General features: G+C 70.8%; 334 protein-coding genes, 6 tRNA genes and 1 pseudogene (1 of these 341 only partly in view). 193 read left to right on the top strand and 148 right to left on the bottom strand.

Annotated elements, in window-relative coordinates; genetic code table 11:
* Positions 1-140: 140 nt before the first annotated feature.
* The 7 genes from pknB to ACIRSS_RS33455 form a co-directional block, all read right to left on the bottom strand.
* Positions 141-2,111, bottom strand: a complete 1,971-nt coding sequence (gene pknB / locus ACIRSS_RS33485) for a Stk1 family PASTA domain-containing Ser/Thr kinase (RefSeq protein ID WP_400901829.1) — start codon at positions 2,109-2,111, stop codon at positions 141-143.
* Positions 2,108-3,442 carry a serine/threonine-protein kinase gene (locus tag ACIRSS_RS33480; RefSeq protein WP_400901827.1) on the bottom strand — a complete coding sequence of 445 codons (1,335 nt, stop codon included), beginning with the start codon at positions 3,440-3,442 and terminating at the stop codon, positions 2,108-2,110. Before ACIRSS_RS33480 ends, pknB begins: the two co-directional genes overlap by 4 nt.
* Before the next feature lie 3 nt (positions 3,443-3,445).
* Positions 3,446-4,915 carry a peptidoglycan D,D-transpeptidase FtsI family protein gene (locus tag ACIRSS_RS33475; RefSeq protein WP_400901825.1) on the bottom strand — a complete coding sequence of 490 codons (1,470 nt, stop codon included), beginning with the start codon at positions 4,913-4,915 and terminating at the stop codon, positions 3,446-3,448.
* The gene (locus ACIRSS_RS33470; protein WP_400901823.1) at positions 4,912-6,399 is read right to left on the bottom strand and encodes an FtsW/RodA/SpoVE family cell cycle protein; all 1,488 of its coding nucleotides are present in this window, start codon (positions 6,397-6,399) and stop codon (positions 4,912-4,914) included. The genes ACIRSS_RS33475 and ACIRSS_RS33470 overlap by 4 nt, the downstream gene beginning before the upstream one ends.
* Positions 6,399-7,796, bottom strand: coding sequence for a PP2C family protein-serine/threonine phosphatase (locus tag ACIRSS_RS33465; protein ID WP_400901821.1), 1,398 nt, complete (start codon positions 7,794-7,796; stop codon positions 6,399-6,401). Before ACIRSS_RS33465 ends, ACIRSS_RS33470 begins: the two co-directional genes overlap by 1 nt.
* Complete coding sequence (locus ACIRSS_RS33460; RefSeq protein WP_003079002.1) at positions 7,793-8,254, bottom strand: FHA domain-containing protein; 462 nt, start codon at positions 8,252-8,254, stop codon at positions 7,793-7,795. The genes ACIRSS_RS33465 and ACIRSS_RS33460 overlap by 4 nt, the downstream gene beginning before the upstream one ends.
* A 100-nt stretch (positions 8,255-8,354) precedes the next feature.
* Positions 8,355-9,596, bottom strand: a complete 1,242-nt coding sequence (locus ACIRSS_RS33455; RefSeq protein ID WP_400901819.1) for a DUF3662 and FHA domain-containing protein — start codon at positions 9,594-9,596, stop codon at positions 8,355-8,357.
* 130 nt (positions 9,597-9,726) lie between these two features.
* Between ACIRSS_RS33455 and ACIRSS_RS33450 the strand changes: the two genes are divergently transcribed.
* A tRNA-Leu gene (locus ACIRSS_RS33450) sits at positions 9,727-9,809 on the top strand.
* 124 nt (positions 9,810-9,933) lie between these two features.
* On the opposite strand, the gene ACIRSS_RS33445 is transcribed toward ACIRSS_RS33450, so the two are convergent.
* The 3 genes from ACIRSS_RS33445 to ACIRSS_RS33435 all read right to left on the bottom strand — a co-directional run bounded on the left by ACIRSS_RS33445 (position 9,934) and on the right by ACIRSS_RS33435 (position 12,024).
* The gene (locus ACIRSS_RS33445) at positions 9,934-10,674 is read right to left on the bottom strand and encodes a S1 family peptidase (RefSeq protein WP_400901817.1); all 741 of its coding nucleotides are present in this window, start codon (positions 10,672-10,674) and stop codon (positions 9,934-9,936) included.
* A gap of 115 nt (positions 10,675-10,789) precedes the next feature.
* Complete coding sequence (locus ACIRSS_RS33440; protein ID WP_400901815.1) at positions 10,790-11,542, bottom strand: S1 family peptidase; 753 nt, start codon at positions 11,540-11,542, stop codon at positions 10,790-10,792.
* Positions 11,543-11,649: 107 nt separating this feature from the next.
* Positions 11,650-12,024, bottom strand: coding sequence for an FKBP-type peptidyl-prolyl cis-trans isomerase (locus ACIRSS_RS33435; RefSeq protein WP_372667605.1), 375 nt, complete (start codon positions 12,022-12,024; stop codon positions 11,650-11,652).
* 139 nt (positions 12,025-12,163) lie between these two features.
* Between ACIRSS_RS33435 and ACIRSS_RS33430 the strand changes: the two genes are divergently transcribed.
* The 4 genes from ACIRSS_RS33430 to ACIRSS_RS33415 all read left to right on the top strand — a co-directional run bounded on the left by ACIRSS_RS33430 (position 12,164) and on the right by ACIRSS_RS33415 (position 17,880).
* Complete coding sequence (locus tag ACIRSS_RS33430) at positions 12,164-15,382, top strand: penicillin acylase family protein (protein WP_400901813.1); 3,219 nt, start codon at positions 12,164-12,166, stop codon at positions 15,380-15,382.
* A gap of 70 nt (positions 15,383-15,452) precedes the next feature.
* Positions 15,453-16,493, top strand: coding sequence for a trans-sulfuration enzyme family protein (locus ACIRSS_RS33425; protein ID WP_400901811.1), 1,041 nt, complete (start codon positions 15,453-15,455; stop codon positions 16,491-16,493).
* 62 nt (positions 16,494-16,555) lie between these two features.
* On the top strand, positions 16,556-17,302 hold the full coding sequence (locus ACIRSS_RS33420; RefSeq protein WP_400901809.1) for a hypothetical protein: 747 nt from the start codon (positions 16,556-16,558) through the stop codon (positions 17,300-17,302).
* Positions 17,299-17,880, top strand: coding sequence for a class F sortase (locus ACIRSS_RS33415; protein WP_400901807.1), 582 nt, complete (start codon positions 17,299-17,301; stop codon positions 17,878-17,880). The genes ACIRSS_RS33420 and ACIRSS_RS33415 overlap by 4 nt, the downstream gene beginning before the upstream one ends.
* Here the strand turns inward: ACIRSS_RS33415 and ACIRSS_RS33410 are convergent.
* Together ACIRSS_RS33410 and ACIRSS_RS33405 are read right to left on the bottom strand one after the other, a co-directional pair.
* Complete coding sequence (locus tag ACIRSS_RS33410; protein ID WP_400901805.1) at positions 17,866-18,906, bottom strand: patatin-like phospholipase family protein; 1,041 nt, start codon at positions 18,904-18,906, stop codon at positions 17,866-17,868. The genes ACIRSS_RS33415 and ACIRSS_RS33410 overlap by 15 nt on opposite strands.
* A 10-nt stretch (positions 18,907-18,916) precedes the next feature.
* Complete coding sequence (locus ACIRSS_RS33405) at positions 18,917-19,663, bottom strand: FadR/GntR family transcriptional regulator (protein WP_400901803.1); 747 nt, start codon at positions 19,661-19,663, stop codon at positions 18,917-18,919.
* A 66-nt stretch (positions 19,664-19,729) separates the two neighbouring features.
* Between ACIRSS_RS33405 and ACIRSS_RS33400 the strand changes: the two genes are divergently transcribed.
* The 10 genes from ACIRSS_RS33400 to ACIRSS_RS33355 all read left to right on the top strand — a co-directional run bounded on the left by ACIRSS_RS33400 (position 19,730) and on the right by ACIRSS_RS33355 (position 29,421).
* Positions 19,730-21,220: an ABC transporter substrate-binding protein gene (locus ACIRSS_RS33400; RefSeq protein ID WP_400901801.1), complete on the top strand. Its 1,491-nt coding sequence runs from the start codon at positions 19,730-19,732 to the stop codon at positions 21,218-21,220.
* A complete protein-coding gene (locus tag ACIRSS_RS33395) occupies positions 21,217-22,161 on the top strand; it encodes an ABC transporter permease (RefSeq protein WP_400901799.1) in 945 nt (314 codons plus the stop codon). The genes ACIRSS_RS33400 and ACIRSS_RS33395 overlap by 4 nt, the downstream gene beginning before the upstream one ends.
* A complete protein-coding gene (locus ACIRSS_RS33390) occupies positions 22,161-22,967 on the top strand; it encodes an ABC transporter permease (protein ID WP_400901797.1) in 807 nt (268 codons plus the stop codon). Before ACIRSS_RS33395 ends, ACIRSS_RS33390 begins: the two co-directional genes overlap by 1 nt.
* Complete coding sequence (locus ACIRSS_RS33385) at positions 22,964-23,695, top strand: ATP-binding cassette domain-containing protein (RefSeq protein ID WP_400901795.1); 732 nt, start codon at positions 22,964-22,966, stop codon at positions 23,693-23,695. Before ACIRSS_RS33390 ends, ACIRSS_RS33385 begins: the two co-directional genes overlap by 4 nt.
* A complete protein-coding gene (locus ACIRSS_RS33380; protein WP_400901793.1) occupies positions 23,692-24,462 on the top strand; it encodes an ABC transporter ATP-binding protein in 771 nt (256 codons plus the stop codon). Before ACIRSS_RS33385 ends, ACIRSS_RS33380 begins: the two co-directional genes overlap by 4 nt.
* On the top strand, positions 24,455-25,867 hold the full coding sequence (locus ACIRSS_RS33375; protein ID WP_400901791.1) for an aldehyde dehydrogenase family protein: 1,413 nt from the start codon (positions 24,455-24,457) through the stop codon (positions 25,865-25,867). Before ACIRSS_RS33380 ends, ACIRSS_RS33375 begins: the two co-directional genes overlap by 8 nt.
* Complete coding sequence (locus ACIRSS_RS33370) at positions 25,864-26,619, top strand: SDR family NAD(P)-dependent oxidoreductase (protein WP_400901789.1); 756 nt, start codon at positions 25,864-25,866, stop codon at positions 26,617-26,619. The genes ACIRSS_RS33375 and ACIRSS_RS33370 overlap by 4 nt, the downstream gene beginning before the upstream one ends.
* A 9-nt stretch (positions 26,620-26,628) precedes the next feature.
* Positions 26,629-28,014, top strand: coding sequence for an amidase (locus tag ACIRSS_RS33365; protein ID WP_400901787.1), 1,386 nt, complete (start codon positions 26,629-26,631; stop codon positions 28,012-28,014).
* A 62-nt stretch (positions 28,015-28,076) separates the two neighbouring features.
* Entirely contained in the window at positions 28,077-28,592 is a 516-nt protein-coding gene (locus ACIRSS_RS33360) for an RNA polymerase sigma factor (RefSeq protein ID WP_400901785.1), read from the top strand.
* Complete coding sequence (locus ACIRSS_RS33355) at positions 28,585-29,421, top strand: CU044_5270 family protein (protein ID WP_400901783.1); 837 nt, start codon at positions 28,585-28,587, stop codon at positions 29,419-29,421. The genes ACIRSS_RS33360 and ACIRSS_RS33355 overlap by 8 nt, the downstream gene beginning before the upstream one ends.
* 2 nt (positions 29,422-29,423) lie before the next feature.
* Here ACIRSS_RS33355 and ACIRSS_RS33350 read toward each other — a convergent pair whose 3' ends face one another.
* The gene (locus tag ACIRSS_RS33350) at positions 29,424-30,275 is read right to left on the bottom strand and encodes an HpcH/HpaI aldolase/citrate lyase family protein (RefSeq protein WP_400901781.1); all 852 of its coding nucleotides are present in this window, start codon (positions 30,273-30,275) and stop codon (positions 29,424-29,426) included.
* Positions 30,272-31,342, bottom strand: a complete 1,071-nt coding sequence (locus ACIRSS_RS33345) for an HpcH/HpaI aldolase/citrate lyase family protein (RefSeq protein ID WP_400901779.1) — start codon at positions 31,340-31,342, stop codon at positions 30,272-30,274. Before ACIRSS_RS33345 ends, ACIRSS_RS33350 begins: the two co-directional genes overlap by 4 nt.
* A 422-nt stretch (positions 31,343-31,764) precedes the next feature.
* On the opposite strand from ACIRSS_RS33345, the gene ACIRSS_RS33340 reads away from it, so the two are divergent.
* The 3 genes from ACIRSS_RS33340 to ACIRSS_RS33330 are packed head-to-tail and all read left to right on the top strand — an operon-like array spanning position 31,765 to position 34,022.
* Positions 31,765-32,415 carry a hypothetical protein gene (locus ACIRSS_RS33340; protein ID WP_310968275.1) on the top strand — a complete coding sequence of 217 codons (651 nt, stop codon included), beginning with the start codon at positions 31,765-31,767 and terminating at the stop codon, positions 32,413-32,415.
* Between the two features lie 9 nt (positions 32,416-32,424).
* Positions 32,425-33,075 carry an NAD(P)H-binding protein gene (locus ACIRSS_RS33335; protein WP_400901777.1) on the top strand — a complete coding sequence of 217 codons (651 nt, stop codon included), beginning with the start codon at positions 32,425-32,427 and terminating at the stop codon, positions 33,073-33,075.
* A complete protein-coding gene (locus tag ACIRSS_RS33330; protein WP_400901775.1) occupies positions 33,072-34,022 on the top strand; it encodes a ribose-phosphate diphosphokinase in 951 nt (316 codons plus the stop codon). The genes ACIRSS_RS33335 and ACIRSS_RS33330 overlap by 4 nt, the downstream gene beginning before the upstream one ends.
* On the opposite strand, the gene ACIRSS_RS33325 is transcribed toward ACIRSS_RS33330, so the two are convergent.
* Complete coding sequence (locus ACIRSS_RS33325) at positions 34,019-35,314, bottom strand: D-arabinono-1,4-lactone oxidase (RefSeq protein ID WP_400901773.1); 1,296 nt, start codon at positions 35,312-35,314, stop codon at positions 34,019-34,021. The two genes, ACIRSS_RS33330 and ACIRSS_RS33325, sit on opposite strands and share 4 nt — an antisense overlap.
* A gap of 85 nt (positions 35,315-35,399) precedes the next feature.
* On the opposite strand from ACIRSS_RS33325, the gene ACIRSS_RS33320 reads away from it, so the two are divergent.
* Positions 35,400-36,584, top strand: coding sequence for an amino acid deaminase/aldolase (locus ACIRSS_RS33320; protein WP_400901771.1), 1,185 nt, complete (start codon positions 35,400-35,402; stop codon positions 36,582-36,584).
* 595 nt (positions 36,585-37,179) lie between these two features.
* On the opposite strand, the gene ACIRSS_RS33315 is transcribed toward ACIRSS_RS33320, so the two are convergent.
* The gene (locus tag ACIRSS_RS33315) at positions 37,180-37,827 is read right to left on the bottom strand and encodes a TetR/AcrR family transcriptional regulator (RefSeq protein ID WP_400901769.1); all 648 of its coding nucleotides are present in this window, start codon (positions 37,825-37,827) and stop codon (positions 37,180-37,182) included.
* A gap of 129 nt (positions 37,828-37,956) precedes the next feature.
* Here ACIRSS_RS33315 and ACIRSS_RS33310 point away from each other — a divergent pair, with 129 nt between their 5' ends.
* Both ACIRSS_RS33310 and ACIRSS_RS33305 read left to right on the top strand, forming a co-directional pair.
* Complete coding sequence (locus ACIRSS_RS33310) at positions 37,957-39,276, top strand: GH1 family beta-glucosidase (protein WP_400901975.1); 1,320 nt, start codon at positions 37,957-37,959, stop codon at positions 39,274-39,276.
* Positions 39,266-40,534: an MFS transporter gene (locus ACIRSS_RS33305; protein WP_400901767.1), complete on the top strand. Its 1,269-nt coding sequence runs from the start codon at positions 39,266-39,268 to the stop codon at positions 40,532-40,534. The genes ACIRSS_RS33310 and ACIRSS_RS33305 overlap by 11 nt, the downstream gene beginning before the upstream one ends.
* A 430-nt stretch (positions 40,535-40,964) precedes the next feature.
* Here the strand turns inward: ACIRSS_RS33305 and ACIRSS_RS33300 are convergent, their stop codons facing one another.
* Together ACIRSS_RS33300 and ACIRSS_RS33295 are read right to left on the bottom strand one after the other, a co-directional pair.
* Complete coding sequence (locus ACIRSS_RS33300; RefSeq protein WP_400901765.1) at positions 40,965-41,387, bottom strand: hypothetical protein; 423 nt, start codon at positions 41,385-41,387, stop codon at positions 40,965-40,967.
* Between the two features lie 12 nt (positions 41,388-41,399).
* A complete protein-coding gene (locus ACIRSS_RS33295) occupies positions 41,400-41,735 on the bottom strand; it encodes a hypothetical protein (protein ID WP_086675046.1) in 336 nt (111 codons plus the stop codon).
* Positions 41,736-42,069: 334 nt separating this feature from the next.
* On the opposite strand from ACIRSS_RS33295, the gene ACIRSS_RS33290 reads away from it, so the two are divergent.
* Together ACIRSS_RS33290 and ACIRSS_RS33285 are read left to right on the top strand one after the other, a co-directional pair.
* Positions 42,070-43,455: a tetratricopeptide repeat protein gene (locus tag ACIRSS_RS33290; RefSeq protein WP_400901763.1), complete on the top strand. Its 1,386-nt coding sequence runs from the start codon at positions 42,070-42,072 to the stop codon at positions 43,453-43,455.
* Between the two features lie 22 nt (positions 43,456-43,477).
* Complete coding sequence (locus ACIRSS_RS33285; RefSeq protein WP_400901761.1) at positions 43,478-44,365, top strand: phosphotransferase; 888 nt, start codon at positions 43,478-43,480, stop codon at positions 44,363-44,365.
* A 212-nt stretch (positions 44,366-44,577) separates the two neighbouring features.
* Here ACIRSS_RS33285 and ACIRSS_RS33280 read toward each other — a convergent pair whose 3' ends face one another.
* The 4 genes from ACIRSS_RS33280 to ACIRSS_RS33265 all read right to left on the bottom strand — a co-directional run bounded on the left by ACIRSS_RS33280 (position 44,578) and on the right by ACIRSS_RS33265 (position 47,482).
* Positions 44,578-45,606, bottom strand: a complete 1,029-nt coding sequence (locus tag ACIRSS_RS33280) for a copper resistance D family protein (protein WP_400901759.1) — start codon at positions 45,604-45,606, stop codon at positions 44,578-44,580.
* Complete coding sequence (locus tag ACIRSS_RS33275) at positions 45,606-46,154, bottom strand: copper resistance protein CopC (protein ID WP_400901757.1); 549 nt, start codon at positions 46,152-46,154, stop codon at positions 45,606-45,608. The genes ACIRSS_RS33280 and ACIRSS_RS33275 overlap by 1 nt, the downstream gene beginning before the upstream one ends.
* Complete coding sequence (locus ACIRSS_RS33270; RefSeq protein ID WP_400901755.1) at positions 46,155-46,916, bottom strand: YcnI family protein; 762 nt, start codon at positions 46,914-46,916, stop codon at positions 46,155-46,157.
* 71 nt (positions 46,917-46,987) lie between these two features.
* A complete protein-coding gene (locus tag ACIRSS_RS33265; protein ID WP_400901973.1) occupies positions 46,988-47,482 on the bottom strand; it encodes a hypothetical protein in 495 nt (164 codons plus the stop codon).
* A gap of 305 nt (positions 47,483-47,787) precedes the next feature.
* Between ACIRSS_RS33265 and ACIRSS_RS33260 the strand changes: the two genes are divergently transcribed.
* Genes ACIRSS_RS33260 through ACIRSS_RS33245 form a run of 4 tightly spaced genes read left to right on the top strand, consistent with a single transcriptional unit; the run spans position 47,788 to position 51,335 of the window.
* Entirely contained in the window at positions 47,788-48,435 is a 648-nt protein-coding gene (locus tag ACIRSS_RS33260) for an ABC transporter permease (RefSeq protein WP_400901753.1), read from the top strand.
* Positions 48,428-49,594: an ATP-binding cassette domain-containing protein gene (locus tag ACIRSS_RS33255; protein WP_400901752.1), complete on the top strand. Its 1,167-nt coding sequence runs from the start codon at positions 48,428-48,430 to the stop codon at positions 49,592-49,594. Before ACIRSS_RS33260 ends, ACIRSS_RS33255 begins: the two co-directional genes overlap by 8 nt.
* Complete coding sequence (locus ACIRSS_RS33250; RefSeq protein ID WP_400901751.1) at positions 49,591-50,370, top strand: ABC transporter permease; 780 nt, start codon at positions 49,591-49,593, stop codon at positions 50,368-50,370. Before ACIRSS_RS33255 ends, ACIRSS_RS33250 begins: the two co-directional genes overlap by 4 nt.
* Entirely contained in the window at positions 50,367-51,335 is a 969-nt protein-coding gene (locus ACIRSS_RS33245; RefSeq protein WP_400901749.1) for a glycine betaine ABC transporter substrate-binding protein, read from the top strand. The genes ACIRSS_RS33250 and ACIRSS_RS33245 overlap by 4 nt, the downstream gene beginning before the upstream one ends.
* A 71-nt stretch (positions 51,336-51,406) precedes the next feature.
* On the opposite strand, the gene ACIRSS_RS33240 is transcribed toward ACIRSS_RS33245, so the two are convergent.
* Positions 51,407-51,868: a DUF6474 family protein gene (locus tag ACIRSS_RS33240; RefSeq protein ID WP_400901747.1), complete on the bottom strand. Its 462-nt coding sequence runs from the start codon at positions 51,866-51,868 to the stop codon at positions 51,407-51,409.
* A gap of 90 nt (positions 51,869-51,958) precedes the next feature.
* Here ACIRSS_RS33240 and ACIRSS_RS33235 point away from each other — a divergent pair, with 90 nt between their 5' ends.
* The 3 genes from ACIRSS_RS33235 to ACIRSS_RS33225 all read left to right on the top strand — a co-directional run bounded on the left by ACIRSS_RS33235 (position 51,959) and on the right by ACIRSS_RS33225 (position 55,097).
* Positions 51,959-53,599: a TM0106 family RecB-like putative nuclease gene (locus ACIRSS_RS33235; protein WP_400901745.1), complete on the top strand. Its 1,641-nt coding sequence runs from the start codon at positions 51,959-51,961 to the stop codon at positions 53,597-53,599.
* Between the two features lie 82 nt (positions 53,600-53,681).
* Positions 53,682-54,311: a helix-turn-helix transcriptional regulator gene (locus ACIRSS_RS33230; protein WP_400901743.1), complete on the top strand. Its 630-nt coding sequence runs from the start codon at positions 53,682-53,684 to the stop codon at positions 54,309-54,311.
* Positions 54,312-54,443: 132 nt separating this feature from the next.
* Positions 54,444-55,097 carry a class I SAM-dependent methyltransferase gene (locus ACIRSS_RS33225; protein WP_400901741.1) on the top strand — a complete coding sequence of 218 codons (654 nt, stop codon included), beginning with the start codon at positions 54,444-54,446 and terminating at the stop codon, positions 55,095-55,097.
* Positions 55,098-55,142: 45 nt separating this feature from the next.
* On the opposite strand, the gene ACIRSS_RS33220 is transcribed toward ACIRSS_RS33225, so the two are convergent.
* Complete coding sequence (locus tag ACIRSS_RS33220; RefSeq protein WP_400901739.1) at positions 55,143-55,901, bottom strand: SDR family NAD(P)-dependent oxidoreductase; 759 nt, start codon at positions 55,899-55,901, stop codon at positions 55,143-55,145.
* Positions 55,902-56,043: 142 nt separating this feature from the next.
* Between ACIRSS_RS33220 and ACIRSS_RS33215 the strand changes: the two genes are divergently transcribed.
* Genes ACIRSS_RS33215 through ACIRSS_RS33205 form a run of 3 tightly spaced genes read left to right on the top strand, consistent with a single transcriptional unit; the run spans position 56,044 to position 59,589 of the window.
* Positions 56,044-57,348, top strand: a complete 1,305-nt coding sequence (locus ACIRSS_RS33215) for a UDP-glucose dehydrogenase family protein (protein WP_400901737.1) — start codon at positions 56,044-56,046, stop codon at positions 57,346-57,348.
* Between the two features lie 29 nt (positions 57,349-57,377).
* Positions 57,378-57,794 (top strand): VOC family protein, encoded by a 417-nt coding sequence (locus ACIRSS_RS33210; RefSeq protein WP_400901735.1) that lies wholly within the window; start codon positions 57,378-57,380, stop codon positions 57,792-57,794.
* Between the two features lie 28 nt (positions 57,795-57,822).
* Positions 57,823-59,589, top strand: coding sequence for a gamma-glutamyltransferase family protein (locus ACIRSS_RS33205; protein WP_400901733.1), 1,767 nt, complete (start codon positions 57,823-57,825; stop codon positions 59,587-59,589).
* Here ACIRSS_RS33205 and ACIRSS_RS33200 read toward each other — a convergent pair.
* From ACIRSS_RS33200 to ACIRSS_RS33180, 5 genes are read right to left on the bottom strand one after another with little or no spacing between them, the layout of a single operon-like run.
* Positions 59,586-59,981 carry a hypothetical protein gene (locus tag ACIRSS_RS33200; protein ID WP_400901731.1) on the bottom strand — a complete coding sequence of 132 codons (396 nt, stop codon included), beginning with the start codon at positions 59,979-59,981 and terminating at the stop codon, positions 59,586-59,588. The two genes, ACIRSS_RS33205 and ACIRSS_RS33200, sit on opposite strands and share 4 nt — an antisense overlap.
* 1 nt (position 59,982) lies before the next feature.
* On the bottom strand, positions 59,983-60,378 hold the full coding sequence (locus tag ACIRSS_RS33195) for a hypothetical protein (RefSeq protein ID WP_400901729.1): 396 nt from the start codon (positions 60,376-60,378) through the stop codon (positions 59,983-59,985).
* A 45-nt stretch (positions 60,379-60,423) separates the two neighbouring features.
* Positions 60,424-61,320 (bottom strand): VOC family protein, encoded by an 897-nt coding sequence (locus ACIRSS_RS33190; protein WP_400901727.1) that lies wholly within the window; start codon positions 61,318-61,320, stop codon positions 60,424-60,426.
* Complete coding sequence (locus tag ACIRSS_RS33185; RefSeq protein WP_086675029.1) at positions 61,313-61,837, bottom strand: RNA polymerase sigma factor; 525 nt, start codon at positions 61,835-61,837, stop codon at positions 61,313-61,315. Before ACIRSS_RS33185 ends, ACIRSS_RS33190 begins: the two co-directional genes overlap by 8 nt.
* Positions 61,838-61,841: 4 nt before the next feature.
* Positions 61,842-62,168: a hypothetical protein gene (locus tag ACIRSS_RS33180; RefSeq protein WP_400901725.1), complete on the bottom strand. Its 327-nt coding sequence runs from the start codon at positions 62,166-62,168 to the stop codon at positions 61,842-61,844.
* Here ACIRSS_RS33180 and ACIRSS_RS33175 point away from each other — a divergent pair.
* Entirely contained in the window at positions 62,167-62,451 is a 285-nt protein-coding gene (locus tag ACIRSS_RS33175) for a helix-turn-helix domain-containing protein (protein WP_400901723.1), read from the top strand. The two genes, ACIRSS_RS33180 and ACIRSS_RS33175, sit on opposite strands and share 2 nt — an antisense overlap.
* A 37-nt stretch (positions 62,452-62,488) precedes the next feature.
* Entirely contained in the window at positions 62,489-62,845 is a 357-nt protein-coding gene (locus ACIRSS_RS33170) for a Scr1 family TA system antitoxin-like transcriptional regulator (RefSeq protein ID WP_400901721.1), read from the top strand.
* On the opposite strand, the gene ACIRSS_RS33165 is transcribed toward ACIRSS_RS33170, so the two are convergent.
* Positions 62,811-64,235, bottom strand: coding sequence for an MFS transporter (locus ACIRSS_RS33165; protein WP_400901719.1), 1,425 nt, complete (start codon positions 64,233-64,235; stop codon positions 62,811-62,813). The genes ACIRSS_RS33170 and ACIRSS_RS33165 overlap by 35 nt on opposite strands.
* A 101-nt stretch (positions 64,236-64,336) precedes the next feature.
* Here ACIRSS_RS33165 and ACIRSS_RS33160 point away from each other — a divergent pair, with 101 nt between their 5' ends.
* The 6 genes from ACIRSS_RS33160 to ACIRSS_RS33135 all read left to right on the top strand — a co-directional run bounded on the left by ACIRSS_RS33160 (position 64,337) and on the right by ACIRSS_RS33135 (position 71,454).
* Positions 64,337-65,173: a helix-turn-helix transcriptional regulator gene (locus tag ACIRSS_RS33160; RefSeq protein ID WP_400901717.1), complete on the top strand. Its 837-nt coding sequence runs from the start codon at positions 64,337-64,339 to the stop codon at positions 65,171-65,173.
* Between the two features lie 66 nt (positions 65,174-65,239).
* Positions 65,240-66,346, top strand: a complete 1,107-nt coding sequence (locus ACIRSS_RS33155; RefSeq protein WP_400901715.1) for a sensor histidine kinase — start codon at positions 65,240-65,242, stop codon at positions 66,344-66,346.
* On the top strand, positions 66,343-67,011 hold the full coding sequence (locus tag ACIRSS_RS33150; protein ID WP_364463889.1) for a response regulator transcription factor: 669 nt from the start codon (positions 66,343-66,345) through the stop codon (positions 67,009-67,011). Before ACIRSS_RS33155 ends, ACIRSS_RS33150 begins: the two co-directional genes overlap by 4 nt.
* A 299-nt stretch (positions 67,012-67,310) precedes the next feature.
* The gene (locus ACIRSS_RS33145; protein WP_400901713.1) at positions 67,311-68,465 is read left to right on the top strand and encodes a hypothetical protein; all 1,155 of its coding nucleotides are present in this window, start codon (positions 67,311-67,313) and stop codon (positions 68,463-68,465) included.
* A 149-nt stretch (positions 68,466-68,614) separates the two neighbouring features.
* Positions 68,615-69,838 carry a hypothetical protein gene (locus ACIRSS_RS33140; RefSeq protein ID WP_400901711.1) on the top strand — a complete coding sequence of 408 codons (1,224 nt, stop codon included), beginning with the start codon at positions 68,615-68,617 and terminating at the stop codon, positions 69,836-69,838.
* On the top strand, positions 69,835-71,454 hold the full coding sequence (locus tag ACIRSS_RS33135) for an SAM-dependent methyltransferase (RefSeq protein ID WP_400901709.1): 1,620 nt from the start codon (positions 69,835-69,837) through the stop codon (positions 71,452-71,454). The genes ACIRSS_RS33140 and ACIRSS_RS33135 overlap by 4 nt, the downstream gene beginning before the upstream one ends.
* A 4-nt stretch (positions 71,455-71,458) precedes the next feature.
* Here the strand turns inward: ACIRSS_RS33135 and ACIRSS_RS33130 are convergent, their stop codons facing one another.
* Genes ACIRSS_RS33130 through ACIRSS_RS33110 form a run of 5 tightly spaced genes read right to left on the bottom strand, consistent with a single transcriptional unit; the run spans position 71,459 to position 78,411 of the window.
* Positions 71,459-72,763, bottom strand: a complete 1,305-nt coding sequence (locus tag ACIRSS_RS33130; RefSeq protein WP_400901707.1) for an acyltransferase family protein — start codon at positions 72,761-72,763, stop codon at positions 71,459-71,461.
* A 3-nt stretch (positions 72,764-72,766) separates the two neighbouring features.
* The gene (locus ACIRSS_RS33125) at positions 72,767-74,572 is read right to left on the bottom strand and encodes a glycosyltransferase (protein ID WP_400901705.1); all 1,806 of its coding nucleotides are present in this window, start codon (positions 74,570-74,572) and stop codon (positions 72,767-72,769) included.
* A gap of 2 nt (positions 74,573-74,574) precedes the next feature.
* Complete coding sequence (locus tag ACIRSS_RS33120; protein WP_400901703.1) at positions 74,575-75,117, bottom strand: hypothetical protein; 543 nt, start codon at positions 75,115-75,117, stop codon at positions 74,575-74,577.
* Positions 75,114-77,054 carry a glycosyltransferase family 4 protein gene (locus ACIRSS_RS33115; protein ID WP_400901701.1) on the bottom strand — a complete coding sequence of 647 codons (1,941 nt, stop codon included), beginning with the start codon at positions 77,052-77,054 and terminating at the stop codon, positions 75,114-75,116. Before ACIRSS_RS33115 ends, ACIRSS_RS33120 begins: the two co-directional genes overlap by 4 nt.
* Positions 77,055-77,085: 31 nt before the next feature.
* The gene (locus ACIRSS_RS33110) at positions 77,086-78,411 is read right to left on the bottom strand and encodes a hypothetical protein (RefSeq protein ID WP_400901699.1); all 1,326 of its coding nucleotides are present in this window, start codon (positions 78,409-78,411) and stop codon (positions 77,086-77,088) included.
* 165 nt (positions 78,412-78,576) lie between these two features.
* Between ACIRSS_RS33110 and ACIRSS_RS33105 the strand changes: the two genes are divergently transcribed.
* Positions 78,577-79,182, top strand: a complete 606-nt coding sequence (locus tag ACIRSS_RS33105) for a hypothetical protein (RefSeq protein WP_400901971.1) — start codon at positions 78,577-78,579, stop codon at positions 79,180-79,182.
* A gap of 69 nt (positions 79,183-79,251) precedes the next feature.
* Positions 79,252-80,727: a protein kinase gene (locus ACIRSS_RS33100; RefSeq protein ID WP_400901697.1), complete on the top strand. Its 1,476-nt coding sequence runs from the start codon at positions 79,252-79,254 to the stop codon at positions 80,725-80,727.
* Here the strand turns inward: ACIRSS_RS33100 and ACIRSS_RS33095 are convergent.
* Positions 80,712-81,386 carry an alpha/beta fold hydrolase gene (locus ACIRSS_RS33095; protein ID WP_400901695.1) on the bottom strand — a complete coding sequence of 225 codons (675 nt, stop codon included), beginning with the start codon at positions 81,384-81,386 and terminating at the stop codon, positions 80,712-80,714. The two genes, ACIRSS_RS33100 and ACIRSS_RS33095, sit on opposite strands and share 16 nt — an antisense overlap.
* 135 nt (positions 81,387-81,521) lie before the next feature.
* On the opposite strand from ACIRSS_RS33095, the gene ACIRSS_RS33090 reads away from it, so the two are divergent.
* Genes ACIRSS_RS33090 through ACIRSS_RS33080 form a run of 3 tightly spaced genes read left to right on the top strand, consistent with a single transcriptional unit; the run spans position 81,522 to position 82,809 of the window.
* Positions 81,522-82,061 carry a DUF2716 domain-containing protein gene (locus ACIRSS_RS33090; RefSeq protein WP_400901693.1) on the top strand — a complete coding sequence of 180 codons (540 nt, stop codon included), beginning with the start codon at positions 81,522-81,524 and terminating at the stop codon, positions 82,059-82,061.
* Between the two features lie 33 nt (positions 82,062-82,094).
* Complete coding sequence (locus ACIRSS_RS33085; protein WP_400901691.1) at positions 82,095-82,496, top strand: immunity 7 family protein; 402 nt, start codon at positions 82,095-82,097, stop codon at positions 82,494-82,496.
* Positions 82,497-82,500: 4 nt separating this feature from the next.
* The gene (locus ACIRSS_RS33080; protein ID WP_400901969.1) at positions 82,501-82,809 is read left to right on the top strand and encodes a YiaA/YiaB family inner membrane protein; all 309 of its coding nucleotides are present in this window, start codon (positions 82,501-82,503) and stop codon (positions 82,807-82,809) included.
* Between the two features lie 122 nt (positions 82,810-82,931).
* Here the strand turns inward: ACIRSS_RS33080 and ACIRSS_RS33075 are convergent.
* Positions 82,932-83,004 (bottom strand) — tRNA-Gly (locus ACIRSS_RS33075).
* Between the two features lie 187 nt (positions 83,005-83,191).
* Here ACIRSS_RS33075 and ACIRSS_RS33070 point away from each other — a divergent pair.
* The 13 genes from ACIRSS_RS33070 (at position 83,192) to ACIRSS_RS33010 (ending at position 97,123) form a co-directional block, all read left to right on the top strand.
* Positions 83,192-84,736 carry a sigma-70 family RNA polymerase sigma factor gene (locus ACIRSS_RS33070; protein WP_400901689.1) on the top strand — a complete coding sequence of 515 codons (1,545 nt, stop codon included), beginning with the start codon at positions 83,192-83,194 and terminating at the stop codon, positions 84,734-84,736.
* Positions 84,737-84,854: 118 nt separating this feature from the next.
* Positions 84,855-85,295: a DUF983 domain-containing protein gene (locus ACIRSS_RS33065; protein WP_400901687.1), complete on the top strand. Its 441-nt coding sequence runs from the start codon at positions 84,855-84,857 to the stop codon at positions 85,293-85,295.
* Positions 85,296-85,334: 39 nt separating this feature from the next.
* Positions 85,335-86,195: an Fpg/Nei family DNA glycosylase gene (locus tag ACIRSS_RS33060; RefSeq protein WP_400901685.1), complete on the top strand. Its 861-nt coding sequence runs from the start codon at positions 85,335-85,337 to the stop codon at positions 86,193-86,195.
* A 290-nt stretch (positions 86,196-86,485) separates the two neighbouring features.
* A complete protein-coding gene (locus tag ACIRSS_RS33055; RefSeq protein ID WP_400901683.1) occupies positions 86,486-87,802 on the top strand; it encodes a histidine kinase in 1,317 nt (438 codons plus the stop codon).
* 19 nt (positions 87,803-87,821) lie between these two features.
* The gene (locus tag ACIRSS_RS33050; protein WP_400901681.1) at positions 87,822-88,667 is read left to right on the top strand and encodes a S49 family peptidase; all 846 of its coding nucleotides are present in this window, start codon (positions 87,822-87,824) and stop codon (positions 88,665-88,667) included.
* Positions 88,668-88,824: 157 nt separating this feature from the next.
* Positions 88,825-90,216 carry a glycoside hydrolase family 16 protein gene (locus ACIRSS_RS33045; RefSeq protein ID WP_400901679.1) on the top strand — a complete coding sequence of 464 codons (1,392 nt, stop codon included), beginning with the start codon at positions 88,825-88,827 and terminating at the stop codon, positions 90,214-90,216.
* A 177-nt stretch (positions 90,217-90,393) separates the two neighbouring features.
* A complete protein-coding gene (locus ACIRSS_RS33040; RefSeq protein ID WP_400901677.1) occupies positions 90,394-91,230 on the top strand; it encodes a LytR/AlgR family response regulator transcription factor in 837 nt (278 codons plus the stop codon).
* Between the two features lie 13 nt (positions 91,231-91,243).
* Positions 91,244-91,771 (top strand): hypothetical protein, encoded by a 528-nt coding sequence (locus tag ACIRSS_RS33035; protein ID WP_400901675.1) that lies wholly within the window; start codon positions 91,244-91,246, stop codon positions 91,769-91,771.
* 30 nt (positions 91,772-91,801) lie between these two features.
* A complete protein-coding gene (locus tag ACIRSS_RS33030) occupies positions 91,802-93,592 on the top strand; it encodes a cation acetate symporter (RefSeq protein ID WP_400901673.1) in 1,791 nt (596 codons plus the stop codon).
* A gap of 126 nt (positions 93,593-93,718) precedes the next feature.
* Positions 93,719-94,069, top strand: coding sequence for a DUF485 domain-containing protein (locus tag ACIRSS_RS33025; protein ID WP_400901671.1), 351 nt, complete (start codon positions 93,719-93,721; stop codon positions 94,067-94,069).
* The gene (locus ACIRSS_RS33020; protein WP_400901669.1) at positions 94,066-95,694 is read left to right on the top strand and encodes a cation acetate symporter; all 1,629 of its coding nucleotides are present in this window, start codon (positions 94,066-94,068) and stop codon (positions 95,692-95,694) included. The genes ACIRSS_RS33025 and ACIRSS_RS33020 overlap by 4 nt, the downstream gene beginning before the upstream one ends.
* Positions 95,695-95,747: 53 nt before the next feature.
* Positions 95,748-96,107: a rhodanese-like domain-containing protein gene (locus ACIRSS_RS33015; protein ID WP_372667677.1), complete on the top strand. Its 360-nt coding sequence runs from the start codon at positions 95,748-95,750 to the stop codon at positions 96,105-96,107.
* A 38-nt stretch (positions 96,108-96,145) separates the two neighbouring features.
* Entirely contained in the window at positions 96,146-97,123 is a 978-nt protein-coding gene (locus ACIRSS_RS33010) for a DUF4328 domain-containing protein (RefSeq protein ID WP_400901666.1), read from the top strand.
* Here the strand turns inward: ACIRSS_RS33010 and ACIRSS_RS33005 are convergent.
* Positions 97,120-97,716, bottom strand: a complete 597-nt coding sequence (locus ACIRSS_RS33005) for a TetR/AcrR family transcriptional regulator (RefSeq protein WP_400901664.1) — start codon at positions 97,714-97,716, stop codon at positions 97,120-97,122. The genes ACIRSS_RS33010 and ACIRSS_RS33005 overlap by 4 nt on opposite strands.
* A gap of 90 nt (positions 97,717-97,806) precedes the next feature.
* Between ACIRSS_RS33005 and ACIRSS_RS33000 the strand changes: the two genes are divergently transcribed.
* The gene (locus ACIRSS_RS33000; RefSeq protein WP_400901662.1) at positions 97,807-99,156 is read left to right on the top strand and encodes a DHA2 family efflux MFS transporter permease subunit; all 1,350 of its coding nucleotides are present in this window, start codon (positions 97,807-97,809) and stop codon (positions 99,154-99,156) included.
* Complete coding sequence (gene mca / locus ACIRSS_RS32995) at positions 99,153-99,998, top strand: mycothiol conjugate amidase Mca (protein WP_400901660.1); 846 nt, start codon at positions 99,153-99,155, stop codon at positions 99,996-99,998. The genes ACIRSS_RS33000 and mca overlap by 4 nt, the downstream gene beginning before the upstream one ends.
* 37 nt (positions 99,999-100,035) lie before the next feature.
* Here mca and ACIRSS_RS32990 read toward each other — a convergent pair whose 3' ends face one another.
* Positions 100,036-101,202, bottom strand: a complete 1,167-nt coding sequence (locus ACIRSS_RS32990) for a cytochrome P450 (protein ID WP_400901658.1) — start codon at positions 101,200-101,202, stop codon at positions 100,036-100,038.
* 53 nt (positions 101,203-101,255) lie between these two features.
* Here ACIRSS_RS32990 and ACIRSS_RS32985 point away from each other — a divergent pair, with 53 nt between their 5' ends.
* From ACIRSS_RS32985 to ACIRSS_RS32970, 4 genes are all read left to right on the top strand, one after another.
* On the top strand, positions 101,256-102,137 hold the full coding sequence (locus ACIRSS_RS32985) for a DUF5926 family protein (RefSeq protein WP_400901656.1): 882 nt from the start codon (positions 101,256-101,258) through the stop codon (positions 102,135-102,137).
* Positions 102,138-102,432: 295 nt separating this feature from the next.
* A complete protein-coding gene (locus tag ACIRSS_RS32980) occupies positions 102,433-102,786 on the top strand; it encodes a DUF952 domain-containing protein (RefSeq protein ID WP_400901968.1) in 354 nt (117 codons plus the stop codon).
* 195 nt (positions 102,787-102,981) lie between these two features.
* A complete protein-coding gene (locus tag ACIRSS_RS32975) occupies positions 102,982-103,494 on the top strand; it encodes a SigE family RNA polymerase sigma factor (RefSeq protein ID WP_400901967.1) in 513 nt (170 codons plus the stop codon).
* Positions 103,491-104,315, top strand: a complete 825-nt coding sequence (locus tag ACIRSS_RS32970) for a hypothetical protein (RefSeq protein WP_400901654.1) — start codon at positions 103,491-103,493, stop codon at positions 104,313-104,315. The genes ACIRSS_RS32975 and ACIRSS_RS32970 overlap by 4 nt, the downstream gene beginning before the upstream one ends.
* Positions 104,316-104,385: 70 nt before the next feature.
* Here ACIRSS_RS32970 and ACIRSS_RS32965 read toward each other — a convergent pair whose 3' ends face one another.
* The 3 genes from ACIRSS_RS32965 to ACIRSS_RS32955 all read right to left on the bottom strand — a co-directional run bounded on the left by ACIRSS_RS32965 (position 104,386) and on the right by ACIRSS_RS32955 (position 107,130).
* Positions 104,386-104,940 carry a ferritin gene (locus ACIRSS_RS32965; protein WP_400901652.1) on the bottom strand — a complete coding sequence of 185 codons (555 nt, stop codon included), beginning with the start codon at positions 104,938-104,940 and terminating at the stop codon, positions 104,386-104,388.
* Positions 104,941-105,089: 149 nt separating this feature from the next.
* Positions 105,090-106,277 (bottom strand): arginine deiminase, encoded by a 1,188-nt coding sequence (locus tag ACIRSS_RS32960; RefSeq protein ID WP_400901965.1) that lies wholly within the window; start codon positions 106,275-106,277, stop codon positions 105,090-105,092.
* Positions 106,278-106,317: 40 nt separating this feature from the next.
* Positions 106,318-107,130, bottom strand: a complete 813-nt coding sequence (locus tag ACIRSS_RS32955; RefSeq protein WP_400901650.1) for a CPBP family intramembrane glutamic endopeptidase — start codon at positions 107,128-107,130, stop codon at positions 106,318-106,320.
* Between the two features lie 22 nt (positions 107,131-107,152).
* On the opposite strand from ACIRSS_RS32955, the gene ACIRSS_RS32950 reads away from it, so the two are divergent.
* The gene (locus ACIRSS_RS32950; protein WP_400901648.1) at positions 107,153-107,614 is read left to right on the top strand and encodes a PPOX class F420-dependent oxidoreductase; all 462 of its coding nucleotides are present in this window, start codon (positions 107,153-107,155) and stop codon (positions 107,612-107,614) included.
* Here ACIRSS_RS32950 and ACIRSS_RS32945 read toward each other — a convergent pair.
* Positions 107,606-108,403, bottom strand: a complete 798-nt coding sequence (locus ACIRSS_RS32945; protein ID WP_400901646.1) for a DUF2470 domain-containing protein — start codon at positions 108,401-108,403, stop codon at positions 107,606-107,608. The two genes, ACIRSS_RS32950 and ACIRSS_RS32945, sit on opposite strands and share 9 nt — an antisense overlap.
* A gap of 164 nt (positions 108,404-108,567) precedes the next feature.
* Between ACIRSS_RS32945 and ACIRSS_RS32940 the strand changes: the two genes are divergently transcribed.
* On the top strand, positions 108,568-109,599 hold the full coding sequence (locus ACIRSS_RS32940; protein WP_400901644.1) for a hypothetical protein: 1,032 nt from the start codon (positions 108,568-108,570) through the stop codon (positions 109,597-109,599).
* Between the two features lie 276 nt (positions 109,600-109,875).
* A complete protein-coding gene (locus tag ACIRSS_RS32935; protein WP_400901642.1) occupies positions 109,876-111,090 on the top strand; it encodes an MFS transporter in 1,215 nt (404 codons plus the stop codon).
* Here ACIRSS_RS32935 and ACIRSS_RS32930 read toward each other — a convergent pair.
* The 3 genes from ACIRSS_RS32930 to ACIRSS_RS32920 all read right to left on the bottom strand — a co-directional run bounded on the left by ACIRSS_RS32930 (position 111,087) and on the right by ACIRSS_RS32920 (position 115,051).
* On the bottom strand, positions 111,087-111,824 hold the full coding sequence (locus ACIRSS_RS32930) for a hypothetical protein (RefSeq protein WP_400901640.1): 738 nt from the start codon (positions 111,822-111,824) through the stop codon (positions 111,087-111,089). The two genes, ACIRSS_RS32935 and ACIRSS_RS32930, sit on opposite strands and share 4 nt — an antisense overlap.
* A 1-nt stretch (position 111,825) precedes the next feature.
* Positions 111,826-113,634 (bottom strand): substrate-binding and VWA domain-containing protein, encoded by a 1,809-nt coding sequence (locus tag ACIRSS_RS32925; protein ID WP_400901638.1) that lies wholly within the window; start codon positions 113,632-113,634, stop codon positions 111,826-111,828.
* A gap of 124 nt (positions 113,635-113,758) precedes the next feature.
* A complete protein-coding gene (locus ACIRSS_RS32920) occupies positions 113,759-115,051 on the bottom strand; it encodes an AAA family ATPase (RefSeq protein ID WP_400901636.1) in 1,293 nt (430 codons plus the stop codon).
* A 282-nt stretch (positions 115,052-115,333) separates the two neighbouring features.
* Here ACIRSS_RS32920 and ACIRSS_RS32915 point away from each other — a divergent pair, with 282 nt between their 5' ends.
* Entirely contained in the window at positions 115,334-115,693 is a 360-nt protein-coding gene (locus tag ACIRSS_RS32915) for a hypothetical protein (RefSeq protein WP_400901634.1), read from the top strand.
* Positions 115,694-115,739: 46 nt separating this feature from the next.
* Here the strand turns inward: ACIRSS_RS32915 and ACIRSS_RS32910 are convergent, their stop codons facing one another.
* Complete coding sequence (locus ACIRSS_RS32910) at positions 115,740-116,912, bottom strand: homogentisate 1,2-dioxygenase (protein ID WP_400901632.1); 1,173 nt, start codon at positions 116,910-116,912, stop codon at positions 115,740-115,742.
* A gap of 86 nt (positions 116,913-116,998) precedes the next feature.
* Between ACIRSS_RS32910 and ACIRSS_RS32905 the strand changes: the two genes are divergently transcribed.
* Together ACIRSS_RS32905 and ACIRSS_RS32900 are read left to right on the top strand one after the other, a co-directional pair.
* The gene (locus ACIRSS_RS32905) at positions 116,999-117,853 is read left to right on the top strand and encodes a hypothetical protein (RefSeq protein WP_400901963.1); all 855 of its coding nucleotides are present in this window, start codon (positions 116,999-117,001) and stop codon (positions 117,851-117,853) included.
* Positions 117,850-118,485, top strand: a complete 636-nt coding sequence (locus tag ACIRSS_RS32900) for an IclR family transcriptional regulator (RefSeq protein ID WP_400901630.1) — start codon at positions 117,850-117,852, stop codon at positions 118,483-118,485. Before ACIRSS_RS32905 ends, ACIRSS_RS32900 begins: the two co-directional genes overlap by 4 nt.
* On the opposite strand, the gene ACIRSS_RS32895 is transcribed toward ACIRSS_RS32900, so the two are convergent.
* Positions 118,482-119,147, bottom strand: coding sequence for a DUF998 domain-containing protein (locus tag ACIRSS_RS32895; protein WP_400901628.1), 666 nt, complete (start codon positions 119,145-119,147; stop codon positions 118,482-118,484). The genes ACIRSS_RS32900 and ACIRSS_RS32895 overlap by 4 nt on opposite strands.
* A 61-nt stretch (positions 119,148-119,208) precedes the next feature.
* Positions 119,209-119,796, bottom strand: coding sequence for a TMEM165/GDT1 family protein (locus ACIRSS_RS32890; RefSeq protein WP_400901961.1), 588 nt, complete (start codon positions 119,794-119,796; stop codon positions 119,209-119,211).
* A 186-nt stretch (positions 119,797-119,982) separates the two neighbouring features.
* Between ACIRSS_RS32890 and ACIRSS_RS32885 the strand changes: the two genes are divergently transcribed.
* The 5 genes from ACIRSS_RS32885 to ACIRSS_RS32865 all read left to right on the top strand — a co-directional run bounded on the left by ACIRSS_RS32885 (position 119,983) and on the right by ACIRSS_RS32865 (position 128,452).
* Positions 119,983-120,975, top strand: a complete 993-nt coding sequence (locus ACIRSS_RS32885) for a S41 family peptidase (protein WP_400901626.1) — start codon at positions 119,983-119,985, stop codon at positions 120,973-120,975.
* Between the two features lie 38 nt (positions 120,976-121,013).
* On the top strand, positions 121,014-122,483 hold the full coding sequence (locus tag ACIRSS_RS32880) for a cytochrome ubiquinol oxidase subunit I (protein WP_400901624.1): 1,470 nt from the start codon (positions 121,014-121,016) through the stop codon (positions 122,481-122,483).
* Positions 122,484-122,712: 229 nt separating this feature from the next.
* On the top strand, positions 122,713-123,720 hold the full coding sequence (gene cydB, locus ACIRSS_RS32875; protein ID WP_400901622.1) for a cytochrome d ubiquinol oxidase subunit II: 1,008 nt from the start codon (positions 122,713-122,715) through the stop codon (positions 123,718-123,720).
* A complete protein-coding gene (locus ACIRSS_RS32870) occupies positions 123,717-127,226 on the top strand; it encodes an ATP-binding cassette domain-containing protein (RefSeq protein ID WP_400901620.1) in 3,510 nt (1,169 codons plus the stop codon). Before cydB ends, ACIRSS_RS32870 begins: the two co-directional genes overlap by 4 nt.
* Before the next feature lie 59 nt (positions 127,227-127,285).
* Positions 127,286-128,452 (top strand): GAF domain-containing protein, encoded by a 1,167-nt coding sequence (locus ACIRSS_RS32865; protein WP_400901618.1) that lies wholly within the window; start codon positions 127,286-127,288, stop codon positions 128,450-128,452.
* A 211-nt stretch (positions 128,453-128,663) separates the two neighbouring features.
* Here ACIRSS_RS32865 and ACIRSS_RS32860 read toward each other — a convergent pair whose 3' ends face one another.
* Positions 128,664-129,290 (bottom strand): response regulator transcription factor, encoded by a 627-nt coding sequence (locus ACIRSS_RS32860; protein WP_043788689.1) that lies wholly within the window; start codon positions 129,288-129,290, stop codon positions 128,664-128,666.
* Positions 129,291-129,574: 284 nt separating this feature from the next.
* On the opposite strand from ACIRSS_RS32860, the gene ACIRSS_RS32855 reads away from it, so the two are divergent.
* The gene (locus ACIRSS_RS32855) at positions 129,575-130,066 is read left to right on the top strand and encodes an excalibur calcium-binding domain-containing protein (protein ID WP_400901616.1); all 492 of its coding nucleotides are present in this window, start codon (positions 129,575-129,577) and stop codon (positions 130,064-130,066) included.
* Positions 130,063-130,701 carry a class F sortase gene (locus ACIRSS_RS32850; protein WP_400901614.1) on the top strand — a complete coding sequence of 213 codons (639 nt, stop codon included), beginning with the start codon at positions 130,063-130,065 and terminating at the stop codon, positions 130,699-130,701. Before ACIRSS_RS32855 ends, ACIRSS_RS32850 begins: the two co-directional genes overlap by 4 nt.
* Here the strand turns inward: ACIRSS_RS32850 and ACIRSS_RS32845 are convergent.
* Both ACIRSS_RS32845 and ACIRSS_RS32840 read right to left on the bottom strand, forming a co-directional pair.
* Entirely contained in the window at positions 130,698-132,944 is a 2,247-nt protein-coding gene (locus ACIRSS_RS32845) for a helicase-associated domain-containing protein (RefSeq protein ID WP_400901612.1), read from the bottom strand. The genes ACIRSS_RS32850 and ACIRSS_RS32845 overlap by 4 nt on opposite strands.
* 14 nt (positions 132,945-132,958) lie before the next feature.
* A complete protein-coding gene (locus tag ACIRSS_RS32840) occupies positions 132,959-133,726 on the bottom strand; it encodes an excalibur calcium-binding domain-containing protein (protein WP_400901610.1) in 768 nt (255 codons plus the stop codon).
* Between the two features lie 196 nt (positions 133,727-133,922).
* Between ACIRSS_RS32840 and ACIRSS_RS32835 the strand changes: the two genes are divergently transcribed.
* Genes ACIRSS_RS32835 through ACIRSS_RS32825 form a run of 3 tightly spaced genes read left to right on the top strand, consistent with a single transcriptional unit; the run spans position 133,923 to position 136,187 of the window.
* On the top strand, positions 133,923-135,299 hold the full coding sequence (locus tag ACIRSS_RS32835) for an exonuclease domain-containing protein (RefSeq protein WP_400901608.1): 1,377 nt from the start codon (positions 133,923-133,925) through the stop codon (positions 135,297-135,299).
* Positions 135,300-135,324: 25 nt separating this feature from the next.
* Positions 135,325-135,879, top strand: a complete 555-nt coding sequence (locus ACIRSS_RS32830) for an AAA family ATPase (protein WP_400901606.1) — start codon at positions 135,325-135,327, stop codon at positions 135,877-135,879.
* 23 nt (positions 135,880-135,902) lie between these two features.
* Positions 135,903-136,187, top strand: a complete 285-nt coding sequence (locus tag ACIRSS_RS32825; protein WP_400901604.1) for a hypothetical protein — start codon at positions 135,903-135,905, stop codon at positions 136,185-136,187.
* On the opposite strand, the gene ACIRSS_RS32820 is transcribed toward ACIRSS_RS32825, so the two are convergent.
* Positions 136,184-136,495 carry a nucleotide pyrophosphohydrolase gene (locus ACIRSS_RS32820; protein ID WP_400901602.1) on the bottom strand — a complete coding sequence of 104 codons (312 nt, stop codon included), beginning with the start codon at positions 136,493-136,495 and terminating at the stop codon, positions 136,184-136,186. The genes ACIRSS_RS32825 and ACIRSS_RS32820 overlap by 4 nt on opposite strands.
* Positions 136,496-136,628: 133 nt before the next feature.
* On the opposite strand from ACIRSS_RS32820, the gene ACIRSS_RS32815 reads away from it, so the two are divergent.
* The 3 genes from ACIRSS_RS32815 (at position 136,629) to ACIRSS_RS32805 (ending at position 140,659) form a co-directional block, all read left to right on the top strand.
* A complete protein-coding gene (locus ACIRSS_RS32815; RefSeq protein WP_400901600.1) occupies positions 136,629-137,549 on the top strand; it encodes a nitrate- and nitrite sensing domain-containing protein in 921 nt (306 codons plus the stop codon).
* A gap of 88 nt (positions 137,550-137,637) precedes the next feature.
* Positions 137,638-138,957: a hypothetical protein gene (locus ACIRSS_RS32810; protein WP_400901598.1), complete on the top strand. Its 1,320-nt coding sequence runs from the start codon at positions 137,638-137,640 to the stop codon at positions 138,955-138,957.
* Positions 138,958-139,147: 190 nt separating this feature from the next.
* On the top strand, positions 139,148-140,659 hold the full coding sequence (locus tag ACIRSS_RS32805) for a hypothetical protein (RefSeq protein ID WP_400901596.1): 1,512 nt from the start codon (positions 139,148-139,150) through the stop codon (positions 140,657-140,659).
* Between the two features lie 4 nt (positions 140,660-140,663).
* Here the strand turns inward: ACIRSS_RS32805 and ACIRSS_RS32800 are convergent, their stop codons facing one another.
* The 3 genes from ACIRSS_RS32800 to ACIRSS_RS32790 all read right to left on the bottom strand — a co-directional run bounded on the left by ACIRSS_RS32800 (position 140,664) and on the right by ACIRSS_RS32790 (position 142,689).
* A complete protein-coding gene (locus ACIRSS_RS32800; RefSeq protein WP_400901594.1) occupies positions 140,664-140,816 on the bottom strand; it encodes a hypothetical protein in 153 nt (50 codons plus the stop codon).
* A 211-nt stretch (positions 140,817-141,027) separates the two neighbouring features.
* Positions 141,028-141,960, bottom strand: a complete 933-nt coding sequence (coaA, locus tag ACIRSS_RS32795; RefSeq protein WP_329053240.1) for a type I pantothenate kinase — start codon at positions 141,958-141,960, stop codon at positions 141,028-141,030.
* A gap of 114 nt (positions 141,961-142,074) precedes the next feature.
* Complete coding sequence (locus tag ACIRSS_RS32790; protein ID WP_400901592.1) at positions 142,075-142,689, bottom strand: macro domain-containing protein; 615 nt, start codon at positions 142,687-142,689, stop codon at positions 142,075-142,077.
* A gap of 90 nt (positions 142,690-142,779) precedes the next feature.
* Between ACIRSS_RS32790 and pheA the strand changes: the two genes are divergently transcribed.
* From pheA to ACIRSS_RS32775, 3 genes are all read left to right on the top strand, one after another.
* Positions 142,780-143,688: a prephenate dehydratase gene (pheA, locus tag ACIRSS_RS32785; protein ID WP_400901590.1), complete on the top strand. Its 909-nt coding sequence runs from the start codon at positions 142,780-142,782 to the stop codon at positions 143,686-143,688.
* A complete protein-coding gene (locus tag ACIRSS_RS32780) occupies positions 143,685-144,302 on the top strand; it encodes a histidine phosphatase family protein (protein ID WP_400901588.1) in 618 nt (205 codons plus the stop codon). The genes pheA and ACIRSS_RS32780 overlap by 4 nt, the downstream gene beginning before the upstream one ends.
* A 122-nt stretch (positions 144,303-144,424) precedes the next feature.
* Positions 144,425-145,066 carry a DUF4232 domain-containing protein gene (locus tag ACIRSS_RS32775; protein ID WP_400901586.1) on the top strand — a complete coding sequence of 214 codons (642 nt, stop codon included), beginning with the start codon at positions 144,425-144,427 and terminating at the stop codon, positions 145,064-145,066.
* A 1-nt stretch (position 145,067) separates the two neighbouring features.
* Here the strand turns inward: ACIRSS_RS32775 and ACIRSS_RS32770 are convergent, their stop codons facing one another.
* From ACIRSS_RS32770 to ACIRSS_RS32755, 4 genes are all read right to left on the bottom strand, one after another.
* Positions 145,068-145,550, bottom strand: a complete 483-nt coding sequence (locus ACIRSS_RS32770; protein WP_400901584.1) for a hypothetical protein — start codon at positions 145,548-145,550, stop codon at positions 145,068-145,070.
* 38 nt (positions 145,551-145,588) lie between these two features.
* On the bottom strand, positions 145,589-146,830 hold the full coding sequence (locus ACIRSS_RS32765; protein ID WP_400901582.1) for an MFS transporter: 1,242 nt from the start codon (positions 146,828-146,830) through the stop codon (positions 145,589-145,591).
* An 88-nt stretch (positions 146,831-146,918) separates the two neighbouring features.
* Positions 146,919-147,269 (bottom strand): metallopeptidase family protein, encoded by a 351-nt coding sequence (locus ACIRSS_RS32760; protein WP_400901580.1) that lies wholly within the window; start codon positions 147,267-147,269, stop codon positions 146,919-146,921.
* Complete coding sequence (locus ACIRSS_RS32755) at positions 147,269-148,297, bottom strand: septum formation family protein (RefSeq protein ID WP_400901577.1); 1,029 nt, start codon at positions 148,295-148,297, stop codon at positions 147,269-147,271. The genes ACIRSS_RS32760 and ACIRSS_RS32755 overlap by 1 nt, the downstream gene beginning before the upstream one ends.
* Before the next feature lie 155 nt (positions 148,298-148,452).
* Between ACIRSS_RS32755 and ACIRSS_RS32750 the strand changes: the two genes are divergently transcribed.
* From ACIRSS_RS32750 to ACIRSS_RS32730, 5 genes are all read left to right on the top strand, one after another.
* Positions 148,453-149,004: a hypothetical protein gene (locus ACIRSS_RS32750; RefSeq protein WP_400901576.1), complete on the top strand. Its 552-nt coding sequence runs from the start codon at positions 148,453-148,455 to the stop codon at positions 149,002-149,004.
* Positions 149,005-150,171 (top strand): glutathionylspermidine synthase family protein, encoded by a 1,167-nt coding sequence (locus tag ACIRSS_RS32745; RefSeq protein WP_400901574.1) that lies wholly within the window; start codon positions 149,005-149,007, stop codon positions 150,169-150,171.
* 44 nt (positions 150,172-150,215) lie between these two features.
* Positions 150,216-150,668: a DUF350 domain-containing protein gene (locus ACIRSS_RS32740; RefSeq protein ID WP_400901572.1), complete on the top strand. Its 453-nt coding sequence runs from the start codon at positions 150,216-150,218 to the stop codon at positions 150,666-150,668.
* A 78-nt stretch (positions 150,669-150,746) separates the two neighbouring features.
* Entirely contained in the window at positions 150,747-151,652 is a 906-nt protein-coding gene (locus ACIRSS_RS32735) for a haloalkane dehalogenase (RefSeq protein WP_400901570.1), read from the top strand.
* Positions 151,653-151,688: 36 nt separating this feature from the next.
* Positions 151,689-152,507, top strand: a complete 819-nt coding sequence (locus ACIRSS_RS32730) for a hypothetical protein (RefSeq protein ID WP_400901568.1) — start codon at positions 151,689-151,691, stop codon at positions 152,505-152,507.
* Here ACIRSS_RS32730 and ACIRSS_RS32725 read toward each other — a convergent pair.
* Positions 152,504-153,358: a helix-turn-helix transcriptional regulator gene (locus ACIRSS_RS32725; RefSeq protein ID WP_400901566.1), complete on the bottom strand. Its 855-nt coding sequence runs from the start codon at positions 153,356-153,358 to the stop codon at positions 152,504-152,506. The two genes, ACIRSS_RS32730 and ACIRSS_RS32725, sit on opposite strands and share 4 nt — an antisense overlap.
* A 93-nt stretch (positions 153,359-153,451) precedes the next feature.
* Here ACIRSS_RS32725 and ACIRSS_RS32720 point away from each other — a divergent pair, with 93 nt between their 5' ends.
* Positions 153,452-154,378, top strand: a complete 927-nt coding sequence (locus ACIRSS_RS32720) for an SDR family NAD(P)-dependent oxidoreductase (RefSeq protein ID WP_400901564.1) — start codon at positions 153,452-153,454, stop codon at positions 154,376-154,378.
* On the opposite strand, the gene ACIRSS_RS32715 is transcribed toward ACIRSS_RS32720, so the two are convergent.
* Positions 154,346-155,638 (bottom strand): aspartate aminotransferase family protein, encoded by a 1,293-nt coding sequence (locus tag ACIRSS_RS32715; RefSeq protein WP_400901562.1) that lies wholly within the window; start codon positions 155,636-155,638, stop codon positions 154,346-154,348. The two genes, ACIRSS_RS32720 and ACIRSS_RS32715, sit on opposite strands and share 33 nt — an antisense overlap.
* A gap of 118 nt (positions 155,639-155,756) precedes the next feature.
* Here ACIRSS_RS32715 and serS point away from each other — a divergent pair, with 118 nt between their 5' ends.
* Both serS and ACIRSS_RS32705 read left to right on the top strand, forming a co-directional pair.
* Positions 155,757-157,019: a serine--tRNA ligase gene (gene serS / locus ACIRSS_RS32710; protein ID WP_400901560.1), complete on the top strand. Its 1,263-nt coding sequence runs from the start codon at positions 155,757-155,759 to the stop codon at positions 157,017-157,019.
* A gap of 64 nt (positions 157,020-157,083) precedes the next feature.
* Positions 157,084-158,085, top strand: a complete 1,002-nt coding sequence (locus tag ACIRSS_RS32705; protein WP_400901558.1) for a DUF3558 family protein — start codon at positions 157,084-157,086, stop codon at positions 158,083-158,085.
* Here ACIRSS_RS32705 and lhgO read toward each other — a convergent pair.
* Both lhgO and ACIRSS_RS32695 read right to left on the bottom strand, forming a co-directional pair.
* On the bottom strand, positions 158,082-159,269 hold the full coding sequence (gene lhgO, locus ACIRSS_RS32700; protein ID WP_400901556.1) for an L-2-hydroxyglutarate oxidase: 1,188 nt from the start codon (positions 159,267-159,269) through the stop codon (positions 158,082-158,084). The two genes, ACIRSS_RS32705 and lhgO, sit on opposite strands and share 4 nt — an antisense overlap.
* Positions 159,270-159,308: 39 nt before the next feature.
* Positions 159,309-162,395: a BTAD domain-containing putative transcriptional regulator gene (locus ACIRSS_RS32695; protein ID WP_400901554.1), complete on the bottom strand. Its 3,087-nt coding sequence runs from the start codon at positions 162,393-162,395 to the stop codon at positions 159,309-159,311.
* A gap of 127 nt (positions 162,396-162,522) precedes the next feature.
* On the opposite strand from ACIRSS_RS32695, the gene ACIRSS_RS32690 reads away from it, so the two are divergent.
* From ACIRSS_RS32690 to ACIRSS_RS32655, 8 genes are all read left to right on the top strand, one after another.
* Complete coding sequence (locus tag ACIRSS_RS32690; RefSeq protein WP_400901552.1) at positions 162,523-163,656, top strand: DegT/DnrJ/EryC1/StrS family aminotransferase; 1,134 nt, start codon at positions 162,523-162,525, stop codon at positions 163,654-163,656.
* Positions 163,657-163,678: 22 nt separating this feature from the next.
* Positions 163,679-164,608: an NAD-dependent epimerase/dehydratase family protein gene (locus ACIRSS_RS32685; RefSeq protein WP_400901551.1), complete on the top strand. Its 930-nt coding sequence runs from the start codon at positions 163,679-163,681 to the stop codon at positions 164,606-164,608.
* 32 nt (positions 164,609-164,640) lie between these two features.
* Positions 164,641-165,837: a glycosyltransferase family 4 protein gene (locus ACIRSS_RS32680; protein ID WP_400901550.1), complete on the top strand. Its 1,197-nt coding sequence runs from the start codon at positions 164,641-164,643 to the stop codon at positions 165,835-165,837.
* Positions 165,824-166,450: an acyltransferase gene (locus tag ACIRSS_RS32675; protein WP_400901548.1), complete on the top strand. Its 627-nt coding sequence runs from the start codon at positions 165,824-165,826 to the stop codon at positions 166,448-166,450. Before ACIRSS_RS32680 ends, ACIRSS_RS32675 begins: the two co-directional genes overlap by 14 nt.
* 9 nt (positions 166,451-166,459) lie before the next feature.
* Positions 166,460-166,843, top strand: coding sequence for a hypothetical protein (locus tag ACIRSS_RS32670; protein ID WP_400901546.1), 384 nt, complete (start codon positions 166,460-166,462; stop codon positions 166,841-166,843).
* Positions 166,844-167,071: 228 nt separating this feature from the next.
* On the top strand, positions 167,072-167,578 hold the full coding sequence (locus ACIRSS_RS32665; RefSeq protein WP_400901544.1) for a SigE family RNA polymerase sigma factor: 507 nt from the start codon (positions 167,072-167,074) through the stop codon (positions 167,576-167,578).
* The gene (locus ACIRSS_RS32660; RefSeq protein ID WP_400901543.1) at positions 167,575-168,282 is read left to right on the top strand and encodes a hypothetical protein; all 708 of its coding nucleotides are present in this window, start codon (positions 167,575-167,577) and stop codon (positions 168,280-168,282) included. Before ACIRSS_RS32665 ends, ACIRSS_RS32660 begins: the two co-directional genes overlap by 4 nt.
* A gap of 40 nt (positions 168,283-168,322) precedes the next feature.
* The gene (locus ACIRSS_RS32655) at positions 168,323-169,714 is read left to right on the top strand and encodes a M20/M25/M40 family metallo-hydrolase (protein WP_400901541.1); all 1,392 of its coding nucleotides are present in this window, start codon (positions 168,323-168,325) and stop codon (positions 169,712-169,714) included.
* Here the strand turns inward: ACIRSS_RS32655 and ACIRSS_RS32650 are convergent.
* Positions 169,711-170,667 (bottom strand): Gfo/Idh/MocA family protein, encoded by a 957-nt coding sequence (locus ACIRSS_RS32650; RefSeq protein ID WP_400901539.1) that lies wholly within the window; start codon positions 170,665-170,667, stop codon positions 169,711-169,713. The two genes, ACIRSS_RS32655 and ACIRSS_RS32650, sit on opposite strands and share 4 nt — an antisense overlap.
* Positions 170,664-171,770: a DegT/DnrJ/EryC1/StrS family aminotransferase gene (locus ACIRSS_RS32645; protein ID WP_400901537.1), complete on the bottom strand. Its 1,107-nt coding sequence runs from the start codon at positions 171,768-171,770 to the stop codon at positions 170,664-170,666. Before ACIRSS_RS32645 ends, ACIRSS_RS32650 begins: the two co-directional genes overlap by 4 nt.
* Before the next feature lie 149 nt (positions 171,771-171,919).
* Between ACIRSS_RS32645 and ACIRSS_RS32640 the strand changes: the two genes are divergently transcribed.
* The 7 genes from ACIRSS_RS32640 (at position 171,920) to ACIRSS_RS32610 (ending at position 178,383) form a co-directional block, all read left to right on the top strand.
* Complete coding sequence (locus tag ACIRSS_RS32640) at positions 171,920-172,639, top strand: UDP-N-acetylglucosamine acyltransferase (RefSeq protein ID WP_400901535.1); 720 nt, start codon at positions 171,920-171,922, stop codon at positions 172,637-172,639.
* 11 nt (positions 172,640-172,650) lie between these two features.
* Positions 172,651-172,893, top strand: a complete 243-nt coding sequence (locus ACIRSS_RS32635; RefSeq protein ID WP_400901533.1) for an acyl carrier protein — start codon at positions 172,651-172,653, stop codon at positions 172,891-172,893.
* Positions 172,886-173,617: a glucose 1-dehydrogenase gene (locus ACIRSS_RS32630; protein WP_400901532.1), complete on the top strand. Its 732-nt coding sequence runs from the start codon at positions 172,886-172,888 to the stop codon at positions 173,615-173,617. Before ACIRSS_RS32635 ends, ACIRSS_RS32630 begins: the two co-directional genes overlap by 8 nt.
* Positions 173,614-175,008 carry an AMP-binding protein gene (locus tag ACIRSS_RS32625; protein WP_400901530.1) on the top strand — a complete coding sequence of 465 codons (1,395 nt, stop codon included), beginning with the start codon at positions 173,614-173,616 and terminating at the stop codon, positions 175,006-175,008. Before ACIRSS_RS32630 ends, ACIRSS_RS32625 begins: the two co-directional genes overlap by 4 nt.
* Entirely contained in the window at positions 175,005-176,057 is a 1,053-nt protein-coding gene (locus tag ACIRSS_RS32620; RefSeq protein ID WP_400901528.1) for an acyl-protein synthetase, read from the top strand. Before ACIRSS_RS32625 ends, ACIRSS_RS32620 begins: the two co-directional genes overlap by 4 nt.
* The gene (locus tag ACIRSS_RS32615; protein ID WP_400901526.1) at positions 176,054-177,295 is read left to right on the top strand and encodes an acyl-CoA reductase; all 1,242 of its coding nucleotides are present in this window, start codon (positions 176,054-176,056) and stop codon (positions 177,293-177,295) included. Before ACIRSS_RS32620 ends, ACIRSS_RS32615 begins: the two co-directional genes overlap by 4 nt.
* A 107-nt stretch (positions 177,296-177,402) precedes the next feature.
* Positions 177,403-178,383, top strand: coding sequence for a YbhN family protein (locus ACIRSS_RS32610; protein WP_400901524.1), 981 nt, complete (start codon positions 177,403-177,405; stop codon positions 178,381-178,383).
* 188 nt (positions 178,384-178,571) lie between these two features.
* Here ACIRSS_RS32610 and ACIRSS_RS32605 read toward each other — a convergent pair whose 3' ends face one another.
* Complete coding sequence (locus tag ACIRSS_RS32605; protein ID WP_400901523.1) at positions 178,572-180,458, bottom strand: DUF6541 family protein; 1,887 nt, start codon at positions 180,456-180,458, stop codon at positions 178,572-178,574.
* Positions 180,459-180,610: 152 nt separating this feature from the next.
* Between ACIRSS_RS32605 and ACIRSS_RS32600 the strand changes: the two genes are divergently transcribed.
* The 3 genes from ACIRSS_RS32600 (at position 180,611) to ACIRSS_RS32590 (ending at position 185,748) form a co-directional block, all read left to right on the top strand.
* Positions 180,611-182,269: a hypothetical protein gene (locus ACIRSS_RS32600; protein WP_400901521.1), complete on the top strand. Its 1,659-nt coding sequence runs from the start codon at positions 180,611-180,613 to the stop codon at positions 182,267-182,269.
* Positions 182,266-183,852 (top strand): hypothetical protein, encoded by a 1,587-nt coding sequence (locus tag ACIRSS_RS32595; RefSeq protein WP_400901519.1) that lies wholly within the window; start codon positions 182,266-182,268, stop codon positions 183,850-183,852. The genes ACIRSS_RS32600 and ACIRSS_RS32595 overlap by 4 nt, the downstream gene beginning before the upstream one ends.
* Positions 183,853-185,019: 1,167 nt before the next feature.
* Positions 185,020-185,748 carry a lysophospholipid acyltransferase family protein gene (locus ACIRSS_RS32590; RefSeq protein ID WP_400901517.1) on the top strand — a complete coding sequence of 243 codons (729 nt, stop codon included), beginning with the start codon at positions 185,020-185,022 and terminating at the stop codon, positions 185,746-185,748.
* Between the two features lie 10 nt (positions 185,749-185,758).
* Here the strand turns inward: ACIRSS_RS32590 and ACIRSS_RS32585 are convergent, their stop codons facing one another.
* Positions 185,759-186,556, bottom strand: a complete 798-nt coding sequence (locus ACIRSS_RS32585) for an HAD family hydrolase (RefSeq protein WP_400901959.1) — start codon at positions 186,554-186,556, stop codon at positions 185,759-185,761.
* Between the two features lie 96 nt (positions 186,557-186,652).
* Here ACIRSS_RS32585 and ACIRSS_RS32580 point away from each other — a divergent pair, with 96 nt between their 5' ends.
* Positions 186,653-187,549: an LLM class flavin-dependent oxidoreductase gene (locus ACIRSS_RS32580; RefSeq protein WP_400901515.1), complete on the top strand. Its 897-nt coding sequence runs from the start codon at positions 186,653-186,655 to the stop codon at positions 187,547-187,549.
* 153 nt (positions 187,550-187,702) lie between these two features.
* Here ACIRSS_RS32580 and ACIRSS_RS32575 read toward each other — a convergent pair whose 3' ends face one another.
* On the bottom strand, positions 187,703-189,712 hold the full coding sequence (locus ACIRSS_RS32575; protein ID WP_400901513.1) for a DUF6541 family protein: 2,010 nt from the start codon (positions 189,710-189,712) through the stop codon (positions 187,703-187,705).
* Positions 189,713-189,791: 79 nt separating this feature from the next.
* On the opposite strand from ACIRSS_RS32575, the gene glf reads away from it, so the two are divergent.
* The 5 genes from glf (at position 189,792) to ACIRSS_RS32550 (ending at position 194,955) form a co-directional block, all read left to right on the top strand.
* Positions 189,792-191,015 carry a UDP-galactopyranose mutase gene (gene glf, locus ACIRSS_RS32570; protein WP_400901511.1) on the top strand — a complete coding sequence of 408 codons (1,224 nt, stop codon included), beginning with the start codon at positions 189,792-189,794 and terminating at the stop codon, positions 191,013-191,015.
* Positions 191,008-191,526, top strand: a complete 519-nt coding sequence (locus ACIRSS_RS32565) for a phosphatase PAP2 family protein (RefSeq protein ID WP_086677332.1) — start codon at positions 191,008-191,010, stop codon at positions 191,524-191,526. The genes glf and ACIRSS_RS32565 overlap by 8 nt, the downstream gene beginning before the upstream one ends.
* Positions 191,523-192,509: a decaprenyl-phosphate phosphoribosyltransferase gene (locus ACIRSS_RS32560; protein WP_400901508.1), complete on the top strand. Its 987-nt coding sequence runs from the start codon at positions 191,523-191,525 to the stop codon at positions 192,507-192,509. The genes ACIRSS_RS32565 and ACIRSS_RS32560 overlap by 4 nt, the downstream gene beginning before the upstream one ends.
* A 110-nt stretch (positions 192,510-192,619) precedes the next feature.
* The gene (locus ACIRSS_RS32555; protein WP_400901506.1) at positions 192,620-193,366 is read left to right on the top strand and encodes a hypothetical protein; all 747 of its coding nucleotides are present in this window, start codon (positions 192,620-192,622) and stop codon (positions 193,364-193,366) included.
* Positions 193,367-193,437: 71 nt separating this feature from the next.
* A complete protein-coding gene (locus ACIRSS_RS32550) occupies positions 193,438-194,955 on the top strand; it encodes a hypothetical protein (protein ID WP_400901505.1) in 1,518 nt (505 codons plus the stop codon).
* Here the strand turns inward: ACIRSS_RS32550 and ACIRSS_RS32545 are convergent.
* From ACIRSS_RS32545 to ACIRSS_RS32530, 4 genes are all read right to left on the bottom strand, one after another.
* Positions 194,937-195,557 carry a VC0807 family protein gene (locus tag ACIRSS_RS32545; RefSeq protein ID WP_400901503.1) on the bottom strand — a complete coding sequence of 207 codons (621 nt, stop codon included), beginning with the start codon at positions 195,555-195,557 and terminating at the stop codon, positions 194,937-194,939. The two genes, ACIRSS_RS32550 and ACIRSS_RS32545, sit on opposite strands and share 19 nt — an antisense overlap.
* 52 nt (positions 195,558-195,609) lie before the next feature.
* A complete protein-coding gene (locus ACIRSS_RS32540; RefSeq protein WP_400901501.1) occupies positions 195,610-196,224 on the bottom strand; it encodes a VC0807 family protein in 615 nt (204 codons plus the stop codon).
* Between the two features lie 91 nt (positions 196,225-196,315).
* Positions 196,316-197,071 carry a decaprenylphospho-beta-D-erythro-pentofuranosid-2-ulose 2-reductase gene (locus tag ACIRSS_RS32535; RefSeq protein WP_400901499.1) on the bottom strand — a complete coding sequence of 252 codons (756 nt, stop codon included), beginning with the start codon at positions 197,069-197,071 and terminating at the stop codon, positions 196,316-196,318.
* Complete coding sequence (locus tag ACIRSS_RS32530) at positions 197,068-198,441, bottom strand: FAD-binding protein (RefSeq protein ID WP_400901497.1); 1,374 nt, start codon at positions 198,439-198,441, stop codon at positions 197,068-197,070. The genes ACIRSS_RS32535 and ACIRSS_RS32530 overlap by 4 nt, the downstream gene beginning before the upstream one ends.
* Before the next feature lie 125 nt (positions 198,442-198,566).
* Here ACIRSS_RS32530 and ACIRSS_RS32525 point away from each other — a divergent pair, with 125 nt between their 5' ends.
* Positions 198,567-199,037: a GtrA family protein gene (locus ACIRSS_RS32525; protein WP_400901495.1), complete on the top strand. Its 471-nt coding sequence runs from the start codon at positions 198,567-198,569 to the stop codon at positions 199,035-199,037.
* An 8-nt stretch (positions 199,038-199,045) separates the two neighbouring features.
* On the top strand, positions 199,046-200,965 hold the full coding sequence (locus ACIRSS_RS32520) for a glycosyltransferase (RefSeq protein ID WP_400901493.1): 1,920 nt from the start codon (positions 199,046-199,048) through the stop codon (positions 200,963-200,965).
* A gap of 51 nt (positions 200,966-201,016) precedes the next feature.
* On the opposite strand, the gene ACIRSS_RS32515 is transcribed toward ACIRSS_RS32520, so the two are convergent.
* Positions 201,017-201,262, bottom strand: coding sequence for a hypothetical protein (locus ACIRSS_RS32515; protein ID WP_400901491.1), 246 nt, complete (start codon positions 201,260-201,262; stop codon positions 201,017-201,019).
* A 108-nt stretch (positions 201,263-201,370) separates the two neighbouring features.
* On the opposite strand from ACIRSS_RS32515, the gene ACIRSS_RS32510 reads away from it, so the two are divergent.
* The 9 genes from ACIRSS_RS32510 (at position 201,371) to ACIRSS_RS32470 (ending at position 208,896) form a co-directional block, all read left to right on the top strand.
* Positions 201,371-202,138, top strand: coding sequence for an ESX secretion-associated protein EspG (locus tag ACIRSS_RS32510; protein ID WP_400901489.1), 768 nt, complete (start codon positions 201,371-201,373; stop codon positions 202,136-202,138).
* A 131-nt stretch (positions 202,139-202,269) separates the two neighbouring features.
* Positions 202,270-202,716 carry a hypothetical protein gene (locus ACIRSS_RS32505; RefSeq protein WP_400901487.1) on the top strand — a complete coding sequence of 149 codons (447 nt, stop codon included), beginning with the start codon at positions 202,270-202,272 and terminating at the stop codon, positions 202,714-202,716.
* Positions 202,717-202,720: 4 nt separating this feature from the next.
* Positions 202,721-203,302, top strand: coding sequence for a DUF3558 family protein (locus tag ACIRSS_RS32500; RefSeq protein WP_400901485.1), 582 nt, complete (start codon positions 202,721-202,723; stop codon positions 203,300-203,302).
* Between the two features lie 10 nt (positions 203,303-203,312).
* The gene (locus ACIRSS_RS32495) at positions 203,313-204,803 is read left to right on the top strand and encodes a hypothetical protein (RefSeq protein WP_400901483.1); all 1,491 of its coding nucleotides are present in this window, start codon (positions 203,313-203,315) and stop codon (positions 204,801-204,803) included.
* A gap of 104 nt (positions 204,804-204,907) precedes the next feature.
* Positions 204,908-205,408 (top strand): YbaB/EbfC family nucleoid-associated protein, encoded by a 501-nt coding sequence (locus ACIRSS_RS32490; RefSeq protein ID WP_400901481.1) that lies wholly within the window; start codon positions 204,908-204,910, stop codon positions 205,406-205,408.
* 13 nt (positions 205,409-205,421) lie between these two features.
* Positions 205,422-206,228, top strand: coding sequence for a WXG100 family type VII secretion target (locus ACIRSS_RS32485; RefSeq protein WP_400901479.1), 807 nt, complete (start codon positions 205,422-205,424; stop codon positions 206,226-206,228).
* Positions 206,228-207,532 (top strand): hypothetical protein, encoded by a 1,305-nt coding sequence (locus ACIRSS_RS32480; RefSeq protein ID WP_400901477.1) that lies wholly within the window; start codon positions 206,228-206,230, stop codon positions 207,530-207,532. The genes ACIRSS_RS32485 and ACIRSS_RS32480 overlap by 1 nt, the downstream gene beginning before the upstream one ends.
* Complete coding sequence (locus ACIRSS_RS32475) at positions 207,525-207,938, top strand: hypothetical protein (protein ID WP_400901475.1); 414 nt, start codon at positions 207,525-207,527, stop codon at positions 207,936-207,938. The genes ACIRSS_RS32480 and ACIRSS_RS32475 overlap by 8 nt, the downstream gene beginning before the upstream one ends.
* Positions 207,928-208,896, top strand: a complete 969-nt coding sequence (locus ACIRSS_RS32470; protein ID WP_400901473.1) for a hypothetical protein — start codon at positions 207,928-207,930, stop codon at positions 208,894-208,896. Before ACIRSS_RS32475 ends, ACIRSS_RS32470 begins: the two co-directional genes overlap by 11 nt.
* On the opposite strand, the gene ACIRSS_RS32465 is transcribed toward ACIRSS_RS32470, so the two are convergent.
* The 3 genes from ACIRSS_RS32465 to ACIRSS_RS32455 are packed head-to-tail and all read right to left on the bottom strand — an operon-like array spanning position 208,890 to position 211,567.
* Positions 208,890-209,798 (bottom strand): glycosyltransferase, encoded by a 909-nt coding sequence (locus ACIRSS_RS32465; RefSeq protein ID WP_400901471.1) that lies wholly within the window; start codon positions 209,796-209,798, stop codon positions 208,890-208,892. The genes ACIRSS_RS32470 and ACIRSS_RS32465 overlap by 7 nt on opposite strands.
* Positions 209,798-210,613, bottom strand: coding sequence for an ABC transporter ATP-binding protein (locus ACIRSS_RS32460; RefSeq protein WP_400901469.1), 816 nt, complete (start codon positions 210,611-210,613; stop codon positions 209,798-209,800). Before ACIRSS_RS32460 ends, ACIRSS_RS32465 begins: the two co-directional genes overlap by 1 nt.
* A 3-nt stretch (positions 210,614-210,616) precedes the next feature.
* A complete protein-coding gene (locus ACIRSS_RS32455; protein ID WP_400901467.1) occupies positions 210,617-211,567 on the bottom strand; it encodes an ABC transporter permease in 951 nt (316 codons plus the stop codon).
* Positions 211,568-211,695: 128 nt separating this feature from the next.
* Here ACIRSS_RS32455 and ACIRSS_RS32450 point away from each other — a divergent pair, with 128 nt between their 5' ends.
* Both ACIRSS_RS32450 and neuC read left to right on the top strand, forming a co-directional pair.
* Entirely contained in the window at positions 211,696-212,721 is a 1,026-nt protein-coding gene (locus tag ACIRSS_RS32450) for an N-acetylneuraminate synthase family protein (protein WP_400901465.1), read from the top strand.
* Positions 212,714-213,844, top strand: coding sequence for a UDP-N-acetylglucosamine 2-epimerase (gene neuC, locus ACIRSS_RS32445; protein ID WP_400901463.1), 1,131 nt, complete (start codon positions 212,714-212,716; stop codon positions 213,842-213,844). The genes ACIRSS_RS32450 and neuC overlap by 8 nt, the downstream gene beginning before the upstream one ends.
* Here the strand turns inward: neuC and ACIRSS_RS32440 are convergent.
* Positions 213,841-214,512 (bottom strand): cytidylyltransferase domain-containing protein, encoded by a 672-nt coding sequence (locus ACIRSS_RS32440; protein ID WP_400901461.1) that lies wholly within the window; start codon positions 214,510-214,512, stop codon positions 213,841-213,843. The genes neuC and ACIRSS_RS32440 overlap by 4 nt on opposite strands.
* 164 nt (positions 214,513-214,676) lie before the next feature.
* Between ACIRSS_RS32440 and ACIRSS_RS32435 the strand changes: the two genes are divergently transcribed.
* Genes ACIRSS_RS32435 through ACIRSS_RS32420 form a run of 4 tightly spaced genes read left to right on the top strand, consistent with a single transcriptional unit; the run spans position 214,677 to position 218,578 of the window.
* Positions 214,677-215,306: a hypothetical protein gene (locus tag ACIRSS_RS32435; protein ID WP_400901459.1), complete on the top strand. Its 630-nt coding sequence runs from the start codon at positions 214,677-214,679 to the stop codon at positions 215,304-215,306.
* Positions 215,303-215,755, top strand: a complete 453-nt coding sequence (locus ACIRSS_RS32430) for a hypothetical protein (protein ID WP_400901457.1) — start codon at positions 215,303-215,305, stop codon at positions 215,753-215,755. Before ACIRSS_RS32435 ends, ACIRSS_RS32430 begins: the two co-directional genes overlap by 4 nt.
* Positions 215,756-215,757: 2 nt before the next feature.
* Entirely contained in the window at positions 215,758-217,392 is a 1,635-nt protein-coding gene (locus tag ACIRSS_RS32425; protein WP_400901455.1) for a hypothetical protein, read from the top strand.
* Positions 217,393-217,435: 43 nt separating this feature from the next.
* Entirely contained in the window at positions 217,436-218,578 is a 1,143-nt protein-coding gene (locus ACIRSS_RS32420; protein WP_400901453.1) for an epoxide hydrolase family protein, read from the top strand.
* A 49-nt stretch (positions 218,579-218,627) separates the two neighbouring features.
* On the opposite strand, the gene ACIRSS_RS32415 is transcribed toward ACIRSS_RS32420, so the two are convergent.
* Positions 218,628-219,206, bottom strand: a complete 579-nt coding sequence (locus ACIRSS_RS32415; RefSeq protein WP_400901451.1) for a bacterial proteasome activator family protein — start codon at positions 219,204-219,206, stop codon at positions 218,628-218,630.
* 134 nt (positions 219,207-219,340) lie between these two features.
* On the opposite strand from ACIRSS_RS32415, the gene ACIRSS_RS32410 reads away from it, so the two are divergent.
* On the top strand, positions 219,341-220,540 hold the full coding sequence (locus tag ACIRSS_RS32410; RefSeq protein ID WP_400901449.1) for a cysteine desulfurase-like protein: 1,200 nt from the start codon (positions 219,341-219,343) through the stop codon (positions 220,538-220,540).
* On the opposite strand, the gene ACIRSS_RS32405 is transcribed toward ACIRSS_RS32410, so the two are convergent.
* On the bottom strand, positions 220,537-221,514 hold the full coding sequence (locus ACIRSS_RS32405; protein ID WP_400901447.1) for an NAD(P)H-quinone oxidoreductase: 978 nt from the start codon (positions 221,512-221,514) through the stop codon (positions 220,537-220,539). The two genes, ACIRSS_RS32410 and ACIRSS_RS32405, sit on opposite strands and share 4 nt — an antisense overlap.
* An 82-nt stretch (positions 221,515-221,596) precedes the next feature.
* Between ACIRSS_RS32405 and ACIRSS_RS32400 the strand changes: the two genes are divergently transcribed.
* Positions 221,597-223,138, top strand: coding sequence for a M28 family metallopeptidase (locus tag ACIRSS_RS32400; protein WP_400901445.1), 1,542 nt, complete (start codon positions 221,597-221,599; stop codon positions 223,136-223,138).
* Positions 223,139-223,186: 48 nt separating this feature from the next.
* Here ACIRSS_RS32400 and ACIRSS_RS32395 read toward each other — a convergent pair whose 3' ends face one another.
* Positions 223,187-224,125, bottom strand: coding sequence for a neutral zinc metallopeptidase (locus ACIRSS_RS32395; RefSeq protein ID WP_400901443.1), 939 nt, complete (start codon positions 224,123-224,125; stop codon positions 223,187-223,189).
* Positions 224,126-224,632: 507 nt separating this feature from the next.
* Here ACIRSS_RS32395 and ACIRSS_RS32390 point away from each other — a divergent pair.
* A complete protein-coding gene (locus tag ACIRSS_RS32390; RefSeq protein WP_400901441.1) occupies positions 224,633-225,106 on the top strand; it encodes a MarR family winged helix-turn-helix transcriptional regulator in 474 nt (157 codons plus the stop codon).
* A gap of 36 nt (positions 225,107-225,142) precedes the next feature.
* On the opposite strand, the gene ACIRSS_RS32385 is transcribed toward ACIRSS_RS32390, so the two are convergent.
* The 3 genes from ACIRSS_RS32385 to ACIRSS_RS32375 form a co-directional block, all read right to left on the bottom strand.
* Positions 225,143-225,229 (bottom strand) — tRNA-Ser (locus tag ACIRSS_RS32385).
* Between the two features lie 361 nt (positions 225,230-225,590).
* The gene (locus tag ACIRSS_RS32380) at positions 225,591-226,430 is read right to left on the bottom strand and encodes a patatin-like phospholipase family protein (RefSeq protein ID WP_400901439.1); all 840 of its coding nucleotides are present in this window, start codon (positions 226,428-226,430) and stop codon (positions 225,591-225,593) included.
* A 30-nt stretch (positions 226,431-226,460) separates the two neighbouring features.
* Positions 226,461-226,742, bottom strand: coding sequence for a DUF2277 domain-containing protein (locus ACIRSS_RS32375; protein ID WP_086675629.1), 282 nt, complete (start codon positions 226,740-226,742; stop codon positions 226,461-226,463).
* A gap of 102 nt (positions 226,743-226,844) precedes the next feature.
* Here ACIRSS_RS32375 and ACIRSS_RS32370 point away from each other — a divergent pair, with 102 nt between their 5' ends.
* Positions 226,845-227,786: an Ldh family oxidoreductase gene (locus ACIRSS_RS32370; RefSeq protein ID WP_400901437.1), complete on the top strand. Its 942-nt coding sequence runs from the start codon at positions 226,845-226,847 to the stop codon at positions 227,784-227,786.
* Here the strand turns inward: ACIRSS_RS32370 and ACIRSS_RS32365 are convergent.
* Together ACIRSS_RS32365 and ACIRSS_RS32360 are read right to left on the bottom strand one after the other, a co-directional pair.
* Positions 227,783-228,007 (bottom strand): RNA-binding S4 domain-containing protein, encoded by a 225-nt coding sequence (locus ACIRSS_RS32365; RefSeq protein ID WP_286000501.1) that lies wholly within the window; start codon positions 228,005-228,007, stop codon positions 227,783-227,785. The two genes, ACIRSS_RS32370 and ACIRSS_RS32365, sit on opposite strands and share 4 nt — an antisense overlap.
* Positions 228,008-228,014: 7 nt before the next feature.
* Positions 228,015-228,818: a trypsin-like serine peptidase gene (locus tag ACIRSS_RS32360; protein WP_400901435.1), complete on the bottom strand. Its 804-nt coding sequence runs from the start codon at positions 228,816-228,818 to the stop codon at positions 228,015-228,017.
* 139 nt (positions 228,819-228,957) lie between these two features.
* Here ACIRSS_RS32360 and ACIRSS_RS32355 point away from each other — a divergent pair, with 139 nt between their 5' ends.
* Positions 228,958-229,776 carry an SDR family oxidoreductase gene (locus ACIRSS_RS32355; protein ID WP_400901433.1) on the top strand — a complete coding sequence of 273 codons (819 nt, stop codon included), beginning with the start codon at positions 228,958-228,960 and terminating at the stop codon, positions 229,774-229,776.
* A gap of 92 nt (positions 229,777-229,868) precedes the next feature.
* The gene (locus ACIRSS_RS32350) at positions 229,869-230,498 is read left to right on the top strand and encodes a hypothetical protein (protein ID WP_400901431.1); all 630 of its coding nucleotides are present in this window, start codon (positions 229,869-229,871) and stop codon (positions 230,496-230,498) included.
* A 2-nt stretch (positions 230,499-230,500) separates the two neighbouring features.
* On the opposite strand, the gene ACIRSS_RS32345 is transcribed toward ACIRSS_RS32350, so the two are convergent.
* The gene (locus ACIRSS_RS32345) at positions 230,501-231,160 is read right to left on the bottom strand and encodes a response regulator (protein ID WP_400901429.1); all 660 of its coding nucleotides are present in this window, start codon (positions 231,158-231,160) and stop codon (positions 230,501-230,503) included.
* On the bottom strand, positions 231,157-232,734 hold the full coding sequence (locus ACIRSS_RS32340; protein ID WP_400901957.1) for an ATP-binding protein: 1,578 nt from the start codon (positions 232,732-232,734) through the stop codon (positions 231,157-231,159). The genes ACIRSS_RS32345 and ACIRSS_RS32340 overlap by 4 nt, the downstream gene beginning before the upstream one ends.
* Positions 232,735-232,925: 191 nt before the next feature.
* Between ACIRSS_RS32340 and ACIRSS_RS32335 the strand changes: the two genes are divergently transcribed.
* From ACIRSS_RS32335 to ACIRSS_RS32320, 4 genes are all read left to right on the top strand, one after another.
* Entirely contained in the window at positions 232,926-233,732 is an 807-nt protein-coding gene (locus ACIRSS_RS32335) for an ABC transporter ATP-binding protein (RefSeq protein ID WP_400901427.1), read from the top strand.
* On the top strand, positions 233,722-234,606 hold the full coding sequence (locus ACIRSS_RS32330) for an ABC transporter permease (protein WP_400901425.1): 885 nt from the start codon (positions 233,722-233,724) through the stop codon (positions 234,604-234,606). Before ACIRSS_RS32335 ends, ACIRSS_RS32330 begins: the two co-directional genes overlap by 11 nt.
* 13 nt (positions 234,607-234,619) lie before the next feature.
* Positions 234,620-235,669 (top strand): ABC transporter substrate-binding protein, encoded by a 1,050-nt coding sequence (locus ACIRSS_RS32325; RefSeq protein WP_400901423.1) that lies wholly within the window; start codon positions 234,620-234,622, stop codon positions 235,667-235,669.
* Between the two features lie 231 nt (positions 235,670-235,900).
* Positions 235,901-236,611 (top strand): G1 family glutamic endopeptidase, encoded by a 711-nt coding sequence (locus ACIRSS_RS32320; RefSeq protein ID WP_400901421.1) that lies wholly within the window; start codon positions 235,901-235,903, stop codon positions 236,609-236,611.
* Between the two features lie 3 nt (positions 236,612-236,614).
* Here the strand turns inward: ACIRSS_RS32320 and ACIRSS_RS32315 are convergent, their stop codons facing one another.
* Entirely contained in the window at positions 236,615-237,223 is a 609-nt protein-coding gene (locus ACIRSS_RS32315) for a hypothetical protein (RefSeq protein ID WP_400901955.1), read from the bottom strand.
* A 119-nt stretch (positions 237,224-237,342) separates the two neighbouring features.
* A complete protein-coding gene (locus tag ACIRSS_RS32310; protein ID WP_400901419.1) occupies positions 237,343-240,252 on the bottom strand; it encodes an ATP-binding protein in 2,910 nt (969 codons plus the stop codon).
* A gap of 446 nt (positions 240,253-240,698) precedes the next feature.
* Between ACIRSS_RS32310 and ACIRSS_RS32305 the strand changes: the two genes are divergently transcribed.
* Positions 240,699-241,802: a S1 family peptidase gene (locus tag ACIRSS_RS32305; RefSeq protein ID WP_400901417.1), complete on the top strand. Its 1,104-nt coding sequence runs from the start codon at positions 240,699-240,701 to the stop codon at positions 241,800-241,802.
* Between the two features lie 96 nt (positions 241,803-241,898).
* Here ACIRSS_RS32305 and ACIRSS_RS32300 read toward each other — a convergent pair whose 3' ends face one another.
* Together ACIRSS_RS32300 and ACIRSS_RS32295 are read right to left on the bottom strand one after the other, a co-directional pair.
* Complete coding sequence (locus ACIRSS_RS32300; protein ID WP_400901415.1) at positions 241,899-242,303, bottom strand: SsgA family sporulation/cell division regulator; 405 nt, start codon at positions 242,301-242,303, stop codon at positions 241,899-241,901.
* Positions 242,304-242,482: 179 nt separating this feature from the next.
* Positions 242,483-242,956, bottom strand: a complete 474-nt coding sequence (locus ACIRSS_RS32295) for an Lrp/AsnC family transcriptional regulator (RefSeq protein ID WP_400901413.1) — start codon at positions 242,954-242,956, stop codon at positions 242,483-242,485.
* 213 nt (positions 242,957-243,169) lie between these two features.
* Here ACIRSS_RS32295 and ACIRSS_RS32290 point away from each other — a divergent pair, with 213 nt between their 5' ends.
* Positions 243,170-244,159, top strand: a complete 990-nt coding sequence (locus ACIRSS_RS32290) for a beta-ketoacyl-ACP synthase III (RefSeq protein ID WP_400901411.1) — start codon at positions 243,170-243,172, stop codon at positions 244,157-244,159.
* Here the strand turns inward: ACIRSS_RS32290 and ACIRSS_RS32285 are convergent.
* The 3 genes from ACIRSS_RS32285 to ACIRSS_RS32275 all read right to left on the bottom strand — a co-directional run bounded on the left by ACIRSS_RS32285 (position 244,147) and on the right by ACIRSS_RS32275 (position 247,352).
* The gene (locus tag ACIRSS_RS32285; RefSeq protein ID WP_400901409.1) at positions 244,147-245,646 is read right to left on the bottom strand and encodes an adenylate/guanylate cyclase domain-containing protein; all 1,500 of its coding nucleotides are present in this window, start codon (positions 245,644-245,646) and stop codon (positions 244,147-244,149) included. The two genes, ACIRSS_RS32290 and ACIRSS_RS32285, sit on opposite strands and share 13 nt — an antisense overlap.
* A 210-nt stretch (positions 245,647-245,856) precedes the next feature.
* The gene (locus ACIRSS_RS32280) at positions 245,857-246,669 is read right to left on the bottom strand and encodes a class I SAM-dependent methyltransferase (RefSeq protein WP_400901407.1); all 813 of its coding nucleotides are present in this window, start codon (positions 246,667-246,669) and stop codon (positions 245,857-245,859) included.
* Positions 246,669-247,352 (bottom strand): FadR/GntR family transcriptional regulator, encoded by a 684-nt coding sequence (locus ACIRSS_RS32275; RefSeq protein ID WP_400901405.1) that lies wholly within the window; start codon positions 247,350-247,352, stop codon positions 246,669-246,671. Before ACIRSS_RS32275 ends, ACIRSS_RS32280 begins: the two co-directional genes overlap by 1 nt.
* A gap of 43 nt (positions 247,353-247,395) precedes the next feature.
* Between ACIRSS_RS32275 and ACIRSS_RS32270 the strand changes: the two genes are divergently transcribed.
* The 3 genes from ACIRSS_RS32270 to ACIRSS_RS32260 all read left to right on the top strand — a co-directional run bounded on the left by ACIRSS_RS32270 (position 247,396) and on the right by ACIRSS_RS32260 (position 249,222).
* Positions 247,396-248,019, top strand: a complete 624-nt coding sequence (locus ACIRSS_RS32270; protein WP_400901403.1) for a GNAT family N-acetyltransferase — start codon at positions 247,396-247,398, stop codon at positions 248,017-248,019.
* The gene (locus ACIRSS_RS32265) at positions 248,016-248,369 is read left to right on the top strand and encodes a VOC family protein (RefSeq protein ID WP_400901401.1); all 354 of its coding nucleotides are present in this window, start codon (positions 248,016-248,018) and stop codon (positions 248,367-248,369) included. Before ACIRSS_RS32270 ends, ACIRSS_RS32265 begins: the two co-directional genes overlap by 4 nt.
* 79 nt (positions 248,370-248,448) lie before the next feature.
* Positions 248,449-249,222, top strand: a complete 774-nt coding sequence (locus ACIRSS_RS32260) for a sulfite exporter TauE/SafE family protein (RefSeq protein ID WP_400901399.1) — start codon at positions 248,449-248,451, stop codon at positions 249,220-249,222.
* Here ACIRSS_RS32260 and hisC read toward each other — a convergent pair.
* The gene (gene hisC, locus ACIRSS_RS32255) at positions 249,212-250,267 is read right to left on the bottom strand and encodes a histidinol-phosphate transaminase (protein ID WP_400901397.1); all 1,056 of its coding nucleotides are present in this window, start codon (positions 250,265-250,267) and stop codon (positions 249,212-249,214) included. The two genes, ACIRSS_RS32260 and hisC, sit on opposite strands and share 11 nt — an antisense overlap.
* Positions 250,268-250,413: 146 nt before the next feature.
* Between hisC and ACIRSS_RS32250 the strand changes: the two genes are divergently transcribed.
* The 8 genes from ACIRSS_RS32250 (at position 250,414) to ACIRSS_RS32215 (ending at position 258,923) form a co-directional block, all read left to right on the top strand.
* Positions 250,414-251,043 carry a dienelactone hydrolase family protein gene (locus ACIRSS_RS32250; RefSeq protein WP_372667815.1) on the top strand — a complete coding sequence of 210 codons (630 nt, stop codon included), beginning with the start codon at positions 250,414-250,416 and terminating at the stop codon, positions 251,041-251,043.
* A gap of 19 nt (positions 251,044-251,062) precedes the next feature.
* Complete coding sequence (locus ACIRSS_RS32245; protein ID WP_400901395.1) at positions 251,063-253,042, top strand: acetoacetate--CoA ligase; 1,980 nt, start codon at positions 251,063-251,065, stop codon at positions 253,040-253,042.
* Positions 253,043-253,079: 37 nt separating this feature from the next.
* The gene (locus tag ACIRSS_RS32240; RefSeq protein WP_400901393.1) at positions 253,080-254,795 is read left to right on the top strand and encodes a phosphatidylglycerol lysyltransferase domain-containing protein; all 1,716 of its coding nucleotides are present in this window, start codon (positions 253,080-253,082) and stop codon (positions 254,793-254,795) included.
* 65 nt (positions 254,796-254,860) lie between these two features.
* Positions 254,861-254,950, top strand: a tRNA-Ser gene (locus ACIRSS_RS32235).
* Between the two features lie 46 nt (positions 254,951-254,996).
* A tRNA-Arg gene (locus ACIRSS_RS32230) sits at positions 254,997-255,070 on the top strand.
* Positions 255,071-255,277: 207 nt separating this feature from the next.
* Positions 255,278-255,730: a hypothetical protein gene (locus ACIRSS_RS32225; RefSeq protein ID WP_400901391.1), complete on the top strand. Its 453-nt coding sequence runs from the start codon at positions 255,278-255,280 to the stop codon at positions 255,728-255,730.
* A gap of 224 nt (positions 255,731-255,954) precedes the next feature.
* Positions 255,955-257,583: a glycosyl hydrolase family 18 protein gene (locus ACIRSS_RS32220; RefSeq protein ID WP_400901389.1), complete on the top strand. Its 1,629-nt coding sequence runs from the start codon at positions 255,955-255,957 to the stop codon at positions 257,581-257,583.
* Entirely contained in the window at positions 257,580-258,923 is a 1,344-nt protein-coding gene (locus ACIRSS_RS32215; protein ID WP_400901387.1) for a cellulose binding domain-containing protein, read from the top strand. Before ACIRSS_RS32220 ends, ACIRSS_RS32215 begins: the two co-directional genes overlap by 4 nt.
* A 54-nt stretch (positions 258,924-258,977) precedes the next feature.
* Here the strand turns inward: ACIRSS_RS32215 and ACIRSS_RS32210 are convergent, their stop codons facing one another.
* From ACIRSS_RS32210 to ACIRSS_RS32200, 3 genes are all read right to left on the bottom strand, one after another.
* Positions 258,978-259,181: a DUF6186 family protein gene (locus ACIRSS_RS32210; RefSeq protein WP_400901385.1), complete on the bottom strand. Its 204-nt coding sequence runs from the start codon at positions 259,179-259,181 to the stop codon at positions 258,978-258,980.
* Positions 259,178-259,747 carry a hypothetical protein gene (locus ACIRSS_RS32205; protein ID WP_400901383.1) on the bottom strand — a complete coding sequence of 190 codons (570 nt, stop codon included), beginning with the start codon at positions 259,745-259,747 and terminating at the stop codon, positions 259,178-259,180. The genes ACIRSS_RS32210 and ACIRSS_RS32205 overlap by 4 nt, the downstream gene beginning before the upstream one ends.
* Before the next feature lie 73 nt (positions 259,748-259,820).
* Entirely contained in the window at positions 259,821-261,122 is a 1,302-nt protein-coding gene (locus ACIRSS_RS32200; RefSeq protein ID WP_400901381.1) for an aspartate aminotransferase family protein, read from the bottom strand.
* 87 nt (positions 261,123-261,209) lie between these two features.
* Between ACIRSS_RS32200 and ACIRSS_RS32195 the strand changes: the two genes are divergently transcribed.
* A complete protein-coding gene (locus tag ACIRSS_RS32195) occupies positions 261,210-262,127 on the top strand; it encodes a LysR family transcriptional regulator (RefSeq protein ID WP_400901378.1) in 918 nt (305 codons plus the stop codon).
* A gap of 4 nt (positions 262,128-262,131) precedes the next feature.
* Complete coding sequence (gene hypF, locus ACIRSS_RS32190) at positions 262,132-264,273, top strand: carbamoyltransferase HypF (protein ID WP_400901376.1); 2,142 nt, start codon at positions 262,132-262,134, stop codon at positions 264,271-264,273.
* On the opposite strand, the gene hypB is transcribed toward hypF, so the two are convergent.
* The 17 genes from hypB to ACIRSS_RS32105 all read right to left on the bottom strand — a co-directional run bounded on the left by hypB (position 264,230) and on the right by ACIRSS_RS32105 (position 276,705).
* A complete protein-coding gene (gene hypB / locus ACIRSS_RS32185) occupies positions 264,230-264,925 on the bottom strand; it encodes a hydrogenase nickel incorporation protein HypB (RefSeq protein WP_400901374.1) in 696 nt (231 codons plus the stop codon). The genes hypF and hypB overlap by 44 nt on opposite strands.
* Positions 264,926-264,927: 2 nt before the next feature.
* Positions 264,928-265,257, bottom strand: coding sequence for a hydrogenase maturation nickel metallochaperone HypA (locus ACIRSS_RS32180; protein ID WP_400901373.1), 330 nt, complete (start codon positions 265,255-265,257; stop codon positions 264,928-264,930).
* Positions 265,258-266,334, bottom strand: coding sequence for a hydrogenase expression/formation protein HypE (hypE, locus tag ACIRSS_RS32175; protein WP_400901371.1), 1,077 nt, complete (start codon positions 266,332-266,334; stop codon positions 265,258-265,260).
* Positions 266,331-267,458 (bottom strand): hydrogenase formation protein HypD, encoded by a 1,128-nt coding sequence (gene hypD / locus ACIRSS_RS32170; RefSeq protein ID WP_086684747.1) that lies wholly within the window; start codon positions 267,456-267,458, stop codon positions 266,331-266,333. The genes hypE and hypD overlap by 4 nt, the downstream gene beginning before the upstream one ends.
* A gap of 8 nt (positions 267,459-267,466) precedes the next feature.
* Positions 267,467-267,739 (bottom strand): HypC/HybG/HupF family hydrogenase formation chaperone, encoded by a 273-nt coding sequence (locus ACIRSS_RS32165; protein WP_400901369.1) that lies wholly within the window; start codon positions 267,737-267,739, stop codon positions 267,467-267,469.
* A gap of 5 nt (positions 267,740-267,744) precedes the next feature.
* Positions 267,745-267,849: a DUF6893 family small protein gene (locus ACIRSS_RS32160; protein WP_400901367.1), complete on the bottom strand. Its 105-nt coding sequence runs from the start codon at positions 267,847-267,849 to the stop codon at positions 267,745-267,747.
* Between the two features lies 1 nt (position 267,850).
* A complete protein-coding gene (locus ACIRSS_RS32155; RefSeq protein ID WP_400901365.1) occupies positions 267,851-268,348 on the bottom strand; it encodes a hydrogenase maturation protease in 498 nt (165 codons plus the stop codon).
* Positions 268,345-269,484 carry a hypothetical protein gene (locus tag ACIRSS_RS32150; protein WP_400901363.1) on the bottom strand — a complete coding sequence of 380 codons (1,140 nt, stop codon included), beginning with the start codon at positions 269,482-269,484 and terminating at the stop codon, positions 268,345-268,347. Before ACIRSS_RS32150 ends, ACIRSS_RS32155 begins: the two co-directional genes overlap by 4 nt.
* The gene (locus ACIRSS_RS32145) at positions 269,481-270,110 is read right to left on the bottom strand and encodes a DUF6084 family protein (protein ID WP_400901361.1); all 630 of its coding nucleotides are present in this window, start codon (positions 270,108-270,110) and stop codon (positions 269,481-269,483) included. Before ACIRSS_RS32145 ends, ACIRSS_RS32150 begins: the two co-directional genes overlap by 4 nt.
* Positions 270,103-270,690: a DUF5947 family protein gene (locus tag ACIRSS_RS32140; protein ID WP_400901359.1), complete on the bottom strand. Its 588-nt coding sequence runs from the start codon at positions 270,688-270,690 to the stop codon at positions 270,103-270,105. Before ACIRSS_RS32140 ends, ACIRSS_RS32145 begins: the two co-directional genes overlap by 8 nt.
* Positions 270,687-271,205, bottom strand: coding sequence for a NifU family protein (locus tag ACIRSS_RS32135; protein ID WP_400901357.1), 519 nt, complete (start codon positions 271,203-271,205; stop codon positions 270,687-270,689). The genes ACIRSS_RS32140 and ACIRSS_RS32135 overlap by 4 nt, the downstream gene beginning before the upstream one ends.
* Positions 271,205-272,977, bottom strand: coding sequence for a nickel-dependent hydrogenase large subunit (locus ACIRSS_RS32130; RefSeq protein WP_400901355.1), 1,773 nt, complete (start codon positions 272,975-272,977; stop codon positions 271,205-271,207). The genes ACIRSS_RS32135 and ACIRSS_RS32130 overlap by 1 nt, the downstream gene beginning before the upstream one ends.
* The gene (locus ACIRSS_RS32125) at positions 272,974-274,029 is read right to left on the bottom strand and encodes a hydrogenase expression protein HypE (RefSeq protein WP_400901353.1); all 1,056 of its coding nucleotides are present in this window, start codon (positions 274,027-274,029) and stop codon (positions 272,974-272,976) included. The genes ACIRSS_RS32130 and ACIRSS_RS32125 overlap by 4 nt, the downstream gene beginning before the upstream one ends.
* Entirely contained in the window at positions 274,026-274,712 is a 687-nt protein-coding gene (locus ACIRSS_RS32120; RefSeq protein ID WP_400901351.1) for an SIS domain-containing protein, read from the bottom strand. Before ACIRSS_RS32120 ends, ACIRSS_RS32125 begins: the two co-directional genes overlap by 4 nt.
* Positions 274,713-274,728: 16 nt before the next feature.
* Positions 274,729-274,914, bottom strand: coding sequence for a HypC/HybG/HupF family hydrogenase formation chaperone (locus ACIRSS_RS32115; RefSeq protein WP_400901953.1), 186 nt, complete (start codon positions 274,912-274,914; stop codon positions 274,729-274,731).
* 47 nt (positions 274,915-274,961) lie between these two features.
* Positions 274,962-275,582: an SIS domain-containing protein gene (locus ACIRSS_RS32110; protein WP_400901349.1), complete on the bottom strand. Its 621-nt coding sequence runs from the start codon at positions 275,580-275,582 to the stop codon at positions 274,962-274,964.
* A 79-nt stretch (positions 275,583-275,661) separates the two neighbouring features.
* Positions 275,662-276,705, bottom strand: coding sequence for a tetratricopeptide repeat protein (locus ACIRSS_RS32105; RefSeq protein ID WP_400901347.1), 1,044 nt, complete (start codon positions 276,703-276,705; stop codon positions 275,662-275,664).
* Positions 276,706-276,883: 178 nt separating this feature from the next.
* Between ACIRSS_RS32105 and ACIRSS_RS32100 the strand changes: the two genes are divergently transcribed.
* The 4 genes from ACIRSS_RS32100 to ACIRSS_RS32085 all read left to right on the top strand — a co-directional run bounded on the left by ACIRSS_RS32100 (position 276,884) and on the right by ACIRSS_RS32085 (position 280,437).
* Complete coding sequence (locus tag ACIRSS_RS32100; protein WP_400901345.1) at positions 276,884-277,564, top strand: HNH endonuclease family protein; 681 nt, start codon at positions 276,884-276,886, stop codon at positions 277,562-277,564.
* A 10-nt stretch (positions 277,565-277,574) separates the two neighbouring features.
* Entirely contained in the window at positions 277,575-278,213 is a 639-nt protein-coding gene (locus ACIRSS_RS32095; RefSeq protein WP_400901344.1) for an alpha/beta fold hydrolase, read from the top strand.
* 149 nt (positions 278,214-278,362) lie between these two features.
* Entirely contained in the window at positions 278,363-279,106 is a 744-nt protein-coding gene (locus ACIRSS_RS32090; RefSeq protein ID WP_400901343.1) for a 3D domain-containing protein, read from the top strand.
* 11 nt (positions 279,107-279,117) lie between these two features.
* The gene (locus ACIRSS_RS32085) at positions 279,118-280,437 is read left to right on the top strand and encodes a cellulose binding domain-containing protein (RefSeq protein WP_400901342.1); all 1,320 of its coding nucleotides are present in this window, start codon (positions 279,118-279,120) and stop codon (positions 280,435-280,437) included.
* A 70-nt stretch (positions 280,438-280,507) separates the two neighbouring features.
* On the opposite strand, the gene ACIRSS_RS32080 is transcribed toward ACIRSS_RS32085, so the two are convergent.
* Genes ACIRSS_RS32080 through ACIRSS_RS32070 form a run of 3 tightly spaced genes read right to left on the bottom strand, consistent with a single transcriptional unit; the run spans position 280,508 to position 282,525 of the window.
* Positions 280,508-280,894, bottom strand: coding sequence for a hypothetical protein (locus ACIRSS_RS32080; protein ID WP_400901340.1), 387 nt, complete (start codon positions 280,892-280,894; stop codon positions 280,508-280,510).
* Entirely contained in the window at positions 280,891-281,529 is a 639-nt protein-coding gene (locus ACIRSS_RS32075) for a nitroreductase family protein (protein WP_400901338.1), read from the bottom strand. Before ACIRSS_RS32075 ends, ACIRSS_RS32080 begins: the two co-directional genes overlap by 4 nt.
* 18 nt (positions 281,530-281,547) lie before the next feature.
* Positions 281,548-282,525, bottom strand: coding sequence for an aldo/keto reductase (locus ACIRSS_RS32070; protein ID WP_400901336.1), 978 nt, complete (start codon positions 282,523-282,525; stop codon positions 281,548-281,550).
* A 47-nt stretch (positions 282,526-282,572) separates the two neighbouring features.
* On the opposite strand from ACIRSS_RS32070, the gene ACIRSS_RS32065 reads away from it, so the two are divergent.
* Positions 282,573-283,058 (top strand): MarR family winged helix-turn-helix transcriptional regulator, encoded by a 486-nt coding sequence (locus ACIRSS_RS32065; RefSeq protein WP_400901951.1) that lies wholly within the window; start codon positions 282,573-282,575, stop codon positions 283,056-283,058.
* Here the strand turns inward: ACIRSS_RS32065 and ACIRSS_RS32060 are convergent, their stop codons facing one another.
* From ACIRSS_RS32060 to ACIRSS_RS32050, 3 genes are all read right to left on the bottom strand, one after another.
* Positions 283,059-283,478: an ATP-binding protein gene (locus tag ACIRSS_RS32060; protein ID WP_400901334.1), complete on the bottom strand. Its 420-nt coding sequence runs from the start codon at positions 283,476-283,478 to the stop codon at positions 283,059-283,061.
* Between the two features lie 62 nt (positions 283,479-283,540).
* Positions 283,541-284,320, bottom strand: coding sequence for a SigB/SigF/SigG family RNA polymerase sigma factor (locus ACIRSS_RS32055; protein ID WP_400901332.1), 780 nt, complete (start codon positions 284,318-284,320; stop codon positions 283,541-283,543).
* Positions 284,317-284,733, bottom strand: coding sequence for an anti-sigma factor (locus tag ACIRSS_RS32050; protein ID WP_364520680.1), 417 nt, complete (start codon positions 284,731-284,733; stop codon positions 284,317-284,319). The genes ACIRSS_RS32055 and ACIRSS_RS32050 overlap by 4 nt, the downstream gene beginning before the upstream one ends.
* Before the next feature lie 165 nt (positions 284,734-284,898).
* On the opposite strand from ACIRSS_RS32050, the gene ACIRSS_RS32045 reads away from it, so the two are divergent.
* The 3 genes from ACIRSS_RS32045 to ACIRSS_RS32035 all read left to right on the top strand — a co-directional run bounded on the left by ACIRSS_RS32045 (position 284,899) and on the right by ACIRSS_RS32035 (position 286,615).
* Entirely contained in the window at positions 284,899-285,207 is a 309-nt protein-coding gene (locus ACIRSS_RS32045) for a WhiB family transcriptional regulator (RefSeq protein ID WP_400901330.1), read from the top strand.
* Between the two features lie 205 nt (positions 285,208-285,412).
* The gene (locus tag ACIRSS_RS32040; protein WP_086673555.1) at positions 285,413-285,766 is read left to right on the top strand and encodes an STAS domain-containing protein; all 354 of its coding nucleotides are present in this window, start codon (positions 285,413-285,415) and stop codon (positions 285,764-285,766) included.
* A 60-nt stretch (positions 285,767-285,826) separates the two neighbouring features.
* Positions 285,827-286,615: a metal-dependent hydrolase gene (locus tag ACIRSS_RS32035; protein WP_400901949.1), complete on the top strand. Its 789-nt coding sequence runs from the start codon at positions 285,827-285,829 to the stop codon at positions 286,613-286,615.
* Here ACIRSS_RS32035 and ACIRSS_RS32030 read toward each other — a convergent pair.
* Positions 286,578-287,348, bottom strand: a complete 771-nt coding sequence (locus tag ACIRSS_RS32030) for a nuclear transport factor 2 family protein (RefSeq protein ID WP_400901328.1) — start codon at positions 287,346-287,348, stop codon at positions 286,578-286,580. The two genes, ACIRSS_RS32035 and ACIRSS_RS32030, sit on opposite strands and share 38 nt — an antisense overlap.
* 96 nt (positions 287,349-287,444) lie before the next feature.
* On the opposite strand from ACIRSS_RS32030, the gene ACIRSS_RS32025 reads away from it, so the two are divergent.
* Entirely contained in the window at positions 287,445-288,005 is a 561-nt protein-coding gene (locus ACIRSS_RS32025; protein ID WP_400901326.1) for a TetR/AcrR family transcriptional regulator, read from the top strand.
* Here ACIRSS_RS32025 and ACIRSS_RS32020 read toward each other — a convergent pair.
* Both ACIRSS_RS32020 and ACIRSS_RS32015 read right to left on the bottom strand, forming a co-directional pair.
* A complete protein-coding gene (locus tag ACIRSS_RS32020; protein ID WP_400901324.1) occupies positions 287,979-289,283 on the bottom strand; it encodes a LuxR C-terminal-related transcriptional regulator in 1,305 nt (434 codons plus the stop codon). The two genes, ACIRSS_RS32025 and ACIRSS_RS32020, sit on opposite strands and share 27 nt — an antisense overlap.
* A 9-nt stretch (positions 289,284-289,292) precedes the next feature.
* Positions 289,293-290,525, bottom strand: a complete 1,233-nt coding sequence (locus tag ACIRSS_RS32015; RefSeq protein ID WP_400901322.1) for an MFS transporter — start codon at positions 290,523-290,525, stop codon at positions 289,293-289,295.
* Between the two features lie 128 nt (positions 290,526-290,653).
* Here ACIRSS_RS32015 and ACIRSS_RS32010 point away from each other — a divergent pair, with 128 nt between their 5' ends.
* Positions 290,654-290,983, top strand: coding sequence for a hypothetical protein (locus ACIRSS_RS32010; RefSeq protein WP_400901320.1), 330 nt, complete (start codon positions 290,654-290,656; stop codon positions 290,981-290,983).
* A gap of 39 nt (positions 290,984-291,022) precedes the next feature.
* Positions 291,023-291,493, top strand: a complete 471-nt coding sequence (locus tag ACIRSS_RS32005; protein WP_400901318.1) for a hypothetical protein — start codon at positions 291,023-291,025, stop codon at positions 291,491-291,493.
* On the opposite strand, the gene ACIRSS_RS32000 is transcribed toward ACIRSS_RS32005, so the two are convergent.
* A complete protein-coding gene (locus ACIRSS_RS32000; protein WP_400901316.1) occupies positions 291,490-293,127 on the bottom strand; it encodes an ABC transporter permease in 1,638 nt (545 codons plus the stop codon). The genes ACIRSS_RS32005 and ACIRSS_RS32000 overlap by 4 nt on opposite strands.
* Complete coding sequence (locus ACIRSS_RS31995) at positions 293,124-294,020, bottom strand: ATP-binding cassette domain-containing protein (protein WP_400901314.1); 897 nt, start codon at positions 294,018-294,020, stop codon at positions 293,124-293,126. The genes ACIRSS_RS32000 and ACIRSS_RS31995 overlap by 4 nt, the downstream gene beginning before the upstream one ends.
* A 93-nt stretch (positions 294,021-294,113) precedes the next feature.
* Here ACIRSS_RS31995 and ACIRSS_RS31990 point away from each other — a divergent pair, with 93 nt between their 5' ends.
* Positions 294,114-294,602 (top strand): GbsR/MarR family transcriptional regulator, encoded by a 489-nt coding sequence (locus tag ACIRSS_RS31990; protein ID WP_400901312.1) that lies wholly within the window; start codon positions 294,114-294,116, stop codon positions 294,600-294,602.
* Here the strand turns inward: ACIRSS_RS31990 and ACIRSS_RS31985 are convergent.
* Complete coding sequence (locus ACIRSS_RS31985; protein ID WP_400901310.1) at positions 294,599-295,162, bottom strand: TetR/AcrR family transcriptional regulator; 564 nt, start codon at positions 295,160-295,162, stop codon at positions 294,599-294,601. The two genes, ACIRSS_RS31990 and ACIRSS_RS31985, sit on opposite strands and share 4 nt — an antisense overlap.
* 84 nt (positions 295,163-295,246) lie before the next feature.
* On the opposite strand from ACIRSS_RS31985, the gene ACIRSS_RS31980 reads away from it, so the two are divergent.
* The 4 genes from ACIRSS_RS31980 (at position 295,247) to ACIRSS_RS31965 (ending at position 298,028) form a co-directional block, all read left to right on the top strand.
* Entirely contained in the window at positions 295,247-295,855 is a 609-nt protein-coding gene (locus tag ACIRSS_RS31980) for an NAD(P)-dependent oxidoreductase (RefSeq protein ID WP_400901308.1), read from the top strand.
* Between the two features lie 9 nt (positions 295,856-295,864).
* A complete protein-coding gene (locus ACIRSS_RS31975) occupies positions 295,865-296,530 on the top strand; it encodes an SGNH/GDSL hydrolase family protein (RefSeq protein ID WP_400901306.1) in 666 nt (221 codons plus the stop codon).
* Positions 296,531-296,952: 422 nt separating this feature from the next.
* Positions 296,953-297,558, top strand: a complete 606-nt coding sequence (locus ACIRSS_RS31970) for an RNA polymerase sigma factor (protein WP_086673579.1) — start codon at positions 296,953-296,955, stop codon at positions 297,556-297,558.
* Positions 297,555-298,028 carry a carboxypeptidase regulatory-like domain-containing protein gene (locus ACIRSS_RS31965; protein WP_400901304.1) on the top strand — a complete coding sequence of 158 codons (474 nt, stop codon included), beginning with the start codon at positions 297,555-297,557 and terminating at the stop codon, positions 298,026-298,028. The genes ACIRSS_RS31970 and ACIRSS_RS31965 overlap by 4 nt, the downstream gene beginning before the upstream one ends.
* On the opposite strand, the gene ACIRSS_RS31960 is transcribed toward ACIRSS_RS31965, so the two are convergent.
* Both ACIRSS_RS31960 and ACIRSS_RS31955 read right to left on the bottom strand, forming a co-directional pair.
* Positions 298,025-298,771, bottom strand: coding sequence for a polysaccharide deacetylase family protein (locus tag ACIRSS_RS31960; protein WP_400901947.1), 747 nt, complete (start codon positions 298,769-298,771; stop codon positions 298,025-298,027). The genes ACIRSS_RS31965 and ACIRSS_RS31960 overlap by 4 nt on opposite strands.
* Positions 298,772-298,891: 120 nt before the next feature.
* Positions 298,892-299,329: an SRPBCC family protein gene (locus tag ACIRSS_RS31955; RefSeq protein WP_372667865.1), complete on the bottom strand. Its 438-nt coding sequence runs from the start codon at positions 299,327-299,329 to the stop codon at positions 298,892-298,894.
* Positions 299,330-299,397: 68 nt separating this feature from the next.
* Between ACIRSS_RS31955 and ACIRSS_RS31950 the strand changes: the two genes are divergently transcribed.
* Together ACIRSS_RS31950 and ACIRSS_RS31945 are read left to right on the top strand one after the other, a co-directional pair.
* The gene (locus ACIRSS_RS31950; RefSeq protein WP_400901302.1) at positions 299,398-301,365 is read left to right on the top strand and encodes an FUSC family protein; all 1,968 of its coding nucleotides are present in this window, start codon (positions 299,398-299,400) and stop codon (positions 301,363-301,365) included.
* 23 nt (positions 301,366-301,388) lie between these two features.
* Positions 301,389-301,598: an antitoxin gene (locus tag ACIRSS_RS31945; RefSeq protein ID WP_400901300.1), complete on the top strand. Its 210-nt coding sequence runs from the start codon at positions 301,389-301,391 to the stop codon at positions 301,596-301,598.
* On the opposite strand, the gene ACIRSS_RS31940 is transcribed toward ACIRSS_RS31945, so the two are convergent.
* Genes ACIRSS_RS31940 through ACIRSS_RS31930 form a run of 3 tightly spaced genes read right to left on the bottom strand, consistent with a single transcriptional unit; the run spans position 301,599 to position 305,157 of the window.
* The gene (locus tag ACIRSS_RS31940; protein ID WP_400901945.1) at positions 301,599-302,552 is read right to left on the bottom strand and encodes a prephenate dehydrogenase; all 954 of its coding nucleotides are present in this window, start codon (positions 302,550-302,552) and stop codon (positions 301,599-301,601) included.
* A 50-nt stretch (positions 302,553-302,602) separates the two neighbouring features.
* On the bottom strand, positions 302,603-304,615 hold the full coding sequence (locus tag ACIRSS_RS31935; RefSeq protein ID WP_400901298.1) for an FAD-dependent oxidoreductase: 2,013 nt from the start codon (positions 304,613-304,615) through the stop codon (positions 302,603-302,605).
* On the bottom strand, positions 304,615-305,157 hold the full coding sequence (locus tag ACIRSS_RS31930; protein WP_400901296.1) for a PadR family transcriptional regulator: 543 nt from the start codon (positions 305,155-305,157) through the stop codon (positions 304,615-304,617). The genes ACIRSS_RS31935 and ACIRSS_RS31930 overlap by 1 nt, the downstream gene beginning before the upstream one ends.
* Before the next feature lie 103 nt (positions 305,158-305,260).
* Here ACIRSS_RS31930 and ACIRSS_RS31925 point away from each other — a divergent pair, with 103 nt between their 5' ends.
* Positions 305,261-306,199: a patatin family protein gene (locus ACIRSS_RS31925; RefSeq protein WP_400901294.1), complete on the top strand. Its 939-nt coding sequence runs from the start codon at positions 305,261-305,263 to the stop codon at positions 306,197-306,199.
* On the opposite strand, the gene ACIRSS_RS31920 is transcribed toward ACIRSS_RS31925, so the two are convergent.
* Complete coding sequence (locus tag ACIRSS_RS31920) at positions 306,196-307,038, bottom strand: SAM-dependent methyltransferase (RefSeq protein WP_400901292.1); 843 nt, start codon at positions 307,036-307,038, stop codon at positions 306,196-306,198. The two genes, ACIRSS_RS31925 and ACIRSS_RS31920, sit on opposite strands and share 4 nt — an antisense overlap.
* A complete protein-coding gene (locus ACIRSS_RS31915) occupies positions 307,035-307,484 on the bottom strand; it encodes a MarR family winged helix-turn-helix transcriptional regulator (RefSeq protein WP_400901290.1) in 450 nt (149 codons plus the stop codon). Before ACIRSS_RS31915 ends, ACIRSS_RS31920 begins: the two co-directional genes overlap by 4 nt.
* Before the next feature lie 153 nt (positions 307,485-307,637).
* Between ACIRSS_RS31915 and ACIRSS_RS31910 the strand changes: the two genes are divergently transcribed.
* Both ACIRSS_RS31910 and ACIRSS_RS31905 read left to right on the top strand, forming a co-directional pair.
* On the top strand, positions 307,638-308,615 hold the full coding sequence (locus ACIRSS_RS31910; protein ID WP_400901288.1) for an alpha/beta hydrolase: 978 nt from the start codon (positions 307,638-307,640) through the stop codon (positions 308,613-308,615).
* Between the two features lie 132 nt (positions 308,616-308,747).
* Positions 308,748-309,956 carry an alpha/beta hydrolase gene (locus tag ACIRSS_RS31905; RefSeq protein ID WP_400901286.1) on the top strand — a complete coding sequence of 403 codons (1,209 nt, stop codon included), beginning with the start codon at positions 308,748-308,750 and terminating at the stop codon, positions 309,954-309,956.
* 11 nt (positions 309,957-309,967) lie between these two features.
* On the opposite strand, the gene ACIRSS_RS31900 is transcribed toward ACIRSS_RS31905, so the two are convergent.
* Positions 309,968-310,852, bottom strand: coding sequence for a hypothetical protein (locus ACIRSS_RS31900; RefSeq protein WP_400901284.1), 885 nt, complete (start codon positions 310,850-310,852; stop codon positions 309,968-309,970).
* 190 nt (positions 310,853-311,042) lie between these two features.
* Between ACIRSS_RS31900 and ACIRSS_RS31895 the strand changes: the two genes are divergently transcribed.
* The gene (locus tag ACIRSS_RS31895) at positions 311,043-311,678 is read left to right on the top strand and encodes a DUF4383 domain-containing protein (protein WP_400901282.1); all 636 of its coding nucleotides are present in this window, start codon (positions 311,043-311,045) and stop codon (positions 311,676-311,678) included.
* A gap of 12 nt (positions 311,679-311,690) precedes the next feature.
* Here ACIRSS_RS31895 and ACIRSS_RS31890 read toward each other — a convergent pair whose 3' ends face one another.
* Together ACIRSS_RS31890 and pcaB are read right to left on the bottom strand one after the other, a co-directional pair.
* Positions 311,691-312,683 carry an SCO0930 family lipoprotein gene (locus ACIRSS_RS31890; RefSeq protein WP_400901280.1) on the bottom strand — a complete coding sequence of 331 codons (993 nt, stop codon included), beginning with the start codon at positions 312,681-312,683 and terminating at the stop codon, positions 311,691-311,693.
* Between the two features lie 117 nt (positions 312,684-312,800).
* Positions 312,801-314,207, bottom strand: a complete 1,407-nt coding sequence (gene pcaB, locus ACIRSS_RS31885; RefSeq protein WP_400901278.1) for a 3-carboxy-cis,cis-muconate cycloisomerase — start codon at positions 314,205-314,207, stop codon at positions 312,801-312,803.
* Positions 314,208-314,275: 68 nt separating this feature from the next.
* On the opposite strand from pcaB, the gene ACIRSS_RS31880 reads away from it, so the two are divergent.
* On the top strand, positions 314,276-314,917 hold the full coding sequence (locus ACIRSS_RS31880; protein ID WP_400901276.1) for a TMEM175 family protein: 642 nt from the start codon (positions 314,276-314,278) through the stop codon (positions 314,915-314,917).
* Positions 314,918-314,921: 4 nt separating this feature from the next.
* On the opposite strand, the gene ACIRSS_RS31875 is transcribed toward ACIRSS_RS31880, so the two are convergent.
* Positions 314,922-315,464: a DinB family protein gene (locus ACIRSS_RS31875; protein ID WP_400901274.1), complete on the bottom strand. Its 543-nt coding sequence runs from the start codon at positions 315,462-315,464 to the stop codon at positions 314,922-314,924.
* Positions 315,465-315,677: 213 nt separating this feature from the next.
* On the opposite strand from ACIRSS_RS31875, the gene ACIRSS_RS31870 reads away from it, so the two are divergent.
* The gene (locus tag ACIRSS_RS31870) at positions 315,678-316,520 is read left to right on the top strand and encodes a hypothetical protein (RefSeq protein ID WP_400901272.1); all 843 of its coding nucleotides are present in this window, start codon (positions 315,678-315,680) and stop codon (positions 316,518-316,520) included.
* Positions 316,521-316,773: 253 nt separating this feature from the next.
* Positions 316,774-316,846, top strand: a tRNA-Lys gene (locus ACIRSS_RS31865).
* Between the two features lie 39 nt (positions 316,847-316,885).
* On the opposite strand, the gene xerC is transcribed toward ACIRSS_RS31865, so the two are convergent.
* The 3 genes and pseudogenes from xerC to ACIRSS_RS31850 all read right to left on the bottom strand — a co-directional run.
* Positions 316,886-318,085, bottom strand: a complete 1,200-nt coding sequence (xerC, locus tag ACIRSS_RS31860; RefSeq protein WP_400901270.1) for a tyrosine recombinase XerC — start codon at positions 318,083-318,085, stop codon at positions 316,886-316,888.
* Positions 318,085-318,282 carry a helix-turn-helix transcriptional regulator gene (locus ACIRSS_RS31855; RefSeq protein WP_400901268.1) on the bottom strand — a complete coding sequence of 66 codons (198 nt, stop codon included), beginning with the start codon at positions 318,280-318,282 and terminating at the stop codon, positions 318,085-318,087. Before ACIRSS_RS31855 ends, xerC begins: the two co-directional genes overlap by 1 nt.
* A gap of 16 nt (positions 318,283-318,298) precedes the next feature.
* Positions 318,299-318,505 (bottom strand): annotated as a pseudogene (locus ACIRSS_RS31850) (replication initiator protein); the annotation flags it as partial.
* A 21-nt stretch (positions 318,506-318,526) separates the two neighbouring features.
* On the opposite strand from ACIRSS_RS31850, the gene ACIRSS_RS31845 reads away from it, so the two are divergent.
* Positions 318,527-319,144: a UTRA domain-containing protein gene (locus tag ACIRSS_RS31845; RefSeq protein ID WP_400901266.1), complete on the top strand. Its 618-nt coding sequence runs from the start codon at positions 318,527-318,529 to the stop codon at positions 319,142-319,144.
* Between the two features lie 14 nt (positions 319,145-319,158).
* On the opposite strand, the gene ACIRSS_RS31840 is transcribed toward ACIRSS_RS31845, so the two are convergent.
* The 3 genes from ACIRSS_RS31840 to ACIRSS_RS31830 form a co-directional block, all read right to left on the bottom strand.
* Positions 319,159-320,031 carry a hypothetical protein gene (locus tag ACIRSS_RS31840; RefSeq protein ID WP_400901264.1) on the bottom strand — a complete coding sequence of 291 codons (873 nt, stop codon included), beginning with the start codon at positions 320,029-320,031 and terminating at the stop codon, positions 319,159-319,161.
* Between the two features lie 58 nt (positions 320,032-320,089).
* Positions 320,090-321,265, bottom strand: a complete 1,176-nt coding sequence (locus tag ACIRSS_RS31835) for an AAA family ATPase (protein ID WP_400901262.1) — start codon at positions 321,263-321,265, stop codon at positions 320,090-320,092.
* A 468-nt stretch (positions 321,266-321,733) separates the two neighbouring features.
* Positions 321,734-322,354 carry a DUF2625 family protein gene (locus ACIRSS_RS31830; RefSeq protein WP_400901260.1) on the bottom strand — a complete coding sequence of 207 codons (621 nt, stop codon included), beginning with the start codon at positions 322,352-322,354 and terminating at the stop codon, positions 321,734-321,736.
* A gap of 290 nt (positions 322,355-322,644) precedes the next feature.
* Between ACIRSS_RS31830 and ACIRSS_RS31825 the strand changes: the two genes are divergently transcribed.
* Together ACIRSS_RS31825 and ACIRSS_RS31820 are read left to right on the top strand one after the other, a co-directional pair.
* On the top strand, positions 322,645-323,145 hold the full coding sequence (locus ACIRSS_RS31825) for a SixA phosphatase family protein (RefSeq protein WP_400901258.1): 501 nt from the start codon (positions 322,645-322,647) through the stop codon (positions 323,143-323,145).
* An 87-nt stretch (positions 323,146-323,232) separates the two neighbouring features.
* Positions 323,233-324,525, top strand: coding sequence for an alginate lyase family protein (locus tag ACIRSS_RS31820; RefSeq protein WP_400901256.1), 1,293 nt, complete (start codon positions 323,233-323,235; stop codon positions 324,523-324,525).
* Positions 324,526-324,568: 43 nt separating this feature from the next.
* On the opposite strand, the gene ACIRSS_RS31815 is transcribed toward ACIRSS_RS31820, so the two are convergent.
* Positions 324,569-325,243, bottom strand: coding sequence for a S1 family peptidase (locus ACIRSS_RS31815; protein ID WP_400901943.1), 675 nt, complete (start codon positions 325,241-325,243; stop codon positions 324,569-324,571).
* Between the two features lie 301 nt (positions 325,244-325,544).
* Here ACIRSS_RS31815 and ACIRSS_RS31810 point away from each other — a divergent pair, with 301 nt between their 5' ends.
* The gene (locus ACIRSS_RS31810) at positions 325,545-327,413 is read left to right on the top strand and encodes an ArnT family glycosyltransferase (RefSeq protein WP_400901254.1); all 1,869 of its coding nucleotides are present in this window, start codon (positions 325,545-325,547) and stop codon (positions 327,411-327,413) included.
* Here ACIRSS_RS31810 and ACIRSS_RS31805 read toward each other — a convergent pair.
* Positions 327,403-327,774, bottom strand: coding sequence for a hypothetical protein (locus ACIRSS_RS31805; protein WP_400901941.1), 372 nt, complete (start codon positions 327,772-327,774; stop codon positions 327,403-327,405). The genes ACIRSS_RS31810 and ACIRSS_RS31805 overlap by 11 nt on opposite strands.
* A 22-nt stretch (positions 327,775-327,796) precedes the next feature.
* Positions 327,797-328,162 carry a hypothetical protein gene (locus tag ACIRSS_RS31800; protein WP_400901252.1) on the bottom strand — a complete coding sequence of 122 codons (366 nt, stop codon included), beginning with the start codon at positions 328,160-328,162 and terminating at the stop codon, positions 327,797-327,799.
* A 451-nt stretch (positions 328,163-328,613) separates the two neighbouring features.
* On the opposite strand from ACIRSS_RS31800, the gene lanKC reads away from it, so the two are divergent.
* The 3 genes from lanKC to ACIRSS_RS31785 form a co-directional block, all read left to right on the top strand.
* The gene (gene lanKC, locus ACIRSS_RS31795) at positions 328,614-331,175 is read left to right on the top strand and encodes a class III lanthionine synthetase LanKC (RefSeq protein ID WP_400901250.1); all 2,562 of its coding nucleotides are present in this window, start codon (positions 328,614-328,616) and stop codon (positions 331,173-331,175) included.
* A 32-nt stretch (positions 331,176-331,207) separates the two neighbouring features.
* Entirely contained in the window at positions 331,208-331,348 is a 141-nt protein-coding gene (locus ACIRSS_RS31790) for a SapB/AmfS family lanthipeptide (RefSeq protein ID WP_400901248.1), read from the top strand.
* A 104-nt stretch (positions 331,349-331,452) separates the two neighbouring features.
* Positions 331,453-332,045 carry the 5' portion of an ABC transporter ATP-binding protein gene (locus tag ACIRSS_RS31785; RefSeq protein WP_400901246.1) on the top strand. It continues 1,090 nt past the right edge of the window, so 593 of the gene's 1,683 nt are visible here — the first part of the coding sequence; the start codon lies at positions 331,453-331,455; its stop codon lies off the right edge, out of view.

The following is a 332,045-nucleotide window of genomic DNA, read 5'->3' as shown; positions in this document are numbered from 1 at the left end:
GGGCTTGTAACCCCGCGCCCGTCGCCCCCCGCGGGTGTCCCCCTACCGGGGGGCGGGCCCGGGCGGGGTTACACCACAAAACCCCAACACCGGGGCCCGCCCCCCCCGCCCCGGGGGGGCCCCCTTCCGCGTGGACTTGATCAGCCTCCGCCGGGGGTTGTCGTCGTGCCCGTCGGGAACAACGGACCGTTCGAGACGGCCACCGTGATGTTCGTGTCCTTGTCGATCTGCGTTCCCGGCGGCACGCTCTGCTTGGTGATCGTGCCTTCGGGCTTGGTGCTGGTCCGGTCGGACTGCTGCCGGAGCTGCTGGGTCCAGCCCATGCTCTCCAGCTTCGCCTGGGCGTCGTCGACCGTCATGCCGATCAGGGTCGGCATCTCGATCTTCGAGTTGTCCTGCTGGGGGCCGGTCGAGACCGTCAGGGTGATCGTCTCGCCGACCGGCACCGAACCACCGTTCGGGTCCTGGGTGATGACCGTGTCCTTCGGCACCGTGTCCGAAGGCTGGTCGACCCGCTTCGTCTTGAAGCCGGCGGCCCGCAACTGCTGGTCGGCCGTCGAGTACGGCTTGCCGGTGAAGTTGGTGACCTGCTTGAGCGTCTTGGACTTGGCCACGGTGATCTTCACGGCCGTGCCCTGGTCGACCTGGGTCAATGCGGTGGGGGTCTGCGACTGCACCAGGCCGGCCTGGCTCTGGTCGTCCACCTCGACCTCGTCGGTGTTCGGGTCGAGGGTCAGCTTCGCGTCGGTCAGCAACTTGTCGGCCTGGTCACGCGTCTTGCCCTTCAGGTCCGGCACGGTGGCCTTGCCCGGCGGGACCCCCTTGTACAGCGTGATCTTCGCGTCCGTGGCGACCGGGGTGCCGACGTTCGGGTCGATCTTGACGACCTTGTTGATGTCGTCCTGCGTGCACGTCGGACCGCCGTCGGTCGGTGCGACCCCGCCGCAGGTGACGTCCTTCGTCTCGATCGACTGGAACCCCTTGGAGCGCAGCTGTTCCTGCGCCTGCGGGACGGACTGGTGCAGGACGTCGGGGATGGCGACCGTCTCCGACTGGCTCTTGAACGAGCCCGACAGCCACATGATCAGCAGCACCGCGCCGAGCACGAAGACTGCGGCCAGCGCGGCCAGCAGCGTCCGGCGGCGGCGCTTGGCCTTCGGGTCCTCGTCGTCCGCGGCGTCGTACTCCTCGTAGCGCTGCGGCTGCCGCCGGTCGGCGTTCATCACCTGCGTGCGCTCGTCCTCGGACATCACCATCGGCGCCGCCGGGCGCTGGCCCGAGAGCGTGCGCACCAGGTCCGAGCGCATCTCCGCCGCCGACTGGTAGCGGTTCGCCGGGCCCTTGGCCAGCGCCTTCAGCACGACGGCGTCCAGCTCCGGGGCCACCGCCGGGTTCACCGACGACGGCGGGTTCGGGTCTTCCCGGACGTGCTGGTAGGCCACCGCGACCGGGGAGTCCCCGGTGAACGGCGGCTCGCCGGTGATCAGCTCGTACAGCACGCAGCCGGCGGCGTAGACGTCGGACCGGGCGTCGACCGACTCGCCGCGGGCCTGCTCCGGCGACAGGTACTGCGCCGTGCCGATCACCGCGGCGGTCTGGGTCATGGCGGACTGGCCGTCGTGCATCGCGCGCGCGATGCCGAAGTCCATCACCTTGACCGCGCCGTTCTTCGTGATCATCACGTTGGCCGGCTTGACGTCGCGGTGCACGATGCCGTGGCGGTGGGAGAAGTCGAGCGCCGCGCAGACGTCGGCCATGACCTCCATCGCCCGCTTCTGCGACATCGGGCCTTCGGTCTTCACGATGTCGCGAAGCGTCCGGCCTTCGACGTACTCCATGACGATGTACGGCAGCGGGCCGAACTCGGTGTTGGCCTCACCGGTGTCGTAGACCGCGACGATCGCCGGGTGGTTCAGCGCGGCGGCGTTCTGCGCTTCCCGGCGGAAGCGCTCCTGGAACTGCGGGTCCCTGGCGAGGTCGGCACGGAGGATCTTGATCGCGACTTCCCGGCCGAGGCGCACGTCGTGGCCGTGATGGACCTCGGACATGCCTCCGTAGCCGAGCGTTTCGCCCAGCTCGTACCGGTTGGAGAGCAGTCTGGGTGTGCTCATCTCTGGATGCCGTTCCATTCCGTCCAAGGTGCGGTCATGATGCCTTGCTGGCCATCGTCGGTCGTTCCGGGAGTGTCCGCCGGGTAGGCGCTCGAAGCGGGCGGTTCCTCCGCGGGCGGCTGTCTGCCCGGGACCACCTGGCTCTGCGTCTGGCCGGTGTGCGGTGGCGAGCCCGAGCTGCCGATCATCTTCGCCACGAGGACGATGGCCGCCACCAGGACAACGAGCAGGATGGCCGCGAGGAGCGCCCACCAGCCCCACTGGGACTTCTTCCGGGTCACCGGCACCATGGCCGGCCGCAGGACCGGCCGCGACGGCGGCCCGATGGCGACCATCGGGTTGCCCGTCGGGGACTGCGGGCCCACCGGCATGTGCTGCTGCTGCGGCGGGACCGGCTGCGGCGGCACCGGCTGTTGCTGCTGCGGTTGCGGCTGCTGCACCGCCGGCTGCTGGCCCGTCGCGTACGTGGCGTTGACCAGCCCGCGCGGCGTCGGCAGCGGCAGCCCGGCGCGGACCGCGGCGACGGCGGCCGCGAACTCGCCGCCGCTGTTGTAGCGCTGGCGCGGGTCCTTCACCAGCGTTGCCTCGATCACCGCGCGCGCGGCGGGCGGGACGTCCGGCGGCAGCGGCGGCGCGATGTCGCGGATGTGCATCATCGCGACCGTCACGGCGTTTTCCGACAGGAACGGCCGGTGCCCGGCGAGGCATTCGTAGCCGCACACCGCGAGCGAGTAGACGTCGGACGCCGGCTCGGCCGGGTGCCCGAGCGCCTGCTCCGGCGCGATGTAGTGCGCGGTGCCCATGACCATGCCGGACCGGGTGACCGGCGCGGCGTCGGCCGCCTTGGCGACGCCGAAGTCGGTGATCTTCACCTGCCCGGCCGAGGTCACCAGGATGTTGCCCGGCTTGACGTCGCGGTGGACCAGGCCCTGCTCGTGCGCGGCCTGCAGCGCGTTGCCCGCCTGCTCCAGCATGTCGAGCGTGAACTCCGCCGACAGCCGCCCGTGCTTGGCCAGCAACCCGGCCAGCGGGTCGCCGTCGACGAGCTCCATCACCAGGTACGCGATGGAGAGGTCACCGTCGAAGATGGTCTCGCCGTAGTCGTGCACCGCGGCGATGCCGGGGTGGTTCAGGGACGCCGTCATCCGCGCTTCGGTGCGGAAGCGGTGGAGGAACTCGGCGTCACCGGAGAGTTCGGCCTTGAGGATCTTGACAGCCACGGTCCGGTCCAGCCGGGTGTCGCTGGCCTGCCAGACCTCGCCCATCCCGCCGACGGCGATCCGGCTCGTCAGCTTGTACCTCTCGGCCAGCAGCTGGCCCGAGGACAGCATCCGCTATCCACCCCCGAGCTTGGCGTTGATCGCGGCGCGGCCGATCTCCGCGGCGACCGTGCCGCCGGTGGCCGCGAGCCCGCGGTTGCCGCCGTCTTCGACGATGACGGCGACCGCGATCTGCGGGTCGTTCGCCGGCGCGAAGGCGGTGTACCAGGCGTGCGGGGCGGTGTTCTTGGAGTCCGTGCCGTGCTCGGCGGTGCCGGTCTTCGACGCGATCTGGATGTCCGCGCGCTTGCCGCCACCCTTGGTGAAGCCCTCGGAAGCGATCATCATGTCCTTGAGGATCGCGGCGTTCGACGACGAGAGTGCCGCCGTGCCGGTGAGCTCGGTGGGACTGTAGTCCTCGATGGTCGACAGGTCCGGCGCCAGTACCGACTGCACCAGCTGCGGCTTCATCGCCATCCCGCCGTTGGCCACGGTGGCCGCGAGCAGGCAGTCCTGCAGCGGGGTCAGCCGGACGTCGCGCTGGCCGATGCCGCTCTGGTAGAGCGCGCCCTGCGAGTCGAGCGGGCCGACCGTGGACGGCGCGACCTTCATCGGCACGGTCAGGTCGGTCTGCCCGATGCCGAAGTTCGCCGCCGTCTTCTTCAGCTTGTCCGCGCCCAGCTGGCCGGCGAACTCCGCGAACGGGACGTTGCAGGAGTGCGCGAGCGCGTCCTTGAACGTCGTCCCCGGGCAGCCCTCGCCGGCGTAGTTCTCCAGCGTCACGTTGGTGCCGGGGAGCTTCGTGTTCGGCGCGGGGTTGACCGGGGTGTCCGGGCCCTTGCCGTCCTCGAGCACGGCCGACGCGGTGACCAGCTTGAACGTCGACCCCGGCGGGTAGGTCTCCGAGATCGCCCGGTTCAGCATCGGGTTCTTCGGGTCCTTGACGTAGGAGTTCCACGCGTCGGTCTGCGCCTTCGACGTGTGCGACGCCAGCTTGTTCGGGTCGTACGACGGCGTCGAGACCATCGCCAGGATCCGGCCGGTCTTCGGCTCCATCGCGACGACGGCGCCGGTGTAGCCGCGCTGCGTCATCAGGTCGTACGTCGCCTTCTGGACGGCCGGGTCGATGGTCAGCCGGACGTTGCCGCCGCTCGGGTCGCGGCCGGTGACCATGTCCGACAGCCGGCGCACGAACAGGCGCGGGTCCGAGCCGTTCAGGACGTCGTCCTCGGAGCGCTCGAGGCCGCCGGAGCCGTAGTTGATCGAGTAGTAGCCGGTGACCGGCGCGTACATCGGGCCGTCGACGTACGACCGCGTGTACTTGTACTTGTCGTTCGACGGGTCGACCTTCGCCAGGACCTCACCGTTCGCCTGCGACACGATCTGGCCGCGCCGGCGGGCGAACTCGTCGTAGAGGACGCGCGCGTTGCGGGAGTCGGTGCGGTAGTCGTCGGCCTTCACGACCTGGATGTAGGTCGCGTTGGCGAGCAGCAGGACGACCATGACGAGCATCGCCATGCCGACCTTGCGCAGCGGGGTGTTCATGCCTGCTGGCCCCCGTCCGCCGGCGGACGCTGGACGAGCACGGTGTGCGCTTCGGCGATCGGCGCCTGCTGCTGGGGCTGCGGCTTCGGCCGGGCGGTGGGCCGCCGGGCCGCGTCGGAGACCCGGAGCAGCAGGGCGACCAGGATGTAGTTCGCCAGCAGCGACGAACCACCCTTGGACAGGAACGGGGCGGTGATACCGGTCTCCGGGATGAGCTTCGTGACCCCGCCGACGACGACGAAGATCTGCATGACCATGGTGAACGCCAGCCCGCCGCCGAGCAGCTTGCCGAACGTGTCGCGCACGGCGAGCGCGCTGCGCATGCCGCGCATCGCGACGAGCAAGTACAGCATCAGCACGGCGGCCAGGCCGATGAAGCCGAGCTCCTCGCCGATCGCCGCGGTGATGAAGTCGGTGTTGGCCTCCGGGACCATGTCCGGGCGGCCGGCGCCGAGCCCGGTGCCGCCGATCCCGCCGGTCCCGAGCCCGAACAGGCCCTGCGCGATCTGGTACCCGCCGCCGAGCTTGTCGTACGTGGCCAGCGGGTCGAGCCAGTTGGCCACGCGCTGCTGGACGTGCGTGAAGAGGTTGTACGCGATCAGGCAGCCGCCGACGAAGAAGCTCAAGCCCAGGACGACCCAGATGATCCGCTCGGTCGCCACGTACAGCATCATCAGGATGACGCTGAAGAACAGCAGCGACGTGCCGAGGTCCTTCTCGAACACCAGGATGCCGATGCAGGCGACCGCGGCGATGAGGATCGGGCCCAGGTCACGCGCCCGCGGCAGCTCGACGCCGAGGAACTTCTTGCCCGCCACCATGAACAGGTCGCGCTTCGACACCAGGAACGACGCGAAGAAGACCATCAGCAGGATCTTCGCGAACTCGCCCGGCTGGATCGAGAAGCCCGGCAGCTTCAGCCACACCTTGGCGCCGTTGACCTCGGACAGGCTCGACGGCAGCAGCGCGGGCAGCGCCAGCGCGACGATCCCGACCAGGCCCGCGGTGTAGCCGTAGCGGGTCAGCGTGCGGTGGTCGTTCACCACGACCAGCACGGCGACGAAGAAGCCCAGCGAGATGACGGTGAACAGCACCTGCGCCGTGACGGCGGGGGTGTAGTCCTTCCCGTTCTGCACGGCCTTTTCGGCCAGGGCCAGGTCGATCCGGTGGATCATCACCAGCCCGATGCCGTTCAGCAGCGCGACGCAGGGGAGCAGCACCGGGTCCGCGTACGGCGCCCACCGGCGCACGGCCAGGTGCGCCGCGGCGAAGATCGCGAGGTAGGCCAGGCCGAGCCAGACGATCGACCAGGTGAGCTCCTGCTCCTGGTTCGCTTCGACCAGCACCAAGGCGATGGTGACGATGAACGCGGCGAACCCCAGCAGCACCAGTTCGGTGTTGCGGCGGGTCGGGACGTCTCGTGGCGGGTTCGTCTGGAACTGCGCGGCGAGCGGTTCGGCGGTGCGCGCGACGGGCTGGCTCATCAGTTACCGCCTCCCGTCGTCGGTGCCGTCGAACTCGGCGTCGAGCAGTCCCTCCCCGCTGGCTGGTTCGCCGACGACGGAGCAGTGGAGCCGGCCGGAGCCGACGGCGTGGACGTCGGCGTGACCGTGGGGGTCGGCGTCGAGGACGGCTGGCCGCCCGCCGGCGCGCAGTTGTTCAGGCGCTTGTGCAGCTGCAGGAAGTCGTCGATGTACTTCCGGGCGTCGTCCAGGCTGTCCTTCTTGACGCCGTTCTGCACCGCCAGCCGCGCGTCTTCCTGGAGCTGGTCGACGCGCAGCTTGTCCGTGCACACCTGGTTGGGCGGGCACGAGCCCTGCTCGTAGGTGTGCAGGTCGATGCCGAGGATGCTGCCGGGAACACCGCGGTAGATCACGACTTCCTGGTCCGCACCTTCGCCGACATAGTACTGACTCAGGACGAAGTACCGGGTGGCGATGGCGGCCGCGGCGAGCACGACGAGCACCACCAGCGCGCCGGCGAGCCAGCGGAACCGCTTCCGGCGCTTGGCCTTCGGGTCCACGCTCGGCTGCGGCAGCTCCGGACGCGGCTGCGGCGGCGGCTGGGTCAGCGCCCGCGCGCGGGCCGCGGGCGAGTCGCCCTGGTGCCGTTCGTCGCTGCCGTCCCCGGCGGCGCCGCCCACGATGGGCGCGTCCTCGCCGAAGTCGACGTCGACGACGTCGGCGATGATCACCGTGACGTTGTCGGTGCCGCCGCCCTTGAGCGCCAGCTCGATCATCCGGTCCGCGCACTGCTGCGGGTCCGGGATCTGCACGGCCTCGGCCAGCGTCTCGTCGCTGACCATGCCGGACAGGCCGTCGGAGCAGATCAGGTAGCGGTCGCCGGAGCGGGCTTCGCGCACGGTCAGGCTCGGCTCGACTTCGTGGCCGGTCAGCGCCTTCAGCAGCAGCGACCGCTGCGGGTGCACCGCCGCCTCTTCGGGCGTGATCCGGCCCTGCTCGAGCAGCTCGTTGACGAAGCTGTCGTCGCGGGTGATCTGCGCGAACTGGCCGCCGCGCAGCAGGTACGCGCGCGAGTCGCCGACGTGCACCAGGCCGAGCCGGTTGCCGGCGAACAGGACGGCGGTGAGCGTGGTGCCCATGCCGTCGAGGTCGGGGTCTTGCGAGACGAGTTCGGCGATGGCGGCGTTGCCGTTCGCCACGGCCTCCCGGAGTTGCGCGAGGAGGTCGTCGCCCGGCTCGTCGTCGTCGAGCGGGGCGAGCGAGGCGATGACGACCTTGCTGGCCACCTCACCCGCCGCGTGGCCACCCATACCGTCGGCGAGCGCGAGCAGGCGAGGGCCGGCGTACACGGAGTCCTGGTTGCTCGAACGCACCAGGCCCCGGTCGCTGCGGGCTGCGTAGCGGAGGACGAGAGTCATGGGCGAAGCTCGATCACCGTCTTGCCGATCCGGATGGGGACTCCGAGCGGGACCCGGAGGGGTGCAGTGACCTTAGCCCGGTCCAGGTACGTCCCGTTCGTCGAGCCCAGATCTTCCACGTACCAGTCCTCACCGCGCTGGGCGATCCGCGCGTGCCGGGTCGACGCGTAGTCGTCGTCGAGCACCAACGTGGAGTCGTCGGCCCGGCCGATCAGGATCGGCCGGCCGTCCAGCGCGATGCGCGTCCCCGCCAGCGCGCCGTGGGTCACGAGCAGCTGCTGCGGGGACTTGCTGTTGCGCGGCTTCTTCTCTTTCTTGCGCCCGAAGGTCGGTACCTGGACGCGCATGCCCGACGCCGCGTAGAGGTCCGAGCGGACGACTCTGAGCGCGGCGAACACGAAGAGCCAGAGCAGCACGAGGAAGCCCACCCTGGTGAGTTGTACGACCAGCTCTGGCACTTGGTGTGTCCGCTCCCGACTCGTCCGTGCAGCCGCGACGCGGGTACGCCGCGGTCCCCCCGCACGTCAATTCTGCGGGAACAGTATTCCGTGCCCCCAGTCAGCCCTGTGTACGGAACACGAGCGAGGAGTGCCCCACCCGGATGACGTCGCCGTCCGCGAGCTGCCAGGTCTGGACCGGAGTGCCGTTCACGGTCGTGCCGTTGGTCGACCCGATGTCGGCGAGCGTCGCGCTCTGGCCGTCCCAGGTGATCTCCAGGTGCCGGCGCGAGACGCCGGTGTCCGGGAGGCGGAAGTCCGCGTCCTGGCCGCGGCCCACGACGTTCCCGCCCTGCTTCAGCGAGTACGTGCGGTTCGAGCCGTCGTCCAGCTGCAGGCTCGCCGCGAGCTGGCGGCCCGGCGCCGGCGGGGCGTAGCCACCCTGCTGGCCGTACGGGTCCGCGGCCGGGGCGCCGTACGCCTGCTGCTGGCCGTACTGGTCGTAGCCGGCCTGCTGCTGACCGCCGTACTGGTCGTAGCCGCCCTGCTGGGGCTGGGCGTAGCCGCCTTGGTCGTAGCCACCGCCCTGGGGCTGGCCGTAACCCTGGTCGTACCCGCCCTGCTGGGGCTGGGCGTAGCCACCCTGGTCGTACCCGCCGCCCTGGGGCTGGCCGTAACCCTGGTCGTAGCCGCCCTGCTGGGGCTGGGCGTACCCGCCCTGGTCGTAGCCGCCCTGCTGCTGGCCGTACTGGTCGTAGCCGCCACCCGGCTGCTGCTGGCCGTACTGGTCGTAGCCACCGCCCTGCGGCTGGCCGTAACCCTGGTCGTACCCGGGCTGCTGGCCACCCTGCTGTCCGTAGCCGTACTGGCCCTGCTGGCCGTACGGGTCACCCTGGTCGTATTGGCCGTAGCCGGGGGGCTGGCTCATTGCTGGGTCTCCTGCGTTGCTGGGTCGTGCCGACCGCGGTGAACCGGCGCCTGAGGGGCGGGCGTCGGGATCGACGGACGAACGGGTCTTGAACTGTCCAGTATGCAGCGCCTCGTTGCGCTCGAGTGATACGACGACGTCACCATAGGTGTCCAGGCCCTCGGCGGCGAGGTGTTCCGCGACCGCCTTCGCCAGCACCTGAGTGACGCGTTGCTCGTCTCCGGCCATGCGTTCGTGGTCAGCCGCCCCCAAGGACACGATGTAGTGGTTCGGGGCGAGCTGCCGACCGCCTGCCAGCTCACGAACGTTCTCCTCACTCTCCCGCTCCAGGGCGATCGCCACTTCCTGCGTGACGACGTTGCCACCGAACATGCGCGCGAAAGTGTTCCCCACCAGGTTCTCGAGTCGCCTGTCGAATCGCTCAGCGCGGCCCACCGGGGAAAACCTCCTCACACGTGTGCTTCCGCATCGATCCTATCCGGGTGAGCGAGCCTCTACACGGCCCCCGGTGAAACCCGTTCAAACCACCTGCTAGTCTTCTCCTCGCTGCTTGAAGGAAGCACTCGGGCGAGTGGCGGAATGGCAGACGCGCACGGTTCAGGTCCGTGTGTCCGAAAGGACGTGAGGGTTCAACTCCCTCCTCGCCCACGCGGAAAGGGCCCCGGCATCACGCCGGGGCCCTTTTTCGTGTCCGCTGGGCCTTCGGCTCAGGTGGGGAATATCACCCGTTTGGCTCTGCGTGGTGTTCGCTCACGGCGGACTTTCGGGTGTATCAGGCTGTCGATTTGGCGACCCAGGCCGCCAGGACGTCGGCCCGGCTGGCCGTCTCGATGCCCGCGTGGGGGCAGCCCGGGCCCGTCGCCTCGACCGCCACCAGCTCGCCGCCCGTGAAGTACGGGGCTCCCGAGTCGTAGGTGCAGGCGCTCGTCGTGATCTCCGGGGCCGCTCCGCGGACGCCCAGGGTCGTCGGCTCCACCTTGGCGACCGCCACCGTGCCCTGCTGCATGCGGCTCGCCGGGGTGGGGTTGGTGCTGGTCGTGCTGCCCCAGCCGGCCAGCGTCAGCTGCTGGCCCACCTTCGGGACCGCGCGGCCGACCTTCAGCGGCGGCACCGCCGTCACCGGGCTGTCCAGGCGGGCCAGGGCCACGTCGTTCTCGTTGGCCTGGACCACCTCGGTCACCTTGCGGGCGATGCCCGACTCCGTCGCCTCGTCGACCAGGCCCAGGGTCACCGTGGTCGGGTAGGGGACCTTGCCGGAGACGCGGTTGCGGTTCGCGTCGTGGAAGCAGTGGCCCGTGGTCAGCACCCAGCCCGGGGCGATCAGGGAGCCGGTGCAGTAGCTGCTGTACGTCGAGCCGTCCGGGCGGGGGATCTTCGTCATCGCGAGCTTCGCGACGAACCCGAACTGCCCGGGCGGTACGTCGGTTCCGTGGGCGATCCCCGGCGCGGCCAAGGCGGCGGGGGCGGTGGCGGTGGTCAGGACAGCAGCGGCGAGCAGGGCGCGCAGGCGCATTCTTCCCCTTCGTCGAGTCGGTGGACGACGTTCGACGTTAGGGCCGCCGGGGGCCCGGCGGAATTCCCTGGCCGGGCGTCACCCGTCGGCGCGAGCGGGTGACGCCCGGACGGGGTCAGCCGACGTGCGAAGCGATCCAATCCGCGACGACGTCCACGCGGGAGGTGGTCTCGAGCTGGTTGTGCGGGCAGTCGGGCCCGGTCGACTCGACGGACACGAGCTGCCCACCCGACCCGCCCGCGACGAAGTAGGGCGCACCGGAGTCGTACACGCAGGCGCTCGTGGTCGACGTCGGGGCGACGCCCTGGACGCCGAGCGTCGAGGCGGCGACCTGGCCGACCTTCACCGTGCCCTGCTGCAGCTTCGTCGACGGCGTGGGGTTGGTGGCGGTGAGGCTGCCCCAGCCGGCGAGCGTCAGCAGCTGCCCGACCGACGGCGTGACCCGGTTGACCGTGAGCGGCGTGATGCCGGTGACGTCCGCGTCGAGCGTCGCGATCGCGATGTCGTTGGCGCTCGCCTGGTAGACCGTGACGACGTTGCGCGTCACGCCCGGCGTGCTCTGGTTGACCGTGCCCAGCAGCACCGACGTCGGGTACGGCACCGGTCCGGAGACGCGGTTGCGGTTGGCGTCGTGGAAGCAGTGGCCCGCGGTGATGATCCACTTCGCGGCGATCAGCGCGCCGGAGCACGCGCTGTTGTACTTCGTGCCGTCGGGCTTCGGGATGTTCGTCATGGTGAGCTTCGCGGCGAACTTGAACGTCCCGGCCGGGACGTCGGAGCCGTTGGCCACGGCCGCCGCCGGTCCCGCGGTGGCGAGACCGGCGGCCAGCGTCAAAAGGGCAGCGGAAAGCACAGCGCGAACGCGCATCGGTGAATCCCCCTTCGTGCACCGGCTCCGAAGGCCGGTGATCACTTTCGAGGGTAGTGATGGTGCTCCGCGGGAAAAGACGCCGTTCAGCCCAAGTGCTGCAGAACCTAGTTCACGCCGACGAGGTCCACCACGAAGATCAGGGTCTCGCCCGGCTTGATGACGCCGCCCGCGCCGCGGTCGCCGTAGGCCAGGTGCGGCGGGATGACGAGCTTGCGGCGGCCACCGATCTTCATGCCCGCGACACCCTGGTCCCAGCCGGAGATGACCTGGCCGGCACCCAGGCCGAAGCGCAGCGGCTCGCCGCGGTTCCAGGACGCGTCGAACTCCTCGCCGGTCGAGTGCGAGACACCGACGTAGTGCACGGTGACGGTCTTGCCCGACGTGGCTTCCGTGCCGTCACCGACCGTGATGTCGGTGATCTCGAGGTCGGCCGGAGGGTTGCCCTCGGGGCGGTCGATCTGGGGCTTTTCCAAGGTCATGGCACTCACCGTACCCACGCGCGCGAGGCTGCGCCGTTCGGACTACGTCCAAGGGCTGAAAAACGCGAAAAGTCTTCACACTTCAGCTACTGCTCGGTAGCGTGCGCTTCGTCACTCTTCTGACTGAGGGGAGCCCGGCATGCGACGTGGCATCCGCGCCCTGACCTTGACGGCTTTGGGGGCCCTCGTGGCCGGACTCACCCAGGTCGCCGTCACCGCTCCGGCCGCGCAGGCGGCCGCGTCTCCCGACGACTACTGCGGCGGGCAGTGCGGCGACATCCTGCCGCCCGGCGAGAACGGCAACGCCACCCTCGCCGACATCCTGGCGCACAAGGTGCTCGGCACCCGCCCGGCGCACGCTTCCGACCAGCTCGGGAAGTACTCGTCGCTGGCCAACGGCTACCAGACGCTGACCACCGGCACCATCAACCAGTACTTCAACGACTCGTCGTTCGGCGTCGCCGCCGACCAGGTCGCGAGCACGACCAAGCCGCGCTCGGACGTGACGATCGTGCGGGACAAGGCCCTCGGCGTCCCGCACATCACCGGGACCACCCGGTCCGGCACCGAGTTCGGCGCCGGCTACGCGGCCGCGCAGGACCGGCTGTGGCTGATGGACGTCCTGCGCCACGCGGCGCGCGGCCAGGTCACCCCGTTCGCCGGCGGCGCGGAGGCCAACCGCGAGCTGGAGCAGCAGTTCTTCTCGAACGCGCCGTACACCGAAGCCGAGCTGCAGCAGCAGATCGACCACGTCGCGAGCAGCGGCCCGCGCGGCGCGCAGGGTCTCGCCGACGCGCAGGCCTACGTCGACGGCATCAACAAGTACATCAGCGACTCCTACAACGGCCGGTACTTCCCGGGGGAGTACGTGCTGACCGGGCACGTCGACTCGATCACCAACGCCGGGTCGATCGACCCGTTCAAGCTGACCGACCTGGTCGCGCTCGCCTCGCTGGTCGGCGCCGAGTTCGGCGCGGGCGGCGGTGGCGAGGTGCAGAACGCCATCGCGAAGCTCGCGATGCAGGAGAAGTACGGCGTCGTCCAGGGCGAGAAGGTGTGGCAGAGCCTCCGCTCGGAGGACGACCCCGAAGCCGTCAAGACGCTGCACGACGGCCAGACCTTCCCGTACGGCAAGACGCCGGCCAACCCCGTCGGCCAGGCCCTGCCGGACAAGGGCTCGGTGACCGGGCAGCAGCTGGTGTTCGACAAGACCGGCTCGGCTTCGACCGCGACTCCGTCCACTGTGGACGTCGCCGCCCCCGCCGAGCAGGAGCCCGCCCGCGGGATGTTCGACAACGGCGTGCTGCCGGGGAACATGCTGAGCGAGAAGCACGGCATGTCGAACGCGCTGGTCGTGTCCGGCTCGAAGACCGCCAGCGGCCACCCGGTCGCGGTGTTCGGCCCGCAGACCGGCTACTTCGCCCCGCAGCTGCTCCTGCTGCAGGAGCTGCAGGGTCCGGGCATCAGCGCGCGCGGCGCCGCCTTCGCCGGGCTGAGCATGTACGTGCTCCTCGGCCGCGGCCAGGACTACTCGTGGAGCGCGACGACGTCGGCGCAGGACATCATCGACACCTACGCGCTGACGCTGTGCGACCCGAGCGGCAAGGCGCCGACGAAGGACTCGAACTACTACACCTGGCAAGGCCAGTGCATCCCGATGGACACCGTCGAGGTCAAGAACGCCTGGAAGCCGACCGTGGCCGACGGGACCGCGGCGGGTTCGTACACCTTGCGCAGCTACCGGACCAAGTACGGACCGGTGCAGAGCCGGGCGACCGTCGGCGGCAAACCGGTGGCGTACGCGGCGCTGCGCTCGTCCTACTTCCACGAGGTCGACTCGCTGATCGGCTTCCAGGAGCTGAACGACCCGGGCTTCGTGAAGTCCGCCGCCGACTTCCAGAAGGCCGCGGCCGACATCAACTACACGTTCAACTGGTTCTACGCCGACTCGAAGGACATCGCCTACTTCAACTCGGGCAGCAACCCGTCTCGGCAGTCCGATGTGGACCCGAACATGCCGGTCTGGGGCGACCAGGGCCACGACTGGATCGGCTGGAACCCCAGCGGGAACCAGGCGACCTACACGCCGGCGTCGCAGCACCCGCAGTCGGTCAACCAGGACTACTACGTCAGCTGGAACAACGCGCAGGCCAACGGCTACGCGGCCGCCGGTGCGGACAAGTCCGCCGTGCACCGCGTCGACCTGCTCGACTCGCGCGTCAAGCAGCTGATCTCCAGCGGCACCAAGGTCACCCGGGTCAACCTGACCCAGGCCATGGAGTCGGCGGCGCTGGCCGACCTGCGTGCCGAGCGCGTCCTGCCGCTGCTGCTGCAGGTGCTCGACAAGACGCCGACCACCGGCGCGGCCGCCGACGCCGAGGCGAAGCTCAAGACGTGGCTCGCGAACGGACAGCAGCGCAAGGAGACGTCGCCGGGCAGCAAGGCGTACTCCGACGCCGACGCGATCCGCATCTTCGACGCCTGGTGGCCGCTGCTCGTCCAGGCCGAGTTCAAGCCGGGCCTGGGCGACGACGCCTACAACGCGATGACCGGCGTGCTGGGCATCAACGAAAGCCCGTCCGGGTGGCAGAACGGCAACGGCCAGCACACCGGCCAGCCCCACAAGGGTTCCTCGTTCCAGTTCGGCTGGTGGGGCTACGTCAGCAAGGACATCCGGCAGGTGCTCGGCCAGCCGGTGGCCGGCCCGCTCGCCCAGACGTTCTGCGGCGGCGGGAACGTCACGACGTGCCGCCAGGCGCTCGTCGACTCGCTGACCACGGCCGCCGGCCAGGCCGCCAACACCGTGTACCCCGGTGACGGCAGCTGCTCCGCGGGCGACCAGTGGTGCGCCGACACGATCGTCCACAACCCGCTGGGCGGCATCACGCAGGACAAGATCAGCTGGCAGAACCGCCCGACGTTCCAGCAGGTCGTCGAGTACACCGCGCACCGCGGGGACAACATCGCGAACCTCGCGCCGGGGAAGACGGTCAGCGCCACGAGCGCCGAGACCGGTTTCTACAACTCGCCGGCGTCGAACGCGATCGACGGGAACGCCTCGACCCGCTGGGCCAGCGACTGGAGCGACGACCAGGCGATCACCGTCGACCTCGGTTCGGTGCAGCAGGTCTCGCGGGTGCTCCTGAGCTGGGAAGCCGCGTACGGGAGGGGTTACAAGATCCAGACCTCGCCCGACGCGGTGAACTGGACGGACGCGGCCGTGGTCACCGACGGCGACGGCGGGCAGGACAACGTCTCGTTCGCCCCGACGTCGGCGAGGTTCGTGAAGATGCAGGGCGTCCAGCGCGGCACGAAGTACGGCTACTCGCTGTACGAGTTCGAGGTGTACGCCCACTGAGCAGGCCGGGCCGCCCGTGGACGCGCGGGCGGCCCGGCCACCCCACCGGTGCGCGGTTACCGTGAGGCGCATGGACGACTGGACGCCCCGCACCAAGGCGATCGCCGCCGGCCGGCCGCACGGCCCCGGCGAGCCGCTGAACACCCCGCTCGTCGCCACCAGCACGTACCGGGCCGGCGGCGACTCCGTCTACGCGCGCGGTGACGGGACGCCGACCTGGCACGCCCTGGAAGAGGCCGTCGGCGCGCTGGAGGGCGGGCACGCGACGGCGTTCGCGTCCGGTGTCGCCACCCTGTCCGCGGTGCTGGACCTGCTGCCGGTCGGGTCGCGGGTGGTCGTGCCGACGTTCAGCTACGCCGTGACGCGCGGGGTGCTCGCCCACGCGCAGAAGCTCGGCAAGCTCGCCGTCACCGAGCTCGACCCGACCGACACCGCCGCCTGGGTCGCCGAGGCCGCGACGTCCGACCTGGTCTGGCTCGAGTCGCCGACCAACCCCACCCTCGACGTGATGGACATCGAGACCATCGCCGCCGCCGCGCGCGGCCGGGTCGTCGTCGACAACACCTTCGCGACGCCGTTGCAGCAGCGGCCCCTCGAACTCGGTGCCGACGTCGTCGTGCACAGCGCGACCAAGCTGATCGGCGGGCACTCCGACCTGCTGCTGGGCATCACCGTGGCCAAGGACCCGGCGGTCGCCGAAGAGCTGCGGGGTGCGCGGACCCGCGTCGGCTCGACGCCGGGCGCGCTCGAGGCGTGGCTCGCGTTGCGCGGGCTGCGGACCATGCCGGTCCGGCTGGCCGAGCAGTCCCGCACCGCCGCGCTGCTGGCTTCGCGGCTCGGCGAGCATCCTGCGGTGCAGCGTGTGCGCTACCCGGGCTTCGGGATGATGGTGTCCTTCGACCTCGCCGACGCCGAGACGGCCGACCGGTTCTGCGCGGCGGTCCGGCTGATCGTGTCGGCGACCAGCCTCGGCGGCGTCGAAAGCCTGGTCGAACGGCGGGCCTGGCTGCCGGGCGAGGAGCGCGTCCCGGCGGGGCTCGTCCGGTTCAGCGTCGGCCTCGAAGACCCGGACGACCTGTGGCGGGACCTGAACAGCGCGTTACCGCGGTAACGCCGGTCGGCGGATCGTCGATAGTCGCGGCATCGCAGATCAACAGCCGTTGGGAGTCTCTCGTGGGTAGAAAGCTGCACCGGGTCGCGGGCGTCGTTTCCGCGGCGGCCCTCGCCACCTTCGTCGCGACTCCGGCCGCGCTGGCGGAGGAGACGGGCACCACCGCCCCCGAGACGACCACCACGACGTCCAGCGCGGAGACCACGACCACCACGGCTCCGACCACGACGGAGACCACGACTCCGGTCACGACCACCGAGACCACGTCGATCGCCCCGACCACCGACGTCACGAAGACCTCGACGCCGGAGACCACCTCCACGACCTCGGCGACCACGCCGCCGCCGGACGACGGCTACCAGGACAACACCGGCGCGGGCGTCGTCGGCGTCGGCGGCGAAGGCAGCCTGACCATCAACTGCGCGGCCGGAGCGCCGGGCAACGTGGCGACCCAGTACCTGAGCGTCACCGGCGGCCCGGACCAGGACGGGGCCGACGGCCGGATCTGGCACTACTCCGTGCGCGTCGACCAGCTGCCGCCGGGCACGACCACCGGCAAGTTCAGCTGGACCTGCGCGGGCGTCGAGGGCGACGGCACCGTCGTGTTCGAGCAGGCGCCGCCGCCCGAAAGCAGCACCACGAACCCGCCGACCAGCGACACCACGACCAGCGTGCCGTCGAGCACCGCGCCCGTCACCACGGCGACGTCGACCACGGCCGCTGCTCCCGGCAACGCCGCGCCGGAGGCCCAGGTCAAGGTCGCGCCCAAGGGCGGGATCGAGACGGGCTTCGGCGGCACGGCCTGGTGACCGCCCGGCGGGCGGTCGTCGCGGTCGCCCTCGCGCTGACGCTGGCCGGCTGCGGCTCCGCGACGGAACCGCCCAAGGCGGCCGCGCCGGTGCCGTCGTCGGTCCCGGTGACCGCGCCGTTCAAGGGCCTGCGGCCGACCTCGGTGCGGATCCCCAAGATCGGCGCCGACTCCAGCCTGATCTCGGTGGGCCTCAAGACCGACGGCTCGATTTCCGTGCCGTCGGTCCACCAGCCCCTGCAGGCCGCCTGGTACCAGCTCTCGCCGGTGCCCGGTGACGTCGGCCCGGCGGTCGTGCTCGGCCACGTCGACGGCGACAAGAAGCCCGGCATCTTCTACAAGCTCAAGGACCTCGCGCCCGGCGACGAGGTCGACATCGACCGCAGCGACGGCAAGAAGCTGAAGTTCGTCGTCGACCGCGTCACGCAGGTCCCGAAGGACACGTTCCCGCGCGACGCCGTCTACGGCAACAGCGCCAAGCCGGAGTTGCGCCTGATCACCTGTGGTGGCGTGTTCGACCACGCCGCGCACAGCTACAAGGACAACATCGTGGTCTACGCGAACCTAGCCAACGCCTGAGCCCGGGTACGGGTATTCGGGCTTGAGATCGGTTCCCGGGCACACCCAGCGGCGCATGCCCGCGTCGCAGACCGCGTACCCCCAGTTGATCAGGTTGTCCTGCACCTTTTCGGACATCCGGCTCAGCCGCGTCTTCGTCTCGGCCAGCGCGCGGGTCCGGTCGACTGGCGCGGGCAGCGCGTCGGGCAGCTCGAAGTGCGTGATGTCGCTGTAGGTCGCCCAGTACGTGCCCGCGAACTGTTTGTCCTCATAGGACTTCAGCAGCGAGCCGGTGCGCAGCTCGCGGACCTGGTTGTCCATCACGGTCAGCACGCGGAACAGCTGCATCGGCCAGTTGTGGTGCGGCTTTTCCTCGTGCTTCATCTTCTTGCCCGCGTCGCTGACCAGGACGGTCGCGCGCTGGTTCTCGATCGGGTCGAGGCCGAGGTTGTCGTACACGCCGGCGTCGCTGAGCACGATCTTGCGGTCCGGCCGGCGCGGATCCGGGATCACCACCGGGGAAAGCAGCGGCGGGAAGGCCGAGGACGCGGCGACCGCCGTCGCCAGCGGGACCTGGCCGTGCGGGCCGGGCTGGCGGAAGAACCACCAGAGCGAGCCGTCCTGCAGGCTGGTCGCGGTGAACACGAAGTTCGGCCCGGCCGGGTCGAGGTCCGCGAGGCGGCAGTCGCCGAAGAGGTGCTTCGCGTATCGGCGCGCCAGTTCCTCGCCCGCGCTGCGCCACGGCATGAACATCGTCTTCAGCGTCACCGGGACGTCGAGGTTGGTGCGCGCGAGTTTCCGCAGCGGCTGCACGACTTCCTTGCCGAAGTTCTCCGCGACGCCGTCGTCGCCGAAGTACAGCTTGTGCCACGCGTGCGCGAGCACCCCGGCCGCGATCGACCCGCCCGACACGCTGGAGACGGTGGTCAGCTTCGGCAGCCAGCCGAGTTCGTTGAGCCGCCAGAGCGCCCCCGCGTGGAAGAGCATCGCCCGATAGCCACCGCCGGACAGCGCGAGCCCGACCCCGTCCCGTTTCGCCGCGTCCACGCCGCCGAGTCTAGGACCGCAGCAGCGGCGCGAGCAGCGGGCGCTGTTCGGCGGGGACGTATTCGGCGTAGTTGTCGTACAACGCCTGTTTGGCCAGGTGTGCCGCGCCGGCGCCGTCGGCCGACCGGATCGCGGCGAGCACTTCGGCGTGGTGCGACAGCCACGCGCGCATCAGCGACGTCCGGTTGCTGGCGTGCTCCAGCTTGTCCTCGATGAGTTCCAGCACGACCCCGCGCACGACTTCTTCGCTGATGACGAGCAGGGGGTTGCGCGAGATGCGCGCGATGACTTCGTGGAACTCGACATCCGCGCGGCTGAACTCCGCGTAGCCGTGCGAGACGCCTTCGCGCATCGCCTCCAGCGCCGCGTCGAGGCCGGTCAGGTCGTCGTCGGTGCGCAGCTCGGCGGCGAGCAGGTGGGCCGAGCCGTCGAGGATCATCCGGAACTGCAGGAGCTCGGCGAGCCCGACGTGGTCGGCGCGCGCGAGCCGGTGCATCGACCGGTGCAACGCGGCGGGGGACGCGGCCAGCACCTCCGGCCCGCGCGGGTCGCCGGGACGCGACCGGACCATCTCGGCAGCCTGCAAAACCCTCAGCGCTTCGCGGACCGTAGACCGGCCGACACCGAACTGCGTCATCAGCTCGCGCTCGCTGGGCAGGCGTTCGCCGGGCTTGAGCGCGCCGCTGATCACGGCCTGCTCGATCTGCTCGACGACCCGCTCGTACGCGCGGACCGGAGCCACCGGTTCGAACCGCATCCCTTGACCTCGACGTCCGTCGCGTGCAGGCTACTGGTCAGACCAGTGTACCTACCTGGAGGCCAGATGAAAGCCCGGATTCCCGTGCTGGCAGCGGCGCTGCTGCTCGTGGTGTCCGGCTGCTCGGCGGGCTCGTCCGCGAGCGTTTCCGCTGGTCCGGACACGCTTTCCGTCGGCTTCACGGCGGAGCCGGCGAACTTCGACTTCACCCGCACGGACGGCGCCGCCATCCCGCAGGCGCTGCTCTACAACGTCTACGAAGGCCTGGTGAAGCTCGACTCGCAGGGCAAAGTCGTGCCGCTGCTCGCGAAGTCGTGGACGATCAGCCCGGACCGGAAGACCTACGACTTCCAGCTGCAGCCGGGCGTCAAGTTCAGCAACGGCGCGCCCTTCACCGCCGAGGACGTCAAGTTCTCGCTGCTGCGCGTGAAGACCGACTGGACGATCTCGATCAAGTCCACGATGGACGTCGTCGACCACGTCGACGTCGTGGCGCCGGACCACGCGCGGGTCGTGCTCTCCAAGCCGTCCAACGGCTGGCTGTTCAGCCTCACCAGCCGGCTCGGCGCGATGTTCAGCCCGACCGGCGTCGCCGATCTCGCGAACAAGCCGGTCGGCACCGGGCCGTACGTCGTGGCGGCGCGCAAGCGCGGCGACTCGGTGGTGATCAAGGCGAATCCCGGCTACTGGGGCCGGAAACCGGCGTACCAGACGGTGGTCCTCAAGTACATCAAGGACCCGACCGCGCTGAACAACGCGCTCTACAGCAACGGCATCGACGTCATCTCCGCCATCACCGCGCCCGACTCGATCCCGCAGTTCCAGGCCGACGACCGGTTCCAGGTCGTCCAGGGCACGTCGAACAGCGAGGTCACGCTCGCCATGAACAACCAGCGGGCGCCGCTGAACGACGTCCGCGTGCGCCAGGCGCTGACGTACGCGATCGACCGGAAGGCGTTGCTGGACACGGCGTGGGCGGGCCGCGGCACGCTGATCGGCAGCATGGTCCCGCCGACCGACCCCTGGTACGAGGACCTCTCGAACGTCTACCCGTTCGAGCCCGCGAAGGCGAAAGCGCTGCTGACGGAAGCGCACGCGACGAACCTGAACCTGCGCCTGCGGATCCCGAACCTGCCGTACGCGGTGTCGGCCGCGCAGGTCGTCCAGTCGCAGATGGCCGACGTCGGCGTGCGGACCACGATCGAACCGCTCGACTTCCCCGCAGTCTGGCTGAAGCAGGTGTTCACCGACCACGACTACGACCTGTCGATCATCCAGCACGTCGAAGCCCGCGACATCACGACGTTCGGGAAGCCGAAGTACTACTGGGGTTACGACAGCAAACGCGTCCAGCAGCTGCTCGCCGAAGCCGACAGCGGGACGCCGGAGCAGCAGGTCGCGGACATGAAGCAGGTGGCGCGGCAGATCAACACCGACGCCGCCGCGGACTGGCTGTTCCTGTTCCCCAACGTCATTGTCGCGAAGGCGAAGGTCGGCGGGTTCGTGCAGAACCAGGTCAGCGAGTCGTTCGACCTCACCGGATTGGCGCCGCGATGACGGCCAGGGTGCTGCGCCGGGTGGCGATCTTCGTGGTCAGCGTGCTGGTCGCGTCGATCGTGGTGTTCCTCTTCATGGCCGTGCTGCCGGGCGATCCGGCGCAGGTCGCGCTCGGCGTCAACGCGACACCGGAGCTGCTCGCCAAGACGCGCGCGGAGTTCGGCATCGACCGCCCGCTCGTCACGCAGTACTTCGACTGGATCGGCGGCGTGCTGCACGGCGACTTCGGCCGCTCGTACGTGACGCGCGATTCGATCGGCCCGCAGCTGCTCGACCGCCTCGGCGTAACGCTCTGGCTGGTCGGCGCGGGGATGCTGGTGGCGCTGGTGATCGCGGTTCCCGCGGGCACGTTCGCCGCCGTGAAGCACCGGAAGGCGGCCGGCGCGGGTGTTTCCGGGCTGTCGCAGATCGGCGTCGCGATCCCCGCGTTCCTCGCCGGGATCATCCTCGTGCAGATCTTCGCCGTGCAGCTGCGCTGGCTGCCGTCGGGCGGGTGGACACCGCCGGACCAGGACTTCGGTGAGTTCCTCCGCGGATTGGTTCTTCCGGCGCTGTCGCTCGGTTTGGTGCAGGGCGCGGTGCTCACGCGCTATGTCCGCTCGGCGGTCCTGGACACGCTGGGCCAGGACTACCTGCGCACCGCGCGGTCCAAGGGCTTGCGGCCGGGACAGGCGCTGGTGCGCCACGGGCTCCGGAACGCCTCGGTCCCCGTCGTGACGGTCTTGGGGCTGCAGCTGGCGACCCTGCTGATCGGCGCGGTCGTCGTCGAGCGCGTGTTCGTGCTGCCGGGCCTGGGTTCGATGCTGCTCGACGCCGTCGCCTCCCGCGACCTGCTGACCGTGCAGGGAATCGTGCTGGTGCTGGTCGTCGGCGTGCTGCTGGTCAACTTCGTCGTCGACGTCCTCTACACCGTGCTCGACCCGCGATTGCGAGGTTCGTGATGCGCAATCTGGTGCTGGGCGCGGTGCTCGTCGGCCTGGTCGTGCTGGCCGCGCTGCTGTCGTTCTTCTGGACGCCGTTCGACCCGGTGAAGGTCGACGCCACCCACCGGCTGCTCGACGCCGGCGCGGCGCACTGGTTCGGCACCGACAAGTTCGGCCGCGACCTGCTGAGCCAGATCATGGTCGGCGCCCGGACGACGTTGTACGTCGGTGTGGTCGCCGTCGGGATCGCCGCGGTGATCGGCACGCCGCTGGGCATCCTCGCCGGGATGTCGCCGCGGTGGCTCGGCGAGTTCGTCATGCGGGTCAACGACCTCGTGCTCGCGTTCCCCGCGTTGCTGCTGGCCATCATGTTCGGCGCGGTGTTCGGGGCCGACACGCTGACCGCGATGGTCGCGATCGGCATCGCGACGATCCCTTCGTTCGCGCGGATCGCCCGGTCCGGGACGCTGCAGGTGATGAGCACCGAGTTCGTGCTCGCCGCCCGCGCCGGCGGCCGGTCTCGCCTCACGATCGCGGTGCGGCACGTGCTGCCGAACATCTCGGGACTTTTGATCGTGCAGGCGTCGGTGTCGTTCGCGATCGCGGTGCTGGCCGAGGCGGCGCTGTCGTTCCTCGGCTTCGGCACGCGGCCGCCGACGCCGTCGTGGGGCCGGATGCTGCAGGAGTCCCAGGAACTGCTGACCGTGCACCCACGGCTCGCGCTCGTGCCGGGCATCGCGATCGCCGTGGCCGTCCTCGGGTTCAACCTCCTCGGCGACGGCCTGCGCGACCGCCTGGACCCCCGATTGGCGGCGAAGGTATGACGCTTTCGGTTTCCGGGCTGCGGGTCCGTGAGCTGGTCAAGGACGTCTCCTTCGAGATCGGCGCGGGTGAGCGCGTCGGCCTGATCGGCGAGTCCGGGTCCGGGAAGTCGTTGACGGCGTTGTCGATCATGGGCTTGCTGCCCGAGGAGCTCCGCGCGTCCGGGTCGGTGCGCCTCGGCGACCGCGAGCTGCTCGGGATGTCCGAAAAGGACTTGTCGCGGCTGCGCGGGAACGAACTGGCCATGGTGTTCCAGGAGCCGATGACGGCGTTGAACCCGGCCATGCGCGTCGGCCGCCAGGTCACCGAACCCGGCCGCGTCCACGGCCGCCGGCACCGCGCCGACGACCTGCTGTCCGCGGTGGGCTTGGCGGGCACGGCCCGCGCGTATCCGCACCAGCTGTCCGGCGGGCAGCGGCAACGAGTGGTGCTGGCGATGGCGCTGGCCAACGAGCCGTCGCTGCTGATCTGCGACGAGCCGACGACCGCGCTCGACGTCACCGTGCAGGCCCAGATCCTGTCGCTCATCAAGACGTCCTTGCCCGCCGAGAGCGCGTTGCTGTTCATCACGCACGACCTCGCGGTGGTCGCGTCGGTGTGCGAACGCGTGCTCGTGATGCTGGACGGCGAGATCGTCGAAGCGGGCTCGACGCGCGAAGTCCTGACGGCGCCTTCGCATGCCTACACGCGGAAGCTGCTGGCCGCCTCGGACCTGGAGGCCCGCCGATGATCATCGAAGTCCGCGACCTCGAACGCCGGTACGCCCGCCGGGACGTCCACGCGCTGCGCGGCGTCAGCTTCGACGTCGAGGCGGGGCAGCGGTTCGGCATCGTCGGCGAGTCCGGTTCGGGGAAGTCGACGCTGGTCCGGCTGCTGGCCGCGCTCGACAAGCCGACCGCCGGCACGGTCTCGTTCCAAGGCCGGCGCATCGACAACCTGCCCGAACGCAAGCTCGGCTTCCTGCGTTCCGAGCTGCAGATCGTCTTCCAGGACCCGATGGGCTCGCTCGATCCGCGGATGCGCGTGCGGGACATCGTTTCCGAGCCGCTCGGCCACCGCGAGCCCGATCGCGTCGCCGAGCTGCTGGCCGCGGTCGGCCTGCCCGCCGACGCCGCGCAGCGGTACCCGCACCAGTTCTCCGGCGGCCAGCGGCAGCGGATCTCGATCGCCCGCGCGCTGGCGCCGAACCCGAGCGTGCTGATCGCGGACGAGCCGGTCAGCGCCCTCGACGTGTCGGTGCGCGGCCAGATCCTCGACCTCCTCGCATCGCTGGTGGATCAGTTCGCGCTGACGCTCGTCTTCGTGTCGCACGACCTCGGTGTCGTCCGGCACGTCTGCGACCGGGTCGCGGTGATGCGCCGCGGCGAGATCGTCGAGCTCGGCGACGTGGCGCAGGTCTACGACGCGCCGCGGCACGAATACACGCGGGAGCTGCTCGAAGCCGCGCCGAACCTGCGCGCGGAGCTGGCCCGGTTGAGCGGAGGTGACGATGCCTGACCACCCCGAAGGACTCCCGATCGGCACCGGCTGGGTGTCCACTGTGGACGTCGAAGAAATCGTTTTCCCCTACGAAGGGAGCGTCATCGGCACCGCGCCGGTCGGGACTCCGGAGCTGGCTGCTCGCGCTGTCGACGAAGCTGTCGCCGTTGCGCGCGAAGTGGCTTCGCTGCCTTCGCGAGTGCGGCGCTCGTTGCTGAACGACGTCGCCGCGGCGCTTTCCGAGCGTCGCGCGGAGTTCGAGGACCTGCTCGTGCTGGAGACCGGCAAGCCGCTGGTCGACTGCCGCGTCGAGGTCGCGCGCACGATCGTCACCTGGGAAGCCGCGGCAGAAGAGGTGTCCCGGCTGCACGGCGAGACCGTGCCGCTGGACCTCCTGCCGTCGGGCGACGGACTGGTCGGGTTCTGGAAGCGCAAGCCGATCGGCGTGGTCGTCGGCATCGCGGGCTTCAACTACCCGCTGCTGCTGGCGTCGCACAAGATCGCCCCCGCGATCGCCGCCGGCTGCCCGGTGATCGTCAAGCCCGCGCCGCAGACGCCGCTGGCCACGCTGTGGCTGGTGCACCTGGTCCGGCAGCTCGCCCCGCTGCCGGCGATGGTCCAGCTGGTCACCGGCGACGCGGCCGTGGGCGCCGCGCTGACGACCGACCGCCGGATCGGCGCGGTGTCGTTCACCGGCTCGGCCGCGGTCGGCCACCGCATCGCCCGCGACGCCGCTCCGACGAAGACGCTGCTGGAGCTGGGTTCGAACGCGGCGCTCGTCGTCGCTGAGGACGCCGACCTCGACGCCGCCGTCGACGCCGTGCTGCGCGGCGGCTTCTACGCCTCCGGCCAGGCGTGCATCTCGGTGCAGCGGGTCCTGGTCGTCGCGCCGGTCGCCGAGGAGTTCACCGAACGGCTGCTGGCCCGGCTCGACGAGGTCGTCGTCGGCGACCCGCGGGACGAGAAGACGCGGGTGTCCGCGCTGATCGACCCGGCTTCCACCGCCCGCGTCGCCGCGTGGATCGAGCAGTCCGGCGCTCGCCGGGTCGGCGGTGGGGTCGACGGCACCGTGCTGCGGCCGACCGTCCTGCTCGACGTCCCGGACGGTGTCGAGGCCTGGGACGAGGAGATCTTCGGCCCGGTCGTCTGCGTGCGCACGGTGTCCGATGTGGACGAAGCTTTCGCCGCGGTCAACGCGTCCCGCTACGGCTTGCACGCCAGCGTCTACAGCAAGTCGTTGAACACGGCGTTCCGCGCGCTCGACGAGCTGGAAGTCGGCGGCGTCGTCGTCAACGAGGTGCCCGGCTTCCGCTCGGACACCATGCCGTACGGCGGGGTGAAGGACTCCGGCATCGGCCGCGAAGGGCCGCGGTTCGCCGTCGAAGAGCTGACCGTCACGAGGATGGCGGTGCTGCGCCCGTGAACTACGAAAACCTGTTCCGGCTGGACGGCCGCCGGGCCGTGGTCCTCGGCGCGGGCGGCATCGGCCGCGAGGCCGCGCGAGCCCTGGCCGCGCACGGCGCCGACGTGGTCTGCGCCGACCGTGACCTCGAAGCCGCGCGCGAGGCCGGCGTCGGCGAGGCGTACGAGATCGACCTGCTCGCCCCGGGCGCGGTCGACCGGGCCGCGAGCGACCTCGGGCCGCTCGATGTCGTCGTGCTGACCGCCGCGATGAACGTCCGCAAGCGGTTGCTGGACTACACGCGGGAGGAGTTCGACCGCGTCATCGCGTTGAACCTCGGCGTCAGCTTCGAGGTAGTCCGCGTGTTCGGCGCCGACATGGTCGCGCGCGGGCGGGGGAGCATCATCGGCTTCTCGTCGATCCGCGGGACGACCGTCGAACCCGGCCAGGGCCCGTACGCGGCGACGAAAGCGGGGCTCGTCCAGCTGTTCCGCACGGCCGCGGCGGAGTTCGGCCCCGCCGGCGTACGGGTCAACGCGATCGCGCCCGGCGTCGTCGAGACCCCGCTGACCGCGCAGATCAAGGCGAACCCCGAGTGGTACGACGCGTATGCGACGAAGGGCGCGTTGGGCCGCTGGGCGCGTCCGGACGAGCTGGCCGGCGCCGTCGTGTACCTCGCTTCGGACGCTTCGTCGTTCGTGACCGGCTCCGTGCTGGCGGTCGACGGTGGCTGGACCGCCGTCGACGGCCGCTTCGAACCGCCTGCTTCCTGAGGAGCGTTCATGACCGAGCTGCCCGACCTGACCGCCGTCGAACTCGTCGCGCAGTACCGCGCGAAGACGCTCTCGCCGGTCGAGGTGACCGAAGCGGTACTCGCGCGCATCGAGGCGCGAGAGCCCGAGCTGCACGCGTTGTACGCGTACGACCCTTCGGCGGCCCGCGACGACGCGAAGGCGTCCGAAGCGCGCTGGGCGTCCTACGAACCACTGGGTCCGATCGACGGCGTCCCGCTGACGCTCAAGGAGAACATCGCGACCCGCGGCACGCCGGTCCCGCTGGGCACGGCCGCGACGGCGTTGACCCCGGCCGCCGAAGACGCGCCGGCGGCCGCGCGCGTCCGCGAGTCCGGCGGTGTCCTGCTGGCCAAGACGACCATGCCGGACTACGGGATGCTGACGTCCGGCCTCTCGAGCTTCCACGAGACCGCGCGGAACCCGTGGCTGACCTCGGCTTCGCCGGGCGGCTCGAGCGCGGGGGCGGGCGCGGCGGCCGCGGCGGGCTACGGCCCGCTGCACGTCGGCACGGACATCGGCGGCTCGATCCGGCTGCCCGCGGGCTGGTGCGGCCTGGCCGGGCTGAAGCCGAGCTTCGGCCGCGTGCCGGTCGACCCGCCGTTCCTCGGCCGGGTGGCGGGCCCGATGACCCGCACGGTCGCCGACACCGCGTTGCTGATGAGCGTGCTGTCGGCGCCCGACGCGCGTGACCACCTGAGCCTGCCGCCGGCGGAGCTGGACTGGGCTTCCCTGGACTCGTCATCGGACGGCCTGCGCGTCGGCCTGCACCTGGACCCCGGCGTCGGGCTCCCGGTCGACCCGGTCACGCTCGACGCGGTCACCGCGGCGGCGCGCGCCTTCGAGGCGGCGGGCGCGATCGTCGAGCCGGTCGAGCCGTTCCTGACCCGCGAAATGCTCGCCGGCCTGGACGTCTTCTGGCGCACGCGCGCGTGGTCGGACATGACGGCGTTGCCGGCGGACCGCCGCGCGAAGGTCCTGCCGTACATCGCGGACTGGGCCGCGGGCGGCGCGGAGGTGTCCGGAGTGGACGCCTACCGCGGCTTCGCCCAGATCGACGCGATCAGCGTCGCGACCCTGCGCGCGACGTCGGCGTATGACGTCGTGCTGTCGCCGACGTGCCCGGTAGCGGCCCCGCCGGCGGAGTGGGCGTCGCCGACGAACGACCCGGCGCGGCCGTTCGAGCACATCGCGTTCACGGTCCCGTACAACATGTCCGGCCAGCCGGCGGTCTCGCTGAACTGCGGCTACACCGACGACGGCCGCCCGATCGGGCTGCAGATCAGCGGCCGCCGCTTCGACGACCTCGGCGTCCTGCGCGCGGCGGCGGCGTACGAGCGGCTCCGCGGCCCGCAGCGGCCCTGGCCGATCGGGTAGGGAAGAAGTTCGGGTCCCGCGGCGAAGAGGTGGTGAAGCTGTCGCCGACGGGAAGGAACCCCATGACCGAGGCAGCCCCGGTGACCGGCATCGACCAGTTCACCGAGGTGCACGACCGCCACTTCGCCGAGATCTACCGCTACGTCGCCGGCCGGCTCGGCGCGCAGGTCGCGGAGGACGTCGCTGCCGAGACGTTCCTGGTGGCGTTCGACCGCCGCCGGACGTTCGACCCCGCCCGCGGCGAGCTGCGCGCCTGGCTGTTCGGCATCGCGACGAACCTGGTGTCGAGACACCGGCGGAAGGAAGCCCGCCACTACCGGGCCCTCTCGCGGCTCGACACGCCCCGGCCCCAGGAGGGACACGAAAACCGCGTCGTCGTGGCCGGGCAGCTGGGGAAAGCGCTGGCCCGGCTCACCTCGGGCGAGCGTGACGTGCTGTTGCTCGTCGCCCTCGCCGACCTCGGCTACGCCGAAGTGGCCCAGGCACTCGGCATCTCCCCGGGCACAGTCGGCTCCCGGCTGACGCGCGCCCGCAAGAAGCTCACCCCCGTTCTCGCTCCGGAGGCCACCGATGAATGACCTCGAGACCCTGCGCACGGCGCTCCTGCCTGACGAGCCGTCCCAGGACGTCGTCGACCGCAGCCGGCACCGGCTGCAGAACCGGATGCTCCGCCGCCGGCGGATCCGCCCGCTCGCGATCGGCGCCGGTCTCGTCGCCACCGCGGCGGTCGTCGCCGGGGTCGTGGTGGTGACCCGGCCCGCCGCCCCCGTCGAAACTCCGCCCCAGGCCGTGGCACCGGTCGAGACCGGTCCGGCGGTCCTGCTGGCCGCCGCCGAGGTCGCCGAGCACGCCCAGGTCGGCACCGGCAAGTACTGGCACTCGACGACGAAGGTCGGCAAGGAGACCTGGGAGTACTGGACCACCACCGACGGGCAGGAGTGGTACCGCGGCGAAAACACCCATGGCAAGGCCGAGATCATGCCTCGCCCGCGGCCCATCCGGATCAACGGCGACGACGACGTCACCCTCAGCACGATCTTGACGCTGCCCGCCGACCCGGCGGCCCTGCGCGACTGGCTCGCGGACGGGTTGACGCGGCACGGCGTTCCCGCGAACCAGCGGGACACGCTGGTGCTCCAGTCGTTGATCGACCTGGTCTCCGTCGTGCCGTCGCCCCCGGCGGTCCGGGCGGCGGCGTTCCGCGCGATCGCCGCGGACCCGGGCGTGCACGCGCTGGACGACCGGAGCGTGCGGCTGCCCGGCGGCGGCCGCCTGGTCGTCGACCCGGCGACCGGCCAGGTCGACGGCTCGTCGGTGTTCCTGGACGCGAACGGCAAACCGGTCCGAGACGCGAACGGGGACAAGTACGCCGTCAGTGGCGAATGGACGGACGAGCTGCCGAAGTGACCTCAGCCCTTGACGGCCTCGGCCAGCGCGAGCACCCGCCGCGCGTTGTCGACGTGCAGGTTCTCGATCATCCGGCCGTCCACGGTCACCACGCCGCGTCCCGCCGCGCGCGCCTCTTCGAAGGCCTCGATGATCCGCCGCGAGCGGTCGATCTCCGCCTCGGACGGGGCGAAGATCCGGTTGCACGGGTCGACCTGCGCCGGGTGGATGAGCGTCTTGCCGTCGAAGCCGTACTGCCGGCCCTGCTCGCACTCGGCTTCGAAGCCCTCGAGGTCCTTCACGTCGTTGTAGACGCCGTCGAGGATCACCTTGCCGGTAGCTCGCGCGGCCAGCAGGCACAGCGACAGCCCGCCGAGCAGCGGCCCGCGGCCCGGGACGAACTCCGCGTGCAGCTCCTTCGCCAGGTCGTTCGTGCCCATCACCAGCACGGTCAGCCGCTCGGACGCCGCCGCGATCTCCTCCGCGTGCAGCATCGCGACCGGCGTCTCGACCATCGCCCAGATCTTCGTGCGCTCCGGCGCCCCGCCGAGCTCCAGCGCGCGCTCGATGTTGTGCACCTCGGCCGCCGAGTTCACCTTCGGGACGACGACCGCGGCCGGGCCCGCCGACGCGGCCGCGCGCAGGTCGGCGTCGTGCCACTCGGTGTCCAGGCCGTTGACCCGGATGGTCACTTCGCGGGAACCGTAGTTGCCCACGGCCGCGCAGACGCGTTCGCGCGCGGCTTCCTTGGCGTCGGGGGAGACGGCGTCCTCGAGGTCGAGGATCAGCGCGTCCGCCGGGATCGTCTTGGCCTTCTCCAGCGCTCTTTCGTTCGCGCCGGGCATGTAGAGGACAGAGCGTCGGGGCGTGGTCATCCGAGGATCTCCTTGGTGGCGGCGTCGTAGGCGGCCGCGAGTTCGGGGTCGTCGGCCGCGAGGGCGTCGGCCAGTTCGGCGACCACGCGGCACTGCTTCACCGACGCGTCGTCCTGCATCTTCCCGTCGATCATCACCGCGCCCGTACCGTCGCCCATCTCGGCGATCACCCGGCGCGCCCAGGCCACATCGGACGGTGAAGGCGAGAACACCTTCTTCGCGATGTCGATCTGCACCGGGTGCAGGCTCCACGCGCCGACGCAGCCCAGCAGGAACGCGTTGCGGAACTGGTCCTCGCACGCGACGACGTCGCGGATGTCCCCGAAGGGCCCGTAGTACGGCAGGATCCCGTGCATCGCGCAGGCGTCCACCATCCGCGCGACCGTGTAGTGCCAGAGGTCCTGCTGGTAGGTCGTCCGGCCTTCGTTGAGGTCGTCGCCGGTCGGGTCGGTGCGCACGAGGTAGCCCGGGTGCCCGCCGCCGACGCGGGTCGTCTTCATCCGGCGGCTCGCGGCCAGGTCGGCCGGGCCGAGCGAGATGCCCTGCATGCGCGGGCTCGCGCCGGCGATCTCCTCCACGTTGGCCACGCCACTCGCCGTCTCCAGGATGGCGTGCACCAGCAACGGCTTCGTCAGGCCGGCGCGCGCCTCGAGCTGGGCCAGCAGCCGGTCGACGTAGTGGATGTCCTGCGCGCCCTCGACCTTCGGCACCATGATCACGTCGAGCTTGTCACCGATCTCGGTGACCAGCGTGACCAGGTCGTCGAGCACCCACGGCGAGTCGAGGCTGTTGACGCGCGTCCACAGCTGCGTCTTCCCGAAGTCGTTCGCCTTCGCGATCGAGACGAGCCCGGCGCGCGCGGCCTCCTTGCGGTCGGCGCGGACGGCGTCCTCGAGGTTCCCGAGCAGGACGTCGACCTTCTTCGCGATGTCCGGCACCTTGGCCGCCATCTTCTCGTTGCCCGGGTCGAAGAAGTGGATCATCCGGGACGGCGTCACCGGGATCTCCCGCACGGGAGCGGGCGCGCCCAGGGCGAGCGGGGCGAAGAAGTCCTTCGGGGAGCGCATCGGTCCTCCACGGCGACGACTAAGTGACTGATCGGTAACTTTAGTCGCGGGGCCGCGTCACCGCTGCGGCGCAAGTCACCGCCATGTGGGTGACGCCGGACAACCGCAGCTCAGCGGCCCGCGTCCACTGTGGATTTTCCCGGTATTGCGCCGAACGGGCTAGTCGGACCGGGTTTGCCGATTTCTGCCCCGGGTAGTCGGATGGCACCGTTCCGTAGTGCCACTCACCCCGCGATCACTCGGTTGGCCGCACCGTTCGACCGAAGTCGGATGACCGCCTACCGACCGGTCATCGACCGCTGGGCGCCGCCGATCGCAGCCACTCGCACTACCCGGCGACGCCGCGCCGCCGCGCTGTTAGACAGGTTGGGTGCCGGTTTCCCCCGGTCACGAAGCGGTGCAGGTTAGAAGGAGGCGGACTCGTGGCGGCTACACCTCAGAACACCGAGCGCTCGACGGTCGCCGGTGGCGCGAAGCGCAGCCGGTCGATGCCGAGCCGCGTGGTGCCGCCGATCGAGCTCCCCGCGAGCGTCGACGAGCTCGCCCGCGCCGCCGCGGCCCAGCTGGGCTGGAACGGCGTCGTCCTCCCCGAGATCACGATCCTCGGCCGCAAGGTCTGCGTGGTCGCCAAGCTCCGCACCGACGTGCACGCCGAACGCATCGCGATGGGTGCCGGCCCGGTGGCCGACCGCGCCACCGTCGACACCTGGACCTGGCCGGAGCTGGCCGGAACCGCCCCCGCCCCGGCCGCCGAGATCGTCGGCGTCCTGGCCGTCGCGCGCCACTGGCGCACCGCGATGGCCTCCGCGGTTCCGTTCGCCCGCTACGGCGAGGCCGCGATGGTGCTCCCGTCGCCGGCCGTCCTCACCGAGGACTACGTCGGCAACTGCCTCCCGCGGGCCCGCGCGTACGGCCTCGCGGTCGTGACGGCCGACCCGAACGCGGTCGTCGACCTCGACCTCGAGGGCCGCACCGAGCGCGTCGTGCTCGCCGAGGACCCGGTCTCCCGTCTGGTGAACGAGCTGGTCTACGACCACCTCCTGCGCACAGCCGAGGCGCCCGCTTCGCACTAGGGTCGACTCATGCGAGTCGTCATTGCAGGTGGACACGGTAAGATCGCGCTGCGGCTCGAGCGTTTGCTCGCCGCGCGCGGTGACGAAGCGATCGGGATCATCCGGAAACCCGCTCACGCGGGGGATCTCGAGGCCGCCGGCGCCCAGGGCGTCGTGCTGGACCTGGAGAACTCCGATGTGGACGCCGTCGCCGAAGTCCTGAAGGGGGCCGATGCCGCGATCTTCGCGGCCGGCGCCGGGCCGGGCAGCGGGCCCGCCCGCAAGGACACTGTGGACCGGGGCGCCGCGGTGCTGCTCGCCGAAGCGGCCGAGCGGGCCGGGGTCCGGCGGCACATCCAGGTCAGTTCGATGGGGACCGACAACCCGGACAACCCCGACGTCAGCGCGGACTTCCGCGTTTACCTGAAAGCCAAGCGCGCGGCGGAAGACGACCTCAAGGCCCGCGACCTCGACTGGACGATCCTCCGGCCCGGCCAGCTCACCGACGACCCCGGCACCGGCTCGGTCCTGCTGGCCGAGAAGACCGGTCGCGGTCAGGTGCCGCGCGACGACGTCGCCGCGGTGCTCGCCGCCCTGCTCGACGCGCCCGCGTCCGTGCGGCGCACCCTGGAACTGATTTCCGGCGAAACCGCGATCGACGAGGCGATTTCGGCACTGTGATCACCCAGGCATCGAGAGAAATCGCCGTCTTCAGCGGCAGCGCGCACCCCGAGCTGGCCGAGGAGATCTGCAAACACCTGGGCGTGCCGTTGCGTCCGGTCGAGATCCGGCGGTTCGCGAACGACTGCCTCGAGGTCCAGCTGCAGGCGAACTGCCGCGAGCGGGACGTCTTCATCATCCAGCCGCTGGTCAAGCCGGTGCAGGAGCACCTGGTCGAGCTGCTGCTGATGCTCGACGCGGCGCGCGGCGCGTCGGCGTCCCGCATCACCGCGGTCATGCCGCACTACTCGTACGCGCGCTCGGACAAGAAGGACGCGCCGCGCATCTCCATCGGCGGCCGCCTGGTCGCCGACCTGCTGACCACGGCGGGCGCGAACCGCGTCCTCGCGATGACGCTGCACTCGCCCCAGGTCCACGGCTTCTTCAGCGTCCCGGTCGACCACCTGCACGCGCTGCAGGAGCTGGCCAAGCACTTCCGTCAGTACGACCTCTCGCGCACCACGGTCGTCTCGCCCGACCTGGGCAACGCGAAGGAGGCGTCGCACTTCGCGCGGCTCCTCGGCGCCCAGGTCGCAGCCGGCGCTAAGGAGCGCTTCCCCGACGACCGCGTCCAGATCACGTCGGTCATCGGCGAGATCACCGGCCGCGACGTGATCGTGCTGGACGACGAGATCGCCAAGGGCAGCACGGTGCTCGAACTGCTGGACCGGCTGGCCGAGCTGAAGCCCCGCTCGATCCGGGTGGCGTGCACGCACGGCCTGTTCGCGGCGAACGCCATCGAGCGCATCGGCAGCCGCCCGGAGGTGCTGGAGATCGTCTGCACCAACACGGTCCCGGTCCCCGAAGAAGAGCGCACGGAGAAGCTGAAGATCCTCTCGATCGCCCCGGCGATGGCCGAAGCGATCCGCCGCATCCACAACGGCGAATCGGTGTCGGCGTTGTTCTAGGCCGGCCCGAGCACGCGGTCCAGGTAGGTGTTCGTGAAGACGCCGTTCGGGTCGGTTTCCTTGCGCACGCGCAGGAAGTCGTCGAAGTGCGGGTAGCGCGAGCGGAGGACGCCCGCGTCGAGGTCGTGCATCTTGCCCCAGTGCGGGCGGCCGCCGACCGCGCCGGCGATCTTCTCGAACGCGCTGAAGTACTCGCGGTACGGCATGCCGACGAACTGGTGGATGGCGATGTAGGCGGAGTCGCGGCCCTGCGCGGTCGACAGCCAGATGTCGTCGGCCGCCGCGACGCGCACCTCGACCGGGAACATCACCGGGTCCTTCAGCGTCGGCACTACCGCGCGTAGTTCGGCGAGCACGTCGAGCACTGATTCACGTGGAACAGCGTATTCCGTTTCAGTGAAACGGACATTGCGCGCCGTGACGAAGACGCGGTGGGAGACATCGCTGTACTCGCGCGCGGAGAGGACGTTCGACGCGAAGCTGCCGAGCGACGGCACGAGCCGCGGCATCAGCCGGCCGGTGCGGCAGAGTCCGCCGAACGCGACGTTCTCCATGATCCGGTAGTCCACGAACTCGCGGACCTTGCTCAGCGGCTCGGCCGTCTCGCACCGGTTGTTGCGCTTGACCAGCGCGTTCTTGCCATACGGGAACCAGTAGAACTCGAAGTGCTCGTTCTGGTCGGCGAAGTCGTGGAAGCCCTCGAGGACCTGCTCCAGCGGCTCCGGTCGTTCCTGCGCGCGCAAGTAGAAGGACTTTTCACAGCGCAGGGTCACGGTGGTGATCACGCCGAGCGCGCCGAGGCCGACGCGGGCGGCGGAGAAGAGGTCGGGCTTTTCGGCGGCCGAGCAGGTGACGACCGAGCCGTCCGCGAGGACGAGCTCCAGCGCGACGATCTGCGTGGCGATGCCGCCGAGCCGCGCGCCGGTGCCGTGCGTGCCGGTGGAAATCGCGCCGGCGATGGTCTGCGCGTCGATGTCGCCGAGGTTGGTCATGGCCAGCCCGAGCGCGTCGAGCTCGGCGTTGAGCTGCTTGAGCGTGGTGCCCGAGCGGACGGTGACGTGCCCGGCTTCCAGGTCGACGCGCTCGATGCCGGTCCAGTGGCGCAGGTCGAGCGCGTCGGAGTCGGCGACGGCGATCGCGGTGAACGAGTGCCCGCTGCCCCAGGGCCGCACGGTCCGGCCGGCCGCGGCGACACCTTCGACGGCCGCCGCGATCTCGGCCGCGCTGCGCGGCTGGTGAACGTGCTGCGGCGACGCGGACGCCGTGCCCGCCCAGTTGGTCCACCGGGTCATGCGCGCACCCTCCATCGGTCGAGTGCCCGAAACAGTATGTGAACGGTATTCGCGTTTCAAGCCTTCGTGTCGTACTTTAGACCTCGTGACCAGTGCGACGGTGTACGACTTGGCGACCAAGGACCTCGATCCACCCTTGGCCGTGGTCGACTTGGCGGCGTTCGACGCGAACGCCGACGACCTCCGCCGCCGCGCGGCGGGCAAGCCGATCCGGGTGGTCAGCAAGTCGGTCCGCTGCCGGGCGTTGCTGGAGCGCGTGCTCGCGATGCCGGGGTTCGAAGGCCTGATGTGCTACTCGCTGGCGGAAGCGATCTGGCACGCGGAGCTGGGCACGACCGATGACATCGTCGTCGCCTACCCGACGGCCGACCACGAGGCCCTGCGCCGCCTGGCCGCGTCCGAAACAGCCCGCGCGGCGATCACGATCATGGTGGATTCGCCGGCGCACCTGGACCTGGTCGACGCGGCCCTCGGCCACGGCCACCCGGAGATCCGGGTCTGTCTGGAGCTGGACGCGTCGTGGCGCCCCCTGCCGGGAGTCCACGTCGGCACGCGGCGGTCCCCGATCTTCACGCCTAAGCAGGCCGCAACGTTCGCGCAGCAAGTGTTGGCCCGCCCGGGTTTCCGCCTGGTGGGCGTGATGGCGTACGAGGGCCAGATAGCGGGCCTCGGCGACGCGGCGGGCGCGCGCCTGAACCAGCTGGTGATCGGCTGGATGCAGCGCCGTTCGGCGGCGGAGCTGAACCGCCGCCGCGGCGAGGCGGTCCGCGCGGTCCAGGCGGTGACGCCGCTGGAGTTCGTCAACGGCGGAGGCACCGGAAGCATCGAGTCAACGGGCGCGGACGCGGTGGTCACGGAGATCGCGGCGGGCTCGGGCTTGATCGGCCCGACGCTCTTCGACGGCTACACGAAGTTCAGCCCCCGCCCGGCAGCGCTGTTCGCGCTACCGGTGGTCCGCCGCCCCACGCGCAAGATCGCCACGCTGTTTTCGGGCGGCTACATCGCTTCGGGTCCAGCGGGGGATTCGCGAGTCCCGAAGCCGTACTTGCCGACGGGCTTGAAGCTGCTGGGCTTCGAAGGCGCGGGCGAAGTCCAGACGCCGGTTACGGGCCGAGCGGCGCGAAGCTTGCAGCTGGGCGACCGGGTGTGGTTGCGGCACGCGAAGGCGGGCGAGCTGGCCGAGCGGTTCACGCAGTACCACTTGGTGATGGGCGACCGGGTGGAGCGAACGGTCCCGACGTACCGGGGCGAGCACCAGAACTTCGGCTAGCGAACGAACTCGCCCTTCGCCGGAAGCCCCGACATCGAGCCGCCGCTCGACAGCCGCCCAGCCGACGACCGTGCCAACTCGGTGACCGCTGTCCCCACTTGATCCTCTTCCCGCCCCCCACAGCGCGCCGCCCCGCATCGGCGGGCATCCGAGGCGGCCGGCTGACTCGGGCGTCGAACTCCACCTTGCGCTCAGCGAGATGCCGCCGATCTCATCACCGTCGTCGACGTACGTGCGCGGCACCGGGTGGAACGAGCAGCCTTCGTAGATGCCGCTCAGCCGGATCCCGGCCGAGGCCGGGCGATCCCCCCCAACGGCGCCACCTTGCGCTCGTCCAGGCTCGAGGTCTGCAGCGGCCCCGTCCTCGGGCTCGTCCAGGTTCGCCTTAAGCCATGGTCGGCGTCTCGCCGGTCCGGCAGCCGATCGCCGCCTCCGAGACCAATGCCCATCCGACCCCCGCCGGCCGGGCCCACACGCAGCCCACCCTCCCCGGGGGAACCCCCACAGCCAGTCTATCGGCGCCCACCGACAGACCGGCCCAAAACACCCGAGTTGTCCACAGCTGTGCATACCTGTGGACAACTTCTGTGGACAGCTACGAACGCTCCCCGAATCGCGCCGCCAAATACCCCTTCACCACGTACTTCGCCTCGGCGACGATCTTCTCGTCCCCCCGAGGCTCCTTCCGGAACGCCAGCTTCAGCAGCGCGTCGGCCACTTCGTTGGCGATGCCGATCGCGAACCTCAGGTCCTCCACCGGCCGGTCCACCTGGGTGGCGACCAGGTCCGTCAGCGAATCCACGATCACCGCGTTGTTGTCGCGCGTCTCGTCCAGCAGCTGGCGGTCGATGATGTCGCCGAAGTGGACCTTCGAAAAGCCCGGAACCGTTCGGTGCATCTCCAGGTAGATGTCGAGGATCGAGTCCACGACGTCCCACCAGTGCTCCGGCCCCAGCTGCTTCAGGCGCTCGTTCACCGCGCCTACGAACCGCTCCAAATTCCGGGCCGTAAGCGCTTGCACGACCGCTCGCTTGTCCGGGAAGAACTGGTACAGCGAACCGACCGCCACGCCCGCTCGTTTGGCGATCAGGGTTGTCGTCAGTGCGTCGTAACCGAGTTCGTCGATCAGCGCCGCGCTCGCGTCGAGCATCTGCTCGACTCGCTTCGCGCTGCGCTGCTGGACCGGCTGACGGCGCAAGGGGGTGGCTTCTGCCGGCACCTTCGCGGCCTGGATGTCGGACACGGCACTCCTCCTCGTCTGATCTGGGACTTTATCGTGCCGACGGGCTTCCCCACGGACGAGTGAAGACCTAGTATATGAGAACTTTTCATGTTCACCCGTACGGGTGGCCTGACGAAGGGGTCAGCACCGGTGCAGAACCCGATCTTCCCGCCCGATTTCCTCTGGGGTGTCTCCACTTCGGCGTTCCAGATCGAAGGCGCCACCAGCGAAGGCGGGCGCGGACCGTCCATCTGGGACACATTCTCCGCGACCGAGGGCAAGATCGCCCGCGGGGAAAAAGCGAACGTAGCCGCCGATCACTACCACCGCTACCCCGAAGACATCGCGCTGATGGCGGAACTCGGCGTCGGCGCCTACCGGATGTCCATCGCCTGGCCGCGGATCCAGCCCACCGGCACCGGTGCGCCCAACCCCGACGGCCTCGGCTTCTACGACAAGCTCATCGACGCCGTCTGCGAGGCCGGCATCGCTCCCGTCGTCACGCTCTACCACTGGGACACCCCCCAGACGGTCGAAGACGACGGCGGCTGGCTCTCCCGCACGACCGCTGAGCGCTTCGCCGAGTACGCCCACATCCTCGGAGAACGCTTCGCCGACCGGGTGAAACTGTGGATTCCGCTCAACGAGCCCATGGTCATGTCCATCTTCGGCTACGGCATCGGCGAGTACGCACCCGGTCAGACGCTCCTGCTCGACGCCATCCCGACCGCGCACCACCAGAACCTCGCGCACGGTCTCGCCGTCCAAGCCCTTCGCGCGGCCGGCGCGACGAGCGTCGGCACCGCCAACAACCACTCGCCGATCTGGCCGGCCGACGAAGGTGACCACGACGCCGCCGAATGGCTCGACGCCCTGCTCAACCGCCTCTTCGCCGACCCCGTGCTGCTCGGCAGCTACCCCGAGCAGCTCCACGCGCACCTCCCCGCCGGGTTCGCCGACGACCTGCCGACCATCGCGCAGCCGCTCGACTTCTACGGCGTCAACTACTACGAGCCCCAAGGCGTCGCGAAGCCCGGGCCGGGCAACCCGCTGCCCTTCGAGCTCCGCCCGATCGAGGGCTACCCGATGACGACGAACGACTCGCCGATCGTCCCGCACGCCCTGCGCGAGCTGCTGCTCGACTTCCACCGGCGCTACCGCGACAAGCTGCCGCCCATCCAGATCACCGAAAACGGCTGCAGCTTCGCCGACGTCGTCGCCGAGGACGGCGGCGTGCACGACCCCGAGCGGATCGACTTCCTGCACAGCCACCTCGTCGCCGTGCGCGAGGCGATGGACGCCGGCGTCGATGTCCGGGGTTACTTCTGCTGGTCCCTGATGGACAATTTCGAGTGGTCCAAGGGCTACGCGCCGCGCTTCGGCCTGGTGCACGTCGATTACGAAACCCTCCGGCGCACGCCGAAGGACTCGTTCCACTGGTACCGGAAGCTGGTGCGCGATGAGCAGTGAGACGACCGAGGCGACCGGTGTGCCGGAAGCCCTCGCCGAGCCCGTGGTGCGGGTGCGGCCCGGCTGGATGAGCCTGCTGTTCTTCGCGAACATCGCGCTCTGGCTGGGCATCTACGCGCCGATCCAGGTGCTGCTGCCCCAGCAGGCCGAACTGCTCGACCAGGCGAACAAGGAGTTCGTCCTGGGCTTGGTGATGGGTGTCGGCGCGGTCGTCGCGCTGGTCGTCAACCCGGCCGTCGGGCTGCTGTCCGACCGGACGTGCTCGCGCTTCGGCCGCCGCCACCCGTGGACGGTGATCGGCGCCGCCGTCGCGACCGTCGGGCTGCTGGTGCTGGCGTTCGCGCCGAACGTCGCGATCCTGATCGTCGGCTGGTGCCTGGTGCAGGCGGGGCTCAACGGCATGCTCGCCACGCTGATGTCCGCCATCGCCGACCGCGTCCCGGTCGGGCAGCGCGCGCAGGTCGGCGGGCTCGTCGGGATCGCGCAGATGCTCGGCACGGTGCTCGGCGCGGTCGTGGTCGTCGTGATGCTCGGCATCGCCGGGATTCCACTGGCCTACGCGGTTTGCGCGGTCATCGTCGTCGCCGGCGCGGCGTTCTTCGTCCTCCGGACGCCGGACGCGCGCCTGCCGGTCGAGTTCCGGCCGTCGTCCCAGGTGGGCGAGGTCCTGCGCAACCTCTGGGTCTCGCCGCGGCGGCACCCGGACTTCGCGTGGGCCTGGTCGTGCCACTTCATGATCAACCTCGGCAACGCGTTCGGGACGCTCTACCTGCTCTTCTTCCTCAAGGACGCCGTGCACTACGACGACCCGGACACCGGCCTGCTCATCATGATGGGGCTCTACGGCGTCGCGCTCGTCATCGGCGCCGTGCTCGCCGGGCACTTCTCGGACAAGTCCGGACGGCGTAAGCCGTACGTCCTTGCGGCCTCCGGTGTCATGGCATTGGCCGCTTTGCTGCTGGTCGTCTGGCAGAGCTGGCCGGTCGCGCTCGCCGCGTCACCGCTGCTGGGCGTCGGCTTCGGTGCGTACATGGCGGTCGCGCTCGCGATGCTGACGCAGGTGCTCCCGACCGCGCAGGACCGCGCGAAGGACCTGGGCGTCATCAACATCGCGAACTCGCTGCCGCAGGTGGTCGCTCCGCTGCTGACGCCGCTGGTGCTGGCCTACCTGGGTGGGTATCCCGGCCTCTTCGCGGCTTCGGCCGTCGCGACGCTGCTGGCCGCGGTGCTCGTGCTGCGGGTGAAGGCGGTCCGTTAGAACTCGAAGTGGAACCGCGGGCCGGTGCCGGTCGGGGGAGGGGAGTGCAACGGCACCGGCCCGCGGAATTCGAGGGCCGCACAGCTTCGGATCAGCAGAGCGGCGGATCGTGTCGAGGCGAACCAGTGGTCCAGGCCTCTCGATGATCAATCTAGCGGGGGATTACCGCGTGGGCTAGGCCTAACGCGTATTTTTTTCGATTAATCGCGGTGGGGACCGGGTGGTGCGGCCGAGGACTGGTTCGCGCTGCTCGGGGGTGCGGGCGAAACAGTCCCCGGCCCGGGCGAGAGCCGGCGCGGGTCCGATGGGGCGATCGGCCGGCCGCGCTCGCCGGATCAGGGGCGGATCGGGTTGGCTTGTCGGGCGGGAAAGCGGGGTGCCGGACCGGCCTCGGGTCGTCATCGCGGGAGGTGGCGACGACCCGGGTGGATCAGGCGGTGACCGCTCGGCGCGGGTTCACCAGCGCGTGGCGTCCGGTGGTCTCGGCCGCACTCGGCGCCGGGACACCGCGGTCCTGCGTCGGCACCGGGCTCTTGCGGCGCCCGTGGAGCCGGCTCGCCGGAGCCTGCTGCTGCGGAGCCAGACCGCCCGCGACCAGGTGTTCGTGCGCGACCTGCCAGACCGAGCACGGCGCCTTGCAGCGGTGCCACCGGGTCGAGCAGGTGGGGCAGTCGCCGCGCTCGTCGGGCTCGTGCATCTTCAGCATCGCGCGCCACGCCTCCGTCAAGCGGGGCAGTTCGGAACGCGCGACCGAGACGAGCGACTGGGCGTCGGCGCGGTTCGCCAGGTCGGTCAGCATGTCGAGGCGCTCCCAGACCGCGTTGCGGAGGACCTGCCCGAGTACCTGATCCATGTCAGCTCACCGTTACCTTTCCGCCATCTTGGCGGCTTCGTTGAGCGCGGCGCGCAGCTGTCCGAGCTGGCCGGACGTCAACCGCGCGGTCTCACCGGGGGGCGAGACCAGTACCACCTGGTTGTCCTCGACGAACACCGTCACCGCGCGCTCGCGGCTGATGAGGTCGCCGCACTGCACGCGCCACACCAGCTGACCGCCTTCGTAGTGGCGGACGCTCGCGGTGCGGGGGTCCACCGCCGCGGCGGGGGTGACCGGTCGGACAGCGGAGATCGGAGAGACCGCCGGCCGCACGGCGCGGGTCGCCGTACCGGCATGTCCCCCTGCGAACGAGTCCACGAACTCCACGCCCTTCTCCGCTCTGTCGTCCGTCTTCGGATCCGTCGGGCTCCGAAGATGCCTTCTGCAACATCTCTTTGTCACAACACTGCGGTTTTCGTAGCTCTCCGTGATCGCTGCCGGTGTCCGGGCGGTGACGGAGATCTGACAACTACAGTGAGGTGAAACCGGGTGCGATAGAAGGTCGAAATGGCGTCATAGCGGTGACCGGACCGGGTTCCACGGTAAGCGGTCAACGGACTTCGCCCGGACCGATCAGGGCACCAGTTCGGCTGTTCACACGGTTCCGCAGGTTTGCCTACGCTGTTTCACAGACGCCCGACCGGACAGTGGAGGGGGCGCGATGGACGCCAGTAACGGTGGCAGTGCCGACGCCCGGCAGAGCCACGCAGTTCCCGCTGACGCGTGGGAGCAGCCGGAGATGAGAGCGGCTCTCGCGTCCCGCGAGATCAGCGCCGTCTACCGCCTCTTGCGCAAGCACGGTGTCTCGCAGCGCCAGATCGCCGCGATGACCGGCCAGTCCCAGTCCGAGGTGTCGGAGATCCTCAAGGGTCGCCAGGTCATGGCCTACGACGTCCTCACGCGGATCGCCGACGGCCTGGGTGTCCCACGTGGATACATGGGCCTCGCCTACGACGAGGCCACGGCGATACGCGTCGTCGGCTCCGCCGACGGCCAGCAGGCTGAGGAGGACGAGTCCGTGAAGCGACGGAGGTTCCTCGCGCACGCCGCCCAGGTCACGATGGGTGCGGCGGTGTTCGGTCCGGAATCGGGCACGTGGTCGGCGGGACCGGCGCGGACGCCGGCGCCCGGGCGCATCGGCATGACCGACGTGCGCCAGGTGGAGGCCGCGACGCGCGCGCTCCGCGCCCTGGACTACCAGTACGGCGGCGGGTTCTGCCGCGACGCCGTCGTGGCGCAGCTGTCCTGGGGACAGCAGATGCTCGAGGCGCACGGCACCGACATCGTCAAGAACCGCCTGTACGTGGCGCTCGCCGACCTGCACTCGCTGGCCGGCTGGACGTCCTTCGACACCGGCCTGATGGACTCCGCCCGCGGCCACTTCGCGAACGCGCTGGACCTGGCCAAGCAGGGCGAGAACCACCCGCTCGTCGCCAACGTCCTCTACCGGATGGGCCGCGTCTACCTGCACCAGGACGCCCCGAACGACGCGCTGAAGCTGTTCCAGCTGGGCCAGATCGCGGCTCAGGAAAGCGGTTCCGAACTGGCGGTCTCCGTGCTCTGCGCGAACGAGGCCTGGGCCTACGCGATGATGGGCAACGAAGAGCAGGCGGTGAAGCTGCTCGGCCGGAGCAAGGACGAGTTCGAGCGCGCCAACCTGGCCGAGGCCGAGTCCTGGGTGAAGTTCTTCACCGAGACCGACGTCTACGCCATGGTGGGCACCGTCCACACGGTCCTCGCGCAGCAGAACGCCGAGCACACGAAGTACGCCATCCCGGCGCTGACCAGGGCCGTCGAGTCCTACGACGACGAGATGGCCCGCTCCAAGACCTTCATGCTCAGCGCGCTGGCCACCAACCACCTGCTCGACGGCGACCTCGACCACGGCGCGAAGGTCGGCGGCAAGGCCATCGACTGCGCCGAGGGCATCAAGTCCGAGCGGGTCAAGGACCGCATGCGGCCCCTGCAGGACGAGGCCGAGCGCCGCCGCAACAACGCCGACGCGCGTGACCTCGCCGACCGCCTCAACGCTTTCTACGCCGCCTGACGCCGAAGGGGCCGAGACCGTCTTGGACGGCCGGTTCACCTCCGGCAAGCTGCGTGGCGTGCTCGCCGCGACCTGCGCGCAGCTGGGTCTCGACCCGGCCGGCGCGCGGCTCCTGCGGTTCACCAACAACGCCGTGTACGCGCTGGTCACGGCGCCGTTCGTGATCCGGATCGTCGGCTCGACCCAGCTGCGGCACCGCGTCGGCACGGTCGTCCGGGTGGCCCGGCACTTCGAACGCCACGGCGTCCCCGCGATCCGGCTGCTCGACACCGTCGAGCAGCCGATGGCGGTCGACGGGCACCTCGTGACCGTGTGGCACCAGGTGCCGAGCATCGGGCGCCCCGCGACGTCGGCCGACCTGGCCCGGCTGCTGCGCCAGGTGCACGCGCTGCCGGCCCCCGACGGCCTCGCCGAGTGGGCGCCGTTCGCCGCGGTGCGGGCCCGGGTGTCCGACGCCGAGGAGCTCGGCGCCGCCGATCGCGCGTTCCTGCTCGACCGCTGCGCCGAGCTCGAAGCCGCGCTGGCCGAGCTGGAGTTTCCGCTGCCCAGGGGCTTGGTCCACGGCGACGCGTACCCCGGCAATGTCATCCCTGGCCCCGACGGGCCGGTGCTCTGCGACTTCGATTCGTCGTGCGTAGGGCCGCCGGAGTGGGACCTGACGCCGCTGGCGGTCGGCCGCGAGCGGTTCGGTGACCCGCCGGTGCACTACCGGACGTTCGCCGCGGCCTACGGCTTCGACGTGACGTCGTGGTCCGGGTTCGCCGTGCTCCGGGGGATCCGCGAGCTGAAGCTGACGACGAGCGTGCTGCCGATCCTGCGCAGCCGTCCCCAGGTGCGGCCCGAGCTGTTCCGCCGTCTGGACGACCTCCGCAGCGGCCGGACGGACGCACGCTGGACGCGTTACCGCTGAGCCGCGTCTGTCACTTCATGTGACCGGGGCCACAGATTGCACGTGCATTCGCCGACTGCAGATGACCGTTCGTCGCTTGCGAAATGCGGTCAGCTCTGGGTAGAAAGTTCGGCCCGACCGGTCGCCTCCAATGGTCTACCCGTCATCCCAATGCGCAAGTTGCAGCTACTCGGCGTGACCTGACACCGGGTTCTACCAGCGGGGAAGGGCTTTCAGGACGCGACGACCGGCGCCCGCGTCAGCACCACCGCGAAACCGAAGGCCAAACCCATCACGGTCAGCTCGAGCGTCGCCCACGCGGCGAGCGCCGTCCGGTTGTGCCGGACGATCTGCGGCATCAGCCGGAAGCGGGTGTACGCGCCGAGCAGCGCGATGACGCCGGTGCAGAGGAACTTCAGGACGAACAGCTGCCCGTACGGCGTCGTGAAGATCGCCGCCCAGAAGCCGATGGTCGGGTTGAGCGAGATCTCGACGAGCCCGTTGAACAGCCCGGTCGCCGCGGAGAGGATCAGGCAGAGCGTCGCCAGCTTCGAGAACCGGGGTAGCGCGTGCGCCAGCAGCGTCCGGTTCGCGACGAGGAGCACGGTCATCGCGCCGAGGCCGCCCGTCCAGGCGACCGCGCTCATGACGTGCAGCTCCATCGAGATCATCGTGTAGTCGTGGTAGTTCCAGTTCGACGCGTGCCCGGTGACCGGCAGCGGCAGCAGCGCGAACAGGCCGAGCCCGACGCGGACCTCGGCGGGCACCTTCTCGCCGAAGCGCAGCGCCAGCGCGCCGATCCCGGCGTGCCCGAGCGCGAGCACGGCGACGATGACGAGCGCCTTGCCCGCGCCGACGTCGGCGATGTACTTGCCGATGTCCCCGGCGGTGAGCGTCGTCGAGCCGGGCTTGTACTCCGCGGTCTGCAGGATCAGCGCGACGACCGCGGCCGTCGCCCAGACCAGCGCGGCCGCGACGCCGGCCGGGCGGGCCAGCCGCAGGACCGGCTCGGTCAGCTTCGGCCGGTCGTAGCCGACGAGCACCGACAGCAGCGCGAGGCCGATGGTCGTGACCGCGGCGAGGTCGAGCAGGACCCGCACGACCGGGATGCCGGCCGAGACCACCGCGCTCGGCTCCACGACACCGGGGACCGGGGTGGTGGACATGAGCGCGACGCCGATCAGGGCGCCGAGCAAGCCCGCCGTCACGACGCAGAGCAGCGTCGAATAGCGGGGTTTGGCGGTGGTCTCGGCCTGGGTCATCAGTTCTTCTCTTCCACCGACCGGCCCGAGCGCAGGGCCACGGTCAGCCCGATCGCCAGCAGCACGACGGCGCCGGCGATCCAGACCCAGATCGGCACCCCGGTCGAGCCGGACTGCGGTGCCGCCTGCGACGAGCTGCCCGGCGACTTCGCCGCGTCGACGGTCGCCGGCGTGCCGGTCCCCGCCGCGGTCAGGGTGAAGGAGAGCTCACCGGTCACCGGGTGGCCGTCCGCGGACAGCACCCGGTAGGCGACGGTGTACTTGCCCGCCGGGCCGAGCGGCCGCAGCGGCGCGCTGATGACGTTGTTCACCACGGTGATCGGGCCCTCGGCCCACTGGCCGCCGCCGGGACCGGTCACCGCGATCTGGTTGACGTCCGCGCCCTGCACGTACTGGTCGAACGTCAGGCTGATCTTCTGCGGGCCGGCGGGGACGGACGAGCCGTTCGCCGGGTCCGAGGAGATCAGCACGTTGTGCGCCAGCGCCGGGGTGGCCGTGCCGAGCACGGCCACCACCGTCAACGCCAGCGCGACGAGCACACCGCGCATTTAGCTGTTGCCTCCCGACTTGGCCGTGGCCTTGCGGGCCCGGATGGTCGCGCCGGCCCCGACGCCGAGGCCGATGGCGCCGACGAGCAGGCCGGCCCCGCCGAGCCAGCGGGCCGTGCTGTCCGACGTCGCCGCCGCGGCTTCAGTGTGCTCCCCGGTGGTGGACGCGGTGTTCGCGCCCATCGCGGCGTGGTCGCCGTCGCCTTCGGCCTTGGCGGCCAGCTTGACGGTCGGCGCCGGGTGCTCCGGCTCCTCGCCACCGGCCGGGGTCGGCTGGTTCCAGTCGACGACCTTGCCGTCGCTGTAGGTCTGGTGCGCCGGGAACTCGACCTCGTCCACGTTGGTCGGCAGCGGGCCGAAGGAGACCGAGAACTCCTGGTAGTCGGTGGCCTTCAGTTCGTTGCCCGGCTGCGCGGTCCACGTCACCGCGGTGACGGCTTCGGTGATCTGCGTGCCGTTGTCCTTGGTGATCGGGGTGGGCAGCTTGGACTTGGTCACCTCGGCGGTCCAGCCGGGCAGCGGCTTGGTCCGCACGCTGCCGATGCCGTAGTCGGCCTTGAAGTCGACGGCGACCTTGGTGGTGGCGGTGTTCGGCTCCTCGCTCGGCACGCGGAAGACGATCGCGGCGTAACCGCCCTTCGTCGGCTGCGAGCCGTAGACGTTGGCGGTGACGTGCGCCGAGGCGACGCCGGCGCCGAGGAGACCGGCGACACCGACGGTGGCGGCGAGGAAACCGGCGCGCTTGAAGACGTGCTGGGACATGGGTTCACTCCTGATGAACTCAAGGAAAGGCAGCGGACTCGGGGGTCCGCTGTAAGGGGATGAAGCTGGGTTCAGGAGTGGACGGGCGGGCCGCGCCGCCCGCGGATCCGGCGCAGGTCGACGCCGACGAGGTGCCCCGGCGCCGCGGTGCGGGCGGGGACGAGCGCGGGGGCCGCGGCCGGCACCGGCAGCGGCGTGAGCAGCCGCGGCAGGATCGCGCGCAGCACGGCCAGGACCGTCAGCAGCGTCGCGTCCGCGCGGGCGAGCAGGAGCGCGGTGACGAGGGTGGCGGCCGAGTGCGCGGCCACCATGCCGAGCCCGGTGCTGCCGGGCATCGCGTACATGTCGTGGTGGCCGGCGAGCGTGGTGAGCAGCAGGTGCATCACGAGCTGGGCGGCGCCGAGGAGCGTGATCGTGGCGACCGCGCCGCGCGCCTTGCGGGCCAGCGCGGTCGCGGTCCAGCCGAACAGACCGCTGAGCAGCACGGTCATCGCCGGGTCGGGCAGGCCGCCGTCGGCGAGCCGGTGCGCGGTCACGGACAGCGCCGCGGCGGACACGGCGAGCAACGCGCCCCGGGTAGCACCGAGCACGGCGGGACGCCGTGCCGGAACGCTCATGAGGAGCAGCCTAAGGGACCTTCCTCCGCGTGAGCGTGTGATCCCGGGAAGTGAGCACACATGAAGTTCACGTTTCGCGTCACGCCGTGGTTCAGGTCATTTGTTGCCGATCACGGCGGTGCGGGCCAAGGTGGGCGGAACCGGCTGGCCGAAACGGGGGGTTTGGCCCGGCCCCGCGGTGGGTACTGAGCCGTCGGTCAGGAACTAGCCCGTTTGGGTGAAGGCCGGCACAACGGGCGGGAGAGCGAACACGGATGAACCTCTTCGACTACATCTCCGACCGGGCGAGCAAGCTCTGGCTGGAGGCCTACCTGCACACCAGCATGGTGGTGCAGTGCACGATCCTCGCCGCGGTCCTCGGCGTGCTGATCGGGGTCGCGGTCTACCGCAGCCCGGTCGGCTCGGCGGTGGCCACGGCGCTGGCGAGCACGATCTTGACGGTCCCGTCGTTCGCCCTCCTGGGCCTGCTGATCCCGATTTCGGGGCTCGGTCCGACGACGGCCGTGATCGCGCTGGTGCTGTACGGCCTGCTGCCGATCGTCCGGAACACGATCGTCGGGCTCGACGGCGTCGACCCGGCCATCACCGACGCCGCGCGCGGTATCGGGATGAGCCGCTTCGGCGTGCTGACCCGGGTCGAGCTGCGGCTGGCGTGGCCCGCGATCCTCACCGGCATGCGCGTGGCCACGCAGATGCTGATGGGCATCGCGGTGATCGCCGCCTACGCGAAGGGCCCCGGCTTCGGCGCCGAGGTTTTTTCCGGGCTCACGAACGCGGGGAGCACGAACTCCCTGAACCAAGCCGTCACCGGCACGGTCGGGGTCGTCATCCTCGCCCTGCTGCTCGACGGCGTCTACGTCCTGATCAAGCGCTTCACCATTTCTAGGGGTGTCCGTGGCTGAGAACGAGGAAGTCTCCGGCGTCGAGATCGAGCTGGAGCACGTGACCAAGCGGTACCCCGGCACCCGCGAAGCAGCGGTCGACGACTTCTCCATGGTCGTGCCCGCGGGCAAGATCGTCGTCTTCGTCGGCCCGTCCGGCTGCGGCAAGACCACGACCATGCGGATGATCAACCGGCTGGTCCAGCCGACGTCCGGCAAGATCACCATCGGCGGCGAGGACGCGCTCAAGCTCGACGTCGACACGCTGCGCCGCCGGACCGGCTACGCCATCCAGCAGGCCGGGCTGTTCCCGCACTTCACCGTGGCGCAGAACATCGCGGTCGTGCCCGGCCTGCTCGGCTGGGACAAGAAGAAGGTCAACGACCGGGTCGAGGAGATGATGGATCTGGTCGGGCTCGACCCGGCCGACTTCCGCGACCGCTTCCCGCGCCAGCTCTCCGGCGGGCAGCAGCAGCGCGTCGGCGTCGCGCGGGCGCTCGCCGCGGACCCGCCGGTGCTGCTGATGGACGAGCCGTTCGGCGCGGTCGACCCGATCACCCGCGGCAACCTGCAGGACGAGCTGCTGCGCCTGCAGGGCGAGCTGAAGAAGACGATCGTGTTCGTCACGCACGACTTCGACGAGGCCGTGAAGCTCGGCGACAAGATCGCGGTGCTCGGCAACCAGTCGTCGATCATGCAGTACGACACGCCCGAGGCGATCCTGGCCAACCCGGCCAACGACACGGTGGCCGGCTTCGTCGGCGCGGGCGCGTCGCTGAAGCAGCTGACGCTGCTGCGGGTCCGGGACGTCGAGCTGGCGCAGGACGCGCTGACCGCGACGGTCGACGACGACCCGGCCGAGATCCGCAAGAAGCTCGAAGACCAGCGCAAGCACTTCGCGTTGGTCCTGGACGCGCGCCGCCGCCCGACGCGCTGGGTGCACGTCCGCGACCTGACGCCCGGGGCGTCGCTGGCCACCGCGGGCAAGCCGCTGCGGGACATCGTCAGCCTGCAGTCGACGCTGCAGGACGCGCTCGAGGCGATGCTCGCCGAGGGCGGCTCGGTGCCGGTGACCGGCGCGCGCGGCGAGTACGCGGGCACCATCCAGCTGGACACCGTGATCGCGACCATCCAGCAGCTGCGCGAGGAGCACACGAACGGCGAAGAGGTGTCCGCATGACGGCTGCCGTCGATACCGGTTTCAGCACCGAGTCCGGCTCCAAACGCGCGGAACGCGTCCGGCTGTTCGCCCAGCCCATCGTGGTGCTGGTGATCGTCGCGGTGACGCTGATCTGGGTGTTCTCCAGCGGGCTGAACGCGACGGAGAAGGAGACGCTCAACGCGTCGTCGCTGCTGACCGCGCTGTGGGACCACGTGCTGATGACGCTCGTGGTGACGGCGATCGTCGTGCTGGTCGCGGTGCCGCTCGGCGTGATCGTGACGCGGCCGTGGGCGCGCTTCCTCGCGCCGGTCTTCCTGGCGATCGCCAACATCGGCCAGGCCGCGCCCGCGCTCGGCGTGCTGGTGCTGTGGTTCATCGTCACCGGCGCGGTCGGCGGGCTGTGGGTGGCGGCGCTGCCGCTGGCCTTCTACTCGCTGCTGCCGGTGCTGCGGAACACGATGGTCGGCATCCAGCAGGTCGACCCGGCCCTGATCGACGCGGGCCGCGGCATCGGGATGTCGGCGTCCGCGGTGCTGTGGCGGGTCGAGCTGCCGCTCGCCGTCCCGCTGATCCTGGCCGGCCTGCGCACGTCGCTCGTCCTGGCGGTCGGCACGGCGACGTTCGGCATGTTCGTCAACGCCGGCGGGTTCGGGCTGCTGATCGACACCGGCTACAAGCTGAACCTGACCTCGGTGCTGGTGACCGGCTCGGTGCTGGCCGTCGCGCTGGCGCTGCTGGTGGACTGGCTGGGCGCGGTCGCCGAACAGTACTTCGGACCGAAGGGGCTGCGATGAAACTCCGGCGACTGACTGCCGCCCTCGGGGTGGCGGTGCTGGGCACGACGCTGTCGGCGTGCGGCCTGACGGTCAACCAGGCGGTGCCCTACGACATCCAGCCGGGCACGATCCAGCCGATCCCGTCGCTGCAGGGCCTGAAGATCACGGTGGGGTCGAAGGACTTCACCGAGAACATCATCCTGGCCTACATGTCCGAGATGGCGCTGTCCGCGGCGGGCGCGGACGTCGTCGACCTGTCGGACATCAAGGGGTCCAACTCGTCGCGGCAGGCGCTGCTGTCCGGCCAGACCGACGTCACGTGGGAGTACACGGGTACGGGCTGGATCAACTACCAGGGCAACGAGCTCCCGGTACCCGGCGGCGAGAAGGCCCAGTACGAGGCGACGGCCAAGGCGGACGAGGAGAAGTTCGGCGTCACGTGGCTGAACTACTCGCCGCTGAACGACCAGTACGCGTTCGCCGTGACCGAGGAGTACGGCGCGAAGAACAACCTGAAGACGACGTCGGACCTGGCGGCGTTCCTCAAGCAGAAGCCGGACCAGAACGTGTTCTGCCTGGAGACGGAGTTCACCAGCCGGCAGGACGGCTTCCCGGCCGCGGTCAAGGCCTACGGCTTCCAGAACCCGAAGATCGAGAACTTCGGCATCGGCACGATCTACTCGGCGGTGGCCGGCGGCACCTGCCCGGTCGGCGAGGTGTTCACCACCGACGGCCGGATCTCCGGGCTGAACCTGCGGGTGCTCGAGGACGACAAGAAGGCGTTCCCGCAGTACAACGCGGTCCCGACGCTGCGTACGGAGTGGCTGAAGCAGCACCCGGACGTCCGCGGGCCGCTGGAGAAGATCGCCGCGGCCCTCGACAACCAGCAGATGGTCGAGCTGTGCAAGCAGGTCGACGTCGACGGCCAGGACGCGGGCAAGGTCGCCCACGACTGGATGGTCAAGAAGGGCTTCGTGAAGTAGCCCGCGGGGGCGCCCCCCGTTCTCTACGCTACCGGCCGGCACCGACAGTTTCGCGGTGCCGGCCGGTGCCGTCAGATCCCGAGCCGGTGCAGCAGCTGGCCTTCCAGCCGCTCCAGTTCGCCGGCCACCGCGCGGTGCACGGCCTTGCGCCGCGCCGCCGGCATCCGCTCCGCCGCGCGCACCGACGCCGACAGCTGCTCCAGCGTGCTCAGCGAGTCCGTCACGAACTCCTGGTCCGCCTTCGACGCCTTCTCCGACTTCTGCAGGTCGCGGCAGCCGTCGGCGAGCCCCGCGATCCGGGCGTGCAGGGCCGCGCCGCGGCCGGTGTACTCGCCCAGCCGGTCGACCGAGACCCCCAGCTTGCGCGCCTGGTAGCGGTCGTACGCGTCCCGCGCGGCGCCAGCCGCGCGCACCGCGAACGGCGCGACCACCGGGATCACGGCCGGCCCGAGCACCTTCGCCACCGCGATCGCGTTCTTCGCCTTCTTGGGGGTGAACCTGGCTTCACCCTCGACCTTGGCCTTGCGCGCCATGGCACCTCCTGCGACGTGTCGACGTCGAACTTACTGGTAGCCAGGGTGGCGGGCATGTCGGCTCGGCGGTGGGAATCTAGAGTGATCTCCATGCAGGGTGAGGTGGTACTCGACGCGGGCGCGGTCAGCCGCTGCCGTCGTCGCGTGCACCTCGAGCACGACCCGACGATGCGCGAGGTACCGCTTTCCCCGCCGGACCCCACCGCGCAGCAGCGGATCGCCGACGCCACCGCCCACCGCGAGGACATCGTCAGCAGGCTGATGGCGGCCAACCCCGGCCACTGGGTGAAGATCGACCGCGACCTGCCCGCCCACGAACGCGTCGAGCTGACCGAGCAGGCCTTCGCCGCCGAGGCGCAGTACATCTGGGGCGCGCTGTTCCCGGTCGACGCGGCCGGGCACCGGCGCGGCGGCGTCGACCTGCTCGTGCGCACCGGCCGCGGGTACGTCCCGGTGCTCGTCGTGCGCCACCGGATCTCCGACCGCGGTGCCGGGGCCGTCGTCACCGAGCTGACCGACCTCGACCCGGCGCACCGCAAGGCCGACGACGCCCGCAAGGTCCGCTCGCAGCCGCGCGACCAGCTCCGGCTCGTGCACACCCGCCGCATGCTGCAGACGCTCGGGCAGGCCGACGAGAGCCTCGCCCTCGGCGGCGTCATCGGCCTCGACGCCGACGTCGTCGTCTGGCACGACCTCACCGCGGGCACCTGGCCGGGCGGGCGCAGCGCGCTGACCGAGTACCAGGTCCGGTTCGCCGACCGGCTCGCCATCGCGACGGCGGCCGCGAACGGCGAGGAGCCGCTGGCCGAGCCGTCGCGCGTGCTGGAGTGCCGCCGCTGCCCGTGGTGGCCGACGTGCGAGGTGGTGCTCACCGAGACCCGCGACGTCAGCCTCGTCGTCCGCGGCGAGGACGCGGTGGAGCTGCGCCGCGCCGGTGTGTCCACTGTGGACAAGCTGGCCGCGCTCGATCCAACGGGCGAGCCGCCGGCGGTGAACTGGACGGGCGTGACGTTCCCGGACGCGGTCGTCCTCGCGCGCGCCTGGCTGGCCGACCTGACGCTGGTGCGCCGCGTCGACCGCGTCGAGGTCCCGCGCGCCGACGTCGAGGTCGACGTCGACATGGAGAGCTTCGGCGACGCCGGCGCGTACCTCTGGGGCTGCCTGCTCACGGGCGCCGACATCGGTGTCGCGCCGGGGTACCGCGCCTTCGCGACGTGGGACCCGCTGCCGACCGACGACGAGGCGCGGTCCTTCGCCGAGTTCTGGGCGTGGCTCACCGACGTCCGCGAGCGAACCGAAGCGGCCGGGCTGACCTTCCGCGCGTACTGCTACAACGCGCTCGCCGAGAACCGCTGGCTCTTCGGCTCGGTCGAGCGCTTCGGCGACCACCCGGGCATCCCCGCGAAGAAGGAAATCCAGTCCTTTGTGGACTCCGACGAGTGGGTCGACCTCTTCCGCAGCGTCACCGACCAGTTCCTGTGCTCCCAGGGCAAGGGCCTGAAGGTGATCGCCCCGGTGGCGGGCTTCTCGTGGCGCGACCCGGAGGCGGGCGGCGAGGCATCGATGCGCTGGTACCGCGACGCGGTCGGCATGGACGGCGAGACCCCGGACGCCACCCAGCGCGAGCGGCTGCTGCGCTACAACGAGGACGACGTCCTGGCGACCCGCGCGCTGCGTGAGTGGATCGACGCCCGGGCGCAGGCCGAAGTGCCGTACATGTTCGATCTCTGAGTAGTTCATCGACTAAGACACTTGCCTGCTGGCACGTCTTGCGTATACTCGTCTGCGAGTACTCGTGAACGAGGAGTTCGGGATGAAGCGGCGGAAGGTCGGCAACCTGCTGGGTCTGGCCGTGCTGTCCGCCGTGGTCGAGCGGCCCATGCACCCGTACGAGATGGCCGCGGTGCTCAAGCAGCGCGGCAAGGACGCGGATCTGCCGATCAAGTGGGGTTCGCTCTACACGGTCGTCGCGAACCTCGAGAAGCACGGGTTCCTGGAGGCGGTCGAAAGCGTGCGTGACGGCGGACGGCCCGAGCGGACCGTCTACCGGATCACGCCCGCCGGGCACGCGGAGATGGAGGACTGGGTCGGCGAGCTCGTCGGCACGCTCGACCGTGAGCCGCCGCGCTTCAAGGCCGGACTGTCGCTGATGGGCGTGCTGGGCCCGGACCAGACGGTGAGCCTGCTGCGGCAACGAGCCCAGGACCTCGAAGAACGCGCCGCGGAGCAGCGCGCGAGCCTCGAGCAGCTGCGCGCGGTGCTGCCGCGGGTCTTCCTCGTCGAGGTCGAATACGACCTCGCGATGACGGAGGCGGAGGCGCGCTGGGTGCGCGGCTTCCTCGAAGAACTGACCAGCGGCACCGTGCCGGGCGTCGATGCCTGGCGCCGCTGGTACGAGACTGGCGAATTCCCCGACGACCTGGGGGAGTTCGTGGAGAAATAGCACGGACCCCGGGAGGTGCTGGCACACCGCCCGGGGTCCTCGACCCCGAACCGAGCACGCCCGGCCCCGAGGTGGCACCACGAGGATAACCGGGCGGCTCTCCGGTTCGGTTCACCCGAAGAGGAGAGACCCATGGAGACCACCCGCAAGCACAAGGTTCCCGAGATGGAGGGCTTCCAGGCCCGCTGGTACGCCAAGAACCGCGGCACGGAGGCCCAGCTCGCGCAGTGCCGGCGTCAAGCGGCCGCGCTCACGGCGGGGTGGCCGGACGGCGCCGAGGTCCTGGAGGTGGCTCCCGGGCCGGGCTTCTTCGCCGTCGAGCTGGCGAAGCGCGGCTTCCGCGTCACCGGGCTGGACATCAGCCACACGATGGTCGAGATCGCCCGGGAAAACGGCGCGGGCCTGGAGATCGACTTCCGGCAGGGCGACATCACGCACGCGCCGTTCGACGCGGAGTCGTTCGACTTCCTCGTCTGCCAGGCCGCGTTCAAGAACTTCCGGCAGCCGGTCGCGGCGCTGGACGAGATGCACCGGGTGCTGCGCCCGGGCGGGTTCGCGGTGATCCACGACCTGAACCACGAGGCCACCGCCGCGGACATCGGGCGCGAGGTCGCGGGGATGAACGTCGGCGCGGTCGCCGGCTTCACCGTCCGGCAGACGCTGGGGTGGCTGCGGCGCCGGGCGTTCACCCGGGAGCAGTTCGAGGCGTTGGCCGCCGAAAGCGCTTTCGGCGGCTGCTCGGTGACGACCGACGGCATCGGCCTGGAGGTCCGCCTGACCCGCTGACCCGCCAGGGCGGCACTTCCCTGGGGGAAGTGCCGCCCTCCGGCGTCAGCGAGGGGCCATCCGGAGCGAGCCGTCCATGCGGACGACCTCGCCGTTCAGGTAGTCGTGGTCGATGAGCGACAGCGCGAGCTGCGCGTACTCGTCCGGCCGCGCGAGGCGCTTCGGGAACGGGATGCCGGCGGCGAGCGTCGCGCGGAACTCCTCGCTGACCGTGGCCAGCATCGGGGTGTCGACGATGCCCGGCGCGATGGTCAGCACGCGGATGCCGTGCGAGGCCAGGTCGCGGGCCGCCGGGAGCGTCATGCCGACGACGCCGCCCTTGGACGACGAGTAGGCGACCTGCCCGATCTGGCCGTCGAACGCGGCGATGGACGCGGTGTTGATGATGACGCCGCGAGCGTCGTCCGCGAGCGGCTCGGTCTTCGCGATCGCTTCGGACGCGACGGTCAGCACGTTGAACGTCCCGACCAGGTTGATCTGGATGACCTTCGCGTACAGCGCGAGGTCGTGGCGGCCCTTCTTGGACAGGATCCGCGCGGACGGCCCGATGCCGGCGCAGTTCACCACAGTCCGCAGCGGCACCCCGGAGCCGGCCGCGGTCGCCACGGCGGCCTCGACCTGCTCGACGTCGGTGACGTCGGCCTCGACGTAGGTGATGCCGTCGACCTGCTCGGCCTTCTCGATGGACGGCGCCAGGTCGAGCGCGAACACCCGCGCGCCCTTGGCCGCGAGGGCCTTCGCCGTCGCCCCGCCGAGGCCGGACGCGCCCCCGGTGACGAGCGCCGCGGTGTCGGTGATCTGCATCTGTGCGGTTCCCTTCGCTGCTCTGACTCCGGACCCAGGTTAACGCTCGTTCGCACCGGCGATTCGTGTCTTCGCTCACCGCTTTCGGGTACGACCGGTTCCGTTAGCGTCGTGGTCAACTCCGGCTGTCACCTTCAGCACCATGACGCCAGCTCGGATCGTGGTGGTAGGGACCGGTTACGTCGGCTTGACCACGGGGGCCTGCCTGGCCAGTCTCGGGCATTCCGTCACCTGCGTGGACGTCGACCGCGCGAAGGTGTCGCGCCTCGCCGCCGGGCGCGTGGACATCCTCGAACCGGGGCTGTCCGACCTGGTCACCCGCGGGCTCGCGGCCGGCCGCCTCCAGTTCGTCGTCGGCGCGCGGGACGCGGTCCGCGACGCCCAGGCGGTGTTCCTCTGCGTCCCGACGCCGATGGGTGCCGGTGGCTCGGCGGACCTGCGCGCGGTCGAGGCCGTGGCCGCCGAGATCGGGGACGTCCTGCCCGCCGGCTGTGCCCTGGTCACCAAGTCGACCGTGCCGGTCGGCACGTCGAAGCGGATCCAGGCGATGCTCGGCCGGGCCGACGTGCCGGTGGTGTCGAACCCCGAGTTCCTCCGCGAGGGCACCGCGGTCGCCGACTTCCTGGGCCCGGACCGGATCGTCGTCGGCTCGGACGACTTCGCGGCCGCGCACTGGGTCGGCGAGCTGTACGCCGAGCTCGACGCGCCGGTCGTCGTCGCCGACGCGGCCAGCGCCGAGCTGGTCAAGTACGCCGCGAACTGCTACCTCGCACTGAAGCTGTCCTACGTCAACTCGATCGCCGAGCTGTGCGAACGGCTCGGTGCCGACATCAACCTCGTCACCGAGGGCATGGGCTACGACCGCCGGATCGGCCGGACGTTCCTCAAGCCCGGCCCCGGCTGGGGCGGTTCGTGCCTGCCGAAGGACACGAGCGCGCTGGTCAAGGTGGCCGAGTCAGTCAACTACGACTTCAAGATGCTGACCTCGGCGATCGACGAGAACATCGCCCAGCGCGACCGGATCGTCGCGAAGATCGCCGGCGCGGTCGGCGGCACGCTGGCCGGCGCGCGGATCGGCGTGCTGGGCCTGGCCTTCAAGGCGGGCACGAACGACCTGCGCGACTCGCCCGCCCTCGCCGTGGCCTCGGTGCTGTGCGCGCTGGGCGCCGACCTGGTCGCCTACGACCCGGCCGTCGACGGCGAGATCGCCGGGATGACCGTCGTCGACGACGCCTACCAGGTCGCCAAGGACGCGGACGCCGTCGTCGTGCTGACCGAGTGGGCCGAGTTCAAGCACCTCGACTGGGCCGCGATGGCCGAGCTGATGGAGGGCATCGACGTCGTCGACACGCGGAACCTGCTCGACCCGCGGGTGATCGTCGACGCGGGCCTGTCCTGGCAGGGCGTCGGGCGGCCGCGGGCGGCGGCGAAAATCAAGGTGTCTTGACCGGGTAGCGCTGGCTACGATCCGAAATCGTGCCAGTATCCGTATCCGTCGAACTCAACCACCTGATCGTCCCGTCCCGGAACAACCGGGAATCCGCCGAATTCCTGGCGACCCTGCTCGGCCTCGAGGTCGGGGAAGAATGGGGTCCGTTCATCCCCGTCGAGACGCGCAACGGCGTCCGGCTGGACTTCGCGAGCGTCCCCGAAGCGGACCTTCGCCTGCAGCACTACTGCTTCCTGGTCCCCGAAGACGACTTCGACGCCGTCTTCGCGCGGCTCGTCGAATCGGGCGTGACCTATTTCGCCGACCCGCGGATGCAGCAAGCCGGCGAAATCAACCACAACCACGGCGGCCGGGGCGTCTACTTCTTCGATCCCGGCGGCAACGGGATGGAGATCATCACGCAGCCGTACGAGCCGGACCGGCGGCGGCCGTCGGCTTGGTAGTTCCTTAGCTTTGCGTACTATCGGGGGCATGTTCACGACGAGGCCGGAGCTCGCCGGCACCTTCGGGATGGTGGCATCGACGCACTGGCTGGCCTCGGCCACCGGGATGGCGGTGCTGGAGGACGGCGGCAACGCGTTCGACGCGGCGGTCGCCGCCGGGTTCGTCCTGCAGGTCGCCGAGCCGCACCTGTGCGGGCCGGCGGGCCAGGTACCCGGCCTCTTCGTGACGGCGGACGACCCGACCCCGCGGGCGCTGGCCGGCCAAGGCCCGTCGCCCGCGGGGGCCACCGTCGCGCACTTCGCGTCGCTGGGGCTCGAGCTGATCCCGGGCAGCGGCCTGCTCCCGGCGACCGTCCCCGGCGCGTGGGACGCGTGGCTCCTGCTGCTGCGCGACTACGGGACGAAGCCGCTGCGCTCGGTGCTGTCGTACGCGATCGGCTACGCGCGCAACGGCGTCCCGCTGGTGTCGCGGGTCGGCGACACGATCAGCGCGGTGTCCGGGTTGTTCACCGAGCACTGGCCGACGTCGGCGGCCCTGTGGATGCCGGACGGCAAGCCGGCGTCCGGCCTGCACCGGAACCCGGTCCTGGCGGACACGTGGGAGCGCCTGCTGCGCGAAGCGGAGTCAGTTTCGGGACGGGAAGCGCAGCTCGACGCAGGACGTCGGGCCTGGTCACAGGGGTTCGTCGCCGAAGAGATCGAGAAGTTCAGCCGCCAGGCGTTCCGCGACGACTCCGGCCGCGACCACGCGGGCCTGCTGACCGGAGACGACCTGGCGTCCTGGTCGGCGACGTACGAGGAACCGGCGTTCGTCGACGTCGACGACTGGCGCCTGGTCAAGATGGGCGGCTGGACGCAGGGCCCGGCGCTGCTGCAGCAGGCGCTGCTGCTGCACGGCTTCCGCGACGAGCTGTCCTATGTGGACGGAATTCCGTCGGAACGCACGGTGCACCTGGCGACCGAAGCGGCGAAGCTGGCCTTCGCGGACCGTGAGGCCTGGTACGGCGACACGGACGTGCCGCTGGACGTGCTGCTGTCGGCGTCTTACACGGACTCCCGCCGCGCGCTGATCGACGACACGGCGTCTCCATCGCTGCGGCCAGGCGACGCCCGCGGCCCGGCGCGTCTCCCGGCGATCCTGGACTCGCTGCAGGGAGTTCAGGCGGAGGGCGGCGCGACAGGCGAGCCGACGGTGGGTCCCCAGGGTCAGACGCGCGGCGACACGGTCCACCTGGACGTCGTCGACGCGGCGGGCAACTTGGTGTCGCTGACGCCGTCGGGTGGCTGGCTGCAGTCGAGCCCGACGATCCCGTCGCTGGGCTTCTGCCTGGATTCGCGCGGCCAGATGTTCTGGCTGGAGGAGGGACTGCCGAACTCCCTGGCGCCGCGCAAGCGCCCCCGCATCACGCTGTCGCCGTCGCTGGCCCTGCGCGACGGAGTCCCGACGCTGGCGTTCGGCACCCCGGGCGGCGACCAGCAGGACCAGTGGCAGCTGTGCTTCTGGCTGGCCCACGTGTACGGCGACCTGAACCTCCAGGAGTCGATCGACTCACCGGCCTGGCACACGACGGCGTTCCCGAGTTCCTTCTACCCGCGCTCGTGGAACCCGCGCGAGCTGGTGGTGGAGTCCCGGCTGGGTGAGTCCACATTGGACGCGCTGCGAGAGCGAGGCCACTCGCTGATCGACGCGGGCGACTGGGCCCTGGGCCGGTTGTCGGCGGTGTCCCGCTCGAACGGCTTGGTGCGCGCGGCGGCGAACGCCCGAGGAATGCAGGGCTACGCAGCCGGCCGTTAGAGGGCGAGCGAGGCCCAACCCCCACCCTCGGCGAGCAAGGTACGTACGCCTTGAGCGTGATCGGCGAACCCGGCGAGATCCCGGTGCAGCATCTCGGCCCGTTCGTCGTCGAGCGGCAGGAAGTCGCCCTGCCACAGCTTCCACGTCCAGCTCGCGGCGAGGTACATCGACCGCAGCAGCGCGGCGACCTCGGCGCCCTGCGAACCCCCGGCGGCCAGGTAACCGGCGAGGATCTCGTCACACGCGCCCATCAGCTCCCGCAGCCCCCGCACCGCCTCGGCGGGAGTGCCGTCCCAGCCGGGGCGGGGCCACGCGCTCGACCCGAGTTCGAGCCACAACCGCCAGCCCGCGGTCAGCTCGTCGTGGTCACGCGGCACCCATTGCCCGGCCATGTCAAAGCCGCAACGAGGACCAGCCGCCGCCCTCGGCGAGCAATGTGCGCACGCCGAGAGCGTGGTCGGCGAAGCCGGCGAGGTCGCCGTGCAGCAACGCCATCCGCTCGCCGTCGAGTGGTGTGGTGTCGTCCGACCACAGCTCGCAGATCCAGCTGGCGGCCAGGTGCATCGACCGCACCAACCCGGCGACCTCGGCGTCGGCCGATCCACCTGCGGCCAGGTACTCGGTGAGGATCCGATCGCAGGAGCCGACCAGCTCGCGGAGCCCGCGCACGGCTTCGTCCGGGGTGCCGTTCCACCCCGGCCGCGGCCACGCGCTCGACCCGAGTTCGAGCCACAACCGCCAGCCCGCGGTCAGCTCGTCGTGGTCACGCGGCACCCATTGCCCGGCCATGCTTCGAGTGTGCGCCCGAACGCATGGCCCGGCGGATGGGATTCCTCACTGCGCCGGCTGCTGCCAGAGGTAGAACTCGATGCCCTGGTTGTCCGTGCAGTCGGCCGTCAGCCCGTATGGGTGGTTCTCCACCTCGCCCGCCTGGCCGCCCTGCTCCCGCACCCGCGCGAGCGCCGCGGACAAGTCGTCGACCGCGTACATCAGCTTCCAGCCGACCTGGCGGCCCGGGCCGCCCCAAAGCCCGCCTTGCAGGCCGTGGCCCTGGATGTTCCACGCCGTCTCCTGCGAGCCCGGCGTGAACTCCCAGCCCAGGACCGCGCCGTAGAACGTCTTCGCCGGTGCGTCGTCCGGGACCTGGAACGTGAAGTACATGGCCTCGCCCTGCTTCGGCGAGGCAGAGGCAGAGTCGGCGGCCTTGGGCGCGGCCTGCGAAACCAGCCAGCGCTGGCCGAACGGGTCGCGGAACGAGCCGCCTCGCCCGTACGGCGAGTCGCTCACCGCGCGGATCAGTGTCGCGCCCAGCTCCAGGGCGCGGTTCACCGAAACGTCCGCGTCCGGCACCTCCACCCGTACCGACGCGCCGCCGTCCCGCGGGGCGACGTGCCCGATCTCCGGGTACTCCTCGGCGAGCATCAGCACCGCGTCGCCGATGGCCAGTTCGGCGTGTCCGATGCGGCCGTCGTCCATCAGGATCGGCTCGCCCCGGCGCACCGCGCCGAACACCTCGACGTAGAAGTCGAGCGCGGCCCGCGCGTCGGACACCGCGAGGTACGGCGTCAGCGAGCGCAGTTCGGCGTTGGTGGCCGGTGCCTCGGTAGTGGTCGTCATATCGGCTCCGTTCAAGATGACGCGACGCAGGTTGTCGCGCAGTTCGGCGGCGAAGTCCGGGTCGGGCTCGACCCGCGCGGAGGGCCGGCGAAGCGCGTCGAAAGGCTCAGGCATCGCGACCCTCCTTCTCCTCGTAGGCGCGCCGGAACGCGGCACGGGCCCGCACGAGCAACGCCTCCGTGGCGTGCACGCTGCGCCCCAGGTGGCCGGCGACTTCGGGTACGCCGAGGCCGTCGACGTACCGCAGGGTCAAGGCCGCGCGGTGGTGCGACCCGAGGGACTCGAGCACCTGTCTCGCGCGCAGGGCGTCGAGCCGCTCGTCCCACGGGTCGTCGACGTCCGGCTCGCTGTCGTGCACCAGCCGCAGTCCGCGTTCCTCACGTTCTTTGCGCCGCCAGTGGTCGGCGAGCTTGTGCCGGGCGACGCCGATCAGCCACCCGGTGCTCACTGGAGGTGCGTACTCCTTGCGACAGGCGGCGACCGCCCCGAGGAACGTCTCGGACGTCAGCTCCTCGGCGAGCGTGCGGTCACCGCACCGGGACAGCAGGTACCCGTAGACCTCCGGCAGCGCGGTCTCGTAGAGGCCGAGCAGCGCGAAGGCCGGGTCCGGTCGTACCCGAGGTTCCGTCACACCCTCATAGTCGTCCGGCGCGCGGCTTTTCCGACGGGTGAACTTTCGCTTTTTTCGGCGGCCACGTCACCCGGATGGTGACGACGTGGTCCCGCCGCCCCGGGAACAGCCGGTAGACGCTGACGACGAACGTCCCCGGCTCGGCGCGCTTGCGGGACAGGTAGTCGTGCGCGCAGGCGGTCCCGTACCGGACGGTCCAGCCCTGGTACCGCTCGCTGCGGTGCTCCAGGACGAACCCCATGTCGTCGACGAGTTCGGTGTATTCGTGCACCCGCGAGCCGTCGGCCTCGCGCCGGTACTCGAGCTCGTGGGGGTAGCCGTACCTGTCCATGACCTGCAGGTTCTCGACGCAAGTCAGCGCGACACGGCCCGCACTCGGGAATCCCACATCGGCACACCCGGCCTACCGGCGACGCCAGCTCGGCCGCACCCTGCGCAAGCTACGCGAGGCGGCCGGGCTGAGCCAAGAGGACGCGGGCCGCCCGCTGCGGTTCTCGACGTCGAAGATGAGCCGGATCGAGCAGGGGTTCATCCCGGGCTACAACGACTTCCTGGCGTTGCTCGACCGCTACGGCATCATCAGCTCGGACTACGCCAAGGAAAAGGGCTGGTGAGTTCGCGGCTGGCGAGCTGCCGAACGTCGAGATCCAAGTGCTGCCGCAGGCCGTCGGCTCGCACGATGGCCTCTACAGCAACTTCATCCTCGCGCGCTTTCCCGACCGGGCGGAGCCCGACTTGGCTTATCTCTCTTACGGTTTCGGCTCGCTTCAGATCGAGAAGGAGGCGGAAGTTCGCGCTGCCAGGCTGACTTTCGACCATCTCGCCCTGGATCACGAGGACTCGCGCAAGCTCAACGATGACTGCGTGGAGGTGGCGTTCATCGGCAAAGCCGTAGCCACCCGGGACTCGAAAGCCCCCGCGGCCGGGGCACTCGAAGTGCCGCCGGCCGCGTGGTCCGCCTTCCTCGCCACCGTCACACCCGGGGGTCCGGCAACCGCCGTGCGGTGATCGCGACCACCACCCCCAGCAGCGCCACCACCCCGATCACCCACGCGAACGCGCCCCGGCTGCCCAGCGAGCCCGACAGCTCCGCGTACAAGCTCCCCAGCACCGCCACTCCCAGCGCCAGCGATGTCTGCTGGTTCGTCGTCATCACCCCGGAACCCACGCCGGCCAGGTCCGTCGGCACGTGGGACAGCACGATCCGGAACAACGTCGTCGACGCCAGGCCGTTGCCCACGCCGATCGCCACCATCGCCGGGGCCAAGTCGAGAATGGTCACGTTCGGCCAGGCCGCCAGCGTCGTGCACAGCAGCGCCACCATGCCGAGCACCACGATGGCTCCGCCGACCGGCACGACCTTCTGCCCGTAGCGCGCCACCAGGCGGCTGCTCAGCATCGACACCGTGAAGTACGCGACCGCCGTCGGGGTCAGCGCGCCGCCCGCACCGAGCGGGCCGAAGTGCAGACCCTCCTGCAACGTCATCGCGAACACGAACATGAACGAGCCGAACGCGACGAAGAACGGCACCGCCACCATCAGTCCGCGCCGCACGCTCGGCAGCCGCATCACCGACGGCGGCAGCAGCGGCGTGCCACCCCTGCGCTCCAGACGTCGTTCGGCGTGCACCAGAGCCGCGGCCGAAAACGGCGACAGTGCCAGCAGCACGATCGACCACGCCGGCCAGCCCAGCGCGCGGCCCTCCATCAGCGGAACCAGCAACGACAGCAGAGTGGTCGCCAGCAACAGCGTCCCCAGCCGGTCGATGCCCAGCGGGTTGTGCGCGCGGCTCTCCGGCAGGCGACGCGCCAGCAGCAGCACCACCAGCCCGATCGGCACGTTCAGCAGGAAGATCGGCCGCCAGCCGGTGCCGAACAGGTCCGCCGCCACCAGCGCGCCGCCCAGCAGCTGCCCGACAACCGTCGACAAACCGCCGGTCGCACCGAAGAGCCCCAGGGCTCGCGAACGCTCTTCGCCGGACGTCGTCGCCTGGATGATCGAGAGCACCTGCGGCAGCAGCAACGCCGACGCCGCCCCCTGCGCGGCGCGGGCGATCACCAGCGTGGTCGCCGTCGGGGCGATTCCGCAGGCCAGGGACGTCAACGTGAACAGCCACAGGCCGACGAAGAACAGCCGCCGCCGGCCGAACGAGTCGCCGAGGCGGCCGCCGACCACCAGCAGGACCGCGTACGCGATGCCGTACGCCGCCACCACCAGTTCCAGGGTGGCCGTGGACGCGTGCAGGTCGGCATCGATCGTCGGGAGCGCGACGTTGACGATGAAGAAATCGATGATGGGCAGTGCCGCCCCCAGCAGCACCGTGACCAGGCCGGCGGGGGTCAGCCCCGGCCGGGCCGGGGCGCCGGACGTGATCGGCGCGAGTTCAGTCGTGGTCATGACTACTACGATCAACCCGAAGCCAAACTAGTACCAGTTGCTGTTTATCCAGGTATCACCACTACCTGGTACCAGGTTCGGGCTTGTGCGATCCTGGCACCATGACCACCGCCGTCGAATCCGAATTCCGCCGTCAGGAGCTGGCGAGGTTCCTGCGCAGCCGGCGTGAGCGGATCACCCCCGAGCAGGTCGGTCTCCCGCTGCACGGCCGCCGCCGGACGCCGGGGCTGCGCCGTGAAGAGGTCGCACAGCTCGCCGGCGTCGGGGTCACCTGGTACACGTGGCTCGAGCAGGGCCGCGACATCAACGCGTCCGAGCAGGTGTTGCAGGCGATCGCGCGCACGCTGCGCCTCGACCCGCACGAGCACACGCACCTCTTCCGGCTGGCCGGCGCGCCCGAGCCGGAGAGCGACAAGGACTGCCGCCAGGTCGTCTCGCCGCAGCTGGAGATGATGCTGAAGAAGCTCGAGCCGTACCCGGTCGCGGTGCGCAACGCCCGCTGCGACCTGCTCGGCTACAACCGCGGCTACAGCTGGCTGATGGGCGACGTCGACGCGATCCCGTTCGAGGACCGCAACACCCTGGTCCAGTGCTTGCTCAACCCGGAGTGGCGCAAGCGGATGCTCGACTGGGACACGAACATCCCGCGCGTGATCGCGTCCTTCCGCGCGGCGATGGCCGAGCACGTCGCCGAGCCGGCGTGGAAGAACCTGGTCAAGCGGCTGAAGGCCGAGTCGCCGCTGTTCGCCGAGCTGTGGCCGCACCACGACGTCAACTCCGAGCCCATCCGCACCAAGCGCTACCTGCACCCGGACGTCGGCCTGCTGCGGTTCAACTTCACGTACCTCTACTACGGCCGCCGCTCGGAGATCACGATGTCGACCTACACCCCGGCCGACGAGGAGACGGCGGCGAAGCTGCCCCTCATGTTCGACTGACGACGTACGCCGGGAGCGCGCTCCGAGACGGACGCGCCGCCGCGCCGCGACCGGTAGTTTCGCGGCATGAGAAGGCCGCCGTGGGCAGGACGCTTGGCGCGCACCGTCGTCGTCCTGGTCTTCGTGATCGGGGCGACCAGTGCGTCGTCGCGGTGGCAGCCCGGGGCGTCGCCGTTGCCGCCGGCCGGGTTCGCCTGGCTCGCGGCGACCGTCCTCACGCTGCTGTTCGTCCACCGCTTCCCGCTGACGCTCTTCCTGGTCACGGCCGCTTCCGCGTTCGGCTACTACTCGTCGGGCTTGCCCGGCGGGCCGGTCATCCTGGTACCGACCATCGCGTTGTTCGTGCTCACCCGGCAACGCGGGCCGCTCACCGCGGGCATCACCGGCAGCTGCGCGCTCGCTGCCGCGTACGTCTGGCACGTCATCGTGACGAGGTCGTTCACGCTGGAAGCGGGGGCCGCGTTCCTCGTCGTCTGGCTGACCGCCGTCATCGGGGTCGGGACCGCCGTCCGGTACCAGCTCGACGCGCTCGCCGCGCGGCGCGAGCAGGCCGACGAGCACCGGCACCGGCTCGCCGAGCAGGAACGGCTGCGGATCGCCCGCGAGGTCCACGACGTCGTCGCGCACAGCCTCGCCATGATCAACGTGCAGGCGGGCGTCGCCGCGCACGTCGCCGACCGGCGGCCCGAGCAGGCGAAAGAGGCGCTGTTGAACATCAAGGCGGCCAGCGCGTCCGCGCTCAAGGACCTGCGCGCGACCCTGGCTGTGCTGCGCTCGGGCGAGGACAAGGCGCCCGCGCCGAGCCTCGCGCAGGCCGCCGAGCTGCTGGACCACGCGCGTGACGCCGGGCTCACGGTCGACGTGCACGGCGAGGCCGGTGACCTCCCGGCGCCGGTCGACGCGGCCGCGTACCGGATCCTGCAGGAGTCGCTGACGAACGTCGTCCGGCACGCTGACCAGCCAAAACACGTGAACGTCCGGTTCGAACGCCAAAATGGGGTCTTCTCGGTCAAGGTCCGCGACGACGGCCGCGGCACCGCCCAGCCGACGCCGGGCCACGGCCTGAGGGGCATGTCCGAACGCGCCGCCGCCCTCGGCGGGCGGTGCACCGCCGGGCCGGTCGACGGCGGTTTCGAAGTGTGCGTCGAGCTACCGATCGAGGGGGAAGCATGATCCGCGTCCTGCTGGCCGACGACCAGGTCCTGGTCCGCGCCGGGTTCCGCGTGCTGCTGGAGACCGAAGACGGCTTCGAGGTCGTCGGCGAGGCCGGCGACGGCGAGCAGGCGGTCGCCGGCGCGGTCGAGCACAAGCCGGACATCGTGGTGATGGACGTCCGGATGCCCGGCGTCGACGGCCTCGAAGCCACCCGCCGGATCACCGCGAACCCCGACCTCGCGGGGACGAAGGTGCTGGTCTTGACCACTTTCGACGTCGACGAGTACGTCTACGAGGCCTTGCGCGCGGGCGCGAGCGGGTTCCTGCTCAAGGACACCGAGCCGGTCGAGCTGCTGCGCGCGCTGCGGGTCGTGGCGAGCGGGGAGGCGCTGCTGGCGCCGACGGTCACGCGCCGGCTGATCCAGGAGTTCGTCGGCCGCCCGGAGAACCGGCGCATCGACACGAGCGCCGTCCGCGAGATCACCGACCGCGAGCGCGAGGTGCTGGGCCTGGTCGCGGGCGGCATGTCGAACGACGAAATCGCGGCCCACCTGGTGATTTCGACGGCGACGGCCCGCACCCACGTCAGCCGCATCATGACGAAGATCGGCGCCCGCGACCGGGCGCAGCTGGTGGTGCTGGCCTACGAGTCGGGCCTGGTCACCCCACGTCACTCCGCCTGACCCGGCGCACCACGCGGAACGTCCGCACCAGGAAAACGACGGCGAGGACACCGACCAGGCAGATCCAGATCACGGTGCCTCCTCTCCGGGCCGATGCTCTGCTCAGAAGGCGCACGACAGTGGGACGGCGTTCACCGACACGGCCGAAGTCACACCTTCGGGCTAAGTAACCGGGCACTCACGGAAGGCTCCCCAAAGCCCCCTTCTTCCGCTACGTTGCGGATCAACCGCAAACGGCAACCTCGCAGGTCGGCCCTTCGTGCCAGACTGATGCCCCGAACGGTGGATGGGGGTCGAACATGAGCTGGCAGGAAGATCTGCGCCGACTCGACGCAGACCTGGCAGCCGGGCGAATCGAGCCCGCGACGCACCGCAAGCAACGGGACGAACTCCTTGCCGCCGCCTCCGGCTCCACCGTGCCGTCGCCGGTGCCTTCGCCGCTGCGCCGGCCGGGTGGACAGCGCTCGTGGCAGAGCACGAACCCCGCGTCCGCCCCGCCGGCCGAGCCGGTTCCCGCGCCGCGGCCCGTGTCGAAACCGGTGACCCCGCAGGAACGCCCCTGGATGCGGACCCCGCAGGCGGCGAAGACGCCGGCGCCGAGCGGGATCCCCGCCCTGCCGGACCACATGACCACCGCGCCGAGCCCGGCCGACATCGTCCCGACCCGGTACCTGCGCGTCGACGGCCACGTGCCGGTGCCGCCGCCGCTGAGCCGGTTCCCGCCGGTCGCGGGGGACGCCGGTGCGCCGACGGGCCCGGAAGCGGAGCCCGGCAGGCACCGGTTCCCCGGCCGCGAAGACGGGCAGGGCCGTCCCGTCTGGCTGTTCCTCACCCTCGGGGTGGTGGTGGTCCTCGTGCTGGTCGTCGGCGGCACCTACTGGCTCGGCACCCGGACCGACAACCACTCCGACGCCGCGCTGCCGCTGGTGCCGACCACCGCGGCGCCGACGAACGGCGCCATCGATCCGCAGATCCCGCTCGACCAGCGGCTGCCGGCGCTGCCGGGCAAGCCGAACGACGCCGATTCGACGATGTCGATCGACAAGGCGCTCGAGGCGAAGGTCATCACCGAAGCCGACGCCAAGCAGCTCCAGTCCCACAACGCCAAGGAGATCATCTTCCGCGCGTCGTCCGACTTGGCCAAGCCGCGCAACGGCAACCTGCTGATGGCGATCCCGACGCTGTCCGTCTTCGACGCGAAGCACCTCGCGGCGGGACTGCGGAACAACCTCTCCGGGGCGCACCTGGCCGCCACCCAGATCGGCCCCACCGACAACGACCTGATGTACACGCAGCGGGGGACCGACGGCTGGGTCGCCATTCTCTGGTACTCCTCGGGCGCCGTCGTGGTGGGAGTCGGCGTTTCCCAGCGGGAAACCGGGGATTCCGCCGAGCTGCAAGCCCGGCTCAAGGCGATTCGCGACACCGTCGCGACCGTCCTGCCACCCGGCTGAACAGGCGGTCGCGGAAGCCCGGATAACAAATCGACCCGCAGGTCGGCCGGGGCGGCCTGAAGTGCACAATGTGCATGGCATTCGACAGGCGAAGTCGGGTCGGCCCGTGGCCGGCCGATCGGACCGGAACCGGAATAAGGGGGCTCCTGGTGTCCTGGCAGGAGGAGCTGCGTCGGCTTGACGAGGAGCTCGCGGCGGGGAAGCTTTCCGCGGACGATTACCGCCTCCGGCGCGACCAGGTACTTTCCTCGGCCGTCGGCGTGGAGAACAGGCAGCCGCCGCCGCAGACGCCGTCCAGCGCGGACGAGACCCAGGTGATCAGCCCGGTCAGCCCGCCCGGCGGCGTTCCGCAGCCGAACCAGGGGGGCGACGCCGAGCGCACCCAGGCGGTGTCGTGGCACCCGCAGCAGGCCCAGCCCGGTGCTCCCGGGGCGACCGCCTACGTGCCGCAGTCGCAGCCGTTCTCGCCGTCCGGCGGGTTCCCGGCGGCGCAGCCGGCCGGCGACGACAGCCCCGAGCGGACCCAGGTGGTCCGCAACACCGGCGAGTACCAGCCGAACTACGGCGAATACACGCAGCAGCAGCCGCCCGCGCAGCCGGGCTGGAACCAGGTGCCACCGGGAGCGGCCGCACCGCCGTGGGGCGGCGCCGATCCCGCCGGACCGCACGGTTCGAACGACCTGAACTGGATGCGCCAGGGCCCCGAGTCCTACTTCGAGACGAAGAGCGGGTCCGGCAAGAAGAAGGGCATCGTCATCGTCGCGGCGGTGCTGGTCGTCCTGCTCGCCGGCTTCGCCATCTGGTGGTTCGGCCTGCGCAGCGACTCGAACTCCGTCGCGAACCCGACCACGTCGAACAACCCGACGTCCGCGCCGTCGACCAGCGCCCCGCCGCCGAGCATCGCGCCGACCCGCGTGCCGCCGATGCCGGGCAAGGCCAGTGAGAAGAACGGCACGATGAGCGTCGACGACGCCGTCGACAAGGAGTTCCTCACCGCGGCCGACGCGACCGCGATCAAGTCCACCGGCTCGGCGTACGTCACCTGCCAGGCGTCGACCAACACGCCGTTCGACTACACCGTCGTGCTGGTGAACACCAAGAGCGTCGACGACGCGAACCGCCTCGCGGAATCCATGCAGAAGCCGGCGCCGAGCACGAGCCTAAAGCCGGTCGCCGACCACGCCGGGCTCCCGCAGTCGGTCTCGGTCTTCAAGGCGGTCCTGTCCGACCACACGACCTACCGCGCGGTTTACGTCTCCGGCGCCGCCGTGCTGCGCGTGGACGTCAACCAGGCTCCCGCCACGGACACCGCCGTGACCAAGGAGTTCCAGGGCGTCATGAAGGCGATGCTGGAGAACGTTCCGAACTCGTGACCGGTGTCCAGGCGACCACGCCGCTGCGGTCCCTCGTCGACCACGACGAGCACGGCTGCACGGTGCTCTCCGACGGCGTCTCGGACTACGCCGACGGGGCCGAGGACATCGTCACGGCGTTGCTGGAGAACGCGCAGGACCGCGGGTCGCTCAGCGACGAGCTGACCCTCGCCGCGCGCACCTGGCCCGAGCGCTACCACCTCGACCACGGCCGGGCGAACGTCCTGCGCGGCCTGCGGTTGCCGGCGGGGGCCACGGTGCTCGAGATCGGCTGCGGCACCGGCGCGGTGACCCGCTACCTCGCCGAGAGCTGCGGGTCCGTGGACGCCGTCGAGCCGGTGCTGAGCCGTGCGCGGGGTGCCCGGGCCCGGACCCGCGGCTTCGGTGACGTCGAGGTTTTCGTCGGTGGCATCGAAGACGTTCCCGCGGCCGAGGCCTACGACGTCGTGATCGTCGTCGGCGTGCTCGAGTACGTGGGTGCGGGCGGCGCCGCCGACGACCCCTACGTCAGCTTCTTGCGCGCGGCGCACGCGCGGCTGCGCCCGGGCGGGACGCTGGTGCTCGCGATCGAGAACCAGCTGGGCGTCAAGTACCTGTGCGGGGCGGCCGAAGACCACACCGGCATCCCGTGGGACGGCGTCGCCGGGTACCCGGCGGGCGGTGTCGCGCGGACCTTTTCCCGCAAGCGGCTCCTGGACCTGGTCGGCCGCGCCGGGTTCGCCGGATCGACCGTGCTCGGGGCGTTCCCGGACTACAAGCTGACGCGCGCCCTGCTCTCCGACGAGCTGCTCACGACCCAGCCGCGGCTGGCCACGCAGCTGCCCGGCTTCCCCAGCCCGGACTGGGCGGGCGGCGGCAACCGCGTGGTGGACGAGCAGCGCGTGTGGCATGAGCTCGTCGACGCCGGATTGGCCGCGCACCACAGCAATTCGTTCCTCGTGCTGGCCGCGAAGGACGGCGCCGAGGGCCTCTGGCCGGCTGGCGCGCTGGCGGTCTTCTTCAGCACGGACCGGGCCGCCGACTTCTGCACCCGGTCGGTCGTCGAGCGCGACGGCGACGTCCTGCGCGTGCGCCGGACGCCACTGGCCGCGCACCCCGGCGCCGCGCACGGCGTCCGCATAGTGTCCACAGTGGACGAAGTGTTCGACGCGCCGACCGTGCTCGAGCTCGCGGAAGCGGATCCCGCGCGGTGGACCGAACTGTTCGCCGGCTGGCGCGACCTCGTCGTCGCCCGGGCCGCGGAGCTCGGCCCGCGGCTGTGGGACCTGACGCCGCAGAACCTGCTCGTGACCCCGTCCGGGCTCGAGCCGATCGACCTCGAATGGTCGGTCGACGGGTGCACGGCGGCCGACGTCCTCGCCCGCGGCGTCCTGATCACCGCCGACGAGCTGGCGCGCGGCGGCCACGCGCCGGGCCCGACCGTCGGGGACGTCGTGCGCGACCTGTGCCACCGGCTCGAGCTCGACGAAGCCGCGGTCCTGGAAGCCACCGCCGTCGAAGCCCGCTTCCAGGTGGTCCGCCAGGCCGGCCGCTGCGACGCCGGTTACCTGGCCGAGCGGACCACCGAGCTGCGCCAGGCCTGGACCGACCGGCTCGCCGAGCCGGTCGCCGGCTGAACCCTCAGGCGCGCATCGACTCCGGCAGCATCCGGCGCATCGCCCGGCGGGTCGGTTCCTCGAAGTACCGGTGCAGCACCTGCGCGATCAGGATCGTCAGCCCGATGAAGCCGAGCACGATCAGCCGGTACTCCCAGCTGGTCGGCATGTCCGTCAGCTTCAGCTTGGTCTGGATGACGTGCCGCATCACGTCGATGACCAGCCAGTGGACCAGGTAGAGCGCGAACGAGATCTTGCCGCCCCAGATCAGGAGCTTCGTGCGCAGCAGCCACGCCAGCGGTTCGCGCTCACTGATCGCCAGCGAGCCGATCAGCAGCAGGAACAGGGGAACCACGACCACCGTCTCGGCCGAGCCCCACATCAGGTGGCCGTTGATCCGCCAGTCGAGGCCCATGTTGTAGCGGCGGAACGGGTCGAAGTGCTGCACCAGGAAGATGATCGCGACGATGACCACGAACACCGCCGACGGCCGCAGGAACCACGGCAGCCGCGCGGACCGGCCGTACCGCAGCACGATCAGCGCGGTGAACGCCCCGCCGAAGAACTCCGTGAGGACGCGCAACGGGATCATCCCGGGCACCAGCGCGTTGTGGAACAGCAGCAGGTCGCTGCCGTCTTCCATGGTCACCCCGATCGCGACGATCGGGAACACCGAGACCAGCGCGCACAGCACGAGCGAGCGGATGCGGACCGTCCGGAGCATCTTCGCCAGCACCGCGACCGCGACGCTGAACACCAGGTACGCGAGCCATTCCGCGCTCAGCGACCAGTCCACCGGGTTCCACTGGTCCGGTTCGATGAACCACCCCTGGATCAGCAGGACGTGTTCGAGGAACCGAGCCGGGCTGGCCGCCGCCTGGATGCTCGCGTCGGCGTTCACCTGCAGCGAGTACGCGCGGTAGAGCGCCCAGCCGAGCAGCACCAGGAACATCACCGGCCAGATCCGGCTCAGCCGCAGCCAGAGGAAGCCGAGCGCCTTGCGCGGCGTCCACGGCTCGGTCATCCGCTCGAGGTGCGTGTAGGTCATGATGAAACCGCTGAGCACGAAGAACAGGTCGACGCCGAGGTGCCCGGCGTCGAACAGCGGCGCCAGCCTGCCGAGGAACGGGAACGACGAGACCAGCTCCGGGCGGAAGTGGAACGTCAGCACCCAGAGCGCCGCCAGCGCGCGGACCCCGGTCAGCTGCGGGAGGAACGACGGCAGCGGTCCGCGGTCGGCGGGCTCCGCCGGTTCCGGGCGTGACTCCGGCGGAGCGGGGGTCTCGGCCGTGATCGCCGGGAGCACGTCCGTGGTCTCGGTGCTGTCCATGTCCTACCGTTTCGCGTTGGCTGCGGCCCAGGCGCGCTGGGGATCGAGGTCGAGCGGCCGGGCGGGCGGGTCCGGCACCGTGCGGGACAGCAGGACCTGCTGCACCAGCTCCGTGCGAGCGTCCCGGCCGGCGACCCCGAGCCAGAAGCCGTGGTGCTCCAGGCCTTCCGCCCACGGGTCTTCCGGCCAGCCGCCCAGCTTCTCGAGCACGGTCCGCCGGACCAGGTAGCCGCTGCCCAGGTAGGGCAGCCGCGCCAGCCGCCGTGCTTCCGGCGGGAGCGCGCCGACCAGGCCCCGCGCGGCGTCCGCGACCGGGCAGTGGGCCACGTCCGCGCCCGCCCGCACCGCGGCGAGCAACCGGGTGACCAGGTGGGGCGAGCATCGCACACCCGCGTCGAGCACCAGCAGCAGGTCGGCTTCGGACTCGGCCAGGAGCCGGTTGTACGCGTGGCCGGTGCCGCGGGGGACCGGGTGGTGGAGCACGTCGTAGGGCTTCGGCCCGGGCGGCTCCGCGGTGCCGTCCTGGCAGACGAGGACCCGCGCCGGAACCGTCGTCCCGCGCGCGAGGTCGTCGACGAGCGCGGCGACCCCCGGGTCCGCGATCCGCCGGACGACGAGGACGTCGAGGTCGTCCGCGCGCGGCGCGGCCCCCGGCGAAAGCGGCAGTGCGGCCGGGGTGAGGACGCCACCGTCCGTCCGCCGGGCGGTTTCCGCGCGCTCCACGAACAGCCGTGCCGCGAGCCGCCGGTCCGGGCCGGGGTCGCCGCCGAGGGAGGCCTCGCCGAGGAACCGCGGGTCCCAGCTCGGGGTGTCCACGGCCAGCGGCCCGTCGGCGGGCACGACGACCGCCGCCGCCTTGCGGAGCGGGCGTTCCGGCCGGGCCGGCGCCGGGTGCCGCTCCGCGAGGTCCGCGGCCAGCTCCAGCAGCGTCCGGGCCGACGGGCCCATGTCCAGCTCTTCCTTGACGAAGCGGTAGGCCTCGGCGCGGATCGACCGCTCCAGCTCGCCGTCGCGCAGCATCGCCGCGGTGGCCGCGCCCACGACGGTTTCGCGGGCCACGAGCAGGTGCTGCCCGGCGGTGAACGGCGCGAGGTCGCGGCTCGGTTCGGTGACGACGACGCAGCCGTTGCAGGCCGCTTCCAGCACCCTCACCCACTCCAGGGCCCGGGACGCCTCGCGGTGCAGGTTCAGCAGCACCCGGCTGCGGGCCAGGTGCTCGTGCTTCGCCCGCCCCATCAGGAAGTCCGGTCGCGGCTTGACCATCGGCTCGTGCGGCGGCGTCAGCAGCCGGACCGCGAAGCCGTCCAGGTCGCGGGCGGCCCGGGCCAGCAGCGCGGAGCGCCGGTGCTCGGCGGTGCCGAGGTAGGTGACGTCGATGTCGCGCGGTGCGTCCGGGTCGCCGCCCCACCGGTCCCACAGCGGGGTGTAGCCGAGCTGGAACCGGCGGACGTCGTGGCCGCGCCGCACCAGCTCGTCGGTGGAGTCGGCGTTGATGTCCACCGCGCCGCCGAACTCGGGCAGCAGCGCGGCGCTGGTGTCGAAGGTCCGCGTGCCGGGGTGCTCGACGCAGAACGCGATCGTGCGGCGCAGCTGGTCCGGCCGCGGCCGCTGCCGCTCGGGCAGCACCACGAGGTACTCGTGCGGGACGACGACGAAGACCGTGTCGTCGTCCTCGTCGGGCAGCGGACCGACGTGCGTCTCGGCCCGCCCGCCGGCCCGGCGCACCGCGTCGGCGACGACCTCGAAAAGCTCTTCCATGAAGGCGCTGCCGCCCGGCGCGGACGCCAGCACCAGTCGGGGATCGGCCACCGTCAGCGGGTCTTCCGGCGCACCGTGCGCAGCGGCGCGGTGACCCGCCAGCTGATCGTCTGCCGGTGCGCTTCGAGCTCTTGGGCGAGCTCGGCGACCTGGCGGCGCAGCTGCTCCGCGTCCCGGTCGTCCGTCGGCACGAGTTCGGGCAGGTCGGCGCCGTGCAGGGTGAGCTCGGCCTGCAGCAGGTCCATCCGCAGCTGGTCGCGCTCCAGCCGGGTGCGCTCCAGCTCCTGCCGGGCGAGATCGCGGTCGCGGCGCAGGGCGTCCAGCTCCACGCGGGCCTCCGAGGCCTCGTCGACCTGGCGCCGCAGCTCGTCGTTCGCGCGGGCGTCCTCGACCAGCCGTTCCTGCACGCGCAGGGCCTCGCGCAGCTCGGCGTCGGCGCCGCGGAGCCGGCCGAGCAGCCGTTCCCGCTCGGCCATCAGCACCGAACGCTCGGCGCGCAGCTGCAGCAGCTCGGCCCGCACGGACGCCGGTACGGCGTACTCGACCGGCGCGTCCTCGTCTTCGCGGCTGACCGCGCGGTCTTCTTCGGCGCTCATGCGTCCCGTTCCTCGGTACCGGTGCCTCGGGCGAGGCTCTTCAGGATGGTGGAGAACTCCTGCCCGTAGTGCGCGGAGTCCAGGAAGGCGCCGACGCCGGCCCGGGCCCGCTCGGCGATCCGCGCGCGGGTCTCCGGCGGGGTGTCCAGCGCCCGCAGCAGGCCGACCGTCAGCGCGCTGAGGTCGTTGGGCAGGAACAACCAGCCGCTTTCGCTGTCGCTGACGATTTCCCGGGTGCCGAAGACGTCGGCGGCCACCACGGGCACGCCGAAGGCCATCGCCTCGAGGATCGAGCGGGGCAGCGACTCGATGTCGGAGCTGTTGACGAACAGGTCCGCCGCGCGCAGCCACTGCCGCGGGTCGCGGCAGATCGGCACGAGGCTGACCGAGCCGCCCAGCCCGGCCGACTCGACGTAGTCCCGCAGCGCGTCGCAGTACGGCGACTCGTGGGTCCCGACGATCACCAGGTGGGCGTCCGGGTGCGTCACCCGGACCTGCTCGAAGGCCAGCAGCAGCGGCGCTTGGCCCTTGCGCGGCTCGCTGACGCCGATGTTGAGCAGCACGGTCGCCGACTCGGGCAGGCCGAGCTCGCGCCGGACCTCTTCCTTGGTGGCGTACTGCGCCTGCTGGACCGGGACGAGGTCGATGCCGTACCGGACGGTGACGCACCGCCGTGGCCGCGACCAGGGCAGGAACATCTCGCGCGTGGCGTCGGCGACGAACAGGAGCGTGTCGGCGTCGGCCAGGCAGCGTTCCCAGCGTTCGCGCACCAGCGGGTCGAGCCCGTCCATGCCCCAGTTCAGGTAGGCGAAGTCCTCCAGGCTGAAGCTTTCGTGGATGACCCACGCCACCGGCAGTCCCGCGAGCTTCGCCGCCTCCACCCCGGCGAACATGCCGAGGGTGTTCACCAGCACGACCCCCGCGCCGGACGCGGTGGCCAGCATGGCCAGCTCACCGGCGTAGGCGGCGTACTGCGTCGCGTCCTGGACGCGGTGGTGGCCCGTGACGTGCACGGTGACGCCGAGGTCTTCCAGCTCCGCGCGCAGCGGCCCGTCTTCGGGGGACACGAGCGTGACCTTGTGCCCGTGCGAGCCGGCCAGGTGGCGCAGCAGCTCGCTGAGCCAGAACTGGCCGCCGCCGACGCGCAGGCTGTGCGTGACGACCAGGACGTGGTCGGTGTCCACGGCGGCCTTGACGCGCCCGAGCAGCTCTTCGGTGAACGCCGTCGCGCGCGCCGCGGCTTCGGCGTCGCGCCGGTCCACCGCCCGGCGACGCAACGTCGCGTACCGGACCGGCGACGTCCACTCCCGCCCATCGCGGGTCCAGGCCCGGACCCGCAGGCTCACCTTCCGCCGGTCGCCGGCCGCCAGGGGCAGCGGCACCCGGGCCTCGTACCCGCTCAGCCCGGCCTGCCGGACCTGGCCCGGCAGGTTCCGGGTGACGTCCGGCCGGGGCAGCATCAGCCGGGCGCGCTGCGGGGCTGCGCCGTCGACCTCGACCTCGATCCGGCTGGGCAACCTGCCGTCGAGCAGCAGCCACCCCGAGACGACGACCAGGTCACCGACGAGCTCGGCGTCCGCCGCCGGGTGGTCGATCTCCCCCAGGGAAGCGGGGATCCGGTAGGTGCTCTCCGGCCAGACCGCGACCCGGCTGAGCTCGGTGCCGTCGGGCGCGGTGACCGTCGCCTCCACGCCGACCGGCTGGTCGACGTCGACCTCGGCCCGCCAGACCCAGCTCGGCCAGTCCTCGGGCACGCCCGGCACGGCGGTCGTCCCGCGCTCCCAGTGCACCCGGGCGATCTGCCCGCCGAGCCGGACGGTGCTGCCGTCCGGTCCGCTCGGCGAGACCAGCCAGCCGCCGACCGCGACCCGGCCGGCGGTGATCGAGGCACTGCCGGCGTCCACACCGGCGAGCCACGGCAGCTCCCGCACGATCATCAGATTCCTTCGTCCATGCGCTGGCGCGCGGTCACTGCCGGGGGTGTTTCGCGAGCTGCTCGCTCAGCGTCTTCACCACGGCCGGGGCCAGGATAGGGCTTTGCCCGCCGATGAGGTTGCGTTCCGCGATTTCGACGACGACGACATCGCTGTCGGCGAGCTTCGCGGCGGCCGCCGCGGTGTCCTGCACGACGTAGTCGGAGTGCATGATCGTCATGTCCGTGAACGCGGCCGCGAAGTACATGTTGGCGAACCCGGTGAACGAGTCCCCGATCATCGCGACCTTGTCCGGGACGGTGCCGGGCACGGCCGGGCCGTGCAGCTCGATGGGCACGGTGTTCGGCTGGCCGAAGAAGGTGCGCGTCCGGTCGGCGCCGCCGTCCGGGGCCAGGCTTTCCAGCTCCGCCGGTTCGCTGCCGGTGCGGCCGATCAGCGGCGGCAGGTCGGTCTGCTTGTCGAACGTCTCCTTGGACGCGGTCCGCCAGGTGCGGGTCACGCCGGGGCGCAGGTCCTCGGCCACGGCCCGGACCATCGTGAGCCCGCCGTGGAACTGCCAGTGGGTGTCCTGCTTGAAGTAGATCGGGGCACCCCGGCGCTGCGACTCGGCGAGCAGGGGCCCGCGCATGTCCAGGTAGCCGACGTCGTTGTTGAGCCGCTGCCACATCGTCCGGGCCGCGACCGGGGCGCAGTCCTTGCCCGGGTACTGGTCCGGCAGGAACTGCGGGAAGATGTCCGACTTGTCGGGCGGCACGACCAGCACCAGGCGCCGTCCGGACGCCTCGACCGCCCGGCGGAACCCGATCAGCTCGTCCATCACGGTGGCGGTCGGGATCATCGGGTTGCACTTGGCGTAGAGGTCGTTGCCGAGGAACAGCCAGCCGTCCCGGCCTTCGACGACCGCCGGGTAGTTGCTGTTGGTCTGCCCCGGCAGCTGGCCGGTGTCCGGGCGCGCGGGCGGCTGGGCCGGCACCGGGCCGACCCCGGGGGCCGGGGGCTTCGCGCCGAGCGCCGGCGGCTCGCCGAACACCGATCGGCTGATCCCGTCTTCGGCCTGGACGGCGGCTTGGCGGCCGGGCAGCCAGTCGGTGGCCCAGGCGCCGAGCCCGCTGAAGAAGCCCCAGCCGTCGGACAGGCTCGGGAAGTCGTGGAGCTTGCGGTTTTCGAACGCCTCGGGTGGCCCGAACAGGCCGAGCGAAACCACCGGAGTAAGGAAGAAGATGACCGCGCAGACGAGGGCGACCTGCTGCCGGCCGTGCCGCGGGCGGTACATCGAGTGGCCCTTCGGCAGCCAGGCCTCGTGGACCGGAAGGGGCTGGATCCGCTTCTCCGGCTCCCCGCCCCTCAAGTGCACCGACACCCGTTCACCATAGCCGACCCGCGGTTCGCCGGATTCCGACGCCCGAGTTCGCCGCCGTCACCTCGTCGGCGGCCGAAAACTGTCGTACATATGTTCTAAAATGGGCGTTGTCCAGGGGAGATGCCGCCCGTGTCCGCGGGTGGTGCGATGGAGGAAGGCAGGGCCATGGCCTACATCACCCTGCCCACGTTCGTGGGCTACAGCGCTAGTACCGGTCCGTCGCGGTCGTCGTTCGTCCGGCGGCAGCGCCGGCTCTACGAGGACCCGGCGCGCGCCGCGTTCAACTACTACCGGCGGGCGGCCAACGCCGTGCGGTCCGGGCGGGCGGCGGGGCAGGACGCGACGGCGTTGCGCGCGCTCGTCAACGCCGCCGACGACCGGACGAAACCGCACTACGCGGCGATCGCCGAGGGCTGGCTGCGCTACCTCGGCCGGAAGTCGCCGCGGCTGGTCGAGGTCGGGCGCGGCCGCTGCCGGATCGGGGACCTCGAGATCGGCGTCAGCCCGCAGCTCGGGCTGCGCAAGAGCGACGGCCGCCGGTACGCGACCTGGCTCTACTTCAAGGAAGAGCCGCTCACGAAGGACTCCGCGCAGCTCGCGCTGTGGGTGCTGGAACAGGCGATGCCGGACGTCCTGCCGGGCGGCCACGCCCTGGTGATCGACGTCCGGCGGAGCAAGGAGTTCCAGCTCTCGGCGCGCGACCGCGAACGGCTGCGGCCCTGGGCCCGCAGCGAGGCGTCGGCGTTCCTCACCCTCTGGGACGCCGCCTGAGCCGGGGAGGCGCCGGGCCCGCCCGGCGCCTCCCCTAGCATCGCCCCCACGGCGTTCAGGGGGGCGACGATGAGACTGGTCGCGGGGCGGTACGCGATCTCGGCCGAGCTGGGCCGGGGCGGCATGGGCGTCGTCTGGCGCGCCGAAGACACGGTGCTCGGGCGGCCGGTCGCGCTCAAGGAGCTGGCGACCCCGCCGGGCACGAGCCTCGAGCGGGTCATGCGCGAAGCCCGCACGGCCGGGCGGCTCAACGACCCCGCCGTCGTCACGGTGTACGACGTCGTCAGCGAGCAGGGCGCCACTTTCATCGTCATGGAGCTGGTCGTCGCGCCGACGCTGGCGGACATCATCGGGCGCGAAGGACCGCTGGACACCAGCCGCGTCGCCGCGCTCGGCCTGCAGGTGCTCGGCGCGCTGGAGAGCGCGCACGCGGCGGGGATCGTGCACCGGGACGTCAAGCCCAGCAACATCATGGTGCTGCCCGGCGACCGCGTGAAGCTCGCCGACTTCGGCATCGCGCGGGCGCTGGACGACCCGTCGCTGACGCAGACCGGCGGCGTCATGGGGTCGCCCGGGTACATGGCGCCGGAGCTGTTCGCCGGGGCCGGGCCGTCGCCGGCGGCGGACCTCTGGTCGCTCGGCGCGACGCTCTTCCACGCCGCCGAAGGCCGCGCGCCCTTCCAGCGCACCACGACGGCCGCGACCCTGCACGCGATCATGTACGACCAGCCCGTGCTGGAGCGCTGCCGCGGCCCGCTCGCGGACGCCGTCCGCGGGCTGCTCACCCAGTCCGCTTCGGACCGGCTGACCGCGGCCGGCCTGCGGCGGCTGCTGGAAACCGCGAGTACCGGCGCGCCGGCCGCGCCGTCGCGGACCGCGTGGCTCGCCACGCCGCCACCGGCCACAGTGGACGGTCGGCCGGCGAAGAAGCGCCGCCTGCCGCTGATCCTGACCGGAGTGGCGGTCGCGGTGATCGCGGCGCTCGGCGCGATCTTCCTCCTCAAGCCGGACCGCACCACGCCCGCGCCCGTCGCCGCTCCCGCGTCGACCTCGTCGTCCGCGAGCCCGACGGCAACGACGAAACACAGCACCAAGAAGCCCGCGCCGACGACGTCCGCGAGTTCCACTCCACCGTCGCCGACCGCCGGGGACCGGCCGCCGAAGCTCGAGGAGGTGCCGCTGATCCGCTTCCACCAAGCCGACGGCGGTCACTTCAGCGGGACGAAGAAGGTCGGCCCGCCGGCCGGGTTCACCAAGGAAGGTGTCTTCGGTTCGCTCGTCGCCAACGCCGAGCCCGGGACGCGGAAGCTGTTCGCCTGCAAGGTGAAGGACCAGAAGGACTGGTTCACCTCGCCCGACCAGAGCGGCAAGTGCGAAGGCCAGCAGTCGCTCGGCCTGCTCGGCCACATCTACGCGAACCCGCCGTCCTGGGGGAGCACCCGCGCGCTCTACCGCTGCAACGCGGGCGCCAGCCACTTCGACTCGCTCGACGCCGGCTGCGAGGGCAAGACCAAGGAGTTCCTGATGGGCTACGTCATCGTCTGAAGCACCCCGGCGACCAGCTCCGGCCGCGTGACGAACGGGTGGTGCGCCACCGGCAGTTCGACGACGTCGGTCGCGCGCGCGGCCTGCCGCCGCTGGGTCTCCGGCAGCGTCGCGCGGTCGTCGGCGCAGACGACGTAGGTGGACGGGACCGCCCGCCAAGCGGCGGTCGTCACGGGCTGGCCGAACACGGCTTCGTTCTGCGCGGTGAGCCGGGCGGCGGCACCGGCGTAGGTGGTGTCGTCGAAGTCCTGGGCGAACAGCGGCCGCACCAGCTCCTCGCGGACGCTCGCGGTGCCGTCGCCGTGGCTCACGTGCCGCGGCGGTGGCTCGCTGCCGCCGAAGTCCGCGAGCGCCTCGCCGGCGTCCGGCAGGAACGACGTCACGTACACGAGCCGGTGGACCGCGGGGTGGTTGCCGGCTTGTGTGATCACCATCCCGCCGTAGGAATGCCCGACGAGCAGCGCGGGCTCGTCGGAGGCGTCGAGCAGCGCGCGGACGGCCGCCGCGTCGTCGTGGAGATCGCCGCGCGGCTCGCTCTCGCAGCTCGGCAGCACCGCCGCTGAGCTGCGCAGACCCCGGCCGGCGAGGACGTCCGCCGTCGGCTGCCACCACCAGGCGCCGTCGCGGACGAAGGCACCGTGGACGAAGACGATCCGCATGGTGACAATCTGGCAGGACCCACCCGGTCGAGTGACACAGTTCGCGGCGAGCGGACGAGGACTGGACAAACCGGAGGGCGAACACGAAGCTTTCGCGTGTTCTTTCGTGCCCGGCCGAAGTCAGAGGTCGTAACAGTGAATGCTGCCTGGGAAGCCGTCTCCCGCGTCGCCGACGAGCCCGCCTGGTACTGGGTGTACGACAAGCTGGCGTTCTGGCCGAGCACCTACGCCCACGCCTGGCCGGGCTTCCGCGAGCCGGCGCCGTCGCGGACCTGGGACCTCTCGCCGGGGGACCTGGACCGCGGGTCGGCCGAGTTCCGCCTCGGCCCGTACGCCGTCGAAGAGCACCAGGTCGCGGCCATCGCGCTCGCCGCGTTCCGCGAGGTCTGCGGCCCGGACGACTGGATGTGGGCCCTGCACTGGCAGCACCAGTCCTTCCGCGTCCGCCCGCACCTGATGACCGAGGGCGCGCGCTGGCCGGTGCCGGTGTTCCCGCGCGCCGACTACCACCTGTTCCTGGCGTCGGACTTCTCGTACGGCACGCTCGGCCACCCGTGGGAGCGCACGCTCTGCGTGTTCGGCGACAAGCTCGTCCCGGCTTTCGAGAAGCACGGCGAAGGCGTCTTGGCGAACCTGCTGCGCCGCGACGGGAAGCCGTCCGCACTGGCCCGCTGAGCTCGCCGTTGATCTCTTGCTACCGTTCTGCGGGTGTTCGAGTATCACGGCTGGGTGACCATCCAGGCGACCGCGAGCGGCGATGACGACGCGGCGCTCCTGGAGCGCCTGGTCGACCGCGTGCACCGCGCGATCCGCGACGCGGGTGACTTCGACCTGGTCGACCTCCGCTGGAGCGCGGGCATGCCGATGCTGCACTTCGGCGGCTTCGACAAGCACGGCGGCCGCTTGGGCCCGGAGCTGCTCGAGGTGTTCACGAGGGTCGGCGAGCTGGCGGCGGGCTCCTACGGGCTCCTGCACGTGTGGGACGACCAGGACCCCGAGCACGACAACGAGTTCCGCGTGTACCGCATGGCCCGCGGCCAGGTGACGGAGCGCGAAGACCCGCACCTGACCCCGGTGGCCCCGACGGTCCTGGACGTCTACGAGCTGTAGCCCGATCGCAACCGGGCCTGAGACCAAATCCGGAACCACGTCCCCCACCACGACGGCCTTCTACATCCAGGCGGCGATCTCGTTCGGCTTGGCACTGGCGGCCGTCACCGGCGGCATCGCGTACCTGCCGGTCGACGGCTGGATCCGCGGTTTCCTCGCCCTCGGCGCGCTGTACCTGGTCACCTCCACCTTCACGCTCGCCAAGTGCGTCCGCGACAGACAGGACGAGACCTCGGTGGTCTCCCGCGTCGACCAGGCCCGGCTCGACAAGCTCCTCGCCGAGCACGACCCGTTCAAGGCGTCCGCGATGTAGGTCACCCGAAGAGGTGGTTATGGAGGAGCAACGAAAGTCGTGTGACGGCGCTCACCGGTGAACCGCGCCGAGACAGCGAAAAGCCCCCGCTCGATGTCCTGAGCGGGGGCTTTTCGATCTTGAGCGGATGACGGGATTCGAACCCGCGACCCTCACCTTGGCAAGGTGATGCGCTACCAGCTGCGCTACATCCGCACTGCGTTGCTGTTGGGAGAACTCTATACCAACCGAAAACTGCTCCGATGAGCGGGTCCCGAAGTGCCCTGACCCGGTGCTTCGGTGTCACAGCTGGCGTACAAGGGGTGACGACGGCTGAATCCCTCCGTATGGTGTCCCCATTCGACCGAATGGGGAGACCTTCGGGGAGGAGGTGCCGGGCCGGATGACCGAGCTGGGCACGGTGCCGCCACCAGCGGCCTCGGAATCCGACGAGCAGGCACTGCTGCAACGACTTCGAAACGGCGAGGACGCCGCGTTCGGGGAGCTGTTCGAGCTGCACGCCGCCGCCGTCCGGAGACTGGCGCAGAGCCTGGCTTCCGACCGGTCCGAGGCCGAGGACATCACCGCGGAGACGTTCTTCCGCGTGCTCCAGGCCCTTCGCCGCGGCGCCGGCCCCCGGGACTACGTCCGCGCCTACCTCCTCACCGTCGCCCGCCGCGTCTCCTGGGAGTGGCACGGCGCCCGCCGCGACGTCCCGGTCTCCGACGACGAGCTGACCTTCCGCGCCGGCGCGGGGGCCGACACGCACGCCCGCACCGCCGAGCACACGCTGATCACGACGGCGTTCACCAGCCTGCCCGAGCGCTGGCGGACCGTCCTGTGGCAGACCGAGGTCGAGGGCGAGCAGCCCGCCATGGTCGCCACCCACTTCGGGCTGAGCGCGAACGCGACCGCCGCGCTGGCCCGCCGGGCCCGTCAGGGCCTCCGCGCGGCCTACTTGCAGGCCCACCTGTCGGTGAACCGCGGGCCGGACTCCTGCCGCGCGGTCGTCGAGAAGCTCGGCGGGTTCACCGCCGGCAGCGTGACCGGCGCCGAGGCGGAGCGCATCAAGGCGCACCTGCACGGCTGCTCGTCGTGCCGGGCGACCCAGGACGAGCTGCGCGACGTCTGCTCGTCGCTGCGCGCGCACGCCGGGGTGCTGGTGCTGCTGGTGCCGGCCGCGGGTGCCGCCGCGGGCGGCAGCGGCGTGCTGGCCGGGCTCGGCACGACGATCAAGGGCGTGCTGGTCGGCTCCAAGGTCAAGATCGGGCTCGCGCTGGCGTCGACCGCAGCCGTGGGTGCCGTGGGCGTCGCCGCCGGTCCCGTGCTGTTCGGGTCGACGCCGGTGCAGGACGTCGGGCTGACCGGCGGGGCGCCCGAGCTCGTCGTGGTGCCGCCCGCCGAATCGCACCAGCAGCCGCCCCCGCAGCCGCAGCAGGACCCGCGGATCGGCATCGGCGTGCTCAACGGCCGCGGCACCGGGATCGCCGTCCCGGCGCGGCAGCGCGGCGGCGGTTCCAAGCAGCTGGCGGCGAACGAGGTGCCGTCCGTGCCCGCGGGCGACGTCCCGGCAGGCGACGCCGGTTCGCTGCCGCAGCCGGGTACGAACGGCGGCACCCCGCGCGACGACGTCACGACGTCCTCGACGTTCAGCACGCCCGACCACTCGTCGACGTCGCCGCGGCTCGACTCCACGACCACGGAGATGACGAAGTCGAGCGACGAGACCGCGCCGGAGAGCGCGGGGGCGCCCGAGCTGTCGCCGTCCGACCGCCCGGGGAGCACGACGACGAGCGCCCCGACCAAGCCGGCGCCGACCGACGAGGAAACCGAGCCGTCGACGACCGTGACGCCGACTTCGGGAAAACCGTGCCCGAGCAGCGCGTCCGAAGTCACTGGTTCGAGCGACCCGGCGGACCCGGCCTCGACCACCCCTGAGCAGCGTTGATCAACTTCGCCGGGTGGGATGTCCGATTCCTCCCTCGCGCGGGCGAGCCCGGGCACGGTACCGTTTTCTTGCTTGGTCTTGTCGTGCTCACCCTGCGGGCGCCCCGGGAGGCAACTGAATGAACCGGCTGGTACGCGGCGAAGACGGCCGCGACTGGGTGGTCCGTGCCCAGATGGAATGGCGCGCCCCGGCGACGGCCGACGACTTCGAGCACGACGTCGCCGGCAGCTACGGCCCCGGTATCGCGATGATCGTGGTGACCGCGCTGCTGGCCGTGATCCTGGTGGTGTGGACGCCGAACGAGGTCAACATCCCCGCGTGGGTGCTGCTGGCGTTGCTGCTCATAGTGCTGTTCTTCCCGCTGCGGTGGATCCTGCGCCGGCCGTGGACGGTGGTCGCGGAGACCGAGGGCGACGTGACCGGCGACCGGCCGTCCGAACGCTGGGTCGGCACCATCCGCGGCATGTTCACCGTGCAGGGCGAGGTCAAGAAGATCTCGAAGACGATCCAGCGGCACTCGCTGCCGGACTTCGACGGGCCGCTGCACCCCGTCGAATAGCGAGTACCGGAATTCGGCCGAAGGGGTGAAACTGGGAGCATGCCCGAACTGCCCGAGGTCGAAGCGCTGGCGCACCACCTGCGTGAGAACGCGGTCGGCCAGACGATCTTCCGCATCGATGTCGCATCCCTGAGCGTCCTGAAGACGGCGACCCCGCCGTGGACCGAGATGCACGGCCGCGAGATCACCGGCGCGACCCGGCACGGCAAGCACCTCGACGTCGTCGCGGGTGACCTGCACCTGGTCGTCCACCTGGCCCGCGCGGGCTGGCTGCGCTGGTCCGACGGCCTGGCCGCGGCGCCGCTCAAGCCGGGCAAGGGCCCGATCTCGCTGCGCGTGCACCTCGAGTCCGCCACCGGACCCGGGTTCGACCTCACCGAAGCGGGCACGAAGAAGGGCCTCGCGGTGTGGATCGTGAAGGACCCGCAGGAGATCGCGAGCGTCGCGCGCCTCGGCCCGGACGCGCTTTCGGTGGACGCGGCCCAGCTGCGTGACCTGTTCGCCGGCAAGAACACGCGGCTGAAGTGGGCGCTCACCGACCAGTCGCTGATCGCCGGCATCGGCAACGCGTACTCCGACGAGATCATGCACCGCGCGAAGCTCTCCCCGTACGCGACGATCGGCAAGCTCGACGACGGAGCCCTGGAGACCCTCGCGGAGGCGATCGTCGAGATCGAGTCCGACGCCGTCCAGCGCTCGGTGGGGCAGAAGGCCGCGCGGCTGAAGGGCGAGAAGCGCTCGGGCCTGCGCGTCCACGCGCGCACCGGCCTGCCGTGCCCGGTCTGCGGCGACACGATCCGCGAGATCTCGTTCGCGGACAAGTCGTTCCAGTACTGCCCGACCTGCCAGACGGGCGGCAAGCCGCTGGCCGACCGCCGGATGTCGCGGCTGCTGAAGTAGCGGTGACACCTGTGGTCGCCACGTCACGCACCGGGATTCCCCCGTTCGGCCGCAGGTGCTGTGCCGCCGGCGGCCGGAGCCCTGGCAAGCCGGGTGCCGCCGACCGCCGAACCGCCCTCTTCCAGCCGCTTTCCCCGGATCCGGTGGAACAGACCGCCCTGCCCGCGTGTTGCGGACAGTGACCGTGACGGGCCTCGCCGGACTCTGAGTAGGGTCACTCCCACCCTCGGTCATCACAGTTGGACAGAAAGTGGGATCAGGCCTTGCACCCGGTTGGTCGAGCGCAGAGCATGGACGCCGTGTCCGGGTTTCCGCTTGCGCAGATCGTTCCGTGGGGTCTGGCGGTGCTGCTCGGCATCGCGGTGATCGTGCTGCTCGTGAAACAGCGCAAACCGGCCAGCGTGGTGGAGGACGCCATGCTGCAGGCCGTCCACCGGATGTCGAAGGCCGCCCCGAACCTCCGCTCCGGCCTGGACGAGGACGCCGCCGACAAGATCACCACCCAGCTGCTGCAGATGCTCGACTGCGTCGCCGTCGGCATCACCGACAGCGAGGGCACGCTGCTGTCCTGGGACGGCGAGGCGAACGAGCACTACGTCGACCTCGTCGACGCGATCGGCGCGGCCATCCGCAAGCACCGCCGCGAGGTCGTCGCGCACGACCGGATGCCGTGCAACCACCGCGGCACCTGCCGGATGAAGACCGCCGTCATCGTGCCGCTGCTGGTCGAGGGCGAGACCGAGGCGGCGCTGATCGTCGTCGGCCGCACCCGCGGGCGCCTGGTGCAGATGGCCGACGCCGTCGCCCAGTTCGTCTGCACGCAGTTCGAGCTGGCGCGGCTCGACGAGTCCAAGCACCAGCTCCAGCAGGCCGAGATCAAGGCGCTGCGCGCGCAGATCTCGCCGCACTTCGTCTACAACGCGCTCAACACGATCTCCGCGCTGATCCGCACGGACCCCGAAGAGGCGCGAGAGCTGCTTCAGGACTTCGCCGACTTCACGCGCTACTCGTTCCGGACGTCGGGCATGTTCACCTCGCTCGCCGAGGAGCTGCGCAACATCGACCGCTACCTGACCATCGAGAACGCCCGCTTCGGCGGCCGGCTCGAGGTGCGGATGAAGATCGCGCCCGAGGTGCTCAGCGTCGTCGTGCCGTTCCTGATCATCCAGCCGCTGGTGGAGAACGCGGTCAAGCACGGGCTGGCCAGCAAACCCAGCGGCGGCTGCGTCACGGTGATCGCGCAGGACCACGGCACCGAGGCGCTGATCAGCGTCGAGGACGACGGCATCGGCATGGACCCGCGGCGCCTGCGGGACGTCAAGAACGCGCACAGCACCGGCGCGCACGTCGGGCTCGGCAACATCAGCCAGCGCATGCAGCAGGTCTTCGGCAGCGACTACGCGGTGATGGTCGAGACCGCGCCGGGCGCCGGCATGAAGGTGACGCTGCGGGTGCCGAAGTTCGTGCCGGGCGTCCGGCCGAACATGCCGGACTACAGCGCCGACGCCGAAGCCGACGTCCCGGCCCAGGGCGGCCCGGCCCAGCTGAACGGCAGCGAAGTGAACGGCGTCAACGGCACGCGCTCCGGCATCCTCCCCATGAGCTGAATCCCGCTAGCCTGGCGGTATGAGCGTTACGGACAAGCTGGCTTCGCGGATCCCGGTCCTCGCCGACCGGGTCGAGCGCAAGGACGTCGTGGCCGTGGTGAAGCTGCACGGCGTGATCACGCCGTCGCCGTCGCCGCTGGGCCGGGGCGCGATCAACCTGGCCGCCGTCGAGTCGGCCCTGACCAGGGCGTTCGGCCACGACCGGCTGAAGGCGGTCGCGCTGCTGATCAACTCGCCGGGCGGCGCGCCGACGCAGTCCGGGCTGGTCGCCGAGCGGATCCGGCAGCTGGCCGACGAGAAGGGCGTGCCGGTGCTGGCGTTCTGCGAGGACGTCGCCGCGTCCGGCGGTTACTGGCTGGCCTGCGCGGCCGACGAGATCTACGCGCACCGCACGTCGATGGTCGGCTCGATCGGTGTGATCAGCGGCGGCTTCGGCTTCACCGGGCTCTTGGAGCGCTTCGGCATCGAGCGCCGCCTGCACACGGCGGGCGCGAACAAGTCGCGGCTCGACCCGTTCTCGCCGGAGAAGCCCGAAGACGTCGAGTGGCTGAAGAAGATGCACACCCAACTCCACGAGCTGTTCGTGAGCTGGGTCAAGGAGCGCCGCGGCGACCGCCTGACCGACGCCGAGGACCTGTTCACCGGTGACGTCTGGCTCGGCGCGAAGGCGCTGGAACTCGGCCTGATCGACGGGCTGGGCAGCCTCCGCCAGATCGTCACGGACCGCTTCCCGGACGCGGAGATCTCGGTGGCCGAGCCGAAGAAGGCCCTGCTGGCCCGCCTCGGCATCGGCGCCCCGGCTGCGGCGTCGGCGGTGCTGGAAGCGGTGACGCAGAAGGCGGCTTGGTCCCGATTCGGCCTCTGACTTCGATGTCCGGTTTGGGTACTTCCGGGCAGACTTTGTGACCTGGGTCACCCAACCTGTGTAACGCCGCTGGAGTTGCGAAGGGGCATCGGCTCTCCTTGTGACCGGGCTTTGTTGCGATCGGCAACAAATCCGGACGACGAGGAGGTCGTACCCGATGCCCCACTCCCGAAGACTCATCATCGGTGCCGTGGCCGGCGCCGCGCTCATCGCGATCCCGCTGACCATCCCCGCCGCCGCGTCGGTCCCGCCCCCGGAGTCCGGCTGGACCACCGTCTTCGCCGACGACTTCACCGGCGGCTCCGGCGCGCTGCCGGCGAGCGCGAACTGGATCATCGACACCGGCCACAGCTACCCCGGCGGCCCCGCCAACTGGGGTACCGGCGAGATCCAGAACTACACCGCCAGCTCGAGCAACGTCTCGCTCGACGGCTCCGGCAACCTCCGCATCACGCCGTTGCGCGACGGTGCCGGCAACTGGACGTCCGCGCGGATCGAAACCCAGCGCGCCGACTTCAAGCCACCCGCCGGCGGCGTCATGCGGATCGAGAGCCGGATCCAGATGCCGAACGTCACCGGCGCCGCCGCGCTCGGCTACTGGCCCGCCTTCTGGGCCCTCGGCGGCCCCTACCGCGGCAACTGGTGGAACTGGCCCGCCATCGGCGAGTTCGACATCATGGAGAACGTCAACGGGATCAACTCCGTCTGGGGCGTCCTGCACTGCGGCGTCAACCCCGGCGGCCCGTGCAACGAGACGACCGGCCTGCCCGCCAACCGCGCGTGCCCGGGCAGCAGCTGCCAGTCGGCCTTCCACACCTACCGCTTCGAGTGGGACGCGAGCACCAGCCCGCAGGTGTTCCGCTGGTTCGTCGACGGCCAGCAGTTCCACTCGGTGAGCCAGAACCAGGTCGACGCCACGACCTGGGCGAACATGACGACCCACCAGGGCTACTTCGTGCTGCTGAACGTCGCCATCGGCGGCGCGTTCCCCAACAACAACTCCGGCACCACCACGCCGGGGCCGGGGATCGTGCCCGGGCACCCGATGGTCGTCGACCACGTCACCGTCACCACCCGCGGCGGGAGCGGTGGCGGCACGACGACCCCACCGACCACGACCACTCCGCCCACCGGCGGGAGCAGCGCGTACAGCACCATCCAGGCCGAGTCGTACAGCCAGCAGTCCGGTTCGATCACCGAGGCCACCGCCGACACCGGGGGCGGCCAGGACATCGGCGCGCTGGCCAACGGCGACTGGGCGCTCTACCCGAACATCGACTTCGGCGGCAGCGCGGCGACGAACTTTCAGGCCCGCGTCGCGTCCGGAGCGGCGTCCGGCGTGAGCGGACTCGTCGAGGTGCGGCTCGACAGCCGGTCCAACGCTCCGATCGGCAGCTTCGCGGTCGGCAACACGGGCGGCTGGCAGAGCTGGCGGACCGTCCCGGCGAACGTCAGTGCGGTCACCGGCGTGCACAACGTGTACCTGACGTTCACGAGCGGTCAGCCCGCCGACTTCGTGAACCTGAACTGGTTCACGTTCGTGCATTGAGACGAGGGACCCGCGGCCCTCGGCCGCGGGTCTCCTAAGAGCCTTATTCAGCCGTCGGCCGCCACATGCCTTGGCATGAGCAGGAGCGGTGTGCGAGCGGGACGCGGCGGCCTAACCAGAATAAGCCTCTCACTTCAGGCAGACGGGGGCTGGACATTGCACTCGGCAATGGGCAGGATGCGTTTCACTGTGAGTGCTCACGATGACACCCGGAAGCTCGTGGTCCTGGCCGTGGACGACGAGCCGAACGGTCTTGACGAACTCGTCCACTGCCTGCGCAACAGCCCGCACGTGGCGAAGGTGTTCCCGGCGATCGACGCGTCCGAGGCGCTGCGACTGCTGTCCACCGACGACCCGAGGCTACGCGAACGCAAGGACCGCGGCCTGCCGATCGTCGACGCCGTCTTCGCGGACATCGACATGCCCGGCCTGTCCGGCATGGAGATGTCGCGCGTGTTCGCCGCGCTGCGGCCGTCGCCGGCGCTGGTGTTCGTCACCGGCCACGCCGAGGAGGCGGTCAACGCCTTCGACCTCGGCGCGCTGGACTACGTCCTCAAGCCCTACCAGCAGGACCGCCTCGACCGCGCGATCTCGCGCGTGATCGAGAAGCTCGCCGCGGCCGCCGCGCCCCCGGCCGGCGCCCTGGGCGGCGAGCCCGGCGTGAAGAACGACGACGAGGTCATCCCGGTCGAGCTGGCCGGCACCACCAAGCTCATCCCGCGCTCCTCGGTCCGCTGGGTCGAGGCGCAGGGCGACTACGCGCGGCTGTTCACCACCGAAGGCAGCCACCTGGTCCGGATCCCGCTGGCCCAGCTCGAAGAGCGCTGGGAGAAGGCCGGGTTCGTCCGGATCCACCGGTCGTTCCTGGTCGCGCTGCCGCTCATCACCGAGCTGCGCATGGGCCAGGGCGGCTACCAGGTCGTCATCGGCAACGAGGAGAAGGTGCTGCCGGTCAGCCGGCGGCACACCCGCGCGCTGAAGGACCGGCTGGTCGGTTCGGGCCGGAACGGCTGAGCCGGGACCGGTCATGACCGACGACTTCTACGAGCGCCTGCCGAACGGCGTGCGAGAGCCCGATCCGACGCTCGGCCGCCGCGTCCGCCAGCAGCTGCCGCAGCCGACGGACCGCGCCGTCGTGGAGTCGCTGCCGCCCGCGCCGGACAACGAGCCGCCGCCGAAGCCGGAGCACCACGCGAGACCCAAGCGGGAGCGGGTGATCCTCGCCGACCCCCGCCGCGGCTCCGGCACCCTGCGTGCTCGCGTCGAGCTGGAAGAGCAGACCAGCTGGGGGAAGCTGCTCGTCAAGGACCACCTGGTGAAGGTCCAGCTGCGGACGGCGCTGCTGCTGTCCGGGCTCGTCGTCGTCGTGTTCGGCTCGCTGCCGGTGCTGTTCTACCTGCTGCCCGGGTTCTCCCGGTTGAGCCTGGCCGGCATCCCGGTGGCCTGGCTGATCCTCGGCGTGCTGCCCTTCCCGTTCTTGTTCGCCGTGGGCATCTGGTACAACCGGCTGGCCGAACGCAACGAACGCGCGTTCGTGGACATGATCGAAAACTAGTTTCCGCACGACTCGTGCGAGGATTCCCCCGTGCAGCTGAACCCGTGGGCGTTGACCGGCATAGTGCTGGTCGCCGTGGTGACGTTCTTCCTCGGTCACCGCTCTTCGCGTTCGGCCACGAGCACGCACGACTTCCTGGTCGCCCGGCGGACCGTCCGGTCGCGCCGCAACGCCGCCGCGATCTCCGGCGAGTACCTGTCCGCGGCGTCGTTCCTCGGCATCGCGGGGATCGTGCTCAAGGACGGCGCCGACGCGCTGTGGTTCCCGATCGGCTTCACCGCGGGTTACCTCGCGCTGATGCTCTTCGTCGCGGCGCCGCTGCGCCGCTCCGGCGCGTACACGCTGCCCGACTTCGTCGAAATGCGGCTCGGCTCGAAGGGCCTCCGCCGGTTCTCGACGGGGTTCGTCGTCTTCATCGGGATCCTCTACATGGTCCCGCAGCTGCAGGCCGCCGGCCTGACGCTGGCGACGGTTCTCCCCGTGCCGGTGTGGGCGGGCGCGGTCGCGGTGATGGTCTTGGTGGCGTTCAACGTGATCGCCGGCGGCATGCGCGCGATCACCGTCGTCCAGGCCTTCCAGTACTGGCTGAAGCTGTTCGCGATCGCGGTCCCCGCGTTCGTGCTGTGCATGGTCTTCTTCGCCGGCGGCGGCCCGGACGGCTTCCGCCCGCTCGGCGCGGCCGCGCCGCCGGTGTTCCCCACCGACACCACAGTGGACGTCCAGACCGACGTCACGCTGACCGTCCGGAGCGACACCTACCTCTGGGCCTACGGCCGCACCGACAACGGCCCGGCCGCCGGGCCGACGCACTGGACCCCGCTGGCCCCGCACGAGGTTTCCGAAGGCACGAAGCTGAAGTTCCTGGCCGGTACACCGGTGCCGGTGGTCAGCGACGCCAGCGCGGACAACGCGAACTGGCTGCACCCGGCGTCGGGCAGCCTCACCGACCTGCTCCAGACGTACTCGCTGATGTTCGCGACGTTCCTGGGCACGATGGGCCTGCCGCACGTGCTGGTCCGCTTCTACACCAACCCCGACGGCAAGGCCGCGCGCCGCACGACCGTGCACGTCCTGCTGCTGCTCGGCCTGTTCTACCTCTTCCCGACGCTGCTGGGCGCGCTGTCCCGGATGTACGTCCCGGAGCTGCTGGTCACCGGCAAGACGGACGCGGCGATCCTGCGGTTGCCCTCAGCGATGCTGCCGGGCATCGGCGGCCAGATCCTCGGCGCGGTCACCGCGGCCGGTGCGTTCGCCGCGTTCCTCTCCAGCACGTCCGGGCTGCTGGTGAGCGTCGCCGGGGTCGTGTCGACCGACCTGCTGCCCGGCCGCGTCCGCGACTTCCGCGTCGCGACCGGGCTGGTCGCGCTCTTCCCGATCGCGCTGGCGGTCGCGCTGCGCCCGGAGGACATCTCGCTGTCGATCGGGCTGACGTTCGCGCTCGCGGCGTCGACGTTCAGCCCGCTGCTGGTGCTGGGCATCTGGTGGCGCAAGCTGTCCTGGCCGGGCGCACTGGCCGGGATGTTCGTCGGCGGCGGGCTCGTGCTGGCCGCGCTGATCGTCAACGTCGTGAGCGGCTACACCGGCGGCTGGGCGCCGTGGTTCGTCAACCAGCCGGCGCTGATCACCGTGCCGGTCGCGTTCGTGACGACGTACTTCGTCAGCCGCGCGACGGGGTACGGGCGCCCGGACCACGTGCACGACATCATGCTGCGGCTGCACGCGCCCGATCCGCTCGGGTTCATGCGCGACCGGGCGGTCGCCCGATTCGGACAAGCCGAAGAAAAGACCCGAATCGCCGGGCGCGGTCGGCACCGCAAGTAATGCGCTGACAGCCAGTAAGAAAGTATTACCCGATCGAGGGATTACGAACTACACGGTCGACCCATACGTTCCGTTGGTTTCTACCAGTACGACCAGTACGAAAAAACGGGAAGGTGGAGATCCGCTGTGAGCAGCACCGAACACGACGTCGGTGGCGCGGAGCCGCAGACCGACTGGGAGAGCATCCAGGGGAGTCCCGAATTCACGGACCTGCGGCGCAGATTGCGGGTCTTCGTGTTCCCGATGACCGCGCTGTTCCTGGTCTGGTACCTGCTGTACGTGCTCCTCGCCGACTACGCGCACGGGTTCATGAGCACCAAGCTCTTCGGCAACATCACCGTCGGCTTGGTCTTCGGCCTGCTGCAGTTCGTTTCGACGTTCGTCATCACGGGCCTTTACGTGCGCTACGCCAACCGGAAGCTGGATCCGGTGGCCGACGAAATCCGTGCCCGGATCGAAAGGGAGCCGGTCGAATGACGCTCGCCGCGGGTGTGGAGGGAAGCAACTCCACCCTCAACATCATCATCTTCCTCGTCTTCGTCGCGATCACGCTGGTGATCGTGTTCCGGGCCAGCCGGAACACGAAGACGGCGTCGGACTACTACGCCGCCGGGCGCGCGTTCACCGGCCCGCAGAACGGCATCGCGATTTCCGGCGACTACCTTTCCGCGGCGTCGTTCCTCGGCATCGCCGGCGCGATCGCCATCAACGGCTACGACGGGTTCCTCTATTCGATCGGCTTCCTGGTCGCGTGGCTCGTGGCGTTGTTGCTGGTCGCGGAACTGCTGCGCAACACCGGCAAGTTCACGATGGGCGACGTGCTGGCGTTCCGCATGAAGCAGACGCCGGTGCGCGCGGCCGCGGCGGTTTCGACGCTGGCCGTGTCGTTCTTCTACCTGCTCGCGCAGATGGCGGGCGCCGGCGGCCTGGTCAACCTGCTGCTCGGCATCTCCGGCGAGGCGGGGCAGGACATCGTGATCGCCGTCGTCGGCGTGATCATGATCCTGTACGTCCTCATCGGCGGGATGAAGGGCACCACCTGGGTGCAGATCATCAAGGCCGCGCTGCTGATCGTCGGCGCGTTCGCGATGACGCTGTGGGTGCTCGGCAAGTACGGCTTCAACCTGTCCGACCTGTTCCAGGCCGCCGTCGACAAGGGCGGCAAGGGCGGTGCGGCGCTGCTCGACCCGGGCAAGCAGTACGGCAAGACGGGCACGACGAAGCTCGACTTCCTGTCGCTCGGCATCGCGCTGGTCCTCGGCACGGCCGGTCTCCCGCACGTCCTGATGCGCTTCTACACGGTGCCGACCGCGCGTGACGCGCGTCGCTCGGTGGTCTGGGCGATTGTGCTGATCGGCGTGTTCTACCTGTTCACGCTGGTGCTCGGCTACGGCGCGGGCGCGATCGTCGGGCCGGACAAGATCTCCAAGGCGCCGGGCACGACGAACTCGGCGGCGCCGCTGCTGGCTTTGGAGCTGGGCGGCCCGGTGCTGCTCGGGTTCATCTCCGCGGTCGCGTTCGCCACGATCCTCGCGGTGGTCGCCGGCCTGACGATCACGGCGTCGGCGTCCTTCGCGCACGACGTCTACGCGAACGTGATCAAGAAGGGGAAGATCACGACCGGCGGCGAGGTCCGCGTCGCCCGGATCACCGCGCTGGTGATCGGCGCGGTGGCGATCGCGGGCGGCATCCTGGCGAAGAGCCAGAACGTCGCGTTCCTCGTGGCGCTGGCGTTCGCGGTGGCGGCGTCGGCGAACCTGCCGACGATCCTGTACTCGCTGTTCTGGAAGCGGTTCAACACCCAAGGCGCGCTGTGGTCGATCTACGGCGGCCTGGTCGTGACGATCGTGCTGATCGTGTTTTCGCCCGCGGTTTCGGGCAAGCCGGTGGACGCCAAGACGGGCAAGAGCGCGTCGATGATCCAGGGCGTCGACTTCCACTGGTTCCCGCTCGACAACCCGGGCCTGGTCTCGATCCCGGCCGCGTTCCTGCTCGGCTGGCTCGGCACGGTCCTGTCGAAGGAACGGAACCCGAAGAAGTACGCCGAGATGGAGGTGCGCGCGCTGACCGGCGCGGGTGCCGAGAAGGCCGTCTCGCACTGACCGCTGTGCGGGGGCGTTGACCTCACGCGCGGGCAACGCCCCCGCATGGCAGCATGGAGATCGTGGTGAGCCCTGCTGAACTGCCGACCGCCGAGGTCCGCGACCTGCCCAAGGACGGCCTCGTGCTGCTCGACGTCCGCGAAGACGACGAGTGGGCCGCCGGGCACGCGCCCGGCGCCGTGCACATCCCGATGGGGGAGCTGCCCGCCCGCGTCGGCGAGCTGGCCGACCTGCCCGACGACCAGCCGATCCACGTGATCTGCCGCAGCGGCGGCCGGTCCGCGCGGGCGGCCGCGTGGCTCAACCAGAGCGGCTGGGACGCGGTGAACGTCGCCGGCGGCATGGGCGCGTGGCAGCGCGAAGGCCGGCCGATGGTCGGCGAGCACCCCGGCATCGACCCCGAAGTGATCTAGCCTTGCAGCCGCCTCCGCCTGGGTACTGGCCGCGCCAGGTGCCGCCGCCTACTGCGCAGCAGCTGCAGGGCCGGACGCTGGCCGCCCAGCCGGAGCCGTACCCGTACCACCGCCGGCCGACGTACCGGCCGAAGCTGCGCTGGGTGGCGACCCCGCCGCCGGGCGCCTGGCCGCGCCGCCGCGTCACGCCGCCCGAGCGGTACCTGGGGCCGCCGTCGTACCCGGTGCCGCCGCGCTGGGGCTTCCCGAACCTGGTCTGGCGCCGCCCGACGTCGGTGCCCGGCACGGCGTCGGACGAGGTCCGCCCGATCGACCGGCTGCCGGTGCTCAGCCGCAGCCTGGTCGGCGTCCTGTTCGCGTTCGCCGTCCTGGCCGTGGTCGCCGCCGGCGCGGAGGTCTGGCGGTACGTCCTGCTCGTCGAGGGCCGCGAGTCCGCGCTGAACCGCTCGGTGGTGGCGTTCTCCGACGGGTTCGTGCTCACCGCGGGCCTGCTGGCCTCGATCCTCGCGCTGCTGCCCGCCGGGCTGTCGCTCTGGTGGCTGCTGGTCGCCCGCCGCGCGGCCGCGGAGGTCTCGGGCGACGACCCGCCGCGGCCGGTGTGGCAGGTGCTGGTCGGCATCCTCGTGCCGGTGGCGAACCTGCCGATGGCGCTGTCGATCGCCGGCGAGCTGGAGCACGCGGTGCTGAGCCGCCCGCGCGACGTCCGGCCGAAGCCGTCGCGGCAGGTGCTCGGGTGGTGGGGCGCCTGGCTGCTGAACTGGGTCCTGCTGGGCGTGACGATCGCCTGGCGCTTCCGCGACGACGTGCAGTCCATGGCCGACAGCGTCGTGCTGGTCGCGCTGACCGACCTGGCCGCGGCCCTGCTCGCCGTGATGACCGCCCTGGTCGTGCGGCGGTTCTCGGCCCTGCTGGCGCCGTCGGACGCGCGGGCCGTGCGCTCGATGCGCGTGCTGAAGGTGATGGACGCGCCGGAGCCCGAGCTACGCACCACGCGCCCCTCCGGCGCGGCGCGCTAGTACCCGCCCAGCACCGGTTCGAGCTGGTCGAAGGCCGCTTCCGCGGCTGGCCACAGCGTGTCGACGATCTGGTCCTTCGGCTGGTCGCCGAGGATCCGGTCGAAGACCTCTTCGAAGAGCACCCGCAGGACCGTCGCGAGGTGCGCGGCGGCGAGCCGCGGCTTGAGGCCGTCGTCCGGGTGCCGCCCGGTCAGCAGTTCCGTCAGGCTCGCTTCGCGCTCGCGGTGGAGCTCGTGCAGCGCGTTCGTGAGGATCGGGCTCTGCCGGATCATGCGGGCGAATCCCTGTCCCGAGAAGCCGACCAAGGCGTGCTGGGCGTCCAAGGCCTCGAAGTAGAGCTCGCGGGTGTCGTGGAAGACGCTGTCGTGGATCAGCGTCGTGGGCCAGGACGTGAAGTCCGCGCGGATGTCGAAGACCAGGTCTTCCTTGCGCGGGAAGTGGTTGGTCACGGTCATCTTGGCGACCCGCGCTTCGGCGGCGATCTCCGCGATCGTCACGTCCTCGAAGCCTTCGCGGATGAACAGCTTCGTCGCGACGTCCGAGATGTTCTTCCTGGTCTCGTGCTTCTTCTGGGCCCGGAGTCCCTCACTCATGGCGTCACTCTACTGGGTCGGACCCAACTTTGTGCTTGACCCAGTGAGTGGGTCGGACCTAATCTGAGGTTCGACCTAATCATCTGGGGGGTGGATGTGACTCTGGCAGCGGCTCGTCCGGACGCGGGGCTGTGGCGCCTCGGCGGCGTCCTGATCATGGGCGCGGTGCTGTCGATCCTCGACGCGACGATCGTGACCGTCGGGATCGACTCGATCGCCCGTGACCTGGGCAGCCCGGTGACGACGGTGCAGTGGGTGGCGAGCGCGTACCTGCTCGCGGCGTCGGCGGCGATCCCGCTGTCGGGCTGGCTGACCGACCGCTTCGGCGGCCGCGCGGTGTGGCTGACGGCGGTGGCGATCTTCACGGCGGGCACGCTTCTGTGCGGCTTCGCCTGGTCGGCGCCGGCATTGATCGCGTTCCGGGTGTTGCACGGCCTGGGCGGCGGGCTGATGCAGCCAGTCGGCCAGGCGGTGTTCGCCCAGGCGGCGGGCCCCGCGCTGGGGCGGATGATCGGCGTGATCACGCTGCCGGCGACGGTGGCACCGGTCCTGGGCCCGCTGCTAGGCGGCGCCCTGGTGGCGGACTTCGGCTGGCGCTGGATGTTCTTCGGGGTGGTCCCGCTGGGCGTGGCGACGTTCGTGGTCGCGCGTTCGGTGCTTCCGGCCCTTTCGCCGTCCGGGGTGCGCGCGCCGTTGGACCTCCGCGGGATCTTGCTGCTTTCGCCTGGTCTGGCGGCGTTCGTCTACGGCCTGGCCTCGGATGTGGCGATCGCTTGGGTAGCGGGTGCGGTACTACTGCTGGCGTACGGCGTCCACGCGTCCCGGGCGCCGTCGCCGGTGCTCGACCTGAAGTTGTTCCGGGACAGGGGTCTCCGGGTGGCCTCGGCCAGCACGTTCCTGCTGGGCGCGTCGCTGTACAGCTCGATGTTGCTGCTGCCGCTGTACTACGAGCAGGTGGCGCACGCGAGCCCGTGGGAGGCGGGGCTGCTGCTGGCGCCCCAGGCCATCGGCTCGGCCGCGGTCCTCCTGGCGGGCGGCCGCCTCCTCGCCCGCTTCGGCCCGCGCCGGATGATGCTGGCCGGCATCGGCTTGTCCCTGCTGGGCACGATCGCGTTCACCCAGCTCGGCTCGTCGCCGAGCGGAGTCCTGTTGACGGTGTCGCTGCTGGTCCGCGGAGCCGGCCTGGGCGCGGCGACGGCACCCGGCATGACCACGTTGTACGGCTCGCTGGAGCGCTCCCGCATTCCCCGCGCTGCCAGCGCGTTCAACGTGATCAACCGAGTGGGCGGCTCGCTGGGGACGGCGTTGCTGGCGGCGATCCTCCACGGTTCGGCCGCAGCACCGCCCACAGCGTTCGCCACGACGTTCACGTGGTCATTGGCGCTGTCTGCGCTCACTCTGATCCCTGCCGCGTTCTTCCCCATGAGGAGCCCCCGATGACCTTCCGCCTCCTGAGCGTCCACGCCCACCCGGACGACGAGTCCAGCAAGGGCGCGGCAACCCTGGCCCGCTACGCGGCCGAAGGCGTCGACGTCCTGGTGGCGACGTGCACGGGCGGCGAACGCGGCGACATCCTCAACCCGGCGATGGACACCCCGGAAAACCGAGCGGACCTCCCGGCGATCCGCCGCCGCGAGATGGCGGCGGCCGCCGAGATCCTGGGCATCCGCCAGCGCTTCCTCGGCATGACCGACTCCGGCCTGCCCGAGGACGGTTCGCCGTTGCCGGACGGCTGCTTCGCCGCCCTGCCCCTCGCGGTGGCAGCGGAGCCATTGGTGGCGTTGATCCGCGAGTTCCGCCCCCAGGTGGTGATCACGTACGACGAAACGGGCGGCTACCCCCACCCCGACCACATCCGCACGCACGAGGTGACGCTGGAAGCGTTCAAAGCCGCGGCCGACCCCACCCGCTACCCCGGCACGGGCGCCCCTTGGCAACCGCAGAAGCTGTACTACCAGGCAGCGTTGAGCCGAGCCTGGTTCCAAGCCCTCCACGACGCGACCCTGGCAGCCGGCCTGGAGTCCGCGATGGCTGAGGTACTGGCGGAATTCCCCACAGACCCGCCGTTCCCGGTCACGACGAAGATCCGCTGCGAGCAGTACTTCGCCACCCGCGACCGGGCGCTCCTGGCCCACCGAACCCAGGTGGACCCAGCCCACCCGTTCTTCACACATTCACGCGAAATCGAGCGCAAAACCTGGCCCCACGAGGACTACCACCTCGCCCACCCAACCTTGGGCCCCAACCTCGAAGAAGACCTCTTCGCCGGAGTAACCCCATGACCCGCACCAGGGCCGTCCGCGTCCCGCGGACCGCGACTCACACGGTGACCCGAAGCTCCCGCAACCCCCGAATCACAAACTCCGGCCGCCGCGGCGGAGTCCCGGCCAACCGCAGCCCCGGCAACTTCTCCACCAGCGCACTCAAAGCCGCAGCAATCTCCACCCGAGCGAGAGGAGCCCCCACGCAGTAGTGAATCCCGAGCCCAAACCCGAGGTGCGCATTCGGCGTCCGCCCGATATCGAACCGGTCCGGCTCGTCGAACACCTCCGGATCCCGAGCGGCGGCCCCCAACAGCGCGCCGATCTTCTGCCCACGCGAAACCTCGAACCCGCAAATCGACACGTCCTCGGTCGCCGTCCGCTCGAACAGCTGCAGCGGCGCGTCGAACCGGATCAGCTCCTCCACACACGAATCCAGCAAGGAGGGAGACTCAACCAGCCGTTCCCACTGGTCCCGGTGCGTGAGCAGCGCCGTGATGCCGTTGCCGAGCACGTTGACCGTCGCCTCGTGGCCCGCCATCAGCAGCAGCACCGCGGTCGCGACCAGCTCGTCCGGCGTCAGCTCGCTGCGCAGGAGGTCGCTGATGATGTCGTCCCCCGGCGCGGAAGCACGCTCGGCTGCCACCGACCGGACGTACGCGACGAACTCGGCGGCCGCCCGCTCGGCGGCGTCGCGTCCCTCCTCGGGCAGGCCGTACTCGTACATCTTCACGATCGCGTTCGACAGCTCGACCATCCGCGGCCCGTCGGTACCCGGAACGCCCAGCAGCTCGGCGATCACCGCGACCGGCAGCGGCTGGGCCAGGTGCTCCAGGAGGTCCGCGCTGCCGTCGGCGGCGATCGCGGCCGCCAGGTCGTCGACCATTCGGGTGGCGAGTGTCGCGACCATGGGACGCAACCGCTGAACGTGGCCGCGGCCGAACGCGCCCGCGATCAGCCGCCGGAGCCGCGTGTGCGCCGGCGGCTCGTTCTCCAGCAGCGAGTTGCGGTGCAGCAGGTTGAACGACGCGAACCGTTCGAGCGGCTGCGCGTCCTGCCAGATCCGGCCCAGCCCGCGGTGACGCAGCACCGCCGACGCCGCGGCGTGCGACACCGCGACGGCCAGGCCGAGCTCCTCGTGAAAATGGACGTCGCCCTTTTCGCGCAGGGCGGCGAACGCCGGGTACGGGTCTTCCAGGAACGCGGGATCGCGGGGGTCGAACACGTCGCGAGGGTAACCCTTCGATAGCGTCACAGGCCGAGCCAGAGGAGGCAGCAGTGGGCAAGGGCGCGCGCAAGAAGGGTCCCAAGCAGGCGTCGGACCGCAAGCCGAAGGTGCGCGACGTCTTCGTCGGCCAGCCGTTCGAAGGGCTGGTGGCGGAGCCCGAGCTGATCGCGCTGCGCGAGTTCGTGCCGTCCGCGACGGCCAAGCTCACCCTCGCCGACGGCGGCGACGTCACCCTCGGCACGGTGCTGCCGATGGCGGCGGCCGCGTTCGTCCGCTCCGACGGCGAGCGCTACCTCGGCCTGCAGGTGCAGACGCGCTCGTCCGACATCAGCCGCGACCTCGGCCGCTCGCTGAAGTGGCTGCTGGACGCCAAGGAGGGCGACGTCCTCGGCGTGCCGGACACGACGACCCCGCCGTCCGCCGACGAGCACGCCCGCCTCCAGGACCTGCTGACCCCGGGCGCCGACCTCGACGTCACGCTGCACAAGGACTTCGCCTGGTGGCTCCCGGAGGACGCGGACGCCACGGGCGACGTCGCGGTCTCCCTCGAGCGCGCGAACGCGGCGATCATGCCGACCGAGCGGCTCGGCTCGGGCGCCTACTGGGTCCTCGCGGGCGAGAAGGCGCACCTGCGCTGGGTCCGCCCGGAGCCGGAGAACCTGCTGCTCCAGGCCCTGGCCCGCCTGTCCGCGGCCGGCGAGCTCGGCCTCGGCGAGGGCTCGCGCTACGCGGGCTCGTTCCGCGCGCACGGCCTCCTGGTCCCGGTCTGGGACCTCGACCCCGAGGCCCACGCCCGCGAGTGGGCGGACGCGAAGGAAGCCCTCGGCACCCGCCTCGAGACGGCCCTGAAGTCCCTCGACGCGGAGCCGCTGAACGCCGCGGAACGCCGAGCCCGCGACGGCCTCATCGGCCGCCAGCTCACCCTGCGCTGATCAAACCCTGAACGACGACCGCCGCCGAGCCCACACTCGGCGGCGGTCTCGCGGCGCTGGCTGCATCGCGGCGGGCGGCTACGAGGTGGCAATTGCCTTTCGCGCCCTAGCGGCGGCCACCGCTGGAAGCCGCCCCATCGATCGGCCCCGGAACCGGCCGAACGAACCACGTCGGAAAGCGCCGGACCCTCAGTCCGTCCCGGTGACCGGAACCCAGCTCGATGAGCGTTCAACCAGGCCTTATGTGGCGCACGAGACACCGCCACCGGAACGCCGCGGTGGGACGATTCTGCGCGTGATACTTCACATCTGTGGGGCGGCCGACTGGGCCGAAGTGACTGAAGGCGGCGAATACCGGCCGCCGTCACTGGGGGATGTCGGGTTCGTGCACTGCTCCGACTTCGGCACCGCGCACCTGCCCGCCAACGCGCTCTACCGGGGCCGCACCGATCTGGTGCTGCTCGAGATCGACCCGGACGAGGTCGGCGCGCCCGTCCGGTGGGAAGACGGCGAACCGCCGCATCCCGCCGGTGTCTGGTTCCCGCACGTTTACGGTCCGATCCCGCACTCCGCCGTCGTCGGGGTGCACTCGTTCACCGAAACCGCGGATGGTGGCTTCCGGCTGCCGGCCGCGCTCGCTCGCCGCTGAGGTGGGCAACTCATCACCCGCCCGCACGTCTCGGAAATCGGGCGGGAACGCGGGCAACCTGAGGGGGCTGTGATGCGTGTTGGGGAGGAAAGCGGCTCAAGCCCGATGGGAGGCGATACGGTGACCGCTGCGGCACCCGTCTTCACCGGGGGAGATACCTGGGTGACCAGCGCAGGCCGAGGGAGGGCCGCGACGTTGCCGGGTGAGTTGACCGACTTCGGCGACTTCGTGCAGGCCACCCTGCCGGGCCTGCTGCGGTACGGCCACGCCCTCACCGGCAACCCGCACGACGCCGCGGACCTGGTCCAGACCGTGCTCGAAAAGATGGGCGCACGCTGGACCTACGTGCACGAGAAGACCGGCGACCCGCTGGCCTACGTGCGCCGGTCGATGGCGAACGCGCACGTCAGCCGGTGGCGCCGGACGCGTCGCGAGAACCTCGTGGCCGACCTGCCGGACACCAGCCCACACGTGCCGGACGACCCGTTCGAGCACGAGCCGCTGTGGCGTGCGCTACGAACGCTGCCGCCGAGACAACGGGCCGTCATGGTCCTGCGTTACTACGAGGGTCTGTCCGAAGCGGAGATCGCCGGCGCCCTCGGCGTCACGCAGGGCACCGTCAAGAGCCAGGCCAGCAAGGCGATCGCGTCGCTGCGGATGAAACTCACCGCGGCCGACATCCAAGGCGAAGGGAGTGACGCGGGTTGAACATCTCCGAGGACGAGCTGGAGCAGCGCCTGCGCGCGCTGTTCGCCGACGAGCGGCTGGACTTGCCGCCGCCACCGGACGCCGGCACGACCATCGTCGCCGGTGCGCGGCGCCGTCGGCGCCGCCGCCAGGGCGTACTGGCCGTGACCGGGGTCGCCGCCGCCGTCGTGGCCGTGTCCGGCGGGCTCACCGTGCTGCGCCTCCACAGCGAGGACGGCACCGCGGTGATGTCCGCCGACGGCTCTTCCATCAGCGTCAAACCGCCCGAGAACCTCACGGCCGGCCGGCAGCCCGACCCCTCGGTCCCGCCGCCGACCAGCACCCAGGACATCCAGGTCTCGGTGCCGCACACCTCGCCGACGTCGAAGGCTTCGCGGCCGCCGTCGGCCCAGTCGCCGTCCAAGCTGCCGCCAGTGCTCAGCGGGCCGCTGCTCGGCGCGGACGGCTTCGGCACGATCAAGCTCGGCATGTCCGAGACCCAGATCGCCGCGCAGGGCGTCACGCTCAGCGACGCGCAGGCCGGCGGCAGCTGCACCGTCTACACCGCGCAGGGCAGCGGCGTGCCCGCGGCCGCGACCGTCGTGGTCTCGAAGGCGCTCGGGCTCACGGTCGTCACCCCGGCGCAGGCGGCGCACACCGCCGAGGGCATCGGCGTCGGCTCGACCAAGGACCAGGTGCTCGCGGCCTACCCCGCGGCGAAGGCCGAAACGGGTGGCGTCGTGGCGCCGGCCACCTCCGCCGCCGATTACCACTTCCGGCTCGGCGACTCCGGGGTCGTGCAGACCAGCCTCGCGAGCGTCAACCAGGACTGCGCCGGCTGACACGCCGGCCGCATGCGGAAACCCGGGCTGTCCACAGGGGGAGAGCCCGGGTTTCCGGTTTTTCGAAGTGTTACAGCGCCCCGCCGGCCACCGGCGGCATCCCGGAGTCGCGGCCGCCGTCGCCGACGGACTCGCGGTACAGGTGGTTTTCGACCTCGAACAGGTTGCCGTTCGCGCGCTTGACGACGTTCAGCAGGGTGTTCATCTGCGAGATCTCTTCGACCTGCTCCTTGAGGAACCACTGCGTGAACTGCTCGCTGATGTAGTCCTCTTCGGCGCGCGCGGCCTTGGCCATCGCGGAGATGTCGGCCGCGACTTCCTTCTCCTGCTCGAGCGCGAGCTCGATGACTTCGGTGACGCCGGAGAAGTCGTTGCGCACTTCGCCCGTGCCGGGGATCTCGACGTGGTGGTCGCGGTCGAGCATGTACTGCACGAGCGCCATCGCGTGGTTGCGCTCTTCGACGGACTGCTTGTAGAAGTGCTTCGCCAGCTGCGGCAGGTCCTCGGCGTCGAACCACACCGCGAGCGCGATGTACTGCTGGGACGCGTTGAACTCGTTGTGGATCTGCGCCTGCAGCAGTTCGAAGAACTTCGAGCGCGGTTCTTTCTTCTTGGTGAGGGCCATGCAGAACAGAATAGATCAAGATTGGCGCAAAGACCACTCGGGGGTGGTGATCCCGACCCTATTAGGGTTACCATTCCTAAAGAAGACGAACCTTATTTAAGTAAGCCTTCCCTAAATTGTCGCATTCATTTAGGGAAGGCTTACTTCGTTTACGTCAACGGTTCCCGGCGGATCGGGCACGACATGCACCGCGGGCCGCCCCGGCCGGAGCCCAGCTCGGAGCCCGCGATCGGCAGCACCTCGATGCCGGCCGCCTCGAGACGCTCGTTCGTCTCGACGTTCCGCTCGTAGCCCACGACCACGCCCGGCGCCAGGGCGAGCGTGTTGTTGCCGTCGTCCCACTGCTCGCGCTCGGCCGTCACCGGGTCGAGGCCGGTGTCGATGACGCGCAACCGGTCGATCTCCATCGCCTCGGCCGCGGCCACCAGGAACGGCGTGGGGCCGGCGACCTTGACGCCGCCATCGCCGGTCGGCCGGATGGTGAACGCCGTCAGCGAGTCGCGCGCGAGCGGGTACATCACCACCGCGTCGGCGTCGACCATCGTGCACACCGTGTCCAGGTGCATCGTCGCGCGGGACTGCTCGATCGGCACCGCCAGCACGGTGTGCGCGATGCCGTCGGCGAACACCGACCGCGCGAGCGACTCCGCGCCCGCCGCCGTCGTCCGCTCGCCGACGCCGATGGCGAGCACGCCCGGCGCCAGCAGCATCACGTCGCCGCCCTCGATCGGCGCCGAATGGGCGCCGTACGCGCGGGCCGCGTGCCGGAAGTACGGGTGGTAGGCGTAGATCAGGTCCAGCACCGCGGTCTCGCGGCGACGCGCCGGCATGGTCAGCGACGAGATCGCCACCCGGTCGGCGATCCACGCCGACGAGTCGCGCGTGAACAGCAGGTTCGGCAGCGGGTCGACGGCGAAGTCGTGCGGGTGGTTCATCATCCGCACCAGCGACGCGCCCTCCGCGGACGGCAGCTCCTCGAACGTCATCCCGGCCATCAGCACCTCGGCGAGCCCGGCCGCGTCGACGCCGGAGAGGTGCGACCGCAGCGAGTCGGCGAGGTCGCCGCCGAGGCGCCGGTCGTCGACCGCCGCGTGCACGCCGGCAGCGTGGGCGCGGTCGTCGTCCAGCGCCGTCCGCAGGGCGTCGGCCAGCAGCAGCACCTCGACGCCGCGGCTGCGCAGCACCTCGGCGAACGCGTCGTGCTCGGCCTGGGCCCGGTCGACCCACGGGATCGAGTCGAACAGGAGCTGGTCGTTGTTGCGGGGCGTCAGCCTTTTGAGCTCGTTGCCGGGCCGGTGCAGCAGCACCGCGCGCAGGGGTCCGACTTCGCTGTCCACCCGGGGAGGTGTCGTTTCGTCGATCACCCAGCGAGCGTACTCAGGGCAACCAGGAAACGTGACCTTTGAGCAGCGAATACCCGACGAACGACACGAAGTCGAACAGCGTGTGCGCGGCGACGAGCGGCCACAGCCGGTTCGTCTTCTGCCACATCCGCCCGAACACCAGGCCCATGATGAAGTTGCCGACGAACCCGCCGAACCCCTGGTACAGGTGGTAGGACCCGCGCAGCACGGCGGCGCCGAACACCGCGGTGTTCTCCCGGACGCCGAGCTGGCGCAGCCGGGTCAGCAGGTACCCGATGACCAGGACCTCTTCGGCGAACGCGTTGCCGAACGCCGAGAGCGTCAGCGTGATCGGCCGCCACCACGTGTCGCCCAAAGTGGACGGTTGCACCGCCAGGCTGAAGCCCAGGTGGTAGGAGATGAAGTACAGCGCCAGGCCGGGGACCCCGATCACCGTGGCCAGCCCGAGCGTCAGCAGCGTGTCGCGCCTCGGGGACCGGCGATCCAGCCCGACCTGGGCCATCTTGATGCCCGCGCGCCACAGGAAGTACAGCCCGAGCGCGCCCCACCCGACCAGCTGGGCGGCCGAGAGCAGCTGCTTGAGCAGGTCGATCAGGCTCGCCGCGGCCTGCGGGACGTTGAGCTGGACCTGCTGCTGGGCCAAGGGTGTCGGCTGCAGCAGCGAGTCCACAAGGGACAGCAGGCTGCGCACGCCGGACAGGCCGAGCGTGATGCCGAAGACGATCAGCAGCTCGACCTTGATCGCCCGGCGTTCGACCGGGTCCTCGATCGCGCCGGGGAACTCGGGACGGGCCGGGGCCAGCCACGATCGCGCGGTGAACGTCATGTGCGCACGCTACCGTCGGGATATGCCGAGGAGCATCGCCACCAACGAAACCGTCGACCGCGCCGCGCTGGTCGAGTTCCTGTCCACCCGCCACCGCGCGATCCTGATGGCCACGAAGGCCGACGGGAGCCCGCAGCTCTCGCCGGTCACCTGCGGCGTCGACGCCGAGGGCAGGCTGGTCATCTCGACCTACCCGAAGCGCGCCAAGGTCGTGAACGTCAAGCGCAACCCGAAGGTCTCGGCCTGCATCCTGTCCGACGAGTGGAACGACCAGTGGGTCCAGGTGAACGGCACCGCCGAGGTGCTGGACATCCCGGACTCGGTCGAGCCGCTCGTGGAGTACTTCCGCGCCATTTCCGGCGAACACCCGGACTGGGACGAATACCGCGAAGCCATGGTCAAGCAGGGCAAGAGCATCATCCGCGTGACGATCGAGAGCTGGGGCCCGATCGCCAAGGGCGGCTTCCCCGCCGAGCTAGCCTGACGCGCCGCCGCGCAGGAACGGGCAGCCGACCAGCCGCCGCAGCTCCATCGCGAGCTGCGGCGGGCTGTCGACGGACTTCGAGAACGCCAGCCGGACGTCGTGGTCGCCCGCGTCCGACTCGACGCGCAGCCGCAGCCCGAACCGGTCGAGCCCGAGCGGGCGGATCCGGCCGCCGCGCAGCTCCGCCGGCAGGTGCTTGGCCAGCTGGCCGACGACGTCGGAGTGGTCGCTTTCCAGGTGCCGCAGCCACTGGGCCTCGTAGTCGTGGAACGGGTCCGGCGGCGCTGCGCTGAACATGTGCGGGCGCAGCGAGTGCGTGCCTTCGGCGTCGGCGAGCACGAGCGACGCCGGGGTGAGCCGCAGCAGCGTCACGCCGTGGCCGACGTCGAGCAGGCGCTCGTCCGGCCGCGATTCGGCGATCGCGACCGCCCGCGCGCGGGCCGACACCGGCGAGAGCGGCCGCAGCCAGCCGGTGATCCACAGCAGCCCGCGGATCGGCTCGCGCAGGTCGACCGGCGCCTGGTCGGCGAGCTCGACCATCACGGCCAGCTCGCCGCGCTGGGTCTGCTTGGCCGCGGTGACCATCGGGTGGTCGTCCGGCAGCAGCACGCTGACGCTGCCGCTGTGGTGCACGTGGTGCAGGACCGGGACGACGCGCTCGCCGTCCAGACCGGCGCGTTCGCAGGTCGGCAGGAGCGACGCGGGCCCGTTGCGGGTCGCGATCGTCTTGGCGCGCTCGGCGGGGTTCGGCGCCGGCGGGCGGCGGATGGATGTCGGGGCCTCGGTCACGGCTCACCTCCTACTTAGGTGAGCCTAACCTGAATCCGACGGTCTGGGTAGTCGCTCGATTGCGGTTCGGGTCACGTGGCCGCTCCGCTGAACGGGGCATCCGGTAACGCCGATGTGCAAATTCCCGAAAAGGCCGGTGACAGCGCCGACACGTGGGGGCCAGCGTGCAGATCGTCCCGGTACCCGAACGTGTGCCCGCGTTCGAGCTCGACCCCGCCATGCCGTCCGGCGCGCTGCCGATCTTCGGCGAGTACCTCGACCGGATCGGCCGGAGCGCCGGCGACCGTCGGTTGCTGACTTGGTTGTTCCTGGCCTTCGGGGTCGCCCAGTTCTTCACCGGCGCGGGGGTGGCCCTGCCGGTCGGCACGCTCGCACTGGCCGGGTCGGTCGAGGCGTGGTGGTTCTGCCGCGCGTACGCCAGGGTGCCGGAGACGCGGCTGAAGCGGGAAGCGTTCCGGCAGGTGGACATCGCCGCCGACGGGCTCGTCGCGGCCGGGCGGGTGGTCGGCGTGCGCCTGCCGGACGGCCGGTGGCTGCGCGTCCGGCTCGACGAGGCCTACCGGCTGCTGCTGGCCGGCCACCGCCGGGTGTGGCTGCTGGGCCGGGGGCCGAAGGTGTTCGTCGGCTTCTCCGGGGTGGTGCGGGTCCGCCGCGCCCGGATCCACGACGGGCCGCCGGCGGGTGCCGTGCCCGTGCTCGCGCCGGCCTGGTCCGGCTCGCCGCGGCTCGATCCGGTGCTGACCGCACACCGCCGCCAGATCGCCCGCGAACTGCGTGCGACGGCCGCGTTCCTGCTGGTCCTGGCCGGGTTCGCGCTGTGGGTCCGGTTCGACGTCCCGGCCGTGGGGTGGGTCGCCTGGCCGTTCGCGGCGGGTGCGCTGCTGAGCGCGTTGGCGGTCGTGCTGCGCTCGTTCACCCACGGCCGCCCGCTCCCGGCCGAGCACTGGACCGAGCTGAGGGCGGTGCTGGACGGTCCGGTCCGGATGACCCGCCGCGGCGGCGCGGCGAGGCTGAGCGGCCTGACGATGCTGGCCGACGGCACGGTGGTCGGCTTCCGCCTCCCCAAGGCGGACCCCTCGATGGCGGCGAACATCGCGGCGACGGGCCGGCTGTGGATCGCGGGCGTCCCCAAGCCAGGCGCGGCGAAGACGGGCGTGCCGGGCTACCCGGTGCTGGGAACGGTCTGGCTGGGCTGAGCCCAGCCCGGCCGCCGACACGAGCGCTCGCACCTCGGCCCGCAGCAGTTCGCGGCGCGGGCGCAAGACCACTCCCCGCCGGGCAAAGACATCCCCGGCCGCTCCCAGGGGGCGTCCCCGGCTCCAGTCTATCGGCGGGGTGCGACGGAAAGCCGGGAATGCGCCCCCGCGAGCGAAGTTGTCCACATCCGGCGACGGCTGTGGATAACCGTTGCGGGGCAACGGCTTGCCGCGCGGCTGGTTGCTCCTGCCGGCGATCCTCGCTTTGATCTCACGGTGATGCGCGGGCGGTCGCTGGGGCCGCGGTTCAGGTGGCTCTGGTCGGCCTACGCGGTGAGCGCGTTCGGCACCTGGCTCGGCTTCGGGGCCTTCCCGATGCTGGCCATCCTCGTGCTCCACTCCGGACCCGCGGCCGTCTCCGCGCTCGCCGCCGTCGGGCCCGCCGTCGGGGCGCTCGTGGCCGTGCCGCTCGGGCCGTGGGTCGACCGGCGGCGGAAACGGCCGGTCATGGTCGCCATGGACCTCGTGCGGTTCGGGGCGCTCGTCAGCGTGCCCGCCCTCTACGCCCTCGGCGCGCTCACCTTCGCGCAGCTCCTCGCCGTCTCGGTCGTCGTCGCCGCGGCCGACATCACCTTCACCTCGGCCAGCGGCGCCTTCCTCAAAGGGCTCGTGCCGCCCGAAGACCTCCTGGTCGCCAACGGCCGGTTCGAGTCGACCAACTGGACCGCCACCGCGCTCGGGCCGCCGCTCGGCGGGGCCGCCTTCGCCCTCTTCGGCCCGGTGACGTCGGTGGCCGCCAACGCCGTCAGCTTCCTGCTCTCCGCACTCGGGATCCGGGCGATCGGCGGGGACGAACCGCGCCCGCGCCGCACGAGCCGGCTGCGGGCGCGCGACCTCGCCGACGGGTGGCGCACGATCCTGAGGCACCCCGGCCTGCGGCCGCTGTACTTCAACGTCCTGCTGTTCAACGGCCTGATCATGTGCACCGAACCGCCGCTCGCCGTGCTGATGCTGAACCAGCTCGGGTTCACTCCCTGGCAGTACGGGCTCGCCTTCGCCGTGCCGTGCCTCGGCGGGCTCGCCGGCTCGCGGCTGACCCCGCGGCTCGTCCGGCGGTTCGGGCGGCACCCCGTCCTGGTGACGTCGGGCGCGGTCCGCGCCTGCTGGCTGCTCGCGCTGGCCTTCGTGCCGGGCGGCACCGGCGGCCTCGCGTTCGTCATGGTCGTCGAGCTGGGCATCATCGTGAGCTGCAGCGTGTTCAACCCCGTCCTCGCGACCTACCGGCTCGAGCAGCTCCCGGCGGACCGCGTCGCGAGCACGCTCTCGGCGTGGTCGGTCAGCACCAAGGCGTCGATCGCCACCCTGACCGCGCTCTGGGGCGTGCTCGCGAGCTTGACCGGTCCGCGCGTCGCGATCGGCGTCGCCGGGGCGCTCGTGTTGGTGACGCCGGTGCTGCTGCCGCGTCGCGACCGGACGCCCGTGGCGGTCTAACCCAGCGACTTCCGCGTCGCCTGCTCGGTCTCCAGCACGCCCTGCCGGATTCCTTCCAGCTGGTCGCTCAGCTCGCGCACCGCGCCGGTGTCCACCGCGACGTCCGTCGTCGCCGCCGTCAGCTCCGCGACCCGCGCGACCAGGCTGTCCAGCCCCAACGCGCCCGACTGCAGCTGGGCCAGCAGCTTGTCGCGCGCCCCGGACAGCCGCGCGTGGACGTCCTGCTGGGCTTGGACCGCCGTCAGCGCCTGCTCGAGGTCATCCCGGACCTCCTCGCGTGCCGAGGACAGCGACTGCTCGAGCCGGCGCCGTTCCCGCGTCACGGCGTTTAGGTCGACCCGCGAAAGAGCCTTCCCGGTCGCCGACGCGCGGCCGGCCAAGCGCCGCAGCGTCTCCAGGGTCTCCTGGACCACCGGCTCCATGTCGGCGACGCGGTCGGCGAGCGGGCCGGCGTCGAGGGATGAGCTCAGCGACGTGAACCCGTCCGCCGCGCCCTCGGCCCGGCGCAGCCAGTTCTCCTCGTCGGACCCCGCGGCGACGTCGAGCACCCGCGCTTCCCGCCGCTCCGGTTTCGGCTCGCGCCCCAACGAGGCCACGCCCGCGCGAGCGGTCAGCACCGCCACCCCGATCAGCAGGGCGACGAGCACCGGCAGCTGGACGGCCCACGCCACCCCGGCCGACGTGGCGGCCAGCAGCAGCCCCCACGGTTCGGCGAGCTCACGGGCGAACTTCATGTCAGAAATTCGAAATCACGGAAGTGAACACCTGGTTGATCGAGTCCGGTTTGGACGAATCGTACTCCGATCCTTCGGTCGCCTCCGCGATCTGCTTCAGCACGCCCTGGTCGGCGTCCGAGCCGTAGGCGATGGTGAACAGCCGGACCGTCTCCGCGTTGCCCTCGGGCCGCAGCTGCGGCAGCAGGTGGTCGAGGTCGACGCCGCCGGAGTCCTCGTTGCGGCCGTCGGTCAGCACCACGACCGCGTTGATCGCCGCCGGGTCGAGGTGCGCCTTCATGTACTCGTACGCGGCCTGCGACGAGTCGTAGAGCCCTGTGCCCGCCTGCGGCGTCAGCCCGCTCAGCCGCGTGGCGAGCGTCTCCTTGCCGCTGTTGCCGAGCGCCTGGACCGGGACGAGCTCCTGGTAGTCCTTGTCGCCGTCGAGGTGGGTGGAGAACTGCCAGAGCCCGACCTGGTCGCGCGGCACGAACTGGCCGAGTGCGTCGATCGCGGCCTGCTTGGCGAGGTCGATCTTGCTCTTGCCGGTGCCCTTGACCTCGTCGCCCATCGAGCCCGAGACGTCCACCACCAGCAGCACGTTCGCCTTCTTGCGCAGCTCGGTCCACGTCGTCAGCAGCTTCGAGAGCACCGTGGGCGACGGCGGCTGCAGGAAGCTGATCTTCGCGTCCGGCTGGACGCCGTTCTGGACGGTCGCCTGCGGACCGGGCTTGCCGTCGAACGAGCGGAAGCCCAGCGCGGCGAACTTCTGCTGCGTCTCGGGGACGCGCAGGTAGCCGAGGAAGTCGGCGGCGATCTGCTTGCGGGTCTGGTCGGCCCAGTTCAGCGTGACGAACGGGTGGTCGGAGTTGAGCGTGCCGTCCGCCGGGTAGATCGCGACCAGCGGCACCTTCGGCGGCGCGTGCTGGCCGACCTTCGCCGGGTCGTTGGTCGGGTTGCCCAGGTTGTAGCCGATGAGCGAGTTCTCCTCGACGGTGACCGCCGAGATGTACGACAGCGCGGCGCCGCGGTCGTCGGCCTTCTGCAGGTTCGTCAGGAACGTCAGCGTGTTGTCGCCGTAGTGCACGATCGCCTGCTCGATGTTCGAGACGAACTGCTTGGCGTCGGGCTTCTCGAGCGCGGCCGCGGTGAGGTCGGACGACGTCCCGGTGGCCGCGTAGTACGCGCCGATCGTGGCGTTCAGGCCTGCCGTGGAGATGTTCGGGTTCGTCTTGCCCAGCCGGAACTTCCCCCACTCCGGGTGGCCGTACTTCGCCCAGCCCGCCGGGTCCGTCGCGAGCGTGGCGAGGTCCTTCCAGCCGATCGGCTTGGCGGGCCAGCCCAGCGCCTCGGCCATCGGCTTCGGCATCGCGACGGTCAGCGGCGAGTTCGCGATCGACTGCGGGTCGCCGTCCGGCACGATCGACGCCGAGTCGCCCTTCGCGTTGACGCGCAGCAGGTTGACCCAGCCGCTCGCGGCCGGCGTCCAGACGTCCGGGCGCGGTCCGTCGGCGGCCTCGTTCCAGCCGTTGGCCAGCGCTTGCATCGCGACGCCGGACGACTTCGACTTCACGATCACGTCGACGCAGTGCCCGGCGACGGTCCGCCCGGAGTAGGCCTTCGCGGCCTCCTGGACGATTCCCGCCTTCTCCGGGGAAGACGTGACGTTGAGCGCGACGGCGTCCGCGCCCGTGCACTTCGGCGCGTCCGCGTCGTCGCTCGAGCCGCTGGTCCAGGCCCGGATCCCGATGATCAGCCCGGCCGCGACCACGACCGCGGCCACGAACGGGAGGATCTTTCTCCTTCGCCGCGTTGGTTGGGAATTGATCATCGAACCCTCCCCGCTCCGCCTGTCCGTCCATTATCCGGGGGGAGCGGGGTGGCCGGGGGCGCGTTGCCGAACCGTTGCCCGCGGAGGCGGGCGTGACGGCTTAAATACCGTCAGAGAATTTGTTTCACCGGCGCAATTGTTTTTTCGTCGAAATCCTCGACCGCCGGCCGCGGTGGTGCTGCAGAACTGCCGTTACCGCGGAAGCGGCGGCGACCACCGCGGAAACGGCGGTGGTCGCGGAAAGCCGCCGTCGCCGGACCGCCGTCCGCCGGCTCGCGATCAGTTCGCTCTCCCGTTGCCGCGAACCGGCGTCCAGGAACCGGCGTTCCCGCGCGTTCGGCCGGGCGTCCGGCCGCTGGGCCCAGTTCACCGCCTCGGTCAGCCGGACGCCCCGGTACAGCGCGGCCGGTTCGAGCTTCGCCGCCTCCCACAGCCGGGTCGCTTCGGTGAGCCGGCGGTGGACGCCCAGCGCCGCCCGGTCCTCCGTCAACCAGCCGCGCAGCCGCGGCCAGCCGTCGATCAGCCCGTCGTGCGCGAGCTCCAGCCCAGTCCGGTCGGCCGTGATCAGCCGCGCCCGGACGAACCGCTCCGCCACGGCCGGCGCGTCCAGCTCGTCGCGGGGCAGCCGCCGCCGGGTGTCCGCGGTGTGCTCGCCGAAGGTGACCAGACGCAGGAAAAGGTCCCTGGCCATGGCTTGCTCCGCCGCGGCGAGCCGTCCGTAGACCGCCTCGGCGGTGCCGGCCAGCACGGCGGGGATGCCGCCGGTGGCGTCGTACCCGGCGAGCGTCAGGCCGCCGGCCCGCCAGGTGCGGCGCAACGCCTCCGTGGCGAACGGCAGCGCGCCGGGCTGCCGGACGACCTCGGCCGTGAGCGTCGCGAGCAGCGCGTGCTCCAGCGCTCGTCCGGCGTCCGACGCGGGTCTGCCCAGCGCGGCCCGCACCTGCTCGGCGGTCAACGGGTCCAAGGTGACCCGCGGGGCCGCGGCCAGGTCCGGGTGCCGGCTCAGCGCGTCGAGGAAGTCGTCGCGCAGGCCGACCACGACCCGCTCGCCGGCCGGCAGGGCCAGGACGTCTTCCAGCGGGTCGACGACCACCACGTGGTCGAGGCGCTCCTGGACCGCCCGCAGCACGGACGTCTTCCCGCTGCCGGACGGGCCCGTCAGCACCACCAGGCGTTCGGTGGCGAGGTGCGTCAGCAGGAGTTCGACGACGGTCTCCCGGCCGAAGAACCGCTCGGTGTCCCCGGGCCCGAACGCGGCCAGGCCGCGGTACGGCGGCTCGTCGACGGACCGGCGCAGCTGCTTCGCGGCCTGGTGCCACCGCTGGTCCCACGCGGAGACGGGTCCGTCGCAGGCGCGGACGTAGGCCAGCGCGACGGCCCGCGTCGGCAGTTTCCGGCCGCTCGCCGCGTCGGACAATGTGCCGGCCGAGTAATGCGCCCGTTTCCCGAGTTCCCGATAAGGGGGACTCCCCGCCTTCTCCCGCAATAGCCGCAAATCCGCGGCGAACTGTGACAACACTTCTACGTCTGTATCGATGGGCCGTTCCCCACGCGGCATTGTGCCACCCCCCTTGGCACCTCCCATTGTTCGGATTTTGTCGTTCGCTGTCCACCGCGCCGGACAGAACATCCTCGGCGCACTAGACCGGAAGGTGCCGGATCGACCGGTCCGGCGACGGGGGAACACACTGGAGGATTCGTGAACATCGAGACGGTGAAGCGGGCCGGCGCCGTGGTGCTCGGCGCGGGCGCTGTGGTGGCGATGGGGCTGGCGGGGGCCGGCGTGGCTTCGGCCGACCAGCTCCCCAAGGGGGTGCACTCGGTCCTCGCCGGGCCGGGCGCGGTCACCGGCCACGTCCAGAGCTGGGAGACCACCCACCTCGACAGCGACGACTGGAACGCCAACGTGCGGATCGACTACGGCCGCAGCGGCGCCTGGACGCACTGCTCGGACGGCGCCGACGTCTACGGCCCGGCGCAGGGCCCGGGCTACTGGCTCTTCGGCGGCAACTGCTACGGCCACGGCACGATCACCAACTACGGCTGGTACGACGCCTGATCCGTGGCGGACGGGCCCTTCCCCGCGCGGGGAAGGGCCCGTTCCTTCAGCTCGAGGGGCCGCGGCGCGACCACGTCCACGCGTACCCGGGGTCTTCGGACGCGTCGGCGGCTTCGCCGAGCTCCAGCGGCGCGAAGGTGTCGACCATGACCGCGGTCTCGTCGAAGAACTCCGCGCCGATCGACGCCTCCGCCGCGCCCGGCTGCGGGCCGTGCGTGAAGCCGGACGGGTGCAGCGAGAGCGAGCCGATCCCGATCCCCGAGCCCTTCCGGGCCTCGTAGTTGCCGCGCACGTAGAACATCAGCTCGTCGGAGTCGACGTTCGCGTGGTTGTACGGCACCGGGATCGAGTCCTCGTGGTAGTCGACCTTCCGCGGGCAGAAGGAGCAGACGACGAAGTTCGGGCCCTCGAACGTCTGGTGCACGGGCGGCGGCTGGTGCACGCGGCCGGTGATCGGCTCGAAGTCGTCGATGTTGAACACCCACGGGTAGAGGCAGCCGTCCCAGCCGACGACGTCGAAGGGGTGCGTCGCGTACGTGTAGCGCGTCAGGCCCGCGCGGTGCCGCACGAGGACCTCGACGTCCTCGCCGTCTTCCAGCAGCGGCTCGGTGGGCCCGCGGACGTCGCGCTCGCAGTACGGCGAGTGCTCCAGGAACTGCCCCTTCGCCGACAGGTACCGCTTCGGCGGCCCGATGTGCCCGCGCGCCTCCAGGATGAAGAGGCCGACCTCGCCGTGGGGCACGACGCGGTAGGTGCACGACGTCGGGATGACGAGGTAGTCGCCGTCGCCGACCTCGAGGCGGCCGTAGATCGTCTCGACCGTCGCGGAGCCGCCCTGGACGTAGAACAGCTCGTCGCCGGCCGCGTTGCGGTAGAGCGGGCTGGGCGCGGTCGCGGTGACGAACCCGATGGTGACGTCGTGGTTGCCGAACAGCCGCCGCCGGTCGGTCACCGCGTCGGCCTCGCCGCCGAACTTGAGGTCCTGGGTCTTGAAGGCCCGCGGCTTGAGCGGGTGGTTCGGCGTCAGCGACCCGCGGTCCTCTTCGACGGCGACCGCGTCGACGATCGCCGTCGGCAGGCCGCGGTGGTAGAGCAGGGCGGAGTCGGCGGAGAAGCCCTCGACACCCATCAGCTCTTCGGCGTAGAGGCCGCCGTCGGGCTTGCGGAACGCGGTGTGCCGCTTGTGCGGGATCTCGCCTACTTGCCGGTAGTAAGGCATCGGCGCACCCTCCAAAAGGCGTCCGTTGTGCGAACGATTTTGTCCTCATGTCGTACGCTACTAGCGTGTCAGTCGTGTCAAGCGCTGTGGAACTCACGCCCCCCGGCCCCCGTGGAATTCCTCCCCTGTTCGCGAGGCTCGTCGACGACTCGGCGCTGTTCCCTCCGGGCGATGCGGCCATGCCCGAAGCCCTGCGCGCGCACTTCGCGAGCCGGGAGTCCGAACACGCCGGTGTCCTGGGGGTTTTCCTCTGCCAGGCGTCCCGGCTGCCGGAACTGATCACCGAGCTGATCAAGATCAAGCCGAAGCAGCCGCTGCCGCTGTCGCTGATCATCGACACCGGCCTCGGCGGCGTCCCGAAGGCGATCTCCATCGTCGAGTCGCGCAGCGAGCTGCTCGCGCTGCGGATGGTCGAGATGCCGGCGCCGTCGGACGTCGACGAAGTGTGGCTGGAGCGCGTCTCGGAGTTCGTCCCGGAGGACGTCATCCGCGTCGTCGAGCCGCGGCGCGGCGTCGGCTGGCTGGACGGCGTCCGCAAGGTGATCGAGCACGGCAGCTGGCCGAAGATCCGCTGCGGCGGCCAGGCGGGCGAAAACTTCCCGAGCGTCGACGAGGTGGCGGACTTCCTCGCCGTCGTCAGCGGGGCGGAAGGGGCGTCGTTCAAGGCGACGAACAGCCTGCACCGCGCGGTCCGGCACGCCGACCCGGACACCGGGTTCGTGCACCACGGCTTCCTGAACCTGCTCGTGGCCTCCGCGCGCAGCCTCTCCGGCGGGGACGTCCGAGCGGCGCTGGAGTCGACCGATGCCGAAGCGCTGGCGGACGAGGCCCGTGCCCTGTCCGAGCCGGCCGCGAAGGCCGTCCGGTCGCTCTTCGCGTCCTACGCGGCGGCTTCGTTCGAGCAGCCCGTCGCCGACATGGGCGAACTCGGCTTGCTGTGACCAGCCGGGAGGGGTCGCTGACGCTCGACCGCGGACTGGCGCTGCTGCAGGCAGTGGCCGACGCCGGCGGCGACGCGGCGACCATCTCCGAGCTGGCCGTGGCCATCGGGGCCAGCCGCGCGGCCGTCTACCGGCTCCTCGTGCCGCTGTCCGAGCGCGGGCTGGTCTGGCGCGACGGCACGAAGGTCCGGCTCGGCGTCGGCCTGCTCCGGCTGGCCGGGCAGGTGCTGCCGCAGCTGCGGGACGCGGCCGGTCCGGTGCTGCGCGAGCTGGCCGAGAAGGTCGGCGCGACCGCGCACCTGTCGGTCGCGCAGGGGACGCAAGCGCTTGCGGTGGCCGTCGTCGAGCCGTCGTGGACGAGCTTCCACGTCGCCTACCGCGTCGGCAGCCGGCACTCGCTGACGGCGGGCGCGGCCGGGAAGGCGATGTCGTTGCGGCCGGGCGGCGACGGCTGGGTGACGTCGACGGGCGAGCTGGAGGCGGGCGCGTCCGGCGTCGCGGCGCCGGTCCGCGGGGTGCCGGGCCTGAAGGCGAGCGTCGGCGTCGTGTCGCTGGAGCCGCTCAAGGCGGCCGAGGTGGGTCCGCAGGTCGTCGCGGCCGCCGTCCGGCTGGCGGAGATCCTGCGCGCTTAGCGCCGCGAGACGGCCAGCAGCGGCCGGACCATGGTCAGCAGCAGGGCGACGTCGATCGAGAACAGCAGGCGCTCGAACAGGCCCAGCGTGACGTCCTGCTGCGCCGGGCCGACGATGAGCGTCACGACGAACCCGCCGAGCACGACGGCGATGCTGGCGAAGCTCGCCGTGGCCAGCCGCCGGATCGTCGTCCGGCGCGGTTCCCACGGGCAGCGCTCGCGGCCGCGCTTGGTCAGCACGAACGCGGCGGCGGGCAGGGCGACGAACGCCGTCAGCGCGGCGAGGTTGTGGACCTGTCCGGACAGCGACCGCGCCTGTCCGTCGGGGTCGACGGGCACGAGCCCGCACACCAGCAGACCGGCCGACCAGACGCCGAGCAGCACGCAGACGGCGGTGGTGCCCGGCCGGTGCGCCTTCGCGATGCCGGCGAGCAGGGCCACCGAGCCCAGCGAGAGCGCCAGGCACATCACGCTGAACAGGGGAGCGGCCGAGGACGAGCCCAGCTTGCCGTAGACGTACTCCGAGAGCGTCTGCCAGACCGGGCTGACCTGGCCCGACAGGCGCAGGTGCAGGTCGATCGAGATGGCCACGGCCAAGCCGATACCGCCGAGCGCGAGCCGCCCGTGCAGTGGCGAGACGGCGGCGGTCAAGGGCTTGTTCACCGGGCGCTCATCCTTTCGTTCCCGAAAGGTTACCCGGCGACCCTGTGAAAGAGCTGTCGGCTCAGAAGGCCAGCTGGAGCAGGGCGAAGGCCGCGAACCCGGCGAACGCGAACCCGGCACAGCGCTGGATCAGCTTCGGCTTGATCCGGCTGCGGATCTTCGCGCCGATGAAGACCGCGAGGCCCGCGACGACGATCAGGGCCGCGAAGGCGCCGACACCGACGGCGACGGGGTTGCCGATGCGCGCGGCGAGGCTAGCCGTCGCCAGCTGGGAGGCGTCGCCCCACTCGGCGGCGAAGAGCACGCCGAACGACGTCATCGCGGAGCGCAAGAAGGACAGCGGAGCCGGGCCGACACGCGAAGCGTCTTCGCCGGCCTCGTCCGCTTCGCTGAATCCCTCGCGAAGGAGCATGAAAGAGCCGAGGCCGAACATCGCGGCGACGACGAGCGAAAGGACAACGTCCGGTAACAGCGTCAGCACGCTGCCGAACGCGACGGCGATGACGGATTGCACGGCGAACGCGGCGCACACCCCGGCGAATACGGGACCACCGCGGAAACGGGTGGTCAGCACCAGGGTGGCGACCAAGGTCTTGTCCGGCAGTTCCACGGCGAGGACCAGGCCGAACGCGCTGATCAACGCCACCATCGCGGCAGTCATGAGTATTTCTTCGCCCCTTTCACTGCAACGATAAAGGGGAGGTTAAGCGCGCCGCAAGCTGATGGCTTCCGCGAAATTGCCGGATCGGTGGTCATGAATTTGTCGTCAAGCCGTGTCGCACAATTTTCTTCGGCACACCGAAAATTCGATTGTGGCCTGGGGTAGGTTGACGAGATGGGGTCTGAAGCGCGTGCTGCGCAGGTCGACGAGGTCATCCGCCGGTTGGAAGCGCACTACGTCTTCCCGGACGTCGCGGAGAAGCTGGCGGAAGTGCTGCGCCGGCGTCTCGGCGAAGGCGCGTACGCCGATGTCGACGACGCCGGGTTCGCGACGCTCGTCACAACGGATCTGCAGTCGGTCAACGGCGACAAGCACCTGCGCCTGCGGCACCACGCCGACCCGGTCGCCGACGACGGCGACGCGGCCATGAACTCCGAGGCCTACCGGCTCGAGGCCGAGCTGGAGGGCTTCGGCATCGCCGAGGTCAAACGACTCGCGGGCAACGTCGGCTACCTCGACACGACGATGCTGTACCCGCCCGAGCTGGCCGGCCCGGCGATCGCGGCGGCGATGACGCTGCTCGCGCCCGCCGACGCGCTGCTGCTCGACGTCCGCCGCAACCGCGGCGGCAGCCCCGGCACGAGCGCGCTGCTGCAGACCTACCTCGTCGACGAACAGGTCCACTACCTCGACATCTACGAGCGCGAAGGCCACAAGACAACGCAGATGTGGACGCTGCCGTACGTCCCGGGGCTGCGGTTCGGCGGCACCAAGCCGGTCTGGGTGCTGACCGGGCCGCGGACGTTCTCCGGCGGCGAGGACCTCGCGTTCTCGCTCCAGCAGCAGGGCCGGGCGAAGACGGTGGGCGAGGCGACGCGCGGCGGCGCCCACCCGCGTGAACAGTACAAAGTGGACACCTACCTCGACGTGACCGTCTCGATCGCGCGTTCGTTCCACCCGGAGACGGGGGAGAACTGGGAAGGCGTCGGCGTCCGGCCGGACCTGCCGGTGGCCGCGGACCAGGCGTTCGGCACCGCGTACGAGCTGGCGTTGCGGCACGTCCTCGAGCTGGGCGCGACCGGGCCGCGCCGCGGCGTCGCCGAAGAAGCGCGGCAGGCACTCGACCAGGTGAAGGACGTTGGTCCCGGGAGGGACGGGACCGTCTGATCTAGCTGGGTCCGGCGCCGCGGAGGACGCTGGACCACGTGGAGGTCCTTGAGCTAGCGCGGTGGCAGTTCGGCATCACCACCGTCTACCACTTCCTGATGGTCCCGTTGACCATCGGGCTGTCGATCCTGGTCGCGGCGATGCAGACCATGTGGGTCCGCACCGGCGAGCCGCGGCACCTGAAGATGACCAAGTTCTGGGGCAAGCTGCTGCTGGTCAACTTCGCCATGGGCGTGGTGACCGGCATCGTGCAGGAGTTCCAGTTCGGGATGAACTGGAGCGCGTACTCGCGCTTCGTCGGCGACGTCTTCGGCGCGCCGCTCGCGATGGAAGGGCTCGTCGCGTTCTTCGTCGAGTCGACCTTCCTCGGCCTGTGGATCTTCGGCTGGGACCGGCTGCCGAAGAAGGTCCACCTGGCGTGCGCGTGGGCGTTTTCGCTGGCCACGATGGCGTCGGCGTACTTCATCCTGGCCGCGAACTCGTGGATGCAGCACCCGGTCGGCGTGACGTTCGAGAACGGCAAGCCGACCATGAACTCGATCTGGGCGGTGCTGACGAACAACACGGCCCTGGCCGCGATCCCGCACACCCTGGCCGGCGCGTTCTCGGTGGCGGCGGCGTTCCTGGTGGGCGTCGCGGGCTGGCACCTCTGGCGGCGCGGCGACCATGCCGACGTGTGGCGGTCCTCGCTGCGGCTGGGCGGCTGGGTCGGCGTGGCGGCGTTCGCGGTCCTCGCGATCACCGGTGACACGCAGGGCAAGCTGATGTTCGAGCAGCAGCCGATGAAGATGGCGTCGGCGGAAGCGCTGTGCCACACGGAAAAGCCGGCGAGCTTCTCGATCATCGCGATCGGCGACGTCGCGGGCTCGAACTGCGAGGACGTCAAGACGTTCAACGTCCCGGCGCTGCTCTCCTTCCTGGCCCACAACGACTTCAAGACCGAGGTCAAGGGCGTCGAAGACCTGATCACCGAGTACCAGGCGAAGTACGGCACGAACTACCCGAACGACCCGGCCCTGGGTTCGCTGGCGGGCAAGCCGATCGACTACGTGCCCAACCTCCCGGTGACGTACTGGGGCTTCCGCATGATGATCGGCTTCGGCGCGGTGTCGGCGGGCATCGGAGTGCTGGCCCTGTGGCTGACCCGCCGAGGACGCACTCCGAGCGGCCGCTGGTTCCCGCTCCTGGTCCTGGGCGGCATCGCAACACCGTTCCTGGGCAACAGCGCGGGCTGGATCTTCACGGAGATGGGCCGTCAGCCATTCGTGGTAGCACCCAACCCGAGCGGCGTCGACGGGGTGTGGATGTTCACGGCCCAGGCGGTGTCGCGCGTGACAACGGGCGAGGTGTGGACGTCGTTGATCGCGCTGACCACGGTCTACGCGGCACTCGGAGTAGTGGAGCTGTACTTGATGCGCAAGTACATCCGAGGCGGCGTCGACGCGGTGATGCCCCCACCAAAGAACCCCGACGAGGCCGAAGGCGACACGCTCGCCTTCGCGTACTGAGAGGGGCTGAAATGACAAACCCGCAGCTCAGCGGCTGTGCAGCAGCCCCAGACTCCCGCAAAGCAGCCCCCGCCCTTCCCGGGGGGCGTCCCCGAACCCAGCGTATCGGCTTGGTCACTCTCGCGGGTTACCCACAGCAAATCTGTGGACAACTCGCCCGGGTGTGGATAACTCACGGCCACCGGGCCGCGCAGAGCCGAACGCGTCCGACCTCTGTGGTAGGTGCCCGATGACCCTCGCGACGGTCTGGTTCGTCGTCATCGCCTTCTTCTGGCTCGGCTACCTCTTCCTCGAAGGCTTCGACTTCGGCGTCGGCATGCTGCTTCCTATCCTCGCGAAGGACAACACCGAGCGGCGCGTCATGGTCAACACCATCGGACCCGTCTGGGACGGCAACGAGGTCTGGCTCATCGTCGCCGGCGGCGCCACGTTCGCCGCCTTCCCCGGGTGGTACGCCGGGCTCTTTTCGGCCGCCTACCTGCCGCTCCTCATCGTCCTGATCGCGCTCATCGGCCGCGGCGTCGCCTTCGAATACCGCGGCAAGGTCGACTCCGAACGCTGGCGCCGCACCTGGGACCGCGTGATCATGACCGGCTCGTGGGTTGCGCCGCTGGGCGTCGGCCTCATCATCGCCACCACCGTCCTCGGCCTGCCGCTCGACGCCCACGGCAACCGCGTCGGCTCCGCGTTCGCCGCCTTCCGCTGGGACACCCTGCTCGGCGCCGTCGCGATCGCCGCCTTCTCCCTCGCCCACGGCGCCGCGTTCCTCGCCCTCAAGACCAGCGGTGACCTGCGGGAACGCGCGAAGCGCCTCGCGGTGAAAGCCCTGCCGGCCGCGATGGTGCCGATCGTCGCGTTCCTGACGGTCGTCCAGTGGCGCGAAGGCACGCTGTGGACACTGCTCTCGTTCGGGATCAGTGCTCTCGCCGCGGTCGTCGCCTGGCTGCGCCTGCGCGCCGACCGCGACGGGCAGGCCTTCGCCGCGCTCGCCGTGGTCATCGCCGGGGCCGCCGTCACGCTGTTCGGCGCGCTCTTCCCGAACGTCCTGCCCTCGACGCTCGACGCCGCCAACAACCTCACCGTCGCCGGCACGGCGTCGAGCCCGTACACGCTGACCGTCATGACCTGGGTCGCCGCCTTCGGTGCGCCGGCCGTGCTGGTCTACCAGGGCTGGACGTACTGGGTGTTCCGCAAGCGCATCGGCACCCAGCACATCCCGGCGGTCCACGCGCCATGACCACACTTCCCGGACGCGCTCCTCTTCCCGCCTCGGAGTCCACAGTGGACTCGGCGCGGCCGGGAAAGGGCCCGCTCGGCGCACTGCCGGCCCTCGTGCCGGCCGTGCGCCGGGCGCTGGCCCTGGTCGGTTTCCTGTCCTTCCTCCACGCCGCCGCGCTGGTGGCCCAGGCATTCCTGCTCGCCGACGTCCTCGCGGCGATCGTCGGAGCAGGCTCCGGGGGACGCACCGCCCAGCTGGCCGCGCTGCTCGCGCTCGTCGCGACGCGCGCGTTGACCGGCTGGGCGGTGCGCACGGTCTCCGCCCGCGCGGCCGCGACCGCGCAACGCGAGCTGCGCGCCCAAGCCGTCGACCACGCGCTGCGCCTCGGTCCCGAGTGGATCGCCCGCCGCGGCCACGGGGAGCTGACGGCGTTGACGACCCGCGGCCTCGACGCGCTCGACGCGTACTTCCGCGAGTACCTGCCCGCGCTGGTGACGGCGGCGGTCGTGCCGCTCGGCGCCGGCGCGGCGATCCTGTTCGCCGACTGGCCGTCCGGCGTGATCGTCGCGCTGACCGTGCCGCTGCTCCCGGTGTTCGCGATCCTCGTCGGCAAGTTCACGGCCGGCCGCGTCGCCGGCGCGACCGACGCCACGCACCGCATGTCCGGACGCCTGCTGGAACTCGTGCGCGTGCTCCCGGTGCTGACGGCGTTCCGGCGCGCGACGGCGCAGGGCGAGACCGTCCGGCAGCTGTCCGAACGCCACCGCCGCGCGACGCTCAAGACGTTGAAGGTGGCGTTTTCCTCGGCGTTCGTGCTGGAGCTGATCGCGACGCTGTCGGTCGCACTGGTCGCCGTGGTGATCGGCGTCCGGCTCGTCGGCGGGAGCCTGCCGCTGGCCATCGGCCTGGGCGTGCTGATCCTGGCGCCCGAGTGCTACCAGCCGCTGCGCGCGGTCGGCGCCGCGTTCCACGCCAGCGAGGACGGCGTCGAAGCTGTCCGGCGCGTCGCCGATCTGCTGGCCGAGCCCGTGCCTTCGTTCGGGACCGCGGTGCCGTCGCCGGGCGAGCTGCGCGTGTCGTCGTTGCGGATCGCGCGACGCGGCGGGTTCGCGCCCGACGGCGAGACGTTCTCGGTCCGCCCCGGCGAGACGGTCTGGCTGCGCGCCCCGAGCGGCGGCGGCAAGTCGACGACGCTCTCGGCGCTGCTCGGCTTCGTCCCGGCCGACGACGGCGCCATCACGATCGGCGCGACGAACCTGGCCGACGCCGACCTCGCGCGCTGGCGCGAACAGGTCGCGTGGGTGCCGCAGTCGCCGGTGTTCACCGGCGGGACCGTCCGGGAAGAAGTCGGTGGCGACGACTTCCTCGCCGAACTCGGCCTCGAGGGATTCGCGGACCGTCCGGTGGCGCAGCTGTCGCTGGGACAACGTCAGCGCGTGGCGGTGGCGCGGGCGCTGCACCGGGTCCGCGACGGCGCGTGGCTGCTCCTGCTCGACGAGCCGACAGCCCACCTCGACGAGGCCAACGCCCGCCTGGTGCTCGCCGCCGTCCAGGGCGCGGTCGACAACGGCGCCGCGGCGATCATCGCGGCCCACGAGCGCACGGCGGCGGTCGACATGTCTCCCGACGTCCCGGTCGCGCCGTCTTCGTCCACAGTGGACGCTCCGCGCGCGCCGCTGCCGTGGCGGGCACTGCTCGACGGACGGCTCTTCGCCGGCGCGGCGCTGGGCGCGATGGCGCTGCTGGCGGGGGTGGCGCTGACGGCGACGTCGGGCTGGCTGATCGCCAAGGCGTCGCAGCAGCCGCCGATCCTGACGCTGACGGTCGCGGTGGTCGGCGTCCGCGCGTTCGGCCTGGGCCGCGCGGCGCTGAGGTACGTGGAAAGGCTGGTCACGCACGACGCGGCGTTCCGCATCGCCGGCCGTCTCCGGGTCCGGCTGTGGAATTCCCTGGTCCGCCTGGGTCCGGCGCGCGGGTTGCGAGCGGGCGAGGGCCAGCGGCGCTTGGTGGCCGACGTCGACACGGTGCGCGACCTGCTGCCGCGGGTGGTGTCGCCACCGTTGGTGGTGGCACTGGTCGCGGCGGGGGCGATCGCCGTGCAGACGTGGGTCCTGCCCGCGGCGGGCCTGACGTTGCTGGCAGCGGTGGCGGTGGGGTTGTGCGCGCCGTGGGTGGCGTTGCGGGCGGAACGCCGGGCGACGTCGGCCCTGGCGGACGGCCGTCGCGAGGTGGCGTCCCGGGTCTTGGTCTTGTTCGAGGCGGCGGCCGAGTTGCTGGCGTTCGGCAAGGACCGCGAGCACCGCCGGGCGTTGTCGGACGCGGACACGCGGTTGGTGACGCAGGCCCGCCGCCAGGCCTTCGGCGCGGGCGCGGCGGAGGCGCTGGTGACGTTGGCGTGCGGAGCGGGCGCAGTGATCAGCACGGCGTTCGCGGCGCGAGCGGTGGCAGCGGGAGGGCTCGACCCGGTGCTGGCGCCGCTGGTGGCGTTGGTGCCGCTGGCAATGGCGGAGGTGCTGGCGCTGCTGCCGCCGGTGGCCCAGCACTGGGACACGCTTCAGCAGGCACGCCACCGCTTGGCCGACGCCCCCGCGCAGGCCGAGGAACTGGAAGACAGCACGCGGCTCGAGACTGAGGTCGGGCAGCGAGGCATGGCTGGGGTCGGGAACGGCGGTGCGCGGAGTGAGATGCAGGCCTGGCATCGCGGCGCGCGGGTGGCTGAGGCTGGGAACAGCAGTGCGCGAAGTGAGGCGGAAGGCCGCCGCCTCGGTGGGCGGGCGGCTGAAGCCGCGCGGGACATGGTTGAGATTGGGTTCCGCAGCGCGCAAGGTGCGGCCGAGGGCGGGCGGCAAGGTGCCCGGCGGGATGGCTTCGAACGCCGCGTTTTGCCGGACCAGACCGGGACCGATGGTCGCGTCGTGCTGCGCGGGGCTGATCTCGCGTGGCCTGGTGGGCCCGTTGTTCTTCGCGATGTCGATCTTGACCTCGCGCCCGGGACCTACGCGGCCGTTGTCGGGCCGAGCGGTGCCGGGAAGTCGACCCTTGTTGCCGCTCTGCTGAGTTTCCTCTCCCCGCGGCGGGGTCTGATCGACGTTCCGGGCCAGGTTGCCTGGGCTCCTCAAGAGCCGATGCTGGCCGCCACCACTGTTGCCGAAAACCTCCGGCTCGCCCAGCCGGCCGCGACCGACGACGACCTGCGTGACGCCCTTCAGCAAGCGGCCGTCGCCGATGTTGATCCGGGGACCTTGCTGGGCAGCGGTGGCAGCGGGCTCTCCGGTGGGCAAGCCCAGCGCGTCGCCCTCGCGCGGGCGCTGCTCGGGGCGCAGTCGGCCGGGCTCGTGCTGCTCGATGAGCCCACCTCGCACCTCGACGAGCCGACCGCGCACCTCGTGCGCGCGCAGCTGCGGGAGGCGCTTGCCGGGCGGACCGTTGTTCACGTCACCCACCGCGCCGAGGAGGCCGACGACGCTGACGTCGTGCTCGAGGTTCGTGACGGCCGGGTTGTCGCGCGGGTGCCTGTGTCGTGATCGATTCCCGGAGCGCGCTTGGCGTGCCGCCGCAGCGGCGCGCGATAATGACGGAACTCATGGATCCGACGCTTGCCGCGCGGGCACTGTCCGCCGCCACCGAGATCACGAGCACCGCCCTCTCCGGCGATGACCCGGGCGCGGTGCTCGACACCGTCGTCGCCCGGGCGGCCGAACTCGCCGATGCCGACCTCGGCCTGGCCATGGTCAGCGCCGATGACGGCCGCGTCGTCGTCGAGGCCGCCCACTACGCCACCGCCGAGGAACCCCCACCCGACGATGGCAACGGGGAGTCGTTGCGCGGGCTCGCTCTCCCCGCCGACTCCGCCGCCGGGCGGGTCGCGCGCGGCGGTGAGCCCGTCGCGAGCGCCGACTTCACCGTCGACCCGCGGACCGCGCCCTTCGTGCCCGCCGAACTCCACGGCTACGGGCCCTTCGCCGCCGCGCCGTTCGGGTCCGGGGGACGCGTGCTGGGCGCGCTCACCGTCTACCGCAAGCGGGGACGCGAGCCGTTCTCCGCGGGGACCGTCGAGATGCTCGTCGCCTTCGCCGCCCAGGCCGGCGTCGTGCTCGCGCTCGCCGAAGGCGCCAACGCCCGGCACCGCGTCGCGCTCTACGAAGAGCGTGAACGGATCGCTCGCGAACTCCACGACGTCATCGTCCAGCGGCTCTACGGCGCGGGGATGCAGCTCGACCGGGTTCGGCGCAACATGCGCAAGCGGTTCGCCCAGGCCGACGGCGCGCGGCTCTCCGACGCCATCGACCAGCTCGACCAGACCATCGAGGAGATCCGCGGCACCGTGCGCGCGCTGCGGTCACCGGAGCCTCGCCACGACACCGGCACGCCCACCGACCTCGCCGAGTCGGCGCGCGGCGAGGTCCGCATCGCCGGCGAGCTGCTCGGATACCCGCCGACCCTGGAGCTGTCCGGCGAGTTCGCCGACATCCCCGCGGAACGCGCCGACCACATCCGGGCCGCCCTGCGCGAAGCACTGTCCAATGTGGTCAGACACTCCGGCGCCAGCGAGACCCGCGTGACCTTGGCCAGGGACTCCGACGGCGTGAAACTCCGTGTCCGGGACAACGGTTCCGGTGTCCCCCAAGGCGTCGCCACCCGTGGCCTGCGTCATCTCGCCGAACGCGCGGACGCCGCGGGCGGCAAGTTCTTCCTGAACTCCTCGCCCAGTCTCGGCACGCTCGTCGCGTTCGACCTGCCACTTGACTGAACCACTCGACTGACCGCGATCTAACCTTCTCGGGTCATCCAGCCTCCCTTCATCGCCCTCACCGAAGATCGTACCGACAGATCGAACACATATTCGACTCACGTTCGAGTGAAAACGGCAGGTCAAAACCCCTGCTCGACGTGGCGGACCGTGACGACCACTGAAAAGGACGCAGCGAACGGCGGCTTGCGGACGCGAGCGTCGCGCGGCGTTACTTCTCCCGGCGCGCGATCCAGGCGGCGGCCTGCGTCCGGCGCTGCATGCCGAGCTTCGCCAGCACCGACGTGACGTAGTTCTTGACCGTCTTTTCGGCGAGGAACAGCCGTTCGGCGATCTCGCGGTTCGACAGCCCTTGGCCGATCAGCTCGAGCACGTCCCGCTCGCGCTCGGTCAGCGTCGCCAGCTCGTCCGTCGGCGGGTGCCGCATCTTGTCCAGCACCCGCGCGGTGCTCACCGGGTCCAGCAGCGACCGCCCGGCCGCGACCTCGCGCACCGCGTTCACCACGTCCTGCCCGCGCACCTGCTTCAGCAGATAGCCCGCGGCGCCGGCCATGATCGCGCCGACCATCGCCTCCTCGTCGTCGAACGCGGTCAGCATCAAGCACGCCGGAGGGTTCGGCTTGGACCGCAACTCGCGGCAGAGCGTGATGCCGTCGCCGTCGCCGAGGCGGACGTCGACCACCGCGACCTCCGGCTCGACGTGCATCGCCACCGCCAGCGCCTCTTCGACGCTGCTCGCCTCGGCGACGACCTCGATGTCGGGCTCGTCGCCGAGGAGGTCGCGAAGCCCGCGGCGGACCAGTTCGTGGTCGTCGACGAGCAGTACCTGGATCGGCATATCCCCAGGTTACGGGGTACGCGGACGCCGTGGTGCCGGCCGGTCCGCACGTCACACCGGACGATTACGCCCAAAGTGTGACCGCGGATCTCGTAACATTCCCGCCGGTATGCATTTCCGGCACTGATTCCGCAGGTCAGCGGCGAATGGCGAAGAATCACGAAACCGCGGATTTTCGGTGGACCGCTGACGTTTCCGGAATTCCGGAAACGTCCGTAACGGGGCTGACGGCGTCGCGATACTAACCACGCAATCGCCCCGATTCTTCCCTGAAAGGACTTCCGGTGTCCTTGTTTCGTCGTGCCCTGACGACGGCCGCGGCCGTCGCCGGGCTCGCTCTTCTCGGCCCCGTCTCCCTCGCCTCCGCGCAGCTCGCGACGCCGCTCGCCGGCGACTTGAACTGCTCGGACTTCAAGTACCAGGAAGACGCGCAAGCGGTCCTCGACGCAACGCCGGGCGACCCGAACCACCTCGATTCCGATCACGACGGAATCGCGTGCGAATCCCTGCCGCACCGCCCGCAGCAGAACACGTCCACCCCGACGTCCGAACAGCCGTCGACCACGACGAAGACCCACACGATCCCGAAAACCACCGCGACCACCAAGAAATCCACGACCGGCAGCCAGGTCAAGGTGAAGCCGGTCGGCGGCGTGGCCACCGGCGGCGGTGAGCCCGACGAGGGTGCCCCCGCCTTCCTCGTGGTGAGCGGCGCGCTGCTCGCCGCGGCGGCGTCCGGCGGGATGGTGTTCCACTTGCGCCGGCGCGCGAATTGAGGCACCCGCGCCTGTGGCCGGCGGTCACGGCGGTCGCCGCCGCGCTCGGGGCGGTTCTGGTGGTGGCCCTCGTCCTCGCGTTCTCGCCACACGCGCCGGAGCAGGTCGCCCCGCCGTCCGCCGTGCCCGTCGAGGTCGCGCCGTCGACCACCGCCACGCCGTCCGGCGGCGGGCTCCCGGCGGCGAAACCGGCCTCCTTGAGCATCCCGGCGATCGGCGTGCGCGCCGACGCGCTCAAGGACCTCGGGCTGACCGCGAAGGGCGAGCTCGAGGTCCCGGGCGACGCCACGACGGTCGGCTGGTTCACCGGCGCGCCCTCGCCCGGCGAGGTCGGCCCCGCGGTGCTCGCGGCGCACGTCGACTACAAGCACGTGCCTGGCGCCTTCTCCCGGCTCAAGGACCTGCGGCCGGGCGAGCAGGCGAGGGTCGGGCGGTCCGACGGCCGGACCGCCGTCTTCACCGTCTACCGCGTAGACCGCTACGCCAAGGCGGAGTTCCCGACCGACCAGGTTTACGGCGACACCGCCGAGCCCGAACTGCGGCTCATCACCTGCGGTGGCGAGTTCGACCGGTCGAGCGGCAACTACCTCGACAACGTCGTGGTCTACGCGCGGCTCACCGGCGTCGAGGCCTAGCCGAGGTCGATGCGGGCCAGCTCGAGCCGGCGGTACGCGTGGTCGCCGAGCGACCAGACGTCCAGGACGGCGCCGTCGAGCTCGGGGTACGCGATCACCAGGCCGGCCGGTCCGTCGTCGGCGCGGTAGACGATGTCCGCGGGGATGCCGGCTTCGAGCTGCCAGCAGAGTTGCTGCTGCTTCGGCGTCAGACGGCCGGCGTAGCGGTCGCTCATCGCCCGCGCGAGCTGCCCGCGCAGCAGGCTCGGGCCGCTCGGCGGCGCCGCGAGCAGCCGCTCGGCGTGCTCGCGCGCATCGGGCGGCCGTTCGTCCGGCTCGGGGTCCCGGAAGGTGACCGTCGGCGACGTCGGCTCGCGCGCAGGCAGCGCGATGCTGCCGTCGGCGGCGTGGTGGGTCGGCGAGTAACCCGCTTCGCGCAAGGCGTCGAGCGTTCCAGCAGCGTCCACAGTGGACGTCAGCACGGTCGGCGCCACCGCGCGCAGGCCGAGTTTCGCGAGCTTGCGATGCGCGGCGAGCTCGGCGAGGACGGCGGGTTCGCCGACGACGACGCTGGCGACGTCGAGCACCTGCGCCTCACCGTGGCGCCGCGCGACGTCGTTGACCAGGTAAACCAGCGGTTGCGGCAGCTCACCCGCGGCCAGCGTGCCCAGCTCGTCGAGCAGTTCGGCGGCCGACGCGCCCTGGTCGAACGCGCGCCGGACGGACGCGGGGGAGAACCGCCAGCTGGTCGCGGTGCCCTGGGCTTCGCGATCGGCGACGCGGTCGAGCGACGCGGCGAGCCGCGCGTCCGGCGAGCCGGGCACGATCGCGGTGAGGTCGGTGCCGAACAGCGCCGTCGTCCGCGCGCGGGCGACCAGCCCGTCGGTGACTTCGACGAGGTCGTGCTCGGCGAGCAGCGCGCGGCCCACCGCGGTGACGGCGCCGTGCGCGACGACGCCGAGGAGCTCGGCCGCCTCGAGCGCGTCCCGGACGTGGCCGGCGAAGTCCTCGGTCGGCAGCATCGGCGCGTGCCATTCGGCGAGCTGGGTCAGGCCGTCGACCAGCGCGGTGCCGGGGTCGAGCCGGGCCAGCAGCCGCACGACCAGGCGGCGCACCAGCGCGCCGACGTCGGTTCCGAGCTCCGGCGGCGCCGGGTCCCACCAGGTCGTCAGCAGCAGGCGGTAGAGCAACGCCGGCGCGGGCCGGGCGAGGTCGGGGTCCGGGGCGAGCGTGGGCGGCGGCGCCTTCTGCCCGCGGCGCGGCGGGGGCGGCTCATCGGCCAGCAGGAGTCCGGCCTGCGCCGCGAGGTCGATGGCCAGCTCGATCTCCGCGGGCGTCGCGCCGGTGTCCTTGGCGACCTTCTTGACGAGCCGCGCGCCGATCGTGCCGTCCTTGAGCAGCGGGAACGGCTCCGCGGCGGCGAGGTCGACCACGGCCGAGACGCGGTCGAGCAGGCGAAGCGCGGCAGCCGAGGACGTCGCCTCCGCCGACTCGACTCCGATGTGCGCGACGGGGTATTCGGGTTCGTCGGGCGTGAACGGCAGCTGGTGGTCCGGGCCGCGCAGGGCGAGCGACACCTCGATCGGCATGGCCGCGCTGCCGTAGTAGGTGCTGAAGAGGAAGCCGTACTCGAACGCCCAGCCCTCCGCGGTGTGGAACGGCAGGACGCCCTCGGCCTCGGGAACGCCGTCGGCCATGTCCTGCAACAGTTTCCGCGTCGGCTCGGGCGCGGTGCGGAACAGCTCGCGCACGCGGTCGCCGTCGCGGTAGAAGTCGACGAGCTCCTTCAGGCCCTCCGGCAGGCCGAGGGCCTGGGACAGCCGCGCGGTGCGGCTGCGGCCGAGCTCCGCCAGCAGGTCCGCGACCGGCTGGCCGAGGCCGTCGGTGTGGAACGTCGTCCGGTGCAGGAACTCCGGCAGCGTGACGTTGTCGTCGTCGCGCCACAGCAGGGCGCGCTCGGTCAGATCGTCCACAAAGGACTCGATGGCGGTGGTGCCGAGGAGCTTTCCGGCTTCCGCGACCGGCGTCGGCCGCAGCCCGAGCGTGTGGCACAGCTGGACGGCGCGCAGGACCTGCACCTGCGGCAACGAGAGCCCGAGGACGGCTTCGTCCAAGGAGTCGGCCGAGGCGAGCCGGGCCGCGACGACGTCGAGCCGCCGCGGCCACGGTTCGCGCAGCACGTCGGGCCGGTGGGTGAGGACTTTCGCCAGGCCGTCCGGACCGAGCGCGGCGAGCCTGCCGAGCAGGTCGTCGGCGGTGGTCATCGACCCAGGTTAGATCACCGCTCGCAGGCCACCCCGTCGCCGTCGCGATCGAGCGCGGGCCGGTAGCCGGGCTCGCCGCGGTGCAGCGGAGCGGCGCCGGCGGCCTTCGCGGCGGCGCAGTTCTTGTAGTACGCGGCGGAATCGGGCTCCGGGGCGTCTTCGGTGGTCTCGTCGGGCGGGGGCACCGGGGCCGCCTTGGTGACCGGCGGCTCAGGCGTAGGTGTCGGGGTGGGCGTCGGCGTCGGTGCCGGGACATCGATGTTCCCGTTGCACGGCGGTCCCCACAGCCCGCTGACGGCCTGCTTCGCCGCTGCCTCGGCGGCCGCGAGTGCGGGCTCCGCGGCATTCGCCGCGTATTTGAGATAACCGCCCTGAATCGCGAGAGCCGCGTAGTCCTGGCCACCGGCCAAAGTCACGGCGACACCCTGCGCCGTTTCCACGCCGAGCGTCACGGCTTTGCCGGAAAGGGTCGCGTTCGCCCAGCCGAGCGATTCCAGCCCGTAGCACCCATTGCCGACGACCGGCGCGGTGACACCGAGGACGCGCACGGTTCTGCTCGAGCCGTCGCTGCCCTTCACCACCACGGTCGCGCCGTCCGTCACGGACGCGACCGTGTAGCTGACCGGAACCGGGGTCGTGCTGGTCACCGGGGTCGTCGGGGGTGCCGCCGGCGTGGCGGCCACGGGCTTCGGCTCCGGGGCTTTCCCGAAGATCGCGCCCAGGACGAACAGGACGGCGAAAGCGGCCAAGACGATCTTCAGCCAGTTCGGAAGGCGTTTCATCCCCGGATTCCCTCGTTCCTCGAACACGACGTGCCGACGGAGTACTCGGGAAAACTCCCGCCGTTGTTACGCACGGGCTCGTGATCGACCACCAGTCGTTATCCGGCGGAATGTTGCCGTCACGATCACGTCACGAACCACGGTTCCGAACCGAAAAGCTGTCACAAGACGCGGCCGCCAAACGACCCGTGCAGACGTGATCGAACCTCTCCCGCTGCACGGGCCCGGCGGTCATCCCGCGCACGGAACCGACTTCACCGCCATCGACATCCGGACCACCGGGCTGCGGCCCGGGCGCGTCGTCGAGCTCGCCGCGGTGCGGGTGCACGCCGACGGCTCGGTCGCCGGTCAGCTGACGACGCTGGTGGATCCCGGCGCCGGCGTCCCGCCCGGTCCGGCGCACGGCATCACGCGCGGCGAACTCGACGACGCGCCGCCGTTCGGCGAGGTGCTCGGGCCGCTGCTCGACCTGTGCGCCGGCAGCGTGGTCGTGGCGCACGACCTGGCGTTCGTCTCGGCCTTCCTCGGCTTCGAGGTCAGCGACCTCGGGGTCCGGATGCCCGCGCTGCCGGGCGTCTCGACGCTCGCGGTGGCGCAGTCGGTCCTGCGCCTGCCGAACTACCGGCTCACCACGGTCGCGCACGCGCTGGGTGTGCCGGCCAGGCCGGGGCAGTCGGCGTTGTCCGGCGCGAGGACGGTCGCCCGGCTCGTGACGAGCATGGTCGAGCGGTACGGGTTCACGTTCGCGGCGCCACCGGTCTTCCCCGGCCTGCCCCGGTTCTCCGGCGGCCGACTGCTCCCGCGCGGCGAGGTGGCGACGGCGGAACCGGGGTGGATGGCCGACGCGGTCGAGCGGGTCGCGGCCGGCCGGGACGGCGACACCTATCTGGACCTGCTCGCGGAAGTCGTCGCGGACCAGCACCTGACGCCGGACGAGGTGACGGCGCTGGCCGCGCTGGCGGCCGAGGCCGGACTGTCCGAAGCACGGGTGCGGTCGACGCACGAGCAGCTCGTGACGGCGCTGCGCGAAATCGCGGAACGGGACGGCGTCGTGACGGCGGCGGAAGCGCGCGAGCTGCGGCAGGTGGCGACCGCGCTCGGCGTCGCCGGGGTCGACGTGCGGCCGACCGACGGCGGGAAGGCGACGCGGGTGCTGGTGCTCGGCACGACGGTGGCCGCGGACCAGCTGCGGGCGCGGGTGCTCGCGGAGGGCGTCCAGCTGGCCAAGAAGCTGACCGCGAGCGTCACGCACCTCGTGGTGGACGCGACCGTGCCGGCTGGTGAGCCGCGGCTGGCCAGGGCTGCCGAACTGGGGGCCGAAGTGCTCGACGTGCGCGGCGCGCCGGTTGCCCTCGGCTTCGAGGCGCCCGCGGTGCGGGCCGTGCCGTCGGGCGGTCGCCTGCCGAAGGTGCTGGGTGGCCGGGTCCTGATGGGCGTCGGGTTGGTGCTGATGTTCATCGTCGTGGTGGCGATGTTCGGTGGCACCCCGCTGGCCGGCGGGATCTTCCTCGCGGCGCTGGGGGTCGGCGCGCTGCTGGGCGGGTGGTGGATCGCCGAGCCGGCGCCGCGGTGAGCGGGGTTTCGGTACCGTCGACGCGGTGCCGAGACTGATCCACTTGAACGGGCCCTCCGGGATCGGGAAGTCGACGATCGCGCAGGCGTACGCCGAGCGGCGGCCCGGGGTGCTGAACCTGGACACCGATCGGGTCGTCTGCCTCATCGGGGGCTGGCGGGACACCTTCTTCGAGACCTTCAAGGCCGCGCAGCTGCTCACCCTCGCCATGGCCGAGACGCACCTGCGGACCGGGCACGACGTCGTCATGCCGCAGCTCGCCACCCGCGTGATCGACATCCAGGCCTTCGAGGACGCCGCGGGACGCTGCGGTGCCGAGTACCGGGAAGTCCTGCTCACCGCCGACAAAACCGTCGCCGGGGCGCGGTTCGCCGAGCGCGCGGCGAAGGGCGATGCCGCCACCAAAGGCGTGGACGACGTCGTCAACCAGCGCGGCGGGGTTGCCATCGTCGAACGGATCCACGACCAGCTCGCCGCTTACCTCCCGCAGCGGCCCGGCTGCCTCGTCGTGCCCACCGGCGGCCGCGCGCCCGAGCAGACCTACGCCGATGTCGTCGCGGTCCTCGGCGAAGCTCGCTGACCGCCGTGCGGTTCACTGGACGCATGGCGATACCCGAGCTCGCGTTGCGGCAGATCGAACGGTGGTGTGCCCAGCGGGTTCCCGAACACCTCCGTGACCGCCTCCGCGTCGAGTGCCGGGTCCGGGACGGTGTCGTCACCATCGTCGAGCTCCGGACCGACGACGACTCCGAAACGGGCATCGCGCAGCTGCGGTTCGACGAGTTCGGGATCTGGTCGATGCTGCGGTCCGACGGCCGGGGTGGGTGGCTGGCCGATCCGGACGCTCCCGTCGCCAGCACCCCTCCGCCGCTGCTGAGCGAAATCTAAGCCGGGAACCGCTTCTCGTTGCGGTCGATCTTCGCGTGCGCCGCGGCCGCGAGGTCCACGCCCAGGCGGTCCGCCAGCTGGAGCAGGTACAACGTGACGTCCGCGATCTCGTCCAGGACGTTCGCCGCCAGCGCGGGGTCGTCGCGCCAGGCGTCGGACTCCTCCGGGGTCAGCCACTGGAACAGCGACGTCAGCTCGCCGACCTCGCCGGACAACGCCATCACGAGGTTCTTCGGGGTGTGGTACGGCTCCCAGGCTCGGGCCGCCGCGAACGCGCGGAGGCGCTGGGTCACGTCGTCGAAGGTCACGCGCCGATTGTCCTCAGCCGTCACGGTGCGCTAACGGCCGTATGGCGGACCGGCGTTGACCGGTGAATCTCTCACTCAATAGGTTGAACTCCGTCGGGATGCTTGCGGGACTTGAGGCTGGGAAAGGAACGTCTTGAAGTACCTGCGATCCGTCCGCGGCCGCATGCTGTGCATCGCGTTCGTGCCCGGCGGTGCGCTCGTCGTCGTGGCGGTCGTGATCGCGTTCTTCCTGGTCCACCAAGCGAACCGGACGCGCGACAGCGCCATGGAGACGGCCGGGGCCGCGGGCTGGACGGCGAGTGCCGTCGGGTCGCTGCAGGCGCAGCGCAGCGCCGCGATGTCCGTGCCCGACCAACGGACCGCCGCGTACGCGAATTTCACCCAGCGGATCGACTCCGCCGTCGCCGGCCTGCGCGAGTACGCGCGGCGCGCGCCCGACGCCGAATCGGCCTACCAGCAGACCACCGCCGTCGAGCTGCTTTCCGTCGCCGAAGGCATGGACCGCTCCGATTCCCTCGCCCTGGCGGGGATCGACGGCGTGACGCGGCGGCCGTTCACCCAAGCCGTCGCCGCCTACCGGGCCGACCTGGAGCGGATCGCGCCGCAGCTCACCGAAAGTGGCCGTACCGCGTACGAGTCGCTCACCCGCAGCGCCGATTGGAGCAGGCTGGCGGCCGTCGAGGACGCGCTCGCCGCCGCCGAACCGCTGCCCGTTCCCGAGTCCACGTGGCGCAGCGCCGCCTACAGCGTGTCCCAGCAGCTCGGCAACCTGTACTCCCAGCAGAGCCAGTACGCCGTGCAGCTCACCCTCGACGACGGCCGCCGCACGCTCGCCGGCGCGATCGCCGCGAGCGCTGCCCTCCTGCTGTGCGCCGGGCTCCTGCTCGTCGTCGTGCGCCGGCTCGTCGCTCGGGTGCCCGTGCCGGTCGTGCCGATCATGGTGCCGACGATCCAGGCGGCGATCCCGCGTCCTCGGCACGCACGGTCACGACGGCCGCGCGTGCCCGAGCCGTGGCCGATGAAAGCCGTGCTCGACGACTTGCGCCGCCGATGAGGGCGTCACGACCAGTCACCGATTACGCCGAAAAGAGCACGCGGTTGGACCACACGCCGGACTGGCGGGGTCGGGCAGACTGGTGCGCGTGAGTCCCCACTCGGATCTTCGCCCCTACCTGCGCACTTTGGACGCGGAGACGCTGGCGGACCTCTTGCACGACCAAGCCGAGCGTGACCCTGAGTTGCGGCATTCGCTCGAACTGCGCGCCGCCACCCAATCCGGTGACGTCAGCGAAGCGCACCGGCTGCTCGACACCGCGGTGCCCGACGGGAACGGCGAGTACACCGCGAAGGTCGGCGCCGTCCTCGACACGCTGCAGCGGATGCTCGACGCCGGCAGCCGGGCCGACCTGGCCCCGCTCGCCCGCCGCACGGTGGACGACATCAGCGAGGTGCTGGAGCAGTCCGGTGACCACACCGGCGACCTCGGCGACCGGCTGGACCGCGCCGTCGAGCTGTACGCCCGCGCGTGCGCCGCCCGGCCGCCGGACCCGGAGAAGCTGGCCGACTGGATCCTCGAGGTCGAGTTCGACGGCCCCGGCCGCCCGGCGATCGACCTCGCCGACTTCGCGGCGGCGCTGGGCGAACCGGGCCTGCGCCGGATCAAGTCCACTGTGGACGATGTGCTCGCGGCGGGCGCCCCCGGCCACCGCCGTGACGTGGCCGAAGGGCTGCGCGAACAGCTGGCCGAGGTGCTCGGCGACGTCGACGAGCTGGTCGCGATCCTGTCCGCCAAGCCGCCGCGGCGCGACGTCAGCCTCAAGATCGTCCGGGTGCTGCGGGCCGCCGGCCGGCACAGCGAGGCCATCGCGCACGCCGCCCGCGCGCTCACCCAGGACAAGAAACCGCCCGAGCCCGACGACGAAACCTCCCGGCGCCGCCAGGAGTTCGACGCCAAGCCCGGCCGCGAGACGTACGCCGCGCTGCGCGAAGCCGCGACGGCCGACGGGAAGTGGACCGCGCAGCGCCGGGCCGCGCTGGCCCGCTTGCGCGAGCTGGCCGCCGAAGGCCTCGAGCAGGCCGACGAGCTGGCCCGCGTCCTGCTCGACGACGGCCGTCCCGACGAAGCCTGGCGCGCCTGCGTGCGCTTCGGAGCGACGCCGGAGCTGAAGCTCGAACTCGCCGAGCAGCGCGCCGCGGAGCACCCGGCCGAAACGATCCCGGTCTTCCGCGAGCACGTCGACGAGCTCATCGAGCGCAAGGACCCGCAGGCCTACCAGGAAGCCGCGCGCCGGCTGAAGCTGTTGCGCGGCTTGCACAAGCGCGCCGGGACGCCGGACGAATTCACCGCTTACCTCGCGACGCTGGTGGAAACCCACCGCCGGAAAACCCGCCTGATCACGGAAATCCGTGCCGCGCGGATCGCCTTGCCGAAAGCCGTAACCTCGCCTCGCACCCCTCGTTGAGCGAGGTGAACCGGTGATTCACGTGCACCGGGACACCGCAAGCCCGCCAAGGCGGTCACCCGCTCTGGCCAGCGACGTCGCGGTGGCCCTGTTCCGCCGTCCGGCTCGGCGCCTCCCCGTCGAGCACGCGGCCGGGACCCGCGCCAGGGCCACCGCGACCGCTCTGGTTGCGCGATGAAAACATGAGCACATGAGCCCGGTGAGTCGCGCCCGCAAGAAGGCACCGCAGCCCGTCACCCACAGCGTGACCGGCCTGTTCAAGGACGTCCTGAACGACTTTTCCGCGCTGGGCGCCGACCCCGCGCCGGTGGACGTCGAGCTGCTCGCCTCCGAGGTCCTCGGCCAGTTCCACGACGTCCCCCTCGAAGAGGGCGAGGAGTCGCTCGGCCTGGAGCTGATCGCCTTCGCGCAGCGCAAGATCACGCCGGGTGCCGCAGCGCTGCTGGCCGCGCTGAAGGTCGTCGCGGAGACCGACGTCGAGCGCAAGGCCGCCGAAGACGGCCTGCAGGTCGTCCTCGCCCGCGGCATCCCCGCGCCGAGCTGGGCCGGGGACCTGGGCCAGGTCACCGCCGGCGAGTGCTGGCGGACCGGGGACGTCTACGGCGACGAGTCCTCGCTGCTCTGCGTCTTCACCCACGGCGACCAGGCGCACGGCCTGCTCGCGCTGCTCGACTTCACCGAGGGCGGCCGGGTGCGGGACCTCGTCGTGATCGAGCAGCCCGGCGAGGTGCTCGCCGAGATGCGGGCGCAGGCCGACGCCGACCCGGAGCTGGTCGCCTTCGAGGCGGTCGACCCGGCCGAGGCGCACCGCCTGCTCGCCGACGGCCTCGACGCGACCGACCACCTCGACGACGCCGACGTCAGCGAGGACTACTCGCGCTTCCACGCGGTCGCGCTGACGTGGTCGCGCGCGCTGCCGGAGCCCGCGCTCGTGCCCGAGGTCGCCGAGTGGTCCGACACCGAACGCGCCGCCGTCGTCGAGCAGTTCGTCGCGGCCAGCGGTGAGGACGCCGACGCCGCCCGCGCGATCGGGGCGCTCCTGCTGGAGCACGGCGTGCGTACCGACCCGGCCAACCCGCTGCGCGTCGGGCCGGAGAAGATCGCGCGGTTCCTCGAAGGGCTGCTGGGCGAGGAGTTCGAGCTCGACGCCGAGCACGAGGACGCCGTCGAGCCGGTCGTGCTGGCCTGGGTGCAGTGGACGGCGGACCGCGCCGGGCTGACCGAGACCGCGGTCGCCGCGCTCGACGAGGCCGTCGCCGACTACCTGAGCGAGTACGCCGACGAGGACGACTCGCCGCTCGAGCGCTACTTCGGCGATGTCGGCGAGCTGTCGCCGACCGAGCTGGCGGACGCGCTGGAACGCCGGATGTTCGCGGTGCCGTCGCTGACCACGGAGATCGAGGACGAGGAGGTCGACCTCGACCCCACCGACCCCGATCAGCGCCGGGCGCTGGTCATCGCCGAGGCCGACGAGGACGAGGAAGAGCAGCGGCTGGTGCTGCGCGCGACGATCGTCGACCAGCTGTGGGACGACGAGCCCGCCGAAGCCTGGCAGGCCGTGCAGCGCCTGCAGGAGGGCGAGCTCGACCGCGACGAGATCTTCGAGCAGCTGATCGACGCTCTGGAAGGCAGCCTGCTGGAGTCCGAGGAATCGCTCGAATACGACGCCGACGCCTACGTGGCGGCGCTGACCGAACTTTGACGCGCTACGGGCGGGGGCCGGCCGGTTCGGCGGCCTTCGCCCGGCGCCGCTCCTGGATCCGGTCGTCGAAGTCGACGACGAACGTGCCGGCAGCCATCGCGATCAGCAAGGCCAGACCCAGCACCGCACCGACCCACGTGAGGATCATCGCGAACATCGTGGGCCTCCTCCCCAGCTCAGAGCGGTTTTCCTGACTCTTTCAGGGTCGCTTTCACCAGGGGCGCCCGGTATCGGCCAACCGGTTACGTCATCTCGGCCGATCGGCCGGGTTCCGGCGCGGAGAGTCGCGGGCGCACGACGAAGAGTGCCCGGGCGCTCGCCCAGCGTGCGAATGCGCGGCATGTGGGTGACGAGCCGCGTAACCGGTGTCAGAGCTTGCGCAGGCGGACCCGGTTGATGGCGTGGTCGCAGTCCTTGCGCAGCACGAGCGTCGCCCGGGGGCGCGTCGGCTTGATGTTCTCCATCAGGTTCGGCTCGTTGATCGACCGCCACAGGTGCCGCGCTTCGGCGCGCGCCTCGTCGTCGGGCAGGCCGGCGAAGTGGTGGAAGTGCGACGCCGGGTCGGCGAACGCCGTGTGCCGCAGCTCGAGGAACCGCTCGATGTACCAGCGCTGGATGTCGTCGGTGTGCGCGTCGACGTAGATCGAGAAGTCGAAGAGGTCGGACACCATCAGCCGCGGGCCCGGCTGCAGGACGTTGAGGCCTTCGACGATGAGGATGTCCGGCTGCTGCACGACCTGCTCCTGGCCGGGCAGGATGTCGTAAGCCAGGTGCGAGTACACCGGCGCGGCGACGCGCTCGGCGCCCGACTTCACCTCGGTGACGAACCGCAGCAGCGCGCGGCGGTCGTAGCTCTCCGGGAAGCCCTTGCGGTGCATGATCCCGCGGCGCATCAGCTCGGCGCGCGGGTACAGGAAGCCGTCGGTGGTGACCAGGTCGACGCGGGGGTGGTCCGGCCAGCGGGCGAGCAGCGTGCGCAGGATGCGGGCGGTGGTCGACTTGCCGACCGCCACGCTCCCGGCGATGCCGATCACGAACGGGACCTTCGTGCCGCGGGAGTCGTCACCGAGGAACGTCGTGGTCGCCTCGTAGAGCCGCTGGCGCGCGGCGACCTGCAGGTTGATCAGGCGGGACAGCGGGAGGTAGACGTCGGCGACCTCGGCCAGGTCGACCTGCTCGCCGAGGCCGCGCAGCCGCAGCAGCTCGGCCGCGGTCAGCGGCAACGGTGTCGAACTTCGCAGCTCTTTCCACTGTTCCCTGTGCAGCTCGACATAGGGGCTGAGTTCGCGGACCCGGGTCATCGCACACTCCTCCGGCCGTCGCCTGCACTGGCGGACGTTTCACCTGCGTGATTAACGGTAGGGCTTACGGCCGGTGAACGCGCTGTGATGTAGTCCACCCCGGGTTTCGGGTGATCACCGCGTGTGACGGAAAACCTCTTCCCACGCCGCCGCGACCTGGCGCGCGCAGGTGGCCGGGTCGACTCCGCCGACGCCGGTGCCCAGGCCCGGCATGGCGATCGTGTCGACGATCTCCCGCACCGGCCCTTCGTCGAGCCGCCCGTCGCGCCACCGCAGGAACACCGCGCGCGCGGCGAGGTAGGGGTGCACGGTGTCGGCGGGCAGCCGCTCGCCGGGTTCGCGCATGGTCGGCGCGCTGATCAGCCACGCCGGCTCGGCCTCGCCGGTCGGCACGACCACGGAGTCGCCGATCGGCAGTTCACCGCCGTGAAAAGCCAAAACGGCGCTCCGGACGTTCTGTTCGACCCCCGGGAACGCCCGCGCGTAGACGGCGTCGATGCCGCCGCGCATCCAGCCGTAGGAGTTGGCCGGGCTGACCACGGCCTGGGCGACGACGTCGAGGACCGACCCGCGGTGCACCCGGACCCGGCCCGTCAGTTTCTTGGCGGCGGCGGCCCACGCGGTGGCGAGTGGTTCATCGACGGCGCACAGCACCAGCTCCGGTGTGCGAGGGGAGACCGGCGGGTGCGTGCCCTCACGGCCGGTGTGCGTGCCCGAGTCGGCGGTCACGCCCTTAGCATCGCAAAAAATGCCACCGGGCGTAACCGGTTGGCGTACCGGCTGTCCGAGTGAAAGTCGCCACCCCCGTAGCCTGGGGATGTGTCACGCATCGCATACTTCGGCCCCCAGGGGACCTTCACCGAACAGGCCGCGCGGGTCCTCGCCGGCGGCGGAGAACTGATTCCGGTCGAGACCGTCCGGCTGGCGATGACGGCCGTCCGCAAGGGCGAGGCGGACGCCGCGTGCGTCCCCATCGAAAACTCGGTCGAGGGCGTGGTGCCCGCCACCCTCGACGCGCTCAGCGAGTCGACCCCGCTGGTCGCCGTCGCCGAGGCCATCCTGCCGATCCACTTCAGCGTGCTGACCCGGCGCGGCGGTGGCGACATCAAGACCGTCGCCAGCCACCCGCACGCGCTCGCGCAGGTCCGCGACTGGCTGGAGGTGAACCTGCCGGACGCGCACCCGGTGGCGTCGTCGTCGACGTCGGCGGCCGCGGTCGGGGTGCTGGAAGGCCAGTTCGACGCCGCGGTGTGCGCGCCGGTCGCCGCCGAGCACTACGACCTCGACGTGCTGGCCACCGAGGTCGCCGACGTCAGCGACGCGGCGACGCGGTTCCTGCTGGTCCGCCCGCCGGGCGAGCTGCCGGAGCCGACGGGCGCCGACCGGACGTCCGTGGTCGCCGCGGCCGTGAACCGCACCGGCACGCTCGCCGAGCTGCTCACCGCGCTGGCCGACCGCGGGATCAACCTGACCCGGCTCGACGCGCGGCCGACGCGGAACAACTTCGGCGAATACCGCTTCTTCATCGACTTCGAGGGCCACCTGGCCGAGCCGCGGATCCTCGACGCGCTGACGGCGTTGCGCCGGCACTGCCGCAACCTGCGGTTCCTCGGCTCGCACCCGCGGGCCGACGGGACGCGGACGACGATCGAACCCGGCTTCGGCAACGACGACTTCGTCGACGCCGCCGTGTGGGCCGACGCGGTCCGCAAGGGAGACCTGGCGTGAGGTTGCTGCTCATCCGCCACGGGCAGACCGAAGGGAACGTCCGCGGCGCGCTCGACACCGCCCTGCCCGGCCCGCCGCTGACCGAACTGGGCCGGTCGCAGGCCGAAAACCTCGCCGCGCGGCTGGCCGGGGAGCCGATCGCCGCCGTCTACGCGTCCCAGGCGATCCGCGCGCAGCAAACGGCCGCGCCCCTGGCCGCGCGGTTCGGCCTGGACGTCCAGGTCGTGGACGGCGTCCACGAGGTGACCGCCGGCGACCTGGAGGGGGCGACCGACCACGAGTCGATCCGCACCTACATGGAGGTCGTGCGGCGGTGGACGGTCGGCGAGCTGACCCCGGCGCTGCCCGGCGGCGAGAGCGGGACGCAGGTGCGCACCCGCATGCTCGACGCGGTCGGCCGGCTGCGCGCCAAGCACGAGCAGGCCGACCCGGACGGCGTGATCGCCCTGGTCAGCCACGGTGGCGCGATCCGGCTGTCGGCGGAGTGGCTGGCGGGGAACGTGCACGCGGACGTCGCCAACGCGGCCCTCATCCCGAACACCGGCCTGGTCGAGCTGGACGCCCGGCCGGACGGCCGGTGGCACTGCCTGACCTGGGTTGACACGCCGCTCTGATCGTCACGAAAGTGTGATCCCGTCACGTTTAAGACACGTTTGGTGGGGAATTAACGAGGCGAACCAACCTGCCGGAGATCCGCACGTCTACCCAGCAGCACCACACCAGGGAGGCGATTGACATGGTTCGGACGAAGCTTTCTCGGTTGCTGCCGGTTGTCGCGGCTTCGGCGGGCGTCCTCGCGCTTTCCGCCTGCGGGAGTGGCGGTACCACCAACGCGGCCAGCAGCTCGACGCCGTCGACGACGGCATCGCCCACCTCCACCACCGTGACCTCGACCGCGCCGAGCGCGACCAGCACCACGGCCGCCGCGCCGCCGGTCGCCCAGCCGGCCGACAACGGCCTCTGCAAGGCCGCCGACGTCACGCTGTCGCTCGGCCAGGGCGACGCCGGCGCGGGATCGGTGTACCGGCCGCTGCTGATCAAGAACACCAGCGCGAAGCCGTGCGAGATCCAGGGCTTCCCCGGGGTCTCCTACGTGGCCGGGAACGACGGGCACCAGGTCGGCAAGGACGCGTTCCGCGAAGGCACCAAGGGCAACGCGGTCAAGCTGGATCCGGGCCAGTCGGCGGCCGCCGACATCCAGTTCGTCAACGTGCAGAACTTCGACCCGGGCACCTGCCAGCCGACGGAGGTGAAGGGCCTGCGCATCTACCTGCCGCAGGAGACGGCGTCGAAGTTCGTGCCGTCCGGCGGCACGGCCTGCGCGAGCACGAAGATCCCGGGCAACCAGCTCTCGGTGAAGACGGTCCATCCGGCCTGACCTAGATGCGGCCGCAGATCTCCTGCGCCTGCACCAGGTGCCGCTGGCCGGCGATGTCGTTGAAGTGCAGGCTGAGCACCATCCGGGAGACGCCGTCGATGTGGTCGGCCAGCGGCTGGTAGGTGGCGTTGACCTGGGCCGCGGCCGCGGACAGCTCGCGCGCCGCGGTCATCCGGTGCAGCCGTTCGGGCGTGAGGCCGGGCGTCAGCGACGGCTGCGCGTCCCGGCTCGTGTCCGGCAGGTCGCCGACGCGGTCGAGTGCCTGGCACGCGGCCAGCGCGTCGTCGAGCGCGCCCGCGTGCACGCCGGACAGGCCCCACAGCAGCCCGAGCACGCCGCCGCCGAGCACGAACCCCGCCACCGCGCACAGCACGAGCAGCCGGCGCGACTGCGGCGCCGCCGCCTTGACCTCCTCGGACTCGGCCGAGGGCTCGTCGAAGTCGGGGTCGGCGTCGGTGCCGGTTCCGGGGTCCACGGTGCGCATAGCCGCCTCCCACCACCTGGGTGATGAGATATTTCAGCTCACAATCCCGGTTCCTGGTGCTGTAGCGCCGCGGCTGAGTCCGATTCGTCATCCAGCGGGAACCGGCGCAGCGCGACGGCCGCGAACGCGGCGATCGCCAGCATCGCCAGCCCCGAGACGGCGAACGTCCGCGCCGCCGTCCCGAGTGCCGTGGTCAGCACCCCGCCGAGCAGGGCGCCGAGCGGGATCGCGCCCCAGACGACCGTCCGCCACACCCCGAGCACCCGGCCGAGCAGCTCGCCCGGCACGAGCGTGTGCCGCGCCGTCGCGAGCACGACGTTCACCGCGACGACGGCCGCCGCGAACAGCCCGAACAGCGCCGCGCTCGCGACCGGCGAGCGCACCAGGCCCATCCCGCCGAACCCGGCGCCGCAGCCGAGGATCCCGCCGAGCACGACCGCGCGCCGGCCGGCCGCGCGCACCAGCCGCGGGGCGACGCCCGCGCCGAGCAGGCCGCCGATGCCGCCGACGAACGCGAAGAACCCGAAGGTCGCGTCGGACAGGTGGAGGTCGTCGAGCGCGTAGAGCACCAGCTGCGCCTGCGCGAGCTCGCTGACCAGGCTGAGCAGCCCGGCGACGACGACCAGCCGCAGCAGGAGCGCGTTGCCGCGCAGCCAGCGCAGGCCGTCGCCCAGTTCGGTGCGCAACCGCGTCGGCTGGTCCTCGCCGCGGCCGCGGTAGGTGCCGGCCAGGCCGAGCAGGACCGCGGCGGCGATCGCGAAGCCCGCGGAGTTGAGGAAGAACGGGAAGGCGGCGAAGAGCGCGAAGGTCATGCTGCCGATCGGGCCGCCGAGGAACGTCTGGCCGACGATCTCGCACGCCTGCAGCTTGCTGTTGGCGGCGTCGAGCGAACCGTCGCCGACGACGGCGGGGACCAGGGCGTTGGCCGCGCTGTCCGCGATCGTCTCGGCGGTGCCGATGACCAGCGCCGTCAGGTAGACCAGCCAGATCGTCATCCCGCCGGCGGCGACCAGCACGGCGAGGGTGCCGACCGCGACGGCGCGGGCGGTGTTCGCGACGACCATCGCGCGCCGCCGGTCGATCCGGTCGACCAGCGCGCCGGCGACGGCGGCGAAGAGCAGCCAGGGCAGGAACTGCGTCGCGGAGAGCCCGGCGATGAGCACGGGGTCGTGGGTCAGCGTCGTGGCCAGCAGGGGCAGGGCCACCTTGCCGATGCCGTCGCCCAGGTGGGAGGCGGCGCTCGACGTCAGCAGCCACGTGAGTCTTCGAGCAGGGTTCACCGGATCCCCCAGCACTCCTCGCAGTCACCCAATGACTTCGGGTAACAGGATAAGCGCGTGGTCAGCGACCGGCGGTCACGTTGTGGCTTCAGCCCCAGCCGAGCTCGTGCAGCCGGGCGTCGTCGATGCCGAAGTGGTGCCCCAGCTCGTGCACGACGGTGATGAGGACCTCTTCGACGACCTCGTCCTCGTCTTCGCACATCGACAGGATCGGCTGCCGGTAGATGGAGATCCGGTCGGGCAGCACCCCGCCGTACGACGACGTCCGCTCGGTCAGCGCGATGCCGTGGTAGAGCCCGAGGATGTCCGGCGCCTCTTCGTTGAACTCCTCGACGAGCACGACGACGTTGTCCATCGCCTTCGCGAACTCGGCGGGCACCTCGTCCAGGGCTTCCGAGACCAGTTCCTCGAACCGCTCCCGGCTCATTTCGACCGGCATCAGCCGTTCGTCTTCGTCGACGGCGGGGCCGAGCTCGACGGCGTCGGGCCGCCGCCCCCGTCCGACGGCGGGCCGCCGTCCTGGGGCTGGCCGCCGTCCGGGCCGCCCGGGGCGGCCTTGAGGCTGCCGGTCACGGCCTGCAGGCCGCTCTTGTCCGGCAGCAGCGCCGCGACCTTGCAGTTGACCTTGGTCGAGCCGGCGTCCCAGCTCTCCTGCTCCCGCAGGTCCCAGGTCAGGATCAGCTTCTTCGCGTCGAGGTCGGCACCGCCGGTGTAGTCGGCCGCCTGCTTGGTGCACTCGGTGTCGAGCCAGGCCTTCTGGTCGTCCTGCGTCGGGTAGGTGTCCTTGAACTTCGACTTGAGGTCGAGGGTCGCGATGATCTCGTAGGAGTGCGGCTTCGCGCAGTCGATCGGGTCGCCGACGCTCTTGCCCTGCAGCGCGAGGCAGGTGCCCGGCTCGAACACGAGCGACTGGTCCTGCTGCTTCGCCGGCCCGGTGGTCGGCAGCAGCTTGCCGCCGGGGCCCGCCCACTGCAGGCCGCAGCGCAGCTGGCGGTCGCCGTCGGCCCACTGCGACGGGGTCGGGCGCAGCAGGTTCGTCGTCAGCTTCCCGTACGGATCGAGGTTGTGGCCGAGGTAGGGCTTCACGTCGGCGGTGCACTTCTGCTGCGCGATCTGCTGCCACTGGTCCAGCGACGGCACCGGGGCGCCCGCCGGGAACTGGGCGCCGATGTCCACGAGCGCGGTCACCTCGAACAGGTGCGGCTGGGTGCAGGCCACCTTGCGCGCGTCGCTCGCGTCGGGGTTGTCCCAGGTCAGGCAGGTGCCGGGCGGGGAGTGGAAGGCCTCTTCGGCTTCCGCCGAGAGCTTGCCCGTCCCGCCACCGGCGCCGCCGGCGAAGCCGCCGCCTCCGGTGAACAGGACGCTGAGGGCGAGCGCGATGAGCGCGCCCGCGAAGATCCCGCCCATCACGACGCGGGTGCGCAGCGTCTGCGTGGCGGCTGGGAACCGATCGGCGCTGGGAGACATCGCAGTCCATGATGCCCGCGCCGCGCGCGACGTGCGCGATCCGGGTGGTTAGGGTGGGTCACGGTTTCGTGGTGGCCGGGGATTACGGAGCGCACATGACGCAAGACAACAACACTGGGGACCAGCCGCCCCCCGAGCCGCCGAAGCGCGGTTCGATGAGATTCCAGGACTCGAACACCCGTCCCAAGGAGCCCTCGCTCGCCGAGCAGCGCGCGCGTCAGCAGGCGCTGGTGCAGGAGGAACGGGACGAGGAGCTCGCCCGCCAGGCCGACGCCAAGGCGGCGACCCGGCGCAAGATCCTCATCGGCAGCGGTGTCACGGTCGGGCTCGTCGGCCTGGTCGCGACGTTCTACTCGGTCGCGAAGCCAGAGGGTGACGTCACCGCCGTCTGCACCGACAACAGCGGTGTCATCCAGAACGACGACAACTGCGACGAGACCTACGTCACCAGTCACGGCGGTTACTCCAGCGGTGGCTTCCTCTTCCTGCCGATCCCGGGCGGCGGCTACAACAGCTACCGGTACAACTACGGCGGCTCCGGCACCATCGGCCAGCACGTCTCCGGCGGCTCCTACGACCCGCCGTCGTCGCGCACCAACGTCAACACGAAGTCCGGCAAGTCCGTCCAGCGCGGCGGCTTCGGCATCAGCGGCAAGAGCGGCAGCACCGGGGGCACCGGCGGCAGCGGCAAGAGCGGGGGATCGTAGGTGTACCGGGACCGGCGTGAGCCGCGGCGCGACTGGCAGCGGATCGTCGAGGAGCAGGGACTCGTCTACGGCACGCCGGCCCGCGACAGCAGCGGCCGGGTGCGGCCGTACTGGGACGAGTCGGTGCACTACGTCTTCGACATGGACGAGGTCCTGTCGCTCGAGGCCGACGTCGAACTGCTGCACTCGATGTGCCTGGAGGCCGTCGACAACGTCGTGACGACCGAGGGCTACCAGCGCTTCGGCATCCCCGAGTGGGTCTGGCCGCACATCGCCGAGTCGTGGAAGCGGCAGGACCCGCACGTCTACGGCCGGTTCGACCTGCGCTACGACGGCAAGTCGCCGGCCAAGCTGCTGGAGTACAACGCGGACACGCCGACCACGCTGCTCGAGGCGTCGCTGCTGCAGTGGCACTGGAAGACCGACGTCTTCCCGGACGACGACCAGTGGAACTCGATCCACGAGAAGCTCGTCGAGCGGTGGGCGTTCCTGCAGGACAAGCTGCCGTCGAACGAGCTGCACTTCACCTGGTCGGCCGCGGACCCGAGCGGCGAGGACAACGTCACCACGGCGTACCTGCAGGAGACGGCGGCCGAGGCCGGGCTGGACACGGTGGGGCTGGCGATCGAGGAGATCGGCTGGGACCCGGTGCTCAAGCGGTTCGTCGACCTCGAAGAGCAGCAGATGGCGACCGTGCTGAAGCTGTACCCGTGGGAGTGGGTGGTCGACGAGGAGTTCGGCCGCCACGCCGTCGAGTCGCTGCCGCGGACGCTGTGGATCGAGCCGCTCTGGAAGATGATCCTCTCCAACAAGACGCTGCTGGCGATCCTGTGGGAGAACTACCCGGGCCACCCGAACCTGCTGCCCGCGTTCGCCGACGACCCCGGCCTGCTCACCGAGTACGTCCGCAAGCCGAAGCTGGGCCGCGAAGGCGCGAACGTCCAGATCGTCGCGACCGGCTACGAGACCCAGACCGACGGCGTCTACGGCGCCGAGGGCTTCGTCTACCAGGCGTTCGACCCGCTGCCCGAGTTCGACGGCTACCGGCCGGCGCTCGGCGCGTGGATCGTCGGGGACAGCTCGGCCGGCCTCGGCATCCGGGAGACCGGCGGCCTGGTCACCGACGACGGTGCGGCATTCGTCCCACATCGCATCCCCGAAGCGTGATACAACACCGTCGCTGATCAGCCCTTTCTCCTGGGAGACAATTCGTGAACACGACCCTTGCGCTGTCCGACACGTTCGGCTCCGACCTCGTGCGGGGGATCGGCGCGATCCTGCTGTACGGCGTCGTCGGCCTGCTGCTGATGTTCGCCGGCTTCTACGCGATCGACTGGACCACGCCGGGCAAGCTGTCGAAGCTGGTGCACGCGGGCCTGCCGAACGCCGTGATCATCACCGCGTCCGGGCTGCTCGCGATGTCGTTCATCATCGTGGTGGCGATCTTCAACTCGGCCAGCGACCTGACCGGCGGTCTGATCACGTCGCTGGTCTACGGCCTGCTCGGGATCGCCGTGCAGGTGATCGCGGTGCGGCTGCTGGAGTGGGCGACCCGGATCGACGTCGGCTCGATGATCGAGAGCGAGAAGTTCGAACCGGCCAGCGTCGTGGTCGCGGCCGCGCACATCGCGCTGGGTCTCGTGATCGCGGTCGGCATCTCCTGACCCGGACGTCGTGGGCCATCCGGTGGGGATGGCCCACGGACGTGGCCGCGTTCGCCCGTTCGCACTAGCGTGGGGTTCGTGCGCCTGCTGAGGACACCGGACGACCGGTTCACGGACCTGCCCGACTTCCCCTTCGAGCCTCGCTACGTCGAGCTCGACGACCCGCACGGCGGCTTGATCAGAGTCGGTTACGTGGAGGCGGGCCCGGCCGATGGTCCCGTCGTCCTGCTGCTCCACGGCGAACCGAGCTGGTCGTACCTGTACCGGAAGATGCTCCCGGTCCTGGCTTCGGCGGGCCTGCGCGCGATCGCCCCCGACCTGGTCGGCTTCGGCCGCTCCGACAAGCCGGGCGACCTGACGGACCACACGTACGCGCGCCACGTGGAGTGGATGCGCGGCTTCGCGTTCGACGCGCTGGACCTCCACGACGTGACGCTCGTCGGCCAGGACTGGGGCGGCCTGATCGGGCTGCGGCTGGTCGCGGAGAACCCGTCCCGGTTCGCGCGGGTGGTGGCGGCCAACACCGGCCTGCCCACGGGCGACGTCGACATGCCGGCGGTGTGGCACTCGTTCCGTGAGGCCGTCCAGAAGGCCCCGGTGCTGGACGTCGCCCGGTTCGTCCAGTCGGGCTGCAAGTCTTCCTTGTCGGAAGAAGTGCGCGCGGCTTACGACGCGCCGTTCCCGAACGAGATGTACAAGGCGGGCCCCCGGGCGATGCCGGGGTTGGTGCCGTACCGGCCGGACGACCCGGCGTCGGAAGCGAACCGCGCGGCGTGGAAGACGTTGACGGAACTGGAAATCCCATTCCTGGTGGCCTTTTCCGACGGCGACCCGATCACCGGCGGAATGGGCCCGATCCTGAAGCGCTCGATGAAGGGCGCGGAGGGTCTGGAGCACCCGGTGATCGCAGACGCGGGGCACTTCCTGCAGGAGGACAAGGGCGAGGAGCTGGCCCAGCACGTGGCGAGGTTCGTGCGGGGCTGATCCGTGCCGCGAGGTTTGCCTCGGACCCTGCTGGCGGTGGCCGCTTTGGTGGTGGTCGCCGCCGGCGGGGTCGTAGCTGTGGTGCTGTCCACCGGCGGTGATTCGGTCGCGAAGCCCTGCGACATCCCCGCTGCGGTGCCGGAACAGCCGGTCTCCGCGAAGACGGCGCCGGGTGGTGGTGGGATCGAAGTCGCGGAAACGGGGGTCTCCGCCACGGGCCTGGCCAGCATGGGCGCGGTCCTGCGCAACACCAGCCAGCGCATCGCCTACCGGACGCGGTTGACGCTCGAAGTGGTCGTCTCCGTCAACGGCCTGCCGCCGGGTCCCGTCCAAGGGCCCCTGATGACCGTGGAGATCCCGGTGCTGCTGCCGGGACAACAAGCAGGAGTGGGCCGGCCGCTCCTCAACGTCGGGGGGACCGCCAAGGTGATCTCGGCGGACGTCGATGTTCGGACGACCACCTGGTTGCCGCCCGGTTCGCTCGGTGGCTTCAGCCCGGTGACCGACACCTACGAATCGACCACTCGGGTCAAGGCTTCGCTGCCGGCCGACGCGGTGCGGTACACCGAGCGCTCGGCCAACTGCCGGGCGCTGGTCAGCCGCCGCACCGCGGTCGTGTTCCGGGGTGCGGACGGCAAGATCGTGGGTGGTGGCCTGCTGCCGCCCGACGGGAAGGGCAACCCGGCGGGCAGCGCGCAGCAGCCGCCGGCGAGCCCGTCGTGCGCTCCGGGTGAACGCAGCACCTGGGTCGTTCCCCTGCAGGCGATCCCGCCGGGCACGGACGACCCGCGGACCGAGCTGTCCTCGTACTGCGATCTCAACGCCCCGCCCTCGGACGTGAACGCTGTCGACTAGGCGTCCAATGACTGGGTGCCGAGGACCGTGGCCAGCTCCAGGCGATCCGCGTCTTCGGTGCCCGGTTCGGCGGTGTACACGCTGATCCGCAGGTCGTCCTGGGCGACGAGCAGCGTGTCGCAGTCGAGGGTGATCGGGCCTACCGACGGGTGGTCGATCGTCTTGCGGCGGGACGTGTCCGGCAGCGGTGGTGGGGCCTCGGCGTCCCAGAGCTCCGCGAATCTGGGGCTGCCCGCGGTCAGGTCGGCGATCAAGCGCCGCAACGCGTGGTCGGCGGGGTAGCGCGACGCCGTCAAGCGCAGGTCGGCCACCAGCCGTGCTTCGTGCTCGGCCTGCTCCTTCACACTGTGGACGACCCGCGAGGGCAGGTGCGTGACGTTGCGCCAGACGGCGTTGCGCTCCAGGCCGCGCCAGGCGGTCGTGTCGCCCATCAGCGCGTTGTACGGCGCGTTGGCCAGCACGAGCGTCCAGCTCGCGTCGTAGACGACCACCGGGGTGTGCGACAGCCGGTCGAGCAGTCGCTGGACGCTCGGCGCGACCCGCGACGGCACGACGTCCGGACCGGGTGCGGCGTGCCCGGCCAGCCGGAAGAGCAGGTCGCGTTCGACGTCAGATACCCGCAACGCTCGGGCCAGCGACTCCACCACCTGCGCCGAGGGCGCGGTCGCGCGCCCCTGTTCGAGGCGGGTCAGGTAGTCGGCCGAGATGCCCGCGAGCGCGGCCAGCTCCTCGCGGCGCAACCCGCTGGCCCGGCGCCGCCGGCCCGCCGGGACGCCGACGGCCTCGGGGCCCACGCGGTCGCGCCAGCGACGCACCGTTCGGCCGAACTCCCACGCCTCCACAGTGTCCATTCTGGACGACCCCGCGTGCGTTGTCCTGGCCCTGGCAGTCCTACGAAAACCGGACGACTGGGTGCGGCCCGCCCGTCGTCGCAGGCTGGAGCCATGACCGAACCAGGAACCGTCCTCATCACCGGCCCGACCCGCAACCTGGGCCGCCACACCGTGCTGGCTCTCGCCGGCCGACCCGAATCGCAGCGCCCGGACCTGCTGCTCGTCGGACGCGCAGGGCCTGATCTCACCGCGGTCGCCGACGAGGCTCGTGCCCTCGGCGCGAACGTCCGCGAGATCGGCTGCGACCTGGCGAGCCTGGAAGACGTCCGAAAAGCCGCGGCCACCGCGCGCGAGCTGCTCACGACCATGCGCCCGCTGCGCGCGCTGGTCGCCAACGCCGGCGTGATGTCGGCCGACACCCGGCAGGCCTCGGCCGACGGCTACGAGCTGACCTTCGCCGTCAACTACCTCGCCCACGCCCAGTTGATCGGCGACCTGCTCGGCTCGTTCGCCGCCCCGGCGCGGGTCGTGCTGATCGGCTCGAACACCTACCACGCCAACTTCTGGCGGAAGCTGCTGCACGTCGCCGAGGCCGACTGGGCGGACCCCGTCGAGCTGGCCCGCCCGGGCACCGGCGAGCCGAGCATGGAAGCCTCCGGCGTCGCCTACTCGAACGCCAAGCTGGCGATCCTGTACTACGCCCACGAGCTGCAGCGGCACACGGACGTCCACGTGTCCGTGTACGAGCCGGGCTGGATGCCCGGCACCGCGCTGGGCCGCGGCGCTCCCGCGGCGTTCCAGGCGATGAGCCGCGCCCTCGCCCGGATCCCCGGCGTCTCGACGCCGCAACGCTCGGGACCGCTGCTGGCCGCGATGGCCGTCGACGAGAAGTGGGCGCACCTGCGCGACGGCGCGTTCGTGGTGAAGGACAAGCCGACGGAGGTCCAGCCGGTCGCCCACGACCGCGGTCGTGAGCGCCGGCTGTGGGAGGCGACCGCCGAGCTGCTAGGCGAGCGCCGCGTGGGTGGCCGCCAGTGAGTCGACCAGGATGTCCAAACCTTCCTGGGCTTCGTCGGCGGTGAGGGTCATCGGCGGTCCCAGCCGCAGCACGTTCCCGTGCAGGCCGCCCTTCCCGATCAGCAGCCCGCGCTTCTTCGTCTCCTCCAGCATCCGCGCCGCCGCGGCCACGAACGGCTCGGTCGTGCCCGGCTTGATCAGCTCGACGCCGATCATCAGGCCCTTGCCGCGCACCTCGGCCACCAGTGGCGACTCGGCCGCGCGCAGCCCGTCGAGCAGCTGACGGCCGCGAGCGGCGCAGTTGGCCTGCAGGTCGTGGTCCTTGATGTAGTCCAGCACCGCTGTCGCGCCCGCCATCGACACCGGGTTGCCGCCGAACGTCGAGAACGACTGGGCCTGGAAGCAGTCCAAGACGTCGCCGCGGGCCACCACACCGCCCACCGCGAGGCCGTTCCCCAGCCCCTTCGCGAACGTCATCATGTCCGGCGTCACGCCGTGCGCGTCGATGCCCCAGAAGTGCTCGCCGGTGCGGCCCCAGCCGGTCTGGACCTCGTCGGAGATGAACAGCACCCCGTAGGAGTCGAGGACCTCCTTCATCGCCCGGAACAGGCCGTCCGGCGGGAGGCTGAACCCGCCGACGCCCTGGATCGGCTCGGCGATCAGACAGGCGACGTCACCCGCCGTCGCCGTGTCGAGGACGTCCACCAGGTCCGCGACGCACGCCTTGATGTAGTCCGCGTCCGACATGTCCCGGAACGGGCTGCGGTACCGGTACCCGCCGTGGACGTAGTTGACCTTGACCGGGCTCAGCGCCGACGCCGACCAGCCGCGGTTGCCCGTGATCGCGACCGTCCCGAAGGACCGGCCGTGGTAGGAGTTGCGCATCGCCAGCACCTGGTTGCTGCGCCGGAACTGCGTCGCGAGCATCAGCGCCGTGTCGTTGGCCTCGCTGCCCGAGTTCGTGAAGAACACCTTCGCGTCCGGGATACCGGACAGCTTGGCGATCCGCTCGGCCAGCTCGACCTGCGAGCGGATCAGGTACAGCGTCGAGGTGTGCAGGATGCCGGTGTCGAGCTGCTTGCGGACCGCGTCGCCGATCTCCGCGACGTCGTAGCCCATCGAGTTGGTCAGCACGCCCGCGAAGAAGTCGAGGTAGGTGCGGCCCTGGGAGTCGGTCATCCGCCGGTCGTGGGCGTGCACGATCTCGATCGGCTCTTCGTAGAGCAGGGACATCCAGGACGGCATGACAGCGCGGTGCCGGGCGAGCAGCTCATCGGTCATCGGGGCGCCTCCTCGGTGTTTCCTGGAGTATGAGGACGCCGTGAACAGCGCTTCAACGATCAGACTGTCGGGATAACCCAGTAGGGACGCACAGTCTGTACGGACTACCCTCTGACCCGTGATTGACCCCAGGACTCTGCGCGATGACCCGGAAGCCGTGCGCGCGTCGCAGCGCGCCCGTGGCGAAGACGAGGGAGTGGTCGACAAGCTGCTCTCCCTCGACACCCGCCGCCGGTCTTCGATCGCGGCCGCCGACAAGCTGCGCAACGAGCAGAAGCTCCTGGGCAAGCAGATCCCGAAGGCGCCGCCGGAGGAGAAGCAGCGGCTGCTGGCCACGGCCAAGGAGCTCGCCGCGCAGGTCAAGGCCGCCGAGGTGGAGCAGAACACCGCGTCGGAGGAGTTCGACCAGCTCTTCCGGACCGTGCCGAACCTCGTGCACCCGGACGCGCCCGTCGGGGGCGAGGACGACTTCGCCGTCGTCAAGCACGTCGGCGAGCCGACGAAGTTCGACTTCACCCCGAAGGACCACCTCGAGCTGCTCGAAGCGCTCGGCGGCGTCGACATGGAACGCGGCGCGAAGGTCTCGGGCTCGCGGTTCTACTTCCTCACCGGCGTCGGCGCGCAGCTGCAGCTCGGCCTGCTCAACATGGCCATCGCGCAGGCCCTCGAAAACGGCTTCACGCCGATGATCACGCCGTCGCTGGTGCGCCCGGAGATCATGGCCGGCACCGGCTTCCTCGGCCAGCACTCGAGCGAGATCTACCACCTCGAGGAAGACGACCTCTACCTCGTCGGGACGTCGGAGGTGCCGCTCGCCGGCTTCCACGCCGACGAGATCCTCGACCTGAACGACGGCCCGAACCGGTACGCGGGCTGGTCGTCCTGCTACCGCCGCGAGGCCGGCTCGTACGGCAAGGACACCCGCGGCATCATCCGCGTCCACCAGTTCGACAAGGTGGAGATGTTCGTCTACGCGAAGCCGGCCGACGCGGAGGCGGAGCACGAGCGGCTGCTCGGCTGGGAAGAGCAGATGCTGGCGAAGATCGAGGTGCCCTACCGGGTGATCGACACCGCGACCGGCGACCTCGGCACGTCCGCGCACCGCAAGTTCGACTGCGAGGCGTGGATCCCGACCCAGGACACCTACCGCGAGCTGACCTCGACGTCGAACTGCACGACGTTCCAGGCCCGCCGCCTCTCAGTCCGCTACCGCGACGAGAACGGCAAGCCGCAGATCGCCGCGACGCTCAACGGCACGCTGGCCACCACCCGGTGGATCGTCGCGATCGTCGAGAACCACCAGCAGGAAGACGGCTCGGTCCGCGTGCCGGAGGCGCTGCGCCCGTTCGTCGGCGGCAAGGAAGTCCTGACGCCCCGCTGATTTGGGTGGATCCACGGTGCTGCTCCGTTCGTCCCAGTAGTGTCCGGGCCGAACGGGAGGATTCATGCGCATGAAGTGGCAGGTCGTGGCGGTGCTGGCGGCCCTGACCGTGGTGTCCGGCTGCTCGGTGGCCGTCAGCGGGACGGCGTCGCCGGTGCCGGGTCAGGGCCCGATCGCCAAGGCCGTCGACGCCTGCACGCTGCTCGACCAGACCCAGGTCGACGCCCTCGGCTACGAGTCCCCCGGCCGGTCCGTGGAGGAGAACAAGGAGCGGCTGCAGGCGCCGATGTGCCTGTGGAGCACGAAGAGCGACGTCGAGCCGTCGGCCACGCTCAACGTCGGCTACGCGACGGACCTGGACTTCAACGAGTACATCGCCGGTGCCGTCCCGAAGTCCGAGCCGCAGCGGCTGGGTGGCTTCAACTGGACGCAGTACCCGTCGATCCTCGCCAACGACTGCGTGTTCTACGCGCTCTTCGGTGACAAGTCCTTCGCCTTCGTCAGCGTCTCGGGCCCGGAGCTGGCCAAGGCGTGCGAGCTGGCGAAGACCGTGGTCCCGCAGGTCGCGGCCCACCTGCCCGGCGGGCAGGCCGCGCCCCCGATCACCCCGACCGGGCCGGTGAAGGCCGAGCCGGGCGGGCCGCTGCTGTCGGCGGACCCCTGCGCGACGCTGAAGCCGGAGCAGGTGGCGCAGCTCAAGAACATCTCGCCGAACGGGCAGAAGGACAGCTCGTCGTCGGTGCCCAACGCGACCTACTGCCTCTGGGACGACACCGACGGCAACGAGGGCCAGAAGGCGTTCGAAGTCTGGTTCGGCCCGAGCACCCCGGTGACCGACTGGCCCGGCGTCAAGGGCGTCACCCCGCTCGAGACCGTCGACGTCGGCGGCAAGAAGTGGGGCGTCTACCCGAACCTGGGCGGGCTGCGCGTCACCTGCGGGGCGTTCCTGCCGATCACCGAGACGTCGTCGGTGCAGGTGGTCAGCGGGTTCATCGGCGACGACACCAAGACGTGCGACGTCGTCAAGCAGGGCCTGCCGCTGGTGACGGCAAACCTGCCGGGCTAGTCCTTCGACACCTGGTCGGCGATGTGGCGCGCGATCTCGAGCGCGCTCGTCGCGGCCGGCGACGGCGCGTTCAGGACGTGCACCTGGTCGCGCGCGGTTTCGATGAGGAAGTCGTCGACGAGCGAGCCGTCGCGGCGCATCGCCTGCGCGCGCACGCCGGAGCCGTGGCGGACGATGTCGTCCGCGGTGACGGCCGGGACAAGCCGGGCGAGGCTCGCGGCGAACCGCTTCTTCGAGAACGAGCGCCGCACCTCGTCGAGGCCGGTCGGGAACGCGTACTTCTTCGCGAGCCGCCAGGCGCCCGGGAAGGCGGCGACCTCGGCGACGTCCTTCGCGGAGAAGTCGCGCCAGCGGTAGCCCTCGCGGCGCAGCGCGAGCACGGCGTTCGGGCCGGCGTGGACGCTGCCGTCGAGCATCCGGGTGAGGTGCACGCCGAGGAACGGCAGCGTCGGGTCCGGCACCGGGTAGATCAGGCCCTTGACCAGGCCGCGGCGTTCGGGCTTGAGCTCGTAGTACTCCCCGCGGAACGGCACGATCTTCGCCGACGGCGTCAGCCCGGCGAGCCGCGCGACGCGGTCGGAGTGCAGGCCGGCGCAGTTGACGAGCGCGTCGGCCTGGACGACGTCTTCCCCGGTCGCGACCTCGACCCCGCCGTTCGCCCCGGCGCGGATCGCGAGCACGGGGCTGTTCAGCCGAAGGTCGACACCGGCTTCGTCGAGCAGCCGGACGAGCGCGGCGCAGACGCCGGGGAAGTCGATGATCCCGGTGGACTCGACCCGCAAAGCGGCGACGCAGGCGACTTCGGGCTCGTACTCGCGCGCTTCGGCGGGGGAGATCTTCTTCGCCGGGACGCCGTTGGCCTCGGCCCGCTCGGCGAGGGTGTTGAGCGCCGGGATCTCGCTTTCGTCGGTGGCGACGACGAGCTTCCCGCAGACCTCGACGGGTACGCCGTACTGCCGCGCGAAGTCCACGATGGACCGGTTCCCGGCGACGGACATCCGCGCCTTGAAGGACCCGGGCTTGTAGTAGAGCCCGGCGTGCACGACGTTCGAGTTGTGCCCGGTCTGGTGGGCGGCCCAGCGGGATTCCTTCTCCAGCACGGTGACGTCCAGCCCGCGCCTGGTCAGCTCCCAGGCCACGGCCAGACCGACGATCCCGCCCCCGACGACTACGACGTTGCGCACGATCGACCAGGCTACGCGAGCGGGGAAGGGGAGCGGCGCTCAGTCCGCCAGCCCGGCCGTGGTCAGCGCCTTCTGGGCGCTCATCCCCAGCCCCGTTCCGTACGCCCGCTCGAACGCCTCGGTGCCCAGCGACTCGACGACCCGGGCCCGCACCGAGGAGACGTCCGGGTCGCCGCTGATCGCCGTCCCGCGGACGCCGGCCGCCGCGCCCAGCAGGATCGCCGCGGGTTCCGGCCGGGCCACCCCGGCCAGGCCCTCCAGCGCGAACGCCACCACGTCCGCCGCGTGCCAGCGGTGCCCGGCCAGCAGCGCCTCCCGGTGCAGCGGGGCCGCGTCGGCCGGGCGGCCTTCGGCCAGTGCCACCCAGCCGAGTGCGATCAGCACCGAAGCCCGGGCCGTCTCGGCCGCGAACGAGCCGCCCGGGCACTCGGCCAGGGCGCGCTCGCAGAACTCCCGGGCCGCCGGCAGGTCCTGGGAGAGACGGGCCAGCGTGGCCAGGCCGACGAACGCCGCCGCGCGCGACTCGGGCATGCCCGACCGCCGGGCCGTGGCGGCCGCCAGCTCGTAGTCGGCGCGGGCACCCGCCCGGTCGCCGGCCAGCAACCGGGTCCAGGCGCGGCGGCACATCAGGTCCGCGACGTCGTCCATCGCGCCGATCGCCCGCATCAGGCCCAGGGCCTCGTCCATCAGCGGCAGCGCGGCATCGTGCTCGCCCCGCCAGGTCAGCAGCTGCGACAGGTGGTCGAGCGCCATCGACAGGCCCCACCGCTCGCCCAGGGCGCGGAACTGGACCGCGCCCTCGCGCAGGCCCTCCTCGGCCGTGACGAGGTCGCCGGCCATCATCGCGCTCAGGCCCATCCCCATCGGCAGCAGTGCCCAGCCCCAGGGGTCGCCGGCCGCCAGCAGACCTTCGCCGCGGCTGGTCAGCCTGACTTCGCCCGGGGGCCCGCCCACCACGCCCAGCAGCATGACCGTCATGGGGTGGCTGGGCCGCCAGGAGTCGTCCAGGACGTAGCGCCGGACCAGCGGGAGGTACTGCTCGAGCGACTCGTGCGGGTGCCCGGACACCGCGCCGAGCACGCACACCAGGAACTCCTCGGCGTACTCCTCCTGCAGTTCGGGAGGGCAGCGCGAGACCACGGCGAGCGACAGCACCGCGCCCTCGAACCGCCGACCGCGCATCCACCAGTACATCGCCAGCAGCGGCACCAGCCGCAGCGCGATTGCGACGTCGTGCTCGGTGGACCAGCGCAGCGCGGCCAAGAGGTTGTCGTACTCGGCGTCGATCCGGTCGAGCCACTCCAGCTGCGCCGCGGTCCGCAGCATCGGGTCGGCTTCCTCGGCGAACCGCAGGAAGTACTCGGCGTGCGCGCGGTGGACGGCCTCGGTCTCGCCCGCTTCGGCGAGCTTCTCCGCGCCGAACGCGCGGATCGTCTCGAGCATCCGGAACCGGCCGCCGACGGCTTCGACCAGCGACTTGTCGGCCAGTTCGAGCACCAGTTCGGCGTCCGCGCCGCAGACCTCGGCCGCCGCGGCCAGCGTCGCGCCGCCGGGGAACGCCGCCAGGCGCCGCGCCGGCTCGCGTTCCTCGTCGTCGAGGAGGTCCCAGCTCCACTCGACGACGCCGCGCAGCGAGCGGTGCCGCGCCTCGGCCGTCCGGCTGCCGCGGCCGAGCAGCCGGAACCGGTCGTCGAGCCGGGCCGCCATCTCGCCGAGGGCCAGGCTCCGGACGCGGGCCGCGGCCAGCTCCAGCGCCAGCGGCAGGCCGTCGAGGGCCGCGCAGATGTGCTGGACGTCCCCGATCGTCGTCTCGTCGACGACGAACGCGGGATCGCTCGCGGCCGCGCGCTCGGCGAACAGCCGGACGGACGGGTACGCCAGTGCCTCCGCGGCGGGCGTGCCGGGCGGCGGAACGGCCAGCCGCGGCACCGGCGCCAGCTGCTCGCCGGTGATGCCGAGCGGCTCGCGGCTGGTGGCCAGCACCCGCAGCCCCGGGCACGCGGCGAGCAGCCGGCCGGCCAGCCGGGCCGCGACGTCGACGACGTGCTCGCAGTTGTCGAGCACGAGCAGCACCGCCCGGTCGCGCAGCGCCGAGATCAGCCGGTCTGCGGGGTCCTGCGGGCCGCCGCGCGAGCTCTCGCGCAGGCCCAGCGCGGCCAGCACCGCGCCGGCGACTCCAGGGCCGTCGTGCGGGGCGAGTTCGACGAACGCGACCGGCCCGGAATCGACGGCGGCCGCTTCGACAGCCAGGCGCGTCTTGCCGGTGCCGCCCGGCCCGGTCAGCGTCACGAGCCGGCTGCGCCCCAGCAGGTCCGCGACCTGCCGCAGCTCGCCGTCGCGGCCGACGAAGCTGGTCAGCTGCGCGGGCAACGCCGGGATCGCGGGCTTCTCGGTCTCGCCGCGCAGCACGGCGAGGTGGGCTTCGGCGAGGTCTGGACCAGGGTCGGCGCCCAGCTCGTCGGCCAGCGTGCGCCGGGCGTCCTCGAACGCGGCCAGCGCGTCGGCCGGCCGTCCCGCGGCGGTCAGCGCCCGGACGAGCTGCGTGCGCGGGCGTTCCCGCAGCGGCTGCGCGGCGACGGTCTCGCGCAGCTCGGCGAGGACGTCCTCGGCCCGCCCGAGGGCCAGCCGGGCTTCGACGTGGTCGTCCGCGGCGTCGGCCCGCAGCTCGTCGAGCCGGGCGGCCTGGGCCGCGGCGAACGGCGCGTCGGTCAGGTCGGTGAACGCCGCCCCGCGCCACAACGCCATCGCTTCACCGAGGACAGTGGCCGCCCGCGCGTGCTCGCCGTTCTTCAGCAGCGTCCGGCCTTCCCGGGCCAGGCTTTCGAAAGCGTGAACGTCCACTTCGTCCGGTTGGACGACCAGCCGGTACCCGGCGGCGGTGAACTCCACCGGCGCCAAGTCCTTCAACGCCGTCCGCAGCCGCGAGACCTGCGACTGCAACGCGTTCGCCGCGCCGTCGGGTGGGTATTCGCCATACATGCCGTCGATCAGCCGCTCGGCCGGGACGAACCGCCCGGCTTCGAGGGCGAGCAGCGCGAGCAGCGTTCGCGACCGCGGGCCGCCCACCGCCACCTGCGTGCCGTCTTCCCCCCACGCGGCGACCGCCCCCAGGACCCCGAATCGCATGCGTCCAGCTTAAGACGGCTGCCGACCTGGGGAAGTTGTCACTCGAAAGTGGTCTTCGGCGTGGGGCTGTGAATCACCTGAGTGAGCGTCTATACACTTCGCCGGGTCCCCACGCAATGGGAGAGGTATGTCGACCGACAGCATTGCCCTTGGTCAGCCGACCGTGGGCGAAGAGGAGCTCGCCGCCGTCGCCGAGGTCTTCCGATCCGGCTGGCTGGCCGGCGCCGGACCGGCGTGCCGCCGCTTCGAAGAGCGGTTCGCGCAGGTCACCGGCACCGCGCACGCGTTGACGACCGCGAACTGCGGCTCGGCGCTCTTCCTGGGCCTCAAGGTCCTCGGCGTCCAGCCGGGTGACGAGGTCATCGTCGGCGACTACACGTTCCCGGCCACCGGCCACGCCGTCGTGCAGGCCGGCGCGAAGCCGGTCTTCGCCGACATCCGCCCGGACGTCTTCAGCGCCGACCCGGCCCACGTCGAAGCGCTGATCACGCCGAAGACGGTCGGCATCCTCGCCGTCGACGTCGCCGGCCAGCCCGGTGACTTCGACGAGTACCGCGCGATCGCCGACAAGCACGGCCTCTGGCTCTTCGAGGACGCCGCGTGCGCCGCCGGCGCGACGTACAAGACACGCCCGGCCGGCAGCCTCGCCGACCTCGCCGCGTTCTCCTTCCACGGCCGCAAGGGCATCACCGCGGGCGAGGGCGGCGCGCTGGTCTCCGACCGCGAAGACCTCATCGCGCACGCCCGCAAGCTGCACACCTACGGCATCGAGCCGGCGATCAGCCGCGAAGGCTCGAACGCGCTGCCGATCCCCGAGTTCCACGAGCTCGGCTACAACTTCCGCATGTCGGACGTCCAGGCCGCGATCATGAACGTCCAGCTCGACCGGCTGCCGGACCTCCTCGCCGCCCGCCGGTCGGTCGCGAAGCGCTACCACGAGGCGTTCGACGACATCGACGCGCTGACCGTCCCGGTGGAACTGTCCGATCGGGAGCACCCGTGGCAGGCCTACCTGCTGACGGTCGCGCCGGAGATCAGCCGCGACACGCTCGCCCTGCGCATCCGCGAAACGGGCGTCCAGTGCAACTTCGGCACCTACGCCTCGCACCTGCAGCCGATCTACGGTCCCCAGGCGCCGCTGCCCGTCTCGGCCGACGCGTTCGCGCGCCAGCTCGCGATCCCCATGCACGCCAACCTCACCGACGCCGAGGTCACCCGCGTCGGCGAGGTCGTGCGCGAAGCCGTGCAGTCCCTGTCCTGAAGCCCCTACCGAGGAGAAATTGGTGTCCGACAAGAAGGTGCTCTTCACCGGGGGCGGTGGGTTCATCGCCGCGCACGTCATCCCGCTGCTGATCGAGGGTGGCTACACGGTCCGGATCTTCGACAACATGACCCGCGGCGACCGCGCCCGCGTCAACGAGTTCGTCGCCACCGGCCAGGTCGAGCTGGTCGAGAAGGACGTCCGCTACGGCGGCGCGGTGCGCGAGGCCATGCGCGGCTGCACGCACGTCATCCACTTCGCGACGGTGTCGATCAACAAGTCGATCGCCGACCCGCACGAGTCGATCGACATCAACATGATCGGCAACCACAACGTCTTCGCCGCCGCCGCGGACGAGGGTGTCGAGCGCCTGGTGTTCGCCTCGACCGCGTCGGTCTACGGCGAGCCGAAGCGGCTGCCGATGCACGAGGACGACGAGCTGCGCCCGCTCACGCCGTACTGCATCTCCAAGCGCGCCGGCGAGGACATGCTCGGCTTCTACGAGCGCACCAAGGGCCTGTCCTGGAACGCGCTGCGCTTCTTCAACGTGTACGGCCCGGGCCAGAAGATCGAGGCCTACTACACGTCGGTGATCAACCACTTCATCCAGCGCCTGCGCGCCGGCCAGCCGCCGATCATCGACGGCCGCGGCGACCAGTCGATGGACTTCGTGCACGTCACCGACCTCGCGCGGGCCGTCGTCGCGGCGCTCGAGTCGGAGCAGGCGAACCTGCCGATCAACATCGGCACCGGCATCGACACGTCGATCGCCGCGCTCGCGAAGATCCTCATCGAGGCCGTCGGCGTCGACGTCGAGCCGCTGTTCAACGAGCGTGACGTGCTGGTCTCGCGGCGCGCCGCGGACATCACCCGCGCCCGCGAGGTGCTCGGCTGGGAGCCGCGGATCACCGTCGAAGACGGCATGCGGGAACTGGTCAAGGAATCCGAGTGAGTGCCACCGCGGGGCCGGCCCGAGGACGTGCGATGCGCATCGCGGTGGTCAACAACTTCTTCCCGCCCCGGGTGGGCGGCAGCGCGCACATGGCGGCGTCGCTGGCGGCGCAGTTCGTGGCGGCCGGGCACGAGGTCCTGGCCATCACGGCCGCCTACGCCGACGCCCCGGCCGAGGAGGAGCGCGACGGCTACCGCGTCGTGCGCCTCCCCGCGGTGAAGATGCCGCAGGTCGGCCTGTCGATCGACTTCGACATGAGCTTCGCGTCGCTGCGGCCGGGCAACTGGCGGCGGCTGTGGAAGCTGCTGGACGAGTTCAAGCCGGACGCGATCCACCTGCACGGCCAGTTCTTCGACCTGTCGTGGCTGGCCGGGATCTGGGCGCGCCGCCACGGCGTGCCGACGCTGCTGACCATCCACACGCTGCTGATCAGCGACAACAAGCTGTACGGCGGCGTGTTCCGGCTGCTCGACGCGGTGCTCGTGAAGCCGATCCTGAAGTACCTCCGGCCGCGCTACGTCATCCTCGACAAGCTGGGCGTCGACTACTGCGTCGAGCGGTACGGCACCAGCGACGCGAACTCGGAGTACTTCCCGATCGCGGTCGACACCGGCCACTTCGAGAAGCCGGTGACGAAGGACGTCCGCGCGGAGCACGAAATCGGCGACGCGCCGCTGATCGTCTCGCTCGGGCACGTCATCCCGCTGCGCAACCGGCTGCCGCTGATCGAGGCGCTGCCGTCCATTTTGGACAAGCACCCGGGCGTCCGGGTGGTCGTCGTCGGCCGCGTGTACCACGACGCGTTCCTCAAGCGGGCGGCCGAACTGGGCGTCTCGGACGCGCTGGTGGTGACGGGCGCGGTGCCGAAGGCGGACGTCCCGGCGTACTTCGCGGCGGCGGACATCGTCACGCACGACCTCAACGGCGGCTGCGGCACGGCTTCCCTGGAGGCGATGCTGTCCGGGACGGCGACGATCGCGTCGGTGACCGAGGACAACTACCCGGGCATCGAGCTGCGCAACGGCGAGAACGTGCTGCTGGTGCGTCCCGACGACTCGGAAGCCGTGGCGCGCACGGTGATCGAGCTGCTCGACGACCCGGACCGCCGGGCCGTGATCGCGCAGCGCGAGAGCGAGATGGTGCGGTCGAACTTCGGCCTCGACGTCGTCGCGGAAGAACACCTCCGTACGTTCGAGAAGCTGGTGTCGGAAGCCGATGTTCTTCGATGACGAGCGCAGCCACCGGCTGCGCCCGCAGATCCTGACCGAGCTCGTTTCGCAGTACATGAACGACGCCGAGCGCGCTCAGTTCTACGGGCTGCCTTCGACGTGCCGCGTGCGCGAGCGCGTGAAGATCATCAGCCCCGAGAACCTGAAGATGGGCGACCACTGCTGGGTGGGTGAAGGAGCGGCCCTCGACGCGAGCGGCGGGCTCGAGATCGGCGAGCACACCAGCATCGGCCTGAACACGCTGATCTTCACGCACTCGAGCTGGCTCGCGAACATGACGCTGCAGAACCATTCGGGCAGCGACCTGATCGAGCGCAAGCCGGTGAAGATCGGCAAGGGCTGCTTCATCGGCGGCCTGGTGGTGATCATGGCGGGCGTGACGATCGGCGACTTCGCGACGGTCCAGCCGAACTCGGTGGTGGCGAAGGACGTTCCGCCGCGGACACTGGTGGCCGGCAACCCGGCGCGGGTGTTCCAGCGCTACGACGAGGAGTACATCCAGTCCGAAGTGGACCGGGTCCGCACGGAGAACGCCCGCCGCCGCGCGATCGCGGAGGAACGCGGCGCGGACGCGTCCGGCTGGGGCGCGCCGTCGGGCGACTTCTCGGAGTAGCGTTGGCGGGTGCTCGACGCCACTGGGGAAGAAACGGCTTCGGACCGGCCTGACGACCGGCTGCCCTCCGTGCTCCGCTTCGCGACGGAACTCGTCGCCTGGGTGGCCACGCCGTGGGCGCTGGCCGGCCAGTCATGGCTGCTGGCGGCCCTGTCGGTGGTGGTCCTGATCGGCCTGCCGACCTGCTTCGCCACGCCGGGGGACAAGGCCAAGGTGCTGGTCGCGGTGCCGGGGTGGGTGACGATCCTGCTGGTGCTGCTCCAGCTCGTCGCCGCGGTCGTCAGCTCGTGGCTCGCCTGGCCGGCCTGGGCGGCGGTCGCCGTGACCGTGCTCGCGGCCGCCACGGTGGTCACCGAGCGCCGCCGGTGGCGGTGGCTCGCCGGGCAGCGATAGCGCTCTCTCTGCCGGTTGGATGACGGCAGCGCCGGCGTGGGTCGCCGGCGCCGCCGTCGCGGAACCGCCCGATCGTCGGCGGCGAAGCCCTGCGCACGGAGGCGCACGCAGCACAATCTAGTACTTCGTGACCGAGCGCGAGATATCGATTACACAACGTTCGCAAGATCGAGAAGCAACCTTTCCGCGGCCCGGCCGTCGCTGGGAAAGGACGGAACGAGGTGACCCATGGCGCGCGGCGACGACGAGTTCGCGGACTTCGTGCGCGCGTCGTCGGCGAGGCTCACCCACGCCGCCTACCTGCTCACCGGTGACCGCCACCAGGCCGAAGACGCCGCCCAGACCGCCTTCACCCGCACCTACGCCGCCTGGGTGCGAGTCCGCCACAAGGACGCCTACGGCTACGCCCGGACCGTCCTGGTCAACCACGTCATCGACGGCTGGCGGCGGCCGATCCGCGAGTACGCCACCGAAGCCGTGCCCGACCGGCCCGACCGGTACGACGTCGACAAAGCCGTCACCCAGCGGGCCTGGCTCACCGCTGTGCTGCGGACGCTGACCGACCGCGAACGCGCCGTCGTCGTGCTGCGCCACTTCTTCGACCTGCCCGAGGCCGACGTGGCCCGTGAGCTCGGCGTTTCGCTCGGTACCGTCAAGAGCACGAACTCGCGGGCGCTGGCCAAGCTGCGGGTCGAGGCCGGCGAGGACACCCTGATCGGGGGGAGCGGGCGATGAACGACCTCGACGACTTCCGCGCCGCCCTCCGGCAGCCGCCCGACGAGCCCTTCGCCGAGCCGGACCTCGCCGCCATCATGGCCGGGGGCACGCGCCTCCGGCGTCGCCGCCGCGTGCTGACCGGCGCGGCCGGGATCGCCGCCGCGGCCGTCGTCGTGCTGGTGTTCGTCTTCGCCGTCCAGCTGCGCCAGCCCGCGCCCGCGCCGATCGCGCAGCCGCCCGCTCCGGTGCCGGCCACCTCGACGACCCCCGCGCCCGCCGAGGACCAGCCGATGGGGGCCGTGATCGGGACCGGGATCCGGACCGGGCGCGGCGAGATCGTCTTCTTCGCGCGGCCGGTCGACCTGCCGCAGCTGCCGGACATCCACTTCGGGCTGGTCGCCGGCTTCCGCTCCGGGGGAACGCTGCAGTCCGTGCTGATGACGAACGAGTTCCGTGGCTCCGACCGGTCGTTCGGCTTCCACGCCGCCGACGGCGGCGAGCTGTCCGGCAACGACGTGATCCCGGTGTTCGGCTACTTCGCCGGCCAGGTCGCGCGGATCACGACCACGGTGCACGGCAAGACCGTCGACGCCAGCCTGGCGAAGTGGAGCGAGGACCCGAACGTGGTCGTCTTCTGGTTCGACCCCGTGGCCGTGCCGAACTCCGCGGTCCTGACCCCGCTGATCGCCTACGACGCGGCCGGCAAGCGGCTCACCAAGTAGGCGGTACCCGGCGGCACCGCGCGGGCGTAAGAACCCAACCGTGACCTCTCGACGAGCGTTCCTCACCGTTTCGGCCGCGGCCGTGGCGGCGTCCACGGTCGGTGTCCCGGCGGGTGCCGCCGAACTCGGCGACCGCGGGCCCGGCGTCCCCGTCCGGCCGCAGCGTCCCGGCCCGGACCTTCGCGCGCTGCTGCGGCAGGTCGACGAACGGCGGATCGAGGCGACCGTGCGGCGGCTGGCCGCGTTCGGCACGCGGCACACGCTGTCGGCCCAAGACGACCCGGTGCGCGGCATCGGTGCCGCGCGCGACTGGATCTTCGCGCAGTACCAGCAGATCGCGGCCGCGTCCGGCGGCCGGCTGACCGTCGAGCTGCAGTCGTACGTCCAGCCGCCGGCCGACCGGATCCCGGTGCCGACCACGATCACCAACGTCGTCGCGACGCTGCACGGGTCCACCGATCCCGGCCGCGTGTACGTCGTTTCGGGGCACTACGACTCGCGCTGCACCGACGTCATGAACTCCACCGCCGACGCACCGGGCGCCGACGACGACGCGTCGGGCGTCGCGGTCGCCCTGGAACTGGCACGCGTGCTTTCGACCCGGCAGCCGGCCGCGACGATCGTCTTCGCCGCCGTCGCGGGCGAGGAGCAGGGGCTCTACGGCGCTCGCCACATGGCGCAGCAGTTCAAGGCCGCCGGCACCGACGTCCAGGGGATGTTCACCGACGACATCGTCGGCGCCAGCCGGGCCGACGACGGCACGCGCGACCCGTTCACGATCCGGCTGTTCGCCGAAGGCGTCCCGACCGCGGAGACGCCGGCCGAGGCGAACCTGCGCCGCAGCATCGGCGGCGAGAACGACTCACCGCCGCGGCAGCTGGCCCGGTTCGTGAAGTCGGTGGCGGAGAACGACGCGACCGGCATGGCCGTCCGGGTGATCTACCGCCGCGACCGCTACCTGCGCGGCGGCGACCACATCGGCTTCCTCGAGCAAGGCTACCCGGCGGCGCGGTTCACCGAGCCCGCCGAGGACTTCGCGCACCAGCACCAGGACGTCCGCGTCGAGAACGGCGTCCAGTACGGCGACCTGCCGGAGTTCTGCGACTTCCCGTTCATCGCCCGGGTCGCGCGGGTCAACGGCGCGGCCCTGTGGTCGCTGGCGACGGCGCCGGGAACGCCGAAGGGCGTGAAGATCCGCACAGCCGCGCTGACGAACGACTCGGAACTGCTGTGGGACGCGACCCCGGGCGCGGCCGGCTACGAAGTCCTCTGGCGTGAGACGACGGCCCCGGACTGGACGCACGCGCTCGACATCGGCCCGGCGCTGACGGCGAAGATCGACCTGTCCAAGGACAACGTCTTCTTCGCCGTCCGCGCGGTGGGCCCGGACGGCCGCCGGAGCCCGGCGGCCTTCCCGGTGCCGGTGAGCTAGGCCGCGGCCTGCGTCAGGACCTGCTCGACGACGTGGTGCGACGGCAGGATCAGGTCGCGCTCGGTGTCCGCGTCGATCTTGCCCTCCAGCAGGTCGCAGAACCGGTCCAGCTGCGTCGCGAGCGGCTCGCGCGCGGTGACCAGCTCCGGGATCTCGATCACCGTCTGCTGCCGGTAGCCGAGGCCGTCCGGGGTGACGGAGTCGTGCGAGACGTGCCGGTAGATCGTGACGTCGCGGCGCAGCAGGTCGATCTCGATCAGCCGGTCCAGCTCCGACACCACCAGCGAGCGGACCTTCTTCTGGCCCAGCCGCGACGCCGACACCGTGGCCAGGCCGGTCGGGAACGACAGCACCGTCTCGATGGTGTCCTCGGCGCCGTCGACCGACGACGGGTGGAAGTACCCCGCGCCGGACGTCACGCGCGAAGGCGTCGCGCCGCCGAAGAACTGGATCGCCAGGTCGACGTCGTGCACCAGCAGGTCCCACGCGACGCCCGTCTTGATGCGCGGCGCGTACGGGCCGTGGCGGCGGGCCATCAGGTGCACCGGCTCCTGCACCAGCGCCCGCGCGGTCATGACCGCCGGGTTGTAGCGCTCCAGCAGCCCGCACATCAGCGGGATGTCGTTCTTCGCCGACAGCGCGACGATCTCCTGGGACTTCTCGAAGCTGTTGCAGACCGGCTTTTCGACCAGCATCGGCTTGCCCTGGCGGAAGATCTCCTGCGCCAGGTCGTAGTGCACCTCGGTGGCCGAGGCGAGCACGACGGCGTCCACATCGGACAGTTCGCCGATCTCCGGCGTCCACTGCGTCTCGTACCGGTCGGCGACCGCCTTGCCGGCTTCCTCGCGCGGATCGATCACGCGCACCAGGTCGACGCGCTCGTTCTGGGCGAGCACGCGGGCGTGCAGCGATCCCATGTTCCCGGTGCCGACAAGAGCGATCCGATGCGTCATGCGCCCAGTACCTCGCGAACGGTTTCGATGATGGTGTCCAGGTCGGACTCGGTCAGGTGCGGGTGCACCGGTAGCGAAAGCGCTTGCGCGGCAACCGCCTGCGCCACCGGGAAGTCCTCGACGCGCGCGCCCGGGATCAGGTCGTGACCCGCGTAGCAGTCGTAGTCGAAGACGATCTTGGGGTAGTAGATGCCGTTGCCGATGCCGCGCTCGGTGAGCGCCGCGGCCAGCTCGTCGCGCGACAGGAACGCGTGCGGCCCGACCAGCACCGTGTACTGGTGCCACACGTGCTCGCGGCCCGGCAGCACCTGCGGGACGTCGAGGCCCGGCGTGCCCGCGAGGCCCTCCGAGAGCCGCTTCGCGTTCGCCTGGCGGGCCGCGGTCAGCTGGTCGAGCTTCGCCAGCTGCGGGATGCCGACGGCGGCGTGCAGGTCGGTCATCCGGTAGTTGTGCCCGGCGACCTCGTACTGGTAGCGGGCGCGCATGCCCTGGTTGCGCAGCACGCGCAGCTTGTCGGCCAGCGCGTCGTCGTCCGTCGTGATGACGCCGCCCTCGGCGGTGGTGATGTTCTTCGTCGCGTACAGCGAGAAGCAGCCGATGCCGAACGAGCCGGCCTGCTTGCCCTCGAACGACGCGCCGACGGCTTGCGCGGAGTCCTCGATGACCTGGAGGCCGTGCTCGGCGGCCAGCGGCGCCAGCTTGCCCATGTCCGCCGTCTGGCCGTAGAGGTGCACCGGCATGAGCACCTTCGTGCGGCCGGTCACCGCCTTGGCGACGGCGTCCGGGTCGATCGCGAAGTCGTCGCGCCGGATGTCGGCGAACCGGACGGTCGCGCCGGCCTCGAGGATCGCGTTGAGCGTCGCGACGAACGTGAACGGCGAGGTGATGACCTCGTCACCCGGCTTCAGGTCGAGGACCTGGAGGGCGGCGACCAGCGCGGTCGTCCCGTTGTTGACCGCGATCGCGTGCTTCGTCCCGGAGACCGCCGCGAAGGCGTCTTCGAAGCGCTTGACCATCGGTCCCTGTGCGATGGCGCCGGAGCGCAGCACCTCGACGACGAGGTCCTCCGCGTCGCGAACGTCGACCACGGTGATGGGGATCATGGGCAGTCTCTCTCGGCAGGCGATTTCGGCGCGTCCGGTACAGTGAGCCGCCGGTTCTGCGCCCGGCCGCCCTGCATCAACGCGGGCCACACGTTACCGGGCGCGGTAGCACGCCCAGTACCCAGCCGCCGACGAACGGACGACCACCCGTGGCCAACCGCATCCACCCGACCGCCGTCCTCGGCGAAGGCGTCGAACTCGGCGACGACAACGTGATCGGGCCGTTCGCGGTGATCGTCGGGCCGGCGCGGATCGGCGACGGCAACTGGATCGGCCCGCACGTGACGATCGGCACGCCCGGCGAGGACCGCGGCCGCCCCCACCCGGCCGCCTGGGAGGCCGCGCCGGTGGGTGACCCGGATCACGACGGCCACGGCGTCGTCATCGGCAGCCGCAACCGGATCCGCGAGTACGTGAGCGTCCACCAAGGGACCTGGCGGACGACGACCGTCGGGAGCGACGGCTACTTCCTGCGCAACTCCCACATCGCGCACGACTGCCTGGTCGGCGACGGCGTGACGATCGCGTCGAACGCCGTCACGGGTGGCCACTGCCACATCTGGGACGGCGCCAACCTCGGCATGGGCGCGATCCTGCACCAGAAGGTCGTGATCGGGCCCGGCGCGATGATCGGGATGGGCTCGGCGGTGCGGCGCGAGATCGGCGCGTTCACCATCGCCGTCGGCAACCCGGCCCGCGTGACCGGCGTCAACGTCGTGGGCCTGTCCCGCCGCGGTCTCGACGAGGAGACGATCGAGGCCCTCGGGCCGTGGCTGAAGGGCAAGGAAGGTCTCCCGGACGTCACGCTGCCCGGCGACCTCTCTACCTTGGTAAAGGCGTGGGACGCCCGCCCGCGCGAAGAGCACTAGGAGTCATGCACATGTCGGTTGCCCCCAAGCTGCGCGAGGTCTTCGTCGAGGCGCTGGACCTCGACGGTGACGTGGACGTCGAGAACCTGAAGTACCGCGACATCGAGGCGTGGGACTCGGTCGGCCACATGGCGCTGGTCGCGGCCATCGAGGACGAGTTCGACGTCGAGTTCGACACCGACCAGGTCATCGACATGTCCAGCTTCAAGGTCGCCGTGGACATGGTGACCGAGCTGCAGGCGAAGAATGCCTGATCTGTCCGGTCGCGTCGCGCTCGTCACCGGCGGGACGCGGGGGATCGGCCTGGCCACCGCGCGCGCTCTGGCGGAAGCGGGCGCGACGGTGGTGCTCACCGGCCGCGACGAAGCCCGCGCCAAGGAAGCCGCTTCGGCGGCCGGCGCGGCGGCCGGGCTCGCCCTCGACGTCACCGACGCGAAGGCCGTGTCTTCGCTGGTCAGGAGCGTCGCGAAGGAGCACGGCAAGCTCGACATCGTCGTGGCCAACGCCGGGATCATGGAAGACGCGCTGCTCGGGATGATCCGCGAGGAGCTCGTCGACACGACGCTGAGCACGAACGTCGCCGGCACGCTGCACACCGTCCAGGCCGCGGCCCGGGCGATGATGCGGAAGAAGACCGGCTCGATCGTCGTGCTCGCCTCGATCGTCGGCGAGTACGGAAGCGCTGGTCAGACGGTGTACGCGGCGTCGAAGGCGGCGGTGGCGAACATCGCGAAGTCGGCGGCGAAGGAGCTCGGCCGGTCCGGGATCCGCGTCAACGCGGTCGCGCCGGGCGTGATCGAGACCGACCTGACCGCGGGCCTGAGCGAGGACGCGAAGGCGGAGAACACCGGCAAGACGCCGCTCGGCCGGCTGGGCCGGGCGGAAGACGTGGCGAACGCGATCCGGTTCCTGGTGAGTGATGAGGCGTCCTTCATCACCGGGCAGGTGCTGGGCGTCGACGGAGGCTTGGTGCTGTGACGCTGTTGGGTGCGGGAGCCCGGCTGGTCGATGTGGCCGGGGGCCGCACGCTGGCGGGCGCGGAACTGTCGGCCGAGGTCGGCCGCTCCATGGAGGCGCTCGCCGCCCTGCCGGTCGGCGTCGTGTTCGCGCGGATGGCGGTCGACCTGCCGAGCGTGCTGACCTACCTGGGCGCGTTCGAATCCGGCCGGGCGATCGCGCTGATCGACCCGGCGCTGGACGCGGACGTCCTGGCCGGGCTGGTCGCGCGGTTCCGCCCGGCGGCGGTGCTGTCGGCGTCCGGCGACGCTCCGGACGGGTACCGCGTCCGGGGCTCGGACTGGGTCCGTTCTTCGGAGGAGGGCGTCCAGCCGCACCCCGATCTGGCCGTCCTGCTGCCGACCAGCGGGTCCACCGGCAACCCGAAGCTCGTCCGGCTGTCGCGGCAGGCGATCCTTTCGAACGCCGACGCCATCGCGCAGGTGCTGCACATCGACGCCGACGAGGTCGCGCCGACCTGCCTGCCGCTGCACTACAGCTACGGCCTGTCGGTGCTGAACTCGCACCTGGTGCGGGACGCGACCGTCGTGATCGAGCCGTCCGGCGTGCTCGGCCGCGGCTTCTGGGACGCGGTGAACACCTACGGCGTGACGTCCCTCTCGGGTGTCCCGTACCACTACGAAATGCTGCGGCGGCTCAAGTTCGACCCCGCGAAGTACCCGACGCTGCGCACGCTGACGCAGGCCGGCGGGAAGCTGCGCGACGAGCTGATCGCCGAGTTCAACGAGAAGATGCTCGCTGTCGGCGGCCGGATGTACGTCATGTACGGCCAGACCGAGGCGGCGCCGCGGATGACGACGGTGCCCGCCGAAAAACTGGCCGAAAAGCTCGGTTCCGCCGGGCCGGCGCTGCCGGGCGGGAAGTTCGCGGTCCGCCGGGACGACGGCTCGGAGACCACGCACCCGAAAATTGTCGGTGAGGTCGTCTACCGTGGGCCCAATGTGATGCTGGGTTACGCGGACGACGAGTCCGGCCTGGCCAAGGGCGACGAATACGGCGGCGTGCTCGCCACCGGTGACCTCGGGTACCTCGACGAAGACGGGTACCTGTTCATCACCGGGCGGCTCAAGCGCATCGGCAAGGTGTTCGGCAACCGCGTCAGCCTCGACGACCTCGAGCAAGCCGTGCGCACGGCGGCGGTCGGGATCGACGTGGTGGCGGCGGTCCCCGCCGGCGACAAGGTGGTGCTGTTCGCCGAGGGCGCCGACGCCGGCATCTGCAAGGACGCGTCGCGGGCGCTGTCCGAGCGGCTGCACCTGCACGTCAGCGGGTTCGACGTCCGCCCGATCGACACCGTGCCGCTGCTGGCCAGCGGCAAGATCGACTACCGGTCACTGGAGGCGAAGGTATGAGCGTGTTCACTCGGTCGCAGGCCGACCGGGAGGCCTTGCTGCTGCCCGAACTGGCCTCGTTGACGGCCCACCACCGGGCGAACTCCGAAGGCTACGACCGGATCCTGTCGTCGCTGGGGATCGCGCCGGACGCTTCCTTCGCCACGATCGCCGACCTGCCGTGGCTGCCGGTGCGGATGTTCAAGACGCACGACCTCAAGTCGGTGCCGGACAGCGAGGTCTTCAAGACGCTGACGTCGTCGGGCACCACCGGCGCGGGCGCGTCGCGGATCTACCTGGACAAGGTGGCCGCGGGCGCGCAGACCAAGCAGCTCGGCGCGACGCTGCAGGAGGTCCTCGGCGGCGAGCGGCTGCCGATGTTGATGGTCGACACGATCGGCATCATCAAGAACCGCCGCTCGTTCTCCGCGCGCGGCGCGGGTGTGCTGGGCATGGCGAACTTCGGCCGCAAGCACACGTACGTGCTCGACGAGAACGACCAGCCGGACGTCGAGGCCGTCAAGAAGTTCCTGGCCGAGTACGGCGACAAGCCGTTCCTGATCTTCGGCTTCACGTTCATGGTGTGGCTGTACCTGTACGAGGTCGCGCGGGACAACAACCTCGACCTGTCGAACGGGATCCTGATCCACTCCGGTGGCTGGAAGAAGCTGATCGACCGCGCGGTCGACAACACCGAGTTCCGCCGCCGGTTCAAAGAGGACACCGGGCTCACCCGGATCCACAACTACTACGGGATGATCGAGCAGATCGGCACGGTGTTCCTCGAAGGGCCGTCCGGGAACTCGCTGTACTGCCCGGACTTCGCCGACGTCGTGATCCGGAACCCGGAGACGTGGGAAGAGCAGCCGGTCGGCGAGCCGGGCGTGATCGAGGTCGTCTCGACGCTCCCGACGTCGTACCCGGGGCACGTGCTGCTGACCGAAGACCTCGGCGTCTACAACGGCATCGACGACGGCGACTGGCCGGGCAAGCACTTCTCGGTGCTCGGCCGGCTGCCGAAGGCCGAGGCACGCGGGTGCTCGGACACGTTCTCGGGAGCGGCGGCGTGACTTCTCTGACGCAGCGTTTTCCCTCTGCTCCTTCGCTCGAGGTCGGCACGCTGGTCGACGAGCTGCGCGCCGCACCGCCGGGCGGCCGGCTGCGCGTCGGCGACCCGCGCGTCGTCGAGTTCATCGCGAAGTTCGCGCGCAAGCTGCTGGCGCCGGCCACCGCGCGCCGGTTCCCGGAGCTGGCGTCGCTCGGCTTCTTCCTGCGCAAGGGCGAGATCGCCAAGGCATTGTCCACTTTGGACACCACTGGCGGCGCGCTGCGGTTCCCGCGCGGGCTGGTGTTCCACGTGCCGCCGGCGAACGTCGACACGATCTTCGTCTACTCGTGGGCGCTGTCGGCGCTGGCGGGCAACCACAACGTCGTGCGGGTGTCGTCGCGCTCGGCCGGGGCCGCCGAAGCGGTGCTGGAGGCGCTGAACGCGGCACTGTCCGAAGTGGACTCTTCGGTCGCGGACGTGATCCGGGCGACCCAGCGCATGGTGACTTACGACCGCAGCGACGAGGTCAGCGGCGCCCTGTCGCTGGCCGCCGACCTGCGCGTCATCTGGGGCGGCGACGGCTCCGTCGCGGCGCTGCGCAAGTACCCGCTCGCGCCGCACGCGCGTGACCTGACGTTCCCGGACCGCTCGTCGTTCGCCGTCGCTTCGGTGGCGGGCTGGCAGCGGGCGTCCGCGGAGGAGCGCCGCGCGGCCGCCGAGGGCTTCTACAACGACTCGTACTGGTTCGACCAGGCCGCCTGCTCGTCGCCGCGCGCGGTGTTCTGGGTGGGTGACGCCGCCGGTGCGGCCGCGGCCGGCCAGGAGTTCCGGACGCTGCTGGCGTCGGTGCTGGAGACGAAGCAGCACGTCACCGAGCCGGCGATGGCGGTCCAGAAGCGGGTGTCGGCCTACGGCGCGGCGGTCGACGGGCTGGTCAAGGAGATCGCGTTCGACGGCAACGGGCTGGCCACTTTGGAGCTCACCGACCCGGCGATCCTGCCTCGGGAATGGCTCGGCGCGGGCACGTTCGCGAACGCGCGAGTGTCCACTTTGTCCGACCTGGTGCCGATCGTCCTGCGCAAGGACCAGACGGTCAGCCAGTTCGGCTTCACCGCCGAGGAGCTGACGGAGTTCGCGTACGAGCTGGCGGGCCGTGGCGTCGACCGGATCGTGCCGTTCGGCAGCGCCCTGACGTTCTCCGCGGTCTGGGACGGTTACGATCTGCTGGCCGAATTCAGCCGCCTGGTCACGGTGCAATGAGGCTTGTTCAGCCGTCGGCCGCCGCATGACTTCCGCGGTGATCAGCACCGTGCGGTCGGGCCGCGGCGGCCTGACCAGAACAAGCCTCAGACCTGAGGAGACCGTCGATGACGACAGTTGAGACGCCAGAGGATCTTCCTGCTGCCGGAAAGCAGCGGAAGTCCACCAAGGCGAAGATCCTCGACGTCGTCAGATGGGTCGCGATCCTGCTGGTCATCGGCTTCGCGGCGAAGCAGCTGGCCTCCAACTGGGGCGAGTTCTGGCACACGCTGCGTGACGTCGCGTGGCAGTCGTCCCTGCTCAGCCTGGTGGCCCTGGTCGCGGCGATCATGGTGTCGACGTGGGGCTGGCAGGTGATGGTCGACGACCTGGGCAAGCCGATCGGCTACGCCCGGGGAGCGCAGATCTGCCTGGTCGGCTCGCTCGGCAAGTACGTGCCGGGGTCGGTCTGGGCGTACCTGCTGCAGATGGAGCTGGGCCGCAAGGCGGGCCTGGCCCGAGCGAGGATCTTCACGGGCTCGCTGATCCAGCTGGGCGTCGGCGTGGTGTCGGCCCTGGTGGTCTCGCTCCTGGCCGCGCCGGCGGTGTTCAGCAACAGCCCGCGGGCGATGTGGCTGTTCGTGCTGATCCCGGTCGGCCTGGCGATGCTCCACCCGAAGATCCTGACGTGGGGCACATCCCTGGTCCTTCGTATCCTCCGGCGGCCCCCGCTGGCCCACCCGCTGGGCTGGAAGGTGGTGGGCAAGGTCTTCGGCGCCTCGACGGCGGCGTGGTGCCTCCAGGGGATCCACCTGTGGCTGCTGGCGAACTCGGTGGGAACGCCGGGCTTCAGCGGTTTCGTGCTGTGCGTGGGCGCGATGGCGGTGGCGATGACGGTGGGCACGTTCGCGTTCATCCTCCCGAGCGGCGTGGGAGTGCGCGAGGTGGCCCAGGTAGCGGTGCTGACGGCGAGCGGCCTGACGGTCGGCCAGGCCACGGCGTTCGCGGTGGCCTCCCGGGTGATGTTCACGGTGGCGGACCTGCTGACGGCGGGCATGGCAGCGGTAGCGGCCCGCTCAACCCGCCGCCCGGCGGTCACCGCCGCCTGACGCCCGCGCGATCGCCGTTTTATCCACAGCCAGCCGCGCCCCCTCTGCCCGACGGGCGCCTCCGAGGCGGTCCGAGAACCTCACTTCAGCTAATAGCGCCTGGTCAGCGGGTACGTGCCCGGGCTCGGCCGGAGTTGTCCACCAGCTGTCCCCAAGTTGTCCACAGCCTCTACGCACATGTGGACAACTCAAGGCACCAGCCGGTAGATCACCGCGTCCGAATTGCGCCACGCCTCCTTCAAAAACGGCTTCCCCGCCAACCCCACCAACCCCGGCTGATAAGGCTCCGCCGGCGCCGGCAACGGCACCCCCAAAATCACCCACCGCACGTTCAACCGCTGAACCGCCGCCCGGACCGCCGGGTCCGTGTCGTAGTCGTGAAACCGCTCCGCCAGCAACCGCGCGTCCGAAGGCGGCAATGTCTGGTCGTAATGCGCCGCCACCGTCCGGACCCCCGACAGCGCGTACGTCCACGCCGTTCCGTCGAAGCGGTCGTTCATCGCCCACTCGCCCGGGGCCGCCAGCTTGCCCAGCTCCACCATCGCCGCTTCCTCGCCCGGCGTCACGTGCAACTGCGAAGGGTCCGCCGCCTGGTAGCCCGTGTACACGCGGGCTCCATTCGAGCGGAAGTACAACCCGTTCGACAGCACCACGAAACCCAGCAGCACCACCACCGCGACCGCCACCGCTGGCACGCGCGAGGGCAACCGCTCGCGCAGCCACGCCTGCGTCGACGCCAACCCGTGCGCCGCCAGCACGCACAGCGGAATCGCCGCCATCGAAAAGAAGCGGTACGGGTCGTCCCACCACGGGCGGGACAGGGCCATCACCCACGGCGCGTTCGACGACGCCACCACCATGTACGCCAGGCCCGTCACCGCCGCCGTCAGGCCGATCCAGCGCAACGCCCCCGCCCGCGTGAAGAACACGATCCCCAGGAACAACGCCACTGACAGCCACACCTGCGGGTGCGCCTCGAAGTGCTGGAAACTCAGCAACGCACCCAACGCCGTCGACGCGCGCCACTCGCTCGGCCAGCCGAAGTACGGGACGTCGCCCGTGGCCAGGCCCAGCGCTCCGAACAACTGCAGCCAGGCCACCAGCAACGACACCACCGCGATCGGCAGCAGCGCCAGCAGGTCACGCCCGATCCGCCGCCACGACGACAACCAGCGCTGCACCAGCACCGGTCCCGCGAACAGGATCCCGCCGAACAGCGTCGACGAATGGATGCACAGCAACCCCACCGCCGTGAGCAGCAGCACGAACCCCGTGTCCGGTGCGACCCGATCCAGGTACCGCCGCAACGCCACCGCCGCCAGCGGTGTCAGCGTCACACCGAGCGCGAACGGCAGCAGCGGCCCGCGGTCCATCGACTCGTAGACGCCCATCACCGGCGCCACCGCCGTCAGCGCCACCGCGCCCGCGAACACTGCGCGCCCGCGGAACTCGCGGACCAGCGTCACCAACGACAACGCCAGCAAACCCGGCAGCAGCAGCGTGTTCGCGTCGAGTGTTGCCGGGATCGACCCCCCGCTCAGGCGGTAAGTCACCGACGCCAGCAGGTGGTAGGCGTTGGGGTAGAACACCGGCAGCGCGTCGCCGTACCAGTTCACGTGCCCCGTGCCGAACAGGCCGCCGTCGCCGGTGTCGGCGATGTAGCGGACGGCGTTGCCGTGGTACACCGCGTCGAAACCCTGCGGCAGCGCGCCGATGTGGCCCAGCCCGCGCAGCGTCGCGTAGAAGCCCACCGCCGCCCCGAACAGCAGGCACGCGCCCACCGCGAGGTGCCCGCGACGGTCCCACAGCCCGGGTTCCGGCTCGGGCGCCCAGCGGCGGACCGTCAGTTTCCGGACACCATAAGCGATCGCGGCGAACACGAGCGTCGAAAGGGCGTACGTCAGCGGGGTGAACGACCACCCGATCGCCGCCGTCCACGGGCCGGTCAGGCCGCCGATCGCGTAGCTCAGCAACGGTGCCAACCCGGCCAGGGCCCAGCCGCGCAGTCCCACGGCGAGGCCGGTCAGCAGGCCCGGGACGGCGATGACGGCAATGGCAACGCACACGGAGAGCACGCTGGAGACTAAGCCGCCGATGATCAGTGAGCGGTCCCGGGGGTTGGAGTCCGAACGCGACACTCCGTCGCGATACCCGAACGGGTTATATTGACCAGTGCGTTTCCCTGCTTGACTGACGCCGGGCGGAGCGATCTTCACGAGGGGGCCGGGTGGTCTACGCGGTCGTGGTGGCGTGGCTGGTCCTCGCCGCGATCGTGGTGCTGACCTGGGGACGCCTCGACACCGACCGCGGCTGGCGCGGCTTCGTCCTCGCCCTCACGCTCGGCCTTTCGCTGCTGCACCAGCTGCTGTTCGCCACCGTCACCGAAGACGCGCTCGTGTCGTTCCGCTACGCGCAGAACATCGCCGACGGGAACGGCCCGGTGTTCAACCCCGGTGAACGAGTCGAGGGCTACACGAACTTCCTCTGGCTGGTCCTGATCGCCCTCCCGCGGGCCGCGTTCGGCGCCGACGTCCGGACGGCCGCCGTCGTGTTCGGGGTCGTCGCCGCGCTCGGCTGCGTCCTGCTCTCCTGCTTCCTGGTCAACCGGATCGTCGCGGCGGCCGCCCCGGCCGGTGCCGAGCCGCGCCCGGCGATCGGCGTCGCCGCCGCGGTGCTCACCGCGAGCGCCGGCGGCCTCGCCGTCTACGGGCCGTCCGGCTCCGAGGTCGCGTTGTTCGTCCTGCTGCTGCTCGCCGTCTGCTACTCGCTCGTGGCGCGCCGGCCGGTGGTCGCCGGGGTGCTCGTCGCGTTCGCCGTGATGACCAGCCCGGAGGGCCTGGTGGCCGGCGTGCTCGCCGGCCTCTGGCTGGTCGGGGCCGCGCTGAAGAAGAAGCACAGCTGGTGGGCGCCGGTCGGGTACCTGCTGGGCGCGCTCGTGTTCCTGATCCCGCGGCTGGCCTGGCGCGCGACGTTCTACCAGCACTTCCTCCCGGCGCCGCTGGCCGCGAAGCTCGGCGGTCCGCTCGGCTCGCAGGTCGACGCCGGCTGGCCGTACCTGTCCGGGTTCGCCTTGGCGCACCAGGGTTTCCTGCTGCTCGGCCTGGTCGCCGCGGTCGCGCTGCTGCTGCGTCGCACCGACGCCGCCGAGGCCCGCACGCTGATCTGGCTGCTCTTCGCGATGGCGGTGGGGCTCGCGGCCGCCGCGGTGCTGATCGGCGGCGACCCCGGGCCGGCGTGGCGGGTGCTGGCCCCCGTGCCGCCGCTGATCGCCGTCGCGAGCGTCGCCACCTACGGCGTGCTGACCGTGGACGCCGAGGCGAAGCCGTCCCCGCGGCCGAGGGCGTGGGCCGCCGCGACGCGGCTGGTGCCGGTGACGGCCTGCGGGCTCGCCGGCATCGCCGTGCTCGTCTCGGTGTTCAGCCCCGACATGCTCGACCGCGTGCGCGACTGGCGCGCGCACGGCGACGAGCTCAGCGCGATCGGCGGCTGGCTCGGCCAGTACCTGCCGCCCGGGTCGGTCGTCAGCGCCGCCGCGCCCGGCGCGCTCGCCGCCAACGGTGGCCAGCTGCTCATCGTCGACGTCCTCGGCCGCACCGACGACCACATCGCCCGTGACGGCCGGCACGCCGACGGCGTCGCGACCGACTACGACTACGTCGTCAACGGCCGCCGCCCGACCGTCGCCGTGCCCGCCGACAGCGGCTACGCCGACCGCCAGCACTGCGTGATCGACCCGGTCTACGCGGGCAAGTACGAGGTCGCCACCTTCCGCCGCCTCGGCACGCCCTACTGGGTCTCGGTCTACCCGCGCGCGGAGCAGGCGAAGTCGGTGGTCACGGACCTGGACCGGAGCCCGGACTTCCGCTACGTACCCTGTCCTTCGTGAAGCTCGACGTCCCGAAAGCGCGCCTGGGTGCCGAAGCCCGGCTCGGGATCGGGGTCTTCGGGACGTCGCTCCTGCTCTTCGTGGTCCGGTTCCTGGTGCCGCGGCCGATCGCGATGTCGAACAACGGCGACGGCGGCCGCGTGCTCTGCGGCGCCGGGATCACCTGGAAGGGCTTGCCCGAGCCGTTCGTCCACCTCGCCTACACCGCCGCGCCGGGCGCGCCGCCGTGCCGGCCCACCTACCTGCTGACGCAGAGCTGGCTGGCCGAGGCGTCCGTCGGGCTCGCCCGGCTGGCCGGGTTCCCCACGACGCTGAGCCTGGTCGTGCTGGGCCTGCTGAGCAGCATCATCGCCGCGGCGGCCGTGACGGCGATCGTGCTGGGCCTGCCGTACCCCTTCCGCGTCCGGCTGGCTGCGGCGGCCGGGCTCCTGCTGGTCGTCGCCGACTCGGCGTTCTTCGGCTACTTCGCGGCGATCCTCGGCGAAGGCGCGGCCTTCCTCGGCCTGCTGCTGATCGCCGGCGGCCTGCTGCTGACCGCGCGCGAGGGCCGGTGGAGCTACGCGGGGATGGCGGTGACGTTCGCCGGCGGCGTCCTGGCGGTCAACGCCAAGGTCCAGACGCTGATCATCCTGCCGATCCTCGCGCTCGCGGTGCTGCTCGTCCGGCCGGGCGCGCTGCGCGGGGCGAAGCGGTGGGCGGCCGCGGCGCTGGTCATCGGGGCCCTCGGCGCCGTGACGCTGTTCGCGCAGCAGAGCGTCGAACCCGCCCGCGCGCCCGACGGCACGTACACCGCGTTCCCCGGCGACGACTCGCGCGAGATCAACATGGTCAACTCGGTCTTCCTGAACATCGTCGACGGCCGGCACGACACCCAGGCCGACCTCGCCGCGCTCGGCCTGCCGCCGTCGTTCGCCCAGTACGCGGGCAACGGCTGGTGGCACCCGCACCCGGTGACGCTGGACCCGCTCTACCCCGGCTACCGCGACAAGATGACCCGCGAGAACGTCCTGGGCTTCTTCGCGAGCCACCCCGGCCGGACGCTCGAAGTGCTGGACCGCGCCGCGACCGACCAGCTGACCGCCCGCCCGGACTACCTCGGCAGCTTCGACCAGGAGGCCGGCTTCGCGCCGCACGCGCAGGAGTACCGGGTGCCGGTCGTGTCGTGGCTGACCCGCCTGATCAGCCCGCTCGGCTTGTTCGCGCTGGTGCCGATCTGGCTGTTCGTGCTGGTCAGGGCGTGGGTCCAGCGCCGCGGTCCGCTGGGTGTCGTGCTGGCGTTCCTGCTCGCCGTCTCGCTGACGCAGTTCGGCACCGCGGCCCTCGGCGACGGCATCGAGGGCGTGAAGCACCAGTCCGTCGCGCTGTTCACGCTCCTGCTCGCGCTCGTCCTGGCGGCGCTGCCTCAGTCGCGGTCGAGCGAACCGCGGTGGGGGAGGAACTCCTCGGTCGGCGGGCCGTCGTCGGCCGACGGAACCGGCCTCGGCGCCGGCTTCGGCCAGAACGGCGGCACCTCGAGCAGCACGAACACGAGCAGCCCGGCCAAGCCGACCAGGAAGATCGTCGACGACGACGCCAGCTTGTAGTTCACGGCGAGGTAGAGGAAGAACACCACGCCGACCCAGATGCGCCGGGCTTCGCCGCGGTGCTCGTCGAGCACGACCGCGACCAGCCCGAGGACCAGCGGCGCCATCATCACGAAGACGCGCTGGGTGTCCGTGGCGACCAGCCGCCCGGCGAGGCAGCACAGGCCCAGCCAGACGCTGGACACCAGCAGCAGGCTCTTGGTGCCGCTGCGCCGGTATTCGCGGTAGAGGCCGTAGGCGAAGATCAGCCAGAAGAAGCTGAACGTGCTGTACAGCGCGGCCTGGTCCACGCCCTTGTTCGACGACAGGGCGAACCGGATGTTGCCCAGCAGGCCGCTGTTGGCCTGTCCGGCGCCGAACCCGTAGTCGCCGCCGATCAGCGCCTGGGCCCACAGCCGGAACGCGAAGTAAAGCCCGCCCGCCACGACCACGGCGACCAGCCCGCCGATGACCTGCTTGTCCCGCAGCGACCGCGACCGCGTCCACGCCGCCAGCGGGTACAGCGGCGCGAGCAGCAGCGTCGTCTCCTTGTTGATCGCGCCGACGACGATCACCGCGGCGAACCAGATCAGCCGCCGGTCGAACAGCAGCCACAGCGCGAGCAGGTAGAGCAGGTTGTTCAGCGGGTCGACCAGGTACGGGTTGCTGAACGCGTACGGCGCGTACCAGAACGTGCAGGCCAGCGCGACCGCGGCGAGCGCCGAGGTGTACAGCCGCAGGTTCAGGCGGACCCAGAGGAACTCGAAGAAGACGATCGCCGCGGCCAGGGTCAGCACGAACGTGAACCCCAGCCACACCGAGTCCAGCGAGATACCGGTGAACCGGTTGACGGTGTGGACGAGCCACGGGCTGAGCATCCGCAGCGCGAACGGGTTGTCGACCCGGGCGCCGGTCTGCACCGACATCGCGTAGTACTCGACGGCGTCGCCCCACGCCTTCTCGTGCGCGTTCGGCTGCACGGGGGCGTAGGAGATGAGGTTGAGCAGGGTCACCGTGGCCAGGCCCAGGTACACCGCGACTCGGTGGCCGGCTCGTCGTACGGGCGATTCGATCACTGTCCCCACGCCGAAAGCCTAGTGGTCGTTCATTCGGCGTGAGCTTCGCCCGGTTTGTGGCCTTCACCGCTTGAACGGTCGCCAAGAACCTACGGTCCCGTAACCTGGCGCGATGGCTGACCTCGTGTACCCGCCCGTGATCGCGGCGGCCCGGACGATGTTCCGGGTACTGGACAACCGCATCACGATCGAGGGCGCGGAGCACATCCCGCGCCACGGCGGTGCGGTCATCGCCTGCAACCACGTGAGCTACCTGGACTTCATCTTCTGCGGCCTCGGCGCGCGCCCGGCCAAGCGGCTGACGCGGTTCATGGCGAAGAAGGAGATCTTCGACAACCGGATCGCCGGGCCGCTGATGCGCGGGATGCACCACATCTCCGTCGACCGCTCGGCCGGCCTGGCCTCCTACCGCGAGGCGCTCGGGAAGCTGCAGGCCGGCGAGGTCGTCGGCGTCTTCCCGGAGGCGACGATCAGCCGGTCGTTCACCGTCAAGGAGATCAAGTCGGGCGCGGTCCGGATGGCCGCGGCGGCGAACGTCCCGGTCGTGCCGATGGCCCTGTGGGGCACGCAGCGGCTGTGGACGAAGGGCCGGCCCAAGGACCTGACCCGCCGGCACGTGCCGATCTCGATCCTCATCGGCGAGCCGATGCACCCGGCCAAGGGCGACGACTGGGACGTCGTGACGAAGGAGCTGCGCACCCGGATGAGCGCGCTGCTCGACCGGGCCCAGGCCGCCTACCCGGTCCAGCCCGCCTCCGACGAGGAGCGCTGGTGGCTGCCCGCCCACCTGGGCGGGACCGCGCCGACCCCGGCCGAGGCGGCCGAGCTCGACCGGCGCTAGAACAAATCGGCTAGAACCAGCGCTCGAGGACCTGCGCGACGCCGTCCTCGCCGGCCGGGCCGGTGATCTCGTCGGCCACCGACTGCGCCCGCGGGTGCCCGTTCTCCATCGCGACGCCGTGGCCGGCCCAGCGCAGCATCTCGACGTCGTTGGGCATGTCGCCGAAGGCGATCACCCCTTCCTGCGCGACGCCCAGCCGCTCGGCGACGTCGGCCAGGCCGGTCGCCTTCGTGATGCCGTGCGCGGACAGCTCCACCAGCCCACCCGACGACGAATAGGTGACGTCGACCTCGCGGTCGAACAGCGCGTTCACCGCGTCCGCCATCTCCTCCGACGACATCCCGATGTGGCTGACCAGCAGCTTGATCGCCGGGTGGCCGAGCACCTCGGCGCGCGGCGCCGTGCGGCCTTCGCCGTCGCCCCACGGGTTGTGGTACTTCGGCTCGATCACGAAGCTGCGCATCTCGTGGTCGGCGTCGGTGCTGACGCGCTCGGCGGCCAGCCGGCAGCCGGGGACGGCCTTGTCGAGCGCGTGCCCGATGTCGTGGAGCAGCTCGGGCTGCAGCAGCCCGTGCACCGCGACGACCTCCTCGCGGCCGCAGTCGTACAGGACGGCGCCGTTCGCGCACACGGCGTACCCGGTCAGGCCGAGGGGCTTGGCCACGGGCGCGATCCACCGCGGCGGCCGACCGCTGGCCAGCACGAACGGGACGCCCGCCTCGATCGCCCGGCGGACGGTCGCGATGGTGCGGGCGCTGAGCGATTCGGCGGGGCCGAGCAGGGTGCCGTCGACATCGGACGCGATCAACTGGGGTCTCTCCACCCCGCCATTGTCCCTGACACGTTCGGGTGCCCTCCTCCCCATCCGAGCGATTGTCGGTGGTTACCGATAGCGTCCCGAAGTGTGCGAGTAGGCATCGTCATTCTCCCTGAAGATCGTTGGTGGGCCGCGGAGCCGAAGTGGCGCGCGGCCGAGGAATACGGCTTCGACCACGCGTGGACGTACGACCACCTGGGCTGGCGCAACCTGGTCGACGGCCCGTGGTTCTCCGCGGTCCCGACCCTGACCGCCGCGGCGATGGTGACGTCCCGGATCCGGCTGGGCACGTTCGTGGCGTCGCCGGTCGCCCGGCACCCGGTGCCGTTCATGCGCGAGCTGACCACCCTGGACGACGTCTCCGACGGCCGGTTCGTCCTCGGCGTCGGCGCGGGCGTCGACCACCAGCACTACGACGGCGCGGTGCTCGGCGCCCCCGAGCTGACGGCCAAGCAGCGCGCGGACCGGTTCACCGAGTTCGTCGAGGCGCTCGACGGCCTGCTGATGACCGACAAGTTCGACTTCGAGGGCGAGTACTACCGCGCCCGCGGCGCCCGCAACCTGCCGGGCACGGTCCAGCGCCCGCGGCTGCCGTTCGTGGTCGCGGCGAACGGCCCCCGCACGATGACGCTGGCCGCGCGCTTCGGCGCGGGCTGGGTCACGACGGGCCGGGGCGGCAAGACCGAGGACGAGTGGTGGGCCGGCATCAAGCAGCTCACGGACGTCTTCGACGAGCGCCTGGACGCGGTCGGCCGCGAGCGGGCGAGCATCCAGCGCCACCTGAGCCTGGACGCATCGCCGGTGTTCTCGCTGAGCAGCGTGGAGGCGTTCCGCGACGCCGCGGGCCGCGCGGGCGAGCTGGGCTTCACCGACGTCATCGCGCACTGGCCGCGGTCGTCGTCGCCCTACGAAGGCCGCGAAGCGGTGCTGGAGCAGGTGGCGAGCGACGTCCTGCCGGAACTGCACGCTGGTCCGAACGGGTGACATCCGGCTAGCCGGGAAACCGATTGCCGTCCCTCAGGCGTCCATCACTGCAGACGCCAGAGATCACCCCGGGGGTGGTTGGGGGACGGAGGGCCCTCGTGGCCGCGGCACGGGGCGCCGCGGCCACGAGGGCTTCGCTATTTCTTGAATCGGCTACAGCACGATCTGGTAGATCACCGCGCCCGGGTTCCGGTACACCTCGCGCACGAAGTCGTGCCCGTCGAGGTGCCGCAGGCCCGGCGCGATCGGCGTGTCACGGCGGATCGTCCCGCTGCCGACCAGCACGTAGTGGATGTTGAGCCGCTGCGTGGCCGCGCGGACCTGCGGGTCGCTGTCGTAGTCGCCGAAGTGCATCGCCAGGTAGAGCGCGTCCGGGGGCGCGACGCCCGCGTCGTAGTGGCCGGCCACCGGGTGGACGCCGGTCAGCGCGTACATCCAGGCCGTGCCGTCCATCCGGTCGTTGAGCACCTTCTGGTCCGCCGGGATCCCCAGCGTGCCGAGGTGCTCCATCGCGTCGATCTCGTCCTGGCTGACCGGCGGGACGGTCTCGCCGGGCAGGCCGTTGTAGTACAGCAGCGACACCGTCTTGGCGTTGGCCGCGCGGTAGAACCCGCCGGTCAGCACGCCCATCGCGACGACCAGCAGCACCGCCGTCGCCAGCCCGACCCGGCCGGTCAGCCACGGCCGGGCGCGCACCCAGGCGCGTCCGCTCGCCAGCTTCGCCACCCAGCGCTGGGCCTCGCTCATGCCGTGTGCGGCGAGCAGGCACATCGGGATCGCGGCCAGCGCCATCAGCCGGAACCGGTCGTTCCACCAGGGTCGCGACAGCGTGATCACCCAGTCTTCGCCGCCGAAGCACGCGACGACGACGAACAGCGCGGACAGCCCGAGCGCCGAGAGCACCACCCAGCGCATCCGCCGCAGCGCGAGCAGCGTCAGCACGCCGACCGCGAGGAAGACCGTCAGCCAGAGCTGCGGGACCGGCAGCACCTGCTTGAACGTCGCCAGCATCGCCAGCGCCTTCCACACCGGCATGTGCGAGCCCCAGGCGTGGTACGGGTACGACCCGGACGTGAAGGTGATCGCGCCGAGGATCATCGGCGCGGACAGCACGCCCGCGGCGGCCATCACCGGCACCATCCGCAGGACGTCGCCGCCGACCACCCGCCAGGCCGGGCGCCCCTCGGGCACGCCGTCGAGGCGCTTGCCGCGCAGCGCCCGGTACCAGCGCTGCACGACCAGCGGGAACGCGAACAGCAGCGCCCCGAACAGCGCGCTCGAGTGCGCGGCGAGCAGGCCGGTCGCGCTCAGCGCCAGCACCGCGCCGGTGTCGACGCCCGGCCGCACGACGAACCGCTGCAGCGCGACCACCGCCAGCGGCGTCAGCACGATCCCGAGCGCGAACGGCAGCAGCCCGCTCGACACCGACTCGTACGCCCCCGTCGTCGCGCCGCCCGCGACCAGCGCCACGCTGGCGCCGAACACCGCGCGGCCGCCGAGCTGGCGCACCAGCGCGACCATGGCCAGCGCGAACAGCCCGGCGATCGGCATCGTGACGGCGTTGAGCGTGACCGGGACCGACGTCCCCGACAGCTGGTAGACCAGGGCCCCGACCAGGTGATAGGCGTTCGGGTAGAACGAGCCGTCCGGGTACCAGTTGATGGTGCCCATGCCGGTCAGGGAGCCGTCGCCGGTGTCGGCGATGTAGCGGATGCCGTTCGCGTGGAAGACGGTGTCCCAGCGCTGGAACACCGCGGTCGTCCCGCCGCGGCCGGTGATCACGACGGCGATCGACACGGCGGTGGCGACCGCCACGCAGGCCGCGACGGCCAGGTGCGCCCGGCGCGTCCACGGCTCCGGCGGCTCCTCGGCGCCCGGCGTCATCCAGCCGCGCGCGATCGAGAGCCGGCGCAGGCCGTGGAGCACGCCGGCGAGCAGCAGGGTGCAGGCGGCGACGCTCAGCGGGCCGTACGGCACGTGCGCGATCGCCAGCCACGGGCCGGCCAGGCCGGTGATGGCGTAGCTGAGCAGCGGCGCGAGCCCGGCCAGAGCCCAGCCGCGGACGCCGGCGGCCCAGCCCACGACGCCGCCGGGCACCGCCAGGACGGCCACATAAGTGGCCACGGCGGCGAAGTAGCTCCAGAAGTCCTCGGGTGCAGGCACTGCTTTCCAGGTGTGTCGTAGGCCGAAATGTGATAGTCGGGTGCGAGCCGGGTCAGCGACCCCCGTACCCTCGACGCCCGTGAGCGCGCACACGAACCCCGCACAGATTACTGAAGACGATTTCGCAGGTTACGACCTCGTCGTCGTCGGGTCCGGTTTCTTCGGCCTGACCGTCGCCGAACGGGCCGCGGCCGAGCTGGGCAAGAAGGTCCTCATCCTCGAGCGGCGCAGCCACCTCGGCGGCAACGCGTACTCGGAGGCGGACCCGGAGACCGGGATCGAGGTGCACAAGTACGGCGCGCACCTGTTCCACACCTCGAACAAGCGCGTCTGGGAGTACGTGAACCGGTTCACCGAGTTCACGAACTACCAGCACCGCGTGTTCGCGCGGGTCAAGGACCAGGTCTACTCGTTCCCGATGAACCTGGGCCTGATCAACCAGTTCTTCGGCAAGTCGCACACCCCGGACGAGGCCCGCGAGCTGATCGCCAAGCAGTCCTCCGAGTTCGAGACCGCCAACGCGCAGAACCTCGAGGAGAAGGCGATCTCGCTGGTCGGCCGGCCCCTCTACGAGGCGTTCATCCGCGGGTACACCGCGAAGCAGTGGGAGAACGACCCCAAGAACCTCGGCGAGAACATCATCACGCGCCTTCCGGTCCGCTACAACTTCGACAACCGGTACTTCAACGACACCTACGAGGGCCTGCCCGTCAACGGGTACACCGCGTGGCTCGAGAAGATGGCCGAGCACGAGAACATCGAGATCCGGCTGAACGTCGACTACTTCGACGTGCGCGAGCACATCCCGGCGGGCACCCCGACCGTCTACACCGGGCCGCTGGACCGCTACTTCGGCTACTCGGCGGGCCGGTTCACCTGGCGCACCGTCGACTTCGAGTCCGAGGTCGCGCCGACCGGTGACTTCCAGGGCACCTCGGTCGTCAACTACAACGACCAGGAAGTCCCCTACACCCGCATCATCGAGTTCCGGCACTTCCACCCGGAGCGGGACTACCCCAAGGACAAGACGGTCATCTTCCGCGAGTACTCCCGCTTCGCGGGCGAGGAAGACGAGCCGTACTACCCGATCAACACGCCGGACAACCGCGAGAAGCTCGAGGCCTACCGCGAGCTGGCCAAGACCGAGGCGCGCGAGAAGAACGTGCTGTTCGGCGGCCGGCTGGGCACGTACAAGTACCTCGACATGCACATGGCCATCGGCTCGGCGCTCTCGGCGTTCGACAACAAGATCGCCCCGCACCTGACCGACGGCGCGCCGCTCGACGGGTCCCTCGATGCTTGAGAAGGGGCAGCCCACCGGAGAGGTGGCGGTCCTGGCGAAGGCGCAGGGCTTTCTGAAGAGTGAAGCTTCGGTGAAGGCTGCGCGCGGCATGTCGCACTTCGGTGAGCACGCGCTCGGCTGGTTCGGCCTGGGCTTGCTCGGTGCCGTCGTCGACAAGAAGCGCCGCAAGGACTGGCTGGTCGCGTCGGCCGGTGTCGTGGGTGCGCACGCCGCGTCCATCGCGGTGAAACGCGTGGTCAGGCGGCCGCGACCGGACCACCCGAGCGTCGAGGTTCTGGTCGGCACGCCGAGCAAGCTGAGCTTCCCGTCGTCGCACGCGACGTCCACGACGGCGGCGGCGGTGCTCTACTCCGGATTGACCGGGCGTAACCTGGTGCCCGCCCTGGTACCGCCGATGCTGGCCTCGAGGCTCGTGCTCGGCGTTCACTATCCGACAGACGTCCTGGCCGGTGCAGCTCTCGGGGGGCTCGTCGGTGGTCTGATACGACGGAAGCTGAAGAAGAACCCATGAGCGAAACGACCGAGCAGCGCAACAGCGACGAAGCGGCCGTGACTCCTGAGGCACCGGAGACTGAAGTGTCTTCGGAGACCTCGACGGCGACTGCCGCCCCCGGGCCGTTGGGCCTGGTCGGCGGCGTCATCAAGACGGCCCGGCCCCGGCAGTGGGTGAAGAACGTCCTGGTCTTCGCGGCCCCGTTCTTCGCGTTCTCGAAGTCGACCGACCGCACCGGTCTCCTGATCGACGCGGTCATCGCCTTCGTGGCCTTTTCGCTGACAGCGAGCTCGGTCTACCTGATCAACGACGCCATCGACGTCGAGGCCGACCGGGCCCACCCGACCAAGCGCAACCGGCCGATCGCGGCCGGGATCGTGCCGGTCCCCGTCGCGTACGGGGCCGCGGTCGTGTTCTTCCTGGCCGGCCTCGGCGTGTCGTTCGCGGCGAGCTGGCAGCTCGCCGTCGTGCTGGGTGTGTACGAGGCCGTCCAGCTCGGCTACTGCTTCGGCCTGAAGCACCAGCCGGTGGTCGACCTGGCCATCGTCGGCTCGGGCTTCCTGATGCGTTCGATCGCCGGCGGTGTCGCGGGCGGCATCGCGCTTTCGCAGTGGTTCCTGCTGGTCACGGCGTTCGGTTCGCTGTTCATGGTCGCCGGCAAGCGCTACGCGGAGATCATGCTCTTCGAGCGCACCGGCGCGAAGATCCGCTCGTCGCTGAAGAAGTATTCGGCCAGCTACCTGCGGTTCGTCTGGGCGACGTCGGCGGCGATCCTGATCATGTCGTACTGCCTGTGGGCGTTCGAGATCCGCCAGACCGAGCACAACTCGGTGTGGGCGCTCATCTCGATGGTCCCGTTCCTGGTGGCGGTCCTGCGCTACGCGGTCGACGTCGACGGCGGCATCGCGGGCGAGCCCGAGGAGATCGCGCTCAAGGACCGCATCCTGCAGGTGCTGGGCGCGAGCTGGGTGATCACGCTGTTCCTGGCGTTCTACCTGTGACGTCTCATGGCGGATCGACAGGTGGGTTTCAGCTTCCGCACAGCTGAGGGGCGCACCCTGAAGTGGTGGGGGCGGGCACTGCGCCCGTCCCCGTGACCACAGGAGCGACGATGAACGACCAGCCGCGCGAAGTCCCGGAGGGGACGGAAGACCCGACCGTCGAGCAGCCCACGGCGCCGGCCGCGGCCGACCAGCCGACCACGCGGCAGCCGGTACCGCCGGCGCAGGGCGAGGCTGCCGGGCCGGGCCAGGAGCCCGCGACCCAGGCGGTTCCCACCGCCGCGCAGCCTCCGGCCGAAACGACTGCCCTGCCGAACGCGGCGCAGGGCCACGCCGGGACCGCCGCCTTGCCGAATGCCGCGCAGGGCGAGCCCGCTGCCGGGACCACCGCCCTGCCGAATGCCGCGCAGGGCCAGCCCGCTGCGCAACCCCCCACCGGCACCACCTCCTTGCCGAACGCGGCGCAAGCGGCCGACCAGACCGCCGCCCACGGCCAGCAGCCACCACCAGCGCCACCCACTCCACAGCTCTCCCAGCTCGGCCCCGGCCAGGCCTACGGCGCCTGGGGCCCGCCCGCCGCGGCCGCCCCGCGGCAGCCCGGCGGCTTCCGGCGGTTCGTGGGGCACCGCGCCACCCAGCTCGTCGGCGTCGGACTCCTCGGCCTGCTGATCGGCGGGGGCATCGTCGGCGGCATCGCCGCCGCCACCTCCCACGGCGGCGGCCCCCGCGACGGCCATCCCGGCATCCACCGGCAGCACAACGGCGGCAACCAGGGTCCCGACGGCCGCGGCTTCCCCGGCCGCGGTGGCGGGAACACCGGCAACTCGGGCAACTCCGGCGACGGGAACGGCATCTGACCGCTGTGGGCTGAGCCACCCGTACCCCGCTCAGATCACAGAAGCGTCACGGGCGGGGTACGGTGTCCCGGATGCGAAGCGCCTCCGCAGAACTCCCCGAGGCCGCCGGTGCGCTACCGGCGGCCGTCCCCGTTGCCCGCTCGTGGGCCCTCCCGGCTGGTGCCGCGGCGGCCTCCGCGCTGATGTTCGCACTGGTCAGCAGCCATCTCATCGATGACACGTACATCACGCTGTCCTACGCGAAGAACCTCGCCTTCCACGCCCACTGGGGCCTGATCGAGCAGGGGACGGCGAACACCGCGACGTCCCCGCTGAACGTCCTGGCCCTGGCCGCGGTCACGTTCGTCGTCCGCGACGCCGTGCTCGCCGCCGGGATCGTGTTCGTCGCCGCCCAGGTGCTGCTCGTCCTCGGCCTGCGCCGGCTCGGCGAGCGCACCGGGCTGCCGGCGGCGTTCGCGCCCGTGACGTTCGCGTTGCTGCTGCTCAACCCGCTCTTGCTGTCGTCGGTCGGGCTGGAGGTCGCGCTCGGCGCCACCGGCGTCGTCTGGACGCTGGTCTACGCCGGCGAGCGCAAGGCGGGCCGGCTCGGCGTCGTGATCGGGCTGCTCGCCCTCGTCCGGATCGACCTGCTGCTGATCGCAGCGGTGCTGTTCGCGGCCCGCCGCGAGTTCTGGACGGGCATCTGGCGCACGGTCTTCGCGACCCTCGCCGTGACGCTGCCGTGGTTCGCCTTCAGCTGGGTCGTGCTCGGCTCGGCCGTGCCGGACACGCTGGTCATCAAGATCAGCCAGCAGTCGTGGGGCCCGTTCAGCTTCACCAACGGCCCGCTCCTGTACTGGCGCAACTTCCCGGCCGAGGCGGCGCTGTCGTTCCTGCCGCTGCCGCTCGCGGGCCTGGCCGGCGTCGTCTGGATCGTCCAGTACCGCCGCGGCTCCGAAGCGGCCCGCCGCCTGACGCCGTTCGCGGCGCTGGCCGTCGCGGGCGCCCTGCACTACCTGGCCTACAGCCGCCTCGGCGTCCCGCCGTACCACTGGTACTACGCGCCGAGCATCATCGGCGCGACGATCTTCCTGGCGGCGTGCGCGAGCGCGGTCCCGGAACGCGTCCGCCGCGGAACGTGGACGGCGGCGGGCGTGGTCCTCGTGGCGAGCCTCGCGGCGTACGCGCTACCCGGTCTGCCCCGCCAGTTCGCGCCGATCACGAGCAACCACGCGTCGACGACGGAGTACCGCGAAATCGGCCAGCAGCTGGCCTCGATCGCCCACGGCCGCAAGGTGGAGACGGCGGGCGAGATCGGCGCGCTGGCGTACGCGTGCGACTGCGAGCTGGTGGACGAGTTCTCCGACCGCGGTGCCGTCGACCCGGCGATCAGCGAGACGAAGCGCCGCAGCGGCGACGTCGGCCGCGCGCTGCTGGAGGCCAACTTCCACAACTTCGACCACAGCGTCGCCCCGATCAGCCCGGACCTGGTCCTGGCCACGACCCGGCGCACCCCACCCGCGACGGCGCTGGCGAGCTGGCGGATCGACTCCCCGTGGATGGGCACCCAGAACCTCTACCTGATGCCCGCTCACGCGGCGGGCAGCTGATCGCGGCCGCGGAACAGCCGGGTCATCGTCCCCTCCCGGGCCAGCAGCACCTGCGTGACCACCTGGAGCAGCACGAAGCTCCCGATCGACAACGCCGTGTCGAGGCCCGGCACGGCGTCGACCGGGAGCGTGTACGCCATCGCGATGCTGCCCGCGCTGTGCAGCAGCCCGCCGACGCCCCACACGACCGTCAGCACCCGCCAGACGCGGCGGAACGACGGCGTGTCCGCCCAGCGCGCCTCCAGTGCCGCGGCCCGGCCGGGCACCAGGGCGAGCGTCGCCTGGTACGTCGTCGGGCGGCGGCCGATCCGGAGGCTCGCCAGCATCCACACGCCGATCAGCACGCTGAACCACGCGCCGCGGACCAGTTGCAGCCGCGCGTCGCCGGTCAGCAGCGTCGTCGCCAGGCTCACCGCGCCGATCAGCAGCACGAAGACGCCCATGCCGTCGACCCGGCGGTGCCGCGCGGCGAGGTAGAGCACCCGCAGCGCCGGCGGGAGGCCGCTCAGCGTCAGCGCCCAGACGGGCGCCACGTCGAACGCGCGCAGCAGGTAGTAGCCGCCGACCGGGGCGGCGAGGTCGCAGAGCAGCGTGCCGAGCATGTCCCCGAGCATCGCGGACGAGGTCGGCCGGCGGCATCGTCGAGCCGGTTCGTCACGCATCCACCGTCCGGTTGATGCCCAGCCGCTGCCGCGTGAGCTTCAGGCCGAGGACCACGGTGACCACGGTCAGCACGGTGTCGAGGACCGGCACGACGTCGACCGGCAGCGTGAACGCCATCACGACGACGGCGGACCCCAGCAGGAGGCAGCCGACGCCCCACCACAGCGTGGCCGCACGCCAGCGGTCGCGGAACGGCCCGGAAAGGCTCCACACCCGCTCGAGGTGCTCGGCGCGGGCGGGCTGCAGGGTGCGGGCCGCCCGGAACAGGAGCGGCCGCCGCCCGACGACCAGGCTGGCCAGCATGACCGCGCCGAGCGGCAGCGTTACCCACGCGCTGCGGACGAGCAGCAGCCGGGCGTCGCCGGAGAACACCGCCACCGCGGCGTTGACCAGCAGCACGGCCAGCACGAACGCGCTGATCGGGTCGATCCGCCGGTGCCGCGCCAGGACGTACCCGGTCCGCAGTACCGGCGGGACCGCGCCGACCAGTAGCGCCCACAGCGCGTCGACCTCGAAGGAGCGCAGGACGTAGTACAGGGCCATCGGGAGGGCGACGTCGCGGAGCAGCACCATCAGCCCACCGCGGTCGCTCGTCGTGTTCACCATGGTGACAGTCTGTTTCGACTGCCGGGTGCGCACATCGGCGCGCGGGCCTGGCCCGGATGGAAGTCCGGGTCAACCCACGGGTGGATGTGCCTCAGATGGGGAGCTTGCGGAAGATCGGCCGCGGGACGTGCCGCAGGGCCGACATCACCAGCCGGAACTGCGCCGGCGCCCACACCAGGTCCTTGCCCGCGCGTGCGGCCGCGACGGCGGTGTCCGCGACCTGCTCGGCCGTCTGCGCCAGGGGAGCGTCCTTCAGGCCCTCGGTCATCTTCGTCTTGACGTGGCCCGGGCGGACGACCGTCACCTGCACGCCGTGCGGGGCGAGCGCCTCGCCGAGGCCCAGGTAGAAGCCGTCGAAACCGGCCTTCGTCGAGCCGTACACGAAGTTGGAGCGGCGGACGCGCTCGCCGGCCACCGACGACAGCGCGATCACCGTGCCGTGGCCCTGGGCCTTGAGCTTCTCCGACAGCGCGACGCCGACCGACACCGCGGCGGTGTAGTTCACCGTGGCCAGCTCGACAGCCTTCGCGTGGTCCTGCCAGACCTCTTCGGGGTCGCCGAGCAGGCCGAACGCGACGACCGCCACGTCGATGTCGCCGCCCTCGAACGCCTTGGCCAGCACCGCGGGGTGCGACGCCGTGTCCTTGGCGTCGAAGTCCACAGTGGACACTTCGGCGCCGCGGTCCTTCAGGCGCTGCGCGGCCGCGTCGAGCCGGGGCGACGGCCGGGCCGCGAGCACGACCCGCAGCGGCTTCTCGGCCAGGTACTTCTCGGCGATCGCCAGCGCGATGTCGGACGTGCCGCCGAGCAGGAGCAGGGACTGGGGGTTGCCCACCGCGTCGATCACAGTTCGAGCCTCCGGCTCATGTCAGAGGCGAAAACGCCTTCGGGGTCAACGGAAGCGCGGATCTTGCGCCACTCTTCGAGCCGCGGGTACATCTTGGCGAACGTCTCCGCGGAGGTCCGGGAGTCCTTCGCCGTGTACAGCCGGCCGCCCGCGGCCAGCACGGCGTCGTCGAGCTCCAGGCAGAACCGGCTCAGGCCGTCCTTGATCGGGAAGTCGACGCTGAGCATCCAGCCCGGCGACGGCCACGACATGGGCGCCGGGTTGGCGTCGCCCATGCGCTTGAACACGTTGAGGAACGAGTAGTGGCCCGACGTCGCGATCCGCCGGCAGATGGCCTTGAGCTGGTCCTCCGCGCCGAACGGCACCGAGAACTGGTACTGCAGGAAACCCTTGGAACCGTAGGCGCGGTTCCACTCGCTCAGCATGTCCAGCGGGTGGTAGAACTGCGTCAGGTTCTGGATCTTGCCGCGCGCGCCCTTCTTGGGCACGGTCTTCTGCCACAGCTCGTTGATCAGCCCGAACGTGAGCTTGTTGCCCAGGCCGTTCGGGAAGACGTCCGGCAGGGTCGCCAGCTGCGGCGCGTCGAACTTCAGCGGCTCGGAACGCAGCTTCGGCGGCAGCTCGTCCAGCTTCGCGAGCGAACCGCGCGAGAACGTCGCCCGGCCGAGCCGGTGGTCCGAGGAGATCAGGTCCGGCACCGACATCGAGTAGTCGTACGTCAGGTCGGAGCCGTCGGTGAACAGGCCGAGCGTCTCGTCGAGGCTGGCCGTGCGGTCGGCGTCGACGATGAAGTACGCGGTCTCGGTCTTCTTCATCCGGACCGTCGCGCGGACGATGATCCCGGTCAGCCCGATGCCGGCGACGGTCGCCCAGAACAGCTCCGACTCGGGGCCCTCCGGGGTGAGCGTGCGCACCTGGCCGTCGGCGGTCAGCAGGTCCATCGACACGACGTGGTTGCCGAAGCTGCCCGCGCTGTGGTGGTTCTTGCCGTGGATGTCGTTGGCGATCGCGCCGCCGATCGTCACCTGGCGGGTGCCCGGCAGCACCGGGACCCACAGGCCGTACGGCAGCGCCTCGCGCATCAGCTTGTCCAGGCTGACGCCGGCGTCGAGGTCCACGAGACCCGAGTCCGGGTCGATCGAGTGGATCCGGTCGAGGGCGGTCATGTCGATGACCAGGCCGCCGGCGTTCTGCGCCGGGTCGCCGTAGGACCGGCCGAGGCCACGCGCGATGACGCCGCGTCCGCCGGCCTGGCGCACGGCCCGGGCGATGGTCTCGACGTCCGGCGTGGTCAGGACGTCGGCGACGGTCGGCGCGGTGCGTCCCCAGCCGGAAAGCGTGCGACGCTGTGTCTCGGGGGAGTGGGTCACCCGACCAGGGTAGCCACGCCGAACTACGCCCGGAACGTGACCCTGAAGTGCTCGTCTCTACACTTTGCGCATCAAGGCACAAGCGCCCGCGCGGGTGACCATGACTCAGGCAACGAGGTAATGCAGTGGTGGCGACCGATCCGCAAGCCGACATCGCAGCTGCTCAGCCGTCCAACATCGGACTGCTCGGGCAGCTCATTCGCTTCGCCCTGATCGGCGGCTTCTGCGCCCTGGTCGACCTGGGCACGTACACCCTGCTGACCCAGGTGGCCGGGATGGCCACCTCACCGTGGGTCGACATCGCCCGCGCTATCTCTTTCATCGTGGGCACGACCACGGCGTTCTTCCTGAACCGGAAGTTCACCTTCTCGGGTGGGCGCCGCGACGGCAAGGCGCAGATCGGCTCGTTCGTCCTGCTCTACACCGTGACGTTCTTCGTCGCGGTCGGGGTGAACCAGCTCATGCTGCACGTGCTGCCGGAGTCCGCCTGGCAGCACACCCTGTGCTGGGCCGTGTCGCAGGCCACCGCCACGGTGATCAACTTCGTGATGCTCAAGTGGGTCGTGTTCCGCGAGCCGTCGACCGAGGAGAACTGAGGAACTCAATGCCCGGTAAAACAGCCACCCCGGCGCCGGCCACCGAAGCCGGCGCGGCCGCCGAGACGCGGTTCACCGAGCACACTCCGCAGGGTCGCCTGACGGCGCAGCGCGGGCTCTACGCCGGCCCGGCGCCGATCGTCAGCAAGGACCTCTACGCCGAGCTCGAGTGGGGTTCGGCCGTGCGCGAACGTGCGGTCATCACCCTCGAGCCGGCCTCCAAGGTGTCCGGCAACACGTACTTCGGGCGTTTCCCGGCCAGCTACTGGCAGCGCTGGACGACCGTCACCGAGGTCTCCGTCGAGCTCGTCGTCACCGGCACCGGCCTGCTGTCGATGGGTGCTTCCGACGTCGAGGGCGAGCCGCGCGTGGTCGCTGCCGAGCAGGTCGCCGACGCCAAGCAGGCGAAGGTGTCGCTGACCGCCAAGCTCGACAAGTTCTACGACGGCGGCGCGCTCTGGCTGGACCTGGAGACCGAGGGCGGCCAGACCCTGCGCGTCGAGCAGGTCCGCTGGACGGTCGAGGCCCCGGAGAAGATCCGCCCGACCGCGGTGACCATCTGCACGATGAACCGCGCCGACGACTGCCTGAAAAACCTCCAGGCCCTCGCCGCCGACGTCTCCTCGCTGGAGACCCTGGACGCGATCTACGTCGCCGACCAGGGCACCGACCTGGTCGAGTCCCGCGACGGCTTCGAGCAGGTCGCCAAGGACCTCGCCGACAAGCTGCACTACATCAAGCAGCCCAACCTCGGCGGCGCCGGCGGCTTCACCCGCGGCCTGTTCGAGGTGGCCGGGCACACCGCGACCGAGCACGCGAACGTGCTGTTCATGGACGACGACGTGCTGCTCGAGCCGGACCTGGTGATCCGGATGACGGCGTTCTCCAACCGCGCCGCCAACCCGATCATCGTCGGCGGCCAGATGCTCAACCTGTTCCACCCCAACCAGCTGCACGTCGGCGCCGAGTACGCCCGGCTCAACACCCTCGAGCCCGGCCAGCCGGTCGAGCACTCCCTCTCCACCGCCGACCTGCTCGGCGTCGACGAGGAGACGCTCAAACCCAACCGCCAGGAACGCCGCCTCGACGCCGGCTACAACGGCTGGTGGTCGTGCCTGATCCCGTACGAGGTCGTCCAGGCCACCGGGTACCCGCTGCCGTTCTTCTTCCAGTGGGACGACGCGGAGTACTCCTACCGGGCCCGCGCGCACGGCTTCCCGACCGTCACCCTGCCGGGTGCGGGGGTGTGGCACGCGGACTTCCACATGAAGGACTGGGACGAGTGGCACCGGTACTTCAACCTGCGCAACTCGATCATCACCGCGGCGCTGCACTCGCCGTTCAACCTCAACCTGCTCTCCCGGGTCCTGCTCGCGCAGCTGGTGCGGTACCTGCTGGGCATGCAGTACGGCCTGTCGGCGACGTTGATCAAGGCCGTCGAGGACTTCCTGAAGGGCCCGGAGGTCCTGCGGGACGGCGGGGTCGAGGCGATGCAGGAGATCCGCCGCATCCGTGACGCCTACCCCGAGACCAAGCGCTACAAGGCGACCGACGTCCCGGGTATCGCGTCCAACGACATCGGCATCATCAACAGCGCGCCGCGGCCCAGCATGCAGCGCCTGGTGCTGATCAAGCGCGTGCTCGACCGGGTCCTCGGCCGCAGCCGCTTCGGCCTCGGCGCGGTGCCGATCGACGAGGCGAACTGGTGGCACATCGCGCTCTTCGACACGGCGGTCGTGACGGACGCGAACCAAGAAGGCGTCCGCGTCCGCTCGTACGACAAGGTCAAGATGTTCGACCTGGCCAAGCGCGGCGCGAAGGTGGTCCAGCGGCTGCGCAAGGAAGGCGCGGCGGTGCAGGAGCAGTACAAGCGCGCCATGCCGGAGCTGACCTCGCGCGAGAACTGGAAGCGCCTCTACAAGCTCTGACGTTCTTCGCGAAGGCCGTCTCACGCTGGTCGTGAGGCGGCCTTCGCCGTGTCAGCCGTGCATGCCGAACACCGTGCTCTTCCGGGTGAGGTCGTCGACGTACGCGGCGGCGACGTGGGCGAAGTTGATCGCGACCTCCGAGTGGTCCTTGGTGGTCACCGTTTCGACCGCGCCGGCCTTGACGAGCTGGGCGAGCCTGCCCGCCAGCTTGCCGGATCCTTCGGTCGTCAGCGCGAACAGCAGCGGTTCCCCGCCGGTGGCGAGGTGCAGCACGAGTGCGGGTTTCGGGTCGGCCATGCGTCCATCGGACCAGCGGCGATCTCACCCGGGCAAGCGGGTTCGCCGAGAGCGGATGGACTACCTTTTGCCGGAAGGCCCGAAGAAAACCCCGGGGGGATGGAAGCGATGCCGCACTCGTTCTCGCTGTCACTGGCAGCGGTGGACATCCTGCTGGAGCAGCTCGGGCTCGGCCGCGCGCCGACGCCGTTCGAGGTCCCGCACGTCGGCACGACCGTCGAGCAGCGCGCGATGATCCGCGACGCCGTCGTCCGCGACCTGAACGGGCGCGGGCTGTGGAGCCGCGGTCGCCTCGACGGAGACGCCGAGCTGGCCCTGGCGACGTTCGTCCGCGGCAGCGTGGCGATCAACGCGGCCGCCGACCTGGGCGAGCGCCACCTCTTCGCCCGCGTCGCGTCCGACAGCCAGTTCGCGGTGCTGGCCAAGCAGGACGAGAACCTGATCGTCTTCGAGGAGGTCCGCCCGACGGGCATCGTCCCGGCGATCGTCGACCTGCTGCCCCTGACCCCGGCGGCCCCCGGCCAGTCGGTGACGATCTCCCGCCCGGCGGAGCAGCCCCGCCACCAGCGCCGCGACGACGCGTACGACCCGTTCGCCGGCGTCAGCGGCCCCCGTTCTTCGGGCAGCGGCAGCGGCGGCCCCCAGCTGCGCATGATCGAGCGGGTGTTCCAGGAGCCGAAGAAGCGCGTGGGCCAGTTCACCGCCCAGACCCGCGGCGGCACGTACCCACCGCTGGCCTGGTTCGACACGGAGTCGGGCCGCTGGCTGATGTCCTCGAGAGCGGCCGCGGACGGCCAGCGCTGGATCACGTACGCCCCGGCCGACAACGCACGGCTGGCCCAGCAGCTGTACGCCCAGCTCGAAGGGCAGTTCTGACCGGCGGGGAACCGGCGGTGGGCTTTCGACGTCCAAAGGTGGAGATCGGTGAACAGCCGTTGTGCGGCGTGCCCGGCTAGTAGACTTCCGGGTGCACACGCACGGGCGAAGCGATACGGGGTGGAACAGCGATGTTGATTGCCGATGGCGGTGGCGGCTCGATGTCGGACATCGTCAACCCGCTTTCATCCGCCGGCATGGGCGCCGCGGTGCAGGCCGTTACGGCCGAAACCCAGAAACTGGTGGACGCCGCCAAGGGCGGCGGCTTCAAGATCACCCCCGAGGGGGTGAAGCCGATCCGGGATGCGCTGACCGAGCTGGTCACCGACCTCGGGGCTCTCCAGTACCAGAGCTCCATGCTGGACCAGGCCCCGCAGCTCGGTGACCACCCGTACGGGCACACCGTCGCGAAGCACGACCAAAAGAGTGCCTCGGAGTCCAAAGGCTCGGCGACCGCGGTCCTGGAACAGCTCAAGCAGGTTGCGAAGCAGGCCGACGAAGCGCTCGCCCGGGCCGCGGGCCTCTACAAGGAAACCGAGAGCCAGGCTTTCTCCGCGCTCCAGACCAAACAGGCCTGAGGTAATGACCAAACTTCTCATTCGCGTCGTTCTTCCGCTCCTCGCCGGCGGCGCACTGCTGGCCGGGTGCACCAGCACCCAAGGGGGAACGGCGTCGCCGGTGCAGTCGCCGTCGGCCAGCGAGTCCGGCGCCCCGGAGACTTCTTCGTCGTCCACGGGCGGCAGCGGAACCCAGTCGATCACGGACCCCTGCTCGCTCCTCGAGATGAGCGACCTGAGCAGCTACGGCGAGTTCCTGGAACCGCGCAAGCAGACGCTCGGTGGCGCCCGGTCCTGCAGTTACCAGCAGAAGATCGCCTCGGCCAGTGACGACCAGAAGGTGATCGGCGCGAACATCCGCGACACAGCGTCGGTCGCGCAGGTGAACGACACCGGCGGCGGAGTGGTCGACAAGGACATCAACGGCCGGCAAGCGAAGGAAGCGTCCGGCGGCGCGTCCGTCCCGGGGTGCACGCTCGCCCTGCCGGTGGGCGATTCGTCGAGGGTGGACGTTTCGGTGCTCGGCGCCCACTCGGCGGACGAGGCTTGCCAGATCGCCGAAGCGGTGGCCAAGGCCGCCGTCGAACCGCGGCTGCCGAAGGGATAGGGGAACCCACATGACGACGCGACAGGGCCCGCCGCCGAAGACCCCGGACAAGACGCCGCAAGAGGTCCAGGACATGGCACCCGCCGAGCGCGATGCCTACCTGCAGCAGAAGGCCGAGGAAGGTGTCGACCCCGGAAACTGGCTCTTCGGGCCCCTCCAGCAGTGGATGGCCCAGCAGAAGGCCAAGGACCAGTCCCAGCAGCTCGGCGACAAGAATGTCGCCGACGCCACCAAGGGCCGCGACGTCGAGTACGTCCAGGGTCTGAACGCGCCGAACGCGGACTACAAGGGCACGGACCACACGCAGCTCCAGGCGTTCCTGAACAGCAACCTGGACGTCGCCCAGGTCTCCGAGGTTTCGACCGCCTACCACGAAGTGCACAAGGTCTTCGACAAGTTCGCCACGTCGATGAACACCGCGGTCAACGCCTCCAAAGGCACCTGGGAAGGCACCGCGGCCGAGAACGCCCAGCAGTACTTCACCAGCCTGGGCAAGTGGTCCGACGCGAACTCGCAAAACGCGAAGCTCGCCTCGGAGACCATCTACGACCAGGGCCAAGCGGCCTCGACGGCCAAGAACTCCATGCCCGCCCCCATTCCCTTCAGCTGGGGCGACGAGTTCAAGTCCTGGGCGACGTCGAACCCGCTCAACCTGCCCGACAACGTCGACAAGTCGCTGCAGAAGCAGAAGGACAGCCAGGCGGCGCACGACCAGGCCGCCAGCGTCATGTCGACCTACGACAAGAACCTCTACGAGGCCGCGTCGAAGCAGCCGGCCTTCGCGCCGCCGCCCAGCTTCAGCACCGGGGGCGGTTCTGGTGATCCCAACGGCACCGGGGACAAGAACGGCATCAACAACCCCGGCAGCGTCACCATGCCGGGGTCCAGCTCGGTGAACACGCCGGGTGGCGGCAGCAACCACTTCACCACCGGCAACGTCCCCGGCACCACTCCCGGCGCCACCGGGACGCCGCACTTCTCCGGCCCAGGCTCGACGACCGGTGCGGGGCTGCTCCCGGCCGGCACCACCACGCCGTCGAGCTTCGCGCCGGGGGCGATCCCCGGTGGGTCGACGTCGAACCCGAACAACCAGTCGATGGGCATGCCGCCGATGAGCCCGATGCCGATGGGCGGGATGAACTTCGGCGGCGACGAGGCCTACAACTCCAAGGTCGGCGGCGGGGCCGGCCGGGGTGGTGGCGGCTTCGGTCCTGGTGGCTCGGGCGCGGGCAACGCGACCGGCGCGGGTGCCGCGTCGGGGGCGGCCCGGCCGGGCGGCATCGGGGCCGCCGAGGCGGCTGCCGGGCGTGGCATGGGCGGTCTCGGCTCGGGCAGCGCGTCCGGTCGTGGCGGCATGGGCGGGGGCGGCATGGCCCGCGGCCAGAAGGGCGAGGGCGACGAGGACACGGAGCACTCGCGCCCGACCTACCTCGTCGAGGGCGACCCCGACGAGGTCTTCGGGACGGACCTGCGCACCGCGCCGCCGGTCATCGGCGAATAACGGACATAACGGAAACGGCCCCGGGGAACCGGGGCCGTTTCTCATTTGGGCTGGTCGTGGAACCAGTAGCCTTCGCCTCGCGTCCGACACCGGGGAGGCGAGCGATGACACCTGAGGAATGGCTGGCGGGCTTCGAATCGAAGATCGCGGACGTCCAGGCGAAGGCCGAAGAGTTCCGCGTCGGGCTGGAGGCCGCCGGGACGACCGTCGCCTCGCCCGACGGCACCATCCGCGTCGGCGTCGCCCCGAACGGCTCGCTCACCGACCTGCAACTCACCGATTCCGCGCTGGCCGGGAAGTCGGGCGCCAAGCTGGCGGAAGAGATCCTCAAGCTGGCGCGCAAGGCCCAGCGCGGCGCCGCCGTCAACGTCGCCGCCGCGTTCGCGCCGCTGGGTGGTGACTCCGAAGCGATGCACATGGTCACCGGCTACGTGCCGCCGGAGGAGCCCGAAGAGCCGCCCGCGCCCGAGCCGGTCCGGGAACGCCGGCTCTGGCAGCACGACGAGCCGGAAACCCCGCCGCCACCGCCGGTCCGCCGCCCGTCGCGGCCGCCGCGTGACGACGATGACGACTTCGGGGACAACACTTTCATGCGCCGGGACTGAGGGGACTTCGACCATGACCACCGCCACTTCCGGGGCCGGGATCTTCGACACCTACGCCGGGCTCGTCGACTCGATCAAGTCGGACTCCGAGTCCGAGGGCGAACACGTCCTCGGCGTCGCGGTCAGCGCGGCCGGCGCGGTCGTCGACACCGTCGGCGCCGCGATCGACCCGCTCGGCGCCGTCCTCAACGCCGGCGTCGGCTGGCTGCTGGAGCACATCAGCTTCCTGCGCGAGCCGCTCGACGCGCTGCTCGGCAACCCCGACGAGATCAACGCGAACGTCGACCAGCTCAAGTCCGCCGCGGCCGAGATGCACACGCTCGCCCAGGAGCACCGCGACGACCTCCGCAGCGTCGCCGAGTGGACCGGCCAGGCCGCCGACGCCTACCGCGACAGCCTCACGAAGATGGCCGAGGAGCTGGAGTCGCTCGGCAAGACGCTCGACGGGACCGCGGCGGTCGCGGGCATCTCCGGCATGCTGGTCTGCACGCTGCGCGGGATCGTCTTCGGGCTGATTTCGTCGGTGATCGCCGAGCTGATCCGCGACGCGCTGATCGCGGCGGCGTCGGCGGTGGTGACGTTCGGCGGCTCGATCGCGGCGTTCTGCGGGGTCGCGTCGGCCCGCGCCGCGGCGACCGCGTCGAAGATCGCCGGCAAGATCAGCAAGCTCCTGGAGGGCTTCGCGCGGCAGGGCGGCCGGCTGGCCAAGCTGATGGAAGCGATGGAGAAGCTGACCAAGGGCCTCGACCGGTTCTCCACGGTCGGCGGCCTCGCGATGGGCGCGTACCAGGCCGCGAAGCCGTACGAGACGGAGGCGTGATGGCGACTCACCACACGAGCACGCCCCATCACGTCGACACGTCGCCGACGCACCACGAGACGCCGAACGCGCACCCGGCACACGAGTCCCACGCCCCGGCGGGTGGCCACAACGGCGGCGGGTACGGGGTCCACACCGAGTCGCTCGGCACGATGGAGGGTCACCTCGGCCGGACGAAGGACAAGGTCCACGCGGTCGGCCAGACCGTGGCCGGGGCGAACTTCGGCGCGAAGTCGATGGGCGTGGTCGGCGCGGGCATGACCGGCACGCTCAACGGCACGGTGAGCGCGGCGAAGGAGCACGTCGCCCGAGCGGGCAAGGCGGTCGAGGACGCGGGAGCGCGCACGAAGGCGGTCCGCGAGCACTACGAGACCACGGAAGCGAACAACGCGGCCACGATCGCGGGGGCGGGCAAGCCGGTCGACGCCCCGAAGACGGCAGCAGCCGGTGGCGGTGACAACCCGCCCCCACCAGGCTCGAACCCTCCACCCCGCCCGCCCGACGACGGCGGCGGAATGCACAACAACCAGGGCCACCACGCCTCGGACGACGAGCTGCGCGGGCAGTACACGCGAGAGTCGATGCAGACCCGCCCGACCTCGACGGACAACCAGATCCGCGACGCGGCGAGCAGGCTGGGCTACGACCCGGACCAGCACCTGGCGATGACCCTCAAACCGACGGCTGATTTGACCCCGGACCAGCGAGCGGAGATCGTGGCGGTCCGCAACGAGCTGAAGGCCAACCCGGGCGAGATCATGACGAAGGTGGTCAAGCCGGAGATCGGCGAGGCCACCCTCGGCAACGAAACCACCTACGTGGATCGCCACACCGGCAAGACGGAGACGAACTACCCGACTTCGGTGGCCGGTTCCATCGCCCGCGGCAGCGACACCTCCCAATACGGGACCCCAGGCGAGTTCCGCGACACGCTGGCGCTCGATGACCAGGGCGCCGGCTGGACCCCGATCAAGGCGGGCGCCAACGAGGCCTACCAGCTGCGCTTCCCGGCTTTGGACGATCGCCAAGCGATGGAAATCAGTTACGGCGGTACGGATCCGGGGTCGGCGCACGACATGCAGGTTGCGTCCGGGCAAGCGAACCCTCGCGAGTGGAAGCCGCCTTTCCTGGGGACGGGGTACACGGGCGGCGGGGTGCCCGAGTGGCTGCACGCGCCCCGCGGTTACGCCGGGCGTGGTGAGATGTGGCTCGTGCGGGCCGACGGCACCGAAGTGCTGGCGGGCGTTTACCTGGAGAAGAGAGGGTGGTTCGACGTGCGCGGCCGAGGGGGTTCCGATGCCTGACAGTTACGCTGTCCACCAGGGCAAGGAGTACGAGGCGTCCGGCCGCCCGCCGGGCCGGATGGCGCTCTACGACGGTGATGTCCTGGTCGCCGAGGTACCGATCGGAGAACTCGAAGAGTGGTACACGGTTCGCACTTGGGGCACGTTCCTCGAGCACGAGTTCGAGGTGGCGGATGAGCGAGACGGTCACTACTCCCTCTTCATGACGCGCGGCGACGGCAAGTGGGCGGAACGGGTCTGGGCGGAGCCGGAGCGCTACCCCGAGGTGCAGTTCCAGCGGATGGACCGGATGACGTTCGTGGCGGTGGCTCCGAAGCACATGGTGAGCGACATCCGCGAGGAGCGCGTCGACAACCTCGGGCCGTGGCGGAAAGACCAGGAAGAGCGTGAATCCCGTGAGTCCTGACGCTCCCGCCGGTCTCCTCGGCAGCACGGTCGTCCAGCTGCCGGTCAAACCCGGCCTCGTCGGCCTCTACCTGGGCAACGTCATCGTCCCCGGCCGGTTCGAACCGCACCGGGTCCAAGGGTTCGCGGGCCGCGCCGAGGACGTCGCCGAGCTCGACACCGCCGCCATGGTGCGGAACTACGGCCTCGCCAAGATCCCCGGCTGGGGCCCGCTCGACGAGCTCTACCTGCTCCGCTTCACCGCCGGCCACACGTTCCCGTTCCGCACCTCCTACGGCTCGAGCGACCGCGAAATCGCCGCCGAGCTGGGCGTCGCGCGCGTGTACCCGCCGCCGTACCTCGGGACCGGGTACTTCCCCGGGGTCGACCACCCGCTGCCCGAATACGTCCTGCGGCTGGTCGAGCTCCCCGTCGGCGCCGAACTCTTCGTGCGCCGCGCCGACAACAGTGAAGAGCGGCTCGGGCAGTACCACAGCCGGAAGGTCGGCTGGATCCTCGACCAGAAGGACGCTTTCGGCGAGGCCACGTTCTTCCCGCCGCCCGTGCCGCTGCCGCCGCTCGTGCGGCGCGGCTACACCGCCCGGTACCGCGGTGGTGACTTCGACGCCGAGTTCGCCGGCCCCGCGCGGGTCGTCCTGCACCCGCTGCCCGGCGCCGCCGCGCCCGCCGACTTCGGGGAGACCTACGGGTTCCGGATGAAGGCCGTCGACCAGGTCGAGCTGGACGACCTCACCTTCGTGCGGACGCTGTGCCGGTGGCGCGGCGGCACCTTCGAGCTCCTCGGCCGGACGCGCGACACCGCCGACCTGCTCCTGGTCGACGAGGACTACCTCATCGCACGCGACCTCGGACTGTCCGAAGTGGACTACCGCGTGTGGCGGAAGACCGTGCCCGCCGCCGAGCTCACCGACGTCCGGACGGAGTCCGTGCCGGTGCCGCTCGAAGGGCAGTTTCAGTAGCGGTAGAACTTCTCCGCGCGGCCCTGGCGGACCAGCTTCAGCCACTGCAGGAATGCCTTCGGGTCGCGCTTCACGCCCACGAAGTACAGCCCGAAGCGAATGACCTCCAGCGCGCCGATCTTGCGCATCCCGGGCTGGGACAGCAGGTACCCGCGGTTGCGGTACGTGTAGTACCGCTTGACCTCGTTCTCCGGGTCCTGCGCGTGGAACTTGCCGCCCAGCATGGGCTTGAACTCGTCGGAGCCGTCCGGGTGCAGGTACTTCGTCTTCAGCGACGTGCCGAACGGCAGTCCCGAGCGGGCCAGCCGCCGGTGCAGCTCGACCTCGTCGCCGCGGAAGAACAGGCGCAGGTCCGGCACGCCCACGACGTCCAAAGTGGACGCGCGGAACAGCGCGCCGTTCATCAGGGACGCGATGCCGGGCAGGAAGTCCACGCCCAGCTCCGACTGCGACCGCTTCCACGTCAGGCCGCGGCGCAGCGGGAACGCCAGCTTCTCCGGGGCGTCGATGTTGGACACCACCGGCGAAATCTCCGCCAGGCCCCGCTTTTCCGCCTCTTCGAGCAGGATCGCGAGCACGTTCTCGTCGGCCGGGCGGCCGTCGTCGTCGGCCAGCCACACCCAGTCCGCGCCCAGGGACAGCGCGTGCAGCATGCCCAGCGCGAACCCGCCCGCCCCGCCGAGGTTGCGGTGGGACGGCAGGTACGTGTGCGGCAGCGGGTAGTTCTCGACGACTTCGCGGGCCGAGTCGTCCGGCCCGTTGTCGACCACCACGAGGTGGTCGACCGGCCGGGTCTGGGCCGCGATGATCTTCAGCGAGTCCGCGAGCAGCTCGCGCCGGTGCCGCGTGACGACGACGCCGACGACCGCGCCGTCGGGCAGCTGCCGGGTCTCGCTGGTCATCATTCCCCGCCGTTCGTCGTCGCCACCGGTTCGATGCCGAAGCGCTCCAGGGTTTCCTTGCTCATGTTCTCGAAGGGGTCGCGTCCCTTGTACGACGTGAGGACGTCCCGCAGCGAACCCTGCTGCTTGAGATGACCTTCGTCCATCCAGATGGCCGAGTCGCACAGCTCGAACAGGAACTCGTCCGAGTGGCTGGCGAACACCAGGATGCCGGAGCGCTTCACCAGGTCCTTGAGGCGGTCGCGCGCCTTGTTGAGGAACGCCGCGTCGACCGCGCCGATGCCCTCGTCGAGGATCAGGATCTCCGGGTCGATCGACGTGACGACGCCCAGCGCGAGCCGCACGCGCATGCCGGTCGAGTACGTCCGCAGCGGCATCTGCAGGTAGTCGCCGAGCTCGGTGAACTCCGCGATGTCGTCGACGCGCTTTTCCATTTCCTTGGCCGTCATCCCGAGGAAGAGGCCGCGGATGATGATGTTCTCGACGCCCGAGATCTCCGGGTCCATGCCGATGCCGAGGTCGAACACCGGCGCGATCTTGCCGTTGATCCGCGACGAGCCGCGGGTCGGCTCGTAGATGCCGGCGAGCAGGCGCAGCAGCGTGGACTTGCCAGCGCCGTTGTGCCCGACCAGGCCGACGCGGTCGCCTTCACGCAGGTTGAGCGTCACGTCGTGCAGGGCTTCGATGATCGGGACCTTGGTCTCGGTGCCGATCTTGCCGCCGACCTTGCCGAGGACCTTCTTCTTCATCGACCGCGTCTTCGCGTCGAAGATCGGGAAGTCGACGAACGCGTTGTGGACGTCAATGGAAACCATGTGTCACACCCAATAGGAGACGCGGGCACGGTAGTTGCGCATCGCGACCAGCGCGAGAGCCCAACCGACGACGGTGATGGAGCCGACCACGATCCAGTTCTCCACCGAGAACTCCTGCCCCAGCAGCGGCGCGCGGACCACCTGCATGAAGTGGTAGAGCGGGTTCGCCTTGACGATCGGCAGGATCCAGGAGACGCCCTCCCGGGACCCGCCGGACATCAGCTGGTCCACCGGCCAGACGATCGGCGTGCCGTAGAACAGCAGCTGGATCAGCGAGTTGACGACCTGCGGGATGTCGCGGAAGCGGGTCGAGATGATGCCGAACAGCAGCGTCACCCAGGCGGCGTTCAGCGCCAGCAGCAGGAAACCCGGGATGGCCAGCAGGATGGTCCAGCTGAGGCCGGGGTGGCAGATGTGGTCGGGGACGCACACGCCGTTGCCCAGCAGCGAGTACTGCTTGCTGAGCGCGCCGAAGAAGATCGCCAGCACGGCCACGTAGACGATCAGGTTGTGGGCCAGCATCAGCGTCTGCCGCCACACCGTGCGCAGCATGTACACGCTCAGCGGCGCCGGGAGCTGCTTGATCAGCCCTTCGTTCGCGATGAACGTCTCCATGCCCTCGGACAGGCAGCCGCTGATGAAGCCCCAGATGATGAAGCCGGTCGAGATGTAGGGCAGGAACACCTCGACGGGGAGCTTGAACAGCTGCGAGTACAGCAGCCCGAGCCCGAGCGCGAGGACCGCCTGGCTGATCGTGATCCAGAAGGGCCCGATCACCGAGCGGCGGTAGCGCTGCTTGATGTCCTGCCAGCCGAGGTGACCCCACAGCTCGCGGGCGGAGAAACCGGCCTTGATGTCGGCGAAGGCGCGCGCGAACGTCTTGCTGTCCGACGTCGGCGGCGCCGACGCGGCAACGGGGGAGTTCGCGGCCTGAACCGTGCTGGTGGCATGCACGTGGACGAGGGTACCGATGGGAGGAGCGGCATCTTGACAGGGCACTCGGGTCGGGTGGGACGGCGCTGGTCCGCGACGGGCTAAGGTCGTGGACGGACCGCAGCCACGCAGCGACCCGGAGGGTCTTCATGTTCATGCTCGGCGAGCACCCGGTCGGTGCCGACCACCCGCCCCTCGTGATCGCCGAGATCGGGATCAACCACGAAGGCGATCCCAAGAAGGCGCACAAGATGGTCGACGACGCCGCGGACGCCGGCGTCCAGGTCGTCAAGATCCAGACCCACGTGGTCGACGACGAGATGATCCCGAACGACGTCGTGCCCGGCAACGCGGACGAGCCGATCTGGGACATGATGAACCGCGTCGCGCTGACCGCCGAGGACGAGCGCGAGATCAAGGCGCACGCCGAGGAACGCGGGCTCGTCTTCCTGTCGACGCCGTTCTCGCGCGCCGCCGCCGACCGGCTGGCCGAGCTCGGTGTCGAGGGCTTCAAGATCGGCTCGGGGGAGTGCAACAACTACCCGCTGATCCGGCACGTCGCGTCCTTCGGCAAGCCGGTCATCCTGTCCACCGGGATGAACGACATCGCGTCCATCACCCCGGCCGTGGAGATCCTGCGGGCGGCGGGCGTGGGGTTCGCGCTGCTGCACTGCACGTCGCTGTACCCGACCCCGCCGGAGCAGGTGCGGCTCGGCGCGCTCGCGGAGCTGCACGCCGCGTTCCCGGACGCCGAACTCGGACTTTCCGACCACACGGTGACGATCTACCCGTGTCTGGGCGCGGTCGCGCTGGGTGCTTCGGTGCTCGAGCGGCACTTCACGTCCGACATGAGCTGGCCGGGGCCGGACATCCCCGTCTCGTCGACGCCGGCGGAGTTCAAGCAGCTGGTCGAAGGCTCGCGGCTGATCCACGCCGCACGGGGCGGGTCGAAGCAGATCCTCGCCGAGGAGCAGCCGACGATCGACTTCGCGTACGCCTGCGTGGTCACCACGAAGGACGTCGCCGAGGGTGAGGCCCTGACCACGGAGAACATCTGGGTCAAGCGCCCGGGCACCGGCGAGATCAAGGCCAAGGACTACGAGAGCCTGCTCGGCCGCGCCGTCACGCGGGCGCTGCCGGCGAACACGCAGGTGAGCTGGGCGGACCTTGGCTGAGCCGGGACGGCGTGAGGTCCTCTTCCTCACCGGGACCCGCGCCGACTTCGGGAAGCTGCGCGACGTCATGCTCGCCGTGCAGAAGAGCTCGGTGCTGTCCGCCCGCATCGTCGTCACCGGCATGCACATGCTGCGCAGCTACGGCTACACGGTGCGGGAGATCGAGCTGGCCGGGCTGGAGCGGCTGCACCTGATCCCGAACCAGATCGAAGACGAGCCGATGGCCCTCGTGCTGGCGAACACCGTCCAGGCGCTGGCCCGGCTCGTGCACGAAGAGCAGCCGGCGGCGATCGTCGTGCACGGCGACCGCGTCGAAGCGCTCGCGGGCGCCATCGTCGGGTCGCTGGCGAACGTGCGGGTCGTGCACATCGAAGGCGGCGAGGTCAGCGGCACGATCGACGACGTGATCCGGCACTCGCTTTCGAAGCACGCCCACGTGCACCTCGTCGCCAACGAACAGGCCCGCCGCCGGCTGCTGCAGCTCGGCGAGGAGGAAGAACGGATCTTCGTCGTCGGCAGCCCCGAGGTGGACGTCCTGACGTCGGCGCGGTTGCCCGACCTCGACGAGGTGCGCCGGCACTACGAGATCCCGTTCACCGACTACGGCCTGCTCGCCCTGCACCCGGTGACCACGGAACGCGACCTCAACCGGCGCAACGCGGCCGCCGTGGTCGACGCCGTGCTGGCCGAGGGCAACTGGGTCGTCATCGACCCGAACAACGACGAGGGCTGCCGCGAAATCCGGAGCGAACTCGACCGGCTGGCGGGCCCGCGGTTCGTGCGGCTGCCGTCGATGCGCTTCGAATACTTCATCACGCTGATGAAGCACGCGGCCGTCGTGCTGGGGAACTCCAGCGCCGGAGTGCGCGAGGCGCCCGTGCTGGGCACGCCGTCGGTCACCGTCGGCACCCGTCAGCGCAACCGGGCGGTCGCGCCCAGCGTGCTGTCGGTCGACCCGACCGCCGAAGCGGTCATCGCCGGGATCGCCAAGGCCCGCGCGATGGGCCGCTGCGAGCCGCACACGGCGTTCGGCGAGCCGGGCGCGCACCGCCGCATCGTCGAGCTCCTCGAGGGCGAAGACCTGTGGCGGCCCTCGCTGTACAAGGCGTTCGTGGACCGCTAGTCAGCGCGTTGCTCTGCCAGCTCGAGGTCGGCCGCGGAGTCGATGTCGATCGCCCGTTCGACCGGCACGAACTGCGGGCGCACCTCCGGGATGAAGAACCGCTCGTGCTTGCGCAGATCGCCCGCCCGCACCAGGTAGATGCCGCCGGTGGGCCTTAGCACGGCTGGCAGGACCTGGCGGGGCGCTTCGAGGTCCGCCCAGTCCCGCACCGGCGCGATGCCGCCGTCCGGCGTCTCCAGGCAGACCTTCAGCGGGTGGTGGTCGGCCGACCGGCACATCTGCACGACCGAGCCGCTCGGCCGGTCGCCGTGGATGTCGAGGCACTCGGCGATGTCGCCGGCGGTCCGCAACGGCGAGGTGGGCTGCAGCAGCAGAACCAGCGTCTCGTCGGGAACTTCGAGCGTGTCGAGCGCGTGCAGCACGGCGGGCAGGGTCCGGCTGGTCGCCTGCGCGAGGTGCGCGGGCCGGTCGACGATCCGGGCGCCCTCGGCGGCCGCGGCGGCGGCGATCTCGGTGTCGTCGGTCGTGACGACGACGTCGGTGACCCCGGCCGCGACGGCGGTGTGCACCGTGTGCGCGACGAGCGGACGCCCCCGGAAGGGCACCAGATTCTTGCCCGGCAGCCCGACGGACCCGCCTCTCGCCGGGACGATGGCCAGCGCGGTCACAGAGCACCCCTTACGAGTGACGATCGTGGTCTGTCGGCTATTGTCCGTCTGCTCGGCTGCCGCCCGACGGCGGCCCCGGTCACCGATGCCATGGGGAAGCGATGAATCGGACTCAGTTCGCGGGCGAATCGCCGCGGCAGCTCGACGAGGGTGATACCGGTCGCATGCTCCAGCAACTGCTGCAGTCCTACGCCCGCGGGCAGCGCGTGGGAACGATCGCCGTGGTCGGCAACGCGCCGATGGCGCCCGACGCCGAGCGGGCCGCGCTCATCGACGGCAGCGACCTCGTCTTCCGGATGACGACGTTCGCGCTGGACGAGCCGGACGACGAGCCCACCTACGGCCGCCGCACCGACGTCGTGGTGGTCCACCGCGGTGTCATCGTCTCGCCGTACACCTTCGCCGACTACACCTCGCGCCTCTACCTGCTCGCGGAACCGGGCCGGATGTTCTGGGAACCCGAGACCCTGCCCGACTGGTGGCCCGTCGACCTGGGGTTCGTGCCGATCTCGAACCGGCGGTTCGTGCGGCCGCTGTCCCGGCTGCTCGGACTCTCGGTCGACGAGCACGTCTGGGCCACCACCGGCACCCTGGTGACGTACCTGTGCCGGGAGCTCTTCCCCGAGGCGCTGGTGCGGCTCACCGGCGTTTCGATCGTCGACCAGCCCGACCAGACCGACTTCGAGCACGCCTGGGGCGCCAAGGTCGGCGTGACGGCGGAACACCGCCTGCACGCCGAATCCCGGCTGCTGAGGACGTGGCGTGACTCAGGGAGAATCGAGATGTTGCCGTGAGTGATTTCCAGGGCGCGGTTTCGCGGGCGAAGGAGCTCGTGCGCCTGGCCGGGCGACCGGTGTTCGGCAGGCTCCGCCCGCGGATCGAGTACATCGCGATGGAGCGGGTGCGGCCGGAGCTGGACGAGCTGCGCGGGGCCCTGCACGACCTGCGCCGCGACGTCGAGCACGCCACCGAGGAGCTCGACGGGCACGTGAAGTGGCTCTACGACGAGCAGCGCCGGCTGGCGCCCCACCTCGCGGCGTTGGAAGCGCGGGTCGCGGCCTTCGAGCGTCCCGGTTCGGTCGCCCGGCTCGCGGAGCGGCTCGAGTACTCGGCCGACGAGGCCGACGAGGTCCGCGCCGAGCACGCCCGCATCCGGGCTCGCCTCGCGGCGATTTCGAAGTACGAAGAGCGGCTTGCCAGGCTGGAAGATGCCGTCGCCGCCAAGCCCGAGGCGGGCAGCTGACTTTGCGGTGGTCCCCGCGGTGGTGGGGACCGCTGCTCCTGGCTCCGCTCGCGGTGACGGTCGCGTGGACCGGTCTGGACCACGACGTCCGGTTCGTCCTCGGCACCCTCGAGACGGCCGGGCGCGCGGGGTTCGCACCGACGGAGGTCTTCGTGCACCGGCCGATGGCCTACCGGCTGGTGCTCGCGCTGGCGGACGCCGGGGATTCGCTGCCGTTCCCCGGCCGTGAGGCGCTCGTCCGCGTGCTGGCGTTGCTCGTCGTCCTCGCGGTTTCCCTGCTGCTGCGCGCGGGCTTGGTGCGCTACCGGCCGCCGGCGGAGGCGACCGCGGTCGCCGCGGTCACGGGCGGCGCCCTCGCGCTGGCCCCGAACTGGGACTTCCTGCAGCCGGAGTGGCTGGCCGCGGTGTTCGCGACGGCCGCCGTCGGGGCCGCGCTCCGGATCCGGCGGCCGGCGGTGGCGGTCGCGGCCGGCGCGGTCCTGCTGGCGTTGACGGTGCTGGTCAAGTACACGACGGTGCCGACGGCCCTGGTGGCGCTCGGCGTGCTCGCGGTGCTCGACCGGCGCCGGGCGTGGCTCACGGCCCTGTTCGGCGTGCTGGCCAGCCTGGGACTGTTCGCGGTCACGGTGTGGATGGAGCCGCGGGAGTGGCGGTGGTTCGGCGAGCTGTCCCGCCTCAACGGCGGCAGCCCGCTCAGCCGCGGCCTGGCGTGGAACGACGCGCGGGCACTGGTCGAGGTGGTGCTGAACGAAGCGGTGCTCGTGCCGTTCGTGGCCCTGCTCCCGGTCAGCGTCGTCGTGCTGGCGCGGCTGGCTTCGGACCGTCGTGCCCGCTGGGCGTGGATCCTCTTGCCGGCGGCCGCGGTGCTCGTCGTGCTGGCGGCCGTGGTGGTCCAGGGGCAGTGGTTCCAGTACCACCTGGCGGCCCTCGTGCCGTTCGCCGCGGCGCTCTGGGGACTCGCGGTGGCGCGCTGGATCGCGGTCCGCGGCGGCCCACCGTGGGCGCTCGTCCTGCCGGCGGTCGCGCTCGGAGCCGGCGTGCCGATCGTCTCGTCGGCGTCCACGCAGTGGCGGCTCGCGCACGGAACCCTCGTCTACGCGGCGCTCGCTGCGGTGGTTTTGGTTGCGGTCTTGACCGCGCTCAAAGAACGCGCCCGGACGTGGCCGGTGCTGGCGGTGCTCGGCGCGGTCGCCGTCCTCGCCGTGCCCGTGTGGCCCGCGGCGCCGTACTCGTTCGACGCGGTCCACCCGGACTACACCAATTCGGAGCGCGTCACGGCGGCGCGGCTGGACGAGCGGCTGATCGAGCCGGTCCGCGCCCGCATCGGCCCGGACGCCCCGGTGTTGTACCTGGCGTTCGGCGACATGGCGTACTTCGTGGGCAACCCGGCGGCGTGCCGCTACCCGGCACCGGTGTTCGTGCAGCGCGGCAGCTTCATCCCGGCGGTGCGGGAACTGGAGAGCTACCGGGAAAACCTCGAGTGCCTCACGCGGACGGACGCGGAGTACCTGGTGGTTCAACCGTCGTGGCTGTCGCTGGACCGCCTGCCACCGGAAGTCGCCGAAGGCTTGCGCACCCGCTTCGACTGCGACCAAGCCCTGCCTGCCGCAGAGCTGGTGTTCTGCCCACGCCGTTAGCTCGAGGACAGAACCTGTCCTCGTCTGATTCTACTGTCGGGGTATGACGATCAAGCCGTTCCGCATCGACCTTCCCCAAGCCGACCTCGACGACCTTCGCGCGCGCTTGGCGAAGACACGCTGGCCCGACCAACCCGCCGACGCCGGTTGGCGGCTCGGGGCGCCCGTCGACTACGTGCGTGAGCTCGCCGAGTACTGGCGCACGGGCTTCGACTGGCGGGCGCAGGAAGAACGGATCAACGGCTTCCCGCAGTTCACAACGGAAATCGACGGGACGACCGTGCACTTCCTGCACGTCGTCTCGCCGGAACCGGGCGCGACGCCGGTGTTGCTGACCCACGGCTGGCCGGGCTCGATCGTCGAGTTCCTGGACGTGATCGGGCCCCTGACGGACCCGCGCGCGTACGGCGGCGACCCCGCGGACGCGTTGACCGTGGTGGTCCCGTCGATCCCGGGCTACGGCTTTTCCGGCCCGACGCCGACGCCGGACTGGGGACCGGACCGGATCGCGCGGGCGTTCGCCACGCTGATGACGAGCCTGGGCTACGAGCGGTTCGGCGCCCACGGCGGCGACTGGGGCGCGATCATCTCGCGCGAGCTGGCGGTCCAGTTCCCTGCGCGGCTGCTGGGGATCCACGTGACGATGCTGGCGTCGGCGGTGCCGCGTTCGCCGGCCGACCTGGACGGCCTGACCGGCGACGAACTGGAGAAGGCGCGCCGCTCGCTGGAGAAGGGGCAGGCGTTCTCGGCCTCGGGGACGGGGTACGCGATGATCCAGGCGACCAAGCCGCAAACGCTTGCGTACGGCCTGCACGACTCACCGGCGGGTCAGTTGGCCTGGATCGCGGAGAAGTTCCGGTCGTTCTCGAACACGTCGGTGGACCTGATCGACCGCGACGACCTGCTGGCGGACGTGTCGATCTACTGGTTCACGGAGACGGCGAACTCGTCGGCCCGCTTGTACGCGGCACTGACGGGCGGTTGGGGAGCCCCGCCGGCGTCGAACACGGTCCCGACGGGGGTCGCGGTGTTTCCGGACGACATCGGCCTGCCTATCCGGACGCTGGCGGAACGAACGGACAAGATCGTGCACTGGACGGAGTTTCCCAAGGGCGGGCACTTCCCGGCGCTCGAGGAGCCGGACGCCTTGATCGGCGACATCCGGGAGTTCTTCCGCGACCTCTAGTTGTCCACAGAGGTTGTCCACAGGCCCCTCGGTCTGTGGACAACCTTCGTCAGAGGTACTGGCCCGTGCCCGAAATCCCCGGCCCGTGCCCGTCATGTCCATGCCCGGCCGCTGCCGAAGGACCCGCCGGCAACCCGCGCCGCATCTGCTCCAGCTGGACTCGGGCCGCCATCTGCTGGGCGAACAACGCCGTCTGGATTCCGCTGAACAACCCCTCCAGCCATCCGACCAGCTGCGCCTGGGCGATCCGCAGCTCCGCGTCCGAGGGCGTCGAGTCGTTCGTGAACGGGCGGACCAGTCTCTCCAGCTCGTCCTGCAGCTCCGGGGCCAGCGATGCCGCCAGCTCCTTCACCGACGTCTGGTGGATCTCGCGCACGCGGTTGCGGGACGCGTCGTCCAGCGGGGCCGCGCGGACCTCCTCCAGCAGCTGCTTGATCATCGTGCCGATGCGCATCACCTTGGCCGGTTCCTCGACGAGGTCGCCGACCGACTCCTGCTCTCCGTCGTCGGACGTGGGCAGCTTCGCCGCGCCCACCGGCGTGCCGTCCGGCCCGACTACCACCACGTGGGGTGAAGATTCCTGGCTCGCGTCACCCGCTGTGAAGTTCGGCTCGGTCATGTGCTCCATCCTGGCTTGCGTTCGCCACGCTCCGCGACACCCGCGGGGTGTCCGTCTCCGAGCGTAGCCGTAAACCGGGTTCCCGGTGGCTCTCCACCCAACCCCGGGCGCAGGGCGAAACCGCACGTCCGTACGGTGTCCACATGGCGTTCGACGTCGCTCGTATCCGTGGGCTCTTTCCCGCGCTGGGTGACGGCTGGATTCACTTCGACGGCGCCGCCGGAATGCTGGTCCCGGAACAGGTCGCTTCGGCCGTTTCCACGGCGATGCGCGCCCCGGTGTCCGGGCCGGGCGGAGCGTTTCCGGCCTCACAGCGCGCGGAAAGCATCGTGACCGCGGCCCGCAGGGCCGTGGCCGACCTGGTCGGGGCCGACCCGGCCGCCGTCGTGCTCGGGCCCAGCGCGCCGGTGATGCTGCGCCGCCTCTGCGACGCGCTCGCCGAGCGCTGGACCATCGGCGACGAAGTCGTCGTGTCGAGGCTCGACGAACAGGCCAACCTCGCGCCGTGGCAGCGCGCCGCGAAGCGCGTCGGCGCCGTCGTGCGCTGGGGTGAGATCGACATTGAAACGTGCGAACTGCCCGCGTGGCAGTACGAGCAGCTCGTGTCGGCGCGCACCAAGGCCGTCGCCGTCACGCTCGCGTCCGGGTCCGTCGGCACCCGGCCCGACGTCCCGACCATCATCGAATTCGCCAAGCGGGTCGGCGCGCTCGTCGTCGTCGACGCCACCTACGCCGCGCCGTTCCTGCCGCTGGACATCAACGCGCTCGGCGCCGACGTCATGGTCGTGTCCGCGCAAGCGTGGGGCGGCCCGTCGGTGGGCGCGCTCGTCTTCCGCGACCCCGAGCTGATCGAACGCATCCCGTCGGTCTCGCTCGACCCGATGGCCCGCGGCGCCGCCCGCCTCGAGCTCGGCCCGCACGCCTACCCGCTGCTGGCCGGGCTGATCGCGTCGATCGACTACCTCGCCGGTCTCGACGACGCCGCCACCGGGTCACGCCGCGAGCGGCTGGTCACCTCGCTCGGCTCGGCGAAGTCGTACCACGCCGGCCTGCTCGCGCAGCTGTCGACGGAACTGCTGTCGCTGCGCCACATCATGGTCATCGGCAACGCCATGCGCCGCATCCCCGCGCTCGCCTTCGCCGTCGCCGGCAAGAAGTCGCCCGAAGTCGCCGAGTACCTGGCTTCGCAGGGGTTGTGCGCCTTCGCCGACGACGGCACGGCAGGCGTCTTCGCGTCACTGGGCGTCGGAGAAGTGGGCGGCGCCGTGCGGATCGGGCTCGCCCACTACTCCAACGTCTTCGAAATCAACCAGCTCGTGCGGGTCCTCGAAGAACTCCGCTAGGACTTCGCGGCCAGCAGGACCTTCCCGAACACCGAGCCCTCTTCCAGGATCCGGTGCGCGGACGCGGCTTCGGCCATCGGCACGACCTGGCCGACGATCGGCTTGACGAGCCCGTCGGACACCAGCGGCCACAGGTGTTCCCGGACGTCGGCGACGATCGCGGCCTTCTGCTCCAGCGGCCGGAAGCGCAGGCCCGCCGCGAACACCGATGCCCGCTTGCCGAGCAGCGTGCCGACGTTCAGCTCGCCCTTCACCCCGCCCTGCATGCCGATGATGACCAGGCGCCCGTCCTGCTGCAGCGCGTCGACGTTGCGGCCGAGGTAGGACGCACCCATGTTGTCGAGGATGACGTTCGCGCCACCCGTCTCCGCCTTGAGGACCTCGACGAAGTCCTGTTCCTTGTAGTTGATCGTGATGTCGGCGCCGAGCTGGCGGCAGCTCTCGAGGCGGTCGGCCGAACCCGCGGTGACGGCGACGGTCGCGCCCAGTGCCTTGCCGACCTGGATGGCGTGCGTGCCGATGCCGCCGGCGCCGCCGTGGACCAGCAGCACCTCGCCTTCGGTGAGCTTCGCGTGGATCACGACGTTCGCCCACACCGTGCACGCCACCTCGGGCAGCGCGGCCGCCGTGATCAGGTCGATCTCGGCCGGTACCGGCAGCAGCTGCCCGGCCGGGACGACGGCCTTCTCCGCGTAGCCGCCGCCGGCGAGCAGCGCGCAGACCTCGTCGCCGACGTTCCAGCCTTCGACACCTTCGCCGAGTTCCGCGATCGTTCCCGAGCATTCGAGGCCGAGTGTTTCGCTCGCCCCGGGCGGCGGCGGGTAGTGCCCTTGGCGCTGCAGGAGGTCCGCTCGGTTCACCGCGCTCGCCGCGACGTCCACCAGCACTTCGCCGGGGCCGGGACGCGGATCCTCGACCTCCGCCCACTCGAGAACTTCCGGGTCACCTGGTTCACGGATGGTGATCGCGTACATGTGTCGACCGTATACCGGGGAACGAAGTTCCCGCCGAATGACGCATTGACGTACTTCTCATTCGGAACAAAGGTGAGCAACCATGTCACTCTTCCGAAAGAGAACTTTCCCGCCGGCGGCCATCGCCGTCGGCGTGACCCTGGTGCTCGGCCTCACCCCGGCCGCCGCCGCGACGACGGTCCCCGACGGCCCCGCCCTGGCCAAGCAGCTCGTCAAGAAGGTCGACGTCAACGGCGTCAACCGGCACCTGATCGCCCTGCAGCGGATCGCCGACACCAACGGCGGCACCCGGGCGGCCAGCACCGCGGGCCACCAGAAGTCCGCCGAGTACATCGCGACGAAGCTCGAGGCGGCCGGCTTCCAGGTGACGCGCCAGGAGTTCCCCTTCACCTACTCGCAGACCCTGGCCCAGAAGCTGACCGCGGGCGGCCAGAACGTCCCGGTCATCGCGATGGAGTACACCGTCTCGACACCCGTCGGCGGCATCACCGCGCCGCTCGCCGTGGTCGCGGTCGACGACACCAGCGGCTGCGAGGCCACCGACTACACCGCGGACGTCGCGGGCAAGATCGCGCTGATCAAGCGCGGCGGCTGCTCGTTCGCGCAGAAGCAGCAGACCGCCGCGGCGGCGGGCGCGATCGGCGCCATCGTCTACAACAACACCGACGGCGACGTGAACGGGACGCTCGGCGGCCCGGAGAACGCGAAGATCCCGACCGGGGGCGTGACGGCGGCCGCGGGGGCGCAGCTGGCCACGCTCGGCGGGCAGAACGTGACCCTGGAGCTGCGCGCGCTCCAGGAGGCGCGGACCAGCTACAACGTCATCGCCGAGACCAAGACCGGGCGCAAGGACAACGTCGTGATGCTGGGGTCGCACCTCGACAGCGTCCCGGCCGGCCCGGGCATCAACGACAACGGCACCGGCTCGGCGACCCTGCTCGAGACGGCGCTGCAGCTGGGGAGCAGCCCGAAGGTCAACAACGCCGTCCGCTTCGGCTTCTGGAGCGCGGAAGAGTTCGGCCTGATCGGCTCGACCTACTACGTCGACCAGCTGAGCTTCGAGCAGCAGCTGGACATCGCGCTGTACCTGAACTTCGACATGATCGGCTCGCCGAACGCCGGCTACTTCGCCTACGACGGCGACAACTCCGACGGCGTCGGCGCGGGCGCGGGCCCGTACGGCTCGGCGCAGATCGAGAAGACCTTCGTCGACTTCATGCAGGCCGCGCGGGGCGTGTCCCTCGAAGGCACCGACTTCACCGGCCGCTCGGACTACGGCGAGTTCATCGCCGTCGGCATCCCGGCCGGCGGCCTGGACACCGGCGCCGAAGTCATCAAGACCCCGGCGCAGGCGGCGAAGTGGGGCGGCACGGCCGGCATCGCGTTCGACCCGTGCTACCACCAGGCCTGCGACAACCTGGGCAACATCGACCGGGTCGCGCTGGACCGCAACGCCGACGGCGTCGCCTGGGCCCTCGGCGTCTACGCGACGAGCACCGAGAGCGTCAACGGCGTGAAGCCGGGCAACAGCAAGACGGCCAAGCAGAAGGCCGCCGAACGCGGCGCGCAGCGGAACTTCTCCGCCCGCGCGGTCGCCGGTGACCCGCACGCTGTGACGGCGTAACGACGAAGAAGGGGCCGTCCCGACTCGGGACGGCCCCTTCTTCGCGTCTCAGCCCAAGTTGTTCGTGCCGAAGGTGTCGCAGCGGGCGGGGTCGCCGGTCTGGAAGCCGGTGGTGAACCACTTCTTGCGCTGCGCGGACGTGCCGTGGGTGAACTTCGAGCGGTCGACCTGGCCGCCGCCGAGGTTCTGCTGGATGTAGTCGTCGCCGATGCGGGACGCGGTGTCCAGCGCCGAATTGATGTCGTCCTGCGTGACGTCGGTGATCAGCGGCTTGCCGCTCTCGGTCGGCGTCGTCGAGGCGTGGTTGCCCCAGACGCCGGCGTAGCAGTCGGCCTGCAGTTCCAGGCGCACCGAACCGGACGTCGGGCCGGTGCCGGTGCCCTTCTTCGACGTGCCGAGCAGGTTCTGCACGTGGTGGCCGTACTCGTGGGCGAGCACGTACGCCTCGGTGAAGAGGCCGCCCTGCGCGCCGAAGCGGGTCTTCAGCTCGTCGAAGAAGGAGAGGTCGATGTAGACCTCGGAGTCGGCCGGGCAGTAGAACGGCCCGGTGTCGGAGGTGGCGCTGCCGCAGCCGGTGCGCACGCCGCCGTTGAAGAAGTTCGTCGGCGCCTTGCGGTAGGTCGAGCCGGAGCGGGCGAACTGCTGCGTCCAGTAGTCCTGGACGGAGTTGACGATCGCGACGATCGCGCAGTCGTGGTTCTTGTTGGCGTCCGCGCCGGTCTTGCACTCGCTCGCCAGCTTGGAGTTGTCGACCTGCTGGCCGGACCCGACGCTGCCGAGCCCGCCGCTCAGGCCGCTCCCGCTGCCGCCGCCGAGGCTCACCCCGCCGAGCTGGGAGAGCACGAAGTAGATGATCAGCCCGACGACGCCGAGTCCGCCACCGCCGAGCGCAACGCGGCCGCCGATCCCGCCGCCGCCGCCTCCACCGCTACCGCGCAGGTCCTGGACCTCGGAGGCGTCCAGGCCGGCGTCGTCGTCGAATCTCACCCGCGAATGGTAACGAGCCTGGGCGCGACCGTCGCGCTGACGGCGCACCCAGGCTCTGTACCGAGGTTTGTCTTTGGTCGAGCGGTTGGCCGCGAATCGGGCCGGCGTTCAGGCGCTGTCGTCACGACTGCCGAGGTCGTGACCCGATACAGGCCAGATCGACGCCGTATGCGTGAACGCAAGGAAGCCCGCGCGTGTGGCTGTTCGCAATCGCGCCCGGCCCGTTTGTGAACCGTTCCGGTCGCGGGGACACAGCCGGCGGTCAACCGCGAGGATCACCCGCCACGCAACCACCTGACCTCTCCCGGCGGAGAGCCGGGTCGGCACGTCACCGTCGCCGCGCCTTACCCTGGCCGACCATCCGCAGACAAGCAGAATGCGCCTTTTCCGGCCGAGTCTCAACCTTTTCGTAACCCCACCTTCGGGCGATGTTGCGGCGACGTTTTCAGCGGCACGCAGTTCGGACTCGGACCGCGCGTTCCCTTGATCAGCGTTCTAGGCTGCCTTATGAGCGAGGAGCGGCCTGTGCGTTGGTTGAACGATGCCGAGATGGCGGCGTGGCGCTCCTACATCGTGGCGACCCTCCGGCTGCGGCAGCGCCTGCACCGCGAGCTGACCGACCGCCACGACGTGTCGCTGACCGACTACGAGGTGCTCGTCTGCCTGGAGGACCGCCCGGACCACCGGATGCGCATGACGGAACTGGCTCTGATGATGGGCTCGACGAAGAGCAAGCTGTCGCACCAGGTCGGCCGGATCGAGGAAGCGGGCCTGGTCCGGCGCGTGCGCGACCCGGAGGACAAGCGCGGCGTCATCACGGAGCTGACGGAGCAGGGCAAGGCCCTGCTGGAGAAAGCGGCGCCGACGCACGTGGAAGGGGTGCGCGAGCACCTGATCGACCTGCTGAGTCCGGAAGAACAGGCGACGATCGCCGGTGCGTTCGACCGGGTGCTGGGCCACTTGTCCGACGTCGAGGGCTGAACCCGGGCGCGGCTACTCCGCGCCCGGGGTCCGGAGCGGTAGCGGTGGGATTCGAACCCACGGAGAGGTTGCCCCCTCGCATGTTTTCAAGACATGTTCCTTCGGCCGCTCGGACACGCTACCTCGCCCCACGAGGGTAGCCGACGAGGTCCGGGGCACCGCCCGGGCGGGATGTGATGGGGTGTGCCGCCGGGTGTGGCTGCCGGGACCGGGTTCCGCCGCCGACCGGACGGCCGGCCGCGACGGGAGCGGTCGGCCCTGCTGCCGCCGGCCGCCTGGCTGCCCCGGAACCCCGCCGGGCTGCCCCCGGCCCGCCGGGCTGCCGCGGAACCAGCCGGGCTACCCCGGCCCGCCGGGCTGCCCCGGAACCCGCCGGGCTGCCGCGGAACCGCCCTCCTGCCGCCGGCCCGCCGGGCCGCCGGGCTGCCGGCCCGCCGGGCTGCCGCGGAACCGCCGGCCCACCACGACATCGCGGCCCGCCGGCCTACCTCCAGCTGAGCGTCAACGCCGCTCCTTGCGCGCGACCCGCCTCCGCCGCCGGTGTGCGGCTCGCCGGGTCCAGCGGGTTCTCGCCGATCGCCGCCACCGAGGCCTCGTCCGGGGTGACCAGGGCGACCTCCGCGCCCGCCGCGCGCAAGTCGTCCAGGATCTCCAGCAGCGGTTTCTCCATCGGCAGCAGTGCGTCCGCCCCCAGCGGCGCCACCACCGTCACGCGCGTGTGCCCCGTCGCGTAGTCCGCGTTCTCCGCCGACCGGACGCCGCCGTCCACGTAACGCCGGCCCTCGATCGTCACCGGTGGCCAGACGCCCGGGACCGCGCAGCTCGCCGCCACCGCGTCGACCAGCGGCACCCCCGACGCGCGGTCGAACCGGCGGGGCTCACCGGTCGAGGCGTCCACCGCCACGATCACCAGCCGCTGCTCCGGCCAGTCGTGCACCGGCAGCCGCGCCTCGACCACCGCGCGACGATCCCCTTCGGACACCGTCTCGGCCGCGAGCGCCATTTCGCCGATCGCGCGCCGGACCTCGACCGGGGACGTCGAGACCGTGACCGCGTCGCCGAAGGCCGCGGCGAACTTCTCGAAGTCGATCTCCGCCGGGATCTCCGGGCTCTGCTTGGCCGGATCCACCTGGCGCGCGTACAGCTCGTCCAGCGAAGTCCCGCTAGTCACCTGCGCCGCGACGACCGAGCCCGCCGACGTCCCGACGAGCAGGTCCGCGCCCGTCAGGTCCTGGCCGTGCTCGGCCAGCCCCGCCAGCAGCCCCGTCGTCCACGCGATCCCGGCGACCCCGCCGCCACCCAAAACCAATGCCTGTCCACCCATGCGGGCAGCCTAGCGACGGGGTCCGACAATTCACGGCCGCTTCAGCGCCTGGGCCGCGATCCGGGCCCGCACCTCGGGCCGGCGCAGCGGCGGCACGGTCGCCGGCGGCTGACGGCGTTCGGGCAGCTGCTCCAGCAGTTCCGCGGTGATCCGCGTGATCTCGGCGACCGCCGCTTCGAACGGCTCGCGCGTGGCGTCCGACAGCGACTGCACGCCGGTCACCTTGCGGACGTACTGCCGGGCCGCGGCCTCGATCTCCTCGCCCGTCGCGGCCGGCTGGAGCCCCCGGAGGGTGGTGATGTTTCGGCACATGCCGCCCAGGGTACGTCGCTTCGGACGTCCCGATCACACGGTCGGGTAGGGCCGGGCGAACCTCGTTGACGCCCGAACCCGCGCTTGGGCAATGTCGGGGAAGTGCCCCTCAGACCGCGTCCCTTCCGCTCCGCCCGCCCCGAACCCCGCGCCCCCGAAGAAGGAACGCCGGAAACCCCGATTCCGGAACAGGCCTGGCCGCGCGTGCGGGCCGACGAGCTGGTCACCCTCGTGGCGCACGTCTTCGCCGCGCACGGCTTCCCCGAAGCCCGCGCCCGCATCGCCGCGGAAGCCCTCTGCCACGGCGATCTGACCGGTTCGCCGGACACCGGCGTCGCCGAGCTGACCCGCGTCCACCTGCCCCTGCTGGAAGCCGGGCTCGTCGTGCCGCACGCCGAGCCGCTGATGATCGCCGACCGCGGGGCCGCCGCGCTGATCGACTACCGCCGCGCGCCGGGGCTCTGGGCCGTCGGCGACGCGATGGACCGGGCGGTGGCGCGGGCCGGCCGCTTCGGCGTCGGGCTCGTTTCGCTGCGCGGGATCGGGCCGTTCGGCCGGGCCGGGCACCACGCCGCCCGCGCCCTGCCGCACGCGATGATCGGCCTGGTCCTCGCCGCGGGCGGGGAGCCCGGCCAGCCGGTGAACCCGCTGGGCATGGCCGCGCCGGGTGGCGCGTACCCCGAGTTCGTCTTCGACATGGACAAGCCGGGCGAGGAAGCCGCCGGGCTGACGCTGCTGGTCGAGGTCCTCGCCGGTGTCCTCTCCGGCGTCGCCGACCACGAGCACGACACCGGCCTGCTGGTGCTCGCGATCGCGCCGACGACGCTGCGCAGTGCCGACGGCTTCTACCGCGCGGCCAGCGCGTTGTTCGGCAGCATGCTCGGCTGGGAGGGCGGCGCGCCGATCCGCTACCCCGGCTGGCGCGAGGCCCAGCACCTGGAGCAGTGCCGGGCGCTGGGGGTGCCGCTGTCCGGCCCGGTGCGCCGCGAGCTGGACGCGCTGGCCGCGTCGATCGGCCTGCCGCCGCTGACCAGCGTGGGTTAGGAGACCAGGACGACCTTGCCGCGGTCCTCGCCGACCGCCACGACGTCGCCGTCGGTCAGCTGGCGGCCGCGGCGGGTCTCGACCTCGCCGTTGACCGTGACCTCCTCCGCGTCGATCAGGTCCTTCGCGTGGGAGCCGTCTTCGGCGAGGCCGGCCAGCTTGAGGAACTGGCCGAGCCGGATGGGCTCGCCGGTGATGGGTACGTCGACGGGATCGCTCATACGCGCATCATGCCCGGGCGGTCGTCTGCCGGTAGAGGGCCTGGACGTCCGTGTCGAAGTAGCTCGAGTACGACGTGTCCGGGTCGTCGCCGCCGTACTCGAAGCCGCCGATGACGCCGATGACCGTGCCGAGGCGGGTCTTCGGGTCCTGCCCGGTGACCCACGGGCCGCCGCTGGTGCCGGTCGGGAAGCCCGCGCAGGCCACCTTCAGCTGGTAGGTGTCCTGCCGGCTCGTCGTGTTCTGGCAGACGGCGGGCACCTCGGCGTCGTCCGGGTAGCCGGTGAGCGTGATGGCCTGCTCGAACGCCGTGCCGGTCGCCAGGGTGTTCGCGCCGACCAGGCTTTCCAGGGTTCTCGTGGCCCCGATCTGGTGCGCGGTGGCGAAGCCGACGTCGAGGTCCGGGTCCGACGACGAGCTCCAGCCGGGCGCGACGAACTCGTCGGACACCGTCCAGTAGCCGAACGGCGCGACGCCGTTGTGGTAGCCGGGCGCGAAGGTGACGCCGGTGAGGTAGTCGCCGCCCTCGCCGTCGTGGATGCAGTGGGCGGCAGTCAGCAGGACGTCACCCTGGTCGCTGTGGACGACGCTGGCGGTGCAGTAGTGGGCGCCGTCGACGAACAGCGCGCCGACCGCCGGGCTGGACCCCGCGGGCAGGTCGGGCGTCGACACCGGCGCGGCTTCGACGACCCCGGTGTCCGGCGGGGTCGCGCTCGCCGTCCGCGCCGGCCGGGTCGCGAAGACGACGAAGGCCGCACCGAGCAGCAGGACCGCGGCGAAGATGAGCAGGACGGCAGGCCGCCGCACGCGCATCGCCTCCTCGTCGCACTCATCCGGGGCACCGACCCCATCACCTTAAGGCGCCGCACCGACACGATCAGCGCACCCACAGCAACCTCACAGCCGCTAGTATCCGTAACTCTGGAGTAACACCAACCGGGCGGGAGGGCCGATGAAGCAGTTCGCGGACAAGGTCGTGGTGGTCACCGGGGCGGGATCGGGGATCGGGCGGGCGCTCTCGCTCGAGTTCGCGCGCCGCGGGGCGCGGGTCGTCCTCTCCGACGTCAACGCCGCGAACGCGGAGGAGACCGCGAAGCTCGCCGGCGACAACGCCCGGGCGTACACGCTCGACGTCGCCGACCGCGCCGCCGTGCTCGCCCACGCCGACGAGGTCGCCGAGGAGTTCGGCCGCGTCAACGTCGTCGTGAACAACGCGGGCGTCGCGCTGGGCGCGACCGTCGAGGAGATGACCTTCGAGGACTACGACTGGCTGATGGGCATCAACCTCGGCGGCGTCGTGAACGGCACGAAGGCGTTCCTGCCGCACCTGATCGCGTCCGGCGACGGGCACGTCGTGAACATTTCCAGCGTCTTCGGCTTCGTCGGCGTGCCGACGCAGAGCGCGTACAACGCGGCGAAGTTCGCCGTCCGCGGATTCACCGAAGCGCTGCGCGAAGAAATGCTGATCGCGCGGTACCCGGTCGCGGTGAGCTGCGTGCACCCCGGCGGGATCAAGACGAACATCGTGCGCAACGCGCGCAGCATCGCCGACGACCAGGAGGAGGCCGCCCAGGGTTTCGAACGCATCGCGCGGACGACGCCGGAGAAGGCGGCGCAGACGATCCTGCGCGGTATCGAACGGAAGTCCGCGCGGATCCTCATCGGACCGGACGCCTACGTCATCGACGCGATCCCGCGCGTCCTCGGCTCGGCGTACCAGCGGCCGCTGGCGATCCTCGCGCGCATGGGACTCAAGCAAATGGGGAACTGACTTTCACTCATTCAGGTTGCCTTTCGGACAGCGTCGTCCGAAATGGTCCACAATGCGTGGGGTCCGCGCGTCGCCCCTACCGGAGGTCCCCGATGCTTCGCACCGCACCGCGCAGTGCGACCCGTTCGTCCAGTGACCGCACCGCGGTGGAGCTGCTGGACCGCACCGGCATCGTCGCGGCGAGCCTGCCCCGGCGCCGCCGCACCGACGACGACGTCACGGCCGCCGAGCCGATCTTCACCCGGCCGCCGGTGTGCGACCAGGACCTGCGCCCGAAGTCGGTGGTGATCCGGCGCCGCGCCCGCACGTGGCTGGGCAGCGGCGCCGCCGTGCTGCTCGTCGCCGCCGGCTGGCTGGCCGGGGGACTCGCGACCGGCAGCCTCTTCGGCTCGGACCCCGCCGACGTCGCCCAGCTGGACGCGCGCCCGGCCGTCGCCGAGGCACCGGCGCCCCAGCCGCAAGCCCCGCAGGCGCCCGTGGCCACTCCGGCCCCGACGACCGTGTACGTGGCGGTGCCCGCGAAGCCGGCGACGAAGAACGTCCAGGCCCAGGCGAAACCGCAGGCGAAGAAGAAGCAGTCGGAAGACGACCAGGCCCGCGTCGACCTGTCCTCGCCGACGCCGACGTCGGCCAACCTCGTCCAGTCGTGGGTCGGCGTGGCCGAAAGCATGATGCAGCAGTACCAGTACCGCGCGGACACGACGACGACCACGCGCCGCTGACGTCAGGCGTCGCTCCAGCGGTACTCGTGCTCCGGGCGCCCGGTGGCGCCGTAGCGCAGGCGCATCTGAACCGTCCCCGACTCGGCGAGCGCCGTCAGGTACCGCTGCGCCGTCGCCCGGGCCATGCCCAGCTCGCCCGCGACCTCCGCGGCCGACAGCGGCCGCCCGGCGCGCCGCAGCTGCTCCGAGACCAGCCGGGACGTCGCCGTCGACTGGCCCTTCGGCGCGGACGTGCGGTCCTGGTCGTGCAGCACCCGGTACGCGCGGTCGACGTCGTCCTGGCCCAGGGCGCGGTCCTCGGCGAGCAGGCCGCGGAAGCGCGCGTACGACGTCAGCCGCTCGGCGAGCTGGCGGGTGGTGAACGGCTTGATCAGGTAGTTCAGCGCGCCGGCCCGGATCGCCGCGGCCACCGACGCGCTGTCGGTCGCTGCGGACAGCACGATCGTGTCGGTCTGCAGCTCCGGCAGCACCGCGAGGCCGGACTCGTCGGGCAGGTAGACGTCGAGCAGGATCAGGTCGGGCGCGAGCTCCCGGACGCGGGCGCGGGCCTCGGCGGCGGTGTGCGCGGTGCCGACCACCGCGAACCCCTCGACCTCCTCGACGAACCCGGCGTGCACCCCGGCGACCCGGAAGTCGTCGTCGACGATGAGCGTGCGGATCATCCGTCCTCCGTCAGCATTCCGGGCAGTTTCGCGACGAACAGGGCACCCGTCTCGCCATCGCCGGGACCGGCCAGCCAGACGTCGCCGCCGTGGGCGCGCGCGGCCTGGCGGGCGAGCGCCAGCCCGAGTCCGTGGCCGGGCGCGATCTTCGTCGAGACGCCTTCGTCGAACAACGTCCCCCGCAGCTCTTCCGGGACGCCGGGCCCACTGTCCACAACGGACAGATGCAGGGTGTCTCCTTCGGCCAGCAAGCTGATTTCGACCGTCGCCGGCCGCCGCGGGCCCATCCGGGCGGCGTGCAGCGCGTTGTCGACGAGGTTGCCGATCACGGTGTTCGCGGCGATCGGGTCGGTCACGGCCGTGGGCACCCAGGTGTCGTCGGCGAGCTTGAGCGTGAGCCCCTTTTCCTGCGCCTGCTCGGTTTTCGCGACGAGCAGCGCCTGCAGGTACGGGTCGGCGACGGCGTCGCCCAGCTCGCTCGGCCGCGCCGACGGCGAGTCCGTCAGCGTCTGCAGGTACTCGACGGCCTCGGTGTGGTGGCCGAGCTGGAGCAGCCCGTGGAGGGTGTGGAGCCGGTTGGCGAACTCGTGCCGCTGGGCGCGCAGGCCGTCGGACAGGGCGCGGATGCCGTCGAGCTCGCGGGTGAGCGTGTCGAGGTCGGTGCGGTCGCGGAAGGTCAGCACGGTGCCGATGTCCCGCTCGTCCAGCCGGACGGCGCGCGAGTTGATGACGAGCACGCGGTTTCCGGCCACCGCGAGGAGGTTGTCGACCGGCCGCCCCTCGGCGACCGCCTTGCGCAGGCGCGGCGAAAGCTCCAGTTCGGAAAGCCCCGCGCCGAGCGGGAGTTCGGTGCCGAGCAGGCGCTCGGCTTCGCCGTTGCGCACCGAGACGCGGTTCGCGTCGTCGACGGCGAGCACGCCCTCGCCGATCCCGTGCAGCACGGCTTCGCGTTCGTAGAGCAGTTCGGTGAGTTCATGCGGTTCGAGGCCGTGCGTGACGCGCCGCAGCCGCCGGTTCAGCAGCGCCGACGCGCCCGCGCCGAGCAGCAGCGCGCCGCCGGCGAACAGCAGCGTGGTGGCCAGGAGCTCGTTGAACGCCCCGGTCGGGTCGGCCACGTCGAAGCCGACGCTCACCTCGCCGACCACGCGCGGACCTTGCCGGATCGGGGTCTTGCTGCGCACGGAGAGGCCGAGCGTGCCGCTCTGCACGGCGCTGATCTCGTCGAACCCGGCGAGCGCGCGGTCGGGCGGGGTGCTGACCGGCTTGCCGATCTCGCTCGCCGTCGGGTGGGCCAGCCGGATGCCCTTGTCGTCGGTGATCACCACGAACAGCGCGTCGTTGGCCGTGTTGACCGCCAGCGCCCGTTCTTCGAGCGCCCCGCCCGGGATCTTCGCGGCGGCGTTCGCGACGACGACCGGGTCCGCGGCCACCGACTTCGCGATGGCCAGCGCCCGCTCCCCGTACTGGTTGGTCAGGGTGCGGCTCAGCAGCACGCTCACCAGGGCGACGCCGATCCCGACGACGAGCACGACCACGCCGATCTGCAGCAGCAGCACCTGCCTGCTGAACCGCATGCGCGGGAAGAGCGCCCACTTTGGCATGGCTCGAAACCATACCCCCTGGTCAGCGCCGTGCGCTAAATGAGCAAAACATTCAGAACGCACAGCTCGCGCGGAGAACGTCGACAAGCTTCACGCGGGCGCCACACGTACTTAACGTCCCTTCCCAACGTGAGCCCCACCACGTGACGAAGGAGTCACCCCCCATGGTTCCCCCACTGATCGAACTCACCGGAGCCACCAAACGGTTCCCGAGCGGGTCCGGTTCCGTGCACACGGCCGTCCGCGACCTGACCATGACCGTGCAGCCCGGCGAGTTCGTCGCCGTCGTCGGACCCACGGGGTGCGGCAAGTCGACGACGCTCTCGCTGGTCTCCGGCCTGCAGCCGCCGTCCGCCGGCCGGGTGCGGGTGAACGGCGAGGACGTGAAGTCCATTCCGGACGGTGTCGGCTACATGTTCCAGACCGACGCGGTGATGCCGTGGCGTTCGGTGCTCGACAACGTCGCTTCCGGCCCGCGCTTCCGCAGTGTGCCGAAGGCCGAGGCCCGCGCGCAGGCCGTCGACTGGATCGCCCGCGTCGGGCTCGCCGGGTTCGAGAAGTACTACCCGCACCAGCTCTCCGGCGGCATGCGCAAGCGCGTCGCGCTGGCCCAGACCCTCGTCACCAAGCCGAAGATCATGCTGATGGACGAGCCGTTCTCGGCCCTGGACGTCCAGACGCGGGCCCTGATGCAGGACGAGCTGCTGCGCCTGTGGTCCGGCTCGGGTGCGGCGGTCATCTTCGTGACGCACGACCTCGACGAGGCGATCGCGCTGTCGGACAAGGTCGTCGTGCTGACGTCGTCGCCGGCCACCGTGAAGGACGTCTTCGAGATTCCCCTGGAGCGGCCGCGGAAGGTCGAGGACCTCCGGCTCACCGAGGAGTTCCGCAAGCTCTACGCCGACATCTGGGAATCACTGCGCAGCGAGGTCGACAAGGCCCGCCAGAAGGGAGCGAGCAATGTCGCTTGAGACCCCCGCGGCCCCGGCCACTTCGCTGCCGGTGCTGGAAACCGAGCAGGACATCCTCACGAGGGCCAGGCGAGCGACGTCCCGCCGCCGACGCAACACGTGGCTGCTGCGGCTGGCGCTGGTGGTCGCCTGGCTCGGCAGCTGGGAGCTGACCGCCACCTACTGGATCGACCCGTTCTTCTACTCGAAGCCGTCGCGCATCTGGCTGCGGCTGGTCGAGTGGGTCACCAGCGGCACCGACTTCGGTTCGCTCTGGTACCAGCTGTGGGTCACCGTCGAGGAAGCCTTGGTCGGCTTCGCGATCGGTGCGGTCGCCGGCGTGATCTTCGGCGTGGTCCTGGGTCGCAGCCGGTACCTGGCCGACGTGCTCGCGCCGTTCATCAAGGCCGCCAACGCGGTCCCGCGCATCGTGCTCGCCTCGCTGTTCGTCATCTGGTTCGGCCTCGGGCTGGCGTCGAAGGTCGCCACCGTCGTCGTGCTGGTGTTCTTCGTGGTGTTCTTCAACGCCTTCACCGGCGCCCGCGAAGTGGACCGCAACCTGATCGACAACGCGCGCATCCTCGGCGCCGGGCGGATGCAGGTCATCAAGGCGATCGTGCTGCCGAGCGCGACGTCGTGGATCCTGTCTTCGCTGCACACCGCGTTCGGCTTCGCGCTGATCGGCGCGGTCGTCGGCGAGTACGCCGGGTCCAAGGCGGGCATCGGCTTCCTCATCTCGAACGCGCAGGGCACGTTCGATTCGGCGGGCATCTACGCCGCCATGATCATCATCACCGTCGTCGCACTGGTCGCCGAGTGGGGCATCGGAAACCTCGAGAACCGGCTGCTGCGGTGGCGGCCCTCGATGTCCACCTCCAGCCAGACCGTCATCTGAAAGGACCGAATCGATGAGGATTCGCCGAATCGCCGGCGCGCTCACCGCGCTGACCGTGGTGGCGGCGCTGACCACCGCCTGCCAGGACTCCCGCACCGCCGCGACGGGCGAGGGGGGCAAGCCGAAGGTCACGATCATGGTCGGTGGCCTGGAGAAGGTCATCTACCTGCCCGCCATGCTCACCCAGCAGCTCGGCAACTTCGCCGCGCAGGGCATCGACGTCGAGCTGCAGAGCGAGCAGTCGGGCGCCAACGCCGAGACCGCGCTCGTCGCCGGCCAGGTGCAGGGCGTGGTCGGGTTCTACGACCACACGATCGACCTGCAGGCCAAGGACCAGTGCATCAAGAGCGTGGTCCAGCTGGCCAACATCCCGGGCGAGGCCGAGGTCGTCGGCACCGCGCACGCCGACGCGATCAAGAGCTCGGCCGACTTCAAGGGCAAGAAGCTGGGCGTCACCTCGCTCGGGTCGTCCACCGACTTCCTCACGAAGGCGCTGGCGGCCAAGGCGGGCGTCGGGGCCGACCAGTACACGCCGGTGAAGGTCGGCGCCGGGCAGACGTTCATCGCGAGCCTGGACAACGGCGGCATCGACGGCGGCATGACGACCGACCCGACGATCGCGCAGCTGACCAACACGGGCAAGGCGAAGGTGCTGTACGACCTGCGGACGGAAGAGGGCACGAAGGCGGCGCTGGGCGGGCTGTACCCCGCGTCGTCGCTGTACATGAGCTGCGACTTCGTGGACCGCAACAAGGACGCCGTGCAGAAGCTGGCCAACGCGTTCGTGGCCACGCTGAAGTGGATCGACCAGCACAGCCCGGAGGAGATCGCGGCGAAGATGCCGCCGTCCTACAGCGGCGGTGACAAGGCGCTGTACGTCAAGTCCGTCAAGGACAGCATCGGGATGTTCAACGGCGACGGCAAGATGGACGCCGCCGGCGCGAAGAACGTGCTCGAGGTGCTTTCGAGCTTTTCGAAGAACGTGCAGCCGAAGAAGGACTCGATCGACCTGTCGAAGACGTACACGACCGAGTTCGTCGACGCGGCCGCGAAACAGGGCTAGCAGCCCCGCTCACCTGACCGAGCGGTAGGTGAGCGTCATGGACCCGTGAAGGCCTCTTCCCCCGCGGAGGCCTTCACGGGTCTTTTCGTTCATTCCCGTGCAATTCCGGCAAACTGGTGACTATTTCCCGGAATGTGAAGACCCTTCGAAAGTAGCTACCTTCCCGGCGGTGCGGATCCAACACTTGGGGACACGGTTTTCCCGGTCCCCATCGGTGAACGGAGTCCCCGCATGTCCAGAATCCTTTCGTCGCGTGCTGCCCGCGTCCTCACAGCGGTCGCCGCGGCCGCCGCCGGCCTCGCCGTCTCCGGTACCGCCCACGCCGCGGTCGAGTACGGCTCGCACTTCCACGGTCACCAGTTCTCCGGCGGCAACTGGGGTGGTTACGTCAGCTTCGGCAGCTTCACGACGGCGACGGCGAGCTGGACCGAGCCGTCGGTGAGCTGCCGGTCGACCAACGACCTGTTCGCGCCGTGGGTCGGCATCGACGGCGACGGATCGTCCACAGTGGAACAGACCGGCGTCGAGACGGACTGCTCCAGCGGGCGTCCGGTGTACTCCGCCTGGTACGAGATGTACCCGGCCGCGCCGGTGTACTACAACGTGTCGGTCAGCGCGGGCGACCACATCACCGCGACCGTGACCCGCACGGCCACGAACACCTACCGGCTGGACCTGTCCGACACGACCAAGGGCTGGTCCAAGTCCACCACGAAGTCGCTGACGTCGAAGCACGCGTCGGCGGAGGCGATCATCGAGTCGCCGACCGACTCCTACCCGACGATCTCCGGCGGCGTCACGTTCACCGGCGTCAAGTTCAACGGGACGAACCTGGCCTCGACCAGCCCGTCCGCGCTGAACGCCGACGACCGCGGCACGAACACCTGGATCCCGGGCGCGATCGGCTCGGACGGCCAGAGCTTCACGATCTCCCGCCACTGACCCCTATTTGAGGTTGTTGATCGCCCACGCGACCACCATCACCGCGAGGATGAGCGAGATGACGGCTTGCAGCATCATCGTCATCTTCGCCCAGATCCGCAGCGGCATCACGTCGGTGGGGCTGAAGGCGGCCGCGTTGGTGAACGAGAAGTAGAGGTAGTCCAGGTAGGACGGTTCCCAGTCCTGGTGCGCCAGGTCCGGGTCGGCCATCTGCGGGAACTGCAGGTCGGGGAACTTCGCGCGGCCTGCGGCCCGCCGGCCCGGGCCGCCCCGGTCGAACTCCCAGTACCAGAGCGAGAAGGCGACGATGTTCGTCCAGTAGACGATCCCGCCGGTGACCAGTACGGCGCCGGCGTGGTCGCCGATCGTGCCGGCCGCGATGCGGTAGACGAGCGTCACCGCGGACCCGCCGTTCACCGCGGTCACGGCGGCGACGAGCAGCAGCGAGATGACCCGCTCGACGGCGCTGAACTGCGACATCCGGCCGGGATTGGCGAGCAGCAGCGCGACGACCAGCAGCGCGGAGACGGCGGGCAGCAGCCACTGGGGGTGCAGCGCCATGTCGTCGGGCACGGCGACCTGCAGCACGAGGGTGGCCACGACGACGCCCATCGCGGGCCACCGGGTCTCCCCGGAGGTCCGCCGTCGCCACGCGGGTAGGGCCTGTTCAGTCACGACGTCAACGTAGGACGGCGGCGCCCGGCGCGCCAACGCGCTCACTCAGCGCTTTGTCAGCCGGCGGGGGCGGTCGTCACTTCGCCGGGCAGCTTTCGCGCCACGTCCGTCCGGGAGCGTGCCCCGAGCTTCCGCAGCACCTTGGCGACGTGCTGCTCGACCGTGCGCGGCGAGAGGAACAGCCCGTCCGCGATCTCCCGGTTCGTCCGGCCTTCGGCGAGCATCCGCGCGACTTCGCGTTCCCGCGGCGACAACTCGCTGCCGTACCCGCGGCGCCCGCGTTGCGAAGGTGCCCACGCGCCGTGCTCGCGCAGCTGGTGCCGGCAGCGTCCGGCGTCACGGGTGGCGCCCAGCTGCTCGTACGCCTCGGCCGCCGCGGTCAGCTCTTCGACGGCGTCCCGGTTGCCCGCGGCGAGCCGGCACATGGCCGCCCGCTCCCGCATGGCCGTCGCCGGGTACGGCATCGGCAGTGTCGCGTACCCGGACGCGGCCTCGTCGAACAGCGTCGCCGCGGCCAGGTGCTTGCCCCGCGCTTCGAGCAGCACCGCCCGGCCGGCCACCAACGCTGCCGCGGCCACCGGAGCGTCTCGGTCTTCGATGCCGCGGGCGAACGCCTCGACCACGCTGTCGGCCTCGGGCCAGCGCCCGGCCCGCGCGTACGCCTGCGCCGCCGCCGGGACCAGCGCCGCCGCCCAGATCCAGACACCCTTGCGCCCGGCCGCGGCCACCGCCGTGTCGGCCACCGCGCACGCGCCGTCGACGTCGTCGGTCGCCAGCAGCACCGAGATCAGCACCCCGGCCGCCGACAGCACGACCGGGATCGGCCCGCGGTCCGGCGCGTGCACGCTCGCCGCGGTCAGGTGCCGCTGCGCGGCGGCGAACTCCCCGCGCACGGCCGCGAGCCCGCCGAGCACCAGCGACGACTCCATGACGATCGGGCCCAGCTCCGGGTAGCTGTCCCGCAGCTGCTCGGCGGCTTCGGCGAGCCCGGTCCAGCGCCCGCGCACCCAGTCCAACCGGACGCGGGTGCCCTGGATCAGGCCGATCGCGTACAGCGCGCCCGCGTCGGTCGCGCGCCGGACGCCCTCGGTCACCAGCCGTTCCGCGCGGTCGAGGTGACCCGCCCACGACTGGCCGTCGGCGAGGTTGCACCACAGCCGGGCCAGCTGGACGCGCTCGGCGACCGTGCCGACGGTGTCCGGCAGGGCCTCGAACTCCGCCCACGCCGAGCCGTCGCCGACGTGCGACGCGGCCGCGATGCGGTCGGCGGTCAGCGCGAGCCGCAGCTCGGGGTCGTCGAGCCGCTCGTACACCTCACCCGCGCGGGCGCGCCAGGATTCGTGCCACGACAACGGGGTCAGGCCGTCGATCGGCTGGGCGAGCAGCGTGATCCCGCGCGCGGCGAGGTCGGGCCGGTCGGTCAGCTCGCCGATCGCGCGTTCCACCTCGAGGCGGCCGCGGCCGAGCCCGCCGATGGTCCGGACCTGCAGCATGCCGAGGCTCAGCCGGATCGAGCCGCGGACCGACGGCGGCAGCGTCACCTCTTCGAGGACGCGCTGCAGCGTGCCGATCACGTCGGGGCGGAAGCCGCGCAACGCGACCTGGCTCAGCTTGCCGGCGACGCGCCCGGTGTCCGACTGCGCCGGGCCGGGCTCGGCGAGCACCGACTGCAGCAGGTCGATCGCGCGGGACGTCTCACCGCGGGTGACGGCCTCGTCCGCGGCGGCTTCGGCGTAGTGCCGCCACTGGTCGACGCGGCCGGCGGCGCGGGAGTGGCGGGCCAGCAGCGTGAGCGGCGGGGACGGTTGCGCGGCGAGCACGCGGATCGCCTGCGCGTGCAGCAACGCGCGTTCGGGTCCGGTCACCGTGTCGTAGACCGCCTTGCGCGCCAACGGGTGCCGGAAGCCGTACTTGCTGTCGCCGACTTCGCCGAGCACCCCGCCGGACAACGCGGCGAGCAGCGCGGTGCGGAGGGCGTCGCCGGACAGGCCGGCGAGTTCGCCGAGCACGGCGGCTTCGGCGCCGACGCCGAGCACCGCGGCCGCGCCGGCCAGCTGCACCGCCGGCGCCGGCAGCGCGGCCAGCCGTTCGGTGACGGCTTCCCGCAGCAGCACCGGCACTTCGAGGTTCTCCAGCATCCGGTCGGAGAGGACCTCGCCGACCGGCAGCCGCTCGGCCGCTTCGCGCAGGGCCCGCAGGGTTTCCTCGGCCACGAACGGGATTCCGGCGGTGCACTCGTGCAGCTTCGCCGCGAACTCGTCGGTGACGCGGGGCAGTTCGAGGATTTCGGCCGCGAGCGCGCGCACGGCGGTGACGTCGAGCGCGCCGAGCGCGACCCGCGCGGAGTGGACGGCCGGGTCGGTCCGGAAGGGCGCACTCCATGTCACAGCCCCAGCGTCGGTCGCCGACCGGAAGGTGGCCACCACGGCCAGTTCGGGGGGCATCGAGCCGGCGAGGAATCGCATGAGGTCACGGGTGTCTTCGTCGGCCCATTGGAGGTCGTCGATCAGGACGAGCGTCGGTCCGCAGGCCTGCAGCAGTTCCCGCACCGCGCGGAAGACGCGGTGGCGTTCGGCGACCGGGTCGGGGAGGGGTTCGGGCCGCGGAGGAAGCGCTTCCGCGAGCTCCGGCAGTAGCGGCCGCAGCACGCCGGCGACCGGGCTGAGCGGCCTGAGCCGCGCGTCGCCCACCTCGCGAAGCGCTTCCAAGACGGGCCCGTAGGGGAACGGTTCCCGCAGCGGCTGGCAGGCGCCGGTGAGCACGCGGCCGCCGTCGAACTCCTTGCGGCGCCCGATCTCCGTGAGCAACCGGGTGCGGCCCATGCCGGGCTCGCCCTCGATGAGCACGGCGGCCGGGCGCCGCTTGAGCACGTCGACGATCGCGTCGAGCTCGGGGTCGCGGCCGGTCAGCCGGGCGGGTCCCGACCGGACGCTCACCGAGGTGGGGCGGGGAGCCGTGAGCCACATACGGACCTCCTCGACGCCTACCGGGGTGTGCGCGGGAGCCTAAGCAGCGCTCGGCGCTCCGTAAACCATTAACCGAATAGGTGGTCGGTACCGCCGTCACACGTCCGCCTACCCGCTGTCACCGGTTTGCCGCGGGATCCGCCGGTCCGGGGTCACCGCGCGTACGAAACTTCGGCGGTCAGCGCGTTCCGGCGGTGCTTAACACGTTCAGGGTGGTGTGTCGGCTACTGAAAGTAGTTCACGGAAACCCTACTTAAGGACCTGTCCGACCGGGTGACAGCCGCCGGTCCGGACCGCTTGGAGCAGGGGATTCGTCCGGGGTGAATGCGTATACCCATTCGCCGGGCGCCCGGATTGCACCGTAACGCCCACTGCGGGGACCCTCACCCGGGGGAGTACCACTGCGTGGCCGGTGCAGAGCCGCGCGTAACCACCTAGGGAGAAGCATGAAGATCGCCAGACTCTTCGGTGCCGCTGCCGCCGCGGTGATGACGACGGGCGCACTCGTCTCTGTCGCCGTCCCCGCGTCGGGCCAGGACCTGCTGAACCCGGACATCGTGCCCGCCATGCAGCGCGACCTGGGCCTGACCCACGACCAGGTGCTGACGCGGCTGAAGAGCGAAGACGTCGCGAACAAGGTCACCGAGGCCGTCAGCGCGACGCTCGGCGACGCCTTCGGCGGCGCCACGTACAACGCCGCCACGGGCAAGGCGCACATCCAGACGACGGACGCCGCGTCGGTCGGCAAGATCCAGGCGTCCGGGGCCGAGGCGGAGGTCGTGAAGTTCAGCGCCCGCCAGCTCGACTCCACTGTGGACAGGTTCAAGGCCCTCGACGCCACGGCGCCGTACGCGATCACCGGCTGGGGCGTGGACTCCGTCACCAACCGCGTCACGCTTTCCGTCCTGCAGGGCCAGCGCGCCGCGGCCGACGCGTTCCTCGCGCGGTCCGGTGTGGACAAGTCGTCGGTCACGATCGTCGACGCGACCGCGAAGCCGACGCTGCACGCCAACATCCGCGGTGGGGACGCCTACTACATCGGCGGCTCGGCGCGCTGCTCGGTCGGTTTCGCGACCACGACCGGCTTCGTCACCGCCGGCCACTGCGGCGCGCTCACGGGCGGCGGCTCGCTGACGGGGTCGAACGGCGCCGCGCTCGGCAGCTGGATCACCTACCGCTTCCCGGATGTCGACTACGCGGCGGTCCGGACCAACAGCAGCTGGACCCCGGTCGCGCAGATGAACAACGGGACCGCGGTGCGCGGGTCGTCGAACGCGGCGACCGGCTCGTCGGTCTGCAAGGCCGGCTCGACCACCGGCTGGACTTGCGGCACGATCGGCGCGAAGAACCAGAGCGTCCGCTACTCCGAGGGCACGGTCAACGGCATGACCGCGACCAACGTCCACTCGGCGGCCGGTGACTCCGGCGGCGGCTTCATCGCCGGCAACTACGCGCAGGGCGTCCTGTCCGGCGGCAACACCAGCGTGACCTACTTCTACCCGATCGCCGGCGCGCTGTCCGGCACCGGCACCACCCTGAAGACCAGCTGATCCCGGGCTGAAACAGCGAAAGGGCGGGTTTCGAGTGCCTCCAGCGCACTCGAAACCCGCCCTTCGTCCTCGCCGCGGGATTGGGAGGTTCAGGGGTCAGACGTTGCTGATCTCCTCGATCAGCCCGTCGACGTCGAAGTGCGCGCTCTCCTCGCCGAGCGGCACCAGTTCGTAGGACGCGTCGAGGAACGTGCGGACGTCCTCGACCTCGAGCTCGAACGACGCATAGCCGTCCGGTGACTCGATTTCCAGGGTCAGGAAGTCTTCGTCTTCGGACAGGTCCGGGCGGATCCGGACGTCCCCGAGGCCGGCCGGCTCGTCGAGGCCGTCCACCAGGAGGTCACGCGCGAAGGTCCACTCGATCCACCGGCCGCGCTCGGTCCGGAACGCGACGGTGACCGCGAACGGCTCGTCGGCGTGGTAGGAGAGGCGGGACAGGACGGGCGTGGTGCTTTCGTTCAGCACCACGAACTGGCTCTGGTGAACGGCGTCGGTCTGCATGGCCCCTCCTGGAGTCCGGTGGCGGTTCGCGCGGCGCGAACTGTTCGAGGAGGAGATGACCAGGCCCGACGGTCATGACGAAGAAACTCTCACGTTCACTTGATCGGTTGCATCCGTCCATTGTGGTGTAACGCCGGGCACGTACACCTTGCGCTCGAACGGCGACGCGTGGTGACGCCTCAGGGGCCGAGCGGCAGGCTGAGCCCGACCTTCACCCGGTCCATCGCCACGCTCGTCGTGAAGTGCCGGACGTTCGGGTTGTCGAAGAACATCCGGCGGGTGAACGCCTCGAAGCCCGCCATGTCCGGGCACGTCACGACCAGCACGAAGTCGGCGTTGCCGGTGACGTAGTAGCACTGCTGGACGCAGTCGTCGGCCAGGACCTGGCGGCGGAACGCGTCCAGGACCGCGAGGTTCTCCCGCTCCAGCTCGACCATGACCACGAACGTCATGCTCAGCCCGAGCGCCTCCGGCGACAGCACCGCGACCTCGCGCTCGATGACGCCCGCCTCGCGCAGCCGCTTGATCCGCCGTTGCACCGCCGCGGCGGAGAGGCCGACCTTCGCGCCGATCGTCTCGGCGATGGTGCGGGCGTCCTCCTGGAGGCAGGCGAGGATGGCGATGTCCAGCTGGTCGAGGTCGGGTGTCTGCACTCCAGCAGGCTAACCGGCACCCCCGACGATTTGCGGCGAGTTCGCTCCCGGCTCACTCCACCGTGACGCCGCTCACTACTCCGTCCGAGGGGAAAGTGAAACAACTTTTTTCGTGACCTGGAACACAACTGACCGGTCTACCAGGGGGTAGCCCATAGAAGTGGAAGACCAGCCGGTCGCTCCGCCTACCCGCCGGCGTGGGGAGGCTCTCCCGTGCCCGCACCTGCCGCCGTGCTGACCGGCCTCGGTTCGTGGTTGCCGACGAAAGTCCTGGACAACCACGAGATCGCCGCCCGGCTCGACACCACGGACGAGTGGATCCGGACCCGCACCGGCATCCGCGAGCGCCGCGTCGCGGGGCCGGACGAGTCCACAGTGGACCTCGCGGTCGGGGCGGGCCGCGAAGCGCTCGCGGGTGGCTCCGCCGACGTCGTCGTCCTGGCGACGTCGACGCCGGACCAGCCCTGCCCGGCGAGCGCGCCGCAGGTCGCCGCCCGGCTCGGGCTCGGCACGGCCGCGGCCTTCGACGTCAACGCCGTCTGCAGCGGGTTCGTCTACGCGCTGGCCACGGCGGCCGGCTTCATCGCGGGCGGCCTCGCCGAGCGCGTCCTGGTGATCGGCGCCGACACCTTCACCACGCTCATCGACCCCGCGGACCGCACGACCGTCCCGATCTTCGGCGACGGCGCGGGCGCGGTCCTGCTGCGCGCGGGCGAGCCCGACGAGCCCGGCGCGTTCGGCCCGTTCGACCTGCACAGCGAGGGCGAGCACGCCGACCTGCTGTGGGTTGAGGCCGGCGGCGCGCGGCGGCGGCTGTCCGACCAGCCGAGCGACCGCTTCCTCGCGATGCAGGGCACGGCGGTGTTCCGGCACGCCTGCGCGCGGATGGCCGAGTCGTCGCGGACGGTCCTGGACCGCGCGGGCTGGATGGTCGGCGACGTCGACCGCTTCGTCGGGCACCAGGCGAACATCCGGATCCTGCAGGCGACGGCGAAGCAGCTCGGCATGCCGGCCGACGCCGTCGTCGCCAACATCGACCGCGTCGGCAACACCAGCGCCGCGTCGATCCCGCTCGCCCTGGCCGACGCCCGCGCCGACGGCACCCTCGCGCCCGGCCACCGCGTGCTGCTCAGCGCGTTCGGCGCGGGCCTGACCTGGGGCTCGACGGTGCTGCGCTGGCCGGATCTGGGTCAGCTGTCCTGAGGTCCCGGGCCGGCCGTCCAGGTCGGCGTCGCCTCCTGGCGGCCGCGCAGCTCCAGCTCGCCGTGCTTCTCCCAGTTCGCGCGTTCGCTCGGCAGCGCGGCCGAGACGACGGCGTCACTGGCGAGGATCCGTGACGGCACGGCCTTGGCCAGCTCGGTCAGCCGCGCGGCTTCGTTGACGGCGTCGCCGATCACGGTGTACTCGAGCCGGCTGCTGGTGCCGAGCTGCCCCGCGAAGACCGGGCCGCTGGAGACGCCGATGCCGAGGTCGAGCTCGCCGTCGGCGCACACCTCGTCGCGGATCGCGCGGGCCGCGGCGAGGGCGGCGGTCGGCGCGTCCGCGAGCCGGGTCGGGGCGCCGAAGATGCACAGCGCGGCGTCGCCCTGGAACTTGTTGACGAGCCCGCCGCGGGCGTTGACCGCGGAGACGACGGCGGCGAACAGCCGGTTCAGCTTCCGCACCAGCTCCTCGGGCGGGGTGCGGTAGGCGAGCGCGGTCGAGTCGACGACGTCGACGAACAACGCCGTGACCTCGCGGACGTCGCCGGACAGGGACGCGCCGTACTCCAGCGCGTGCCGGGCGACGTCGGCGCCGACGTGCCGGCCGAAGAGGTCCCGCATGCGCGCCTGCTCGCGCAGCCCGGCGGCGAGCTGGTTGACCGACGTCTGGAGCAGGCCGATCTCGCTGGAGTCGTCGACGTCGACCGTGACGTCGTTGTCGCCGCGGGCGATCCGGTCGAGGGCCACGCGCAGCCGGTGCAGCGGCGCGGCGACCGCCCGGGCCAGCAGCGCGGTCCCGATGGCGCCGACCCCGAGGCCGATGACCGACAGCATGATCAGGCTGGCGGTGTGGTTGCCGGAGCCGAGGTCGGGCGGCGTGGCGACGAGCAGGACGCCGACGAACGGGACGCCGCTGGCCAGCGCCCAGGTGACGACCAGCCGGGTGAGCACGGTGACGGGCAGCGACCCCCGCGGCGGCAGGACGTCGAGGGCGATGGTCATCACCGGCCGCGCGACCCATTCGGCGGCGAGGTAGGTGAGCCCGACGGTGGTGAGGCCGCCGAGCCCGATGACGGTCGCCATGCCGACGGCGTCCGCACCGGAGCCGAGCACCCCGGCGAGCACGCTGAGGACGACGGTCCCGATCAGCCAGAGCGTCCCGCTGACGACGGCCATGTCGACGGGCAGCCGCAGGGCCCGGCGTGCCTCGCTTTCCGACGGAGGGCGGCCGAGCACGAACCAGATGGCGGTCCGCCGCTGCAGCCAGGCGGTCCAGAGCGTCCCGGCGAGCAACGACCCGGCCACGATGGCGGCGGCGGTCAGGCCCAGGACCCAGCCGCGGTCCCCGACGTCCCCGGGCAGGCCTTGCAGGAGGAGAAGCAGCGCGACAACACCGGAGCCGGCGACACTGGAGCCGATGCCGAGCCCGGCGAAGCCCAGGCTGGTGCGCAACACGACCCGGAAGTTCTTCACGGCGATCTTGCGCACGGCGTCGATCGTACGGCCGAAAATGCGTGGCCACCGCCGGTGGCCGCTCGTTACGGTGCGGATCATGGACGCACATCCGTCGAGTGCGCGCGTGGTGCAGCCGAGGGCGTGATGCCGTTCGTCGCCACCGAGGGAATCCTGCGGGAGCGCCGCTTCCCGTCCACGAGCGCGCTCGGTGTACAAGTTCGTGGCGCGGGTGCTGGAGTCGCGTTAGAAGCGGTACCGCAAGATGTGCGCCATCCGGGCCAGTGGCGGGAAGTACTTCAGCGTCCGCAGCTGGAACCGCGTGAACGGCCGCATGCGAGCCAGCACCTCCGGCGTCGACCAGTGGGCCGCGTCCAAAGAGGACACCAGCGTCAAGCCGTAGCGCTCCAGCTCGTGCGGGGCGTCGATGCCCCACTTCAGAGTTGCCTTCGCGCGCCGGACCGGGGTGTTCAGCTTCTGCGCCTTGATGCCCAGCTTGCTGAACACGTCGCAGATCACCTCACCCGACGGGAACTTCGCGACCAATCGGCGAATCAGCTCGGTGCCCTCCGCGGGCGTCAGGTACATCGTCAAACCCTCGGCGACGATCAGCGCCGGGCGGTCCGATGGCACCTGGTCCAGCCACCCGAAGTCCGTCACCGATGTGCCGATGTTCGTGTGGTTCGGCGCCGCCGCGTACAGCTTCTCCCGCAGCGCGACGACCTCCGGGTAGTCGACGTCGTACCACTGCACCGACGACGGCGGCGCGACGCGCTGGAAGCGCGTGTCCATGCCGCAGCCGAGGTGCAGCACGATCGCGTCCGGGTGCCGGGTCAGGTACTCCGCGGCCCACTCGTCGATCGGCTTCGCGCGCAGCACCACGCTCACCGCCGAATCCCGCGTGATGCCGAGCTTGGCGAAGTCGTAGTCGATCTGGCGGACGGCTTCGTCGGCCGCGTGGTCACCGAGGATCGGCTCGGCTTCGCGGCTGTCGAGCGCGCGGCCGTAGAGCGTGGCCAGCATGGTGGCCTTCTCCTCGGTGAAGTGCACCTTCTCCATCAGCGTTCCTCCGCGGCGAAGTCGTGCGCGTACGTCTTGGCGTCCACCAGGTGCTTCAGCGTCAGCTCGCGGGCCGCGGCCGGGTCGGCGCGGCGGATCGCTTCGAGGATCGCGCGGTGGTCGTCGACCGCTTTGCGGATCTGGCCCGGCAGCCGCAGCGCCGCCCGGCGCTCCTCGCCGACCAGGGCGAGGACCGAGCGCAGCAGGCCGGCGACGTCGTCGTTGCCCGCGTTCTGCGCGATCACCCGGTGGAACTCCGCGTCGGCGGCGATGACGTGCAGCATGTCGCCGTCCTCGGCCGCCTGCGCCATCTCGGCGACGTTGTCCTCCAGGCGGCTCACCGTCTTCGCGGACGCCTGCCTGGCCAGTCGCTCGGCGAGCGTCGGCTCGACGGTCGCGCGCAGGTCGAAGAGCTTTTCGACGAGCTGGTCGTGCTCGGTGAACCACGTCCGCAGCGGCTGTTCCTGCTGCTCGCGGACGTAGGTGCCGGAGCCCGCGCGGATCCGGACGTACCCGATCGAGTCGAGGACGCGCAGGGCCTGCCGCAGTGACCCGCGGCTGATGCCGAGGTCCTCGCACAGGACGCGTTCGGCGGGCAGCCGCGAGCCCGGCGGCAGCTTCCCGGAGTCGATCAGCGACCGCAGCCGGTCGACGGTCGCGCTCCAGACCTGCTCGGTGTCCACGCCGCCATCCTCTCAGCTCCGGAAACTGTCGGGGGTGCCTGTCATGATCACGGCCATGGACATCCTGGGGGCGTGGGCACGCGGCTGGGCGGTCTCGCGGGCGGTACCGGAGCCGGTCGCGGAGCCGGACGGCTTCCGCGTCGACGTCGGCCTGCCCGGCCACCGCGTCCGCTACCTGCTGCGGTCACCGTCGGCGGTGGCCACGCGGGCGCGGACGGTCGCCGAGCCGGGCACGTGGCTGAAGACGTGCGGCGCGCGGGACGCGGTGCTCGCGGGCCTGACACCCGAGTGGAAGGCGGGGAACACGGAGTACCTGATGACCTTCGACGGCGGCATCCCACCCGCCGAGGTGCCGTCACCGTACGAGGTGGCGGTGAGCGGTGAGGAGCCGTTGTGGTCCGTGTCGGTGACGTCCGGGGGCGAGCCGGCGGCCCGCGGCTGGGTCGCCGTGGCCGACGGGGTGGCGGTGTTCGACCGGATCGTCACCGAGCCCGCCCACCGGCGGCGCGGACTCGGCCGGGTGGTGATGCACCGCCTGGGCGTCGCGGCCGGCGCGCGAACGAGTGCGTTGCTGGCTTCGGAGGCCGGGCGTGGGCTGTACACCGCACTCGGCTGGCGGGTGGCTTCCGAAGTGGTGCCCGCCCACGTACCGGAAGGAGCGCGATGACCGCGCGGTTCAAGGACCTCGCCCTCGACGCGGCCGACCACCAGGCCCTGGCGGACTGGTGGTGCCGCGCGATGGGGTACGTCCGCCGAGACTCCCTCACCGGCGACGAACGCCCGGACGACTGGCCGGTCCCGATCGTCGACCCGGCGGGCGGCGGCCCGCTGATCTGGATCGTCCCGGTCCCGGAGCCGAAGACGGTCAAGAACCGCATGCACCTGGACGTCTTCGGCGACAAGGCCGAGCTGCTGGCGCTCGGCGCGACCCTGGTCCGGGAACGCGACACCGACATCGAATGGGACGTGCTGGCCGACCCGGAAGGGAACGAATTCTGCGTCTTCACCCCACGTTGACTGTCTCGCCTGCCACATCTCGGCCCCTCCACTTCGCGGCCCCGCGCCGAGATGCTTAGGCTCCGCACGTGAGTGCTAAATGACGTGGTGGCACGCGGTGATCATCGTGGTCGCCGGGATCTGGGCGGGCACCATCAACGCCGTCGTCGGGTCGGGGACCCTCGTGACCTTCCCCGTCCTGGTCGCGCTGGGCTACCCGCCCGTGACCGCGACGACGTCCAACGCCATCGGCCTCGCGCCCGGCACCCTCAGCGGTGCCTGGGGCTACCGGCACGAGCTCACCGGCTACTGGCCGCAGGTCGCGAAGTTCGCCGTCGCGTCGTTCCTCGGCGCCATCGGCGGCACCATCCTGCTGCTGTCGCTGCCGAAGGACGCCTTCGAAGCCGTCGTCCCCGTGCTCGTCGGCCTCGCCGTGATCCTCGTGATCGTGCAGCCGCGCGTCTCGAAGTGGGTCGCGAAGCGCCGCGAAGAGAACGGCGAAGAGCACAAAGCCGGCCCGCTGCTGATGTTCTTCATCTTCCTCATCGGCATCTACGGCGGCTACTTCACCGCCGCGCAGGGCGTGATGCTGATGGCGGTCATGGGCATGCTGCTGTCCGAACCGCTGCAGAAGCTCAACGGCGTCAAGAACGTCCTCGCCGCCGTGGTGAACGTCGTCGCCGGCGTGATCTACGCGTTCGTCGCGCCGATCAGCTGGCCCGTCGTGCTGTGGCTGGCCGTCGGCTCGACCGCCGGCGGCTTCCTCGGCGCGAAGATCGGCCGGAAGCTGCCGCCGGCGGTGCTGCGCGGCGTGATCGTGGTGATCGGCCTCGCCGCCGTCGTCCAGCTGGTCGTCAAGCAGTTCAGCGGCTGAAGTCGCGCGCCGCGGCCAGGAAGAGGTCGTTCTCCTCGCGGGTCCCGATCGTCACGCGCACGCCGTCGCCGGCGAACGGGCGCACCACGAGCTTGCGGTCCAGCGCGTGCTCGGCGAACGGCACCGCCTGGTCACCCAGCGGCAGCCAGACGAAGTTCGCCTGCGTCTCCGGCACCTGGTAGCCGGCCTCGAGCAGCGCGTCACGCACCCGGCCCCGCTCCGCGACGATCTCCTGGCAGCGCGCGAGCAGCTCGTCGGCCGCGTCCAGGGACGCCAGCGCGGCCACCTGGGCCAGCATGTTCACCGAGAAAGCGACGTACACCTGGCGAAGCGCGTCCGCGATCGGCTCCGGCGCGACGGCGTAACCGACGCGCAGGCCCGCGAGGCCGTACGCCTTCGAGAACGTGCGCAGCACCATGACGTTCGACCGCGTCCGCGTGTACTCGACGCCGTCGGGGACCTCAGGGTCGGTCACGAACTCCTTGTAGGCCTCGTCCAGCACCACCAGCACACGCTGCGGGACCGCGTCGAGGAACCGCTCGAGCTCCGCGCGCCGGATCGCCGTGCCGGTGGGGTTGTTGGGGTTGCAGACGAAAACCACGCGCGTCCGGTCGGTGATCGCCGCGAGCATCGCGTCGAGGTCCAGCTCCTGGCCCTCGGTGATCGGGACCAGCACCGGCTTCGCGTGCGCCACCTGCGTCACGATCGGGTAGGCCTCGAACGACCGCCAGCCGAAGAGCACCTCGTCACCAGGGGCGCAGGCCGCCTGGATCGTCTGCTGGCACAGCGACACCGAGCCGCAGCCGATCGCGACGCGCTCCACCGGCACGTCCAGCTCGCGCGCCAGCCGCTCGCGCAGGACCTGCGAGCCGGTGTCCGGGTAGCGGTTGATACCGGCCGCGGCCTCGGCGATCGCCTGCGCGACGCTCGGCAGCGCGCCGCCGGGCACCTCGTTGCTCGCCAGCTTGATCGCGCCTTCGATCGTCCGGCCGGGGATGTATTTCGGCAACGATTCGAGATCGGCACGGGGGGACACGGACGACATCTTCGGCGCTCCTCCGATTGAACGGGACAACCCCGTCACCGTATCTTTTCCGCCCACCGCCCCGCGACTCCCTTCAGGCGGTATGTGACCGGGAGACCTGCCAGACTGGGTTCCTTCCGTTCACCTCCAAGTGATTGAGTGACGCAATGACGTCGACCAGCACCGTGGACTACCAGCGCACCGACGGCCGGGCCCTGACGCTGACCTTTTCGGAACCCGAGGGGTCGCTGCGCGGCGGTTTGGTGGTCCTGCACGAGGCGGACGGCGTCACCGACGGCGTCAAGCTGCTGCTCGCCAGCCTCGCCCTCGAGGGCTGGCTGACCGTCACCCCGCACCTCGAGAACGCGGAGCTGACGCAGCAGGATCTGCTCGACGCGACGGACATCACACTCGCCTGGCTGGTCGACCGCGGGGTCCAGGCCGACCTGCTCGGCGTGATGGGCTTCGACCTGGGCGGCACCGCGGCCCTCGTCGTCGCTTCGCACCGCCGGCTGGGCGCCGCCGTCAGCGTCGGCGGGCAGCAGGCCGCCGAACTGCCCGCGCTGGTCGAGATCGCCGGGAAGCTCACCAGCCCGTGGCTCGGCATGTACGGCGACGCCGGCGACGAGGCGGGCGGCGCCGAGGTCGAGCGGCTGCGTGACGCGGCGGCGTCGGCGAAGGTCGCCACCAACGTTGTCCACTACCCGGGCGCGAACCACCGCTTCGACGCCGACCCCGGTGCGGCCGCCGAGGCGTGGCAGCGCACCCTGAACTGGTTCGACGCGCACCTGCGGTAGGCGGGATTACGCTCGTGACGTGACGCACACCGCCGACGCCCCCGAAGTGCTCTGGCGCCCTGAGCCGAGCCACGTTGCCGACACCAAGATCGAAGCCTTCCGCCAGTGGCTGCGTGCCGAACGCGGCGTCGAGGTGGACGACTACCGCTCGCTCTGGGAGTTCTCCGTCGAACGCGGCCCGGACTTCTGGACGGCGGTCGCGGACTTCCTCGGCGTCCGCTGGCACGACCAGGCGGGCGAGGTGCTCTCGGGCGAGATGCCGAACGCGGTCTGGTTCGACGGCGCCACGCTGAACTACGCCGAGCACGCGCTCACCCCTGGCGTCGCGGGAGCCACGAAGGGCGACGACGAGCTCGCGGTGATCTTCCACCGCGAAGACGGCTTCGCCGACCACCTCACGTACGGGCAGCTTCGCGCCCAGGTCGGCGCCGCGCGGGCGGCGCTGCTCGAGCTGGGCGTCGGCAAGGGCGACCGCGTCGCGGCGCTGGCCCCGAACTGCCCGCAGACGCTGGTCGCGTTCCTCGCCGCGGCCAGCATCGGGGCGATCTGGTCGTCGTGCTCGCCGGACTTCGGGGTCCGCGCGGTCGCGGACCGGTTCGTCCAGATCGAGCCGAAGGTGCTCTTCGCCGTCAACGCGTACGCGTACAACGGCCGTCAGTTCGACATCCGGGGGACCGTCACCGACCTGCAGGCGAAGCTGCCGTCGCTGGCCGCGACCGTGCTCGTCCAGTACGTCGGGGAAGGCCGGCTGGACGGCGCCCTCGACTGGGACGAGCTGCTGGCGAAGCACGAGGGCGCGCCCTTGCTCTTCGAACCGGTCGAGTTCGCGCACCCGCTGTGGGTGCTCTATTCGTCGGGGACCACCGGCCTGCCGAAGGGCATCGTGCACGGCCACGGCGGCATCACCCTCGAGCACCTCAAGGCCCTCGCGCTGCAGACGGACCTCGGGCCGGGCGACCGGTTCTTCTGGTTCAGCACGACCGGCTGGATGATGTGGAACTTCCTCATCTCCGGCCTGCTGGTCGGCACGACGATCGTGCTCTACGACGGCAGCCCCGGCCACCCGGACCTCAACGCGCTCTGGCACCTGGCAGAGCAGCACCGCGTCACGTACTTCGGGACGTCGGCGCCGTTCATCCAGAGCTGCCTGAAGGCGGGCATCAAGCCGGCCGAACGCTACGACCTCACGGCGTTGCGCGCGCTCGGCTCCACCGGGGCGCCGCTGAGCGTCGAGGGCTTCCGGTGGATCGTGAACGAGGTCGGGAAGGGCGTCCAGATCTGCTCGGTCTCGGGTGGCACCGACCTGTGCGCGGCGTTCGTCGCGTCGGCGCCCGACGTCCCGGTCTGGTTGGGGGAGCTGTCCTGCCCGGCGCTGGGCGCCGCGGTCAACGCGTTCGACGAGGCCGGCAACGCCGTCGTCGAGGAGGTCGGCGAGCTGGTCATCACGAAGCCGATGCCGTCGATGCCGGTGTTCTTCTGGAACGACCCCGACGGCTCGCGCCTGCGTGAGGCCTACTTCGAGATGTACCCGGGGTTGTGGCGCCACGGCGACTGGATCCGGGTCACCAACCGCGGCTCGGCGGTGATCTACGGCCGCAGCGACTCGACGCTCAACCGCGGCGGCGTCCGGATGGGCACGGCGGAGTTCTACCGGGTCGTCGAGGGCTACGACGAGATCGCGGACTCCCTGGTCGTCGACACCTCGGCGGCCGGCAACGAGGACGGGCAGCTGATCTGCTTCGTCGTCCTCGCCGACGGCGCTTCGCTCGAAGACGTCGAGCCGCGGCTGAAGAAGGAGCTTCGTAGCGCACTGTCACCGCGGCACGTACCCGATCGGTTCGTCGTGGTTTCGGAGATTCCTCGTACCTTGAACGGTAAGAAGTGTGAAGTACCGGTGAAGAGGATTCTGGCCGGTGTGGCTCCCGACCGGGCCGTCAGCCGCGACGCGCTGGCGAACCCGGCGGCGTTGACGCCGTTCGTGGAGCTCGCCGGGGGATAGATGGGGGAAGCATGATCGTCCACAACGGGTTGTACAGGTGGTGACGGGGACACGCGCGCAGACCACCTGGCGGGTGGCGGGGACCACCACCGTGGGGGTGATCACCTGGGTGACCCGGCTGGCCGGGCTGACGACACTCGTCGCCGTCCTGGTGCCGGCCGGGCGTCGGAACCTGCGCGGGCACATGTCCGAGTGGCTGGAGCTGCCGCAGGACGCGACGGTCGCGGCGGCGACCGTGGCGCTGGTCACGGGCGTGCTGCTGGTGCTGCTGGCCGCGGGCCTGCGGCGCCGCAAGCGGCGGGCCTGGCAGCTGGCCGTCGGCGCGACGGTGCTGCTCACGGCGTCGCACATCGGGCTCCGGCACGTCTTCGGCGCCGGGATGGTGTCCGTCGTGCTGCTGGTCGGCCTGATCGCGAGCCGGCGCTACTTCGTCGCCAAGCCGGACCCGGTGGTCGGGCGCTGGCGCGCGGTGCGCGTGTTCCTGCAGCTGGCGCTGGCCGGGTTGGTGATCAACGTCATCCTGCTGTCGGTGGCTTCGCACGCGGTCCTGGAGCCGATGAGCTTCCCGGACCGCCTGGCGGAGGCCGCGCTCGCGCTCGTCGGGGTCAGCGGGCCTGCGGTGTTCCACCAGATGTGGCTGGAGGACATGACGGCGGCCGTCGGGCTGCTCTTCGGCCTCGCCGCGGTCCTGGTGTCGGCGTACTTCCTGCTGCGCTCGGCCGAGCCGGCGCCCCGGCTGTCCGACGAGGAGGTCGCGCGCCTGCGCAAGCTGCTCGACGAGCACGGCGAGCGGGATTCGCTCGGCTACTTCGCGCTGCGGCGGGACAAGTTCGCGGTGTTCTCGAAGACGGGCAAGGCCGCGGTCACCTACCGCGTGATCGCGGGGGTCGCGCTGTGCTCGGCCGACCCGCTCGGCGACCACGAGGCGTGGCCGGGCGCGATCGAGGAGTACCTGGACGTCTGCCGTCGCAACGGCTGGGTCCCGGCGGCGATGGGCGTCTCGGAGCTGGGCGCGACGGTCTGGGCCCGGTTCGGCCTGGAGGTCCTGGAGATCGGCGACGAGGCGGTCGTCGACGTCGACGAGTTCACGTTGGACGGACGCGCGATGCGCGGCGTCCGCCAGGCCGCGGCCCGCACGAAGCGTGCGGGCTACAAGGTGCTGGTGCGCCGCGCGGAAGACCTGCGCCCGGGCGAGCTGGCCGAGCTGGAGACCCTGGCGGCCAACTGGCGCGGCACGGACACCGAGCGCGGCTTCTCGATGGCGCTCGGCCGCATGGGCGATCCGGGATCGGTCCTGGTGACGGCCGAGCAGGGCGGCCGCGTGCGGGGCGTGCTCCAGTTCGTCCCGTGGGGTTCGGCGGGCCTGTCGCTGGACGTCATGCGCCGCGACCGGTCGGCCGACAACGGCGTCAACGAGCTGATGATTTCGGAGCTCCTGCTGGCGGCCCGCCGCCACGGCGTTTCGCAGGTGTCCCTGAACTTCGCGGCGTTCCGCGCCCTGATGGAACAAGGCCAGCGCATCGGCGCCGGCCCGGTGGCGCGCATGTCGGCGAAGGTCCTGCACTTCTTTTCGCGGTGGATCCAGATCGAGACGCTGTACAAGTTCAACGCGAAGTTCCAGCCCCGCTGGGTGCCCCGGTACTTGGTGTACCCGGGCGTCCGCGAGCTGCCCCGGGTGGGCATCGCGACGTTCGAGGCGGAGGGCCTGGGCGGCCGGTCGCCGCGCCTGCTCAGGCTGCTGCAACGCGCGTGAGGGGGGTCCTGTTCAGGGGTGATCCGGGGGTGTGTAACCTATCTGAGCAGTGGTCGTTGGGCCCAGGAGGCTTCGCCTAGTCTGGTCTATGGCGCCGCACTGCTAATGCGGTTGGGGGTAACCCCCCCTCCCGGGTTCAAATCCCGGAGCCTCCGCTGGTGCCCGGTTCGCCGGGTGCTAGGTTAGAGAACAACTGAACACGCGCCCGTAGCTCAGCTGGATAGAGCATCTGACTACGGATCAGAAGGTCAGGGGTTCGAATCCCTTCGGGCGCACGTCTGGTTGAGACAGCAGTACCGAGCAGGGCCTCGTTTCCGGTTGGAGACGGGGCCCTGCTCGTTTTTCCCCCTCGCGAGGGTGGCCGTTGCTGCCCGTGGGATCGCGCCGATGGACCGCCTGAGCGCGTCGTGCGACCGTTGAAGGTTCACCGGCTTCGGTGCCGGTGTGAAAACGCGGACCCGGGTGCGACGGGAGGCGGCCCGATGAGCGATTACCTGCCCGAGGCCGGCGATCGGAGCCCGCCCCGCGGCCCGACGCCGCGCGGCTGCTGCGGCTCAACCACCTCGCCGGCAACGCGGCAGCTCGCCGCTGAATCCGTGGCGCCGGCGGAAAAGCCCGGCAAGCAGGAGGTGGCTCCGCGTCTTCTCCCGCCGGGCGCTGTCGGCTTCGCCCCCTCAGTCGATTCCGTCAACACGGCCCGCGCAAACCTCGTCAAGCGACCCGAGGAGAGGAAGAAACCACCGGCGGTGTGGGTCACCTTTCCCGAGGCCGACCGGCGGGAGTTGCTGGAAATGTGGAAAGAATGGCAGGCGGGGAAGGCCGACACGGACGTTCCCCCGACGGGCGACTACATCGCCGCGAAGGGCCTGCTCGGCTCCACCACCCGCTGCCCGGGGTCATCTGGGTCAAGCTCGCCGACCACGCGCGGGCCATGACGGTTAGGAACACTCCCGACCGCGACGATCACTGCTTTCCGTAACTGGACTGGACCAGTGAACTGACCTTCGTCCCGGCTGGTCAGCCCCCGTTCGGCACTCTCCGTGGTTGTTCTTCCTTAATTGGTCTGGACCACGTAATGTCTTCGCAAACGGTGCGAATACACCGCCTCGGTCCCCCCGCGGTGTCCCGCCGTTCCCCGCACCTGTCTCAAGGGAGAGCGATGTCCAGGAAGAGATGGCACCTCCTCGGTTTGTTCACCGCGGTCGGCGCGCTCGCGGTCGGTCTCGTGACCGTGCCGGCCAGCGCCGCCGGTGGCGTTGGCGCCAGCTTCACCAAGGGCTCCGACTGGGGCACCGGCTATGAAGGCAAGTACACGATCAACAACGGCTCCGGCTCGACGCTGGCCGCCTGGACGGTCGAGTTCGACCTCCCGTCCGGCGCGAAGATCGCGTCGCTCTGGGACGGCAGCTACACCGCCGCCGGCCAGCACGTCACCGTCAAGAACACCTGGAACGGCAACGTCGGCAACGGCTCGACCGCCAGCTTCGGCTTCAACGTCGCCTACTCCGGCACCTACTCGGCGCCGGCGAACTGCAAGCTGAACGGCGGATCCTGCGACGCCGGCGGCGGCACCCCGACCACCACGCCGACCACCCCGACACAGCCCACCACCACCCCGACGACGCCGACCACGCCGCCGCCGACGACCACCACCACGCCGCCCCCGCCGGGTGGCCTGAAGAACGTCGGCTACTTCGTGCAGTGGGGCGTCTACGGCCGCAACTACCACGTCAAGAACATCGAGACGTCGGGTTCGGCCAGCAAGCTCACGCACATCAACTACGCGTTCGGCAACGTGACGAACGGGCAGTGCACGGCGAACGACGACCCGTACGCCGACTACCAGAAGACCTACGACGCCGCGGGCAGCGTCGACGGTGTCGCCGACACGTGGGACCAGCCGGTCGCGGGCAACTTCAACCAGCTGCGCAAGCTGAAGAAGCTGCACCCGGGCCTCAAGGTGATCTGGTCGTTCGGTGGCTGGACCTACTCCGGCGGCTTCGGCCAGGCGTCGCAGAACGCCGCCGCGTTCGCGCAGTCCTGCTACAACCTGCTGAAGGACCCGCGCTGGGCGGACATCTGGGACGGCATCGACATCGACTGGGAGTACCCCAACGCGTGCGGCCTTTCCTGTGACACCAGCGGTGCCGCGGCCTACAAGAACCTGATGGGCGCGCTGCGCTCGAAGTTCGGCTCGTCGTTCCTGATCACCTCGGCGATCACGGCCGACGGCAGCAACGGCGGCAAGCTCGACGTCGCCGACTACGGCGGCGCCTCGCAGTACGTCGACTGGTACAACGTGATGACCTACGACTACTTCGGCGCTTGGGCGGCGCAGGGCCCGACGGCCCCGCACTCGCCGTTGACCAACTTCAGCGGCATCCCGACGCCGGGCTTCTACTCCGACGCCGCGATCCAGAAGCTGAAGAGCAAGGGTGTCCCGTCGAGCAAGCTGTTGCTGGGCATCGGGTTCTACGGCCGCGGCTGGACCGGCGTCACGCAGTCGACGCCGGGTGGCACGGCGACCGGCCCCGCGCCGGGCACGTACGAGCAGGGCATCGAGGACTACAAGGTCCTGAAGAACACCTGCCCGTCGACCGGCACGTTCGCCGGCACCGCGTACGCCAAGTGCGGCAGCAACTGGTGGAGCTACGACACCCCGGCGACCATCGGCGGCAAGATGTCCTACGCCAAGCAGCAGGGCCTCGGCGGCGCCTTCTTCTGGGAGCTGACCGGTGACACCACGGGCGGCGAGCTAATCTCCGCGATGAAGAACGGCCTGTCGTGACGCGCCGGTGGTTGCCCGCACTCGGGCTGGCGGCCGCGGCCGCCACGATCGGCGCGATGTTCGTGATCGCGCCGGCGAACGCGGCGGGCGGCGTGTCCGCGACCTTCTCGAAGGGCTCCGACTGGGGCACCGGGTACGAAGGCAAGTACACGATCGCCAACGGCTCAGGCTCGACGCTCGCCACTTGGACCGTCGAGTTCGATCTGCCCAGCGGGGCGAAGATCTCGTCGCTGTGGGACGGCAGCTACACGGCGTCCGGCCAGCACGTCACGGTGAAGAACACCTGGAACGGCAACGTCGCCAACGGCGGTAGCGCCAGCTTCGGGTTCAACGTGGCGTACTCCGGTTCGTACACCGCGCCGTCGAACTGCAAGCTGAACGGGGGATCGTGTGCCGCCGGGGGCACACCCCCCACGACCACTACGCCGCCTACGACGACGCCGCCCACCACGACGCCGCCGCCGGCGGGTGGTCGTGGCGCGCCCTACCTGTACATGGGCTGGGGCAGCCCGCCGAACCCGCAGACGGTGATGAACGCGACCGGGGTCAAGTGGTTCACCATGGCGTTCATCAACGCCTCCGGTGGCTGCAACCCGGCGTGGGACAGCAGCCGTCCGCTCTCGGGCAGCGCCGACGCCACCGCGATCTCGCAGATCAAGGCGGCGGGCGGCCAGGTCATCCCGTCGTTCGGCGGCTGGAGCGGCAACAAGCTGGGTCCGAACTGCTCGACCCCGGCCGCGTTGGCCGGTGCGTACCAGCAGGTGATCAACGCCTACGGGCTGAAGGCGATCGACATCGACATCGAGAACTCCGACGAGTTCGAGAACGAGGCCGTGCAGGACCGCATCCTGGGCGCGCTGAAGATCGTCAAGCAGAACAACCCGGGGATCCAGACGATCCTGACGTTCGGCACGTCGACGACCGGCCCGAACTACTACGGCAACCGGCTCATCGACCAGTCGAAGGCGCTGGGCGCGAACGTGGACGTGTTCACGATCATGCCGTTCGACTTCGGCGGCGGCGCGAACATGTACAACAGCACGGTCAGCGCGGCGAACGGCCTGCGGGACAAGCTCAAGTCGACGTTCGGCTGGAGCGACGCCACGGCCTACGCGCACCTGGGCATCTCGGGCATGAACGGGCTGTCCGACCAGCAGGAGCTGACCGACTTGTCGACGTGGACCCAGATCACGAACTGGGCCAAGTCGAACAAGATCGCCCGCCTGGCGTTCTGGTCGGTCAACCGCGACCGCGGCTGCCCCGGCGGCGGCGTCCAGTCGGCGTGCAGCGGCATCGCCCAGAACGACTGGGACTTCACCAAGGTGACGGCGGGTTTCTGACGTCGTCGTGAAAGAAGCCTCCTTGCCTGCTCCCCGGGCCGGCAAGGAGGCTTTTCACTGCCCCACGAAGAAGTGCCAGCCGACCCACCACCAGGCCAGCACGAACGCGATCCGCGCGCTGCGCCGTCGCATCACGACGGCGAGCACGCTCGTCAGCTTCGGGACGCGCTTCGGCCACACGTGGCTCGCCACGCCCAGCCCGATCGCCGCGAGGACGATCAGGCCGAACCCCAGCTCCGTCAGTTCCCGGGCGTTCACGAGCGCCTCGCCGTGGCCGCCGCGCGCAGCATCGCCAGGCCCGCCGCCAGCCAGCCCGTGATCGCCAGCGCCTGGACCCACCGGTTCACCAGCAGCGGGTCGACCAGGTCGCTCATCGTCGGGTGGGTCAGCGACAGCCCGCCCGCCGCCTGCTCGTAGACGAACGACAGCAGCTCCCAGCCGCACCAGCTCAGCGCGACCGCCGACCACAGCCACGCCCGGTGCGGCACCGGGCGGTCCGCCGGCAGCGACGGGTCACGCCACTCGGCGAACAGCGCGACCAGGCCGATCGCCGAGACCGCGACCGCCACCGGGACGCTGTCGCGGCCGAACGCCAGCACCAGCAGCCCGGCCGCGACCACCGCGAACCCCGGCACGTGGAACGGTTCCCCGATCTCCGCGACCTCCTCGCGCGGCCGTTCGGTGACCAGGAGGACGAGCGTGACCACCAGGAAGATCAGCGCGTCCGCGGGGGCGCCGCGGATCCAGTGCGCGATCGCCGCGAGGGTGAGCGCGATGACCGGGAGGTCGACGGTGAGCGGGTGACTGCGGAAGCCGAGAGCCATGGCGTAGCTCCTTCGCGACAGGTCCTTGTCATTGCTAACAAAAAACCCGCCGCTCGGCTACCGCATTCCGTCCTCAGAGCAGCTTGACGGCGTCGCCGATCGCCTGGTCGAGGATCGAAACGCCCAGTGAAATCTCCTCTTCGGACGCCGTCAGCGGCGGGGCGATCCGGAACACCCCGCCCATCCCCGGCAGCTGCACGATGTTCATGTGCAGCCCCAGCTCGAGGCAGCGCTGCGTGACCCGGGCGCCCAGCTCGTCCGAACTGCGCTTGGTCTCGCGGTCCACCACCAGCTCCAGCCCGGCCAGCAGGCCGCGGCCGCGGATGTCGCCGACCACCTCGTGGCGCTCGGCGATCCCCTCCAGACCCCGGCGCAGCAACGCGCCCAGCGAAAGCGCCCGCGCGTCGAGGTGGTCGCGGGACAGCACGTCCAAGACCGTGTTGCCGACCGCCGCCGGGAGCGGGTCCGCCACGTGCGTCGTGAAGAAGAGGAAGCCGCGCTCGTGGGCCTCCTGCTCGATCTCCGCGCTCGTCAGCACCGCCGCGAGGGGCAGGCCGGCGCCGAGCGTCTTGGACAGCGTCAGGATGTCCGGGACGACGCCGTCGCGCTCGAACGCGTACCAGTTCCCCGTGCGGCACAAGCCCGTCTGGGCTTCGTCCAGGATCAGCAGCATGCCGCGTTCACGGCACTTCTCGGCCAGCGCGGCGAAGTAGCCGGGCGGCGGCTCGATGATGCCGCCGGAGCTCAAGATCGGCTCGACGATGCACGCCGCGAGGCTGCCGACCGACTGCGCGTCGATCAGGTCGAACCCGAAGTCGAGCTGGCGCCGCCAGTCGAGCTCGCCGTCGGCGTCGGTGAAGTCCGGGCGGTACGCGTTGGGGGCCGGGATGGCGAAGTTGCCGGGCGCGGCGGGCCCGTATCCCTTGCGGCCGGCGCTGTACGTCGCGCTCGCGGCGGCCTGCGTCATGCCGTGCCACGACCGGGCGAACGACACGATCTCGTGCTTGCCGGTGACGAGCTTCGCCATCCGGATGGCGGCTTCGTTGGACTCCGCGCCCGTGGTCAGCAGCAGGGCCTTCTCCAGCGGCGCCGGCAGCGTCTCGGCGAGGCGCCGGGCGAGGTCGACGACCGGGCGGCTCAGCATGCCGCTGAACAGGTGGTCGAGCTTCGCGGCCTGGCGCTGGACCGTCTCGACGATCTCCGGGTGCGAGTGCCCGAGGATCGCGCTCATCTGGCCGGAGGTGAAGTCGAGGATGCGGCGGCCGTCTTCGGTGAAGACGAAACTGCCTTCGGCGCGGTCGATGATCTCGTGGGTGAAGGTGCCGCCGTAGCGGATGAGGTGCTTGTCGACGTCGGACCAAAAGGAAGCAGCCATGGCATCGACGGTAAGTCCGCACCGAGCGTCACGTCCATCTCACGATTCCGGCTTTCTTGTTCGGTTCTTCCGCACAACAATGGGGTCATGCTGAACCCGTGGCGCCTGCGGCTGCTGAGCCGGCTCGACACGCTGGGCACGGTCCGCGCCGTGGCGCAGGACGCGAACCTGAGCGCGTCGAGCGTGTCGCAGCAGCTGGCCGTGCTCGAAGCGGAAACCCGCACCCAGCTGCTGGAACGCACCGGCCGCCGGGTCCGGCTGACGCCGGCGGGCCTGATGCTGGCGCGCCGGGCGCGGGCGATCCTCGACCACATGGACACGGTCGAGGCGGAGCTGCGCAGCCTCGGCGAGGAGCCGGTCGGCCTGGTGCGACTCGGCGCGTTCCAGAGCGCGATCCACACGATGGCGGTCCCGGCGGTGACGCGGCTGGCCGGCGCGTACCCGCACCTGGAGGTCGAGCTGCTGGAGCTGGAGCCGCACGAGAGCATCCCGGCCCTGCGCGGCGGCGACGCGGACGTGATCATCACGACGACCGACTTCGTCCAGCTGCCGCTGGGCCCCGACCTGGACATCGTCCCGCTGGCGACGGACCCGATCGTCCTGGTTTCCGCTGGCGAAGTGCCGCGCGGACCCGTCTCGCTCTCGGCGTACGCGGACTCGCCGTGGGCGCTGGACACACCGCAGTCGTACATGGCGGACCTGACGCTGCGGTTGTGCCGCGAGTCGGGCTTCGAGCCGCGGGTGGTGTGCCGGTTCAGCAACTACCTGATGACGTTGCAGCACGTCGAGGCGGGTTTGTCGATCGCGTTGCTGCCCCTGCTGGCGGTGGACCGCCGCTACCGGGTGACGACGCGCGAGCTGGCGACGCCGGTGACCCGCACGATCGCGGCGGTGGTCCGCAGGGGAACCCCGTTGCGAGCGGGGGTGAACGTGGTCCTCGACGCCCTGCGGCAGCCACCGGACCTGCCAGGACTGGCCGCGTGGGTCGACCGGGGCGCAGACTGAGCGGGTGCGTGTGGCGATCAGCGTCACCGGGGTGGTGCAGGGCGTCGGGTTCCGGCCCTTCGTCCATCGGCTAGCGCGGGGGCTCGGGGGCTTTGTCGGGAACGATGGGCACGGGGTCTTCATCGAGGTCGAGGGCACACCCGCGCAGATCACCGCGTTCGTCGACGCACTGAAGGAACCTCCGCCGCTGGCGGTGCTCGATGACGTTCGGGTGCGCGAGGTCCCCGCGCGGGGGGAGACCGGGTTTCGGATCGTCGCCAGCGACAACACCGGCGTCGCCGACACGTTGGTCTCGGCTGACTCCGCCACCTGCGACGACTGCCTGCGCGAGCTGCGCGACCCCGGCGACCGGCGGTTCCGGTACCCCTTCGTCAACTGCACCAACTGCGGCCCGCGGTTCACGATCGTCCGCGGCGTGCCTTACGACCGGCCGCTGACCACCATGGCCGCTTTCGCGATGTGTGCCGAGTGCAAGCAGGAGTACGAAGACCCCGCCGACCGGCGGTTTCACGCCCAGCCCGTCTGCTGTCCCGCCTGCGGACCCACGCTCCAGTTCGAGCCCGGTGCCGGCGACCCGCTCGAAGCCGCCGCGGAAGCCATCCGAGCTGGTTCCGTGGTCGCCGTGAAAGGGCTTGGTGGGTATCACCTCGCCGTCGGCGCGCGGCACGAAGCCGCCGCGAAGAAACTGCGGGAGAGGAAGCACCGCGAGGACAAGCCCTTCGCCGTCATGGTCGCCGACCTGCGGCAGGCGAAGGAACTCGCCGAAGTCGACGCGGACGCCGAAGAAGTGCTCAGCGGCCGACGGCGACCCATCGTGTTGCTCCCGAAGAAGGGACGACTCGCCCATTCCGTCGCGCCCGGGAACCGGCGGATCGGGCTCATGCTGCCCTACACGCCGCTGCACCACCTGCTGCTGGAACAAACCGGCCCCATCGTCCTGACCAGCGCGAACGTCTCCGACGAGCCCATCGTCCACCGCGACGACGACCTCGGCCGCCTCCAGGGCATCGCCGACGCCTTCCTCACCCACGACCGGCCGATCCACGTCCGGACCGACGACTCCGTCGTGCGGATCACGCGGGGAAAGCCCCAGCTGCAACGGCGTTCACGCGGCTACGCGCCCGAGCCCGTCCGGTTCGAAACCAGCAGGCACCTCCTCGGCTGCGGCGCCGAGCTCAAGAACACCTTCTGCCTCGCCAAGGGCCACCACGCCTTCGTCTCGCACCACATCGGCGACCTCGAGAACTACGAGACCTTCCGGGCCTTCACCGAGGGCATCGAGCACTTCAAGCACCTCTTCGACGTCGATCCCGTGCTGGTCGCGCACGACCTGCACCCCGAGTACCTCTCCACGAAGTACGCCCTCGACCAGGACGTCGAGCTGCTGGGCGTGCAGCACCACCACGCCCACATCGCCGCCTGCCTGGCCGACAACGACCACCGCGAACCGGTGCTCGGGGTCGCCTTCGACGGGACCGGTTTCGGGCCCGACGGCACCATCTGGGGCGGCGAGGTCCTCCTCGCCGACCTGACGAGCTACCGGCGGCTCAGCCACCTGCGCACCGTCGCCATGCCCGGTGGCGCGCAAGCCATCCGCCAGCCGTGGCGGATGGCAACGTCCTATGTGGACGAACTGGGACGGCCGGCGCGCGAAGACGTCGTCAAGCTCAAGCGCAGCGGCCTCAACTCACCGTTGACGTCCAGTGCCGGACGGCTCTTCGACGCCGCCGCGTCGCTGCTCGGCGTCCGGGACACTGTCAACTACGAGGGGCAGGCCGCCATCGAGCTGGAACAGCTGGCCGATCCGGCCGAAACGACCGCCTACCGCGCGCGGATCGACGACGTGATCCACGGTGAGGACCTCATCGCCGCGCTCCTGGACGACCCGTCCAGCAAGCCCAAGCGAGCCGCGAGGTTCCACAACGGCGTCGCCGACGCGATCGTGCGAACCTGCGACCGCTTCCGGGACCACAGCGACACCGTGGCGCTCTCCGGGGGCGTGTTCCAGAACGTTCTGCTGCTCGACCGGACCGTCGAAGGCCTCGAAAACCGGGGATTCCGCGTCCTGACCCACCGGAGCGTGCCGACGAACGACGGCGGGATCAGCTTCGGTCAGGTCGCCGTAGCCAGTCGTACCACTCGCTGAGCCCGTCCCCACGGGTCGCGCTGACCTGCAGCAACCCCGCCGTCGGGTTCACCCGGCGGACGTCCCGTTCGAACTCGGCGACGTCGAAGTCCACGTACGGCAGCAGGTCGACCTTGTTCAGCAGCACCAGGTCCGTGGCGGCGAACATGTGCGGGTACTTCACCGGCTTTCCGGGCCCTTCGGTCACCGACAGGATCACCACGCGCGCCGCCTCGCCGAGGTCGAACAGCGCCGGGCAGACCAGGTTGCCGACGTTCTCGATGAACAACGTCGAGCCCCGGGCGGGCGCGAGTGAATGCAGGGCCCGGTGCAGCATCGACGCGTCCAGGTGGCAGCCGGCACCGGTGTTGATCTGGACGACCGGCGCGCCCGTCGCCTTGATGCGCTCGGCGTCGAGCAGCGTCTCCTGATCGCCCTCGATCACCGCGCACGGCGTGTCCAGGACCCGGATCGTGCGCTCCAGCAACGTCGTCTTGCCCGCGCCGGGCGAACTCATCAGGTTGATCGCGAAGACGTCCGACGCGCGCAGGTGCTCCCGGTTGTGCGACGCGAGTTCGTCGTTCTTCGCCAGGATGTCCTGCTCCATGACCACCGTGTGGGCGTGGTCGGTGATCCGGACTTCCGAGTCCGAGCAGCCGCAGGTGTCGCACATGGCTAAGCCACCTCCACCGAGGTAATCCGCAGTTCCCGTCCCGCCAGCACCGCCGCGTTGGCGCTGCCGCAGGGGCACAGCACGATGAAGTCGTCGAGGCCGAACTCCGCACCACAGTCGTGGCAGCGGGCCCGGCCCGCCGGCTCGGCGATGTCCAGCCGGGCGCCCTCCAAGGACGTCCCCGTGCACAGGACGTCGAAGCAGAACCGGACGCTGTCCGGCACCACCCCGGACAGCCGGCCGATCTCGAGCCGGACGCACGACACCGCCGCGTCGCCGAGGCGGGCGACGATCGCGTCGACGACCGACTGCGTGATCGCCATTTCGTGCATTCAGCAGATCCTCGGCAGCGGGTCCCCGACCAGCAGGTCCACGATCCGGGTGCCGCCGAACGCGGTGTTCAGCAGCACGATCCCCGGCGGGTCGTCCGCGACGCGGCCGACCACCGCGGCCTCGGCGCCGAGCGGGTGCGCGCGCAACGCGGCGAGCGCGTCGGAGGCCTGCGAACCGTCCACGACGACCACGATCCGGCCTTCGCAGGCGACGTACAGCGGGTCGATGCCCAGCAGCTCGGACGCGCCGCGGACCTCGTCGCGGACCGGGACGGCGTTCTCGTCGACGACCACGGCGACTTCCGCGGCCTTCGCGATCTCGTTGAGGATCGTCGCGACGCCGCCGCGGGTCGCGTCCCGCATCGCGCGGACGCCGGGGACCGCGGCCAGCAGCCCGGCCACCAGCTCGTGCACCGGCGCGGTGTCGGACGCGAGGTCGGCGTCGATGTCCAGCTCGCCGCGGGCCAGCATGATCGTGACGCCGTGGTCACCGATCGGCCCGGAGACGAGGACGGCGTCTCCGGGCTTCACGGTGGCCACGCCGAGGCCCGTGCGGGTGAGCACCCCGACCCCGGCGGTGTTGACGTACACGCCGTCGGCCTTGCCGCGCTGGACGACCTTGGTGTCGCCGGTGACGATCTGCACGTCTGCCGATACAGCCGCCGTCTTCATCGAGTCGACGATCTTCAGCAGGTCTTCGACCGGAAATCCCTCCTCGAGGATGAACCCCGCGGTCAGGTACAGCGGCCGCGCGCCGGAGACGGCGAGGTCGTTGACCGTGCCGTTCACGGCCAGGTCGCCGATGTTCCCGCCGGGGAAGAACAGCGGCGAGACGACGTAGGAGTCCGTGGTCAGGGCCAGGCGCGCGTCCCCGATCGTCAACGACGCCGAGTCTTCGAGGGGTTCCAGCAGCGGGTTGCGGAACGCGTCGAGGAACACGGCCTCGATCAGCGTGTGCGTCGACTTGCCACCCGCGCCGTGCGACAGCGTGATGCGCTCTTCGCGCACCTTCGCGCGGCGGCGCCGCGCCCGTTCGATGCGGTCGAGGACCTGCTGCTCGCGTTCGGTGGTCGTCATGCGCGGCTCGCCTCCCGGACGCGCTGGCGGCTGAACCGGCCGAAGTTGTAGTACGCCGCGCAGGCGCCTTCGGGTGAGACCATGCACGTCCCGATCGGCGTCTCCGGGGTGCACGCGGTGCCGAACACCTTGCACTCCCACGGCTTCAGCACGCCCTTGAGCACCTCGCCGCACTGGCACGCCTTGGGGTCGGCGACGCGCAGGCCGGGGATCTCGAAGATGCGTTCGGCGTCGAACTTCGCGTACTTCGCGCGGATCGCCATCGCCGAGTGCGTGATGAACCCGAGGCCGCGCCACTCGAAGTAGGGCCGCAGCTCCATGACCTCGTTGATGGCCTTCAACGCGACGATGTTCCCGTTCCACGGCACCACGCGGGAGTACTGGTTCTCGACCTCGGACCGGCCGGACGACAGCTGCAGCATCAGCATGTAGATCGACTGCAGGATGTCCAGCGGCTCGAACCCGGCGACGACGACGGGCTTGCCGTAGTCGCGCGCGATGAACTCGTACGGGCGGCAGCCGATCACCGTCGAGACGTGCCCCGGGCCGATGAAGCCGTCGAGCCGCAGGTCGGGGGAGTCGAGGATGGCCTTGATCGCCGGGATGATGGTGACGTGGTTGCCGAACACCGAGAAGTTTTCGATGCCTTCGGCGGCCGCGCGCAGCAGCGTCATCGCGGTGGACGGCGTGGTCGTCTCGAACCCGATCGCCATGAACACCACGCGCAGGTCCGGGTTCTGCCGCGCGATCTTCAGCGAGTCGAGCGGCGAGTAGACCATCCGGATGTTCGTGCCTTCGGCGTTGGAGTCGAAGAAGTTCCCGCCGGACCCGGGCACGCGCATCATGTCGCCGAACGACGTCATGAGCACGCCGGGCTGCCGGGCGATGTGGATGGCGTCGTCGATGCGGCCCATCGGGATCACGCACACCGGGCAGCCCGGCCCGTGCACCAGCGTGATGCTCTCGGGCAGGTAGTCCTCGAGGCCGTGCTTGTAGATCGTGTGCGTGTGCCCGCCGCAGACCTCCATGAACTTGTAGTGGCGGCCCGGCTCGCACAACGACGTGATCTTGGCGGACAGCGCCCGCGCCTTCTCCGCGTCGCGGAACTCGTCGACGAAACGCATGACGACTCCTATTCGATCCGGGATTCCAAGAGCGCGGCCATCTCGTCCTCGTACGCCTTGCCGATGCTTTCGAGGAACTCCAGCGCGGCCGCGGCCTCCGCTTCGTCTATTTTGGACAGTGCGAAGCCGACGTGGATGAGGATCCACTCGCCGGGCTTCGGCGGGTCGTCTTCGAGCAGGCCGATGTTGATGGTCCGCTTGACGCCGCTGACCGAGACTTTCGCGAGGTCCGGGCGCTCCTCGCTGATTTCGATGATCTCGCCCGGGATGCCGAGGCACACGGCCGTTACATCCGGCTCATCTCGAGGTACCGCCGGATGTCGGGTTCGACCTGCTTCGCGAGCCAGGTCACCCCGCCGAGGAGCACGGCCAGGAACAGCAGGCGCTTCATCTCAGACCTCCGTCTTCTCGCGCAGCGGCAGCTGCGGGCTGGTACCCCAGGCCAGTTCGGTGACGGCACGGACCGCGGCCGGGATCGCCGCCGTCACCTCGGGGGACAGCCCGATCCCTTCGTCGAGGCAGGCCGGTTCGCAGCCGACGAGCAGCACGCGCCCGGCGTCGCCGCCGAGCAGGCGCAGCAGCCGGAACACCGCGTCCGGCCGCATGCCGTGGGCGTCGATCGACGCCGCGGTCGCGAGGTCCTCGGTGTCGGCCTCGATGAGCGAGAGCGTGCCGGGTACCCGGCCGTGCGGGGTCGCGTCGAGCAGGATCGTCGTGTCGTAGCCGCCCATCAGGTCGTAGGCGAGGTGCATGCCGGCGATGCCGTAGTCGGCGATCTGCACCCAGGGCGGCAGCTCGGCCTGCTCCAGCTCCTTGATGACCTCCACGCCGAAGCCGTCGTCGCTCAGGAAGATGTTCCCGATGCCGGCGACCAGGACTCGTGGCCTCATTCCGCCACCTCCAGGGGTTCGATCTCGTCGGGGGAGAAGTACCGGTACCGGCCGTGCGCGTGCTGCAGGTCCGCGGCCGGGTCGTCGTCGAGGGTCACCGCCAGGTACGAGACACCGTCCACATCGGACAGCACGACCCGCACGGTGGCCGTCTTGCCGACGAGGAACATGTCCTGGGCGTCGGTCCCGCGCAGGTTCGGCCGCAGCCGGACGCGCGACCCCTCGGCGACGCGGACCCCGGCGACGACCACCGAGGGCTTGACCGGCCGCACGGACCGGACCGCGCCGTGCAGCCGCTCCAGCAGTTCGGGCGGCATCGCGTCGACGCGGTCGACGATGGCCGCCGCGCGCGGGTCGGTGGCCCGGGCCTCGCGCTTCTCCTCGTCGGTCAGCGTCATCGTGCGCAGGGTCAGGATCTCGTCGATCTCGGTGCCGTCGAAGAGGTCGCCCGGGCTTTCCGGCGCGATCGCCGGGTCGTCGTAGAGGATGATCGGCGACGCGAGCACCACCGTGCTGCGCGAGGTGTCGCCGATCAGCACCGGCCAGAGCCGTTCCTGCCGGCAGGCTTCGACGGCCGGTTTCGCCCACTCCGGCGGGTCCAGCATCGACAGGAAGTGCCCGGTGTCGACGCTGAGCACCAGGTGGGCGGCGAGCAGCGCGTGCCGCAGGGCGTGCTCGCGGACGCCGTCGGAGGGCCACGACGTCGTGTTGTGCACGTCGACGCGCAGCCGCGCGCCGCCGAACGGCCCGTCGAGCGGGTCGACCCGCGCGGTGAGGACGCCGGTCAGTTCGTCCACGTGGAACGGCTTCTCGACCGGGAGTTCCGAAAGCGGCAGCTCGAAGTCGATCTCCTGCTCGACGCCTTCGTCCCACGCCGTTTCGTCGACGAGCCGCGTCCGGGCCCGCAGGAACCGCAGCTTGACGCGCAGGATCGTGCGTTCCAGGGGTTCCAGGACGCACTCGACGCGGGCGGAGGCGTGCTCGCCGATCTCCGCCGACGCGTAGGACGGCGGCACCAGCACACCCCACTGCCAGCGCACGCGGTTCTTCCGCGCCGACGCCCGGTACGGGTAGAGCAGGTAGCCCTCGTAGAGCACGGCGTCGCCCACCGCGCGGGCCTGGTCGAGGACGTTCACGGCCCACCCGCCAGCAGCTGCTCGACCGCGGCTTCCCAGGTCGGGATCGCGTGCCGCGCCTTGTACTTGAGCAGCGCGTCCACCGACTCCCGCGGCAGCTTGATCCACGCGACGTCCGGGAAGTAGCGGGACATCAGCTCGTCCCAGACCGTCACCGGCATCCGGCACTCCGCCTGCGTGTGCCACGGCACCTGCTCGACCCAGAACCCCGGGCCGCCCTTGCCGAACACGGTCCCGCTGAACAGCAGCACCATCGGCACGACGCCGTCGGACAGCGCGTGGAAGTACTTGCCCGCCGCGACTTCGAGGTCGTAGGTGCACGGCACCTCGGCGTCGACCTCGGTGGCGCCGGTGAACCCCGGCACGGTCACCGACACCGTCGTGAACTGGAACGGCTTGAGCGTCTCGCCCCACCGGGAGCGGTCGCCGAAGAGGTGGGTGAGCAGCTCCGACTCGTCGTCGGCGTACCGGCGCCGCTGCGGCTCGATGCGGATCTGGACGCGCAGCACCATCGCGTGCACGGGCTGCCCGGTCAGCTCGGAGATCCGCAGCCGGAACGCCAGCGTCGGGGACGCGGCGTACTTCAGCGGCCGGACGCCGATGCAGTCGAAGGTCAGCTCAGTCATCGCCGCGCTCCCGCAACCGAGCGAAGAACCCGTCGATGGCCTCGTGGGCTTCGGTGCCGCCGTCGAAGCCGCGCCAGGTGGACCGGACGAGCCCGACCAGCTCGTAGCAGACGTCGATCGGCACCAGGAACGCCTCGAAGCTGTCGTCGAGCTGGTTCACCAGGAGTGCTTCGACGTCGTCGGTGGCGTCGGCGAGCAGGTCGTCGCCCGTGCCCAGCGGGAGCAGGGATTCCGTCGCACCCGCCGGGCTCGGGTAGAACGCGACGACGCGGTCCTGCACCGAGTTCCGGAACAGGAACGCCGTCCGGACCGGGATGCCGGCCGACGCCCACAGCGCGGCGCCCGGCTCGAAGCGCGGGAAGTGCCGGACGCGGTCCGGCACCGCCCGGTGCCGCTTCCCGCCCGCCCCGCGGTGGGTGAAGAGCAGGTAGCAGCCCCGGCAGGTGCACAGGATCGTCCGGGACTCGAGGTCGATGACGTGCCCGTGCTCCCCGCCGATCGGTTCCGCGCACATCTCGCACTTCTCGCCCGGCGCGGCACGCCGGACGGGAGCGCGGAACCTGCGCAGGCCGCCCGTCACGGAACCTCCACGGGACACGGGACCAGCGGCAGCAGCGGCCGGCCGCCGGGACCGGTCTCCTCCGGCACGACTCCTTCGACGACGACGTCGGAGATCTCCGGCGCCACTTCCCGCACCACGCGCTCGATCGCGTACTTCGCGGTGACGGTCGACGACGGGCAGCCGTCGCAGCTGCCCTGGAGCCGGAGCCGCACGACGCCGTCGTCGATCCCGACGAACTCGACGTCGCCGGCGTGCGAGCCCAGGTACGGCCGGACCTTGTCGAGCGCCTCGGCGACCCGCTCGTGCGTCGACCGCGGGTGCAGGTCGTGCAGCACGAGCAGGCCGCGGACGTGGTCGTCCTCGAGGAGGCGGTCCAGCACCGGCCGGTCGACGGCTTCGACGATCCGGGCCAGGCCGGCGCCGTAGAACTCGAGCAGCGTGTGGACGAGCTCCTCGGCGAGCTCGGCGTCCGCGCCGGAGAACTCGCCCAGCAGCCGCTCGATGCGCTCGCCGACGCGGTCGACCTCCGTCATCAGCCGAGCTCCCCGCCGAACGCGTGCGGGGTGTGCAGCCGTTCCAGGACCTTGCCCTTGCCGGTGTACATGTGGACGCCGCAGGGCAGGCACGGGTCGAAGCTGCGGACCGCGCGCATGATGTCGATGCCCTTGAAGTTCTCCTGCGTGTTCTCCTCGAAGATCGGCGTGTTCTGCACGGCGTCCTCGTACGGCCCCGGCGTGCCAAAGCTGTCGCGCACGCTGCCGTTCCACGGCGTCGGCGGGTACGGGTGGTAGTTCGCGATCTTGCCGCCCTTGATCACCATGTGGTGCGAGAGCACGCCGCGGACGGCTTCGGTGAAGCCGCAGCTCACGCCCTCGTCCGGGACCTTGAACGGCTCCCACGTCTTGGTGTTGCCCTTGCGGACCTCACCCAGGGCTTGGTCGGCGAAGTGCAGGGCCAGAGCGGCCGCGTACGCCTGGAAGTACGTCCGCGCGCGGTTGCGCTCGAGCGCGTTGCTCCAGCGCGGGATCTTCCACTCGAACTCGACCTCCGGCTTGGTCGCCGTGCGCGGCAGCGTGATCTTGACGCTGTGGCCGGTCGACTTCAGGTACGGCGTGTCGACGAGCCCGGCGAGCGCGGTCACCCACAGCCGGGCGATCGGGCCGCCGCCGGTGTCGAGGGCGAGGTGGTCCTTGCCGTCGAACCAGCGCGGCGACATCGTCCAGGAGTACTTGCTGTCGAAGTCGCGCTTGGCCGGGCGCGGGATGGTGTGCTGGTTCCACGGGTGGCGCTGGTCGACCGGGTTGCCCAGCGGGTCCTGCGTGACGAACATCGGCTGGTCGACCCAGTCCTCGTAGAACGAGCTGCCGAGCAGGATCCGGATGCCGAGGTTGATGTCGAGCAGGCTCGTCGTGACGAGCTCGCCGTCGACGACCACGCCCGGCGTCACGAACATCTTGCGGCCCCAGGACTCCATGTTCTCGTAGGTGAAGTCGCAGTACTCGGGGTCGTTGAGGCTGCCCCAGCAGCCGAGCAGGATCCGGCGCCGCCCGACCTCTTCGTAGCCGGGGATGGCTTCGTAGAAGAAGTCGAAGAGGTCGTCGTGCATCGGCAGGCAGCGCTTCATGAACTCGACGTAGCGCATCAGCCGGGTCAGGTAGTCGGTGAACAGCTGCACGGTGGCGACCGTGCCGACGCCGCCGGGGTACAGCGTGGACGGGTGGACGTGCCGGCCCTCCATCAGGCAGAACATCTCGCGCGTGCTGCGCGAGACCTGCAGGGCCTCGCGGTAGAACTCGCCTTCGAGCGGGTTCAGCGAGCGCATGATGTCGCCGATGGTGCGGTAGCCGTGGTCGCCCGCGTGCGGTGCTTCGGTGCGGTTGGCCAGCTCCAGCACGCCGGGGTTGGTCTCGGCGACCATCTTCTCGCAGTAGTCGACCCCGACCAGGTTCTCCTGGAAGATGTTGTGGTCGAACATGTACTCGGCGGCCTCGCCGAGGTTGATGATCCACTCGCCGAGGTGCGGCGGGCGGACGCCGTAGGCCATGTTCTGGTTGTAGACCGAGCAGGTCGCGTGGTTGTCGCCGCAGATCCCGCAGATCCGGCTGGTGATGAAGTGCGCGTCGCGCGGGTCCTTGCCCTTCATGAAGATGCTGTAGCCGCGGAAGACCGACGACGTGCTGTGGCACTCGACGACCTTCTTCTGCGCCCAGTCGATCTTCGTGTAGATCCCGAGGCTGCCGACGATCCGGGTGATCGGGTCCCACGCCATCTCGACGAGGCCGGTCTTCTCCTTCATGTCCGTCATGACCGCACCCCTGCCTGGTAGCCGGTGTCGAGCTTGGTGCCCTTGTGCCGCCACTTCGGTTCCGTGTCGGCCTTGCGCTCGGTGATCTTCCGCAGCCGGCGGATCACCGACCCGTACGCGCCGCTGGCCAGCGACGACACCTGCGCGCCGGGCGGCTCGTCCATGAACGGCATGAACTTGTCCGGGAAGCCCGGCATGGTGCAGCCGATGCAGATCCCGCCGACGTTCGGGCAGCCGCCGACGCCGTTGATCCAGCCGCGCTTCGGCACGTTGCACTTCACGACCGGCCCCCAGCAGCCCAGCTTCACCAGGCACTTCGGGGAGCCGTACTCGGTGGCGAACTCGCCCTGCTCGTAGTAGCCGCCGCGGTCGCAGCCCTCGTGCACGGTCGCGCCGAAGAGCCACTGCGGCCGCAGGTGGTCGTCGAGCGGGATCATCGGCGCCTGCCCGGCGGCCTGGTAGAGCAGGTAGGTGATGGTCTCGGACAGGTTGTCCGGGTGCGTCGGGCAGCCGGGCACACAGACGATCGGGATGCCCGCGCCGGACTTCCAGTCCCAGCCGAGGTAGTCCGGCACGCCCATCGCGCCGGTCGGGTTGCCCTCCATCGCGTGGATGCCGCCGTAGGTGGCGCAGGTCCCGACGGCCATGACCGCCAGCGCCTTGGGCGTCAGGCGGTCGAGCCACTCGCTGGTCGTCATCGGCTGGCCGGTCTCGGGGTTGTTCCCGAACCCGCACCAGTAGCCCTCTTCCTTGATCGCCTCGTTCGGGATCGAGCCCTCGACGACCAGCACGAACGGCTCCAGCTCACCGCGGTCGGCTTTGTAGAACCACTCGATGAACGTGTCGGCCCCCTTGTCAGGACCGCATTCGAAGTCGATCAGCGGCCAGTGGACCGCGATCTTGGGCAAGCCGGGCAAAGCGCCGAGGACGATTTCCTCGATGCTCGGTTGCGTGGCGGCGGTCAGCGCGACGGAGTCGCCGTCGCAGGACAGGCCGGCGTTGATCCAGAGGATGTGGATGGGCTGCTCTTCGGTCTCTTCAGCGTGCGTCACGGCTGATCACCCTTGGCGAAGTCGTCGAGCGCGCCGAGGGTGAGCTCCCACAGCGCGTGGTAGAGGGTCGTCTGGGCTTCCTGGATGCGGTGCACGGACGGCGACGGGACGACGAAGAGGTGGTCGATGCTGTCGAGCTCGGCCATCTTCCCGCCGTCGTAGCCGGCGATGCCGACCGTCACCATGCCGCGCCGGGCGGCTTCATCGAAGGCGCGCAACAGGTTCGCGGAGTTCCCGCTGGTGGACAGGCCCACCGCGATGTCGCCGGGACGCCCGAATGCACCGATCTGCCGGGCGAACACGACGTCGAACCCGATGTCGTTGGACAGGGCGGTCACCACCGCGATGTCGTTCGTCAGCCCGAAGGCGGGCAACGGCTTCGCGTCGCCGGCCGGGCTGAGGAACAGGCTCGCGAGGTCCTGGGCGTCGGTCGAGCTGCCGCCGTTGCCGAAGGCGAGCAGCCGGCCGCCACCGCGGAACGCGCGCGCCACGTCCTGGGCGCACGCGAACAAGCGGTCGCGGTCGGCCGCGAGCACGTCGCCGCGCAGGGCGACGATCTCGCGCACCTTGTCCACAGTGGACTGTTCGACCTGGCGGAGGACGGCGTCGAGGTCGCTCTCACCCGAATACAGGAACGGGTACAGCGCTTCGAGACCGTCGGTGACGGGGTGTTCCCGCGTCATTCCGGTTCTCCCGCGGCTAGGACTTCTCCAAGCGTGCGATGGCTTCTCCGGCGTGCACCAGGACGCGGTCGCCGACGCCGGCCTCGACCAGCGCGACACTGACCTCTTCCCGGGTGGACCCGGTGTCCACGACAGCGAGCTCGTCTTCGAGGAGCTCGACCACGGTCACCTCGACCGCGGTGTCGGAGCAGGTGATGCACACCCCGTCGTGGCAGACGGGGCCGGCTGGTCTGTCGGCGTCACGGGCGCTCACGACGCCACCTCCGGGGTCAGCACGCCGGGTTGCTCGAAGAAGACGTGCACCAGCTCCCACAGCACGTGGTAGGTGGTCACGTGGACCTCCTTGACGACCCGCGGGTCGCTCGACCGGGCGACCAGGACGTGGTCGAGGCCGGGCGTCCGCGCGATCGCGCCGCCGTCGCCGCCGGTCAGGGCCACGGTGAGCATGCCGAGGTCGCGGGCGGTTTCGAGGGCGCGGCGGACGTTGGCGCAGTCGCCGTCGGTGGAGATGCCCAGCGCGATGTCGGCGGGTTCGCCGATGATCCGCAGCTGGTGGGCGAAGACGTCTTCGAGGCCGACGCGGTTGGCGACGCCGGTGACCGTCGCGACGTCGGCGGTCAGCGAGAGCGCCGGCAGCGCGCGCTTGCCGACGATCACCGGGTGGACGAACTCGACCGCCACGTGCTGGGCGTCGGTGCTGGGGCCGCCGTTGCCGAAGACGACGAGCTTGCCGCCCCGGTGGAAGCGCCGGGCCATGCCGTGGCACGCCTCGGCTACCGTCCTGGCGTCGTCGGCCAGGGCGAGCACGGGGGCCTTGCGGCGCTCGAAGAGCGCGTCGACGGAGTCCGGCTGATTCGGTGACCACGGCATCGCGGCACTTCCTCGCTCAGTGGAGTGAGCCGCACACCAGGCTAGAACTGTGAGTTGGATCACACAATAGATCGAACGGTCAGAAGTGGTGCTCTCGGTCGTCTTGGAGGTGCTCCGCACGGGCGAGCCACTGCTGCGCCTCTTGCGCGGCACCGCGCGACCGCAGCATCCGGGCCAGGCTGAGCATGCCCTGGACGTCGCCGGTGTCGGCGGCCCGGCGGAACCACCGCTCGGCCTCGCCGAGGTCGTCCCGGTGCTCGGCGAGGTGCCCGAGGTTGGTGAGCGCGGGGACGCTGCCGTGCTCGGCGGCCTTGCGGTACCAGGCCGCGGCCTCGCCCTCGTCGCCGCGGTTGCGGGCCAGCACGCCCAGGTTGGTCATCGCGGCCGGGTCGCCGCGCTCGGCCGCGTCGAGGTACCAGTTCTCGGCTTCTTCGAGGTCGCCGCGGCGGTGCAGCAGCAGCCCGAGCCGGACGATCGCCTCGCCGTGCCCGCCGGCCGCGCCCTGGCGGTACCACGACTCGGCGTCGGCGGGCCGGCCGAGCCGTTCGGCCTGCCGGCCCAGCTGGCAGGTGGCGGCGAGGTCGCCGGCCTGCACGGCCGAGCGCCACCAGCGGGACGCTTCGGCGGCCTGGCCGCGGTCGCGCAGCACGACGCCCAGGTCGATCATCGCGCTCGTGACCCCGGCGTCGGCGGCCTGCCGCAGCCACGACTCGGCCTCCTCGGTCCGCCCCTGCTCGCGCAGCATGTGCCCCAGCGCGGCGATCGAGGGCAGGTCGCCGGTGCGGGCGGCTTCGCCGTACCAGTGCTGGGCGTCGTCGCGCTTGCCGCGCCGCTCGTAGGAGCGGGCGAGGTTGAGCATCCCGTGCGGCTCGCCGGCCAGGGCGGCCTCGTGGTACCAGCGCTCGGCTTCTTCCTGCGCGCCGCGTTCGGCCAGCAGGTGCGCCAGCGACGTCATCGAGACGCGGTCGCCGCCCATCGCGGCCTTGCGGAACCACGACTCGGCCTCGGCGAGGTTCCCCTGCTCGCGCATGGCGGAGCCCATCCTCGCCATGGCGATGACGTTGCCGCCTTCCGCGGCTTTGCGCTGGAAGAACTCGTCGAACTTCTTGAGCCGGCCGGGCATCGGCTGCTCCCTCCGGATGGGTCCTGCTCCGGTAGTCGCAGATGATCGGCTCGGTGTGACACCCCTGCCGTGGGTGGGCGAGGTCACATTCGCGCCAGGTCGTCGTGTCGGCGCGGTTTTCCCAGGCCGGCAGGGGTGAGACTACGCCGCGCTCAGGTGAATTCGAGAGGAGAAATTCGTGGCGGCCCGCGGCTTTCGGCTCAGCGTGACCCAACGATCTCTGCTGGTAGTCGCGATCCTCGCGATCGCCTTCTTCGGGTACTGGGCGACGAGCAGAAGCTCGGGCGCGACGCCACCGCCTTCGACGTCATCGGCACCGGTTCCGGTCAGCGCGGCGGACGCGCAGAAGCAGCTCGGCGAGCTGACCATCGCCGCGCGGACGTCCATGGACGGCTACTCGCGGGAGAAGTTCCCGCACTGGGACAGCCAGGGGTCGGGGTGCGACACCCGCGAGGTCGTCCTCAAGCGGGCCGGTAAGGACGTCAGGACCGACAAGGACTGCAAGGCGACGTCCGGGACGTGGACCAGCGTCTACGACAACGAGACGTGGACCAAGGCGACCGACCTCGACATCGACCACATGGTCCCGCTCGGGCAGGCCTGGGCCAGCGGCGCGAAGACGTGGACGACCGAGAAGCGCGAGCAGTTCGCCAACGACCTGACCCGGCCGCAGCTGTTCGCCGTCACCGACAACCTCAACCAGCAGAAGAGCGACAAGGCGCCGGACCAGTGGAAGCCGCCGCTCGTGGCGTTCTGGTGCACCTACGCGACCGACTGGATCGTGGTGAAGCACTACTACGGCCTGACGGTCACCGAAGGGGAGAAAACCGCCTTGACGGACATGCTGCGCCGCTGCTGAGCTGACCGGCATGACGACCTTCGCGCTGATCCACGGGGGCGGCGGCAGCGGGTGGGACTTCCACCTGCTCGGCCCGGAGCTGGAGTCGCGCGGCCACGGCTTCGTCGCGCCGGACCTGCCGATCACGGACCCGTCGGCCGGGTTGTCCGCTTTCGTCGACACGGTCTTGGCGGCGTTGGGCGACGCTTCGGACGTCGCCGTCGTCGGGCATTCGTACGGCGGGTTCACGGCGTCGCTGGTCGCGGCGAAGCTGCGGGCGCGGCTGCTGGTCTACCTGGCCGGGATGATCCCGGCGCCGGGGGAGCCGCCGGGGCAGTGGTGGTCCGCCACGGGCTTTTCCTCGCCCGAGGGGTTGAGCGAGACCGAGCAGTTCTTCAACGGCGTCCCGCCGGCGCTCGCCGAGGAGTGCCAGGCGCACGGGCGCGACCAGGTGAGCAAGGAGTGGGACGAGCCGTGGCCGCTGCCGGCCCACCCGGACGTCCCGACCCGGGTCCTGCTGTGCCGCGACGACCGGTTCTTCACGCCGGACTTCCAGCGCCGGGTGGCCCGCGAGCGGCTGGGCATCGAGCCGGACGAGGTCGACGGCCCGCACTGCGCACCGCTGAGCCACCCCGCGCAGATCGCCGACCGCTTGGTCGGCTACCTCTAGCCTGGGCCGTTCGGGGGAGCGGCAAACCTTAAAGGTCTAGACCTATTGACTGTGTGGTCCAGGCCACTTAACGTCGGTTCCGCGGCGAACCCGCACCTCCCCACCTGCGTCACCTCCACCCCGGTCCCCACCCTGGAGGTCTCCTCGTCATGCGATTGGTCAGGGTCCTCGCGCTGGCGGCCGTCGCCGCCGGCAGCGTGCTCGTCGCCCCCGCCGCGTCCGCGGCCACCCTCCCGGCCTGCCAGCACTTCTACCAAGGCACCATCCCGGACCGCCCGGTCACCGGCGGCCACGGCCCCGGCACGCTCGTCGGCGCGGTCGACGTCACCAACCGCCTGCCCGCGCCCGGCTCGGTCAGCGGCGGCCTCGGCGCGGACGGCAAGGTCACGTTCACCTTCGCCCGCGTCTCCGGCGCGAAGGCCTACCGCGCGTTCCGCAACGGCCAGGCCCTGCAGTGGATCAGCGACTGGGGCCAGCCGACGCTGACCGTCACCGACGCGAGCCCGTGCCAGAACGCGAACTACCAGCTCTACGCGATGACGGCCGAGGACAACTCGCCCGGTTCGCTCGGCCAGATCTCCACGGCCTACCGCCTCGACAGCGGCAACCACCTGGCCGCCTACCGCATCCCGGCCGGCACCACGCTGAACTACCGCGTCACGTCCTACAACGACGTCGCCCAGACCGCGTTGGGCTACAACGCCGGGCCGGGCTTCTGCGCGGTCGACGCCCGGAACATCCCGTGGGGCACGCGGTTCTCCGTGCCGGGCTACGGCGAGTGCTACGCGGCCGACATCGGCAGCTGGATCAAGGACGACATCGTCGACGTCTGGCTGCCCGGCTCGCAGGCCGACGCCTGGGGCATCCAGCGGCTCACGCTGACCGTGCGCTGAAAGGGTCCGCCATGAAAGCCAAGCTCGCTCTCGCCGCGACGCTCCTTTCGGCGGCGACGGTGCTGGTCGTCTCGCCGGCGACGGCGGCCACCGCGCCGTCGGCGGCGTTCACCAAGGACTCCGACTGGGGTTCCGGCTACCAGGCGAAGTACACGATCAGCGCGGGCACGTCCGCGCTGACGGGCTGGAAGCTGGAGTTCGACCTGCCTGCCGGCTCGTCGCTCGGGTCCTATTGGGACGCGCTCGACACGCCCTCCGGCACGCACCACTCGTTCGCCAACCGCGAGTACAACGGCTCGGTCGCCGCCGGCGCGTCGACGAGCTTCGGGTTCCTGGTCAGCGGCAGCGGCCTGCCCGCGAACTGCAAGCTGAACGGCCAGCCGTGCGCCGGAGGGACGTCACCGACGACCACGCCCACGACTCCGCCGACGAGCACCACCACCACAACGCCGCCCACCGGCGGCAGCGCGCGCGTGTCGCCGTACATCGACATCACGATGGCGACGCCGTCGCTGGTCTCGGTGGCGAACGCGACGGGCCAGAAGAACTTCACGCTGGCGTTCGCGCTGGGCAGCAGCCTCGGGTGCGACCCGCAGTGGGGCGGCACGGTCCCGCTGCTGGATGCGCGGATCATCGACGACGTCAACGCGTTGCGCTCGCTCGGCGGCGGCGTGACGGTGGCGTCGGGCGGGGCGCTGGGCCCGTACCTGGAGAACGTCTGCGGCTCGGTGGACGCGCTGTACAACGCGTACGTGAAGACGCTGGACGCGGTGGGCAGCAACAGCCTGGACGTCGACGTGGAGGCGTCGATCCCGACGGCTCTCGTCAACCAGGCCCTGCTGCGGTTGCAGCAACAGCGCGGGACCCACATCAGCTACACGATGCGGATCCAGGGCCAGGACTACGGGATGGACCCGTTCTCGGTGTCGATCCTGCAGGACGCGGCATCGCGCGGGCTGAACGTGGTGGTCAACCCGATGCTGATGGACTTCGGCTACAGCGGCTCCTGGGGCGACGCACTGGTGTCGGCGGCCAACGCGACGCTCGGCCAGATGAAGACGATCTGGCCGGCGAAGTCGGACGCCGAAGTGAAGGCCTTGCTCGGCCTGACCCCGATGATCGGCCGCAACGACACGGGTTCGGTGACGGACCAGGCGGCCGCGCGTCAGCTGCTGTCGTACGCCCAGACGAACCACGTGGCGAGCATCGGCTTCTGGTCGGCGGGAAGGGACAACGGAGGCTGCCCGGGCGGCGGCGCGGTGGCGACGTGCTCCGGGATTTCCCAGTCGCTGTACGAGTTCACGAACATCTTCAAGGCGTACACGGGTTGAGCCCCCAGACGGCCGCAAGGCCGTGCCGGCCTCCTTGCCGACGTCCCCAAACGCCCCGGCAAGGAGGCCTTCACGGGTGGTTCAGCCACTTCAGGTACCACTCGCGGAAGCCCGCTCCGACGGGGGAAACGCCGCCGTCCGAGCCGCGGTCGTCGAACCACAGCCGCCCCCGCTCCGGCCCCGTCACCACGAGCCGGAAGTACGCGCCGCACCTGCCGGGTGGTGCTCGGCGCGGTTCCACGCGCTCGTGTGCGGGAACGGCGTCGATAGGAAGCCGGGCCGCCACTCGTCCTCGAAGCGGCATTGCGGCGTCGTGCCGGGTTTCGAACTCCTCGAGTTCCGCCTCCGGCACCGGCGGGCCGAGCCGGTACTCGTGCTCGCTCGCGCCGAACCGCTCGAGGTCCGGGTCGGCGGCGGCCAGCTCGGCCAGCCGCTCCCGGACTCCCTCCCAGCTCACCAGCGGTCGAGGTGCAGTACTTCCTCCAGCGGCTGCCGCGCCGCGGGCTTGAACGTCTCGCCCGTGTAGAACGCCGTCGGGATCAGTGCCGCCTGGTGGACGTTCTTCGGCAGGCCCAGCACCTCCGCCGCCTCCTGCTCGTACGCCAGGTGCAGCGTCGTCCACGCCGTTCCCAGCGTCACCGAGCGGGCCGCCAGCATGTAGCTCCACACCGCCGGCAGCAGGGAGGCCCAAAGCCCCGCCTGGTTGCCCGCCGGCAGCTCCGCCGACGGCGTCTCCAGGCACGGGACCACCAGCACCGGCACGTCACCCATCCGGTCGGCCAGGTACTCGACGCTGCTGCCGACCCGCTGCTGGACCGCGGCCCGCGAAGGGTCGTCCGCGAACAGCTTCCCGGCCGCGCGGTCGGAAGCCAGGTACTCGCGGCACGCCCGGCTGTAGATGCTCCCGAGCGCCGCCCGCTGGTCCGCGTCCGTGACGACCAGCCACTGCCAGCGCTGGGTGTTCGAGCCGCTCGGCGCCTGCAGCGCCACCTGCACGCAGTGTTTCACCAGGTCGAGCGGCACGGGCCGGGCGAGATCGAGCCTCTTGCGGACGGTCCTGGTGGTCGTCAGGAGCTCTTCGGGCGTCATCATCGGCCCATCATGCCGGGACTACCAGCGATCGTGCACGAGCGGACGCACCAGCTCGTCGTACGTCTCGCGCACGCCCGCCAAGGCCTCTTCGGACAACGGCGGCAACGCGGCGGCCGCGGTGTTCGCCGTGGCCTGCGAAGCGTTGCGCGCGCCCGGGATCACCGTGCTCACGCCCGGCTGGTCGATGATCCAGCGCAGCGCGAACTGCGCCAGCGTCTGCCCCTCGGGCACCAGCCCGCGAAGCCGCTCGACCGCCTCCAGCCCGACCTCGTACGGCACGCCCGAGAACGTCTCGCCGACGTCGAACGCCTCGCCGTGGCGGTTGAAGTTCCGGTGGTCGTCGGCGGCGAACGTCGTGGACGCCGTGTAGCGCCCGGACAGCAGCCCGGACGCCAGCGGCACCCGCGCGATGATCCCCGCGCCCGCCTCGGCCGCCGCGGGCAGCACGCGCTCCAGCGGCTTGAGGCGCAGGCAGTTCAGGATGATCTGCACCGAAGCGACGTGCGGCCGCGCCAACGCCGTCAAGGCCTCGTCACACGTCTCGACGCTGACCCCGTACGCCTTGATCCGGCCCTCGGAAACCAGCTCGTCCAAGGCGTCGTACACCGCGTCGGACGAGTACACGGCGGTCGGCGGGCAGTGCAGCTGGACCAGGTCGAGCGCGTCGACGCCGAGGTTGCGGCGCGACCGGTCGTTCCACTCGCGGAAGTTCGCGGCGACGTAGTTCTCCGGCACCTGCTCGACCCGGCGGCCCATCTTGGTGGCGACGAAGACGCCGTCCCGCCCGGCCGCGAACTTGCCGACCAGCCGCTCGCTGCGCCCGTCGCCGTAGACGTCCGCGGTGTCGAAGAAGGTGACGCCGGCGTCGGCCGCCGCGTCCAGCACCGCCAGTGCGTCCTTTTCGTCGACTTCGCCCCAGTCCGCGCCGAGCTGCCAGCAGCCGAGCCCGACGACGGACACCTCGCGGCCCAGCCGGGCGATCTTCCGGTTCTCCATGCCGCGATCCAAGCACACGGCCCCGCCTATGATCGGCCGTCATGGCCATGACATCGGGTCCGGACGGACTGGGGACCCGGATGCGGCACGTCCTCGAGATCCTCGAGGGCGATGTCGCGCGGTTCCTCGCCGATATCGGCCTCGGCGACTACCGCCCGCGGTACTCGGGAGTGGTGCGGGCGCTGCTCGCGCGCGGCCCGCTGGCCATCCGCGACCTCGCCGCCGAGATGGGCGTGACGCACTCGGCGGCCAGCCAGACCGTCGCCCAGATGAACCGCGCCGGGCTCGTCAGCCTCGAACCGGGCGCGGACGCCCGCCAGCGGATCGTGTCGTTGACCGACAAGACGCGCGGCCTGCTGCCCTTGATCGAGGCGGAGTGGACGGCGACGACCGAGGCGTCGGAAGCGCTGGAGGCCGAGCTGCCCTACCCGCTGCGCGGGGTGCTCGCGGCGATCGTCGAGGCGCTGGAGCGGAAGCCGTTCCGGCAGCGGATCGGGGAGACCGCCGCCGCGCGGGAGCTGCTGGAACCCTGATCAGCCGCGGGGGAGGCGGAAGACGGCCCAGACGAACTTGCCGCCGGGGCAGCGCTCGAAGCCCCAGTCCTCCGACAGCGCCTGGACCAGCACGAGACCGCGGCTGCGCGCCTCGGCCGGCGACGGCGCCCGCAGCTCCGGCAGCAGGCTCCCGGCGTCGTGCACCCGCAGCGTCAGCCGCTCGCCGGTGTAGGCCAGCTCAAGGCGCTGCGGCCGCTCGCCGTGTTCGAAGGCGTTGGTGACCAGCTCGGATGTCGCCAGCAGGACGTCGTCCAGCTGCGCCTCGCACAGCCCGGCCGCGAGCAGGAACGAGCGTACCTCGTGCCGCGCGCGGGCCGGGGCCGTCACGTCGTCCGGGAGGAGCACGGTCAGCGGCGCGGCCTGGACAGCGGTGCGCTGCGGCAGCTCCGACGTCGTCATCGATCCCCCTCCCAGTGAGTTCCGGTACCGTCCGCTTGGTACCCAAGCGGGTGAGCGGCTAATCAGGTGCCGTCGGCGAGCTCGGATTCGTCCAGGCCCGAACGCAGCTTCTTCAACGTCGCGGCCAGCAACCGCGACACCTGCATCTGGGAGACCCCGACGCGGCGCGCGATGTCCGACTGGCTCATCCCGGACCCGAACCGCAGCGCGACGATCTTGCGCTCCCGCTCGGGCAGGCTGTCCAGCATCGGCCGCAGCGCCTCGCGCAGCTCGGCCTGGCCGAGCTCGGCGTCCGGCGCCCCGAACCGCGTGTGCGCGGCGTTCTCCAGCAGGTGGTCCAGCGAAGCGCCGTAGCGGCCTTGACCGGCGCGAAGGCCCTCGTAGACGTCCTCGATCGGCACGCCGAGCCGAGACGCGATCTCACTGGGCTTCGGCGCGCGCGACAACTGCACCGTGAGCTCTTCGCGCGCGGCGGAGATGTTCGCGTTCAGCTCCTTGAGCCGCCGCGGCACCCGCACCGACCAGCTGTTGTCGCGGAAGTGGTGGCGCAGCTCGCCGGAGATGGTGGGCACGGCGAACGCCAGGAAGTCCGTCCCCTGTTCGGGGTCGAACCGGTCGACGGCGTGGATCAGCCCGACCGTGGCGATCTGGACCAGGTCCTCCATCGCCTCGTCGCGGTTGCGGAACTTCCGGGCCAGGTTGCGGGCGAGCTCCAGGTGCGTGCGCACCAGCGTGTCGCGGATGCGCTCCCGCTCCGGGGAGTTCGCCGGCAGCGCGGCGAGTTGGGTGAACAGCGCGCTGACGTCGAGGTCGTCCCCGCTGCCCCCGGCGGGGTCGGTCACGAGTCCGCCGCCTGGCTCTCCCGGACGAGGTCGACCCGGGACAGGTAACGGCCGTCCTCGGGGGTCACGGTGCGCTCGGCCGACGTCGCGAGCGCGGTCAGCAGCTGCCACGACAGACCGGAGTCGTCCTCGTGGTCGGGCGTGTCCGAAAGCACCGACACCGAGACCTCGATGCGCGGCCCGCTCCATGAGAAGACGCAGGTCAGGCGGCCGTCCGAGCTGGCGGGGAGCAGCAGCGAGCACGCTTCGTCCACCGCCATCCGGAGGTCCTCGACGGCGTCGAGGTCGAAGTCCTGGCGCATGGCGATGTCCGCCACGATGGTCCGCAGCGTCGGCACGACGTGCGGGATCGCTGCCGTCCGCACCTCGATGACCTGCGCGCCTTCCGGCACGAGCGGGGCGTTGTCCTCCACGTTTGTTCCTTTCTCCGCACTCGCGCTCCAACGGGGTCGGCGGTGTCCTCTTCACGCCCGGTCGCGAGATGCCCGTGGGGTGAGCAAACCAAACCCGCGTTTGATCCGCTCCACCGGCGGGCATGTAGCGGTCGACATGCTCATTGTGGGAAAGGCAGGGACGACATGGCTGACGTCAGCCGGCTGCCCAACGTGGTTGCTGAAGAGTGGGAATGGCAGCTGCGCGGTTCTTGCCGCGGCGCGGACAGCAGCCTGTTCTTCCACACGGACAACGAGCGGGGTTCGGCGCGTGAGCGGCGCGAGTCGCGGGCCAAGGCCATCTGCCAGACGTGCCCGGTGCTGGCCCAGTGCCGGCAGCACGCGATGACCGTGCAGGAGCCGTACGGCATCTGGGGCGGCCTCGGCGAGATCGAGCGGCGGCAGCTGTTCCTGCGCCAGCGCCGGGCGGCGCGCAAGGCCGTCAGCGCGCACTGACCAGGCAGGATCCGATCGCGAGTGAACAGTCCACGCGAAAGGGCGGCGGCCGTGGCGGGCTCGGTCGCTTCCTGGGTTAGGGTTGGCCCCGGAGTTGCCTTGACCGTGCCGGCGCGAGCTTCAGAAAGGCACGGTGACACGGTTGCCGCTTGAGACAGCAGGCGCGTACCCGGCGCAGGAGCAGCGCCTGACGAGGAGAAACTGCATGCCCGCAGCCGACCAGAACGCCACCCCGCCCGGGTTCGGCATCACGCTGGACACCGACGCGACGGAGCCCCGGGTGGTGGTCACCGGCGAGCTCGATCTGCTCACCAGCCCGCAGCTGCAGGAGGCCCTGGCGGGGCTGATAGCGGACAAGCGCGCGCAGCGGGTCGTGGCCGATCTGACCGGGGTGACCTTCTTCGATTCCTCCGCGCTGAACGTGGTGCTCCGCGCACAACGCCAGGCCGGCGAGCAGGAAGTCGAGCTCGAGGTCGTCCCGAGCCCCGCCGTGAGCCGCGTGATCGAGCTCACCGGCGTGGCCGAACACCTGAGCGTGTCGGAGGACCCCCAAGCCTGACCGCCCGCTACGGTTCCGCGGACTGATTTTTGGTGCGTGGACCTTGGGGGCGGCACGATGATGGGGCGGACGCATGCCCTGACCGGCTGGTGCGCGGGCTTGGCCCTGGCGCCCGCGGTCGGGGCGGGTTCGGTGCACCAGGCGGTGGTCTTCGCGGCCACCACGGCGGGTTTCGCCCTGCTGCCCGACCTCGACCACCCCGGCGCGAGCGCGTCCCGGCTGCTCGGCTGGCTGACGGGCGCGTTGTCGTGGCTGCTGCGCCGCGTCTCGGCGGCGTTCTACGCGCTGACGAAGGGCCCCCGCGACGAGAAGGTGACGGGCCAGCACCGCCACCTCTCCCACACGATCCTGTTCGCGGCCGGCCTGGGCTTGCTGACGTCGTGGGGCACCGAAGCCGGTGGCCCGTGGGCGGTCGTCGGCGTGGTCATCTTCGGCTTGATGCTGGCGGAAGGCGCGCTGGGCGACTGGCTGCTGCCGGTGAGCGGCGCGGCGGTGGCCTGGTGGTTCTTCACCGCGCCGCCCGACCGGGCCGGCGAGCTCGAGTCCATCACCGGCTGGCTGGGCATCGCCGTGGCCGCGGGCTGCCTGACCCACTGCCTCGGCGACGCGCTGACCGAGTCCGGCTGCCCGTTCCTCTTCCCGCTCCCGATCGCGGGCGAGACCTGGTACGAGCTGGGACCCCCGAAGGCCCTCCGCTTCAAGACGGGCAAGAAGGTCGAGAAGCGGCTGGTCTTCCCGGTGTTCGTGGTGCTCGCCGTGCTGCTGGTGCCCGGGGTGTGGGACTGGTCGGTGAGCACGTTCGAGCGGCTGTTCATCCCGCCGGCGTCTCAGCAGGCAACGACTCCCTGAACCGCTTGATCCGCTCCGCCGAGGCGGCGGTGTCCGCGTAGTCGCGGGTGTGCGTGATCAGGCCGTCCTTGATCGTCATGACCATCACGTACGACGCCACGAAGGTCTCCCCGCCGAGTTCCTGGTGCAGGTCGAACTCCGCGACGAGCACCGACGGGTCGTTCGTCTCCTGGACGACGACGTTGTCGGCGCCGGTGATCCGCCGGACCCCAGCGGCCGCGTGGAACCGGCGGCGCAGCTCTTCGCGGCCGCGGGTCACCCGCGGCGCGCCGGGCAGGGTGAACGGCATTTCGAGGGTGACGTCTTCGGCGTAGAGGTCGGCGAGGTCGTCCCAGCGGTTCTCGACCGAAGCGGCCAGGAACCGGTCGAACACCTCGCGCGTGCGCAGTGAGGCGAGGGACAGGTTCGGGTAGTCGCGGTACGCCGTGATCTCCCCGTCCGCCACCGTGACCACCCCGACCGACGACGGGTGCCCGGCCACCTCGAGTTCGAGGACGAATCCCGTTTCGGTGAGCTGAGCCGCGACTCGGGCCTCGCTCAGGCCCAGCGCCCGCGCACGGGCGCCACCCGCGTCGAGCACGGCGACGATCGCGTCCCGGCCTTCGGTGCGCTGGCCGAGGAACGGCAGCTCGTACACCGCGTCGGTGGCGAACAGGTCCGCGAACGGTGCGGTGTCCAGTGCGGACATCCCCTCGCGGACGCGGGCGGCGATTTCGGGCACGGTGCTTGGCATCGGAATTCTCCTGGAAGACTGGGCGTTGAATCGGAACGGTGCACCCGCTTACGACGATACGGAGCCAGCGCTCCGGTTGTCAACGAGGAGACGAACATGGAGAAGATGCGCGCGGACGCGCGGCGCAACCGGGCCAAGGTCCTGGCTGCCGCCGAGGAGGCGTTCGCCGCGGACGGGCTCGCCGTGCCGCTCGACGACATCGCGCGGCTGGCCGGCGTGGGCGCCGGCACCGTCTACCGGCACTTCCCCAGCAAGGAGGCGCTCTTCCAGGCCGTCGTCCTCGAGCGGATCGAGCAGTTCGCCGAAGAGGCCCGGGGGCTCGCCGCCGCCGACGACCCCGGCGAAGTCTTCCTCGACTACTTCGTCCGCGTCATCAAGCAGGCCTCGCTCAACCGGGCCATCTGCGACGCCCTCGCCGAGTCCGGCGGGCACGCCTTCAAGGCCGGCGCGGGCGAAGACTTCCGCTCCGCGCTCGGCGAACTGCTGAAACGCGCCCAGGACGTCGGCGCCGTCCGCCGCGACATCGACGGTGACGACCTGCGGGCGCTGATCGTCGGCTGCCTCGCCGTCGAGCGGTACTCGCCGGGCAGCCGGCACCTCGTCCGGATCGTCGTCGACGGGCTGCGGGCGTCAGCCGGGGAGGGCGACGTCGCGTAGCTGCGCCCGGCTCGCGACGCCGACCTTCGGGAACAGCTTGTAGAGGTGGTAGCCGACGGTCCGCGGGCTGAGGAACAGCCGCGCGCCGATCTCGCGGTTGGACAGCCCGGCCGCGGCCAGTTCGGCGACCTGACGCTCCTGCGCGGTCAGCCGTCCGGTGCCCGGCGCGGACGACCCGGCCGCCCGCAGTTCCCGGCCGGCCGTGGCGGCCCACTCGGCCGCGCCGAGGCTTTCGAACGTCTCGAGCGCCGCCCGCAGTTCGACCTTCGCCTCGGTGATCCGCCGCTCCCGCCGCAGCCGCTGGCCGAGCCGAAGCCGGCCGCGCGCCCGCTCGAACGGCAGGTCCGGAACGGCGACCCACTCCGACACCGCTTCGGCGCGGTCGAGCGCGGCCGCCGCGACGACGTCCCGGTGTCCGAGCGCCGCAAGCCGTTCCGCCGCCTCGGCGAACTCGCCGCGGGAAAGGTGCAGCGCACCCAGCGCCCACCGGGCCTGGGCCGCCGCGAGGGCGTTGTCCTGGGCCGGCGCCTCGCGCAGCACCAGCCCCGCGTACCGGCGACACTCGGCGGCGTCGCCGCGCAGGGCGGCGAGACGTGCCAGGACGGCGTGGGCGTCGGCCGCCGTCACGCGCTGCTCGGCCGCGGTCCGCAGCGCCTCTTGCGCGTGCGCCTGGGCGTCGGCCCAGCGACCCAGGTCGAGTTCGAGCTCGGCCAGCCAGACCAGCAGGACCGCGTAGAGCGCGAGGATTCCGTTGGCGTGCAAGCGTTCCGCGGCGACGAGCCCGAACTCCCGCGTCGCCTGCCGGTGCGGACCGCGGCGGCTGATCGCCATCGTGACGAGCCAGCGGTGCGCGTGCCGCTCGGTGAGCGTGTCCGGCACGACGTCGACGATCTGCCACGGGTCCGGCGTCTCGCGGTCGCCGACGAGAAGTTCGGCCAGGACGTGGAAGCCGGGCTCGCACGGCAGCGCGGTGATCCGCTGCGCCAGCGAGACGACGTCGTCCCAGCGGTCGCGGTGGTGTGCGGCGTCGATGGCGAGGAACAGCAGCCGGGCCGCGTGGCTCGGATCGGTCTGCCCGGCGACGGCGGTCAGGTGCTCCTGCGCGGCGGCGAGGTTCCCGCTGTAGAGCTCGATCAGCCCGCGCAACCGCCCGGTGAACGGCCGGGCAACGGGCTCGGGCACCTCGGCGGCCATGACCTCGAGCAGCCGCCGGGCCCGCGCGGGATCCCCGCCTTTCCACGCGGAGTGGGCGGCTTCGCAAAGGCCGTGGGCGTCCATGCTTCGAAGCTAGGGGTGCCGCGCTGAGATGCCGTTCAGGTCCCGCAGCTTCCGCAGCGGAGACCAGAGCAGGACCGCGGCCGACGCCAGCACGCCGGCCGCCGCGATGTGCAGCGTCACCCGCATCCCGAACGCGCTCGCCAGGGCACCGCCGAGAAGGCTGCCGAGCGGGACGACGCCGAAGACCAGCGTGTGCGTGATCGAGTTGACCCGGCCGAGCAGCTCGGGTGGCGTGACGGCCTGCTGGAAGCTCATGCCGAACACGTTCAGCACGATGACGCCGAAGCTGGCGAAGAACCCGGCGACGACGTAGCAGGTGAGCGCCCAGCCGGGGCCGGTGAACGGGTAGAGCTGGTAGGCCAGGCCGTACAGCACCGCCGCGCCCCAGAGTGCCCGCGCGCCACCGATCCGGTCGCCGATCCGCCGCGCGGTGAGCCCGGCGGTGAGGGCGCCGGTCAGCGTCGCCGTGCCGAGCAGCCCGATCGCCCACGGCGAAAGGCCGACGTCGCGAGCGAGGAACACGATGACGATCGCCAGGTGCACCGACTGGAAGAAGCTCGACACGGCGCCGTGCGCGCTGATGGCCAGCAGGATCCGGTCGCCGCGGACGACGCGGAGTCCGTCACCGATCTCGCGGAGCAGCCGCCGCGGCCGGGGTTCGGGCCGCACGTCAGGAGTCTCGATGCGGCGTAGCCACCACGCCGACCACAGGTAGCTGACGGCGTCGACGGCCAAAGCCGCGGCGTTGCCGAGCGCCTGCACGACCAGCCCGGCCAGGCCGGGACCCGCGACCGCGGCCATCGACAGGTTCGTCTGGAGCCGGGAGTTCGCGTCCGGCAGCTGTTCGCGCGTGACCAGCCGCGGGACGTACGTCTGGTGCGCGATGTCGAAGAACACGCCCAGCAGCCCGACCCCGAACACGACGACCAGCAGGTGCGCCAGCCCGAGCACGCCGAACAGCGCGGCGACCGGGATCGACGCGATCAGCACCGCGCGTCCCACGTCGGCCGCGATCAGCACCGGGCGGTGGCGCATCCGGTCGCACCACGCTCCGACCTGCAGGCCGAGCAGCAAGTACGGCAGGCTCTCCGCCGTCCGCAGCAGCGAGACCTCGAAGACCGACGCGCCGAGCGCGGTGACCGCCAGCAGCGGCACCGCCAGCACGTCGACCCGGCTCCCGAGCTGGCTCACGAGATCGGCGAGCCACAGCCGGCGGAAGTCGCGGTTCGCCAGTGCCCCCATGAAACCCAACGTGGCACGCTCAGCAAAGTTGAGTCAAGTCGACTCAAGGTGCACGTTGTGTAACAAGAGCTAAGATCGAGACGAGTTAGTCCTCGTACCTGCGCTGCGCGTGGCGAGGGGGTGCCCGGATGAACGGCCGACCTACCTGGGGCTCCGCCGCGGTCACCGGGCTGGCGGGTTTCTCCGCCGGGTTGCTCGTGGCCGCGCTGCTCATCGCCGGCCGGGCGGCGCCCAAGCCCGTCGAGCTCACCACTCCGCCGCCCACCACCGTCTCGGCGCTGCCCGTCACCATCACCGCGTCGGTGCCGCCCGCCACCGTCACCTCGGTGGAGACGTCTCCGCCGACCACGACCACGAGCCTCGTCGAGGTGACCGTCGTGCCGACGCCGCCGACGACGGCCACCACGCCGACCTCGACGTCGTCCGCGCTTCCGCTGACCAGCGGGTGGCGTGACTGACCCGTGCAACCGGCGCGGCCGCGACTCCGTCCAGACCGCATGCGAAGGATTCCGTGGATCGCGGTGCTTCTCGTCGCCGGCTGCGGCCAGGCGGGCAGCGGCGGAGTCGCCTGCCCGGACATCGGCACCCGGGTCGGCATCGGCCTCACCGTCCCGGACCCCGCCGGCGTCACGCGCGCGACGCTCGACGCCTGCTGGGGCGACCAGTGCGTCACGCGCCCGGTCGACCTGCGACCGGAGACGGCCGCCGGTCCCACGTCCTGCACCGGGACCGGCCCGGACGCCGCCTGCGGTGCCTCGATGGTCCCGACCGGCGGCCTCCAGGGCTTCGCCGACATCCCCGGCTTGCCCGCCGAGCCGGTCAAAGTGACCGTCCGGTTCGACGACGGCCGCCCGCACACCCTCACCGTCACGCCCGGCTTCCTGCACCCGGGCGGCCCCGCCTGCGGGCAGGGCGGCCCGCAGGCCCAGCTCGTGGCCGGCGCCGGCCACGAGCTGAAACCGCGTTAGCCGACGTCGCGGCGGCGCCAGCCCACCAGGCCGGCCCCGAGCGCGACGGCCGCGACCGCCAGCAGCCAGACCAGCGGCGTCGCGACGAACTCCTGGCCGGGGATCTTCGGCGGGTGCTGGAACGGTGACACGTCCAGGACCGCCTGCGGCAGGTTGACGACCGGGCCGAACAGGCTGAGCAGCAGCGCCAGCGCGCCCACCGCCCACGCCGCGGCGGAAAACTGTGGCGCCAGCCCGAAGATCGCCACCGCCAGCGCGACGACGACCCAGGCCGCCGGCAGCTGGACGAGCATCCCGGCGAGCGCGTCGCCGATCGAGCCGCCGACGTCGCCGGTGCGCAACCCGTTGGCCAGCCCCATGAACAGCCCGCCACTGAGCAGCAGCAACGCCGTCCCGAAGAACGCGAACGCGAGGTGGCCGCCCGCCCAGCGCAGCCTGCCGACGCTCGTGGCGAGCACCGGCTCGAGCCGGATCGCCGTCTCCTCGCCGCGCATCCGCAGCACCGCCTGGACCCCGTAGAGCGAGGCGACCATGGCGAACATCCCGGCCATCGCGGCCAGGAACGCCTGCGTCAGCGCGTGGCTGCCGCCGAGCCGTTCGAAGATCTGCTGCGCCTGCGGGCTCGACCCGACGAGGTCGCCGATACCGCTGGCGATGGAGCCGAACACCGCGCCGACCACGGCCGTGCCGATCGTCCAGCCGAGCAGCGGCCCGCGGTGCAGCCGCCAGGCCAGCGCCAGCGGCGACCGGAGGCTCGCCGCCGCCCGGGCCGGACCCGGGCGCGGCGGCAGGATGCCGACCCCGACGTCGCGCCGGGGGAGCAGCCAGTAGCCCGCCGCGCCGACGACCAGCGCGAACGCCACCGGCAGCACGAGCACCAACCAGCGTTCGCCGGCGAACGCGCGGACCTGCTGCACCCAGCCGATCGGCGACAGCCACGACAGCCAGCGGGCGTCCACAGTGGAATCCCCGGCGCCGCGCAGCAGGAACGCCGCGCCGACGACGGCGGTGCCGATCCCGTTGGCCGTGCGGGAGTACTCCGCGAGCTGGACGGCGACCGCCGCGACCGCGGTGAACACCAGGCCCGTCAACGCTTCCGACGCGCCGAAGGCGACCGAACCGGCCGCGGGCAGGCCGGCGCCGATCATGCTGACCGCCTGGACGAGCCCGATCAGCACGCTCGCGCCGCCCGCCACCAGCAGCGCCGACGTCAGCGCCGCGTACCGGCCGACGACCGCGGACGCGAGCAGCTCCGCGCGGCCGGTGTCCTCCTCCGCGCGGGTGTGCCGGGTGACCGTGAAGACCACCATCAGCCCGGTCAGCAGCGCCAGGAAACCGGCCATGCGCCAGGCGATGAACCCGCCGGCGGTGGTCAGGTCGAACGGCGGCCCGTAGAGCAGCGCGTACGACGGGTTGGTGTTCGCGCCGGCCTGCAGGGCCAGCCGGTCGGCGACCGTCGGGTAGAACTGCGTGAACGTGTTGACCGTGCTCGCCGGGACGATGCTCAGCAGCACGATCCAGATCGGCAGGACCACGCGGTCGCGGCGCAGCGCGAGCCGGGTGAGGTGCCAGGTGCCGGCCAGTTCGTGGGCGGGCGCGACCTCGGCTTCGGCGCGGGAGAGCGTCGCGGTCATTTCGCGCTCGCCTCGGTCGTGTAGTGCCGCAGGAACAGCTCCTCCAGCGTCGGCGGCTGGCTGACGAGGCTGCGGACGCCGACCTCGGTGAGCTGACGCAGGGCTTCGTCGAGCGAGCGCGTCTCGACATCGAAGCGGACGCGGTTGCCCTCGACCTTGAGGTCGTGGATGTTGGCCAGCTTGGTCAGCCCGTTCGGCGGGCCGGCCAGCTCGGCGGTGATCGACGTCCGGGTCAGGTGGCGCAGCTCGGCGAGGGTGCCGGACTCGACGGTCTTGCCGTTGCGGATGATGCTGACCTTGTCGCACAGCGCCTCGACCTCGGCGAGGATGTGGCTGGAGAGCAGCACCGTCCGGCCCTGCTCGCGCTCCTCCTGGATGGCGTACTGGAACGTCGCCTCCATCAGCGGGTCGAGGCCGGACGTCGGCTCGTCGAGGATCAGCAGGTCGACGCGCGAAGCGAGCGCGGCGACGATGGCGACCTTCTGCCGGTTGCCCTTCGAGTACGTCCGCCCCTTCTTCTTCGGGTCGAGGTCGAACCGCTCGATGAGGTCGGCGCGGCGCTTTTCGTCGAGCCCGCCGCGCAGGCGCCCGAGCAGGTCGATCACCTCGCCGCCGGAGAGGTTGGGCCAGAGGTTGACGTCGCCGGGCACGTAGGCCAGGCGGCGGTGCAGGCTCGCCGCGTCCTTCCAGGGATCGCCGCCGAGCAGCCGGACGTCCCCCGAGTCCGCGTGGAGCAGGCCGAGCAGCACCCGGACGGTGGTCGACTTCCCGGCGCCGTTGGGTCCGAGGAAGCCGTGCACCTCCCCAGCGGGTACCTGCAGGTCGAGGCCGTCGAGGGCCTTCGTCCGGCCGAACGACTTGTGCAGGTCGACGACCGAAATGGCATTTTCCATGCTTCGGAAGCTACACTTGCTTCATAAAGTTGTGAAGTTAAGAAAGTGTCTAGATTGAGTGATCTTGGGGGAGGGGTACGGGAGGATGGGCCGATGACGACGCCTGACACGAAGAGAGACGAAGACGCCGTCCGCCGTTACGTCGAGAGCCTCGGGCTCGTGCTCTCGCAGATCGGGATGCAGCGCATGCCCGCGCGGGTGTTCGCCGCGCTGATGACCACCGACGACGCCCGGCTGACCGCCGCGGACCTGGCTTCGCAGCTGTCGGTGAGCCCGGCTGCCGTCTCCGGCGCCGTGCGCTACCTCGAACAGATCGGCCTGGTCGCCAAGGAGCGCGAGCCCGGCGAGCGCCGCGACCACTACCGCCTCTACGACGACCTCTGGTACGCCACGTTCCTCAAGCGCGACCGCATGATCATCATGTGGCGCGACGCGGCCGAGAACGGCATCGAGGCGCTCGGCGAGGACTCCCCCGCGGGGAAGCGGCTCGCCGAGATGCGGGACTTCCTGTCGTTCATGCTGGTCGAGCTGAACGGCATGTACGAGCGCTGGCACAAGCTCCGCGAGGAGAAGAACGCCTAGATGGCCGCGAGCAGGGTGTCCGCGAGCCGGCCGGCCAGGTCGTCCGGCTCGGTCTCCTCGAAGGTGGCCAGGAACGCCTGCTGGAAGCACGCGCCCAGGAGCAGGGCTGCGACCGCCTCGACGTCGGTGTCCGCCTCGAGCCTCCCCAGCGCCACCTCGGCGCGCAGGTAGTCCTCGACGCCCTTCAGCGGGATGCGCGGCCCGGCGCCGCCCACGCGGTCCCGGTGCGAGCGCAGCAGCTCGCGGGACGAGAACATCGAGATGGCGATCGGGAAGCTGTCGGTGTAGAACGCCAGGCCGAGCCGCGCGACGCGGACGAGGTTGTCCCGCAGCGGCGCCCGCCCGGGGTCGGCGGTCAGCTCGGCCAGGGTGGCGCCCAGCGCGGGCAGCTCGTCGGAGAGCACGCTGAGGAACAGGTCGGTCTTGTCGCGGAAGTGCTTGTAGAGCATCGCCTCCGAGTAGCCCGCGGTCCGCGCGATGACCTTCGTCGTCGCGTGGGCGTAGCCCTGCTCGCGCATCACCTTCGCGGCCGCGGCGACGATCTCCTCACGGCTTCCCATGGCGGCTCCCTGAGTGCGTTCTCAGCTCGGTTAGTAAACACTCACTCTACCTGGTGAGTGTTTACTAACCATCGAGGAGGAACCATGCGGATCACTGTCCTGGGGGCGACCGGCGGCGTCGGCGGCGAGGTCGTCAAGCAGGCCCTGGAGCGGGGCTGGGACGTCACGGCCGTCGTCCGCGACGCGGCCCGGTTCACGCAGCCGGCCCACGTCGTCGTCGCCGGCCTGCACGACCACGACAAGCTGGCGGCCGCGATCGAGGGGCGCGACGCGGTGATCTCCGCCGTCGGGTCCCGCGACCGCGGGCCGACGACCGTCTGCGCGGACGGGGCCCGCGCGGCGATCGAGGCCGGCGCGAAGCGCCTGCTGGTCGTCAGCGCCAGCGGCATGCACACCGAGGGGGACGGCTTCTTCACCCGCACCCTGGTGAAACCGCTGCTCAACACGTTCCTCAAGCACGGCTGGGCCGACATGCTGGCGATGGAGGACGTCGTGACGGCGTCCGGCGTGGACTGGACGGTGGTCCGCCCGCCGATGCTGCTCGACGGCCCGCGCACGGGCAAGGTCGCGAGCCGGCTCGACGGGAACGTCCGCACCTTCACCATCCGGCGCGCCGACGTCGCGGCGTACCTGCTCGACGCCGTGGCGGACCCCACGCTGAGCAGGGCGAAGGTTTCGATCGCCCACGGCTAGCTTCGAAGGATGGTGATCCTGGCTCAAGCCCTGTACGTCAAGCGCACGACCCCGCGGCTCCCGGGCGCCGCGGGACCGACCGAGGGGCTCGTGCCGGGCGACGGCGACCCCTTCCGGCTCGCCGTGCTCGGCGAGTCCACAGTGGACGGCGTCGGCGCGGCGAACCACGAGGAAGCGCTCACCGGCTGCCTCGCCCGCGAGCTCGCGCGCGGCGGCCGCGCGGTGCGGTGGCAGGCGGTCGGGCGGACCGGCGCCAACGCGCGGGCCGTCCGCGCCGAGCTGGTCCCCCTGGTCCGCCCGGCCGACCTGGTCGTGGTCGCCCTCGGCGTCAACGACACCATCGAGCTCCGGACGGCCCCGGCGTACCGCCGCGACCTGCTGGAGCTGGTCGTCGAGCTGCGGCGGCGGCTCGGGCCGGTCGACGTCCTGCTGGCCGGGGTCCCGCCGATGTCCCGGTTCCCGGCGCTGCCGCGGCCGCTGCGGGACGTCCTCGCCGCCCGCTCGACCGCTCTCGACAAGGCTGCCGCGGCCCTCGTGAAGGTCCCCGGCGTCCGGCACGTGCCGATGGACCCCGCCCTACTCGACCCGGCGGCCTTCGCGTCCGACCGCTTCCACCCGGGACCCGCCGGGTACGCCCGCTGGGCGCGAAATCTCGCACTCCCCGTGATCAGTTAGCCGCGCTCCGTCGATCTTCGAAAAAAGTTGGGGATTCGGGTATCTGGCGGTGCCGCCACCGCGTCCTGTGGGGCAGCCAAGCACGGAGATGGGAACGAGGCAGGGGGTGCCGAGTTCGGAGATGCGCGGTGCCCGGGAGCCGAGGGGGCTACCGGACACCGTAGGCCGGGTGCCCTTCGGGGGAGGGGACATCCGGCGGGGCCCGTTGGGGAGCGGGTCCTTGAGGGAGGGGAGTACCGGTCGGCGCGGGTTCACCCGCTCGCGTCGGCCGGTACCTCCCGCAATGGCCATTTGACCGGAGCGCGACCGACGAAGTAAGTGACTTGATGTATCCGAGATCCACCTGCACGCTCCTTCCCCCCGAAGGACCCGCGATACTGCCGTTGCCGACTCGAAGACTTTTCCGAAGAGGGGCAGATACCGTGACCGACGTGCAGACCACAGAGGTAGACCCGCCGTGGGAGGGCTTGACCGGCGCCGAGCTGCACGCCGCGTGCATGCGCGCGGCCCGCGACGGCGACCGCCGGGCGATGGACCGCCTGGTCGCCGAGCTGACCCCGCTGGTCTGGCACGTCGCCCGCGCGAACGGTCTCGACCGCTCGGTCGCCGAGGACGTCGTGCAGACCGTGTGGCTGGCGTTGTTCAGCCAGCTCGGCAAGCTCCGCGACCCCAAGGCCCTCGCCGCCTGGCTCATCACGACCACCCGGCGCGAAGCCACCCACCCCTTCGGCCGCCGCATCCAGCCGGTGCCCTTGAGCGACGAAGTCGCCGAGGCCATGCCGAGCACCCAACCGGCACCCGAAGACGAAGCCGTCCGCGCCGACCGCGACCGCCGGGTCTGGCGCGCCTTCGTCCGGCTGCCCCAACGCTGTCAGGAACTGCTCCGGCTGACCGTCCTCGCGGGTCGCGCGGAGTACCAGCTCGTCGCCGAGGCGCTGCGCATGCCACGCGGCAGCGTCGGACCGACCAGGGGGCGCTGCCTCGACCAGATGCGCGATCTCCTCGCCAGTGAAGGGGGAAGCCGATGAACGACCTCGGAGCGCCGGGCGAGGCCTATTCCGATGACCTGATCCTGGCCGGCGTCGGCCGCTTCCTCGACGAACTGGACCCGCCACCGGGTGACCTGGTGCAGCGGGTCCAGTTCGCGCTCGCCCTCGAAGACCTCGACGTCGAGGTCGCGCGGTGGGAGCGGCTGGACAACCTCGCCGGCGTGCGCGGCGGCGGCACCGGGACGATCACCTTCACCGTCAGCGACCTGACCGTGATGATCAACCTGACCAAGATGGGCAAGCTGCACCGCATCGACGGCTGGCTGGTGCCCGCCGGCCAGTACGGCGTCGAGGTGCGCGTCGCCGAGCACGGCACGACGTCCACGACCGCCGACGAAGGCGGCCGGTTCGTGCTGGACAACGTGCCGCGCGGGACGACGCAGATCCTCGTGCACCTCGGTGACGTGTCGTGCCGCCGGACGGTCGTGACGCCGACGGTGGTGCTTTAACCGAGGAAGTCGGCCAGGGGGACGGGCGTCAGCCCGTCCTTCTTCGCCTGCTCGACGAACGCCGTGTAGTCCTCTTTGAAGGTCTTGCGGAAGTGCATGAGCACGATGTCGCCGGGCCTGAGCTTGTCGCCGGCCTGGAACTGGACGTGCCCGTCGTTGACCGCGGCCGTCCACAGCACCGAGACGCGCATCCCGCACGCGGCCGCCGCGCGCAGGGTGTTCTGGTCGTAGCTGCCGAACGGCGGCCGGAACAGCGACGGCCGCACGCCGAGCTCCTTCGCGAAGTCGTCGGCGTCGTCGCAGATCTCCTTGCGCTGGAACTCGAAGGGCTTGCCCTTGAGGTTCGGGTGGTCGACCGTGTGGTCGCCGAGCGTCGCGCCGGTGGCGTCGAGGATCTGCTTGAAGTAGGCCTCGTGGCCCTTCACGTACTTCTGGTTCAGGAACAGCACCGGGTGGGTGCCGTTCTCCTGCATCAGCTTCAGGGCGTCCGGGTCCTTGACGGCGCCGTCGTCCATGGTGAGGAAGACGTACGGCTTGTCGGTGGTGATCCGCCGGACCACCGCGACCTGGCCGTTCTCGGCCGCGGGTGCCTTCTGCTGCACCGTGCCGAACGGGTACGGCGCCGACGTCGTGCCCCCGGGGCCGCCGCCCGGTGCGGGGTTCGGCTCGCTGGTGCTGATCTCTTTCCGGCCCGGCTCGTTCGCCGAGCATGCGGTCAAGGCCAAGGCCGCGGCGATGACCACGGCTGCGACGCGCTTCATCCCGCGTCCCCCTTTCGCGTAGCAAAGACTACCCGAACGAGTGACGTTGGAGTGTGGGGTGAAGTTGCGTCGCCTGATCTTGTGTGGCCGGGACCACCCAGGTCAGCGTCCTGTTTCGGCCGCCTTGACCAGCTTGCCGGAGAACAGCCGGATCACCCGTTCGAGTCCAGCTGCGAGGATCGGACCGCTGCCCTTGACCGGCTCGGTGAACGACCCGGTCCACCGCAGGTGCGTGCCGCCGTCGGCGGTGGGCGTGAGCAGCACCTCGGCCCGGTAGTCCTTGATCGGGTTGGCGCCGAAGAACGTGTAGACGTGCTTGCGTCCGGGTTCGTACTCGACCGTCTCCTCGCGGATCAGCACGGGCCAGAGGCCGACCTCGCGGACGGCGCCGACGCCGGGGCCGGGCCGCTTCCAGCGGGCCTGGACGATGAGTGGCTTTCCCCACTCCGCCCAGCGCGGGCCTTCGGCCTCGCGTGCGAACAAGGCCTCCGGCGGAGCCGTGCTCGTGCGGTTGACCTCGAAGGAGAACTTGCGGCCCACCGGAACCTCCCACGTTGTTGACAGATTGATAATTAAGCGTTCCCGGCAGCGTAGGTCAAGATGGGGGCGTGAGCACGCCGCGTCCCGACATCGCCGCGCCGCACTGGCTGACCCAGCTCCTGCGCAGCAAGCCGGTCCCGGTGCCGTGGAACATGGTCGCCCGCGCGGTGATCGCGCTGGCCGTGCCGCTCGCCGTCGCGTACGCGGCCGGCGACATCGCCGTCGGCGCGCTGATCTCGACCGGCGCGCTGCCCGCCGTGCTGTCCGAATCCGCCGGTCCGTACCGCTACCGCGCGCGACGCCTGGGCGGCGCGACCCTCGCCGCGACGGCCGGGTACGTCGTCGGCCTGCTCACCGGCGGTACGCCCGCGTTGTCCGTGCCCGCGGTGATCCTGGTCGCGGCGGTGTCCGCGCTGATCAGCGCGGCCGGCAGCAACGCCTCGGTCGCCGGGCTGCAGATGTTCGTGTTCTGCGTCATCGGCACCGGCCAGCACGCGACCGGCGTGCGCGTCGAAGTCCTGTTCGGTTTCTTCTGCCTCGGTGCCGTCTGGAGCCTGGCGGTGGCGCTCGCGAGCTGGACGTTCCGGGCGACCAGCCCCGAACGCACCGCCGTCGCGCACGTCTACGTCGAGCTGGCCGCGATGCTCTCGGCGACCGACGAAGCCGTCTCGCGCGTCGCCCGCCACCGGCTGACCACGGCCATGAACACCGCCTACGACCAGTTGCTCACCGCGCGCTCGTGGCTGTCCGGCCGCGACGCCGCGTACCGCCAGCTGCTCAACCTGCTCTCGGCGACGACGCCCGCGGTCGAGGCGTCGGTGGCGATGGTCAACGCCGGCCGCCGCCCGCCCCAGGACGTCATCGACCACTTCGTCGCTTTGTCGGCATCGGTGCTGGCCAGCCAGCCGCTGCCGGAACCGCCGCCGATGCCCGACGACGAAGGCGACCCGCTGCTCGCCGCGCTGTACGCGGGTCTGGTCCGGATCGGCAAGGGCGACGACCGCAAGCGCCGTGAGCCGACACCCTGGTACCGGCGGTTGCGGACGTGGGCGGGTTCGCTCGCGTCCGGCCCGCTGACGTGGATCGCCGCGCTGCGGCTGACGCTGTGCGTCGCGATCGCCGAGGTCGTCGGGCTGCTGGTGCCGCTGGAGCGGTCGTACTGGCTGACCCTGACCGTGGGGATCGTCCTCAAGCCGGACTTCGGCTCGGTCTTCGGCCGCGCGGTGCTGCGCGGGATCGGCACGGTCGTCGGGGTCGGGGTGGGGGCCGTCGTGCTCGGCGTCGGCGGGCACGGCTGGCTGCTGGTCGCGCTGATCGCGATCTTCGCCGGCGGTGTCGCGGTCGGGAAGGTGCGCAACTACGGCATCCTCAGCGCGTTCGTGACGCCGTTGATCATCCTGCAGATGGACCTGGCGAACACCGGCAGCTGGAACGTCGTGGTCGCGCGGCTGGTCGACACCGTCCTGGGCTGCGCGATCGTGCTCGTGTTCGGCTACCTGCTCTGGCCGGGCAGCCGCCGTCCGCAGGTCGGCGGCCGGCTGGCGGACGGACTGGACGCGGTCGCGAAGTACGTCTCTCGCGCGCTGGTCGAGGCCTCGTCCGGCGACGCCCGGCTGGCGCGGTCGCGGGCCCGTCGCGGCGCCTACCGGGCGCTGGCCGACCTGCGGACGGCGTTCCAGCAGGTCGTCGTCGAGCCGTCGGCGAACGGCCGCCAGGCGGTGGCGTGGTGGCCCGTCATCGCCGCGCAGGAACGCGTCGCCGACGCCGTCACCGAAGTCGGCGTGACGATCGGCCGGGGCGCCGCGCCGCCCGCGTCCGGCGACGTCGAGCTGCTCACCGCCGCGCTGGACGAGCTGGCGTCGGCGATCCGCGAGCAGCGCGAGCCGCGGTCGATGCCGCTGCCGGACGGCCCGCAGCTGGCCGGGGTGGTCGACCAGCTGGAGTCGGCGTTCGACGCCGTCCGCGGACCCGACCTGGTGGAACGCACGCCGTTGCGGCTGGTCCGGCGGTTCCTGCCCTACCACCGGCGCACCTGACGTCCGTGCTGTTCAATTGCGCCATGGGAATCGACTTCGATGCGTTGAAGGGCAAGGCCGAAGAGGCCCTGCGGGAACACGGCGACAAGATCGAGGACGGCCTCGACAAGGCGGGCGAGTTCGCCAAGTCGAAGTTCGCCGGGCACGACGAGCAGATCGACAGCGGCATCGAGAAGGCGAAGAGCTTCCTCGACAAGTTCGACGACAAGCCGGACAACCCGCCGGCCCAGTAACTACTGGACTTCGCCGGTCGCGATCCCGTCCGCGAGGCCGGTGATCCGGCCGCCGCGCTCGCCGAGCGCGATCAGGCCCTGCCGCGCGTCCGGTGCCGAAAGGCTGATCCGGACGCCGGCGCGGTCGACGTCGAGGCTGGCGGCGAGCGCTTGTGCGCCTTCGTAACCGGCGTTGATCGTGGCCGCCAGCCCGCCGGTCGACGCGAGCGAGCCGCGTGCGGCGCCGAGCCGGCCGAGGGCTTCGTCGACGATCGGCAGCAGCGCGTCCCGGTTGCCTTCGGTCATCGCGCGCACGAGGTGCGGGTTCGAGCCCGCGACCCGCGTGCCGTCGCGGTAGGACCCGGCGGCCAGCGACATGGCCAGCGGCCCGCCCTCGGCGCCGATGGTGGCGAGGATCGCCGCGAACAGGTGCGGCAGGTGCGAGATCCGGGCGACGGCTTCGTCGTGCGACTCGGCGGGCAGCGGCACGACGTGCGCCCCGACGTCCAGCACGAACCCCGCGACCTCGGCCCAGGCTTCGAGGTCGGTGTCGTCTTCGACCGCGACGACCCAGGCGGCGCCCTGGAACAGCGTGGCGTCCCCGGCCAGCCAGCCCGAGCTCGACGTCCCGGCCATCGGGTGCCCGCCGACGTACCGCGTGTACGGCACGCGTCGGCGGACGGCGTCCAGGACCGGCGCTTTCACGCTGGTCACGTCGGTGAGCAGGCAGTGCGACGCGTGCTGGGACACCAGGCGCAGCAGGTCTTCGACGGCAGGCAGCGGCACGGCCAGCACGACCATCGCGTCGTCGGCGGCGGCCCGGTGCAGCGCGGCTTCGACGTCCGTCGTGACGTCGTAACCCGCTCTGCTGGCCGCGTCGGCGTCCACTTCGGAAACCGCGGCGCCGAACGCCGTGCGGCCGCTGGCGGCCGCCGCGCGCAGCAACGACCCGCCGATCAGCCCGAGCCCGATCACGCATACGTCTCGCACGGGCCCCATCCTGCCAGTGCCGGACGCATTCAGGGCTACAGCGCGGCGGCGAGCCTCGTTCCCTGGTCGATCGCGCGTTTCGCGTCGAGTTCGGCGGCGACGTCGGCGCCGCCGATGAGGTGCACCGGCAGCCCCGCGGCGCGCAGCTCGTCGGCGAGGTCCCGCACGGGCTCCTGACCGGCGCAGACGACGACCGTGTCGACTTCGAGCAACCGCGGGGTGCCGTCGACGGTGATGTGCAGGCCCTCGTCGTCGATCCGCTCGTACGTGACGCCGGGGATCTGCTCGACGCGTTTCGCCTTGAGCGCGGCGCGGTGCACCCAGCCCGACGTCTTGCCGAGCCCGGAACCGATCCCGGACTTCTTGCGCTGCAGCAGGAACACCTGCCGCGGTGACGGCTCGGGCTTCGGCGTCGCGAGCCCGCCGGGCGCCTGTTCCGGGTCGGTGACCCCCCACTCGGCCATCCACGCGTCGCGGTCGAGCGCCGGCGAGTCCGTGTGCGTGAGGAATTCGCTGACGTCGACGCCGATCCCGCCCGCCCCGATCACGGCGACCCGCTCGCCGACCGGCTTGCCGTGCCGGACGACGTCGACGTACGACAGCACCTTGGGGTGGTCGATCCCGGGCAGCGCCGGCACGCGCGGCGCGACGCCGGTGGCCAGCACGACCTCGTCGAACCCGGTGAGCTCGCCCGCGGACACACGCTTTCCGAGGTGCAGCTTCACGCCGGTGACCTCGAGGCGCCGCCGGTAGTAGCGGATCGTCTCGGCGAACTCCTCCTTGCCGGGGATCTTCCGCGCGATGCCGAACTGCCCGCCGATCTCGTCGTCGGCTTCGAACAGCTCGACGCTGTGCCCGCGTTCGGCGAGCGCGGTCGCGGCGGACAACCCGGCGGGCCCGGCGCCGACGACGGCGACGTGCTTCGACCGCCGCGTCGGCGACAACGTCAGCGTGGTTTCGTGGCCGGCGCGCGGGTTCACCATGCAGGACACGAGCTTGCGCTTGAAGGCGTGGTCGAGGCAGGCCTGGTTGCAGGCGATGCACGTGTTGATCTCGTCTTCGCGGCCGGTCTCGGCCTTGCGGATCCACTCGGGGTCGGCGAGGAACGGCCGCGCCATCGACACGAGGTCGGCGTCGCCGCTGCTCAGCGCTTCCTCGGCGACCTGCGGCATGTTGATCCGGTTCGAGGTGACGACCGGGATCCCCACGTGCGGCTTGAGCTTCCCGGTCACCCAGGTGAACGCGGCGCGCGGCACCGACGTCACGATCGTCGGCACGCGGGCCTCGTGCCAGCCGATGCCGGTGTTGATGATCGTGGCGCCGGCGGCTTCGACTTGTTGAGCGAGTGCGACGACGTCTTCCCAGCGCTGACCGCCCGGCACGAGGTCCAACATCGAGAGCCGGTAGATGATGATGAAGTCGTCGCCGACCTTTTCCCTGGTGCGCTTGACGATCTCGACGGCGAACCGGCGGCGCTTCTCCGGCGTGCCACCCCAGGCGTCGGTGCGCTTGTTGGTGCGCTCGGCCAGGAACTGGTTGATCAGGTAGCCCTCGGAGCCCATGATCTCGACGCCGTCGTAGCCCGCTTCGCGCGCGAGAGCGGCGCAGTCGGCGAAGGCGCGGATCTGCTGACGCACGCCGTAGCCGGTCAGGGCGCGCGGCCGGAACGGGTTGATCGGCGCCTTGATGCTCGACGCGGACACGCTCAGCGGGTGGTAGGCGTACCGGCCCGCGTGCAGCACCTGCAACGCGATCTTGCCGCCGGCTTCGTGCACCGGCGCGGTGAGCTGCCGGTGCTGCTTCGCTTCGGCGGACGTCGTCAGCTTGGACGCGAGCGGCAGCAGCCAGCCGGTCTTGTTCGGCGCGAACCCGCCGGTGACGATGAGCCCGACGCCGCCGCGGGCGCGTTCGGCGTAGTACTCGGCCAGTTCGGGGAAGTGCGCGGCCTTGTCCTCGAGGCCGGTGTGCATCGACCCCATCAGCACGCGGTTGCGCAGCGTCGTGAAGCCGAGGTCGAGCGGCGACAGCAAGTTCGGGTACGGGGTCATCAGGCGTCCTTGGGGTGGTGGAGGGCGGCGAGGACTTCGTCGAACCACTCGACCTGGCCCTCTTCGACGCGGATGCCGCCGCGCAGGACCAGGTACTGGTGCAGGTGCTGGCCGTGCAGGCCCGCGGGTGCGGGGAAGTCGCGCTTCTCGATCTGGCGGTAGACGTCGAGGCGCTCGGCGTGCGCGGCCCGGTGCCGGACGATCTCTTCGGCGACCTTCGCCGGGTCGCCGAAGGAGGCGCCGCGGATCTTCACCGCCAGCTCGACCGGCCCGGCTGATGAGTCCGACTCGGCGAGCCAGCGGACGAGTTCCGCGCGGCCGCCGTCGCTGACCGTGTAGACCTTCTTGTCCGGCCGCCCCGACTGCGCGACGACGTCGACGGCGACCCAGCCGGCCTCTTCCATCCGCTTCAGCACGCGGTAGATCTGCTGGTGGGTGGCGCTCCAGAAGAGCCCGATCGACTTCTCGAACCGGCGCGTGAGCTCGTAGCCCGAGCCGGCGCGCTCGGACAGCGAGACGAGGATCGCGTGCTCCAGTGCCATGGTCCGAGGGTCCTATGCAACGAGTTGCAGTGCAACGAGGCGCGCATCACCTCACCCCTTGAGGGGGATAAATCGGGTCGACTACGCGCGGGAAACGACCAGGATGGGAGGAGTGCACCCGGTACTCGAACTGATCTCCGAACGGATGGCGACCGGCAGTGTCCCGGGCGAACGCACCGACGGCCGGCGCCTCGCGCTCGCCGTCGAAGGCGGCAGCAGCCGCGGCACGTACTCGAGCGGCATGGTCCTGGCGCTGGACGAACTCGGCGTGACCCCGGCGTTCGACGCGGTCTACGGCTCCTCCGCCGGCGCGCTGAACGGCGCCTGGCTGCTCTGCGGCCGCTCGTCGACCGGCGTCCGCACGTGGTGGAACCCGGTCGTCATGCGCCGGATCATCAACCCGCTGCACACCCTGCGCGGCCGCGCGGTGATCGACCTCGAATACCTCGTCCACCAGGTGTATTCGGTGCTGGAGCCGATGGACTTCCCGGCGATCCTGGCCAATCCCGTGACGTTCCACCCGCTGGCCACCGACGCCGACACGGGGGAGTCGACCGACCTGCACCCCTTTCTCGACGACGTGGACGCGATCAAGGTCGCGCTCGCGGCGTCGTCGTGCATGCCGGTGCTGGCCGGGCCGCCGATCCCGATGGCCGGCCGCCGGTTCGTCGACGCGGGTGTCGCCGAACCGATCCCGTACCGGACGGCGTTGGCCCAGGACGCGACGGACGTCCTGGTGTTGCGCACCCGCCGCGCGGACGAACTGCCGCTGCCGCCGCCGCGCGCCTACGACGTCGTGGTGCCGCGGTTCCTGCGCCGCCAAGCCCCGGGCGCGATCCCGGCGTGGCGCGACACCTACCGCCGCGACGTCGAGGACGAGGAGGTCTTGGCGTCGGACCCGCGGATACTGAGCGTCCGGCCGCCGAACGGGTCACCGGACGTGGCGGTGCTGGAGCGCGACCCCGAGGTGCTGCGCAAGGCCGTCGACCTGGGCAAGAGCGCGGTGCTCGACGTGCTGGAAGGCCTGCGCGAAGCGTCCTAGGGCTTGCGCGCGACGCCGCCGATGACCCGCGACTCCGACGGCGACCCGGCGAACACGGTGTCGTCGTCCGGGTGCCACGCCGGCGCGTAGACAAGTCCGGGTTCGAGCATCGGCCAGCCGCCGAAGAAGCGTTCGAACTCGGCCATCGGGCGCAGGAATCCCGGGTTCGTCGTCGTCTCGTAGTACTCGAGCAGGTCGACCAGGGCCTGCCGCTCGTCCTCGTTGACCGGGTTCTCGTTCGTCATCTGCGAGAGCACCAGCAGCGAGCCCGACGGCAGCCGGTCGCGGTAGTACGCCAGCAGCTCGTCCGGCTTCTGCTCGTCCTTGATGAAGTGCATGACCGCGTTGATCACCAGCGCGACCGGCTCGCGCACGTCGATGACGGCGGAGGCGGTGACGCGGTCCCAGAGGTCCTCGGGCTGCAGGAAGTCCGCGGCGATGGCGTGGTGGCGGTCGGGATCGGCGGTGTCGGCGAGCAGCAGCGTCGAGTGCGCGAGCGCGATGGGCTCGTTGTCGATGTAGAGCACGCGCGTGTCGAGCTCTTCGCGTTCTTCATCGGCCACCTCGTGCACGTTGCCGGCGGTCGGCAGACCGGAGCCGATGTCGACGAACTGCCGGATCCCCTCCCGGACGCACTGCCGCACCGCGCGGCCGAGGAACTGCCGGCTCGTCTTGCAGTACTCGCCCATCAGCGGCAGGCGCGCGCGGACCTTCTCGGCGAAGTCGCGATCGATCGCGTAGTTGGTGTGCCCGCCGATGAAGTAGTCGTAGATCCGCGCCGCGGACGGCCGGTCGAGGCTGCTCTCGACGGCCTTCAGCGCGTCGTCGTGGTTGATCATGCCGGTGCCACTGCCTCCCGGTAGGCGTTCACCGACTCTGTCAGGCGGTCCAGTTCCGCGCGCAGCCGGGCCACCCCGGCGTCGTCGAGGCTCATCGCCGTGCCGATCACGTCGGGGATGCCTTCGGCCTTCTCGCGCAACGCTTTCCCGGCGTCGCTCAGGCTGACGCGCACCGAGCGTTCGTCGTCGGCTTGGCGGTTCCGGAGCACCAGGCCGGCGGTCTGCAGCCGCTTGAGCAGCGGCGAGAGCGTGCCCGAATCGAGGTTCAGCTCGGCGCCGAGCTCCTTCACCAGGCGGTGGTCCCGCTCCCAGAGCGCCAGCATGACCAGGTACTGGGGGTAGGTCAGGTCGAGGTCTTCCAGGACGACCCGGTACAGCGACGTCACCGCGCGCGACGCCGAGTACAGCCCGAAGCAGAGCTGGTCGTCCAGCCGCAGCGATGCCATGGCGTCTCCTCTCTCGTAACACTCCATGGTTCCCGAGATCGTGCTGCGCGGCAACTTAAGTGCGCTGCATCTCATTGGACGTCATTCAGTTGTGCACAACTGAGTTGCGAGCTACCTTCATGGCGTCAGCTTGCTTCACCCGAGGAGGACGACATGACCGCCAACCCGCACAACCTGGCCCTCGAACCGGCCGCGCAGGCGTTCGCCGAGGCCACCGACCAGCCGCCGTACCTGTTCCAGCTGCCGCCGGCCGAAGGGCGCAAGGCCGTCGACGGCGTCCAGGACGGCGACGTCGCCATGGCGCCCGCGTCGATCGAGGTCATCAAGGTGCCGGGTGGCCCGACCGGCGAGGTCGAGACCCGGATCGTCCGCCCGGAGGGGGTCGACGGCCCGCTCCCGGTGATCGTCTACATCCACGGCGCCGGCTGGGTGTTCGGCGACTTCCACACCCACGAGCGGCTCGTGCGCGAGCTCGCGGCCGGCGTCGGCGCGGCCGTCGTCTTCCCCGAGTACGACCGCTCGCCGGAGGCGCGCTACCCGGTCGCCATCGAGCAGAGCTACGCCGTCGCGAAGTGGGTCGCTTCGGACGGCGCTTCGCAGGGTCTGGACCCTTCGCGCATCGCGATCGCCGGCGACTCCGTCGGCGGGAACATGACCGCGGCGCTGACCATCCTGGCCAAGCAGCGCGGCGACGTCACCTTCAAGCAGCAGGTGCTCTTCTACCCGGTCACCGACGCGAACTTCGACACCGAGTCGTACACGAAGTTCGCCGAGGGCTACTTCCTCGGCCGCGAGGGCATGAAGTGGTTCTGGGACCAGTACACGACCGACCCCGCGCAGCGCGCGGAGATCACGGCGTCGCCGCTGCGCGCGTCGCTCGAGGAGCTGGCCGGGCTGCCGCCGGCGCTCGTGATCACCGGCGAGGCGGACGTGCTTCGCGATGAAGGCGAGGCGTACGCGGCGAAGCTGCGTCAGGCCGGGGTTGCCGTCACGGCCGTCCGGTACCAGGGGATCATCCACGATTTCGTGATGGTCAACGCGCTCCGCGAGACCCACGCGGCTGAGGCCGCCATCACACAGGCGATCACCGTCCTGACCCGCGCTTTGGGGAAACAACTGAGAAAACGCTGAGTACGCCGCACGTTGCGGCCCTATGACGCAACTCACAGAGCCGCAACGTGCATGCCTGCTCAAACGTGATATATACGCGAGTCCGGGGGGTTCCGGGTGCGCATTCACCGCCGCCCGGAAGGACCGATCCCCATGAACCTGAGCAGCATCCGGCTCGATTCGCCGGTCAACATGACCGTGATGGTCGTGTTGACGCTGCTCGCGATCATCGCGGTCCCGTGGTTCTGGGACCGCTGGAAGCGCAAGCGGTTGTGGCGCAGCGCCACGATCCTGCTCGCGGTCGTGCTCCTGGTACTCACGACCGGCATGGCGGGCAACCTGATCGGCGGGTTCTTCCCGACGGTCGGCTCGCTGCTCGGCACAGGTTCCTTCGCTGGCCAGGGAACCGATGCGGAGGCGTCGCAGAACGGCGAAGACCTCGAAAAGCTGCGCGACACGGGGGTCGCGCACGCGAAGGAGGGCAAGGGCACGGTCGTCCACATGAAGGTGACGGGCCGGCGCACCAAGCTGACCCGCGACGTCACGGTCTACCTGCCCCCGCAGTACTTCGACGCGGCGTATAAGGAACTGCGGTTCCCGGCGATCGAGTGGATCCCGAACTACCCGTCCGGCCCCGAGGTCTTCACGAGCGGCTACCACATGCCGGAGCAGCTCGACACGGCGATCGCCAAGAAGGTTCTGCCGCCGACGGTGGTGATCGTCCCGGATCCGACGGGCGTCCCGAAGGTCGGCCACGACACGGAATGCGTCGACGAGGTCGGCGGAACGGCCAACGACACGTACCTGACGGCCGACCTGCGCGACTGGGCCCTGCAGAAGCTGGGCGTGTCGGCGAGCCGCCGCGCGTGGACGATCGCGGGCTGGTCCTCGGGCGGCTACTGCGCGATGAACCTGGTGACGCGCCACCCCCAGTGGTACGCCCAGGCGGTCAGCGTGAGCGGCTACGACAAGGCCCAGGTCGACGCGGAGACGGAAGACCTGTTCCACGGTCGCCAGGACATCAACGACGCCAACAACGTCCGGGTGAACGTCCGCCTCCACCCGTCCCCGGTGGAGATCTTGGCGATCTCGGGGGACAAGGAGAACTACGAGAGTTTCGCGATCGACCAGATCCGCGCGGCGGCCCGGCCCCCGGTGCAGTTTTCGTCGTGGCGAGTCCGGGACGCGGGGCACAACATGAACACGTTCAAGTCCCAGATCCCGGACGTGCTGGCGTGGATCGGGGCGCATACGTTGGCCCCGGCGCCGGCGGGCCGACAGGTCGAGACCACCGGCGGGGTGCTGCCGTGGCCGCTGCCGAAGTCGGGAGCGCACGGGGCATTGGCGGAGACGGACCAGTAGGGCCGCGGCGCTCAGCCCAGCAAGGCCGAAACCACCGTCGTCACTCGCTTCGAAGCCGTTGCGTAGTCCACCGAGGCCGGGTGCTCGCTCAGCACCACCACGATGTACCGGCCGTCCTCGCCCACCACGCCCGACGTGTGCAGCATCCGCGTCGGCCGGCAGCACGACCAGCCCTGCTTCACCGCCCACGGCCGGTCGCCGGCGGCGTCCGGGATGCCGAAGTACTGCCGGAACCCGTCCGAGCCCCGTTCGGTCGCGGCGCGCAGCGCGGTCATGATCGCGCCCGGCGCGTGCGCCAGCAGGTACTGGTAGATCTTCACCACGTCCTTCGCCGTGATCCGCGTGTCGCCCCACCGTCCCGGATCCTCGGGCGCCTTCGTCCCGGTGAGGCCGATCTTCCTGGCCCAGCCGGTCACGATCGACGGCCCGCCGTAGGCCGCCCAGAACCGGCTCGCGAGGTCGTCGTCGCTGCGCGACAGCATCCGCTGCACGTCCGCCGCGGGACCGCCCTGCTCCAGCACCGACAACGCGATCAGCAGCTTCACGAGCGACGCCGACGTGTACCCGCGGTCGGCGTGCAGCGAGACGGTCGTCGTCCCGCGCTGCCGGTCGAACACGACGGCGCTGACGTTCCCGCTCCCGACGATCCGGTCGAGCTCGGCGGCGTCCACCTTGGACGGCGGCGCGGCCTTGGGCGTCGCGGACGGGGAGGGCGACGGACTGGGCGTCGGCGTGGGTGTCGGCGTCGGACCGGCCGATTCCGACATCGTTGTCACCGCTTGTGTGACGGCGATCGCTCTGGGCGGCTGAACGGCACCGTGACCGACCGTCACCGCGACCGCGCCGATCGCCCCCACACACAGTCCCACCAGGAAGATGCCGCTCAGCTTGCGCATGATCCGGATTGCCGGAAGCGCGTCGCGGCGTTCCCCGAATCGGGTGACTTTGTGGGATAGGTCTCGAAGCGACCCGGATCCGGGAACGGGACCGGGGCCTGCGGGCAAGCGCCGTCGTTTCGCTGCCCGTGTTCGCGGGGTACCTGTGTGCGGTGACGATCGTCACCACACTCTGGGAAGGACTGGAGTCATGACTCACGCGAAAGGCGCACGCATCCGGGTTCGCGGCCTGCAGCCGGCGCAGGTGCTGGCCGGGTTGGCCGGGATCGCGTTCCTCGTCGTCGGCATCATCGGGTTCACCAGGACCGGGGTCGGGAACTTCTCCGGCCACCACGACGCCGGGTTCTGGCGGTTCTCCGGCAACCCGCTCATGAGCCTGGTCCGCGTCGTGACCGGCGTCGTCGGCCTGCTGCTGGCGTTCGGTTCGGGCCGCGCCCGGACGTTCGGCTGGCTGCTCTTCATCTTCTACGGCGCCCTGTTCGTGTGGGGCCTGATGATCGACGGCCTCATCACGACCAACCCGTTCGCCAACGCCGGCAACCCGATGGACCTCGGCCGCGCCGACACCTGGCTGCACCTCGGTGTCGCCGCGCTCGGTCTGCTGATCGCGGTCCTGCCGGCCCGCCGCACCATCCTCATCCCCGAGGACGAAGAGGTGGCCGACGAGCCGACCGTCGTCGAGCAGCGCACCGACCGCACCGCGGACACCGACCGCGTCGTCACCACCGACGAGCGCCCGCGCCGCCGGTCGTTCCTGCGTCGCGGTAACGACGAACGAGGCCCGGAGGTCGCTCGCGAAGAGCGTCCGCCGGGCCTCGCCCACTAGGGAGTCCGTGGCTCAGTAGGTGGTACCACCCGAGCCGGAGTTGTTGCTGCTCCCAGCGCCACTGTCAGCCGCCGGAGCCTGGTTGGCGGTGGAGCTGGGGGTGGTACCGACCTTGCAGCCGTTGGGCTCGATGACGAACCAGGTGCCGTTGACGCCCATGCCGTTCGCGTCGCCCGGCTTCAGGTCCTTCGAGAAGGTGTAGACCGGCCAGCCGCCGATGGTGACCTGCTCGGTGCCGTCGGAACGCTTGATGCTGCCGAGGAGCTTCGACTCGATGCCCTGCAGCTCGACCTTGCCGTTGGAGAGGACCGGCGGCCAGGTCTTGGCGCAGTCGCCGTTGCAGGAGGACGTCTTGGCCTTCTTGGTGTCCTTCGTGAAGAGGTAGAGGGTCATGCCGTTCTGGTCGACGATCGCCTCACCGAGGCCGTCGATGTTGCTGGCGCTCAGCTTGACGACGCCGGCTTCGCTCGCGGCCTGGCCGGCCTTGCCGCCCTTGGCGTTGGCGGCGTACCAGGCGCCGCCGACGCCCTGGCCGTTCGCGTCACCGGCCTTGGTGTCCTTGGCGTAGCGGTAGAGCGCCCACCCGCCGACGGTGATCTGCTCGGTGCCGTCGGAGCGCGTCACCTTTCCGACGAGGTTCTTGTCGACGCCCTGCACCTGAACATCCCCGGTGGACAGCACGGGTGGCCAGGCCTTGGCGCAGTCACCGTCGCAATTGGACTTCGGCGGCTTGGCCGTGTCCTTGTCGAACCGGTAGAGGGTCATGCCGTTCTGGTCGGTGATCACCTGTCCGACGCTCGCGACGTCCGCGACGACGAGTTTCGACTCGTTCGACGCGGGGGCGGCGTTGCCGACCTGCCCGTTGGCGATCTGGCCGCCGCCGGTGCCACCGGCCGCTGCGGGGGCGATGACCGGCTGAGCAGTTTCGGCACCCGAGCAAGCGGTGAGCACTGCCAGCCCGGCTGCCGCCGCGGCGACGGAGACGGCGATGCGCGTGCGAAGCATGGAAGTTCTCCTTGTGTCCGTTGGATTTCCCGCCGCTCGGTGCGGCTGCTTGATACCCACTACACGGACCCCCGCCGGGGGCGGTTCAAAGAATTTTCGCTCCCGCTTCGCCCCAGGTCAGAAACCCGCCGTTTCCTGCGGCTCGCCCAGCGCCCGGTCGACGAGCGTCCCGGCGGCGCCGGTGTAGGTGGCCGGGTCGAGCAGGGCGTCCAGCGCGGCCGGTGTGAGGACGTCGGTGATCGCGGGCAGGTCGTCGAGCACCTCCCGCAGCGGCCGGTCGTCGCGGACGGCGCGTTGGGACGCCTCGCCGAGCAGCTCCTTCGCCTTCGCTTTGCCGAGCAGCGGCGCGAGCACGGCGGAGAGCCGCTCGGAGACGATCAGCCCGTGCGTCGACGCCACGTTCGCGCCCATCCGCTCAGGCTGAGCGGTGAGCCCGCGCGCCAGCTCGACGGCGGTGTGCGCGGCGCCCCCGGTCAGCCGGAGGCATTCGCGGACCAGCTGCCACTCGGCGTGCCAGACCCCGGCCGAGCGTTCGTCCTCGGTCAGCATCGACTGCGTGACGCCCGCGGCCAGCACGGGCACCTGCAGCGCGGCCGAACGGATCAGCGTCGCGAGCACGGGGTTCCGCTTGTGCGGCATCGCCGAGGAGCCACCCCGCCCATCGGCGGCCGGCTCGACGACCTCGCCGAGCTCGGTCCGGGTGAGCGTCGTGACGTCGAGGGCCAGCTTCCCCAGCGCCCCCGCGGCGAACGCGAGCGCCCCGGCGAGGTCGGCAACCGGCGTGCGCAGCGAATGCCACGGCAGGACGGGTGCGGCCAGCCCGGTCTCCTCGGCGAACGCGGCGACGAGCCGTTCGGCGTACGTGTCGTCGCCGGAGTCGGCGTCTGCCAGGCGGGCGTACTCCACGTACGCCGCCAGCGTCCCGGCCGCGCCGCCCAGTGACACCGGCAGCCCGCCGTCCAGCACGCGACCGAGCCGGACGGCCGCGTCCAGCACCAGCTGCCGCCAGCCCGCGGCCTTGAGCCCGAACGTCGTCGGGACCGCGTGAGCCGTCAGCGTCCGGCCGGCCATCACCGTGTCCCGGTGCTCGCGCGCCAGCCCGGCCAGCGCCTCGGCCGTCGCGTCGAGGTCGGCGACGAGCGGCCGCAGCGTCCGGTCGGCGACCAGCATCATCGCCGTGTCGAAGATGTCCTGGCTGGTCGAGCCGCGGTGCACGTACTCGGCGGCCTCGGGCGCGATCGCGCCGACGGCCGACGTCAGCGCCTTCACCAGCCCGACCACCGGGTTCGCGGTCGCCCGCGACTCCCGAGCCAGCTCGACGACGTCGATGCGCGCGCTGCCCGCGGCCTCCGTGATCGCGTCCGCGGCCTCGGCCGGCACCGTCCCGAGCCGCGCTTGCGCCCGGGCGAGCGCCGCCTCGGCGTCGAGCATGGCGCGCAACCAGGCCTCGTCGCCGGTCGACGCTTCGGCCGGCGTACCGGCCCGGACCGGGGACAGGAGTCCGGAATCGGGGTCGACGCTCATGGCGTCAGCATCGCACGCACCCAGCCGAGGCTGCCTTCCCACAGCCGCGTCTGGCAGGCTCTCCCGCCATGAGTAGCGCCACGTCCGACCAGGACATCGCAGCTTCCGAACCCCGGGGTTTCGCCGCCGAGCGCCTCACCTTCTTCTCGGACGCCGTGGTCGCCATCGCGATCACGCTGCTCGCGCTCGAGCTGCCGGTGCCGGAGGGCCCCACCAGCGCCGAACTGCTGCGTTCACTCGGGCATAATCGGTCCGAATACATCTCCTTCCTGATCAGCTTCGCCGTCATCGCCGCGCACTGGCGCGCCCACCACCGCCTGTTCCACTTCGTCACGACCGTGCGCGGCGGGCTGCTGAGGGTCACCTTCGGCTGGCTGCTGATGATGGTGCTCATGCCCTTCGCCACGAGGGTGATCTCCGAGGACGGCGGGTTCGAGTTCCGCTTCGTGTTCTACGCACTGGTCCAGATCATCGCGCTGGTGCTGTTCCTCGTGATGATCCAGCAGATCCGGCGGCACCACCTCCACCGCGAAAGCACCCCGCCGGAGCTCTTCGGCGAGTTCTACCGCGGCATCGGCACGATGCTCGTCGCCTTCGCGGTCTCGATCCCGGTCGCCTTCTTCACGCAGTGGGCCTACGCGTGCTGGATCGTCATTCCTGTCCTGGGTAGCCTCCTTTTCCGGCTTCGCCGCCCGGCGGCGCGAGCCTGAGCCGTCATTCGCCGGTGGCGCCGTCGATCCGTTCGCGGACCAGGTCGGCCTGGCCGATGTGGCGCGCGTACTCGCCGATCATCCGCAGCATGAGCCAGCGCAACGTGAATGGCTTCCCCGTGCTGATCCGCGTCCCCGTCTGATCCATCGAGCTCGCCGCGACGATCTCCCGGGAACGCTCGCATTCGGCGTGCCACAAGGAAAACGCCTCGCCGACGTCACCGTCGAGCGACGTGAAGTCCTGCTCCGGGTCGTCGTCGGAGTAGTAGAGGTTCGGGAGGTCCTCGCCCGCGAACTGGATCCGGAACCACCACCGTTCGACGCCGGTGAGGTGCCGCAGCAGGCCGTGCAGCGTCAACGTCGACGGTGGTACCGAGCGTTCGGACAGCCTGGCCGGGGCCAGGCCTTCGCACTTCATCTCGAAGGTGCGCCGGTAGTAGTCGAGGCTTTCGGTCAGGGCCTGGCGCTCGTCCGCGACCGGCGTCGGGTCGGCCCGGTCGCCGGTCAGGCGGGCCGGGGCGGCGACTGGTGTGGTGTGTTCGGTCATGTGCGGAGCGTGCCACGGGGGTCCGACAATTTTCGGGCCACCGCCGCGCCCGGTGACCCGGCAACCGGCGTGAAAGCCCAGTTCAGACACGGTTTCGAGAACCCGGTAACGAAAGTCCGGGTGGGGCGATCTGATCTTCGTCAGCTGCTGCGATCACCCGTCCCCACCCCGGTCGGAGCGGCACCCCTCGTCCGGAATCAGGAGATCACGACCATGGAGCGAACCGGTCGAAGAACCGCCGTGCTGGCCGCGTTGACCGCAGCGGCCCTCTTCATGGCCCCGGCCGTCGCGTCCGCGGCGCCGGCACCCAGCTCGATCGACGTCAGCGACACCGCGCTGCACCCCGGCGACACCTTCACGGTCACCGAACAGCTGTACAACCCGACGGACTTCACCGTCACCGGCGCGAAGGCGGCGGTCTACGCCAAGGAAAAGCCGATCGTCGACCTGGTCGACCTGGTCTCGTGCGCCGGCACGATCGGCTGCGATCAGTACCTCAGCAGCTACCGCGGCGGCGTCGGCGACCTGGGCGCGGGCGAGAGCCGCACCGTGACGTTCACCTTCCGCGTGAAGGAGGACGCCGCCGGCGAGTTCACGCTGCAGCACCAGTTCGCGGGCGACAACTACGCGTTCGGCGTCGAAGACGGCCCCGCCGTCACGATCACGCCGCCCGCGAAGGCCGACGTCAAGGTCGCGCTGACCGCCACCCCGCGAGCCGGCCTGGTCGCGCGCGTCGACTACGTGATCACGGTGTCGAACACCGGCCCGGCGACCGCGACGGGCGTCCGCGTGACGGCCAACGCCGGCTCGGGCCGCACGATCACGTCAATGACGGGCTGCACCCGCTCGGGCGCGAGCCTGAGCTGCGCGATCGGCACGCTGGCCTCGGGCGCATCGACGACGGCGAAGTTCACGTCGGAGGGCGGTTTCTTCGCGTGGGGCGCGTTCACGGCAACGGCCCAGCGGACGGCCAGCACCCCAGCCGACCCGGCGGCGGCGAACGACTCGGCGTCGAAGAAGTGCACGGCCTACACGGGGCTGTACGTCACCTGCTGACGTCTGTCCACATCAGAGCGAGTACGGCGCCGAGCGAGCTCGGCGCCGTACTGCGTCCGCGGTCTCGTCGACGGTCTGCGCTGGTGTCCACGACGTTCTTTTGGTGCGGCGGGCCGGTGAGGATTAGCCGCGAACCGGACATGCAGGCATCATGCGGCGCGGACGGGCGCGGAACCAGTCTTGACCTTGGCGACGGCGTCAGCCGGACCCGGTGTGCGGGTGGGTGCGGGGGTCCTGGCTAGACTTGGGGTGCGGGCCGTTAGCTCAATTGGTAGAGCTGCGGACTTTTAATCCGTAGGTTCTGGGTTCGAGCCCCAGGCGGCCCACTCAAAAGCCCAGGTCAGCGGCCTACTGGTCGCCACTGGTCAAGATCGGCTCCCCGGGTTATCCCCGGAATTGGGGTCCGACGGTTTATCCAAGAGCCCTTCGAGGGCCTGCGCCGTGATCGGGTCGACCGTCTTCCGGCCCAGGTAGGTGTCCTGCGTCATCGACACCCGAGAGTGGCCGAGGTGGTCCGCGATCAGCCGCGTTGGTACGCCCGCGTCGTCGAGGGCGGTCGCCGTGGTCTTCCGGAAGTTGTGCGACGTGAGCCACAGGAAATCGTCCGATCCCCGGATTTCGCGAAGGACCCGGAGGACGTTGTTCGGGTCCCGCAGCGTGCCGGTCGTGCTGGCGAAGATCGGGCTAGCCAGAGGCCGGCCATCCGCCTTTGCCTCAGCCCACCGCCGCTCCAGCAGAGCCAGCGCCCAGGAAGGCAAGGGGAGTGCGCGCATGCTCGACTCCGTCTTCGGCCGAGGCTTGCGGAGCAGGCCCTCACCCTTGACCCGGACGACCGTGTGCGTGATGTCGACCGTGCCCTCGACGAAGTCGACGTCCTCCCAGAACGTCGCCAACGCCTCGCCGACCCGGACGCCCGCCGCCATCATGAAGCGCGAGAGGTCCGGCAGGTCCCAGCGCCGCGCCTTCTCGTTGGCCTCAACCCTCGCCAGCCACTTCGTACGCTCTTCAGCGTCCAGGGCCCGGGGCTTCTTCTTGCTCTTCGGGATACGGCGGGTGTCCCGCGTCGGGTTGCTGTCGATCGCGTCGTACCGAGCGGCGAGTCCGAGCATCCCGGAGAGCGCCGTCCTCGCGGTCTTGGCCGTCGACGCCCCGACGGTTCGTTGAAGCGCGCCGAGGAACCGGTCTAGCCGCATCACGGTCGCCTCACGTACCCGCAGCTCACCCATCCCCGGGACCACGTGCCGCTTGAGGATGGACTCGTACGTGTTGATGGTCGTCGGCGACTTGATGCCCTCCCGGACGTCCTGCTGGACCTGTTCGATCCACACGGCGGCAAGGTCTTTGAGTCGGGTCTCCCGCGTGATCTCCCCGGCCGTCGAGCCCTGCCAGTTGAGGAAGGCAGCTCGAAGCCGGTTCGCAGCTTGGGCTTTGGTCTTCCCCGATCGCTCGACCTCGCGGGTATGGCCGTCGAAGTCGCGGAACAGCGCGCGAGCCCGCCAGCCCTTCGCTGTTGCCGAATAGCGGATTTCTCCGTACGTCCCGATCTCCAGCTGAGGACGAGGCATCACGCCACCTCATCCGACAGTTGGTCGACCCACGAACGGACGTCCTCCGGGCGGTAACGGACGTACTTGCCGATCCGACGGCCGGCCGGACCGTAGCCCTTGGTCCGCCACTGGTACAGCGTCGAAACCGGGACACCGAGGTAGTTCGAGACGTCCTCGACCGTCCACAACCGACTGAACCCCGCATAGTTGTTCATGCCTCCCCCTTCCAGATCAGGCCGCGAGCTGAGTTGCCGAAGTTTCCGGACCGTCCCCTGGTGGTCCGGCGGCGGCGAGTAGCGCGCGGTCGTACTCGGCCTTCCACGTGATCCGCTCCGCGATCGCGCGCATGACCAGGTGCGGCCGGGGCGGGACCTGCGGGTCGCCGGGCTCGTCCTTCCGCCACACGAGCCGGGCGGGGTCGGGTTGTCGCTTCTCGATCCGATCACCGCGCGCGCCGCGATGCGCCTGCTGCGGGAGTGGGGCTTCGCGAACGGCCTCCGGGGCAAGGGCGTGTTCGTCCGCCGCCTGGACAAGCTGACGCGGATCGCGCCGCTGCGCTACTTCCGAGGCCAGGAGGCTCGCACGTACGTGCGAGAGGCCGAGGCTGCGAACGTCGAGATGCAGGTCGAGCACAAGACGACCAAGACGACGGCGCCGGCCAACATTGCCGAGCGGCTGGGTATCAACGAGGGCGACCCGGTGACCTGCACCCGGTACTTCATCCGGATGGGGAACCCGCCGCAGCCGGTCACGAGCAGTCTGGCGTGGGAGCCGCTGGCCATCACGGGCGGGACGGACATCGAGCTGCCGCACGAGGGGCCGCATGCTGACAAAGGCATCGTCGACGGGTTTTCGGCCATCGGACACGAGGTCAACCAGGTCGAGGAGCGCCTCGACATCCGCACGTCGACTGCTGAGGAAGCTAAGCTTCTCGATATCCCGGCGAACAGGCCGGTCGTACAGATCACTCAGACGTTCCGTGTAGCCGATCGGTTTGGTGCAGAAGACGATCTCGCTGTGGAGACAGCTGACATCCTCTTTCCTTCCGATCGGTATGAGCTTCGATATGTGATGTAAGTTCGCTAGCTTCGTCAGGGGGTCAGTACGCTTCGAACGCGTGCGCGAAAATAGGTCGCCCACGAACTTTGGAAGTCGAGCATACCCTTTGCGCATGCAAGAATCGAAGTTGCGTTTCCGGAACTGTCGAGGCCGTGCTTCTTGGCATATTCATGGAGCTTCCTTGCAAGGTGTGAAGCAAGCCACTTTCCCTTGAGTATTCTTGTATATCGACGGGAAGTGATTAGCGCGTCGATTCGGCCTTCTATCACTTTTCTTGCGGCGGTGTATGCGGCAGCGCCAGACGACTTCTCGATTGATTGCAGTAGTTTCGATAGAGCCTGCCGGTCCAGCTTCCCCTGCTTAAGTGGTGGTGGAGTATCGGGATTGGGTCCACCTTGAATAGCCAGGTGTGCCGAAATGTGACAGGCAACAAACCAATCCTTGCATTCAACGGCGTAAGCTTTTCGCCAGTTCCCTAGATCTCTAGCTGCATCTGACGCGCCGGTATCTGTCGTCGACAGCGTCCTTGCGAGTAGCTCTTTCTCGCTGCAGTCATTCAGGATATGCGCCTCCACGTCGGGCAATTGAGTATAAGTTAGATGCTTGGACCTTTTCATCTTCCCTGCGGTTCGATCATGGTCGGCGTCGACGCAGCACATGATTACCTTCCGGCGAGTGCCATTGCCAATTGACAGAGATTTAAGTTCCTTGAGTCGATCGTGAACTCGAAGAACCCCCTTCTTGCCCTGTAAGTTCTCTCCCAATTCTCGTCCGATTGACGAAGCCGTATAGGCGGTGACGCCGGCTTGTTTCAAGTCTGGCGACTTGTTGCACAAAGCCTCGTAGTACCACTGATCGTGATTCTTTCCCTCGACTACCAGAAATACCCGACTTCTCTTCGACATTCTCAGGCGTTGAAAAAATGCCTGTGATGAGAAAGCTAGTCGCCCCATTTTTATCCCCTCAGAGTTCGAAGATTTGATCCTCGTTAAGTGTTGCCATGATCTCTGGGGAATGTGTAGCTACGATGACCTGCAGCTTCGGATTTATGAGCCTGATGTAGTTGAGTAGGTCATGCTGCCAGTCGACATGCAAGGAAATTTCAGGTTCATCAATGATCATGCAGCTCTCGCCAGCGGCAAGGCACTCAAGAAAAATTCGAAGCAGCTGCTTCTCTCCACTAGCCAACGCATAAAGTGGGACTTCATTGTCGCCAGACCGAACGGTCAAGTCGCGTCGATCGAGAGTTACCGTCTTGTTGCCATAGAAAAGCTGGCTGAGAAGTGTCTCAATTTGCTTAACCGGAAAGCTCGAACTCTCCACCTCGTACTGGACGCTAACTATGTCTGTGACGATCTTTCTAAAAGTGATATCCTGTTCGAAGTGCTTGATGAATCCGGAAAGATTCGTCTTTGGAGGCTTCAAATTCTGGGCCTTGAAGAACGCTTGCACGGCTTGAAAGGCGTTACGCGCATCGATTTTTTCCGCGATATCCTCGTCGGAGACATTGCGCTCAATAACTGTTCGTGCAACCTGCGACAGGGCCCGGCGCTGAATTATTGTGGTCTTAGATAGAGCTTCGGTCGAGTATCTCCGCCAGAGGTTTTGAATATGAGTGGCGTAAATTTGATCAAAACTGCCCTCGTCTAGGGCGTCAACCCGCTGCTGTTGCGGAGAGCCGCGATACCATCTGGTGTCTCGTTCCGAGACTCGCGAAATGGAAAGGTAGCCGTGCGACATGCTGTAGCTTTTGGGCAAATCAGGAATACTTTTCCACTGCGGCTCGTCTTCGCGGATGACTTTACGAATATAGTTCGCAAGGTCTTCGCCTTGGTCAGTGTCGGGTTCCGGACTGAGCTTACCTCCTGTCTCGGTTTTGGCACTTACGGTACGGTCGAATGTTTTAGTGACGAATGTGTCTAGATTTTCATCAAAAACCTTAACTCGTGCGCGCGAGAAGGGTACATTCTTGATTATCTTCACATCGTTGGTGAGTGCGCTGTGAAGGATCTTTAGGAGCGAAGTTTTTCCACATCCGTTGCTGCCCCATAAGACGTTCATATCTTCGTTCAACTTCGCGTTGACGACTGTTTTTCTGCCAGCTAGTCCAGCAACCGAAAACGACTCAATGCGAACCATGCTGTCTCCAAGTCTGAGAGGCGCACAACTAGCAACCACGACGGTTTGGCTCTTGCCGAATCTGGCTCTATGGGATCAAGGGCGCGCCGCCGGGCGGCGCGCCTGTCGCCTGGCGTAGCTGCTCCCGTTGGCGACCACGCCAATGCCCGGCACGGCCGGCTCCGCTCCGCTCTGCCGACCGGCCGGGCGGCGTGGCCGCCTTCGGTGCAGTTGCGCAGCGCCGCCCGCCGACGGCGTGTCTGAGCCGTTCAATCAACGTCGAGCCTCCCTCGCCGATGAGTCGTACAACTCGGGTCGCCGTCAGGCACCACCGTGTTACGCCCAGTCGGTGGTAAGCACCATCCCGAAGCTTGATCGTGACAACGGCCGGTGACGCCGCGTCAAGGCTGGAAAGCGTGCCTTGACCCGACGCCACCGGCCGCGTGCTGGCTTCGTATCGGGATGGCGGGGGAGGTGTGGGCGGTGAGGTCAGGGCTCCTGGCCAGCCAGTTGCCGGGCGGCGTCCTGGTGGAACGACACCAACTCAGGCAACGCGACGACCGCTCGCGACACCGTCGAGAGGTCGTGGCCCTCTTTGCTCCACGGCGGCGGGAAGGTGTGAATGCCCTGGTTGGCCGCGATTGCGTCAACCTCGTTCTCCCAGCCTGGCCAGCGTAGATTCTCGTAGAACCTGTCGAGCGATCCGGCGAGCACCGCGTGCAGCCAGTCGGCGTAGCCCTGCTCCAGGTCTTGCCATTCGAGGAGGTCCGGCCCGAAGTAGTGGATGGTCGGCCGGCCCGCAGGGTTGACAGCCCAGACGTACACGCCGCCCAGCACGTCATAGGCGACTGGCAACGTGCCGGAGCCGGGTTCGGCGCGATCCAAGATGTCGGGCAATGCCTCTGCTCCGCTGCCGAGCACCCGCAGCCAGCCGTGGTCCACCAGTAGCCCGCCCGTGTGGCCGACGACGGCACCCAACCACGAGGTAGTCGTGATGCGCAGCTCGCGCAGGCAGTGGGCAGCACGCTCGCTCTCCGAGTCGAGCACGACCACCGGGTACGGTGCAGCCGCGACTGCTGCGGACACTTCGTCCCATGCCGATGTCGTCACGTCGAAGAGCCTGTCAGACGACAGTAGGATGGTCCTGCGCGAGTAGGTGGCTCGACCGCCGAGAAGCCATGATCATCTCCCCGGTTTTCCCCCGGGAAACGACGCAGAACGACGAGAATCAGCGACCGACCATGATCGTCTCGCGCGGACGTCCGTGCAGGTGAAGACTGGTATCGACAGATGACGAGAACTAGCCGCTGACCTGGGCTTATTCTCCGTAGGTTCTGGGTTCGAGCCCCAGGCGGCCCACCATTCCCCGGCCTGATCGACCGGGGTGACAGGCGGTGAACATGGACGCGACCAGGCGGCTGATCGTCCTCCGGCACGCGAAATCGGACTGGTCCGACGACCTCCCCGACCACGAACGTCCACTGGCCCCGCGCGGGATACGCGACGCACCCAAGCTCGGCCGCTGGCTCACCGAAAACGGCTACCTCCCCGAATACGTCCTCTGCTCCACCGCCCGCCGCACGCGAGAAACCTGGGAGCGCGTGAGCGACGCGCTCCCGAAGAGGCCGCCGGTCGAGTACGACGAAGATCTCTACGGCGGCAGCCCCGAAGAGTTCCTCAAAGCCGTCCGTCGGATTCCGCCGGGAGTCACCACGCTCGCCCTCGTGGGGCACGAGCCCGGTGTCAGCGAACTGACCCTGGACCTCGCCGGCTACGGGGACGACACCCGGTTGGTCCAAACCAAGTTCCCCACCTGCGCCGCGGCCGTGCTCAGCACCGCCGACACCTGGGCGAACCTCGGCGCGGCAAAGCTCGAAGCCTTCTTCCGCCCGCGCGACTGACCCCTGAGGCATTGCCTCAGTGATGTTCACATGCGTACTCTCCATTCACTCACAGGATGAATGTTCATATTTGTGAATGGAGCGGACATGGTTCTCCGCCACACCGTCGTGGCCGCGCTCGCCGTAGCGGGCCTCTTAACCTCGACGACGACGCCCGCCGAGGCAACGACAAAGCACGGCTGCACCGTCCCGGTCATCGGGGCGATCTGCGCGCCGCAAACCGTCGTCCTCGACGGCAACCAGCTGCTGCGCACCAAGTTCGCCGCCCTTGTCGGGGAAAAGACCTCCAAGACCGCCCTCGGCAACCTGCTCAAGCAGGCCAAGACCGACCTCACCACCGGGCCCTGGAGCGTCACCACCAAGAAGCAAGTCCCGCCCAGCGGCGACAAGCACGACTACCTCAGCCTCGCGCCCTACTGGTGGCCCACGACCCAGCCGACCGCCGAAAACCCCTGGGGCTGCCCGTTCGTGCAGAAGGACGGCCAGCGCAACCCCATCGTCGACGAGATCACCGACCACGCCTACCGCGGCGACGCCTTCGCCGCGATCTACCGCCTTGCCCTCGCCTGGTACTACACCGGCGACGCGCGCTACGCCCAGCGCGCGGCTCTCGACCTGCGTACGTGGTTCCTCGACGCCGCCACGAAGATGAACCCGAACATGAACTACGCCCAGGGCATCCCGTGCAAGGTCGACGGCCGCGGCATCGGCATCATCGAGTTCTCCTACACGCTTTCCCAGGTCGTCGACGCCACCGCGATCCTCGCCACCGGCGCCCCGGGCTGGACGAACACCGACCAGGCCGGCATGACCGGCTGGTACACGCAGTTCCTGACCTGGCTGCGCACCAGCAAGAACGGCACCGACGAGGCCAAGGCCCAGAACAACCACGGCAGCTTCTACGACATGCTGGCCGCCGCGCTCGCGCTCGGCACCGGGCAGCGGGACCTGGCGAAGACGATCACCGAAGCCGCCGGGCCGAACCGCATCGCGCCGCAGGTCAACACCGACGGCTACCAGCCCGCGGAGGCGAGCCGGACGCGCAGCTGGCACTACTCCAACTTCAACCTCGTCGCGCTGACACGGCTCGCCCAGATCGGCAAGCACGTCGGCGTAGACCTGTGGCACTACACCGCACCCAGCGGCGCGACGCTCTTCAAGGCGGTCGACTTCCTGATCCCGGCCGCGACGACCGGGCAGTGGCCGTACCCCGAACTGGACTTCCGGCCGTACGCCGCGCTCGACGTCCTGCACGCGGCGGCCGACGCCGGCGACAAAGCGGCGCGGACGGCCTTGCCGCGCGTGCCCGTCGAACCCGGCGGCGACCTCTACCCGATCCGGCCCGCCGCGGAACAGCTCGACGACATTTCGACGTCCTGAACAAATGAGGGCCCGGCCAGCAGGCCGGGCCCTCATCCAAAAATCAGACGCCCGCGACCTGCGAAATCCAGCTGCGATAACGCGTGATGTTCGTGTACGCCGTGTTGTTCGACCGGTCGCTCGTCGACGCGACGCCGACCTGACGGCCGGAAGCGAACATCGGGCCGCCCGAGTCGCCGCCGGCGGTGATGCCGTTGACGCGGTTCGCGCACACCGCGACGCCGCCGGTGTAGTCGCTGCAGCTGATCGAGTTCACGCGCACCGTCGCGACCTTCAGGTATCGCGACTGGCAGTTGATCTCGGAGCCGCACTGGCTGGTCGCGCCCCAGCCGTACACCGAGACGTTCTGGCCGACCGAGACGTCACCGACGCTGCCGAGTGGCGAGTAGGTGGCGTTCACCGAGGTCGTGAGCCGGACGATCGCCAGGTCGGCGCTGCCCGGGTACCGCGTGATGGTGGAGCCGGTGGCCGTCGTCCCGCCGCTGGTCTGGTCGAGGCTGCCGATCCGGAACGTGTACGTCCCGGAGCTGCTGACGCAATGCTTCGCGGTCAGGATGTACTGCGGCGCGATGATCGTCGCGGTGCAGTTCTGCTGGCCGTTGACGAACAACCGGGCCGCCCAAGGACCGCTCGAGGCGGTGCTGCCACCGATGATCGACGGCTGGGCCTGCGGGGTGGTCTGGGCCGACGCCGGGCCGCCGAGGCCGACGACGGCCAGCGCGGTACTCGCGGCCAGCAGCACGAACTTGCCGAATTTCACGCTCACTCCTTTTCGTGCGGAGAACCCGCACGGGAAAGCCGGTGGGGACCGAACGAGAAGAGTGTCCGAGTTTTCGGGGAATGTCCGGAACCGACGAAAGTCCGGTGGCGTCCGTATTTATTTCGCCGAATGGACTACGTGCTGTTCCCGTACTGTTCCGCACTCAACCCACGGGTGGACACCCACTTCAATCCGGAGCTTGAGGACTCCGGCGGCGCGCCGCCCTAGCGTTTCCGAGGGGGAAACCGGAGGGGGAGACATGGGCGTGAAGGCCGAGCGGGTCGCGCTGGGGATGGTGCTGGGGGTCGCGGCGGCGTTGTGGGGCTGGGCGCTGGCGAGGCCGCTCCAGCCGTACTACGCCGCCGCGGTGCACTCGATGTCCCACGACGTCTCGGCGTTCTTCTTCGCGGGCTTCGATCCCGCAGGCGTCGTCACGGTCGACAAGCCCCCGCTCGCGTTCTGGACCCAGACGCTCGGCGTGGCCGTGTTCGGCTTCCACCCCTGGGCGATCGCGTTGATCCAGGTCATCGAGGGTGTGGCCGCCGTGTTCGTGCTGCACCGGGTGGTGCGCCGCTGGGCCGGTCCGCGGACCGCGCTGCTCGCCGCGGCGCTGTTCGCGCTGACGCCGATCACCGCGGCGATCAACCGCGACAACCTGCCGGACACCCTCCTGGTGCTCCTGCTGCTGCTCGCCGCCTACTGCGTCACCCGCGCGCTCGAGAACCCGCGGTGGCTGGTGTGGGCCGGGGTGTTCGTCGGGCTCGGTTTCCTCACGAAGATGCTCGCCGCGTGGATCGTGCTGCCCGGTCTCGCGCTGGCCTACTTCGTCGCGGCGCCCGGCTCGCGCGGCCGACGGCTCGCGTGGATCGGTCTGGCCGGCGTGGTGACGCTCGTCGTGTCGCTGGCCTGGCCCGTCGTCGTGACGCTGTGGCCGGGCGCGAAGCCGTTCGTCGGCAGCACGACGGACGGCTCGGTGTGGCAGCTCGCCTTCGGCTACAACGGCGTGACGCGGCTGGTCGGCGGGTCGACCGGGATCGGCGGCGGCTACGGCGCCACGGTCGGCGCGGCACTCGGCGGCGGCCCCGGTCCGCTGCGGCTGTTCGACGCCGAGGTCGGCGGGCAGATCGCGTGGCTGCTGCCGCTCGCGCTGGTGTCCCTGGTCGTCGCCGCGTGCCGCGCCCGGGGTGCCGCGCCGCACGTGCGGGCCGGCTGGGCGTTGTGGGGTGGCTGGCTGGTCGTCGGCGCCGCGGTCTTCTCGTTCACCGGCGGCATCTTCCACGCGTACTACACCGCCGAACTCGCTCCGGCGATCGCGGCGCTCGCCGCGTCCGGGCTGGTCACGGCGTGGCGCTCGCCGGTGCGGTTCGCCCTGCCGGCCGCCGTGGTGGGGACCGCGCTGCTCGCGTACGTCCTCCTCAGCCGGACGCCGGACTGGCTGCCGTGGCTGCGCTACACCATCCTCGCCTTGGCACTGCTCGCCGTCGTCGCGGCGCTTCTACGGGCCCCCCGCGTGACGGCGGTGGTCGCGCTGGTGGCCATCGTCGCTGGTCCCGCTGCCTTCGTCGTCGACACCGCGGTGCGGCCGGTCAGCGTGCTGGAGACCGCCGATCCGGAGGCCGGCCCGCCGTCGACGGCCGCGTTGCACACGATCGTCGGCATCAACACCGGCCAGGGCGCGGAGGCCGGGTATGTCCGGTTCATCGACAGCGCGTACCAGCTCAGCGCGGGGCAGCGGGAGGTACTGGCGTACGCGCAGGCGTCCACCGCGGAGATCACCCTGGCCATCGAAGGCGGGACGTACGGCGCGGATCCGTTCCTGCTGAACACCGACGCCCGGGTGGCGCCGCTGGGCGGTTACCTCGGCTTCGATCCGGCGCCGCCGGCGGCCGACCTGCCGCGGTGGGTGTCGGCCGGACGGCTGCGGTTCGTGCTCTTGCCGCAGGTCTTCGTCGACATCGGCCGCGGCGCCTCGAAGCAGCGGACGGCGGTGGCCGCCGCGACCGATGCCGGCGAGCTCACCCGGCGGGTCGGGTGGGAGGCGAAGCACTGCCGTCCGGTGCCGCCGGCGCTGATCGGTCCGGACGCCGCGGGCGCGGGGGTGCTGTTCGACTGCGGGGTCAGGCAGTGACTTTGGCGGGGGCGGTGCGGCGCAGCCAGTACAGGCCGATGACCGGCAGCACCAGGGGGATGAACAGGTAGCCCTCGCCGTAGACCGACCAGACGGTCGGGTGCCGGAACGCGGCCGCGTCGACCAGGCTGAGCGTGCCGATGGTCAGCACGCCGAGCAGCTCGATGGAGCACGCGGTGAGGGCGACGCGCCACCAGGCGTCGCCGCGCTTGGCCAGCGCGATCGTCGCGACGATGTAGACGACCGCGGCGAACGCCGAGAGCAGGTAGGCCAGCGGTGCTTCGTGGAACTTCGTGCTGATCTGGACGCCGGCCCGCGACGTCGCGGCCAGCGCGAAGATCGCGTACACGGCGACGAGCACCCGTCCGGGGCCGGAGGCCGTCCTACGCTGTTGCTCCACTCCACACCTCGTTCAGTCGCAGCACCATCACCGGGATGGCCAGGCAGGCGATGCCGAGCACGGCGGTGCTCGACCGGCTCCGCTCGGCCAGCGCCCAGGCGGCGCCGACGGGCAGCACGACCAGGCAGCCGATCAGGTAGGCCAGGTAGGTCGCCAGGCTGCCCGGCCGGTCGCCGCCGGCGAGCAGCACGATCCCGATCACCAGCTGGACGACCAGCAGCGCCTCGACGACGGCGATCCCGATCAGGAGCGGGTTGTCCGGCAGTCGGTTGCGGGCCGACTGGACGAAGCTCCAGAGCGCGACGAGCGTGGCCGCCACGGCGACCGTCACGGCGAATCCGAAGATCACCCGTTCCTCCTTCCGGTCCGCCGGCCGCCAACTTACTCCGTGGTACCCGTGGGTCCGATCGCCGAGGTGCCCGGGGCGTGGCGTGGGCCACCCGGGCTACTCCACAATGGACACCTCCGCGTCAACGAGGTGGGCCGGTGCCTCGAAATTTGATCACCGGATCGGCTTGATGGCATTCTGCCAATTCGCCGGTTTATTCCGCGTAATCCTTGTGTGGACCTGGGGGAATGTCGTAAAAAGCTTCGTGTTACACCCCGACAGGGTGGTTGGCGACCGGCCAAGAATCACGCTGGGTTCGACTGTCGACTGGTAAGTGACCTTTTTGCCTACCTCGGATAGCCCAGTTGAACCCCCGGGTTGGCGGATAGGCACGAGGCCGTCCGGCATGGGGGAATATTCCTCGTCCCGGAGCCGCGGCGCCCTGGGAGAACACACGAAGGGGTATCTTCCGATGGACCTGCGCTACGAAGCATTTTGCTTCGCCGACCCGTTGTTCTACGACGAACAACAGGAAATCGGTGCGCCGGTCGATGATTTCGCCCAAGCGCTGCCGGCGCCGGCCGAGGGCTGGGTCACCGCCGACCGTGGAGTCTGGCGGGCACTGCGTCCCGAAGGCCGGCAACTTCCCGGGCAGGGGTGGAAAATCCACATCTCCGCTGGCCTGGACAACGCGCGGCGCGTGCTCGTGCAGGTGCACGAGTACTGCATCGAGCACTTGATCTCCTACAAGCACCTCCGCTCGCCGATGATCCTGCTCGCCCGGAATTCGAAATACGCTCCCCGTGACGGCAGCGCCAAGCTGATCACCATTTACCCGGCTGACGAGGACGAGCTGGAGCGTGTTCTGGAAGATCTGGCGGACCGGCTCGACGGCGAACACGGCGCCTATATCCTGAGCGACCTGCGCTACGGAAGCGGTCCATTGTATGTCCGTTACGGCGGCTTCGCGGAGCGGTGGGTGGAGCACGGCGGCACGCGCGTCCTGGCGATCAGCAAACCGGACGGAACGCTCGTACCCGATAATCGGGAGCCCCGGTTCTCGGTGCCCGACTGGGTGAAGGTCCCGGCCTGCCTGAGCGCCAGCATCGCCGCGCGAAAGGCCGGCGACCCGGCGCAGTTCCCCTACCGGGTGACGAGCTCCCTGCACTTCTCCAACGGCGGCGGCGTCTACCTGGCCACCCGCAAGAGTGACGGCAAGGAGGTCGTCCTCAAGGAGGCCAGGCCGCACGCCGGCCTCGACCGGACGCGCACCGACGCCGTCGAGCGCCTGCGCCGCGAGCACGAGGTCCTGGAGCGGCTGGACGGCATCCCCGGCGTGCCGCGCGCGTTCGAGCGGTTCACCGTCTGGGAGCACCACTACCTGGCCATGGAGCACATGCCGGGCACGCCGCTGGGCGGCTGGCTCGCGCTGAACTACCCGCTGACCCGGCGCAACCGCACCGACGGCGACCTGACCGCCTACACCGAACGCGCCCTCGGCCTGCTCGGCAAGCTCGAGCGGATCCTCGCCGCGGTGCACGACCGCGGGCTCGTCTTCGGTGACCTGCACCCGCAGAACGTCCTGATCGACCCGGAGACCGACGAGCTCTCGCTGATCGACTTCGAGCTGGCGGCGGACGCCGACGGCGGCGACCGGCCCGCGCTCGGGGCACCGGGCTTCCGGGCGCCGGCCGACCGGTCGGGCACCGAGGTCGACGAGTACGCCCTCGCCGCGTTCCGGCTGTGGTTCTTCCTGCCGCTCACGACACTGCTCGAGCTGTCGCCGGCGAAGCTGCGCGGCTACGCCGACTTCGTGCAGCGCACGTTCGACGTCCCCGAGGGGTACGCCGACGCGATCGTCGCCGGACTCGCTCCGCGCCCGGAGCCGGCGGGTCCGGCGATCACCACCACCGAGCTGGACACCTCGCGGCCGGACTGGGCCCTCGTCCGCAAGCAGGTCACCGCCGCGATCCTGGCGTCGGCGACCCCGCAGCGGACCGACCGGCTGTTCCCCGGCGACATCGAGCAGTTCCGGCTGGGCGGCGCGTGCTTCGGCAACGGCGCGGCGGGCGTCCTGCACGCGCTGGACGTGTCCGGCGCGGGGCGGTTCCCCGAGTACGAGCGGTGGCTGCTCGACTCGGTCCGCCGCGAGCCGCCGCCGCGGCCCGGCTTCTTCGACGGCACGCACGGCATCGCGTACGTGCTGGAGAACTTCGGCCACCACGACGCTGCGACCCGCCTGCTGGCCTCGTCGGCGCAACTGGTCGCGCAAACCACCGACCACGCGCTCGAAGGCGGCCTTTCCGGCATCGCGCTGACGCAGCTGCACTTCGCGGCGCGACGGCACGACAACGAGTACGGCCGGCAGGCGCTCGCCACCGCGGTCCGCCTGGCGGAAGCGCTGGACACCGCCACGCCGCCCGGGAAGGCCGGCCGCGCCGGGCTGCTCAACGGCTGGTCCGGGCCCGCGCTGCTGTTCGTCCGCCTGTACGAGCAGACCCATGAGGAGCTGTGGCTCTCCCTGGCCGACCAGGCGCTGCAGCGCGACCTCGAAGAATGCGTCACCACGGACGACGGATCGCTGCAGGTCCGCGACGGCGAGAGCCGGACGCTGCCCTACGTCGGCGTCGGCAGCGCCGGGATCCTGATGGTCGCCGAGCAGCTCGCACGGCACCGTCCGGAGGCCGAGTCGCTGAAGAGCCGTCCGGGCCTGCGCGAAGCCTGCCGAGGCGAGTTCGTCGTCTTCCCGGGCCTGCTCTTCGGCCGGACCGGCCTGCTGGCCGCGCTGGCCATGGACCCGGAACCGGACGAAGTCGTCCGCGCCGCGGTCGACATGCACCTGGCCCGGCTGGCCTGGCACGCCGTGCCCTACAAGGACGGCCTCGCGTTCCCCGGCAACCTGCTCCTGCGGTTGTCGATGGACGTCACCACCGGCGGCGCGGGCATCCTGCTCGGCCTCGCCGCGGTACTGGACGGCAGGGCGTTGCTGCCCTTCCTCGACGGAACGCAGTCCCCCCAGATCTCCGGTCGCTGACCGGGGCGTGAAGAAACGAAGAAGGGAAGATCATGGAATTCGTTCTGGAGTTGCAGTCGCTCGACGCCCTCGACGGTCACGAGGGTGGCGGCGGCGGTGGCGGCGGCCAGTCGAACCTGAGCCTGCTGGCCAACTGCCACAACAGCACCCTCAGCGTGGTCGCCTGCCCGTAATCGGGTGAGGAAGGTGCGGGAGCGGCACAGGCCAAGTGCGCCGCTCCCGCACCTTCATTCTGCGCTCCCGCACGTCGCTGCGGGAACTCGTTCGAAGGAGTGAGATGACGGCGTCCGCGGACCGGCTGCTCGTCGCGACGCTCCGGCTGGACCGAGGCCGTCTCTGTGCGCTGGGCGTCACCGCGCTCGTCGCCACGGGGGCGGCCCTGTTGCTGCCCGGCGCGCTCGCCGCCGCCGTCGACGCGGCGGTCTCCGGCCGCCCGGCCCTGGCCGCCGTCCTCTGGCTGCTCGCCGTCGGCGCGGCCGAGATCGCGGCCGACATCGCGGGCAGCCTGCTCACCGTCCGGCTGATCAGCTCCGCCACGGCCTGGCTGCGGCGTGAGCTCGCCGGCCGGCTCTTCGCGCTGGGCGCGCGGTCACCCCTCGCCGAAGGCGACGCGATCAGCCGGCTCAGCGGCGACTGCACCGGCGCCGGCGCCATCGGCACGCTGGCGGTCCAGCTCGTCGCGATCGTCCTGATCTCCACCGGTTCGATCGCCCTGCTCGCGCTCCTCGACTGGCGGCTCGCCGTCGTCTTCCTCGTCAGCGTCCCGTTCGCACTGCTCATCGCCCGGGCCCACCTCCGCCGCACCGCCGACGACGTCCTCACCTACCAGCGCGTCTCGGGCGAGCTGGCGGCCCGCATGGTCGACGCGGT

It is taken from the genome of Amycolatopsis sp. NPDC101161 (genome assembly GCF_044768185.1).
GTDB lineage: Bacteria > Actinomycetota > Actinomycetes > Mycobacteriales > Pseudonocardiaceae > Amycolatopsis.
The sequence above is the reverse complement of the archived record's forward strand: the minus strand, read 5'-3'. Positions and strand labels throughout refer to the sequence as shown.

Coding starts and splice junctions, on each gene's coding strand:
- ACIRSS_RS32305 (WP_400901417.1), top strand. CDS start 240,699: ATGAAGATCGCCAGACTCTTCGGTGCCGCTGCCGCCGCGGTGATGACG.
- ACIRSS_RS31900 (WP_400901284.1), bottom strand. CDS start 310,852: ATGCGCAAGCTGAGCGGCATCTTCCTGGTGGGACTGTGTGTGGGGGCG.
- ACIRSS_RS32005 (WP_400901318.1), top strand. CDS start 291,023: ATGCGAAGGATTCCGTGGATCGCGGTGCTTCTCGTCGCCGGCTGCGGC.
- ACIRSS_RS33360 (WP_400901785.1), top strand. CDS start 28,077: ATGACCGAGGCAGCCCCGGTGACCGGCATCGACCAGTTCACCGAGGTG.
- ACIRSS_RS33200 (WP_400901731.1), bottom strand. CDS start 59,981: ATGGCCGGGCAATGGGTGCCGCGTGACCACGACGAGCTGACCGCGGGC.
- ACIRSS_RS33405 (WP_400901803.1), bottom strand. CDS start 19,663: ATGCGGTTCGAACCGGTGGCTCCGGTCCGCGCGTACGAGCGGGTCGTC.
- ACIRSS_RS32195 (WP_400901378.1), top strand. CDS start 261,210: ATGCTGAACCCGTGGCGCCTGCGGCTGCTGAGCCGGCTCGACACGCTG.
- ACIRSS_RS33305 (WP_400901767.1), top strand. CDS start 39,266: ATGAGCAGTGAGACGACCGAGGCGACCGGTGTGCCGGAAGCCCTCGCC.
- ACIRSS_RS32220 (WP_400901389.1), top strand. CDS start 255,955: ATGTCCAGGAAGAGATGGCACCTCCTCGGTTTGTTCACCGCGGTCGGC.
- hypE (WP_400901371.1), bottom strand. CDS start 266,334: ATGACGACCACCGAACGCGAGCAGCAGGTCCTCGACCGCATCGAACGG.
- ACIRSS_RS32865 (WP_400901618.1), top strand. CDS start 127,286: ATGGATCCGACGCTTGCCGCGCGGGCACTGTCCGCCGCCACCGAGATC.
- ACIRSS_RS31990 (WP_400901312.1), top strand. CDS start 294,114: ATGACGACGCCTGACACGAAGAGAGACGAAGACGCCGTCCGCCGTTAC.
- ACIRSS_RS31945 (WP_400901300.1), top strand. CDS start 301,389: ATGGGAATCGACTTCGATGCGTTGAAGGGCAAGGCCGAAGAGGCCCTG.
- ACIRSS_RS31930 (WP_400901296.1), bottom strand. CDS start 305,157: ATGGCACTGGAGCACGCGATCCTCGTCTCGCTGTCCGAGCGCGCCGGC.
- ACIRSS_RS33435 (WP_372667605.1), bottom strand. CDS start 12,024: ATGACCTTGGAAAAGCCCCAGATCGACCGCCCCGAGGGCAACCCTCCG.
- ACIRSS_RS32360 (WP_400901435.1), bottom strand. CDS start 228,818: ATGCGCGTGCGGCGGCCTGCCGTCCTGCTCATCTTCGCCGCGGTCCTG.
- ACIRSS_RS32630 (WP_400901532.1), top strand. CDS start 172,886: ATGCCTGATCTGTCCGGTCGCGTCGCGCTCGTCACCGGCGGGACGCGG.
- ACIRSS_RS32420 (WP_400901453.1), top strand. CDS start 217,436: ATGACGATCAAGCCGTTCCGCATCGACCTTCCCCAAGCCGACCTCGAC.
- ACIRSS_RS32825 (WP_400901604.1), top strand. CDS start 135,903: ATGGCGATACCCGAGCTCGCGTTGCGGCAGATCGAACGGTGGTGTGCC.
- ACIRSS_RS32250 (WP_372667815.1), top strand. CDS start 250,414: ATGACGTCGACCAGCACCGTGGACTACCAGCGCACCGACGGCCGGGCC.
- ACIRSS_RS32925 (WP_400901638.1), bottom strand. CDS start 113,634: ATGATCAATTCCCAACCAACGCGGCGAAGGAGAAAGATCCTCCCGTTC.
- ACIRSS_RS32565 (WP_086677332.1), top strand. CDS start 191,008: ATGCTTGAGAAGGGGCAGCCCACCGGAGAGGTGGCGGTCCTGGCGAAG.
- mca (WP_400901660.1), top strand. CDS start 99,153: ATGACCTTCCGCCTCCTGAGCGTCCACGCCCACCCGGACGACGAGTCC.
- ACIRSS_RS31855 (WP_400901268.1), bottom strand. CDS start 318,282: ATGAACAACTATGCGGGGTTCAGTCGGTTGTGGACGGTCGAGGACGTC.
- ACIRSS_RS32010 (WP_400901320.1), top strand. CDS start 290,654: ATGAACGGCCGACCTACCTGGGGCTCCGCCGCGGTCACCGGGCTGGCG.
- cydB (WP_400901622.1), top strand. CDS start 122,713: ATGACCCTCGCGACGGTCTGGTTCGTCGTCATCGCCTTCTTCTGGCTC.
- ACIRSS_RS32560 (WP_400901508.1), top strand. CDS start 191,523: ATGAGCGAAACGACCGAGCAGCGCAACAGCGACGAAGCGGCCGTGACT.
- ACIRSS_RS32205 (WP_400901383.1), bottom strand. CDS start 259,747: ATGGCTCTCGGCTTCCGCAGTCACCCGCTCACCGTCGACCTCCCGGTC.
- ACIRSS_RS32380 (WP_400901439.1), bottom strand. CDS start 226,430: ATGGGTGGACAGGCATTGGTTTTGGGTGGCGGCGGGGTCGCCGGGATC.
- ACIRSS_RS32490 (WP_400901481.1), top strand. CDS start 204,908: ATGACACCTGAGGAATGGCTGGCGGGCTTCGAATCGAAGATCGCGGAC.
- ACIRSS_RS32375 (WP_086675629.1), bottom strand. CDS start 226,742: ATGTGCCGAAACATCACCACCCTCCGGGGGCTCCAGCCGGCCGCGACG.
- ACIRSS_RS33480 (WP_400901827.1), bottom strand. CDS start 3,442: ATGCTGTCCTCGGGCCAGCTGCTGGCCGAGAGGTACAAGCTGACGAGC.
- ACIRSS_RS31995 (WP_400901314.1), bottom strand. CDS start 294,020: ATGGAAAATGCCATTTCGGTCGTCGACCTGCACAAGTCGTTCGGCCGG.
- ACIRSS_RS33280 (WP_400901759.1), bottom strand. CDS start 45,606: ATGACCCAGGCCGAGACCACCGCCAAACCCCGCTATTCGACGCTGCTC.
- ACIRSS_RS32930 (WP_400901640.1), bottom strand. CDS start 111,824: ATGAAGTTCGCCCGTGAGCTCGCCGAACCGTGGGGGCTGCTGCTGGCC.
- ACIRSS_RS32870 (WP_400901620.1), top strand. CDS start 123,717: ATGACCACACTTCCCGGACGCGCTCCTCTTCCCGCCTCGGAGTCCACA.
- ACIRSS_RS32155 (WP_400901365.1), bottom strand. CDS start 268,348: ATGAGGCCACGAGTCCTGGTCGCCGGCATCGGGAACATCTTCCTGAGC.
- ACIRSS_RS32495 (WP_400901483.1), top strand. CDS start 203,313: ATGACGACGCGACAGGGCCCGCCGCCGAAGACCCCGGACAAGACGCCG.
- ACIRSS_RS33160 (WP_400901717.1), top strand. CDS start 64,337: ATGACCACCGCCGTCGAATCCGAATTCCGCCGTCAGGAGCTGGCGAGG.
- ACIRSS_RS32110 (WP_400901349.1), bottom strand. CDS start 275,582: ATGCCGTGGTCACCGAATCAGCCGGACTCCGTCGACGCGCTCTTCGAG.
- ACIRSS_RS33015 (WP_372667677.1), top strand. CDS start 95,748: ATGGAGATCGTGGTGAGCCCTGCTGAACTGCCGACCGCCGAGGTCCGC.
- ACIRSS_RS32950 (WP_400901648.1), top strand. CDS start 107,153: ATGCCGAGGAGCATCGCCACCAACGAAACCGTCGACCGCGCCGCGCTG.
- ACIRSS_RS33400 (WP_400901801.1), top strand. CDS start 19,730: ATGAAAGCCCGGATTCCCGTGCTGGCAGCGGCGCTGCTGCTCGTGGTG.
- ACIRSS_RS32340 (WP_400901957.1), bottom strand. CDS start 232,734: ATGCGGTTCAGCAGGCAGGTGCTGCTGCTGCAGATCGGCGTGGTCGTG.
- ACIRSS_RS31835 (WP_400901262.1), bottom strand. CDS start 321,265: ATGGTTCGCATTGAGTCGTTTTCGGTTGCTGGACTAGCTGGCAGAAAA.
- ACIRSS_RS32805 (WP_400901596.1), top strand. CDS start 139,148: ATGAGCCCGGTGAGTCGCGCCCGCAAGAAGGCACCGCAGCCCGTCACC.
- ACIRSS_RS32405 (WP_400901447.1), bottom strand. CDS start 221,514: ATGTACGCGATCACCATCCGTGAACCAGGTGACCCGGAAGTTCTCGAG.
- ACIRSS_RS33465 (WP_400901821.1), bottom strand. CDS start 7,796: ATGACTCTCGTCCTCCGCTACGCAGCCCGCAGCGACCGGGGCCTGGTG.
- ACIRSS_RS32620 (WP_400901528.1), top strand. CDS start 175,005: ATGAGCGTGTTCACTCGGTCGCAGGCCGACCGGGAGGCCTTGCTGCTG.
- ACIRSS_RS33055 (WP_400901683.1), top strand. CDS start 86,486: ATGGACGCCGTGTCCGGGTTTCCGCTTGCGCAGATCGTTCCGTGGGGT.
- ACIRSS_RS33060 (WP_400901685.1), top strand. CDS start 85,335: ATGCCCGAACTGCCCGAGGTCGAAGCGCTGGCGCACCACCTGCGTGAG.
- ACIRSS_RS32435 (WP_400901459.1), top strand. CDS start 214,677: ATGCTCCAGCAACTGCTGCAGTCCTACGCCCGCGGGCAGCGCGTGGGA.
- ACIRSS_RS33215 (WP_400901737.1), top strand. CDS start 56,044: ATGACGCCAGCTCGGATCGTGGTGGTAGGGACCGGTTACGTCGGCTTG.
- ACIRSS_RS32890 (WP_400901961.1), bottom strand. CDS start 119,796: ATGGTGGCGTTGATCAGCGCGTTCGGCCTGGTCCTCGCCGTGGAACTG.
- ACIRSS_RS33225 (WP_400901741.1), top strand. CDS start 54,444: ATGGAGACCACCCGCAAGCACAAGGTTCCCGAGATGGAGGGCTTCCAG.
- ACIRSS_RS33165 (WP_400901719.1), bottom strand. CDS start 64,235: ATGACCACGACTGAACTCGCGCCGATCACGTCCGGCGCCCCGGCCCGG.
- ACIRSS_RS32355 (WP_400901433.1), top strand. CDS start 228,958: ATGAAGCAGTTCGCGGACAAGGTCGTGGTGGTCACCGGGGCGGGATCG.
- ACIRSS_RS32800 (WP_400901594.1), bottom strand. CDS start 140,816: ATGTTCGCGATGATCCTCACGTGGGTCGGTGCGGTGCTGGGTCTGGCC.
- ACIRSS_RS32330 (WP_400901425.1), top strand. CDS start 233,722: ATGTCGCTTGAGACCCCCGCGGCCCCGGCCACTTCGCTGCCGGTGCTG.
- ACIRSS_RS33105 (WP_400901971.1), top strand. CDS start 78,577: ATGGCCTACATCACCCTGCCCACGTTCGTGGGCTACAGCGCTAGTACC.
- ACIRSS_RS33070 (WP_400901689.1), top strand. CDS start 83,192: ATGACCGAGCTGGGCACGGTGCCGCCACCAGCGGCCTCGGAATCCGAC.
- ACIRSS_RS33005 (WP_400901664.1), bottom strand. CDS start 97,716: ATGAGTGAGGGACTCCGGGCCCAGAAGAAGCACGAGACCAGGAAGAAC.
- ACIRSS_RS32145 (WP_400901361.1), bottom strand. CDS start 270,110: ATGACTGAGCTGACCTTCGACTGCATCGGCGTCCGGCCGCTGAAGTAC.
- ACIRSS_RS33475 (WP_400901825.1), bottom strand. CDS start 4,915: ATGAACACCCCGCTGCGCAAGGTCGGCATGGCGATGCTCGTCATGGTC.
- ACIRSS_RS31820 (WP_400901256.1), top strand. CDS start 323,233: ATGGTTCTCCGCCACACCGTCGTGGCCGCGCTCGCCGTAGCGGGCCTC.
- ACIRSS_RS33195 (WP_400901729.1), bottom strand. CDS start 60,378: ATGGCCGGGCAATGGGTGCCGCGTGACCACGACGAGCTGACCGCGGGC.
- ACIRSS_RS32695 (WP_400901554.1), bottom strand. CDS start 162,395: ATGCGATTCGGGGTCCTGGGGGCGGTCGCCGCGTGGGGGGAAGACGGC.
- ACIRSS_RS32085 (WP_400901342.1), top strand. CDS start 279,118: ATGAAAGCCAAGCTCGCTCTCGCCGCGACGCTCCTTTCGGCGGCGACG.
- ACIRSS_RS33365 (WP_400901787.1), top strand. CDS start 26,629: ATGACCGAGCTGCCCGACCTGACCGCCGTCGAACTCGTCGCGCAGTAC.
- ACIRSS_RS32720 (WP_400901564.1), top strand. CDS start 153,452: ATGACCGAACCAGGAACCGTCCTCATCACCGGCCCGACCCGCAACCTG.
- ACIRSS_RS32510 (WP_400901489.1), top strand. CDS start 201,371: ATGCCGCACTCGTTCTCGCTGTCACTGGCAGCGGTGGACATCCTGCTG.
- ACIRSS_RS32095 (WP_400901344.1), top strand. CDS start 277,575: ATGACGACCTTCGCGCTGATCCACGGGGGCGGCGGCAGCGGGTGGGAC.
- ACIRSS_RS31910 (WP_400901288.1), top strand. CDS start 307,638: ATGACCGCCAACCCGCACAACCTGGCCCTCGAACCGGCCGCGCAGGCG.
- ACIRSS_RS32650 (WP_400901539.1), bottom strand. CDS start 170,667: ATGACGCATCGGATCGCTCTTGTCGGCACCGGGAACATGGGATCGCTG.
- ACIRSS_RS32325 (WP_400901423.1), top strand. CDS start 234,620: ATGAGGATTCGCCGAATCGCCGGCGCGCTCACCGCGCTGACCGTGGTG.
- ACIRSS_RS31895 (WP_400901282.1), top strand. CDS start 311,043: ATGACTCACGCGAAAGGCGCACGCATCCGGGTTCGCGGCCTGCAGCCG.
- ACIRSS_RS32280 (WP_400901407.1), bottom strand. CDS start 246,669: ATGGAGAAGGTGCACTTCACCGAGGAGAAGGCCACCATGCTGGCCACG.
- ACIRSS_RS32845 (WP_400901612.1), bottom strand. CDS start 132,944: ATGACCACCGCCGACGACCTGCTCGGCAGGCTCGCCGCGCTCGGTCCG.
- ACIRSS_RS33395 (WP_400901799.1), top strand. CDS start 21,217: ATGACGGCCAGGGTGCTGCGCCGGGTGGCGATCTTCGTGGTCAGCGTG.
- ACIRSS_RS33380 (WP_400901793.1), top strand. CDS start 23,692: ATGATCATCGAAGTCCGCGACCTCGAACGCCGGTACGCCCGCCGGGAC.
- ACIRSS_RS31890 (WP_400901280.1), bottom strand. CDS start 312,683: ATGCTTCGCACGCGCATCGCCGTCTCCGTCGCCGCGGCGGCAGCCGGG.
- ACIRSS_RS31810 (WP_400901254.1), top strand. CDS start 325,545: ATGGGCGTGAAGGCCGAGCGGGTCGCGCTGGGGATGGTGCTGGGGGTC.
- ACIRSS_RS32775 (WP_400901586.1), top strand. CDS start 144,425: ATGGTTCGGACGAAGCTTTCTCGGTTGCTGCCGGTTGTCGCGGCTTCG.
- ACIRSS_RS33425 (WP_400901811.1), top strand. CDS start 15,453: ATGGACGACTGGACGCCCCGCACCAAGGCGATCGCCGCCGGCCGGCCG.
- ACIRSS_RS31985 (WP_400901310.1), bottom strand. CDS start 295,162: ATGGGAAGCCGTGAGGAGATCGTCGCCGCGGCCGCGAAGGTGATGCGC.
- ACIRSS_RS32045 (WP_400901330.1), top strand. CDS start 284,899: ATGGCTGACGTCAGCCGGCTGCCCAACGTGGTTGCTGAAGAGTGGGAA.
- ACIRSS_RS33375 (WP_400901791.1), top strand. CDS start 24,455: ATGCCTGACCACCCCGAAGGACTCCCGATCGGCACCGGCTGGGTGTCC.
- ACIRSS_RS32130 (WP_400901355.1), bottom strand. CDS start 272,977: ATGACGGACATGAAGGAGAAGACCGGCCTCGTCGAGATGGCGTGGGAC.
- ACIRSS_RS32725 (WP_400901566.1), bottom strand. CDS start 153,358: ATGGACACTGTGGAGGCGTGGGAGTTCGGCCGAACGGTGCGTCGCTGG.
- xerC (WP_400901270.1), bottom strand. CDS start 318,085: ATGCCTCGTCCTCAGCTGGAGATCGGGACGTACGGAGAAATCCGCTAT.
- ACIRSS_RS33350 (WP_400901781.1), bottom strand. CDS start 30,275: ATGACCACGCCCCGACGCTCTGTCCTCTACATGCCCGGCGCGAACGAA.
- ACIRSS_RS32030 (WP_400901328.1), bottom strand. CDS start 287,348: ATGCCAAGCACCGTGCCCGAAATCGCCGCCCGCGTCCGCGAGGGGATG.
- ACIRSS_RS33270 (WP_400901755.1), bottom strand. CDS start 46,916: ATGTCCCAGCACGTCTTCAAGCGCGCCGGTTTCCTCGCCGCCACCGTC.
- ACIRSS_RS32020 (WP_400901324.1), bottom strand. CDS start 289,283: ATGGACGCCCACGGCCTTTGCGAAGCCGCCCACTCCGCGTGGAAAGGC.
- ACIRSS_RS32610 (WP_400901524.1), top strand. CDS start 177,403: ATGACGACAGTTGAGACGCCAGAGGATCTTCCTGCTGCCGGAAAGCAG.
- ACIRSS_RS32410 (WP_400901449.1), top strand. CDS start 219,341: ATGGCGTTCGACGTCGCTCGTATCCGTGGGCTCTTTCCCGCGCTGGGT.
- ACIRSS_RS33430 (WP_400901813.1), top strand. CDS start 12,164: ATGCGACGTGGCATCCGCGCCCTGACCTTGACGGCTTTGGGGGCCCTC.
- ACIRSS_RS32105 (WP_400901347.1), bottom strand. CDS start 276,705: ATGCCCGGCCGGCTCAAGAAGTTCGACGAGTTCTTCCAGCGCAAAGCC.
- ACIRSS_RS33290 (WP_400901763.1), top strand. CDS start 42,070: ATGGACGCCAGTAACGGTGGCAGTGCCGACGCCCGGCAGAGCCACGCA.
- ACIRSS_RS32065 (WP_400901951.1), top strand. CDS start 282,573: ATGACATCGGGTCCGGACGGACTGGGGACCCGGATGCGGCACGTCCTC.
- ACIRSS_RS32265 (WP_400901401.1), top strand. CDS start 248,016: ATGACCGCGCGGTTCAAGGACCTCGCCCTCGACGCGGCCGACCACCAG.
- ACIRSS_RS32505 (WP_400901487.1), top strand. CDS start 202,270: ATGTTGATTGCCGATGGCGGTGGCGGCTCGATGTCGGACATCGTCAAC.
- ACIRSS_RS33020 (WP_400901669.1), top strand. CDS start 94,066: ATGACGCTCGCCGCGGGTGTGGAGGGAAGCAACTCCACCCTCAACATC.
- ACIRSS_RS32770 (WP_400901584.1), bottom strand. CDS start 145,550: ATGCGCACCGTGGACCCCGGAACCGGCACCGACGCCGACCCCGACTTC.
- ACIRSS_RS32260 (WP_400901399.1), top strand. CDS start 248,449: ATGACGTGGTGGCACGCGGTGATCATCGTGGTCGCCGGGATCTGGGCG.
- ACIRSS_RS32520 (WP_400901493.1), top strand. CDS start 199,046: ATGCCCGGTAAAACAGCCACCCCGGCGCCGGCCACCGAAGCCGGCGCG.
- ACIRSS_RS33300 (WP_400901765.1), bottom strand. CDS start 41,387: ATGGATCAGGTACTCGGGCAGGTCCTCCGCAACGCGGTCTGGGAGCGC.
- ACIRSS_RS31880 (WP_400901276.1), top strand. CDS start 314,276: ATGAGTAGCGCCACGTCCGACCAGGACATCGCAGCTTCCGAACCCCGG.
- ACIRSS_RS32350 (WP_400901431.1), top strand. CDS start 229,869: ATGCTTCGCACCGCACCGCGCAGTGCGACCCGTTCGTCCAGTGACCGC.
- ACIRSS_RS31925 (WP_400901294.1), top strand. CDS start 305,261: ATGGGAGGAGTGCACCCGGTACTCGAACTGATCTCCGAACGGATGGCG.
- ACIRSS_RS33065 (WP_400901687.1), top strand. CDS start 84,855: ATGAACCGGCTGGTACGCGGCGAAGACGGCCGCGACTGGGTGGTCCGT.
- ACIRSS_RS33045 (WP_400901679.1), top strand. CDS start 88,825: ATGCCCCACTCCCGAAGACTCATCATCGGTGCCGTGGCCGGCGCCGCG.
- ACIRSS_RS32015 (WP_400901322.1), bottom strand. CDS start 290,525: ATGGGGGCACTGGCGAACCGCGACTTCCGCCGGCTGTGGCTCGCCGAT.
- ACIRSS_RS33035 (WP_400901675.1), top strand. CDS start 91,244: ATGACCGACGACTTCTACGAGCGCCTGCCGAACGGCGTGCGAGAGCCC.
- ACIRSS_RS32755 (WP_400901577.1), bottom strand. CDS start 148,297: ATGTCTCCCAGCGCCGATCGGTTCCCAGCCGCCACGCAGACGCTGCGC.
- ACIRSS_RS32365 (WP_286000501.1), bottom strand. CDS start 228,007: ATGAGCGATCCCGTCGACGTACCCATCACCGGCGAGCCCATCCGGCTC.
- ACIRSS_RS33260 (WP_400901753.1), top strand. CDS start 47,788: ATGAACCTCTTCGACTACATCTCCGACCGGGCGAGCAAGCTCTGGCTG.
- ACIRSS_RS32500 (WP_400901485.1), top strand. CDS start 202,721: ATGACCAAACTTCTCATTCGCGTCGTTCTTCCGCTCCTCGCCGGCGGC.
- ACIRSS_RS33440 (WP_400901815.1), bottom strand. CDS start 11,542: ATGCGCGTTCGCGCTGTGCTTTCCGCTGCCCTTTTGACGCTGGCCGCC.
- ACIRSS_RS32635 (WP_400901533.1), top strand. CDS start 172,651: ATGTCGGTTGCCCCCAAGCTGCGCGAGGTCTTCGTCGAGGCGCTGGAC.
- ACIRSS_RS31845 (WP_400901266.1), top strand. CDS start 318,527: ATGCGCCTGCTGCGGGAGTGGGGCTTCGCGAACGGCCTCCGGGGCAAG.
- ACIRSS_RS33355 (WP_400901783.1), top strand. CDS start 28,585: ATGAATGACCTCGAGACCCTGCGCACGGCGCTCCTGCCTGACGAGCCG.
- ACIRSS_RS33180 (WP_400901725.1), bottom strand. CDS start 62,168: ATGGACAGGTACGGCTACCCCCACGAGCTCGAGTACCGGCGCGAGGCC.
- ACIRSS_RS32660 (WP_400901543.1), top strand. CDS start 167,575: ATGAACGACCTCGACGACTTCCGCGCCGCCCTCCGGCAGCCGCCCGAC.
- ACIRSS_RS32545 (WP_400901503.1), bottom strand. CDS start 195,557: ATGCTCGGCACGCTGCTCTGCGACCTCGCCGCCCCGGTCGGCGGCTAC.
- ACIRSS_RS32480 (WP_400901477.1), top strand. CDS start 206,228: ATGGCGACTCACCACACGAGCACGCCCCATCACGTCGACACGTCGCCG.
- ACIRSS_RS33205 (WP_400901733.1), top strand. CDS start 57,823: ATGTTCACGACGAGGCCGGAGCTCGCCGGCACCTTCGGGATGGTGGCA.
- ACIRSS_RS32120 (WP_400901351.1), bottom strand. CDS start 274,712: ATGACGCGGGAACACCCCGTCACCGACGGTCTCGAAGCGCTGTACCCG.
- ACIRSS_RS32225 (WP_400901391.1), top strand. CDS start 255,278: ATGAGCGATTACCTGCCCGAGGCCGGCGATCGGAGCCCGCCCCGCGGC.
- ACIRSS_RS33325 (WP_400901773.1), bottom strand. CDS start 35,314: ATGACCCGGTGGACCAACTGGGCGGGCACGGCGTCCGCGTCGCCGCAG.
- ACIRSS_RS32680 (WP_400901550.1), top strand. CDS start 164,641: ATGCGCATCGCGGTGGTCAACAACTTCTTCCCGCCCCGGGTGGGCGGC.
- ACIRSS_RS32070 (WP_400901336.1), bottom strand. CDS start 282,525: ATGGAGAACCGGAAGATCGCCCGGCTGGGCCGCGAGGTGTCCGTCGTC.
- ACIRSS_RS33250 (WP_400901751.1), top strand. CDS start 49,591: ATGACGGCTGCCGTCGATACCGGTTTCAGCACCGAGTCCGGCTCCAAA.
- ACIRSS_RS33040 (WP_400901677.1), top strand. CDS start 90,394: ATGCGTTTCACTGTGAGTGCTCACGATGACACCCGGAAGCTCGTGGTC.
- ACIRSS_RS33120 (WP_400901703.1), bottom strand. CDS start 75,117: ATGAGCGCCGAAGAAGACCGCGCGGTCAGCCGCGAAGACGAGGACGCG.
- ACIRSS_RS33095 (WP_400901695.1), bottom strand. CDS start 81,386: ATGCGGATCGTCTTCGTCCACGGTGCCTTCGTCCGCGACGGCGCCTGG.
- ACIRSS_RS31935 (WP_400901298.1), bottom strand. CDS start 304,615: ATGACCCCGTACCCGAACTTGCTGTCGCCGCTCGACCTCGGCTTCACG.
- ACIRSS_RS32645 (WP_400901537.1), bottom strand. CDS start 171,770: ATGATCCCCATCACCGTGGTCGACGTTCGCGACGCGGAGGACCTCGTC.
- ACIRSS_RS32475 (WP_400901475.1), top strand. CDS start 207,525: ATGCCTGACAGTTACGCTGTCCACCAGGGCAAGGAGTACGAGGCGTCC.
- ACIRSS_RS31980 (WP_400901308.1), top strand. CDS start 295,247: ATGCGGATCACTGTCCTGGGGGCGACCGGCGGCGTCGGCGGCGAGGTC.
- ACIRSS_RS32400 (WP_400901445.1), top strand. CDS start 221,597: ATGTCACTCTTCCGAAAGAGAACTTTCCCGCCGGCGGCCATCGCCGTC.
- pknB (WP_400901829.1), bottom strand. CDS start 2,111: ATGAGCACACCCAGACTGCTCTCCAACCGGTACGAGCTGGGCGAAACG.
- ACIRSS_RS32270 (WP_400901403.1), top strand. CDS start 247,396: ATGATCACGGCCATGGACATCCTGGGGGCGTGGGCACGCGGCTGGGCG.
- ACIRSS_RS32590 (WP_400901517.1), top strand. CDS start 185,020: ATGGCTGACCTCGTGTACCCGCCCGTGATCGCGGCGGCCCGGACGATG.
- ACIRSS_RS31915 (WP_400901290.1), bottom strand. CDS start 307,484: ATGGCATCGCTGCGGCTGGACGACCAGCTCTGCTTCGGGCTGTACTCG.
- ACIRSS_RS32910 (WP_400901632.1), bottom strand. CDS start 116,912: ATGCCTTACTACCGGCAAGTAGGCGAGATCCCGCACAAGCGGCACACC.
- ACIRSS_RS32690 (WP_400901552.1), top strand. CDS start 162,523: ATGTCGACCGACAGCATTGCCCTTGGTCAGCCGACCGTGGGCGAAGAG.
- ACIRSS_RS32460 (WP_400901469.1), bottom strand. CDS start 210,613: ATGGTTTCCATTGACGTCCACAACGCGTTCGTCGACTTCCCGATCTTC.
- ACIRSS_RS33130 (WP_400901707.1), bottom strand. CDS start 72,763: ATGGACAGCACCGAGACCACGGACGTGCTCCCGGCGATCACGGCCGAG.
- ACIRSS_RS32060 (WP_400901334.1), bottom strand. CDS start 283,478: ATGACGACGTCGGAGCTGCCGCAGCGCACCGCTGTCCAGGCCGCGCCG.
- ACIRSS_RS32860 (WP_043788689.1), bottom strand. CDS start 129,290: ATGCCGATCCAGGTACTGCTCGTCGACGACCACGAACTGGTCCGCCGC.
- ACIRSS_RS32335 (WP_400901427.1), top strand. CDS start 232,926: ATGGTTCCCCCACTGATCGAACTCACCGGAGCCACCAAACGGTTCCCG.
- ACIRSS_RS32090 (WP_400901343.1), top strand. CDS start 278,363: ATGCGATTGGTCAGGGTCCTCGCGCTGGCGGCCGTCGCCGCCGGCAGC.
- ACIRSS_RS32300 (WP_400901415.1), bottom strand. CDS start 242,303: ATGCAGACCGACGCCGTTCACCAGAGCCAGTTCGTGGTGCTGAACGAA.
- ACIRSS_RS31975 (WP_400901306.1), top strand. CDS start 295,865: ATGGTGATCCTGGCTCAAGCCCTGTACGTCAAGCGCACGACCCCGCGG.
- ACIRSS_RS32885 (WP_400901626.1), top strand. CDS start 119,983: ATGGGGTCTGAAGCGCGTGCTGCGCAGGTCGACGAGGTCATCCGCCGG.
- ACIRSS_RS33175 (WP_400901723.1), top strand. CDS start 62,167: ATGACCTGCAGGTTCTCGACGCAAGTCAGCGCGACACGGCCCGCACTC.
- lanKC (WP_400901250.1), top strand. CDS start 328,614: ATGGACCTGCGCTACGAAGCATTTTGCTTCGCCGACCCGTTGTTCTAC.
- ACIRSS_RS33385 (WP_400901795.1), top strand. CDS start 22,964: ATGACGCTTTCGGTTTCCGGGCTGCGGGTCCGTGAGCTGGTCAAGGAC.
- ACIRSS_RS33245 (WP_400901749.1), top strand. CDS start 50,367: ATGAAACTCCGGCGACTGACTGCCGCCCTCGGGGTGGCGGTGCTGGGC.
- ACIRSS_RS31965 (WP_400901304.1), top strand. CDS start 297,555: ATGAACGACCTCGGAGCGCCGGGCGAGGCCTATTCCGATGACCTGATC.
- ACIRSS_RS32035 (WP_400901949.1), top strand. CDS start 285,827: ATGGGGCGGACGCATGCCCTGACCGGCTGGTGCGCGGGCTTGGCCCTG.
- ACIRSS_RS32315 (WP_400901955.1), bottom strand. CDS start 237,223: ATGGGCGTCGTCGTGGCCACCCTCGTGCTGCAGGTCGCCGTGCCCGAC.
- ACIRSS_RS33190 (WP_400901727.1), bottom strand. CDS start 61,320: ATGCCTGAGCCTTTCGACGCGCTTCGCCGGCCCTCCGCGCGGGTCGAG.
- ACIRSS_RS31790 (WP_400901248.1), top strand. CDS start 331,208: ATGGAATTCGTTCTGGAGTTGCAGTCGCTCGACGCCCTCGACGGTCAC.
- ACIRSS_RS33275 (WP_400901757.1), bottom strand. CDS start 46,154: ATGCGCGGTGTGCTCGTCGCGCTGGCGTTGACGGTGGTGGCCGTGCTC.
- ACIRSS_RS33100 (WP_400901697.1), top strand. CDS start 79,252: ATGAGACTGGTCGCGGGGCGGTACGCGATCTCGGCCGAGCTGGGCCGG.
- ACIRSS_RS33050 (WP_400901681.1), top strand. CDS start 87,822: ATGAGCGTTACGGACAAGCTGGCTTCGCGGATCCCGGTCCTCGCCGAC.
- ACIRSS_RS32715 (WP_400901562.1), bottom strand. CDS start 155,638: ATGACCGATGAGCTGCTCGCCCGGCACCGCGCTGTCATGCCGTCCTGG.
- ACIRSS_RS32955 (WP_400901650.1), bottom strand. CDS start 107,130: ATGACGTTCACCGCGCGATCGTGGCTGGCCCCGGCCCGTCCCGAGTTC.
- ACIRSS_RS32750 (WP_400901576.1), top strand. CDS start 148,453: ATGAGATTCCAGGACTCGAACACCCGTCCCAAGGAGCCCTCGCTCGCC.
- ACIRSS_RS32200 (WP_400901381.1), bottom strand. CDS start 261,122: ATGGCTGCTTCCTTTTGGTCCGACGTCGACAAGCACCTCATCCGCTAC.
- ACIRSS_RS32485 (WP_400901479.1), top strand. CDS start 205,422: ATGACCACCGCCACTTCCGGGGCCGGGATCTTCGACACCTACGCCGGG.
- ACIRSS_RS31875 (WP_400901274.1), bottom strand. CDS start 315,464: ATGACCGAACACACCACACCAGTCGCCGCCCCGGCCCGCCTGACCGGC.
- ACIRSS_RS32760 (WP_400901580.1), bottom strand. CDS start 147,269: ATGCCGGTCGAAATGAGCCGGGAGCGGTTCGAGGAACTGGTCTCGGAA.
- coaA (WP_329053240.1), bottom strand. CDS start 141,960: ATGACCCGGGTCCGCGAACTCAGCCCCTATGTCGAGCTGCACAGGGAA.
- ACIRSS_RS31905 (WP_400901286.1), top strand. CDS start 308,748: ATGAACCTGAGCAGCATCCGGCTCGATTCGCCGGTCAACATGACCGTG.
- ACIRSS_RS33345 (WP_400901779.1), bottom strand. CDS start 31,342: ATGCGCTCCCCGAAGGACTTCTTCGCCCCGCTCGCCCTGGGCGCGCCC.
- ACIRSS_RS32160 (WP_400901367.1), bottom strand. CDS start 267,849: ATGAAGCGCCTGCTGTTCCTGGCCGTGCTCCTCGGCGGGGTGACCTGG.
- ACIRSS_RS32840 (WP_400901610.1), bottom strand. CDS start 133,726: ATGAAACGCCTTCCGAACTGGCTGAAGATCGTCTTGGCCGCTTTCGCC.
- ACIRSS_RS33470 (WP_400901823.1), bottom strand. CDS start 6,399: ATGAGCCAGCCCGTCGCGCGCACCGCCGAACCGCTCGCCGCGCAGTTC.
- ACIRSS_RS32540 (WP_400901501.1), bottom strand. CDS start 196,224: ATGGTGAACACGACGAGCGACCGCGGTGGGCTGATGGTGCTGCTCCGC.
- ACIRSS_RS31870 (WP_400901272.1), top strand. CDS start 315,678: ATGGAGCGAACCGGTCGAAGAACCGCCGTGCTGGCCGCGTTGACCGCA.
- ACIRSS_RS33230 (WP_400901743.1), top strand. CDS start 53,682: ATGAAGCGGCGGAAGGTCGGCAACCTGCTGGGTCTGGCCGTGCTGTCC.
- ACIRSS_RS33240 (WP_400901747.1), bottom strand. CDS start 51,868: ATGGCGCGCAAGGCCAAGGTCGAGGGTGAAGCCAGGTTCACCCCCAAG.
- ACIRSS_RS32965 (WP_400901652.1), bottom strand. CDS start 104,940: ATGGCCCTCACCAAGAAGAAAGAACCGCGCTCGAAGTTCTTCGAACTG.
- ACIRSS_RS32550 (WP_400901505.1), top strand. CDS start 193,438: ATGCGAAGCGCCTCCGCAGAACTCCCCGAGGCCGCCGGTGCGCTACCG.
- ACIRSS_RS32665 (WP_400901544.1), top strand. CDS start 167,072: ATGGCGCGCGGCGACGACGAGTTCGCGGACTTCGTGCGCGCGTCGTCG.
- ACIRSS_RS31840 (WP_400901264.1), bottom strand. CDS start 320,031: ATGTCGAAGAGAAGTCGGGTATTTCTGGTAGTCGAGGGAAAGAATCAC.
- ACIRSS_RS32390 (WP_400901441.1), top strand. CDS start 224,633: ATGAGCGAGGAGCGGCCTGTGCGTTGGTTGAACGATGCCGAGATGGCG.
- ACIRSS_RS33150 (WP_364463889.1), top strand. CDS start 66,343: ATGATCCGCGTCCTGCTGGCCGACGACCAGGTCCTGGTCCGCGCCGGG.
- ACIRSS_RS32025 (WP_400901326.1), top strand. CDS start 287,445: ATGGAGAAGATGCGCGCGGACGCGCGGCGCAACCGGGCCAAGGTCCTG.
- hypB (WP_400901374.1), bottom strand. CDS start 264,925: ATGTGCGACACCTGCGGCTGCTCGGACTCGGAAGTCCGGATCACCGAC.
- ACIRSS_RS32180 (WP_400901373.1), bottom strand. CDS start 265,257: ATGCACGAAATGGCGATCACGCAGTCGGTCGTCGACGCGATCGTCGCC.
- hisC (WP_400901397.1), bottom strand. CDS start 250,267: ATGTCGTCCGTGTCCCCCCGTGCCGATCTCGAATCGTTGCCGAAATAC.
- ACIRSS_RS32310 (WP_400901419.1), bottom strand. CDS start 240,252: ATGTGGCTCACGGCTCCCCGCCCCACCTCGGTGAGCGTCCGGTCGGGA.
- ACIRSS_RS32705 (WP_400901558.1), top strand. CDS start 157,084: ATGCGCATGAAGTGGCAGGTCGTGGCGGTGCTGGCGGCCCTGACCGTG.
- ACIRSS_RS32465 (WP_400901471.1), bottom strand. CDS start 209,798: ATGACCAGCGAGACCCGGCAGCTGCCCGACGGCGCGGTCGTCGGCGTC.
- ACIRSS_RS33220 (WP_400901739.1), bottom strand. CDS start 55,901: ATGCAGATCACCGACACCGCGGCGCTCGTCACCGGGGGCGCGTCCGGC.
- ACIRSS_RS32135 (WP_400901357.1), bottom strand. CDS start 271,205: ATGACGGAGGTCGACCGCGTCGGCGAGCGCATCGAGCGGCTGCTGGGC.
- ACIRSS_RS32415 (WP_400901451.1), bottom strand. CDS start 219,206: ATGGAGCACATGACCGAGCCGAACTTCACAGCGGGTGACGCGAGCCAG.
- ACIRSS_RS33145 (WP_400901713.1), top strand. CDS start 67,311: ATGAGCTGGCAGGAAGATCTGCGCCGACTCGACGCAGACCTGGCAGCC.
- hypD (WP_086684747.1), bottom strand. CDS start 267,458: ATGCGTTTCGTCGACGAGTTCCGCGACGCGGAGAAGGCGCGGGCGCTG.
- ACIRSS_RS32675 (WP_400901548.1), top strand. CDS start 165,824: ATGTTCTTCGATGACGAGCGCAGCCACCGGCTGCGCCCGCAGATCCTG.
- ACIRSS_RS32075 (WP_400901338.1), bottom strand. CDS start 281,529: ATGATGACGCCCGAAGAGCTCCTGACGACCACCAGGACCGTCCGCAAG.
- ACIRSS_RS33155 (WP_400901715.1), top strand. CDS start 65,240: ATGAGAAGGCCGCCGTGGGCAGGACGCTTGGCGCGCACCGTCGTCGTC.
- ACIRSS_RS33390 (WP_400901797.1), top strand. CDS start 22,161: ATGCGCAATCTGGTGCTGGGCGCGGTGCTCGTCGGCCTGGTCGTGCTG.
- ACIRSS_RS32450 (WP_400901465.1), top strand. CDS start 211,696: ATGTTCATGCTCGGCGAGCACCCGGTCGGTGCCGACCACCCGCCCCTC.
- ACIRSS_RS31825 (WP_400901258.1), top strand. CDS start 322,645: ATGGACGCGACCAGGCGGCTGATCGTCCTCCGGCACGCGAAATCGGAC.
- ACIRSS_RS32320 (WP_400901421.1), top strand. CDS start 235,901: ATGTCCAGAATCCTTTCGTCGCGTGCTGCCCGCGTCCTCACAGCGGTC.
- ACIRSS_RS33445 (WP_400901817.1), bottom strand. CDS start 10,674: ATGCGCCTGCGCGCCCTGCTCGCCGCTGCTGTCCTGACCACCGCCACC.
- ACIRSS_RS32040 (WP_086673555.1), top strand. CDS start 285,413: ATGCCCGCAGCCGACCAGAACGCCACCCCGCCCGGGTTCGGCATCACG.
- ACIRSS_RS32000 (WP_400901316.1), bottom strand. CDS start 293,127: ATGACCGCGACGCTCTCCCGCGCCGAAGCCGAGGTCGCGCCCGCCCAC.
- ACIRSS_RS32555 (WP_400901506.1), top strand. CDS start 192,620: ATGAACGACCAGCCGCGCGAAGTCCCGGAGGGGACGGAAGACCCGACC.
- ACIRSS_RS33335 (WP_400901777.1), top strand. CDS start 32,425: ATGCGAGTCGTCATTGCAGGTGGACACGGTAAGATCGCGCTGCGGCTC.
- pcaB (WP_400901278.1), bottom strand. CDS start 314,207: ATGAGCGTCGACCCCGATTCCGGACTCCTGTCCCCGGTCCGGGCCGGT.
- ACIRSS_RS32515 (WP_400901491.1), bottom strand. CDS start 201,262: ATGGCCGACCCGAAACCCGCACTCGTGCTGCACCTCGCCACCGGCGGG.
- ACIRSS_RS31920 (WP_400901292.1), bottom strand. CDS start 307,038: ATGATCAACCACGACGACGCGCTGAAGGCCGTCGAGAGCAGCCTCGAC.
- ACIRSS_RS32345 (WP_400901429.1), bottom strand. CDS start 231,160: ATGATCCGCACGCTCATCGTCGACGACGACTTCCGGGTCGCCGGGGTG.
- ACIRSS_RS33115 (WP_400901701.1), bottom strand. CDS start 77,054: ATGATCGTGCGGGAGCTGCCGTGGCTCGCCGGTGTGGACGCCGGCAGT.
- ACIRSS_RS33235 (WP_400901745.1), top strand. CDS start 51,959: ATGCAGGGTGAGGTGGTACTCGACGCGGGCGCGGTCAGCCGCTGCCGT.